The 461373-nt window shown below is 34.6% G+C and carries 408 protein-coding genes, 2 tRNA genes, 1 other RNA gene, 2 pseudogenes, 2 riboswitches and 3 other annotated features (2 of these 418 running past the window's edge); of the genes and pseudogenes, 326 read left to right on the top strand and 87 right to left on the bottom strand.

Annotated features, from left to right (window positions below):
* Window positions 1-452: the 5' portion of an ATP-dependent Clp endopeptidase proteolytic subunit ClpP gene (gene clpP / locus AC4BB2_RS04180; RefSeq protein ID WP_490474183.1), read on the bottom strand. It extends 145 nt beyond the left edge of the window; 452 of the gene's 597 nt are visible here — the first part of the coding sequence; the start codon lies at window positions 450-452; the stop codon falls past the left edge of the window.
* 240 nt (window positions 453-692) lie between these two features.
* On the bottom strand, window positions 693-1160 hold the full coding sequence (locus AC4BB2_RS04185) for a TM2 domain-containing protein (RefSeq protein WP_490474184.1): 468 nt from the start codon (window positions 1158-1160) through the stop codon (window positions 693-695).
* A 217-nt stretch (window positions 1161-1377) separates the two neighbouring features.
* Between AC4BB2_RS04185 and AC4BB2_RS04190 the strand changes: the two genes are divergently transcribed.
* The 7 genes from AC4BB2_RS04190 (at window position 1378) to AC4BB2_RS04220 (ending at window position 11266) form a co-directional block, all read left to right on the top strand.
* On the top strand, window positions 1378-1893 hold the full coding sequence (locus AC4BB2_RS04190) for a hypothetical protein (RefSeq protein WP_490474185.1): 516 nt from the start codon (window positions 1378-1380) through the stop codon (window positions 1891-1893).
* A gap of 505 nt (window positions 1894-2398) precedes the next feature.
* Window positions 2399-4090, top strand: coding sequence for a dihydroxy-acid dehydratase (ilvD, locus tag AC4BB2_RS04195; protein WP_490474186.1), 1692 nt, complete (start codon window positions 2399-2401; stop codon window positions 4088-4090).
* A 13-nt stretch (window positions 4091-4103) separates the two neighbouring features.
* On the top strand, window positions 4104-5795 hold the full coding sequence (ilvB, locus tag AC4BB2_RS04200) for a biosynthetic-type acetolactate synthase large subunit (RefSeq protein ID WP_490474187.1): 1692 nt from the start codon (window positions 4104-4106) through the stop codon (window positions 5793-5795).
* Between the two features lies 1 nt (window position 5796).
* Window positions 5797-6279 carry an acetolactate synthase small subunit gene (ilvN, locus tag AC4BB2_RS04205; RefSeq protein WP_490474188.1) on the top strand — a complete coding sequence of 161 codons (483 nt, stop codon included), beginning with the start codon at window positions 5797-5799 and terminating at the stop codon, window positions 6277-6279.
* 54 nt (window positions 6280-6333) lie between these two features.
* Window positions 6334-7329: a ketol-acid reductoisomerase gene (gene ilvC / locus AC4BB2_RS04210; protein WP_490474189.1), complete on the top strand. Its 996-nt coding sequence runs from the start codon at window positions 6334-6336 to the stop codon at window positions 7327-7329.
* Between the two features lie 116 nt (window positions 7330-7445).
* Entirely contained in the window at window positions 7446-8702 is a 1257-nt protein-coding gene (ilvA, locus tag AC4BB2_RS04215; RefSeq protein ID WP_490474190.1) for a threonine ammonia-lyase IlvA, read from the top strand.
* Window positions 8703-9406: 704 nt separating this feature from the next.
* Window positions 9407-11266, top strand: a complete 1860-nt coding sequence (locus tag AC4BB2_RS04220; protein ID WP_490474191.1) for an acyltransferase family protein — start codon at window positions 9407-9409, stop codon at window positions 11264-11266.
* Window positions 11267-11373: 107 nt separating this feature from the next.
* Here the strand turns inward: AC4BB2_RS04220 and AC4BB2_RS04225 are convergent, their stop codons facing one another.
* Window positions 11374-13707, bottom strand: coding sequence for a toxin Cry1Ac domain D-VI-related protein (locus AC4BB2_RS04225; RefSeq protein ID WP_490474192.1), 2334 nt, complete (start codon window positions 13705-13707; stop codon window positions 11374-11376).
* A 265-nt stretch (window positions 13708-13972) separates the two neighbouring features.
* On the bottom strand, window positions 13973-14800 hold the full coding sequence (locus AC4BB2_RS04230) for an NUDIX domain-containing protein (RefSeq protein ID WP_490474664.1): 828 nt from the start codon (window positions 14798-14800) through the stop codon (window positions 13973-13975).
* 242 nt (window positions 14801-15042) lie between these two features.
* Between AC4BB2_RS04230 and AC4BB2_RS04235 the strand changes: the two genes are divergently transcribed.
* From AC4BB2_RS04235 to AC4BB2_RS04255, 5 genes are all read left to right on the top strand, one after another.
* Complete coding sequence (locus tag AC4BB2_RS04235; protein ID WP_490474193.1) at window positions 15043-15585, top strand: biotin transporter BioY; 543 nt, start codon at window positions 15043-15045, stop codon at window positions 15583-15585.
* Between the two features lie 538 nt (window positions 15586-16123).
* Window positions 16124-18883 (top strand): WxL domain-containing protein, encoded by a 2760-nt coding sequence (locus AC4BB2_RS04240; RefSeq protein WP_490474194.1) that lies wholly within the window; start codon window positions 16124-16126, stop codon window positions 18881-18883.
* 160 nt (window positions 18884-19043) lie between these two features.
* Window positions 19044-19283 (top strand): hypothetical protein, encoded by a 240-nt coding sequence (locus tag AC4BB2_RS04245; RefSeq protein ID WP_490474195.1) that lies wholly within the window; start codon window positions 19044-19046, stop codon window positions 19281-19283.
* A complete protein-coding gene (locus tag AC4BB2_RS04250) occupies window positions 19280-19480 on the top strand; it encodes a mannitol dehydrogenase family protein (protein WP_490474196.1) in 201 nt (66 codons plus the stop codon). The genes AC4BB2_RS04245 and AC4BB2_RS04250 overlap by 4 nt, the downstream gene beginning before the upstream one ends.
* Entirely contained in the window at window positions 19410-19610 is a 201-nt protein-coding gene (locus tag AC4BB2_RS04255; RefSeq protein ID WP_490474708.1) for a hypothetical protein, read from the top strand. Before AC4BB2_RS04250 ends, AC4BB2_RS04255 begins: the two co-directional genes overlap by 71 nt.
* Before the next feature lie 51 nt (window positions 19611-19661).
* On the opposite strand, the gene AC4BB2_RS04260 is transcribed toward AC4BB2_RS04255, so the two are convergent.
* Both AC4BB2_RS04260 and AC4BB2_RS04265 read right to left on the bottom strand, forming a co-directional pair.
* Window positions 19662-20849, bottom strand: a complete 1188-nt coding sequence (locus AC4BB2_RS04260; protein ID WP_490474197.1) for a toxic anion resistance protein — start codon at window positions 20847-20849, stop codon at window positions 19662-19664.
* A gap of 189 nt (window positions 20850-21038) precedes the next feature.
* Window positions 21039-21701, bottom strand: a complete 663-nt coding sequence (locus tag AC4BB2_RS04265) for a 5-bromo-4-chloroindolyl phosphate hydrolysis family protein (protein WP_490474198.1) — start codon at window positions 21699-21701, stop codon at window positions 21039-21041.
* A 274-nt stretch (window positions 21702-21975) separates the two neighbouring features.
* Between AC4BB2_RS04265 and AC4BB2_RS04270 the strand changes: the two genes are divergently transcribed.
* The 6 genes from AC4BB2_RS04270 (at window position 21976) to AC4BB2_RS04295 (ending at window position 26471) form a co-directional block, all read left to right on the top strand.
* Complete coding sequence (locus AC4BB2_RS04270) at window positions 21976-22662, top strand: hypothetical protein (protein WP_490474199.1); 687 nt, start codon at window positions 21976-21978, stop codon at window positions 22660-22662.
* Window positions 22663-22954: 292 nt separating this feature from the next.
* Window positions 22955-23539, top strand: coding sequence for an NUDIX hydrolase (locus AC4BB2_RS04275; RefSeq protein WP_490474200.1), 585 nt, complete (start codon window positions 22955-22957; stop codon window positions 23537-23539).
* Window positions 23536-23832, top strand: a complete 297-nt coding sequence (gene macP / locus AC4BB2_RS04280; RefSeq protein ID WP_490474201.1) for a cell wall synthase accessory phosphoprotein MacP — start codon at window positions 23536-23538, stop codon at window positions 23830-23832. The genes AC4BB2_RS04275 and macP overlap by 4 nt, the downstream gene beginning before the upstream one ends.
* A 16-nt stretch (window positions 23833-23848) precedes the next feature.
* On the top strand, window positions 23849-24541 hold the full coding sequence (locus tag AC4BB2_RS04285; RefSeq protein WP_490474202.1) for a 5'-methylthioadenosine/adenosylhomocysteine nucleosidase: 693 nt from the start codon (window positions 23849-23851) through the stop codon (window positions 24539-24541).
* 114 nt (window positions 24542-24655) lie between these two features.
* Window positions 24656-25204: a cysteine hydrolase family protein gene (locus tag AC4BB2_RS04290; protein WP_490474203.1), complete on the top strand. Its 549-nt coding sequence runs from the start codon at window positions 24656-24658 to the stop codon at window positions 25202-25204.
* A 151-nt stretch (window positions 25205-25355) separates the two neighbouring features.
* On the top strand, window positions 25356-26471 hold the full coding sequence (locus AC4BB2_RS04295) for a low temperature requirement protein A (protein WP_490474204.1): 1116 nt from the start codon (window positions 25356-25358) through the stop codon (window positions 26469-26471).
* A gap of 47 nt (window positions 26472-26518) precedes the next feature.
* Here the strand turns inward: AC4BB2_RS04295 and AC4BB2_RS04300 are convergent, their stop codons facing one another.
* Genes AC4BB2_RS04300 through AC4BB2_RS04310 form a run of 3 tightly spaced genes read right to left on the bottom strand, consistent with a single transcriptional unit; the run spans window position 26519 to window position 27958 of the window.
* Window positions 26519-26788 (bottom strand): GIY-YIG nuclease family protein, encoded by a 270-nt coding sequence (locus AC4BB2_RS04300; protein WP_490474205.1) that lies wholly within the window; start codon window positions 26786-26788, stop codon window positions 26519-26521.
* A complete protein-coding gene (locus AC4BB2_RS04305; protein WP_490474206.1) occupies window positions 26778-27512 on the bottom strand; it encodes a tRNA1(Val) (adenine(37)-N6)-methyltransferase in 735 nt (244 codons plus the stop codon). Before AC4BB2_RS04305 ends, AC4BB2_RS04300 begins: the two co-directional genes overlap by 11 nt.
* 29 nt (window positions 27513-27541) lie before the next feature.
* The gene (locus AC4BB2_RS04310; protein WP_490474207.1) at window positions 27542-27958 is read right to left on the bottom strand and encodes a GNAT family N-acetyltransferase; all 417 of its coding nucleotides are present in this window, start codon (window positions 27956-27958) and stop codon (window positions 27542-27544) included.
* A 206-nt stretch (window positions 27959-28164) separates the two neighbouring features.
* Between AC4BB2_RS04310 and AC4BB2_RS04315 the strand changes: the two genes are divergently transcribed.
* From AC4BB2_RS04315 to AC4BB2_RS04330, 4 genes are all read left to right on the top strand, one after another.
* Window positions 28165-28785, top strand: a complete 621-nt coding sequence (locus AC4BB2_RS04315) for a lysophospholipid acyltransferase family protein (RefSeq protein WP_490474208.1) — start codon at window positions 28165-28167, stop codon at window positions 28783-28785.
* A 163-nt stretch (window positions 28786-28948) separates the two neighbouring features.
* The gene (locus AC4BB2_RS04320; protein WP_490474209.1) at window positions 28949-30088 is read left to right on the top strand and encodes an exonuclease SbcCD subunit D; all 1140 of its coding nucleotides are present in this window, start codon (window positions 28949-28951) and stop codon (window positions 30086-30088) included.
* 1 nt (window position 30089) lies between these two features.
* Entirely contained in the window at window positions 30090-33233 is a 3144-nt protein-coding gene (locus tag AC4BB2_RS04325) for an AAA family ATPase (protein WP_490474210.1), read from the top strand.
* Window positions 33234-33245: 12 nt separating this feature from the next.
* Entirely contained in the window at window positions 33246-36443 is a 3198-nt protein-coding gene (locus AC4BB2_RS04330) for a DEAD/DEAH box helicase (protein WP_490474211.1), read from the top strand.
* 64 nt (window positions 36444-36507) lie between these two features.
* Here AC4BB2_RS04330 and AC4BB2_RS04335 read toward each other — a convergent pair whose 3' ends face one another.
* Window positions 36508-37218, bottom strand: coding sequence for an HAD family hydrolase (locus AC4BB2_RS04335; RefSeq protein WP_490474212.1), 711 nt, complete (start codon window positions 37216-37218; stop codon window positions 36508-36510).
* Between the two features lie 501 nt (window positions 37219-37719).
* Window positions 37720-38088, bottom strand: a complete 369-nt coding sequence (locus AC4BB2_RS04340) for a hypothetical protein (protein ID WP_490474213.1) — start codon at window positions 38086-38088, stop codon at window positions 37720-37722.
* 249 nt (window positions 38089-38337) lie between these two features.
* Between AC4BB2_RS04340 and AC4BB2_RS04345 the strand changes: the two genes are divergently transcribed.
* Window positions 38338-40053, top strand: coding sequence for an ABC transporter ATP-binding protein (locus AC4BB2_RS04345; RefSeq protein WP_490474214.1), 1716 nt, complete (start codon window positions 38338-38340; stop codon window positions 40051-40053).
* Between the two features lie 37 nt (window positions 40054-40090).
* Here the strand turns inward: AC4BB2_RS04345 and trpS are convergent, their stop codons facing one another.
* Entirely contained in the window at window positions 40091-41101 is a 1011-nt protein-coding gene (gene trpS, locus AC4BB2_RS04350) for a tryptophan--tRNA ligase (RefSeq protein ID WP_490474215.1), read from the bottom strand.
* 361 nt (window positions 41102-41462) lie between these two features.
* Between trpS and spxA the strand changes: the two genes are divergently transcribed.
* The 4 genes from spxA (at window position 41463) to pepF (ending at window position 45894) form a co-directional block, all read left to right on the top strand.
* On the top strand, window positions 41463-41861 hold the full coding sequence (gene spxA, locus AC4BB2_RS04355; protein ID WP_010760718.1) for a transcriptional regulator SpxA: 399 nt from the start codon (window positions 41463-41465) through the stop codon (window positions 41859-41861).
* A 246-nt stretch (window positions 41862-42107) separates the two neighbouring features.
* Window positions 42108-42758, top strand: coding sequence for an adaptor protein MecA (locus AC4BB2_RS04360; RefSeq protein ID WP_490474216.1), 651 nt, complete (start codon window positions 42108-42110; stop codon window positions 42756-42758).
* Window positions 42759-42852: 94 nt separating this feature from the next.
* Window positions 42853-44043: a competence protein CoiA gene (locus tag AC4BB2_RS04365; protein ID WP_490474217.1), complete on the top strand. Its 1191-nt coding sequence runs from the start codon at window positions 42853-42855 to the stop codon at window positions 44041-44043.
* 36 nt (window positions 44044-44079) lie between these two features.
* Entirely contained in the window at window positions 44080-45894 is a 1815-nt protein-coding gene (pepF, locus tag AC4BB2_RS04370; protein WP_490474218.1) for an oligoendopeptidase F, read from the top strand.
* A gap of 61 nt (window positions 45895-45955) precedes the next feature.
* On the opposite strand, the gene AC4BB2_RS04375 is transcribed toward pepF, so the two are convergent.
* Both AC4BB2_RS04375 and AC4BB2_RS04380 read right to left on the bottom strand, forming a co-directional pair.
* Window positions 45956-46606, bottom strand: coding sequence for a DsbA family protein (locus AC4BB2_RS04375; RefSeq protein ID WP_490474219.1), 651 nt, complete (start codon window positions 46604-46606; stop codon window positions 45956-45958).
* Window positions 46607-46723: 117 nt separating this feature from the next.
* Window positions 46724-47308, bottom strand: coding sequence for a CYTH domain-containing protein (locus tag AC4BB2_RS04380; RefSeq protein WP_490474220.1), 585 nt, complete (start codon window positions 47306-47308; stop codon window positions 46724-46726).
* 195 nt (window positions 47309-47503) lie between these two features.
* Between AC4BB2_RS04380 and yjbM the strand changes: the two genes are divergently transcribed.
* From yjbM to mgtE, 4 genes are read left to right on the top strand one after another with little or no spacing between them, the layout of a single operon-like run.
* A complete protein-coding gene (gene yjbM / locus AC4BB2_RS04385) occupies window positions 47504-48184 on the top strand; it encodes a GTP diphosphokinase (protein ID WP_490474221.1) in 681 nt (226 codons plus the stop codon).
* 10 nt (window positions 48185-48194) lie between these two features.
* The gene (locus tag AC4BB2_RS04390; protein WP_490474222.1) at window positions 48195-48992 is read left to right on the top strand and encodes an NAD kinase; all 798 of its coding nucleotides are present in this window, start codon (window positions 48195-48197) and stop codon (window positions 48990-48992) included.
* A 7-nt stretch (window positions 48993-48999) separates the two neighbouring features.
* The gene (locus tag AC4BB2_RS04395; protein WP_490474223.1) at window positions 49000-49893 is read left to right on the top strand and encodes an RluA family pseudouridine synthase; all 894 of its coding nucleotides are present in this window, start codon (window positions 49000-49002) and stop codon (window positions 49891-49893) included.
* Between the two features lie 21 nt (window positions 49894-49914).
* A complete protein-coding gene (gene mgtE / locus AC4BB2_RS04400; protein WP_490474224.1) occupies window positions 49915-51276 on the top strand; it encodes a magnesium transporter in 1362 nt (453 codons plus the stop codon).
* A gap of 58 nt (window positions 51277-51334) precedes the next feature.
* Here the strand turns inward: mgtE and AC4BB2_RS04405 are convergent, their stop codons facing one another.
* Together AC4BB2_RS04405 and AC4BB2_RS04410 are read right to left on the bottom strand one after the other, a co-directional pair.
* Window positions 51335-52765 carry an amino acid permease gene (locus tag AC4BB2_RS04405; RefSeq protein ID WP_490474225.1) on the bottom strand — a complete coding sequence of 477 codons (1431 nt, stop codon included), beginning with the start codon at window positions 52763-52765 and terminating at the stop codon, window positions 51335-51337.
* 223 nt (window positions 52766-52988) lie between these two features.
* Complete coding sequence (locus AC4BB2_RS04410) at window positions 52989-53621, bottom strand: copper homeostasis protein CutC (protein WP_490474226.1); 633 nt, start codon at window positions 53619-53621, stop codon at window positions 52989-52991.
* A gap of 139 nt (window positions 53622-53760) precedes the next feature.
* On the opposite strand from AC4BB2_RS04410, the gene AC4BB2_RS04415 reads away from it, so the two are divergent.
* Both AC4BB2_RS04415 and trmL read left to right on the top strand, forming a co-directional pair.
* The gene (locus tag AC4BB2_RS04415) at window positions 53761-54606 is read left to right on the top strand and encodes a methyltransferase domain-containing protein (protein ID WP_490474227.1); all 846 of its coding nucleotides are present in this window, start codon (window positions 53761-53763) and stop codon (window positions 54604-54606) included.
* Between the two features lie 242 nt (window positions 54607-54848).
* Window positions 54849-55355 (top strand): tRNA (uridine(34)/cytosine(34)/5-carboxymethylaminomethyluridine(34)-2'-O)-methyltransferase TrmL, encoded by a 507-nt coding sequence (trmL, locus tag AC4BB2_RS04420; protein ID WP_490474228.1) that lies wholly within the window; start codon window positions 54849-54851, stop codon window positions 55353-55355.
* Between the two features lie 75 nt (window positions 55356-55430).
* Here the strand turns inward: trmL and gloA2 are convergent, their stop codons facing one another.
* Complete coding sequence (gene gloA2, locus AC4BB2_RS04425) at window positions 55431-55811, bottom strand: SMU1112c/YaeR family gloxylase I-like metalloprotein (RefSeq protein WP_490474229.1); 381 nt, start codon at window positions 55809-55811, stop codon at window positions 55431-55433.
* A gap of 198 nt (window positions 55812-56009) precedes the next feature.
* Here gloA2 and AC4BB2_RS04430 point away from each other — a divergent pair, with 198 nt between their 5' ends.
* From AC4BB2_RS04430 to AC4BB2_RS04440, 3 genes are all read left to right on the top strand, one after another.
* Window positions 56010-56639 carry a histidine phosphatase family protein gene (locus AC4BB2_RS04430; protein ID WP_490474230.1) on the top strand — a complete coding sequence of 210 codons (630 nt, stop codon included), beginning with the start codon at window positions 56010-56012 and terminating at the stop codon, window positions 56637-56639.
* A 32-nt stretch (window positions 56640-56671) separates the two neighbouring features.
* Window positions 56672-59254: an SF1B family DNA helicase RecD2 gene (recD2, locus tag AC4BB2_RS04435; RefSeq protein WP_490474231.1), complete on the top strand. Its 2583-nt coding sequence runs from the start codon at window positions 56672-56674 to the stop codon at window positions 59252-59254.
* A gap of 171 nt (window positions 59255-59425) precedes the next feature.
* On the top strand, window positions 59426-60541 hold the full coding sequence (locus AC4BB2_RS04440; protein ID WP_490474232.1) for a PLP-dependent transferase: 1116 nt from the start codon (window positions 59426-59428) through the stop codon (window positions 60539-60541).
* A 52-nt stretch (window positions 60542-60593) separates the two neighbouring features.
* Here AC4BB2_RS04440 and AC4BB2_RS04445 read toward each other — a convergent pair whose 3' ends face one another.
* The gene (locus tag AC4BB2_RS04445; RefSeq protein ID WP_490474233.1) at window positions 60594-61553 is read right to left on the bottom strand and encodes a diacylglycerol/lipid kinase family protein; all 960 of its coding nucleotides are present in this window, start codon (window positions 61551-61553) and stop codon (window positions 60594-60596) included.
* A gap of 236 nt (window positions 61554-61789) precedes the next feature.
* Between AC4BB2_RS04445 and AC4BB2_RS04450 the strand changes: the two genes are divergently transcribed.
* Window positions 61790-62296, top strand: a complete 507-nt coding sequence (locus AC4BB2_RS04450) for a QueT transporter family protein (protein ID WP_490474234.1) — start codon at window positions 61790-61792, stop codon at window positions 62294-62296.
* Window positions 62297-62469: 173 nt separating this feature from the next.
* Window positions 62470-63675, top strand: coding sequence for an aminoacyltransferase (locus tag AC4BB2_RS04455; RefSeq protein ID WP_490474235.1), 1206 nt, complete (start codon window positions 62470-62472; stop codon window positions 63673-63675).
* Window positions 63676-63770: 95 nt separating this feature from the next.
* On the opposite strand, the gene AC4BB2_RS04460 is transcribed toward AC4BB2_RS04455, so the two are convergent.
* Both AC4BB2_RS04460 and AC4BB2_RS04465 read right to left on the bottom strand, forming a co-directional pair.
* Complete coding sequence (locus AC4BB2_RS04460) at window positions 63771-65984, bottom strand: M60 family metallopeptidase (protein WP_490474236.1); 2214 nt, start codon at window positions 65982-65984, stop codon at window positions 63771-63773.
* A gap of 443 nt (window positions 65985-66427) precedes the next feature.
* The gene (locus AC4BB2_RS04465) at window positions 66428-67456 is read right to left on the bottom strand and encodes a lactonase family protein (RefSeq protein WP_490474237.1); all 1029 of its coding nucleotides are present in this window, start codon (window positions 67454-67456) and stop codon (window positions 66428-66430) included.
* A gap of 190 nt (window positions 67457-67646) precedes the next feature.
* Here AC4BB2_RS04465 and clpX point away from each other — a divergent pair, with 190 nt between their 5' ends.
* Both clpX and yihA read left to right on the top strand, forming a co-directional pair.
* A complete protein-coding gene (clpX, locus tag AC4BB2_RS04470) occupies window positions 67647-68897 on the top strand; it encodes an ATP-dependent Clp protease ATP-binding subunit ClpX (protein WP_490474238.1) in 1251 nt (416 codons plus the stop codon).
* A 78-nt stretch (window positions 68898-68975) separates the two neighbouring features.
* Window positions 68976-69560: a ribosome biogenesis GTP-binding protein YihA/YsxC gene (gene yihA, locus AC4BB2_RS04475; protein WP_490474239.1), complete on the top strand. Its 585-nt coding sequence runs from the start codon at window positions 68976-68978 to the stop codon at window positions 69558-69560.
* A gap of 40 nt (window positions 69561-69600) precedes the next feature.
* Here yihA and AC4BB2_RS04480 read toward each other — a convergent pair whose 3' ends face one another.
* Complete coding sequence (locus AC4BB2_RS04480) at window positions 69601-69750, bottom strand: SPJ_0845 family protein (RefSeq protein ID WP_490474240.1); 150 nt, start codon at window positions 69748-69750, stop codon at window positions 69601-69603.
* Window positions 69751-69966: 216 nt separating this feature from the next.
* On the opposite strand from AC4BB2_RS04480, the gene yidD reads away from it, so the two are divergent.
* From yidD to AC4BB2_RS04555, 15 genes are all read left to right on the top strand, one after another.
* Window positions 69967-70257, top strand: coding sequence for a membrane protein insertion efficiency factor YidD (yidD, locus tag AC4BB2_RS04485; protein ID WP_490474241.1), 291 nt, complete (start codon window positions 69967-69969; stop codon window positions 70255-70257).
* Window positions 70258-70276: 19 nt separating this feature from the next.
* The gene (locus AC4BB2_RS04490) at window positions 70277-71146 is read left to right on the top strand and encodes an ROK family protein (protein WP_490474242.1); all 870 of its coding nucleotides are present in this window, start codon (window positions 70277-70279) and stop codon (window positions 71144-71146) included.
* A 255-nt stretch (window positions 71147-71401) separates the two neighbouring features.
* On the top strand, window positions 71402-72568 hold the full coding sequence (locus AC4BB2_RS04495) for an ABC transporter substrate-binding protein (RefSeq protein WP_490474243.1): 1167 nt from the start codon (window positions 71402-71404) through the stop codon (window positions 72566-72568).
* 111 nt (window positions 72569-72679) lie between these two features.
* Complete coding sequence (locus AC4BB2_RS04500; protein WP_490474244.1) at window positions 72680-73558, top strand: branched-chain amino acid ABC transporter permease; 879 nt, start codon at window positions 72680-72682, stop codon at window positions 73556-73558.
* A 9-nt stretch (window positions 73559-73567) separates the two neighbouring features.
* Window positions 73568-74536 carry a branched-chain amino acid ABC transporter permease gene (locus tag AC4BB2_RS04505; RefSeq protein WP_490474245.1) on the top strand — a complete coding sequence of 323 codons (969 nt, stop codon included), beginning with the start codon at window positions 73568-73570 and terminating at the stop codon, window positions 74534-74536.
* Window positions 74517-75293, top strand: a complete 777-nt coding sequence (locus tag AC4BB2_RS04510) for an ABC transporter ATP-binding protein (RefSeq protein ID WP_490474246.1) — start codon at window positions 74517-74519, stop codon at window positions 75291-75293. Before AC4BB2_RS04505 ends, AC4BB2_RS04510 begins: the two co-directional genes overlap by 20 nt.
* Entirely contained in the window at window positions 75293-75994 is a 702-nt protein-coding gene (locus AC4BB2_RS04515; RefSeq protein WP_490474247.1) for an ABC transporter ATP-binding protein, read from the top strand. The genes AC4BB2_RS04510 and AC4BB2_RS04515 overlap by 1 nt, the downstream gene beginning before the upstream one ends.
* Window positions 75995-75998: 4 nt before the next feature.
* Entirely contained in the window at window positions 75999-76649 is a 651-nt protein-coding gene (locus tag AC4BB2_RS04520; RefSeq protein WP_490474248.1) for a CBS domain-containing protein, read from the top strand.
* Window positions 76650-76894: 245 nt separating this feature from the next.
* Window positions 76895-77473: a hypothetical protein gene (locus AC4BB2_RS04525; protein ID WP_490474249.1), complete on the top strand. Its 579-nt coding sequence runs from the start codon at window positions 76895-76897 to the stop codon at window positions 77471-77473.
* Window position 77474: 1 nt separating this feature from the next.
* Window positions 77475-78242, top strand: a complete 768-nt coding sequence (locus AC4BB2_RS04530) for a class D sortase (protein ID WP_490474250.1) — start codon at window positions 77475-77477, stop codon at window positions 78240-78242.
* A 15-nt stretch (window positions 78243-78257) separates the two neighbouring features.
* Complete coding sequence (locus AC4BB2_RS04535; RefSeq protein WP_490474251.1) at window positions 78258-79112, top strand: hypothetical protein; 855 nt, start codon at window positions 78258-78260, stop codon at window positions 79110-79112.
* Between the two features lie 87 nt (window positions 79113-79199).
* Entirely contained in the window at window positions 79200-79433 is a 234-nt protein-coding gene (locus AC4BB2_RS04540) for a DUF2969 domain-containing protein (protein WP_490474252.1), read from the top strand.
* 90 nt (window positions 79434-79523) lie between these two features.
* A tRNA-Tyr gene (locus AC4BB2_RS04545) sits at window positions 79524-79604 on the top strand.
* A 10-nt stretch (window positions 79605-79614) separates the two neighbouring features.
* Window positions 79615-79686: transfer RNA gene (locus AC4BB2_RS04550), tRNA-Gln, on the top strand.
* A gap of 121 nt (window positions 79687-79807) precedes the next feature.
* Window positions 79808-79993 carry a hypothetical protein gene (locus AC4BB2_RS04555; RefSeq protein WP_490474253.1) on the top strand — a complete coding sequence of 62 codons (186 nt, stop codon included), beginning with the start codon at window positions 79808-79810 and terminating at the stop codon, window positions 79991-79993.
* Window positions 79994-80140: 147 nt separating this feature from the next.
* Here the strand turns inward: AC4BB2_RS04555 and AC4BB2_RS04560 are convergent, their stop codons facing one another.
* Window positions 80141-80749 carry a TetR/AcrR family transcriptional regulator gene (locus tag AC4BB2_RS04560; RefSeq protein WP_490474254.1) on the bottom strand — a complete coding sequence of 203 codons (609 nt, stop codon included), beginning with the start codon at window positions 80747-80749 and terminating at the stop codon, window positions 80141-80143.
* A 192-nt stretch (window positions 80750-80941) separates the two neighbouring features.
* Here AC4BB2_RS04560 and AC4BB2_RS04565 point away from each other — a divergent pair, with 192 nt between their 5' ends.
* Together AC4BB2_RS04565 and AC4BB2_RS04570 are read left to right on the top strand one after the other, a co-directional pair.
* A complete protein-coding gene (locus tag AC4BB2_RS04565) occupies window positions 80942-85189 on the top strand; it encodes an acyl-CoA dehydratase activase-related protein (RefSeq protein ID WP_490474255.1) in 4248 nt (1415 codons plus the stop codon).
* Window positions 85190-85447: 258 nt separating this feature from the next.
* The gene (locus tag AC4BB2_RS04570; RefSeq protein WP_490474256.1) at window positions 85448-86155 is read left to right on the top strand and encodes a GntR family transcriptional regulator; all 708 of its coding nucleotides are present in this window, start codon (window positions 85448-85450) and stop codon (window positions 86153-86155) included.
* 61 nt (window positions 86156-86216) lie between these two features.
* On the opposite strand, the gene AC4BB2_RS04575 is transcribed toward AC4BB2_RS04570, so the two are convergent.
* From AC4BB2_RS04575 to AC4BB2_RS04590, 4 genes are all read right to left on the bottom strand, one after another.
* Window positions 86217-86723: a QueT transporter family protein gene (locus tag AC4BB2_RS04575; protein ID WP_490474257.1), complete on the bottom strand. Its 507-nt coding sequence runs from the start codon at window positions 86721-86723 to the stop codon at window positions 86217-86219.
* A gap of 158 nt (window positions 86724-86881) precedes the next feature.
* Window positions 86882-87646: a 3-oxoacyl-ACP reductase gene (locus AC4BB2_RS04580; protein WP_490474258.1), complete on the bottom strand. Its 765-nt coding sequence runs from the start codon at window positions 87644-87646 to the stop codon at window positions 86882-86884.
* Between the two features lie 77 nt (window positions 87647-87723).
* Window positions 87724-87960 (bottom strand): DUF2829 domain-containing protein, encoded by a 237-nt coding sequence (locus AC4BB2_RS04585; RefSeq protein ID WP_490474259.1) that lies wholly within the window; start codon window positions 87958-87960, stop codon window positions 87724-87726.
* A complete protein-coding gene (locus tag AC4BB2_RS04590) occupies window positions 87950-88609 on the bottom strand; it encodes a YigZ family protein (RefSeq protein ID WP_490474260.1) in 660 nt (219 codons plus the stop codon). The genes AC4BB2_RS04585 and AC4BB2_RS04590 overlap by 11 nt, the downstream gene beginning before the upstream one ends.
* 163 nt (window positions 88610-88772) lie before the next feature.
* On the opposite strand from AC4BB2_RS04590, the gene AC4BB2_RS04595 reads away from it, so the two are divergent.
* The 25 genes from AC4BB2_RS04595 (at window position 88773) to AC4BB2_RS04715 (ending at window position 118109) form a co-directional block, all read left to right on the top strand.
* The gene (locus AC4BB2_RS04595) at window positions 88773-89060 is read left to right on the top strand and encodes a DUF7662 domain-containing protein (protein ID WP_490474261.1); all 288 of its coding nucleotides are present in this window, start codon (window positions 88773-88775) and stop codon (window positions 89058-89060) included.
* Window positions 89061-89159: 99 nt separating this feature from the next.
* A complete protein-coding gene (locus AC4BB2_RS04600) occupies window positions 89160-89486 on the top strand; it encodes a PTS sugar transporter subunit IIB (RefSeq protein ID WP_490474262.1) in 327 nt (108 codons plus the stop codon).
* A 115-nt stretch (window positions 89487-89601) separates the two neighbouring features.
* Entirely contained in the window at window positions 89602-90930 is a 1329-nt protein-coding gene (locus AC4BB2_RS04605) for an ATP-dependent helicase ComFA (RefSeq protein ID WP_490474263.1), read from the top strand.
* Window positions 90920-91606, top strand: coding sequence for a ComF family protein (locus AC4BB2_RS04610; RefSeq protein WP_490474264.1), 687 nt, complete (start codon window positions 90920-90922; stop codon window positions 91604-91606). The genes AC4BB2_RS04605 and AC4BB2_RS04610 overlap by 11 nt, the downstream gene beginning before the upstream one ends.
* Before the next feature lie 137 nt (window positions 91607-91743).
* A complete protein-coding gene (gene hpf, locus AC4BB2_RS04615; RefSeq protein ID WP_010760772.1) occupies window positions 91744-92295 on the top strand; it encodes a ribosome hibernation-promoting factor, HPF/YfiA family in 552 nt (183 codons plus the stop codon).
* A gap of 337 nt (window positions 92296-92632) precedes the next feature.
* Window positions 92633-95161: a preprotein translocase subunit SecA gene (secA, locus tag AC4BB2_RS04620; protein WP_490474265.1), complete on the top strand. Its 2529-nt coding sequence runs from the start codon at window positions 92633-92635 to the stop codon at window positions 95159-95161.
* A gap of 80 nt (window positions 95162-95241) precedes the next feature.
* Window positions 95242-96343, top strand: a protein-coding gene (gene prfB / locus AC4BB2_RS04625; protein WP_490474266.1) for a peptide chain release factor 2 whose coding sequence is annotated in 2 segments (ribosomal slippage) — window positions 95242-95313 and window positions 95315-96343 — 1101 coding nt in all. Because the reading frame shifts where the segments join, the coding sequence is not laid out codon by codon here.
* Window positions 96344-96450: 107 nt separating this feature from the next.
* Window positions 96451-97137 (top strand): cell division ATP-binding protein FtsE, encoded by a 687-nt coding sequence (ftsE, locus tag AC4BB2_RS04630; protein ID WP_069633789.1) that lies wholly within the window; start codon window positions 96451-96453, stop codon window positions 97135-97137.
* On the top strand, window positions 97130-98014 hold the full coding sequence (gene ftsX, locus AC4BB2_RS04635; RefSeq protein WP_490474665.1) for a permease-like cell division protein FtsX: 885 nt from the start codon (window positions 97130-97132) through the stop codon (window positions 98012-98014). Before ftsE ends, ftsX begins: the two co-directional genes overlap by 8 nt.
* Before the next feature lie 104 nt (window positions 98015-98118).
* On the top strand, window positions 98119-99567 hold the full coding sequence (cls, locus tag AC4BB2_RS04640) for a cardiolipin synthase (RefSeq protein WP_490474267.1): 1449 nt from the start codon (window positions 98119-98121) through the stop codon (window positions 99565-99567).
* A gap of 186 nt (window positions 99568-99753) precedes the next feature.
* Window positions 99754-100608 (top strand): phosphate ABC transporter substrate-binding protein PstS, encoded by an 855-nt coding sequence (locus AC4BB2_RS04645; RefSeq protein ID WP_490474268.1) that lies wholly within the window; start codon window positions 99754-99756, stop codon window positions 100606-100608.
* Window positions 100609-100899: 291 nt separating this feature from the next.
* On the top strand, window positions 100900-101820 hold the full coding sequence (gene pstC / locus AC4BB2_RS04650) for a phosphate ABC transporter permease subunit PstC (RefSeq protein ID WP_490474269.1): 921 nt from the start codon (window positions 100900-100902) through the stop codon (window positions 101818-101820).
* Entirely contained in the window at window positions 101820-102704 is an 885-nt protein-coding gene (gene pstA / locus AC4BB2_RS04655) for a phosphate ABC transporter permease PstA (protein WP_490474270.1), read from the top strand. The genes pstC and pstA overlap by 1 nt, the downstream gene beginning before the upstream one ends.
* Window positions 102705-102720: 16 nt before the next feature.
* Window positions 102721-103521, top strand: coding sequence for a phosphate ABC transporter ATP-binding protein PstB (gene pstB, locus AC4BB2_RS04660; RefSeq protein WP_490474271.1), 801 nt, complete (start codon window positions 102721-102723; stop codon window positions 103519-103521).
* A gap of 10 nt (window positions 103522-103531) precedes the next feature.
* Window positions 103532-104290, top strand: coding sequence for a phosphate ABC transporter ATP-binding protein PstB (gene pstB, locus AC4BB2_RS04665; RefSeq protein WP_069633782.1), 759 nt, complete (start codon window positions 103532-103534; stop codon window positions 104288-104290).
* An 18-nt stretch (window positions 104291-104308) separates the two neighbouring features.
* Window positions 104309-104980 carry a phosphate signaling complex protein PhoU gene (phoU, locus tag AC4BB2_RS04670; RefSeq protein WP_069633781.1) on the top strand — a complete coding sequence of 224 codons (672 nt, stop codon included), beginning with the start codon at window positions 104309-104311 and terminating at the stop codon, window positions 104978-104980.
* 376 nt (window positions 104981-105356) lie between these two features.
* A complete protein-coding gene (gene deoR / locus AC4BB2_RS04675; RefSeq protein ID WP_490474272.1) occupies window positions 105357-106295 on the top strand; it encodes a DNA-binding transcriptional repressor DeoR in 939 nt (312 codons plus the stop codon).
* Window positions 106296-106603: 308 nt separating this feature from the next.
* Window positions 106604-107272 carry a deoxyribose-phosphate aldolase gene (gene deoC, locus AC4BB2_RS04680; RefSeq protein ID WP_490474273.1) on the top strand — a complete coding sequence of 223 codons (669 nt, stop codon included), beginning with the start codon at window positions 106604-106606 and terminating at the stop codon, window positions 107270-107272.
* A 70-nt stretch (window positions 107273-107342) separates the two neighbouring features.
* Window positions 107343-108524: a NupC/NupG family nucleoside CNT transporter gene (locus tag AC4BB2_RS04685; protein WP_490474274.1), complete on the top strand. Its 1182-nt coding sequence runs from the start codon at window positions 107343-107345 to the stop codon at window positions 108522-108524.
* Between the two features lie 32 nt (window positions 108525-108556).
* On the top strand, window positions 108557-109738 hold the full coding sequence (gene deoB, locus AC4BB2_RS04690) for a phosphopentomutase (protein WP_490474275.1): 1182 nt from the start codon (window positions 108557-108559) through the stop codon (window positions 109736-109738).
* Between the two features lie 21 nt (window positions 109739-109759).
* On the top strand, window positions 109760-111058 hold the full coding sequence (locus AC4BB2_RS04695) for a pyrimidine-nucleoside phosphorylase (protein WP_490474276.1): 1299 nt from the start codon (window positions 109760-109762) through the stop codon (window positions 111056-111058).
* 246 nt (window positions 111059-111304) lie between these two features.
* Complete coding sequence (gene liaX / locus AC4BB2_RS04700) at window positions 111305-112903, top strand: daptomycin-sensing surface protein LiaX (protein ID WP_490474277.1); 1599 nt, start codon at window positions 111305-111307, stop codon at window positions 112901-112903.
* Between the two features lie 194 nt (window positions 112904-113097).
* Window positions 113098-113421, top strand: a complete 324-nt coding sequence (locus tag AC4BB2_RS04705) for a PspC domain-containing protein (protein WP_206843294.1) — start codon at window positions 113098-113100, stop codon at window positions 113419-113421.
* Window positions 113421-113780, top strand: a complete 360-nt coding sequence (locus AC4BB2_RS04710; protein WP_490474278.1) for a phage holin family protein — start codon at window positions 113421-113423, stop codon at window positions 113778-113780. Before AC4BB2_RS04705 ends, AC4BB2_RS04710 begins: the two co-directional genes overlap by 1 nt.
* Before the next feature lie 324 nt (window positions 113781-114104).
* Window positions 114105-118109 (top strand): MucBP domain-containing protein, encoded by a 4005-nt coding sequence (locus AC4BB2_RS04715; RefSeq protein ID WP_490474279.1) that lies wholly within the window; start codon window positions 114105-114107, stop codon window positions 118107-118109.
* A 102-nt stretch (window positions 118110-118211) separates the two neighbouring features.
* On the opposite strand, the gene AC4BB2_RS04720 is transcribed toward AC4BB2_RS04715, so the two are convergent.
* Window positions 118212-119180, bottom strand: coding sequence for a GIY-YIG nuclease family protein (locus AC4BB2_RS04720; protein ID WP_490474280.1), 969 nt, complete (start codon window positions 119178-119180; stop codon window positions 118212-118214).
* A gap of 256 nt (window positions 119181-119436) precedes the next feature.
* Between AC4BB2_RS04720 and hprK the strand changes: the two genes are divergently transcribed.
* The 6 genes from hprK (at window position 119437) to AC4BB2_RS04750 (ending at window position 124842) form a co-directional block, all read left to right on the top strand.
* Window positions 119437-120375 carry an HPr(Ser) kinase/phosphatase gene (gene hprK / locus AC4BB2_RS04725; protein WP_490474666.1) on the top strand — a complete coding sequence of 313 codons (939 nt, stop codon included), beginning with the start codon at window positions 119437-119439 and terminating at the stop codon, window positions 120373-120375.
* Between the two features lie 121 nt (window positions 120376-120496).
* Complete coding sequence (gene lgt, locus AC4BB2_RS04730) at window positions 120497-121327, top strand: prolipoprotein diacylglyceryl transferase (RefSeq protein ID WP_490474281.1); 831 nt, start codon at window positions 120497-120499, stop codon at window positions 121325-121327.
* Window positions 121328-121639: 312 nt separating this feature from the next.
* A complete protein-coding gene (locus AC4BB2_RS04735) occupies window positions 121640-122656 on the top strand; it encodes an NAD(P)H-dependent glycerol-3-phosphate dehydrogenase (RefSeq protein ID WP_490474282.1) in 1017 nt (338 codons plus the stop codon).
* 20 nt (window positions 122657-122676) lie between these two features.
* A complete protein-coding gene (galU, locus tag AC4BB2_RS04740) occupies window positions 122677-123573 on the top strand; it encodes a UTP--glucose-1-phosphate uridylyltransferase GalU (protein ID WP_490474283.1) in 897 nt (298 codons plus the stop codon).
* A gap of 214 nt (window positions 123574-123787) precedes the next feature.
* Window positions 123788-124228, top strand: coding sequence for a DUF948 domain-containing protein (locus tag AC4BB2_RS04745; RefSeq protein WP_490474284.1), 441 nt, complete (start codon window positions 123788-123790; stop codon window positions 124226-124228).
* A gap of 23 nt (window positions 124229-124251) precedes the next feature.
* On the top strand, window positions 124252-124842 hold the full coding sequence (locus tag AC4BB2_RS04750; RefSeq protein WP_490474285.1) for a YtxH domain-containing protein: 591 nt from the start codon (window positions 124252-124254) through the stop codon (window positions 124840-124842).
* A gap of 51 nt (window positions 124843-124893) precedes the next feature.
* Here the strand turns inward: AC4BB2_RS04750 and AC4BB2_RS04755 are convergent, their stop codons facing one another.
* Window positions 124894-125994, bottom strand: coding sequence for a M24 family metallopeptidase (locus tag AC4BB2_RS04755; protein ID WP_490474286.1), 1101 nt, complete (start codon window positions 125992-125994; stop codon window positions 124894-124896).
* Between the two features lie 213 nt (window positions 125995-126207).
* Between AC4BB2_RS04755 and ccpA the strand changes: the two genes are divergently transcribed.
* On the top strand, window positions 126208-127209 hold the full coding sequence (ccpA, locus tag AC4BB2_RS04760) for a catabolite control protein A (protein ID WP_490474287.1): 1002 nt from the start codon (window positions 126208-126210) through the stop codon (window positions 127207-127209).
* Window positions 127210-127252: 43 nt separating this feature from the next.
* Here ccpA and AC4BB2_RS04765 read toward each other — a convergent pair whose 3' ends face one another.
* Window positions 127253-129733, bottom strand: coding sequence for a transglycosylase domain-containing protein (locus tag AC4BB2_RS04765; protein ID WP_490474288.1), 2481 nt, complete (start codon window positions 129731-129733; stop codon window positions 127253-127255).
* 229 nt (window positions 129734-129962) lie between these two features.
* A complete protein-coding gene (locus AC4BB2_RS04770) occupies window positions 129963-130304 on the bottom strand; it encodes an iron chaperone (protein WP_490474289.1) in 342 nt (113 codons plus the stop codon).
* 247 nt (window positions 130305-130551) lie between these two features.
* Here AC4BB2_RS04770 and AC4BB2_RS04775 point away from each other — a divergent pair, with 247 nt between their 5' ends.
* The 24 genes from AC4BB2_RS04775 (at window position 130552) to lpdA (ending at window position 159269) form a co-directional block, all read left to right on the top strand.
* Window positions 130552-131004, top strand: a complete 453-nt coding sequence (locus tag AC4BB2_RS04775) for a DUF1801 domain-containing protein (protein WP_490474290.1) — start codon at window positions 130552-130554, stop codon at window positions 131002-131004.
* A 227-nt stretch (window positions 131005-131231) separates the two neighbouring features.
* Complete coding sequence (locus AC4BB2_RS04780) at window positions 131232-132125, top strand: deoxyribonuclease IV (protein WP_490474291.1); 894 nt, start codon at window positions 131232-131234, stop codon at window positions 132123-132125.
* Between the two features lie 241 nt (window positions 132126-132366).
* Complete coding sequence (locus AC4BB2_RS04785) at window positions 132367-132588, top strand: YneF family protein (protein WP_069633758.1); 222 nt, start codon at window positions 132367-132369, stop codon at window positions 132586-132588.
* 163 nt (window positions 132589-132751) lie between these two features.
* A complete protein-coding gene (locus tag AC4BB2_RS04790; protein ID WP_490474292.1) occupies window positions 132752-134503 on the top strand; it encodes an ABC transporter ATP-binding protein in 1752 nt (583 codons plus the stop codon).
* Window positions 134503-136287 (top strand): ABC transporter ATP-binding protein, encoded by a 1785-nt coding sequence (locus AC4BB2_RS04795; protein WP_490474293.1) that lies wholly within the window; start codon window positions 134503-134505, stop codon window positions 136285-136287. The genes AC4BB2_RS04790 and AC4BB2_RS04795 overlap by 1 nt, the downstream gene beginning before the upstream one ends.
* Window positions 136288-136543: 256 nt before the next feature.
* Window positions 136544-138169 (top strand): fibronectin type III domain-containing protein, encoded by a 1626-nt coding sequence (locus AC4BB2_RS04800; RefSeq protein ID WP_490474294.1) that lies wholly within the window; start codon window positions 136544-136546, stop codon window positions 138167-138169.
* Between the two features lie 116 nt (window positions 138170-138285).
* Window positions 138286-139881 (top strand): fibronectin type III domain-containing protein, encoded by a 1596-nt coding sequence (locus tag AC4BB2_RS04805; protein WP_490474295.1) that lies wholly within the window; start codon window positions 138286-138288, stop codon window positions 139879-139881.
* Window positions 139882-139932: 51 nt separating this feature from the next.
* The gene (locus AC4BB2_RS04810; RefSeq protein WP_490474296.1) at window positions 139933-141834 is read left to right on the top strand and encodes a fibronectin type III domain-containing protein; all 1902 of its coding nucleotides are present in this window, start codon (window positions 139933-139935) and stop codon (window positions 141832-141834) included.
* A 176-nt stretch (window positions 141835-142010) separates the two neighbouring features.
* A complete protein-coding gene (locus tag AC4BB2_RS04815; RefSeq protein WP_490474297.1) occupies window positions 142011-142739 on the top strand; it encodes a trypsin-like serine peptidase in 729 nt (242 codons plus the stop codon).
* 334 nt (window positions 142740-143073) lie between these two features.
* Complete coding sequence (trxB, locus tag AC4BB2_RS04820) at window positions 143074-144006, top strand: thioredoxin-disulfide reductase (protein ID WP_490474298.1); 933 nt, start codon at window positions 143074-143076, stop codon at window positions 144004-144006.
* A gap of 111 nt (window positions 144007-144117) precedes the next feature.
* Window positions 144118-144510 carry a DUF1398 domain-containing protein gene (locus AC4BB2_RS04825; RefSeq protein ID WP_490474299.1) on the top strand — a complete coding sequence of 131 codons (393 nt, stop codon included), beginning with the start codon at window positions 144118-144120 and terminating at the stop codon, window positions 144508-144510.
* A gap of 615 nt (window positions 144511-145125) precedes the next feature.
* Window positions 145126-145398, top strand: a complete 273-nt coding sequence (locus AC4BB2_RS04830; protein ID WP_208927329.1) for a TIGR04197 family type VII secretion effector — start codon at window positions 145126-145128, stop codon at window positions 145396-145398.
* A 49-nt stretch (window positions 145399-145447) separates the two neighbouring features.
* The gene (locus AC4BB2_RS04835) at window positions 145448-145813 is read left to right on the top strand and encodes a DUF3958 family protein (protein ID WP_490474300.1); all 366 of its coding nucleotides are present in this window, start codon (window positions 145448-145450) and stop codon (window positions 145811-145813) included.
* Window positions 145791-147254 carry a T7SS effector LXG polymorphic toxin gene (locus AC4BB2_RS04840; protein WP_490474301.1) on the top strand — a complete coding sequence of 488 codons (1464 nt, stop codon included), beginning with the start codon at window positions 145791-145793 and terminating at the stop codon, window positions 147252-147254. Before AC4BB2_RS04835 ends, AC4BB2_RS04840 begins: the two co-directional genes overlap by 23 nt.
* A gap of 9 nt (window positions 147255-147263) precedes the next feature.
* A complete protein-coding gene (locus AC4BB2_RS04845; RefSeq protein WP_490474302.1) occupies window positions 147264-147749 on the top strand; it encodes a hypothetical protein in 486 nt (161 codons plus the stop codon).
* Between the two features lie 230 nt (window positions 147750-147979).
* Window positions 147980-148531: a hypothetical protein gene (locus AC4BB2_RS04850; protein WP_490474303.1), complete on the top strand. Its 552-nt coding sequence runs from the start codon at window positions 147980-147982 to the stop codon at window positions 148529-148531.
* 19 nt (window positions 148532-148550) lie between these two features.
* Window positions 148551-148940 carry a hypothetical protein gene (locus tag AC4BB2_RS04855; protein WP_490474304.1) on the top strand — a complete coding sequence of 130 codons (390 nt, stop codon included), beginning with the start codon at window positions 148551-148553 and terminating at the stop codon, window positions 148938-148940.
* A 139-nt stretch (window positions 148941-149079) separates the two neighbouring features.
* On the top strand, window positions 149080-149499 hold the full coding sequence (locus AC4BB2_RS04860) for a T7SS effector LXG polymorphic toxin (RefSeq protein WP_490474305.1): 420 nt from the start codon (window positions 149080-149082) through the stop codon (window positions 149497-149499).
* Window positions 149500-149830: 331 nt separating this feature from the next.
* Window positions 149831-150205 (top strand): DUF6483 family protein, encoded by a 375-nt coding sequence (locus tag AC4BB2_RS04865; RefSeq protein ID WP_490474306.1) that lies wholly within the window; start codon window positions 149831-149833, stop codon window positions 150203-150205.
* A 65-nt stretch (window positions 150206-150270) separates the two neighbouring features.
* Window positions 150271-150438, top strand: a riboswitch (M-box (ykoK) riboswitch).
* Window positions 150439-150820: 382 nt separating this feature from the next.
* Window positions 150821-153433: a magnesium-translocating P-type ATPase gene (gene mgtA, locus AC4BB2_RS04870; protein WP_490474307.1), complete on the top strand. Its 2613-nt coding sequence runs from the start codon at window positions 150821-150823 to the stop codon at window positions 153431-153433.
* 569 nt (window positions 153434-154002) lie between these two features.
* Window positions 154003-155118, top strand: coding sequence for a pyruvate dehydrogenase (acetyl-transferring) E1 component subunit alpha (gene pdhA, locus AC4BB2_RS04875; RefSeq protein ID WP_490474308.1), 1116 nt, complete (start codon window positions 154003-154005; stop codon window positions 155116-155118).
* A gap of 2 nt (window positions 155119-155120) precedes the next feature.
* On the top strand, window positions 155121-156098 hold the full coding sequence (locus tag AC4BB2_RS04880) for an alpha-ketoacid dehydrogenase subunit beta (RefSeq protein WP_069633743.1): 978 nt from the start codon (window positions 155121-155123) through the stop codon (window positions 156096-156098).
* 137 nt (window positions 156099-156235) lie between these two features.
* Window positions 156236-157855, top strand: a complete 1620-nt coding sequence (locus AC4BB2_RS04885; protein WP_490474309.1) for a dihydrolipoyllysine-residue acetyltransferase — start codon at window positions 156236-156238, stop codon at window positions 157853-157855.
* 7 nt (window positions 157856-157862) lie between these two features.
* Window positions 157863-159269: a dihydrolipoyl dehydrogenase gene (gene lpdA / locus AC4BB2_RS04890; protein ID WP_490474310.1), complete on the top strand. Its 1407-nt coding sequence runs from the start codon at window positions 157863-157865 to the stop codon at window positions 159267-159269.
* 350 nt (window positions 159270-159619) lie between these two features.
* On the opposite strand, the gene AC4BB2_RS04895 is transcribed toward lpdA, so the two are convergent.
* On the bottom strand, window positions 159620-159781 hold the full coding sequence (locus AC4BB2_RS04895) for a hypothetical protein (RefSeq protein ID WP_490474311.1): 162 nt from the start codon (window positions 159779-159781) through the stop codon (window positions 159620-159622).
* A 218-nt stretch (window positions 159782-159999) separates the two neighbouring features.
* Here AC4BB2_RS04895 and AC4BB2_RS04900 point away from each other — a divergent pair, with 218 nt between their 5' ends.
* Window positions 160000-160122 carry a hypothetical protein gene (locus AC4BB2_RS04900; RefSeq protein WP_490474312.1) on the top strand — a complete coding sequence of 41 codons (123 nt, stop codon included), beginning with the start codon at window positions 160000-160002 and terminating at the stop codon, window positions 160120-160122.
* Window positions 160123-160283: 161 nt separating this feature from the next.
* Here AC4BB2_RS04900 and AC4BB2_RS04905 read toward each other — a convergent pair whose 3' ends face one another.
* Window positions 160284-160598, bottom strand: a complete 315-nt coding sequence (locus tag AC4BB2_RS04905) for a YerC/YecD family TrpR-related protein (protein WP_490474313.1) — start codon at window positions 160596-160598, stop codon at window positions 160284-160286.
* A gap of 559 nt (window positions 160599-161157) precedes the next feature.
* Between AC4BB2_RS04905 and AC4BB2_RS04910 the strand changes: the two genes are divergently transcribed.
* From AC4BB2_RS04910 to AC4BB2_RS04950, 9 genes are all read left to right on the top strand, one after another.
* Window positions 161158-162249, top strand: a complete 1092-nt coding sequence (locus AC4BB2_RS04910; RefSeq protein WP_490474314.1) for a tyrosine-type recombinase/integrase — start codon at window positions 161158-161160, stop codon at window positions 162247-162249.
* 260 nt (window positions 162250-162509) lie between these two features.
* Window positions 162510-163220 carry a winged helix-turn-helix domain-containing protein gene (locus AC4BB2_RS04915; protein WP_490474315.1) on the top strand — a complete coding sequence of 237 codons (711 nt, stop codon included), beginning with the start codon at window positions 162510-162512 and terminating at the stop codon, window positions 163218-163220.
* Window positions 163221-163348: 128 nt separating this feature from the next.
* Window positions 163349-164002: a hypothetical protein gene (locus tag AC4BB2_RS04920; protein WP_490474316.1), complete on the top strand. Its 654-nt coding sequence runs from the start codon at window positions 163349-163351 to the stop codon at window positions 164000-164002.
* Window positions 164003-164037: 35 nt separating this feature from the next.
* Window positions 164038-165171 carry a WxLIP family cell surface protein gene (locus AC4BB2_RS04925; RefSeq protein WP_490474317.1) on the top strand — a complete coding sequence of 378 codons (1134 nt, stop codon included), beginning with the start codon at window positions 164038-164040 and terminating at the stop codon, window positions 165169-165171.
* Between the two features lie 2 nt (window positions 165172-165173).
* On the top strand, window positions 165174-165491 hold the full coding sequence (locus AC4BB2_RS04930; RefSeq protein WP_490474318.1) for a hypothetical protein: 318 nt from the start codon (window positions 165174-165176) through the stop codon (window positions 165489-165491).
* 9 nt (window positions 165492-165500) lie between these two features.
* Window positions 165501-165725: a hypothetical protein gene (locus AC4BB2_RS04935; protein ID WP_490474319.1), complete on the top strand. Its 225-nt coding sequence runs from the start codon at window positions 165501-165503 to the stop codon at window positions 165723-165725.
* Window positions 165726-165814: 89 nt separating this feature from the next.
* Window positions 165815-166570: a hypothetical protein gene (locus AC4BB2_RS04940; RefSeq protein ID WP_490474320.1), complete on the top strand. Its 756-nt coding sequence runs from the start codon at window positions 165815-165817 to the stop codon at window positions 166568-166570.
* Window positions 166571-166735: 165 nt separating this feature from the next.
* The gene (locus tag AC4BB2_RS04945) at window positions 166736-167782 is read left to right on the top strand and encodes a WxLIP family cell surface protein (RefSeq protein ID WP_490474321.1); all 1047 of its coding nucleotides are present in this window, start codon (window positions 166736-166738) and stop codon (window positions 167780-167782) included.
* A gap of 160 nt (window positions 167783-167942) precedes the next feature.
* On the top strand, window positions 167943-171683 hold the full coding sequence (locus tag AC4BB2_RS04950) for a MucBP domain-containing protein (RefSeq protein WP_490474322.1): 3741 nt from the start codon (window positions 167943-167945) through the stop codon (window positions 171681-171683).
* A gap of 97 nt (window positions 171684-171780) precedes the next feature.
* Here the strand turns inward: AC4BB2_RS04950 and tyrS are convergent, their stop codons facing one another.
* The gene (tyrS, locus tag AC4BB2_RS04955) at window positions 171781-173049 is read right to left on the bottom strand and encodes a tyrosine--tRNA ligase (RefSeq protein ID WP_490474323.1); all 1269 of its coding nucleotides are present in this window, start codon (window positions 173047-173049) and stop codon (window positions 171781-171783) included.
* Window positions 173050-173101: 52 nt separating this feature from the next.
* Window positions 173102-173304 (bottom strand) — a binding site (T-box leader).
* A gap of 384 nt (window positions 173305-173688) precedes the next feature.
* Between tyrS and tyrP the strand changes: the two genes are divergently transcribed.
* The 3 genes from tyrP to nhaC all read left to right on the top strand — a co-directional run bounded on the left by tyrP (window position 173689) and on the right by nhaC (window position 178525).
* Window positions 173689-175095, top strand: a complete 1407-nt coding sequence (gene tyrP, locus AC4BB2_RS04960) for a tyrosine-tyramine antiporter (RefSeq protein WP_490474324.1) — start codon at window positions 173689-173691, stop codon at window positions 175093-175095.
* A gap of 64 nt (window positions 175096-175159) precedes the next feature.
* Window positions 175160-177013, top strand: a complete 1854-nt coding sequence (gene tdc, locus AC4BB2_RS04965) for a tyrosine decarboxylase (protein ID WP_490474325.1) — start codon at window positions 175160-175162, stop codon at window positions 177011-177013.
* Window positions 177014-177157: 144 nt separating this feature from the next.
* Complete coding sequence (nhaC, locus tag AC4BB2_RS04970; protein WP_490474326.1) at window positions 177158-178525, top strand: Na+/H+ antiporter NhaC; 1368 nt, start codon at window positions 177158-177160, stop codon at window positions 178523-178525.
* 59 nt (window positions 178526-178584) lie between these two features.
* Here nhaC and AC4BB2_RS04975 read toward each other — a convergent pair whose 3' ends face one another.
* Window positions 178585-179640 (bottom strand): AI-2E family transporter, encoded by a 1056-nt coding sequence (locus AC4BB2_RS04975; protein WP_490474327.1) that lies wholly within the window; start codon window positions 179638-179640, stop codon window positions 178585-178587.
* 275 nt (window positions 179641-179915) lie between these two features.
* Between AC4BB2_RS04975 and AC4BB2_RS04980 the strand changes: the two genes are divergently transcribed.
* Both AC4BB2_RS04980 and AC4BB2_RS04985 read left to right on the top strand, forming a co-directional pair.
* Window positions 179916-181214: a Y-family DNA polymerase gene (locus AC4BB2_RS04980; RefSeq protein WP_490474328.1), complete on the top strand. Its 1299-nt coding sequence runs from the start codon at window positions 179916-179918 to the stop codon at window positions 181212-181214.
* Complete coding sequence (locus AC4BB2_RS04985) at window positions 181211-181552, top strand: hypothetical protein (RefSeq protein WP_490474329.1); 342 nt, start codon at window positions 181211-181213, stop codon at window positions 181550-181552. The genes AC4BB2_RS04980 and AC4BB2_RS04985 overlap by 4 nt, the downstream gene beginning before the upstream one ends.
* 53 nt (window positions 181553-181605) lie before the next feature.
* Here the strand turns inward: AC4BB2_RS04985 and AC4BB2_RS04990 are convergent, their stop codons facing one another.
* Window positions 181606-182820 (bottom strand): YdcF family protein, encoded by a 1215-nt coding sequence (locus AC4BB2_RS04990; protein WP_490474330.1) that lies wholly within the window; start codon window positions 182818-182820, stop codon window positions 181606-181608.
* 657 nt (window positions 182821-183477) lie between these two features.
* On the opposite strand from AC4BB2_RS04990, the gene acnA reads away from it, so the two are divergent.
* From acnA to icd, 3 genes are all read left to right on the top strand, one after another.
* A complete protein-coding gene (acnA, locus tag AC4BB2_RS04995; RefSeq protein WP_490474331.1) occupies window positions 183478-186186 on the top strand; it encodes an aconitate hydratase AcnA in 2709 nt (902 codons plus the stop codon).
* A 315-nt stretch (window positions 186187-186501) separates the two neighbouring features.
* Window positions 186502-187638 carry a citrate synthase gene (locus AC4BB2_RS05000; RefSeq protein ID WP_490474332.1) on the top strand — a complete coding sequence of 379 codons (1137 nt, stop codon included), beginning with the start codon at window positions 186502-186504 and terminating at the stop codon, window positions 187636-187638.
* A complete protein-coding gene (gene icd / locus AC4BB2_RS05005; protein WP_490474333.1) occupies window positions 187635-188909 on the top strand; it encodes an NADP-dependent isocitrate dehydrogenase in 1275 nt (424 codons plus the stop codon). The genes AC4BB2_RS05000 and icd overlap by 4 nt, the downstream gene beginning before the upstream one ends.
* A 102-nt stretch (window positions 188910-189011) precedes the next feature.
* On the opposite strand, the gene AC4BB2_RS05010 is transcribed toward icd, so the two are convergent.
* The 4 genes from AC4BB2_RS05010 to AC4BB2_RS05025 form a co-directional block, all read right to left on the bottom strand.
* On the bottom strand, window positions 189012-189212 hold the full coding sequence (locus tag AC4BB2_RS05010) for a cold-shock protein (RefSeq protein WP_069698145.1): 201 nt from the start codon (window positions 189210-189212) through the stop codon (window positions 189012-189014).
* A 469-nt stretch (window positions 189213-189681) separates the two neighbouring features.
* A complete protein-coding gene (locus tag AC4BB2_RS05015; RefSeq protein WP_490474334.1) occupies window positions 189682-190812 on the bottom strand; it encodes a baeRF6 domain-containing protein in 1131 nt (376 codons plus the stop codon).
* 1194 nt (window positions 190813-192006) lie between these two features.
* Entirely contained in the window at window positions 192007-192336 is a 330-nt protein-coding gene (locus AC4BB2_RS05020) for a hypothetical protein (RefSeq protein WP_490474335.1), read from the bottom strand.
* Window positions 192337-192361: 25 nt separating this feature from the next.
* Window positions 192362-192814 (bottom strand): YqxI family protein, encoded by a 453-nt coding sequence (locus AC4BB2_RS05025; protein ID WP_490474336.1) that lies wholly within the window; start codon window positions 192812-192814, stop codon window positions 192362-192364.
* A gap of 227 nt (window positions 192815-193041) precedes the next feature.
* Here AC4BB2_RS05025 and AC4BB2_RS05030 point away from each other — a divergent pair, with 227 nt between their 5' ends.
* From AC4BB2_RS05030 to AC4BB2_RS05040, 3 genes are all read left to right on the top strand, one after another.
* The gene (locus tag AC4BB2_RS05030; RefSeq protein WP_490474337.1) at window positions 193042-193779 is read left to right on the top strand and encodes a DNA/RNA non-specific endonuclease; all 738 of its coding nucleotides are present in this window, start codon (window positions 193042-193044) and stop codon (window positions 193777-193779) included.
* 111 nt (window positions 193780-193890) lie between these two features.
* On the top strand, window positions 193891-194460 hold the full coding sequence (locus AC4BB2_RS05035) for a hypothetical protein (protein ID WP_490474338.1): 570 nt from the start codon (window positions 193891-193893) through the stop codon (window positions 194458-194460).
* Window positions 194450-194836, top strand: a complete 387-nt coding sequence (locus AC4BB2_RS05040) for a CCDC90 family protein (RefSeq protein ID WP_490474339.1) — start codon at window positions 194450-194452, stop codon at window positions 194834-194836. The genes AC4BB2_RS05035 and AC4BB2_RS05040 overlap by 11 nt, the downstream gene beginning before the upstream one ends.
* A gap of 55 nt (window positions 194837-194891) precedes the next feature.
* Here the strand turns inward: AC4BB2_RS05040 and AC4BB2_RS05045 are convergent, their stop codons facing one another.
* The 3 genes from AC4BB2_RS05045 to AC4BB2_RS05055 all read right to left on the bottom strand — a co-directional run bounded on the left by AC4BB2_RS05045 (window position 194892) and on the right by AC4BB2_RS05055 (window position 196578).
* A complete protein-coding gene (locus tag AC4BB2_RS05045) occupies window positions 194892-195515 on the bottom strand; it encodes a DUF6037 family protein (protein ID WP_490474340.1) in 624 nt (207 codons plus the stop codon).
* Between the two features lie 42 nt (window positions 195516-195557).
* Window positions 195558-195719 carry a hypothetical protein gene (locus tag AC4BB2_RS05050; protein ID WP_490474341.1) on the bottom strand — a complete coding sequence of 54 codons (162 nt, stop codon included), beginning with the start codon at window positions 195717-195719 and terminating at the stop codon, window positions 195558-195560.
* Window positions 195720-196389: 670 nt separating this feature from the next.
* The gene (locus AC4BB2_RS05055) at window positions 196390-196578 is read right to left on the bottom strand and encodes a hypothetical protein (RefSeq protein WP_490474342.1); all 189 of its coding nucleotides are present in this window, start codon (window positions 196576-196578) and stop codon (window positions 196390-196392) included.
* A gap of 25 nt (window positions 196579-196603) precedes the next feature.
* Between AC4BB2_RS05055 and AC4BB2_RS05060 the strand changes: the two genes are divergently transcribed.
* Complete coding sequence (locus tag AC4BB2_RS05060) at window positions 196604-197017, top strand: trypsin-like peptidase domain-containing protein (RefSeq protein ID WP_490474343.1); 414 nt, start codon at window positions 196604-196606, stop codon at window positions 197015-197017.
* A 41-nt stretch (window positions 197018-197058) separates the two neighbouring features.
* Here AC4BB2_RS05060 and AC4BB2_RS05065 read toward each other — a convergent pair whose 3' ends face one another.
* The 3 genes from AC4BB2_RS05065 to AC4BB2_RS05075 all read right to left on the bottom strand — a co-directional run bounded on the left by AC4BB2_RS05065 (window position 197059) and on the right by AC4BB2_RS05075 (window position 198825).
* Window positions 197059-197475 (bottom strand): immunoglobulin-like domain-containing protein, encoded by a 417-nt coding sequence (locus AC4BB2_RS05065; protein WP_490474344.1) that lies wholly within the window; start codon window positions 197473-197475, stop codon window positions 197059-197061.
* Between the two features lie 290 nt (window positions 197476-197765).
* Window positions 197766-198443 (bottom strand): ImmA/IrrE family metallo-endopeptidase, encoded by a 678-nt coding sequence (locus tag AC4BB2_RS05070; RefSeq protein ID WP_490474345.1) that lies wholly within the window; start codon window positions 198441-198443, stop codon window positions 197766-197768.
* A gap of 4 nt (window positions 198444-198447) precedes the next feature.
* Window positions 198448-198825 carry a helix-turn-helix domain-containing protein gene (locus tag AC4BB2_RS05075; protein ID WP_490474346.1) on the bottom strand — a complete coding sequence of 126 codons (378 nt, stop codon included), beginning with the start codon at window positions 198823-198825 and terminating at the stop codon, window positions 198448-198450.
* A gap of 403 nt (window positions 198826-199228) precedes the next feature.
* Here AC4BB2_RS05075 and AC4BB2_RS05080 point away from each other — a divergent pair, with 403 nt between their 5' ends.
* Complete coding sequence (locus AC4BB2_RS05080; protein WP_490474347.1) at window positions 199229-199651, top strand: ArpU family phage packaging/lysis transcriptional regulator; 423 nt, start codon at window positions 199229-199231, stop codon at window positions 199649-199651.
* 180 nt (window positions 199652-199831) lie between these two features.
* Window positions 199832-200215: a phage holin family protein gene (locus AC4BB2_RS05085; RefSeq protein WP_490474667.1), complete on the top strand. Its 384-nt coding sequence runs from the start codon at window positions 199832-199834 to the stop codon at window positions 200213-200215.
* 80 nt (window positions 200216-200295) lie between these two features.
* On the opposite strand, the gene AC4BB2_RS05090 is transcribed toward AC4BB2_RS05085, so the two are convergent.
* Entirely contained in the window at window positions 200296-201738 is a 1443-nt protein-coding gene (locus AC4BB2_RS05090) for an MFS transporter (protein WP_490474348.1), read from the bottom strand.
* Window positions 201739-202167: 429 nt separating this feature from the next.
* Between AC4BB2_RS05090 and AC4BB2_RS05095 the strand changes: the two genes are divergently transcribed.
* The 5 genes from AC4BB2_RS05095 to AC4BB2_RS05115 all read left to right on the top strand — a co-directional run bounded on the left by AC4BB2_RS05095 (window position 202168) and on the right by AC4BB2_RS05115 (window position 207647).
* Window positions 202168-203490: a DRTGG domain-containing protein gene (locus tag AC4BB2_RS05095; RefSeq protein ID WP_490474349.1), complete on the top strand. Its 1323-nt coding sequence runs from the start codon at window positions 202168-202170 to the stop codon at window positions 203488-203490.
* Window positions 203491-203503: 13 nt separating this feature from the next.
* Entirely contained in the window at window positions 203504-204454 is a 951-nt protein-coding gene (locus tag AC4BB2_RS05100) for a DHH family phosphoesterase (RefSeq protein ID WP_490474350.1), read from the top strand.
* Between the two features lie 194 nt (window positions 204455-204648).
* Entirely contained in the window at window positions 204649-205491 is an 843-nt protein-coding gene (locus AC4BB2_RS05105; RefSeq protein WP_490474351.1) for a histidine phosphatase family protein, read from the top strand.
* Window positions 205492-205596: 105 nt separating this feature from the next.
* Window positions 205597-205941, top strand: a complete 345-nt coding sequence (locus AC4BB2_RS05110) for a zinc ribbon domain-containing protein YjdM (RefSeq protein ID WP_490474352.1) — start codon at window positions 205597-205599, stop codon at window positions 205939-205941.
* Between the two features lie 353 nt (window positions 205942-206294).
* Window positions 206295-207647, top strand: coding sequence for a DEAD/DEAH box helicase (locus tag AC4BB2_RS05115; protein WP_490474353.1), 1353 nt, complete (start codon window positions 206295-206297; stop codon window positions 207645-207647).
* Between the two features lie 28 nt (window positions 207648-207675).
* Here AC4BB2_RS05115 and AC4BB2_RS05120 read toward each other — a convergent pair whose 3' ends face one another.
* The gene (locus AC4BB2_RS05120) at window positions 207676-208110 is read right to left on the bottom strand and encodes a GNAT family N-acetyltransferase (RefSeq protein WP_490474354.1); all 435 of its coding nucleotides are present in this window, start codon (window positions 208108-208110) and stop codon (window positions 207676-207678) included.
* A 96-nt stretch (window positions 208111-208206) separates the two neighbouring features.
* On the opposite strand from AC4BB2_RS05120, the gene AC4BB2_RS05125 reads away from it, so the two are divergent.
* Both AC4BB2_RS05125 and alaS read left to right on the top strand, forming a co-directional pair.
* Entirely contained in the window at window positions 208207-209313 is a 1107-nt protein-coding gene (locus AC4BB2_RS05125; RefSeq protein ID WP_490474355.1) for a DUF7278 family profilin-like fold-containing protein, read from the top strand.
* A gap of 326 nt (window positions 209314-209639) precedes the next feature.
* Complete coding sequence (alaS, locus tag AC4BB2_RS05130; protein WP_490474356.1) at window positions 209640-212279, top strand: alanine--tRNA ligase; 2640 nt, start codon at window positions 209640-209642, stop codon at window positions 212277-212279.
* Between the two features lie 106 nt (window positions 212280-212385).
* Here alaS and AC4BB2_RS05135 read toward each other — a convergent pair.
* Window positions 212386-212541, bottom strand: a pseudogene (locus tag AC4BB2_RS05135) (SDR family oxidoreductase); the annotation flags it as partial.
* 392 nt (window positions 212542-212933) lie between these two features.
* On the opposite strand from AC4BB2_RS05135, the gene glgB reads away from it, so the two are divergent.
* The 27 genes and pseudogenes from glgB to AC4BB2_RS05270 all read left to right on the top strand — a co-directional run bounded on the left by glgB (window position 212934) and on the right by AC4BB2_RS05270 (window position 252963).
* The gene (gene glgB, locus AC4BB2_RS05140) at window positions 212934-214832 is read left to right on the top strand and encodes a 1,4-alpha-glucan branching protein GlgB (protein WP_490474357.1); all 1899 of its coding nucleotides are present in this window, start codon (window positions 212934-212936) and stop codon (window positions 214830-214832) included.
* 77 nt (window positions 214833-214909) lie between these two features.
* A complete protein-coding gene (locus AC4BB2_RS05145; RefSeq protein ID WP_490474358.1) occupies window positions 214910-216052 on the top strand; it encodes a glucose-1-phosphate adenylyltransferase in 1143 nt (380 codons plus the stop codon).
* The gene (gene glgD / locus AC4BB2_RS05150) at window positions 216042-217196 is read left to right on the top strand and encodes a glucose-1-phosphate adenylyltransferase subunit GlgD (protein ID WP_490474359.1); all 1155 of its coding nucleotides are present in this window, start codon (window positions 216042-216044) and stop codon (window positions 217194-217196) included. Before AC4BB2_RS05145 ends, glgD begins: the two co-directional genes overlap by 11 nt.
* A complete protein-coding gene (gene glgA / locus AC4BB2_RS05155; RefSeq protein WP_490474360.1) occupies window positions 217193-218632 on the top strand; it encodes a glycogen synthase GlgA in 1440 nt (479 codons plus the stop codon). The genes glgD and glgA overlap by 4 nt, the downstream gene beginning before the upstream one ends.
* Before the next feature lie 16 nt (window positions 218633-218648).
* A complete protein-coding gene (locus AC4BB2_RS05160) occupies window positions 218649-220466 on the top strand; it encodes a glycoside hydrolase family 13 protein (RefSeq protein WP_490474361.1) in 1818 nt (605 codons plus the stop codon).
* A gap of 379 nt (window positions 220467-220845) precedes the next feature.
* Window positions 220846-222762 (top strand): endonuclease MutS2, encoded by a 1917-nt coding sequence (locus AC4BB2_RS05165; RefSeq protein ID WP_490474362.1) that lies wholly within the window; start codon window positions 220846-220848, stop codon window positions 222760-222762.
* A gap of 134 nt (window positions 222763-222896) precedes the next feature.
* The gene (locus tag AC4BB2_RS05170; RefSeq protein ID WP_490474363.1) at window positions 222897-223607 is read left to right on the top strand and encodes a tRNA (adenine(22)-N(1))-methyltransferase; all 711 of its coding nucleotides are present in this window, start codon (window positions 222897-222899) and stop codon (window positions 223605-223607) included.
* Window positions 223597-224715: a Nif3-like dinuclear metal center hexameric protein gene (locus AC4BB2_RS05175; RefSeq protein WP_490474364.1), complete on the top strand. Its 1119-nt coding sequence runs from the start codon at window positions 223597-223599 to the stop codon at window positions 224713-224715. Before AC4BB2_RS05170 ends, AC4BB2_RS05175 begins: the two co-directional genes overlap by 11 nt.
* A 22-nt stretch (window positions 224716-224737) precedes the next feature.
* On the top strand, window positions 224738-225967 hold the full coding sequence (gene pepT, locus AC4BB2_RS05180) for a peptidase T (RefSeq protein WP_490474365.1): 1230 nt from the start codon (window positions 224738-224740) through the stop codon (window positions 225965-225967).
* Between the two features lie 124 nt (window positions 225968-226091).
* On the top strand, window positions 226092-226994 hold the full coding sequence (locus tag AC4BB2_RS05185; RefSeq protein ID WP_490474366.1) for a diacylglycerol/lipid kinase family protein: 903 nt from the start codon (window positions 226092-226094) through the stop codon (window positions 226992-226994).
* Window positions 226995-227084: 90 nt separating this feature from the next.
* Entirely contained in the window at window positions 227085-227363 is a 279-nt protein-coding gene (locus tag AC4BB2_RS05190) for a DUF1294 domain-containing protein (protein ID WP_490474367.1), read from the top strand.
* Between the two features lie 30 nt (window positions 227364-227393).
* Window positions 227394-228443: a lysylphosphatidylglycerol synthase transmembrane domain-containing protein gene (locus AC4BB2_RS05195; RefSeq protein WP_490474368.1), complete on the top strand. Its 1050-nt coding sequence runs from the start codon at window positions 227394-227396 to the stop codon at window positions 228441-228443.
* Window positions 228444-228952: 509 nt separating this feature from the next.
* Entirely contained in the window at window positions 228953-230395 is a 1443-nt protein-coding gene (locus AC4BB2_RS05200; RefSeq protein ID WP_490474369.1) for an amino acid permease, read from the top strand.
* A gap of 282 nt (window positions 230396-230677) precedes the next feature.
* A complete protein-coding gene (locus AC4BB2_RS05205) occupies window positions 230678-232231 on the top strand; it encodes a hypothetical protein (protein ID WP_490474370.1) in 1554 nt (517 codons plus the stop codon).
* 194 nt (window positions 232232-232425) lie between these two features.
* On the top strand, window positions 232426-235194 hold the full coding sequence (locus tag AC4BB2_RS05210) for a helicase C-terminal domain-containing protein (protein WP_490474371.1): 2769 nt from the start codon (window positions 232426-232428) through the stop codon (window positions 235192-235194).
* Between the two features lie 85 nt (window positions 235195-235279).
* On the top strand, window positions 235280-235786 hold the full coding sequence (locus tag AC4BB2_RS05215; protein WP_490474372.1) for a cell wall elongation regulator TseB-like domain-containing protein: 507 nt from the start codon (window positions 235280-235282) through the stop codon (window positions 235784-235786).
* A 78-nt stretch (window positions 235787-235864) separates the two neighbouring features.
* Entirely contained in the window at window positions 235865-237055 is a 1191-nt protein-coding gene (locus AC4BB2_RS05220) for a pyridoxal phosphate-dependent aminotransferase (RefSeq protein WP_490474373.1), read from the top strand.
* A gap of 48 nt (window positions 237056-237103) precedes the next feature.
* Window positions 237104-238402 (top strand): asparagine--tRNA ligase, encoded by a 1299-nt coding sequence (asnS, locus tag AC4BB2_RS05225; protein ID WP_490474374.1) that lies wholly within the window; start codon window positions 237104-237106, stop codon window positions 238400-238402.
* Window positions 238403-238586: 184 nt separating this feature from the next.
* Entirely contained in the window at window positions 238587-239492 is a 906-nt protein-coding gene (locus AC4BB2_RS05230) for a hypothetical protein (RefSeq protein WP_490474375.1), read from the top strand.
* Window positions 239493-239772: 280 nt separating this feature from the next.
* The gene (locus AC4BB2_RS05235) at window positions 239773-242112 is read left to right on the top strand and encodes a toxin Cry1Ac domain D-VI-related protein (RefSeq protein WP_490474376.1); all 2340 of its coding nucleotides are present in this window, start codon (window positions 239773-239775) and stop codon (window positions 242110-242112) included.
* 640 nt (window positions 242113-242752) lie between these two features.
* On the top strand, window positions 242753-245092 hold the full coding sequence (locus AC4BB2_RS05240) for a toxin Cry1Ac domain D-VI-related protein (protein ID WP_490474376.1): 2340 nt from the start codon (window positions 242753-242755) through the stop codon (window positions 245090-245092).
* Window positions 245093-245368: 276 nt separating this feature from the next.
* A complete protein-coding gene (gene murC / locus AC4BB2_RS05245; RefSeq protein WP_490474377.1) occupies window positions 245369-246706 on the top strand; it encodes a UDP-N-acetylmuramate--L-alanine ligase in 1338 nt (445 codons plus the stop codon).
* 133 nt (window positions 246707-246839) lie between these two features.
* A complete protein-coding gene (locus tag AC4BB2_RS05250) occupies window positions 246840-247322 on the top strand; it encodes a MaoC family dehydratase (RefSeq protein ID WP_490474378.1) in 483 nt (160 codons plus the stop codon).
* A complete protein-coding gene (locus tag AC4BB2_RS05255) occupies window positions 247315-247995 on the top strand; it encodes a Bax inhibitor-1/YccA family protein (protein ID WP_490474379.1) in 681 nt (226 codons plus the stop codon). The genes AC4BB2_RS05250 and AC4BB2_RS05255 overlap by 8 nt, the downstream gene beginning before the upstream one ends.
* Window positions 247996-248199: 204 nt before the next feature.
* On the top strand, window positions 248200-249357 hold the full coding sequence (gene argJ / locus AC4BB2_RS05260) for a bifunctional glutamate N-acetyltransferase/amino-acid acetyltransferase ArgJ (RefSeq protein WP_490474380.1): 1158 nt from the start codon (window positions 248200-248202) through the stop codon (window positions 249355-249357).
* Between the two features lie 137 nt (window positions 249358-249494).
* Window positions 249495-251882: pseudogene (locus AC4BB2_RS05265) on the top strand (ATP-dependent DNA helicase).
* 115 nt (window positions 251883-251997) lie between these two features.
* Complete coding sequence (locus AC4BB2_RS05270; protein WP_490474381.1) at window positions 251998-252963, top strand: asparaginase; 966 nt, start codon at window positions 251998-252000, stop codon at window positions 252961-252963.
* A gap of 58 nt (window positions 252964-253021) precedes the next feature.
* Here the strand turns inward: AC4BB2_RS05270 and AC4BB2_RS05275 are convergent, their stop codons facing one another.
* Window positions 253022-253516, bottom strand: a complete 495-nt coding sequence (locus tag AC4BB2_RS05275) for a YajQ family cyclic di-GMP-binding protein (RefSeq protein WP_490474382.1) — start codon at window positions 253514-253516, stop codon at window positions 253022-253024.
* 275 nt (window positions 253517-253791) lie between these two features.
* On the opposite strand from AC4BB2_RS05275, the gene AC4BB2_RS05280 reads away from it, so the two are divergent.
* Together AC4BB2_RS05280 and AC4BB2_RS05285 are read left to right on the top strand one after the other, a co-directional pair.
* Complete coding sequence (locus tag AC4BB2_RS05280) at window positions 253792-254727, top strand: YitT family protein (RefSeq protein WP_490474383.1); 936 nt, start codon at window positions 253792-253794, stop codon at window positions 254725-254727.
* A gap of 318 nt (window positions 254728-255045) precedes the next feature.
* Window positions 255046-255912 carry a class II fructose-bisphosphate aldolase gene (locus tag AC4BB2_RS05285; RefSeq protein WP_490474384.1) on the top strand — a complete coding sequence of 289 codons (867 nt, stop codon included), beginning with the start codon at window positions 255046-255048 and terminating at the stop codon, window positions 255910-255912.
* Window positions 255913-256011: 99 nt separating this feature from the next.
* On the opposite strand, the gene AC4BB2_RS05290 is transcribed toward AC4BB2_RS05285, so the two are convergent.
* On the bottom strand, window positions 256012-256626 hold the full coding sequence (locus AC4BB2_RS05290; RefSeq protein ID WP_490474385.1) for a hypothetical protein: 615 nt from the start codon (window positions 256624-256626) through the stop codon (window positions 256012-256014).
* A gap of 328 nt (window positions 256627-256954) precedes the next feature.
* Between AC4BB2_RS05290 and murA the strand changes: the two genes are divergently transcribed.
* The 4 genes from murA to AC4BB2_RS05310 all read left to right on the top strand — a co-directional run bounded on the left by murA (window position 256955) and on the right by AC4BB2_RS05310 (window position 261191).
* Window positions 256955-258235 carry a UDP-N-acetylglucosamine 1-carboxyvinyltransferase gene (murA, locus tag AC4BB2_RS05295; protein WP_490474386.1) on the top strand — a complete coding sequence of 427 codons (1281 nt, stop codon included), beginning with the start codon at window positions 256955-256957 and terminating at the stop codon, window positions 258233-258235.
* A complete protein-coding gene (rho, locus tag AC4BB2_RS05300; protein WP_490474387.1) occupies window positions 258232-259524 on the top strand; it encodes a transcription termination factor Rho in 1293 nt (430 codons plus the stop codon). Before murA ends, rho begins: the two co-directional genes overlap by 4 nt.
* Before the next feature lie 98 nt (window positions 259525-259622).
* Window positions 259623-259892, top strand: a complete 270-nt coding sequence (locus tag AC4BB2_RS05305) for a type B 50S ribosomal protein L31 (protein ID WP_490474388.1) — start codon at window positions 259623-259625, stop codon at window positions 259890-259892.
* Between the two features lie 243 nt (window positions 259893-260135).
* A complete protein-coding gene (locus AC4BB2_RS05310; RefSeq protein ID WP_490474668.1) occupies window positions 260136-261191 on the top strand; it encodes an aldose epimerase family protein in 1056 nt (351 codons plus the stop codon).
* A gap of 179 nt (window positions 261192-261370) precedes the next feature.
* On the opposite strand, the gene AC4BB2_RS05315 is transcribed toward AC4BB2_RS05310, so the two are convergent.
* Window positions 261371-261814 (bottom strand): VOC family protein, encoded by a 444-nt coding sequence (locus AC4BB2_RS05315; RefSeq protein WP_490474389.1) that lies wholly within the window; start codon window positions 261812-261814, stop codon window positions 261371-261373.
* 86 nt (window positions 261815-261900) lie between these two features.
* On the opposite strand from AC4BB2_RS05315, the gene AC4BB2_RS05320 reads away from it, so the two are divergent.
* The 3 genes from AC4BB2_RS05320 to AC4BB2_RS05330 all read left to right on the top strand — a co-directional run bounded on the left by AC4BB2_RS05320 (window position 261901) and on the right by AC4BB2_RS05330 (window position 263922).
* Window positions 261901-262842, top strand: a complete 942-nt coding sequence (locus AC4BB2_RS05320) for a helix-turn-helix transcriptional regulator (RefSeq protein ID WP_490474390.1) — start codon at window positions 261901-261903, stop codon at window positions 262840-262842.
* A gap of 118 nt (window positions 262843-262960) precedes the next feature.
* Window positions 262961-263560, top strand: a complete 600-nt coding sequence (locus AC4BB2_RS05325; protein WP_490474391.1) for an alpha/beta hydrolase — start codon at window positions 262961-262963, stop codon at window positions 263558-263560.
* 107 nt (window positions 263561-263667) lie between these two features.
* On the top strand, window positions 263668-263922 hold the full coding sequence (locus tag AC4BB2_RS05330) for a CsbD family protein (RefSeq protein WP_490474392.1): 255 nt from the start codon (window positions 263668-263670) through the stop codon (window positions 263920-263922).
* Between the two features lie 131 nt (window positions 263923-264053).
* On the opposite strand, the gene AC4BB2_RS05335 is transcribed toward AC4BB2_RS05330, so the two are convergent.
* Window positions 264054-264452 carry a VOC family protein gene (locus AC4BB2_RS05335; RefSeq protein ID WP_490474393.1) on the bottom strand — a complete coding sequence of 133 codons (399 nt, stop codon included), beginning with the start codon at window positions 264450-264452 and terminating at the stop codon, window positions 264054-264056.
* Between the two features lie 184 nt (window positions 264453-264636).
* Here AC4BB2_RS05335 and AC4BB2_RS05340 point away from each other — a divergent pair, with 184 nt between their 5' ends.
* Window positions 264637-265821 carry a glycoside hydrolase family 3 protein gene (locus AC4BB2_RS05340; protein WP_490474394.1) on the top strand — a complete coding sequence of 395 codons (1185 nt, stop codon included), beginning with the start codon at window positions 264637-264639 and terminating at the stop codon, window positions 265819-265821.
* Between the two features lie 57 nt (window positions 265822-265878).
* Here the strand turns inward: AC4BB2_RS05340 and AC4BB2_RS05345 are convergent, their stop codons facing one another.
* From AC4BB2_RS05345 to AC4BB2_RS05355, 3 genes are all read right to left on the bottom strand, one after another.
* Window positions 265879-266730, bottom strand: a complete 852-nt coding sequence (locus tag AC4BB2_RS05345; protein WP_490474395.1) for a MurR/RpiR family transcriptional regulator — start codon at window positions 266728-266730, stop codon at window positions 265879-265881.
* Window positions 266731-266848: 118 nt separating this feature from the next.
* Window positions 266849-267688 carry a Cof-type HAD-IIB family hydrolase gene (locus tag AC4BB2_RS05350; protein WP_490474396.1) on the bottom strand — a complete coding sequence of 280 codons (840 nt, stop codon included), beginning with the start codon at window positions 267686-267688 and terminating at the stop codon, window positions 266849-266851.
* Between the two features lie 34 nt (window positions 267689-267722).
* On the bottom strand, window positions 267723-268106 hold the full coding sequence (locus tag AC4BB2_RS05355; RefSeq protein WP_490474397.1) for a VOC family protein: 384 nt from the start codon (window positions 268104-268106) through the stop codon (window positions 267723-267725).
* Between the two features lie 494 nt (window positions 268107-268600).
* Here AC4BB2_RS05355 and AC4BB2_RS05360 point away from each other — a divergent pair, with 494 nt between their 5' ends.
* From AC4BB2_RS05360 to AC4BB2_RS05470, 23 genes are all read left to right on the top strand, one after another.
* Window positions 268601-270100 (top strand): Lsa family ABC-F type ribosomal protection protein, encoded by a 1500-nt coding sequence (locus AC4BB2_RS05360; protein ID WP_490474398.1) that lies wholly within the window; start codon window positions 268601-268603, stop codon window positions 270098-270100.
* Window positions 270101-270227: 127 nt separating this feature from the next.
* Window positions 270228-270884: a TetR/AcrR family transcriptional regulator gene (locus tag AC4BB2_RS05365; RefSeq protein WP_490474399.1), complete on the top strand. Its 657-nt coding sequence runs from the start codon at window positions 270228-270230 to the stop codon at window positions 270882-270884.
* Window positions 270871-271827: an alpha/beta fold hydrolase gene (locus AC4BB2_RS05370; protein WP_490474400.1), complete on the top strand. Its 957-nt coding sequence runs from the start codon at window positions 270871-270873 to the stop codon at window positions 271825-271827. Before AC4BB2_RS05365 ends, AC4BB2_RS05370 begins: the two co-directional genes overlap by 14 nt.
* 64 nt (window positions 271828-271891) lie before the next feature.
* The gene (gene pcp, locus AC4BB2_RS05375; RefSeq protein ID WP_490474401.1) at window positions 271892-272536 is read left to right on the top strand and encodes a pyroglutamyl-peptidase I; all 645 of its coding nucleotides are present in this window, start codon (window positions 271892-271894) and stop codon (window positions 272534-272536) included.
* Window positions 272537-273407: 871 nt separating this feature from the next.
* Window positions 273408-274025: an MptD family putative ECF transporter S component gene (locus AC4BB2_RS05380; RefSeq protein ID WP_490474402.1), complete on the top strand. Its 618-nt coding sequence runs from the start codon at window positions 273408-273410 to the stop codon at window positions 274023-274025.
* The gene (locus AC4BB2_RS05385; RefSeq protein ID WP_490474403.1) at window positions 274000-274695 is read left to right on the top strand and encodes an energy-coupling factor transporter transmembrane component T; all 696 of its coding nucleotides are present in this window, start codon (window positions 274000-274002) and stop codon (window positions 274693-274695) included. Before AC4BB2_RS05380 ends, AC4BB2_RS05385 begins: the two co-directional genes overlap by 26 nt.
* A complete protein-coding gene (locus AC4BB2_RS05390) occupies window positions 274695-276122 on the top strand; it encodes an ABC transporter ATP-binding protein (protein WP_490474404.1) in 1428 nt (475 codons plus the stop codon). Before AC4BB2_RS05385 ends, AC4BB2_RS05390 begins: the two co-directional genes overlap by 1 nt.
* Window positions 276123-276135: 13 nt before the next feature.
* A complete protein-coding gene (locus AC4BB2_RS05395) occupies window positions 276136-276471 on the top strand; it encodes an antibiotic biosynthesis monooxygenase (RefSeq protein WP_490474405.1) in 336 nt (111 codons plus the stop codon).
* Window positions 276472-276909: 438 nt separating this feature from the next.
* Window positions 276910-278058, top strand: a complete 1149-nt coding sequence (locus AC4BB2_RS05400) for a tyrosine-type recombinase/integrase (RefSeq protein ID WP_490474406.1) — start codon at window positions 276910-276912, stop codon at window positions 278056-278058.
* A gap of 270 nt (window positions 278059-278328) precedes the next feature.
* Window positions 278329-279063: a winged helix-turn-helix domain-containing protein gene (locus AC4BB2_RS05405; RefSeq protein WP_490474407.1), complete on the top strand. Its 735-nt coding sequence runs from the start codon at window positions 278329-278331 to the stop codon at window positions 279061-279063.
* A gap of 119 nt (window positions 279064-279182) precedes the next feature.
* Window positions 279183-281606, top strand: coding sequence for a WxL domain-containing protein (locus AC4BB2_RS05410; RefSeq protein ID WP_490474408.1), 2424 nt, complete (start codon window positions 279183-279185; stop codon window positions 281604-281606).
* Between the two features lie 13 nt (window positions 281607-281619).
* Window positions 281620-281976: an LPXTG cell wall anchor domain-containing protein gene (locus AC4BB2_RS05415; protein ID WP_490474409.1), complete on the top strand. Its 357-nt coding sequence runs from the start codon at window positions 281620-281622 to the stop codon at window positions 281974-281976.
* Window positions 281973-282764, top strand: coding sequence for a WxL domain-containing protein (locus tag AC4BB2_RS05420; protein WP_490474410.1), 792 nt, complete (start codon window positions 281973-281975; stop codon window positions 282762-282764). Before AC4BB2_RS05415 ends, AC4BB2_RS05420 begins: the two co-directional genes overlap by 4 nt.
* A 31-nt stretch (window positions 282765-282795) precedes the next feature.
* Complete coding sequence (locus AC4BB2_RS05425) at window positions 282796-283614, top strand: WxL domain-containing protein (RefSeq protein ID WP_490474411.1); 819 nt, start codon at window positions 282796-282798, stop codon at window positions 283612-283614.
* Between the two features lie 97 nt (window positions 283615-283711).
* Complete coding sequence (locus tag AC4BB2_RS05430; RefSeq protein WP_490474412.1) at window positions 283712-284782, top strand: WxLIP family cell surface protein; 1071 nt, start codon at window positions 283712-283714, stop codon at window positions 284780-284782.
* 23 nt (window positions 284783-284805) lie between these two features.
* Window positions 284806-285468, top strand: a complete 663-nt coding sequence (locus AC4BB2_RS05435) for a hypothetical protein (protein WP_490474413.1) — start codon at window positions 284806-284808, stop codon at window positions 285466-285468.
* A gap of 26 nt (window positions 285469-285494) precedes the next feature.
* Entirely contained in the window at window positions 285495-286199 is a 705-nt protein-coding gene (gene lepB, locus AC4BB2_RS05440) for a signal peptidase I (RefSeq protein WP_490474414.1), read from the top strand.
* Window positions 286200-286451: 252 nt separating this feature from the next.
* A complete protein-coding gene (locus AC4BB2_RS05445; protein WP_490474415.1) occupies window positions 286452-286805 on the top strand; it encodes a hypothetical protein in 354 nt (117 codons plus the stop codon).
* Window positions 286806-287122: 317 nt separating this feature from the next.
* The gene (locus AC4BB2_RS05450; protein WP_490474416.1) at window positions 287123-288247 is read left to right on the top strand and encodes a tyrosine-type recombinase/integrase; all 1125 of its coding nucleotides are present in this window, start codon (window positions 287123-287125) and stop codon (window positions 288245-288247) included.
* Window positions 288248-288458: 211 nt separating this feature from the next.
* A complete protein-coding gene (locus AC4BB2_RS05455) occupies window positions 288459-291083 on the top strand; it encodes a glycoside hydrolase family 38 N-terminal domain-containing protein (protein WP_490474417.1) in 2625 nt (874 codons plus the stop codon).
* A gap of 22 nt (window positions 291084-291105) precedes the next feature.
* On the top strand, window positions 291106-292428 hold the full coding sequence (locus AC4BB2_RS05460) for a PTS sugar transporter subunit IIC (protein WP_490474418.1): 1323 nt from the start codon (window positions 291106-291108) through the stop codon (window positions 292426-292428).
* 89 nt (window positions 292429-292517) lie between these two features.
* Complete coding sequence (locus tag AC4BB2_RS05465) at window positions 292518-293315, top strand: MurR/RpiR family transcriptional regulator (RefSeq protein ID WP_490474419.1); 798 nt, start codon at window positions 292518-292520, stop codon at window positions 293313-293315.
* 15 nt (window positions 293316-293330) lie between these two features.
* Complete coding sequence (locus tag AC4BB2_RS05470; protein ID WP_490474420.1) at window positions 293331-294605, top strand: glycoside hydrolase family 125 protein; 1275 nt, start codon at window positions 293331-293333, stop codon at window positions 294603-294605.
* 131 nt (window positions 294606-294736) lie between these two features.
* On the opposite strand, the gene AC4BB2_RS05475 is transcribed toward AC4BB2_RS05470, so the two are convergent.
* From AC4BB2_RS05475 to AC4BB2_RS05485, 3 genes are all read right to left on the bottom strand, one after another.
* Entirely contained in the window at window positions 294737-295171 is a 435-nt protein-coding gene (locus tag AC4BB2_RS05475) for a universal stress protein (RefSeq protein ID WP_490474421.1), read from the bottom strand.
* A gap of 139 nt (window positions 295172-295310) precedes the next feature.
* On the bottom strand, window positions 295311-296570 hold the full coding sequence (locus AC4BB2_RS05480) for a murein hydrolase activator EnvC family protein (RefSeq protein ID WP_490474422.1): 1260 nt from the start codon (window positions 296568-296570) through the stop codon (window positions 295311-295313).
* 262 nt (window positions 296571-296832) lie between these two features.
* Window positions 296833-297651: a helix-turn-helix domain-containing protein gene (locus tag AC4BB2_RS05485; RefSeq protein WP_490474423.1), complete on the bottom strand. Its 819-nt coding sequence runs from the start codon at window positions 297649-297651 to the stop codon at window positions 296833-296835.
* 316 nt (window positions 297652-297967) lie between these two features.
* Here AC4BB2_RS05485 and AC4BB2_RS05490 point away from each other — a divergent pair, with 316 nt between their 5' ends.
* The 4 genes from AC4BB2_RS05490 (at window position 297968) to AC4BB2_RS05505 (ending at window position 303384) form a co-directional block, all read left to right on the top strand.
* Window positions 297968-298531 carry a hypothetical protein gene (locus AC4BB2_RS05490; RefSeq protein ID WP_490474424.1) on the top strand — a complete coding sequence of 188 codons (564 nt, stop codon included), beginning with the start codon at window positions 297968-297970 and terminating at the stop codon, window positions 298529-298531.
* 226 nt (window positions 298532-298757) lie between these two features.
* A complete protein-coding gene (locus AC4BB2_RS05495; protein WP_490474669.1) occupies window positions 298758-300782 on the top strand; it encodes a heavy metal translocating P-type ATPase in 2025 nt (674 codons plus the stop codon).
* A 152-nt stretch (window positions 300783-300934) separates the two neighbouring features.
* Window positions 300935-302410 carry a helix-turn-helix domain-containing protein gene (locus AC4BB2_RS05500; protein WP_490474425.1) on the top strand — a complete coding sequence of 492 codons (1476 nt, stop codon included), beginning with the start codon at window positions 300935-300937 and terminating at the stop codon, window positions 302408-302410.
* A gap of 62 nt (window positions 302411-302472) precedes the next feature.
* A complete protein-coding gene (locus AC4BB2_RS05505) occupies window positions 302473-303384 on the top strand; it encodes an aldo/keto reductase (RefSeq protein WP_490474426.1) in 912 nt (303 codons plus the stop codon).
* A gap of 165 nt (window positions 303385-303549) precedes the next feature.
* Here AC4BB2_RS05505 and AC4BB2_RS05510 read toward each other — a convergent pair whose 3' ends face one another.
* The gene (locus AC4BB2_RS05510) at window positions 303550-304449 is read right to left on the bottom strand and encodes a helix-turn-helix domain-containing protein (RefSeq protein WP_490474427.1); all 900 of its coding nucleotides are present in this window, start codon (window positions 304447-304449) and stop codon (window positions 303550-303552) included.
* A 729-nt stretch (window positions 304450-305178) separates the two neighbouring features.
* Between AC4BB2_RS05510 and AC4BB2_RS05515 the strand changes: the two genes are divergently transcribed.
* From AC4BB2_RS05515 to AC4BB2_RS05575, 13 genes are all read left to right on the top strand, one after another.
* Window positions 305179-305550 (top strand): hypothetical protein, encoded by a 372-nt coding sequence (locus tag AC4BB2_RS05515; RefSeq protein ID WP_490474428.1) that lies wholly within the window; start codon window positions 305179-305181, stop codon window positions 305548-305550.
* Between the two features lie 391 nt (window positions 305551-305941).
* Window positions 305942-309583 (top strand): VaFE repeat-containing surface-anchored protein, encoded by a 3642-nt coding sequence (locus tag AC4BB2_RS05520; RefSeq protein WP_490474429.1) that lies wholly within the window; start codon window positions 305942-305944, stop codon window positions 309581-309583.
* Between the two features lie 504 nt (window positions 309584-310087).
* Window positions 310088-312733 carry a DNA polymerase I gene (gene polA / locus AC4BB2_RS05525; RefSeq protein WP_490474430.1) on the top strand — a complete coding sequence of 882 codons (2646 nt, stop codon included), beginning with the start codon at window positions 310088-310090 and terminating at the stop codon, window positions 312731-312733.
* A gap of 87 nt (window positions 312734-312820) precedes the next feature.
* A complete protein-coding gene (gene mutM / locus AC4BB2_RS05530; protein WP_490474431.1) occupies window positions 312821-313657 on the top strand; it encodes a DNA-formamidopyrimidine glycosylase in 837 nt (278 codons plus the stop codon).
* Between the two features lie 3 nt (window positions 313658-313660).
* Window positions 313661-314254 carry a dephospho-CoA kinase gene (gene coaE, locus AC4BB2_RS05535; protein WP_490474432.1) on the top strand — a complete coding sequence of 198 codons (594 nt, stop codon included), beginning with the start codon at window positions 313661-313663 and terminating at the stop codon, window positions 314252-314254.
* Between the two features lie 257 nt (window positions 314255-314511).
* A complete protein-coding gene (nrdR, locus tag AC4BB2_RS05540; RefSeq protein WP_490474433.1) occupies window positions 314512-314997 on the top strand; it encodes a transcriptional regulator NrdR in 486 nt (161 codons plus the stop codon).
* Window positions 314998-315009: 12 nt separating this feature from the next.
* Complete coding sequence (locus AC4BB2_RS05545) at window positions 315010-316413, top strand: replication initiation and membrane attachment family protein (RefSeq protein WP_490474434.1); 1404 nt, start codon at window positions 315010-315012, stop codon at window positions 316411-316413.
* Window positions 316414-316415: 2 nt separating this feature from the next.
* The gene (gene dnaI, locus AC4BB2_RS05550) at window positions 316416-317345 is read left to right on the top strand and encodes a primosomal protein DnaI (RefSeq protein WP_490474435.1); all 930 of its coding nucleotides are present in this window, start codon (window positions 316416-316418) and stop codon (window positions 317343-317345) included.
* Window positions 317346-317457: 112 nt separating this feature from the next.
* Window positions 317458-317928: a hypothetical protein gene (locus AC4BB2_RS05555; RefSeq protein ID WP_490474436.1), complete on the top strand. Its 471-nt coding sequence runs from the start codon at window positions 317458-317460 to the stop codon at window positions 317926-317928.
* A gap of 319 nt (window positions 317929-318247) precedes the next feature.
* Window positions 318248-320851 (top strand): ATP-dependent chaperone ClpB, encoded by a 2604-nt coding sequence (clpB, locus tag AC4BB2_RS05560; RefSeq protein ID WP_490474437.1) that lies wholly within the window; start codon window positions 318248-318250, stop codon window positions 320849-320851.
* A gap of 152 nt (window positions 320852-321003) precedes the next feature.
* The gene (locus tag AC4BB2_RS05565) at window positions 321004-321936 is read left to right on the top strand and encodes a TMEM175 family protein (protein ID WP_490474438.1); all 933 of its coding nucleotides are present in this window, start codon (window positions 321004-321006) and stop codon (window positions 321934-321936) included.
* 88 nt (window positions 321937-322024) lie between these two features.
* Complete coding sequence (locus AC4BB2_RS05570) at window positions 322025-322465, top strand: MarR family winged helix-turn-helix transcriptional regulator (RefSeq protein ID WP_490474439.1); 441 nt, start codon at window positions 322025-322027, stop codon at window positions 322463-322465.
* Between the two features lie 176 nt (window positions 322466-322641).
* Window positions 322642-323046, top strand: coding sequence for an organic hydroperoxide resistance protein (locus tag AC4BB2_RS05575; protein WP_490474440.1), 405 nt, complete (start codon window positions 322642-322644; stop codon window positions 323044-323046).
* A gap of 48 nt (window positions 323047-323094) precedes the next feature.
* On the opposite strand, the gene AC4BB2_RS05580 is transcribed toward AC4BB2_RS05575, so the two are convergent.
* The 3 genes from AC4BB2_RS05580 to AC4BB2_RS05590 are packed head-to-tail and all read right to left on the bottom strand — an operon-like array spanning window position 323095 to window position 325543.
* Window positions 323095-323772: a DUF2238 domain-containing protein gene (locus AC4BB2_RS05580; protein WP_490474441.1), complete on the bottom strand. Its 678-nt coding sequence runs from the start codon at window positions 323770-323772 to the stop codon at window positions 323095-323097.
* An 18-nt stretch (window positions 323773-323790) separates the two neighbouring features.
* Entirely contained in the window at window positions 323791-324273 is a 483-nt protein-coding gene (locus tag AC4BB2_RS05585) for a nucleoside 2-deoxyribosyltransferase (protein WP_490474442.1), read from the bottom strand.
* 49 nt (window positions 324274-324322) lie between these two features.
* Window positions 324323-325543: a GNAT family N-acetyltransferase gene (locus tag AC4BB2_RS05590; RefSeq protein WP_490474443.1), complete on the bottom strand. Its 1221-nt coding sequence runs from the start codon at window positions 325541-325543 to the stop codon at window positions 324323-324325.
* Between the two features lie 322 nt (window positions 325544-325865).
* Between AC4BB2_RS05590 and lepA the strand changes: the two genes are divergently transcribed.
* On the top strand, window positions 325866-327701 hold the full coding sequence (gene lepA / locus AC4BB2_RS05595; RefSeq protein WP_490474444.1) for a translation elongation factor 4: 1836 nt from the start codon (window positions 325866-325868) through the stop codon (window positions 327699-327701).
* An 87-nt stretch (window positions 327702-327788) separates the two neighbouring features.
* On the opposite strand, the gene AC4BB2_RS05600 is transcribed toward lepA, so the two are convergent.
* Window positions 327789-328910, bottom strand: a complete 1122-nt coding sequence (locus AC4BB2_RS05600; RefSeq protein WP_490474445.1) for a M56 family metallopeptidase — start codon at window positions 328908-328910, stop codon at window positions 327789-327791.
* Window positions 328907-329281, bottom strand: coding sequence for a BlaI/MecI/CopY family transcriptional regulator (locus AC4BB2_RS05605; protein ID WP_490474446.1), 375 nt, complete (start codon window positions 329279-329281; stop codon window positions 328907-328909). Before AC4BB2_RS05605 ends, AC4BB2_RS05600 begins: the two co-directional genes overlap by 4 nt.
* A gap of 245 nt (window positions 329282-329526) precedes the next feature.
* Between AC4BB2_RS05605 and AC4BB2_RS05610 the strand changes: the two genes are divergently transcribed.
* From AC4BB2_RS05610 to AC4BB2_RS05625, 4 genes are all read left to right on the top strand, one after another.
* Window positions 329527-330438 (top strand): DUF5067 domain-containing protein, encoded by a 912-nt coding sequence (locus tag AC4BB2_RS05610; RefSeq protein WP_490474447.1) that lies wholly within the window; start codon window positions 329527-329529, stop codon window positions 330436-330438.
* A gap of 93 nt (window positions 330439-330531) precedes the next feature.
* Window positions 330532-331035, top strand: a complete 504-nt coding sequence (locus AC4BB2_RS05615) for an LURP-one-related/scramblase family protein (protein WP_490474448.1) — start codon at window positions 330532-330534, stop codon at window positions 331033-331035.
* 93 nt (window positions 331036-331128) lie between these two features.
* Window positions 331129-332157, top strand: coding sequence for a DUF3829 domain-containing protein (locus tag AC4BB2_RS05620; protein WP_490474449.1), 1029 nt, complete (start codon window positions 331129-331131; stop codon window positions 332155-332157).
* A gap of 453 nt (window positions 332158-332610) precedes the next feature.
* Window positions 332611-332811 carry a cold-shock protein gene (locus AC4BB2_RS05625; RefSeq protein WP_010761095.1) on the top strand — a complete coding sequence of 67 codons (201 nt, stop codon included), beginning with the start codon at window positions 332611-332613 and terminating at the stop codon, window positions 332809-332811.
* A gap of 110 nt (window positions 332812-332921) precedes the next feature.
* On the opposite strand, the gene AC4BB2_RS05630 is transcribed toward AC4BB2_RS05625, so the two are convergent.
* Window positions 332922-333404, bottom strand: coding sequence for a hypothetical protein (locus AC4BB2_RS05630; RefSeq protein ID WP_490474450.1), 483 nt, complete (start codon window positions 333402-333404; stop codon window positions 332922-332924).
* Between the two features lie 657 nt (window positions 333405-334061).
* Window positions 334062-335426: a TrkH family potassium uptake protein gene (locus AC4BB2_RS05635; RefSeq protein ID WP_490474451.1), complete on the bottom strand. Its 1365-nt coding sequence runs from the start codon at window positions 335424-335426 to the stop codon at window positions 334062-334064.
* Window positions 335427-335666: 240 nt separating this feature from the next.
* On the opposite strand from AC4BB2_RS05635, the gene treP reads away from it, so the two are divergent.
* Both treP and AC4BB2_RS05645 read left to right on the top strand, forming a co-directional pair.
* On the top strand, window positions 335667-337133 hold the full coding sequence (gene treP / locus AC4BB2_RS05640) for a PTS system trehalose-specific EIIBC component (RefSeq protein ID WP_490474452.1): 1467 nt from the start codon (window positions 335667-335669) through the stop codon (window positions 337131-337133).
* Between the two features lie 182 nt (window positions 337134-337315).
* Complete coding sequence (locus AC4BB2_RS05645) at window positions 337316-338320, top strand: nucleoid-associated protein (protein WP_490474453.1); 1005 nt, start codon at window positions 337316-337318, stop codon at window positions 338318-338320.
* Window positions 338321-338380: 60 nt separating this feature from the next.
* On the opposite strand, the gene AC4BB2_RS05650 is transcribed toward AC4BB2_RS05645, so the two are convergent.
* Complete coding sequence (locus AC4BB2_RS05650) at window positions 338381-338737, bottom strand: YxeA family protein (protein ID WP_490474454.1); 357 nt, start codon at window positions 338735-338737, stop codon at window positions 338381-338383.
* A 185-nt stretch (window positions 338738-338922) separates the two neighbouring features.
* Here AC4BB2_RS05650 and AC4BB2_RS05655 point away from each other — a divergent pair, with 185 nt between their 5' ends.
* A complete protein-coding gene (locus tag AC4BB2_RS05655) occupies window positions 338923-339627 on the top strand; it encodes a zinc metallopeptidase (protein ID WP_490474455.1) in 705 nt (234 codons plus the stop codon).
* A gap of 82 nt (window positions 339628-339709) precedes the next feature.
* The gene (locus tag AC4BB2_RS05660; protein WP_490474456.1) at window positions 339710-340045 is read left to right on the top strand and encodes a hypothetical protein; all 336 of its coding nucleotides are present in this window, start codon (window positions 339710-339712) and stop codon (window positions 340043-340045) included.
* Window positions 340046-340093: 48 nt separating this feature from the next.
* Here AC4BB2_RS05660 and AC4BB2_RS05665 read toward each other — a convergent pair whose 3' ends face one another.
* Window positions 340094-340948 (bottom strand): helix-turn-helix domain-containing protein, encoded by an 855-nt coding sequence (locus AC4BB2_RS05665; protein WP_490474457.1) that lies wholly within the window; start codon window positions 340946-340948, stop codon window positions 340094-340096.
* 79 nt (window positions 340949-341027) lie between these two features.
* On the opposite strand from AC4BB2_RS05665, the gene tadA reads away from it, so the two are divergent.
* The 3 genes from tadA (at window position 341028) to AC4BB2_RS05680 (ending at window position 342557) form a co-directional block, all read left to right on the top strand.
* A complete protein-coding gene (gene tadA, locus AC4BB2_RS05670) occupies window positions 341028-341540 on the top strand; it encodes a tRNA adenosine(34) deaminase TadA (protein WP_490474458.1) in 513 nt (170 codons plus the stop codon).
* A 39-nt stretch (window positions 341541-341579) separates the two neighbouring features.
* Window positions 341580-341666: signal recognition particle sRNA small type (gene ffs / locus AC4BB2_RS05675), an RNA gene on the top strand.
* Between the two features lie 570 nt (window positions 341667-342236).
* A complete protein-coding gene (locus AC4BB2_RS05680) occupies window positions 342237-342557 on the top strand; it encodes a DUF6506 family protein (RefSeq protein ID WP_490474459.1) in 321 nt (106 codons plus the stop codon).
* Window positions 342558-342617: 60 nt separating this feature from the next.
* Here the strand turns inward: AC4BB2_RS05680 and AC4BB2_RS05685 are convergent, their stop codons facing one another.
* The 3 genes from AC4BB2_RS05685 to AC4BB2_RS05695 all read right to left on the bottom strand — a co-directional run bounded on the left by AC4BB2_RS05685 (window position 342618) and on the right by AC4BB2_RS05695 (window position 345947).
* Window positions 342618-343421, bottom strand: coding sequence for a TPM domain-containing protein (locus AC4BB2_RS05685; protein ID WP_490474460.1), 804 nt, complete (start codon window positions 343419-343421; stop codon window positions 342618-342620).
* Entirely contained in the window at window positions 343418-344593 is a 1176-nt protein-coding gene (locus AC4BB2_RS05690) for a TFIIB-type zinc ribbon-containing protein (RefSeq protein ID WP_490474461.1), read from the bottom strand. Before AC4BB2_RS05690 ends, AC4BB2_RS05685 begins: the two co-directional genes overlap by 4 nt.
* 121 nt (window positions 344594-344714) lie before the next feature.
* The gene (locus AC4BB2_RS05695; protein WP_490474462.1) at window positions 344715-345947 is read right to left on the bottom strand and encodes an SPFH domain-containing protein; all 1233 of its coding nucleotides are present in this window, start codon (window positions 345945-345947) and stop codon (window positions 344715-344717) included.
* 280 nt (window positions 345948-346227) lie between these two features.
* Between AC4BB2_RS05695 and pbp4 the strand changes: the two genes are divergently transcribed.
* The 6 genes from pbp4 (at window position 346228) to argS (ending at window position 353230) form a co-directional block, all read left to right on the top strand.
* Complete coding sequence (pbp4, locus tag AC4BB2_RS05700) at window positions 346228-348261, top strand: penicillin-binding protein PBP4(5) (RefSeq protein ID WP_490474463.1); 2034 nt, start codon at window positions 346228-346230, stop codon at window positions 348259-348261.
* A 131-nt stretch (window positions 348262-348392) separates the two neighbouring features.
* On the top strand, window positions 348393-349112 hold the full coding sequence (gene tsaB, locus AC4BB2_RS05705) for a tRNA (adenosine(37)-N6)-threonylcarbamoyltransferase complex dimerization subunit type 1 TsaB (protein ID WP_490474464.1): 720 nt from the start codon (window positions 348393-348395) through the stop codon (window positions 349110-349112).
* Entirely contained in the window at window positions 349096-349644 is a 549-nt protein-coding gene (gene rimI / locus AC4BB2_RS05710) for a ribosomal protein S18-alanine N-acetyltransferase (protein ID WP_490474465.1), read from the top strand. Before tsaB ends, rimI (AC4BB2_RS05710) begins: the two co-directional genes overlap by 17 nt.
* A 4-nt stretch (window positions 349645-349648) precedes the next feature.
* Window positions 349649-350113 carry a ribosomal protein S18-alanine N-acetyltransferase gene (gene rimI, locus AC4BB2_RS05715; RefSeq protein WP_490474466.1) on the top strand — a complete coding sequence of 155 codons (465 nt, stop codon included), beginning with the start codon at window positions 349649-349651 and terminating at the stop codon, window positions 350111-350113.
* Window positions 350110-351144, top strand: coding sequence for a tRNA (adenosine(37)-N6)-threonylcarbamoyltransferase complex transferase subunit TsaD (gene tsaD, locus AC4BB2_RS05720; RefSeq protein WP_490474467.1), 1035 nt, complete (start codon window positions 350110-350112; stop codon window positions 351142-351144). The genes rimI (AC4BB2_RS05715) and tsaD overlap by 4 nt, the downstream gene beginning before the upstream one ends.
* A 65-nt stretch (window positions 351145-351209) precedes the next feature.
* Window positions 351210-351416, top strand: a binding site (T-box leader).
* A gap of 122 nt (window positions 351417-351538) precedes the next feature.
* Window positions 351539-353230, top strand: a complete 1692-nt coding sequence (gene argS, locus AC4BB2_RS05725; protein WP_490474468.1) for an arginine--tRNA ligase — start codon at window positions 351539-351541, stop codon at window positions 353228-353230.
* 52 nt (window positions 353231-353282) lie between these two features.
* Here the strand turns inward: argS and AC4BB2_RS05730 are convergent, their stop codons facing one another.
* Entirely contained in the window at window positions 353283-354242 is a 960-nt protein-coding gene (locus AC4BB2_RS05730; RefSeq protein ID WP_490474469.1) for a Gfo/Idh/MocA family protein, read from the bottom strand.
* Window positions 354243-354537: 295 nt separating this feature from the next.
* On the opposite strand from AC4BB2_RS05730, the gene AC4BB2_RS05735 reads away from it, so the two are divergent.
* The 9 genes from AC4BB2_RS05735 (at window position 354538) to purB (ending at window position 361999) form a co-directional block, all read left to right on the top strand.
* A complete protein-coding gene (locus tag AC4BB2_RS05735) occupies window positions 354538-355056 on the top strand; it encodes a hypothetical protein (RefSeq protein ID WP_490474470.1) in 519 nt (172 codons plus the stop codon).
* 20 nt (window positions 355057-355076) lie between these two features.
* Complete coding sequence (locus AC4BB2_RS05740) at window positions 355077-355277, top strand: hypothetical protein (RefSeq protein ID WP_490474471.1); 201 nt, start codon at window positions 355077-355079, stop codon at window positions 355275-355277.
* Between the two features lie 94 nt (window positions 355278-355371).
* On the top strand, window positions 355372-355995 hold the full coding sequence (locus AC4BB2_RS05745) for a glycoside hydrolase family 73 protein (RefSeq protein ID WP_490474472.1): 624 nt from the start codon (window positions 355372-355374) through the stop codon (window positions 355993-355995).
* Between the two features lie 28 nt (window positions 355996-356023).
* Complete coding sequence (locus AC4BB2_RS05750) at window positions 356024-356707, top strand: hydrolase (protein ID WP_490474473.1); 684 nt, start codon at window positions 356024-356026, stop codon at window positions 356705-356707.
* A 126-nt stretch (window positions 356708-356833) separates the two neighbouring features.
* Window positions 356834-356931: riboswitch (purine riboswitch) on the top strand.
* An 84-nt stretch (window positions 356932-357015) separates the two neighbouring features.
* Complete coding sequence (locus AC4BB2_RS05755; RefSeq protein ID WP_490474474.1) at window positions 357016-357597, top strand: xanthine phosphoribosyltransferase; 582 nt, start codon at window positions 357016-357018, stop codon at window positions 357595-357597.
* A 32-nt stretch (window positions 357598-357629) separates the two neighbouring features.
* Window positions 357630-358928 carry a nucleobase:cation symporter-2 family protein gene (locus tag AC4BB2_RS05760; protein WP_490474670.1) on the top strand — a complete coding sequence of 433 codons (1299 nt, stop codon included), beginning with the start codon at window positions 357630-357632 and terminating at the stop codon, window positions 358926-358928.
* Window positions 358929-359082: 154 nt separating this feature from the next.
* Entirely contained in the window at window positions 359083-359571 is a 489-nt protein-coding gene (purE, locus tag AC4BB2_RS05765; RefSeq protein WP_490474475.1) for a 5-(carboxyamino)imidazole ribonucleotide mutase, read from the top strand.
* Window positions 359555-360685: a 5-(carboxyamino)imidazole ribonucleotide synthase gene (purK, locus tag AC4BB2_RS05770; RefSeq protein WP_490474476.1), complete on the top strand. Its 1131-nt coding sequence runs from the start codon at window positions 359555-359557 to the stop codon at window positions 360683-360685. Before purE ends, purK begins: the two co-directional genes overlap by 17 nt.
* A gap of 18 nt (window positions 360686-360703) precedes the next feature.
* The gene (gene purB / locus AC4BB2_RS05775) at window positions 360704-361999 is read left to right on the top strand and encodes an adenylosuccinate lyase (RefSeq protein ID WP_490474477.1); all 1296 of its coding nucleotides are present in this window, start codon (window positions 360704-360706) and stop codon (window positions 361997-361999) included.
* 52 nt (window positions 362000-362051) lie between these two features.
* On the opposite strand, the gene AC4BB2_RS05780 is transcribed toward purB, so the two are convergent.
* Window positions 362052-362438, bottom strand: coding sequence for a hypothetical protein (locus tag AC4BB2_RS05780; protein ID WP_490474478.1), 387 nt, complete (start codon window positions 362436-362438; stop codon window positions 362052-362054).
* A 268-nt stretch (window positions 362439-362706) separates the two neighbouring features.
* On the opposite strand from AC4BB2_RS05780, the gene purC reads away from it, so the two are divergent.
* The 10 genes from purC to AC4BB2_RS05830 all read left to right on the top strand — a co-directional run bounded on the left by purC (window position 362707) and on the right by AC4BB2_RS05830 (window position 373168).
* Window positions 362707-363423 carry a phosphoribosylaminoimidazolesuccinocarboxamide synthase gene (purC, locus tag AC4BB2_RS05785; protein ID WP_490474479.1) on the top strand — a complete coding sequence of 239 codons (717 nt, stop codon included), beginning with the start codon at window positions 362707-362709 and terminating at the stop codon, window positions 363421-363423.
* A 22-nt stretch (window positions 363424-363445) separates the two neighbouring features.
* The gene (gene purS, locus AC4BB2_RS05790) at window positions 363446-363694 is read left to right on the top strand and encodes a phosphoribosylformylglycinamidine synthase subunit PurS (protein ID WP_490474480.1); all 249 of its coding nucleotides are present in this window, start codon (window positions 363446-363448) and stop codon (window positions 363692-363694) included.
* A 1-nt stretch (window position 363695) separates the two neighbouring features.
* Window positions 363696-364379 carry a phosphoribosylformylglycinamidine synthase subunit PurQ gene (gene purQ, locus AC4BB2_RS05795; RefSeq protein ID WP_490474481.1) on the top strand — a complete coding sequence of 228 codons (684 nt, stop codon included), beginning with the start codon at window positions 363696-363698 and terminating at the stop codon, window positions 364377-364379.
* Window positions 364376-366598, top strand: coding sequence for a phosphoribosylformylglycinamidine synthase subunit PurL (gene purL, locus AC4BB2_RS05800; RefSeq protein ID WP_490474482.1), 2223 nt, complete (start codon window positions 364376-364378; stop codon window positions 366596-366598). Before purQ ends, purL begins: the two co-directional genes overlap by 4 nt.
* The gene (gene purF, locus AC4BB2_RS05805; protein ID WP_490474483.1) at window positions 366583-368022 is read left to right on the top strand and encodes an amidophosphoribosyltransferase; all 1440 of its coding nucleotides are present in this window, start codon (window positions 366583-366585) and stop codon (window positions 368020-368022) included. The genes purL and purF overlap by 16 nt, the downstream gene beginning before the upstream one ends.
* Before the next feature lie 42 nt (window positions 368023-368064).
* Window positions 368065-369105, top strand: coding sequence for a phosphoribosylformylglycinamidine cyclo-ligase (gene purM, locus AC4BB2_RS05810; protein ID WP_490474484.1), 1041 nt, complete (start codon window positions 368065-368067; stop codon window positions 369103-369105).
* 2 nt (window positions 369106-369107) lie between these two features.
* Entirely contained in the window at window positions 369108-369692 is a 585-nt protein-coding gene (gene purN, locus AC4BB2_RS05815; protein WP_490474485.1) for a phosphoribosylglycinamide formyltransferase, read from the top strand.
* Complete coding sequence (purH, locus tag AC4BB2_RS05820) at window positions 369689-371230, top strand: bifunctional phosphoribosylaminoimidazolecarboxamide formyltransferase/IMP cyclohydrolase (protein ID WP_490474486.1); 1542 nt, start codon at window positions 369689-369691, stop codon at window positions 371228-371230. The genes purN and purH overlap by 4 nt, the downstream gene beginning before the upstream one ends.
* Before the next feature lie 12 nt (window positions 371231-371242).
* On the top strand, window positions 371243-372508 hold the full coding sequence (purD, locus tag AC4BB2_RS05825; protein WP_490474487.1) for a phosphoribosylamine--glycine ligase: 1266 nt from the start codon (window positions 371243-371245) through the stop codon (window positions 372506-372508).
* Window positions 372509-372673: 165 nt separating this feature from the next.
* The gene (locus AC4BB2_RS05830) at window positions 372674-373168 is read left to right on the top strand and encodes a type II toxin-antitoxin system Phd/YefM family antitoxin (protein WP_490474488.1); all 495 of its coding nucleotides are present in this window, start codon (window positions 372674-372676) and stop codon (window positions 373166-373168) included.
* A gap of 72 nt (window positions 373169-373240) precedes the next feature.
* On the opposite strand, the gene AC4BB2_RS05835 is transcribed toward AC4BB2_RS05830, so the two are convergent.
* Window positions 373241-374053 (bottom strand): Cof-type HAD-IIB family hydrolase, encoded by an 813-nt coding sequence (locus AC4BB2_RS05835; protein ID WP_490474489.1) that lies wholly within the window; start codon window positions 374051-374053, stop codon window positions 373241-373243.
* 181 nt (window positions 374054-374234) lie between these two features.
* Here AC4BB2_RS05835 and AC4BB2_RS05840 point away from each other — a divergent pair, with 181 nt between their 5' ends.
* The 4 genes from AC4BB2_RS05840 (at window position 374235) to AC4BB2_RS05855 (ending at window position 380253) form a co-directional block, all read left to right on the top strand.
* The gene (locus tag AC4BB2_RS05840; RefSeq protein WP_490474671.1) at window positions 374235-374840 is read left to right on the top strand and encodes a DUF1361 domain-containing protein; all 606 of its coding nucleotides are present in this window, start codon (window positions 374235-374237) and stop codon (window positions 374838-374840) included.
* Window positions 374841-374910: 70 nt separating this feature from the next.
* On the top strand, window positions 374911-377199 hold the full coding sequence (locus tag AC4BB2_RS05845; RefSeq protein WP_490474672.1) for a 5'-nucleotidase C-terminal domain-containing protein: 2289 nt from the start codon (window positions 374911-374913) through the stop codon (window positions 377197-377199).
* Between the two features lie 326 nt (window positions 377200-377525).
* Window positions 377526-378932 (top strand): NCS2 family permease, encoded by a 1407-nt coding sequence (locus tag AC4BB2_RS05850; RefSeq protein ID WP_490474490.1) that lies wholly within the window; start codon window positions 377526-377528, stop codon window positions 378930-378932.
* Window positions 378933-379056: 124 nt separating this feature from the next.
* On the top strand, window positions 379057-380253 hold the full coding sequence (locus AC4BB2_RS05855; RefSeq protein WP_490474491.1) for a multidrug efflux MFS transporter: 1197 nt from the start codon (window positions 379057-379059) through the stop codon (window positions 380251-380253).
* A 99-nt stretch (window positions 380254-380352) separates the two neighbouring features.
* Here the strand turns inward: AC4BB2_RS05855 and AC4BB2_RS05860 are convergent, their stop codons facing one another.
* Window positions 380353-380541, bottom strand: a complete 189-nt coding sequence (locus AC4BB2_RS05860; RefSeq protein WP_490474492.1) for a YjzD family protein — start codon at window positions 380539-380541, stop codon at window positions 380353-380355.
* Window positions 380542-380706: 165 nt separating this feature from the next.
* Between AC4BB2_RS05860 and dnaE the strand changes: the two genes are divergently transcribed.
* From dnaE to AC4BB2_RS05930, 14 genes are all read left to right on the top strand, one after another.
* On the top strand, window positions 380707-384039 hold the full coding sequence (dnaE, locus tag AC4BB2_RS05865; protein ID WP_490474493.1) for a DNA polymerase III subunit alpha: 3333 nt from the start codon (window positions 380707-380709) through the stop codon (window positions 384037-384039).
* Window positions 384040-384209: 170 nt separating this feature from the next.
* Entirely contained in the window at window positions 384210-385172 is a 963-nt protein-coding gene (pfkA, locus tag AC4BB2_RS05870) for a 6-phosphofructokinase (RefSeq protein WP_490474494.1), read from the top strand.
* Between the two features lie 83 nt (window positions 385173-385255).
* Entirely contained in the window at window positions 385256-387013 is a 1758-nt protein-coding gene (gene pyk / locus AC4BB2_RS05875; protein WP_490474495.1) for a pyruvate kinase, read from the top strand.
* Between the two features lie 185 nt (window positions 387014-387198).
* A complete protein-coding gene (gene adhP / locus AC4BB2_RS05880) occupies window positions 387199-388218 on the top strand; it encodes an alcohol dehydrogenase AdhP (protein WP_490474496.1) in 1020 nt (339 codons plus the stop codon).
* A 329-nt stretch (window positions 388219-388547) separates the two neighbouring features.
* Entirely contained in the window at window positions 388548-388703 is a 156-nt protein-coding gene (locus AC4BB2_RS05885) for a hypothetical protein (protein WP_490474497.1), read from the top strand.
* A 209-nt stretch (window positions 388704-388912) separates the two neighbouring features.
* Window positions 388913-389215 carry an Fpa/YlaN family protein gene (locus AC4BB2_RS05890; RefSeq protein WP_490474498.1) on the top strand — a complete coding sequence of 101 codons (303 nt, stop codon included), beginning with the start codon at window positions 388913-388915 and terminating at the stop codon, window positions 389213-389215.
* 3 nt (window positions 389216-389218) lie between these two features.
* A complete protein-coding gene (locus AC4BB2_RS05895; RefSeq protein ID WP_490474499.1) occupies window positions 389219-390412 on the top strand; it encodes an FtsW/RodA/SpoVE family cell cycle protein in 1194 nt (397 codons plus the stop codon).
* Window positions 390413-390514: 102 nt separating this feature from the next.
* On the top strand, window positions 390515-393943 hold the full coding sequence (locus AC4BB2_RS05900; RefSeq protein WP_490474500.1) for a pyruvate carboxylase: 3429 nt from the start codon (window positions 390515-390517) through the stop codon (window positions 393941-393943).
* A gap of 19 nt (window positions 393944-393962) precedes the next feature.
* Window positions 393963-395084: a CAP-associated domain-containing protein gene (locus AC4BB2_RS05905; protein WP_490474501.1), complete on the top strand. Its 1122-nt coding sequence runs from the start codon at window positions 393963-393965 to the stop codon at window positions 395082-395084.
* A gap of 2 nt (window positions 395085-395086) precedes the next feature.
* Window positions 395087-395518: a YlbF family regulator gene (locus AC4BB2_RS05910; protein ID WP_490474502.1), complete on the top strand. Its 432-nt coding sequence runs from the start codon at window positions 395087-395089 to the stop codon at window positions 395516-395518.
* Complete coding sequence (locus AC4BB2_RS05915) at window positions 395508-395858, top strand: YlbG family protein (RefSeq protein ID WP_490474503.1); 351 nt, start codon at window positions 395508-395510, stop codon at window positions 395856-395858. The genes AC4BB2_RS05910 and AC4BB2_RS05915 overlap by 11 nt, the downstream gene beginning before the upstream one ends.
* Before the next feature lie 109 nt (window positions 395859-395967).
* Complete coding sequence (gene rsmD / locus AC4BB2_RS05920; RefSeq protein WP_490474504.1) at window positions 395968-396513, top strand: 16S rRNA (guanine(966)-N(2))-methyltransferase RsmD; 546 nt, start codon at window positions 395968-395970, stop codon at window positions 396511-396513.
* A gap of 10 nt (window positions 396514-396523) precedes the next feature.
* Entirely contained in the window at window positions 396524-397024 is a 501-nt protein-coding gene (gene coaD, locus AC4BB2_RS05925) for a pantetheine-phosphate adenylyltransferase (protein WP_490474505.1), read from the top strand.
* The gene (locus tag AC4BB2_RS05930) at window positions 397017-398078 is read left to right on the top strand and encodes a SepM family pheromone-processing serine protease (protein WP_490474506.1); all 1062 of its coding nucleotides are present in this window, start codon (window positions 397017-397019) and stop codon (window positions 398076-398078) included. Before coaD ends, AC4BB2_RS05930 begins: the two co-directional genes overlap by 8 nt.
* Window positions 398079-398122: 44 nt before the next feature.
* Here the strand turns inward: AC4BB2_RS05930 and AC4BB2_RS05935 are convergent, their stop codons facing one another.
* Both AC4BB2_RS05935 and AC4BB2_RS05940 read right to left on the bottom strand, forming a co-directional pair.
* Window positions 398123-398944 carry a PH domain-containing protein gene (locus AC4BB2_RS05935; protein ID WP_490474507.1) on the bottom strand — a complete coding sequence of 274 codons (822 nt, stop codon included), beginning with the start codon at window positions 398942-398944 and terminating at the stop codon, window positions 398123-398125.
* A 136-nt stretch (window positions 398945-399080) separates the two neighbouring features.
* Entirely contained in the window at window positions 399081-399605 is a 525-nt protein-coding gene (locus AC4BB2_RS05940; protein ID WP_490474508.1) for an RNA polymerase sigma factor, read from the bottom strand.
* A gap of 100 nt (window positions 399606-399705) precedes the next feature.
* On the opposite strand from AC4BB2_RS05940, the gene AC4BB2_RS05945 reads away from it, so the two are divergent.
* The 4 genes from AC4BB2_RS05945 (at window position 399706) to holA (ending at window position 404390) form a co-directional block, all read left to right on the top strand.
* Window positions 399706-400326 (top strand): helix-hairpin-helix domain-containing protein, encoded by a 621-nt coding sequence (locus AC4BB2_RS05945; protein WP_490474509.1) that lies wholly within the window; start codon window positions 399706-399708, stop codon window positions 400324-400326.
* Between the two features lie 168 nt (window positions 400327-400494).
* The gene (locus tag AC4BB2_RS05950) at window positions 400495-401004 is read left to right on the top strand and encodes a ComE operon protein 2 (RefSeq protein ID WP_490474510.1); all 510 of its coding nucleotides are present in this window, start codon (window positions 400495-400497) and stop codon (window positions 401002-401004) included.
* On the top strand, window positions 400967-403309 hold the full coding sequence (locus AC4BB2_RS05955; RefSeq protein WP_490474511.1) for a DNA internalization-related competence protein ComEC/Rec2: 2343 nt from the start codon (window positions 400967-400969) through the stop codon (window positions 403307-403309). The genes AC4BB2_RS05950 and AC4BB2_RS05955 overlap by 38 nt, the downstream gene beginning before the upstream one ends.
* A gap of 49 nt (window positions 403310-403358) precedes the next feature.
* Window positions 403359-404390 carry a DNA polymerase III subunit delta gene (gene holA, locus AC4BB2_RS05960; protein ID WP_490474512.1) on the top strand — a complete coding sequence of 344 codons (1032 nt, stop codon included), beginning with the start codon at window positions 403359-403361 and terminating at the stop codon, window positions 404388-404390.
* Window positions 404391-404549: 159 nt separating this feature from the next.
* Here the strand turns inward: holA and rpsT are convergent, their stop codons facing one another.
* The 3 genes from rpsT to AC4BB2_RS05975 form a co-directional block, all read right to left on the bottom strand.
* Window positions 404550-404804, bottom strand: a complete 255-nt coding sequence (rpsT, locus tag AC4BB2_RS05965) for a 30S ribosomal protein S20 (protein WP_490474513.1) — start codon at window positions 404802-404804, stop codon at window positions 404550-404552.
* Window positions 404805-404976: 172 nt separating this feature from the next.
* Window positions 404977-406893: a heavy metal translocating P-type ATPase gene (locus AC4BB2_RS05970; RefSeq protein ID WP_490474514.1), complete on the bottom strand. Its 1917-nt coding sequence runs from the start codon at window positions 406891-406893 to the stop codon at window positions 404977-404979.
* A gap of 250 nt (window positions 406894-407143) precedes the next feature.
* The gene (locus tag AC4BB2_RS05975; protein WP_490474515.1) at window positions 407144-407974 is read right to left on the bottom strand and encodes an undecaprenyl-diphosphate phosphatase; all 831 of its coding nucleotides are present in this window, start codon (window positions 407972-407974) and stop codon (window positions 407144-407146) included.
* 179 nt (window positions 407975-408153) lie between these two features.
* Between AC4BB2_RS05975 and AC4BB2_RS05980 the strand changes: the two genes are divergently transcribed.
* From AC4BB2_RS05980 to AC4BB2_RS06000, 5 genes are all read left to right on the top strand, one after another.
* The gene (locus AC4BB2_RS05980; protein ID WP_490474516.1) at window positions 408154-408645 is read left to right on the top strand and encodes a PTS sugar transporter subunit IIA; all 492 of its coding nucleotides are present in this window, start codon (window positions 408154-408156) and stop codon (window positions 408643-408645) included.
* A gap of 166 nt (window positions 408646-408811) precedes the next feature.
* Window positions 408812-409876, top strand: a complete 1065-nt coding sequence (locus AC4BB2_RS05985) for a DUF871 domain-containing protein (protein WP_490474517.1) — start codon at window positions 408812-408814, stop codon at window positions 409874-409876.
* A 1-nt stretch (window position 409877) separates the two neighbouring features.
* Window positions 409878-410765 (top strand): N-acetylmuramic acid 6-phosphate etherase, encoded by an 888-nt coding sequence (gene murQ, locus AC4BB2_RS05990; protein WP_490474518.1) that lies wholly within the window; start codon window positions 409878-409880, stop codon window positions 410763-410765.
* 24 nt (window positions 410766-410789) lie between these two features.
* Window positions 410790-412235, top strand: a complete 1446-nt coding sequence (locus tag AC4BB2_RS05995) for a PTS transporter subunit EIIC (protein ID WP_490474519.1) — start codon at window positions 410790-410792, stop codon at window positions 412233-412235.
* A gap of 160 nt (window positions 412236-412395) precedes the next feature.
* Window positions 412396-413250: a MurR/RpiR family transcriptional regulator gene (locus AC4BB2_RS06000; RefSeq protein WP_490474520.1), complete on the top strand. Its 855-nt coding sequence runs from the start codon at window positions 412396-412398 to the stop codon at window positions 413248-413250.
* 73 nt (window positions 413251-413323) lie between these two features.
* Here the strand turns inward: AC4BB2_RS06000 and AC4BB2_RS06005 are convergent, their stop codons facing one another.
* Together AC4BB2_RS06005 and AC4BB2_RS06010 are read right to left on the bottom strand one after the other, a co-directional pair.
* A complete protein-coding gene (locus AC4BB2_RS06005) occupies window positions 413324-414025 on the bottom strand; it encodes a histidine phosphatase family protein (protein WP_490474521.1) in 702 nt (233 codons plus the stop codon).
* A 44-nt stretch (window positions 414026-414069) separates the two neighbouring features.
* Window positions 414070-414696, bottom strand: a complete 627-nt coding sequence (locus AC4BB2_RS06010; RefSeq protein WP_490474522.1) for an MBL fold metallo-hydrolase — start codon at window positions 414694-414696, stop codon at window positions 414070-414072.
* A gap of 280 nt (window positions 414697-414976) precedes the next feature.
* Here AC4BB2_RS06010 and guaD point away from each other — a divergent pair, with 280 nt between their 5' ends.
* The 5 genes from guaD to AC4BB2_RS06035 all read left to right on the top strand — a co-directional run bounded on the left by guaD (window position 414977) and on the right by AC4BB2_RS06035 (window position 420407).
* Window positions 414977-416359, top strand: coding sequence for a guanine deaminase (guaD, locus tag AC4BB2_RS06015; RefSeq protein ID WP_490474523.1), 1383 nt, complete (start codon window positions 414977-414979; stop codon window positions 416357-416359).
* Window positions 416356-417744 carry a uracil-xanthine permease family protein gene (locus AC4BB2_RS06020; RefSeq protein ID WP_490474524.1) on the top strand — a complete coding sequence of 463 codons (1389 nt, stop codon included), beginning with the start codon at window positions 416356-416358 and terminating at the stop codon, window positions 417742-417744. Before guaD ends, AC4BB2_RS06020 begins: the two co-directional genes overlap by 4 nt.
* Window positions 417745-417939: 195 nt before the next feature.
* Window positions 417940-418917 (top strand): GMP reductase, encoded by a 978-nt coding sequence (gene guaC, locus AC4BB2_RS06025; protein WP_490474525.1) that lies wholly within the window; start codon window positions 417940-417942, stop codon window positions 418915-418917.
* 152 nt (window positions 418918-419069) lie between these two features.
* Window positions 419070-419390, top strand: a complete 321-nt coding sequence (locus tag AC4BB2_RS06030) for a PadR family transcriptional regulator (protein ID WP_490474526.1) — start codon at window positions 419070-419072, stop codon at window positions 419388-419390.
* A 36-nt stretch (window positions 419391-419426) separates the two neighbouring features.
* On the top strand, window positions 419427-420407 hold the full coding sequence (locus AC4BB2_RS06035; RefSeq protein WP_490474527.1) for a permease prefix domain 1-containing protein: 981 nt from the start codon (window positions 419427-419429) through the stop codon (window positions 420405-420407).
* A 66-nt stretch (window positions 420408-420473) separates the two neighbouring features.
* Here the strand turns inward: AC4BB2_RS06035 and AC4BB2_RS06040 are convergent, their stop codons facing one another.
* Window positions 420474-421022: an ECF transporter S component gene (locus tag AC4BB2_RS06040; RefSeq protein WP_490474528.1), complete on the bottom strand. Its 549-nt coding sequence runs from the start codon at window positions 421020-421022 to the stop codon at window positions 420474-420476.
* An 11-nt stretch (window positions 421023-421033) separates the two neighbouring features.
* Window positions 421034-421858 carry a bifunctional hydroxymethylpyrimidine kinase/phosphomethylpyrimidine kinase gene (gene thiD / locus AC4BB2_RS06045; RefSeq protein WP_490474529.1) on the bottom strand — a complete coding sequence of 275 codons (825 nt, stop codon included), beginning with the start codon at window positions 421856-421858 and terminating at the stop codon, window positions 421034-421036.
* Window positions 421859-422286: 428 nt separating this feature from the next.
* On the opposite strand from thiD, the gene AC4BB2_RS06050 reads away from it, so the two are divergent.
* From AC4BB2_RS06050 to thrB, 8 genes are all read left to right on the top strand, one after another.
* Window positions 422287-423729 (top strand): aminotransferase-like domain-containing protein, encoded by a 1443-nt coding sequence (locus AC4BB2_RS06050; protein ID WP_490474530.1) that lies wholly within the window; start codon window positions 422287-422289, stop codon window positions 423727-423729.
* A gap of 29 nt (window positions 423730-423758) precedes the next feature.
* On the top strand, window positions 423759-424487 hold the full coding sequence (locus AC4BB2_RS06055; RefSeq protein WP_490474531.1) for a nitroreductase family protein: 729 nt from the start codon (window positions 423759-423761) through the stop codon (window positions 424485-424487).
* A 112-nt stretch (window positions 424488-424599) separates the two neighbouring features.
* Window positions 424600-426324 carry a phospho-sugar mutase gene (locus tag AC4BB2_RS06060; protein ID WP_490474532.1) on the top strand — a complete coding sequence of 575 codons (1725 nt, stop codon included), beginning with the start codon at window positions 424600-424602 and terminating at the stop codon, window positions 426322-426324.
* Window positions 426325-426403: 79 nt separating this feature from the next.
* Complete coding sequence (gene proC / locus AC4BB2_RS06065; RefSeq protein ID WP_490474533.1) at window positions 426404-427180, top strand: pyrroline-5-carboxylate reductase; 777 nt, start codon at window positions 426404-426406, stop codon at window positions 427178-427180.
* A gap of 134 nt (window positions 427181-427314) precedes the next feature.
* Entirely contained in the window at window positions 427315-427602 is a 288-nt protein-coding gene (locus AC4BB2_RS06070) for an ArsR/SmtB family transcription factor (RefSeq protein ID WP_490474534.1), read from the top strand.
* A 134-nt stretch (window positions 427603-427736) separates the two neighbouring features.
* Entirely contained in the window at window positions 427737-429026 is a 1290-nt protein-coding gene (locus AC4BB2_RS06075) for a homoserine dehydrogenase (protein WP_490474535.1), read from the top strand.
* A 4-nt stretch (window positions 429027-429030) separates the two neighbouring features.
* Complete coding sequence (thrC, locus tag AC4BB2_RS06080; RefSeq protein ID WP_490474536.1) at window positions 429031-430089, top strand: threonine synthase; 1059 nt, start codon at window positions 429031-429033, stop codon at window positions 430087-430089.
* Window positions 430086-430949, top strand: a complete 864-nt coding sequence (gene thrB / locus AC4BB2_RS06085; protein WP_490474537.1) for a homoserine kinase — start codon at window positions 430086-430088, stop codon at window positions 430947-430949. Before thrC ends, thrB begins: the two co-directional genes overlap by 4 nt.
* 60 nt (window positions 430950-431009) lie before the next feature.
* On the opposite strand, the gene AC4BB2_RS06090 is transcribed toward thrB, so the two are convergent.
* Window positions 431010-431867, bottom strand: a complete 858-nt coding sequence (locus tag AC4BB2_RS06090) for a pyruvate, water dikinase regulatory protein (RefSeq protein WP_490474538.1) — start codon at window positions 431865-431867, stop codon at window positions 431010-431012.
* Between the two features lie 98 nt (window positions 431868-431965).
* Between AC4BB2_RS06090 and AC4BB2_RS06095 the strand changes: the two genes are divergently transcribed.
* The 16 genes from AC4BB2_RS06095 to AC4BB2_RS06170 all read left to right on the top strand — a co-directional run bounded on the left by AC4BB2_RS06095 (window position 431966) and on the right by AC4BB2_RS06170 (window position 447380).
* A complete protein-coding gene (locus AC4BB2_RS06095) occupies window positions 431966-432394 on the top strand; it encodes a Fur family transcriptional regulator (protein ID WP_490474539.1) in 429 nt (142 codons plus the stop codon).
* Window positions 432395-432601: 207 nt separating this feature from the next.
* Window positions 432602-432778: a 30S ribosomal protein S21 gene (gene rpsU, locus AC4BB2_RS06100; RefSeq protein ID WP_002356740.1), complete on the top strand. Its 177-nt coding sequence runs from the start codon at window positions 432602-432604 to the stop codon at window positions 432776-432778.
* Window positions 432779-432803: 25 nt separating this feature from the next.
* A complete protein-coding gene (locus AC4BB2_RS06105; protein ID WP_490474540.1) occupies window positions 432804-433253 on the top strand; it encodes a GatB/YqeY domain-containing protein in 450 nt (149 codons plus the stop codon).
* Window positions 433254-433391: 138 nt separating this feature from the next.
* Window positions 433392-434360 (top strand): PhoH family protein, encoded by a 969-nt coding sequence (locus AC4BB2_RS06110; protein ID WP_490474541.1) that lies wholly within the window; start codon window positions 433392-433394, stop codon window positions 434358-434360.
* A gap of 33 nt (window positions 434361-434393) precedes the next feature.
* Window positions 434394-436592, top strand: a complete 2199-nt coding sequence (locus tag AC4BB2_RS06115; RefSeq protein WP_490474542.1) for an HD family phosphohydrolase — start codon at window positions 434394-434396, stop codon at window positions 436590-436592.
* Complete coding sequence (gene ybeY, locus AC4BB2_RS06120; RefSeq protein ID WP_490474543.1) at window positions 436592-437068, top strand: rRNA maturation RNase YbeY; 477 nt, start codon at window positions 436592-436594, stop codon at window positions 437066-437068. Before AC4BB2_RS06115 ends, ybeY begins: the two co-directional genes overlap by 1 nt.
* Complete coding sequence (locus tag AC4BB2_RS06125) at window positions 437052-437453, top strand: diacylglycerol kinase family protein (RefSeq protein ID WP_490474673.1); 402 nt, start codon at window positions 437052-437054, stop codon at window positions 437451-437453. Before ybeY ends, AC4BB2_RS06125 begins: the two co-directional genes overlap by 17 nt.
* Before the next feature lie 12 nt (window positions 437454-437465).
* Complete coding sequence (era, locus tag AC4BB2_RS06130; RefSeq protein ID WP_490474544.1) at window positions 437466-438368, top strand: GTPase Era; 903 nt, start codon at window positions 437466-437468, stop codon at window positions 438366-438368.
* Window positions 438369-438461: 93 nt separating this feature from the next.
* On the top strand, window positions 438462-439271 hold the full coding sequence (recO, locus tag AC4BB2_RS06135) for a DNA repair protein RecO (RefSeq protein ID WP_490474545.1): 810 nt from the start codon (window positions 438462-438464) through the stop codon (window positions 439269-439271).
* A 109-nt stretch (window positions 439272-439380) separates the two neighbouring features.
* Window positions 439381-439548 (top strand) — a binding site (T-box leader).
* A 135-nt stretch (window positions 439549-439683) separates the two neighbouring features.
* Window positions 439684-440592, top strand: a complete 909-nt coding sequence (glyQ, locus tag AC4BB2_RS06140; protein WP_490474546.1) for a glycine--tRNA ligase subunit alpha — start codon at window positions 439684-439686, stop codon at window positions 440590-440592.
* 1 nt (window position 440593) lies between these two features.
* Window positions 440594-442675 (top strand): glycine--tRNA ligase subunit beta, encoded by a 2082-nt coding sequence (glyS, locus tag AC4BB2_RS06145; RefSeq protein ID WP_490474547.1) that lies wholly within the window; start codon window positions 440594-440596, stop codon window positions 442673-442675.
* A gap of 238 nt (window positions 442676-442913) precedes the next feature.
* Window positions 442914-443318: a DUF2177 family protein gene (locus tag AC4BB2_RS06150; protein WP_490474548.1), complete on the top strand. Its 405-nt coding sequence runs from the start codon at window positions 442914-442916 to the stop codon at window positions 443316-443318.
* An 8-nt stretch (window positions 443319-443326) separates the two neighbouring features.
* Window positions 443327-445153, top strand: coding sequence for a DegV family protein (locus AC4BB2_RS06155; protein WP_490474549.1), 1827 nt, complete (start codon window positions 443327-443329; stop codon window positions 445151-445153).
* Window positions 445150-445923: a DUF1295 domain-containing protein gene (locus AC4BB2_RS06160; RefSeq protein WP_490474550.1), complete on the top strand. Its 774-nt coding sequence runs from the start codon at window positions 445150-445152 to the stop codon at window positions 445921-445923. The genes AC4BB2_RS06155 and AC4BB2_RS06160 overlap by 4 nt, the downstream gene beginning before the upstream one ends.
* 15 nt (window positions 445924-445938) lie before the next feature.
* Window positions 445939-446745, top strand: coding sequence for a TspO/MBR family protein (locus AC4BB2_RS06165; protein ID WP_490474551.1), 807 nt, complete (start codon window positions 445939-445941; stop codon window positions 446743-446745).
* 62 nt (window positions 446746-446807) lie between these two features.
* On the top strand, window positions 446808-447380 hold the full coding sequence (locus AC4BB2_RS06170) for a TetR/AcrR family transcriptional regulator (RefSeq protein WP_490474552.1): 573 nt from the start codon (window positions 446808-446810) through the stop codon (window positions 447378-447380).
* Window positions 447381-447430: 50 nt separating this feature from the next.
* On the opposite strand, the gene yidC is transcribed toward AC4BB2_RS06170, so the two are convergent.
* Both yidC and AC4BB2_RS06180 read right to left on the bottom strand, forming a co-directional pair.
* On the bottom strand, window positions 447431-448348 hold the full coding sequence (gene yidC / locus AC4BB2_RS06175; RefSeq protein WP_490474553.1) for a membrane protein insertase YidC: 918 nt from the start codon (window positions 448346-448348) through the stop codon (window positions 447431-447433).
* Window positions 448349-448468: 120 nt separating this feature from the next.
* Window positions 448469-448744 (bottom strand): acylphosphatase, encoded by a 276-nt coding sequence (locus AC4BB2_RS06180; protein WP_490474554.1) that lies wholly within the window; start codon window positions 448742-448744, stop codon window positions 448469-448471.
* Window positions 448745-448863: 119 nt separating this feature from the next.
* On the opposite strand from AC4BB2_RS06180, the gene AC4BB2_RS06185 reads away from it, so the two are divergent.
* The 12 genes from AC4BB2_RS06185 to uppS all read left to right on the top strand — a co-directional run.
* Window positions 448864-449631 carry a TrmH family RNA methyltransferase gene (locus AC4BB2_RS06185; RefSeq protein ID WP_490474555.1) on the top strand — a complete coding sequence of 256 codons (768 nt, stop codon included), beginning with the start codon at window positions 448864-448866 and terminating at the stop codon, window positions 449629-449631.
* A gap of 399 nt (window positions 449632-450030) precedes the next feature.
* Complete coding sequence (locus AC4BB2_RS06190; protein WP_490474556.1) at window positions 450031-450609, top strand: hypothetical protein; 579 nt, start codon at window positions 450031-450033, stop codon at window positions 450607-450609.
* Window positions 450560-451216, top strand: a complete 657-nt coding sequence (locus tag AC4BB2_RS06195; protein ID WP_490474557.1) for a WxL domain-containing protein — start codon at window positions 450560-450562, stop codon at window positions 451214-451216. Before AC4BB2_RS06190 ends, AC4BB2_RS06195 begins: the two co-directional genes overlap by 50 nt.
* An 825-nt stretch (window positions 451217-452041) precedes the next feature.
* Window positions 452042-452509 carry a hypothetical protein gene (locus tag AC4BB2_RS06200; RefSeq protein WP_490474558.1) on the top strand — a complete coding sequence of 156 codons (468 nt, stop codon included), beginning with the start codon at window positions 452042-452044 and terminating at the stop codon, window positions 452507-452509.
* Between the two features lie 635 nt (window positions 452510-453144).
* On the top strand, window positions 453145-453933 hold the full coding sequence (gene rpsB, locus AC4BB2_RS06205) for a 30S ribosomal protein S2 (RefSeq protein WP_490474559.1): 789 nt from the start codon (window positions 453145-453147) through the stop codon (window positions 453931-453933).
* A 348-nt stretch (window positions 453934-454281) separates the two neighbouring features.
* Window positions 454282-455163 carry a translation elongation factor Ts gene (gene tsf / locus AC4BB2_RS06210; protein ID WP_490474560.1) on the top strand — a complete coding sequence of 294 codons (882 nt, stop codon included), beginning with the start codon at window positions 454282-454284 and terminating at the stop codon, window positions 455161-455163.
* A 135-nt stretch (window positions 455164-455298) separates the two neighbouring features.
* Window positions 455299-456021, top strand: coding sequence for a UMP kinase (gene pyrH, locus AC4BB2_RS06215; protein ID WP_069633475.1), 723 nt, complete (start codon window positions 455299-455301; stop codon window positions 456019-456021).
* A 4-nt stretch (window positions 456022-456025) separates the two neighbouring features.
* Entirely contained in the window at window positions 456026-456583 is a 558-nt protein-coding gene (gene frr / locus AC4BB2_RS06220; protein ID WP_490474561.1) for a ribosome recycling factor, read from the top strand.
* A gap of 221 nt (window positions 456584-456804) precedes the next feature.
* Window positions 456805-458271 (top strand): ABC transporter permease, encoded by a 1467-nt coding sequence (locus AC4BB2_RS06225; RefSeq protein WP_490474562.1) that lies wholly within the window; start codon window positions 456805-456807, stop codon window positions 458269-458271.
* A gap of 12 nt (window positions 458272-458283) precedes the next feature.
* The gene (locus AC4BB2_RS06230) at window positions 458284-458958 is read left to right on the top strand and encodes an ABC transporter ATP-binding protein (protein ID WP_490474563.1); all 675 of its coding nucleotides are present in this window, start codon (window positions 458284-458286) and stop codon (window positions 458956-458958) included.
* Complete coding sequence (locus AC4BB2_RS06235) at window positions 458951-460552, top strand: PASTA domain-containing protein (protein ID WP_490474564.1); 1602 nt, start codon at window positions 458951-458953, stop codon at window positions 460550-460552. Before AC4BB2_RS06230 ends, AC4BB2_RS06235 begins: the two co-directional genes overlap by 8 nt.
* Before the next feature lie 238 nt (window positions 460553-460790).
* On the top strand, window positions 460791-461373 hold the 5' portion of the coding sequence (gene uppS, locus AC4BB2_RS06240; protein WP_490474565.1) for an undecaprenyl pyrophosphate synthase. 221 nt of this gene lie beyond the right edge of the window; only the first 583 of its 804 coding nucleotides appear in the window; its start codon is at window positions 460791-460793; the stop codon falls past the right edge of the window.

The following is a 461373-nucleotide window of genomic DNA, read 5'->3' on the forward strand; positions in this document are numbered from 1 at the left end:
TTCAAACGATCGCGAGTGTCTAAAATATGTTTTGCTGCAATCTCGATTTCAGTTGCTTGACCTTGAGCACCACCAAGGGGTTGATGAATCATGATTTCCGCATTTGGTAATGCAAAACGTTTGCCTTTTGTACCAGCAGTTAATAAGAAACTTCCCATAGACGCTGCCATTCCAAGTACGATAGTTTGGACATCCGCTTTAACAAAATTCATGGTGTCAAAAATTGCTAATCCTGCAGAAACACTTCCACCTGGTGAATTGATATAAATATAGATGTCTTTTTCAGAGTCTTGTGCATCCAAAAATAACAATTGGGCAATCACTGAGTTAGCCACATTATCGTCGATTGGACCACTTAACATAATAATTCTATCTTTTAATAATCGTGAATAAATATCATAGGCTCTTTCTCCACGAGATGATTGTTCAATGACTGTTGGTATTAAATTCATAGTATATTCCTCCTATATAAAAAACTCTTCAAATCATTTTATCACAAAGCATATCTTAATGCTTAAAAAAAGTATACTTTATTGGTCAATAAAGGTCAACTTTAATGCCTAAATTGAGGATAAAAATCTTTATAAATGAATTTTTATAGTAGGAGAAATTTATTATATTTAAACTAGCTTGATCTTGTCTTGAGTTGAACAAAAAAAGCCCTAAGAATTCTTAAGGCTTTGACATAATGATTATGAAGTTACCACAATATTACCATTTTGATCTGCAGGTTTAAGTAAAGTAGCAATTGATGTGAAAAATGCAATAATACCTGGAATCGTTGTCCAACAAAATACTAGATACATGATACCTTTTCCAGTAAAACCAGAGTAGAACTTATGAACACCGATTCCGCCCAGGAAAAATGCTAATATAAAATAAATCCATTTGTTTACTACTTGACCATGTTGCACATAGCCCCCAACGGCTTGTGTATTGTTGTTTTCATTTACGATATTGATGTTGATTTTATCTTGTAGATTTTCTGATGTTTTTTCGACTTTATGGATAATTAACTCATCGCCATCTTCAAATACATCTACAATGTCACCAATCTCTGGTTTGAAATTAAACCATTCGTACAATGCTCTTGTTGTACTACCGTCCTCATTGGCAATAACAACATCTTCAAAATCTAATTTAACAACTTTTTTCCCCATTCAAACTTCCTCACTTCTGATGATACAATATAATTACCGTTATGTTATATCATCAAATAGAAGAGTAAGCTTTACCATCTAACATTTTATGAAAGTTATAATAACCAAAAGGCTATATTTTTTATTAGAGTCGAAAAATTTTTATCATATTTTTTTGTCCTTGTAAAAGAGTATGTTATACTAAAAAAACAAGAACGAAAAGAGTGAGGGAATCCAAATGGTTGTTTTTATTGCAGGTATAACAGGCGTTTTGATTGGTGCTGTTATTGTATCAGTTGGTGTAGCTTTACGTGTAAGCTATGAAGAACGCAAAGCTGTACGTTATCGAGAATTAGAGCATTTTGTCAAAGAAATAGAAAGTTTGAATTTATTAAATAAAAAGATCAATGAAATTTTGCAAAAAAGAGAGATTTATGTGGAGAAGTCCGTGAATTTTGTATCTATGGATGACTGTTATATTAGTATTGATGATTTTATCTACTTAGAGTCTTTTTCTGCGCAAAATAATTTTTATTTGCCCACATACTTAATAGAAGAATTCTTCAAAAAAATCACTCATAGAAAAGTTATCTTAACACCAGATGAAGTGATTTCAATGGGAGGAAGTACCTATAAAGGCGGACGAGTAATTTTAGAAAATTTTTCTGATGAGTTACTTGCGATTATAGAGGATAAAAAAAGACAGATGAAACGTCTAACGCACAAACCTTTATACTATTTCCAACAAAACTGAAAAACTACTGATATTCTATTTCATGAGTATCAGTAGTTTTTTATTATGGACTTTTCTAATTACTAGCTATAATTCCACCAATATGAACATTAAGTAATAAAAGATAAACTTATTTATTTAGAATTTTCTGAATCTTTTCGCCAAATTTTATTGACATTCTCATTTATTAGGTATATAGTTAACAAAAGCTTTTATTTATCACATGCTATTTTAATCTTTACAGATTTTTTATACGAGGAGACCATTGCCATGAAAAAGACAAACAACAATCACGTATTAGTCATTATTTTAATGTGTAGGACTTAGAACACTGAGAAATTTCGCAGATGTTTGAGTCCTGTTTGTCTTTGGTAGATGGGGTTCTTACTAAGACATCCCATTCTTTCGATGGGATGTTTTTTTTGTAGAAAGTATTATAAAGAGGTTAGCGGAATAAATAAGAACATGAACCAGAAGTTTAAAAACTAATTTCTTCTGAAGACAACCGAATTGGAGTGGATGAGACATGCGTAGTGATCAAATAAAAAAAGGAATTGAAGCTGCACCCGCCAGAAGTTTACTTTATGCGACTGGACAAGTGAAAAATGCCAAAGATATGGATAAACCCTTTATAGCGATTTGTAATTCATATATTGATATTGTTCCTGGGCATGTACATTTAAGAGAGTTAGCAGATGTGGCCAAAGAAGCGATTCGTGAAGCCGGAGGAATTCCATTTGAATTTAATACGATTGGTGTAGATGATGGGATTGCCATGGGGCATATTGGTATGCGTTACTCATTACCAAGTAGAGAAATCATTGCAGATGCTGCGGAGACTGTTATCAATGCACATTGGTTCGATGGTGTATTTTATATTCCAAACTGTGACAAAATCACTCCTGGGATGTTAATGGCAAGTGTGCGCACTAATGTCCCTGCAATCTTCTGTTCTGGTGGTCCAATGAAAGCTGGTGTCGATCCGAGAGGTCATACAACGACACTTTCTTCAATGTTTGAAGCAGTTGGAACATTTAAAGAAGGCAAGATGACTGAAGAAGAATTTAATTTCATGGAACAAAATGCCTGTCCGACTTGCGGCTCTTGTGCGGGCATGTTTACAGCGAATTCCATGAATTGCTTGATGGAAGTATTAGGGATGGCACTTCCTGGAAATGGTACGATTTTGGCTGTTTCAGATGAACGTAGAGAATTAGTAAGAAAGTCAGCTTTTCATTTGATGGATTTGGTAAAAAATCAAGTGAAGCCACGTGACATCATTACTAAAGAAGCGATTGATGATGCTTTTGCGTTAGACATGGCAATGGGAGGATCCACAAATACAGTGTTGCATACATTAGCAATCGCAAATGAAGCTGAGATCGACTATAACTTAGAAGAAGTAAATGCAATTGCTGAACGTGTTCCTTATCTTTCTAAAATTGCGCCATCATCAGCTTACTCAATGCATGATGTTCATGAGGCTGGTGGTGTTCCAGCAATCATGAAAGAGCTCGTTGATTTAGGAGATGCCATTCACCCAGATCGGATTACTGTTACTGGAAAAACGATTCGAGAAAATGTTCAAGATGCGGTAATCAAAAATGAAGAAGTTATTCATCCAAAAGAAAATCCATACAGTCCAGTTGGCGGATTATCAATCCTTTATGGAAATATTGCACCCAAAGGCAGCGTAATCAAAGTTGGCGGTGTTGATCCATCAATTAAGAAATTTGTAGGAAAAGCAATTTGTTTCAGTTCTCATGATGAAGCTGTTGCGGCGATTGATAATCATACCGTGAAAAAAGGTCATGTTGTAGTTATTCGCTATGAAGGACCAAAGGGTGGACCTGGTATGCCGGAAATGTTAGCACCAACATCTAGTATTGTTGGCCGGGGATTAGGAAAAGATGTTGCTTTAATTACCGATGGCCGTTTTTCAGGTGCTACTCGAGGAATCGCTGTAGGACATATTTCTCCAGAAGCTGCTGCTGGTGGTCCGATTGCGCTGATTGCAGATGGGGATGAAATTGAGATTGATTTAATAAATCGTACATTAGAATTAAATGTTTCAGATGAAGAATTAGCGAAAAGAAATGATCAACTGCCAAAATTTAAAGCGAAAGTAAAAACAGGATATTTAGCTCGTTATACGGCGTTGGTGACTTCAGCTCATACAGGAGGAATCATGCAGATTCCAGAAGATTTGCTAGACTAGAGGAGGGAAGCTCATGGCACAACAGAAAAAAATGAAAACTGGCTCAAAAATTTTGATTGATGCATTGCTAAAGCAAGAGGTAGAAATGATTTTTGGATATCCTGGAGGAGCAGTCCTTCCTTTATATGATGCATTGTATGATAAAGATATTCCTCATATTTTAACAAGACATGAACAAGGTGCTGTTCACGCGGCTGAAGGATATGCTAAAGCTACTGGAAAACCAGGCGTAGTAATTGTGACAAGCGGACCAGGTGCTACCAATGTAATCACTGGTATTGCTGATGCAATGAGCGATTCAATTCCAATGGTTATTTTCACTGGTCAAGTGCTTACAGCTGGCATTGGCAAAGATGCCTTTCAAGAAGCAGATGTGATTGGGCTAACAATGCCTATTACTAAAAATAATTACCAAGTTCGTGAAACGAAAGATTTGCCTAGAATCATTGAAGAAGCCTTTCATATTGCTACAACGGGTAGAAAAGGTCCTGTTGTGATTGACCTACCAAAAGATATAACAATCATGGAATCTGATGCAGATATTGAGGTGAAATTAAATTTACCAAGTTATCAGCCGACCGTGAAACCAAATAAACTGCAAGTAAAAAAACTAATGGAAACATTGACTACTGCAAAAAAACCATTGGTATTGGTCGGGGCTGGTGTTCTTCATGCTGATGCAGGGAAAGAATTAGTAGAGTTCATCAACAAATATCAATTACCAACATTAAGTTCATTATTAGGATTAGGGGCAGTTCCCACAGAAAATGAACTATTTCTAGGAATGGGTGGTATGCATGGCTCATTTGCAGCAAATATGGCATTAACAGATTGCGATTTTTTGATCAATATAGGTTCTCGCTTTGATGACCGTTTAGCTAGTGCGCCAAAAGAATTTGCACCTCACGCAATTATTGCTCATGTTGATATTGATCCAGCAGAAATAGGAAAAACAATCGTGACTCAAATCCCAATTGTTGCTGATGCCAAAGAAACATTAAAAGAGATGCTTAAAATCGATGTTGAATGTGCCGACTGCACTGAGTGGAAACAGTTGAACCTATCAAGAAAGAAACGACATCCATTCAAATATGACAAAGAACAAAAAACAGAAATCAAACCACAAAAGGTTATTGAATTTATTGGGGAACTGACTAATGGTGAAGCAATTGTAGCAACTGATGTGGGGCAACACCAGATGTGGGCGGCTCAATTTTATCCATTTAAAAATGAAAAACAGTTAGTGACGAGTGGCGGTTTAGGTACGATGGGATACGGAGTTCCAGCAGCGATTGGTGCAAAATTAGGTTGTCCAGACAAGGAAGTGGTACTTTTTGTTGGTGATGGTGGTTTCCAAATGACAAACCAAGAATTAGCAATTTTAAATGAATACAATATTCCAATCAAAATCGTGATTTTGAACAACCAATCATTAGGTATGGTGCGTCAATGGCAGGAAAGTTTTTTCAACAATCGTCGTTCTGAATCAGTTTTCACGTCTCAACCGGATTTTGTAAAGATGGCTGAAGCTTATCACATCAAAGGTGTTAGAATAGATGATCCTGAAACTGTTGAAGCTGAGTTGACAGAAGCGTTTAAAGAAACGGGTCCGATACTAATCGAAGTTATGGTTTCGCCAACGGAACATGTATTACCAATGATTCCAGCAGGCAAAGCAAATTATCAGATGCTGGGGGTGGACTAAAATGAGACGTATCATTACAGCAACAGTCAATAATAATTCCGGGGTGCTAAATCGCTTTAGTGGAGTACTTACTCGCAGACAAGTCAATATTGATAGTATTTCGGTAGGACCTACAGAGTTAGAAAATGTATCACGAATCACAATCGTTGTCCAAGTTGTCGATTTAAACGAAAGCGAACAAGTTATAAAACAATTAAATAAACAAATTGATGTAATCAAAGTTTCTGATATCACGGATGAACCTCATTTAGAAAGGGAATTGGCGCTGATAAAAGTTAATGCGCCAGCTGCTTCTCGAGCAGAACTTTTCTCAGTGATTGATCCATTTAGAGCCAATGTTATCGACGTTGGTACTCGATCCGTAGTTATTCAAGTCACAGGAACCAGTGAAAAAATCAGTGCATTCGTTGATGTCGTAACACCTTACGGCATCAAACAATTAGCTCGAACAGGTGTTACAGGATTCACGAGAGGCAACAACTAAAAAAAGGACTTAAAGCATAAGCTTATAAGCATAAAAAATTTGGAGGGTTTAACAATGGCAAAAGTATATTATGATAACTCAGTAGAAAACAACCAATTAGAAGGAAAAACAATCGCAATTATCGGTTACGGATCACAAGGTCATGCTCATGGACAAAACTTAAGAGATAACGGTAATCAAGTAATCATCGGGATTCGTGAAGGGAAATCAGCAGAAGCAGCCCGCAATGATGGGTTTGACGTACTAACAGTTGAAGAAGCATCTAAAAAAGCTGATATTGTTATGATCTTGGCTCCTGATGAAATTCAAGGAGATCTTTATGATAATGAAATTGCGCCAAACTTAGAAGCTGGTAATGCGCTGGCATTCGGTCATGGTTTCAATATTCACTTTGATGTAATTAAACCACCAAAAGATGTGGATGTTTTCCTAGTTGCTCCTAAAGGACCAGGCCACCTTGTTCGCCGTACATTCACAGAAGGGTTTGCGGTACCAGCATTGTTTGCGGTTTACCAAGATGCAACAGGGAAAGCTAGTGATGTTGCCTTATCTTATGCTAAAGGAATCGGTGCAACACGTGTTGGAGTATTAGAGACAACATTTAAAGAAGAAACTGAAACAGATTTATTTGGTGAACAAGCAGTATTGTGTGGAGGATTAACTAGCTTAATCGAAGCAGGATTTGAAACATTAACTGAAGCTGGTTACCAACCAGAATTGGCTTACTTTGAAGTATGTCACGAATTGAAATTAATCGTTGACCTTATTTATGAAGGAGGATTTGAGAAAATGCGTAATTCAATCTCAAATACTGCGGAATATGGAGATTACGTTTCAGGTCCTCGTGTGGTTACAGCCGAAACGAAAGCCAACATGAAAGAAGTTCTGACAGATATCCAAAATGGTAAATTTGCTAAAGGATTCATAGATGATAACAAAAATGGCTTCAAAGAATTCAATCAAATGCGTAAAGATAATGCTGGACACCCAATTGAAAAAGTTGGAGCAGAATTGCGTAAAATGATGCCTTTTGTTTCAAGAGAAGACTAAAATTAATTAATAGAGGCTAAGCGAATAACTAGAATTTTCTTAGTCATATAGATGGTGAGACAGAAGGAAGTTCTTCTGTCTTAGCTTCTTTTACTTGGATAAAAGGTGGGGAGAATTTGTTAAAACTAACGAAACAAAAAGTTGAAGAAGCCTATGATACGTTGAAAGATGTAGTAACTAAAACACCCTTGCAATATGATATGTATCTGTCACAAAAATATCAATGCAATGTTTATTTAAAAAGAGAAGACCTACAGAAAGTTCGCTCATTCAAATTAAGAGGAGCGTATTATGCAATTAAACAAACTCCTCAAGACAAGCTAAAGAATGGTGTTGTTTGTGCCAGTGCAGGAAACCATGCTCAAGGGGTAGCTTTTACTTGCCACGAGATGAAGGTTGCTGCTACTATTTTTATGCCAACAACAACACCTCAGCAAAAAATTTCTCAAGTAAAATTTTTTGGCGGGGATGAAGTAACTGTCAAATTAATTGGTGATACCTTTGATGCATCAGCAAAAGCTGCTAAAGAATATGCAACAACTAATAATCAAGCCTTTATTGATCCCTTTGATGATTTAAATATAATGGCTGGACAAGGAACGACAGCTGTTGAAATATTTCAAGAAGCAAAAGAGTCTGATTTTCAAGTAGATTATCTACTAGCGGCAATCGGTGGCGGTGGATTAGTCAGTGGTGTTTCAACTTATATGAAGAGTGTGAGTCCAACCACAGCGATTATTGGTATAGAACCACTTGGGGCTCAATCTATGCGTGCGGCTTTTAATGAAGGCAAACCAGTAATGTTGGATAGTGTTGAGAAATTTGTGGACGGAGCTGCAGTCAAACAAGTCGGAAATTTAACATACGATCATGCTCTTGAATACGTTGATGATCTTTTAGCTGTTGATGAAGGACAAGTCTGTTCAACAATTTTAGAGTTGTATACGAAGCAAGCAATTGTTGTAGAACCAGCTGGAGCGTTGAGTGTTTCGGCTTTAGAGTTGCTAAGAGAGGACATCAAAGGAAAAAATGTTGTTTGTATCATCAGTGGTGGAAATAATGATATCAATCGTATGGAAGAAATTGAAGAACGTTCATTGATTTTTGAAGGACTAAAACATTACTTTGTGATCAATTTTCCTCAGCGTCCTGGTGCACTCAGAGAATTTGTAACAGATATTTTAGGTCCCAATGATGATATTACTCGCTTTGAATATACAAAAAAAGTGAATCGAGGAACAGGACCAGTTGTTTTAGGTATTCTACTGAAAGATAAAGAAGAGTTACCGAACTTACTAGAAAAAATGGCTGCGTTTGACCCTCATTATATTGATCTCAGTGATAATCCATCATTATACGCATTACTTGTTTAATATATATAAAATAGCTGTTTCTAGATAAGTGGAAAATAAAACCTTATTTAGAACAGCTTATTTTAACTATATCATTAAGGAAAAAGCTATGTTATTCAATGTGTCTGTATATTGAAGAATAACCCATAAACATGTAAGATTATGCTTAAGACAAAACACTTTCTATTATTTTGAAAGTGTCTTTTTGACCTTAAAATATTGTCTATTACAGCAAGAATCGTAATTTTGAAAAGAATGAGTAGAAGACAAAAATAGGATAGTTATTCAGATAAATGAGAAGGATCTAAACTAATGTAATTTCAGAGACAAGAGTTGGGGATTTAGTTAGAAAAGATTTAAGCTACGAATAGCTAAACTTGAACCTTTTAGCCATAAAAAGAGTGTTTCACAGAAACTAAGAAAAAGCTATCAAAAGATGCTTTAAAAATATCTAAAATTTACTTAAAAAATAGAAAACTAGAGTTAGAGTTCTTGCCATTTTTTAAGAAAGAACGTATATTTAAGTTACTACATTAAATCAGTCCAAATAACTACGACTGTCAAAGTGCATGAGCCGGATAGAATTTTTTACACTTCAACCGACCACCTTTTTTTGGTCAAACACGACTTATTTTTTCTATCACCAGTCAATTTTAAAATCATGCTTTCTTTGTTAAAAATTACTCGAAATATAAAAAAAGAATACTAGTAAAGTTGGAATATAAATGAATAATAATAAAAGGTTAGAAAATCGCCGCTATATTACCGGATTTGATGGAATTCGGACAATAGCAGTTGTAGGCGTGATTCTGTATCACTTGTTCCCTAACATAATGCGTGGGGGCTATTTAGGCGTCCCTATTTTTTTTGCAGTTTCTGGATACTTAATTACTGATTTACTGAGGCAAGAATGGCTTCAGACTGAAACAATCGATATTAAAGGCTTTTACATTCGTCGTATGAAAAGGCTGTATCCTGGCTTAATTGCCATGCTGATTACCGCATCAGCATATATTGTATTCTTTCAAAAGGATCTATTGAACAACCTACGAAGCGTGGTGGCTAGTAGCGTATTTTACTATAATAATTGGTGGCAGATTTTTAGAGGATTTTCTTATTTTGATCGATTTACAACTCAATCACCATTTACTCATATTTGGTCATTGGCTGTTGAAGCACAGAATTATTTAATTTGGCCGTTATTATTTATTTTGTTGAAAAGATATATCAAACACAGTGGTAAAATTTTTGGTTTGATAATGGCAGCAGTTGTTGCTTCCGGTATTTTGATGGCTGTTTTGTATACACCGGGAGCTGATCCAACGAGAGTTTATTACGGGACAGATACGCGGCTATTTTCCATATTGATGGGCAGTGGGTTGGCATTTGTTTGGCCAAGTGATCGTTTGAAAGAAGAAATTCCGATAAAAGCAAAAACTTTATTAAATAGTGTTGGAGTTGCTTCTTTATCTGTTTTATTGATTTCCTTCTTATTCTTAGCAGATCATTTTGCTTTTGTATATTACGGAGGTATGTTTATTGTCAGTATTTTTGCGGCACTTTTAGTCGCTGTCACTGCGCATCCAGGTGCTGATATAAATCGTTGGCTGACTAATCCAGTATTTACTTGGATAGGGAAGAGAAGTTATGGCATTTATTTATATCAATTTCCTGTTATGATTTTCTATGAAGCAAAAATCAAAAATTTAAGTGATCATGTTTTTTTACATTCACTAATTGAAATTGCTTTAATTCTGGGAATCAGTGAGCTTTCGTATCGATTTATTGAAAAACCTTTGGGTAAGTTTTACTATCAATATACCTGGTTTGCAATCAAAGACTTTTTCAAAAAACCTTGGGTGACGATCCCTAAAGTGACCGCTTTAGTCAGCGTTGTTTTATCTTGTTTTGCCTTTTTTGCCTTGGCTATTTCACCTTCAAATCAGGTCACAGCGGAACAAGAACAGCTGCAAAAAAATATTCAAGAGAATAAAAAGAAAGCTGATCAGCGGAAGGAAGCTGAAAAAGAAGGAAAGACATCAGACTCTAACAAACAGTCAAACCAAGTATCAGAAACAAACTTTGATTTGACCCCAGAAGAAAATAAGAAGGCACAAGAAATGGAAATCACCGCTTTTGGAGATTCAGTCATTTTGGATGCAGCTTCGGGTCTACAAGAGATTTTTCCGAAAATGATTGTGGATGGTGAAGTCGGTAGACAGCTGTATACTAGCGCACCAGTAATTGAAAAGTTAGACAAAGATAAACTATTAAAAGATAATATTTTAGTTGGTCTTGGAACAAATGGTTCCTTCACTGAAACGCAATTTGATGAATTTATGACAGCTATTGGATCTAAGCGTAAGGTTTTTTGGATCAACGTACGTGTTCCAACACGTAGATGGCAAAATGAAGTTAATGGAATGTTGGAATCGATGAAAAAGAAATATAAAAATTTAGTTGTTATTGATTGGTATAGCTATAGTAATGAACATGACGACTGGTTTTATGATGATCGGGTTCATCCGAATGTGGAAGGTCAAGTGAAGTATTCAAGTTTTATTGCGAAACAGATCATGAAATAATAAAGTAAAAGATTATTAAGTAAAAAAAAACGCTCTGATGAATTTCGATCATCAGAGCTTTTTTTTACTTAATATAAGTGCCAACTAGTTGATAAAATAAGTACAATTTAAGGTGCAAGCTCGATAAGCCACATAACTTCTGCAGTGTACACTTTATTTGCTAAAACACTACCTGGCGACATTTGTAATAAAAATTCTTGATCTTGGTTGTTACTAAAACTAAGTTCAATATCTCGTTGTTCTGAATTTTTTTTGAAGAGTTCTACAGTTTTATTTTCCTCTAAAGCAGTTAGATCTGTCCCATTTTTAAATACAATATCAGTCTGTGTTTTTTCTCCTGTCTCGGTTTGGAGAGGCTGATTTAATTTAGTCATTAAGCGCCAATTTTCTTGTGTAAAGCGACTATCACTTATAAGTAAATTAATTCCCTTATCTGTTGATATATACTGTGTTCTTGATTTAATTGTTGGCTCACCAAAACTAATTTTGGACGGAACTTTTTTAAAAGCCAATTCGCCAGAAGTAAGCTCTACATTGAATTTTTTAGTTAATTTCCCTAGACTAATGTTGATTTCGTAAATTCCAGGTTCTTTTCTCATATTTTCTGAATGTAAGATTATTTCGTCTTTCTTATTCATCCAGGTCGTACTATCCCAAGCGTTCGCTCCACTTTTTTCTAGGATGAAGGCTTTTTGATCGTCACTTTTTTCTGGAAAGTCGATTGCTAAAATAGAAAAATCATTTGCAGAAAGGATAGTTGTCCCATCTTCAACTAAGTTATCATCTATAACAAATACTGGGACAGTTACGATGATTGAATTTTGTGCTTGGTCACTAATGGTTATTATGGCTTCTGTATAGCCAATAGTTAATAGATTTGGTTCTTTCGTCATAATGATTGTCAAGTTTTCTTTTCCAGCGTTATCAGATACGTCTGTAATCAATTGATCAATTTTAGGTAAAGGACTCCCTAGTTTTATTCGTTGTTTTACAGGAGTTGCACTTGGTGGCTGAGTATCCTGTACTTCTTGGATATTTGATCTTTCACTAATATGACCGGACGCATCTGTGGCTGTCACATAGTATTGTTTATAAGGCGACAATGGTTCTGGGATAGCTAGGGTGTATTGATCGCCAAAGTCAGCCTTACCAGAAAGAATGAGAGTGTTGTTTGTTGCATCATATAGTTTGACTACAGCTTCTGTTTCAGCCTCGCCCGAGATTTTTGAACTTGTATCTTTAAGAGGCAATAAAATTGGTTTGAAAGGAGCAGTAACATCTTCAACTGTCTTAGTAAGTTGAGTTGATTTCCCATGAAGCATACTTACGATAGTAATTCGTTGTCCCCCTCTAAAATAACTTTTTTCAGGCAGAGAATAATGAAAATTACCTTGGTTGTCAGCACGAATTTGGTAAGTTAGTTTATCACCGCCTACTTCAGAGTATAGTTTACCTTTTGGTAGAAACTCGTGTCCTGAAAATGATAAAAACGAATTTGGATAAGTTTTTCCTTGTAGGGTATAGCTAGAAGTATTGTCTCGATCATCATTTAAGTTCTCGACTGTTAAGAACATGCTTACTTTATCTAAGAGTTTTTGCGCTTTAGCTATCTCAGCTAAAAGTTCTGACTTTATAGTTGGATCGAATAAGTCATTTACTCTTTGTTTGATTTCATTGATTTTTATTTGAGTAGTACTGAGTTTTATGGCAGTATGACTGTTATCTGTAAATAAAGCCTCTACTAGTTTTTTCGATGTATCAATTCCTTCTTCAAAATCAATCAATGAGACATTTTTCCAAGCAGCCGAATTCCAATTCAGACTACCATTCGAAAAAATAGTTAATTCAACAGTTGTCAAATTTGATTTTGCTTGAAAAATTACTCTATTTTGTCTAGTTTTTTCAGAGCCGTTCGAGACAGTATAGTCAATCCTATTATAAACAGAATCAACGAGAGAGTCTTTAATATAATTTGTTGTCGCACCATCAAAAATGTTAAAGCCATCACCCGTTTTTCTCTCACGATTGGGATCATTTAGAGAAACATAACTAGTAGTATGCACAGAAAATTGATAATAATGATTAGGAATCGTTTTAATTTCTTGGCGGATACCTAAATTTCTTGAAGCATTTTGTCCTTGGTTAATAGTGACTGAACTAGGATTTTGATAATCAAAATATGCTGGAAAGACTAGTCCAACATATCTGTATTCGGTTCTTGCATCTACTAGAAAGGGAATAGTAGGAATTTTTCGTCCACTATCCAAAGGGATCCACGATTTTTCTTTAAACAATGAGTATTTCATTAGTAATATGTCATCTGTCAAAGTTCTTGTTGGTGCTGCTTTATTATTATCTTTCGCTTTTATTGAACTTGAGTCATTAAAAATGATGAAAATTCCAATTAATAATAATAAGCTTATTAAAAATGTTTTTTTCATTAGATCTCCTTACTTTCCAAGTGATAAAAACACATGTTTATGTAAAGAATAACAGGTTATTTGTTTTTAAAAAAATCTAAATCTGACCATTTATTTGTTCACTTATAGATAATTAGAAGCATGGCTGCAAGAAAATAGTTGATTTAGTGTAAATTTTTTGAAAAATTTGGAGTCTAAGAAAGTAGTCAGAAAAATTCTGATTATTCTCTTAGACTCCACTTGATTGGGGAATAGACAAAATGAGGATTGTCATTTGTTGTAATAATTATTTCTTATGAACTTCTTCTGGTTTTAGCTGATAAATTTTAGAAGGACGACCAATGCCCACCGGACGTTCGCCGATTTCTTCAAAATGATGAAGCATTGCTTTCTTAAAGTTGGAGTGATCGATTGTCCTATAATCAATACCAGAAAATTTAGCAAATACTTTACGAGCTTCTGTGATTGTGAAGTCTTTTCCTAAAACCTGTAGAACTTGAGGATCATGTTCCATTTTGTTAGACACACGATTAAAAGCTTTTAAAATGATTTCACTATGATCAAAAGCGAGGGTATCTTTTCCGGTTGAAGTGCCAGTTTTTAAATCTAGAATGATTTCTACATCGTTATTGGTAAGAGAGAGGAGGCTATTTTGCCGTTCCATTGTAAACCAGCGAACTTCTTTTGCATCATCACCAGCGATTAAAGGTTCCTCACCTATGAAAGCTAGATAACTAATAGTGACCACCCATCCTCGGGGGTCTCGATCAGGCCTACTAAAGCTATGGAGTTGTTCGATATTGTCTTTTGAAATGATTACACCGGTTTCTTCCTTTGTTTCACGCAGTACGCTCTCACCTGTAGATTCATTTCTATTCACAAAACCACCAGGTAAAGCCCAGGAGTTTCTATAAGGGTGCCCTTTTCTTTTGATTAGTAGTATTTTTAATTGATCTTCTTCTTTGTTGTAACACATCAAAACAATATCTACAGTCAGAGAAGGTTTTTCATATTCGGGAAGTTCTTGTTGATGGTACCATTTCAAAAATGCAGTTTCATCGGCTTGTTGTTCATAATATTGTTTTTCTTCTTCCTTTGAATCAAAGTGTACCAAGTTGTTCATCTCCTCCAAATTAGATAAAAGTACTTTTTACTTTATTGTATCATTATCATCAGGAAAAACAACTAAAGACGTATTTAAAAAATCAAATAATTAATTAGATTAACTCAATGACCTAGTATTTAATGTTTACATCAACTTAACCAACAAGTTAACCTATTTTGTATTTTGGTTGACAATAAGAGACGGAACTAGTATTTTAAATATACATAAATTATTTATACTGGAGGAAAAGTATGAAAACGAAAGATATCACCAAAATTGCTATTATGATTAGCATCATTATTGTTTTAGGTTTTTTTCCGCCAATTCCAATTACGTTACTGCCTGTTCCTATCGTGATTCAAAATGCTGGATTTATGCTTAGCGGCTTACTTCTAGGGAAAAAAAATGGCACAATTGCAACTATACTTTTTTTATTACTTGTAGCTTTAGGTTTTCCGTTACTTGCCGGTGGTCGAGGTGGATTGATGGTGTTTTTCAGTATTACGGCAGGATATCTTGTAGCCTATCCATTTGCTACATTTCTGATAGGCTGGATGACTGAGAAGTTCAATCCCAATAACAAAAAAATTCTTTATTCATTCGGAATTACGTTTCTTTTTGGTGCCTTATTTATCGATTTTTTGGGTGCAGTAGGCGTGAGTATTCTTTCAGATGTATCATTACGAAAAAGCTTGATTGCAAGTTTAGTGTTTATTCCAGGAGACACGATTAAGGCATTTATTACAGCAACTTTAGCTAGAAGAATATCAAAATATTTGATGCAAAGGGGATGACAATATGAAAAAGATATTTGGTTTAACTATTGATGAGTTTGGTAGATGTATCCATTATGATTTGTTAGAAGATATTATTGCAAATAAATGTTACGACTGTAAAAAATATTACGCATGCTATCGTTGTCATAATCAACTGGAAAATCATGATTTCTTACCATGGTTAACATTTAATAACTCAAGAGATAAAGTTGTTCTTTGTGGAGCTTGCCATCATGAAATGACTTACATAGAATATATAGAGTTAAAGCAATGCCCAAGTTGCAATCATCCATTTAATTCGAACTGTATGAATCATGCGCACTATTACTTCAACTAGGAAAACATACTAATCTACAGCATGTATAAAAATCAGAGAGAAATCCTCTTTATAGTATAACTCTTCCGCATAAAAAATCATTGATACATAACTTTTTCATTTAATCCTTTTTTTTAAGTAAATTCTGAACTGAAACCCGCTAGATAAAAAGTTCAAAAAATATTACCATTAGATAGGGAAAGCATTTTATAAGTTAAATTAGGAGGAGTTATGAGGCGAATGAATAAAATAAAAGACAGGAAACAAAAACGATTGTTTTATGTATGTTTGTTATTGATTGTAGGAGGGAGTTATGCAGGTTTCAGCGGGGCACAAATAAAGGCAGAACAAAATAATATCAGTAAATCTGAAGTCAAGAGCGAAAAAAATGTGAAACCAATTGTTGATGAGGAATGGCAGCCGCTCATTAATTATGATTTTTCAAAAATTCGGCTTGGTGTGACTCAGTCTCTTGCATACACCTTTGGGGGGAAAAGGGATGCTCTCGAAAAGAATCCGATCGTTACTAATCTTGAAGACTATAAAACGGAGAGATTGGATACACTAACAGTTCCAACTTTTTATTACTTAGATGAGAGTAAAGATGAACCTGTTATATCTTCGGTTTATGATAATCTTAATGATCATACTAATTGGCTATATGGACGTCCATGGACCAGTCAAAATATTATTGTTATGAAGGATATTACGAGTGGTGGTTATGGTGCACGAATTGGTTTTAAAGAAACCGAGAAAATTAAGTCTTTGAAACAATATAAAAAAAATGGTAGTAAAGGTAGCACCTCATTAAAAAATGTTATTGAAATAGAAAATTCAGACCCTTTGTTTCCTTATCATTATTTAGTAACTCAAACAATGGAGTATTCTGAAAAGGACAATCTTGTGTGGGTTACCACTGAATATAAAAATTTGTCAGATGAGACGTTTACAGATGTTGCTTTTGCGACTTTTCTTGATACTTTTTTGGATGGTTCAGATGATGTTCCGATTCATTATCTTGGGAAGAAGCGTGGCTTATATATTGAACATGAAAATTATAGACTAGATTTTCGATTTGATGTAGAAAACGGCGCAGCGAATTGGAATGGTGGTGACTATTCTGAATTTCCGGATGCTTTTCCATCAGTCCATTCTACGGGGCTAGAGACAGAGGGAGAAGATACAGCATCAGAAGGAATGGTAGCAGCTGATAAAGTAGATACTTCAATGCAATTAAAATCACGACCAGTTACTTTAAAACCAGGTGAGTCTACTATAATGACTTATGGGGTTGCTGTTTCAGGAATGGATATAGTTCCGCAAATAACACTTGATAATAGCGATGGTGTATACTATGGTGGTAATTATAATGTCAGTGGAACATGGCAAGATATAGATAGTGAATATGGGGACATTTATGCAACAGTAAATGATAAAACACCGATTAAACTTAATGATAAAGGGTTGTTAAATAATCCCAAAAATGGTATACACGATTGGTCTTTGGATATACCGAAAGAACAATTGTCAGGAACAGAAGAAAATCAAATCGTCGTCTACATGGTAGACAGCGATAATAATCGCTCGAAAGAAAAAACATTTAACTTGAAGTATAATCGAAAACCAAATTTAGATTTAGTTGAAACGACAGGCCTTATTAGCGGTACTAGTCCCTTTAACGGAACACTTAAATGGAGTGATGAAGATACAGATGAGTTATCGATCTATTATTCTGTGGATGGTGGCACAAAGCAATTGTTAAGTAAGGTAACCAATACGAACAAAGGAATCGAACAATCGTTGTCATACGAAATTCCTAGTTCAGCTTTAAAAGGAACAAAAACAAATTACAAACTAGAATTTTGGATAGAAGATAATGATAAGGTCTCTGATATTAAAGAATTGAATTTAACTAAAAATAATCAGCCGATCATTCAAACTGATTTATCTGTTGAAAAAACTGAAATATTTGAGAGCGAAAGCAATTCATACACAGCGACCATCAAAAATACTGCCGAGGAACCTTCTGATTGGTCGGATGTTATCTATGAGACAGTTGCTTTTCCTGAAAATGTAGTTGTAGACAAAACAACAGTAAAATTGAATGGCGTACTGATTCCAGAAGAGAAGGTTATTTTTGAGGCTGATCGAAAATTAAAAATAACACTTGATAAAATAGCACCAAAAGAAGAAATGGTTCTAACATATACAGTCAAGTCATTGGAGGCTGAGCCACCGATAACTGGAATAGTTACTGTTGCGCAATCATACAGTGTAAAAGGAACATCAGTGAATGAACTAAGCGAAAAAATATCAAATGTAAAAACATTTAATATTAAACCACAAGAACCGGAAATTAATATTAAATTTTTATTAGAAAAAACAGATGAAGAATTACCACTTGAACCGATTAATAAAAAAGGAAAAATGCGAGAAAAAATAGATATTCCTTTAGAAAAGATTAATGGGTATGATTTTTCTAGAGTTGTTGTAGATGGTGTTGAACGTTCTTTAGTGGAAGACAAGTTAACCTTAGAATTTGGAAAAGATAAGGAAGTCATTTTTTATTACTTTGGTACCTTAAAAATCCAATCGTCGCCTGCTCTTTTTGATTTTGGTATACAAAAAGGAGAGGTCGATGGAATGAAATTGGATAAACCTGAGATAAGTGGTTCTCCTTTAGTGATTACAGATACTCGTTCAACAAAACAGAAATGGTCATTGAAAGCAAAAATTTCTGAACCGCTAAAAAGTCTTGAGAATGAGAACATAATCATGACGGATATCATCAAATATAGAAATTCAACTGAAGAAGTCACATTGACAGACGGAGATAACGTGATCTTTACTCCAGAAAATACAGATTTAGGTGAATATAATATTACAAAAGATTATTGGAGCAAAGGAGAAGGATTTTTGATGGACTTCCCGGCTGGATCTATAAAAGCGCTAGGAAAGTATAGTGCTCAAATTACTATCACATTGGAAGATGCGAAGTAAAATAATAAATTAGAATAGATTCAGATTCTTTATCAATTTATATTGATAAAGAATCTGAATTTTTTTATGTTGTTTTAAGTAGTGTTTCATTCAGAAACATCAACATATTTTTAATTTTTGTCCAAATCAGCAATTTAGTAGTTTTCTTAGTGGAATGAGTATGTCGAATATTGGTGCATTTATTGGATGGGGGATTTGGACAACATTATTTATCCCCGCAGGCTGGTTTCCAAATGAACAATTAAATGAAATAACAGGACTGACGATTACTTATTTGTTGCCGATTCTGATTGGTTTTACAGGTGGACAATTAGTTTATGATATTGGTGATGGGGTCGTTGAAGAGATGGTCGCAATAGGAGTGATTACTGGAGCAGATATTTCAATTTTTGGGCAATGATAGTTGGACCAGCAGATGCTTTATTGGAGAAAAAATTTCAATTTTCCCATCAAGAACATCAAGCGTATATTGATAAAATTATTGATTGCTATAAAAATCCGTACGTTTCAGATTATGTGACACGTGTTGGTCGGTCACCCATTAGCATTAGCAATCGCGATTACCGCTGCGATGAAATTTACAGAACCAACGGATGAAGAAGCTTGTGCATTACATGAGGCTATTAAAGAACAAGGTTTGGATCAAGCAATTGAAAAATATACGGGATTAAAACCTTATACAAAATTATTTGAGAAAATAAGAACTTCCTATTATGAATTAGTATAAGAAACGCCTTAATCAAGCTGATTTCCCTTGATTAAGGCGTTTTTAGCTATTTTATTGAGTCAGTTCTAATAATTTGCTCTTCAAATCTTCTTCCATATGTCCTAACTCTATTTCAGCAGCACGGCGTTTTTCTTTACCTTCTTGCTGAATTCGTAAAGTTTCTTGGATTGTTTCGACTAGATCATTTTGAGTTTTCTGTAAGGTATCAATATCAACGATGCCTCGCTCATTTTCTTTCGCAGTCTCGATTGCGGAGATTTTAAGCATTTCAGAATTTTTCTTTAATAGGTCATTTGTTGTTTCAGAAACTTGTCTCTGTGCTGTAACTGCATCTTTTTGACGTAATAAAGTTAAAGCAATCACAACTTGGTTTTTCCAAAGTGGAATTGCTGTATTGATTGATGCTTGAATCTTTTCAGCTAGAGCTTGATTTGTATTTTGAATCAAGCGAATTTGAGGGGCTTGTTGGATCGTAATTTGTCGTGCTAAACGTAAGTCATGCGTCCGTTTGTCCAAACGATCTAAAAATTGTGTATAATCATTAGCGATTTGAACATCCATCTGATCACCAGATTCCTCTGCTTTTTTCATGGCTTCAGGAATAATTGTTGTTTGCAATTCTTCGATCTTCAACTCACCGGCTGCAATATAAATATTTAATGCATCAAAGTAGTCTTTATTTTTATTATAAAGTTGATCTAGCATTAAATTATCTTTTAAAAGACCATTTTTTTCATGATCTAGCTTGATTGAAATCTTGTCGATTTGCGCACCGATTTTTTGATACTTTGCAGTTATTTCAAAGACAGATTGCTTCACTTTCCCCAACATTTTTGAGAAAAAATTTCCTTCTCCAGCTCTTAATTGATCAGGATTTGCCTCACTTAAGCGATACATCAAATCAGTTAATGAATCGCCAACTGGACCAATATCTTGTGATTGAACATGGTTTAGCATTGATTGAGAAAATTCGCTTAATTTCGTTTGTGCCGCAGAACCATAAGTGATAACGGCTTGTGAATCTTCTACATCAATTTTTGAAGCCAATTCTTTAGCTTGAGCTTGTCTTTCAGCAGGTAGCTTGTCAACTAGACGGGTCGCTACTTGTTGGTCTTGTAAAGCAGAAATTTCACTTTGTTGTGTCGTCGTTAATGAATCAACAGGCGTTGAAAATGGATTATTTAATAAATTATCCAGTGTATCATCCACTGGGGTTACATCTTTTTGATTATTTTCCATTGTATTTCCTCCTAAATTTGAAAACTTTGCAGATTTTTCAGCTCCGACAGAAAAATAGGAAAAACTGAGGGGGGTGATTTTAACCACAATCAGCTTTTATCTTTTTTTCTGGGGCGTTAATCTGTAAATCTAGATAATGCTCAATATCAGCTCTTAATTTTTTGATACATTACAACATAAAAGCAAGTATTACTGGTTCTCGTTACGTTCATTATCTCTTTTTAAACTATTTTTAGCAACGGATATCTCAACATCTAAATCTTCTAAATCATCAGCTACAAATTGTTCATAATCTTTTTTGATTAATTTAGAAACTTGGTCAATGATCTGAGCACTTTCTTCCAACTTCTCATATGTTTGTTTATTTTTGATCTCATGATCGTCGATTTCTAAATATTTTCCTGTCAAATCCACTAAATTGGGTAAATGGGTATAAAGAAAATGATTCGCTAAATGTAGTTTTTTAGGATCTTTGACTAATTCTTTAAAGAGCGCTTTTGACACTTTTAACGTATCGTTGCGTAAGTCGATTGCTCTTAATTTAGTAGAAGCATTCATATTTTCCTGTAACTGAAAGATTTGTTTTTTAGTGATATTCATCGTGTCCCTGAAAAAATCAATCTCCGTATCAGTCATCCCAATTGTTGTATAGTGTTCTTCTTTTGCTTTTGTAAGATTAGGCAATTGATCTTCTTTTTTAACCACTTGTTTTTTTGAACCTGTAAAAAGAAGAATTATCAAAATTAAAAGAATCACTACAACCGCTGCTATGTGCATGCCAGTAATAAAGCGTAGAATGAAACTAGCTAAAATTAAATAAGCAATTATTTGGATAAGTTTTACTTTTCTCATTTAAGTTCCCTCCAACCATCTTTTCCATAGAAAGTTATTATCTTTCGCTATATAAGCTATTTTATCATATTCTACTCTATAAAGAATATCAGTCCAAAGGTTGATTTTAATATTTAGAAAAAATGTAAGAAATGGGGATAGAAAATAGACTTTTTTACTACTTTAGATGTAGATTGAAGCCAATTGTTCACAAAAAAGTCCAAAAGAAATAGGAGAAAAAATGAGAAACGTGAGGTATAATGAAAGATAAAGATTAGGATAAAGGAGAAACAATGTGAAGAATTTTAAAATCATTACTATTTTGTTAGTGGGATTAACAATCACAGGTTGTTCTGGACGCAAAGTTACAGAAGTAGACGACGATATTTATATAGAAGAAACAAGTTCAAGTGTAGAGGAATCAAGCTCATATGGAGACGATGAAGCATTTTATGAGCCTAGGGATAAGTCTATGACCAGTAAAGATATCGATGAAAACAAGGTTGCAACTGAAGAAACAAAAGATAAATCAAGTGATGCTAAAGGAAAGATAGAAGTTATCAAAACCAAAAATGGTAACTTTAAAGTAGAATTAATGGATGGGTGGCAATCCGCTGAATCGAAAGAATTAAGCGATAATGCGGATGTTAGCCTAAAAAATGTTTTAAATAATGAATATTACATGGTTCTAAGCGAGGCTAAAAAAGATTTTGACAATTTTGATGGGTTTAAGAACTCTGTTGATTTATCTGATTTAGGGGAACGGGCGAATGAAAAGAAAGAACCAATAAAATATAATGGATTGAAAGGTGAACGCCGCACATTTACTGCAAGTAAAGATGGTGTGGAAGTTTATTATATCTATGATTTAATGGTGAGTAAAGATCATTACTTACAATGTATCAGTTGGACCTTAAGTAGTAAAAAAGACAATAATGAGGCTGATTTGATCAAAGTTATGAACTCTTTATCTGAGTTATAACTATACGTGAGTAACTAAGAAAAAAATGAATTTATTTAGGATTTAAAGGGAGAAGGAAGTCTAGGAATCTAGTCTTGCTCCTCTCTATTTTCTATTATGCCATGGTATGACTGCTCCAATGTTCATTTACTGGTATAATTAGATGATATGACGAGTATTAAAAGGTTTAATTAATCAAGAGAAAAATCGTAAAAATCCCTATATATAGCAAAGAAAAGATTCACAAAAAGAGGGATAAGTGATAAAATTTCAAAATTAAGGTATTATATCCATAGAAAGATTGGTGAACAGTATGATGAACTTTGAAGAGTTTGAGGAAAAGACAATTTCCAGAAAAGAGATTTTTAAAGGACAGATTATTGATGTTGTTGTGGATGAAGTTCGCTTGCCTAATGGTGAAACGAGCACACGTGAGTTAGTTTTTCATCCAGGAGCTGTTGCGGTTATTCCTATTACAGCAGACAATAAAATGATTATGGTTAAACAATTTAGAAAACCAATGGAAAAAGTCCTTTTGGAAATTCCTGCTGGAAAAATAGATCCTGGCGAACAGAATCATCCAAAAGAAACAGCACAAAGAGAATTAGAAGAAGAGACTGGCTATCGAGCTAATAAGTTTACCTTCGTAACGTCTATGTATGTTTCTCCTGGTTTCGCTAATGAGCTCCTTCATATTTATTATGCAGAAAAACTAGAGAAAGTTCTTAATCCACGTCCTAAAGACGACGATGAAATCATAGAGTTATATACTGTTACACTAGAAGAAGCAAAAGCAGAAATTGCTAGTGGATTAATTTGTGATGCAAAAACGATTTTTGCTGTGCAATATTGGGAATTACAGCAACTTAAAGAGCTGCTGAAGGGGGATAAACGATGAGTAAAGGTCCGCTGGTTACTCGGGCAGAATTGCGGAGACGAAAAGAAGAAGCTGATAAAGAAGCACAAAAGTTATTTGAGCAACAGCAAAAAGAAGCTGATAAAGAGTATCGTAAAAAAGAAAAAGAAATTTCAAATTTTTATCGAAAAGAACACAAAAAGCAAAAAGAAATTACAAAGAGTCGCTCAAATGAACAAACTAAAATTCGCGAACGCAGCAGTACGCTAACAAAAGCTATTATTGTTGTGGCAATTTTATTAGTTATTGTGATATTTATAGTATTGAATTTATAGAGAAGAGGAAATTACTATGAAAATTGGAATTATCGGGGCTATGGATCAAGAAGTAAAAATCTTAAAAGAAGCATTATCTGATACTCGTTCTTGGGAAAGAGCAGGGGCTGTATTTGTATCTGGTTCTTTAGGACGTCATGAAGTAATTGTCGTTCGTTCTGGAATTGGTAAAGTTTTATCAGCAGTTACAACGACTTTATTGATTCATCAATATGGTGTAAATATGGTAATCAATACAGGATCGGCTGGTGGTATCGGTCAGGGGTTAACTGTGGGTGATTTAGTGATTGCTGATAAATTAGCTTATTTTGATGTAGATGTTACTGGATTTGGTTATCAACCGGGACAGTTACCTGGGATGCCTTTATATTATGAATCAAGTGACTATTTGAAGTTAGAGATGAAGAAAGCAGCAGAAAAAACAGGTATGTCAATTCACCATGGTTTAGTCGTGACAGGGGATTCTTTTGTCAACGATAAGGAAAAAGTGAGAGATATCATCACTGACTTTCCAGAAGCCTTGGCGTGTGAAATGGAAGGTGCAGCAATTGCTCAAGCAGCGGCACAATTTAATATTCCATTTTTAGTTGTTCGAGCAATTAGTGATACAGCTGATCATGAAGCAACGCAAACCTTTGATGAATTTATTGAAGAAGCTGGTGAAAAATCTGCACAAATGGTGATTCATTTTGTAGAGAATCTTGTTTAGTTAGTTTTTTTTTCAGAAAAAGTGAATGAGGTCAAGAGTACCGTATTCATTTTTTCTATTTTTAAGTCGAATTTAAAGGAGCTCGTTCAGCTTTTAAAGTTAGGAGGAACCAGAATGAAAGCATTGATTTCGATTGATTACACGAATGATTTTGTAGCTACTAATGGAGCGCTAACAACAGGAATTGCAGGTCAGGCAATTGAACAAGCTTTAATTGATGTGACTGAGAAATTTACAGAAAATCAAGATTTTGTTGTTTATGCAATTGATCGCCATGATCCAAACGATTCTTATCATCCTGAAAAAAAGTTATTTCCACCGCATAATTTAGCTGGAACGGATGGACGTAAGCTTTACGGTAAATTGGCTGAAATCTATGAGAAAAGTCGTGAACAAGAAACGGTTTACTGGATTGATAAACGTCATTATTCAGCTTTTAGTGGAACAGATTTAGATATTCGTTTACGTGAAAGAGGAATTACAGAGGTTCATTTAGTTGGTGTTTGTGCAGATATTTGTGTGCTCCATACAGCTGTAGATGCTTATAATTTAGGTTATAAAATTATCATCCATAAGAATGCTGTAGCTAGTTTTGATCCGATTGGACATGAGTGGGCGTTGAATCATTTCGAGAAAACGTTAGGTGCAGAAATCGTAGAATAAATGAAGAGAGACGAGACTAGAAATAGTTTTGCCTCTCTTTTTTATAGTGAAGATATAAAAAAGATCACTATTTTTGTATAAAATAGAGGAAGCAGATTATAATAAAAATGAAACATACAATAACTTATTAATTCAGGAAGGAAGTGATCGAATGCATGTGTTAAAAAAAGAGGTTTCTGAGTTCGAACTTTTTTATGATTTAATTTTTGCTTATGCGATTAGTCGCATTGCTTCAATTTTATTTGTTGGTGCAGATGAGATGTTATCTTTCAAAAGCATTGGAGCGTTTTTAATGCTGACTCTTGTTTTTTGGACGATTTGGACCTATCAGACAGTGTTTGCTAATCGTTTTTCAATTAAAAACAAAACTAGTGCCTTATTTTTATTCTTTGATATGTTTTGGGTAATTGTTTTAGCTCAATCGATCAATATTGATTTTGAAAAGACTCATTTTACCTTTGCGGGAGCTACATCTATTTTATTTTTCAGTATTGCTTTACAGTATTATTTGAAGATGAGAAGTACTGAAGATACAGTTGTTAAGAAATTATGTTATCAATTGGCAATTATTTTATGTGCAAGTGGCTTAATTGGTTTTATTACAATTTTACCTTGGGGAATATACCCTGTTCGGTTGGCGGTTTATGTTCTTTCTATTTTGATTACGGCATTTTTTCCAATTGTTATGAAAAAGGCTTTGGAAGATTTTCCGACAAATTTTGGTCATTTAACTGAACGATATAGTTTATTTACATTGTTATTATTTGGAGAAGCTGTGATTGCTGTTGCCAGTACGATCATTTTTGATAAAATAAGTATCGGTAGTGTTTTGTTCTTTTTGTTAGTAGTTGTAATGTTTCTTTTTTACAATACTATTTATAAATCGGCTATTGATCGACAAAAATCGACAGCAGGTTTGGTCTTGATTCATTCTCATTATTTTGTTTTTGTTGGTTTGGAGTTATCCATCGTTTTATACGAAAGTTACGTAAATAATGAAATCAAACCACTGTTTTTCACCTTGTGTTTAGCTGCTAGTTTAACTTGCTTCTTAGCTGGAACAATGGTTAATATGATTACTTATAGCAAAAAAGATCATAACTATTTATCTTTTATTAGTAAGAGTGTTTTGTATTTTGTGGGCTGGATTGTAGTAAGTTTACTGTTACAAGATTATATGGTGCCGTTTTTATTGGTGAATGTGATCTTTTTACTATTTTTACTGTATAAGGTTAAACAAGAGCTTGTCATTCGGGAAATTAAATAATCAGTAAAAACTTCAGTCTCTACATAGTCCGACTGAAGTTTTTTTTATTATTTTAAATTTTGCTGTTTAGTTAGGTAAACTATTTTTTGTTTTCTAGTTAATTTTTTAAATGCATATTCTGCTTTTGTGGCCTCGCTGCGGCTGGTAAATTTTTCTACATGGATCATTTCAGCAGGTAATCTGGAAGGCAGACGGGTATATTTTGCTCCAATTCCGCTATTGTGTTCTTTTAAACGACGTTTTGGATCAGTTGTATAGCCGCCATAAAAGGTGTCATCTTTACAGTGGAGTACATAAAAGTAGTGATCAGTTTCCATACAACATCGCCTTCATTTCTGGTAAGTAATTGTTCTCTTCATCATAAGTGAATAGAGGTGGTAAGACACGAAATCCGTCTTTTTTTCCTTGTTTAATGCCTTCAATCAATAAAGTGTTCGCTTCTTTTCCTTCTTTAGGATAAATAAAACGAACGCGTTTTGGTGCGATAGAAGCTGATTCCATCGCATGAAGAATGTCTAAAAATCGGTCAGGACGATGCACCATTGCCAATCGTCCATTTGTTTTTAATAGCTTTGCTGAAACTTCGACAACTTCTGACAAGGTTGTGTGTATTTCATGACGGGCAATTGCAAGATGGGGGTTAGGATTTTTTTGACTTGTCGGCAATTCTTTGAAATAAGGTGGATTACATAAAACTAAGTCAACAGAGTCAGGTTTTACAACAGTAGTTGCTAGTTTTAAATCTAACTGAATCATCTGCATTTGTTCCTCTAGTTTATTTAATTCAATGCTCCTTTTCCCCATATCAGCTAATCGTTCTTGGAGTTCAATTTGTGTAATTTTAGCATTTGTCTTACGACTAGCAAATAAACCAACCGCTCCATTTCCAGCACAAAGATCGACGATTGAGCCGCTTTTTGGAAAGAGAGGGAAATTTGCTAATAAGACAGCATCTATTGAAAAAGAAAAAACTTCTTTGCTTTGAATGATCTGAATATCATCAGCAAATAATTGGTCAATTCGTTCACCTGGTAATAACATGTTTTATTCATTCCTTCAATTTTCTCTATTTATATTCGTTTGACTAGATAATATTTTGTTGTTCCGATAAAAGGTGTATCCTCTAATTTTCCAAAAACCTGATACCCGAATTTTTCATAAAATAATTTGGCTTGATAATCCTGAGTATTGATGGTTATGAGTGTAGAATCTGCTTCAATTGCAAATTCTTCTGCTTTTTTTAGCAGTTGACTGCCATATCCTTGACCTCGGTATGATTTGTTGACTGCTAATAAAGAAATATGAGTCGCATTCATCCATTTATTTGCTGTGATACCACCAATATATAAATTATTATCATACAAAGCCAAAGAGAAGTGATTATTTTTTTCAGCAGGAATCTTTTTTTCTTCTTCTTGATTTTCAGAAAGTAAAGTGATCAAATAGTTTTCATTTTGATCTTTATCCAGTGGTTTGAATTCAATCATCAACCATCACCTCCAGTTCTCTTAGATTATATAGTAATTGTGATTAAATAAAAAGTAGGAATGTGAGAATTGAAAGCTCTAATGTGGAACTGAAAATATCCTTGTATTATACTACGATTAAGATTAGAAGAAACCTGAGAAAAAGGCTTGTCAAAAGAGACAGTTTTCGGCATACTTATAGCTAGTGAAGAGAAAGGAAGAAAAATATGTTTTTTACATTTATGCGTGGTGTTGTACGCGTTGTTTTATTTATTATTAACGGCAATGCCCATTATGAAAAGAAAGACCGAATTCCTCAAAATGAAAATTATATTTTAGTTGCTCCTCATAGAACTTGGTGGGAGCCATTGTATTTAGCGGTTGGCGGATCGCCGAAAAAATTTAGTTTTATGGCAAAAAAAGAATTATTTAAAAATTCTTTTTTGAGTTTTATTTTAAAGCATGCGAATGCCTTTCCCGTAGATCGAGAAAAGCCTGGACCGAGTGCAATAAAAACACCAGTAAAAACACTGAAAAATACCGATTTAAGTTTGATTATGTTTCCAAGTGGAACACGTCACTCTTCCGAATTAAAAGGTGGAGTGGCGCTGATTGCTAAAATGGCTAAAGTTCAAATCGTTCCGGCAGTTTATCAAGGACCATTAAAATTGAAAGATTTATTTAAACGTCGCCGAGTAACTGTTCGTTTTGGTGAACCAATTGATGTCAGTGACATTCCTAAAATGGATAAAGAAGGGATTGCGGAAGTTGAACGTCGAATGCAAGCTTCTTTCAATCAATTAGATAAAGAAATCGATCCTAATTTTAAATATGAAGTGAATGAATAGTCACTTATAATTATTTTTGTATAATTTCTAATAGCCTGGAAGTAACTCTAAGAGTTATATTTCAGGTTTTTTTATTTTCTGGTAAATTTCTATACGTTAGAACCATATATTTCTCTATAAATTTGGTATAATGGTAAGAAGGACTTTTTTAGGTGGTGGAATAATGCGTTTTTTACATACAGCAGATTGGCATATAGGGAAAAAATTACATGGCTATGATTTATTAGAAGAACAAGCAGATGCATTCCAGCAAATATTGACAATCGCTAAAGCAGAACAAGTAGATGCGATAGTCATTGCTGGGGATCTATACGATCGTTCAGTGCCTTCTGTAGAAGCGATTGAACTCTTTAACAAAATGATCGTAGAAATGAATTTACAAGAAAAATTTCCAGTGTTAGCAATTTCTGGAAATCATGATAGCAGTACCCGCTTAGAAACAGGAGGACCGTGGTTTGTTCAGTCAAACTTCCATTTGAATACTCGCTTAGATCAAGCATTTCAGCCTGTGGAGATGCTAAACACCCAATTATTCCTGTTGCCTTATTTTGAACCTATTTCAGCTCGTTTATATTTTGATGATGAAGAAATTCGAACAATCGAACAAGCGATGAAAGAAGTCATTAAAGAAATGGAAAAACAATTTAAACCAGAGATGGCTCAAGTTTTAGTCAGTCATTTTTTTGTGGCAGGTAGCGAAAAAACAGATTCAGAAACAAAGCTAATGGTGGGTGGTTTAGATACGGTTCCCTTATCTTTACTTGAATCATTTGATTATGTGGCTTTAGGACATCTGCACGGGAAAAATGCCTTACAAGCTGAAAATGCCCGCTACAGCGGCTCACCTTTAAAATTTTCTTTGTCGGAAATGAACCAGAAAAAGGGTGTTTGGATTGTTGATACAGATGCACAAAAAACAAGTTTTGACTTCAAAGAAATTACACCTCTAAGAGATGTTGTACAAATCGAAGGTGAATTTAAACAACTGATTGCACCAGATTATTATGAATCAATCAATCGTGAAGATTATTTACATATCCAACTAACAGATCGAGCTGTGATTCCCAATATGATGAACCAGCTAAGGCAAATATATCCAAGAGTCATCGGTGTTGAACGTTTATTCGGAAGAGAAGAGCAGCAGAAGACATCTGAAACAAAAAAGGAAATCAAAGCATTAGCACCAACTGAATTAGTTGATCAGTTTTTTTCGGAAGTTACAGGAGAAGAACTGACGGAAAAGCAACAAGTTTGGATCAAAGACAATTTAGCTGAAATTCATCAAGCAGAAAGAGGGCAATAAGTTGAAACCATTAACACTAACATTAAATAACTTTGGACCTTATATTGATGAAACGATTGATTTTAGTAAATTTGAAGAGTCGTCTTTATTTTTGATTAGTGGAAAAACTGGTTCAGGCAAAACGACGATATTCGATGGAATGAGCTATGCTTTATTTGGTGAAAGCTCGGGTAAACTACGTCAAGGAAAGGAAATGCGTTCGACTTTCGCTGACCCATCAGAAGCAACAGAAGTTCACTTAGCCTTTTCTCATGGTGATTATATTTATGAGATTACTAGAAAACCAGAACAAGAACTCTATAAAAAACGCGGTGATGGTACTCGAACGCAAAACGCCAAAATTTCGTTGATTGTTAAAGATCATTCTGGAAAAGAGCTTAGGGAGTATACGAAACGCCGTGAAGTTGATGCATTTATCCAAGAATTATTGCATTTAGATGCGACTCAATTTGCTCAGATTGTCCTGTTACCTCAAGGCGAGTTTCGAACATTTTTGATTGCTAATAGTAATGATAAAGAGAAAGTTTTAAGAAATCTTTTTGGTACGCAGTTGTATCAGACTTTAAATGAACAGTTAAAGGCCCAATTAAAGACTGTTAATAAAGGAATTGAAGCGACACAACAAATGATCAAGGCAAAACTAGATCAACTTTATTGGCAAGAAGAATTAGTAGATGAGTTATCTATAGAGGAACAACTGGCATTACTAGAACAACAGCAAAAATTGATGCTTAAACAACTGTCTATAGAAAAAACGGAATTGTCAGCAATTCAAGAAGAAAAGCAAAAAAAAGAACTAGAAAAATTTGGCTTAGAAGAATTAATAAATGATTTTACTAAACAAAGTGAGTTAAAAAAACAAAAAGAAGAATTAGATCAAGCAACAGTAATGATTGAAAGACTTCGAATAGAAGAACAGCAGCTTCAATGGATTAAAAATCATCAAGGTCTGATTGAAAACATTGATGAAAAATCTAAGTTGATTGCAACCTATAAGCAAGAATTACAAATAAATCAAACGGAACAAGAAAAACAATTACAATTGATTCAACAATGGGAAAAAGAACAACAAGAAAATTTAAAGGAAGCAGCAACTATAAGTAAGATCAAAGAAAAAGTTACACAGTTGCAATTTCAATTACCATTGTATGAAGAAAAGGAAAAAGTACAAACATCAATTGAGAAAAATCAATCTGAGTTAGAACCACTTACATTACAACTTGTTGAACTAAAAGAAGAGCAAGCCAAGGCTGAACAAATCTATCAAAAAGAACGCACTGTTATAGAGCGTCAAATCCAAATTGAAAAGGAACAGCTAGAATTAGAACGTCAACAAGAACAGTGGTTGAACTTTTTGGAAAGTTGGGAGCAACAACAACAACTTAAAACAAAAAAAATAACTATTAAAGAGCAGTTGGTTGTTAGAGAAGCTGGACTGAAACAGGCGATAGCTAACAAAGAAACAATATACAAACAGCTAGAAATACAAAAAAGTCAATGGGCGAAAATGCAGATTAGCCGTTTAAGCTTATTTCTAATAGACGGCGAAGCGTGTCCGGTATGCGGATCATTAGAGCATCCAAATAAAAAAGAGCATCAAGAATTTTCATTAGAGGAAATCCAATTAATTGAAAATCAACTCAGTGAAGTGGAACAAAAGGCTCAAAAACAAGAAGCTGCAGTTGCAAAAATTCAAGCTCAAGTACTTCAAGATCAGGCTATTGAGGAAGAATTGCAAGAAGAGTTGAAACTACAAGACAAAAAAGTCAGTAGTTTATTTAAACAATTACAAGAAAAACAGTTTATAACGATAGAAGAACCTTTTACATCAGAAGGGATAAAACAAGTAACGGATGATCTTAAAGAAAAAGCTAACGAATTTGAACTTGAATTAGGACGAATCGAAGTGGCTAAACGTAAAATAACCGAACTAGAAAAAATAAATAAAGAGCAACAAACAAAAGTAATTGATCAAGAAAAAATCATTAGTGAAAAACAGCAAGAACTAGCTACAAACCAAACAAAAATAAAGACGATTTCAGAACAGCTCAATGATGATATTCACTCTTTAGATGAAATAAAAACAAATAAAAAACAACTTGAACAGCAAATAGCACAATGGGAAATACGTAAACAAGAAATAGACGAACATCTAGCTAAATTGAAAGAAAGTAGACTATTACTGAAAAATAGCGAAGAACATCTTTCAAAAGAACAAGCGGCAAACCTTACTGAAAAAAACGTATTAGAACAAAAATTTGCTGTTCTTTTAAAGGAATCAGCTTTTCAATTAGATGAAAAAATAGTGCGTGTTTTATTAAGGGAAGTTCCTAGACTAGAAGCAATTAAAGAAGAGTTAACTGAGTTTGATAAGAAAAAAGACCAACTAATTTTTCAACTAACAGAACTAGAGCAAAAGTTAAAAGATAAAGAACGACCGGAAATCACAATGCTTCTAGATGAAATAGACGCGCTGAAGAACTTGATTCAAACAAAAGAAACAAGGTATTATCAACAGCAAGAAAAAATCCAAGCGAATAAAAATATTCAAAAACAAGTCAAGGAACTAATTGCTTCAGTTGAACACCAATGGGAAGAAGTGACTGCACTACATCAACTGGCTACAACTGTGAATGGCGATAATCCAAGAAAAACTAGTTTGGAAAGATATGTGCTACAAACGTATTTGGAAGAAGTTTTAAAAGTTGCTAATCAGCGTTTAAGTTTATTAACGAATAATCGTTACCAATTTGAACTGAACCAAGATTCTGGAAGCTACAAAAATCAAACAGGTCTTGAAATCAATGTTTATGATGACAATGCGGGAAGCAGCCGCAGCGCCCATACGTTATCTGGCGGTGAAAGTTTTATTGCTGCGTTAGCGTTAGCCTTATCGCTTGCTGAAGTGATTCAAGAACAGGCAGGAGGCGTTTTGATCGAAGCACTATTCATTGATGAAGGATTCGGTTCTTTAGACGAAGAGGCCTTGGAAATGGCTATGGAGGCACTGGAAACAATCGAAAACGAAGGAAGAATGATCGGTATTATCAGTCATGTAAGTGAATTAAAAGCAAGAATTCCGCAACAATTACAAATTAAAACAAATGGAAATGGTCAAAGTCAAGTGACCTATCAAACCGCATAGGGAGGTGAAAAAATGAAGTGGAGTATTCCAGAACGAATCGTTGAACGTGGTAGGGAATATATGAAAGAGGGCAGAGTCTTGTCAATCGTTCAAGATCCTGAGAAAAAAATCTGGCATGCAGAAGTTTTAGGACAAGAACTTTATCGTGTGCAACTAGATGGAACTGCTAAAGAAAATGATATTTGTGAATGTCCTTATTGGATGGACCATGGCTATTGCAAACATACAGTGGCAGTAGAGTTAGCTTTACGTCAAAGAGGTAATTCGAGAATTATCAAAGAGGATCAACCAGTAGTTTTTGAAAAACGCTCTTTATCAGTCTCTGAAATGTTTACCAAAGGCTTTGCTAAGTTAAATCAATCAGAGGAGAAGACTAAACTTAGTCCGTTAGTTGTAGAATATATTGTAGATGTGATTGAGACTAATAGCTATTACCCTGAGTTAGCTGTTTTAGGGGTTTCTTTACGAATTGGCTATCAAGGAGTCAAACCTAAAACCTACATCATTAAAAATATTGGTGAGTTCTTTCAAGTCTTTCAAAAAGAAGGCACATTTTTGATCAATAAACAGCATTATTTTGATCTAAAGAAAGAAGTATTTTCAATTGAAACACAAGAATTGTTAGAACAATTGGCCGCTATTTATCAAACAACTCAATTGCTTGGTGCAAATGGCGTTCAAGTTAAAGGGAAGATAGATAAACGCTACCTTGTTTTACCAATTGATCAAGGACAGCAACTACTTGAAAAAATGAGTCAAATCCCTCATTTTCAATTAAATGATGAAGGAAAAAAATATCGTCACTTAACGTTCATAAAAGGTTCTTTACCGCTATTTTTTGCAGTAAATAAACAACCAGACAAGACTTATAAATTAGTGATTGATGACCAAATTACAACATTTTTATCCCATTATCATTGGGGCTTTTGTCAAAACCAAGTTTTTATTTTTTCACAAGATCAAGAAGCGATCTATACAACCTTATTACAATTATTGAAACGGGTTGAAAAACCGGAAATCATATATGAAAAGAATGAGTTGTCTGATTTATTTGGTTCTGTTATTCCATTATTGAAAAAAATTGGATCTGTAACAGTCAGTGAGGATGTCTCCGAAGAAGTAGTTTATCATCCATTGGAAACGATTTTTATTTTTAGGAAGATCAAAGGAATGATTAAAGTTCGGGTGGATTTCACTTATGGAGAAGTGGTTTTTTCAACAGATGATGAGTATTCAGTTGCTTCTGGAGCAGATCAAGAAGTTGTCCGTGATAGCAAAAAAGAACAAGAAATTCTAGAACAATTATCAGTATTCGGTTATCAAAAAGTGGCATCAGGATATGAAAAAAACTTACCTGCAGGCGAAAGATTATATTACTTTTTTAAAGCAGAAGTTCCCACTTTTCGACGTTTAGGTGAGGTTCGCATGGGGAAAAAACTGAGAGAATTATTCTTAGATGCAGCCCATCATCAACCAATGATCGAAGTTTCTGATTCAGATTCTTGGTTAGATGTCCGTTTTGATGTTACAGGTATAGATGAACAAGAGATTGATGCTGTCTTAGCAAGTTTGTTGCGAAATGACCGCTTTTATACGTTACAAACAGGAGAAGTCCTAGCATTAGATTCAGAGGAATTTCAGCAAACCAGTGAAATTTTAACACTGTTGAGAAAGAATATGAAAAATGTTCAAGGCACGATTCAGGTACCGAGAAATCAAGGATTGATGATTGAAAATATGCTTGAAAACAATTCTCGAGCACATTTTTCAGACTCATTTAAAGAAATGGTGTCAAATTTAACTCATCCAGAAAATTTCGACGCTGTTTTACCTGATAAAATCCAGGCAACGCTTAGATCGTATCAGATTGATGGGTTTAAATGGTTGAAAATGCTTAGTTATTACCAATTTGGCGGTATCTTAGCTGATGAAATGGGCCTAGGTAAAACGTTACAGACAATTACCTATCTATTATCTGAAAAAGAAGAGCAGAGCCAAAAAGGAGCTGCCTTGATTGTGGCACCAGCTAGTTTGATCTATAACTGGGCAGCGGAAATAAAGAAATTTGCTCCAGACTTACAAGCGGAAGTTGTCGCTGGAAACAAATCTGAGCGTGAAAAATTAGCAAATCAAGCAGGCTTAGATGTTTTGATTACCTCCTACGCAAGTCTAAGGCAAGATATTGAGATGTATCAGAGCTTACATTTAGGTTACTTGATTTTAGATGAGGCTCAAATGGTGAAAAACAGTGGAACGAAAACAGCTCAGGCTTTAAAAAGTTTGACGATTCCTCAGCGTTTTGCCTTAAGTGGTACGCCGATAGAAAATAATCTAGATGAATTGTGGTCGATTTTCCAAATGATTTTGCCAGGATTATTTCCAACAAAAACGTTATTTAGATCAATGAAACCAGAAGAAATTGCTAAAATGATTCAGCCCTTCATTTTAAGACGAGATAAAAAGACAGTATTAGAGGATCTACCTGATAAAATTGAAAGTAACTTGTACAGTGTACTGACAGAAGAGCAAAAAATGGTTTATTTAGCTTATCTGAAACAAATGCAAGAAGATGTTAGTCAAATGGATCAAGATGCCTTCAAAAAGAATCGTTTAAGTATATTAGCTGGACTGACTCGTTTACGTCAAATTTGCTGTGACCCTAGTCTATTTATTGATGATTATACAGGCGGTTCAGGTAAATTAGAGCAGGTCAAAGACTTATTGACGGCTGCTAAAGAAAACAATCGACGTGTATTGCTTTTTTCTCAATTTACAAGTATGTTATCTATCATTGAAAAAGAGCTTCAGGAATTAGGTTTAACAACTTTTTATTTAAGAGGAAGCACAAAACCTAAAGAACGTATGGAAATGGCAGATGCCTTCAATGCGGGCGAAAAAGATGTTTTTTTGATTTCGTTAAAAGCTGGGGGAACAGGACTAAACTTAACTGGCGCTGATACAGTGATTTTGTATGATTTATGGTGGAATCCAGCAGTGGAAGAGCAAGCGGCTGGTCGAGCACATAGAATCGGTCAAAAGAATGTTGTAGAAGTTTGGCGTATGATTGCCGAGGGAACTGTTGAAGAAAAAATGGACTCCTTACAGCAAGAAAAACGTGAACTATTTCAAAAAGTGATTCAAGGAAATGAAGAACAGTTATCAAAAATGACAGAAGACGATATTCGAATGATTTTGAGTATTGGTGAGTAACAAAACAGTGCAACCTATCATCAAGATATATTGATGATAGGTTGCACTGTTTTTATTCATAAAATTAAGAAAATAGCGATTGAATTGTTGGCAATAAATCATCGAATGAAGTAACTTCTATAAGATGAGTTGGTTGTTCATCGACTGGCATTTCTCTCAAGCGATGGTTGAACCATAAAGATTTCCAGCCACCGTTTTTGGCACCGACAATATCATTTTCAAAACTATCGCCTACGTATAGAGTATGTTCAGCTGCCATTGAAAACTCTTTAGCCGCTAAATCAAATATTTCTCTTTCTGGTTTTTGAAACCCAGTACTTTGCGAAATAATGATGTTATCAGTAGGTACCCAATTTTCTAATTGAAGTTGTTTAACTTTTTTAAATTGGTGATCGGTAGGACCATTTGTAATAATCCCTATAGAGATATTCTTTTCTTTTAAGAAATCAAATACTTTTTTAACTTCTGGATGCATGACAATGTTATCAAGTTCATCTTCATATGTTTTTTGAAAACTTAAACCGTCTGCTTGTGAAACAGTCGGGTAATTTAAGTCTTTTAACGATTCATCGATGCGATAAAAGCGCATGTATTCTAACGTCCATTCGTCAGACATAACTTTTGGAAATGTTTCATCACTATGGAATCGAAAGCGAATGTACAACGCATGCATATCTTCCGGTCTCACGTTAGGAAAAATCAAATTAATTGCGTTTCTAAATGGTTGTTGCTGGTCATAAATTGTATCGTCAACATCAAAAACAATAGTTTTCATTAAAAAAATTGCACCCCTTAATAATTTTCAAAATCCTTTACTATTGTAGCGAACTTCTTCACAAAAGAACAGAAAGAAAAATTTTAATGTAAATTAGAAAGTGAGTGAAATACAATTATTGATACTTAATAGGTTTACAGATGACTAATTCAATACAAAGCCAAGGGGGTACAACTTCTATTTTATAATAGAGTAATTTCATAATTTATAACTATTTAGCAAATATAGATAAAACAGGAGATAATTTTTTAGGTTTTCTTCAAGAAAGTAAGATTGAAAGTGGATTTTTGAAGTGGCAAAAAATCATCCATTTAGTATAATGAAAAAAGAAACACCGATAAGCTTATCTTCCCCAAGACATAAGCTATTCATCGGTGTTTTTATGATGTACATGTATAGTTATAATCTAACAAATTGCTTAAATCTTTTCAAGTGATTGATACATCAGTATTTATAGCATTCAAAATATCTAAAAAAATACACAATCACCTTCAATACAGGTTAGATTTTAGTGGATCTTTTCGTTGTATTTATTTTTTTTGTATCTCCGATAACGAATATCGCTCCAAAGATAATCGATATTGCTGTCCATATATAAGTATCGCTATATTCTCCAGCAAGCAAAAAGGTAACAATACCCCCAGTAATATAAAATCCTGCAGCGATAAAACTGCCATTGCCAGAAGAATTTTTAGTTGCAATTGAAATGATTCCTGCTAAAAATAAACAGATAGCTAAAAGCATACCCGTACTTTCCGTAGAACTAGTACTTTGGATAGTGTTTGATAGTCCAGTGATGCAAGATTGAAACAGTAATAATAATGATAAAATAATACTAATAATGCCAATAAGTAGTTTTACTGTTTTCATTCGTATACTCCTTTAATTTTGATTATAAGTGTTACGTTAAATGATGACCTTACTTATAATATAGTTTAAATAACGTTTTTTCAACTTAAAATCCGTTTATTTTTATCATATTATGACTATTTTTTGACTGATTTTTGATAGTAGCAATGTAAATTTATATTCTAATCCATTTAGAGCTATTCAAGCTTTGCATCCTGTACTTTCTTTGCGTATAATAATAGCAGTGTCAAAAAAAGAAAGAGGGAGTTTATGTTAAAACGATTTTTTAATTATTATAGACCATACAAGTACTTGTTTATTTTAGATTTTGGTTGTGCGGTTCTAGCTGGGTTATTAGAACTTGCATTTCCAGTTGTTGTGAATCAAATCATTGATAAAATCATGCCTAAAGGAAATTTTCGTTTGATTGCTTTAGCCTGCGTTGGTTTGCTTTTATTTTATATACTCAATACGTTCTTACAGTATATCGTAGTGTTTTTTGGACATAAACTTGGTGTGAATATCGAAACGGATATGCGACGTGAACTTTACGGACATTTGCAGACTCAACCGTTTGAATATTATGATAATCAAAAGACCGGGAAATTAATGAGCCGTTTGACAACAGATTTATTTGAGATTTCTGAAGTAGCTCATCATGGGCCAGAAGATGTGTTTATCACTATCATGACCTTAGTTGGGGCATTTTATTTGATGCTTAGAATCCATGTACAGTTAGCATTAGCAACATTTATCGTCCTGCCTTTTATTACGATTGCATTGATTTTTTTCAATAAAAAGATGACGAAAGTAAATACGAAAATTTATGATAACCTTGGCGATTTTAATGCAGGTGTTGAAGCTTCTGTCAGCGGAATTCGGGTAACACAATCCTTTGCTAACGAGTCATTTGAGCGTCGTCGTTTTGAAGGATTGAATCAAGCATACCGTCAATCAAAAATTACTTTTTATAAAGTAATGGGGATCAGTTCAGCATATAATTACTTTTTAATTCGTCTGATTAACCTTTTTACGCTGATTTTTGGAGCATATTATTCCATTAAAGGTGAAATTACAAGTGGAGACTTTGTTGGATTTATTCTGCTGGCAAACGTTTTTGTTCGTCCAATCGAAAAAGTTAATAATATGATTGAAAGTTATCCGAAAGGGATTGCAGGATTTAAACGCTTCACTGAAGAAATAGATAAAAAACCTGCAATTCAAGACAAAGCAAATGCTGTAACTGTTGATCATTTACATGGAGATATTATTTATGAGGACGTTTCATTTTCATATGCGGATTCTACTAAAGTATTAAATCATATTAATTTGCATATTGTACCAGGTGAGACAGTGGCTTTTGTCGGTCAAAGTGGTTCTGGGAAAACAACATTATGTAATTTGCTTCCGAGATTCTACGAAGTATCAGAGGGAAAAATTACGATTGATGGAATCAACATTCAAGAAATGACGTTGGCTTCTTTAAGAAGTCAAATCGGGATTGTTCAACAAGATGTCTTCTTGTTTCCAGGAACGATTCGAGAAAATATTGCTTATGGAAAATTAGACGCAACAGAAGAAGAAATTCAGCGGGCAGTAAAATTAGCCCATTTAGAAAAAGTTGTTGACCAAATGTCAGAAGGTTTAGATACTATGATCGGTGAGCGAGGGGTTAAGCTTTCGGGAGGACAAAAACAACGTGTAGCAATTGCTCGGATGTTTTTGAAAAATCCGCCGATTTTAATTCTTGATGAAGCAACTTCTGCGTTGGATACCGAGACAGAGCAAGTTATTCAAGAATCGTTGAACTCTTTGTCAGAGGGAAGAACAACCTTAATTATTGCCCATCGTTTGGCGACAATCAAACATGCAACACGGATTATTGTTGTCAGTGACAAAGGCATATTAGAAGAAGGAACACATGAAGAATTACTTGAAAAAGGTGGCCATTATCGTAGGTTGCACGATGCACAGTTTAGAGATTAGAAAAACAGGCTGAATAACATCAGCCTGTTTTTATGCTTTATTTTCTTGGTTTTCTGCCTAAACCAATTGCATTTTTCATACGTTGTAATGTTTTATTAGCAACAATTCGCGCCTGTTCAGCACCTCTATCAAGAATATCATCTAATTCATCAGAAGCTAAGAGCTCATGATAACGTTCTTGAATTGGGGACAGCAGTTCAACGACGGCTTCCGCTAAGTCTGATTTAAACTCACCGTAGCCTTTTCCATTATAAGCTTCAGCTAACTCCTCGACTGAACGACCAGTAGATGCTGAGAAAATACTTAATAAATTAGAAATACCAGGTTTATTTTCTGGATCATATTCTATGACACCAGTTGAATCAGTCACAGCAGATTTGATTTTTTTGCGAATAACATTAGGTTCATCCAACATTGAAATAAATCCTTTAGCATTTGAATCAGATTTACTCATTTTGCTGGTTGGATCTTGTAAACTCATCACACGACCGCCTTGCTGAGCAATTTTCACTTCAGGAAGGACTAAGATTTCTTGATTTTTTTGCCCATAACGTTTGTTAAAACGCTCTACAAAATCTCTAGTTAACTCTAGATGTTGTTTTTGATCATCCCCAACAGGAACAAGGTTTGCATTGTATAAAACGATGTCTCCAACCATTAAAGGTGGGTAAGTCAAAAGGCCAGCACTAACTCCAGTACGTCCATTTTTTTGTGATTTATCTTTAAATTGAGTCATGCGCTCTAATTCACCGATAGTTGTGTTACATTGAATAATCCAAGCTGCTTCAGCGTGAGCTGAAACTTCGGATTGAATGAAAATCGTTGCTTTTTCAGGATCAAGACCTACTGCTAAATATAGAGCAGCTAAACCACGTGTTTGTTGACGCAGTTTCAATGGATCTTGAGGAACAGTAATAGCATGTTCATCAACAATACAAAAATAACAGTTATAGTGATTTTGCAATTCGATAAATTGTTTCATTGCACCAATATAATTTCCAATAGTTGGTATTCCACTTGGCTGAATGCCAGAAAAAATAGTTTCCATAAATAACCACCTTAATCAATTAATAAAACTCAATGATATTATTATACAGCTAAATATAAAAAAAAACAGGATTAGGATAAAAAAAATAAAATGTCAGAATTTTCATACTGATACAGTTATAGCAGTTTATGAAATCTGTAGCATTTTTTGGGTTTTGAAAACGTTATAATTTTATGTCGAAAAAAATCAAATTTTATTTGAATATTGAAAAAAAACACGTAAAATAACGAAAAATTATGTTTTTTTTTGAAAAAATAGCTAGTATTTTGACTTGAAGTTGGGTATACTTACATTAAATGGGAAAACAGTAAGCTTTCCTGTTTCAAAAATGTGACACAAGTCACAAAAAGGAGTGATGCACATGTTGACACTTTATACTTCCCCAAGTTGTACGTCTTGCCGTAAGGCTCGTGCGTGGTTACAAGAACACGAGATTCCATTCAAGGAAAGAAATATTTTTTCAGAACCATTGAATATTTCTGAATTGAAAGCAATTTTGCGAATGACAGAAGATGGAACTGAAGAGATTATCTCTACTCGTTCTAAAGTTTTCCAAAAACTAAATATGGATTTGGATGAGCTTCCGTTGCAAGACTTGCTAGAGTTAGTAAAAGAGAATCCTGGATTGTTGCGTCGACCAATAATGATTGATGAAAAAAGATTACAGGTTGGTTTTAATGAAGATGAAATTCGACGTTTCTTGCCAAGAGGCGTTCGGCAACTGGAATTACGTCAAGCGCAATTGATGGCAGGTTTATAAAATGTAAAAGGAGAACCTTTGTCCTTGTGACAAAGGTTTTCTTTTTCTGTTGAGCTTTACATAGTAGAAATTTTATTGTAAGTATTTATAAAAAAGTACATAATAGAAAGAATGAGTTTTAAGGAAAAGACTAAGACAATCGTTAATTTGTAAATATTGTTACTTTTCCCTTTACATTTGGCGTGATTCCGCTACAATGTACGTAAGAATAAGTTTCCTGATAGAGCAAAAGTGAGGTGTAGCGACATGGAAATGGAACATATCAATGAAAATACAATACGTGTGTTGATTGGTAATGAGGATCTGGCTGATAGAGGAATTACATTTTTGGACTTACTCGGCAACCACAAAGAAGTAGAAAATTTTTTCTACAGTATTTTAGAAGAAGTTGATGTGGAAGATGAATTTCAAGGTAGTGAAGCTGTTACCTTTCAAGTTCTACCAAAAAATGATGGGTTGGAACTATTCATTAGTAAAAATGCATCAATCGATGAAGTATCTAATTTTGAAGGCTTTAACGATTTAAATTCAGAAGAAGTTAGTAATATCATTCGTAAACAAATAGAAGAAGATTTTGCAGACGATGCGCAGGAATTTGCTGATAACACAGTGAAAAATTTAGTGTTTGAACTTAATGATTTTGATACAATGGTGCAGTTGGCAAATGAAGTATATTTGCAGTCTGTGATAGCTAATTTATATACATTTAAAGGGACATACTATCTTCAAGTTATTTTCTTATTAGATGAGTTAGGTAAAACTGACGTAGAAAATGAATTAGCCCAGTTATTAGAATTTGCTAATCTATCTACTGTTACACCAGAGACACTTAATGAATATGGTACATGTATTATGGAACGTAATGCGTTGGATCTAACAAGATATTATTTTAAATAATTAAGTAAAAACGATTTGAAGCGATAGATGCTTTGGATCGTTTTTTTAATGAATAATTATAATTCTTGCGTACCTTAATTATGAGGTGAATCATATGTTCAATGCTTATACGAAAGAAAAAGAAGTCGTAACATTGTTGAATCGGTCTAGGCAAGAGATTGAGCAGTTGAAAGCGGGATTGTATTTTTGTCCAGCTTGTAATAATCCAGTTCGGATTAAGAATGGCAAAGTTAAAATACCGCATTTTTCTCACTATAGCCACAGTAGTTGCAGTGTTTTTTCAGAAGGTGAGACTGCAGAACACCTTGCCTTGAAAGAAGTGTTTGCCAAATGGTGTGAGGAAGGATCAATTGATTATGAACTGGAAAAATATCTGCCAGCATTAAATCAACGGCCTGATCTTTTGATAGGTAATATCGCAATAGAGATTCAATGTAGTCAATTAAGCATTCAGAGATTGATAGAACGAACTCAAAGTTATCAAAGACATGGTTACATTCCTATTTGGATCTGCGGAAAAAAGCTGCTTTCAAATCAGCAGGTTTTAGGAGAATTAGCTAAAAATTTGTGCTATTATTCTGAAAATTTAGGTTTTTACTTATGGACAGCTGATTGGGAAACAAAAGAATTGACCTTGTATTTTCATATTGAAGAAGATTGGAAAAAAAATATATATTTTTCAAGAAAAACATGGCCTTTCTGTAGCACTTTTTTATTGAGTATTCTAGATTTTCCGTATAAATCTAAAATTTATAGTCAAAGAAAATTTCAAATAGGGAAATTGATAAAAGGATATTATTGTGAGTTAAATAGAAAATTATGCAGGCGAGATGAGCAGATTAGAGTGGTTCAATCTGAATTATATAACAATAAACTTCATATCCTTCAATTACCAATTTGGTTTTATTATCCTGGTATACAGATTTTTTGTTGCAGAGGATCTGATATATTACTGAAAGTACAAATTTGGAAATTGGTACATTTTTTTGACCAGAATGTTTTTAAGCATTCTGAATTAATTGATATTTTAGTAAAAGAGTTGAAAAACTCAGTAGAATTATTTTATGAGATGCCTAATGTTTCAGTGAAGTCCAAGTTAGAGTATTGTTTAAATCAAGTGATTAATTATTTGATTGATTGTAATCATCTAGTGAGAGTTCAAGCTGGTTGGAAAGTTGTAGCGGACAATTCGAATCAAAGCATTGCAAATGTGGAAGAGCGGTTGAAAAGAATCGAAAATAAATGTTTAAACACTGCTACTCCGTTTAAAAGTATGATACTATAAATTTATATAAGAATAATTTGAAAAGGGGCAGATGTTATGAGTGAAGCAAAACAATTACCAGAACGTTCAAGTTTACCAATTGAGATGACGTGGGATTTGACGAAAATTTTTAAAGATGACCAAGCTTTTGACGAAGCATTTCAAGCTTTATCAGATGAATTAAAGGAAGTTGGGCAATTTAAAGGCACATTAGGAAGCGGTAGTAGCGCATTTTTAAATAGTATTGAAATGTTACTAAATATTTATCGTAAAATCGAAGTGATTTATGTGTATGCTCATTTAAAAAATGACCAAGATACTAATAATACAATATATCAAGCATTATATGCTAGAGCAAGCTCTTTACTAGCTCAGGCTAGTGAAGCAGTGGCTTGGTTCGAGCCAGAAGTATTATCCTTAAGTGATGAGAAAGTTTGGGGATATTTCGATGAAAATACGAAGTTAGAGATGTATCGTCATTTTATTGAAAATATTTTGAATGAACGGCCACATATTTTATCTGCCGATCAAGAGGCATTGTTAGCTGGCGCTGGTGAAATTTTTGAAGCATCAAGCAATACTTTTTCTATCTTAAACAATGCAGATTTAAAATTCCCAGTAATTGAGAATGAAAATGGAGAGAAAATCCAACTGACTCATGGTGTTTACGGACAATTAATGGAAAATATTCATAGAAGTGTTCGAGAAAAGGCTTTTAAAGGATTATATACTGTATATGAGCAATTCAAAAATACCTTTGCTCAAACGTTAAGTTCCCATGTTAAAGCCCACAATTATAAAGCTAAAGTTCGTAACTATTCTTCTGCAAGAGAAGCTGCTCTAAGTAATAACCACATTCCAGAAAGTGTCTACGATACATTGATTGATGTGGTAAATAAACATTTACCATTGCTTCATCGTTATGTATCATTACGCAAACGCCTATTGAAATTGGATGAGCTACATATGTATGATATGTATACACCGATATTAGGGGAAGCATCAATCAAGTATTCTTATGAAGAAGCAAAAGAAAAAGCGATTACTGCATTAAAACCAATGAGTGATGAATACTTAGATGTTGTTAAAACTGCATTCAATGACCGTTGGATTGATGTGATTGAGAATCAAGGAAAACGCAGTGGTGCTTATTCATCTGGAGCCTACGATACAGCACCTTATATTTTAATGAATTGGCATGATAGCTTGGATCAATTGTATACATTAGTTCATGAAATGGGGCATAGCGTTCATAGCTACTTTACAAGAACGAATCAACCGTATGTTTACGGAGATTATTCAATTTTCTTAGCGGAAATTGCATCAACGACAAATGAAAATCTTTTGACGGAATATTTGTTGGAAACAGAGACGGATCCTCGAACTCGTGCGTACGTATTGAATCATTATTTGGACGGATTTAAAGGAACGATTTTCCGTCAAACACAATTTGCTGAATTTGAACATTTTATTCACACTGAAGATGCTAAAGGAACACCTTTAACTAGTGAGTATTTGGGTGAATACTACGGGGAATTGAATCAAAAGTACTACGGTCCAGAAGTGATGAAAGATCCAGAAATTTCTCTAGAATGGTCTCGTATTCCACATTTTTACTATAATTACTATGTGTATCAGTATGCTACTGGTTTTTCAGCTGCATCGGCGTTAGCAAATAAAATTTTAGCAAATGAACCTCATGCTTTGGAAAAATATTTGACGTATTTGAAATCTGGTAGTAGTGATTACCCAATAGAAGTAATGAAAAAAGCTGGAGTAGATATGACTAAACCGCAATATATCGAAGATGCTATGATGATTTTTGAATCAAGATTGAATGAGTTAGAACAGCTTGTAGAGTCTTTAGAATAGTAAACGAAAAAACAAACTCGCCTCTTACCAATAAGAAAGCGAGTTTGTTTTTTATTTAGAATTAAAGTAGATGCAGATGCCCATGTGGAACACGGGGCTCATCATAATGGTTTAATTCGAATTTTTCATGGAAATATTGTAGATTATCCTCGGATGTTGCACATAATTTTTTGATTTCATCCATTGACTCGCAATCTTCTACAAGTACACCAAAATCACGATCACATGTATAATTGTAAACCACTGCCGAAGGATGTTTAACAATCCCCATTTCACGAGCAATTTGTTGATCGGTTTGGAATGACTCTTTAACAAAGTCAGATTGTCGATCAGCTTTAAACATATCCAAATCGCCACCAGCTTCTATGACTAATTTTTCAGCTAGTTCCGATGAATAAGGAAGGTTATCTACTGCTACAGCCTGTTGTAGACCTAGAAGTAAATGGCGTCCTTTTTTCTTACCTTGTAATTGTGCTGCTTTATAATCTAATGCAGCGGAATAAACATCTTCAAATAATTGATTCCGTTGTGTAATATCATGCGACGGAATATCAAATAATTGTATAAGATGGTTGATAGTTCGCATATTAACTAATGGAATAAACCGAAACTGGATTTTTTTATTTTCAGTTTCAACCAATTTTAAAATATCCTTTTCTACGTTGAGACAAATGCCCCCCAAAGGATTAACGAACAGATAGATTTCAATCATTCATACTTCCTCCAATTTGACCCTTTTGCAACTAGACATCATTTCTCAACTAAGTGTCCCTAATTTATCAGAAAATCTGGGAAAAATGAAATGATATGTTTTTACTATAATAACTTCTTAATCTTTCTCTTCTGAGCTTAGCATCATTCGCTGGATTTTGTTTGCTGACGGGGTTTCTTTGATATTCAAAGTATCCAACAAAGATAGAAAATCTTTTTTACCTTTTCTCACGTCTGTAACTTCTAATTCCAATTCAAAATCATGTTGCTCGTTATACCAACTTTCATCTAGCGCGAGTAAACCTTGGGGAAGTTTTTTTTCTGCTCGTTTAGTTGTTAAGCTGCCGATTAAACGCAAATCATCTTTGTTGATTCCTAAAGCAGTCAACTTGTTGAATACATTTCCAGAATCTGGAAGTATGGCCGATTCAACAATACGATTAGCTTCTTCAATAGAAATTTTATCGTTGATTTCCAATAAGCCAACTTTCTCTGGGATCTTTAAAGTGATTTCTGCATTATTTGATAGTGTCCGAACTCTTAAACCAATATGTCTTTTTTTTAATTGAAAATCAGTTGAATCAAAATAATAATTGACTTGTGTAAAAAAATGATTTTCTTTTAATTGAAAGTAGTCAACCGTGTGTGTAAACTCTTCAATAGAGAGTAACGTTTTAAATTCTATTTCTAAATTTTCGCTCACTGATTTTTGACCCACTTTCTTTAATTTAATTCAATTTTTACACACTTTACCTATTTACGTCAAGAAAAGTGAACTAGAAGTTAAAAAGTTAGCTGTTATCGAAAAATTTTATACAATTTCTCAAATTACCCTATTTTTGTCGGCTCTATGGTAAAATAAGCTGTGAATCAAATTCAAAGAAATAGAGGGATAAGGATGGAGAAAGAGTGGGAGCTTTTTCTGGCACCGTATGAACAGGCTGTTGGAGAAATGAAAGTTAAGCTGCGCGGCATTCGTAAGCAGTTTCGAGAGCAAAATAAACATACACCTATTGAGTTTGTAACTGGTCGAGTAATACCAGTGGATAGTATTTTAACAAAAGCGGCATTACGTAATATTCCTGTGGATCAATTAGAAGAAGAGATGCAGGATATTGCAGGACTTAGGATCATGTGTCAATTTGTTGAAGACATTCGTCAAGTAGTAGATATTATTCGTAATAGAAAAGATTTGAAAATTATTCAAGAAAGAGATTATATCACGAATAAAAAAGAGAGTGGGTATCGTTCCTACCATTTAGTTATTCAGTATCCAGTACAGTTAATTACAGGTGAAAAAATGATTTTAGCTGAAATTCAAATTCGAACATTAGCAATGAATTTTTGGGCAACGATCGAACATTCTTTAAACTATAAATATCAAGGTGTCTTTCCAGAAGAAATGAAAGAGCGACTACAGAGAGCTGCTGAAGCGGCTTATCAATTAGATGAAGAAATGTCAACGATTCGTGAAGAAATTCAAGAAGCACAGCATCTATTTTCACATGGACGAGGGAAGTCAAAAGATAATTACTATCAACGTTTAGCAGATAATAAAGAAGAGTCAGATAAAGAATAGGGGGAGTGAGATGAAAGTATCAATTGTTCATAATCATGAACAGAAATCAAATGAAGTTACCCGCCAATTACTCCAACTATTAATTAAAAATAAAATAGAGATTGATGACCATCAACCAGATCTTGTTATTTCGGTTGGGGGAGATGGCACCTTATTATCAGCTTTTCATCGTTTTAGTCATCGGTTGAATGAAGTTAGTTTTTTAGGTGTCCATACGGGGCACTTAGGTTTTTATACAGATTGGCGTGATTATGAATTAGAAGAATTAGTGCAAGGGCTTTTGGTTCATCAAGAAAAAAGTATTAGTTATCCATTATTAGATGTGAAAATCAGTTTTCATGGAAAGAAACCAGATAAGCATTTTTTAGCCTTGAACGAGTCAACCATCAAACGAGGAAATCGTACGATGGTGGCAGACGTATTTATTAAAGATGAACTTTTCGAACGTTTCCGTGGAGATGGGTTATCTGTATCTACGCCAACAGGTTCAACGGCTTATAACAAGAGCATCGGTGGGGCTGTATTACATCCTAGTATTAATGCTTTTCAACTGGCTGAAATTGCTTCGTTGAATAACCGGGTTTTTCGAACGCTGGGTTCTCCAATTGTGATTGCTCATACAGAGTGGGTTGAAATCAAGCTGCAAGAAAGTAATGATTATTTAATTACGGTAGATCAATTGGATATTTATCAAGACGATATTAAGTCGATTTATTATCGAATTGCGGATGAACGTATTCATTTTGCATCTTATCGTCACATGCATTTTTGGCATCGAGTAAAAGATGCCTTTATTAGTGAGGATTAATAAGTTAATGGAATTTAATTGGATAGTTGAAAAGAAAGAATCACAGCAAGTAAAGAGTTTTCTAAAGGATCAGGGAGTTTCTAAAGGGCTTTTAGCAAAAATTAAGTTTCAAGGCGGTAAAATCGAAGTTAATCAGTCTGTTGAAAATGCGCTGTTTAAGCTATCTTTTGGGGATCAGGTAAGAATTACGATTCCTGATGAAGGGGAGCATGAGACACTACTCATTGATGAGGTACCGATTGATATTGTTTTTGAAGATGACCATTATTTAGTCGTTAATAAGCCTGCAGGTGTTGCTTCAATTCCTGCACAATACCATCCTAATGGTACGATGGCTAATCGTGTGAAAGCTTATTATAAAGCACAACAATATAAAAATCAGGTTATTCATGTAGTAACGCGATTGGATAGAGATACTACTGGTTTGATGTTATTTGCTAAACATGGTTTTGCTCATGCAATGTTGGATCAGGAGCTACGTAAAAAAGAAGTAGTCAAGATTTATCAAGCTTTGGTTGGTGGAGATGTATTAGAATTAAAAAAACATGCCAGTATACAGCTTCCGATTGGTCGTGATTTATCTTCTATTTTAAAAAGAACAATCGTAGAATCTGGGCAGCAAGCTGAAACAGAGTATTGGCTGATGAAATCTAAGAATGATGAAGCCTTAGTAAATATTCAACTACATACAGGGAGAACTCATCAAATCAGAGTGCATTTTGAAGCGATTGGGTGTCCTTTGTTGGGTGATGATATGTATGGTGGTAAAATGGATAGTGGGATTGAGCGTCAAGCTTTACATTGCTGTCAATTGAGTTTCATCCATCCGTTTACGAAAGAACGATTAGAGTTAACTTCTCCTTTAGCAGAAGATATGAAAAAAATCGCAGATCGACTATAGTAATGGAAAGGAGAGGTATATGTGAATGAAGGACAAGAAATGGAAGATCATTTCTCTTTGTTGTTAGAGAAACTAACAGAGCAGCAAATGGCTGAATTTCGAGAGTTGTTTTTAACACTTCATATTTATGAGCAGGGACAATTTTATCAATCAATTGATGAAGAAGATAGAAAACAAGTATATAGTTACTTGTCTCCTAAAGAATTAGCAGATATGTTTGATGTTATCGAAGAAGATAATGAAAACATGAAGGACTATATTGCAGAAATGCGTCCAAGTTACGCTGCAGAAATGTTATCGGAGATGTATACGGATAACGCAGTTGATTTACTAAATATGCTGGATAAAAGCCAAAAGGCAAAATATCTGAGTTTGATGAGTTCAGAAGATGCTGGTGAAATCAAAGAACTGCTGCATTATGAAGATGATACAGCAGGATCTATCATGACGACAGAGTTCGTTTCTATTGTTGCAAACCAAACTGTTCGTTCGGCAATGTACGTGTTGAAAAATCAGGCAGATGTAGCAGAAACGATTTACTATGTATATGTGGTGGATCAAGAAAATCATCTAGTTGGAGTTATTTCTTTACGTGATTTGATTGTGAATGATGATGATACAATGATTTCGGATGTTTTAAGTGAACGGGTCATTTCTGTACATGTTGGTGACGATCAGGAAGATGTTGCGCAGACGATTCGGGATTATGACTTTTTGGCGCTGCCAGTCACAGATTATGATGACCATTTATTGGGGATTGTAACAGTTGATGATATCATCGATGTTATTGATGATGAAGCAGCAAGTGATTATTCTGGTTTAGCGGGGGTTAACGTTGAAGAGGTCAGTGAAAATCCATTTAAAGCAGCCTCAAAACGGTTACCTTGGTTAATTACATTATTATTTTTGGGAATGTCTACAGCAACTTTAATCAGCCATTATGAAGAATTAGTTAGTGAAGCAAGTATTTTAGCTGTATTTATTTCATTGATCACAGGAACGGCCGGAAATGCAGGGACTCAATCATTAGCGGTAGCAGTTAGAAGACTGGCTGTATCAGATGAAAAAGATAATAATTTCGGACGCTTGATTATTAGTGAAGTATTAACGGGTTTAGTGACGGGGGTCATAACGGGTGTAGCAATTTTTATCGTTGTAGGCATCTGGCAACATAATTTTCCTTTAGGATTTGTTATAGGAATGGCTATGCTTTGTGCAATTACGGTAGCTAATTTGGCTGGGAGTTTGATTCCTATGTTAATGGATAAATTAGGATTTGATCCAGCAGTTGCTAGTGGTCCGTTTATTACTACCTTGAGTGATTTGACCAGTGTACTGATTTATTTTAATATTGCTAGTCTGTTTATGCAATATTTTATTTGAAACTCAATAAAAAAACGGTGTCTCTTTTTGTACAAAAGAAGCACCATTTTTTGTTATTTTATTTTTGGGGTGGAGTTGCAGCCGATAAGGGTCTATATTGAGCGGTTAATTGATAAATAATAAAAGGCATAGCGACAGATATGGCTAAACTTACTGATAAGATAGTCAGGTATATGCTAGTTTCATTTTTACTAACGGAAGTTGGCGGTACAAAGGATATAATTAAAGAAAAAATTGAGGTAGCAAATCCAGTACAAGCAATCACGAATTTTCCGATTTTTCCCCCAGGTACATAATAGCCTCTAGGTAAATCTTTATGTTTAAAAATCAAAACAAAATAACCTGCATAAAATAATAAATAGGCCATTAGATAAATGATGACTGTTAATGAAATAGCAATCAAGAAAGATAAGTTATTTCCTCCTCCGCCAAATGTTAAAACAGCAGCCCAGATGGTTACGATTATTCCTTGTAGTAAAACAAGGTACGTTGGGACTTGGTGTTTATTGACTTTCTTGAAGATAGGAGGAAGCATGCCTTGTTGTACTGCAGCATACATTCCTTTCGTGGGTCCAACAATCCATCCAGTCACCTCACCGATTACTCCTAAAGCAATCATTAAACCAACAATGTCAACGAACAAAGTAAAATTCGAACCAAATCTCCTAAATAAAGTTTCTAATGCTTGTAAAATTCCTCCACTTAATGAAAGCTGAGCTTCAGGAATTACAGCTGCAATTGAAAGTCCGCCAATCGTATTTAAAAGAATCGCTGTTATTACTATGATAAACATAGCCAGAGGGTATTCTTTTTTAGGATTTTCCAACTCATTGACATACGTTGCGGAAGCTTCGATTCCCATATAAGAGAGTATAAAAGAGATGAACACGACAAGTGTATTTGGTTTTGTAAAATCTGGAATAAAAGATGCTGTAGAAACATTAAACTGTAATGGATTATCGGATAAAAGATAAAAGATAAATAAAGCGCAAAGAATAATGGCTGGTGCAAGAATGCCAACGAAAAAACCGATTTTCCCAAAAAGTTCAGTATTTTTTGTTCCACCTAATTGTGAGAAGGTCAATCCCCAATAAATAACCATGATACCAATAAATTTAAGTAAAGGATTTGAATTCAGCTCAGGTAAGTGCAGAACATAAGCAAAAGCACTTAAAATAAAATAGAGCATGGTTATAAAACCAACCGTGACTTGAAACCATTGGAAGAAAATAGCTGCAAAACCAAATCTTTCCCCTAAAGTATTTTTGACCCAAGCGAAAATACCGCCTTCTTCCCAACCAGCAACTGTCGCCATTTCAGCAGAACAAAGAGCAGTTGGTATGAACCATAACAAACCTCCAACAATTAAAAAAAATACAAGTTGTAAACCAGAGGTAGCGAAAATAGGATATTCGTATACGTCCATAACCATTGTTATTGTTATCGAAACAAAACCAATCATGGAGAGCGTTGCGTTCTTTTTTTTCATGAATGAGTAACCTCTTTTCGTACTAGTTTAGTGAATCGTGGTTAAATTCTTAATTGAATTAAAAGATTAGGTCTATTGTAAAAAATAAAAACTTAAAAAGCAAAGAAATTTATTTTTGGTAATGAAACAAAGAGTGATAATAATCCAGTTAAATTATAAGTAATAAAAGAAACGATCTTATCTGAAATAACTCAGTCTGACCGTTTCTTCTAATTTACTATTATTATCCGACGATTTTGGTTCCATGGACTTCACTGACTTGTAATGCGTTCACTACAGCTTCAACATTTTTATCAGAAATGCCTCCACCAGGTAAAATTATGATTCGATCATTTGCATAATTGATCAATTCTTTTAAGTGGTCAAAATTTTCTTCAATAGGTGTTCCAGTAGGACCTCCGTGAGTTAATATACGATGCACGTCATGTTCTACTAGCCAGTCAATCGCCTTAAATTGATTTTCTTTGCTTAACGAATCAAAAGCCATATGGAAAGTGATTTGTAAGCCTTCTGCAGTTTCAATCATTAACTCTAATGCTTCTTCATCTAACCAGTTATCTTTTGATAAACAGCCTAAAACAACGCCGTCAGTGCCTATTTTTTTGGCTTCGATTAAATCTGTATGCATGATTTTAAGTTCAATATCATTATAAACAAAATCTCCGCCTCGAGGTCTGATGATCGTCATTACTGGAATTGATTTTTCTCCAGCATATGATATAACTTCTTCTATCACACCTGTACTTGGTGTTGTGCCACCTACAGCTAGGTTGTCACACAATTCGATTCGTCCAGCACCATTTCTAATGGCAGCGGGTATATTCGTGAAATTTTCGGCACAAAATTCTTTAATCATTCGTTCCACTCCTTGTCTTTTCTTCAAAGGAATTGTACCATAATTCTGCTTGTTGCCAAAGTCCTCTTATCGTTGTAAGATAAATAGCGACTAGTTTAGCAGTTTGTTTCAGAATTTATATTGAATAGGAAGTAATCGTATGTTGAAAAAAATTGATTCAGCGCGTAATTTTTTAGAAACACATCAAGAACAATTTTTTTGTCCAGTCTGTAAAAAAGGCCTTGAATTGAAAGGATACAGTTTGATTTGCGAAGAGAATCATCAATTTGATTTATCTAAAAAAGGAACGATTTATTTTCTTTCTCATAGCATCCAGACTGACTATAATAAAAAAATGTTAGTCCACAGGGGTAAGATGATCAAAAGTGGTATGTATCAGCCTTTATTAGAAAAGTTGATTAATACGATAGATTTAGCTGGTTGTACACTGGATGTAGGATGTGGTGAGGGAAGTTTTTTATCAGAACTTTCTGGGTTAGGTTTAGAAGGATCAAAATTTGGTTTTGACATTTCAAAAGATGGTATTTATTTAGCCAGTAGTCAGCCGATTGATGCTTTTTGGTGTGTGGCAGATTTGACCAATTTGCCGTTTGCAGATCAATCAATGGATACTATTTTGAATATTTTTTCTCCATCTCATTATCAGGAATTTCAGCGTGTGTTAAAAAAAGACGGCACTGTGATTAAAGTGATTCCAGAAACAGAGTATTTAAAAGAGTTGAGAGCAGCTTTTTATCCAGAAGATGAACGTAAACAAAATTATTCCAATGACAAAGTTTTGGCGAAATTTTCTAACGAAATGGATGTTTTAGTCAATGAACGAGTGACATTTACATTTGCTATTCCCAAAGACAATCGTTTAGATTTATTAGAGATGTCTCCATTGGAATGGGGAGTGGATGAGCAAGTAAAAGAAGAAATACAAAAAAATCCATTAACAGAAATCACAATTGACATTCGCTTGTTAAAAGGAAAGTTTAGATAACGCTTACATTCGGTTAATTTACTAAAAAGTATTGCAAAGCTCCGACAATGGTGTTATATTACATACAAGTTGTTTTTTCATTGGTTTTTATCAGGTTCCTGTTCTGATAAAAGTTAGTGAAAAGAGCTTCACTAACGTAGCGACTCGCAGTGATTGACACCGAGGCGATACGTTTTTTTTATGCTAAATTTAGTGAATAAAAAATAAATTTTGTGTCACTTAAATGAAAGGAAACTGTAATCATGACAAATCATATTGTATTATTTGAACCTCAAATTCCAGCAAATACAGGCAACATTGCCCGGACGTGCGCAGCAACAAATTCGCCCTTACATCTCATCGAGCCGTTAGGATTCCAAACGGATGACAAACACTTGAAACGAGCTGGTTTAGATTATTGGAATGATGTAAATATCATGTATCACAAAGATTTGGCTGCCTTTTTAACTTACTTGGGCGATCAACCTCTGCATTTGATTACGAAATTCGCTAATCAAACGTACAGTGAAGTGAATTATACAGATAATCAAGACCATTATTTTATGTTTGGTAAAGAAACTACTGGTTTACCAGAAGAATTTATGCGGGAAAATGAAGAAAAATGCTTACGTATTCCAATGAATGATGAGCATGTTCGATCGTTGAATTTGTCGAATACAGTCGCATTAGTGGTTTACGAAGCGTTACGTCAACAAGACTTTCCATCATTAGAATTAAAGCATCATTATGAACATGACAAATTAGATTGAAACTGATAAAAAGCTGTTCCTTCATTTTTGAAGGTAACAGCTTTTTTGTCTATTAATAGTAGTTGTAAAAATGAATCACTCATGAAGTTCCAAAGGCAAACCATCGGGATCAAAGAAAAAAGTCATTTTCTCACCTGTGAATGTGTCTGTTCTTACAGGTTCACATTCAATGCCCTTAGAATTTAGAAAAGCAATCACTTCTTCAATGGCATCAACTTTAAAAGCTAAATGTCTTAACCCCAGTGCTTCTGGGTATGAAGGGCGTTTTGGGAGTTCTGGAGAAATAAAAATCTCTAATTCATGAACACCTAACTTTAAATCTAGTTTAACGTCATTTTTATCGTCTCGATGATTTTCTCGGATAATGTCAAAACCAAGTTTTTCTACATAAAATTCTTTGGTTTTTTGATAATCTGAGCAGTTGATAGCAATATGATGGATGTGTTCAAAGAACAAAATTACTTCCTCCCTTAGTGGCGTGTCATTCTTTTTTATTATAACCTATTTTATTTTGAAATACATTCAGACTGTTTTTTCTTTTGAAGGTTCGTAGTTAAATGGAATTTTCATAGTGAAAATGATACACTAGTTAAGATAAATAATAGAAAATAACTACGTATAAAATCAATAGATTAGAATCAAGGGAGCAAAAGCATGAAATTATATTTTACGCGTCATGGGAAAACAGAATGGAATCAAGAAATGCGATTCCAGGGAATGAGCGGCGATTCACCACTGCTTCCAACAAGTTATGAAGAAATAAAATTACTTGGGAAAACTCTCAAAGAGGTTCCATTTGAAAAAATTTTCTCAAGCACTTCTCCTCGTGCAAAAAAAACGGCAGAAGGTATTAATCAAGAGTTAAAGCAACCAACAGAAATTATCTATACAGATCAGCTGAAAGAGTTGGGGCTAGGCAAGTTAGAAGGGCAATCCATTGCTGAAATGAGAAAAATCTACAATACAGAATTAGACCACATGCGTTATCGATTAGATCAGTATAATCCAGAAGTATTTCAAGGGGAACCGATTCAACAAGCAATTTCGCGAATCTCGTCAGTTGTGGAAAAAGCGATTGAGACTGGGGAGGGACCGTATCTTTTTGTTGGACATGGTGCTTCATTAACAGCAGCTATCCAAGCAATGTCAGGCAAAGAGTTAGCTGAACTACGTAGTATGGGTGGACTTAAAAATAACAGTTTATCTATTTTGGAAATGACTGAGCCTAATCAAGAGCGCGAGTATAAATTAAAACTTTGGAATGATGATTCATTTCTACTATAAACACATTTTAAGATAGAAGCGAGGTGAAATTGATGGATACATTGTTTGGAGAAGAGGAAAAAGAATATGTAGTTGGGCAAGTTCAGGCAATCTTTTTTCAAAATCCTAGCAATTTTTATAAAGTATTGTTGGTGAAAATCACAGATACAAATACGGACTACTTAGAAAAAGAAATCGTGACAACGGGTAGTTTCGGTCAAATTCAGGAAGAAGAAAGTTATCGCTTTTTTGGTCATTTTGTTGATCATCCTCGTTACGGCAAACAATTTCAAGTAGATAGTTATCAACAAGAACGTCCAACATCAGCTAATGGCGTCGTAAATTATCTGTCCAGTGAAAAATTTCCCGGTATTGGGAAACGCACGGCTGAAAAGATTGTCGAAATTTTAGGAGAAGATGCTATCGACCGAATCATTGCTAAACCTGATGTTTTAGAAGAAGTTCCTCAATTAAATGAGAAAAAACGTCAAACTATTATTGAAACGATTCGTTTAAATCATGGAATGGAACAAGTGATCGTTGGTTTGAACCGTTATGGATTTGGTAGTCAACTTTCATTTGCTATTTACCAAACGTACAAAGAAGAAACATTAGATATCATTCATGAAAATCCCTATCAATTGGTTGAAGATATTGAAGGGATTGGTTTTAAACGTGCCGATAATATTGCGGAGCAACTAGGGATTGGGGCGGATTCTGACAAGCGGGTAAGAGCGGCGATTACTCATGAGATTTTCCAACACTCCGTTCGTTCAGGAAACACTTATGTAGAAGCAGAGATGTTGTTAAGAGAAACAATAAACACCCTTGAAGCTAGTCGTCCTGTTGAAATCTCTCTAGATCAAGTAGCTGAACAGATCATTCACTTGGTAGAGGAAGGTAAAATTCAGCAAGAAGGCACGAAACTTTTTGAAAATAGTTTGTATTTTTCTGAATGGGGAATTGGTACGTCGATTCAGCGTTTGCTTTCTCGAAAAAAAGAAATTAAGTACGACAAAAAAGACATTGAAAAAAATATACGTGGTATTGAAAAAAGATTAGGTATTCTGTATGGGGATTCCCAACAAGCTGCGATTGAAGAGGCAATCAAAGCGCCGTTGTTTATTTTAACTGGTGGACCGGGCACTGGGAAAACCACTGTAATAAATGGAATCGTTTCATTATTTGCGGAGTTAAATGGACTTTCTTTAGACGTAAAAGACTATACGCAGGAAATGTTTCCTATCTTATTAGCAGCACCTACCGGACGAGCAGCTAAGCGCATGAATGAAACAACTGGGCTTCCTGCAAGTACGATCCATCGTTTATTGGGCTTGACCGGACGGGAGAAAAATCCTAGTATGACAGCTAAAGAGCTTGAAGGTGGTTTGTTAATCGTTGATGAAATGTCGATGGTGGACACGTGGTTGGCAAATACATTATTCAAGGCGATTCCTACTAATATGCAAGTGATTTTTGTAGGGGATAAAGATCAATTGCCTTCAGTTGGACCTGGGCAAGTTTTACATGATTTATTACAAATCAACGAAATTCCGAAAAAAGAACTGACGGAAATCTATCGACAAGGTGACGGTTCTAGCATTATTCCTCTAGCTCATGAAATCAAGCAGGGAAAATTGCCACAAGATTTTACTGTTAATCAAAAGGATCGGTCATTTTTCCCAAGTGATGTTTATCATATCGAAACTTATGTCCGCCAAATCGTGACGAAAGCGAAAGCTAAAGGCTTTTCGCCACAAGATATTCAGCTATTAGCACCTATGTATCGAGGTGCTGCGGGAATCGATGCTTTAAACAAAATGATGCAGGAAATTTTTAATCCAAATGATGGGTCAAAAAAAGAAGTAAAATGGAACGAATCTGTTTATCGTATTGGTGATAAGGTTCTTCACTTGGTCAATACTCCAGAACTTAATGTGTTTAATGGAGATATGGGTGAAATTGTTGGAATTATTTTAGCCAAAGAATCGGAAGATAAAGTCGATGAATTAGTGATTCAGTTTGATAATAATGAAGTTAGCTATAAACGAAATGAATGGAATAAAATCACGCTTTCTTACTGTTGCTCGATTCATAAAGCGCAAGGTAGTGAGTTTAAGATGGTCATTTTACCAATGGTTCATCAATATCATCGTATGCTGCAGCGTAATTTACTTTATACGGCAGTTACCAGAAGTAAGGACATACTCATTTTACTTGGAGAAGTTCAAGCTTTTAATACCTGTGTAGCTCATGAATCTGCCAGTCGTTTAACGATGCTAAAAGAGCGGATTACTAGTGCTGATGATATGTCTTTGACGACAAGGATGCAGTTAGAAGCCTATGAAGACGGCTTAAACAAGGAATCGCCATTCTCTGACACAGAAGATCATAAGCCTGTTGTTTATGAAGCAGTTAAAGAGGAAAAAACTTCTGTGGTAAAAGAAACGGTTGAGTCAGTGACGATAAAACCTAAAACAGAAGAAATTTCTCTATTTAGTGAACCTGATCAAGAAATCAATGAACAAATTGATGTTGAAATCGACAGGTTATTAACCCTTGATTTAGTACAAGGACAAACGATTGATCCCATGATTGGAATGAATCAGACAACACCGTATGATTTTATGAAATAAATGTTTACTAAACTGGAACCAGTGAAAAATACTGGTCCAGTTTTTTTATTCTTACTTTTTAGAACTATTTCTTGCCTTAAAATCCGATCAATGTATATAATGATAAGCAACACATAAGCGTGTTTAAATAAAAATGAAGGTAGATTATTTTGGTAGAAATGAGGGAAGTGAATGGAAAAGAAAACGCAATCGGGAAAGGTTCAAACAGACACATTTTTGGCACAGATAGGTAATCATCAAAACCCAGTAACTGGATCAATTAATACGCCAATATATTTTTCAACGACGTATGAGCATCCAACATTAGGGGAGTCGACGGGCTATGATTACACCAGAACCAAAAATCCAACAAGAGAAGTTGTAGAATCAGCATTAGCTGTTTTAGAAAATGGGGCAGTTGGTTTAGCGACTAGTTCAGGAATGAGTGCAATACAAATAGTATTTAGTCAATTTCCTGTGGGAAGTCAAATTGTTGCTTCCAGAGATTTATATGGCGGTAGTTATCGTTATTTTAAAGAACTAGAAAAACAGGGAATGTATCAGTTTGTTTATGTAGATGACGAAACTGGTTTTGAAAGAGAAATAACAGATAAAACGGCAGCTGTATTTATTGAAACACCTACTAATCCTTTAATGAGTGAAGTTTCAATAGAAAAGGTCGCAGTTTTCGCAAAAAAACATCAAGCACAACTGATTGTTGATAATACTTTTTATACTCCCTTGATTCAACGTCCGTTAGATTTAGGTGCTGATATTGTGTTACACAGTGCTACTAAGTATTTAGGTGGACATAACGATTTACTAGCGGGAGCTGTGATTGCACGTTCAAAAGAGATCGGTGATAACTTAGCATACATCTTAAACACGACAGGAGCTGTTTTATCTCCCTTTGACAGTTGGTTATTAATCAGAGGATTGAAGACGTTATCCTTACGAATGGACAGACATGAAAAAAATGCTCGAGCAGTTGCAGAGTATCTGAAAAAAAGTTCGCAAGTTAAAGAAGTAATGTATCCAGGTCGTGGTGGCATGCTAAGTTTTAAGATTCAGAAGCAAGAATCAATCAAAGAATTTCTAAGAAATTTATCCATTTTTACTTTTGCAGAAAGTCTAGGTGGAGTAGAGAGTTTAATTACGTATCCGACAACACAAACACATGCGGATATTCCAGAAGAATTGAGGGAGTCTTACGGCTTAACGCCAGATTTGTTGAGGATATCAACTGGCATCGAAGCCAGTGAGGATTTGATTGCAGATTTGACACAAGCTTTTGAGAAACTAAATTAAAAAAAAGGTGAGCCAAATGCTTAGAATTGGCTCACCTTTTTTTTTAATATTTTTAAAACCAAAATACCCTCGTCTCAGTCCCAAAAGAAATATCTGTACTTCTTTTTCCTAAAATTTCACCGTCAGCATGAACATATTGCGGAAGGGTAGAAACAATTCGGAATTTGCTAGATTGAAAATGATGAAAGTGTTTTGAATTCATCTGTTTTTTTTGAGTCAACAAGATAATCAGCCAAAAAATTTTAAAAAGGTTGATTCGTTCGACCAAAACAAAATCAAGGACTGGTTTGCGTGGGTCGGCAACAGGAACAATCGGGACGCCGCCACCAAAATAAGGATGATTTGTTACGGTACATAAAAATGCTCGATCAAATTCAAGTTTCTTGCCATTCATTTCTACAAGAATCGGGAAGCCCTTTTGAGTGAATAATACCTTTAAAATAGAAAAAATGTATGATAAAGAGCCCATGTTAAACTTGTTTAGTGCATGTTTTGATGTAGATGCATTTGCTGCGTTAACGATGGATGCGTCCAAACCAATACCGATATTATTAACCGCAAGTCCGAGTTCATCTTGAATGGATTCATCATAAGTAATTACTTGGATTTCTTTAGGCTTTTCAGCTTTAAGTAACTGAAAAAAAGCTTTTTCAGCTTGCCTTGGAATTCCGACACCACGGGCAAAATCGTTGCCTGAACCACAAGGGATATACCCAATTGGAATTTTAGAATCAAATGGTTTTAATGCATTAAGGACACTATGCAAAGTACCATCTCCTCCAAGAACAACTAAAAGTGGGAAAGACTCCATTTCTACCTTGTTGTTCCAAGGAAGTAATGTGTTTTGCGCTAAATTTTCAACAATTTCAATTTCATGTCCCGCATGATCTGTATAAAATGTCGTATAATCAATGTTTGCTGTCTGTAGTTGTCGGATAATTTTTACAGCTACTTTGCGGCCAGTGCCACCGCCTGCATTCTCATTAATAACAAGATAAAAATGTTTTTTCATTTTTTTCCTCCCTGTACAAAGCTTCATTATAACAGACCTAAGAAAAATTAAGAATATTAGATGCTTGAAAAGATAAGAAAAAATTAATTGAAGAATACATTTACCATAGCTTGTGATTGTTAAAGTGCAGATTTTAAGATATAATGCCTACGTATCATTTTTTGAGGAGAGATTTCTTTTCAACAAGGTTCATCAACCATCCCTTGTAAAAAAACTCGGAGAAAGAAGGGGAAACTATGCAAAATACTGTTACAAAAAACAGTAAAGTAAAAGCAATTACTATGAATGGAATTGTGATGGCACTGTATCTAGCCTTAACGATTTTAGTGGCACCCGTATCGTCAGGACCAGTCCAATTTAGGATTTCTGAAAGCTTGAACCATTTGGTTGTTTTCAACCGGAAGTTGATGTGGGGTGTTTTAGGCGGAGTAGTGGTTTATAATTTTTTCTTTGGTTTTGGTGCCATGGATGCAATATATGGCGGACTACAATCATTTATTTCATTAGGATTGACAGCGTTGTTACAAAAAAGAGTACCAAATGTTATTGCTCGTTTAGCGCTGAATACGCTGTTTTTCACGGCAACAATGTGCATTATTGCTTATATGTTAGCACCAGCCGGTGGAGCAGCTTTTTGGGGAAACTACGCTACGTTAGCACTTAGTGAATTTGCAACAATGGCAGTAGCTGCACCAATAATGTTTTGGATCAATAAATCTGTTCATTTTGAAAAACGACTTTGATTAATAAAAAAGTTTAGTAAAGTATATAATTTTAAGAGGCTGTTTCAAGACAAAAAGTTTTGATTTAGCCTCTTAAAATTTTCTAACCAATTTAATGAAAAACTTTACTGTTCCTGTCGAATAAATTATGATATGGTAATACAGAAGCTAAAATGTAGAGGAGTTTTTTTCTAATGTTTGAATTTAAAATTGGCATTGATGCCAAAGAGCACGATAAATTTGTGGAAAACCATCCCTTATGCAATTTACTGCAATCATCTGCGTGGGCTAAAGTTAAAGACAATTGGGGATCAGAGATTGTCGGTGTTTATGATGATGGGGTGTTGATTGCATCGAGCCTAGTCTTGATCCGTCCATTACCAATGAAATTTTCAATGCTTTATACACCAAGAGGACCAATTATGGATTACACCAATAAAGAACTAGTATCGTTCTTCTTTAAAGAGTTGAAACAATTCGGTAAGAAAAAACGTGCATTATTTGTAAAGATGGACCCAACTGTACATTATAAAGATTTTCATATTGGTGAAGAGCAAGTGATTGATAGAAATGCACAGTTGATTATTGATACTATTATTGCAAGCGGAGCTAAACATCAAGGATTGACGATGGAAATGGATGCAACAATCCAACCTCGTTTTCAAGCCAATATCTATAAAGAAGATTTCAGTGAAGAACAGCTATCAAAAAGCACTAAGAAAATGATGAAGCAAGCACAGAAAAAAGGTGTTACCGTAAAAATGGGGCATGCTGAGTTAGTAGAAGATTTTGCTAAAGTCATCGAACTGACAACTGAACGACAAAATATTTCACTTAGAAATAGTGATTATTTCAAAAAACTATTAACCATTTATCCTGAAAATTCTTTTATCATGCTGGCGGAAGTGAATCTAAAAGAACGCTTTGAAGAAACGAAACAGCGTTTTGATAAAAATAAAGAAGATTTAGCAAATCTAAAAGAGAATCAAGTCAAAAAACGTCATACACTTGAAGAACTAGATTTTTCTTTAACACGGGAAATGACTGAACTTGAAGAAAATATTGCCCATTCTGGTGATATTGCTGTAGTTGCAGGTGCTTTAGCTATTACTTTTGGTTCGACTAGTGAGATTCTTTATGCAGGGATGGATGATCGTTATAAACGATATATGCCAGCTTATCTGACTTGGTTTGATGCAATCAACGAATGTTTTGAAAGGGGTTGTAACTCATGTAATATGGGTGGACTGGAAGGCAGTTTAAGTGATGGGTTGATTAAGTTTAAGTCTAACTTTAATCCAACAGTAAACGAATTTATTGGTGAATTTGACCTGCCAGTCAATGGACTGCTTTTCAAAGCAAGTGAATATGCGTATAAATTAAAAAAACAGAAAAAATAAATAGTATTAGAGAGTAGAAGTTTTTTATAAAATGCTCAAATCAAAAGAGCTCTGTAGCGCAGATTAATCTGTGCTGCAGAGCTTTTTTGATTTGATTAAACTAGTTCCCAAACAGGTGAAGAGCCAGGCTGATTGCCTTGTGTCCACCATTTGGCTTTAAATGTTTTTCCTTGGAATAGTACGGTATCTCCACCGCTGTATGCTTTTTTAGAATCCCATTCCATTACTTTGTCTGAAAGAAGTTTCCAAACATCAGATTGATCGGGACGATTACCTTGTGTCCACCATTTCGCTTCATACTCTAAACCGTTATAGAAAACTTTATTTCCAGCAGTATAAACTTTGCCAGTTTCCCATGTAGAAAGTTGATTTTCAGCTTCTTTAGTTTTAAGTGTGATGCTATCGCTTTTAACTGATTCTTTATTATTACTGTCATAAGCTGTGATTTGGTAAGTATAAGCTGAATTTGCTTGTAGACCAGTATCTTTAAATGCATTAGTTCTAGTTGTTGCAACTTTTACACCATTGCGATAAATCGTATATCCAGCAATGCCAATTGAACTGCTTGAAGGAGTCCAGCTAAATGAAATTGAATCTTGTGTAATGCTGTTAGAAACAAGATTTGTTGGTTTGGTTGGAGCGGGTGTTTCAACGATTGGTGCAGTCGGTGTTTTTACTTGTATAGTTGCACTTTTATCAGAAGTTAGACCAGCTGTGTTTACTGCTGCAATTGCATAGGTATAGGTAGTATTAGCTGTTACGGCTTTATCCGTAAATTCTGTTGTTCCAGTTCGGCCAATTTCCTTACCATCTTTGAAAATGATATATTCTTTTATTGATTGATTCCCTTGATTAGCACTCCATCTGATTTTTACTGAATTATGTTTAATGTCAACAGCAGAAAGAGCTGTTGGTGTAGATGGTTTTGTTGGCTGAACCGGATCAATTGGACTTATTGGATTCTTCAGCTCATCACGATATTCCCAAATTTTATGTGTTAGTTTTGGATATTTTTGGACGGCTTGCCTAGTTTCAGCTGTAATCGGCAGTCCCCACATTTCATAATAGGGTAGTAAATTTTTGTTGGCAATTTTTGATGTAGCAGTGATGAAATATTGTTGTTTTGCCAAATCATTTGTTAAACTTTTCGCTTCTTCTCTGTATAGTTTGTGTAATTGAGGATAAAAATTATCGCCAAAAGCTAATTCTAATTGCCAGAACATTCCTAGTTTTACGAAAAGATCATTGTTATTATCATAGTTTTTATTTGGCTGTTTGAAGTAAGCAAATATTTTATTATAAACACCGTCACGTTCTAAACGACTTCTATTGCCCAATTGTTTTTCACTTCTCATACTATAAATATTTACAGTTACCTCTGTTTGGTTTTCCCAAGTCATTCGATCCATCTGATACGTGTGCCCAAGCTCATGCATTGGTCCCCAAAGATTATTTGGAGTGGTGGCTAACATCTCAGCCATTCCCTCTTTTTTAGAATAAGCAGTATGACTGAACCAAGCGTACATATAATAAGCAGGTTCTTGGGTTTCACGCATGTGTTGAAGTAAACCACGGCTTCTTCTATTTAAAGACGAACTGTTGTCTAAACCAGATGATTCATCATGCATTTTTATTACTTTATCATAGGTTTCTACAATTTTTTTAGGATTGTTTACGTGTTTCAATGTTGTTTTAGAACCTGTGATCAAAGTATGAGTACCCATTAATTCATAACCTGGTGCATTCGGATTTTGACGAACTTGATTTTGCCAGTCCGTTTCAGTTGTTTTTCCTAGAATGAAACGAGGTAATTTTACACCACCATCAACTGATACTGTCAATTTTTGTTGTGGTGTTGTATTTGAAATATTTTGTAAATGGATGATACCTTCACGTGTATTGTTGATTATGTTTTTACCTTTTTTTAAAGGGAATTTTTGTGGGTTACCTTCACGGTATTGATTCAACGTAATTGGTGAAATAGTGTAGGTTGGCATTGCTGATTGATCTGTATTTTCATCAACATAGATTGTGATAGTGTCTGTGCTTTTTTTGTAAACGCCTGATGATTGATTGTTGCTGGCGCCAAATGAGTTATCTAGTTGATATTTGCGATAAACCGCCGTGTCTTCTGATTGCATAAGTTCAGATTGAACACCTGCATGTTGCTCCTGAATTTTTTGTGCCATTTTTATATTTGCTTCATTTGAAGTTGGATTGGCATAAACATCCGTTGTTTGCAAAATACCAGCTGCTGCAAGTGCTAGCAGTGACGTCCCCATAGAAATGTAAAACTTATTCTTTTTCATCTTAACTAACCTTCTTTCTTTTGATCTAACTTTAGTATAAATTAGATTCTTTTCATTTTTGACCAGAAATAGTCAGAAGATTGTATTTTTTGAACAGTGGCTGAGATTAGTTTAATAGAAAGAGATGAAGTAAGATAAAGAGTTGGATGAAAAATTTTTTGATGTTTTTTTAGTTTTTGCGTTAAAGCTAACAATATTTATAGTTGTTTAATCAAAAATAGTCTAATAAATGTTTTTTTTGGTTGGTTTAAATTAACCTTATCGAAGCGAAAGAAATAAAGAACAGGTTTATATGAGGTTTCTAATTAAAATGTCTTGAAATGAACCGTTTTTCGTATGTAAAATAGAAGTTTCAATATCAAATAAATAGACTGCTCATACTTTCAACAAATGCTGATAAGTATGAGCAGTCTATTTATTTAATGCTATAAAAATGAGTGTAATTATTTAAAATACACGCACACACATTCAGGTGCATAAATGTCTTTTTGAACCATTTCCAAAAGACCTGTTGTTTCATCACGACGATAAAGGGTCAAATTATCTGTATTTTGATTTGCTACAACAACAAATTTGCCAGAAGGGTCTAAATCAAAATCTCTAGGAATTTCGCCTTCAGTTGCAATCAATTGTACACATTCCACTTTGCTGCCGTTTTCAGCTGTTGCAAAAACAGCAATTGAATCATGACCACGATTTGAGGCATAAACAAATCGTCCATCGGCAGAAATACGAATAGCCGCACCACCATTAAATTCGTTGAAACCATCTGGTAAAGTTGATACTTTTTGGACTTGTTCAAATGAACCATCTAAAGCATTATAAGATAAAACAGTAACAGTACTGTCTAGCTCACCAAAAAGATACGCGTATTGATTATTTGGATGGAAGACTAAATGACGAGGCCCAGTGCCTGGTTCAGCAATATATTGAGCAACTTCTGATAGTTTCCCTTCTTCACTAACATCATACGTATAAACACGATCTGTTCCAAGATCACAAACTGCTAAACGACGATCTGGTGTTAAGTCTGTATAATGAACATGTGCATTGTCTTGATTTTCATGAGGACCAGTCGCTTCATCATGAATGACTTTATCTGTATGTTCTAAACGACCGTCCGTTAAAATACGATAAACATGTACGATTCCTTGGTGATAGTTAGCTCCGAAAACTAGCTGTTTTTCTTCATCAATCGCTACATAACAGGGAGGAGCGCCGGCTTCTGTTACTTTATTGATCAAATCAAAGTGTTCATTATTGTTTTTATACGCTGCCATGCCGCCTTCACCATCAACCGATGTGACATTAAACAGATCACCTTTTTTATTTAATGCTAAGTATGTTGGGCTTGTTTCCTCTACTAATAAACTAGCTTCTAGAAGCATCTCTTGTTCAGTATCTAATGTAATTTGGTAGATTCCTTTACTAACTCTACGAGTATATGTTCCTAATAAAATTTGTTCCAGCATGAAATTCCCTCCATTTTTACTGCTGTGTTCATAAGAATCAGCAAATCATTTTTTCTCTTTTAGTATAACATAAGAATTCTTAGATTTATAAAATCTTTACAAATCCGATGTTCGCATTTTCACTTGTTTTATGCTATTATATTTTAAGACTGTAAGGACAGTCATTTTTAATTTTAGAGGGGTGACATGCATGTACGATAACACAAATAGCAATGATGCAGTTCGCTGTTCATTTTGTGGTAAAACACAAGAAGAAGTAAAGAAAATCGTTGCTGGACCAGGCGTCTATATTTGTAATGAATGTATCGACTTATGTAAAGAGATTATTGATGAAGAATTTTACGACGAAGCCGTACGTGAATTAACGGATGTCCCAAAACCCCAAGAAATTTTGGATGTCTTAAACGAATATGTAATTGGACAAGATCAAGCAAAACGCTCATTGGCGGTTGCTGTCTATAATCACTATAAACGTGTAAATCAATCAGAAAATTCAAGCTCTGATGAAGTGGAATTACAAAAGAGCAATATTTGTTTAATTGGACCAACGGGTTCTGGGAAAACATTTTTAGCGCAAACATTAGCTAGAACGTTGAATGTACCATTTGCAATTGCTGATGCAACAAGCTTAACTGAAGCAGGATATGTTGGAGAAGATGTAGAAAACATTCTACTGAAACTATTACAATCTGCTGATTTTAATGTAGAACGTGCTGAAAAAGGGATCATTTATATTGATGAAATCGATAAAATCGCCCGCAAGAGTGAAAATGTTTCGATTACAAGAGACGTATCTGGTGAAGGCGTGCAGCAAGCTTTACTTAAAATCTTGGAAGGAACAGTTGCCAGCGTACCACCGCAAGGAGGACGCAAACATCCTCATCAAGAATTTATTCAAATTGACACAACGAATGTCTTGTTTATTGTTGGTGGAGCTTTTGACGGTATTGAAACCATTGTTAAAAATCGTTTAGGTGAAAAAACAATCGGTTTTGGTACGAAGAACAGCAAGTTGAACGAAGGCGAAAGCGTTATGCAACAAATCATCCCTGAAGATCTATTGAAATTCGGTTTGATTCCTGAGTTTATCGGACGCTTACCAGTTACTGCTGCTTTAGAAAAACTAACAACAGATGATTTGGTTCGTATCTTGACTGAACCAAAAAATGCGTTAGTCAAACAATATCAAAAATTATTGTCTTTAGATGATACTGAACTGGAATTTGAACCAGATGCACTTCGTGGGATTGCGAATAAAGCAATCGAACGTAATACAGGTGCTCGCGGATTGCGTTCAATCATTGAAGAGATTATGATGGATGTAATGTTTGAAGTGCCATCAGATGATACAATCAAGAAAGTGATTATTACAGAGATGGCTGTCGAAGGCACAGGTAAACCTGCAATTGTCTATAACAAGAAAGACAAAAAAGCTGGCTAACATGAAAAATACTAAAAGTAGAGATGCGTCTCTACTTTTTTACTGATTTTATGGAAATAATGTGAGGAGGTTAGAAACATGAATGTTCATAATGCAGAAATTATTATCAGTGCGGTTTCTCCAAAGCAATATCCAGAAACTGCTCTTCCTGAAATTGCTTTAGCAGGACGCTCGAATGTAGGTAAATCTTCTTTCATCAATACCTTGATTAATCGTAAAAATTTGGCTAGAACTTCTGGAAAACCCGGAAAGACTCAAACCTTGAATTTTTATCTAATCGAAGATGCATTGCATTTTGTCGATGTTCCCGGTTATGGTTATGCCAAAGTTTCTAAGACAGAACGGGCAAAATGGGGCGAGATGATCGAAACCTATATGACGACAAGAGAACAATTAAAAGCAGTTGTTTCATTAGTTGACTTACGTCATGCACCAACACAAGAAGATATTCAAATGTATGAGTTTTTAAAATACTACGAGATTCCTGTGATTGTGGTTGCAACGAAGAAAGATAAGATTCCTCGTGGAAAATGGAACAAACATGAAAGCATCATCAAAAAAGCGCTGAACTTTGATAAATCAGACGATTTTATTCTTTTTTCTTCACAAACAAAAGAAGGAAAAGAAGAAGCTTGGCAAGCAATTGAAAAATATCTACAATAAAAAATGCTCTGACTCTCTTATGAGACGTCAAAGCATTTTTTTATTGTTCTTTTTTCTTATCGTCTTTCTTTTCAGCTTTAGCTGCTTGCTTTTCTAATTCTTCTTTTGGCATTTCTATTTTTTTCGGATCTACGGCAAAGGAATCAAATAATTTATCTAAGTCATTTGTACGTTCAAATTTTAAGCCCATTTTAGATTATCTCCATTTCAATTTAGATTAAGGGAAGTTGCATAAATCTATTACTACACTCTCTTTTATTTAGTTTATCATCCTTTCAGAAATTTGAATAGTTTTCTTTTTCAACTATTAACAATTTATAAAAAAATATTTCTACTTTTATTGGTAAACTTGCATTCGATTCTAAAACAAGGTATAGTTTTTTCGGATAGAGAAAAGAGGGATAAAATGGCAGGAAATGTTTTTATAGGAATGGTACGTTTTTACCAACGATTTATTTCTCCAGGACTTCCAGCTAGTTGTCGTTACCATCCGACATGTTCACAATATATGATCGATGCGATACAGACTCATGGCAGTGTTAAAGGGATAACAATGGGAACTGCAAGATTTTTAAGATGCCATCCACTTACAAAAGGCGGAATCGATTATGTACCATTGAAGTTTAGTTTAAAAAGAAATCCGGATCAGGAATATCATGGTCCTTATAATTATAGAAGAAACAAGCACAATAAATAGATGAAGGTGGGGTTGTGGGATGGTAATTTTAACATTTGATTTTGGTGGTTCAGCAGTAAAATATGGAATTTGGAACGGTCAAAAAATAACCGACAAAGGGAAATTTACGACACCGAAAACATGGGATGAAATGAAAGCGTCATTATTCGCTGTATATGAGGGAATCAATCAAACAATAGAAGGTGTAGCCTTCAGCGCACCAGGTGTAGTGGATGTTCAAAAACAAATGATTAACGGAATTTCAGCGATTCCTTATATCCATAAATTCAATATATTTAAAGAACTAGAAGAGTTATTTAAACTTCCTGTTTCAATTGAAAACGATGCGAATTGTGCAGGAATGGCGGAAATATATAAAGGTGCTGCCAAGGGAAAACAAGAAGTGGCTTTCGTTGTTATAGGAACTGGAATCGGTGGTGCAATTTTCCATAAAGGAGAAATTGTCAAAGGAGCTCATCTTTATGGCGGTGAATTTGGCTTGATGTATCTAAGTGAGGGACAGACCTTTAGTAAATTAGGAACAGCAGTCCAAATGGCTTGGCGTTATTGTGAACGTAAAGGTGTAAAGAAAGAGACGTTTTCTGGGGAAGATGTGTTTGATTTTGCTGAATCTGGGGATGAATTAGCTATAGAAGAAGTCAATAATTTTTACGAGTATTTAACCCAAGGGTTGTTTAGTATTCAATTTTCCTTGGATCCAGAAATGATCGTTTTAGGCGGCGGAGTTTCAGCTAAAAAAGGCTTACTAGATGAAATCAACCAACGGATGAAAGTAAAACTTGCCGAATTTGAATTGAATGATTTTGTACCGGAAATTGTGACATGTGATTTCAAGAATGATGCTAATTTGATTGGTGCTGCGGCTAATTTTTTAGTCAAGAAAAATTGAGAGTAAGTATGAAAACAAAACGTCAAATTGCTTAGTGCAAGGAGACGTTTTTTGTGTGGAAATAAAAGGGAAATATCAATTTCAAAAAAACATTCTTTATTCAATAGTTTGAATTATAGAAATTTTCTGAAAATTCGTTGACATTTCTTTCGTTTTTGATTATATTTGTATACATACTATTTAATAATTATATATGCGAAGATAATTATTTAGAGGTAAAAGCTAATTCAGCTTTAAAACCAAGGGGGAAATAAGATGAAAAAATTCAGTTTTTTATTTGCTAGTCTATTTTTATTAGCAGCGTGTGGTCCAGCAGCTGGCGGAGGCGCAAGTGGCGGTGGGAATAAGGTTGAAGGCGATACAATCAAAATCGGAATGAATATGGAACTTTCTGGAGATGTTTCAGCATACGGGAATGCTGAAAAAGAAGGAATCAAATTAGCGGTTGAAGAGATCAACGATACTGGTGGGGTTCTTGGTAAAAAATTAGAATTGATTGAAAAAGACAATAAATCAGAAAATGGCGAAGCAACATCAGTTGCAGCTAATTTAACAGCAAAAGATAAAGTTGTTGCTGTCGTTGGTCCAGCAACATCTGGGGCAGCTAAAGCAACAATTCCAAATATGACAAAAGCAGGTGTACCAGCTATCACGCCTTCTGGAACTGATGATAGCATTACCGTTGTAAATGATAAGGTACAAGAATATATTTTCAGAGCCTGCTTTCAAGATACCTTCCAAGGAGTTATCTTAGCAAATTTTGCACAAAATAACTTAAAAGCAAAAAATGTTGTAATCATTGGTGATAATTCAAGTGATTATGCTATTGGTTTGACCAAATCATTCAAAGACACATTTAAAGGGAAAATAGCTAAAGAAGAAACATTTACAGCAGGAGATAAAGATTTCCAAGCTATCTTAACAAAAATCAAAGATACTGATTACGATGCAATTTATATTCCTGGGTATTATGCAGAAGCTGGTTTGATCATCAAACAAGCTCGGGAAATGGGAATCAATAAACCAATTCTTGGTGCAGATGGATTTGGTGACGAAAAATTAGTTGAAATTGCTGGCGCTAAAAATGTTTCTGATGTTTATTACACAGGACACTTCTCAGAAAAAGCACCTGCTACAGATAAAGTAAAACCATTTGTAGAAGCATTCAAGAAAAAATATGACAAACAACCCTCTGCATTCAATGCGTTAGGTTATGATTCAGTTTACATGTTGAAACAAGCGATGGAAGACAAAGATTCAGCGGATTCAAAAGATATCACAGAAGGTTTGGCATCATTGAAAGACTTTGTTGGTGTAACAGGAAAAATGACAATGGATAAAGATCATAATCCTGAAAAATCAGCAGTAGTATTAGGACTAACAGATGGCAAAGAAACATCTGCAGATGCTGTAAATCCTTAAAAAATGATTGATATGAAATTGAAAGAGGGTGAGACAATGTTCCGCGTTTTGTCCATCCTCTTTTTTCATTAACAAAACAACAATTAATCTAAAAAATTGGAAGTGAAAAATATGGAAGTAGTTATCCAACAACTGGTAAATGGGCTTTTTCTAGGTAGTATCTATGCTCTATTAGCTTTAGGGTATACAATGGTTTACGGAATCATCAAATTGATCAACTTTGCCCATGGAGAAATCTATATGTTGGGCGGTTTTATGGGGTATTTCTTTATTAATAAGTTAAGTTTAGGGTTTTTCCCAGCCCTGATTTTATCAATGGCAGGAGCGGCAGTAATTGGTGTGATAATTGAATTTTTAGCTTATCGACCGTTAAGAAAGTCAACAAGAATTGCGGCATTGATTACTGCGATTGGGGTGTCGTTTTTATTACAGAACGGTATGATTTATTGGTTAGGACCTGAAAAAAAATCGTTCCCTCAAGCAATTGAATATAAAAGTTATCAACTAGGATTTATTCAAATTTCAAATATTCAAGTACTTATTTTAGTCATTTCCCTAGTATTGATGATTGCATTGCAACTTATTGTTAAAAAGACAAAAATGGGAAAAGCGATGCGGGCAGTTTCTGTTGATGCAGACGCAGCACAATTAATGGGAATCAATGTTAATCGTACAATTTCATTTACTTTCGCATTAGGTTCTGCTTTAGCTGCTGCTGCTGGTATGTTGATTGGACTTTATTACAATTCTATCGATCCAATGATGGGAGTCGTTCCTGGACTTAAATCATTTGTTGCCGCAGTGTTAGGCGGTATTGGAATTATTCCAGGTGCAGCTTTAGGTGGGTTTGTGATCGGTTTACTAGAGACCATTACGATTGCTCTTGGTTTTTCAGATTATAAAGATGCTGTAGTTTATGCATTATTAATTATTATTTTATTGATTCGTCCTGCCGGAATTCTTGGCAAGAACATCAAAGAGAAAGTGTAGGTGACGCGCATGAAAAAGAATTTAAAATATAATCTTGTTTGGCTTTTAATTGCAGCGGCAGCATATGCGTTTATTTATTTATTGTATGTCACAGGTGTGATTACACCGTTTACTGAGTATACACTGATTACGATTGGTATTAACATTATGTTGGCACTTGGTTTAAATTTGATTATTGGTTTTTCTGGACAATTTTCTTTAGGTCATGCCGGATTCATGGCAATTGGCGCGTATAGTGCAGCGATCATGTCTATAAAATACCCTACAATGGGCGGTTTTTTTAGCGGTATTTTATTAGGAATCGTTTTGTCGGGAATTGTAGCATTACTTGTTGGGATTCCAACCTTAAGGCTAAAAGGAGATTACTTAGCAATTGCAACCTTGGGGATATCTGAAATCATTCGAATCATTATTATCAATATGAAAGATATCACTAATGGGCCGGCGGGTATCTTTGGTATTCCACCAATGGTTAATTGGTCAATGGTATTTGGTTTTGTTGTTGTTGTAACCTTGCTTATCGTTAATTTTATTCATAGTGGTCCAGGGCGTGCAACGATGGCGATTAGAGAAGATGAGATTGCCGCTGAATCAATGGGGGTTAATACAACTAAATATAAAGTAGTAGCATTTATTATTGGCGCAGTTACAGCAAGTGTGGCTGGCGCAATTTATTCAAGTTATGTTCAAACAATCGCACCGAAAGACTTTGGTTTTATGAAATCAATCGATATTTTGATTATTGTGGTATTTGGTGGTATCGGTAGTGTAACAGGTACATTCATTTCAGCAATTGTTCTTGGTATTTTAAATATGTTTTTACAAGATGCTGGTGCATTAAGAATGATCATTTATGCATTAGCCTTGATTATTATCATGATTTTCAAACCAGGCGGTCTTTTAGGAACATGGGAATTCTCTGTAAAAAAACTATTGAAGAAAAAGGAGGACAAATCAAATGCCTCTATTGAACGTTAGTAATTTAACCAAAAACTTTGGCGGATTAGCAGCAGTTTCCAATGTTAATCTTACTTTAGAAACAAATGAATTAATCGGATTGATTGGTCCTAATGGTGCTGGGAAAACGACGTTATTTAATCTTTTAACAGGTGTTTATGAACCAAGTGAAGGAACAGTAACATTGGATGTTTTAGGAAAAGAACATACTTTAAATGGAATGAAACCATACAAAATTGCAGATATGGGATTAAGCCGAACCTTTCAAAATATTCGATTATTTAAAGATTTAACGGTCATGGATAATGTCCTAATTGCAATGAATAGCAAAAATAAAGAAGGGATTCTTTCAAGTATTTTAAGGTTACCTGTTTTTTATAAAAAAGAAGAAGAAATGGAAAAGAAAGTTTTTGAATTGCTTGCTATTTTTGGTTTAGAAGATAAAGCTCAGACATTGGCAAAAAATTTACCTTACGGGGAACAAAGACGCTTAGAAATCGTCCGAGCATTGGCAACAGAGCCAAAAGTATTATTTTTAGATGAACCAGCGGCAGGAATGAATCCGCAAGAAACAGCAGATTTAACTGAACTGATTCGAAAAATCCAACAAGAGTTTCAACTTACAATCGTTTTGATCGAGCATGATATGAGCTTAGTCATGGATGTTTGCCAAAGACTCTATGTTTTAGAGTATGGACGGATTATTGCAGAAGGAAAACCAGAAACAATAAAAAACGATCCACGAGTGATTGAAGCGTATCTTGGAGGTGAACTGTAATGCTGACAATTGAAAATCTATCTGTTCATTATGGTGTAATTCAAGCCGTAAGAGATGTAAGTTTTAATGTTGAACAAGGTGAAATTGTTTCTCTAATAGGTGCAAATGGGGCAGGGAAAACAACGATTTTAAGAACCATTTCTGGACTTAATCGGCCCTCTAATGGCACCATCAGTTTTGAAGGACAACAAATTCAAAAAATGATGCCGCAAAAAATCGTTGCATCAGGACTTTGTCAAGTGCCAGAAGGTCGCCATGTTTTTTCAGGCTTGACCGTTCAAGAAAATTTAGAAATGGGCGCATTTTTAAGAAAAGATGGAAACTTAAAACAAGATTATGACATGATTTTTGATCGTTTTCCCATTTTGAAAGAACGGAAAAATCAAGATGCATCCACTTTGTCTGGTGGTGAACAACAAATGCTTGCTATGGGTAGAGCATTAATGTCCAAACCTAAGCTGTTATTATTAGACGAACCCTCAATGGGATTAGCGCCAATCTTTATCCAAGAAATTTTCAATATTATAAAAGAGATCAATAAACAAGGAACAACTGTTTTACTAATTGAACAAAATGCTAAAATGGCTTTATCAATTGCTGATCGAGGATATGTTTTAGAAACTGGAGAGGTTGTTTTAAGTGGTTTGGGTAAAGAATTACTTGATAGTGAAGAAGTGAAAAAAGCATATTTAGGAGGATAAAAATATGAGCGTAAGTGATTTTATGACAAAAAATTTAATTGTTGCTCAACCAGAAATGAAAATTTTTGATGCGGTTGATTTGATGAAAAAAAATAATATTCATCGTTTACCTGTAGTGAAGAACCAACAACTTATTGGGTTAATCACAGAAGGAACCATTCAAGCTGCGATGCCTTCAAAAGCTACAAGCTTAAGTGTTTATGAAGTGAACTACCTATTAAATAAAACAACAGTAAATGATGTGATGGTAAAAACAGTTGAAACAATCAAACCAGAAGCTTCTTTAGAAGATGCCATTTTCCAAATGCGTCAAAAAAATATTGGTGTGTTACCAGTGGTGGCTCATAATGATTTAGTTGGAATTATTACAAACAATGATATTTTTGATGCTTTTTTAAAAATTACTGGCTATCATGATGGAGGCACAAGAATTCAGCTTAGAATTCCTGAGGATCACAAAGGGATTTTGGCTGATATCACGAAATTACTAGCAACGAACGATTTTAGTATCTTGACCGTCGTCGTGAACCATAAAGAATTAGAAACGATTATTGAACTGCAAATCGAAAGTCGTGAGACACAGCGAATCGAAACGATTTTGAAGGAAGCCGGATATGATGTTTTCGAAGCTATCCTGATGTCTAAAAGAGCGTAAAAAAAGTTTTAATTGCTTAACTTTTTTTCTTGAAAACAGTTTGACTATTAAAGAGGCTTGTGATAATTTTAAATAGTAGAGTAAAAAATAATACTCGTTTTCAAAAGATTTGGATATTAAAGTCTCTTACAAACTTTAATATTCTTTATCTATGTTATCTAGTCATTTAGGGGTTGTTGTTGGTTGTATAATTTTTACAGATTTTCTGTAATTAATTATAAATATTTAGGATAGGAGGAAAAAAAATGAAAAAAGTTATTGGATTTATCGTTGCTGTAGTAGCTACGTTGAGCTTTGCGTCGACAGCTTCAGCTGACGGTGCTATCTCAACAGCGGAACAGTCGATTCTTAATGAATTAAATGCTGGCGCAACAATCGGCGGCAAAAAATTCCATTTTGATGCGGTTGAAACAAATGCAGCTGAAAATCACTTGAAACGTGTTGATTTAACACAAGCTCAAGTAGATGAAGCTGTAAAAAATATCCAAGCAGCTCGCACATTAGTTGAAGGTGTATCTGTTAATACTTCAGGTGTTAATTCACTTGCAAGAGCAATTGGATCATTGCCAGCTAACGTAATTTCTCAAGTACAAAGTTACGCAATTGCTGCTGGAAACGCTGTAGGCGTGAAGATTACTTTTGGCGCTCGTGGAAGTTATTCTGCAGTGCTGATTACTGATGCTAACGGCGCACCTGTTTACAAAACTGGAACTCCAGTGAAAAACACAGGTTCAAATTACGCATTAAGCGGAATTACTTTTGGCTCATTGATCGTTGCTGCAGCAGGTGCAGTATTTGTGAGCAGAAAGAACAAATTAGCATAAAATGAAACAATTAAAAAGAGTAGGGGCATTTATTTATGTGCCTCTTCTCTTTATGTGTTTAGGCTATCTCATTATTTACATAATTGGTGCACCTGTCATTAATTTCGCTTCTTCAGCTGTTGAATTAATTTCGCTGAATGATGCGCCTTCTTTTGATCAACGAGGGGCAAACCTCTATGCGCAAAGACAACAAGAGGAAAATCAGTCGTCAGCAGGAAAAAAAGAGAATGGAGCCACTAACCAATCAACTAATACAAAGAGTGATAAAGGCTCAAGTGGAGTAGTTGGATCGGAAGTATCTAAAAAAGAAGAATTAGCATCTTCAAGTATGGTCTATCCAGTAGGAGGAGATCAATTTGGTGAAGTTGTGATTGACAAAGTTGGAATTAATGAACCATTATATTACGGAGATAGTGAAGATATTTTACGTTTAGGCGCAGGACAGTATATTGGCAGTATGATTCCAGGAGATTTAGGAACTACCTTGATAGGTGGACATAATTTGCCTTCATTCGGGAAAATTTATTACTTGGAACAAGGAGATACGATAAATATCCATACTCACTATGGTGATTATACGTATCAAGTGACAGAAGTAAAAGTTGCTAATTACAAAGATTCGTCTATCAACACAAAATTAGGTGACCGCTCAAAAAGATCACTGATTCTATATACCTGCTATCCGTTAGATGCAATTGGGTTAACACCAGAACGTGTTTTTGTTTCTGCAGATTATATATCTGGACCAATCATCAATGAGAAGTTATAAAGGAGGATCAGTCAGATGAATCATCATGGTCATTTAATGAAAACCATTTCTCGCTTTTTTATTGCTTTTTTATCCTCTGTTTTTTTGTTTGCATTTTTAATTCTGTTAACATTGAGATTAACTCTCTTTAGTGAAAGCTATATTGCTAAACAAGCAGTGAAAGCAGACTATTATTCAGAATTAACGAAGGAAATCAATCAACAAGTCGAAAATAGTGCATTAGGAAGCAACATACCAGTAGGAGTTTTAAGCCAGTCAATCAGCCAAAATTTTGTAAAGACAGATGTAAATACCTATTTTGAAGCTATGTATAATTCAGGTTCTAAATATGCCATTTCTAACGAGCAAGAAATTCATGATGCAGTTTCTAAAGATATTATAAATTATATGAAAGAAAAAAATATCCAAGAAACACCAGAATCAAATCAAGCTGTAAATGGACTATCTGAAAATGCTGTAAAGATTTATAAAGGCTATATTGAATTACCATTTTTAGTTTCCTATGGTCGTAAAGTCATGAATTATAAATCAAAATTAGTTCTTTTTATGGGTATTTGTGGTGTTTTATGGGCGTTATTAAGCATTTCATTGTATTCTTCGTTAAGAGGATATTTTCACCGTTTATTAAGATACTGGGCATATATTTGTATAGGTAGCGGTTTTATGATGATCGTAGCACCTTCGATTATTTTGCTGAAAGGTTTCTTAAAAAAACTAGGAATTCAATCTAAAGCGATGTATGATTTCATTCAAACATATTTATCGAGTTTTTTATGGTTGTTTATTATCCTAGGGATTATTTCAATCATTATAGGTATTGTTTGCGGTGTAGTTAGTGAAATTAAGAGAAAACAATTATTTAGTGCTTAAAACTAGAAGACATTTCCTGCATCTATCTTAAATGATAGGTGCTTTTTTTTACGTAACATGATACCATAGAGACTTGGAGGGATGAAGATGTCGAAGAAAAACAAAGATATAGAAGTTAGAATTGAAGAAACACAGAAAAAAATCAATGGTGAAACAATCACGGTGAGTACCTTAATAATTGGTAAAAAAGAAATCGGTCAAGTTGTGCCACAAGACTCAAAAAAATTTGCTGTAATGATCGATGGGCGTAACGAAGCGACTGTAAAAACGTTAGATGAAGCTATTGAATATATCATTCGCCAGTGGAATTTAAACGACTAAAAATAAATAACAATTTTTTTCAAAATATGCTTGCATTTTTCTTGAAAGTTTTGTATTATAACTAAGTCAGGTTTTTTACTAAAACCTTTTGGAGGAATAGCGAAGTGGCTAAACGCGACGGACTGTAAATCCGTTCCTTAGGGTTCAGTGGTTCGAATCCACTTTCCTCCATTTTCACTTTTGGGGTATCGCCAAGCGGTAAGGCAACAGGTTTTGATCCTGTCATGCGTTGGTTCGAATCCAGCTACCCCAGTTTTATTAGAACAACTCATTTGGAGTTGTTTTTTTTTATAGAAAAAAAATCGTTAGTAACATCTGTTCTCTTTTTCTGAAATGTATGATAAAGTTAGTAAAAAGCATTAGGAGTGAATCAAATGAATATCAAAGAGAAAATAACTGAAACAGCTGAAAAAGTCTATGATTTAGCTCGTGAAGGAAAATATGATGTCAAAGTAAATCTTTTTTCTAAAAAGAAAAATGCGGAGAAATCAACTGGAATCAAAGTGATTTCTGCAAGAGATACAGCCCATACAAAAAAATGGCGTTCTAAAAACCGCTAAACGAATTAAAGTATAATAAATAGTGAGTGGAATAGAAGCATACTTCCTAAGTAACGGCGTCTGATTCCACCATTTATCTGAATTCCAAGAGATTGAGATATGACTCGTAGAGTTATGTCCCAGTCTCTATTTTAGTTATAAGAGATTTTATTTATCAATTTCAAGCCCCAAGACAGTTAAATGACCATTTCCTACTAGTTTAATAACAAGTCTAGCTAGATGGTTTGGAGACATATCTGTGTTACTTGTAATCCACCAATGAAGTGTTCCAATGAAAATAGATGTCATATATTCAATAATAAAATCGATAGGTACTTCTATATCATTTTCTGTGATTTTTAACTTAGCAAGAATATCTGCATATTTTTCATAAATAATCTCGGCTAATTTTTTTCGGAGTAACTCGTTGGAAGTGCCATCCATAATCGTTAGAAAAAATTTTTTATTCTTTTGGATATTGATATAAATATGTGTCAGCAGTAATTCAATTTGCTTTACTTTGATTCGATTACTGACGATGATCTGTTCCGTATCAATCACAGAAGTAAAGGCGTTGACTGCAAAATCAAAAATTTGTTCGTAAAGGTCTTGTTTGTCTTTGAAATGAGCATAGAACGTTGCACGGTTGATCATTGCTTCATCAGCAATATCTTGAATTGTTATACAATCGTATCCTTTTTCTTCAACTAAATGAAAGAAAGCTTCAATAATCATTTTGTGTGTCCGCTTTACCCGAAGGTCTATTTTCTTTGACATAAAAATTTCCTTTCGAAATAATCAACAGTTTTTGAAAGTTTGTCGCTTATCTCACAATATTGGGTGTTTTGCCTGTTGCAATTAAATTAGAATCTTTCTAAAATATACATAAGTATTATATCAGACACTCTGTAAGATAATCAACAAAGTGTTGTGAAATAAAAGGATATGAAATTTAAGGAGATTAAATGTATGACAATCAGAGCAGGAATAGATGTTGGTTCCACAACTGTGAAATTAGTAATTATTGACGAAGAAAATCATACAAAATTTGCAAAATACGAGCGACACTACTCAGATGTACAAGCGGCAACTGAAAAAATTTTGACCGAAGCAATGAATGAAATTGGTGATTCAACGCCAATTACAATGACAATTACAGGTTCTGGAGGAATGGGGTTAGCAGATGTCTTGAACATATCTTTTGTTCAAGAAGTGATTGCTTGTACGAAAACAGTAGAAGAGATTATACCAGAAACAGATGTCGCAATTGAACTAGGAGGTGAAGATGCAAAAATCACCTTTTTTGAAGGTGCTTTAGAACAACGAATGAACGGCAGTTGTGCTGGGGGGACAGGTGCTTTTATTGATCAAATGGCAGTCCTTTTAAAAACAGATGCAAATGGAGTTAATGAACTGGCTAAAAACTATCAGACGATTTATCCAATCGCATCAAGGTGCGGGGTGTTTGCTAAAACGGATGTTCAGCCTCTAATCAATGAAGGAGCAGCAAAAGAGGATATCTCAGCGAGTATTTTTCAAGCAGTGGTAAATCAAACAATTGCAGGACTTGCTTCAGGTCGCAAGATCAAAGGGAAAATAGCATTCTTAGGTGGTCCACTCTTTTTTATGTCTGAACTTAGAAAACGATTCATTGAAACGTTAGACGTTCAACCAGATGATGTGATTTTTCCAGAAAATCCGCAATTATTTGTTGCAATGGGAGCAGCTATTTATTCTGAAGGAGCCAAACCAACGACATTAGCGGATTTGATCCATCGCTTGACTAAGGGAGATCAAGAACAATTAAAACCTACGGACACTTTAGAACCACTGTTTCAAAATGAAGAAGAGCTAAAAGAATTTAGAGAACGTCATAATCAAGCAAAAGCACAAGAAAAGCGTTTATCGGGACATCACGGAGTGACATTCTTAGGAATCGATGCAGGTTCTACGACAACAAAAGTTACTTTGATAGATGAAGAAGGAAATCTATTGTTTTCATTCTACGGAAACAATCAAGGGCAACCCTTAGAAACAACAATGAGTGTTCTGAAAGACTTGTATCAGCAACTGCCAAAAGATGTTTTTATCGGAAAATCTGCAGTTACTGGATACGGTGAACACTTAATTAAGAACGCATTGAAAGTCGATATTGGTGAAGTGGAAACAATGGCTCATTATAAAGCAGCAGACCATTTTCAACCAGGAGTGGATTTTATTTTAGATATCGGCGGTCAAGATATGAAAGCTATGACAATCAAAGATGGTGTATTGTCTTCAATTCAACTAAATGAAGCTTGTTCGTCTGGATGTGGTTCTTTTATTGAGACTTTTGCTAAATCGCTGAACTTTGACGTAAAAGACTTCGCTGTTGAAGCACTGAGTTCTAAAGCACCAGTGGATTTGGGTTCTCGCTGTACAGTATTTATGAACTCAAAAGTAAAACAAGTCCAAAAAGAGGGCGCCTCTGTTGGAGATATTTCGGCTGGATTGTCTTATTCAGTTATCAAAAATGCAATCTATAAAGTAATCAAAGTTCGTCGACCAGAAGAGTTAGGAAAGAAAATCGTTTGCCAAGGAGGAACTTTCTATAATGAAGCTGTGTTGCGTGCTTTTGAAATGATTAGCGAGCGAGAAGTTGTTCGTCCGTCTATTGCTGGATTGATGGGGGCTTATGGAGCTGCTTTGATCGCTTTAGAAAATTATGAATTAGGACAAGAAACAACCATCCTCGGCTTAGAAGAGTTAGATACGTTTACAGCAGATAAAGAGTTCACCCATTGCGGTCTTTGCGAAAATAATTGTATGATGACCGTTACGATATTTTCTGATGGCCGTCAGTTTGTTACTGGTAATCGCTGTGAAAGAGGCGCAAGAATCAAAGTTAAAAGAGAAGACCGCAGAGTCAACTTAGTCGATTATAAGTACCGTAAATTATTTAAATATAGACCTTTGAAAGAAAAAGATGCTATAAGAGGAAGAATTGGTATTCCTCGAGTATTGAACATGTACGAAAATTATCCTTTGTGGCATACGTTTTTCACTGATTTAGGCTTCCGTGTGGAATTGTCGCCGCGTTCTAATAAAGAGTTGTATGAACAAGGAATGGAAACGATTCCTAGCGATACGGCTTGTTATCCAGCTAAAATCTCTCATGGACATATTCAAGCATTGATTGATTCTGAAGTTCCGATGATTTTTTACCCAGGTGTGGTTTTTGAACGGCAGGAGTCAGCGGAGGCAGATAATCATTTTAATTGCCCAATTGTACAAAGTTACCCAGATGTCATAAAAAATAATGTAGACGATATTCGTGATGGGAAAGTTGATTATCGTAATCCTTATATTAACTTAGCTAATGAAGCATCTGTAGCGAAAGTTTTATATGAAACTTTTGCAGATCTTGGCCTATCAGCGGAACAAGTGACTCAGGCATTACGTCATGGATACGAAGAACTAGACGCATTCAAAGAAGATATTCGAAACAAAGGGGAAGAAACCTTAGTGATGTTAAATCAAAAAGGGGAGAAAGGCATTGTTTTATCAGGACGCCCTTACCATTTAGACCCTGAAATCAATCATGGCATTGCAGATGTTATCACACAAGAAGGTTTCCATGTATTGACAGAAGACTGTGTTTCACATTTAAGCGATGTAGGTAATTTACGTGTAGTCAATCAATGGGTTTATCATTCGCGTTTGTATGCAGCAGCTCGTGTGGTGGCAAAATCGAAAAATCTAGAATTAGTTCAGCTGAATTCTTTTGGGTGTGGTTTAGATGCTGTGACCACCGATCAAGTGGAAGAGATTATGGATCAGTATGGAAAAATTTATACAGTCTTAAAGATTGATGAAGGATCAAATCTTGGAGCAATCAGAATTCGTTTACGCTCATTAAAAGCAGCGGTTGGTGAACGGGAGAAAATGAAGTTTGAACCGAAACTACAGCATGAAGAACCCGAAAAGATTGTCTTTACCAAAGAAATGAAAAAAACACATACCTTACTTTTGCCAATGCTAAGTCCAATCCACCAATCAGGCTTAGTTGATGTGGCGTTAAAAGCATCTGGATATAATGTTGTTTGTTTACCTGCAGATGATCGAGAAGCAGTTAATGTAGGTCTGAAATATGTTAATAATGATGCGTGTTATCCAGCAATTATTTCGATTGGGCAACTGGTAGAAGCCTTGGAAAGTGGAACATATGATTTGAACCATGTTAGCGTGATGATGACCCAAACAGGTGGAGGTTGTCGTGCGACGAATTATATTCCGTTGCTTAGAAAAGCGTTAAATGATGCGGGCTTCCCTCAAGTTCCAGTAGTGTCAGTATCAATGGGCAATAAAGGAGTTGAATCAAATCCTGGATTCAAGTTTACTTTGCCGATGTTGAAACGGATTGCAGTGGCTTTCTTATATGGTGATTTATTCGAGCGAGTTGTTTACCGAACACGTCCGTATGAAACCAAAGTGGGAATGATTGATGCACTTCATGATAAATGGTTGAAACTAGTTGAGAAAAATGTTCGCAATGGTTCATTGACACTTTTTAATCGAAATATGAAGAAAATTATCAAAGAGTTTGATGAAGTGCCATTAAAAAATATTCAAAAACCAAAAGTCGGAGTTGTTGGCGAAATTTTGGTGAAATATTCACCCACTGCCAATAACGATATTGTCCGATTACTAGAAGCTGAGGGAGCCGAAGCGGTTGTTCCTGATATTGTCGGCTTTATGAATTACTCATTGTATAATCAAATTTGGAAATATGAAAATATGGGCATGTCCAAACAGAGTAAAAACCTAGCACAATTTGCGATTCGCATCATTGAATATGTCGAAAAACCGATGGATAAGGCATTAAGAAACTCGAAAAGATTTGACGGTCTTAGCTCTATCTATGAATTAGCAGAAGATGCAGGGAAAATTCTTTCGATTGGAAATCACACTGGTGAAGGCTGGTTTTTAACTGGGGAAATGATTGAACTATTGAAAGCAGATGTGAATAATATTGTTTGTATGCAACCATTTGGATGTTTGCCAAATCATGTAGTTGGTAAAGGAGTGACGAAAGAGTTGCGCCGTCAATATCCTAAAGCTAACATTGCACCAATTGACTATGATCCTGGCGTTTCTTTAGTGAATCAATTGAATCGAATTCGTTTGATGATGGCAACAGCGCATAAAATGATGGATGAAGAAAAAATTCGTTCATAATAAAAAAATGACCTAAGTTGTATAATTATATGCAACTTGGGTTATTTTAGCTGAGGACGATAATAAGATTTTTTGTTTTTGTATTTCTTTTTGTAGATTATTTATTATATAATAAACGTACTAAGAAGTGAATTGGTTTTTTTATGAAGCATACCAAATATTTTATGGTAACGTTTCATTTGCTAAGGTTTAGAACTCTAGGTTGTATAAAAGGTATATACCAGTTATAATGAAAGAGAGTAAAAAGGAGGAAATAAGATGGTCTCAAGTTTACCAGTTTATATTCAAATCCACGATAAAATTAAAGATGATATTGAACATGGCGTCTGGAAGATTGGAGATAGGCTGCCATCAGAGCGCGAATTAGCTATCCAGTTTAGTGTTAGCCGTATGACACTGAGGCAAGCCATTCAAACACTTGCCGACGAGGGGATTTTAGAACGCAAGATTGGTTCAGGAACATATGTCGCTCGAAAAAAAGTCCAAGAAACAATGACAGGAACAACCAGTTTTACTGATATTATGCTCTCTCAAAATCGAGTACCATCTAGCCGTACAGTTTCTTATTACGTAGCGAAACCAAGTTCTAGCGAAATGGAAAAATTAAAACTAAAAGAAAATGAGCAAATCGTTCGAATGGAGCGCATTCGTTTTGCAGATGATTTGCCTATCTGTTTTGAAGTAGCAAGTGTGCCATATTCTTTAGTGGATCAGTATAGTAAGACTGAAATCACAAGCTCTTTCTACAAAACATTGGAAGAAAAAGGCGGCAATAAAATTGGTCATGCCAATCAAACAATCTCAGCAATGTTAGCTTCTGAACAGATCGCTGATTATTTAAAAATTAAACGTGGAGATGCTATTTTACGTTTACGTCAAGTATCTTATTTTGAAAATGGAATACCGTTTGAATATGTAAGAACACAATATGTGGGGAACCGCTTTGAATTTTATTTAGAGAAATAAAAAAACGACGAGATAGCTGAAAAAGCCTGATCTCGTCGTTTTATTTATAACATGTATATCATTATTTTGTTAAATCTATTTTTTCACTGATCCAATAAATCAAAATACCGCCAATGGACATGGATAAAAGTTCACCAATTACAACCGTCAACCAAGTATAAAAAAACGGCAAGTGGTAAAAATAAGTCAATTGCCCAGCGACAGTAAACATAGAAAATGAACAAATAATAGCTGTGAAAATTATTTTTTTGATTGGGCTTTTTAATCGTTTTGTTCCATAGTAAGAAAAAAGTAAAATCAAGAATGTTGATAAACTACCAATAACTACATCCACTAAACCTAAAGGTGAAGCAAAATTTGAAATAGCCACACCCAAAGTTACAGCAACAATATAACGTTTATTGAAAAGTGGTAAGTAGTTAAACATTTCCGAAAACCTAAGCTGAATAGCACCAAAACTAAAGGGTGCCAAAAAAATAGTAACCACGACATACAATGCAGTAATAAAAGCCATTTTCGCTAAAGCGATGACAGACCATGGTTGGGTCTGTAAGTTAGGGTTATTCATTTGTATTCTCCTTTGTAAAACAGATTATCTGTTTTAGTAATAACTATGACCAAAGGACGTGACTGCTAAAAGTACAGCCAACTGAAGTGTCATAGTGTGAATTTCTTCACTGTTTTTTATGGTACCTAAGATTGTGTAGATTGTAAAGTATAATCACGTTACTTTTCTAGCCAACCGCCATCGATAGTCATTACAGTTCCGTGAATATAATCTGCTTTTTCGCTCGCTAAAAAAAGCGTCAATGAAGCAACTTCTTCAGGTTTTGCCCAGCGTCCGGCAGGGGTTTCATTAGCCACCCATTCGGCCATTTTACCATCACCAGCGAAATCAGCAGCATTCATCGGTGTTTGAATGGCCCCAGGAGCAATAGCATTTGCTCGGATTCCCTTTTTGATATAATCATGATCCAGTTGTTTAGTATAACCAATAATTGCATGTTTAGAAGCGGTATAAGCAGCACCACCACCTCCAGCAACCATTCCTGCAATAGAAGCCATGTTGACAATCACACCATGCTTTTGTTTTAGCATTTGCGGTAAAACGTGATTGGTGACTAAAAAAGTTCCCTTTAAATTTACAGATAAAACATGATCCCACAACTCTTCAGTTGTTTCCAAAGTAGGTGTGTAGTCATCCAAAATACCGGCAGTATTCAATAAAATATGTATCATACCGAATTGTTTATTTGCTTTTTCTATAGCCGCAATAATCTCATTTATTTTAGTGACATCACCTACATAGGAAGTAAATATTCCCGCTGAATTCACTGCTTTTTCTGCTGTTTCAGCTAAACCGACTGCATCAAGATCCATACCTAAAATATTTGCCCCTTGATTAGCAAAGGCGATAGCTTGAGCTTGACCAATCCCGGAAGCTGCTCCTGTAATAAAAACTGTCTTTTCTTTATACTCGTCGAAATGCATATTGTTTCCTCTTTTCTTTATAGTAACAAGAAAAACTAGGACAACTTATGTAAAGCGTCCTAGTTTGTTCTGAAACTTTAATCTGCGTTGACGATTGCCCAGTCTTCTGCCAGTAGATCACAAACTGTTGGCGAAAACATGCTGTACCCTTCGTCAGATGTTTTTATCAAAAAATAAGGAGTAACTTGGAGGAAGGTACCATCCGACGTTCCAATTTCTTCTCTCAGTTCAATGTATAATTCAAAACCACTCCAACCCGTTCTTACGGCTTTCGCCCCTTTTTTAATCTGAGGTAATACTTCTTCAAATGTCATCTACTTGCTCCTTTTCAGTAATGGGTATTTCATGGTAAGAACATTCCCCTTTTTTAAACGTTACTTGGCCATTTAATTGCTCGACGATTTCCGCCATAAACTGCTCGGTTTTTGGTTCATCAACAAGGCAAATGACTTCAACATGTTCTCCATAAATCGTTTCTTGTAAAGTATAAGGATTATTATCCATAAAATTTTGAACATTTCCTAGATTTGGATAACTGATTGTTAAGCGTATTTCCTGCTGTAACTTACCTTCAACCAAACCAATTTCAGTTAAAGCATGTGAAACAGCGTGACTATAGGCTCGGATCAAACCACCAGAACCTAGCTTAGTGCCGCCAAAGTATCGAGTAACAACTGCGGAAACGTTAATCAATTCTTGTTTTTTTAAGACCTCCAGCATGGGTACACCAGCAGTTCCGCTAGGTTCACCATCGTCACTACTTCTCTGGATATCATTTTTTTCACCAATTACAAAAGCACTACAATTATGATTGGCTTTCCAATGTTCTTTTTTCTTTTGAGCAATAAAATCTTTTGCTTCTTCTTCTGAATAAACACGTTTGAGAGTACAGATAAATCGTGATTTTTTTATCTCGATTTCACTTTCTCCATCAGAACGAATGGTAAAATAACTTTCAAGCATGTTCTCATTCCTTTTCTAGATAATGTCTTAAGTATAAAAAAAATATGAGGGAGAAGCAACCGTTCTTGCTAAATGTATTGAAATAAGGGAGCATCGTTTGCTTCTTTAGGTATCTATGAGATAATGATTAAAAGAATTTTGGATAGAAAAAGGAGTGAAGAATTTGGCAAAGGAGCGTCAAAAGAAATATGATAGCGTTACCCATTATTTAACAACCAATGGTGGTTCACAAGTAACTCTGACATTTACTCAATTTGATGAGCTGCTTTTTCCTCATTCTGGACTTCCTAAAACAGCACGAAAAGATGTTGATTGGTGGGCAAATGATCATAAACATCCAGAAAAAGGAGCTTACGGTTGGCTTAATGCTAGTTATCAAGTTGTGCAAGTAAACATTGACAAAGAATATGTCGTCTTTAATAAATTATTAAAATCTAAGTGGCTTATTTAAATGGTCAAACAATAATGAATTATAAATAGGAAGCGTTGACAAAAAACGGTTTTTCACTATAATATGTTTAATATAAAAAGAAAAAGGAGATGGATGGGAATGGCTAAAAAAACGATTATGCTTGTATGTTCAGCTGGGATGAGCACAAGTTTGCTAGTGACGAAAATGCAAAAGTCGGCTGATGCACAAGGAATAGATGCAGATATTTTTGCAGTTTCAGCTTCAGATGCTGACAATAATTTAGAAAGTAAACCTGTAGATGTTTTATTATTAGGCCCACAAGTCCGCTTTATGAAAGGCGATTTTGAAAAACGCTTAGAACCAAAAGGAATTCCGTTAGAAGTAATCAATATGGCAGACTATGGCATGATGAACGGAGAAAAAGTTCTAGAACAAGCCTTGAATTTAATGGGAAATAAAGACTAAATTAAGTGAGATGAGTGAGACAGAACAATGTCTCACTCATTTTTTTCTATATTTTCCATTCCTGTGCAAAAAAAATTACAGGAAAAAATGCGTAACTTAATAGTGGAGGGGGAATATGAAAGAATTATGGGGAAGAAAAGTTTTAAAAAAAGAAATAAATGATATTGAAGGGATTGAAGAACAAAGCCAAAAATTACCAACGATGAAAGTGTACAGTGAAAAAGACATACAATGCTTACGTTGCGGTTCTATTCATCGTAAACAAGAGGCACAGCTAGTTAATGGCTGTTTCTTTTGTTCAGAATGTATTCAATTGGGACGAGTGGATACAGCCCAAGAGTTTTACCATTTACCAGAACCAAAATCTCAAAAAAGAATAGTTCATTTTGCATGGGAAGGAGAGCTTACAAAAGGACAGATGGAGGTATCAGATCAATTAGTAGATTCTGTAAAAAAAGCCGAATCGAGAATGATCTGGGCTGTAACAGGTGCTGGGAAGACGGAAATGTTGTTTGAAATGATTCATTATTGTTTAGAATCTGGTTATAGGATTGGTGTATCTTCACCTAGAGTAGACGTTTGTTTGGAGCTATTTCCTAGAATACAAGCAGTTTTTCCTGATGAAGAGATGATTCTGCTTCATGGAAAGATGGAAGAGCCGTATCGTTATACTAAATTACTAGTATGCACGACCCATCAGTTATTACGTTTTTATCAAGCCTTTGACGTATTGATTATTGATGAAGTTGATGCATTTCCCTTTGTAGGTAATCCATTACTTCAATATGGGGTACAACAAGCCATCAAGAAGAAAAGTTCCCTCATTTATTTAACAGCAACACCAACGAAAGAACTAACCAAAAAAACACAACAGAAAGAACTTCATACAAGTATTTTAGCAGCTCGTTACCACCGGAGAGTTTTACCAGTTCCAAAAATGAAATGGTGCCATCAATGGCATCAAAAAATCAAACGTGGCGATAGCCCTAGACCATTAGTTGCTAAAATTCGTATGTTAATGAGCAAAAATAATGTGCTGATTTTTTGCCCGAGTATTTCAATGATGGAGCAGTTAAAAACTGTTGTTGAAAAGCAATTTCCAGAAGTACCATTAGCCTGTGTCCATTCACAAGATCCAGACCGTTTAGAAAAGGTAATGAAGATGAGAAATAAAGAGTATCGAATTCTGATAACTTCAACCATATTAGAACGAGGTGTGACATTTGATGGTGTGTCGGTGATTGTTTTAGGTGCGAATCACAATATTTTTGCTACGTCTGCACTTGTTCAAATTGCTGGTCGAGTTGATCGCAGAAAGGAATACACAGCGGGGGAAGTTTGGTTTTTACACGATGGTTGTACAAAAGCCATGAAAGAAGCAATCAAACAAATCAAAAAAATGAATTCATTAGGCTTAAAAAGAGAGTTAATTGATGAAATGTAATTATTGCAGTCAAATAATTAATAGAAATTTAACGATCAAGGAAATTTTTATTCTTAAGAAAATAGCGACTGAACAATTATGTTCGTCATGCCGTAATGAATTTAGCAGACTAACACAAAAAGAATGTTGCTATGGTTGTCAGCGTCAGACGAAAGATAAATATTGTAGTGACTGTGTAAAGTGGCAAGAGTATTATCCATATTATGATTTTCATCATGAAGCACTTTTTTCATACAACCAAGCGATGCAAGAATGGTTTGAAGAATATAAATTTAAAGGCAACTACACACTTAGGTTCAGTTTTGCTTCTTCTTTACAGACATACTTTAAAAAGAAAAAGAACTTTCTTGTCATTCCAATGCCAATTTCAAAAGAGCGTATGGAAGTTCGAGGCTTCAATCAAGTTGAAGGATTACTAGAAGCAGCAAACATTCCATATCAACCATATCTTGTAAGGGTTACTGATGGTGTTTCTCAAGTACAAAAAACAAGAAAAGAACGACTGACCTTAAAACAACCTTTTAAACTGACGAAAGAAGGACAAAAAGCTGTTGCAAATTCTGACATTCTTTTGGTAGATGATATCTATACAACGGGACGTACAATTTTTCATGCAGCCCAAATTATTTTAGAGAATCAGCCAGCAAAACTGTATACGTTTTCTATCGCAAGATAAAAGAGTAATTAAAATATAAAATAGACCGCAATTTTGTTGGCAAAATCTAGATATTTCGTTATAATAGAATTAAGAAGAAGGATAACTGAGTGGTCCTGTTATTCCTTCTTTAGTGGCAGATGAAAGGGGTAATCGTTATGTTTAGATATAATGTGCGTGGAGAAAACATCGAAGTTACTGAAGCTATCCGAGATTATGTAGAGAAAAAAGTTGGTAAATTAGAGCGTTATTTTAGTGATTCACCTGAAGCAACAGTGCATGTGAATTTAAAAGTTTACACTGAAAAAACAGCAAAAGTCGAGGTTACAATTCCTCTACCTTATTTAGTTTTACGTGCTGAAGAAACATCACCTGATTTATATGCAAGTGTTGATTTAGTTGTAGATAAATTAGAACGACAAATTCGCAAATTTAAAACAAAAATTAACCGTAAATCTCGTGAAACAGGGATGAACACTGCAAAAGCAGCTATTTTCTTAAATGGTGAAGAAACACCAGATGAAACGCCAGAATTAGACATTGTTCGTACAAAACGCCTTTCTTTAAAACCAATGGATAGTGAAGAAGCCGTATTACAAATGAACATGTTAGGACATAACTTTTTTATCTTTGAAGATTCAGAAACAAATGGAACAAGCATTGTTTATCGTCGTAAAGATGGCAAATATGGATTGATTGAAACTGATTAATAATAATTGATTCAAATAAATTTGCCCTTGATTCAATGTACTAGAACTAAAAAAATCTAATTTTTTTAAATTTGTAGGTTTTTTTATAGAAATTGCTTTCAGGGGTTATTTTTCTTTCCAAAAGCTTGATTTTTAAGAGACTGAAGCAAGACGGCATACGTTTTGTCGCAGTCTCTTTTCCTTATTTTTAGCATATATACATAAAAAATGACATAATATATTATTAATATTAAGAGAAGTTATTTCCTTTCTTAGCAACTAGTGATAAAATAGAAAGGATGATTGTGCATTTAGTGCAAAAAATAAATAGATTTTATTGAAAGGAACACTTAAAAACATGGCGAATTTTTTAAAAAAGATGATTGAAAATGATAAAAAGGAATTGAAACGCTTGGATGGTATTGCTGCCCAAGTAGAAACTCATGCTTCAGCTATTGCTGCATTGAGCGATGAAGAATTAAAAGCAAAGACTGACGAGTTCAAAGCTCGTTACAAAAAAGGGGAAACATTAGATCAATTATTACCAGAAGCTTTTGCGGTTGTTCGTGAAGCTGCAAAACGCGTTTTAGGGTTGTATCCATACCGCGTTCAATTAATGGGTGGTATTGTCTTACACGATGGTAACATTCCTGAAATGAGAACTGGTGAAGGTAAAACATTGACTGCGACAATGCCGGTTTATTTAAATGCTTTAACAGGTGAAGGCGTTCACGTAGTAACTGTCAATGAATATTTAGCTACACGTGACTCAGATGAAATGGGTGAACTGTATAACTTCTTAGGTTTGACAGTTGGTTTAAATATCAACTCAAAAACATCTGAAGAAAAGCGTGATGCTTATAATTGCGATATCACTTACAGCACGAATAATGAACTAGGTTTTGATTACTTACGTGATAATATGGTTGTATACCGTAACCAAATGGTACAACGTCCATTGAATTATGCAATCGTGGATGAGGTCGATTCAATCCTGATTGATGAAGCTCGTACACCATTGATTATTTCAGGTCAAGCTGAAAAATCAACTGCGCTTTATACTCGTACAGATAACTTCGTTAAACGTTTGAAAGAAGAAGAAGATTATAAAATCGATGTTCAATCTAAAACAATTAGTTTAACAGAAGCTGGTATCGAAAAAGCAGAAGAAAACTTCGGCTTAGATAACCTATACGATATTGAAAACACAGCTTTGACTCATCATATGGATCAAGCGTTACGTGCTAACTTTATCATGCTTCGCGATATTGATTACGTTGTTCAAGAAGGTAAAGTCTTGATTGTTGACCAATTTACTGGTCGTATCATGGATGGCCGTCGTTATTCAGATGGCTTACATCAAGCAATCGAAGCTAAAGAAGCTGTAGAAATTGAAGATGAAACAAAAACAATGGCAACAATCACGTTCCAAAACTATTTCCGTATGTATAAAAAATTAGCGGGGATGACTGGTACTGCTAAAACGGAAGAAGAAGAATTCCGTGAAATCTATAATATTCAAGTTTTCCAAATTCCAACAAACCGTCCAATCATCCGTGATGACCGTGCAGATTTACTTTATCCAACACTACAAAGTAAATTTAAAGCAGTTGTCCAAGATATTAAAGAACGTTACCATAATGGTCAACCAGTCTTAGTCGGTACAGTTGCTGTTGAAACTTCAGAGTTATTATCAGAACTATTAAATAAAGAAAAAGTACCTCATGAAGTATTGAATGCGAAAAATCACTTTAAAGAAGCAGAAATCATTATGAACGCAGGTCAAAAAGGTGCAGTTACAATCGCTACCAATATGGCTGGACGTGGTACAGATATCAAGCTTGGTCTAGGTGTTATCGAACTTGGTGGTTTAGCTGTTATCGGTACTGAACGTCATGAATCTCGCCGTATTGATAATCAATTACGTGGACGTGCAGGTCGTCAAGGAGACCCAGGGGTTTCTCAATTCTACCTATCACTTGAAGATGATTTAATGAAACGTTTTGGTTCAGAACGAATTAAAGCATTCTTGGATCGAATGAATATCGAAGAATCAGATGCAGTGATTCAAAGTAAAATGCTAAGTAAACAAGTAGAATCTGCGCAAAAACGTGTTGAAGGAAATAACTATGATACACGTAAAAACGTCTTACAATATGATGATGTAATGCGTGAGCAACGTGAAGTTATTTATGCTCAACGCCAAGAAGTAATCATGGAAGAAACTGAGTTAACTGAAACATTGTTAAACATGGTAAAACGTACCGTTACTCGTGTTGTGGATAGCCATACTCAATTAGAAAAAGAAAACTGGAATCTTGAAGGCATAGTAGATTTTGCGGCCTCAACATTAGTTCATGAAGACTCTATTTCTGAAGCAGATATCGAAGGTAAATCACCAGAAGAAATCAAAGAATACTTGGTGAAACGTGCTCAAGAAGTTTATGATGCTAAAGTAGAACAATTAAATGGACCAGAGCAAATTCTAGAATTCCAAAAAGTTGTTATTCTACGAGTTGTAGATACAAAATGGACGGATCATATCGATGCAATGGATCAATTACGTCAATCTGTAGGTTTACGTGCCTATGGACAAAATAATCCATTAGTTGAATATCAAACAGAAGGCTATAATATGTTTGAAGAAATGATTGGTGCAATTGAATTTGAAGTTACTCGTCTATTCATGAAGTCAGAAATTCGTCAAAACGTTCAGCGTGAACAAGTAGTTCAAGGTGAAGCAAGTCATCCTGATGAAGAGGAATTAGAAAGTAATACAAATGCGAAACAAAAACCAGTCCATGTTGACGAAAAAATAGGACGTAATGATCCTTGTCCATGCGGCAGTGGTAAAAAATACAAAAATTGTCATGGTAAAGATATGTAATAATTGACTAGGGTGGGGCTGTTCGCCCCACCTTCGTTTGTTGTGTACTAAAGTATTGAAACTGGAAGGAAGAGAATGTCATGGAAAATGCTGAAATCCGAACTGCTTTAGATGAAATGAATCAATCAATCACAAGTTTCAGGGGGTCTCTTTGACTTAGATCAGTTAGAAGAGAACATTGCAGAAGCAGAAAATAGAATGGCAGAGCCTGGTTTTTGGGATAATTCAGAAACAGCACAGCAATTAATCAATGAAACCAATGTTCACAAAGAGAAGTATCAACAATTTCATCAATTTGCTGACGAGCTGGAAGAACTTGAAATAATGAGTGAAATGCAGCAAGAAGAATATGATTCAGATACTCAAGTGGAATTGGAAGATCGTTTATTAGCTTTAAAAGAGAAATTAAGTATTTATGAACTATCTTTATTGTTAAACGAGCCTTATGATAAAAATAATGTTATTATGGAACTCCATCCAGGGGCTGGAGGCACAGAGTCTCAAGATTGGGGCAGTATGCTCCTTAGAATGTATACACGCTGGGCTGAAAGTCATGGTTTTCAAGTTGAAACATTAGATTACCAAGCAGGAGACGAAGCGGGCATTAAAAGTGTAACTCTTTTAATAAAAGGTTATAATGCTTATGGGTATTTAAAATCTGAAAAAGGGGTTCATCGCTTAGTTCGTATTTCTCCTTTTGATTCTGCTAAACGCCGTCATACTTCTTTTTGTTCGGTTGATATTATGCCTGAATTGGATGGAAATGTTGAGATTGATATTAATACAGATGATCTGAAAGTTGATACCTATCGTGCCAGTGGAGCTGGTGGACAGCATATCAACAAAACAGAATCAGCTGTTCGAATTACTCATATTCCAACAGGAACTGTTGTTGCTAGCCAAGCGCAACGCTCACAATTAAAAAACCGCGAACAGGCGATGGGGATGCTTAAAGCAAAACTTTATCAACTGGAGATGGACAAAAAAGCTCAAGAAGCTGCTTCCTTGCGTGGTGAACAATTAGAGATTGGCTGGGGTTCACAAATCCGTTCCTATGTCTTCCATCCATACTCAATGGTTAAGGATCATCGAACCAATTATGAGACCGGAAATGTACAGGCAGTGATGGACGGAGATTTGGATGGTTTTATTGATGCTTACTTAAAGCAACAAATGAATTAAGCAATTCACATAAATGAAACAAAATTGTAAACTGTTGAAAGAGCCTTGAAACAAAGTCATGTTATAATGATTGATAGTCTAGAAAACAGAGATGGAGAGAATACGCCATGATTGAAATGAAAGATGTAATGAAAAAATATTCGAATGGTACGACTGCTATCCGAAATATTTCAGTGGAAATAAAACAAGGTGAATTCGTTTATGTTGTTGGACCTTCCGGAGCCGGAAAATCAACATTTATTAAACTTATGTACCGTGAAGAAAAAGCAACAAAAGGCCGTTTAAAAGTCGCTAGTCATGACTTAATGAAAATAAAAAATGCTGAAGTCCCTTATCTTAGAAGAGAAATCGGAATTGTCTTTCAGGATTACAAACTATTGACGAAAAAAACTGTTTATGAGAACGTTGCCTATGCAATGCAAGTTATTGGTCGTAAACCAAGAGATATCAAGAAAAGAGTAATGGAAGTTCTTGACCTAGTTGGTTTAAAACATAAAGTGCGGGTTTTCCCGAGCGAATTATCTGGTGGAGAACAACAACGTGTTTCTATTGCCCGTGCAATCGTAAATACACCTAAAGTTCTAATTGCCGATGAACCAACAGGAAACCTTGATCCAGAAAACTCATGGGAAATCATGAAACTTTTAGATCGGATCAATGCTCAAGGAACAACTGTTGTAATGGCAACACACAACAGTACAATTGTAAACACGATCCGTCATCGCGTAATCGCCATCGAAAATGGCCGAATTATTCGAGACCAAGCGGAAGGAGAATATGGCTACGATGATTAGAACCTTCTTTTCTCATGTCCTAGAAAGTATTAAAAGTTTAAAACGTAATGGGTGGATGACAATTGCGTCAGCCAGTGCTGTTACGATTACTTTGGTCCTTGTTGGGATTTTTATGGCAGTAATTTTTAATGCAACAAAACTAGCAAAAGATATCGAGGAGAACGTTACCGTATCCGTCTTTGTTGATATCGGTACGACACCTGATGAAATGCAAAAATTAGAAAAAGAATTAAACAAAATCGATAACGTTGAAACAATTTCTTATTCTAATAAAGACAAACAGTTAAAGAAAATCCAAAAACAAATGGGTGAAGCTTGGAACTTGTTTGAAGGCGATAGCAATCCATTATATGATGTATACTATGTAAGTGCCAAAGAACCATCAGATACGAAAAAAATCTCAGAAAAAGCAGCTAAACTGCCTAATGTATTTAAAGCAGATTATGGTGGTGTATCATCAGATAAAATTTTTAGTATTGCTGGAAAAGTTAGAACGTGGGGGCTAGGAGCTGCAATTTTACTATTGTTTGTCGCGGTGTTCTTGATCTCTAATACAATTCGTATCACGATTATTTCTCGTCAAAGAGAAATTCAAATCATGCGTTTGGTTGGTGCTAAAAATGGTTATATCCGTTGGCCATTCTTTATAGAAGGAGCTTGGATCGGTTTAATTGGAGCCATTATTCCAATTTTAGTATTAACTTTTGGGTATCAACAATTCTATACGCTATTCAATCCACAATTGTTAAGTTCAAATTATTCATTGTTGAAGCCTGAATCATTTGTTTGGCAAATAGATATATTGATGGTAGTGATTGGGATGACAATCGGATCTTTAGGTTCAATCATTTCAATGCGCCGTTTCTTAAAAATTTAATACAATTAAAGCAGACGTTATTGTCTGCTTTTTCTTTACTTATTTTCATAAGTTCGTTATGCTTTACAAGGGGCATGTATGAAATACGTGATTGGGGTGAATAAATGAAATTTCTATATGATAATTTATTTGTTATTATTTTTATTGCTAATATGCTATTATCGTTGATTATTGTTTTTCGAGAACGAAAACAAACAGCTCAAACTTGGTCATGGTTGTTGGTATTGATGTTTATTCCTGTGTTGGGATTTATTCTTTATATTTTCTTAGGTCGAGGTATTTCCAAAGATAAAATTTTTGATATGAAGATGCAGGCTAAAATTGGTATGAATGCCGAGATCGAAGCGGAGAAACAATCCTTATTGAGAGGTCTATTTCCACACCCACCAACTGGTGAAGTTGATTCAAAACAGTTGATTTATATGCTAACTATATTTGAAAGTTCACTCTATACAACAAGCAATGATATTCGTTTATACACAGATGGACGAGAAAAATTTGATGGGTTAATCGAAGATATTCGTCAAGCAAAAGACCATATCCATATGGAATATTATATTTATCGTGGAGATACTTTAGGTAAAGAAATTCGTCAGGAATTGATAAGTGCGGTCAAAAGAGGGGTTAAGGTTCGATTACTTCTAGACGCATGGGGCTCAACTCAGGTAAATATGAAATTTTTTGAAGAATTAAGACGCATGGGAGGAGAAATTGCCTTTTTCTTTCCATTATTTGTTCCTTATTTAAATCCTCGAATCAATTATCGTAATCACCGGAAAATTGTTGTGATTGATGGTAAAATTGGCTATACAGGTGGGTTTAATGTTGGGAATGAATATTTAGGTGAAGTCAAAAAATTTGGTTACTGGCGTGATAATCATCTGCGGATTCATGGTGAGGCTGTGTATAGTTTGCAAAATAGGTTTTTAATGGATTGGAATTCACAGCATCGTGAAGAGTTAAGTTACGATTCAGCATATTTTCCGCCAATAAATTCTGATGGAAAAAAAGCAGTTCAAGTTGTAACGAGTGGTCCTGATTCAGAACTTGAACAAATCAAGATGACCTATCTAAAAATGATTTCTATAGCTAAAAAAGAAATTTTAATTCAAACGCCCTACTATATACCAGATGCATCTATCCATGAAGCACTGAAGTTGGCGTTATTATCAGGAGTTAAAGTTCGTATGCAAATACCGAATAAACCGGATCATATGCTAGTGTACTGGGCAACCTATTCGTTTTCTGCTGAGTTATTAGAATATGGTGCTATTATCGAGACATATGAACATGGATTTATTCATGCGAAAACAATGATCATTGACGGTGGAATCGTTTCAGTTGGTTCGGCTAATATTGATGTACGTTCTTTCCGTCTTGATTTTGAAGTAAACACGATTATTTATGATCAAGAATTTTCAGAAGAAGTAAGAGATGCTTTTTATGAAGACTCCAAAGTATCAGAACTTTTAACAGAAGAGAAATACCGTAATCGAGGCGTACTTATTAAATTGAAAGAAGGATTAGCTCGCCTGATTTCGCCATTGTTATGATGACTATAAGAAGTGCAATCTGAATGATAGATTGTGCTTTTTATGTTATCTTTTTTTACTATTTTAATATTTCTGTTTGTTATTTTATTATAAAAAAAAGCTTCCTTAAGCAACTTATAATTTTCAACTGAAACAGTTAATGTTAAAATGAATTGATTGAATTGAGTTTGGAGGATTATCAGATAAATGAAAAAGAAAATGCTATTATTTTTTAGTCTAATCGGAATACTAACTTTATCAGGCTGTGCTAAGTGGATTGACCGAGGTGAATCAATTACAGCGGTTGGCTCATCAGCCTTACAGCCTTTAGTTGAGACTGCTGCTGAAGAGTACCAGAGTCAGCATCCAGGACGCTTTATCAATGTCCAAGGTGGCGGTAGCGGTACAGGATTGAGTCAAGTTCAGTCTGGTGCTGTTGATATTGGAAATTCAGATTTATTTGCGGAAGAAAAAAAAGGAATCGATGCATCAAAATTAACAGATCATAGAGTTGCTGTGGTAGGGATTACACCGATTGTAAATAAAAATATTGGTGTATCAGATATCTCATTAGAAAACTTGAAAAAAATATTTTTAGGTGAAATAAGAAATTGGAAAGAAGTTGGAGGGAAAGATATTCCTGTAGTTATGTTGAACCGTGCTGCCGGAAGCGGTACGCGTGCCACTTTTGAACGATGGGTATTAGATGGTAAAACGGCAATACAAGCGCAAGAACAAGATTCAAGTGGAATGGTTCGCTCCATTGTTGCAGATACACCAGGAGCAATAAGTTATACAGCTTTTTCTTATGTTAACGAAGAAGTCAATACGCTGAGTATTGATGGTGTAAAACCAACAGATGAAAATGTTACAATTAATAAATGGACAATTTGGTCATATGAACATATGTATACTTTGGGTAAACCAAAACAATTAACTGAAGAATTCCTAGCCTTCATGTTGTCAGAAGATGTACAAGAAAAAATCATTGGACAATTAGGCTACATTCCTGTTTCTAAAATGAAAGTAGAACGAGACTGGCAAGGCAACCTCATCAAATAACTGCCTTTACACAAAATTTACAAACTTAACATAAGCTTTACATGTTATTAAACGCAAATTTATGTTAAAAAGTTACACTGATTTTATTATGGAAAGTATTTAGTTTATGGAGCACTTATTAGAGAAATAAAAATTTTCTTATGATAAAAAGTACCATAATCATTTTTTCCTATTTTTCATTCGAAGCTGAATTAGCTCGTTCAGCTTCTATGTTATCTAGCTTCACAGGTTAGCCTTTCGTAAAAAAGGCTGGACGATCCTGTTACGCTTTTAATTTAAGGAGGAATTTTCTTGGAGGATGTACAGAAAAAATTGTTGACCAAATCAAAGCGTGCCAGAATGGAACAACGAGGGAAATTTATTAGCTTCCTTTGTATTGCTTTGATTGTTTTAGTTGTCCTATCAATCTTTTATTTTGTAGCAAGTAAAGGATTAGCAACCTTTTTTACAAATAAAATTAAACTTTCTGATTTTTTATTCGGTACAAACTGGAACCCCAGTGAAACAGGAACAGACGGTAAGCCAATGGTCGGTGCATTACCAATGATTGCTGGATCTTTTATTGTAACATTTATGTCTGCAATCATTGCAACTCCATTTGCAATAGGGGCAGCTGTCTTTATGACAGAGATTTCTCCAAAAAAAGGGTCAAAAATTTTACAACCAGTTATTGAGTTGTTAGTTGGGATTCCGTCGGTAGTTTATGGATTTATTGGATTATCTGTCATTGTACCGTTTATTCGTTCGATTTTTGGTGGTACAGGTTTCGGGATTTTAGCAGGAACATTTGTCCTTTTCGTGATGATTTTACCAACAGTGACAACAATGACGGTTGATGCATTAAAATCTGTTCCACGTCATTATCGGGAAGCATCATTGGCATTAGGAGCAACTCGCTGGCAAACAATTTATAAAGTTGTTTTACGAGCGGCTGTTCCAGGAATTTTAACCGCTGTTGTTTTTGGTATGGCTCGTGCTTTTGGTGAAGCGTTAGCGATTCAAATGGTTATTGGGAATGCAGCAATTATGCCTTCTAGTTTAACAACACCTGCTTCAACATTAACAAGTATTTTAACAATGGGTATTGGAAATACGATTATGGGAACCGTAGAAAATAACGTACTTTGGTCACTAGCGTTGATTTTACTGTTGATGTCATTACTCTTTAATATCATTATACGGATCATCGGCAGGAAAGGAGCCTTGAAATAATGAATGCAAAAAAAGCAGATAAATTTGCGACAGGTGTCTTATACACTATTTCAGGCATCATTGTTTTAATCTTAGCAGCATTGCTGCTTTATATTTTGGTTCGCGGTATTCCGCATATTTCTTGGAACTTTTTAACGAAACCTTCTAAAGCTTATCAGGCAGGAGGCGGTATTGGAATTCAATTGTTTAACTCATTATATTTATTGTTGATTACGATGTTAATTAGTTTCCCTATCTCCTTAGGCGCAGGTATTTACTTATCTGAATATGCGAAGAAAAACTGGGTTACAGATCTTATCAGAACTTCGATTGAGATTTTGAGTTCACTACCTTCTGTGGTAGTTGGTTTATTCGGTTTCTTGATTTTTGTTATACAGTTAGGGTATGGTTTTTCAATCATTTCTGGAGCTTTGGCATTAACATTTTTCAATCTACCTTTACTGACAAGAAATGTGGAGGAATCTTTAAAAGCTGTTCATTATACTCAACGAGAAGCTGGATTATCATTAGGATTATCTCGTTGGGAAACGGTCATAAAAGTTGTTGTTCCAGAAGCATTACCGGGGATTTTAACGGGTGTAATTTTAAGTTCTGGAAGAATTTTTGGTGAAGCTGCTGCATTGATCTATACTGCGGGACAAAGTGCGCCAGCATTAGATTTCAGTAACTGGAATCCGTTGAGTGTTTCAAGTCCAATCAGTATTTTCCGTCAAGCTGAAACGTTAGCTGTTCATATATGGAAGATTAATACAGAAGGAACAATGCCAGATGGAGCAGCAGTTTCCGCTGGTGCTTCAGCAGTTCTGATTCTAGTTGTATTATTATTTAATTTCGGCGCTCGTTTTATCGGAAACAGACTGTATAAAAGAATGACATCAGCCTAATGTTAGGGGAATCAGAATGAAAGAATATAATTTAAATGACACAAATATTATTAAATTACCTGAACCAATTGCACTGCATACTGATGATTTACATGTTTGGTATGGAGATAATGAAGCAATTAAAGGGGTTGATTTGGAGTTTGAAAAAAATAAAATCACAGCTTTGATTGGACCTTCTGGTTGTGGTAAATCAACTTATTTACGTTCATTGAATCGAATGAACGATGGGATTGCTAACACTAAAGTTACAGGGACTATCATGTATAAAGATGTAAACGTCAATACTAAAGAAGTGGATGTTTATGAAATGCGTAAACGAATCGGTATGGTATTTCAACGTCCTAATCCTTTTAGTAAATCCATTTATGAAAATATCACATTTGCATTAAAACAACATGGTGAAAAAGATAAGAAAAAACTGGATGAAGCTGTTGAAACAAGCCTAAAACAAGCCGCACTTTGGGATCAAGTTAAAGACAACTTAGATAAAAGTGCCTTGGCCTTGTCTGGTGGTCAACAACAACGGTTATGTATTGCTCGGGCTATTGCCATGAAGCCGGATATTTTACTTTTAGATGAGCCAGCTAGTGCATTGGATCCAATTTCAACGGGTAAAGTGGAAGAAACTTTGGTAAATTTAAAAGATGATTATACGATTATCATCGTAACACATAATATGCAGCAAGCTGCTCGGATCAGTGATTACACGGCCTTTTTCTACTTAGGCAAAGTAATCGAATACGATGAAACAAGAAAAATCTTTACACGACCAAAAATCCAAGCGACAGAAGACTACGTTTCTGGGCATTTTGGTTAGGAGGAGCAAGATGACAAAAGAAATTATTTCATCAAAAGATTTGCATTTATATTATGGTAAAAAAGAAGCTTTAAAAGGAATTGATTTGAGCATCAATCAAGGAGAAATTACTGCGATGATTGGACCGTCTGGTTGTGGTAAATCGACCTATCTTCGTTCATTGAATCGCATGAATGATCTTATTCCGGGTGTGACGATTACTGGTAGTGTTCTTTACAAAGGCAAAGATATTTATGGTCCTAAAACAGATATCGTAGATCTGCGTAAAGAAATTGGAATGGTTTTCCAGCAACCGAATCCATTTCCTTTCTCTGTCTATGAGAATGTAATCTATGGATTACGTTTGAAAGGTGAAAAAGACAAACAAGTTTTGGATGAAGCCGTTGAAACTAGTTTAAAAGCAGCTTCTGTTTGGGAAGATGTAAAAGACAAACTTCATAAAAGTGCGTTATCTTTATCTGGTGGACAACAACAACGTGTGTGTATCGCTCGTGTATTAGCGGTGGATCCTGATATCATTTTACTTGATGAACCGACGAGTGCGTTAGATCCTGTTTCAAGTGGGAAAATTGAAAATATGCTTTTAACACTAAAAGAAAAGTATACGATGATCATGGTAACTCATAATATGTCTCAAGCTTCTCGAATTTCTGATAAAACGGCTTTCTTTTTACAAGGTGAATTGATAGAATTTAATGATACCAAGAAAATATTCTTAAACCCTAAAGAAAAACAAACAGAAGATTATATCTCTGGGAAATTTGGGTAAATCAAAGGAGGAAGACACATGTTGCGCAGTCAATTTGAAGAAGAATTGTTAAATCTCCATAATCAATTTTATGAAATGGGCATGATGGTAAGTAATGTGGTGCATAAATCTGTACGTGCTTACATCAATCATGATAAGAAAATAGCCCAAGAAGTGATTGATTATGATGTAGAAATCAATGACATGGAAGTAAAATTAGAAAAGAAAAGCTTTGAAATGATCGCATTACAACAGCCAGTAACAACAGATTTAAGAATGATTATTACTGTTATGAAAGCTAGTTCTGATTTAGAAAGAATGGCAGATCATGCTGTGTCTATTGCTAAATCAACGATTCGTTTAAAAGGCGAAACACGTATTCCAGAAATCGAAAAAGAAATTTCTGATATGTCTGATTATGTTAAGAAAATGGTTGACAATGTCCTGATTGCCTATGTAAAAACGGATCAAAAAGATGCTCGTATGATCGCTAAGATGGATACACGAGTAAACGAATATTTTGATAGTATTTATAGACATTCAATCAAAGCGATGCAAGCCAATCCAGAAACAGTTGTGAGTGGAACTGACTATCTCCATGTAGCAACATACTTAGAGCGGATTGGTGATTACGTAACAAATATCTGTGAATGGATCGTTTATTTAGCAACAGGAAAAATCACAGAGTTAAATAATCCTCATGATGAATAAAAAATACCCCGATAATTTATCGGGGTATTTTTTTGTAAGTAGAAGAATCCAAAAAAATGTGACAATAAAAAATTGTTTTTGAACGAAATTTCACTAATGTGTTTACATTATTTCATCCAAGATGTATCATACATGTATGTTAGATAGTGTAAACCATTATAATTTTTTGTTTGATGTGAGAAGATTGGAAGAGATATCCTATTCTTTACAGATGATCGAAAACTATTTTGGCACAGCAGAGAATTATGCAGCTGAATTTTTAAACTTTGACAAAGGAAAAATAGAAGAATTTATTTAATTAGCTAAGGGAGTGTGGTTTGTTTTAGCCATTTTTTCTTGCTATAATTGAAGAAAATATAAAGAACGGACTATAAATATGGATAATCAAAAACAACAACTTAGTATTGAAGCTGCTAGATTGTATTATCAATCTGGTCTAGGACAACAGGAGATTGCAAAAAAATTAGATCTTTCCCGCCCAACGATTTCTAGATTGCTGAATTATGCCAAGGAAAAAGGTTATGTACAGATTACGATCTCTGACCCATTTTCCGGTTTATACGAACTTGAAAAACGTCTTAAGGACAAATATGACTTATTGGAAGTACATGTTGTATTTTCTCCAGAGTCTAATTATCAAGTGATAACGGAGTATTTAACATCGTATGCAGCTGAATATTTGACAGAAACAATCAAAAATGGAGATATTCTAGGAGTCAGTTGGGGAACGACTATGTATGAGATTGCAAGGAAACTCGATTCCCAAGAAAGAGTAGGAGTAGAGATTGTTCAATTAAAAGGTGGAATCAGTCATTCCAGTGTGAATACATACGCCAATGAAACCTTGACCTTATTTGAAAAAGCGTATCATACTGTAGCTGTGCAATTACCACTACCTGTTATTTTTGATAATGCGGAAGTAAAAAAAATGGTTGAACAAGATCGTCATATCCAAAAAATCATTTCTAAAGGAAAGCAAGCCAATATTGCACTGTTTACAGTAGGGACTGTTAGAGATGAAGCATTGCTATTTCGTTTAGGGTATTTCAGTGAAGAAGAAGAGAAGCTTCTCAAAGAACAAGCAGTTGGAGATATTTGTTCACGATTTTTTGATAGCAGTGGTGAAATATGTAGTCAGAAGATCAATGAACGGACAATTGGTATTGAATTATCAGATTTAAGAGAAAAAGAAAAAGCCATCTTAGTAGCTGGTGGTTCACGAAAAATTAAAGCGATTGATGGTGCCTTGGCAGGAAAATATGCGAATGTTCTTATCATTGATCAAATTGCAGCAGAAGGATTACTAAATTTATAGATGTTATTGAGAACAAATAGTGTGGGCAACTTGTTTGGAAATGTTTGTTTTTTTGTTGGACATTGAAGTGCCGATTTATTTTTTATATTCTGATTAAAACAGCTCATTTAAAAATGAGCTGTTTTTGATTTATTACTATGAACATTGAATTTATCCTCAAAAATACAATCATGTAATACCGTCCAAACGTTCAATAACTAGCCAGAATTATATGAGTGTTTAGTTGTTTGAACATAATTTCATGACAGTGTTTACAAACGTTCTCATAAAGTGTATAATACAACTATAAAAACTAAAGGAGTGTAATAATGAATATTGCAAAAATGATTGATCACACTGCATTAAAACCTGAAACAACAAAAGATATGATTGTAAAACTTTGTCAAGAAGCTAAAACATATCAGTTTGCGTCAGTTTGCGTGAATCCTTATTGGGTTAAGCTAGCTAGTACTGAATTAAAAGGGTCAGGTGTTGATGTTTGTACCGTAATTGGTTTTCCTTTAGGTGCGAATACATCTGAAACTAAAGCTTTTGAAACAAAAAATGCTATCGTTAATGGTGCTACAGAAGTTGACATGGTCATTAATGTAGGAGCCTTAAAATCTGGCGATTTAGAAACTGTAGAAGCAGATATTCGCGCTGTTGTTGAAGCATCAGGGAATGTTCTTGTAAAAGTTATTCTTGAGACATGCTTGCTGACAAAAGAAGAAATCGTTACTGTTTCTGAATTATCTGTTAAAGCAGGAGCTGATTTTGTTAAAACATCAACTGGTTTTTCAACAGGTGGAGCAACAGCAGAAGATATTGCCTTGATGAGAAAAACTGTAGGACCTAATGTTGGCGTTAAAGCTTCCGGTGGAGTTCGTACAAAAGAAGATGTAGATGCAATGATTGAAGCAGGAGCATCAAGAATCGGTGCAAGCGCAGGAGTTTCTATTATCTCAGGTGACTCATCTGCTCAAGGAAATGGGTATTAAAAAAAGAATAAAGTAAGCAACTCGCTTACTTTTACAAAAGAATGTAAACGAGTTCAAATTGGAGGAGAACATGAAATATTTAATTGGCTGTATAGGTTTGGTGTTTTTTGTAGGAGTAGCTTGGTTAACAAGTAGTGACCGTAAGAAGGTTAAATTTAAACCAATTATTATTATGTTGGTTTTACAATTTCTTTTAGGCTTTGTATTACTGAATACAAGTGCAGGTAATTTTGTTGTTGAAGGAATTGCGAAAGGTTTTGACAATTTACTATTATATGCTAGTGAAGGTGTAAATTTTGTTTTTGGAGGCTTAGTTAATCCAGAAGCAAGCTCGTTTTTCATTGGTGTTTTATTACCAATCGTTTTTATTTCAGCTCTGATTGGAATTTTACAGTATTTTAAAATTCTTCCGTTTATTGTGAAATATATTGGTTTGGCTTTAAGTAAAGTAAATGGCATGGGTAAATTAGAATCTTACAATGCTGTTGCTTCAGCTATTTTAGGTCAATCAGAAGTATTTATTTCTGTAAAAAAACAACTAGGACTTTTACCAAAACACAGACTATATACATTATGTGCTTCAGCGATGTCAACTGTATCAATGGCGATTATAGGTTCATACATGTTCTTACTGAAACCTCAGTATGTAGTAACCGCTATTGTTTTAAACTTATTTGGAGGATTCATCATTACATCAGTAATCAATCCTTATGAAGTGACGGAAGAAGATGATGTTTTAGAAGTAAAAGATGAAAAAGAGCAATCATTCTTTGAAATGTTGGGAGAGTACATCATGGATGGCTTCCATGTAGCAATTACGGTTGCTGCAATGTTGATCGGTTTTGTTGCGGTTATTACGATGATTAATGCAATTTTTAAAGGAATTTTCGGAATTTCATTCCAAGATATTATTGGTTACCTAGTTGCACCATTTGCGTTCTTGATGGGTGTACCAGCAAGCGAGATTGTAGGTGCTGGAAGTATTATGGCAACCAAGCTAGTATCTAATGAATTTGTTGCCATGACTAATTTAACTACAAGTTCAATCGAATTTTCTGGTAGAACAACGGCAATTATTTCTGTTTTCTTAGTTTCTTTTGCTAATTTTTCTTCAATTGGTATCATCTCAGGAGCTGTTAAAAGTTTGAACGAAGAACAAGGGAATGTGGTTGCACGCTTTGGTCTAAAATTATTATTCGGTGCAACACTTGTTAGTTGTCTAACAGCAACGATCGTTGGATTACTTTATTAATTTTTTAAGTTTAACTTGATGAGGTGAAAAGAATGAAAGAATTTAAAAGAATACATGTTGTAGTAATGGATTCTGTTGGAATTGGTGAGGCACCAGACGCTAACGACTTTGATGATTTTGACGTGCATACGCTAGGTCATATCGCTAGAGAAATGAATGGGTTAGATCTACCAAATATGGGGGCTTTAGGATTATCCCATATTGAAGAAATCTCTGGTGTTCAAAAAGTAGACGAACCTCTAGGCTATTATACTAAAATGCAGGAGACATCTGCTGGTAAAGATACAATGACTGGTCACTGGGAAATCATGGGATTATATATTGATAAACCTTTCAGAGTTTTTCCTGATGGATTTCCTGATGAGTTATTAGAAAAGATCAAAGAGTTTTCAGGAAGAGAAATCATTGGCAATAAAGCTGCCAGTGGTACAGAAATTCTTGATGAACTTGGGGAAGAACAACTTAAAACAGGTGCACTTATTGTTTACACTTCGGCAGATTCTGTTTTACAGATTGCAGCGAATGAAGAAATTATTCCGTTAGAAGAATTGTATCGCATTTGTGAATATGCTCGTGAAATTACTAGAGATGAACCTTACATGTTAGGTCGTATCATTGCCAGACCATTTGTAGGGGCATCAAAAGAAACATTCAAGCGTACTGCGAATCGCCATGATTATGCATTGAAACCTTTTGACAAAACAGTTATGGATACGTTAAAAGAAAGCGGATTGGACTCAATTGCTTTAGGTAAGATATCTGATATTTTTGATGGTGAAGGTGTGACTGAAAGCATTCGCACAGTCTCAAATATGGATGGTATGGATAAATTTATCAACTTACTTGATAAAGACTTTCATGGAATGAGCTTTTTAAATTTAGTTGATTTTGATGCAGTCTTTGGTCATCGGAGAGATCCTTTAGGTTACGGAGAAGCATTACAAGAATTTGATCAACGATTACCAGAAGTTTTTGCTAAATTAAAAGAAGATGACTTATTGATTATTACAGCAGATCATGGAAATGATCCTACGTATAAGGGAACAGATCATACTAGGGAGTACGTACCATTATTAGTTTATTCTAAACGTTTCTCAAAAGGTCAGGAATTAAGCATGAGAAAAACATTTTCTGACATTGGTGCAACAGTAGCGGATAACTTTAATGTGAAGATGCCAGATTATGGTACCAGCTTCTTAGCAGATTTAAAATAAAAAAAAGGAATGGTGAAAAAAATGAGAATGGTCGATGTTATTGAAAAAAAGCGTAACGGATTAGAATTAACAAAAGAAGAAATTAAGTTTTTTATTGATGGCTATACTGCAGGAACAATTCCTGATTATCAAGCAAGCGCGTTATTAATGGCTATTTATTTCCAAGATATGACAGATGAAGAACGTGCTAACTTGACACTTGCAATGGTTGATTCAGGTGATGTTATTGACTTATCTGGCATTGAAGGCGTAAAAGTGGATAAACATTCTACTGGAGGTGTTGGTGATACAACAACGTTAGTATTAGCTCCACTTATTGCAGCATTGGATATTCCTTTTGCAAAAATGTCTGGTCGTGGTTTAGGGCATACTGGTGGAACTTTGGATAAATTAGAATCATTTGATGGTTTCCACATCGAAATCAGTGATGAAGAATTTATCAATATCGTTAACCAAGATAAAATTGCTGTTATCGGACAGTCTGGTAACTTAACACCAGCTGACAAGAAAATTTATGCACTACGTGATGTAACAGGAACAGTTAGTTCTATACCATTGATTGCTGGTTCAATCATGAGTAAGAAAATTGCTGCTGGTGCAGATGCGATTGTTTTAGACGTAAAAACAGGTGCAGGTGCCTTTATGAAAACAGAAGAAGATGCTGAAAAATTAGCTGAAGCAATGGTTCGTATCGGAAATCTTGTTGGAAGAAAAACAATGGCCATCATCTCTGATATGTCTCAACCTTTAGGTGCTGCAATCGGAAACTCTTTAGAAATCAAAGAAGCCATTGATACATTAAAAGGAAATGGACCAGAAGACTTAACAGAGCTAGTTTTAACTTTAGGAAGTCAAATGGTTGTTTTAGCAGGAAAAACAGATTCATTAGATGAAGCACGCCAAATGTTGCTTAGCGTGATTGCAGACGGTTCTGCTTTAGAAAAATTTGCAGTGTTCGTTAAAAATCAAGGAGGTAACCCAGAATGGGTGGAAAATCCTGAATTGTTGCCTCAAGCTGAATATACATTTGAAGTAACTGCAGATAAAGATGGTGTAGTATCTGAAATCGTTGCTGATGCTATTGGTGTAGCTGCAATGAAACTAGGTGCTGGTCGAGCAACTAAAGAAGATGAAATTGATTTGGCAGTTGGTCTAGTATTAAACAAGAAAATTGGAGACACTGTTAAAGCTGGAGATTCTCTTGTTACTATCCATGCAAACAAAACAGATATTTCTGAAGCAGAAGCTATGATCAAAGAGAACATCCAAATTGGCAACACAGGACAAGCACCAAAATTAATTTACAAACAAATTTCTTAAAATAATCAATTGTCTATCGAATAAAAGGCGCGTTTGAAATGATTGATTGTTTAAAGTGATATATAATAAGAAGAAGATACTACTCATTACGAGATATCTTCTTCTTTTTTTCATATTTTTGATACTGTACGGAAGTACAAGGTAAAATTCATTCTTAAGTCCTATGACAAAGAACAAAAAAGAAGGCATAATAGGTACATAAGGAAAACACCTTCGGGTGAAAAATTTGCTAAGGAGGCAATTTCCATGAAAGAAAGAGAAAGAGTATTAGACTTAGTAAAAAAAGGTATCCTATCTTCAGAGGAAGCTTTAGTCTTACTAGAAAACATGGCGACAGAAAAAGATGAGAAACAAATCAAAAAAGCTGCCGACAAAGTAAATGTAACAAATCCAACTGCTGACACAATAGAAAATGATAAAGTCGTAGATTTATTAAATAAGTTAGAAAAACAAAAGGAAGAAGACATTGAACCAGAAGTTTCCGATGAAGAAGTTAAAGCAAAAGAAGCTCAAGATCATGAACGTCTAGAACAAATCCTTGATGATCTAGCGACAGAAGCAAATCGAGCATCAGTAGAATTAGATGAAATTAATGCTGAAATTGCTGGTGTCAAAGAAGAAATTAAAGAAGCACAAGAAAAATTAATGGAATTAAATACCAAAGAAGAGTTAAGCGAATTAACTAACGAAGATTTAAATGCAAGAACGTCATTAGAAGAAGAAATTAAAGCTTTAGAAGGTTCTTTAGAAGAACGGGTTCAAGAAAAAATTGTTTTAGAAATGGAATTAAAAAATATTCGTAAAGAACAATGGTCTGAAACAAAGGACCGTGTTACTTCAAAATTTGATATTCCAGATGATTGGAAAGATCAAGCAACCGATACAATCAATCAAGTCGGTGAAAAAATGAGTGAAGCTGGTTCTCAATTAGGTTCTTTCCTTAAGAAAACATTTAGTTCATTCTCAGAAACAATGAATGATAATATGGAATGGAAGGATGTTAGCTTTAAAGTTCCTGGTGTTGCTACAACGAAGTTTGATCATGAATTTAATTATCCGACACCACAAGCAAGCTTGATTGATGTTAAAGTTGCCAATGGAAATATCGTGTTTAAAACATGGGATCAGCTGGATGTTAAAGTTGAAGGGAAAATCAAACTATACGGTAAGATGGATGCAGAAACGCCACTTGAAGCCTTTTTGGAAAGAAGCCAAATTGATGTAGATGATGAAGTTATTTCATTCCAAATACCAAACAAACGTGTCCGTGCAGACTTGGTTTTCTACTTACCAGAAAGAACATTCGATCACGTTTCCATCAAGTTATTGAATGGCAATGTATCTGTTGAATCATTGAAAGCGAAAGACGTATACACTAAGTCAACAAATGGTTCAATTACATTTAATAAAATTGATGCAACAATGCTTGAAATCGAAGGTGTAAATGGAGATATCAAAGTTTTAGACGGTGAAATTTTAGATAATATCATCGAAACCGTTAATGGAACAGTGACTATCGCTGCAACACCTCAAACAATTGGCGTTTCATTAATCAATGGAGATGTCCGCATTACAGCTAAAGAAAAAACATTACGTAAAATAGAAGCAAATTCTGTAAATGGCAATGTCAAAATCGCATTACCGAACGAACTAGGCGTCGAAGGAACAGTAAAAACAAGCTTAGGTACTATTAATAGTCGCTTAAGTGATTATGAAGTTATTCGTGAAAAGAAAGAAAGAACCAACCAATTACTACAATTTAGACGATTAAATGATGATGATATGGCGCAAATCAATGCTTCTACAACAACAGGAAACATTTATTTAAAAGATACGGATAAATAAATGTGTAGAGCAGTGAAGAGATAAAACGTGTCAATTCCTTGAACAAAAGTTAAGAGAAAAACTCTTAACTTTTGATCAGGGGATACTAAAAAAGGATGGGCAAAAAGGAAACAATTCAGTTTTTTTCAAATGAAAAAACTTTTGTCTCGCCATCCATTCTAGTGTATAATTTTAAAGATGAGAGGTGAAAAGAGATGAAAAAACAATTAACAAAATCTCCTAATAATGTGGTATTAACAGGAAGCTTAGCAGGTATTGCTGAGTGGATCGGTGTCGATCCTACCATCGTACGAGTGATTTATGTTATTCTTGCTATTTTCTCTGCAGGTTTTCCAGGATTCTTGCTTTACATTGCGTTAGCGGTATTACTTCCTTCTGGTAGAAGCAGAAATTATGATAATTATGGAAATAAAAATCCGTATAATAGAAATACTCGTAATCCAAATCCATATGCAAATGAACACAAACAAAGAAAACAAGCGGAAAAAGTCAACGATGATGACTGGAGTGACTTCTAATGACATACTTTCAACGTCTGATCGTTAATACGTTGACATTTGTTTCACTCTCAGTAATTTTTCCGAATATGATTTATGTGAGAAGTATCTGGATGGCAGTCATTGCAGCATTTGTGCTTTCTATATTGAATATGTTAGTAAAACCAGTGTTGACGATTTTGTCGCTTCCATTTACTTTACTTACCTTTGGTTTGTTCAGCTTCATTGTGAATGCTGCGATTTTAAAAATGACTTCTTCATTTGTTGGAGAAATGAATTTCGGTTTTTCCAGTTTTGGAGCAGCGATTCTAATGGCAGTGATCATGTCTTTAGTGAATATGATTGTTAGTGAACGTAATATAGATAAATACAGTGAGTAAGGATAAAACCCAAACGATAAGTTGGGTTTTATCCTTTTTTTATAGATAAGATAAACAGGTTTGAAGAAAATGTTGGGAATCATTAATTAGCAAACAAAATTTATATATGAAAAAACTTTTAAGCTAATTAAAAGTTTTTATTTTATATTGAATTCGTTTGTACGAATAATTTTATATGTATATTTCATTTAATGCTTTTTTTTTAGTGGAAATAGAGCTAAAGATGGCTATGTTCCCAAATAATAATAATTTATACTAAATAAGCATATATTATTATTATGTAAATGGGGAGAAGCAATGGGGAGAAGCAATGGGGAGAAGCAAATGAATAATAAGAAAAAGTTGAAAATCAGATTTTTTATCGGGTTAGTCTTCTTAGGAATCGGGCTAACCAGTTGGGTATTTTTGCCAAGTACTGCTATCAAGGCAAAGACAGATAAAGAGGAACAAACAAGTAATACAAACAAAGAACAAACAAAAAAAGAAGAACCGACAACTAGTATAACAGAGAAAAAAACTGAAAAAAAAGAACAAACAAAGAAAGTAGCTTCTGTGGAAGGAAAACCATTAGTCGTGAAGTTATATGAGAAGTTTCCAGATCTTAATTCTGAGTCAGGATACAACGAACTTTTCGCAACGAAACGAGTGCCAAAAACAGAAAACGAGGTATCCTATGAATGGGTAGCCAACGAAGCAGGAGAGCCAACCGAGCCAGCGAATACCTTTGACTCAAGTAAATCTGGCCTTCACATCAGCTACATCAAAATGACAGACAAAACAAATCCGGAAAATACAAAAGTGGTTCCTGTTCCTGTGACAGTAATCACAGAGGATGAAACGGTAGAAATTGGAGGTAAAGCAGGCTTAAGCTATAATACCCCATTACTAAAAGCAAGTGAGATTAAAGGAAAAAACAACGCTGATATTATTGCTATCCTGACAAAACGATTGGCGATGAAAACGTGGGAGCTAAGCTCCGGAGCTGCGTTAACTGCGACTGTCACCAACGCTCCCATTGTGAATACACTTCGTGGAAGTGCTGAGATTACAGTAACGGTTAAAGTAGGAACTGAATCACTCACGCAACCAATCAGAGCAACGGTTGTTCCAGATGATATTTTTGGAGACGATGAGATTGAAGGGTGGAAAAATGTTCCCATGGATCCTCCGAATCCTGAGTGGGTACCAGGAAATCTTAAGCCATCTGTGCTTACTCAAAAAGAGAAAGGGTTGACCAACCCGATTAATGGAAGCAGAATAGGAATGCCCTTTAGAGGGGTCTATGATGATGCGAGTAAATCGAATGATATAGGATTTGTTATGGTGGATAGCAATGATTGGGGATTCGTTTATCTTACACAGCGAACAAAAACTGTTCCAGGTAAGGTTGATAGTAAGGGATATTATGGACCGTTATATGACCACAGATTAAATATAGGAGGTACTTGGTCTAGCGATAAAGGTGTCGGATATGGCCCATTTGCGTATGAAAATGCATCAGCTAAATATTTCCTACGCAAAGGAGACAAAATAAAAGAAGTTGTCGTCGATGATGCGAATAAAGTGATGTATGTTTACGATTTATCGTTGCAGAAAAACTTGAATTTTTTAATTATGTTTAGTATGTATAATCTTTCCACTAAATCTGAAAAATTTGCATTGTTTGAACCTACGGGGCTGCAGATAGTGAGTACTGTATTAGCGATGCCATTTTACGCAGTAGGGGATAATAACATCGGGTTTTCTGCGACATACAAAAATGACAGTCTCCCAAAGTACAATAGGAGACTGACGGTAAAATTGAAAGATAATAAAGGACAGTGGCTTTCAGACTATACAAAATATAAGGTTGGGGAGAATTATGTTAGGGGTACTGTGAAGCCTGGTGTTATTGATTTGGGGCTAATGAGTGGAAAAAATTATTTTGGGAGTGGTTTTACTACCCCAGGAGATGAAAGTAAACAATACAAAAATGGTGCTCTAATGTATAAACCAGATGCTATGTCTGGCTTTGCATTAGGAGCTCCTTGGAAGGTTGTAGAACCTGATAAGGCGATCAAGGGTGGCTATGAGATGTTTTTTGGAACGGAATTGCCGTATATGCATCTAAATGTTACGCCAGAAGAATTTAATGTCTATTCCGATTATGCTGGGGATTTCAATGTAGACTACAAGATAAGTTCTATTCCTAGTAAAACGTATAATGGTAGTGGGAACCTTTATGCGACCTATCCAAATGGTGAGACTGTTGGGTATCCTTTTACAGGGGATGATGCAGGTAATGCAAACGGAAGTATCAATATAAAAGATAAGTTACCAAAACAGCTGAATGACAAAGTTGGCACAATCAAGACGTATGAAACATCGTTAATTGCGGTTAATGAAGTAGGTGCGGAGTCTGGACTATCGTCAGAGGAAGAGCCTAGTATAAAAATCAATGCCTATGCTTTCGGTGGTTTACCAATCGGACAGGTAGTCAAAAAAGGAAGTACTTGGACTAAGACGGCTGAGTCATTAATCAAAGACCCTGCTGTATTACCAGGACACACAGCAGCTTTTGAGTATGTGAACAAAGCAAAACCAGTTGATACCTCAAAATTAGGAGTACAATTTGCAGAAGTTCGAATGACGGATGAAAAGCAAACTGACAAAACAGTTGTTATAAAAGTTCCTGTACTGGTGTCAGAAGAGACTCCCTTACCATCAACGGGCATAAGAATAGGGGCTGACGACTTTTCTATCGAAAAAAGTGAATTAGCCGGCAAAACAAAGGCTGAATTAGAAGCCTTGATTCTAGAAAAATCAGGCGCAGTAGGGTTTGATTTAGCAACAGGGGCAACGACAGGGATTGATTTATCTATTTTAAATACAACCTTAACAAATGCTCCAGATGCAACAAAACCCCATACCGCTGAAATTCAAGCGGAAAAAGGAACTGAAACGAACAAGAAAACCATCAATATTACAGTAACGGATCAATCAACATTAGCTGTTTCATTCGTCGATGAAGATAATTTAGAACTTTCCCCTCAAATTGTGTTAACTGGGAATGTAGGTAGCGCAGTCGATTTAACAGCTAATACTGCTATAACAGATGCCATTAAGGCTCAAACCGATAAAGGATATGTGGTAACGGAACGTCCATTAAATGAAACAGCATACAAAATTGACGACAATATAGCTCAAACAGTCACTTATAAGTTTCGAACACATTCCCGATTGACCATTTACTTTATGAATGATCAATGGGAGGAACTTACTTCGTCTGTTGTATTGAAAAAAAGAATAGGTACGACAATCAATCTAAGGGAGGAAGAAGCTGTAAAATCTACGTTGTATCATCTTATGGAAGAAAAATATTTTGTGTTGAGGGGTGTACCTATTACGGAGGAAAACTATACCTTCTCTTCCGAGGACGAAGAAGAATTTTATGATTTTGATGTCGATAAAAACTTAGACGTTCAAATTGTTGACGAAGAGGGAAACAAGATTGATAGACTAACAATAACGAGAAAGATTGGTTCTCTTGATTTAACTAAAGATAGTGATGTCCTTTCAGCAATAAAAAAATTGGAAGAGGATAATTATGAAGTGATTGGACGCCCAGAAAATGAGACCGATTTTCCTGTAAGATCTACTAGTGGGCCAATCATTTATACGGTTAAAAAAAGAACAAACACCCTAACTGTTAACTTTTTAGATGAAAAAGGAAAAGTATTAAGGCCTGCATACACTGATGTCAAAGTTATAGGTACAACGGTTGATTTGACAATGGTGAAGGAAATTACGGATGTTCTCACTCAGCTGAAAGAAGACAACTATAAGTTAGTGAAAGCACCTGTTGATGAACTCATCACAATTGTTTCTGGGGAAGAAAATAATAATTTTACGTACCAATTTACTGGTACCTTAGAAATTCTTTCAGCTCCCGATATATTAGATTTTGGAACAAAAGAAGGAACCATTTTTTCAGCGAAGTACAAAGATCCTAAAATTATAGGGAAACCTCTTGTGGTATCTGATACACGGGCAGATAAGGTGAAATGGAACCTAAAAGCCAAATTAGATCAGCCACTAACTAGTTTAGAGAATCCGCAAGTTAAGATACCAGATGCAATTAAGTACAGCGATCAGGAGAATGAATTACAGTTGTCAAGTGAAAATATCGTTATCTTCAGTTACTTAAATACAGCTTCAGGAAGTTATGATGTGACGAAGGAGCGTTGGTCTAAAGGCGATGGATTTATGATTGACCTGAAACCAGGTGATTTAAAGGCACTTGGAAAATATCAGGCGAAAATGACGATTACTTTGGAAGATGCGAAGTAAAGGAATTTAAATAAAGAATAGATTCATTAGCTATTCTTAAAAAGAAAACACAACTGATTTTGAGGAACATTCTTAAAAATCAGCTGTGTTTTTCTATATTTTTTATGCAAAGGGGTCAGTAAGTTCGATTAGTTGGCATTCTTTGTGTCGATTAATATAACTGTATAAAATATTGATAAAATCGACTTGTTCTTTGGAAAACTGCTGAATATTTTCGGGCTTATTTTTAGGAAGAATCTTTTTTGCAAGTTCATTAGGTGTATATTTAGTAAAGGTCCGTTTCGTCAGTGTTCGGCTATTTATAACAAGACCTTGATAAATCAGAAAATATTTTATTTTTGATCCAATCGGAATAGATAAAAATTGCCAATCGGTTTGAGATGCTAGAATCAATTTTTTATTTTGATTGAAAAAGCGTGTTAGAAATTGCCAATTTTCGCGTAAGGTTGCTGCTTTTTCGAATGATTGATTTTCTGAAGCTAAAATCATTTTTGTTTCTAAACGATTTTGTGGGAGTTGATTGTTCAGAGTAAACGCACCAAGTAATTCTGTAAAAGCAGTTTCACGATCTAATGGAGGCGTGGCACTTTCAGAGAAAGACTGTTGCCAATAATTTTTTTGGTTTAATCCATATAGGTTTTCTAAAATTCGTTTTAGTTCTGGAAGTCTTCTATTGATAGAAAAAGGACCAAAACAATTTTTTTTCATTGGAACAGTGCGTATATTAATCGAAAGTTCTTCTTTTTCGTTATTGATTTCAATATATTTATACTTTTCAAAAGAGTTCATCTGCCGGTTATAGAGTGGGCGATATTCTTGAATCAATTGACATTCTAGTAAAAAAGCATCAAGCTCAGAATCTACTTGAATAACGTCAAAATCAGTTAGTTGTTGAATCATCCGAATGGTTTTACTTGAATGTTGTTTGTTTTTAACAAAGTAACTGCTGACACGTTCCCGTAGTTTTTTTGCTTTACCTACATAAATGATTGTTCCGTGTTTATCTTTCATTAAATAAACACCTGGAGTTATAGGCAGTTTTCTTACCTGTTCTTTTAAATTATTTTTCATAAGAAACACATCCAATTGATTGTTTTTGACTGGATACAGTGATACAAATTAAGTATACAAATTAATTTAGGATAGTCAATGTTTAACTGGTAATTAGTGGGTGGAAACCTATTTCTGAATAAAAGGAGGATAGTGAGAAATATTAATCACTGAGAATACAAACAAAACAAGAACAATCTTCCTAATAGCTAGAAACTTGCCACCTGAAATGATAAAATGGAACGAGTAGAGATTTGGAAAGGAATGAATGATAAATATGGAAGAAGTTGTAAAAATTCATCAACTGGTAGAAAAGCTTTCTTTAGAAGTCGTTTATGGCGATGAAGAAAGTTTAAATAGAGAAATTACAACAGGAGATATTTCTCGTCCTGGACTGGAATTGACTGGGTATTTTAATTATTATCCTCACAATCGCTTACAGTTATTCGGTAGTAAGGAGATTACATTTTCTGAACGGATGATACCAGAAGAACGCTTGATGGTTATGCGTCGTTTGTGTGAGAAGGATACACCGGCTTTTATTATTTCTAGAGGATTAGAAGCTCCAGTGGAAATGGTGCAAGCAGCGAAAGAAAAAGGCTTGGCAGTTTTGCGCTCCCCAATTTCCACATCAAGATTGTTAGGGGAATTATCAAGCTATCTAGATAGTCGTTTAGCGGCAAGAACTAGCGTACATGGTGTCTTAGTTGATGTTTATGGACTTGGTGTCTTGATTCAAGGCGATAGCGGTATCGGTAAAAGTGAGACAGCGTTAGAGTTGATCAAGCGTGGTCACCGATTGATCGCAGATGACCGAGTAGACGTTTATCAGCAAGATGAATTAACCGTTGTGGGTGAACCACCTAAGATTTTGCAACATCTGATTGAAATTCGCGGTATTGGGATCATTGATGTAATGAATCTATTTGGTGCAAGTGCTGTACGTGGTTTTATGCAGGTACAACTTGTAGTCTATTTAGAAGCTTGGGAAAAAGATAAAAAATATGATCGATTGGGCTCAGATGATGCAATGGTTGAAATTGCAAGTGTGGACGTTCCGCAAATTCGTATTCCTGTTAAAACTGGACGAAACGTAGCAATTATTATTGAAGTTGCTGCAATGAATTTCCGTGCAAAAACAATGGGTTATGATGCGACAAAAGCATTTGAAGATCGTTTGACAAGGTTAATTGAGGAAAATTCTGGTGCTAACTAGTTTTGTGAGTTAGTCATTTTGGAATGAAGATAACGATTGAATAGGGTAAAAAGTACCTCAGTCAATTTTTCAATCAGAGCTGAAATCGTTCAGTCAGTTTTTAGATTTAGGAGGAAGCCAAATGTTAGGACAAGTAAATCCAGTTGCACTTAATCTTTTTGGAGTATCTGTTTACTGGTATGCAGTTATTATAGTTACAGGGATCGTACTAGCTGTTTGGTTAAGTAGTAAAGAAGCAGCTCGTGTCGGTTTAAAAGAAGATGATGTAATTGATTTTATGTTATGGGGCTTGCCAAGTGCAATTATTGGTGCTCGTTTGTATTATGTGATTTTTCAATGGCAAGATTATGTTGACAATCCAATTGAAATCTTCTTGACCAGAAATGGTGGACTGGCAATTTATGGGGGGCTGATTGGTGGAGGACTTGCCTTATTTTTCTTTACAAGACATCGATTCATATCAACATGGACCTTTTTAGATATTGCAGCACCAAGTGTGATTTTGGCGCAAGGAATCGGTCGTTGGGGAAATTTTATGAATCATGAAGCGTATGGACCTGCAACAACACGAACTTTTTTGGAAGGTTTGCATTTACCTAAGTTTATTATTGATAACATGAATATTGATGGAACGTATCATCAACCAACGTTTTTATACGAATCTATATGGAATGTTTTAGGATTTATTGTTTTGGTTGTTTTAAGGAGAAAGAAAAATTTCTTAAAAGAAGGCGAAGTCTTTCTAGGTTACCTTATTTGGTATTCTTTTGGACGTTTCTTTATTGAAGGAATGCGGACAGATAGTTTATATGCTTTTGGAAATATTCGAGTTTCGCAGTTGGTTTCTCTTGTGTTATTTTTCGGTGCAATAGTGACCGTAGTCATTCGTCGTAAAAAAGGTACAGTAAAATTTTATGATCGTCAACAGGGAACTGCAAAAAAGACAGTTTAGTACTGCCTATTCCAGCTAAGCTATGTTAAAATACTAGTTGGGTATAAAAGTTATAAAATTAGTCATTTAATTTGGTTATTTAAAGAAATAAGAAGTTGAAAAATGCTTAGATACTTAGAGAGTTTTCTATTTTTCAGTCAGAGCTAAACGATTTGTTCAGCTTTTCTATGATCTAGCTTCACCAAATCAGCTCTTCGGAAAAAAGATAAAAACTAAATGAGTCAAAAAGCGACTCAGTTAGTTTTTCCTATTTTTCAGTCAGAGCTAAACAATTCGTTCAGCTTTTCTTATTTTGAAAGGAGATTTTCACCAATGAAACAAAAAGTTGCTGTTTTAGGTCCTGGTTCATGGGGAACTGCATTGGCCCAAGTTTTAGCAGAAAATGGTCATGAGGTTCGTATTTGGGGACATAATAAAGCACAAATTGATGAAATCAATATGTACCATACTAATCATCATTATCTTCCTGATTTAGTTATTCCAGAGTCTATTCAAGGAAAGGTATCATTGGAGGAATGTATTCAAGGTGCGGATGCGGTCTTGTTTGTTGTTCCTACCAAAGCGATTAGGACTGTTGCTCAAGAATTTACAGCTAAATGTACGAATCAACCATTGATCATTCATGCGAGTAAAGGGTTGGAACAGGGAAGTCATAAGCGCATATCTGAGGTTTTGATGGAAGAAATTCCAGCAGAGAAAAGACGTGGTGTAGCTGTTTTATCCGGTCCGAGTCATGCAGAAGAAGTAGCTGTGCATGATATTACAACAATCACTGCTGCAAGTGAGAATTTAGCAGATGCAATGTACGTTCAATCATTATTTATGAATGATTATTTTAGAATATATACAAATGATGATGTGATTGGTGTAGAGACAGGTGCGGCTTTAAAAAATATTATTGCTTTAGGCGCTGGTGCGATTCATGGATTAGGTTTTGGCGATGATGCGAAAGCTGCGATTATGACACGTGGTTTAGCTGAAATTAGTCGTCTAGGTGTAGCGATGGGAGCCAATCCTCTAACCTTTATTGGACTAAGTGGGGTGGGAGACTTGATTGTTACCTGCACCAGTATTCATTCTCGTAATTGGCGTGCTGGAAATCTACTGGGTAAAGGGCATAGTTTAGATGAAGTTCTTGAAAATATGGGGATGATCGTTGAAGGGGTATCCACAACGAAAGCCGCTTATGAGCTTTCTCAGCAGTTAAATGTTGATATGCCGATTACAGAAGCGATTTATAAGGTATTATATGAAGGTAAAGATGTAAAACAAGCAGCAAAAGAAATTATGTTACGTGATGGTAAAACAGAGAATGAATTTTCAATATAATTATTAGGAGGCCATTTGGCATGAAAGTAAAAAAAGCAGTTATTCCAGCAGCTGGACTGGGAACAAGATTCTTACCGGCGACAAAAGCAATGGCAAAAGAGATGTTGCCAATCGTTGATAAACCAACGATTCAATTTATTGTTGAAGAAGCATTGGCTTCAGGGATCGAAGATATTTTGATCGTTACAGGAAAAGCAAAACGTCCTATCGAAGATCATTTTGATGCAAATTTCGAATTAGAAAGTAATCTTCGTGAGAAAAACAAAACAGATTTGTTGAAATTAGTAGAAGAGACGACGGATGTTAATCTTCATTTTATTCGTCAATCTCATCCAAAAGGTTTAGGTCATGCCGTCTTACAAGCGAAAGCTTTTGTAGGAAATGAACCATTTGTTGTTATGCTTGGTGATGATATCATGGAAGATAAAATTCCGTTGTCAAAACAATTGATGAATGATTACGAAGAGACACATGCATCAACAATCGCTGTCATGAAAGTTCCTCATGAAGAAACATCAAAATACGGGATTATTAATCCAGAAGCTGAAGTTTCTAAAGGTTTGTATAACGTGAATAATTTTGTTGAAAAACCGAAACCAGAAGAAGCACCAAGCGATTTGGCAATTATTGGAAGATACTTGCTAACACCTGAAATTTTTCATGTGTTGGAATCACAAGAACCAGGTGCCGGCGGTGAGATTCAATTAACAGATGCGATTGATACGTTGAATAAAACGCAGCGTGTATTTGCTAGAGAATTTACTGGTAAACGTTATGATGTAGGCGATAAATTTGGTTTTATGAAAACAAGTATTGAATATGGATTGGTTCACCCAGAAGTGAAGGATAATCTACGTGAATATATCATCGAACTAGGAGCGGAACTTTCTAAAGAAGAAGGATCTAAAAAGAAATAGAGAAAAACGATTCAAATCATTTTTTCTTTTGAAGGCAGAGCAAAGTTGTTCTGCCTTTTTTTGTAAAAAACAACTCGAAATGTTTTAAATCAATGTGGAGAGTGGTACCATAAATTGTTATAATTAAAATAACAAAGTTAACTGAATCATTTGTGAAAAATATCAGTTGGTGTTATTCTAAGAGCATGGAATATTTGACGAGAGGAGCAAGAGAATGACAGGTGGAGAGGTTGCAGCGATTATTGCTGCAGTGGCATTTGCTGTATTAGTAGTGTTTATTATTCTGGTATTGATAAAAATAGGCAAAACAGTAGAGAAAGTTACGACCACAGTTGATGAAGCGAATAAAACAATTGAGGTTGTAACAAAAGATGTAGATATTTTATCTAGACAAGTAGAAGGACTATTAGTAAAGAGTAATGAGTTATTAGACGATGTTAATAAGAAAGTCGCAACAATTGACCCGTTATTTGAAGCCGTAGCTGATTTAAGTGAAAGTGTTTCTGAACTTAATTATTCTAGCAGAAATCTACTTGGCAAAGTCGGATCTGTTGGTAAGACCACTGCTAAAGCAGGAGTTGTAAGTAAAGTTGGCGGAGCAGCGTTTAGAGCATTACGTTCAAAACAATCAAAAGCAAGTCAATCAACTAAATAATAAAAGATAATGGAGGAATAAACATGGCAAAAAAAGGTGGATTTTTCTTAGGTGCGATTATCGGTGGAGCAGCAGCGGCAGTAGCGTCGCTTTTATTAGCACCAAAGTCAGGTAAAGAATTACGTGAGGATTTAGCAAACCAAGCAGATGATTTTAAAGATAAAGCAACTGATTATACAGATTATGCAATGCAAAAAGGTTCAGAATTATCGTCAATTGCTAAAGATAAAGCTAGCGTTTTAGGTGAGCAAGCTGGTGATTTAGCTGGCAATGTTAAAGACAAAACAAAAGACTCTTTAGACAAAGCACAAGGTGTATCTGACACGGTTTTAGAATCATTTAAAAAACAAACGGGTGATTTAACTGACCGTTTTAAAAAGACTGCTCAAGATGTAAATGATCAAGTAGACGAACTAGGTGATATTGCTGAAGATGCTTCTGATGATATTTTTATTGATGTAAAAGAATCAGCTAAAAAAGCAAAAGAAACTGTTTCAGAAGGAATTACTGAAGCAAAAGAAGTAACCAAAGATGTGCCAGAAAAAGTAGAAGAAGCAAAACAAGATACAAAAAAAGCTGTTAAAGAAACAGTAGAAGACGTTAAAGACAAATAGACATAATAAAAAACAAAGCTCCCTGTGATAGGGGCTTTGTTTTTTTAGCTATTAGTCAATAACCAATAATTCTTTTGGTGTTTTTGTAAAAGCTTCACAACCAGTTTTGGTTACATGTAAACAATCTTCGATACGAACACCGACTTTTCCAGGAATATAAATACCTGGTTCAATAGAAAAACACATGCCTTCTTCAATAACCAAATCATTCCCCGTAACTAGAGACGGATATTCATGAACGGTTGTACCAATGCCATGTCCTAAACGGTGATTGAAATACTCACCATAACCGTAACTGTTGATGACACCACGAGCAACTTCATCTAGCTCACCAGCTGTGACTCCTGGTTTTATGGCATCCATGGCTTTTAATTGTGCTTCTAAAACAATTGAATAGATTTCTTTTTGAAAGTCTGTCGGTTCTTTATAAGCAACGGTTCGTGTAACGTCGCTGCAGTAGCCATTGTAAACTACACCTAAATCAAACAATACTAAATCATGTTTGGCTACTGTTGAGCTTCCGGGATTTCCATGAGGACTAGCTGCATTTTTTCCAGTTAATACTAATGTATCAAAGCTCATAGAGCGAATACCTTGGCGTTTTAGTTGATATTCGATTTCAGCTAATATTTCTTGCTCTTTTACGCCTTCTTTAACTGCTTTAAAACCAATTTCTAAAGCAACATCTGCCCAATTTCCAGCTTCCATGAGTTTAGAAACTTCAGTTGGTGTTTTTATTAATTGTAATTTTTCAATGACTGGCGTAACATTTGCTGAAAAATCACTTGTTGGGAAGTAATAGTTTAAGCGATCAAAACGTGCAACAGATAAGGCATCTTTTTCTGTTGCGATTGTAGTTGGTATTTCGTTATTTTTAATGTGTTGGGCAATTTTTTCCCAAGGATTTTCGCTATCAAGATAACCATAAACAGGATAGATCCAAGAACTATTTTCTGCATCTTCAACTTCTAAAGCAGGTGTAAATAGGAAGGGATCATGATTTAATGAGATAAATAAAGCTAAAACTCTTTCGTGAGGATCACTTTCATAGCCAGAAAAGTAGGCAATATGTCCAGGATCACTAATATAAGTAAGATCGACATTTTCATTAGCCATCCATTTTTTCAGATCATTGATTTTTTCTTGATTCATAAATATCCTTCTTTCTTATAATGCTATTTGCTGTAAAACTTACCTTTATCATACCATGAAATGGGGGAAAGTGCTTTTTGAAATATAGAGTATATTTTCATGAAAATAGGATAAAACGGTTGCAAAAACAAAAAAACTCTGCTATCCTTATTTAGAAATGTAAACGGCGTTTTCAGAAAATGCAAATAACTATAAATATTTAGGAGAATAGACATGGAAAAACAAACAATTACAATTTATGATGTTGCGCGTGAAGCAAATGTATCCATGGCGACGGTATCTCGTGTAGTAAATGGTAATCCCAATGTGAAGCCAGCTACACGTAAAAAAGTGTTAGAAGTAATCGATCGCTTAGATTATCGTCCCAATGCTGTAGCCCGTGGTTTAGCAAGTAAAAAAACAACGACTGTAGGTGTAATTATTCCTGATGTCAGCAATATCTTTTTTGCTTCCTTAGCTCGAGGTATCGATGATGTTGCTACGATGTATAAATACAACATTATTTTAGCAAATTCAGATGGTAATGATCAAAAAGAAGTGAACGTATTAAATAATCTTTTGGCAAAACAAGTTGATGGAATCATTTTCATGGGACACCATATTACTGATGAGATTCGTGGCGAATTTTCTCGGTCTAAAACACCTGTTGTTTTAGCTGGTTCGATTGACCCTGATGAGCAAGTAGGCAGTGTAAACATTGACTATAAGGAAGCAACAAAAGATGCGACGAGTTTTTTAGCTAAAAATGGAAATAAAAAAATTGCATTTGTTAGTGGAGCATTGATTGATCCAATTAATGGGCAAAACCGTATCAAAGGTTATAAAGAAGCTTTAGCTGATAATGGCTTATCTTATAATGAAGGTTTGATTTTTGAGTCTGAATATAAGTTTAAAGCTGGGATCTCGTTAGCAGAACGTATCCGTAACAGTGGGGCAACAGCAGCTTATGTGACAGATGATGAATTAGCAATCGGTTTATTGGATGGCATGATTGACGCGGGTGTGAAAGTACCGGAAGAGTTTGAAATCATTACAAGCAATAATTCATTACTGACAGAAGTTTCTCGTCCACGTCTTTCAAGTGTGACGCAACCATTATATGATATTGGTGCAGTTTCAATGCGTTTATTGACAAAATTAATGAATAAAGAAGAAATTGAAGATAAAACAGTTACTTTACCCTATGGTATGGATCAAAAAGGTTCTACGAAATAAAGAGATGAAAAAGCAGTCAACTGAGAATCAGTTGACTGCTTTTTTAGTTTCCACTTGAGCTGGGTGTAACATTCTCTTTTTTGTCCTCATCTTTTTTAGTATCTTCTTTTTTCTCAGAAGAAGAAGGTGTTGTTGATGAGCCTGAATTTGAAGAAGGTGCTGTGAAAGAATTGTTTGGAGTAGCATAACGACTCCAATAAGTACTATAATTTGCATCTGATCCGCCGTATCCAAATTTATATTGTCCTTTAGGTGCTCCGCCTTTTGCATAGAAAGAGACAACATTTGGACCTGGTGCCGTATAAGTACCACCATTATAAGTGAATGTTCCAGGCTTTTCACCTGTAAAACTTGAAACGGTCGATTTAATCACGTCGTTTGAAAGCGCGAATTTTTCACCGGCACCGAATAAGTCAGGTCTAACAGAATAAATTGCATTGGCAAGATTAGCAAGGTAAGCACTATTTTGATCTCCACTATTTGGACTCATAGCAGTTGGAATGTCATAACCAGTCCAAGAACCTAAAGTAATTGTTGGCGTAGAAACGACTAGCCAAGCGTCTTTGTATAAATCTGTCGTTCCTGTTTTACCAATCCAATCAACGTTACTTAATGCAGGATTGAGTCCTGAGACCATATTTTTGAATGGAGTAGTAATTTTTGAATCTAACACAGAGCGCATCATGTCATTCATAATTGAAGCAGTTGCTTGAGAGTACACTTGAACTGGCGTTTCTTTATGTTCGTAAATGACTTTTCCACTGTTGTCTGTGATTTTATCAATCATATAACCTTTTTGATATTGTCCTTTGTTGGCTAGTGTCTGGAAGCCATTTGTTTGGGTAAGAACGGTTGCCTCAACTGCCCCTAAAGGAGCGGACTCATAAGCCCAACCGTCATCAGCAGGGTAATTCATTTTACTTAAGTAGTTATTGTAGGAAAAGTTGTCATCACCCATTTGTTTTTTCATTGCTTCATTTAAATGATAGACGGGAATATTGTAAGACCATTCTAATGAATGTCGTACGGTATCAAATGTATTAGTACCAGAATTTGTTGCATTTGTTAATTCGCCGCCCCCACTATAGGAAGTAGGATAATTTGCTAATCGACTTTCTGAACCAATCATTCCTTGGTCAATAGCAGGCCCATAAACCGAGATTGGTTTGATGGTAGATCCAACTTGACGGATTGTATTCAAGGCGTGATTACTTTGGCTCACATTGTAATCGCGACCAGCAACAAATCCGATTATTTTACCTGTTTTGTTATCCATTAATACATTTCCTGTTTCGACAAGTCCAGCACCATAACCGTCGTCCAGCATATAACCGAAGTTTGCTACAGCATTTTGCATGGTATCATAGACTGTTTGATCGATTGTTGAATGAATCGTATAACCACGATTTTGAATTTCTCTTCGTGCTTGCTCTTCATATTGAGAAAGTCCTAGGTCGTCCAATGTTTCTTTTTTTACGCCTGCTTTTTCTATGTTAGTATCCATTATTACTTTAACCGCTTGATCCATCACAGCATAATATAAATAGCCTTCAGTATTTTGATTAGATTCTTGTTGCGGTTGAAAATCTTGTTTTAGATCATAGCTTTTTGCAGCTTCATATTCCTCTTTGGTGATAGCCTTTTCCCGATACATACTGAATAAGACAAAGTCTTTTCGCTTCATTCCATAGGAAAGATTCTCATCACTTTTCAGCGCACCTGTATTACTGTAGGGCGTGTAGATAATTGGACTTTGAGGAAGTCCGGCAATGAAAGCCGCTTGTGGAAGTGTTAAATCATTGGCGCTTTTGCCAAATAGTCCTTTTGCTGCTTCTTCAACACCAGCAATGTTTTCTCCTTTATTATTACGACCAAAAGGAGAGACATTTAAATAGGTAGTGACAATTTCATCTTTTGAAAAAAACTTTTCAATACGATAAGCAAGTAATATTTCATTAGCTTTTCGTTTGAATGTTGTTTCGTCTGTTAATATCTGCTGTTTGACTAACTGTTGTGTCAGTGTTGATCCACCAGAAGATCCGCCAAAGCCCGTTGCATCGGAAACAAGGGCACGAATAACAGCTTTTGGAACGACACCCTTATGTTCTTCAAAGTATTCGTCCTCGGTAGAAATAATTGCTTTTTTTAATAATGGAGAGATATGTTCTCCGTCCACTCTTGTTCTGACAAGGTCAGATTTGATCATGGCAATATTAGTACCGTCAGCATAAGTCATCTTAGAAACTTCACTGATATCGCTAATTTCAGTCTGGAGTTCTTCTTTTGTTGGCGGCTGAGTCCCTTCAACTAAATAAGCAAAATAGCCCATACCTATACCAAGTCCTAAAGAACCGCCCAATAGAAGCAAGACTACTGCAAAAACAAATAATGATTGCAATACACGAATCACTACATTTATGATCAAAAAAATTTTTTTCTTTTCTGGTAATTTATTAGAATGTTGTTCCGTTTTAGGGGAATTATTCTGATTGTCCAAAAGCTTCACCTCAATATAATGATACATTCCGTGATATTATAGCAAAAAAAATCAATAATGAACAGTTGTTCAGGTAGTTCATAGATATTCTATCAAAAAAATTAATATGTATAGACTAAAATTTTGTGTTTTCTCTTGTTTACTTTAGATACAAGATAGTTATAGAATAATAGTGAAATGACGTAATTATGTTGTTAATCAAAGTAAGATTGAGGCGTAAAATACAGATGAATAATAAAAATCGTCCACATTTTTATTATTCATCTGTATTTTCTTTTATTCTAAACAATACGATTTTTTTGATTAAATCTATAGGTAATTCGTCAGTTGCAGGGAATTGGATAGCACCTTTACTTGTTTTGTAGCTAGTCAATTCATTCTTAAAGCTTATAATAGCAGATGGGCTAGGATAAAAACCGATATGATTTTTCATATTGGCAAAGTGGACTAAATTACCATTTAAATAGAAGGTTGGCATCCCATAAGTCATTTTTTCCGATGCTTGAGGAACGAGTTGTTTGATTAAAGTATAGAGTTGCTGTAATTTTTCCTGACGATCGTCTGGTGATTTTGAGATGTATTCTTCAATGATAGTCATAGCACGTACCTACTTTCTTGTTTATTCTTGTTTTATTATACCATTATATATTGTTAGTTTGAGTTGTTTTGATTTGAAAAAACTAGAAAGTAAAAGAAATGATTGTTCTATGGTAAACTATATATGAAGTTTAACATAGAGTGAATATTTGAAGGAATGAATATTATTTTAAATACTATTCAATTGAAAAGCTGGCATCCCAAAATAGTTCTATCACCCAATTTAAGTAAAATAAAGGAGAGTAATTATGGATGAAGTAAAGCATTATGTAGAAAACATTGACGAAAAATGGGATGAATCTTATCAACGATTGGCTAAGGTCATTGCTGACAATATACCAGAAGGATTTGTTTTGTGTCTGCAATATGGGCTGCCGACATATGTTGTTCCTTTAAGTATTTTTCCTGGTGGTTATCTAGACAGAGAAGACGAACCATTACCGTTTATTAGTCTGGCTGCTCAGAAAAATCATTTGTCATTGTATCATATGGGAATTATGGGGAACAAAAAAATATTGACATGGTTTCAAGAAGAATATCGAAAGGCAGTTCCTACGAAGTTAAACATGGGGAAAAGCTGTATTCGATTTAGCAATCCGAAAAATATTCCTTATGAGTTGATTGGTGAGTTAGTTGGTAAAATTTCGATGGAAGAATGGATCGATAGTTATACGCGTTTTGCAAAGAGGGATAAGAAGTAAAGTTTATTGTTTTAAAGAAGCAAAAACATTGTTTTTTTTCATTCTTTCACGTACTCTTTTAAAGGATGAAAGACTTTAAGGAATATAAGTTTATTTAGCTTTACGTGCTAGCCTTTCGGAAAAAAAAATAAAAATAGAATGAGGTAAAGAGAGCCAAAGTCAATTTTACCTATTTCCCGTTTGAGCTTAAACAAGCTTGCTACGTTTTTAAAATTAGGAGGATCATTATGTTATTAGGTTCACACGTTAGTATGAGTGGTAAAAAAATGTTATTAGGATCAGCAGAAGAAGCTGCGAGTTATGATGCGACAACGTTCATGATATATACTGGTGCGCCGCAAAATACGCGTCGTAAGCCAATTGAAGAAATGAATATAGAGACTGGTCAAAAGTATATGGCTGAGCATAATTTGAGTAATATTGTTGTTCATGCACCATACATTATCAATTTAGGAAATACGATAAAATTAGAGAATTTTGGTTTTGCTACTTCATTTTTACGTCAAGAAATTGAGCGTGCTCATGCTTTAGGTGCAAAACAAATCACTCTTCATCCAGGAGCTCATGTTGGTGCTGGAGTAGATGCTGGGTTAAAACAAATTATCAAGGGACTTGATGAAGTTTTATGGAAAGAACAAGTACCGCAAATTGCGTTAGAAACAATGGCAGGTAAAGGAACGGAATTGGGACGTACTTTTGAAGAATTAGCAACGATTATTGAAGGTGTTAAATTAAATGAGAAATTATCTGTAACAATGGATACTTGTCATATTAATGATGCTGGTTACAATGTTAAAGAGGATTTTGATGGTGTTCTAGAAGAATTTGATAAAATCATTGGATTGGATCGCTTAAAAGTGGTTCATGTTAATGATTCTAAAAATCCAATGGGTTCTCATAAAGACCGTCATGCTAATATTGGTTTTGGTACGATTGGTTTTGATGCGTTGAATAAAGTGGTTCATCATGAAAAATTAAAAGACTTACCAAAGATTTTGGAAACGCCATATGTAGGGGCAGATAAAAAAACAAGTAAAGCACCTTACGGCTATGAAATTGCCATGTTAAAATCACAAAAATTTGATCCAGATTTATTAGAAAAAATCGAAACAAGCTCATAAAATCAGAAGGAAATTGGAAGAAGATGATCTTTTGTAAATTTCTTGTGAGGAATCTGACAAAAGACCTTTTCTTTTTGGCTTCTTTCTAGTAAAATGATTTCTTGAGAGCAATTTATAAAAAATTGGGATAAATTCCCCATTAAACTAAAAAATAGTAAGTTTTACAAGAATAGTGACTGCATGAATGATGAAGTAGCAGAAGTTCTTGTTTGGCTTTTCTAGGTAGAAAGGAGAGATTTATATGTCAACAGGTTTAGTAGTGTTAATCGCGATTATCGCTTTATTAGTAGGTGCAGCAGGTGGATTTTTCCTTGCGCGCAAATATATGCAAGACTATTTCAAAAAGAATCCTCCCGTTAATGAGGATATGTTACGAATGATGATGATGTCTATGGGACAAAAACCTTCTGAGAAGAAGATTCGTCAAATGATGCAGCAAATGAAGAACCAAGGGGATAAATAAGGTTTTTTACGAGCTATTCATAATTCAAAACACAAGCGGGCTGATTTTTTAGTCCGTTTTTTTGTGCTTATTTTTAACTAATGAAAGGAGTTGTATTGAGATGGTAAAACAACAAAAGAATGGTGTGAGTGACAAGTAGGTAAAGTAGAAAAGGAGAATGTACATGTCTATATTTAAAAAATTAGGGTGGTTTTTCAAACAGGAGAAAAAAAGTTATATTATTGGGATATTTTCACTGATCATGGTTGCATTGGTTCAACTAGTTCCACCCAAGGTCATTGGAATTGTAGTTGATAAGATCGCTACGAAAGATTTAATGATTCAACCTATTTTATTTTGGGTGGTTGTTTTGTTGGTAGCAGCTTTAGCGCAATATGTTTTTCGTTATATTTGGCGTACTCATATATGGGGGAGTGCCGCGAGACTCGAAAAAGATTTAAGACGTCAATTGTTTCATCATTTCACAAAAATGGATAATGTCTTTTATCAGAAGTATCGAACTGGAGATTTGATGGCTCATGCAACCAATGATTTGAATGCAATCCAAAATGTTGCTGGAGCGGGAATTTTAACCTTTGCAGATTCAATGATTACAGGTGGCGCAACAATTGTCGCAATGATTTTATTTGTTGATTGGCGCTTAACGTTGATTGCATTGATTCCGTTGCCTTTGTTAGCTGTTACTTCGAGAGTATTGGGATCAAAATTACATGATGCTTTTCGAGATTCACAAGCAGCCTTCTCAACGATTAATGATAAGACACAAGAAAGTATTACTGGGATGAAAGTTATCAAAACTTTTGGACAGGAAAAAGAAGATATTCAAGATTTTACAGAAAAAATCGACGATGCTATTGTCAAAAATAAACGAGTGAACTTTTTAGATGCATTGTTTGATCCGTTTATTACATTGATTATTGGGATTTCTTATGTACTGACGATTATTATCGGTGGACGTTTTATTATGGAAGGGACGATTACAATCGGTCAGTTGATTTCATTTATAAGCTATATTGGAATGCTCGTGTGGCCGATGTTTGCAATTGGTCGTTTGTTTAATGTATTAGAGCGGGGAAATGCTAGTTATGATCGTGTGAATGAGCTTTTACATGAAAGAACCCATATTGTTGAGAAAAAAGATGGAATCCAAACACCAGCTAAAGGTCGAGTATCAATGGAAATTGCCCAATTTGTTTATCCAAAAGATGATCAAGCAATATTGGAGCAAATTAAATTTACGATTGGTGAAGGAGATACGCTGGGAATTGTTGGGAAAACGGGCGCTGGGAAAACAACATTATTAAAATTATTGATGCGGGAATATGATAACTATAAAGGTCTAATTACTTTTGGTGGGTATGATATTAAAGATTATACACTAGACGCATTGATGAATTCATTAGGATATGTTCCTCAAGATCATTTTTTATTTTCAATGACGGTTCGTGATAATATTCGATTTGCTAATCCTGATTTTACGGAAAAAGAAGTAGAAAAAGCCGCTGAAATGGCATTTATCAACAATGAAATCAAAGCTTTTCCAAAAGGCTACGATACATTAGTTGGAGAACGGGGCGTTTCCTTATCTGGTGGGCAAAAACAACGGATTTCAATTGCTCGGGCATTGATTGTAGAGCCTGAATTATTAATATTAGATGATGCCTTATCGGCTGTTGATGCTAAAACAGAAGAAGCAATCCTTTCAAACTTAAAAGAAGCTAGAAAAGAAAAAACAACAATTATTGCAGCACATCGATTAAGTAGTGTCATGCATGCCAAAGAAATCCTTGTGCTAGATGAAGGTAAAATTGTGGAACGTGGTACCCATCAAGAGTTATTAAGATTGGCTGGGTGGTACAAACGGATGTGGGATAAACAACAATTAGAAGCGAAAATTGAAGGGAGTGAAGCATAATGGAAGAAAAATACGAATCAGAATGGACAAAATCAGTTCCATTAAAAGAACAAGTTTCGATCGTTAGACGATTGTTTAAATTTGCACGACCATTTCGGCGTACATTTTTATCAGCAATTTTATTTGCCTTGATTCTTTCTATTGTGAATATTATTTTACCAAGAATCATTCAACTATTTATGGACGATTATTTAACACCTAAAACAGCTACCAATCAAGTGATTTTCTTTTTTGCCGGTTTGTATTTGTTTGGTGTGATTGTTAAAAGTGTTATTTGGTTTTTCCAGTGGTATTTATATTCAACAGCTTCACTGAAAACCTATCAGTATATTCGCGTGAAGCTATTTGAAAAATTGCAAACATTAGGGATGCGTTACTTTGATCAAACCCCTGCTGGTTCGATTGTTTCTCGTGTGACGAATGATACAGAAACGTTATTTGAGTTTTGGTATGTATTTTTGATGGTTTTAACGGGAATTTTTGCTGTAGTCTCTTCTTTTATTGCCATGTTTCAAATTAATGGGAAAATTGCTTTATATAATTTGATTTTCTTGCCTATTTTGTTGGTGGTGATTTGGTACTATCAAAAATTTAGTTCAAGAATTTACAGAAGCATGCGTGAGAAATTAAGTCAGTTGAATACGAAATTAAATGAATATATTTCAGGTATGCAAATTATACAACAATTCCGACAAGAAAACCGTTTAGAAAAAGAGTTTGAAGAAACCAATAATGATTATTTGCGTACACGTTTTTCGATGATTAAGACAAATTCATTACTTTTGGGGCCAATCATTAATTTTCTATACACATTGGCGATTGCCTTGACATTGACATTGTTTGGATATGACGCATTGCACTCGCCAGTAGAAGTTGGTTTGATTTATGCTTTTGTGACTTATGTGCAAGCCTTTTTTAATCCTATGACTCAAATGATGGATTTTCTAAGTGTCTTTACAGATGGTATGGTAGCTGGCAGCCGGATTTTGAAAATTTTCGACAATGATGAATTGACTCCTCAGCAAAATGCCGGAGCTAATGGCGAAATCCTACGTGGGAAAATCGAGTTTCGTAATGTTAGTTTTTCTTATGATGGTAAGAATAAGGTATTGAAGAATATCAGCTTTATTGCAAATCCGGGTGAAACAGTTGCGCTGATTGGGCATACAGGTAGCGGGAAAAGTTCAATTATCAATGTCTTGATGCGCTTTTACGAATTTTATGAAGGAGAGATATTGATTGATGATCGCGATATTCGTGAGTATCCATTACCAGAATTAAGGAAAAAACTTGGGCTGGTTTTACAAGATGCATTTATGTTTTATGGTGATATCGCTGGAAATATTCGTATGTTAAATCAAGAAATCACAGATGATCAAATCAAAAAAGCAGCAGAATTTGTTCAAGCTGATAAATTTATTGAAACTTTGCCAAATAAATATCATGCAAAAGTGATTGAACGTGGTGCTAGTTATTCAAGCGGACAACGCCAGCTAATTTCTTTTGCTAGAACAATGGTGACAGATCCGAAAATTCTTGTATTAGATGAGGCGACAGCTAATATTGATACAGAAACTGAAGGTTTGATTCAAGAAGGATTAGCAAACATGCGTCAAGGTAGAACAACGATTGCTATTGCCCACCGATTGTCGACAATTAGAGATGCTGACCTGATTTTAGTATTGGATAAAGGCACTATTGTTGAACGAGGCAATCATGACAAATTATTAGAGAAAAATGGTTTATATGCAGATATGTACAAGTTACAAAGTAGTGAGGGTTAAGAAAAAAACAACAGGAAAAGCATTTAATGCTTTTCCTGTTGTTTTTTTGTACTTATAACTAGTGTATCTATATGAGGTTTTGATGATTTTAAATGTACTTAAATTAAAATTTAGATTAAATAAAAATTTGTTATTTGAAATTTATTTCATTTTTATATCCATTTTTTTCTTTTTTTGAGATTTTTTTGAACTTTATAAAAAGAATATTTCACCTAGAATAGGAGACCAGAACGAAAATAATGTTTGGGAGGAAAGTATGAAAGTGAAAAAAGTTACAGCGTTATTATTATGTGGGGTAGTTTTATCAACAGCAACATTTGCAACAAATACTTATGCACAAGAGAACAAGCTTGAAGGTAGAGCTATTTTGGGGAAAGATGATCGGGAGAAAGTTACTGATACAACAAAAGCACCGTATTCTAGTATTGCTTATGTTTCAACAGATACTGGATTTGGTTCAGGCACAGTTATCTCGAAAAATAAAGTATTAACAGCAGGACATGTTGTTGAAAAAATTAAAACAGATTGGGATATAAAACAAGCTAGGGTCTTTCCTGGGAGAAATGGCTACAACAGACCGTTTGGTGCGTTTGATGTGGAATCAGTAGATATACACGCTGCTTGGAGTATAGGTAAGAATCGTGATTATGATATTGCAGTTCTTACGTTGAAACCTAACCAAGATGGGAAAAATATTGGAGAGGTTGTACCAATAATTCCTGTTAAAAATACACCAAGTATTCCTATAGGAACAAAAGCATCTTTGCCCGGTTATAGTCAAGATAAATTTGGAGAGTTGTGGGAGGCAAAGGGGCCAGTTGTTTCACAAACTGCATTACGTCTTCATTATGAGATCGATTCAGTCGGAGGAACTTCTGGTGCGCCTATTTACAATGAGCAAAATGAATTAATTGCTGTTCACACAAGTGAGCTTTGGATTAATGGAATTGCAGTTAAAAATACTGGTTCAAAAATTACTGGATCCAACTATGAATTTATTGCAAAATATTTAGACAAAAAAGAAACAGATACTCAAGCACCGAGTCAAGTTACTGGACTGAAAGCAGCAGCTGTTACAACGAATTCAGCTCAACTTTCTTGGAATCCATCTACAGATAATGTTGGCGTAGACAAGTATGAAGTTTACCGTAATGGATCAAAAATTGGAGAGAGTAAAACAACTTCTCTTACTGCAAATGGTTTATTAGCTGATACGTCATATACATTTTCAGTTATTGCAGTAGACAAGGCAGGGAATCGCTCACAAGTATCAGCTGGATTGACTGTTCGTACAGGAAAAGAGACTGTAGTGGATAATCAGGCACCAAGTCAAGTAACAGGAGTGAAAGCTAGCAATGTTACTAGCACTACAGCACAATTATCTTGGAATGCTTCAACAGATAATATTGGTGTAGATAAATATGAAATTTACCGTAACGGATCGAGCGTGGGTGAAAGCAGATCTACTAATTTTACAATGAATGGTCTCGCAGCTAATACTACCTACACAGTTTCAATTGCAGCTCTTGATAAGGCGGGAAATCGTTCTGTTTTATCAACTGGGTTCGTTTTACAGACTGAAAAAGAACCAGAAAAACCATCTGACAATCAAACGACTTGGGTTCAATCAAAGGTTTATGTAGCAGGGAATAAGGTTTTCTATAATGGGATTGAATACAAGGCTAAATGGTGGACTCAAGGAAATCAACCTGGAAGATCAGATGTATGGGAAAAATTAAGTGTTGGAAGTATTGAAGAATGGGTACCAAACTTAGCTTATACCGGTGGTAATACTATTACGTATAAAGGAACAAAATATAAAGCCAAATGGTGGACTCGTGGAGATGAACCAGGTAAGGTACCCGTTTGGGAAAAAATATAGTTTTTTTGTCCATGAGGATGAGCCTTTTTCTCATCCTCTAAATAAAATATTACTCAAAATTGCATATAAATTCGTTTACAAAAAAGGAATTATTTTTTAGGAGGAATAAAATAAAAGTGAAAAAATATACGATGTTATTACTTTGTGGACTAGTATTATCCACAAATACCTTTACAACTATTAGCTATGGGGAAGAGAATCGTCCGACATCAAGAAAAATCATTGGTTCAGATGATCGGACACTAGTAACAGATACAACAAAAGCCCCGTATTCAAGTGTTGTTTACTTTTCTGCTAATGGTTCTAGAGGTACAGGGGTGGTTGTTGGAAAAAATAAAGTGATAACGGCTGGGCATGTTGTCAGTAAATTAACAACGCTGTCAGCTGTTAGAAAAGCATATGTTGTTCCAGGCAGAAATCAAGATTATTACCCTTTTGGAAGATTTGGTGTCGAGTCGGTCGAAATTCATAAAGATTACTCGATGAATAAAGCGGATCATGATATTGCTGTTGTTACTTTGGGAATGAACGGATTTGGCCAGCATATTGGTGAAGCAGTACCACAAATTCCGGTATCTAATATTTCGACTGTCTCAACAAATAATAAAGCGTTTATTCCTGGATATGGTGGGGACAAAGGGACACAGATGTGGTCGCATACTGGCAATATAATTTCTCAAAGTACTTATCGCCTTTTTTATGATACTGATACAATCGGAGGAAACTCAGGAGGTCCTGTTTTCGATACTGATAATCGTTTAGTGGCCTTGCATACGACAGCGTATCCTAATTACAACGGTGGAGTAAAATTAACAGGTTCTAATTATGAGCTTGTTCAAAAACATTTAGGACAAACTGAAATTGATACTCAGGCGCCAAGCCAAGTAACAGGACTAAAAGCAACAAATGTAACCAAAACCTCAGCTCAATTATCATGGACCCCTTCAACAGATAACGTAGGTGTTGATAAATATGAAGTCTATCATAATGGTACCAGAATTGGGGAAAGTAAAATAACAAACTATGCAGTCAGTGGTTTAACGGCAGATACATCATACACATTCACAGTCGTAGCGGTGGATAAATCAGGAAACCGTTCGCAAGTATCATCAGATGTATCAATTCGTACAGAAAAAGAACCAGTCATACAAGCACCAACTCAAGTAATAGGGTTAAAAGCAACAAATGTAACGAAAACCTCAGCCCAACTATCATGGAACCCATCAACAGCCAATGTAGGTATTGATAGGTATGAAATCTATCGTAACGGCGCAAGAATTGGAGAAAGCAAAACAACAAATTATGCAGTAGGCGGACTAATAGCAGATACGTCATACACATTCACCGTTATAGCAGTAGACAAGGCAGCTAACCGTTCTCAAATGTCTACAGGAGTAACAGTTCGCACAGAAAAAGAAGTGGATAAACCAATAGAAGGTCAAACGACATGGGTTCAATCTAAAGTCTATGTAGGTGGGGATAAAGTATTTTACAAAGGGATTGAATACAGAGCCAAATGGTGGACGCAAGGAAACACACCTGGAATAAATGATGTATGGGAGAAGTTAAGTACAGAAATTATTGAAGAATGGAACTCAAACCTAGCATACCAAGGTGGAAGCATAGTTACTTATAAGGGAGTACAATACAAAGCCAAGTGGTGGACGCGTGGTGAAGAACCCGGGAAGTCATCTGTTTGGGAAAAGAAATAACGGGTCAAATATTAAAAGGGTAACTTAATTTTTGGGGAGGAAAATGGAAACATGAAAATCAAAACAATCACAACCTTATTATTATGTGGGGTGGTCCTATCGACATCAATAGTCACAACAACTGCTTACGCAGAGGAAAAGAAGCCAGAAAGTAGAGCCATTATGGGGAAAGATGATCGAGTGAGCATCAAGGATTCAACAAAGGCTCCATATTCAAGCGTTGCCTATATTTCAACGAATGCTGGCTCTGGCTCAAGTACTGTTATCGGGAAAAATAAACTATTAACAGCAGGTCATGTCGTTGAAAAAATAGAAACAAGTTGGGATATCAGTCAAGCAAAAGTTTATCCTGCTAGAAATGGGATTCAGTTTCCATATGGTGGTTTTGATGTTGAATCAGTAGATATACACAAAAATTGGACTACAGAAAAGAATCGTGATTTTGATATTGCAGTTGTCACATTGAAACCTAATAGTAGAGGTGAAAATATTGGGGACATTGTACCAATAATTCCAGTTAGAGATGTTCCTAATGTTTCAGTAGGGACAAAAGCATCTATACCAGGGTACAGTTACGATAAGTATGGAGAGTTATGGGAAGGAAAAGGTTCAGTAATGTCACAAACCTATTATCGTCTTTTCTATGATATTGATACACTCCAAGGGACATCTGGCGCGCCTATTTATAACGAGCAAAATCAACTGATTGGTGTTAACACAAGTCATTATTTTACTGCAGAAGGAGTGGCATTAAAAAATAGTGGATCAAAAATCACTGGATCAAATTATGAATTTATTGCGAAACATTTAGATAAAAAAGAAACAGATACTCAAGCTCCAAGTCAAGTGACAGGGCTAAAAGCAATAAATGTAACCAAAAATTCTGCCCAACTATCCTGGAACCCCTCGACGGATAACGTAGGTGTTGATAAATATGAAATCTATCGTAATGGCGCAAGAATTGGCGAAAGTAAAGCAACCAACTACTCAGTAAGTGGTTTAACAGCGGATACATCATATTCATTCACCATTGTAGCAATTGATAAAGCTGGAAATCGTTCGCAAGTATCGTCAGGTGTATCAATTCGTACAGAAAAAGAAACAGATACCCAAGCTCCAAGTCAAGTGACAGGGCTAAAAGCAACGAATGTAACCAAAAATTCTGCCCAACTATCCTGGAACCCCTCGACGGATAACGTAGGTGTTGATAAATATGAAATCTATCGTAATGGCACAAGAATTGGCGAAAGTAAAACAACCAACTACTCAGTAAGTGGTTTAACAGCGGATACATCATATTCATTCACCATTGTAGCAATTGATAAAGCTGGAAACCGTTCGCAAGTATCATCAGGTGTATCAATTCGTACAGAAAAAGAACCAGTTATACAAGCACCAACTCAAGTAATAGGGTTAAAAGCAACAAATGTAACGAAAACCTCAGCCCAACTATCATGGAACCCATCAACAGCCAATGTAGGTATTGATAGGTATGAAATCTATCGTAATGGCACAAGAATTGGTGAAAGTAAAACAACCAATTATGCAGTAAGTGGATTGTTAGCAGATACGTCATACACATTTACAGTCGTAGCAGTAGACAAGGCAGCTAACCGTTCTCAAATGTCTACAGGGGTAACAGTTCGCACAGAAAAAGAAGTGAATAAGCCAATAGAAGGTCAAACAACATGGGGGCAGTCAAAAGTTTATGTGGCCAATGATAAGGTGTTTTACAAAGGAATTGAATACCGTGCGAAGTGGTGGACACAAGGAAACACCCCAGGAACAAATGATGTGTGGGAAAAATTAAGCACAGGAATTATTGAAGAATGGAATTCAAAACTAGCGTACACAGGAAAAAGCGTAATAACTTATAAAGGAACACAATACAAAGCCAAATGGTGGACCCGTGGAGAAGAACCAGGTAAGGCACCAGTTTGGGAAAAAATATAAGTGCTGTTAAAAGTAATGTAGCACTACTGCTTTTAAAGAACTGCTGTAACTCGTGATGAAGACTTTATGAATGCTGCTGAATACCATGTAAAGCGGTGGACTCAAGCGAAATACATCAATGACTGAAGTAATTATGATTTACAAAAATAATATGAAAAATGAAGGACGGTAAAACAATGAAAATTCAAAATCTAGTAACAGTATTACTTTGCAGTGCAGTATTATCTACTGCAGCAGTTGCGGCAACACCACAAGTAGAAGCTGCTCATCCAGTAAGAGAAAAATTAACTGACAACAAATCAAAAATCAATGACACAACAAAAGGTCGTTTCCAAAGCGTAGCATTTATTGATGCCAATGGCGTAACAGGTACTGGAACAGTTATTGGTAATAATAAAGTCTTAACTTCTTACAATGTTGTTGAAAGTTTAAAGAACAGTGGAAATCTTGAGAAGTCTTTTGTTACACCTGGGAAAAATGGAGAAAACGCTCCTTTTGGTTCATTCCAAGTTGAGTCAGTGAACTTTGAAGAATCTTGGGGAAACTTAGCTATTTTAACAGTAAAACCAAATGAAAATGGTCAAAATATTGGTGAAGTAGTTTCAGTTGTTCCTGTTACAAAAAATCCAGCTGTTTTAGTTTGTTCAGCAGTGACTACACCTGGATATGATGCAGACAAAAAAGGTGAAATGTGGGAAAGTAAAGCGACTATTAGCTTTAACATTGCTTCTCATTTCTGGTTTAACCAAGCAAGCAAAGATGGAAACTACGGCGCACCAATTTTCGACCAACGTGGTAAATTACTTGGCGTTCGTACATTTGAAAAATATTCAAAAGGTGTTCAAACAAGTGCAGCAAAATTAACAGAACGCAATTATGATTTTATTTCAAATAATTTAAAATAAGAACTATCAATGTAACTAAAACAATCATGTGATACCTTACTTTTAATTAGAGTAGTTTAAAGTAAGTCGGGGAAGTAAAACGTTTCAAATAAGTGCATTATCATCAGGAAAGTAAATTAATAAAACTTGAGTCTGCCGCTTTGCATGGTATTCACAGCTGTCACAAGTTAAATTTAATGGAAAAAGTAGTAACTGAAAAATGTTGCTACTTTTTTTATTTTGAATCTTGAAAAAAACAAATTCTTTGGGACTAAACTTGGGCAGAAATATAGACAATCCGTCATTTAAGTTGTAAAGTAAATGTACTTGAAAAATTCGGAGGTTGAAAAGACATATGTATGATGTAATTGTAATTGGTGCAGGACCTGCTGGCATGACCGCAGCGTTATATGCGTCACGTTCTAATCTTTCAGTATTGATGATCGAGCGCGGTGCGCCTGGCGGTCAAATGAACAATACTGCTGAAGTGGAAAACTATCCAGGTTTTGATTCAATTATGGGACCTGAATTGGCTTATAAAATGTATGAAAATGTTGAAAAATTTGGTACAGAAAATGCATATGGCATTGTGATGGACATTAAAGATCAGGGAGCGTACAAAGAAGTTATTTGTGATGATAAAACGTATCAAGCTAAAACGGTAATCATTGCTACAGGTTGTGAACATCGTAAACTAGGTGTTAAAGGAGAAGAAGAATTTGCAGGTCGGGGTGTTTCTTATTGCGCAGTTTGTGATGGCGCCTTCTTCCGCAATAAACGCTTATTGGTTATTGGCGGCGGAGATTCAGCTGTTGAAGAAGCAATTTACCTAACGCAATTTGCTTCAGAAGTTGTGATTGTACACCGTCGTGACGAATTACGTGCGCAAAAGATTATTCAAGATCGTGCGTTTGCTAATGAAAAAATCTCTTTTGAATGGAATACTGTGTTAGAAGAAATCGTTGGCAATAATATGATGGTTACAGGCGGACAATTACGTAATGTGTTGACGAACGAAGTGAAGGAAATTGAAACTGACGGTGTGTTTATCTACGTTGGACTTGACCCTTTGACTGAACCATTCAAAAATGCTGGCTTAACAAATGCAGAAGGATGGATTGAAACAGATCAAGATATGAAAACAAGTATGCCAGGTGTTTTTGCCATTGGTGATGTTCGTGAAAAAACATTACGTCAAATCACAACAGCTGTTGGTGAAGGCGGAATTGCTGGACAACAAGTGTATAAATATATTGAAGATATGACAGAAGTTGAAGAAGTGAAATAATCAACCAGGTTGTTGAAGCATCACTATAATATTGACTGACCAAGATCTAGGTCAAAGCTTGATAAGTTTTGGCTTAGATCTATTTTTATACGATTAATGGGAGTGAAAGCAATGAGTTTAAATTTAAAAGCAATCGAAGAAATCATCAATAATGAAAAAAATGCAGGCGGATTTTCCAAATTGATCCGCGATTTTAAAAAGATCGGCATTGAAAAATATGATTATTTAGTAGATGCGGGTGTGTATCGCTACTATGATGAGTCGTCACACATTGAAATCCAACTGAATGGTAAACCTAAAAATGTTGCTGTGAAAGAGTCTTCTACAGCAATAAAAAAAGCTGTTTTAAAAGCACAAGCGGGTGACATTACATTTGAAGAATTCACAGAGCTTGCTGGTGCCGCAGGAGTAGCCTATTGGCGGACAGATTTACTTGCAATGCAGGTAGATTATTTTGGTCAAAGTGGAGTTATTCTGTTAAGTGAACCTATTCCGGAAGTTTAAACTGTAACTTTCGGATAAGGAAAGTAATTATGTTAATAGTGATGAGAAATGAACTCACAATTTCTCATCACTATTTTTATAATAATAGAATAACTGGTGTTGATTAGACTTTACTTGTCTTTTTTAATAAAATGAGACATTACTTTTCTTTCACAATCTAACGTTTCGATTTTGACTTGTTCTGCTTCCATCAGACCGATAAATTCTGTAAAAAAATCATGGAACAAAATTGGAGTTTTCTGGAACTACCAATACCGCCATCAATTATCTAGAAAAAGTATGCAGAGTTTATAAAGTACATAATTTTAACAAAATGGACTAGAAAATTCTAGTAAAATTAGGTACAACAAAAGAAGATAGTACATGATGCTAACACGCAACCTAATTTTCCTCGTAAACTTTCATTAGATAACACAAAAAACTGCTCCCTTAGTATATAAGGAAAAATAAAAAAAATTATTTTTATTTCGTAAATTGTAAGTCAGCGGCTTGCAATTTTTTTGTTGTACAAAGAAATTTATGTCAGACGTATTTTAAAATATGTGATTTACTTCCGTTTTTTATTAAGATATACTTAATATTAGGGTTGAAAAAAATATTAAGGAGTATGAAAAAATGATTGATATCAATGCTGGGGAAATTCAAAATCAGGCCACCAAGATTGGTCAAGCCAACGATAAATTAACAATTTCCCAAACTGTGACCTTTTCTTCTGGAACAACGGTGCCGGGAAATAGTTTAGCAAACAGTACTTTTGAAAAACTAAAAAGCTCTTCCTCAACCATTCAACAACTGTTAAACCGTGATACTGCCAATATCCAAAGTGCAGTTGCGGCCTTTAAAAGAGCGGATACGCAAGTTCAACAACTGTTTAAATCACCTTTATAACAGGTTTTAGATGAACGAGTGTACCCAGTTTTTATATGAGGAGGAAACAATGAAAGAGGAAGAGATTCGAAAAAGACGAATAGAAAATGAAGAAAAACAAGAAGAAAACACCGAAGTAACGATGTTATTAGAGCGAAAAATAGAAGATTGCGGTCAATTATATGCAAGTGAACGCCACCATAATGAACGAGTGATCGCTTATTTTCACCGACAAGAAGAAGGCACTTTTTTTGAAGAGATCATTGAAGATGCCCGAATCGAAGAACGTCGATTTTTTGAGGAAATGACTGACGGACAAGAAACGTTAGCCATGAAAAAAAGACAATTAGAAGAGCAGTCCGAAACCTTGTATGAAGCAGAATTACAAGCGCTCAGAGAGGAGGAAGATGCCCATGGTCAAAATGGTGATTGGTGAAGTTCAAACCCAAACAGAACAAATCAAAGCATTTGGTAAAACATACAGCCAGGCATTGGAATCTGTCTCAAGTGCAACCCAAGGTATTATCTTAGTTGTTGGCATGAGCGGTCAAGGAATGGACAGTATAAAAAACTATATTTCAAGCACGTATCCCGCTTTGTGTAAAGCCGTTATCCTCCACAGCGAAGCAACAGTCCAAGCCAATGAACAATATCTAGAGGGATACACGTCGCAATGCGGCAGTGAAGAGTTAGATTCAGAGGAATTACAAGATCAAATCAACGAAGCAGATAGATTAATTCAAGGCTTTCAATCTTCAAAAGATAGCTTTGCCCAAGCGAAACGGGGGTTATCAGAAGACAGCTCGAAAGTGATGGGGATGATTTTCCAAGCCGCAATCAATAATATGGATGCAGGAATTACTCGAAATCAAGCGAAGAAAGCGAAAATAGAAGAAAAATTACGTAAGTTTTTGGCATTTTGTGATAAGTCTCCGAGCTACTTCGATGGACTGAAAAGTTCAGAAGAATTAATGACAAAAGGGATGCAGGCGTTAGGCGTTGACGGTTCGGGAAACGTTGGCGCAGGAAGTTGGAACGGCAAAGGATTTTCCTTAAAAGAGACCGCTTGGATCAAGGATGTAAATAAGAATTGGAATGATCGAGTTGAAAGACGGGATAAACAACTATTAGATGGATGTAAGATTATTCATGTTTTTGACGAAAAATATGGCAAAGACGTTTACATGTTTGAAAAAGATGGGTATCATTACGCATTGAATGAGGACGATTTATCAGCAGATTTAAAGAAATTGATCAAAAAATACGGCTTAGATGTGTTAGAATTAAGTCCAACAGAGATGTCAAAACGAGTGAATGATTTCCAGAAAAGTGGACGAGATTACTTTAGTGGTGATAAAGTAGGAATGCCAGGTTTTGGTGCTTTAGCACACGGACAAGATTTTATGGGGAAAGCACAAGAATCAGGTTTGTGGGATGCGATGTGGGCGCTTGGATTGACAGGAGCTGTGGTGAGGAATGCGCAGATTTATGATAAGAAAGTTAGTGGGATTAAAGTTCCAAATACAGATGTTGGAGTGGTTCAATCAAGGATTAATTTAGCTGAAAATCCAACAAGATTTAGTCCTTCAAATAATGCTGGAATGAAACATGTTAGAGATAGACATTTTGATCCATTGAAAAATGCTGGACAATTTTCAGTATCGGAATCAAAATTGAAATCTATACTGCAATCAAAAAAAGTTGTAGATACTCCTGTAGTTAATTTAGGTGAAGGGAGATTTGAAAGAGTAGTAAATATTGGCGAAAACTTAGGAACTGTAAAACCTAGTTTAGGTGGAGAAAAAACAACTTGGTTAAAAGTAATAACAGATAAAGCGGGAAATATTATCACTTCTTTTCCGATACCCAAACCATAGGAGGTTATTATGAATAAAAGTATTATAAAAATTTATGATAGTTTTGATAAAAGTGAGTTAAATATATTTTTTGATAATCTAATTAAATTTGTAAATAAATATGATTCTGAATTTCAAAAACATACGTCATTGGAATATTTAAACTCAATAAAAAAATTTAAATCGCAAGATTTTATTTTGGGTCATTCAGATGACAGCCTTGAGCTTGGTATATCTTTTTATAAAAAGAAAATTGAAGAAAATCAGGATGAAGAAGCTACTTGTAATCAAGTTTCATCGTTAATATGGGCTTTAAGCGCATATATGATTGATGAACTGTGCCCAATCTGTTCTGAAAGTAATTTAAGGTTGACAGTAATGAAGCAAGAGGAAAATCAAATTGTGAAATTTTGTGATGAATGTCTCTCGACCATTATTAATGATAACTATGTTAAAATTGAAGGAGAATTAATTCCAGCATCTAAAAAAATGGTGGAATCATATTTGGAAATTTAATAAATATTTACTATCTGATTGGCGTCGGATAGTAAAGCCTTGACTAGTAAGCTGTAACTCGCTAATCAAGTTGCCAATAGCTAACAAAAGCTAGCTGTATTTATCGTACAAAAATTCATAGATAAACGATTGAACTGTATCAGTGAAGATGGACTGATGCAGTTTCTTTGTTTATCAAAAAATACGGTTTAGATGTGTTAGAATTAAGTCCGACGGAGAGGTCAAAACGAGTGAATGATTTCCAGAAAAGTGGACGAGATTATTTTAATGGTGATAAAGTTGGAATGCCAGGCTTTGGTGCTTTAGCACACGGACAAGATTTTATGGGGAAAATGCAAGAATCTGGTTTGTGGGATGCGATGTGGGCGCTTGGGGTGACAGGAGCTGCGGTGAGGAATGCGCAGATTTATGATAAGAAAGCCAATGGAGTTAATAAGTTGTTAAAACCTGATTTACTAGACGAACTTTCAAAAAGTGGTGTAAAGTATAATCAAGATGATGTGGTCATGGTTGGAAAAGATTCTTCAGGTAAATTACTTTGGCTTGAAAAAGGAAATGATAAAGCAGGATTAAAGCATATTATTAATGGGCATGTAGAAGATTTCAGTGCTAAAGGTATTCAAGATATTCCTAACTTTTTACATGATACTTTAAAAATAAATCCTATAAAACAAGGAACAGGACCTAAAGGACCATATTCAGTTTATATTATTGATGGAAAAAAATATACTTTGGCATATGGAAATAATGGGTTTGTAGTTTCATTTTATCCAAGTAAATAATTAAATAAGGAGGATATGCATGTACAAACTACTTTCCGTAGAAGAAGCAGTTGCAACAAGAAGTTTAGAATTGAAAAATTTAAATACAGGTACAATTGATTTATGTTTCGATGATTCAGCTGTAACTAGTTTTAAAAATTTTGATTTTATGGAAATTAATGAAGTATACGATTGTAAAATTTATCTTTTGGGTGAATTAGATGATGTCGGCGAGAATGTAACATATATTAAAGATGTTATTATTGGAACTAGAGTTTTATCAGAAGTTTCAAATAAAAAAGGAGATGTATACTATATTGACAAAATTTCTATAAGTGAGTTTACTAATAATGAAAAATTATTGAATTACAAGTATACTAGAAAAGATATTATTCAAGTAAATAATACCATTCATCCAGACTTTGAATAGCTAACAAAAGCTAGCTGTATTTTACTGTATAAAATTAAAAAATATGAATTATTTAAACGGTGCTAGTGCAAAATTTCTAGTACCGTTTTTTTATAGTATGAAGCAGAATTACAAGCGCTCAAAGAGGAGGAAGATGCCCATGGTCAAAATGGTGATTGGTGAAGTTCAAACCCAAACAGAACAAATCAAAGCATTTGGTAAAACATACAGCCAGACATTGGAATCTGTCTCAAGTGCAACCCAAGGTATTCTCTTAGTTGTTGGCATGAGCGGTCAAGGAATGGACAGTATAAAAAACTATATTTCAAGCACGTATCCCGCTTTGTGTAAAGCCGTTATCCTCCACAGCGAAGCAACAGTCCAAGCCAATGAACAATATCTAGAGGGATACACGTCGCAATGCGGCAGTGAAGAGTTAGATTCAGAGGAATTACAAGATCAAATCAACGAAGCAGATAGATTAATTCAAGGCTTTCAATCCTCAAAAGACAGCTTTACGAGGATTATCAGAAGACAGCTCGAAAGTGATGGGCATGATTTTCCAAGCGGCAATCAATAATATGACGGTCATCACTATGCACTGAATGAGGACGATTTATCAGCAGATTTAAAAAGTTTGATCAAAAAATACGGCTTAGATGTGTTAGAATTAAGTCTAGCAGAGATGACAAAATGAGCTAATAATTTCCAAAAAGTGGACGAGATTATTTTAGTGGTGATAAAATAGGAATGCTAGGCTTTGGTGCTTTAGCACATGGACAAGATTTTTATATAACAATTACATACAGAGGATCTACAGAACTTACTCTAGAAAAAATATTAGATAAAAATCATGTCGAATACGATGACTTATTATGAAGAGGAATTTTAAAAAGGAGTGAATAGTAAGAATGCAATATGAAAAAGATTGGTATATGAGACAAGTCAAAGCGGCTGTATTTAATCCATTCAAAAAAACAAAAGAAGTTCAAATGATGCCTATGGTCCATGTCACAGACGAAGTAACGGGAGAAAAGTATTCAATTCCGATTCAAAATCACCTTTTAGACCTTATCTTGAAATTCAAAATCAACCAAGCTGAGAATGAATTGTTTTCTGAATCCGAAAACATGTCAGATGAACAATTTTATGGGTTAGGCAAGTGGTTCTATGACATTCTTGAAAACTTATCAGATAAGGATTTAGAAACCGCAAATTTTTCAAGAGCTGAGATTATTCAAGGAAAAGCAGACTTAGATAAACGCAACAAGACAAATCAATTTTAAGAAAGAAATTTTTATTTCTTTTGACAATCGTTAAAATATGGACTATGATGATTGAGGATAAAGAACTGAATAATTGTTAGGTGAGGCTCCTATTTGGACATATGCTGCTGCCGCGAAAGAATCGAGAGACTCTTAGTTGGTTGAACAGGAATGATCGTGAAGGTCATTCATAACGTAGCTGATAAGAAATTATCTACGCCCTATAGTGCTAAAGCTCAACGATAGAGATACTTTTATTTAAGTTGCTATTTTACGCACACTCTATTGTTGAGTGTGCGTTTTACTTTGCTGTGAATCACTGCGACTGGCTTTGCCAGAGCAGATGATGAACAGTACTTGGCGACTGCAAGGAGCGAAGTTCCGCAAAAAAAGTAGCTAAGAGAGTACTAGGCCTACAAAGAGAGAAATAACCTTATCTTGTAAAAAAATTTCACCTAACAATTACAAAAAATCCATCGTTTTAAAATAAAAAAAGAGAGGAAGAGTCACATGGAAGACCCCAGTCATTCGAGAAAATTAAATGTAGCCTTCATCTTAGAAACGGTGGAATCAAAATGATTTTTCATTCCCCATTCTAGACAAGATGAATCGAGCTAGAACATGGAGGAAAAGAAAATGATGAACAAAAAAGCAATAGAAATGAAAAAAATAACTAAAGACCAAGAATTAAGAAAATTAGCGATGCTATCTGAACGAGAATTAATGATGGAACTACGTACATCAGGAAAAGGATTGTCTGAAGAAGATGCAAAACATCGTTTAGAAGAATATGGACCAAACGAAGTATCAGCTCAAAAACCTACACCTGCAATTATTATGTTTTTAGAGGCATTTAAAGATCCTTTTGTTTATGTGCTAGCATTATTAATGGCCGTATCTGCAGCCACAAAAGATTTCGAAGCAGCGATTGTAATGAGCTTGATGATTTTAGCAAGTGTAGTTATTTCCTTTATTCAAGAATATCGTTCGCAAAAAGCAAGTTTAAATTTAAAAGAATTAATTGAAAATACAGCAGCTGTAACTCGCGAAGGAGTAACAAAAGAAATTCCAATGGACGAGGTTGTTCCAGGAGATATGGTGACGTTAGCAACAGGAGATATGATTCCAGCAGATGCCGTTTTGATTTGGACAAAAGACTTGTTTATCAATCAATCTTCTCTAACAGGAGAATCTATGCCGGTTGAAAAATTTGTAGATGCTGGGGTAGACAAGAACCAAGAAAGTATCTCTGCGCTTGATATGCAAGATTTGGTTTTTATGGGAACCGATGTCTTGAGTGGACAAGGAAAAGCAATTATTTTAAAAACAGGACAACATACATTTTTTGGTGATATCGCTAAAAATGCAACCACACAAAGAGGAAAAACGTCATTTGATATTGGCTTGACGAAAGTTAGTAAATTCTTATTGCAAATGGTCATGGTTTTATTTCCAATCGTATTTTTAATTAATGGCATTACTAAAGGCGATTGGGGTGCAGCGTTTTTCTTTGCCATCGCTGTGGCAGTTGGTTTGACACCTGAAATGTTACCAATGATCGTTACAAGTAATTTAGCAAAAGGTGCGTTGAGTTTATCTAAACATAAAGTAATCGTTAAAGAATTACCTTCGATTCAGAATTTAGGCAGTATGGACGTACTTTGTACAGATAAAACAGGAACCATTACAGAAGATCGAGTGGTTCTTGTACAGCACTTAGATCCAATGGGAAATGTGAATGATACTGTGTTGGATATGGCATATTTAAATTCACATTATCAAACAGGTTGGAAAAATTTGATGGATGTAGCTGTCATAAATTTTCATGAAGAAAATGGGATTGTAAGTCCGTTCAAATCAGTTACAAAATTAGATGAGATTCCGTTTGATTTCTCTCGACGTCGTTTAACTGTTGTTGTGAATGCTGATGGTCATCAGTTGATGATTACTAAAGGTGCGGTTGAAGAAATGGAAGCTGTTTGTACACATGCTGAAATTGATGGTGAGCTCGTTCCTTTAACACCAGAATTACAGAAAAAAATGCGTGAAGTCAACATTCATATGAATGAACAAGGTATGCGAGCTTTAGCTGTAGCAGTAAAAAAAGACGTGCATAGTGAAGCTGTTTATTCAGTAGAAGACGAAAAAGGCATGGTATTGATCGGTTTCATGGGCTTCTTAGATCCAGCCAAAAAATCTGCTATTACAGCAATTAAATCTTTACATGAACATGGTGTGAATGTAAAAGTTTTAACTGGTGATAATGATATTGTAGCGAAAAAAGTTTGTGCAGATGTTGGCATTGAAGTGTCTCATGTAGTTTTAGGATCAGAAATTGATACGATGTCAGATGAACAAATGAAAGAAGAAGTAGAGAAAACTAACTTATTTGCCAAATTAAATCCAATGCAAAAATCACGAATCATTGAAACCTTACAAAGTAATGGACACACCGTTGGTTTCATGGGCGATGGTATTAATGATGCGCCTGCATTACGAAAAGCTGACGTTGGGATTTCGGTAGATACAGCGGCGGACATTACCAAAGATGCCAGCTCAATTATTTTGCTAGAAAAAAGTTTAAATGTGTTAGAAAACGGTGTTTTAGAAGGACGTAAAGTGTTCAGTAATATGATGAAATACATCAAAATCACGATCAGTTCAAACTTTGGGAATGTTTTCTCAATTTTAGTTGCTAGTGCATTTTTACCCTTTTTACCAATGCTTTCTATTCAATTGTTGATTCAAAACTTGATTTATGATATCGCACAGTTGACGATCCCTTGGGACAATGTTGATGAAGAAGAACTAGCGAAACCTGTCCGTTGGGAAACAAATGGCTTGATGAAATTCACTGTATGTATTGGTCCGGTAAGTAGTATTTTTGATATAATGACTTACCTTGTTATGTGGTTTGTTTTCAGTGCTAATTCCGTTGCAACGCAGCACTTATTCCAAACAGGTTGGTTTGTAGTTGGCTTAGTTAGTCAAACACTAGTTGTTCACATGGTACGTACGAGAAAGCTTCCATTTATTCAAAGTATTGCTTCACCAGCTGTGATTCTTTCCAGTTTAGGTGCGATTTGTTTAGGATTATTGATTGTCTTGACACCAATTCGGGAGGTTTTCGACTTTGTGAAACTTCCAGCTAATTATTGGGGTTGGTTCATTTTGATCATTGTACTATATTTGATTACAGTAGAAGTTGCTAAACGACTATATATTCACATTACAAAAGAATGGATTTAATTCAGAAAAATGTTGATTATAGATTTTGTAGACCGTTTATTTAACGAAAAGAACGATTCAATTTGTTTTTTCATACTAAATGTTTTGAAACAAATAACGAAAAATTTATTTGTGATTGAGATAGTCATTCGTAAAGAATGAAAAAAAACTATAATTTCACTATTAATATTCGCTTTTCATAGAACAAAGACAAAATATCTAACTTTTTGTCTTTGTTCTTTTTTTGTCAGCTAAAAAAAGTCTGTTCATTTTTTAGCAAATAATTTCCGTAGTATAATTTTTCTGTAGCATAACAATGAACTGATCGACTATAACAGTGTGTTGTCAAAAGATATGATTGGGAAGTCTTTTTATAAAACGGTTTCTTGTTTGTGATTTTAATCACTAACCTTTGGTACGAAAGGTTTCGAGTATTTTAATCAAATTTAAAGAAATACTAACTTTTTACTTGCTCTTTTACTTGTTTAGTGATAATTTGTAAGTGTAGTCGATAAAAAGTAATACAGTTTTTAATGCTGTTTTACTTCTTTCGAAAAAAAGAAACGTAACAGAGAGGATTGTGTGACAAAATGGCAAAGGCAAAGAAACAAAAACCTATTGACTTTAAAGCACTTATGGAAAAAGTCGACGCTGATTTCCCAACATTTCAAATCTTAGATAAAGATGGGAAAATCGTAAACAAAGACGCAGTACCAGATTTATCAGATGACGAATTAGTTGAATTAATGACTCGTATGGTTTGGTCACGTGTATTAGATCAACGTTCAACTGCATTGAACCGTCAAGGTCGTCTAGGATTCTTCGCACCAACAGCTGGACAAGAAGCAAGCCAATTAGCAAGTCAATTTGCTATGGAAAAAGAAGATTACCTATTACCAGGTTACCGTGATGTACCTCAATTAGTTCAACATGGTTTACCATTAACAGAGGCATTTTTATGGTCTCGTGGACATGTAGCGGGTAACCACTATGCGCCAGAATTAAATGCATTACCACCACAAATCATCATTGGTGCGCAATACATCCAAGCAGCTGGTGTTGCTTTAGGTATGAAAAAACGCGGTAAGAAAAACGTAGTCTTCACTTATACTGGTGATGGCGGTTCTTCACAAGGTGATTTCTATGAAGCAATCAACTTTGCAGGAGCATATCATGCAAACGGCGTGTTCATCATCCAAAACAATGGTTTTGCGATTTCAACACCTCGTGAAAAACAAACAGCAGCTAAAACATTAGCACAAAAAGCTGTAGCAGCTGGAATTCCAGGGATCGTCGTTGACGGAATGGATCCATTAGCAGTTTATGCAATTGCTAAAGAAGCTCGTGAATGGTCTGCAGCAGGAAATGGTCCTGTTTTAATTGAAACATTAACTTACCGTTATGGACCACATACATTATCAGGTGATGATCCAACACGTTACCGTTCAAAAGATATGGATGACGAATGGGTACAAAAAGATCCATTGATCCGTTTCCGTAAATATCTAGAAGACAAAGGTTTATGGTCTGAAGAAAAAGAAAATGAAGTTATTGAAAAAACAAAAGAAGAAATCAAAGTTGCAATTGCAGAAGCTGATAAAGTTCCAAAACAAAAAGTTTCTGATTTCTTGAAAAACATGTTTGAAGTTCAACCTCAAAATATTAAAGAACAAATTGCGTTCTACGAAGCGAAGGAGTCGAAATAATCATGGCACAAAAAACAATGATCCAAGCAATTACAGATGCCTTAGCTCTAGAAATAGAGAAAGACGAAAACGTCTTGGTCTTCGGTGAAGACGTTGGTCAAAACGGCGGAGTTTTCCGTGCAACTGAAGGTTTACAAGAAAAATTTGGCGAAGACCGTGTCTTTGATACTCCATTAGCAGAATCTGGAATCGGTGGTTTGGCTTTTGGTTTAGCTCTAGAAGGTTACCGTCCAGTTCCTGAAATCCAATTCTTTGGATTTGTATTTGAAGTATTTGACGAAATCGTTGGTCAAATGGCTCGTACTCGTTACCGTATGGGCGGAACACGTAACATGCCTATTACTGTTCGTGCGCCTTTTGGTGGTGGTGTTCATACACCAGAACTTCACTCAGATAACTTAGAAGGATTGATTGCTCAATCTCCTGGTATCCGTGTTGTTATCCCATCAAACCCATATGATGCAAAAGGACTATTGATTTCTGCAATCAGAAGCAATGACCCTGTTGTTTACCTAGAGCACATGAAACTATACCGTTCATTCCGTGAGGAAGTGCCAGATGAGTCTTACGAAGTGCCTTTAGATAAAGCTGCTGTTACTCGTGAGGGTACAGATGTTTCTATCATCACTTACGGTGCAATGGTTCGTGAAGCAATCAAAGCCGCTGACAACTTGGCGAAAGACAATATTTCTGTTGAAATCATTGACTTACGTACTGTCGCTCCTTTAGATGTTGAAACAATCATCCAATCAGTTGAAAAAACTGGCCGTGTGGTTGTAGTTCAAGAAGCTCAAAAACAAGCTGGTGTTGGTGCTATGGTTGTTTCTGAAATTTCTGAACGTGCAGTATTGTCATTAGAAGCACCAATTGGCCGTGTATCTGCTCCAGATACAATCTTCCCATTTGGTCAAGCTGAAAACATTTGGTTGCCAAATGCTAAAGATATCGAAGCGAAAGCTAGAGAAATCGCAGAATTTTAATTAAAACGTCAAACAGAATAGCTTAACCTTAAATAATAAGGACTAAATTTTCTCAACTGTATATCATGAGAAAATTTAGACTTATTGTTGTGAAGGTGGACATTTGTTGCGAGACATAAAGAAAGGGAAGACTAAAAATGGCTTATCAGTTTAAATTACCAGATATTGGTGAAGGTATTGCAGAAGGCGAAATCGTAAAATGGTTTGTAAAAGCCGGCGATACAATCAATGAAGATGATACACTATTAGAAGTTCAAAACGATAAATCTGTAGAAGAGATTCCATCTCCAGTTACAGGAACAGTTAAATCAATCGTAGTACCAGAAGGAACAGTAGCAAATGTTGGAGATGTATTGATCGAAATCGATGCACCAGGACATCCTGAAAACGATGTTGCACCAGCAGCGGCTCCAGTACAAGAACAAACACCTGCACAACCTGCAGCGGTTCCAGCAGCAGATAATGGCGGTGGTGTTTTCCAATTCAAATTACCAGATATCGGTGAAGGTATTGCAGAAGGCGAAATCGTAAAATGGTTCGTTAAATCAGGCGATACAATCAATGAAGATGATACTTTATTAGAAGTTCAAAACGATAAATCTGTTGAAGAAATTCCTTCACCAGTTACAGGAACAGTTAAAAATATTGTTGTACCAGAAGGAACAGTAGCAAATGTTGGGGATGTATTGATTGAAATTGATGCACCAGGACACAACTCTACACCAGCAACAAGTGCTCCTGCTCAAACAGAACAAGCAGCACCTGCACCAGCAGCATCAACTGGTGTTGTAGCAGCGGCTAACCCAAATAAACGTGTTTTGGCTATGCCATCAGTACGTCAATTTGCTCGTGAAAAAGATGTAGATATCACACAAGTTACTCCAACTGGAAAAGGCGGACGTGTAACAAAAACTGATATTGAAAGCTTTATCTCAGGCGGTGGACAAGCAGCAGCTCCAGCACAAGCTGAACAAACTGCATCAACATCAGCAGCGACTGAAGCCACAGCAGCACCAAAAGCTCCTGCTAAACCATTTGTTTCTGATTTAGGCGAAGCTGAAACACGTGAAAAAATGACACCAACTCGTAAAGCAATTGCTAAAGCGATGGTTAACAGCAAACATACTGCACCTCACGTTACTTTACACGATGAAGTTGAAGTATCTAAATTATGGGATCACCGTAAGAAGTTTAAAGATGTTGCTGCTGCAAACGGCACAAAATTAACGTTCTTACCATATGTTGTTAAAGCATTAACTGCAACAGTTCAAAAATTCCCAATCTTGAATGCTTCAATTGATGATGCAGCACAAGAAATCGTTTATAAAAACTACTACAACATTGGTATCGCAACAGATACTGATCATGGTTTATATGTACCAAACGTTAAAAATGCTAATACTAAGAGCATGTTTGCAATCGCTGATGAAATCAACGAAAAAGCAGCTCTTGCAATTGAAGGTAAATTAACTGGTGCTGATATGCGTGATGGCTCTATCACAATCAGTAATATTGGTTCTGTTGGTGGCGGCTGGTTTACTCCAGTTATCAACTACCCTGAAGTTGCGATTTTAGGTGTTGGTACAATCGCTACACAACCAGTTGTAAATGCAGATGGTGAGATCGTTGTTGGTCGTGTGATGAAACTTTCAATGAGTTTTGATCACCGTATCGTTGATGGAGCAACTGCTCAAAAAGCAATGAACAACATCAAGCGTTTATTAGCTGATCCAGAATTACTATTAATGGAAGGATGATTATCAAATGGTAGTAGGAGATTTCGCTATTGATTTAGATACAGTCGTAATTGGTTCAGGCCCTGGAGGATATGTTGCAGCGATTCGTGCTGCTGAAATGGGTCAAAAAGTTGCGATTATTGAGCGTGAGTTTATCGGCGGTGTATGTTTAAACGTTGGATGTATTCCTTCTAAAGCATTGATCGCAGCTGGACATCATTACCAAGAATCATTAGATTCAACATTGTTTGGTGTAACAACTAAAGGTGTGGAACTAGACTTTACGAAAACACAAGATTGGAAAGACAACCAAGTTGTTAATTCATTAACAAGCGGTGTTGGTTTCCTTATGAAAAAACATAAAATCGAAGTGATTGAAGGAGAAGCTTTCTTTGTTGATGAAAACACATTACGTGTGATTCATCCGGATTCAGCTCAAACATACTCTTTCAATAATGCGATTGTAGCAACAGGTTCTCGCCCAATCGAAATCCCAGGATTTAAATTTGGTGGACGTGTCTTAGATTCAACAGGCGGTTTGAACTTGAAAGAAGTACCTAAGAAATTTGTTATCATCGGTGGCGGAGTTATCGGTGCAGAATTAGGTGGCGCATATGCTAACCTAGGTTCAGAAGTAACAATTTTAGAAGGTAGCCCTTCAATCTTACCAACGTATGAAAAAGATATGGTTAAACTTGTTACAGATGACTTTAAGAAGAAAAATGTAACAGTTGTAACCAAAGCGATGGCTAAAGAAGCAATCGACAACGGCGACAGCGTAACTGTAAAATATGAAGTAGACGGCAAAGAAGAATCAGTAACTGCTGACTATGTAATGGTAACAGTTGGACGTCGTCCAAACACTGATGATCTTGGTTTAGAACAAGCCGGTGTTGAAGTTGGCGAACGTGGCTTAGTTAAAGTTGACAAACAAGGTAGAACAAGTGTATCAAACATTTTTGCTATTGGAGATATCGTACCAGGTGCTGCTCTTGCTCATAAAGCAAGCTACGAAGCTAAAATTGCTGCAGAAGCAATTTCTGGTAAGAAAGTAGAAGTTGACTACAAAGCAATGCCTGCTGTAGCCTTCACTGATCCGGAATTAGCAAGTGTTGGTATGACAATTGCTGAAGCTAAAGAAGCGGGATTAGAAGCAACTGCTTATAAATTCCCATTTGCTGGTAACGGCCGTGCTATTTCTTTAGGTAAAACTGAAGGATTTGTACGCTTGGTTACTACTAACGAAGACAATGTAATTATCGGAGCACAAATCGGTGGAGTTGGCGCAAGTGATATGATTTCTGAATTATCATTAGCTGTTGAATCTGGCATGAATGCAGAAGATATCGCATTGACAATCCATCCACACCCATCTTTAGGGGAAATTACTATGGATGCTTCTGAGTTGGCTTTAGGTTTGCCAATTCATATTTAAATAGCATATTTGTCACACAAAGAAAGACCGAGCTGGCCAAGCTCGGTCTTTTGTTTTCTTTTTTATATAGAGCGTTATTTTAATTGGGTAAAATAGAAGATGATTTTTTTGTGTTATGATCTATATTTTGAAAATCCCTCTGAGAATGCTCATATCATAAGGGGGATTGTTGAGAAGAATAATTTGAAAACATTTCATTAGGAAAATAAAATTGATAACCGATTGTAATGTTAAATCTATTTAAACGACACAAGAATATGTTGAGATTTTGGTGTTATAGTTTTTGATAGATAGAAATTTAGAGGATTAAAAATTTTTTTGAAAGGATATTATAACACTTATGTTTTCTTTTATTCTTTTTTAGAGGGGATACTTACATTTATTTCTCCATGTATATTGCCTTTGCTTCCAGTGTATATTACGTACTTTTTAGGTTCAAATAACGAGAAAAGTAAAATTGATTCGTTAAGGAGAATTTTTTCATTATTTTTATTTGGTATTATTTTTGCCATCGGTTGGTCACCGTGTTTAGGTACTTTTTTTAGGAACAGCTTTACTAATTGCTTCACAACACGAAACAGTTCTTATTGGAGGATGGCTTTTATTTGTTTACCCCATGGGCTTAGCCCTACCGTTTATTCTATGTACTCTTTTCATTTACCCAACCTATAAATGAGCTTATAAATATGAAGACGGAAGATATCAAAAATATTTCTGATGAGGAAAAAAAGTGAGTACCACATTTACAATTAAGACACCTGAAGGATCGAAATTTCCGCAAAAAGTGGAAGTAGAGTATAAAATGAAGAATGATAAATGGATTATGCAAACGATTCAGCCGATAGCTGAATAATAAAATAAAAACATCGTCTGTTTCTAAAGAATTAAGTTATCCACTAACTTCTTTAAGAACAGACGATGTTTTTATTTTGTTTGAAATAGATAAGGTAAAAATGTTGAAAATTAACTTTTAAAGCTTGGTTGCGTTTATAAGTATTTAGTATAGAAAATTTTTTAATGATGCAACTCTTCATCATTTTGTTCGTCGATTCTATGAATCATTTCAAATAGTCCGCCATTTCCCTCGTCAAGTATTCTTTTAACTCTAGAAATAGTAGTTGTACTGCTTCCAGTAGCATCGGAGATATCACTATATGTTTTATTTAATAATAGTAATTTAGCAACTTCAAAACGTTGAATCAATGATTCTAGTTCTTTCAAGGTCATCAAGTCATCAAAATAATTGTAACAATCTTCCAGCGTTTCTAAGGCTAATAAAGTTCTGAAAAACTCATCACCATGACCATCTTGTATTTTTTCGATTTTCATAAAAACCTCCTTATCATGTAGGTAACAACGTCCCTTTTAATCAAATTGTATCAATCAACTCCAACTAGAATGAATTGAATAGTTCTTGCGAAGTGGATCATGAATCTTTTTTTGGGAATAAAAGTAGGGACAAGCATTTTCCATTATAAAACTATTTTATATTTTGTCCAGTAAATGTTCTGAAAAACTCCAATAAAGCTTTTTTTTTTTGAATTGAACAATTATTTAGAGGTATGTTGAAATTGAAGTAGTATATCGTTTGTAGAATATGGGATAAGAGAGAAAATAAAAAAATTGGAATAACATAAGCTATTCCAATAGAAAAATTAAAAATATTAAGTTATTTTATTTTTCTTATTTCATTAACAAATAAGAAAAACGTGATGTTAATTTAATCAAAAAGCTCTACAACACATAATATAATTGTTTCTTGGTTTTGTCAATACTGTTTTTTTATTTTTTTATTTTATTTTTTTATGTTATTGATATTGAGTTTTCGGAGTTAGGATATGTTCGCCGTCAAATTGCCGTCAAAATTAAAAGAATGGAGAAGTGATTTATGGTAAGAAAAGGAGAAAATATTTATAAACGAAAAGATGGTCGCTGGGAAGGAAGATATATTAAAGGAAGGAGAAGTGATGGACGTGCGGTTTATGGTTATGTCTACAATAGAAAGTATATGGCTGTTAAAGAAAAATTAGTAACGATGAAAGCCTTATACGCACATAATTATATGTTTAAAACAATTGTTTATCAAGGAACCCTCGGTGAGTGGGTTTCTTGTTGGCTGAGTGAGATACAAGAGCAATTAAAACCTAGCACCTATGCGAGTTACACAAATAAACTAACGAAACACATTCTTCCAACCTTAGGAGACCTTCCACTGCAATCAATCAAAACCAATGATTTAAATGAGTGGATCAAAAAAATAGAAAAACAATTATCGCCTAATTCTGTTCGGATTGTGTACCAAGTGTTGGTGTCTTGTTTCACTGCAGCTTCAAAACGAAAGTTGATTACAGAAAACCCTTGTAAACAGGTTACTTTGCCGAAAAAAACACCTGATAACATACACGCAATTACGCCAGAACAACAAAAGAAACTAAAGAAAAAAGCCGCTTCTCATCCTAAAGGATTAGCCATTATATTGGCATTAGAAACTGGAATGAGGATTGGAGAAATTTCAGGATTAAAGTGGGAAGACATTGATTTTTCAACAAATATTCTTAACGTCCAACGGACTGTTCAACGAATTCAACGGGTAAATGGAAGAAATAAAAAAACACAACTGATTGAAGGAACACCTAAGAGTAGCGCTTCTAAACGGGCCATTCCACTCTCTGAAAAACTAAGCCGGCTTTTAAAAAAACAAAAACAGAAAAATGGCGGAACCTTTGTTTTAGGTGGCGATAAACCAGCAGAACCTCGCCTGATCTCCCATTGGTTGAAAAAAATATGTCAAAGTATTCAGCTGAAAAAGATTCGTTTCCATCAACTTAGACATAGTTTTGCGACGCGTTGCTTAGAAAAAGGCGTGAATATAGCAACGATTAGTGCTTTATTAGGTCATCATTCTATCAAAATGACCTTAGATATTTATGTTAGTTCGTTTATGTCTGATAAAAGAAAAGCGGTTCAATTAATTAGTTAAGACGCTTCACTTTCCAAAAATGATACTGTTTTGGGAGTGATGGTCTTTTTTTTCGTTTTCATTTAACGTTCCTTAAAAATAACAAACGTTTCATTTTGATGAAGGCTACATGTTTCTATAAGAAAGAGTAGTCTATTTTAAGCCGTCAATTTTTCCGTCATAGGTGTATTTACTTGCTTGAATAGCTGAGGTTGGATGGTTTCTCTTATTTGTTAATGAAACAAGAAAAAATAGTTGAAAATTCAATAGGAGGAAGTTATATGGATCGTAGTATTGGCATTTTACATATCAGTAATCAGTTTGAACATAGCAATAATATAGGTTTATTAATAGAAAAAACGCTCAATGAACAACATTTTTCATTTATTGACATTACAGAAAAAGAACAGGTAGAACGAGTAGATGGTTTGATTATTAATATAGAAAACTCATCCGACTATGTCAAAGCATTTCAATGGTTAATTGATTTGGAAGACAATCACTCCTTATTTATTTGGGTTCTCTGTAAAGATAAAGAATCAGAATTAATCAAACTGTATCCTCACTTGAGTAAAAATTCGGTGATAGACATTGTTGAAAGGGATGAAGAGAAGGAGACACTAGGTATCGCAATCAAAAATGCGATGAACTACAAAGACCACTTATTAAAAGGTGCAGAAAGAACAAACACGTCGAGTAGTCATTTTCTAGATCCCTTAAAATTAAGTCTCACTATTCATAATGAAAGCATAGCATTAACCAGAATAGAATTCAAACTGATTCAATTATTGTATGAAAATATCGAAAACGTGGTTACGTATAAGGAGATAAACAACGTGATATATGGTGATACTGCTGATGAAAAAACGGCGAAGTATAAATTAGCGAATATTATTTTTCATATCAGAAATAAATTAAAGGAACAAACGTATTTTGAAATTGAAATTATTCGGACAAAAGGCTATCTTCTGACCTGTTCGGAAAATGATTGAAGGAATGGTTTTTTATAAGAAAGCAACAAAAAAAGCTAGGTGCTGTGAGTGACTTTTACACAGATAAGGAAGTGTAAAGAGTATATAGGAACCTAAATAATTATGTAAAGAAATGGATGGCTAAATGTGTGAAAGAGAAAAAGAATTATTATCAAAATTATCGAAACTATTATCTCTGTGAAATAGTCCTTTTAATTGGTTGGATCATGAACGGCGTGTTCTTTTCAACCTTTTATGAACAAGCGGTGTTTTATATTGATAAAAAAGCCAAGTTTATTATTCAGTTGTTGTTTCTGGTGAATTACTACTTTGATGATCTTTTGAAGTACTTGCTCGCGGCTTTTGTTTTGATGACGTTAAATGTCTTGTTGCTATTGATGTTTCACCTCCAAAACAAACGAGAAGAACGCCAGGAAAAAGCACGGTACTATTCGATGATTGTTTTCATAGTGATTATTGTGATCAGTGCTAGTGCGTTATTGAGAACGATTGTTTGGCCACTGTTCTTAGTACTATTCATCGCTTCTTTGACCATTGTTTATATCATATACGTCATTACGAACTATATACAAGAAGAAAAGGACGAGTCCTATGAAGAAAATGCAGTCGTCAAAACAAAAGGCCCTTTTCAAACGAAAGAAGAAGCTGAAGCCTATACTACAGAATTTTTAGCACATTGGACAGGCTACTTTGAAAAGAAAGGCTACCGCCTAAGCAATCATCTGACCTGTGATGAAAAAAAGGAATGGCATATTGCCTTTACGGTTCAGTTGATTAAATAAGAATAAATATTTAGTAGTTAGGAGAAACCTTATCCATGAAAAAAATGAGTGTTATCTATGCATCCCTTTTTTGTATCTTTTCCATCTTTTTCTTTGCTGATCACGTAATGGCCGCAGAGGGGGATGATAATTTAGGGTATACGGTCACTTTGGTGCAATCGAATACTCAGATAGATCCCAGTAAAAGCTATTTTTATGTAAAAACCAAACCAGGGGAAGCCCAAACCTTGGAAGTTAGAATAAAAAGCACGAAAAAAGAGCCTGTCCACATAAAGATTTATGGAACAAATGCCATTACAGGAGACGGTGGGACGATTGAATACAGTGAGGATAAAACCGACTATGACTCCACATTGAAATCACCAATAACATCAATGATCAAAGTACAAACACCAGACATCACTGTTGGCAATTATGAAGAAAAAACGGTGAAGATAAACGTCACACCGCCGAAAGAAACGTATGATGGGGTGAAAATGGGTGCCTTAGTTTTTGCCTTAGATCAAGGAAAAGAAGCGAAAAGTGGTGTATCAACAGAATTTTCTTATCGGGTAGGACTAATCACGTCAGAAACAGGAGACGAATTCAATGATGCCCAAACGTTGAATTTAAACTCAGTAAAAGCGTCCATCAAACGTGGGAAAAAAATGGTGTTAGCCAATTTACAAAATCCTGAATCGAAAGTATTAGAAAACTTAAGTATTGTGGCGACTATGACGAAAAAAGGGACAGGTGAAGTGGTCAAAAAAAAATCTGTCGAAAATTATAGTATGGCTCCTAATAGTGTGTTTGATTTTGAAATGGACTGGGGAATCGCTGCTCTCCCATCAGGGACGTATACCTTAAAGTTAGATGCATCCAATGACTACCAGGAATGGCAATTAAGTAAAGAATTCACGATTACCAACCAACAATCTAAAAAAATGAATGAAGAAAGTGCCTTTAAAATAATTACGCCTATCTGGATCAAAGGGGCAACGGTTTTCTTGATTTTAGCGACTATTACGATTCTATCTTGGATTCTTTTAAGAAGAAAAATATGGGAGAAACAATGGAAGAAAATCAGAATAGCCAAACGAAAAAAACAAGGGAACCCAAAAGAGAAAAGTAAAAAACAAGGAAATCCAAAGGAGAAAAGAAAAAAAATCCGTAGAAAAGAAGGGGAATAACCATGAAAAAGCAGTCCATTCTTTGGTCGTTCTTTGTTGTGTTATCTGTAGGTTTCGCGTTGTTCAGTCAAACATCCAATGTGTTTGCCGAGGAAGACAAAACCGAAACAGGGATTTCTTTTGGTCAATTTGTCGAACCAGATAGCCCAAAACCACCGATCTATGAAACCAAACCAGGGGATTATCCCAATACGAATGGTGCATTACCTCATTTGGGACAACTAATGACCTCCTTCATTTTATTATTATTGGGGGTTACCTGCTTGATTGTGTTTTTAGGTGTCATCAGTTTACGTAAAGTCTACAGCATAAATCTATAGGAGGAGAATATGACAGATTATTTATGGGTTTATATATTGGGAGGCGTAGCCTCAAGTGGTCTACTATTTTTTCTAGGGACCCTGTCCAGAGATGTATTTTTAGTGAAAAAGCTAAGAAAAAAACGACTCGATTTAGTGTTTAATTTCAGTCTATTAGCAGTATCAATCACAAGTATAGGGCTAATTATTTATTTATTCGTCTTACTAAAAGATCAAATCAAATTAATCGGCTAGTGTCGAAATAACCGCATTATTTTGTGAACAATTTATAACAGTAACTGTCGCTAATTTTATTTACGCCAAATAAGAAAGGTGATTAAACTATGAAAAAAATACTATTTACAGTACTACTTGCGTCATCAGCAGTGATGATTTTCGCAAAACCTGCGAATGCAGAAGAAGTAGGCAATGAGCAAACAGACTTAGGGATTCGTTTTGATACGGATGGCCCAGTAAAACCAGGACAAGGACCTTTTAAAGATAACTTATCCTTGGTTTTTACACCATCTAAATTTGACTTTGGTCGTCAAACAGCAACAGCAAATATTGCTACATACAGCAATACTGTAGCCGGAGATCAATACATTGTTGTCAATGATGACAGACAAGTAGCAGAAACAGGCAACGGTGGAAACGACGGCGGTGAAAGTGGCAGCGGTGAAACAAGAGCTGAAGCAACGACTTCTGCTTGGAAAGTGACTGCAACAATGTCTGCGTTAGTTTCTAAAGATGAGTCTGCTACAGAATTGCCATCAAAACTAACCTTTACGTTAGAAGATCCTCAATCTTACGATATTGGTGAAGTTGATCCAGATATAAATGACTACCTACCAAATCCAATTGAAGGAAACCTATCACCTCTTTCTGGTCCAAACAATATCGACGTTAGTAACAGTGTAACGTTAGAAGCTGGAAATAATACTGCGACCAATATCATGTCTAAAACGAAAGCAGATTCGGATAAAGGCGGTTTTGCGACTAAGTTAAAAGATACTAAATTAGTTGTAACTACAGGAACAGGCGCTGCAGGTAAAGCATTTAAAGGTAGCGTTAATTGGAGTCTTGACAACACATACTAAAAAATAAAAGAGACTGAGAAGCGATTCTCGAATGATAGCCCAGTCTCCTTGAATCCAGATAAAAGTAAATAGATTGGTTGACAGTTACTGTTATAAATTGTTCACAGAAATAATGTGTTCCACAGAAATTCAACGACTCATTTTTATAGAAAGGTGGATCAGAAAATGAAAAAAAAATCTATAGGACTCTTCTTAATAGTGCTTTTTATGGCGATGTTTTTTGATCCCATTACAAGTGTTGCAAAACAAGAGTCTTCTAATTTAATAGACGGATTGTCTTATGAAATTTTATATCCTGAGAATCAAAAAAATAAAAATCTAGGGTATTTTGATCTGACCATGAAGCCAGGACAAGAACAAATAGTTTCTCTCAAATTATATAATTCACTATCCAAAGAATTGACGGTACAACTACGACTAAACACAGCAAAAACCAACAGTATTGGAAAAGTTGAATATGGGCCTAATGAGTTAAAGAAAGATGCGTCATTAACCAATGATTTCATCGACATAGTTAAAGGACCAGAGAAAGTAGTCATTCCTCCAAAAAGTGATAAGCAAGTTGATCTGACAATCACCGTCCCAAAAACAATCACTAATGGATTGATTGCAGGAGGGCTTCAATTACAGCCAGTAGATAACAAAGAAGCAAAGGGACAAGGGAAAAAAGACGTTGTGGTAAACGAATTTGCTTTTTTGATGGGTGTGTTAGTAAGAGTGGGCGAGACGAATGGGATAAAGCCAGAGCTAAAACTAAATAAAACCTACATAGCCTTTAAAGAAGGGAACAGTCATCTTTTTATTAATCTATCCAATAGCCAACCTGTATATTTAGAGGATATAAGTATCAATGTGCAAGTAAGAAAAGCCAATAAACAAAAAATCTTATTTGAGTACACAAAAAAAGAGATGAGAATGGCGCCAAACTCAATGATTGATTTTCCTATTGATTTAGCGGATAAAGGGTTAACCGCAGGAGAATATACAGCTAAGATTGATGTTTCTTCAAAAAAAGGCGGACATTGGTCTTGGACCGATGATTTTACGATTAATACGTTGGAAGCGAAGAATATTAATCAACAACTTATAGAAAATAAAACAGATAATAAAAGAACAATCTGGTTGTTTTTCTTTATTTTGTTAGTGAGCGTTCTTCTCTTCGTTTTAAGTTATAAAGTAGTGAAGCACAAAAGAGTGAATGAAAGAAAATAATCATGAGTGCCTCTTTTTTATGAACGAAATTGAATCCACACTAAGACTTTTCCTTTCCATTCAGTAATCTACTACAGCTTAATAAGTGACAACGGTATAGAGGAGAAGATGTGATGAATATCGGGTAGGCCTTTGAAGATAAAGAAGAAAGGAAAAGAAAATGACTAACACTAAAACAAAAATACTATGGACCCTTATTGGAATGAGCGTAATTTGTGGACTAGTGATTAATGCAGTTTATAAGCCAACCACTCCCATATCAGCTAAAACTGAAAATAGGGTAAAGAAAACAGATGTAAAAAATTCATTAAAATCAGTAGAGAAAAGCAGCGATTTAACAAAAAATCTAGATCCAGTAGAAAATGAGGAGGGGCTAAAAGCAACACCTAGAGTGCTAACTTTAGAACAAAACGCCTCTTTCCCAGATATTAATAGTGACGCAGGACTTACGGAACTCTTTTCTGAACAGATTATCCCTCATCCGGAATCTGGTGCGACATATAAATATGTAGACGCAGAAGGAGTACCTGTTACTCCCAATAGTGAGCAGGTTGGTTTCCAAACGATTTATGTAGACATTACTGAAAAGCATACCCAAAGTAGTATTCGTGTCCCTATACCGGTAACCGTTACCGATATAGGAACGTCTTTATTAATGGGCAATCAAGTAGCGCTCCAAACAGACAATACGGATGGGAAAATCATTTTGTATCCAGTAGAAACAGCGAATAAAACAGAAGAGCAATTACAGGAATTAGTAAAGGAGAAATCAAATGTAAAAGCTTGGAAAATGGAAGATGGCACATCAGTTCCGGTAAATGTTATCAAAACAACGATCTGGAAAGCTCCAAGTGGTATATATGTTGATACATACGAAGCGGATTTCGAAATTACGCTAGGCTCTGGTGAAGAACAGCAAAAAGATTCTGTCTCAAAAGAGGTGCTCATATTTGGTGCCAATATAAACTATCCTTATTATTTTACAGTAGATCAAAATAAAGAATTGGAAATGGGAACGGTTGGGGAAAATATATTTTCAAACTACCAGTCTGTAAACGATTATTATGCTGATAGTTCTACCTATGAATGGGTCAAAAATCAGGCAGGCGATCCCACGGAGCCTGTAAATAAATATGATACTAGTCAAACTGGATTTCACTGGGGTTATATTAAAATGACTGACAAGGAGCATACAGCTATATCAACAGTTATCCCTGTACCGATTACAGTGACTTTAGATAGTAAAACTTTTATTATACAGTCAGAAATAGGAATGAGTTTTAATAATTTACCAATTATGAATGCAAGTGAGATTAAGGGGAAAACAGATCCCCAGATCATCCAACTAGTAACAAAAAAATTAAAACCAAAAGCTTGGAAATTAACTACAGGACAAGAATTGGAGGCACCAATTACCACCTCAATGATTAGTAACTCCAGTAGAGGTACTAAAGAAGTAACGACTACTATCACCTTAGACCAAGAAGTATGGACCTATTCATTTGATGTCTTAGTTCTTCCAGATCAGATATTTGGAGATGATCCGACAGAAGGCTGGAGAAATATTCCTTTAAATTCTACTGATGGGGTTATTACTAATCCCTTAAATGATTCTAAGATAGGTTTTCCAGAAAGAGGAATTTCTGTGGCTGCTAATAAAAGTGAATTAGGATTTATTGTTAAAGATAGATATAACAAAGGATATGTTTATACCTCACCTCGTGGTTCTGGTGAGGGAAGAGTGTCAGATATTCCTGGAGTAAATAATACCGTTTTATATGGAGATACTTGGGATAGATGGAATGGCATAGGTTGGGAAGGGATTGTTCCTAGAATCACATCTCAATATTTTCTACGAAAAGGTAACCAGCTAAAGCAAATTTTAATAGATGAAGACAATGAGATTCTCTATGTATATAATTTATCTTTAAATCGAAATTTGAACTTTGCTATCCAGTTAGACATGTATAATATTTCTAACACAACAAAGAATTTGTCAATGTTGGAGAGTGTAGATACAGATTACTATGATGATTATGTACCAATTTATGCTTTAGGAAATAACAGTGGGTTCTATATGGAGCCTTCTAAAGGAAAAAGATTCACGATTAGATTAAAAGATTCACGAGGGAATTGGTTATCAGACTATAAAAAATATGTGGCTGGATACATTGGTACGAATGGTGTTGCAAATGCTAGCAACTATTTTCATGATGATTTTTCTGGTTCAGGATCTGAAAGTGTGAATTATGATGCTGGACAAATTATTTCAGAATCAGGCACTGATACAGGCTATCAATTAGGTGCGCCATGGAAAGATATTGCACCAGATGATGCACTAAAAACAGGATACGAGATTTTTGCTGGTGATGAACTTCCCTATATGGAAATAAAAGCTAAGCCAGAAGTGTTCAATGTTTATCCAGACTATGTTGAAAATACTACATCTAGTTATAAGTTGAGTAAAATACCTACAGCCACAGATCATGGAACCATCTATGTGACGTATCCTAATGGTAAAGAGGTCACAACACCTTTTACCTCGAATAGCAAAAAAGAATTTGATAGTTCGTTAACTATCCCAAGAGCTGAATTGCCAGAGAAACTCAATGAAGAGCCTGGGACAATCAAAAGTTATGATACCTCTATATTAGCAATTAATGAGGCAGACGGACCCTATAATGGGCTACCTTCAAAAGACTATGCGGTAAAAGTTCAGGTGTATAATCTTGGTGCTAAGCCAATCCCGCAAATTATTCAAAAAGGGAAAAAATTTAATAAAAAAGCTTCAGGAATCGTTCAAGATAAGGTGATACTCCCAGGTCATAAAGCTTCATACGAGTACGAAGGAGACATGCCAGATACGTCAACGGTAGGTTTGAAGAGTGTCATGGTTCGTATGACGGATACCAACCAGCCAGACAAAACAACGTTGATTAAAGTGCCAGTACAAGTGATTGATGAAACACCGCCATCTAGTGGGCTTTATATCGCAGCTAATGATTTCAACAGTTCACCTGAACCGTTTCAAAATCTGACTGAAAGTGAAGTTAATCAATTGATCCTTGATAAATCTGAAGCTTTTGCGTGGGAGCTTGAGACGGGTTCAAGTAAAGATATCACTCTTTCAGTAGAATCAACGACGTTAACGCCAAATCCTACACAAGGAAGCTACACAGCGACACTTAAAGCAACGAAAGGTTCAGAAACAATCGAAAAAACAATTACTATTGATATTCAAAGTAATCAAAAAGTAAATGTTGAATTTGTAGATGAAACAGGCGAGCCATTACATGATAAAATCACTTTCGACAAAACAATTGGAACAACAATTGATCTAACGGAAGAAAAAGACGTACAAAAAACGATTCAATCCATTCTGGATAAAAACTATCAATTAGTGAACAAGCCAGAAAACGAAAACGAGGTTCCCGTCACAAGTGAAGAAAGTACGGTTCAATACCAATTTAAAGGGAAGCTGTTCGTACAATCGTCACCCAAATTCTTGAATTTTGGTCGGAAAACATTAGGAATCCCTTTTATAAAAGTTGAAAAAGCGAAGTATGACAAACCATTAATTGTTTGGGATAATCGTAAAACTGGCGGTGCGTGGGATTTAACAGCAACCTTGAAGAAACCATTAACCAGCCAAGAAGACCCAAGTAAAATTCTTCCATCTGCGATTCGGTATAAGATCAATGATTCTGAAACGGTGGTTTTATCAGAAAATACCACCCAATCAATCGCAGAAAGAACCCACAAAACCAAAGGACAATACAATGTAAGCGATGAGTGGGATAAAAACGAATCAGGCTTGCTATTGGAAGTGCCATCAGGGGAAGTGTTACAGCCAGGTGGCTATAGAGCAACCATTTTATGGCAAGTAGAACAAACACCTTAAATGAGAATAAATGAAAAAGTTTCGCCCCAATTATTAAATGGTGGGCGAAACTTTTTCTAATATGCTGATGTTTGCTTTAAAAGTATCAAACTGCTTCTTACTTAGAAAGTATTTTCACTAAAGTGTATTGTTTTTTCCCTTTTCTCACAATAATAAATTTTCCATCAAAACTATCCTCTGCAGTAACCACAAAGTCTAACTCTTTCATTCGATCACCATTGATTGAAATTGCACCATTTGAGATGTCTTCTCTAGCTTGTCGTTTAGAAGGTTCAATACCTAGCTCAATCAGCCAATCCACAATATTTTGATCAAGAGATGCTGTTTCAACGGTAGGCATGTTTTTAAACCCTTCTTCAATTTGTTTAGCTGTAAGAGTTTTTACATTTCCAGAAAACAAAGCTTCTGAAATAGCTAAGGCATCATTTAAATCAGCTTCACTATGAACAAATTTCGTCATTTCTGCGGCTAATACTCGTTGAGCTTCACGTAAGTGTGGTTCTGTTTGTACTTTTACTTCTAAGGCATCAATTTCTTCTTTTGTTAGGAACGTAAAGAATTTTAAGTATTTGATTACATCACGGTCATCTTGATTTACCCAGAATTGGTAGAATTCGTAAGGTGTTGTTTTTTCTGGATCAAGCCAAACAGCACCGCCAGCTGTTTTACCAAATTTTGTTCCATCTGCTTTTAGCATCAATGGAATCGTTAAACCAAATGCTTTTGCATCTGCGCCTTCTTTTTTACGAATCAAATCTAAACCAGCTGTGATATTTCCCCATTGATCTGCTCCACCGATTTGCATACGAACGTTATTGTTTTGGAACAAGTGTAAAAAGTCCATAGATTGTAGGATTTGGTAAGTAAACTCTGTAAATGAAATCCCAGTTTCTAACCGGCTTGCTACTATATCTTTAGCAAGCATAGTATTTATATTGAAGAATTTACCGTAATCTCTTAAGAAATCTAAAAGAGTGAGGTTGTGTGTCCAGTCGTAGTTGTTTACGAGCGTTAATGTATTGTCAGTATCTACAGCAAATAGTTTTTCCATTTGTCTTGTTAAAGAATCCACATTGTGTTGAACAGTTTCCATTGTTTGTAATTGACGTTCTGTTGTTCGTCCACTAGGATCTCCAATTGTTCCAGTTGCTCCACCAATCAAAATAAACGGATGGTGTCCAAACGCTTGGAATCTTTTTAACATCATAAAAGGAATCAAGTGCCCGATATGCATGCTATCTCCTGTAGGATCAACACCGCAATATAGTGAAATGCTCTCGGTTTCAACGTATTCACGTAAACCTTCGCTATCTGTTTGTTGGTTGATGGCGCCACGCCACTCTAATTCATCAATAATGTTTGTCATGTTTTTTCTTCCTCTCCTAAATAAAATAAAAAACGCCCCATAGGCTAACAGCCTATGGGACGAACTTCTCCGTGTTACCACCCAAATTGTATATGAAAAATCATATACCTCTCAAATCTGTATCGTAGATAGACGCCTACTTACGGTAGGAAACTAAAAGTGTAATTCACAAATAATGTATATGCCAACTCTCACTAAATGCTGACTCTCTGAAATAGGGACATCTTTGCTACTTCGCTTTATTAACGTTTGATATGTTATTTTGTAGTCATTCTACGACAAACAGGTCAACTTGTCAAATTCTTCTTTTTTCTTTTTATTATGTTTAAATGAAGTATTTCTCATTTTGACAGCATTCATTTTAATCTAGGTTAATTGAAATAGATAAGGGGACAGAAGAATTTCTAACAATTGCAAATAGCTCTTTTACAAAAAAGCTGCTATAGCTCTTTTTTTATACTCGGATACTTTATCGCAGTGACGCGTTGACACGCCATATAGAGTATAAAAATGTTAAATAACAGGTCTTTTTTTTAATTCTGCTCTTTTTGACTTGTGGCTTAAAGCTACCTATACTTTGGGAGTGATTTCACATGTGGGAAACAAAAAATAAATGTAATCAGGAGGTCGAAAAGAAGTATGAATAAGAAATTATCATTATTTGGATTAATTGGAATTACCATGGCCTTTTTTGGAACGGTTCGTAGTGTTCCGACATTAGCATCAACAGGATGGGCACAAATTTTTTATATGGTGATCGCTGCTTGTTGTTTTGCTTTACCAATTGCCTTGATTTCAGCTGAATTATCAACTGGCTGGCCAGAAGAAGGCGGCCCTCAAGTTTGGGTGCGTAATGCTTTTGGAGAAAAATGGGGATTTGTTACTTCGTGGTTATTATGGGTACAAATGTTTTTCGGAATGGTTATGGTTGCTTCGACTGTAGGCGTATTACTAGGTTATGTAATCGATCGTCCCGATTTAGGACACAATAATCTATTTATTTTCATTATGATATTGATTTCCTATTGGGGCATAACTTTACTTAATTTGAAATTTGACATGGTAAAAATTGCTGGTGACTGGGGAGCAGTCATTGGTGTGTACATTCCTTTTGTGGCATTAGTTGTTTTAGGAATGATGTATATGGCTAAACACGGGATCAACCAAGATAGTTATTTAGGTCATTTTGAAGCGAGCAAGTTATTACCTGATTTTAGCGATTTAGGGAGTTTGCCAACATTAACAGGTATTATCTTTATTTTTGCCGGAGTTGAAATTTCTTCTGTTCATGCAAATAACATTGATAATCCAAAACGTAATTATCCAATCGCTGTAATCGCGTCTGTTTTGCTATTAGTTGTTTTCAACTTAGTCGCAGGCTTGAGTGTCGCTGATAGTGTACCAGCTGGAAAAATGGAATTAGCTAATATTACTCAACCTTTTGTCATTATGACACAAGATCTTGGGATTCCAGCGATTTTCAATAATATTGTTTCTTTAATGATTTTAATAGGTGTGTTGGTTCAATTGAGTGCCTGGGTTTTAGGTCCAAGTAAATCAATGATCAAAGTAGCAGAAGAAGGAAATTTACCACCGTTCTTCCAAAAACGTAATGCAAAAGGAATTCCAATTGTTTTTGTCATGATCCAAGCGATTGTGATTTCACTGGTATCATTCCTATACGTTGTTGTGCCAGATATTAGTGCGGCATTTTTGATTATCACAATCACAACGACGATTCTTTATTGTGTGGTATATCTATTGATTTCACTTTCAGCGATTAAGTTACGTTACAGTATGCCAACTGTGAAGCGTCCATTTAGATTAGGAAGTAAAGGCAATGGATTGATGTGGTTTGTCTCAGTTTTAGCAATCGTTAGTGTGGTTGTTACGATTCTAGTCAGCTTGATTCCGCCAACCTCAGTTCCTCAAAGTGGCCATGTGGCATATATCATTTTCCAAGTGGCGGCAACTGTTATTATGATCGGTATTGCATTGATCATTTATAAAAGAAAGAAACCAGAATGGAAGAAAACTGATAAATAAGAAATAACGATTAAAAAAAGAATTTTCAGCATGATCAATTATGAAACTATTGGAGGAAAATATCATGAAAAATTTCAATACTGACGATACAAATTTAAAAGCATTATTTATAGGTGACAAAGGCGAAAACGTTGATTTATTCAAAGAACTTTTAAACAAAATGATCGATGAACATGTTGGCTGGAGACAAAACTACATGCCGCAAGATTTACCAGTGATTTCACCACAAGATAGAAGTTCTAAAAGTTTCCAAGAGACAGCGGACAATATGAGAAGTGTCTTCAATGTTTTATCTTCACGTTTACGTACAGAATCATTACCATGGCACTCAGCAGGTCGTTTCTGGGGTCATATGAACGCCGAAACTTTAATGCCATCAATTATTGCCTATACAACTGCAATGCTTTGGAACGGTAATAACGTGGCTTATGAGTCATCACCAGCAACTTCACAAATGGAAGAAGAAGTTGGAATGGAATTTGCTACATTGATGGGGTATGAAGATGGCTGGGGTCACATCGCAGCAGATGGTTCAATTGCTAACTTAGAAGGCTTATGGTATGCCCGCAATATGAAATCTTTACCATTTGCCATTCAAGCTGTTGTACCAGAAATGGTTGCAGGTAAATCTGACTGGGAACTGTTGAACATGTCTACAACAGAAGTTTTAGATATTTTGGATCAAGTGCAAGATAACTTTGACGAGATCAAAGCACAATCAGCTCGTAGTGGTAAAAACTTAGACAAATTAGGAAAATGGATCGTTCCCCAAACAAAACACTATTCATGGTTGAAAGCTGCAGACATTATCGGTATCGGTTTAGATCAAGTAATTGCTGGTGAAGTAAACAGTGAATATCGTATGGATATTGATAAATTAGAATCACAAATCCGTGAATTAGCAGCACAAGGAATTCCTACACTTGGAGTAGTTGGTGTGGTTGGTTCAACAGAAGAAGGACAAGTCGACCGTATCGACCAAATCATTGCTTTACGTGATAAATTAGCAAAAGAAGGTATTTACTTCTATGTACACGTTGATGCAGCTTACGGTGGTTATGGACGTTCAATTTTCTTAGATGAAAATGACCAATTTATTGAATGGGATAAAATTGAAGAAACATATGCTAAACATAACATCTTCCAAGAAAAAAATGATTGGTTGACAAGAGAGGTCTATGAATCTTTCAAAGCAATTGAACAAGCTGAATCTGTAACAATTGATCCGCATAAAATGGGCTATATTCCATATTCTGCCGGTGGTGTCGTAATCAAAGATATTCGTATGCGTGACGTAATTTCTTACTTTGCTACTTATGTATTTGAAAAAGGCGCAGATATTCCAGCCTTACTTGGTGCTTATATTCTTGAAGGATCAAAAGCCGGGGCAACAGCTGCAGCAGTTTGGACAGCTCACAAAGTCTTGCCGTTAAACGTAACAGGTTACGGTAAATTAATGGGTGCAAGTATTGAAGGTGCCTATCATTTCTATCACTTCATCGATGGATTAGAATTTAAAGTTGGTGATAAAACAATTGAAATTCATGCTTTAACAAAACCTGATTTTAACATGGTAGATTATGTATTTAACGAAAAAGGCAATACTGATCTTGTGAAAATGAATAAATTAAACCATGATTTCTACGATTATGCATCTTATGCAAAAGGTGGATTATATAACAATGAATTCATCACTTCACATACAGATTTTGCCATTGAAGAATACGGTCATAGCCCATTTGAATTTGTAAATAGCTTAGGTTTCTCTCGTGCTGAGTGGGAACGTGCAGACAAAGTAACAATTTTGCGTGCGGCAGGTATGTCTCCATATATGAATGACAAAGAAGTTTTTGATGAATATGCAGAAAAAATTAAACAAGCAATTCAAGAAAAATTAGAAGCAATCTATGCTGAATAAATAACGAAAGTGTCAATTGTTCGTAGTTAAGATAGTAGTGCTAAGAGGTAAAGTTAGTCATTTAACTTTACCTCAGTCGCTACTGTTAAATAATTGAGATGCATCAATGATAGCTATCTCTATAAAAAATGTGAGGAACGACCTATGAAAAAATATCAAGTGAATTTTAACGAAGCAGTTTTTTTATTAATAACATTATTGTTGATGATCGGTATTAGTATTATTGGTTTAGGTATTCCAGCTCATGTTGCCATTTTAATTGCTATTGGTTATTTACTCTTATTTGCTGTCTATAAAAATTTTTCTTGGGATTTTATTCATGATGCACTGATAGAAGGAATTTCTTCTGGCATTATTCCAATATTGATTTTTATTTTGATTGGTGCTTTGATCAGTGTTTGGATTGCTGGCGGAACGATTCCAACAATTATGGTTTTAGGATTTTCTTTCTTATCTGTGAAGTATTTTATTCCGACTGTTTTTTTGATTTCCGGCATTGTTGGCGGAGCTGTAGGTAGTTCGTTTACGACGATTTCAACGATCGGGATTGCTTTTTTAGGAATGGGGAGTTTAATTGGTATTGATTCATCGTTAACAACGGGAGCAATTGTTTCAGGTGCTTTTTTAGGTAATTCGATTTCGCCACTTTCGGATACTGTTAATTTAGCAGCTGCGATTTCAGAAGTTGATTTATTTACGCATTTAAAAAATACATATAAAACAGCTTTTCCGGCAGCAGTTCTATCATTTGGTTATTTCTTAGTGATGGGATTAAATAATGACGGAGCATTAGACAGTACGAGTATTCATGATATTGTGAATACACTGAATGAGCATTTTACGATTTCAGCAGTGGCCATTATTCCTTTAGCAATTCTTTTTGTTTGTGCATGGAAGAAGATTCCTGCGATTCCCACATTATTGCTGAGTATTAGCATATCTATTCTTTTGATGTTCATTACAAATACACATTTTTCATTTGTGGAGACAGCTAATATGCTTCAAAATGGATTTGTGTCTCATACTGGAAATAATCAAGTGGATGAACTGCTTTCAAGAGGTGGTATTCAAAGTATGATGTGGTCGGTATCATTAATTATTCTAGCTCTAGCATTAGGTGGCTTGTTGGTAAAAATGGAGATCATTGACTGTTTACTTGATCGGTTTGAAACAGCGATTAATTCTCGTCAAAAGCTGATTCTTATTACAATGATGAGTTCAATCGGTATTAATGTACTGATTGGTGAGCAGTACTTATCAATTATTTTGCCTGGAAAGTCTTTTATCAATAAATTTAAAGAAAAAAAAGTTCCTTTGACGTTGTTGTCTAGAGGATTGAATGATGCAGGTTCAGTTGTGAACCCTCTGATTCCTTGGGGCGTGAGTGGAGTTTTTATTTCAGGAACCTTAGGAGTTGCAACGGTAAATTACTTACCTTATGCAGTATTTTGTTATGTTTTGCCATTACTATCAATTTTAGTCACATTTTTAGGAAATAAAAAGCAAAAATAAGCATAAATAAAAAATACAACGCTATTCATTTTAGAATAGGTTGTATTTTTTTGAGAAGATTAATCCAATCGTTCTTTCTTCTTTTTAATTGCTGGGAGTTTTTTTAAAGGTCGAATCGCTTTAACTTTTAAAATATCTAAAAAGAAGGTAAAAATCGGAATACCGACAATCAGTCCCCAAACACCAAATAATCGTTCGCTGATTAACAAAATAACGAAAGTATAAAAAATCGGTAGATCCGTTTTACTAGACATAAATTTAGGGTTCAATACATAAGACTCAAATAGATGAACGACAATAATCACAACTAAAATATAAATCACATCATTAATACCGCCTTGGGAGTATGCAATAAAACTTAATGGGATACAAGAAATTATTACTCCAGCTACAGGAATCAAACTTAAAATGAAAATCATAATTGCCAGACTTGGCAACTGAGAAAATCCAATTAGAGCTAAACAAATAGTGGTAATAGCAGTATTCACAACGGCGATAAAAAATTGGGCTTCCATCACAACACCAAATGTATTAACAAACTTATCCGCAAAAAAGTAGATATCTTGGAAAAACCAATCAAAATCACTTTTTAAAAATAACTTAGAAAATTCTGCCATCTGCTTTTTCTCGATCATAAAGAAGAAACTTAAAATGAAGGAGAGAACAAAAGAAAGCCCAATTGATCCAATATCCTGAATATAACGTAAAATCATGCTGGCGCCATTTTGAATTTGTGCCGTTAGATTTGATTTGGCTATATATTCATTGATAACCATTAACAGCTGATTATGATCATCGGTTGGATTTTGATAAAACTGTACAACAGAATTATACATTTGCAAGGACTGGTTTATAAGTACTGGAACGTACTTTGTAATAGCTAGATAAACTAAGAAAACAATCAAAGAATAGGTTGCTACAACAAGTACAAAAGAAGGTATTTTAATAAATCCTTGAATAAATTTTACAAAGTGAAGCGCTAAAAAAGTAAAAATAAACGTTAATAGAATCATTGTAATCATGCTTCTAGCAAGATATAAAACGAAAATAACTGCAGCTAAAACAAAAAAACGTCTGAGGCGTTCGTTTTGAAGAAATTTTTCATAGATGGTCACACACATCACTCCTAATAAATAATGGTCTAAGGTTTTTCATTTGCAAATCAGATCCCAATGCTAGCTCTAAATAAGTACTGTTTCTCAGAGTAGTGATGTTGCTTGAACAGAAAAATCCTATGAGATAACTATAATGCTTTTTCCCTTTTTTTGATAGCAGTTTAAGCAATAATGTTATTTTTTTTACAATTATAATTTTAAAAAGTTGTTCCCCTTTACAAAACAAACATACGTTCGTATAATTAGCTATGGAATAAATCAAGGAGAGGATAGCGATGTTTTTTGATTATGAAAAAGAACCTAGAAGAGCGGTTTTTTGTATCGATGTAAAATCATTTTATGCTTCGGTTGAATGTGTGGCCAGAGGATACGATCCACTTGAAAAAATGTTAGTGGTAATGAGTCATGCAGAAAATACTGGTGGCCTAGTCCTAGCTTCTTCTCCAAAAGCGAAAGAAGTTCTTGGAATTACTAATGTAACAAGGAAATATGATGTGCCGAATCATCCAGAATTAGTAGTAGTTCCACCACGGATGAATGAGTACATCAAGGAAAATATGAAGATCAATGAAATTTATAAAGAATTTGTATCAGAAGAAGACTTACATATTTACTCAATCGATGAATCTTTTTTAGACGTAACAGCCAGTTGGAAATTATTCGGGCGAACGCCAATAGAATTAGCCAAACTAATCCAGCAAAGAATCCGAAAGGAAACAGGTCTATATATTACGATTGGTATTGGAGACAATCCATTGTTAGCAAAATTAGCCATGGATATTGAAGCGAAGCATAATAATGAATGTTTAGCTGTATGGCATTATGAAGATGTTCCTGAAAAAGTTTGGACGATTGAACCAATGACTGACATGTGGGGAATAGGTCATCGATTAGCGAAACGATTAAACAACTTAGGCATTCGTTCCGTGTATGATTTAGCCCATGCAGATATAAATAGCTTGAAAAGAACTCTTGGAATCATTGGTGAACAGCTCTATGCGCATGCTCACGGTATTGACCGCAGTCGTTTAGCTGAAAAATATATACCGGAAGAAAGATCTTATAATAATTCTCAGATTTTGATGCGAGATTATCTAAGGCAGGATGAGATTGAAGTAGTGATTCGAGAAATGGCAGATCAGGTGGCAGCCAGACTTAGAAAAGCTCGCTGTCAGACAGAGTGTGTTCATTTATCAATTGGTTTTTCAAAAGCAGCTAAGAGGGAAGGAACAGGTTTTTCAAGGCAAATGAAAATACCTTTAACAAATAGCAGTAAAGTGTTGGGTGAATACTGTCTAATGATATTCAGACAACATTGGCATGGAGAAGAAGTACGACATATTGGAATTACTTATTCCAAACTGAATTACAATACTTATGTACAACTAGATTTATTTCATGAACCAGATGAACAATTGAAAGAACTAAAATTAGATCAGCTAATTGACGATATTCGTCAGCGTTTTGGCTACGTTTCATTAGTTCACGCAAGTTCAGTATCATCTGGTGGTACAGCAATTTCAAGAGCATCACTGGTTGGTGGTCACGCTGGGGGAATGGAGGGCTTACAATGAGGAACGAACGAGATTATTATTTTGAACAGTACCAAGATCGAAAAATGAAAAAATGGGCAGGCTTTTATTTGTCTGAACATACAGCAATCATTGAACAAGAGAAGAAAAGAAAACCGCCTGAAAAGAAAACACAAATGAGTTGGGCTGAAATCGATGAAGTTTTAGCCCAAGCTTTTCAACGTCATGCTGAAGTAATCATCCAAAAAGAAGAATTGGATAGCGAGGGTAATTACGGAGCAGACATTATAGGGCAGATTCAAGGTCATGATGAATTAGGTATTTATGTGGCTGGTCAAAAGATTGGCTACGATGAGATTCGTCATGTACAGCTTCATTAAAACAAAAAAACATCTGACTTAAAAACAATCGTTTAAAGTTAGATGTTTTTTATTTAATTGTGAGAGACAAGGAAGAACTCAGCCAGTGCTAATAGAATCATTATTAAAGTAATTAGACCGCAAATAATTAAATGGCGACGTTTATGCATCATTACAATGGCAATAAATTCTCTTAAAAAAGCATTTGGCAGAAAATAAAAAGCTGTTTTCGCACCGATTCCATTAGCATCTAGATGAGCCATTTTAGCAAAGAGACCAGCTCGAAATAGATGGAAATTATTGGTAATGAAGATTGCATGAAAATCAGTGCCACCAAAAGCTTGTTCCATGATTTCTTTAGAAAATTTCATATTTTCCAAGGTGTTTTTAGAATTTGTTTCAACTAAAATATCCGTCTCAGGAATCCCTTTTTCTATGGCATATTGCTTCATAGCAATACTTTCAGCAATATGTTCGTCATCACCTTTACCGCCAGACATAAGGAGTTTAGGTGGATTTAACGTTGCTCGAGATTGAGCTTTGTAAAATTGAATCGCTTTTTCAATACGTTTACCTAAAAGTGGAGGTACTGTCTTCCCATCAATCAATCCGGAACCTAAAACGATAATGAAATCTTGATTGTATTTTGGTTGATTAAATTGATAAATGATGGAAATGGTTAGAAAGTTATAAAAAACAATTGAAAAATAAAACATTGATAAGGGTAAAATCCCGAACAAAACAGAAGCCCACGGTGGTAAAACTCTAGTAGAGTAAAAAGTGAAAATTAAAAACACAGTCAAGCCAATTGCTAAAAGCAAGGTCAATAAGTTGGCGAGAGAATGCCCCTCTTTTCGCAGAACCACAATCGCATTCCAGTACAAGAAAACTAGCAAGGCGTAAAGCCCAATCAATAGGAATAGTAACAAGATAACACCTGTGATTGCTGCTAAAATAGTCAATAATGGGTCAACTGTTCTAATTAATAAAACCCCAAGATAAGTCATACCAACGATCAAAAATAGATTGAATAGCAATCCATTCATCAACCTGCGTTTTTCTTTAAAGTAACAAAAAAGAAAAAGCAATAAAAAAGCTGAAGGGATTAGAAAATAATAGGTGTGCAGTTGAATTTCTAAATAAATAACATAGAAGATAAAGCACAATGAAAACCAGAGTAATTCAAAAAATTTACAATCTTGGTATCCTTTTTTTAGTCGCCATTTCGGAATCATAAATACGCCAATTAGATAAATAATGCCAATGATAATACTAAAATAATTCCCCATAAAAGAACTCCTTAAATAAATAATTTCCCTATCAGTATAACTAAAAATAAGAGAAAAAAATACTATAAAGTCTAGGAACTGAAATATAGTTATTATTATGTAAAATAACGGAAAAGATTTATGGAAAGGAATTAATTTCTAGAATGCTTCTTTCCGTTAAATTAACGTTTCTTTAGATAGTTAATTTAATTTTTTTTGTCTTACATGAAAGCGGTAAATACGTCTAGAAAAGGTGTAAATGCTACTTAGTAAATGTCATCTGTTTTTTACGGGAAAAGTAGTTGCTTAACATTTGTTTTTGATTAACTTAAAATGTGAAAAACATGTAATATGGCTAATTTTCCGTAGAGGTATCATTGTTTTTATATTGTAAATCCTTTATTTATAGGTGTTTATTTTTGTGACATGTATATAACATATATGTGTTAATTAATATAACTTTTCTCATCTTCTTAAAGGTTTACAATTACTTATAATGTCGTTATAATGGCTAAAATCAGGTCATGTGTAGGATGAAACTGTATATTACTTATGATTAGCTAGTATTTTTGGAAAAATAAAGTTTGACAGTGACTAAAACGTCAGGCATCTATTTTCTTATTTTCCCATTGATACTGAGCAGTTCTATTCAGTTTTTTTAATTTAGGAGGGATGTTTTTGATTACTAGCAAACAATTGTCAGAAACTTTTTTTGAAATGAATCATCGAAAATACTATTATTATTCATTAGCTTCGTTGGAAACTGAACAGCATCCGTTTGTGGCTAAGTTACCATTTAGTATTCGTGTACTATTAGAATCGTTACTGCGGCAGAAAAATGGAGTCGGAATCACTCAAAAACATATTGATGATTTGTCTCAATGGTCTTCAGAACATGTTAATAATGGTGAGGTCCCTTTTAAACCAGCACGAGTGATTCTTCAAGATTTTACTGGCGTTCCAGCTGTAGTTGACTTAGCCTCTTTAAGAAAAACTATTGCTGATTTAGGTGGGGATCCTACTAAAATCAATCCCGAAGTTCCAGTTGATTTGGTTGTTGACCATTCCGTTCAAGTAGATGTTGCTGGCGTGAAGCAAGCCTTGCAACTAAATATGAAAATGGAATTTCAGAGGAATAAAGAACGCTACCGATTTTTAAGTTGGGCGCAAAAAGTCTTTGATAATTATCGTGTTGTGCCACCTGCAACAGGAATCGTTCATCAAGTGAATATTGAGTATTTAGCATCGGTAGTCACACAAAAGAAAATAGATGATACGAATATTTTGCTCTATCCAGACACTTTAGTAGGTACAGATTCACATACAACAATGGTCAATGCCTTAGGTGTTTTAGGTTGGGGCGTGGGTGGAATTGAGGCAGAAGCTAGTATGCTTGGAGAGCCTTCTTATTTTCCAATTCCAGATGTTGTAGGTGTCCGTTTTGTCAATGAATTGTCTCAAGGTGCTACCGCAACAGATTTAGCTTTAAAAGTGACTCAAGTGTTAAGAGAGCAAAAAGTTGTCGGAAAGTTTGTTGAATTTTTTGGCTCAGGTTTAACCAATTTAAGTTTAGCAGATCGGGCAACTGTAGCAAATATGGCACCTGAATATGGTGCAACCTGTGGATTTTTCCCTGTAGATGACGAAACGATTCGTTATCTGCGACTAACAGGAAGGGAAGAACAAGCAGTTACTGTTGCTGAGAGGTACTTAAAAGAAAATCAATTATTCTATGATCCAATAAATGATCAAGAACCTAATTATACAAACGTGATTGAAATTGATTTAAGTGAAATTGAAGCAAACCTTGCCGGACCAAAAAGACCACAAGATTTGATTCCTTTATCAGAAATGAAAACAGCATTTGAAGAAGCTGTAAAAGCTCCTTCAGGTTTACAAGGGTTTGGACTTTCTGAAAAACAACAGGTAGAAAGTGTTCCTTTAGAATTAGAAGGCGTTCACCATCAGCTCAAACCAGGAGCAGTAGCGATTGCAGCCATTACTTCATGTACGAATACGTCCAATCCATTTGTTATGTTAAGTGCAGGTTTAGTAGCTAAAAAAGCGGCATTGCTTGGCTTAGAGGTACCAAACTATGTAAAAACCTCCTTAGCACCAGGATCAAAAGTTGTTACAGCTTATTTGGAAAAAGCAGGTCTATTACCTTATTTAGAACAACTGGGTTTTCATTTAGTTGGTTATGGCTGTACTACTTGTATCGGTAATTCAGGAGCATTGAAACCAGAAGTTGAAGAAGCAATCAGAGAGAATGATTTATTAACGGCAGGTGTATTAAGTGGGAATCGTAACTTTGAAGGTCGTATTCACCCATTAGTCAAAGCCAATTATCTAGCATCACCTCCGCTAGTGGTACTTTATGCATTAGCTGGGACCGTTGACATTGATGTATTCAACGAACCAATCGGTATTGGTGAAAATGATAGGCCAATTTATTTTAATGATTTATGGCCTACTAGAGATGAAATCCAAGTCTTGATTGATGAGTGTGTTACACCAGAATTATACCAGCAAGAATACGCACAGGTGTTTAGTGACAATGACGAATGGAATGCTATTGAAACCAACGACGAGCCTTTATATAGCTGGGAAGAAACCTCCACTTATATTGCAAATCCGCCCTATTTCAAAGACATGTCAAAAGAAAGAGAGCCGAGAAAGCCGTTAAAACAGCTAGCTGTGTTAGCTAAATTTGGTGATTCGGTTACAACAGACCACATTTCACCAGCTGGAAGTATTCAAAAAAATAGCCCAGCTGGTCAGTATTTAATTGATCGAGGAGTGGCAGTCCGCGAATTTAACTCTTATGGAGCCAGACGTGGTCACCATGAAGTAATGATGAGAGGAACCCTAGCCAATATTCGTATTCGCAATCAGCTAGTTCCAGGAGTTGAAGGTGGTTATACTATTTTTGCACCAACACAAGAAAAGATGGCTATCTATGATGCTGCGATGAAATACCAAAAACAAGGAACAAAATCAGTTATTTTAGCTGGTGATGATTATGGGATGGGCTCATCAAGAGATTGGGCGGCAAAAGGGGTACAGTTACTGGGTGTAGAAGCAGTAATTGCCAAAAGTTATGAACGAATTCATCGTTCCAATTTAGTGATGATGGGCGTTTTACCCTTACAATTCAAACCGGGAGAAGATGCGGACAACTTAGGTTTAACAGGAACTGAGTTATTTGATATCGATATCGATGAAACCAAAGGCATTTTAGATACTGTGAGTGTCACTGCAACAAAATCAACTGGAGAAAAAATACAATTTGAAACAATTCTACGCTTTGATTCAGCTGTTGACATCACATATTATCAACACGGAGGAATATTGCCAATGGTGATTCGTAAAAAACTTCAAAGCTAGTTTTGGGATGAATTGAAAAATAAGATATAAAACAAGTAGAAGGTTGTTAGCCTAAACTATCTAGCTTCACGAGCTAATTCTTCGGAAATGCGATAAAAATGGACTGAGGTATTTTTTCCCTCATTCCATTTTTCCTATTTTCCATTCGAGATAAATCGAGCTCGTTTAGCTTTTATTATTATCTAGCCTCACGAGCTAATCTCTCGGGAAAAAGATAAAAATAGATTGTGGCAGAAAGCGCCACCCTCCATTTTTTCTATTTTCCATTCGAGATAAATCGAGCTCGTTTAGCTTTTAAATTAAGGAGGAACTTGGATGGAGATTCATAAAGGTTTAGAAGGTGTTATTGTTTCTGAAACAAAAATCAGTTCGATCGTAGAAAATCAGTTGTTGTTTGCGGGATTCAATATTGATGATTTAGTGGCTCAGAATGTTCAGTTTGAAGAAGTAATTTATCTATTATGGTATTTAAAAATACCGTCAAATCAGGAGCTAGAAAAATTTAAACAAGATTTGGCTACTCAAATGCCAATATCCGATACAATCGTTACCTGTCTAAAGATTCAAACACGCCAGAATCTTCATCCAATGAGTGTGTTACGGTCAACGATTTCACTTTTAGGTGTTTTTGATCCTAATGCTGAGGCTACAGATGAAAGCTCAGCTTATCAGCAAAGTATTGCACTGCAGGCAAAGATGCCTACAATTATTGCTGCATATGCACGATTACGAAAAGGATTAGATCCTATTCCTCCTCGTAGTGATCTATCGATAGCAGCAAATTTTCTTTATATGCTGACTGGAAAAGAAGCAGAAGACGTACAGGTTGCAGCTATGAATCAAGCATTGGTTCTTCATGCCGATCACGATTTGAATGCAAGTACCTTTACAGCTAGAGTTTGTGCATCCACATTATCAGATGTTTATTCATGTATCACTGGAGCAATTGGTTCTTTAAAAGGTCCTCTTCATGGTGGCGCAAATGAACGTGTTTTTGATATGTTGACGGAGATCAATTCAGGCAACTTGAATGTAGAAGACTATCTAAATCAAAAATTAGATCGAAAAGAAAAAGTCATGGGCTTTGGTCACCGAGTATATAAAACAGAAGATCCAAGAAAGAAACATCTAAAAAAATTAGCAAAAAAGTTAACGACTTTAACAGAAAAAGAACAGTGGTATTTTTTATCTTGCCAAGTCGAGCGTTATCTAAAAGAGACGAAAGGCTTGATTCCTAATGTCGATTTTTATTCAGCGACAGTGTACCATTGTTTGGATATTGATAGTGATTTGTTTACACTGATTTTTGCCATGAGTCGAGTTTCAGGCTGGTTAGGACATATTAATGAGCAGAAAAAAGAAGATTGTTTGATTCGCCCTCGTTCACATTATGTTGGACCTAAACAGTTAAAATATAGTGATATACTACGTTCGGGAGGAATGGAAGCATGAAAAATGAGGCGAAGATTGCTTTTGAAAATGGCAAATTAATGGTTCCAAATTTTCCAATCATTCCTTTTATTGAAGGAGATGGAATTGGTCCAGAGATTTGGCAAGCAGCTAAAAATGTTTTTGATACAGCAGTAGAAAAGGCCTATAAAGGGAAACGAAAAGTAGTTTGGCAAGAAGTGCTGGCAGGAGAAAAAGCATTTAACCAAACGGATAATTGGCTGCCAAATGAAACGTTAGAAACCATAAAAACACATCTTGTAGCCATCAAAGGTCCTTTAACAACTCCGATTGGTGGGGGTATTCGCTCATTGAATGTTGCTTTAAGACAAGAACTGGATTTATATATTTGTTATCGACCAGTCCGTTATTTTAAAGGTGTACCCTCACCATTAAAACACCCGGAAGCCACAGACATGATGATTTTTCGTGAAAATACGGAAGATATATATGCTGGGATTGAATTTCCAGCTAAAAGTTTAGAAGCTGAAAAACTAATCGCCTATTTAAAAACAGAATTTGGTGTAGATAAAATCCGTTTTCCAGAATCATCAGCAATAGGTATAAAACCTGTTTCCCAAGAAGGGACAGAACGTTTAGTTCGCGGAGCTATCGAACATGCTTTAAAAAATAATCGTAAATCCGTAACGCTTGTCCATAAAGGAAATATCATGAAATTTACAGAAGGTGGATTTAAAAACTGGGGCTATACTTTAGCTGAAAGAGAGTTCGCAGATAAAGTCTTTACTTGGGAACAATATTTACAAATCCAAAGTAAATCTGGAAAATCCGAAGCCGAAAAGCAATTACGAGAGGCAGAGAAATCTGGGAAACTCATTATAAAAGATCGAATTGCAGATATTTTCTTGCAGGATATTTTACTTCATCCTGAAAAATATGATGTGATTGCTACGTTGAATTTAAATGGAGATTATATTTCAGATGCCCTTGCTGCTCAAGTTGGCGGAATCGGAATTGCACCGGGAGCAAATTTAAACTTGGAAACAGGACATGCTATTTTTGAAGCAACCCATGGAACGGCGCCAGAGTTTGCTGGATTAAATCAACTGAATCCATCCTCCTTATTATTATCAGGTGCGTTGTTATTTGATTATTTAGGGTGGAAAGAGGTCAGTCAGTTAATCACTAAAAGTATTGAAGAGGCGATAGGAGATAAGACGGTAACAAAGGATTTCGCAGATCAAATGGAAGGGGCAACATTATTAAGCTGTTCTGAATTTGGTGAAGAACTAGCAGGATTGATTAAGGGATAGACTAAAAAGAAAGGTTAGAATGCAACTATTCTAACCTTTCTTTTTTAATGATATAAAAAAAACTGACGAATATTCGTCAGTTTTTGAATTTACTAAGGTTAATTACGCTTTGTTAACGTTAGTAGCTTGAGGACCACGTTGGCCATCTTCAACGTCGAAAGTCACTGCTTGACCTTCTTCTAAAGTTTTGAATCCGTCGCCTTGGATAGCTGAGAAATGTACGAATACATCGTTACCGTTTTCTGCAGTGATAAATCCAAAACCTTTGTCTGAGTTAAACCATTTTACTGTACCTGTTTCCATAATAAAAATCCTCCTTGTGTTATACACATATTTGCAATTACTTGAAAGGTGAAAATGTGGAAGATGTTTATTTGAAACAGCTACACATATATTACCGAACAAAAACTACTCTCTTATAATAGCATATTTCTAGAGTCTTGACTAGTAATATCTCTTTAGAAAATAAAGATTTGTTAAGAAATGAAGATTAATTGTTAAAAAAAACTTATTTCTGTTATAGTATAGAAGTATTAAGAGTTAGATATGAAAGTAATGATAGAGTTATGTCGTAGAAATCTATTCCGAAGGCGCAGCCTTGGAGCTGCATAGATTTGAAAGTAGGAAGGGTTCAGATTGTTTAGATGAGAATAAGGTTATCCTTACTAATAGATAGTTTTTACATGGTTTATAGCTAAAAAAATATTTAATTAACTTAATTAAAGAGCCGTTTGACTGGAATAGTCAAACGGCTCTTGTCCATTTTATCTGATTAGTAGCGAAGGATAGCTACTAATGTTTTTTCATCGGGTGATGCTTTTTGGTCTAAAACAAAGACTTTTCCACCAGTTTTTAGAACTTTATCAGTGACTTTATTCAAGACTTTTCTACGGTCAAATTCTTCGTTAGACATTTCTGTTGTTTCGTTTACAAAGTTAGCTGTAGAAATAAATAAATGAGAAACACGACCTTCATCAGATGCCGGCACGATATCGACAAGTTGATCAGCAAATTTTTTATCTAGTAACTGATTATAAGCTGCAGTCTCAATAGTTTTCAATTCTTCATTGATCTTTTGAACACCTTTTTCAATATCTTTGATAGAGACTTGGGCAGGTGAAAGTGAGAAAGAAGCAGACGTATCTAAATAAGGATTTTTTGCTATTTTTTTAAATAATGTTTGATTTTCTGGTAAAGCATATAGGCGGATAGGAAGTTTATCGGAGTTGACAAACGTATCTTTTAAATAATTATCAACGGCTTGATAGTAATTTGTCCAGTCGATTTTTACTTCTTCATCTTTTGTATTGACACCGTGGTAGGCAATGCCTTCTTTTGAAGAACCATTAGAACCTGTACCGCCTTGGATGGAGTAATTTATATCACCGCCTGTTAATTCGTCACCTAAAGCAGTAACTAAATCAAGTGGGGCATCCTCTGGAAGTGAAACAGATGTTACACGATTATTTTCAACTAAGTATAGTTGCATAGAGTCTCGATTTAATGCCAATAAATAGTAACGGTAATTAAATTGATTATTTTTGATGATACCTAAGAGATATGGACGGTCATCGACATAATATTGATTTTCGACGGGAACGTTTAAACGATGGATAAAGATGTCTTTTTCGCTAATAATAATGGAGACACTTTTTGTTGCATTCCGCCAAAAAGAAGCATCAGCAAGTAGTGCATCGATTTTTTCTTGAAATGGTCCCCAAGATAAATCAGTGTATTTTTTCTCAAAACGGATTTTAGCCTCTTTAGCAAAATTTTTTAAAGCTAAAGAATCTTTTTCAACATCTTGATGAGCAACATGAGTGTTTAGAATAAATGTAACAAACGGACCTTGAACTTTGTCAGAGATTAGAACGGATAAATTATCTTTTTCTTGATCTAACATAATACATTCCTCCCGAGTTTAAAGCTGAATGAATTGCTTAATTCCAATGAAATAGTGACATTTTTTGAAGCTAATTCATAAAGCTGGTTATATTGAAACATTTTCTTGTTACTAATAAAAGTGTAGCACAGGCATAAAAATGTTGGAACTAATAAGGGTTGGCTGAATGTAAAAGAAAGCGAAACTTAATAGGTGATAGTATGAGTAATTCCTCATAGTTTTTTTATAAAATATAAAATAGCTATTCATTTTTTTTTAAAGTGAGGGTGCTAATATGTCTTCATGCCAATTATCCCGAATTGGTTTTTCATACTTACTCCTACCAAGAGTAAATAACAACCTTCATTTCCACCACAGACGACGGTCGTGGTGGTTTTTTTGTTACTTTAAAAGTTATGTATGTCGGCTTTTATTTATGTTTAACAGTTATTTTATACTCATGTGTTTATTTTTCGAAAATTGAATTTCCCATAGTTTTTTCCACAGTAGAGGTTAAAAAAATTAAAGTTTATCAATGATTTGATCAAACATATCATCAGTTTCCGTATCTTTGTTTTTTTAGGTAGGTGAGTATACGTATCTAATTTTTGTTGTGCAAACGCATTTCTAGAGGTGAGTGTTGATATAAAACCAGATAACGCCGAAAAATCTGCACTTGACTACTCAATGTTGGTACAGTAATAATCATCATACGGTAGCTACACTATAGCTAATGGAGATTTTACAGATTAGTTACAAAAGTTGCGTGTGGTGAATGTCGTTTTGTCACAGTTTGTTTCGAGGATGGAAAGATCGAAACTACTTGGACTGAGAATTTTTTATTAAATAGGATAGCCTACTCCAAAATTGAAGTGCACCCCAAAAAGTTAGACTAAAAATCTAATATGGAGTGCATTTTTTATGAGAAAGTATACGATAGAATTAAAGTTGTCATGGATTATTTAAAAAACGAAGGCGGTTATAGGTATCTCGGTCATAAATATGAAATAGATTTTCCAATGGTTAGGTGTTGGGGAAGGGTACATTATCATTACAGATAGAAAGGATTATGAGGTTATAAAATGATAACATTAAGTTGTATAGCTAAAATTTATGAGATAATAACCGCTAATATTTTTATCAAAATCAGTAATACATGATTGGCACAGGGCTAAAAAAAGGCCCCTACAATAAAACGTGGGGGCTTAAATGCGTTTAAAGAGTTTTTGAAAATGGATATAATTCTGGGATTAAATTTATTGAAAAAGCTTTAACCAGTGCAACAAATACTTTTTCATCGAATTCACTAGTTTGTGGGACAATTTCATGGGTTTTCTGTATAAATAAATCTAGAACTAAATCATCATAAGAGGTATTATTTAATACTTGATTAAAACCGATGAAAATTTTTCCTTTTTGATCGTTGGAGATACCATGAGTTAAACATAGTAAACTAACTGAAATAGGATTCTCCAAACTATCTCCAGCATTATCAGCAATTTCACAAAGTGCATCGTAAAATAATTGTTCTTTATCTCTATCCATTTTAAATCTCCTTTTTAATTAAAAATTAGAAGAACCAACTAATTCCCTCTTTGATAGCTAGTGCAATTTGAGACGCCGTACCTTTAGCTACGCCAGAGTTTACTAAAGCTCTGTACACCGCATCATAAACAGCTTGGTAAGGAATATCTGCCCATTTTAACAAAGGATTAAGGCTTGCGCAAATTTTTGCATAGTGTTTTGCAAAATTATTAGCAACGGTTTTACCTGCAACAGATCTTACTACATTTGTTGCTAGAGTTTTATTCTTAACAATAAATTTTATAGCACCTTTGATGATTACGGTTGCAACGCTACGGGATTGGGGACCATTTGAATAATCTGATTCTTTTGGATCGGGTAACAATTCTGTTGTAACTTCTTCAGCTACTGTGCTAGTTGCAAAAGCGAAACTTGGTGCAAAAATAGAACTAAATAAAGCAAACACTGACAAACTAATCAAAATTCTTTTTAATCTCATAACTATCAACCTTCTTTCATTTTTTTACTCATCGCGATTGAGATATTTTATATAATACATTGATTTCTAAAAGTTGTAAATATATTTTTAATTATTTTGTTAAAAAAACTCACCATAAACTCATTTTAAGGCTGGTTGATTTTTATGGTTGTAAATTGTAACATAAAGGTATATACCTGATATTTATTTTTAATTATGGGGGAATATTAATTTGAAAGGGGAGTTAAATGAGTAAGATTAAAATAAGATTAGTTGTTTTGGTTGTATCCATTATTTTTATTTTGCCAACTACAGTTAATGCAAATATAACTGTAAATATAAATACCGCATCTTTTGATGAGTTAACAAAAATCACAGGAGTGGGTATAGTAACGGCACAAGCCATCATTGACAGCAGACCATATAACACTCTGGATGATTTGGTCAAAGTCAAAGGGATTGGTCCTAAAACATTAGCTAAAATTAAGCAACAAGGTATCGCAAGCGTAACCGATGTATTACCGCCTGTAATTAATGAAGATCATTGGGTTATACCTAACAAAGTACTAAAGGCAAATGTAGAGTATTTTACAGGTGAGTATGATTACAAGTACAGGACGGACGATAAAGGTCTGATAGTAGCTGTTGATATAGGTAAGTTGAGCATGACAACTCGCACAGCGAGACTACCACATGATCCAAATACTCCTGATAAGTTGTTCGGAGATCATGCGGGTCATATAGCAGGCGATCGCTTTGGTGGATCGCCTAAACTGGATAATTTAGTATCTCAGGCAAGTTACGTCAATCTAAGTAGTTATAAAAAACTCGAGAATAAGTGGGCTGATACAGTGGTTAAAGGTCAGCAAGTAAAATTAAAAGTTACGCTTAATTACGAAGATAATGCACGTCCTACATCGTTTGATATTGATTATACGATTGATAGTACACAAGCCGTGGAGACAATACAGAATGTAAATCCTTAGTTTTTATCTTGCTCGAGAGGTATTGTACATAATTTTTTACGATTCACATATTACTTCATTTTTGGTATACTTTATTTAACATAATATTTGTTAAATAAGGAGACAAGTTAAATGGAAATGTTTGTTAGAAACAAACCAAGTTTGGTACAATTCGCTATATATGAAGTTGTTACTCCAATTAATGAGGAAACTCATACTTATGATAAGAGTGAGATTGAGGATGTAATTCGTATTAAAAAGAAATGCAGCCGTTTTTTAGAAATTGAATCTACTTTTGTAGGCGTAGACTATATTAAAAATGTTTGTAGCGAAGATGCTAAATGGATTAACTATTGCATCTACGAAACCAATAGATCTGGACAAGGTTACAGAGTAATTGAAAATTTAGATGCCCCTATCAAAACCTTTGCTGAAAATCCTAGTTCGCATAATAAAATAAAGTTAGCTTCAAGATTAATTAAACTGAATGATGAGTTAAAACCAGTTGAAGGTACATGGGAAGGCGAGGGGTATAGTAAAGAATATAATTTTACTGATACATATTTATCAGTAAGAGCTTTTTTTAGCAGAGAAAAAGTAGATGATGTTGAAGACCTTGATCGGAACTTTTTCCATTTATCTAATGTTATTCTCGATACCAAAATACCAATTATAACGGAGTATGAGATAGATGGAAAATGAGCAGATAGATGGAATTTATTATTTGAAGAATAATAAAAATTTTCATAATCGGGAGATTAACGGGAGTCTTGAGGATGGAAATTGTACTAAAGTAGATACATCTAGAGATGGAGGCGGTGGAGGTATGGGAAGCGGAGACTATGTTACTCATAGAGAATTAAATATGACAAAGGAATCTATTGAAAGGAAGATTGATTCTACTGAAGCTAATCTAAAGGTAGAGCTGTCTAATATTGATCATAAAATAGATAAAAGTATTACCGAATTTAAAGATGAAATATCTAAACAAAAAAGTGCTAATATTAAGTGGACAATAGGAACCGCCCTAGCTCTGGCTAGTGTGATGATCGGGGCTTTAAAATTATTTATAGGATAGCGAAAATATCGACCCTAACCGGTCGGTATTTTTTCGCTATAAAACCCTATTTCAACTAAGGAATAGGGTTCGCGATGATACTATTTGTTTTGGTATTAGGATTGATTCCATACACTATAGTGATATCATATGACTTTGTAACTTGATAAATGTTGGGATAAAGTTCTTTTGTTTTTGCCAAATTTTCAGGTGATCTATGGAATTTGTCACTTGGAATACTGGGGTTTTCAGCGTGAATTTTATGCCAATTCTTAATGGCAATAGGATAAATACCTTCGCCTTTACTATCTAATTTATCATATTTTAAGATTGCTTTTCTAGAATTATCTGTAATTACATATTTTAGTGGAACTTGGCTGCATAAATCAGTGATAAAATCGTTTAAACTAAATTCTCCGCGTCGTCCACCAACATTGAAATAATTAATAAACTCCCAATATTTTTCATCACTATTAATAGTGAATCGGAATCCTTTCAAAATTGGTAATTCTAAGGTAGTACCTTCTATCTTTTGGATGAATATTAATTTCCAAGAATCGGTTGGTCTTGTATCAAATATAACGGACGATTCAATGTTATTATATTTGTGCTCAAAGCTCCCGATAGTGATTCCAATTCGTCTCATTTCGATTAGCAAAGTTTTTAATTCGGGAATTTGTTTAGAAAAATTGAAGCTCATAATTTATTCACCTCGAGTTGTTTTTAGTAATCTAATTATAAACTATATTCGACTAATTTCAATCTTAATTTCAATTTCGATACTCAACACCAGCAACCCATACAACTCTAAAGCATCCTCTAAACTCTCGAACTCCCAACGAGCCGCACCACTATCGCTAACTAATCCTACAACATTACCATCCAATATAATTATTTGATCCATATAAAAACCCCCTTACGATAATATACGCAAGGAGGGGAGAGAATTATTTTAAGCAATTGATTTTAATGGTTTTAAGACAAATTCTCGGATGAAACTATCAGGATTGTGAACGAAAAAACTTTTCTATAACCAACTGATTCCTTCTATTGTAGTGACCGTGTATTGATACTTCATACTTATTTTCATCTAAAAATAAAATTAGGGTGGCTAGTTCTTTTTTGCTAATCAAGCAATTCACGTCATGAGAAGGAGTGTGCAGAGTAAATCTAACCATTGTCTCTGGAAACATCTTGATCACTCTTATCTTGTCAATTATACCCACATAACTATTTTTATCCAATCTAATCACCTTCCTTATTCTGAAAAATCTCCGTCGTCAAAGTATTCAGCGCAAAATTCGTTGATATCTTGTGATATTTCTAAATCAATACCACTGTATGGATCATCATGCTTGTTCGACCACTTAGTAAAGTTATGTACTATTATATGGCGTATGTCATTGAAATCAATATATTGATCATATTGCTTGGTGCCATCGGTTGAGTTTACTACAGCAGTGTTTAAATCGGCAAAACCTCGAAATGTGCCAATAACATGATCTTTAACTCGTCCTAGATGATCCTTGCTGTTGAGTTGTATCTATAAGACTTTATTTTGTTTGATTGATCGCTCAAAGGCAACGCTCTATATAACTTAAATCCTGTTGAGGTAAGCGAGGGATATCTTTTAACGCCTCAGCTTTACCTTTATTGATTGCTGCAGTTAACTCGCCCAAGGCGAAAGCGGTCATCCATTTTTTCATGCCATGGTCAGCATATTTTAAAAAGTAAGTATCATTTAAATCTGGTTTGTCTGACATAATCAACACCGTCCGTGTATTTAAGGTGGTTTCTAATAACGATTATATAAGTGCACCAAATTTTATTACAGCATTTAGATCTGATTTTGGATCGATGACTGTAAGCAGATCATCCGGAACTACACCGCCAAATGTAGCCATGAATAATAGTGCGCCAAAAACTATTAATAACGTAAGTGCTTTTGGTTTTTCATCTGGAAATAGATATTTAACTAAGTCAACTCAAAATGTAAAAACTAGTTCATTAAGAAGTGATTGGTTTGATTGGGTATATCAAGCGGAACTAGGAGTTACTTATGGAGGAATGAGTGGAGGCCCTCTTTTTGACAACTCAGGAAGAGTGATAGGTATTTATGTTGGCAGAGTCTATCCAAACAATGTAACGCATTCAGTATTTAAAAAAATGGATCAGGCAGCATATAATAATATTATTAATTAATAAATAAAACAGCCGACCCTAATTAGAATGGTCGGCTATATTTATAATTTAAATTCAAAATAAGCTTCTACTGTATCTGTTTCATCATACTTATCTTTATTGAATAGATAGACAATTCTGTATTGTTTCCCTTTTTCTAATGAGTATCCAGATAAATTAAAATTAGTTTTTTCGGAATTCCCACTAGGTATTTCTATATTCATTCCGATGTCAGTGAATCCTAACGTAAGGTTTTTCCATTCACCTTTTTCATTTATTTCTAGTCTATCTTTGGGGGAATCATAGAATAGACTTCTATCAGTGTTGTTTTTTATAGTCACAATTACTTTATCAGTATGAACCTCACTGTTTATAATTGCCAATTTTTTTTTAACAGACGCTTCCTTCTTTGAGTTTTCGGCAGTTGAACAACCACCAAAGAAGAGAATGGCCAAACCAAGAATTATGATTTTTCTCAATATAATTTCCCTTTCTAGATTTTTATTTTATACTAAACATTATATCATTAAAAATAGAATTAATGAATAAAATACAGGACAAAAAACTGCGAGTCATCATTATAATCCCTGAGTGTTGCAATTTTAAATTTTACACTATCCAAGAACAAGAATAAGTTAAAGCTAACTAGTTCTTGTTTGTGGATTAAGCAATTAATATCTTTAATTGCAGAAAAATAAAAAAATGGAACACATTGCTTAATGTACGCCATTTTTTATTCAAAAATTATTCATTGTTTACACTACTAAAATCACAACGCTTCAATAAAACGATTCGTTCGAAACAGTCGTGCTTCTAAGTTTGTCCCAAGTTCAACCGCAGAGTGTTGTCCTTTTCCAGCAAATTTATACCGAATAGCATCCGCATTAGTCTTCGCCGCAATATAAGAAACACCAAAATTAGCCTGCATCGTATGAATCAAGCGAATATAAAGAGCACTCTCCGATATCTTAAAATGATTAGAAAGTTGAGCTAAGTTCCACCCCTCTTTTAAAAAACGAAACAAAACGACATCAGGAATCAGAATCGCAGATGCACCGATGTTAGCTTGGAATTCATGAAGTTCCTCATTATAAGAATAGTGCAAACTACGATCGGTATCAGTAAAGATACTATTATTTTCAGTCATGTGAAATAAATAGTGAGTAATTTCATGACTGATGGTAAAGTTTTTTCTTTTTTCACTCATATTTTGATTATAGCCAATTGTTGTCTCTAAAGAGTCCTTAACGATCATACCAGAAATACGATCTCTTGCTACGCCATCGAATGGGAAACTGCGCATTGAAACTCCCTTAGATTTTACGAAATCCCAAAGATATGAACAGTCGTAATTTTCATAACCGATATTATTTGCGACCATTATCGCCGAGATATAATCGTTTATTTTGTCTGAAAAACTAAGATATTCATCAATTTGCTCTGTCATCCAATCACGCCTTGTCGTCTTGTTTTAATTCACGTTCACGCTCGATTTCAGATCTTCTGAAACGAAGAAAACGATCCACTTCATCTTTCAATTCATCTACTTCATCTTCTGATAAACCATCAGTATTCATCCGAAACATGATTTGAGAAGAAAGATTTTCTTCTTGAGCAGTTTCTTCAATAAAAGAATTTTTTGATCTTCCTAATAAATAGTCAGTAGAAACATCAAAATAATCAGCTACTTTTTGGATATTTTCTATTTTTGGAGAAGAAGTATCCCAGCGACGGATTTGTCCATTAGAGATGCCTACATTTCGTTCGATCTCAGCAAAAGTAACCTTATTCTTATCAGCCAGCTCTTTGATTCTGTAAGTTAAACTCATGTTTTTCAACCTTTCATAAGCTTAAATGAGAAAAATTTTAGCTTTTAAGCTATTTTTAGTTGACAATTAGCTTTTAAGCTATTAAAATGTTCTTATAAGCTAATTTATCAGTAAATAGTTATCAAAAGCCATTCTATCACTTATTTTCTAAAATTTGAAAGTACGTAAATAGAATAGAGCTTATTTAACTATACTTATATGATAGCGTAAATGCTAATTCTAGTCAACGATTTAATATATATTAGCTAATTCACTAAAAAGAAAGGGGAAGGAAATGATAAGTAAAAGAAGAAGCAAAAGCATGCTACTAACTTATTATTTAAATTTGGCAGAATTAGGAGATCAACAAGCGAGTCGTTAAAAGAATATTTGGAGAAGAAAATAAATAAAAAGGAGAAGATAAATGATGCTATTATTTCCCGAAATTGATCGAAAAAAAACGAAGAAAAAGGTTCATGATTTACTGAAAACATATCGTTCATTGGTACGAATTGCTGGAGAGAAACATTCACCAAAAGTAACTGCTGCTTATACGTTTGAGATGAAAAATACTGACGGGCAATTTTTACAAAAAAGCGAAAAGATCATTGATCGAAAATATCTTGCTGAAGTCGAATTAATAAAGATCATAGATGCCATGAATCAACTAGATGTGTATGATCGAGAGATTTTATATGACAAGTATATGGATCGCAATTTTACGACGAATATTGCTATTTATATGAAACATCATATGAGTGAAAGCAAGTTTTATAGAGAGTTAGATAAGGCCATGGTTCGTTTTGCTGAATCTTATGAAAGTGGAAAACTATTGATAGAAATGTGACATTTTTATGGGAGAAAGACGGCAGTTTCATAGAGTGGTAATCGAGTAAACTGTACTTAACCGCTAGTTAAAAAGTGTTCAATAATATGATGGGAAAAGACATTTAAAATGAACTGTCGGTTACCTTTGTAAGTAAAAATAAATTTAGTTTAATAATGAAAAAAGGTGGTAATTATGAAGATGTTTGAGTATTTAGATCGTTTTTTAGTCGATGCAGATCACAAAGCTATTTACGTTTTGACATTGATTTGCATAGCGATGATCATTGATTTTTTAAGTGGCAGCTTAGCAGCTAAAATCAATCCAGAAATTAATTTTTTAAGTAAGGTAGGTATTAATGGTATTTTGCGTAAAGTAGCAAGTATGGTGCTGCTGATGTTTTTTATCCCATTGGCACCTTTGATTCCAGCTGGGACAGGTGTTGGGTTAATCTATGTTCTATATGTCGGTTATCTACTAATGGAGTTAAAATCAATTCTTGAAAATTATAAAAAAATGGGCATCGGAACGGAATTATTTGAAGAGTTTATTAAAAGTATCAAGAATGGAAAAGAAGACAAGTAACAGTAAATAATTTTATTAACGGGTTAAATGGAAGAAAAAAATGAAACGAAAGCAGGCGAATCTGCTATCCGTTTCATTTTTTAGTGTATCTCTTTTTTCGATTTAAATGAACGAAATAAAGTTAGTCCTAAAGCAGTCAAACATAAAATAAAGGAACCTAGGAAAGTAATTTTCATCCCAAAAATAAAGACATCGGGTTGTTCAGTCATATAAGTAGTCACCCGCTGACCGTAAGCAGCGCTCATTGAGTTATATAGAATCGTTGTTGCTAAAGCAATTCCTAAAACCATCCCAAGATTTCGGGCAAGAGAATTCATACTTCCAGCAACTCCTAAATCTTCTTTTGAAACACTGCTCATAACGGTTGTATTGTTTGGCGATTGAAATAGAGCATTACCTAATCCCATAATACCGGTGGCTAAAATATAATACCAAAGAGGCGTTCCCTGATTTAAAAACATGTACATAAATGACGTAATCGATAATAAAATCAATCCAGTGAAGGTCAAAAGTTTCGTGCCAATCTTATCTGTTAAAAAGCCACTAATTGGCGATCCTACGACCATCAATAAAGGAAAGACCATCATCAGTAAACCAGCATTACTAGCGGGTAACCCACGTGCATTTTGCAAATAAAAAGGTATCACAACATTGACGAAAAAGTTAGATGCAAAAATTAAAACAGCTGTCATTAAACTCATCGTAAATATCTTGTTTTTAAAAATTGAAAATGTAATCAACGGCTGACTGACACGTTTTTCTACTTTTAAAAAAACAACGAATGAGAATAACGATAAAACAAATAATACTATTGGTAACAAAGCATTGAATCCCATTTCTTGTCCAATAAAGATTGCTCCAAAGAACGTCATAATAAATAGAGCAAATAAACTAAATCCAAACGTATCAATTTTTTTCCCACTTTTGATAATATCCTTTGGCAAAAATTTCTCGCAAATTAAAATAGTAATAATTCCAACAGGAACATTGATCCAGAAAATATAAGGCCATGAGAAGTGTGAAAGAATCAATCCGCCGATACCAGGACCTGCAATTGAACCAAGAGAAACAAATGCACCAATTGATCCTAACGCTCGACCACGTTCTTTAAAAGGAAAAACCTCTGTGATAATTCCTGAGTTTGTAGCCATAGTCATACTTGAACCAATGCCTTGAACAATTCGGGCAAATAAAAGGAAAGCCAACGAATGATTGAAGCCACATAATAAAGAGCCTATCGTGAAAATAATGGTTCCAATACGATAAACTTTAATCTTACCAAAACTATCTCCGATTTTCCCAAAAAGTAATAAACAAGAACAGACAATCATTAAGTAAATTGAAACGATCCATTCTGATTGATTCATAGGGACATTCATATCCTTAGAAATCGTCGGTAAAGCTATATTAACGATGCTGGCGTCTAATGTTGACATAAAAGTAAACATTGCCACCGATACTAAAATCCACCAGCGATTTTTTTGTACTTCCTTATTATCTTGAAAACTACTCACTGATTCCATTTATCCATCTCCTTAAAAATTGTAAACAAGTCCTTTATTATCATACTCTTTTTTTTAGAAAAATGTCAGTGAGAAAATAATGAAAATGATTAAATTCCAGAAATTTAAGCTCCTGATAGTAAATCGAAAATGGAACTACGCTTGTTTATTTTTAACTTCTGTTACAATAAAAAAAGAATAACTGTACTAAAATGTAAGATTTTTTGTTATACTTTTTAAGTGAAGTCAATCAATAAGGAAGCTAAAGCTGTTTCATTATTGATTTATGATGAATTAAAACAGAAGATTATGTTTTTGTGAATAGTCACGAATGCTGTTAGGACAAATGTATAGTTGCTTAAGTACGTAGATTTTAAATCTAGTTAAACAAACCAATTTTCCATTCAATACTGGACGATTTCGTTACACTCATAAATTAAGGAGGATATTATGGCTACAAAACATGATCAAATATTAAAATATATTGAAGGATTGCCGATTGGTGATCGTATTTCTGTTCGAAGTATCGCAAAAAATCTTGGTGTCAGCGAAGGAACTGCGTACCGGGCAATTAAGGATGCTGAGAATATCGGATTAGTTTCGACGATTCAACGAGTTGGGACAATCAGAATTGAACGGAAATTAAAAAAACATATCGAAAAATTGACATTTGGTGAAGTCGTTCGAATCATTGAAGGAGATGTCTTAGGCGGTTCGGCTGGTTTAGACAAGGTCTTAAATAAGTTTGTTATAGGTGCTATGACTGAAAAAGCTATGACAAGATATATTACACCAGGCTCATTGATGATCGTCGGAAATCGTCAAGGGGTTCAAAAATTAGCACTAGAAAATGGAGCAGCAGTTTTGATTACTGGTGGATTTGATACAGACAGTGAAACGGCTGAATTAGCAGATAAATTGGGGATGCCTGTATTAAGAACGACTTATGATACTTTTACGGTAGCCACGATGATTAATCGAGCATTGAGTGACCAATTAATTAAAAAAGATATTATGCTAGTTAGCGATATTTATACGAATTTAGAGAAGACAAATTATCTATTTTCTACCAATACGATTGCTGATTATCAAGAACTTTCTGAAAAGACCCAGCATTCACGTTTTCCAGTAGTGAATAAAAGCCTGCGTCTCGTTGGGATCATCACTGCAAAGGATGTTTTAGGAAAATCTGAAACATTAACTATGGATAAAGTCATGACCAAAGATCCCATTGTCGTAAAAAAAATGATGAGTGTGGCTAGTGTTAGCCATCAAATGATTTGGGATGGCCTAGAAGTAATGCCGGTTGTTGAAGATGACTTGTCTTTAGTTGGTTTTGTTTCTAGACAAGACGTGATGAAAGCCATGCAACTAGTACAACGTCAGCCACAAATCGCAGATACAATCTCAGATCAAATTTCAGGTGAAGTGATGCCGGTGGAAGAAGGTTCTAAAGCTGGAGAGCCACATTTTAAATTTTCTGTTGCTCCTCAAATGGTCAATAGTGTAGGAACGATTTCTTTTGGTGTGTTAAGTGAAATTATCGCAAACGTGACACAGCGGACGATGATAACAAATCAAAGGAGAAATGTTTTAATCGAACAAATGAGTTTGCATTATCTACGTCTAATCCAGTTAGAAAGTGAATTGGATATTCGACCAAGAATCTTAGAAATCGGACGTCGTTCGGCTAAATTGGATATTGAAGTATATTTAGAGAACGCTCTTGTTGCTAAAGCAATCGTTGTTTGTCAAGTAATGGAGCGGACATAGGAGGCAGTAAAACATGGATATTGTAAAAGAGATTTTAACGACTATAAAAGCATATCAAACAATTATTATTCATCGCCATCAACGGCCGGATCCTGATGCAATCGGTTCACAGGTTGGTTTGGCAGAAATACTTCGAGAGAGCTTTCCAGAGAAACAAATTTATCAAGTTGGCGGACCCGTTGAAGGCTTAGAATTTTTAGCAGACATGGATGACATCACGGATGATTGTTATAAAAATGCTTTAGTTATCGTAACTGATACAGCTAACTCACCTAGAATCAGTGATGATCGTTATAAATTAGGGGATAAATTGATCAAAATCGATCATCATCCAAATGATGAACCATACGGTGATTTGGTATGGGTCAATACAAAAGCAAGTAGTTGTAGTGAGATTATCGCTGATTTTTATCATCTTAATCAAGAAGAATTAGTTATGAATAATAAAGCAGCTCGCTTATTATATGCAGGAATTATCGGTGATACAGGAAGATTTTTATATCCAGCAACAACACCCCATACATTAGAAGTAGCAGCTGAATTGATGACTTATGACTTTAATACAGCAGAATTGAATCGTGAATTGGAACAAATTCCTATGAATGTGGCAAAACTTGCTGGATATGTCTATCAAAATATTGAGGTTGATGCCTACGGTGCAGCTAAAGTCATATTGCCTCAATCCTTACTCGATGAGTATGGCATTGTAGATTCTGAAACAGCATCAATCGTTTCACTTCCCGGAGTAATCGATGAAGTCTTGTCTTGGGGAATTTTTGTTCAGCAGCCTGAAGGGTATTACCGAGTAAGGTTACGCTCAAAAGGTCCGATAATTAATGAGTTAGCAAAAAAACATCATGGCGGTGGGCATCCTTTAGCTAGTGGTGCCAATGCGAAAAATTTAGAAGAAGTTGCTGAAATTTATAAAGAAATTCAAGAACTATGTAAAGAATATAAAAAATAGGTAATGAAAGCATTTACATTTTTTTGTACTTCTATTATACTAAAATTAGTTAAATAGTGGATAGTGATTGTTTCAATACAAGCTAAACCTGATTATGCCAAGTAGATTTATTTGGCATAGTTGGGTTTTTCTTTTTTGAAATTTGACTCATTTTTCCACTAGTTAACAAAAAAAGAGAAAAAGGAGATAGAAGGATGAAATTGAAAAAAATGTTTGTTGGTATTGCGTTGTTATCAATGGTTTTAGCTGGGTGCAGTAGTAATGGTGCTGCAAAGGAAGAGAAAAAAGCTGATACAAAAGAGAAAGAGAATACTGAAGTAGTGATTTATCTTGCCCGTCATGGCAAGACCATGCTGAATACGGTTGATCGGTCTCAAGGATGGATTGATGCACCTCTGACGCCTGCTGGAATTGAAGTTGCTGAACAATTAGGCAAAGGTTTATCTGATGTTGCTTTTGATAAAGTAGTAACAAGTGATAGTGGACGAGCAATTGAGACTGCGGAGTTAGTATTGAAAAATAATGGACAAGAAAAATTAACAAAAGAAATGACAAAAGATAAGCGTTTGAGAGAATATAATTTTGGCACATATGAAGGTTTAATGAACGAAGAAATGCTCACAGCTGTTGCAAAAGAAAAAGGCCAGACCTATGAAGAATACAACGATTGGATGAAAGAGGTTGGTTTTTATAAAGGAATCATTGAGTTTGCCGATATTTTATCTGGTATGGATAAGAAAAATGTTGAGGCCGGTGTAAATTGGCCAGCTGAAGATAGTAAAACGATTGTTGCTCGTTTAAAGGCAAGTTTAAATGATATCGTAAAAGATGCTGAAAAAGAAGGAGCAAGTAATGTTTTAGTTGTTTCCCATGGGATGAGTATTATTACATTATTAGGTGAATTAGATGCAAATGCAGATTTGCCGGACGGTGGTTTGAAGAATGCTAGTGTTTCAAAAGTAACTTATAAAGATGGTAAATATACAGTTGATAGCGTTAATGATCTTTCTTATGTAGAAAAAGGAAAAATGAAGTAAGTAGTAATTTTAAATTTTTCCAGAGAATTCCCTTATAAAATGGGGCTTTCCTTTCATGTGGAAGTACGATAGAATGAAGTGACAACATTTTAAAGGAGAACTTAAATGGAAAATTTACCAAGTTGCCCACAATGCGGCTCAACGTACACTTATGAGGATCGAGGCATGATGATTTGTCCAGAATGCGGACATGAATGGTCACCTGCAGATGCAGAAAAAGAGACAGCAACAGTTATCAAAGATTCCAATGGGAATGTTTTGGCTGATGGCGATAATGTGACTGTTATAAAGGATCTAAAAGTCAAAGGTGCCAGTGGTGCAATCAAGCAAGGAACAAAAGTTAAAGGAATTCGTTTAGTAGTAGATGCTGCTGATGGACATAACATTGATTGTAAGGTTGATGGATTTGGTCCAATGAAATTGAAATCTGAGTTTGTTAAGAAAAATTAGAAATAGGCTAATTATTGGCTAGTATACTTTCTGGAGTGTTAGATGTAAAAATCTGGCACTCTTTTTTTGGAAAAATGAGTAATCTCAATATTATGTGATTGGTTTTCGTGCTACAATAAAATAGTAAAGAAGATATATACTCTTCTGATAGCTTCGTTTAAGACGGTAGCTCGATTAAAGTATTTTTAAGAATGACCGTGCCTTGACAAAGCTGACGGTTTTTTTTGTCTTTAAGCAAGTAAACAATCAATACAATAAAAAGAGAGAAAAAAACAGAAAATCAATAAGGATTTACGCTTTTTGTGGTATAATGCATGAGGACTTACACAACAAGTTTGAAAGAGGTGAGGTAAATGAGTTCATTTAAACAATTTCAGTTCAACGATTTTATCATGGAAGCACTAGAAGATAAAGGGTTCGAACAACCAACAGAAGTACAAGAAAAATTGATTCCTGTCATTAAAAAAGGCAAAAGTGTTATCGGTCAATCCCAAACAGGAAGTGGCAAGACCCATACATTTTTATTACCATTGATGAATAAAGTAAATCCTCAATTGGATGAAGTACAAATTCTAATCACGGCACCTAGTAGAGAATTGGCGAATCAAATTTACCAAGAAGCAATTCAAATCGCTAAATTTAGCCAACCTGAAATTCGTGTGACGAACTTTGTCGGAGGAACAGACAAGCAGCGTCAAATCGCTAAATTAAAGCACCAACAACCACATGTGGTGATTGGAACGCCAGGGCGAATTTTAGATTTAATGAATGAGCAGGCGTTAAAAGCACATACCGCGTTTGCCTTTGTTGTAGATGAAGCGGATATGACATTAGACATGGGCTTTTTAGAAGAAGTAGATCAGATCGCTGGGCGTTTGCCTAATAAACTACAAATGTTAGTTTTCTCTGCGACAATTCCAGAAAAATTAAAACCTTTCTTGAAGAAGTATATGGAAAATCCTGTTGTTGAGCATATTCAGCCGAAGAATATTATCTCAGAAACGATTGATAATTGGTTGATTTCTACTAAAGGAAAAGATAAAAATCGCTTGATTTATCAATTATTGACGATTGGACATCCTTATCTGGTGATTATATTTGCTAACACAAAACAACGGGTGGATGAGATTACCGATTACTTAAAAGATCAAGGCTTAAAAGTAGCAAAAATTCATGGAGATATTTCTCCAAGAGAACGAAAACGTGTGATGCGTCAAGTTCAGGATCTTGAATTTCAGTATGTTGTAGCCACTGATTTAGCGGCGCGAGGAATTGATATCGAAGGTGTTTCTCATGTTATCAATGCTGAAGTCCCAAGTGATTTAGATTTCTTTATTCACCGTGTAGGTAGAACGGGAAGAAATGGCTTAGATGGAACAGCAATTACTTTATACTCGCCAGCCGATGAAGAAGCCATTTCTGAAGTGGAACAATTAGGTATTGAGTTCCATCCGAAAGAAATCAAAAATGGTGAAATGATCGATACGTATGATCGTAACCGTCGAACAAAACGTGAAAAGTCCAAAGATGCTTTGGAAGACCCGACTTTAATTGGTTTGGTGAAAAAGAAAAAGAAAAAAATCAAACCTGGATACAAAAAGAAAATTGAATGGGCCATTTCAGCTAGTAACAAACAAAAACGTAAAGTTGAACGCCGTCAGCAAACTCGGACAGCTAAGAAATCTAAGAAAAATAGTTATAAATAAAAAGAAGCAGCTAGATGACTCAGTCGTCTTAGCTGCTTAATTTTTTGATCATTTCTACACAGAGGATGCCGTCCTCTTCATATTCATCAGAGTTCACGGAATAATTTAGTGATTCGTAGAAAGACAAAGCTGTTTTTTCAGCAGATAAGACACTGAAGTTGCATCCTTCGTCTATGGCCTTTTCTTCTAATAATAAAAGCAACTGCTTGCCAATACCTTTTCCACGATATCCTTTTCTCACACAAAAGCGATCAGGTTGGATCGTAACAGCATCTTTTTTCTGGTAGCGAATTGTCGCAATGACAAGAGAATCTTCATAAACAACGAAATAATTCCGCTCAAATGTATCAAATGCATCAAATTCCTCTTGTAATGAAATTCCTTGTTCTAAAACAAATACATCGTAACGCAAAGCAAAAGCTGCTGCTTGATGCCAGAGTTCATTGCCAAAATGGGTATACATGATAAGAACCTCCAGTTAATTTTCTTAGTGAAAGAATCATTCAATGGTATACTTAATCATAGCAGATATTTTGGGAACAAACGAGGAGGGTTTGACTTGGACCTATTTGAACAAATTGAATGGTCAAATTGGAAAAATTTAAAAGACGTTGAAAAAGAAGCGATTCTACATCAATTATTGATGTACTTTGTTCCACCAACGATGGAAATCAATACAATTGAATTAGTTGATTTTGAACTTTATGGGATAAAATGTCGTACATTTGAGTTTGAAATAGATGGAGAATTGTTCGTCTTTGTACCAGGAAATAGTGAAGCAATTCTTGGTTGGGATTTGGGTGCAGAAGGTTTACGAGCGCATGAATTACTAGGCTTTGATGTGGATAATCTAGAAAAAAATACATTTAAAACAACATTGACCAATGAAGCAATTGATCCTGTTACTGAGTGGACCGAGGAAGAATTGAACTATGATTTATCCTCATTAGAAGGTATTTCCGATTATATAAATGATCATACGACTGATTTAAGAAAAGTTAGGATTCCTGCGATGATTGTTCAAAAATATGCCCTGCCAGCGGGAACTGAGTTTTTAGGAATAGTTGATACCGTTACAGGAACATTTGAAGGGGAAGTAGAGGATTTTTCCCCGTTTGAAGAACAGATTTGTGAGAAACTATTCCCGGTACTTTCGGCATCCGAGTGTCTTAGCTGGTCGTTTCCTCAAAGTCTTTTAGAAAAAAACGAGTTTTATCTTGAATTTATACCTGAATCTAATTTTTATTTTGTTTATAGTCATCAAGACTGCACGCATGATGAAATCAAATTAGCGCTTAAAAGAGACGGTTTCAGTTTATTGTCAGAGGATCAATGGGAATTTGTTGTTGGAGCAGGTACACGTCGTTTATTCCGTTGGGGAAATGAATTGTTGATTCAAGAGAATGAATCTGGTCGTCAAATAAGAAGTAAAATGGATGGTTCTAATATGTTTGGTTTGGTGATAGATAATCAAAAAAATCGTTACGAGTTAACCAATAATCCAACCACATCAAAATTAATCAAACAAGCGCCAGCCGAAAATAGTTTGATCGAAGAGATGTTGCCATTGTCTACTTATTTTAGTCCAGATCATATGATTTTACCTGAGGAAAAGTTAAGTCCAACCGATTATCTCTACAGAAAAGTGATTAAAATCGAAAAGTAAATGGAAAACATTGACTTTTTTTCGAACTTTCCTTATAATTTGTAGGGAATATAAAGGATATGATTCGTTTCTTTGATGTTTACAGAAAGTTCTTCATTGCTGAAAGAAGAATAACACATAAACGCAATTGCTCCCTTTAAATAAGTTTTGATAGAAATATCAACGCGACTCTGCGTTATAGAGTTTAAGAGGTAATGATAGTCAAGCGACTTCGTTGCAAACAAGGTGGTACCGCGATTTTTCGTCCTTGTATTGCAATGATGCCGCTTTTTTTGTTGGGTGAAATCACAAAACAAATACTCATTTTAGAAAGTAGGAATCGTATAATGAAACAATTATCAAGTAGCCAAGTTCGTCAAATGTATTTAGACTTCTTCAAATCAAAAGGACACTCAGTAGAACCTAGTGCATCATTAGTTCCTGTTAATGATCCAACGTTATTATGGATCAACTCTGGTGTTGCAACCTTGAAAAAATATTTTGATGGGTCAGTTGTTCCTGAAAATCCAAGAATCACTAATGCTCAAAAATCAATTCGTACGAACGATATCGAAAATGTTGGAAAAACAGCTCGTCATCATACGATGTTTGAAATGTTAGGTAACTTTTCAATCGGTGATTACTTTAAAAATGAAGCAATTCACTGGGCATGGGAATTTTTAACTTCTCCTGAGTGGATGGCGTTTGATCCAGAAAAATTATATGTAACAGTTTATCCAAAAGATACAGAAGCAAAGCGTATCTGGCGTGAAGAAGTTGGCTTGTCAGCGGATCATATTATTGATATCGAAGATAACTTCTGGGATATTGGTGCAGGTCCATGTGGTCCAGATTCAGAAATCTTCTATGATCGTGGAGAGTCATTTAATGATGTGGCAGAAGATGATCCAGAAAATTATCCTGGTGGAGAAAATGAGCGTTATTTAGAAATTTGGAATTTGGTTTTCTCTGAGTTTAATCATCAAGCAGATGATACCTACGAACCATTACCACATAAAAATATTGATACAGGTATGGGGTTAGAGCGTGTGGTTTCAATCGTTCAAAATGCACCAACAAACTTTGAAACAGATTTATTTATGCCAATCATTCATGCCGTTGAAAAATTAAGCGGACAGGTGACCTATGGACAATCTCCTCAAACGGATATTTCTTTTAAGGTAATCTCTGACCACATTCGTGCATTATCTTTTGCTATTGGTGATGGTGCTTTACCTTCAAATGAAGGACGAGGATATGTATTGCGTCGCTTATTGCGTCGTGCCGTTATGCATGGGAAAAAACTAGGCATCAATGAAGCATTCTTATACAAATTAGTTCCTGTTGTTGGTGAAGTAATGGTTAGTTACTATCCAGAAGTTTTACAACAAAAAGAATTTATTGAAAAAGTAGTTCGTACAGAAGAAGAACGTTTCCATGAAACAATCAATGAAGGATTAGATATTTTAAATGAATTGATTACTAAAGTGAAAGCTGCTAACGAAGATACATTGAACGGAAAAGATATCTTTAAATTATATGACACATACGGTTTCCCAGTTGAATTAACAGAAGAAGTTGCAGAAGATGCAGACTTAAAAGTCGATCATGCTGGCTTTGAAAAAGAAATGGAAGCTCAAAGAGAACGTGCCCGTTCTGCTCGTAGTAAAGAGACCTCAATGGGGGTACAATCTGCTGTTTTAACTGACATCAAAGTTGAAAGTACATTTGTTGGTTATAGTCAGTTAGAAGCAACAAGCCAATTATTGATTATTTTGAAAGACGAAGAAATCGTCAATGAACTTTCAGAAGGTACGGCGCAATTAATTTTTGCTGAAACGCCTTTCTATGCTGAAATGGGTGGACAAGTTGCCGATCACGGAACAATCAAAGATCAAAATGGCACAATCGTAGCTCATGTCGAAAATGTTTTAAAAGCACCAAATGGTCAATTTTTACACACGGTTCAAGTGACAGGAAAATTAGCTGAAGGTGCAACTTATGCTTTACATGTAGATGAAAAAATGCGTAATCGTATTTTGAAAAATCATACAGCAACTCACTTATTACACCGTGCCTTAAAAGATATTTTGGGCGATCATGCGAACCAAGCAGGTTCACTGGTATCACCAGGACATTTACGTTTTGACTTTACTCACTTTGGTCAAGTAACGCCAGAAGAGTTAGTTCAAATGGAAGCAATCGTTAACGAAAAAATCTGGGAAGCAATCCCAGTTGAAACGGTTGAAACAGATATCGATACAGCGAAAAATATGGGAGCAATGGCATTATTCGGTGAAAAATACGGTAAAGAAGTCCGTGTCGTAAATATTGGCGGCTATTCAATCGAACTTTGTGGGGGAACCCATGTGAAAAATACAGAAGACATCGGTATTTTCAAAATCGTTTCTGAATCAGGTATTGGTGCTGGCGTGCGTCGAATCGAAGCTGTAACAAGTAAAGAAGCCTATGAACTAATGAATGAGGAAGAAAAACAATTAAAAGCAATTGCGGGTATTGTTAAATCACCTCAATTGAAAGAAGTAGTATCAAAAACAGAACAGTTGCAACAACAGTTACGCGATCTACAAAAAGAAAATGAACAACTTGCTGGAAAATTAGCTAATCAACAAGCAGGGGACATTTTTAAAGATATCAAGGAAGTCAACGGAACAACTTACATTGCTGCCAAAGTGAACGTAAAAGATATGAATCAATTACGTCAATTAGCAGATCAATGGAAACAAAAAGAATTATCAGATGTTCTAGTTTTAGCAACCGCTCAAGAGGACAAAGTCAGCTTATTAGCAGCTATGACTAAAACAGCAAATGAAAAAGGCTTAAAAGCTGGTGATTTAATTAAAACAATCGCACCAAAAGTTGGCGGTGGCGGTGGCGGACGTCCCGACATGGCTCAAGCAGGTGGTAAAAATCCAGCTGGAATCAGTGACGCATTAAATGAAGTAGCAAACTGGTTGAATAGCTAGTATAAAAAAATTAAGCATTAAGAAGTGAACGATTTTCGTTTACACTTCTTAATGCTTATTTATATATAGAAGTTGCGGTTATGCGCTTTGTCCGCCATCGATCGAGTCAATTGTACTTAGATGCACAATATGTTGTAATGCCAGGCCCTCCATTTAAGGCACCAACAGAAGAGATATTTATAATGTTGCCTTCTTTTTGTCCTAACATATACTTTAAAGCTAACTTGGATAAGTAAATGTAACTTCTCACATTAATATTGAAAACGTCTTTATAATATCAATATCCTAGAAGGTAAAAGATTTGCATACACCTTTAAATGACCAATTATCCCAAGTAATTGAATAATCTCTCTCTTAATAGATTATTTGAAAAACAGAGGGATATTTCTTTCTTTTTTTTCATTTTGTTGTTAGATTTAGTATATAATTACTACGTTTTATCTAATAAAAGAATAGCTAAATACTCACAAAAGCACTAGATTAATTTTCACTATTTATATATCTATGTATTATTGTGGAGGTTTACAATCAACATAGTTTCAGAAAGTTTATTGTGTTTTCTTTTGAAAAATTCAGAAAGAAAAAATATTTTCTGAAACTTTTTTCATATATCCTTAAAAAAACTTCATTTCAAGTGAGAGTGAGGGGACGTAGATGACAAATAAAAAGGCTTCGATTGAAGGATTTGAAACAGGTGAAAATTTTTATAGTCAACAGTATTTTGGCTGTCACCAAATGGTTCAAGGAGAGGAAATAGGATATGTTTTTCGAGTTTGGGCACCAAATGCACAAGAAGTTTGGTTAGTTGGTGATTTTAATGAATGGGATCGTTCCTTATCCTTAAAAAAAAATGAACAATTGGGTGTATGGGAAATTTTTTCTACAGAGCCTAGAGAAGGCGATTTTTATAAATATTTAGTAAAGCAAGCAGATGGAAGAGAGGTATATAAAATTGATCCCTTCGCTGTTACTTTTGAAAAGCGTCCCCAAAATGCTGCCATCATACATACAATAGCAGAAAAGAAATGGCAGGACGGACTTTGGCAAGGGCGAAAGAAACGTTCTGATTATTCTAAACGACCGTTAAATATTTATGAAGTTCATGCTAGTTCATGGAAATGTGAAGAAGATGGAACACCTTATACATTTAAAAAGTTAAAAGATACACTGATTCCTTATGTAAAAGAAATGGGTTTTTCTCATATTGAATTTATGCCTTTGATGGAACATCCTTTAGGCATGTCTTGGGGATATCAATTGACTGGTTATTTTGCATTTTGCTCTTATTATGGAACAATAGAGGATTTTCAAGACTTTGTGGAAGAATGCCATTTGAGTGATATAGGTGTTCTCATCGATTGGGTACCAGGACATTTTTGCATTAATGATGATGCCTTAGCTTATTTTGATGGAACAGCACAATTTGAATATACCGATGAAATTAGGGCTAAAAATATTCGTTGGGGTTCGTTGAATTTTGATTTGAGTAAGCCTCAGGTACAAAGTTTTCTGATTTCCAGTGCGCTATATTGGATCGAAACCTTTCACATCGATGGTATACGTGTAGATGCTGTTTCTAATATGCTTTATCTCGATTACGATGATGGGCCTGTGAGTCTGAATGAAGATGGAAGCAATCGTAATTGGGCTGGATTTCACTTTTTACAGAAACTGATTGCTGTTATCAAAGTGGCTCATCCAAATATAATTATGATTGCCGAAGAAAGTTCCTCAGAAACTAAAATTACTGGAACAATTGAAAGTGGTGCATTAGGCTTTGATTATAAGTGGAATCTTGGCTGGATGAATGATACGTTGTGTTTTTATGAAATGGATGCGGTGTTTCGAAAATATAATTTTCGCTTAATTACGTTTTCTTTTATGTATATGATGAATGAAAAGTACATTTTACCATTATCTCATGATGAGGTTGTTCATGGAAAAAGAAGTTTGATGCATAAAATGTGGGGCGATCGGTATAAACAATTTGCTCAGTTACGTAATTTGTATGTCTATTTAATGACTCATCCCGGGAAAAAATTATTATTTATGGGAAGTGAGTGGGGACAGTTTCTAGAGTGGAAACAGGAAGAAAGTCTTGAATGGATTGATCTTAATGATGAGATGAATCATAGCATGCAGCATTTTACACAAGTCCTTAATGGATTTTATAAAAATGAACGAGCATTATGGGAATTTGATCATGTCAATGAAACGATTGAAATTATTGATGCGGATAATAATGAAGAAGCTGTGTTGAGTTTTATTCGTAAAGGAAAGACTAAAAAAGATTTCCTAATTATCATATTGAATTTTTTACCTATAGAGAGAAAAGACTTTGTGATTGGAGTCCCTTTTCCAGGAAAATATGAAGAAGTACTTAATACAGAGATGAAAGAGTTTGGAGGAACATGGATGAAATCAAATCCAATAAGTGAAACAATTACAGAACCCTTTAAACAATTTGATTATCAAATTAAAACCATTGTTCCAGCACTTGGCGCAATTATTTTAAAACCTAAAGAAGTGAATACTAGAGCAAAAAAGAAGTAGCAGGAGCATGAGAAAATCAATGAATAAAGGACATGTATTTTTGAAAGGGGGCAGGGTGGCAGTTCACCCGAAGTAAAATGAGAACAGAAATGCTTGCAATGATTTTGGCTGGAGGACAAGGAACTCGTCTAGGAAAGCTTACTAAAAATATCGCTAAACCTGCAGTGCCTTTTGGGGGCAGATATCGCATTATTGATTTTACATTAAGCAACTGCATCAATTCAGGAATTAAAAATGTTGGAGTCGTAACGCAATATCAGCCACTTGCTTTAAACAATCATATCGGCAATGGTTCAAGCTGGGGATTAGATGGTATTGATTCAGGGGTAACGATTCTACAACCTTATTCTAGTTCAGATGGTGAGAAATGGTTTGAAGGAACAGCACATGCTATTTATCAAAATATTTCTTATATCGATCAAATGAATCCTCAGTATGTATTGATTTTATCTGGGGATCATATCTATAAAATGAATTATGAAGCGATGTTGGAAGAACATATTGCTAATAATGCGTCTTTAACTGTCGCAGTAATTGAAGTACCTCTTAAAGAAGCTTCTCGATTTGGAATCATGAATACAGATGAAAATGATCGTATTATTGAGTTTGACGAAAAACCAGAAGAACCTAAGAGCAATTTAGCTTCTATGGGGATATACATTTTTAATTGGGGGCGTTTGCGCAGTGTTTTATTAAATAGTTACTCCAAAGATGGTCAAATGCTTGATTTTGGAAAACACGTGATTCCTGCTTATTTAGAGGCTAACGAAAATGTCTATGCCTATCACTTTGACGGGTATTGGAAAGATGTCGGAACAATCGATTCCTTATGGGAAGCCAATATGGAATTTATCGGTTTGGAAAATAAATTGCATATGCGTGATAAAAGCTGGCGTATGTTTTCAAAAAATACTATTTCACCACCACATTTTATTACAGAAACAGCCTCAGTGAAAAATTCATTGATTGTCGACGGCTGTTATGTAGCTGGGACGGTCGAAAATAGTATTCTTTCAACAGATGTGCAAATAAAGATCGGTTCAACGGTTGAAAATAGTGTGATCATGCCTGGTGCGACAATCGGCAAAAACGTTACAATCAAAAATGCTATTGTAGGTGAGAATGCGATTATTGGGGACAATGCAGTAATTTACAAAGATGATGAGATTGAAGTCATTGGTTATGCTGAAGTGATTGGGGTGCAAAAAGATGAAGACTAAAAAAATGTGTGCTATTTTAGGAAATCCTTCAAGCTTTCAAGGGTTATTACCGCTGACTGAAAATCGGCCATTGGATACGTTACCTTTTGACTGTAAATACCGTTTGATTGATTTTCCTCTTTCAAGTATTGCCAACGCAAACATTCATTCGATTTTTATGGTATTCAATGAAGGAGAAACTCGCTCTGTCTTTGACCATATCGGCGGCGGAAAAGAATGGAATTTAGATTCTTTGCAAAATCGTTATTTTGTTTACTTCCATCAAGATTTTTTAAAACAAAAAGCGGAAGGTCTGCCATATTATGCTACCATCATTGATTATCTTGAGAAATCAGAATCAGAGTATACCGTTTTTATGGGCAGTAATATGCTTTGTTCCATTGATTTACGTGCTGTTTTAAAGACACATCAACGTCAAAAAAATAACATAACTGTTGTATACAAACGGATGGAGACAGCTAAAGTAACAACAAATAGTAGAATCATTCAGGTAGACCAAGAAGGAAATGTTACGAATCTTCAAGATATTGGGGAAATAGTAAACAAAGAAGAACATTCGAATCTTTCGATGAATATATATATTGTTCAAACTCAGTGGTTGATGGATCAATTAGCCATTGGTCAAAACAATGGTAGTTCTGCCAACCTTAATGAATTTTTGGAAGAAAAACTGACTAGTACAAAAACCACAGCTTATGAGTATACAGGCTATTTAAGTAAGATTGACGATGTTGTTTCTTATTATCAGGCAAATATGGATATGCTAGAGACAAAAAAATTTAATGCATTGATGTACACGAAACAAAAAATTTATACCAAGCTCAAAAACGAAGTACCAACTTACTATTCAGAAGATTCTATTGTAAAAAATAGCCAGTGCGCAACGGGTTGTATTATTGAAGGGAAATTAGAGAATAGTTTAGTCTCAAGAAGAACAATCATCAAAACAGGTGCCAAAGTCAACAGATCGATCATCATGTCAAATGCACAAATTGAAGAAGATGCAGTAATCGAATATGCCATACTAGACAAAAATGTCATTGTTAAAGCTGGTATTAAAATTTTAGGTACAGCAAAAAATCCTGTTGTGATTCAAAAAAATCAAGTGGTTGAAGCAGATGTTATTGGAGGAAATGAATCATGAATATACTATTTGCCTCTGCAGAATGTGCTCCTTTTTTCAAAACAGGCGGGTTAGGTGATGTGGCAGGTGCTTTGCCTAAAGAACTAGCTAAAAAAGGAGCCAAACTTTCTGTTGTTTTGCCTTACTTTACCAAAATGCCTGAGACGTTTAAATTACAGTGTGAGGATCTTACTACTTTTTATGTAGACGTTGGTTGGAGACATCAATATTGTGGAATTAAGCGTTTAGTAATGAACAACGTGACGTATTATTTTATTGAAAATTTGTATTATTTTGATCGTGAAAATCTCTATGGTTATGATGATGACGGAGAGCGCTTTGCCTTCTTTTCATTAGCAATTATCGAAATGCTGGAGAAAATTAATTTTATTCCTGATATTATTCATGTCAATGATTTCCATACGGCGATGATTCCTTTTTTACTAAAGGAAAAATATCAATGGGTTGAATCATTTCGTTCAATTAAAACGATTTTAACCATCCACAATATTGAATTTCAAGGAGCGTATAATCAAAATTTACTACCAGATTTATTTGGAATGGGATTAGATAGATATTATGATGGTGCTGCCCGTTTCGGTGACGGGGTTAATTATTTGAAAACAGGGATCATGTATGCAGATCAAGTAAATACCGTTAGCCCTTCCTATGCAGAAGAAATAAAAACACCTGAATTTGGTTTTGGCTTAGATGGTGTTTTGCGTCTGGAACAAGCAAAATTAAGTGGCATTTTAAATGGGATTGACTACGATATGAATAATCCTGAAACTGACAACTTGATTCCTAAAAATTTTTCAGTGAAAGATCTTTCAGGAAAAAAGGAAAATAAGCAAACCTTACAAGAGAAGATGGGTCTACCTGTTGTCGAAGAGATTCCACTGATTGGTATTGTTAGCCGTTTAACGTTTCAAAAAGGATTTAATTTAATTTTGGATGAGCTAGCTAAATTACTTGAAAATGATGTCCAATTAGTATTGCTTGGAACGGGAGATCCTGGAATTGAAAATTCTTTCAGGGCGTTTTCTGAACGTTATCCAAATAAGTTTAAGGCTAAAATCACTTTTGATGTTGAATTGGCACAGCTGATATATGCAGGTTCGGATCTATTTATGATGCCATCTGCAACGGAACCTTGTGGCTTGTCTCAAATGATTGCGATGCGTTATGGCACATTGCCGATCGTACATGAAGTAGGTGGATTGAAAGACACAGTTGTTCCATTTAATCCAGTTACCAAAGAAGGAACTGGATTTGGCTTCTCAGACTTTAGTTCATATTATTTATTGTATAGTACGAATATGGCGATTGATTTGTATTGGAATGACCAAAAAACGTGGAATCATTTAATCAAAACAGCGATGGAAAAAGATTTCAGTTGGGAAAAATCAAGTCAGCTATACTTGGATCTATACCGTAATTTACTTCAATCATCATAAATTGTAGGTGAAAATAATGACAACTGTGTATTATAATTCGTGGTTAAAACAATACAAAAAACCTTTCGGTGCTGTTGAAGAGAAAACACAAGTCAATTTTTCAATAGTTGTTCAAGGAGAATCAATCGAGGAAGTTTATTTCGTCATCCGTAAAGAAAATAGTCAATATAAAAATGAATATTATAAAATGACAAGTGATATCAATGATTCGTATAATTGTTCTTATTTATTTGATCAAGGGAAGGGACTTTATTTTTATTATTTTATGATTCGTCAGGGAGATCAACCTATTTTCTATGGTGCAACAAAGACTTGTAGCGGGGAAGGTCAACTATATGACGACGAATATTCAGTTGTTCCTTATCAAGAAACGTGCTTTTCAAAAGCGGATAAAGCACCAGCGTGGTACCGTGAGGCCGTGTTTTATCAAATTTTTCCTGATCGTTTTCACAATGGCAATCCTCATAATCAAATCAATCATCCGAAGAAAAACTCATTTATCTACGGAAGTCATAGTGATGAGCCGATGTATATTAAAAATGAGAACGGTGAGATTGTTCGCTGGGATTTTCAAGGAGGCAATTTTTTAGGAATCATTGAGAAAATTCCCTATTTAAAAGAGTTAGGTGTGACGGCAATTTATTTAAATCCCATTTTTGAATCCATTAGTAATCATCGATATGATACAGCTAATTATTTGGAAATTGACAGTATTTTAGGGGATGAAGCAGAATTTCGATCGCTTGTAGATTTTTTACACGAAAATGAGATGCATATAATATTAGACGGTGTCTTTAATCATGTTGGTAAGAACAGCATATATTTTAATTATGACGGAAGTTATGGAGAAAAAAAGGGCGCATTCAGAGACTCAGACAGTCCTTATTATCCTTGGTTTACGTTTACAGAGTATCCGAGTATCTATAAATCATGGTGGGGATTTGGTGATTTACCAGAAGTTGATAAAAAAAATCTAGCATTTCAAGAATTTATTTATGGTGAAACAAGTAGCGTGTTGTCAAAGTGGAATAGTTTTGGGGTCGATGGATGGCGTTTAGATGTTGCTGATGAGCTGCCGGATTTCTTTATCCAAGGGATTCGCCAAAATTTAAATCAGTATTCTGAAAAAATTTTACTTGGAGAAGTGTGGGAAGATGCATCAAATAAAATAGCCTATGATAAACGTCGACAATATGTATTAGGTGATAGCTTGCATGGTGTGATGAACTATCCGTTTCGCACGATTATTTTGGCATTGCTGAAAGAAGAAAAGACTCCTCAACAGGCAGCTGAAATGTTCACAACATTAGAAGAAAATTATCCTGTCGATATCTTCTATAACAATCTCAATAACCTAGGTACTCATGATACAAAACGATTAATGACAATAATGGATGGCGATAAAACAAAAGTCGTGAGCGCTGTTTCCTTAATGACTGTTTTGCCAGGTATTCCTTGCGTTTATTATGGTGATGAAGCAGGTTTGACAGGAGGCAAAGACCCAGAAAATAGAAAGTACTTTCCTTGGAACAATGAAGATTCAACAATATTAAAAGGGTTTAAACACTGGATCAATCTTCGTAAGAAAACAGATGTATTAAAATATGGTGATTTTATTCCTTTTTATACAGAAAAATTATTTGGGGTTTTACGCTATGATTCCAACGATTATGCATTATACGTTTTAAATCCAACAAACAGTATAAAAAAAATCGACGTGACTGAATTTAACTTTACTAAGAATTGTCCAATGGCAGATGAAAAAATCGAAAATATTCTAAATAAATTAGCCATTGCTCCTTACGACTGTTGTTTTATTTCTGGTAAATTATAGTTTCATTTGTTGACCAATAAAAAAATCTGCGGTATACTTTATTGGAGAAATGAATAGCCAAAGAAAGCCATAGAGGTGTTTTTGTGAGTGTAAGTATCTAACTTAAGGAAATGAATAGCTGAAGATTAAACGACCATTTTTTGATGGCTTCTTTAGTATACCTATGTTTGATACCTATCTTAACTCATAAAAAATACCTGATAGATTGCTGTATACCAATCTTTATTTATTGATTATTGAGGGATGAAGGGAAATCTTCATCTCTTTTTTCGTTGCTGATTTTACAATCAGATTCAATAAATTCGTACAGATCTAACAAGTAACTTCTTTGGCCTAGTCAGATGAAGATAGGTATCTCTTAAAAGAGAAGGAGATGCAGATGAACCAAGAAACTTATAATAAAACGCAATTCAATAGAATCAAAGAAAAATTAATGAGCTATGCAATTAGTTATTACGGAAAAGAGCGAATCAAAGCATTACAGCCAAGTAGTCATTTAGATGTTGTCAAAAAACGCCTTCAAGAAACTGCTGAAGCTAAAGCCTTACTTATGGCCAATTTACATGTACCATTTATGGGGTTAAACAATATTGAACACTTAACCAAACAAGTTGAAAAAGGCTTTGTTTTAGAACCAAATGAGTTAGTCAGTTACGCTGATTTTCTTAGAAGCAATCGATTGATTCAATCATTTATGCAAAAAAATGAATTTATTGCACCTCTTTTAGCTAGATATAGTGAATCTTTACAACTATTTTCTACTATTGAAGAAGAAATCTATCATGTTATTCGTAATAATCAAGTTGAAAATGATGCCAGCCGTGAGCTTCGTAAAGTTCGTAGAGGAATTCAAGAATGTGAAAAAGAAATTGAAAGTAAACTAAACGCATTTATTCGAAACAGTCAAAATAAACCGAAAATCCAAGAATCAATCATCGTTAAAAAAAATGAACGCTATACAATACCGATCAAAGCCGCGTATAAAAAACAAATTCCCGGAACAGTTGTTGAATCTTCTTCTAAAGGAACTACCGTTTTTGTAGAACCAACAACCGTGACAAAATTGAATGATAAATTGTATCAATTGAAAATGGAAGAAACCACAGAAATCTATCAAATTTTATCAACACTCACAGGCCTGATTGCGGAACAATTACCTGCAATTCAATCTAATTTAGAAGTCGTTGCACAATACGACATGATTTTTGCTAAAGCAAAATACAGCAGAGAAATCAAAGGAATAGAACCAGAAATCAATCAAGATGGGATTATCAAATTTGTAAATGTCAAACATCCGTTATTAGGTGAAAATGCAGTACCTTTGAATCTATCAGTAGGGAAAGAATATCGAGGGTTGACCATTACAGGACCTAATGCTGGCGGTAAAACAGTTGTCTTAAAAACGATCGGTTTGGTTACATTACAAACAATGATTGGTGTGCAAATTGTAGCTGAGGTTGGAACCAATATTGGGATTTTTGATCAAATTTTTGTTGATATTGGTGACCAACAAAGTATCGAAAATGCGTTGAGTACCTTCTCTGGACATATGCATAATATTTCTGAAATTCTTACAAAAGCGAAACAAAATAGCTTGATTTTATTAGATGAAATCGGTAGTGGTACCGAACCTAATGAAGGGGCTGCATTAGCCATTGCGATTATGGAAGCTTTTTATAAAAAAGGCAGTATTATTATTACAACAACCCATTATGGAGAAATTAAGCGATTTTCAGAAGAACATGAAGACTTTCTAACAGCTGCGATGGCTTTTGATCCAGAGAACCTGACACCAAAATATCAATTAATATTAGGTGAAACTGGAGAAAGTAATGCTTTTTGGATCGCTAATAAGATGAACTTAGATAAACAAGTTGTCAAACAAGCGCAAAGCTATCTACATGATCGTAACTATTCAACTAAAAAAGAACGTTCACTTCAAAAAGTAAAAAAAACAAAAGATACAACGATATTTCCCGCCTATCAAAAAGGCGATCGAGTATTTTGGACGGAACAGAAAAAAATTGCTTTAGTCTATAAAGAAGTTGAAATGACAAATGATGTGATTATCTACGTAGATAATGAACAGATAAAAGTCCACAAACGTCAACTGAAATTAGATCAAAGCGCAAAAGAGTTGTATCCAGCAAATTATGATCTAGATTCATTATTTGAAGACTATCACGAACGAAAAAAACACAGAGACTTAGAACGAGGTTCTAAAAAAGCCCATAAGAAGTTGCGAAAAGAAATGAAGGAAAGACAAGATAGGGGCAGATTAGATTCTGACAATTAGGCAGCTAAACGGAGATAGACTATTTAACTATATCTTGAAACAGCATTGGACATTTTATAAAAGACGAAATTACTTGCTTCATCATTTTCAACCCCAATTTTCAATGGTATAATAACCACGGAGGATTAAGACAAATGAATGAAAATCAATTATCAGAACGTTTAAAACGTGTAGGGGAATTAGTTCCTAACCAAAGCCGCTTGGCAGATATTGGTTCAGACCATGCCTATCTACCTGTTGCGTTAGTTTTACAAAAAAAACTTAATTTTGCCATAGCTGGTGAAGTTGTTAGGGGTCCTTACGAAGCGGCTAAAAAACAAGTGCGAAAAAATGGTTTAGATGAACAAATCAGTGTTCGATTAGCAAACGGATTAGATGCTATAAAAAAAACTGATGACATTTCAGCTGTAACAATTTGCGGAATGGGTGGTGCCTTGATTCGTGATATATTAGACGCAGGATGGACTAACCAGCGGTTACAAGGCAATGAGCGATTAATTTTACAACCTAATATAGGCGAAAAGGCAGTGCGTGATTGGCTGACTATACATGGATATACGATTCTTGAAGAAGATATTTTAGAAGAAAATAATAAAATATATGAAATCATTGTAGCATCTAGACAAGAACAAAGAGTTGCTTATTCAGAAAAAGAACGACTTTTTGGACCGGTTTTATTAAAAATGCAATCACCTATTTTTTATAAAAAATGGCAGAGTGAATTGAAGCAACGTGAAAATATTTTAGCTCAATTGGCGAAGGCCACAGGAGATCAACAGGCGAGAATGCAGCAAATAGAACAAGAAATCACTGAAATTCAGGAGGTTTTGTCAAATGAGTCTTGATGGTCATACATTTATTGAACACTTTGAAGAATATTGTCCCCAATGGCTAGCAGAAGAGGGAGATCCTGTTGGTTTACACATTGGTACGTTGAATAAAAAATTGAATCGCGTGTTAGTGACTTTAGATGTTCGTCCCGAAGTTGTTGCTGAAGCAATCGAAAAACAAGTTGATTTGATTATTGCGAAACATCCACCTATTTTTAGACCAGTTAAACGGTTAGACACGAATGACCTGCAAACAAAGATGTATGCTGATCTGTTAAAGCATGATATTGCAGTTTTCGCAGCTCATACCAATATGGATATTATTGATAATGGATTGAATGATTGGTTTTGTGAATTGTTAGGCATTCAAGATACGACTTATTTAACGAAAACACATACAATTTCGTATAAAAAATTAGCTGTATATGTTCCTGTTGATGATGCACCAATGATGAGGAACGTTTTGGGACAGGCTGGAGCAGGTCTTCAAGGCGCGTACGAAAATACAAGTTATTCATTGATTGGAACAGGTAGATTTACCCCTGTTGAAGGAGCTAATCCGACTATTGGAACAATCGGGAAAGAGGAAGTTGTTCAAGAAGCCAAAATTGAGGTGATTTTCCCAGGAACGATTCAAGACAAGGTTATCCAAACAATGTTAGCGGCACATCCTTATGAAGAACCTGCCTATGATTTGTATACAATAGATAACCTTACTAAAGAATACGGATTGGGAAGAATTGGTCATTTAGAAAAAGCTGTACCATTAAGTGGATTTGTCGCAACAGTGAAGAAAACATTTGATTTAGAGGGATTGAGAATTGTTGCCGAAGATGAAAGCAAACTGATTCAACGTGTAGCGATTTGTGGTGGTAGCGGCGAAAAATTTTTCCGTGATGCCCTTAAAAAGAAAGCCGATGTTTATATCACTGGAGATGTTTATTATCATACAGGTCATGACATGTTGACAGAAGGCTTATCTGTAATCGATCCCGGCCATTACATTGAACAATTATGCAAACCTAAATTAGTAGAACTATTCAATCAATGGAAAAAAGATTATAATTGGGACATAACATTTATCGAGTCTGAGGTAAATACAAATCCATTTAAATTTAGATAAAGTAGAAAGAAGGAACCTAAGAATGTATGAAAATTTATTGCCTCGTTTTTTACGCTATGTGAAAACAGAAACACGTTCAAATCCAAACAGTGAAACAACACCTTCAACACAAACACAAGTTGATTTTGCCCAAATCTTGAAAAAAGAATTGGAAGAAATTGGTATGAGTGATGTAACTTATAATGAAACAAATGGTTTTGTGATTGCTACTTTACCAAGCAATATAGATAAAGACGTTCGCTCAATCGGATTTATTGCTCATATGGACACAGCAGATTTCAATGCAGTCAATGTCAATCCTCAAGTGATTGAAAACTATGATGGACAATCAACGATTAATTTAGATAAAGAAGGGAAATTCACTTTAAATACAACTGATTTTCCTAACTTGAAAAACTATAAGAATCAAACGTTGATTACAACAGACGGAACGACTCTTTTAGGTGCTGATGATAAGTCAGGCATTGCTGAAATTATGACAGCAATGGAAATCCTTATCAAAAACCCGTCAATCAAACATGGAACGATTCGTGTTGCTTTTGGTCCAGATGAAGAAATCGGCGTTGGTGCGGATAAATTTGATGTTGCCCAATTCAATGTGGATTTTGCTTATACAATGGACGGTGGACCAGTAGGTGAATTACAATATGAAACCTTCAATGCTGCTCAAGCAGAGATTACGATTCAAGGGAAAAATGTACACCCAGGAACAGCGAAAAATACAATGATCAATGCGTTGCAGTTGGCTATTGATTTCAGTAATCAACTACCTCAAAATGAAGTACCGGAAAAAACAGATGGTTACGAAGGGTTCTTCCATTTAGCGCAAATGAGTGGTACGCCGGAAGAAGCTACGATGACGTATATTATCCGTGACCATAATCGTGAAAAATTTGAAGCTCGAAAAGCATTGATTAAAAAAATTCAAGAAATTAGCAACAAACCATTTGATCAAGAACGTGTTCAAATTGATTTGTTTGATCAATATTATAATATGGGTGAAGTAATCGAAAAAGACATGAGCATTATTGAATTAGCGAAAAATGCGATGATTGAATTAGATATAGAACCTTTAATCGAACCTGTTCGTGGAGGAACTGATGGGTCTAAAATTTCTTATTTAGGGATACCAACACCAAATATTTTTGCTGGTGGAGAAAATATGCACGGACGATTTGAATTTGTTTCTCTACAAGCGATGGAAAAAGCAACAGATGTGATTGTGAAAATTGCAGAAAATAACGCAAAATAAATAGTCGTCTTACTAATAGTAAAAAGTGAAAAGAGGGAGTATAGTTGCAAGTAGTGACGTACTTCCTGTTTTTCATTTGAGGTAGGATGAGCCCAATACGTTTTAATGTTTAGGAGGTAATCAAATGGAGAAGGTAATGATTCTTTTTAATGAGACATCAGGCAAAGACAAAGGAAAAGAATTAGCAGAAAAATTCGTGACTTACGCAAAAGATCATGGTCATGAGAGCATCCATTTTTTTTTAGAACAAGTAGGACCAGATTGTGATAGCAAAAAAATTGTTGAAAAAGCCAAAGCAGAAAATATTGATACGCTAATTTTTATTGGCGGGGATGGAACAATCAATCATAATGTGGAAGATTTTAAAGAGGAATTGTCTCACTTAAATGTTGGTTTATTACCTGGTGGAACAGTTAATAATATGGCTAGAGTTTTAGGGATTCCTATGAATTTTGAAGCAGCAGCTGATGTGATCTTAGCTGGTAATACTAGAAAAATTGATTACGGAATGATTAATCAAAAAGTGATCGTCAGCACTATGACGATTGGGATTTTAGCAGATACAGCGGCACGCATTAGTCAGGAAGATAAACAAAAATATGGCAAACTTATTTTTGTGAAGAACTTTTTTAAATTGTTGGCTAAGAAAAAGCGTTATCGCTTAGAAATCAAAACAGATAAAGAGCAATGGAAAGGCAAAACACAATTGGTTACAGTGACAATGACAAATTCAGTTGGCGGCTACACAAATTTTGATAATTCCGCTTCCCCAGATGATGGCTTATTTCATTTGACTATTCTACCAAAATTAAACTTTTTTAAATTAGCTTTTTATCTACCAAAAATACTTTTAGGTAAGATCTATGAAATTCCTGAAATAAAATATATAACAGCAGCTGAGATAGTTATCAATAGCACGACAGAAAAGAAAGTAGGTACACGTGTTGATGGTGATCCAAGTGAAAATCTACCAGTCCACATGGAAGTAATGAAACATGGATTAAGCGTTTTTGTTCCGAAATCTTAGAAGAAATTTCTAATTTTATGGTTGAATTAACTTTACATTTATTTATTTTTCAAGGTATTCTAGTAGTAGAACGATTGTGGAGGAAAACGTATGAGTGGTTGGTTAAAACATTTACCTTGGGTGTATTTGTTTGTAGTGAATGCAGTTGAATTTTTAGCAATGTATTTTGATAAAAATAGAGCAAAAAGAAAAAAATGGCGCGTGCCAGAATTTGACCTTTTATTTATAGGTGTTATTGGTGGAGGAATTGGCGGGTTACTTGCACAACAACTTTTTCGACATAAAACGAGAAAATTTCGCTTTTATTTTTTCTTTATTTTTGGTACACTGGTAGCTATTGCAATTGTTTATAGTAGTTATAAAAGATAATCGTGAATATAAATTTAGTTGGGAGAAATCATGAAAAGCAATTCTAAAACAAAAGTTATTCTGAATATCGGCTTGTTGGCAATTTTTATCGGTGTAATTATTTATGTGATGGATAATTCTCTTAGTGATATCTTTGCTCAATTGATGGAAACAAGCTGGATTGTTGTCGCTTTAGTTATTTTGTTAGGTGTCATCTATCAAATTGTTGAAGGCCGGTCAATCAAAGAAATTGCTTCTTATTTTCAGAAAAATTTCACTACAAAAGATGGTTTTTTTACTTCGTGTTACGTTGCCTTTTACCGTATAATTTCTTTTGGAACAGGTACGTTACTTTCAGAAATTTATTTCTATAAGAAAAAAGGTTTGGCTGTCTCTCAAGGAGTAGGTGTTACAGCTTTACATATGATTATGTATAAAGTCGCTGTTATTTTTTTGTCAGTCCTCGGGTTGATTTTCCAGTTTTCTTTATTTTATGAGCAGGCACCAAAAATGATTTCTTTTATTTTAGTTGGAGTGGCGTTAACATTCGTGATTATTTTTTCTCTATTGATTCTTTCAAGCAGCATTAATCTTCAAGTTTTTTTGACGAAATGGGCGAACAAACATTTTAAACGTAAAAGTTTACGAGATTGGGTGGATAAGTGTAATTTACAGATTTATTCGTTGAGGGAAACAGTTCAGACGATTACAAAAGATCGTTCAGCATTGATTCGAATTTTTGGCTGGAATGTAGCTAAACTACTTTTCTGGTATGTGATTCCTTATGTTGTATTAGTTGCGAATCACCCAAATATAGATTTTCTTTTGGTTCTTTCATTTACTAGTTTTTCCGTTATTTTGTCTGGCGTATTTCCAACACCAGCAGGTATCGGACCGTTTGAATTTGTTTATTTACTGCTATTCAAACCTTTAGTTGGAACCGTTGACGCTGTATCATCATTACTGTTGTATCGTTTCGGCAGCTTTGTTTTACCATTTCTGATTGGATTTGTATTTGTACTTGTTGAAAAGAGAAGAGAAATCAAAATAGGACTTCATGATGTTAGAAAAGAAAAAAGCAAAATAGCGGAAGAAGAATAACATAGAAAAACAGGCAAGAATAAAAGTGATTAACTCCGAGAAGATGAAGGAGGCACTTTCTTTCTGCCTGTTTTTATCTTATTCTGATGAGGAGCTGTAGAGAAAGACTTTAATAAAGTTTCGATAATGTTTTGAAAAAAACACTAGTATGAATTGATCTGGGTATTGTGTGAGAAACTTTCTGTTTTCTTGAACTATTTAAAGGATTTCATGAAATGTTCAGAGTATCCTATAAAAATAGGATTCGAATGATTATTATTAGAAAGTGAGTTTAATTAATGAGATGAAAGAGAAAGGGAATATAAAGAGTTGAAGACTCAAATAGTAGTGTGTGAACGTTTCTTTTTTGTGAGATGAATAATTTCATTAGAAAAAAAGGGGATTTTATGATTAATCTAATAAATTGCTGATAAAATCGATATTTATGCAAAGGAAAGCTTGTTTAAACACTTAAAAATGATTATGATTAAAAAGATATTTTATACTTTATTATGATTAGGAGTGTTTTGATGGAACAAAAGCAACTACGATGGTTTACCGTGGGACTAATCGCTTTCAATATGGTTTGGGGTCTAGGTAATGTCGTGAATAACTATGCACAACAAGGAATTTCCGTTGTGACTTCATGGATTTTGATTTTGGTCTTATATTTTATTCCTTACGCTTTAATTGTCGGACAACTGGGTTCAACGTTTAAAGACAGCAGTGGCGGAGTTAGTTCATGGGTTCAAAATACGAGTACAAAACGCTTAGCGTATTATGCTGCGTGGACGTACTGGGTGGTACATATCCCTTATCTAGCTCAAAAACCACAATTAGTATTGATTGCCTTTGGTTGGGCAATCCAAGGGAACGGAGATATTGTAAATAATTTCTCTGTTGTAGGAATTAGCTTGATTTCCTTAGCTATTTTCTTAGTGTTCTTACTTTTATCTACTAAAGGATTGATGACCTTAAAAGTTATCGGAGGAATGGCTGGGACGGCAATTTTTGTGATGTCTATGCTGTTTATCTTATTAGCCGTTGGTGCACCAATGATGAATTCAAGCGTTGAATTTGCTACACCACATATGGATAAAATCAGTACGTACATTCCTAAATTCGATTTTAGTTACTTCACTACGGTGTCCATGCTGGTATTTGCTGTCGGTGGAGCTGAAAAAATTTCTCCTTATGTAAACTCAATGAGAAACCCAGCTAAAGAATTTCCAAAAGGAATGATTTTCTTAGCTGCAATGGTTGGTGTTTCTGCTGTTTTAGGTTCATTTGCGATGGGAATGCTATTTGCAAGTAATAATATTCCAGAAGATTTGATGGCCAATGGCGCCTATACAGCCTTCCAATTATTGGGAGAATATTATGGTGTGGGTAACTTATTAATGATCATTTATGCTATCACAAACGGAATCGGACAAATTTCAGCACTTGCCTTTTCTATTGATGCACCTTTACAAATTCTTTTAGCGGATGCTGATCCAGAATACGTTCCAGCAGCTTTACGTAAAAGAAGTAAAAAAGGAACATTGGTTAATGGCTACTTGTTGACTGGTATTTTAGTAAGTATCATTATTGTATTGCCAATGTTTGGTATCGACAATATCAAAGAGTTGGTTAAATGGCTGACTAACTTGAATTCAGTTGTAATGCCAATGCGTTATCTATGGGTATTCTTTGCCTATATGATGTTAAATAAAGCATATAAAAATTATACGTCAGAATACAAATTTATTAAAAATCCAAAGATTGCCTTTGGTTTCGGTTTATGGTGCTTCTTATTTACAGCATTTGCTTGTGTTTTAGGAATGGTGCCGAAAGTTGATTTTGCGGCAGACCCGAAAGCATGGTTCTTCCAATTAGCTTCTAATGTTATCACGCCAGTCGTGTTAATCTTATTAGGAATGATTTTACCAGCGCTTGCCCGCCGTGATAAAAAGAAAGTTGAAATGAATTAATTAAAGAGAGAAAAATCCTCATTATGGGTGATTTTTCTCTTTTTTTAATTGTTTATCATACTTGTTAAATGTTCGTATTGGACTAAAACATAGCTAAAAAATTCATATTTTCAGATTCTTTAATTTCTAAAAAATGAGATTTTTATCATTGTTTTTCTTTAAATTACGCATTTTTTTAAAAAAATGAGAACATTTCTTTCATTTTATCGGTATAATGGAATGGAAAGTGTGTTCTTTTTTCTAAAAAAATGATACGATTTATACAGGAAAAAAATTGAGGAAGTGAGAACGATTAGTAAGCGACAACGTCAATCAGAAAAAGAAGAACGATCAACCTATCTTTGTAAAGAAGTTGATCCAGATTATTTAGGCCGTGAAGTCTATGCGGATAATGTAGATACACCGTATTCATTTTATTTGGTTCGGAAGTTGAATCTAGCAAAAGATTATCAAAACCTAGCTGAAGGTGAAGCCTTTTTTGACGCAATTTGTGATAGCTGGGATGAATCAGAGGAATTCGAAGAGTTAGTTGTTAAGAAGATTTACATGTATGTTGAAACTGAAATGATGTATTACACATTACTTATGGGAAGTTTTGAACCAACTAGAAGAGATCTTCGAATAAACTTAAAACATTGGTTGGAAGAAATTACACTTGAAAAACAGGAGCGTTCTCTTGTTTATCGAGGAGATGCTGCATTAAACCCAGAAGAAGTACAGGGAATGATGAAGCAAATGCTTGAGACATCAAATGAAATTTTTCGCCTGCGTAAAATGATTACTGACTTAACTGAAACAATCAATCATGGAAAAATCGAGATGCATACAGCTAAAAGTAATCCAATTATTTCTAGAAGTATTCAGACGATTCATCTAAAAAGAGCGCAACCTTTGGTTATTGAAGAGGATAAAGCGGCAGAAATAAAAAAAGAAATGCTTCATTCGGAGAAACCAATTGATGTAGACGTCGAACTTGATGAAAACGAAATTGTTGTTGAAGCATCAATAACGCCAGAAAAAGCTGTACAAGAAACAACAGTGCAGGAAGTCGTAGGAGATGAAGTAGAAAAAAAGTTGGAGAACGAATTGGCGGAAAAACCAATTCAAGAAGATTTCCAAGTAGAAGAAGAGCCTACAACTTACCTAAAACAAGAACAAAAAAATAAAGAAAAAGCAAACCAAACTGCTTCTGTTACAAAAGAACGCACATCATTGAAGCTAAAACGCAAACAAATGGAAGCCGAACGTAGAATGCTTGCTGAATCTGATGAAGCCAAAGAAGCTATAAAGGAAATTGTGACGTCAGAACCCTTAAATCTTAATCAGTTAGTCTTTAAGAAAAGAAAAACGAGAAAAGCAACTCCAAGTAATTGGCCGCGTTTTTCTAAGCAATTAAAAGCAATTGAATCAATTGAAGCACCAGCAAAAATCCCTAACTTTTCTAAGAGTGAAATGGAAAACTTGGAAGATGAGATTTACCTGTGCTTCATGAACAAACGGATGCGTTTAGGCTCTAAGAAAAATCACGTGCAGAAAAAAAGTGTTTTGCGCTCAGAATTATTGGCTCAAATCAGTCAAGCAGAATATTTAAATTATTCGTGGGGGCAAGTATTGAGACAACGCAAAGAGGATGTTTTGATTTGCGGTCGTTTAAGTTGCGGCAGTTTAGTTGCTTCTTTGGATGATTTTCTACAAGAAATGCGTGAAATTGCTTATAGTCGATCATTATTCGGCAAAAAAGTTCGTTGTTCCGTTGATATGCTTCGACGTTTAGAAGGATACATTTTAATGGATCAATATATGCAAAATCTGAGCTTGATGCCAGTTGAAGAGTAGTTAGAAGAACAAGGAGAAAATTTATTTTGTTTTAAGAGACTAGGACAAAACTGTAAAGTTTTGCTCTGGTCTCTCTCTTTTTTGATTACAAAAATAGTTTTCATTAAGAATATCAAACTTCTTTTTCGAAACAATAGTGAAAATGAGTAGTTTTGTAGTATAATTTTCAAGGATAGAGGAAAGGCGGGGAGTCAATGAATAAAAATCAAATCTATGCAGTAGTTGATATAGAAACAACGGGAACAGATCCAACAGTTGATCGAATTATTCAATTTGGTTGTGTGTTGATCCAAGAAGGAGCAATCATTTCCCGTTTTGCTACTGACATTAATCCCAATCAAGCCATTTCTAAACAAATTCAAAACCTTACCGGTATTACTAATTCACGAGTGCAAAAAGCTCCTTATTTTGAGGATGTTGCCCTTACGATTTATAATCTGTTGGCTGATACTGTTTTTGTTGCACATAATATTTTTTTTGATTATTCATTTTTAACACAGGAATTACTTCGTTGTGGTACGCCTAAACTAAAGATCCCTGGAATTGACACCGTTGAACTGGCTCAGATTTTTTTACCAACAGAAAAAAGTTTTCGTTTAGGGGATTTATCTGAAAGTTTAGGTTTGATCCATGATAATCCTCATCAAGCAGATAGTGATGCACAAGTAACCGCTGAACTTTTATTATTAATCGAAGCTAAGATGCGTCGTCTACCGCTGATTTCAATGGAGACGATTGACCAACTAAGCCAGCAAACGGGAATGGATACTAGCGCTTATATACATCATATTTATGAAGAGATGAAAAAAGATATTCAGCCATTATCGAAAGAGCACCATGTAGTTTCAGGAATTGCTTTAAGAAAAAAAGAAGTACCGCTTTTTGAAGAAAAACTATACGGTGAACCTGTTTTTCCACAGAAGAAAAAAGCGAAAGAAAAAGTTTTTGGCAATAAAATTAGGTATCGTTCGGAACAGAGTAGAATGATGAATTTAGTCCAAGAACATTTTACACTATCTGAAACTAAAGATTTGTTTATTGAAGCGGCTACAGGAACGGGAAAAACTTTGGGATACCTATTTCCGTTAAGTTATCTGGCGACACCTGACAATCCAGTCATTATTAGTACAGTGTCGATTGTTCTACAAAATCAATTGGCAGAAAAAGATATTCCATTAGCCAATGAAATTTGTCCTAAACCGTTGCAGGCAACAATTATCAAAAGCCATCGTCATTATCTTGATCTCCAACGTTTTAAGGCTACTCTGAAAAATCCTATTCAACAAAAGCAATACGCATTGTATCAAATGGGAATTTTAGTTTGGCTTTTGGAAACAGAAACTGGGGATCTAGATGAATTGCAACTAACGAATTTTAATCACGTTTTTTGGAAAGAAGTGGCCCATCGTGGACTAGATTTCTTGTCAGAACAAGATTCATTATATAAAGAAGATTTTGTCCGCTTTCTATATAAAAAAGTTAGACAAAGTAACGTATTGATTGTTAACCATTCATTTTTAGCTCAAGAAACACTAAGAGACATCCCGGTTCTTCCAAAAAGTTCATATTTAATTATTGATGAAGCACATCATTTGCCAGATATTGCTGGTAAAATCGCAAATCGTCAGTTTAACTATCTCTCATTTAAAAAGCAAGTCAGTTTATATTTAGAGGAAGACCAATTATTTGATCAAGTCAATCAAATTCTTGAAAAAGAAACAGAAGAACAGCGATTATTGCGTATTTATTGTAAAGCATCTAATGATTTAGTTGAAGAGTTTAGTGATTTGTTTTATGAAATAGGACAACTTTTTTCAATTGAAAAGAGCTCAACAGTGCAAGCTACTTTGTTGACCAAGCAGATTTTTGATCATCTATCAATAGATGGCGAGTCCTCAATCCAAAAGATTGAGATTCTATTAACGGAAATGCTAGAAATTCAAAAAAGATTACATCAATCTATTACTGAAGAGCTAGAGAAATATACATCATCTCAAAGAATTATATTTGTTAGTTTACTGCAATTTTTTGAGCGAATCGCCTTTCTTCATGAGTGCTTCGATATTTATGTGAATGAATGGCATCCTCGTTGGATTAAAGAATACAGCATAATGCCACAAGGCTATGGTTTGCTGTCAATTAATGACTTGGAAGCTAGTATTTTACCTGAAACTGCTTGGTATGATCGCTATCAACGAATTTTATATACAGGTGGAACCTTGAAATTCGGCAATGATAAAAACTATTTGCCAAATAAGTTAGGATTGAGGAATGTCTTGTTTAAAACATTACCAGATCCTTACGACTATGAACACAATGCTCGACTATATATTCCAACAGAAGCTATTGCAATTGGTCAGGCGGACGCATCAGAATTTTCAGCTTATATTGCATCTGTAGTTCAAGAATTGTCTCAAAAACAAAATCGCTCGATGTTGATTTTATTTACATCGCATGAAATTTTATCCAGTGTATACTATCGTCTACATCCACAGTTCCTTAACGAAGGCAGAGAGCTTTTAGCACAAGGAATCAGTGGTAGCCGAGAAAAAATACTGAAACGCTTTGCTCACTCAAAAAATAGTGTTTTATTAGGTGCTGACAGTTTTTGGGAAGGCGTTGATTTGCCAGGTGAGGCGTTATCGATCTTGATCGTTACTCGTTTACCATTTGAAAATCCCAAGCGTCCATTTATTAAAGCACGTTACGATTACCTTGAAGAAAAGGGGATTCAGGCATTCACTCACGAGGCATTGCCAAAAGCGACACTTCGTTTACGCCAAGCGCTAGGTCGTTTAATTCGCTCTGATAATGATAAAGGAGCTTTAATTGTGTTGGACAGACGCTTGGTTACAGCAAAGTATGGAAAACGCATGATAAAAGCTTTGCCGAAAAACTTACCAGTAAAAGAGGCATCATTATCAGAGATAACTTCTGATCTAAATGAATTTTTAAATAAATAAACGAAATAAATTTACCTTCTATCTATTAAATCAAGCTATTTTTCTGATATAATAATAGCCAGTAAGTTTGGAAAGGGCGAGACGATTGCAAGAACAAGAAGAAGAGCGTGAAACACGAAAAACGAGGATTCTTATAGGCTTGATTGCGGTTTTGTTAGCGATTATCGTGATGATTATTATTTTTTCTGTTCGCGCAACACATCCAAGAACTCAAGCAAAAAAAGAAGCAACAGAAATTGCAAAAGAATATGCACATTTGGAATCCGTTGATAAATTTTATTGGTTTACCAGAAAAGATACGTATTTTACTGTAACTGGGAAAAATGATAAAGGGGAAGACTTAGTTGTGATCATCCCAAAATCAGGAGAAAAAGTCATTGTGTTAAACCAAAAAGATGGGGTGGAAGAAGGACATATCCGCCAAATCATGGAAACAGATTACAAAGAAAAAGACATCCAAAAAATTAGTTTAGGACTTTATAAAAACGAACCTACTTGGGAGGTCGTTACCAAAAATGAGGATGGTCTATTAAGTTATTACTTGCTGTCATTTAAAAATGCAGAAGAGATTATGGTCATTAAAAATGTCTGACGAGACCTTTTTAAGAGTAGGTTAGATGATAAGTGTGATACATGTTTATTTGATAAAAAATGAATGGAGCGAATACTTATGGAAATATCAATGCGTGCAAAAAAATTAGAACCTTCAGTAACTTTGGCTGCTGCAGCTAAAGCAAATGCATTAAAAGCTGAAGGCAAAGATATTTTAAGTTTAACTGTAGGTGAGCCGGATTTTACCACCCCTAAAAATATTCAACAGGCGGCAATTCAAGCAATAGAAAGTGGTAAAGCGAGTTACTATACGCCTTCAGCTGGAATCAAAGAATTAAGAGATGCGGTTGTAACATACATTGAGACCTATTATCAGTTGAGTTATCAGTCAAAAAATGTCATCATAACAGATGGAGCTAAATTTGCTTTGTATCTTTTATTCCAAGCAGTATTAAATCCAAATGATGAAGTGATCATTCCAGTTCCTTATTGGGTAAGCTATGGGGAACAGGTGAAATTAGCTGAAGGGGTCCCTGTTTTCATTTCTTGTACTCAAGAAAATGAATTTAAAGTAACTGTAGAACAATTAGAAGCGGCAAAAACGGATAAGACCAAATTATTGATTTTAAATTCGCCTTCTAATCCAACCGGAATGATTTATTCTGAAGAAGAATTACGTAAAATTGGTGAATGGGCTGTTTTAAACGATATCTTAATCGTATCCGATGATATTTATGGCAGGTTAGTGTACAATGGTGCAACGTTTACACCGATTGCAACACTATCTGAATCGATTCAAAAACAAACGATTATTATCAATGGTGTTTCTAAAAGCTATGCTATGACAGGTTGGCGTATTGGCTATGCAGTGGGAGATGAGGCTATTATTTCAGCGATGATTGATATCGCCTCTCAATCAACAAGTAATCCTACTGCTGTCAGCCAATACGCTGCTATTGAAGCATTAACAGGCGAGCAAGACACAGTAGAAATAATGAGACAAGCATTTGAAGAACGTTTAAATACAGTTTATCCAATGGTTGCTGCGTTGCCTGGATTCAAATTGGAAAAACCTCACGGTGCATTTTATCTGTTTCCTAATATAAAAGAAACATTAAGCATGTGCGGGTATACAGACGTAACGAAATGGGTAGACGACCTATTAACAGAAGCACATGTTGCCCTTGTAACAGGCGCCGGTTTTGGAGCTTCTGAGCATATTCGTATCAGTTATGCAACAGATCTAGCTACCTTAGAAGCTGCTGTTAAAAGAATTGCAGCATTTATTGAGAAAAAATCAACTAAATAAAATACTAAATTCGGGATAGGTAAAAAGTGAATGAATGGAGAGACGATTGTGAAACAAATTCAAATTATTGACTCAAAAAATCATGTGGGTGAAACAGTAAAAATAGGTGCTTGGATTGCCAATAAACGTTCAAGTGGAAAGATTGCTTTCTTACAACTACGCGATGGTACAGCTTATTTTCAAGGAATTGTTGTAAAAAGTGAAGTACCAGAAGAAGTATTTCAATTAGCAAAAGGACTAACACAAGAAACATCGGTCTGGATTACTGGTGAAATTAGAGAAGATAGCCGCTCAAAATTTGGTTATGAAATAGGTGTAACTGGGATTGAAGTAATTGGAGAGAGTAACGACTATCCCATCACACCTAAAGAACACGGAACTGACTTTTTAATGGATCATCGTCATTTATGGTTGCGTTCTTCTCGTCAACATGCCATTATGCAAATTCGTAATGAAATTATTCGGGCAACGTATGAATTTTTTAACAACAATAACTTTGTTAAAATTGACCCACCGATTTTAACTGCAAGCACAGCTGAAGGAACAACTGATTTATTTGAAACAAACTACTTTGACCAAAAAGCTTACTTATCACAAAGTGGACAATTATATATGGAAGCAGCAGCTTTAGCTTTTGGTAAAGTATTCTCATTTGGTCCGACATTTAGAGCGGAAAAATCAAAAACTCGCCGTCATCTGATTGAATTTTGGATGATTGAACCAGAAATGGCTTTTATGCACCAAGAAGAAAGTTTAGAGGTCCAAGAACAATATGTAGCATTCCTTGTTCAAAGCGTATTGGACAATTGTGATCATGCTTTAGATGTATTAGAGCGTGATAGAGAAGTATTGAAAAAATATACGCAATTGCCGTTTCCACGTATTTCATATGATGAAGCAGTAGAATTGCTGAAGAAAAATGGTTTTGACGATATTGAGTGGGGAGATGACTTTGGTTCACCACATGAGACGTTTATTGCTAATTCATTTGACCGTCCTGTCTTCATTTTAAACTATCCAAAAGCAATCAAAGCCTTTTACATGAAACCACATCCTACTCGTGATGATGTTGTGATTTGTGCGGATATGATTGCCCCAGAAGGGTATGGAGAAATCATTGGAGGTTCTGAAAGAGCTATAGATCATGATTACTTGTTAGAACAAATACGTAACCATAATCTAGATGAGAAAGAATACTCTTGGTATTTAGATTTACGTCGTTATGGATCTGTACCTCATTCAGGCTTTGGTTTAGGATTAGAGCGCACAGTTACTTGGCTAGCTGGAATCGAGCATGTTCGTGAAGCAAGCCCATTCCCACGTTTATTAAACCGTATTTACCCATAGATCTATAATCGTTAAATTAGTCGTTGAAAGAAGCTTTATGCTTTGATTCAGCGACTAATTTTTATAGAAACTGAAACTGTCAGTTAAAATTACAACAAGAAAAAAGAAAAAGTAAAGTAAATTGTTTAGAATTCCGCTTTTTTATGGTAGAATTGACAGAAAGTATAATAAAGGAATGACTTGAATGGAAAACCCAACGCAAATTAAAAGAAAACATTTTCGTTTTCCAGCTTATGACGATGAATTAGGCGTGAAATTAGCATCTGAAAATAAACGAACATTGTTTCAAGAAGAACCAATGCTCACTAATATGGGGACGCAACCACAAAAAGAGCAAAATACTCCAGTAATAGATCCGATAAGTGTTCAACCAGTGTTGCAGAAACAACAAACACAAACCAATAATCAACATGTTTCTCACAGCCAAGAACAAGTAGCAGAATTAGCCCGTCATAAATCTAATCTGCCTAACTATATGATGACACATAATAAAACAACTTCGCCAAAACAAAAAAGTAATCTATTTGGCAATCTGCCTAAAAGAAGTTCATATGGTTTTGGCTCTCAGCAATCTTCTAATAAAAATAAAACGGCGTTTTCAAAGGATTTTACTTATGAGACCCGTTCATATTTTGTGCCGAAATATATTCCAGCTTCTGTCATTCCAGAAGAAAAAGCACCTGCTTTGACAGAACAGGAATTAGCTGAAGCAATGAAAAAGGATCAAAATTCTTATTTACTTTTTGACGATGAACCGGCAGCATTTCAAGTGAAAGGGAATGAAGATCCAACCGTTCAAAAATTCAATATCCCTAAAGATTCACCTGAAATTCCAGTAACAAGACGTCAATACCAACAAATCAAACCTGATATGGAGAGATTTGGTAAAGAAGAAGACATCAGTCATACGTTACCACGCTCTCGGAAAGAACTGAAAACAGCGAAAGAAAATGCCAAAAGCCAAACTGCTTACGGTCAAAAAGTAGCTGAAGCAGAACAAGATAAAAAACGAGGCATCTTAGATAAGTCCTTAAGTGGAATTATTGAAGATTCAAGTTTGGAATTGGAAAATAGTAAGTACTTTGAATAATGATAGAAAGTTATTTTCCTTCTTAACGTATTAAGCTATACAAAAGATATTAGTTTTTTTAAATTTTTGTAATTATATTTTCATTGGGAGAGCAGAACGGTTAAACCTTCTGCTCTCCTTTGATTTTTGTGAGAATTTAGATACATTTTTATTTAGAATAGTTATTTGAACAGAAAAGTGCTTAAAAATGTATTATCTTATCTTGGATAGAAAAATGTTCACAATTGGAGTGTTGGATAACTGAGTTATAGATTAAGCTATAAGATGGAGGAGAAAGAACATGAAAAGAAAAATAGTCTACCTATCTATCGTTGCACTTAGTTTTTGCTCGTTAATTTATATAAGTATCTCAAAGAGTACTGATACAAGAATAAAGGCAGAGTCCTTGTTACCCCCACCAATTACGGATGATGCAGGCTTATTAAAGGCTGATTTGTTGAAATATGAGGGATGGATTCCACTTGAAAATGATCAACCGTTTCCTAAAACACCTACACTGCTTCCTGGATATTGGCGAGTTGATAGTAGTACTATAACTGAGTTTACATTGATGAAAGAGAAGAATCTTACAACTACCATATATATCAAACCTGCTGAAAAAGCGAGTGTAAAGCAAGTCATTGATACAATACCTGGAAACATCTATCAAATTTCGGCAGGGGCTCACACTTTTATTAGGGATAGTAATAATGTAGGAAGCCGCAATAGTAAATACGATTTGTCAGTTTTTCCGGGAACAGTTAGACCCGAGTTAAATTCATTATACTATTACAAAGTAGAAGAGGACCGTGATTTTTATCTAAATACGAATATTAATATTTATGGTAGACAAGTATTTGTAGCAAGTTCTGACAAGACGACTGTGGAGTATAACGTTTATTCTAATAAGTCTTGGAATGGGAATACTGGTGGTATTACGAGTGTAACTTTGGTTGATTTGGCTCATGCGATTGAAGAGTCTAAGATACTAATAGAGGATTTATTTACAGATAGTAGTCATACAGCAATTAAACTTAGTACTACACAACTTAAAATAGATAAGGCGAAAAAACTTATCAGTGAAGTGTTGGATACTAAGCAAAAAGAACACTTTCTTGAGGAAGTAAAGAAAGCCCAAGAGTTATTAGACAAGGTAACTGTCACATTAACTACTGAAAAATTAACTGATGATCGAGCAAGTATAGACAGTACAACAATTAAAGGTAAGACCTATCCAAATGCATTTGTATTTTTCTCAGGACATGAAGACATGCCAAAAGGCAAACTAAACTCCGAAGTTGAAGCAGACACTTATAACTATCAAATAAGAGCGAATAACGATGGGATTATTGAGTATAAATTACCAGAGGGCAGTTATTTTAGGGGGAAGCAGAATATTACAATTAGAAGCGCTCTTCATGGGAAAGTAGCAGAAAAAAAAATAGTGGTTGAAGATATTAGTGCGCCATTCAAACCAACTGTTTTACCTCTTAACGATGTGAGTACTCAAATAAAAGGACATGCAGAAACAGAGGCAACAATTAAAGTGTTTAATGCAGCAACAAATGCACTTTTGTTTTCGGGAAAAGCGCTTCAAGGAGATCGTTTTGCAATTAATATCCCTGAAGCTCAAAAGCCGTTGGTTCCATATACAGAATATTACGTTACAGCAACGGATTCTAGTGCTAATCAAAGTGAGCAATCAGAAATCATGGCAGTACAAGATACGCTTGCACCCGAAGCCGATCCTGTGCGTCAAATCGTAAATGTTGGTGCCTCGCTTCCAGCACTTGAAAGCTTACTAACGAATTTATCTGATAACGCTGGGGTCGATCAAGTTGTGATAGAAATGTTGCAAGAACCAGATTTATCAAAACCAGGATACACTGAAGCTATTGTGTTACTAAGAGACAGGGCGAAGAATCAATTGAGTTTAACGATTCCATTTTTCGTTAAAAATGAAGACACGACTGATAATGGGACCACTTTTCTTTCTGCGCAATCCATTAACGCTTTAGCGATAGATTTCCCAAAAGAGTGGGAAGCGCAAAAACAATTTATATTAGAACACAGTCGTGCAACCGCGATAGATATGAACACCTTAAAAAATAGAACGAGTGAACTACAGCTGACTGTTGATTCATCAATAAATGAACCAGGAAAGCATGATGTGACACTCAACATAGATTCATTGAGTAGAAAGATCACTCTAAATTTATTAGCAGGCGGCGTTGAGTTTGAACGTGTGCCAACTGGAATTTCATTTGGTGTACCTGTCATACAAACGAATATAAAATATGTCCCAATAGAAAATAATATGAAAATGATCATTAAAAATACGCAATATTATCAAACGAGTTGGGTGCTAAAAACAAAATTTTCGAAAATACTTCAAACGAATACTGGAGTAAAAACTGCATCAGATATAGTTTTTCAAGATAAAGAAGAAATGAAGTACATGACGGAAGATAGGGAAATTGAAATTTATCGACAAAAAGGTCAATCTGACCATCGTGTGCAAGAATTTGATTTTGGTAAAGAGAGTAATCAGCAATTTTTATTGAAGATGATGCCTGGAAGCCTGATGAAAGATAAAATGTACAGCGCTCAAATTGTGTGGACAATAGAGACTGGTCCTTAAATAGATCAATCAATGAGATGAGACAAGACAATAGTGCCTAACTGCAAGAAATCAGCTAGAATTCACTAAAACTTTTGTGTTACAGTTACTTCGTTGGATAGAGACATAATTAGCAAAACAACATCATTGAGCGAAAGAAATGGTTTTCCCCTTTCTTAGTAATTATCTAGCTGTTTTGGGTTGATTATTTTGGCGATTTGTACGATAACGGGGAACGTACAATTTTATAATAATGATGAAATTAATTTTTACATATAGCCAGTAAGAGAAGAGGATTATCATGGAAAAAAAGAAAACGTATTGTATCATTTCTTAGCCTATTCTCCAGATTATGCGATTATGACAAATATTGATTTTGACCATTGATATGCACTCAAAAATTACAAATAGACTACCTAACTAGTTGGTTAGTATGGCTTCGGTATTGTACCGGAAATCATACTAACCTTTTTTTATAGACTAATAACGTATTGTATTTAAAAACAACAGATCTAATTTTTCAAGTAGAAAATGATTATCAAAGTAAAATAACCCATGTCCGCCTCAAATGTATTATCTTATCTTGAATAGAAAAATGTTCACAATTGGAGTGTTGGATAACTGAGTTATAGATTAAGCTATAAGATGGAGGAGAAAGAACATGAAAAGAAAAATAGTCTACCTATCTATCGTTGCACTTAGTTTTTGCTCGTTAATTTATATAAGTATCTCAAAGAGTACTGATACAAGAATAAAGGCAGAGTCCTTGTTACCCCCACCAATTACGGATGATGCAGGCTTATTAAAGGCTGATTTGTTGAAATATGAGGGATGGATTCCACTTGAAAATGATCAACCGTTTCCTAAAACACCTACACTGCTTCCTGGATATTGGCGAGTTGATAGTAGTACTATAACTGAGTTTACATTGATGAAAGAGAAGAATCTTACAACTACCATATATATCAAACCTGCTGAAAAAGCGAGTGTAAAGCAAGTCATTGATACAATACCTGGAAACATCTATCAAATTTCGGCAGGGGCTCACACTTTTATTAGGGATAGTAATAATGTAGGAAGCCGCAATAGTAAATACGATTTGTCAGTTTTTCCGGGAACAGTTAGACCCGAGTTAAATTCATTATACTATTACAAAGTAGAAGAGGACCGTGATTTTTATCTAAATACGAATATTAATATTTATGGTAGACAAGTATTTGTAGCAAGTTCTGACAAGACGACTGTGGAGTATAACGTTTATTCTAATAAGTCTTGGAATGGGAATACTGGTGGTATTACGAGTGTAACTTTGGTTGATTTGGCTCATGCGATTGAAGAGTCTAAGATACTAATAGAGGATTTATTTACAGATAGTAGTCATACAGCAATTAAACTTAGTACTACACAACTTAAAATAGATAAGGCGAAAAAACTTATCAGTGAAGTGTTGGATACTAAGCAAAAAGAACACTTTCTTGAGGAAGTAAAGAAAGCCCAAGAGTTATTAGACAAGGTAACTGTCACATTAACTACTGAAAAATTAACTGATGATCGAGCAAGTATAGACAGTACAACAATTAAAGGTAAGACCTATCCAAATGCATTTGTATTTTTCTCAGGACATGAAGACATGCCAAAAGGCAAACTAAACTCCGAAGTTGAAGCAGACACTTATAACTATCAAATAAGAGCGAATAACGATGGGATTATTGAGTATAAATTACCAGAGGGCAGTTATTTTAGGGGGAAGCAGAATATTACAATTAGAAGCGCTCTTCATGGGAAAGTAGCAGAAAAAAAAATAGTGGTTGAAGATATTAGTGCGCCATTCAAACCAACTGTTTTACCTCTTAACGATGTGAGTACTCAAATAAAAGGACATGCAGAAACAGAGGCAACAATTAAAGTGTTTAATGCAGCAACAAATGCACTTTTGTTTTCGGGAAAAGCGCTTCAAGGAGATCGTTTTGCAATTAATATCCCTGAAGCTCAAAAGCCGTTGGTTCCATATACAGAATATTACGTTACAGCAACGGATTCTAGTGCTAATCAAAGTGAGCAATCAGAAATCATGGCAGTACAAGATACGCTTGCACCCGAAGCCGATCCTGTGCGTCAAATCGTAAATGTTGGTGCCTCGCTTCCAGCACTTGAAAGCTTACTAACGAATTTATCTGATAACGCTGGGGTCGATCAAGTTGTGATAGAAATGTTGCAAGAACCAGATTTATCAAAACCAGGATACACTGAAGCTATTGTGTTACTAAGAGACAGGGCGAAGAATCAATTGAGTTTAACGATTCCATTTTTCGTTAAAAATGAAGACACGACTGATAATGGGACCACTTTTCTTTCTGCGCAATCCATTAACGCTTTAGCGATAGATTTCCCAAAAGAGTGGGAAGCGCAAAAACAATTTATATTAGAACACAGTCGTGCAACCGCGATAGATATGAACACCTTAAAAAATAGAACGAGTGAACTACAGCTGACTGTTGATTCATCAATAAATGAACCAGGAAAGCATGATGTGACACTCAACATAGATTCATTGAGTAGAAAGATCACTCTAAATTTATTAGCAGGCGGCGTTGAGTTTGAACGTGTGCCAACTGGAATTTCATTTGGTGTACCTGTCATACAAACGAATATAAAATATGTCCCAATAGAAAATAATATGAAAATGATCATTAAAAATACGCAATATTATCAAACGAGTTGGGTGCTAAAAACAAAATTTTCGAAAATACTTCAAACGAATACTGGAGTAAAAACTGCATCAGATATAGTTTTTCAAGATAAAGAAGAAATGAAGTACATGACGGAAGATAGGGAAATTGAAATTTATCGACAAAAAGGTCAATCTGACCATCGTGTGCAAGAATTTGATTTTGGTAAAGAGAGTAATCAGCAATTTTTATTGAAGATGATGCCTGGAAGCCTGATGAAAGATAAAATGTACAGCGCTCAAATTGTGTGGACAATAGAGACTGGTCCTTAAATAGATCAATCAATGAGACAAGACAATAGTACCTAACTTCAAGAAATCAGCTAGAATTCACTAAAACTTTTGTGTTACAGTTACTTCGTTGGATAGAGACATAATTAGCAAAACAACATCATTGAGCGAAAGAAGTGGTTTTCCCCTTTCTTAGTAATTATCTAGCTGTTTTGGGTTGATTATTTTGGCGATTTGTACGATAATGGGGAACGTACAATTTTATAAAAACGATGACATTAATTTTTTATATATAGCCAGTAAGAGAAGAGGATTATCATGGATAAAAAAGAAAACGTATTGTATCATTTTGTTGGAATCAAAGGATCAGGTATGAGTTCATTAGCACTTGTATTATTTGAAAAAGGGTTAAATGTACAAGGTTCTGATGTAGAAGAGTATTTCTTTACACAACGTGATTTAGAAAAATCTGGTATTACTATCTTACCTTTCGATAAAGAAAATATCACAAAAGACATGACTGTCATAGCAGGGAATGCATTCCCTGATACACATGAAGAATTAGTTCGTGCCAAAGAATTAGGAGCGGAGATTATTCGTTATCATGATTTTATTGGACGTTTCATTCAGCCGTTTACAAGTGTAGCTGTGACGGGTTCACATGGGAAAACAAGCACAACAGGCTTATTGTCTCACGTATTGACAGGAATCGCACCAACAAGCTATCTGATTGGTGATGGGACAGGTCATGGCGACCCAAGTGCTGAATTTTTCGCATTTGAAGCGTGCGAGTATCGCCGTCATTTCTTAGCCTATTCTCCAGATTATGCGATTATGACAAATATTGATTTTGACCATCCTGATTATTTTAAGAGTATTGAAGATGTGTTTTCTGCTTTTCAAACAATGGCGAAACAAGTGAAAAAAGGGATTTTTGCTTATGGTGATGATAAATATTTACGTCAGTTAAAAGCAGATGTTCCAGTGTACTATTATGGACTAGCAGAAGATGATGATATCCAAGCTAAAAATATTGAACGTACTACACAAGGCTCATCTTTTGATGTGTATCATAATGAAAAATTAGTTGGGCACTTTGTGTTACCTGCTTTTGGACAACATAACATCATGAATGCCTTAGGTGTGATTGCCGTAGCTTACTTTGAAGAGTTGGATATGGAAAAAGTTGCTAAAGAGATGTTGACTTTTGAGGGTGTAAAGCGTCGTTTCACTGAAAAGAAAGTTTCTGATATGATTATTGTTGATGATTATGCTCATCATCCAACTGAAATCATTGCAACGATTGATGGTGCACGTCAAAAATACCCAGATAAAGAAATTATTGCTGTCTTCCAACCTCATACATTTACGCGTACAATTGCATTGATGGATGAATTTGCTGACGCTTTGGATTTAGCAGACCATGTTTATCTTTGTGACATTTTTGGTTCTGCCAGAGAAAAACAAGGAGATGTAAAAATCGAAGACCTTGGTAATAAAATCGAAAAAGGCGGCCAAGTGATTAAAGAAGACAACGTATCAGCTCTTTTAGATCATGAAAATGCAGTGATGGTCTTCATGGGTGCAGGGGATGTTCAGAAATTCGAACAAGCCTATGAAACTTTATTGAGTAATACAACTAGAAATGTTCTATAAAAAGACCATGGAATATCAAAATATATAATTTTTCTAAAAAGAAGTCTTAACAGTTTGCTTAAGTCTTCTTTTTAACTTGCCTTTTATTGTCATTTTGGTACAATTATCTTATCATTAGTGGAGGTGTACTAATTTGAATATCGGAAAACCGAGAAAATTAGGCAAAACCATCGAAGATATTGAGGAAGGCGATTCGCTGTCTCTAACTGAGTCAATCGAAGATAAAGAATTACTTCTTTATTTGGGCTTAACCAACGATGCCAATCCCTTATATATCCAACATGATTATGCCCAAAAAACGGAGTATGGCAAACCAATCGTACCATCAATAATGCTGATGGGGATTATTACCAGTGCGATTTCAAAGCATTTACCAGGACCAGGATCTCATGTGGTCAATTTTTCGGTGAACTTTGTTGAACCTGTTTTTCATTACGAAACACTTACGTTTCAGTTTGAAGTTATTAAAGTAGATAAGATGAAAGATGTTGTAACAATTTCGATTGAAGCTGTTAATGAAGCAGAAGATCGAGTACTTGACGCGGTTGTGATGGTTCAGCCACCACAGGTCACACTAGAAGAATTAGAAGAGAAAGAAGGTAAAACAAATGAATAACGGAGCAATAGTAAATGCCGGAATAAACAAATTTTATTCAAAAATCTATGCATTTTTAGCGATGGGGATTGGGGTAAGTGCGCTAGTATCCTATCTAATATTGACTGTTTTTCCAGGTGTCTTAGTCGCATTAATTAAGTCACCAGGATTGTTTTTCGGCTTATGGCTTGTTGAGATTGGTTTGGTACTGTTTTTAGGGTTTAAAGCCCAGAAGAACCCGACTTTAGCAATCAGTGGATTTTTAGCTTATTCCATTTTAAACGGTGTGACAATATCTGCAACATTATTAATGTATGCACAAGTAACCGTAGTAAGTGCTTTTGTAAGTGCTGCAGCAACTTTTGGAGCAATGTCTTTAGTTGGAATGTTTACCAAAAAAGATTTATCAGCAATGGGTCATGCTGCTTATAGTGCGTTGATCGGAATTATTATTGCGATGGTCATCAATTTCTTTTTCTTGAAAAGTAGTGCAGTATCATTTTTCATTTCTATTTTGATGGTTTTGATTTTTGCTGGAATTACAGCATATGACAATCAAAGAATTCGTCAAGTATATAATCAAACAGGTGGACAAGCAGGAACAGGTACTGCAGTATTTTTTGCTTTACAGCTGTATCTTGATTTTATCAATTTATTCTTAGCATTCTTACGAATTTTTGGTAAAAATAATTAATTAATAGAGGTAAAAAACAGTATTCAGAGAAATCTGAATACTGTTTTTTTGTGTTATTATACGAAACGGGTTGAATAAAATGTATTAAAATTCTAAATAAGACTTTTTTGTGATTTTAAATTCATTGACTATCTATTGCCTTTGATTTATACTTTTATGAATTAGAGAAATAAATGTGACTACTAATACGGGATGGTGTAAAAAATGAAAGAGTATGAAAAAGTACCAGAAGGATTTAAATTTTATGGCACGCATGTTGGAATAAAAAAAAGAAAAAAAGATTTTGGTTTGATTGTGGCTGACAACGTATGCCACAGTGCAGCTGTATTTACAAAGAATACATTTTGTGGAGAATGTATCCCAATCGGCAAAGAGCATGTGAAAAACAAGGAATTACAAGCAGTTGTTGTGACTAGCGGTATAGCAAATGTTGCTACAGGACAAACTGGTAGAGAAAATGAATACAAGATTTTAGAGCAATTATCCTATAAGCTAAAGATTCAAAAAGAAAATATCCTTCCTTCATCTACAGGTCTAATTGGTCCGCAGCTACCTATTGAGATTATCGAAAATTTTTTAGAAAATCAATCTCTTGAATTAGATATGAGTTACGAAAATTTTGCGCAAGCTATCCTGACTACCGATCAACGAATAAAAGTACGAAGCCTAAAAGTAGGAGATGCAAGGGTTTTAGGAATAGTCAAAGGTTCTGGTATGATTGAACCTAACATGGCGACAATGTTAGCATATATTTTAACTGACGCTAAGATAAGCAAAGAAGCGATTTACTTAATGTTAAAAAAAGCGGTGGATCAGTCTTTCAATACAATTAGTATTGACTCAGATACGAGTACGAGCGATACCGTGGCACTATTAGCAAGTGGCCATTACGAAGTAGAACAAGTAGAATTACAAAAATCACTGAATAAAATCTGTAAAGATTTGGCATTAGATGTGGTGAAAGATGCTGAAGGTGCAACAAAAACAATGTTTGTAACTGTTAAAAATGCTGAAAGTCAAGAACAAGCAAAAAAAGCTGGGAAATCAATCATTAATTCTCCTTTAGTAAAAACGGCATTATTTGGAAATGATCCTAATTGGGGGCGTATTGTAATGGCTCTTGGTAAAACAAAAGGTCTAGTTTTTGACCCGCATAAAGTAGAAATTTATTATGGAGAGCATCTGATCTTTTCATCAAATCAAGAAGAAAAACAAAATATCAGCAAAATTGAAGCGTACATCCAACAAAATGAAGATATTTATTTAACTGTAGATCTTCATCAGGGGACAAGGGACTTTGAAGTGATTGGTTGTGATCTAAGTTATGAGTATGTCAAAATAAACAGCGATTATTCAACTTAATAATAATTTTTCCAAAGAAATAAATACGTCTATTACATTTCTATAACGAGGAGGGGATAAACAAAAAAGTTTATTCTCTCCTCTTTCCATTTGCGAATGTATGTTCTATAATAAGTGAATGACAGGTGGGATTGAATATGCAGAACACTCAAAGAATCGCCGTTCGTAGTTTAGTAGAATTTATTTTACGCAGAGGCAGTATTGATACTAGACATACAAGTGAGCATACAGCTTTAGAAGGTGCTAAGATTCATCGCAAACTTCAAGAAGCAGCTGGTGAGAAGTATCAAAAAGAAATAAAGCTAGCGATTAACATAGAGTTGAACCAACAATCATACATAATCGAAGGCCGTGCAGACGGCATCTTTAGTGATGAAAATAAACGGACAGTCATTGATGAAATCAAAACGTCAGAACCCGCATTTTCAGAGTTGTTGGATGAACAAATAGACATGTATTGGTATCAGGTAATGTGTTATGGGCATATTTATTGTCAACAAGAAAAATTAAAAGAAATTACTTTACAATTGACCTATTATCAAACAACAACTGACGAAATTACTCGACAAGAAAAAGAATTTACGAAAGAAGAGCTAAAAGATTTTTTTGATGATTTAACAAAAAAATATGAACAATGGCTAATTTTTAAAGCAAATTGGCGCAGCATCCGCAATCAATAATTAAAAAAACTTCCTTTCCCCTACGGAGACTATCGAGCAGGTCAAAGAGAATTAGCAGTAGCAGTCTATAAAACAATTTTAAGCGATCAAAAACTGTTTGTTGAGGCACCGACAGGGACGGGAAAAACTATCTCTACCTTGTTTCCAACATTAAAGGCAATAGGCGAAGAACAGGCTGAGAGAGTTTTTTATCTTACTGCCAAGACAATCACTCGGCAAGTGGCAGAAGATGCAGTGGAAGCGATGAAGAAAAAAAATTTGGAACTAAAGAGTGTCACCATAACCGCTAAAGATAAAATCTGTTTTTTAACAGAACGAAACTGCACACCACAAGCGTGTATCTTTGCAAATGGTTATTATGATCGTTTGAATGAGGGCCTATGGGATTTATTGAATAATGAAAATCAGTTCACTCGCGAAGTGATTGAAACCTACGCACGTAAACATACGTTATGTCCTTTTGAATTATCCTTAGATGTTAGCTTATGGTGTGATTTAGTGATTTGCGATTATAATTATCTGTTTGATCCAGTTGTTTATTTAAGACGTTTTTTTGAAGAACAAACACAGACCAAAGACAACATATTCTTGGTGGATGAGGTACATAATTTAGTTAACCGTTCAAGAGAGATGTACTCGGCGACCTTGTCTAAAAACAAATTATCTGCTTTAAAAGAGGTTCTTGATAAGAAACAGAAAAAACTGATTAAAGGGATTAACAAAGTTGAAAAAGAATTTGATAAGATTAAACTAGTTTGTGATGAGGAAGAAAAAGAATTTTTACACCAAAGTGAACCAATTGATTCACTTATCAAAGCTACGTATTCCCTTGCAGAAAAAATCAAAGAATGGTTGCCAGAAAACCAAGACTTTACTGAACTGAATCAAGTGTTGACTGTTTATTTTGACCTACTGAATTATACTAAAATCAGTGAAGGATATGATGATCATTATTGCACCTATGTAAATTGCCAAAACTATGATATTATCGTCAAGCAGTTTTGTATGGATCCATCGTTTCTGCTACAACAAAAACTTGAAAAAGGCAAAGCAAGTATCCTATTTTCAGCTAGTTTAACACCACTGGATTACTACCAAGAAATTCTAGGCGGTGGAGTTGAGAGCTTACGCTATAGGATTCCCAGTCCATTTCCAAAAGAAAATCAATTATTAGTGATAGAAAGTTATATCCAGACGACATACAAAGAACGTGAAAATAGTTATGGAAAAATTGTTGAGAGTCTGACTAATATGATTCAACAAAAAAAAGGAAATTATTTCGTATTTTTCCCGTCTTATTCCTATATGGATATAATTTATGATTTGTTCCGAGATAAAAACCCTTCAGTTAAAACAAAGATTCAAGCAACATCCATGAATGAGACTGAACGAGAAGCTTTTTTGTCTGAGTTTGTTTCAGATCCTGAAGAAACATTGGTTGGTTTTTGTGTTTTAGGCGGTATTTTCTCGGAAGGGATTGATTTAAAAGGCACTCGTTTAATTGGCACTGCAATTGTCGGTGTAGGTTTGCCGCAAATTAATCATGAGCAAGAACTGATCAAAAAATATTATGATGAAGAAAAAAATCAAGGATTCCAGTTTGCATATCAAATTTCTGGGATGAATAAAGTTTTACAAGCTGCAGGTAGAGTTATTAGAGATGTCGAGGATAAAGGGATTGTTCTTCTTTTAGATCAGAGGTTTTCAACGAATGCTGTTCAACGCTTTTTTCCTCCTCATTGGAATGAGAAACAAACGGCCTATACACCTGAACAGACGAAGCGTTTCATGCAGCAATTTTGGCAGTTAAAGCATACAGACAACGATAGAAAAAAGCAACTCTAACTGGTATACTAAAAAAGTTAAGAAGTAAAAATGAATTAAATTGTTCAAGGTAGTATTTTTTTAGTAGAAAATCTACTGATTTATCTAAATACAATAATCAATAAGGGGACTAAAGATGAAAACTATATTAGTTTTACATACAGGCGGCACGATTTCGATGTCAAAAGAGGCTGATGGGAATGTTACGACCAATCACATGAATCCTTTGCTTAATCAAGAAGAGTTGTTAGCGGGAAAAGTTAATTTAATCGTAGAACCGATTTTTAATATTCCTTCACCGCATATGACCTTGGAAAGAATGTTGGAATTAAAACAACGTATCCAAAAAGCTTATTCTGAAAATATTGATGGTGTAGTGATTACTCATGGAACGGATACGCTAGAAGAAACGGCTTATTTTTTAGATATTACGCTAGAAAATAAAATTCCTGTTGTTCTAACAGGAGCGATGCGTTCAAGTAATGAAATTGGGACTGACGGACTATATAATTTTATTAGTGCAGTTTGGACCGCATGTTCAGATGAGTCTTATGAAAAAGGTGTGCTCGTTGTAATGAATGATGAAATCCATACGGCTCGTTATGTTACGAAAACCCACACTACAAATGTTGCAACCTTTCGGACACCGACATTTGGACCTATTGGTATGATTGCTAAAGAACGGACTTTTTTTGCCAGTGAAGTTCGTCCTCAAGAAGTGTGTGATATACAAACTGTTGCAGGTGAGGTTTATGTAATCAAAGCGTATGCAGGTATGGATGGCAGCTTATTTGACTTAGTGAATAACGATCGAACCAAAGGAATCGTTATTGAAGCTTTAGGAGCTGGAAATCTTCCACCTGAAACCCTACCTGCAATAGAAAAACTTTTATCAAGAAATATTCCTATTGTTTTAGTTTCCCGTTGTTCTAACGGTATCGCTGAAGATATTTATGACTATGAAGGTGGCGGGGTTAACTTAAAGAAAATGGGCATTGTATTCTCTAGAGGCTTAAATGGTCCCAAAGCTAGAATTCGTTTGATTGTAGGATTAAATAGCGGGAAAAAATTACATGAACTAACTGATTTTTTGAGTGAATAAAAAAATGAGATAAGTGACATCAGCTTTTTTAACTGATATTACTTACCTCATTTTTGTTTTAGCGGTAATTTGTGAATTGCAATTCTACTGGTAAATCTAAATTTTTAAGTAAAGTAATCACTTTTTGCAAATCATCGCGACTTTTTCCAGTTACTCTGATTTGATCCTCTTGAATCTGTGATTTTACTTTGATACCAGAATTTTTGATGGCAACGTTGATTTTTTTAGCGTTATCTTTATCGATTCCGCTGATTAGTTCTCCGTATTGACGGGCAGAACCACCAAGCGCTTTTTCACTTGCTGAGAAGTGAATATTTTTGATAGGTACACCACGTTTGACCAATTTACTGAACAATACATCTTTCACTTGTTCTATTTTGTAGTCATCCTCTGCAACAACAACTAGTTTGTCATTTTCTAATTTAATATCAGCGATTGATCCTTTGAAATCAAAGCGATTTTTGATTTCTTTTAGTGCAATCTGAATTGAATTTTTCACTTCTTCCATATTCATTTCAGAAGTGACATCAAAACTTGCTTCTTTTGCTGCCATTCAAATATCTCCTCTCATTATTTCTTACTTTTATAGTACCATTAAATAGGGAAGAAACAAGTATAAAAAACTTTTTTAAACAAAGATAAGTTCTTGAAACGAAAATCAATGGAAATGGGCGTACGGAAGACTAAAATAATCCTCATTTTCCTCTTTTTTTCTTTTCTTTTTTTGAGCAAACTGTTATCCTAATTCGAGGGATTTTATCCAAAGAAGTAAACATAGAAGCTGGAATATGTTATTTAAGGCTTTTAAATATGAGGGGGAGGTTTTGAATGAGTAAATGGGTTATTTCATACAAACAAAGTGAGACATTGAAGAAGTTTGCTGTTATTTTTGTTACTGGGATTTTAGTAGCAATCAGTTTGAACTTTTTTTTGATACCGGCAAAAGTTTTTTCTGCTGGAATGAATGGTGTTGCGCAAGTCATTGCAACGTTATTGTATACTCATCTGGGAATTTCAATCGATACTGGTCTTTTTATTTTACTATTAAATATTCCAATTTTTGTGTTAGGATTTATGAAACTTGGAAAAGAATCAACGCTTTACAGCTTTTTAAATGTAGCGTGGGTTTCATTGACAACCATTTTTATTCCGATCGAAGTGATTACGACAAATCCGTTGATGAATGCGATTGCTGGCGGGGTGTTGATTGGGATTGGTGCAGGATTGTCTCTTAAAATGGGCTTTACAACTGGTGGAATGGATGTTATTTCATTGGTTCTATCGAAGACGACTGGGAAAACAGTCGGTAATTATATGTTTATGTTGAATGGCATCATTGTGGCAATAGCTGGTTTTGTTTTTGATTGGGAAAGTGCGCTTTATACGATTATTTCGATTTATTGTATGACTCAAGTGGTTGATACAATCCATACAAGTCATCAAAAAGTCACCGCGATGATCGTAACAGTTCAGCCTGAAGTCGTAACACAGGCGATTTCAAAACAAATGATTCGTGGGATGACTTTACTACCATCGATGGGTGGTTATTCTGGAGTTGAAGGACGTATGATTATGATGGTAATCACGCGCTACGAGCTGTATGATTTAGAGCAAATCGTTTATGAAGTTGATGAAAATGCCTTTATGAATATTATTCCTACTCATTCTGTATTAGGACGGTTTGCTAATGAAGACGAACAACGAATTTTTAAAAGTACTGGGAGTTTCCCAGAGACGAAAAAACGTAAGATGAAACAAAAATAGAAGCATTACAATTAAATTCGTCAAAAGGTCTGGGGTTGTTCAGTCTTTTGACGAATTTTTTATAGTTTTTTTACTACCTAAAAAAATAAAAAAAAGAATAGATTTTCTTGATAATTCAATGGTAGAATTCATAGACTATTTCACTCTTTTTTAGACAAAAAGAAGAAAGTGTCTTTAGTTTTGTGAAAGTTTGGGCAAAACTTTTCTGAAAAAGGCAATTTTAGTAGAAAAGTACTAAAAAGTCTGCTAAAATATAACTGTTGGTTAAGGATGTCCTTAACAAATAAAGTTTGTTTAAAACTTAGGAGGAATTTTATTATGCCATTAGTATCAGGAACTGAATTTCTTAAAGCAGCTCGCAAAAGCGGCTACGGTGTCGGAGGATTCAACACAAACAACCTTGAATGGACAAAAGCGATTCTTGAAGCTGCAGAAGCTAAAAAAGCGCCTGTTTTGATCCAAACTTCTATGGGTGCGGCTAAATACATGGGCGGATACCAAGTATGTTACGATCTAGTAAAAGATTTAATCGATTCAATGGGAATTACTGTACCAGTAGCTCTTCACTTAGATCACGGTAATTACGAAGATGCATTAGAATGTATCGAAATTGGCTACACTTCAGTAATGTTTGATGGTTCTCACTTACCATTTGAAGAAAACATCGAAAAAGCGAAAGATGTTGTTGCTAAAGCACACGCTAAAGGCGTTTCTGTAGAATGTGAAGTTGGTTCAATCGGCGGAGAAGAAGACGGAATCATCGGTTCTGGCGAATTAGCTGATATTCAAGAATGTGTACAAATGGTTGCGACTGGTATTGATTACCTAGCTTGCGGAATCGGTAACATTCACGGTTCTTATCCAGATAACTGGACTGGGTTAGCATTTGATCACTTACAAGCAATTGCTGACGCTGTTGGTGACATTCCGTTAGTATTACATGGTGGTTCAGGTATTCCTTTAGAGCAAGTTCAAAAAGCAATCTCAATGGGCGTTTCTAAAATTAACGTGAACACTGAGTGTCAAGAAGTATTTGCAGCTGCAACACGTAAATACATCGAAGAAGGCAAAGACCTTGAAGGTAAAGGCTTTGACCCTCGTAAATTATTAGCACCAGGAACAAAAGCTGTTACTGAATTAGTTGAACAACGTATCGAATGGTTCGGTTCTGCTAATAAAGCATAAATAAAATAGCTTCTATATTAATAAAAAAACAAGAGTAAAGCTTAATGGCTGTTACTCTTGTTTTTTTTATGCGCTTTTTTTTGGTGAAAGTCGTTTGGTTTAAAAATTTTTATCAAAAATCTTTTGCTGTATACAATTGAAAAGAAGCTGCCAAGATTCTTTTTGAATAATATTATCTATAAAGAAAAGGTTGCCTTGAGCAACTGAAGGCTCAGAAGTGTTAGAAATGACCAAATCTGCATCTTTAACTTCATCAATAAAAATTAAATTTGAAGCATTAAAAACAGATTTTAATTTTTGCTTGATGAATATCTCTACAATTGGATTTGAAGAAAAATTAACAGCTACACGTAGTTTAACGTCTTTGGAATGATCAATTATAAAATATATCCATATGTATATAATATAAAAACTAGATTTTTTTATATTATACTCTTCTATTTCAGGGTGCGTTTGTTGAAATGTATTCCAAAAACATTTGATGTCGTTATACCAATCATCGGGTACATAAGAAGGGAAGTTATTCATCCCAAATGAACTTGAGAAATCAAAAGCTTTAAAGAATTCAATTCCAATATAATCTATGAATAATAACGTGAGTGTTGCATGATATAAAAACAAATAATAAGCGTCTTCATCAAGAGGTAGATTCCAATTAAATATAACTGAATCAATAATAAACTTTTTTGCAAGAATAGGAACCGGGAAATCCAATGTACTAAATTTTTTAGCAAGTGCAATTTTGTTTTCTTTTGAAGGAAGTTTAGTTTGGGCCTTGGAAGATGTTCCTCATACTTAAAAATGATAAGTGCAAAAATGATTTTATTAAAAAATTCAAGTTTTCACGTATTTCAATGTTTAGTTATTCATCTTAAAAGTTATCTTTCCTCTGTCTTTATGGTTGGAAAGGTAGCTTTTTTTTTGAAAAGTAGAAGTGTGTGCTAAAATTTTACCTTTTTCTTCGTATATTATGTTAAAATAGTTGAGGCATACAAAAAATGAAATTAAAGTTCTTTTAATATAGATAGGTGAGAATAAAAACATGAAAAAAATCGTAATCAACGGCAATCTTCCATTAACAGGAGAAGTATCTATCAGTGGAGCAAAAAATAGTGCAGTGGCATTGATTCCGGCAGCCATTTTAGCCGATTCACCGGTAACCTTAGATGGTGTACCTGATATTCAAGATGTCCATTCATTGATTGAAATCCTAGAAATCATGGGAGCTAAAACGACCTTTAGTGACAATACACTTGTTATCGATCCAACAGAAATCGTTTCTGTTCCAATGCCAAAAGGCAAAATCAATAGTCTTCGTGCATCCTATTACTTTATGGGTTCATTATTAGGTAAATTTGGAGAAGGCGTTGTTGGTTTACCAGGAGGCTGTTATTTGGGGCCTCGTCCAATCGATCTTCACATCAAAGGGTTTGAAGCATTAGGTGCTAAAGTAACTAATGAACATGGTGCGATGTATTTGAGAACGGAAGACGGACTTCATGGAACTAGAATATTTATGGACATGGTATCAATTGGTGCGACGATTAATGTAATGTTGGCTGCTGTCAAAGCAGAAGGTAAGACAATCATTGAAAATGCTGCCCGTGAACCAGAAATCATTGATGTTGCGACTTTATTGAATAATATGGGCGCCAATATTCGTGGTGCGGGAACGGATATTATTCGAATTGAAGGCGTTGAAAAACTACATGGTTGCCGTCATTCGATTATCCCTGACAGAATAGAAGCTGGTACTTATTTAGCTTTAGCCGCAGCAATGGGTGAAGGCGTCAAAGTGCGTAATGTGATTTATGAACATCTAGAAAGCTTTATAGCAAAATTGCAAGAAATGGGCGTTAAAATGACGATCGAAGAAGATATGATCGAAGTACACCCATCTCACGATTTAAAAATGACCACAGTTAAAACATATCCATATCCAGGTTTTGCAACAGATTTACAACAACCAATTACACCATTAATGTTAAAGGCCAAAGGTACAGGTGAGGTTATTGACAGTATCTATGCTCAACGAACAAAACATATTCCTGAATTAGTGCGTATGGGTGCTGATGCTTCGGTTGAAGGGAATATGATTGTTATTAATGGTCCTGCTCAATTACATGGTGCAGAAGTTGTTGCCTCTGATCTTAGAGCTGGTGCTTGTTTAGTTATAGCTGGTTTAATGGCAACAGGTACAACTACGATTTATAACGTAGAATACATTTTACGTGGCTATGATCATATTATTGAAAAATTAACAGCACTTGGTGCTGATATTAAAATGATTGAAACAGATGATGAAATCGAGGTGGCTAAATGAGTGACTATTTAACGATGGCAGAGCTTGAAAATAGTACATTAAAAGATATATATGCTTATGCTAAAGAGTTTAAGATTCCTTATTATAGCCAAATGAATAAAAAAGAATTGTCGTTAGCAGTAATTAGAGCTCAAGCTGAGAAACAAGGCTTCTTCTTAATGGAGGGAGTTCTAGATATTGTTTCTCAGGACGGCTATGGTTTTTTACGACCAATCAATTATGGACCGAGTGCAGAAGATATTTATATTTCATCTTCTCAAATTCGCCGATTTGGCCTTCGTAATGGGGACAAAGTTGCTGGTAAAGCACGTCCACCGAAAGAATCTGAACGTTATTATGGTTTAATGCATGTTGAAAGTGTCAATGGAAAAGATCCAGAAGAAGCAAAACAGCGTCCCCATTTCCCTGCATTAACACCTCTTTACCCCGAAAGACAAATCAAATTAGAAACAACTTCAGGCCGATTATCTACACGAATGATTGATATTTTTTCACCAGTTGGATTTGGTCAACGTGGGTTGATTGTTGCACCGCCAAAAGCAGGTAAGACGAGTGTTTTGAAAGAAATTGCTAATGGCATCACAGAAAATTTTCCAGAGGTAGAATTGATTTTACTTTTGATTGATGAACGTCCAGAAGAAGTGACAGACCTAGAGCGAAGTGTAAAAGGTGATGTAGTTTCTTCAACATTCGATCAGCAACCACAAAATCATACACGTGTCTCTGAATTGGTCTTGGAACGTGCGATGCGTTTAGTAGAAGATAAACGAGATGTAGTTATTTTGATGGATAGTATTACTCGCTTAGCCCGTGCTTATAACTTGGTGATTCCTGCAAGTGGGCGAACATTAAGCGGAGGGATTGATCCAGCAGCCTTTTATAAACCGAAACGTTTCTTTGGTGCTGCTAGGAATATTGAAGAAGGCGGCAGCTTGACAATACTTGCTACAGCTTTAGTTGATACAGGTAGCCGTATGGACGATGTTATTTTTGAAGAATTCAAAGGAACTGGAAATATGGAACTGCACTTGTCCCGTGAGTTGGCAGAGCGACGTATTTTCCCGGCGATTGACATCAAAAAATCAGGTACCCGTAAAGAAGAATTACTGATGTCATCAGAGCAATTGGAAGAAACATGGAAGTTACGTAATCATATGACAGGTGATTCTTTGGAATATACAGAGCAGTTCATCAAGTTTTTACGTAAAACCAAAAATAATAAAAAATTCTTTGAAGATTTCCACGATGTTTCATTTGGCAGACAAGCCAAAAGAAATGTAAAAAGATAATTGCAACAATAAAAGAATCGTGCTATTATAGTACTGTTGTATATCGACAAAATAACTCTGATACAGCAAATGGATCAGGGCAAAGGAGCGAAAAGACTATGAAACAAGATATCCATCCAGAATATCACCCAGTAGTATTTATGGACTCAACAACAGGTTTTAAATTCTTGTCAGGTTCTACTAAGCACACTGACGAAACTGTTGAATGGGAAGACGGAAATACTTACCCAGTAATCCGTGTCGAAGTTACATCTGACTCTCATCCATTTTACACTGGACGTCAAAAATTCACACAAGCAGACGGACGTGTGGACCGTTTCAACAAAAAGTATGGTATCAAAGATGCCAACGCAAATCCAGACGCTTAATTCAAACAGCAATGTTTATAAGACCTTTCTCAATTATGAGAGAGGTCTTATTTTGTTGTAAATATATAATGATTATTATCAGAAGTTCTTTTTTTAAAGTGCATGTTGACAAGAATTTTGTGAAATCAACCAAAAAAAAGTCAAAAGTAGTAATTAAAAGAAAAAGTAGCGAAAAAAATGCTAAAATGGCAGTGAGCATTCCTTTTTAGTAAGGAATCAGAATGGATGGAAAGTGGTGAAACGATGAAGGTTACAGAGAAAAAATTTGGAGAGCGCTCGTTTTTGTATTCGCTTACTAACAATAATGGCGTTACCTTAGAAGTAACAAACTTAGGTGCTCGGATTGTTAACTTATATGTACCAACAACCAATGGAAGAAAAAATATTGTTTTGGGATTTGATTCTGAAAAAGAATATGTCGAGAAAGATTTATACTTTGGTGCAACGATTGGACGAGTCGCTGGTAGAATAAAAAATGGTCAGTTTTCGATTGATGGAAAAAAATATCAAGTCTTGGTTGACAAAGAAAACGGCAATACACTTCATGGAGGACCTCATAGTTTTGAAGAAAAGATATGGGATGCCTCAATTAAAGAAAGCGAAGAAGAACTTTCAGTTGTCTTTTCGTATACTAGTCCAGCTAATGAAAATGGTTTTCCAGGAACAGTGACAGTGAAGGTAGTCTATTCATTAAATAATCAAAATGAATGGAAGATAACCTATCATGCATCTACTGATGAGGGAACACTCTTTAATCCAACGAATCATGTTTATTTTAATCTAACTGGAGATTCGACTCAAACAGTAGCTAATCATCAATTACAGATCAACGCTGACAAATTTGTTGTTGTTGACAGTAACACAAATGCTACAGGAGAGAAAAGATCAGTTGCAAATACACCTTTTGATTTTAGAACAACTAAAAAGGTCAATGAAGTATTTCAAACAACCTATGAGCAAAATGTCTTAGTAAATGGGTTAGACCATCCTTTTATACTTAATCATACGACGAAAGAGAAACCGCTAGTTGTGTTAACTTCACCAGAGTCAGATATTACGATTGATGTTTACACGGATAGAGATACCGTGGTGATTTTTACAGCTCAATTTGGTAATTCAGGTCCAGTAGTTCATGGAAAACAAGTGGTCAATCATGGGGGAATCACATTTGAGACGCAAACAAGTCCAGGTGCTGTAGAGTTTGAAGGATTTGGTGATATTATTTTACGTCCGGAAAAAGATTTTTATAGTCAGACAGTTTATGCTATTTCATTTTCTGTTGACAAAGTTTCAATGTGAATCTGAGAAATTGATTAAGTCTTATGTAAAAAGAATACCTTTAGAAAATTATATCGTAAGTTATAAAAGATAGATTGTTTATCTTTATACTTAGAGTTATTTCAATCATTGATCGTCAAAAAGTTCGTTAAAGTAAAAACGAACTTTTTGACGACTTTTTATATTTGAGAAAAAAGAGATTATGCTAAGCGAGTATCATGCATTAACTGAATTTGTATGCCAAATGGATCTTCAATAATTCCGTATGAGCCACTAAAGACATTTTTGGCTAGTGGAACAAGAATTTTGACGCGATCATCTGTCATCAAATTAGTATAAAAGGTTTGTATTTCGTTTAAATCAGCACTTTGAATACATAAAGAAAAGTTATTTCCAACGGTAAATTTTTCATTAGGATTCATTGTATCTTCTGCAATCATTAGTTTTGTTTTACCTACCTGCAAAACAGAATGAGCAATATGCTGTTTGTTTTCTTCGGTTACAAGAAAATGTTCATCTTTGCTTGCCATGTCCTGATAGGTAACTAGCAAAAGTTCTTTGGCACCTAAGTGTTGTTTATAAAAAGTGATTGCTTCAGCTGCACGTCCATGCATAGAGAGAAAAATTGCAATTTCTAATGTCATTTTCTTATCCTCATTTCTTTTATTTGTTTTATATGTTTAGTATACTGATAAAAGGTGTCATTTTTAGATACCTTTTAGGAGGGTATATGAAAAAATCTGAACGAATAAATGATATGATTCTATTTTTAAACAATAAAAATAGTTTCAATTTAAAAGATTTGATGGAACGATATCAAATTTCAAAAAGTACAGCACTTCGAGATATTCAATCCTTGGAAGCAATTGGTATTCCAATATTTTCAGAGCTTGGTAGAAATGGGAAATATGGCATTTTAGATACAAAAATTTTTGCTTCTATGATGTTTACAGTGGATGAAATTTATGCACTTTATTTTTCACTACTTACCCTTAATGGTTATAAATCAAAGCCTTTTACTATTGAAAGTAGCACATTAGAAATGAAATTTAGAAACGTTTTACCAGAGCAGCTGCAAAAAAATATTCTATTGATGAATCAGATTGTTTCTTTAGAAACAATTAATCACAGCAATTTTAGTCCTTATTTAAAAGAAATAATGACAGGCATAATTCAAGAAAAAGTGTTTAAATTCTTTTATTTAAAAGAAGACGAGGAACTATTAATTATTGCTCAATTTATCCAGGTTTATTCAAAATTTGGTCAGTGGTATGCTCGTGTTTGGAACGTTGAAAGTCAGAAGGTTCGTATCATTCGCTGTGATAAAATCAAAAGTTTATCTGAAGAGACGAATCACGAAGCACTTTCTATAGACTACTTATTATCTAAAACAGAAAATTTCCATAGAGAAGAGTTAGCTACTAGATTCATGATTACAGTAGATGAGAAAGGCAAAGACATTTTTGATAAAGAACATTATCCCTCAATGAGTATAAAACCAAACAAGAAAAATTATGTAATTACTGGTTATTATAATAAGAATGAAGCATCGTTTATATCAAATTATTTATTGAAATTCGGTCAATCCATTATTCAGATTCATCCGTCCAATTTGAAAAAAAGTGTATTAACATCGCTTCGAACTTTATATTCATATATTGATAAATTATAGAATAATACCATGCGTGACAAAAGGATAAAAAAATGTTATTATTAAATTACTTACTAAAAGTAAGTTGGAAGAGTTCAATAAATGATTTTATAAAAATAAATAGAAACAGGTGAGTATAATGCATTACATTTTTGAAGAAGGACAAACTCAAGGGAAAAAATTATTATTGCTTCATGGAACAGGAGGCGATGAAACATCTTTAATGGAGATTGCACGATTGTTAGATCCAAATGCAACGATTCTATCTATTCGTGGAAGAGTTCAAGAAGATGGAATGAATCGTTACTTTAAACGAACTGGACTCAATCAATTTGATTTTGAGAGTTTAGAAGAAGAGACGGATCATCTTCTGACAGAAATTTTTTCTATTAGCAAGGAAAAACAAATTGCTATGGAAGATTGGATAATTGTTGGTTATTCTAACGGAGCTAACATCGCTGCTCATGCTATTTTGGAAAGAGAGAGTAAACTCCAAAAGGCTATTCTTTTTCATCCAATGTCCCTAGGTGTAGATACTAAAAAACATGCTCTTTCTCACCAGAAAATCTGGGTATCCTTTGGAACAAATGATCCTATTGTATCAAAAGAAACAGCGGATCAATTGGTTTCTCAATTTGAAAAAAGAGGAGCTGATGTCTTTGTTGAAGAAACTAATTCTGGACATCAAATAACTTTGGATGAAGTGAAGAGTGCTAAAAATTGGTTAACGAACACATAAAGCTTTCTTAGTTGTTTTCCTCGTAATAAAAAAGCGAAATATTTGTATAAGGCAAAGAAGGGTGCTATTGTAAATATGTAGTAAATATTATTAGGAGGGATTTTCACATGGCAGATTTAAATGAACACTTAAATAACGCAAAAGACAAAGTTGAAGGTACGGCTAAAGAAGTTCAAGGAAAAGTAACGGATGATAAAGGTAAAGAACTTGAAGGAAAAGCGCAATCAGCATTTGGCGATGTAAAAGAAAAAGTTCTTGATGCCGGTGATGATATCAAAGAAGGCGCTGAAAAATTAGGCGACAAAATCAAAGAAGGTTTCGAAGATATCAAAGAAAAATTCCACAAACATGATGATAAATAAAAAATAAGAAGATAAGTTTGATTATCAATTAAAATAAAAAATGAACGAGATAAAACTCTGCTGAGTTTTATCTCGTTCATTTTTTTAACTATTAAACCATTCCTGAAAAATATTAGTTTTAAAGTAAACTTTTACATCTTCATCCAAGTTGGTTCTAACGTATTGCCATCTGGATCTTGTACTTCAAGCCCAAGCATTTGTTCTTCTGGGATACCCATTTCTACTTTGTAAAAATCACCGCCATTAGCTTTAGCTATCTCACCAAATTTTTTCACAGCATCGGCACTTTCCATACTAAAGGCAACCAAAACACCGCTAGTAGTTTTCGTATCCGCAATTTTCTTATCATTAATAAATTTACTATAAAAATCATGATTCAATAGCATAATCCAAAAATTATCATCCCAAACCATTGAACTTGAATCAGGAGAAGAAAACTCTTCATTTTTAGTAAAACCTAACTTTTCATAAAATTCTGTAGAACGTTTAACATCAGTAACTGGAAAATTCACAAAAACCATTGTTGACATATAAATCAAACCTTCCCTCTTTTTTATTTTTTTGCTACGCTTAAAGCATCTCACGAGCCGATTTTTTTGTCAAAAGTAAATGCTTACTTAGATGAAAAAAATTGACGGTTGGACTAGCTTCTAATTATAATGGAAATATACTGGTACACCTTAGTAAGGAGGAAGAACAATCAATAATAAAACGATGATAACGAGCGCAGTGGCTATTTTATTGCTGATTTTTGGTATTAGTTTTGGTGTAATGGCGCTAGTGAACAAAAATAGTAACACTGAGCTAGAGAAAAATAAGAAAGCATCAATAACAGAAGTCACAAAAAAAAGTGAGACTATAGAAAGCAAGCAACAAGAACCTTTAAAGAATCAAGATAAAGAAATTAAGGATTTAATTGCTTCAATGAGTTTGGAAGAAAGAGTGGGGCAGTTATTTCTTGCTCGAGTACCAATTGATGAACAAGAAGGAAATATACAGAACTTCCATTTAGGTGGTTATCTGTTATTCGGACGAGATATTGAAAGAGAAACTTCATCTACTTTAAAGAAAAAAATAGCTTCCTATCAAACCGTAAGTAAGCTCCCGCTTTTTATTGCATCCGATGAAGAAGGTGGCACAGTTTCACGATTAAGCGGTGGAAATGGTTTAGTACCAGAAGTGTTTAAGTCGCCAATGGAGATTTATCAAAAAGCTGGTTTAGCAGGCATTCAATCAGATATTCAACAAAAATCAGAAATCCTTCATTCCTATGGCATTCAAGGTGGCCTATTTCCTGACGCTGATGTTGCCACGGATCCAGAAGCGTTTATTTATGATCGAACATTAGGTTTAGATGCTGAGAAAACAAGTGAATATATCAAAGTAAGTGTGGACGAACTAAAGAAACAAAAAATTGCTTCAACATTGAAACATTTTCCTGGGTATGGTAATAATCGTGATTCTCATGTGGAGATAGTCTACGATACGAGAAGTCTTGACGAGTTAAGGGCAAATGATTTTTTACCTTTTAAAGCAGGAATCTCAGCAGGTGCTGATAGTGTAATGGTCTCTCATAATATTGTGACAAGTATTGATGATACAGTGCCAGCATCAATTTCCCAACCTGTTCATGATGTGTTACGGAAAGAATTAGGCTTTCAAGGCGTTATTATGACAGATGATATGGATATGGCAGGTTTAGCTGATTTCACATCTCAAGAAGAAGCAGGCTTAGCTGCATTGAAAGCGGGGAATGATCTAATCCTATCTTCTTCTTTTCAAGATCAGATTCCATATGTTTTACAAGGGATTCAACAAGGAGTCTATTCTGAGGAGATGCTGAATCAATCTGTTTATCGTGTATTAAAAATGAAAAGTGATTTAGGATTATTAAAATGATAAGAAGAACCTTCAGCGTGATTTAGCAGCTGAAAGTTCTTCTTGTTTTATACCAGATTAAAGTAATTTAGGGTTCATTTTTTGATAGTTTTCCAATTTATAAGCTAAATTTTTTTCATAGTCTTGATTAAAAAAGCTTAGATATAAACTATCAAAAATATACATTAAAGACATCCGTGTAGAGAAAGAAGAAATTTTATTGTAATGATTTTCAAGGGAAGAAAATAGAAAAACACCATCTACGTTCTCACTTAGCAGTGGACTATTCTTAGATGTAATTAATAGAATTTTACTATTGTTATTCTTTAAAGTTTCTAGAATTTTCTTAACACTAGAACTACGTCCTTCATAAGAAACAACGATAGCTAAGTGATTTGGCGTACTATTAGCAGCAGAAAGATTTTGCATATAATCATCGATGGGTACATTGATTTGTTTTCCAATTTCCTGCATTTGAAACTGGAAATTTTGAGCAAAATAAATATTTGCAGAAGCTGCATAAACATCAATAATAGTTGCTTTTTTCAACAGCTGACTATTGAAGGCCATCTTATCAAAATTATTCGTATCAATAGTAGTTTGAACGGTTTGATCATAAACTGTTTTTAATTTTTTAGTCATTGCATAGTGGTTATCCTCAGCAGAAATAGGGTAATCAATATCAATAAGTTGTTCTGCAGTATGTTCATTTAAATAATTCACCAATGCTAATTTAAGCTCATTTAAACCATCAAGATCTAATTTATTAATCAGACGGTAAATCGTTGAAATCGAAACATAAGAATGTTCAGCTAACTCTTTTGGAGAAAAGTGAATGACTTTTTCTGGATAATCAAGAATATATGTTACAAGAACTTCTTCGCTTGTGGTAAGTTTTTCTAAGGTTTTCAATTTTAAGATTAAATTCATCGCATAAAACACCTTTCAATCAGCTTCGTATACATGAATTATAACTGATTATTACTTATTATGTGAGGAATATAAAAAAATAGATTCGGATTTTTTTGATCCCAATCTATTTTTTCTATTAAATTAGTTCAGCTAAAGCTCGAGCAATCCCATCATCATTGTTTGAAGATGTAATTTTATCAGCAACATTTTTTAACTCATCAACGGCATTTCCCATAGCGATCCCGATTCCTGCATAATTGATTAAGGAGATGTCATTATGTCCATCTCCAAAAGAAACAATGTGTTCTTCATGGATACCTAGAGGTTTTAAAGTCTGTTCTAAAGCATTAGCTTTATCAATACCTCGGTCAGTAAATTCAAAGTACATAGGCGCAGAGAACATACCACTGACTTTTTCTTCAAATGGTGCTAGAATTTGTCGCCAATTCTCTTGTAAGTACTCAGGTTGACCAGCAACTAAAATTTTGTGCAAAGGAAAATCTACAAATGCTGCTAAATCATTTTTTTCGCACAATTGAAAATTTCCACCTCGAGATTCATATTCAATGATATTTAAAGAGCCATGAGGAGCATCTAAATGAACCATACAATCGTAAACATTATTGACATACATGTAGTCATCCTTTGCAATCATGGGTTTCACATCAAATTGCTTAAGATGCTCCAAAATATTTTTACTATTTTCAGTTGAAAGAGGCTGACTGAATAGTTCCTTTTGTGAGCTGACATCAAGAACATGGGCGCCATTATAAGAAACAATCAATCCATTATATCGCTCCATTTCTAGCTCATCAACATATTTCAGCATTCCAGTAGTTGGTCTGCCAGAAGCTAAAATCACTTTGATCCCATCTTTTTGAGCATTAATCAATGCGTCTCTCGTTCCTTTGGTTAGTTGTTTATCATCATTTAAAAGTGTTCCATCAATATCTAAAACAATTGCTTTTATAGCCATTTTATTCCCTCCATATGTTAGTATGTGATTCAAACTAAACAGTTAATTCCAATCGATTTCCTTCTGGATCAGCAATCACAGATTCATAATAACCATCACCTGTGGTACGAGTTGGACTTAATAATTCATAGCCTTCCAATACTAGAATATTGGTAAGATTATCAACGCTTTCTTTACTTCCCAAAGCAATCGCTAAATGAGCAAATCCTAAAACCTCGTTACCTGAGCTTAGACCAATAACATCTGCCCGTTGCATAATTTCAAGTCTTGCTCCATCAGAAAACGTTAAAAAGTAAGAATAAAAGCCTGTTTTAAGATTATGGTAAAGTTCAGACGATTGAGCGTTAAAATATGTTTCATAAAATGTACGCATCATTTCTAAATCTTTGACCCATAAACCAACATGTTCAATTTTCATGATATGATCTCCTTTACTATGAAATGATAGAAAATATTTTTATGAGCTGATGTTGATATTATTTTCACATCAGATTGAATCATTTATAAATACAGTATAAGTCAAAGTTTGTTGGCAATGGGGGAAACCCGAAATTTTGATAGAATGTTATCAAAAATAAATCAAAAGACTTTGTAAATGTGAAAAAATATTCCCATATATTAATATCATTGATGTGTTAAAGTGTTTGACTTCTTGACAATTAATAAAGCACCATGATATATTGAAAACAATAAAAAACGAAGTGAGGGATCCGTGCGTTGAAAAATTAAGTCAATTTGTTGAAGCTGCATTCAGACTGTAACTTGAAGTATCCTCAAGGGAGCAGTGTGCAGATTTTCAGGATTGACATGATTTTTCAGCGTATGGGTCTTTTTGTGTACTCGTAGACGCGTTGTCAGTTCTGAAAAGAACCGAAGGAATAGAACCTTCAGCTTTGTTAATGAGGTGAGACGATGTCTAAAATTGAAATTAAAAACTTAACGTTTGGCTATGATAGCCAAGGAAACATATTATTTGATCAAGCAAATCTAAATTTCGATACCCAATGGAAATTAGGCTTGATTGGTAGAAATGGTCGAGGCAAGACCACATTGTTAAAGATTTTGCAGAACCAACTAGCATATAGCGGTAAAGTTATTCATCAATTAGAATTTCTTTATTTTCCACAATCAATTAAAAATAAAAAACAACTAACTTATTATGCACTGCAAGAAATCAGCGACTTTGAACAGTGGGAAATTGAACGAGAGCTGAATCTCCTTCAAGTGGATCCAGAAATTTTATGGCGTGAATTTGAAACACTTTCTGGTGGGGAGCAGACAAAAGTACTATTATCATTGCTATTTATCAATGATAATTATTTCCCCTTGATTGATGAACCAACAAATCATCTAGATATTGTTGGACGGAAGCAAGTAGCTGAATATTTGAAAAAGAAACGCCAAGGATTTATTGTGGTAAGTCATGATCGTTTATTTGTAGATGAGGTGGTTGATCATGTATTATCTATCGAAAAAAGTCAATTAGAGCTATATCAAGGAAATTTTTCTGTTTACGAAGAACAAAAGCGAATTCGAGATGAGTTTGAGTTGGCTCAAAATGAAAAACTAAAAAAAGAAATTAGCCGCTTAAAAAAAACAGCTGCTGAAAAAGCGGAATGGTCTCGTGCCAAGGAACAAGATAAATATGGAAAAACCTCTGAAAAAGGCAGTGGAGCCATTTTTGATACTGGTTTTATCGGTGCTCGGGCAGCTCGAACTATGAAACGTTCTAAAACAATTATTAATCGGATGGACATACAATTATCAGAAAAAGAAAGTCTATTAAAAGATATCGAATATATTGATCCATTAACAATGAATTATCAGCCAGGACATCATAAACGATTGTTGACAGTTGAAAATCTGACATTGAGCTATCAAGAACAACAAGTAGTTCAAAAAATTTCTTTTGAACTTAATCAGGGGCAAAGAATAGCTTTAGCTGGTGCCAATGGCTCAGGAAAATCATCTATCATACATTTTTTGCTTGGGCAATTTACCGGGGAAAGTACAGGGGAATTACTTCGTTCTGATAAACTGAAAATTAGTTATGTTCGTCAAAATTATGAAGATAATAATGGTACTTTGTTAGAATTTTCTGAAGATCATGGGTTAAATCATCAGGAATTTTTAAATAACTTACACAAATTAGGAATGGAAAGAGAAGTCTTTCAAAATCGAATTGAGCAAATGAGCATGGGACAGCGCAAAAAAGTCGAACTAGCAAAATCTTTAGCACAGCCAGCGGAACTGTATATTTGGGATGAACCATTAAATTATCTAGATGTTTTCAATCATGAGCAATTAGAAAAACTAATCTTATCAATTAAACCAACGATGCTCCTCGTAGAACATGATCAAGCCTTTTTGAAAAAAATAGCAACGAAAGTAATTACCTTAACTAAAAAATAACTAAAAACTGCCAAACGATTTATTCCATAGATCGTTTGGCAATTTTTATGATTGACTTAATCAAAAATAAAGTGTATTCTTTAAAAAAACATTCATTCGGTATGTTTTGGAGAGGGAGCAGAAAAAAATGACAAAAAGATATGATACTGATGCAACCGTTCAAGATATCTTAGATGCAGCTACACGTTTATTTATAGAAAAAGGCTATGAGAAAACAACAATTCAAGACATTGTTAATGAATTAGATGGTCTTTCAAGGGGAGCAATTTATCATCATTTTCGCTCAAAAGAAGAAATTATTGACGGGGTGATTCGACGACTGACACCAAATTCAGAATATCTTGATGTAATTAATCAACGAGAAGAGCTGAATGGTTTAGAAAAAATGCAGCATTTGTTATTAGAAACTCTCTTTAATAAAGAAGTGGGTGCCTCCTTTCAATTAGCCTATTCTTTATTTGATAATCCTAAATTTTTTATGATGTATATCATGAATAGCAATGAAATTCTATCACCCCAAATTGAACAGTATATAAATGAAGGAAATGTGGATGGTTCTATAAACATAGAGTATCCAAAACAAGTATCAGAGATCATTGTTTTACTGCTGGGAACATGGTTTATTGTAGCTTTATTTCCAAATACGATCGAAACATTCTGGGATAAACTTTACGCTACAAAATATGTATTAGAAGGTATTCAGCTTGATCTTTTAAGTGATGAGATTATAGAAAAAATACTAAATGGAATGAAAGAGAAAGAGGGAGAAAATGAAAAAAAATAAACGCCAAGGAATAAAACGTGTCTTGCATATTTTAAAAATTACACTTTTGACAATTTTAGGAGTAATGGCTGTTACAATGGCTGGCATTTATATTGTTAATCAGGTCAGCTTACGTAGTGAAGTCAGCAAAATCAAAGATTATGGAGAAAAAATCAACGTGTTTGATGGAACAATGAACGTGGTTGATGAAGGTAAAGGGAAAGAAACTATCGTGTTATTATCTGGATATGGAACAGCTAGTCCAGGTTTGGATTTTAAACCACTGGTTAAAGAATTAAAAAATGATTATCGTGTTGTTGTGATAGAACCTTTTGGCTATGGGTTAAGTAGCCAGACTAAGCGAGAACGAAGTGCGAAGAATATGGTTGAAGAAATCCATGCTGTAGTTGAAAAGCTGAATATTGATTCTTTTATTTTGATGGGGCATTCAATAGCAGGAATATATGGATTGAATTACGTTGATACCTATCCTAAAAATGTTAAAGCATTCGTGGGTATCGATAGTAGCTTACCTAATCAACCTTGGCCTGGTTTTAGTGATACACTACCAAATTTTATTCAAAAATCTGGTTTGATGCGAGTTCTGATTAAGTTGAGTCCTGAAAGTTTTAAAGTTGACGGGATGGATGAAGAGACTTTTGAACAACAACGTATGTTGAATCTAAAAAATCTTAGTAATGAAACCGTGAGAAAAGAAGGAAAAGCTTTGGATGAAACGTTTAAAGAATCAAAAAAACTTTCTTTTCCAAAAGAATTTCCAGTACTTTTGTTTGTAGCAAAAGAAAATAATGCCACCTTAGATAACTGGCTTGAACTTCATGAAAAACAAGCGGCAACCGTTTCAAAAGGAGAAGTAGTTGAGCTTCCAGGAACACACTATCTTCATCATAATCAATCTAAAACAATCGCAGAAGATTTAAAAAAATTTATGAATGAAAAATAATTATCAGTTATTCAAAAAAGAATCAGTGTAGACTGGTTGATGATGGTTTAGGAGGTAGGCTTAAATGAAAGTGTTAATAACAGGCTTTGACCCTTTTGGCGGAGATTTAGTAAATCCAGCATACGAAGCGGTAAAAATGATTCCTGATGAAGTAGCAGGAGCCCAAGTAATCAAATTAGAAATACCAACTGTTTTTAAAGAAAGTAGCGAGATTCTTGAAGTTGCAATGAAGGAAAATAATCCAGATATTGTTATCTGCGTAGGACAAGCAGGCGGAAGAAGTGCCATTTCATTTGAACGTGTTGCCATCAACTTAGCAGAAGCAAGAATTCCAGATAATAAAGGCAATCAGCCGATTGGAGTAAAGCTAGAAGAAGATGGGGAAACGGCTTATTTTACATCATTACCAATCAAAGCAATGATGAAAAATGTTCAAGAACACGGACTGCCTGCGTATATTTCATATACAGCTGGTACGTTTGTGTGTAATGATATCATGTATCGTTTGTTATATATGATTGATAAAGAGTTTTCAGGCACTAAAGGTGGTTTTATTCATGTTCCATTTAAACCAACACAAGTAATTGAACGAGCGGCAGGAACACCATCAATGCCCATTCAAACGATTGCCGATTCATTGATTTATGCAATCGAAGCTGCTGTGACAACAAAAGAGGATATTGAAGAAAATACAGGAACTACTCATTAGAATAGTAACGAGTCAAAAGAGGGCAGGAGAAAAGTTGTTTATGTTTAAACTATTAGATTAAACATAAAACCATCAGGTTCATTTAATATCTATGTAAATTCTTTATAATTTAAGCATGATTAATAGTGGAAAAAGATAACGGGACAAAACGAACATTTCGTTTTGTCCCGTTATCTTTGTTTCTCTAAAATGAGAGAGCGTATGCTACTACAAGGAGGTTCTAGTTATTAAATCATACGTAAAAAAGAAAAAGAAATTTATTGATAATGATTCTCATTATCGATTGTTTGTGATATACTAATCAAATATGAAAGGGGTTTATATTGAAGGAACTATCGGTAGATATAATTTCACCTAAGTTTGATACTGAAGAATTTGAAGACTGTTCAGTGATGATTGATATACAGATATTGAGAGTAAATACTTACTTAGTTATTTTATGAGTGTTATCACAATAACTTTTTTTGAAATTTATCAAGCAGATTACCCTGATCTACAAAAGAAGTAGCCTTTTTTAAAAGAGCATATGGAATGAAAGAATTACTTGAAGCGAATCAAGAAAAAAATGTTCAAATGATTCAAAATAAGTTAGAATATGTGAATGGGATGTATTCCTTTATTTTATAGTTATGCGGAGATGATTCAGTCTGTATCAGAATATGATATTGTGACTTACGATTTGTTTCACAAAGCATTTTGAAAGTAGGTCTACAGTTTTTCTATTACTAAAAGGGGGTAAGCAGTTCTACTTTATATGACCGTATTATTTATATTATAAGCCGGTCAATCATTTGGATTTTACGTTATCAGTTAAAGATATATATTTAACTATTATTTTATTTACTATAAGACAAGAGGAGTCAATACAAGAATGAAGAAGTTAAAAATTCAAGATTATATTTCAATAGGTATTTATACTGCAATTTATTTTTTAGTTGTAACAATCGCAATGGTTATTTTACGGTTTACGATTCCAGCATTTAATTCAGTTCTTATCCCAAGTGCTACAGCACTTTTTGCAGGAATTGTTTATTTATTGGTCATTCATCGTATTCCTCGTTTTGGTGCGATCACGATTATGGGGAGTGTTATGGGACTATTTTTCTTAGTTTCAGGTCATTTTCCGTTATCTTTTTTGCCAAATATTTTGTGTGCAATAGCAGCAGATTGGATTCAATATCATACAAAATTATCGGAAAAAATTCGGACAACGGTTAGTTATACTGTATTTAGTTTTGGATTGATGGGTCCAGTATTACCGTTGTGGTTCATGAAAAATGCTTATATCGATTCATTGATTGCTCGCGGAAAAGATGCGGTTTATATTGATAAAGTATTTGCACCAATCACAACGACAACATTTTATGTCTGTGTAGCTGCGGTCATTATATGTAGTATTCTGGGTATTTTGATTGGACAAAAAATTTACGAGAAGCATTTTGATAAAGCTAAAGGAAAAAATTATGGAAAAAACATACGTAACCTTTGATCCCAGAAGTAAATTATGTACGATTTTATTTGCTAGTTTTTTATTGATGTTTCCTTTGCCATTTAAAGCAGAAATTTTGTTTGTATCATTGCTGTATGTACTTTTTATTTTAAATGGTAGCTTAAAAAAAGGAACATTTTTTTATGGTGTTTTTTGGTTGCTCGTCTTAGGAGATTACTTTCTTTTTCCTTATATAGACAATTCATTTGCAGCATTCTTTGATTTTTTATTTGTAGGGAATCGTAGGATGTTACCAACGATTATGGCCGCAGTATTTGCTATGAATCGGACGAAAATCAGTGAATGGATTGCAGCTTTGAAAAAATGTCATGTTCCTTTTGGACTAATTATTCCATTGACCGTATTGTTTCGATTCTTCCCAACACTTTTTCAAGATTTTAGAAGCATTCGTAATGCAATGAAGTATCGAGGGATTGCAGTTTCAACGATTGATTTGTTTTTACATCCATTTCAAACGATGGAATATCTTATCGTGCCAATTCTAATGTCAGCTGAAAATACATCGTTGGACTTGTCTTCGGCAGCTTTAGTCCGTGGTTTAGCAAATCCCAAAGAGCATACGAGTGTTTATGAAACAAACTTAAAACTTCAAGATTATTTATTGATCGTTATTTTGTTTTTTTGCGCCATCGTTGGGAGGTTTATTTAGTGATTAATTTACATGACGTAGTATTTGCTTACGAAGATCAGGAGAAGGTCATTCAGGAAGTAGATTTGCAAGTCGAAGATGGAGAATTTATTGTTTTATGTGGTAAAAGTGGCTGTGGCAAATCAACATTATTGAGAATCCTAAATGGGTTGATTCCTGAATTGTATACAGGTCAGTTGACTGGAAAAGGCTCTATTTTAGACCAAGAATTATTGACCAAAGAATTCAATGAATATGTTCGTGATATTGGGGTTGTGTTTCAAAATCCTAAAACTCAGTTTTTTACAAGTGATGTTTATTCCGAATTAGCTTTTGCGATGGAAAACTATGGTGTATTAAGAGAAGAAATGATTGAACGAATCAATGAAATAACAACTTTGTTTTCGTTAGAAGAGTTTTTAGAACGAAGCATGTTTCATTTATCTGGTGGACAAAAGCAATTGATCGCCTTTGCCTCAGCGAGTATGCTGAAACATCGATTATTTTTATTAGATGAACCTTCAAGTAATTTAGATGAATCCACTATTGAGCAATTGAAAGAGTATCTAAAAGTACTAAAAGATCAAGGTATGACGATTATTGTATCAGAGCACCGTTTATATTATCTAACAGAACTTGCAGACAGATATTTAGTGATGGAAAATGGAACCATTGTTAAAAGCTATACAAGTCAAGAAATGAAAGAACAAACTCCGGCAGAGATTCAAACAATGGGCTTAAGGTCACTTGAGGAGACAAGTATTAAAAAAACAGAGAAACAAGAAAATCATTCAGCTGAAATCATTCTATCTTTTGAAATGATTGATTTTCATTATCGCAAACAACCTTCAGTACTAAAAATTCCTTCACTGATATTAAATAGTGGTTTTATTACAGGAATAATCGGTCACAATGGTGCTGGCAAATCAACTTTTTCAAAACTTTTATCTGGATTGATTAAACCAAGTCAAGGAACCATTAAGCTAAACCAACAAATAATGAAACCAAAACAGCTGATCAAAGAAAGTTTTGTGGTTATGCAGGATGTTAATTTGCAATTATTTTTTGAAACAGTCGAAAAAGAAATAAGTTTAAATGCAAAAAATACAAAAGAATTTAACAAAATTGTTGAGATGCTGCACTTAGAAGAACTTTTATGGAGGCATCCGCAAACATTATCAGGTGGTGAAAAACAACGGGTGGCAATTGCAAGCGCATTGTTATCTGGCAAAAAAATAATTGTTTTTGATGAACCTACGAGCGGATTAGATTTATTGCATATGGAAGAGGTTAGTAATACTATTCGTTGGTTACATCAAGAAAATATTTTGGTTTTAGTTATTACACATGATAAAGAATTCCTCAGCAGAACTTGTCAGAGAGTGCTTCACTTTGATCAGGGGCAAATCATACAGGATTATTTTATTGAAACTACGTTGAAAGAATAATGGAGGGGAAAATATGTATATTGTAACGAATACGATTCAAACTGAAACGACTCAGTCGCAAAGGATCATTCAGCAGTTTACTGCGGGACATACAAAAGAAAGCATGGAGTCCGTTGATGGTTTTTTAAACTTTCAACTAATGCATCGGTTATTACCGGAAAATCCTGAAATCACAGAATTAGTCGTTTTAAGTCGTTGGGTAACAAAAGAACAACAAAAAAATTGGGTGCAAAGTGCATCCTTTAAGCAGTTGCATCAAAGAAAGAAAACAAAAAAAGACGATTCTAAGGAAAAGAACCAATCTGGAATTATTTCAAGCAAAATCGCTGAATATGAAGTTTTTACATAAGAAGTTAGAAAAGTTCTTGCTAGTTTATGCTAGACAAGAGCTTTTTTATTTATATTATTTTTAGTTTGAGGTGACGAGCATTTTAATCTATTTAAAGAGACATTGAGTAAAAAAAATAAACTGTGCAAGTCACTAATTCAGTGATTTCACAATTTAAATCTTAGTGGATTATTTTTCCTCATTGTTGTACAAAGAAGAAGAATAACGGTATTTCCTATCTGTATTTCAGTTTAATTGGAAATTTATAAGAAGTCAACATGATTTTATTTCGTTTTTTCTCACTCTTTTATGCAAAAACGAAAAAAAATGAGAATTTTATAGAAAACAGATTGTTTTTTTACGATTTTTATCTGTTTTTAAGGCATTTTCTTTTTTTTTCGATACTTTTTATCAGCCGTCAAAATAATGGTCAAAAAAATATGCAAAGGACTGAGTAAAATGGCTAAAAAAGGTGAAAACATCTATAAAAGAAAAGATGGCAGATGGGAGGGACGCTATATTAAGGGACGAAATAAAACAGGATCAATAAAATATGGTTATGTCTATGCAAGAAAGTATAAGGAAGTTAAAATGAAATTGATTGTTCTCAAAGCTGGACTTATTGAAAAAGAAAATCAAGAATCAGAAGAAAAATTGTTGAAAGAATGGTGTGATTTCTGGTTGGAATATGAAGTGAAACCTTCCGTTAAAAGCTCTACATATGCACAGTATCAGTGGTTATGTGTTGCTTACATATATCCTTTTTTTGAAAAATGCTACCTACATAATGTAACAAAGGATGATATTCAGCGGTTTATTAATTCACTAGAAAAACAAAACTTAGCTTCTGGTACAATTAGAAATATTTTTACTTTATTGAAAAAAATCCTAATTTCAGCTAAAAGCAACGAACTTTTAAAAAAAAGTCCGTATAAAAAAATTCGATTACCACACAAAAAAAAGAAAATAATTACTGCGTTATCTAGATCAGATCAACGCAAGTTAGAATTGGTTGCACTGAATGAAAAAGGCTGTTCTCCAATTATCTTATCACTATATTTGGGTTTACGTATCGGAGAAGTTAGTGGATTAAAGTGGTCAGATATCGATTTTATAAATGAGGTCGTCTATATCAAGCGAACCGTTTCTCGTGTGAGAACATCTTTAAAAACGGAAAATAAAACGAATATAATCATCAGTTCTCCAAAAACAGAACAATCATACCGGATTGTGCCACTATCCAAAAAACTACTGTATTACTTACTGGAGAAAAAGAAATACAGTCAAAGCGAGTATGTTGTTGCTTGCAAAAGTAATCTAGCAGAACCCAGAGTTATTCGATATCGGTTCAAAAGTGCTGTAAAAAAAGCAGAAATCCCAGATGTACACTTTCATATTCTTAGACATACCTTTGCGACAAGGTGTATCGAGATGGGGACAGATATTGCAAGCCTCAGCCGACTATTAGGCCATACATCCGTTAAAATGACACTAGATATTTACACAGATTCTATGTTGGAAAGCCGTAAAAAAATTGTTGATCGTCTAGATCAACTAATGATAGATGAATCTGAAATACTATCTTCTCAGCAATCTTCAAAAGACTAATTCAGTTTCATAAGTATAATAAAACAAAAACTTGGACTGTTAGATAAAACTAACACTCCAAGTTTTTTTATTTTTCACGCCGTCACTTAGCCGTCAAACACGATTAGAAAGTCAATTATGACGATGGTTTCAGCTTCTTTTCTTCTTTGTACAACAATGAGGAAACTTTTTATCATATAACACCAATCTTTTGTTGAGTATAACATAATAGAAAATTTTAAAGAAATATTATGATTGTAAGTATAAAACGAAAGAGTTATAGGTATTGAAATGAATAATATAGAAAAGGAAGGATTGTCAATGTATAACATAGGAGTTGCTTCGTTTTTAGGAACACTGTCTAAAGAATATATAAAAAAAGTTAACGAGATTGGGCAAGTACATTTAATACATCAAGAAAATATTCATCTATTGATTAAAGAAGTTGACTGCATTGTTATTCCAGATGATAGCGATGACGATAATGCTATGAGCATTATTTTGAAAGCAATCATTGAAATTAAAGCTCAAACGAATAAACTAGTTTGGGTTTTAACAACGGAAACAAATAGTATCAAAAATTTAGTTTTTTTAAAACTAGGAGTAGATGGAGTTTTACCAATCAATGATTTTCCAGAAGAATTTTCATTGGTTATGGAAAATGCGTTACATCGTCAGAAAAATGAACTGAATCGTAACAAAGAACAACAAATAGAAACGATAAATTCTGATAGTTTTGAAATGTTAGAACTTCTACCTAGCAATTTGAGTGTCATTATTAATAGAGAAAAAGAAATAAATCTCACTCGTCTTGAATATCGAACACTAGAAATTTTGTATAAGAGAAAAAATCAGGCTGTTTCATATAAAGAAATTTACGAGACTGTTTGGAAAAACGATATTGGGAATAAACAATATCGCGTTGCAAACTTAATTTTCCATTTAAGAAAAAAAGTAGAGAGAGATAAAGATAACCCGAGGTTTATTAAAACAGTTCGTTCAATTGGCTATCGGCTTAGTCTTTAAAAGTAACTGTATTTTATATGATTGATCGGCAACAAGGCTATAAAGTAAGAATTGACATAGATTCTTGCTTATGTTGAGCACCATAAGCAAGAACTTAGGTTAAGAAAGGAGTTGAAAAAATGAAAATTGGAAAAAAAGCTTATGTCTTAAGAATAATGGGAATATTGTTGTTGGCTGGAAGTCTCTTTTTTATTAAAGGATCGTCAATTAAAGCCACAGAAAGTAAAGATAATCCGATTTTTTTAGAGCAAACAAAAATGCAAGTGGAAGAATCTTCAGAAGAAAGTATATACTTCTCGTTAAACATAACTTCCACCAAAAAAAATCAAAGAATTTTTCTAGATTATTCTGAGGGCCTTTCCTTTGATAAGGAGAAGTTACTTGAGATGAACAAAGAAACGTTATCTTTTGTTCAAATAAATCATGAAAAATCTCAAATCGAGTTAATCCTTGAAAAAGAGTCTGAAAAAACAACACTCTATTTTAAAGGGACAACAAGTTCTAAAGCAAACCAAACGGTTCAAGCTTCTTCGGAAAAAAGTCGTTCAAACAAATTAGAAGTAAATAACGACATTTCAACGAAACTTGAAACACCAATAACCTCTTCAGAAGAAAAAAAACTGACAACTTCACAAACTAAATCGGCTGTTTCAACTAGTGAAGATTGGACAGAAATTTATACAGCTGAGGAAGCAATAATACCAGCGGGTAAAGGAAAAGAATTACGCTATGGTTTTGGGCCTACAGATGCTTTAGGAATAACAAGTATTTCAGGAAATAGACAAAAACAATTCGCAATTCCTAATGTAACGTTTATGGATGAGGGAAAAAGAGTTCAGCACATGTATCATAGACCAAGTCCCACTAGTAAACCAGAGGAAGCTGGACAATCGCTTTGGTCGAGTTATGGTTTGATTTATGCATATGGTAACAATACAAATCCAAAAGTTTTTAATACTGGAAGCCATATTACAAGTGATGGCTATAAATATTACAAACGGATTTTACCTAACGGCATGACAATCTACAAACTGACTTATGATTCTGAATTCGACTCGAAAAAATTTCACGTTGAAATTATTATGACCGGTAAGACAACAGGAACTATTAACGTGGATTATACGGTAACCAACATTGGTACACTGAAAGCTTCTGATTTTGTTATTGGTTCAATGATTGATACGGAGTTGAATAAGAATGACCAAGTACCCATTCATGCAATTGGTGATAATAAGGGAATATATATCAAAGATAATGAAGAAAATGGCTATAAACTCCAATATCTGTTTAACGGACCAGACCATGCTCTGAACTGGACTGGAAAACACTGGATTCAAGGGACAAACTCGTTTCCAAGAGATTATTATTTAAATTTATTCTTTAACTTTTCTGACTCAGGCTTTTCTGCATTAAATTCGTCAGGTTATGAAGTGGAAAATTATCCTGCAGATGAGTTAGTTTATGTTACAAGTGATATCAATAAGATGGATACAGCGATTTTTATGAAAAATCAACCAACTTCGCTTGAGATAAATGAAGGCACAAGAATGACATATGATGTAACCATTGGATTGGCTGGAAATCCACCAGAAGTTTTCATTGACCAAAAAGATCAGGAGCTGATTCAAGGAAATTCATTTGATGTAACTGGTCAATGGAGTGATTCCGAAAGTTCGTATGTTGATTTATATTACACGATTGATGATGGTCCAGCGGTGAAATTTGGTAGTAATGTTGCAAATGATTTGACTAGTCCTGGGAAAAAAATAGACTGGAAATTTACATTGCCTAGTTCTGTTTTACCCTTAGGAAAAAGAGAGATCAAAGTTTATGCGGTGGATAGTGAAGGACATACTTCAGAAGAAAAAATCCTAAACTTAACAATTAAATCTGGAAAATCTATTCTTACAATTGAGTTTGTAGATGAAGAAAACAAAAAGATTCATCCAGATATTCTTTTAACTAGAGATGTGGGGAGTTTTGTTGATTTAACAAAAGAACCTGCTGTAGTTAAGGCTGTGAAGGATCAATTAGATAAAAAATATGAAATATCCGCCAAGCCAACACCAGAAAATGCAATAGAAGTGTTAGAAAATGACAGGAAGGTGACATATAGATTCAAAGGACGTCTTGTTTTAGTTTCGGCACCCAAAGAAATTGACTTTGGTACACAACTCGTTACGACTCAAGACAGTGTGATTGAAGAACCAGTCCGAATCGATGGAGCTTTAGTCATTCAAGATAGTCGTGCAACTAAGAAGCCATGGAAATTACAGGCACGTATGAAACAAGAATTGACGAACAAAAACAATCAAGTGCTCACCAATGCCATTCGATATATGTATAGTGGTAATGAAGTGAAATTAAATTCAGGTATGCAAGATATTGCTGTAGGAACAAATATTGATGGATCACCGAATAAGGTAAGTGATAAGTGGTCTGCTAAAGGTGATGGCTTTAAACTAAAAACCGAAATCGGAGCTGTCAAAGAATCAGGAAGTTATATAGGAATCATTGAATGGGAATTGCTTGATGGACCATAGAGAGGAAAAGAGCATGAAAAATAAGAAGCTAATACTCAGCATGATAGCTATCTCTGTCTTAAGCCTATCCCTTTTCTTAAAACCAGTGAGTTATTTTGCAGCTGATGGCGGACAGGTAGGTCACGAAGCGATAATCGAATTTTACAGTGAAGATCAGCCAGAAATGTCAGAAAAAGAGCAATTGACTCAAAATGATGACCAAAAAGTTAATGGAAATTCGTCAAGCACTAAACCTGTTGGACGTTATCCTCAAACAGGGGAAATTATAAAAAAATCGTTGACACTCAGTGGAGCTATATTAGTTGTATTAGCTATATTAGTATACATGAAGAAGTGTAAAAAAGAACAAAAGGGAGAGACGAAACTGTGAAAAAAAAAATAACTATTGCTCTTAGTATCTCCTGCCTTCTTTTTATCACCTCTAGTGTTGATGTTTTGGCACAGTCCATTGAACAAGGAGGGACAGTAGGCTTTGAGGCTTCACTTATCCCACCTCAGGTTGTTGATCCAGAAAAACCTGTGAAACCAGCTGAGCCAGGACCTAGCCCATCGACGGAAGGCTTCCTTAGAATTGATTTTGTACCAAAGTTAGATTTTGGTCGCAATCGATTGTCAGATAAGGATCAATTCTATCATGCTAGGGCACAATTATTTCAGGATGAAACTGGTCCAAGAGGTAATTTTGTTCAAGTAACTGATAGTCGTTCAACTGGAGCTGGTTGGACATTACAAGTCCGTCAGGAAACAGAGTTTATGATTCCAAAAAACGAAAAATCACAATTGAAAGGTTCTTATATTTCATTAGATAAATCGTGGGCAAACTCAACAATGGACAAAAAATATGCCCCTTCACTGGTAAATGATGTGATAAAAATCGACAAAATAAAGACAACGTATGATCTAGCTAATGCTGATAAAGGAAAAGGACAAGGTATCTGGAGTGTAGAATTTGGTGCATCTGATGAAAATGAGAACGGGCTGGATTCTACATTGACTCCTTTGGTTGACGAAACTGGTCAGCCGATACTTGATCCAAACTTTAAAAATAAACAAGTTTATGAAAATAATGCAGTAACATTTTTTGTTCCAGGTTCATCTGATAGGATACCTGGAAAATACCAAACGGTGCTAACTTGGATATTATCCGAGTTACCATAAATTAATTTAAATCAACTAGGAGGAAACACAAATGAAAAAAAGAACATTATGTTCTATCGCATTACTAACCGTATTAGGAGCAAACTTTGCATTACCAACAGCAGCAAACGCTGAAGGTGGAGAAGCAAGAAAACAATCTGGACAAGGATCAATCGATTATGTAGAAGATTCTGGAAAAAATCCCGATGTAGATCCGGAAGACCCTAAAAAACCAGTTGACCCACCTTATGAACCAAATCCTGATAATGGACCATTAAAAATAGATGGTGTATCAACAATGAACTTTAAACAGCAAAAAGCGGTTTTAACAGATGAAACATATTTTGCTGAACAAGTTGAAGTATCACAAGCTGACGGAACAAAAGAAAAACGTGGTGTTTATTTACAATTGACAGATAAACGCATTGACAGTCGTAAAAAATGGGTATTGAGAGCAAAAATGACCCAACAATTTAAAGCTGAGTCAGGAAACACATTGGATAATGCGACAATCAGTTTTAAAAATCCAATTGTTGAAACAGATACCGATGCAAGTGTGAGTCCTCATGCCGTATTAGCAGCTACAGGTTCAACATTTACTTTAGATCAATCAGCTAATGTAGTAAATGTATTAGAAACAAAAGCTGCAAAAGATGGTTTTGGTACGTATACAGTCGCTTTTGGTAATACCAAAGCCTATAATACTAAAACTGGTAAAGGAACGGAAGAAGATTCAACAGGACAACCTAATGCAACAGATAAAAACAAGATTGAAAATGGTTCTGTTTCACTTTTTGTACCAGGTAAGACAGTAAAAACAAAAGAAGCACACACAGCAAAAGTTTTATGGGAGCTTGCTGACGTACTTTAAAAACCTAAGATAAAATAAAACGCAAGTGTCTAATAGATAAGTTCTTCAATTTAGTAATTGAAGAACTTATCTTGAATGAAAGGAATTGTTTCTGTTTATGAAGAAAAAAATTCAACCATTACTTATAGGGATAGTGTTAATTATTTTCTTTTTCACTTTTAATACACACGTACGTTTCGCAGAGTCGGAACCTTCTGGAGCAGTCGGTTTTTTATATAAAACCAACCATCCTGAAAATCAAATAGATGAATCCGGCTACTTTAATCTAAAAATGACTCCTGGCCAAAAACAAAAAGTTTCAATTACTTTAACGAACCTTAGTAAACAAGAGGTCACTGTCGCAGTAAGATTAAATGGAAGCAAAACAAATTCAAACGGTGTATTAGAGTATGGCGATACGAAGTTAGAAAAAGATGCTACGATGAAATTTGATTTTGCAGATATTGTAAAAGGCCCGAAAACGATTACCTTGCCACCTGAATCCGATAAAGATTTAGAATTAGAAATTCAGATGCCGGAAACTAGTTATGACGGTATCATTTTAGGTGGAATTCAACTTCAAAAAGTTCAAGATGAAGAATCTAAAAAAGAACAAACTGGTACGACGATCATCAATGAATATGCCTATACAATTGCCATGTTATTAAGAGAAACAGATAAAGAAATTGAACCTAAGATGGGATATATCAAAACATATGCAACACAGCAAAATGGACGAAATTCAATTACGGTTGATTTAGGTAATGAAGTAGCAGATCTGTTGGATGATCTCACAGTAGAAGTTCAAATTATGCCTGAAAAAAAAGATGAAGTTCTTTATGAATCTAAAAAAACAAAAATGAGGATGGCACCAAATACTGTTTTGAATTACCCCATCAGTATGGAAGGACAGCAGATGGTTCCTGGAACATATAGAACACACATCGTTGCTACCTCAAAGGAGAAAAAATGGGAATGGAATGAGACGTTTAAAATAACCAAAGAAGAGGCTGATAAATTTAATAGGGAAGATATTGGCATTGATCAAGATCGAGGAATTGATTTTAAATTAGTTGCTAAGATTGTAGGAGGAGTTTTAGGATTAATTTTGATTGTCTTTTTAGTTATTCGTTTTGCTACAAAGAAGAAAACTAGAAAAAGGAAAAGAACAGCAAGTAAAAAACGGTAGAGTGAAAAGTTGGGAGGCATAAAATGACATTATTAGACTGGATTGCAGTGATAAGTTTAGCGATAGCAATTCTCTTTCTACTTTTTGATCTCCTATTGTTTGTTGGTATTTTTAAAACTGGAAAAGAACAAAAAAAATTGTTCTTAATTCGAACTAAAAATAAGCGCAAGAGAAAAAAGATTGCAAGAAAAAAAAGAGGATTACAAAAGAAGAAAAACAAATGGATCTTGGGAAGTATTCTATGTTTTGTCGTGGTACTTTTGGGTGTGGGTAGTTCAATGTATGCAGTATATTATCAATCAACAAATTTAAGTGAAACAGACAAAAAAGCTATTGTTTCTGGTTATTATAATCTTCGTGACATTGAAGATCAGTTGAACTTAGCCGAATCTGGTGAAGGGGAACAAGCAGAACAAAATTTAAAAAATCTGTCTTTACGTTTAGCTGCATTTGCCTTAAATAAAGCAGATTATCGTATTAGTGGGGATGGTCAGGCATGTATTAATCGTTACTATTCATCAATGAAAGAGTTAGGGATTAATCTATCTTCACAGGAAAAGGAATTTTATAAAGATTCAATTTTAGCAGAATCTTTTAGAAGCGACATTGAGAAAGTTAAAAAAAATGAAAAAGCAGTCATCAATCAATTTAAAATCAATGAAAATTCATTAGCATCAAAAAAATAAAAACAAGTAATTGGAGTTAGGCGGTTATGGCTAATAAAAGGCATTCCTCAGAAAAAAATAAGACCTCAAAAAGAAAAAATAGCAAAAAAAGCCGTAAGAAAAACAAGATTCCTCATACCGTAAAAAGTAATAATCATAGAAATAAAAACAATAGAACTAAAAAAAAGAAAAGCCAGTATAGAAAAAAGCGGATTGGTATTGAGGTAGGTTGTTCAGTTCTGATTGTAGGTGTTCTGATTTGGACACTATCTATTTTCTTATTTACTTTTGCTAAAGTTGAAGGATATGCCATGTTGCCATCTCTTTGGGAAGATGAACTTCTTTACATTAATAAACGAGCAGATATAACACGGTTCAAGTTCGTCTATTTTAAGACACCAGATCAACAGGAGAAAACGATTCGTCGTGTGATTGGTTTGCCAGGTGAACATGTCGAGTACAAGGGAGATAGACTATATATCAATAATGAAGAAGTAGAAGAAAATTTTATAGATAAAGAAGAACTTGTAAAAGCAAAAAATATGGGCGCTTTATTCACAGAAAACTTCAGTGTCATAAAGCTAAAAATTACTCAGCAAGTAATCCCGAAAGATTGTTATTTAGTACTTGGAGATAATAGACCATACTCAACAGATAGTCGGTATTATGGACTTATTCATAAAAAGGATATCATCGGTATTGCTGAAATGAGGTTGCTACCATTACACTTAATGGAAAAATTTAATCGATGATTTATCAGTATTAATAAATAGTTGACTTGATAAAAAGACATAGTAGTTATAATAATGGGAATTTTCTACATATGCGGAATTATTATAGAAAAAATAATTTCACATATTAAAGAAAGAGCTTTAGAGTAATATTCTCAGGAATTGTAGTAAGTAAACCATTACTCTGAACATCTTTTGAATTCATTCGGTAATTTTAGTTTTTCAAACAGTTGCTCAAAAAAAGTAAAGTATATTAAAAGGAGATGTTGTAAAGTGAAAAAGAAAATTTTAGTTGCTCTTTCGTTAGCAATGGGGTTATTCATAATGTTAGGATTCGGGGGTCTAAGTGCAGAGGCTACATCAAAAACTACTTACAATGACACTCAAACTACAGTAACATCTGTTACAAAAGCAAATAAAGTATTGCTTAAAGGTGAAGTTACAGTTGTTACTAAAAGTGAAAATACTTCAAAATACGCAAAAATTTATGTAAAACATAACGGATTGAAATACTATGATTGTTGTTCTAAGTTAATCTCATCTGAGCCAGAATATGATGCAAAAGGAAATGCAACTGGAAATTATCTACATGTATATAAGTTCTGTGGATGCAAAACAAATAAGTAAAAATTAATTAAAAAAGTGAGTGCTGTTTGAAAACTATTATTATATAAAAAAGCATTGACGGAGATGAAATTAAATTCATCTCCGTCAATGCTTTTTACTTTTTTAAGTCATTCAATCGTTATCATATGTATAGATATAATTTTCTTTATTTTAGAAATAAATATCAAAAGTTGGTGTTTTTTATATAAAACATAAGGTATATTTAAGGTGGTCTATTTGTTCTGCTGTTATTTATTGGAGAAGTTAGAATAGCTGATTTAGTAATTTTTAATTATTGAATACTGTTACAAGTCTTGATGAACAGAAAGGAGTATGTAATGCCAAAAAAGGGAGAGAATATTTATAAAAGGAAAGATGGTAGATGGGAAGGCAGATATATCAAACACAGGGATAGTAAAGGTAAAATTATTTACGGATATACTTATGGAAAACGCTATTTAGAGGTAAAATCTAAGTTAATTATTTTAAAAGCACAATATGTCGAATCAAAAACCATAAAACGCTTTGATGGAGACATGAAAGAATGGACGACCTATTGGCTGTATCACTATAAAAAAAATACAGTAAAGCAGTCTACTTTTTTTAACTATGAATGGTTAATCGACAAATATATCTTGCCTTATTTTGGAGAAAAAAATTTACTTGATTTAGCTACTGAAGATATTAGATCCTATATTCAGTATTTAGAAAACAAAAGCTTATCTTATGGGACAACAAATAATATTTTTATTTTATTGAAAAAAATACTAGAAGAGGCAAATAATCAAAATAAGATTGCCTTTAATCCTTGTAGTAATATTAAAATACCTCATCGCAAAAATAAGTCGCGGAAAGTTTCTTTAACAGTTAGTGAACAAAAAAAATTGGAACATTTTGCTTTTCAAGAAGATGGCTGTTCTGCAATTATATTGGCGTTATATTCGGGACTTAGAATTGGAGAAATAAGCGGTTTAAAGTGGTCAGATATTGATTTTGAAAAGGGGATTATTTATGTAAATCGAACAATTTATCGAATGAATACTAAGAAAAATGAAGGAAATAAAACAGAAGTATTTGTTGGCATACCCAAAACAGATAATTCCTACCGAATTGTTCCGTTGGCTGAAAACTTAAAACATTACTTACTTAAAAAAAAAGTCATTTCAATGTCTAGTTATGTCGTCTCCTGTAAAAATAAAATGACTGAGCCAAGAGTTATCAGATATCGCTTTAAAAAAGTTGTAATAGCAGCTGGAATAAAAAACATTCGCTTTCACTCCTTGCGACATACTTTTGCAACTCGATGTTTAGAAAATGGCGCGGATATATCAAGTCTCAGCAAACTGCTGGGTCACAATTCTGCTAAAATGACCTTAGATACGTATGCAGATTCCTTGTTGGAAAGTCGTCAAAAAGCAATATATAAAATAGATCAATTAATGAGTGAAAAAATACCTGACTAATTCTGATAATATATAGATCAAGTATCTAGTATAAAGCTTTTATAGCTTTGTATTAGATACTTGAAAATTTTTTTATACTTAACAATCAAAGAAAATATTTTCATACAAAAACGTAATTTAAGAAAATAATTGAAAATATTACCTAAAACGTTTTCTTTTTCAAAAATCGGAGGTATATTTAGTATGAACAGTACAGAAAGGAGAAGATTATATGAAAAACATACACATAGTTGCCCATACACACTGGGATCGTGAGTGGTATTTTAGTGATAATGAAGCATTTATTCAATTTTCTTATCATATGGATGAGGTGATATATGCATTAAAAAATAACGAATTGGATTATTATTATTTAGATGGACAATTAAGTATTATAGACGACTATCTAAAAGTATATCCAGAAAAAGAAAAAAATATTAAAGAACTAGTTGAAGCAAAAAAATTATTTATCGGGCCTTGGTACACGCAGATGGATGAATTCGTTGTTGCTGGAGAATCAGTCGTGAAAAATTTACAAATAGGAATCGAAATGTCAAAACATTTAGGGGCTCATACATCATTAGGTTATCTGCCAGACTCATTTGGTCAAGGTAAGGATATGCCAAAAATTTATAATGGTTTTGGGATTAAAGATGCTGTATTTTGGCGTGGGATGCCCAATGAAGTTACGAAAAGTCGTGAGTTTTACTGGACAGCTGAAGATGGATCAAAGGTACTAACTATTAATATTCGTAATGGTTATTATGCAGGTGTAGCACTTGTGGAAGGAGAACTCTATCAGAAAAAAGATATCTTGGATATTGTCTCTCAAGATAGCGCAACAGATGTGGTTACTTTGCCAGTTGGTGGCGATCAGCGCGCAGTTGATAGAAACTTGAAAACCATTATTCAAGAAGTAAATAATCAATTCAGTGATGAATATAAAATTGAAGAAAGCAATTATCCACATATTTTCAATTTATTAAGAAGGGAAGGTGCTAACTTTCCAACTGTTCAAGGTGAGTTCATAAGTGGAAGCGTTTCAAAAATCCATCGCTCCATCTACTCATCAAGATATGACTTAAAAAAATTGAATGATACGATTGAAAATCGATTGATTTTCCAATTAGAACCATTGATGTTAATGGCTGATGACCTAGGAATCCCTTTTAAGCGAGAATTAATGGATTATATATGGAAACTATTGTTGAAAAACCATGCTCACGATAGTATCGGTGGTTGCAATACAGATAAAACAAATGAAATGATCTTGGCTAGATACAAAGAAGCAGATCAATTATCATATTCTACGATTGATTATTTAGTCAGAAAAATTTCAGAATCGATTGATGGAATTAATGAAAATGATTTAGTTTTATTTAACACATTACCCTACACAAGAACAGATCCTTACACAGTAGAAGTAAGTACAAAAAAAGAACATATTAAGCTTTTTGATGAGAATCATAATGAATTGAAAATTCAAACCGTATCAAAAGAAAAAGTATACGCTGGGGAAGTAAGAAGGTCAGAAAAGGATTATGACGAATCAAAATACTATTATATTCATAAGATAAGTTTTGTAAAAGAGACAGCACCGCTTTCTTATACGATTGTTAATATAAAAGAATATGATGAGTCAATAAATGAAAAAAATAAAGTTGAAGAAATTCTTACTATTGAAAATGATAGGTATAAAATCAACTTTTCAAATGGAAACTTCTCAATTTCAGTGAAAGCACAAGAAATAACCTATGAAAATTGTTTATATGTGGAAGAATCAGGTGATGAAGGAGATACGTATGATTACTCGCCTGCCTATCACGATAAAATTCATCAATTATTTTTTGATACAACGAATGTTTCCATTCAAAGAGGAACTCTTTTTTCTACTATGACATTAGTTGGCAGTTGGAAATTACCTAAAGATTTACAAGCTAGAAAAGAGCAAGAATCAACTACTGAAATCGATTATATATTTACTTTATCATTAAGTAATGAGTCGAAGCGAATAGATATGAAACTAAAAATCGATAATCAGGCATTAGATCATCGGATGCGCTTAGTTGTAAATACACCAGTTGAAAGTAAAGTTAGTTATGCAGATACGTTGTTTGGTATCGTTGAAAGAAACAACCAAGATCCTCATATTTATGACTGGAAAGAACTTGGTTGGAAAGAAGAACCTACAGAAATTTATCCAATGATCCACTATATGAATATTCATGATAAAACAGCTAGTTGGACGGTCATGAGTAAAGGAATCAAAGAATATCAAGTAATTGACAATAAACTTTACATGACTTTATTTAGAGGTGTAGGTTTCTTAGGAAGACCTGAATTATTAAGGAGACCAGGAGATGCTTCTGGTAATCAATATCGCTATATTCCAACACCAGACAGTCAATTATTAGGCACGTTAGAGATGGAACTATCATTGATGATTACAAATGATTTCAATCCTGCAATGATTCAAAAAGAATATCAAAAGTATTCTGTAAAAAGTCCCTATTATCAAGTTCAAACCTTGAATCGTTTTACAAATCCAATTCAATATTTCCAAAGTAATAAAATAGACCGATTGAACCAGCTAAAAGAATTTATTGATTTAAATACTTCAAACTTAGTATTTAGTGCATTGGAATTAAGTCGTGATTGTCAATGGATTAATCTACGATTGTATAATCCATCATTAGTAGAAACTGTTAAAGCAGAGAAATTAAGTTTACCTACTAAAGCTAATATTCGTTTTGTCGATTTAAATGGCGAGCCAATTGAATCTTTAGGAATAATGGATGACGTGTCATTAGGTGAATTTAAACCAGGGGAAATCAAAACAATTTCAATAGAAAGATAAGCAAAAGAGAGGTCGATTTAATATGAATATAAATATCGAAAAAATCCAGGATCCATTGCTAAAAATTGCTAACAAGGTAGATAATAATAGCGTATTACAAGCCATAAAAAATGCTTTTATCAGTAGTATTCCATTTACTGTCGTAGGGTCATTTTCTAATTTAATCAAAATGCAGATTGACGCATTTTTTGGAGAAACAAGCATCGGTCAAACTGCATCAGCGATATTTGGCAATGTCTATCAAGGAACATTAGGAATTGTAGCACTGCTGATTGTTTTTTCTACGGCTTATAATTATGCTAAAGAGTTAATGAAAAAACATCCTGAATCAAATATCAATCCATTATTAGCCACATTATTAGCCTTTGCAGCTTACTTTGTGATGGTGCCAAACAATGTCAACTTTGCGGATAGTTCCGCTGAGCTTTTACAAGGTTACGCAAATAATTTCTTTAGTTATGAAGGAATGTTTACGGCTTTGATTGTCGGACTATTTGCAGTTTATCTCTATTCAATATTAGCAAAACATAAAATTGCTATCAAGCTACCAGGAAATGTTCCACCAAATGTATTCGATTCATTCTTTGCTTTGATCCCAATCTCAATTGTTTTGTTAATCTGTTCTGTACTGAAAGTCGTAATTGAGGCGTTTGATTTTAATTCCTTTATGGATATGGTTAGCCAATTGTTTGTTCAACCACTGACTTCTGTTGGGACTGGTTTACCTGCGATTATTGTAGTTATACTATTGGAACAAATTCTGTGGTTCTTAGGATTACATGGATTTAACATTGTTTGGGGTGTTGTTTCTGCTTTATGGTTACCAATTTTCTTAGAAAACGTTGCAAAATTTGCTGAAACGAAAAGTTTTGCAGATATTTCTATTGCTCCAAATACAATGACGAATGTTTATGCGATGATCGGAGGTTCCGGTGCCACCTTCGGATTGATTTTAGCAATCTTGATTTTTACCCCTAAAACCTATAGTGGCAGGGAAGTTGCGAAGCTGTCATTTATTCCAGGATTATTTGGGATTAACGAGCCGATTATCTTTGGTTTTCCTATTGTATTAAACCCTTTGATGTTTATTCCGTTTGTATTTGTTCCAGTCTTTAATGCAATTGTTGCTTATATCGTTACTAAAATCGGTTGGGTGGTTCCTTTAGTTGTCCTAAATTCAGGGAATGAACCAATATTTATCAGTACATGGATTTTAGGCGCGTTCCATTTAAGTCCAGTAATTTTAACAGCTGCTTTAGTTGTGTTGGATATTTTCATTTACGCACCATTTGTACGTATGAATATGAAATTTGATGAAAGTCAGTTGCTTAGTGGACAAAATTAGGAAATGATGATGAATAACAAGAGCTATACTGAGATGTAGGCATCTCAGTCTCTTGTTTGATTTTGTATAATCAAAGGAGTGAGTCTAATATGGAGAGCTATATTGAATTGATTATTCAAGCGAATGAAAAGAAGTATACTGACGTAGAAAGAGTGATTGCCCAGTACTTTCTTGATGGGAATAAAGAATTAGGAATACAAGAACTAGCTAAAAAATTGAGCGTTTCAAATTCTTCAATTACACGCTTTTGTAAAAAAATCGGTTTAGCAAATTATAAAGAACTGATCTACTTATACAAATACTCAAGTAAAGGAACTAAACAACAAAATGACTCCAGTATTAGTTATGTAAATCTTAATTACTCATTACTTTTAAATGATATTGTTGAAAAATTAGACAAAAAAGAAGTAAAAAAGGGAGCACTAATGATTGATGCTGGACGAATCATTCATTATTGGGGAACTGGGTATAATTCATTTTGCGGGGAAGATTTTCAGTTTAAGTTTTCTCGCCTTGGAAAAATTATCAATGTAATTAAAGATGAACATTCAATTGCAATGATGGCTCACGGTGTTCAGCAAGGTGATTTGGTCGTTATTTCTTCGATTTCAGGAGACAACGAAACTGTATATGAAGCCGTAAAAATTGTTTCTGAAAAAAATGCCAATATAATTGTGATTACTGCAAACGAAAAAAGTCCTTACAAAGAGTTTGCAGAATCATTTTGTTTAACAAGCTCAATGGGAAAAAAAGATATGGGAGGCATATCTCCTCAAATTCCTGTATTAACTGTCATTGATATATTGTATACAGAAATTTTGTCGATGTACCATAAAGACACAATCAAGTCTTGGATTAAATCCGAAGTGATTTTAAAAGGGAAGTAGAAAGGGCTAAGATTTATGACAGTCAATTATTCAAAATCGGTAATCAATAATATAAAAACAACAGTGGCACAACAATCTAAAAATGAACGATGGAGTGAGGTGTTCTCAAACTGTTTCGATAATACCTTGGAAACAACAGTAAAAATAACAGCGTTGGATGATACATTTGTAATTACAGGAGATATTCCAGCGATGTGGCTACGAGATTCTTCTGCCCAAATTAAACCATATTTGGTTGTGGCACAAGAAGACCTACATATCAGGTCGATGATTCGTGGATTGATTGAACGTCAGGTAAAATGTATTTTGATTGATCCTTATGCAAATGCTTTTAATGAAACTGAAAATGGTCATTGTTACCATCAAGATGATACAGAAATGAATGGTTGGATCTGGGAACGAAAATATGAAGTGGATTCCTTGTGTTATCCAATCGAACTAGCTTTTTTATTGTGGAAAAAAACAGGGGACATACTTCATTTTACTAATGAGTTTAAACAAGCAGCTGAAACAATTATTTCGGTTTTTAAACTAGAACAGAGACATGAAGATTCGCCTTATAGATTTGAACGTTTTGGTGAAAGACCAGAAGATACGCTTAACAATGATGGCATAGGTGAACCATGTGGATATACAGGAATGACTTGGTCTGGTTTTCGTCCAAGTGATGATAGTTGTACATATAATTATCTTATTCCCGCAAACATGTTTGCTGTTGTTATTTTAGGTTACTTAGAAGAAATTTGTAAAGAGATATATAGTGATGATTCATTGGCAGAAAAAGCTTATCAATTGAAACTTGAAATAGATCAGGGGATTTCTAAGTGGGGAATTGTTGAACATCAGGGGGAAAAAGTTTACGCTTACGAAGTAGATGGATTGGGAAACTATTTGTTGATGGATGATGCGAATGTACCCAGTTTATTAGCTGCACCATATCTAGGTTATTGCCAAAATGATGATGAAATTTATCAAAATACCCGAAGACTTCTTTTGTCTGACAGTAATCCATATTATTATGAAGGAATCAAATTAAAAGGAATCGGCAGCGAGCATACCCCAAAAAATTATGTTTGGCCGATCGCATTGTGTATCCAAGGCCTAACGACAAGTAATCAAGTTGAGAAGGCAGAACTTTTAAATACTCTCGTGAGAACCGATGCAGGAACTAATTATATGCATGAAGGAATCAATGTGGATAATCCTGATCAATATACCCGTGAATGGTTCTCTTGGGCAAATATGATGTTTTGTGAACTGCTATTGGATTATTTAAAAATTGGTAAGTAATCGACATATCTTGTTTAAGAAATGTATTTAAAAAAAACAAATTAGTACGTCCGACTATATAGTCAGACGTACTAATTTGTTTAGATACTTTATAAATAAAAGGATAGCTTAATTTTTATCAGACAAGGAGATTATTTTACAACAAGTACATTACAGGGGGCATATTGAACGACATAACTTGTTGTTGTTCCAAGTTGATTAGCTTGAATCATCCCTTTACCTGTGGAACCTACGATAATTAAATCAATTGCTTGATTTGTAGGGACAGTCGTTGAAATCATCTCTTTAGGGTTACCGATTTCAACTATTGGTATTACATCATTTAAACCTTGCTCTGTAGCATAATAAATATTTTTAAGCAGTTCTTTTTCAATTGCTTCTTTTTCTTCTGCAAGTACTTTTGAGTATGCGTATGAACTATGACTGATCGCATTCTCGTCAACAACAGACAATAAATATAAGGTAGCGTTTTTTTCGATTGCGATAGCAACACCGTATTGTAGAGCCAATTCAGAATTTTTTGATCCATCAATAGCAACTAAGATATTTGAGTAGTTATTAATCATTTCAATCAGCACCTTTCTTTATCTACTTTTATTATATCATGTTCTATGATTTAGGTTAAACGAATTGAAGGAGAGAGGCTAATAATAAAAAACGATAAGAATTAGAAAGAGTCTCTGAATTCTTATCGTTTTTTATTATTTATAAACCAAGAAATGGTGCTGGATTAACAAATCCGCTCCACAAGCCTGTTGAGATACTGAAATGCAAGTGAACACCAGTAGAATTCCCTGTGGTTCCCATACCGCCTAATGTTTGTCCAGCGCCAACACTTTGTCCAGCAGCAACACTTAAGCTACTCATATGAAGATAGTAAGAATAGTAGCCATTATCATGTTTGATTACCACATGGTTTCCAGCCATCCCGCTATAGTTTGCGCTAACGACTTCACCAGAACGAGCTGCCATGATTGGTGTACCGCTTGATCCACCAAAATCGATGCCATCGTGGAAGGATCCTGAAATACCAGTAGGATCTTCACGTCCGCCAAATCCACTAGTGACGTTCATACTTGCTACAGGAGCAGACCAGCCGCCAGAAGATACTGGAGGGGTAGGATTGCTGCCAATATCATTATTTGTATCTGGAACAGTTACTGATTGTTGTTTTTCCACTGGTTGAGTAGAAGCTGTTTCTGTTTTTTGTTCTTGGGCTTGTTTTTCCGCTAAAGCTTTAGCCGCTGCTTCTTTTTTCTTTTCTTCAGCAATAGCTTTTAATTGAGCTTCTTTTCTTTTAATAGCTTCTTCTTTTTGTTTAACATACTTATCTTTTTCGGCTGTTTCAGTTGCAAGGTTAGCAGCGATTTCATTGATTTTAACATTTTGTTCAAGCTTTGTTTCTGCTAACGAAGTTTCTTTTTCCTCAAGTTCTTCTGTTTTCTTTTCAAGTGTTTTTAGTGTTCGTGTTAAGGAAACTTTCAATGCATCTAGTTCTTTTTTATCGTTTTTTTGAGCAGTCAAAATATCATTGTTTGCAGTAACTAATGTGTTAACTGCTAAAGCTTTTGAGACAGCATCAGAAATTGATTCAGCACTTAGTATAACTGCTAGCATAGATTCTTGTTCATGATTCGTTTGAGTGACTCTAGCTTGTGCTTGTAATTGTTCGTTTCTCTTTTCGATCTTTGTTTGCAAATTAGAAATGTCAGTATTCAGTTTGTTCATTTCTTTTTCATGCTTTTGTTTTTCAGAAAGAACAGTTTGGTATTCCGCTTCAATGGTTGCGATTTGAGCTTCCAAATTTGCTAAGTATGCTTTTGCATCTTTTTCATTTTTCACGATACCTTCTATTTTTTTTGTTTGATTGTCTATTTTTTGATCAATATCTTCAGCTAATACACTCATGGGTGCTGTATTTACTAATAAAATAAATGAAAGTGTGACTAGTAACTTTTTCTTCAAGTGATATTCCTCGCTTTTTATTAAACAGATTTAAACACCTAACTTTATGAAAAGTCAGCGTTAGTAATTTTCTATTGCATAAGACAAAGTATATCATAAGGAGATAAGAATAATCATGTAAAAAGAACAAGCGTAATGAAAAAAGTTGAATTTTAAAATCTGGAAATAAACTTATCATCTAATTGTAATATATGATACTTACAATTAATTAAAAAAATAGCAGTAATCTTGATCAAAGACAATAAATAAATAAGAAAATGTGTCATCTTTCATTATTTTCAGAATAAAATTCATCTAGCAATGAAGCTAAATCATTTTTTGCTTGTTCATATTTTATTGTCACTGTTTTCTCAGATAACTGTTTTCCTTTGGGTATTTTTTTAGCAAGCTTAGTATAATCTACAACCTTTGAATCAGGTTTACTTCTGTAAGAAATGTCATTAGTCATAACATCAGATAGTATAGAAAAAATTTGAGGAATCAATGGAAAACTTTTGTTTGATTCCGTTCGCTTTAGCAAATTAAATGTTTGAAATAGTACAGCAGCATTTATTTCTTTTTCATCAGAGTCATGCAATAATTCTTCAATTCTTGGTAGAAAGTCACTTCTGTAACGATTATTTTGTTCAATTCTGTAAGTTGTAGAATCTTCTGAAATAAGAGGTTTGTCTTGTTCTAAGAGTGCTGACTTATAACTTGCTTCAAATAAATCTGGAAACATTTCACTTGCGGTAGTGAGGATCTTCAAATCTTGAGAGTAAGTGATTTTTTGTTTTTTTAATGTCAGAAGTAGTTGCTTAAATTGCTCATTATCAATTTTTCTTCTTAAATTTGCCTCTGTCAATAAACGGGCAACATAGTCTTTAAAATCTCCATAACGAATCCAATCAATCGTTGTATTACCAAGAATTGCTAGTTTTTCTAATCTATCTTGGTTAGGTAAATTATTTCCTTTTTCCCAATTATTTACAGTACTAGCACTGGAATTCCCAACTAATTTTGAAAAACGTGCCATTGAATATTTATGTTGTTTTCTAATTTCTCTGATTCTTTTTCCAGCTGCAACTAAATCTATTTCCAAAATAATTCCTCCTAAAAATTCTTTCTTATACTATATCACTCTTTAAGGGAGAGGTGTACCGTTTTTTTTTCATTTTGTTCTTGTAATGTTTTTCATTAAATGATATAGTTTTTGTACCGAAAAGTATTCAATTGGTCGTCTTTTTGTTGTTTATCTTTTCAAGTTAAATATTTTGAGTTTAAAATAATAGTGATAATTTTTCATATTTTATTTTTATGTATTTATAAAAGTACACATAAATAATAGCTTATTTATTTTCACTGTCATTTTAAACAAAAAATGCCGAAAAATATTCATTAATAAGGAGGAAATGAAAATGAAAAAAATAAGTAGAGTTGAAGAGCAAAAGAATCACCTTCTGTATCAATTTTTAGAAAAGCTGAATAAAGAGATTCCTCATCAAGAGAATAAGCTAAAAATAGAGGAAAGCTATATTCAACAATATAAATTGTTGGTAAATATGTCTTTTAGTGCAAACATCTTATATAAAGGCTTAGACTATGCAAGTCATGTATACAACCATGTTGCCAAAATTGAATATACAAGACTTTGCAAAATAATCATAAAACAAAATTTGGATGAACAAGTAACCGAAGAATTACTAAAAAAATTAAAAAAAACACAAAATGAACTGTTTTTGCATTCACCTGTAACTAAGAAGTCAGAAGGAATCGATATTTTTTACGGATTTACTGGTGGTAATCGAAAAAAATACAAAGCAAACCGAAAAGCTATAAAACAAATGTATAGCGAAATAAAACAGGAATCAGAAAAAAGTATCTACAGATACATTAAAGATTCATACATTCGAAAACGTAAAAAAATGAAAGAAAAAAGAGCGTATGCAATTTGGTTATTAAAAAGTTACACATGGCATTAAAATAGTCTCTCTACAAATAAGTTACGCAAAAAAATGATGTTTATATGAATAAGAGACTTTGTTTCTGCAGAAAGATATGTTGTGCTATGCTTGAAATGAGGATACCAATTTCTTCAAAAAATCGTTCAAAGAGAGGTTCAACGTATAAAGAAAGGCAAAAAAGAAAGAAGGAGTTTGAATGAACAACGATGAAGAAAAGCATGTTAATTATCAAGAACACAACACCATGAAAACTATGGATTCAGGCACGAATACTCATGGACATGAAAAAATGTCTAGCATGGATCATTCTATGCACATGGGAAATTTTAAGCAAAAATTTTGGCTGTCACTTGTTTTAGCGGTACCAATCCTTTTTTTATCACCGATGATGGGTGTTAATTTACCTTTTCAATTTACTTTCCCAGGTTCCGATTGGTTGGTACTGATTTTAGCGACAATTTTATTTTTTTATGGTGGGGAACCTTTTTTAAAAGGTGCAAAGATGGAGCTGAAACAAAAAAGTCCTGCAATGATGACTTTGATTGCCATGGGGATTTCAGTTTCTTATTTTTACAGTATATACGCATTTATTATGAATCAATTGGTTCCTCAAAATCACCTGATGGATTTTTTCTGGGAGTTAGCAACATTGATTGTTATCATGCTCTTAGGTCATTGGATTGAGATGAATGCCATTTCAAATGCAGGAGATGCACTACAGAAAATGGCTGAGCTTTTACCAGATAAAGTTAAAAGGTTAAATAAAGACGGAACCCAGGAAGAAATACCATTGATACAAGTACAAGAAAATGATTGCTTAATCATTTCCGCAGGAGATAAAATTCCTGCAGATGGAATCATCATTAAAGGACGTACTACAGTTGATGAGTCGATGGTTACGGGTGAATCCAAAACAGTCACAAAAAATGAAAATAATAAAGTAATTGGCGGTTCCATTAATGGCAGCGGCACGATTGAAATAACTGTAACTGGCACAGGCGAAACAGGCTATCTTTCAAAGGTTATGGATATGGTCAAAAAAGCCCAAACTGAAAAATCAACATTAGAATCGATGTCTGATCGAGTTGCAAAATGGTTATTTTATATAGCGCTTGGGGTAGGAGTGTTATCATTTATAATTTGGTTGATTATTGATAAAAATCTAACTATTGCATTTGAACGAATGGTAACAGTGTTTGTCATTGCGTGTCCTCATGCATTAGGCTTAGCGATACCTTTAGTTGTTGCTCGATCTACGTCAATAGCCGCTAAACACGGTTTATTATTAAAAAATCGAAATGCATTAGAACAATCAAATGATATTCAATATATTCTAGTAGATAAAACAGGCACGCTGACTGAAGGTGAATTTACCGTAACAGGGATTGAAATGATTGATAAAGATAAAACCAAAGAAGAAGCATTAAGTATTATAGGTGCTTTAGAGAAAAACGCAAATCATCCTATAGCTATCGGTATTATGAATTATTTAAAAGAAAAAAATATTTCACCAGATAAAGCTGAAAATCTCCAAAATATTTCTGGGGTAGGATTGGTTGGGAAAATCAATAACATGGAAAGTAAGATCGTCAATGAAAAAGAAGTAGAGCGCCTAAACCTTAATCTTGATTATTCATTAAAAAAAGGCTATCAAGAACAAGGAAATACGTTAAGTTATTTGATTATTGACGGTGAACTAGTTGCTATGATTGCCTTAGGGGATAAAGTGAAACCAAATGCAAAACAATTTATAGCTGCTTTGAAGGAACAAAATATTACACCTATAATGCTGACAGGAGATAATAAGGTAGCTGCAGAGTCAGTTGCCCGTTACTTAGGCATTAATGAGTTTCATGGGGAACTATTACCAGAAGATAAAGAAAGATTCATTCAAACATATGTAAGTGAAGGAAAAAAAGTTATGATGGTGGGAGATGGGATTAATGATGCGCCTAGTTTAGTCAGAGCGACTATTGGTATTGCTATAGGTGCAGGGACAGACGTAGCAATTGATTCAGCAGATGTTGTTTTAACAGATAGTGATCCAGAAGATATCCTACGCTTTCTAGATTTAGCCAGACAAACACGACGTAAAATGATTCAAAATCTTTGGTGGGGAGCGGGATACAATATTATTGCAATTCCACTTGCAGCAGGTGTTTTAGCACAATGGGGATTTTTATTAAATCCAGCTGTAGGAGCTATTTTGATGTCATTGAGTACAGTGATTGTTGCTGCAAATGCTATGACATTGCGCATCCACAATTAAAAAGATGAAAAATAATGAATATCGCGTATATTTTATATGCATATTCATTATTTTTTTTATCTAAAATTACTGAGTAAATAGCAAAAAAAGCACGATTTTATGTAAATTTCACTGATATAATGAGTGTTTATTTTTAAAATGGAGGGTTTAAGATGGAATATAAAGAAATTTTTGATTTTGAATCAGGCAGGTTACTTGAACTATTTAAACTGTTAAAATCAGTTGATACTAACATCACATTGGAGCAACTTTCCAATGAAATCAACGTTAGTCAAAAAACAATTTTAAGGTATATGGAAAAAATGAAGAAATTGTTCAAAAGCTATCAGTTAGATACTCATCTAGAGATTTGTAGTCGATCAAAAAATCGGTTCTACTTGAGAAGAGATAATGATCTATATTTGGAGATTTTTTTAGTCCAGTATTTGAGTAGCCTACCTGAGGTTATTTTTCTAAAAGCGGTTATTGAAGAGGAAACAATTCAGACAAAAGAGTTTGCTGAAAAATTATTAATTAGTGAATCTTGTTTAAGAAAACGAGTAAAAAGAATCAATGATCGACTAAAAAAGTTTGGTGTACATCTAAGACGTGGCACATATGAATTATCAGGAAATGAAGAACAAATTCGAGAACTGATCCTAAATTTCTATTGGTTTGTTTATCAAGGAACAAAAAATAATTTTTTACTAAGGGAAAAAGAGGCGTGTAAGCAATTAACACAACAACTGATTATTTTTTTTCAGATGCAAATCAATGACATCCAAAAGGAAGCTATTTTTAGAATTATTCAGATAGCCACCTGGCGCTCTCAAAAAGGGAAGAATATAACAATAAAAGACGAATGGCAACAATATATTCAAAATAGTTCTATTTTTTCTAAATTCATTGAAATAATGCGACACAATAAAGATTCTAAAAACAAGGATATTGATGAATTAGCATATATTTACTTAATGATTCAGGCACGATTTTTACCATACTTTGGTTCCAGCATGCAGGCCTATATCATCGAGGAACATTACATAAAGAATACCACTTGTTATTCAAGTACTCAGATTATGAAAAATAAATTCAGCTATTTTTTTTGGGAGAAAAAATTTAAACTTTCAAAAGATAGTATCGTAGCATCTTTAGGATTTCATTTATACTATGAATTGATTTCACATTTTTCCTTTGAAAAAAATCAATCAGTTACGGTTTTAAAAGAAACTTTTCCAAGTTTTACCAGTAAGCTGGACGAATGTCTGTCAAGACTGATCAAAGATAATCCATTTTATCAGCGAATACCAAAAGATGCATTGTTTTATCGTTATTTTATGATTTTGAGTTCACTTATTTCTCCTGTTTATAGTGAAAGAAGATTCTTCATTTGTTTAATGACAGATCTATCATTGGAAAAGGAAAAAGAACTTGGAAAAAGGCTCACAAATTTTTTCTATAACAGATTTAATTTAGTGGTTATATATGCTAGAACAACTAAATCAATTTTATATGCTGATGTTATTTTAACTACTGTTGTTTATCAAGGGATGAATCGAAAGTTTACGCAACAAGTACTTCTTATAGAGCCAAATTTTTCTGAAAAAGAGTTTTTTCAAATTGAAAAAATATTGAATAAAGTGGGATAATGAAACCCTTTCAATTAAGTGTGTTAAACTATAATAGTAAATACATTTTAGGAGGTTTTTCAGTGAAAAAGATTCAATTTGGAGCAAGCGAGTTATCAGTAGCATCTGTTATTCTAGGCTGTATGAGAATGAATGGCGCAGAAAATCCAGTAGAAATTATTGAAACAGCCTATGAGCATGGCATTGATTTTTTTGACCATGCAGATATCTATGGTGGTGGCGAATGTGAAACGATTTTTGGTAAAGCGTTGAAAGAAACATCTATTAAAAGAGAAGATATAATCATACAGACAAAATGCGGGATTCGTAAAGGAATGTTTGATTTTTCAAAAGAACATATTATTTCATCTGTTGAAGGAAGTTTGAAGCGATTAGGCATTGATTATATTGATGCGTTATTGCTTCATCGACCAGATACATTAGTTGAACCAGAGGAAGTAGCTGCGGCTTTTGATCAATTACAAGAACAAGGAAAAGTAAAACACTTTGGTGTCAGCAATCAAAAACCTATGCAAATTGAATTATTGAAAAAGACTGTTAAACAACCGTTAATAGCCAATCAGCTTCAATTTGGCATCAAACATACCGGTATGATAGACCAAGGGATTCATGTAAATATGACTGATGAACCTAGCGTGGATCGAGACGGTAGTATTTTAGATTATTCTCGTTTAAATGATATGACGATTCAAGCATGGTCACCGTATCAATATGGCTTTTTTGAAGGTGTTTTTATTGGCAATGAAAAGTTCTCAGAGCTAAATAATACCTTAGATAAAATTGCTGGAAATCATAATTGTACTTCAACTGGTTTAGCTACTGCTTGGATTTTAAGACATCCAGCCAATATGCAAGTAATAGCTGGAACCATGAATAAAGATCGAATCAAAGAAATTGCAAAAGCTTCAGATATTGTATTGAGCAGAGAAGAATGGTACGAAATTTATCGTGCCGCTGGAAATGTTTTACCTTAATTTACAATTTTGAACAACTTCATTCACACATTTTTCACAAATGCATTGTACTATATAAATATAGAAAAGAATTTCATTTGTGTGAATGAACAATCCTAATAAATAAAAATCCATTCTGAGTGTGCAGGATGGATTTTTTGTGTAGAATTCATTTAACTTTAACATTCAGTAATCTAATGGACTCATTGAACTATGTTGGAGTAGTAGTTTTATTTGATTTTCAATTTTGTTGGCAACTTGATAATCTTCAAGTTCGTTCATACAATCTTTGAGTACGAATAATTTGGTTAGATAGTAATCATTAGCTGTGAGCTTATAATTTAGAGTATGTGTATTAAAATGTAGAAACAATAAAAAATAATGATTAGGAAATCGATATAAAAAATTTTTCGTTTTTTTCAAGAGGTACTTCACAAAATCGTAATCTTGATTTGATATAGCAACAGAAGTGATAGAGCAAAGTGAACGATGTATGAAGTGCTGTTGATTTTGAGTGAAATCAACATTAGCTTTGTAGTTATTGATTTGTTTTGTAATCTTTAAAATGGCAGTTTTTGCAATATCATACATCAAATAATCACACAGGTCTGAAAATAGTGCTAAATCAAGCATAGAGAAGAAAGTTAAGTTATTTATGTACGTATTTAACCGATTCAAATCATTTGTATCAATTTTTTCGATTTGATCAAAATTTAACTCTTCCATATGTTTTTTGAAAAGTAGATAGTAATGGAATTGTTGAATGCTGCCATCTTTGTTCTCTTGTAAATAAGAATATAACTCTATAATTTTATCTTCTTGAATATTTTTTTTTGTAAGAAAAGAATATTTTTTAACAAAAAAATTAAGTGAATTTCTTTCTTGTTTGAAAAATAAAAAATCATCGTAACTAGTGTTTAGTCTTTTAAGCAATTCTAAAAGAACATAGAATTGTAAAGTTGTTTGATTTCTTTCAATTCTTGAGTAGGTATGTCTGGAAACGATTCCTTGACAACATTGTTTTTGACTTATACCTCTAAGCTTACGTAACTTCTTTAAAACTTCTCCATCTGTTAATGATTGCATTGCATATTCTCCTTTTTTTGTAGATTTCAAGAAAAGAGTACTTATCAACGATTAAAACAATTTAATGTTAGATGTTCATTATTTGCTCAAAACGAGAACATCTTTTAAGTTTATCCCTTTATTTTCCTAAAAATAGTTCTTTTCTCATACATTAGTGGTAATTTTAAGATACTAAAACTATAATTAAAAAGTAAGAAAACACAGAGAAAAATAGTGAATAAAGTGGCAAAATAGTTTTTTTATAAAAGTAATTTAACTTTAAAACTGAAATTACTAGATAAAAAATGAAAAAATGGTTGTTTTATTTTTAAAAGCATGGTAATTTTAAATGGTATTGAAGGTTAAGAAGAAGAAGCTAATATAAAAAAATAGAGATGCACTAGTATCACTCTCCGGGTTTCTCAGGCCCAGGTCAGCGTAATACTAGTCCACGATAAAACAGCTCTTTACTGGTTTATGTGGAATGCACCCCTGCAGCTTAATGAAGCAAGCCACAGCATAAAGTATAGCAAATTTTTTACGTTTATGACAGAGAAAATATTGTTTGTTCTTTATTTTTTTCTATCATCAGTAAGAATTAAGTTCCGTTTTGTTTATACTAATTTTTTTGTTTGTGTGTTTATTTGGGCTAGGGCGCGTTACACTTAATAAAGTGACGTGCCCTAGCCTTTTTTGTTAGCTTCTTCTTTTTAAGTTTTACTGCATTTTTATAATAAAGGAGATCTAATTATGGGAAGAAAAGATACCGTAAAAATGCTTAAGGAAGACCTTGTGTCATACGCTTGGTTGGTAAAATTGTTTAATAACTCTAGTGATTGGTATATAGCTAGAAATAAAAATCAAGTAGAGCAGCGTATCATGTATTTTGAAGAAGGTAAAATGGGAAAACAGTATAAAGTGACTGGTTCAATTGATTTGGAAGAAATTTATCAAGAAATTCAGTTAGTTTTTGATCATAAAAAAACCATGATTGGAAAACGACAAAAAAGAGGAATGCCTCTGAAATTCACTGGTAAAGGAGATGTATATAAAGAGATTTTTGATCGATTAGAATACAATCAGAAACTAAAAATAAATGCAAAAGAACATCGATTAACCTAATAAAAATAAAATATCCGGCAAGTCCACCGCTTTCGTTATCAGTGCAGATTAGGGCGAAAGATTAGAACCGAAAAAGGTAATGCTGTATCATTGAGAGACTTTTAAAGTATTCTACTCTCATAGAGTTTGAAGTTACGATTGCTATAAACTTCACGATTGGACAAGAGTTTTATAAGAATTGTGTATTTGTGTTGGAAACAAATCAATGAATTAAGTTCATATAAATTCAGATGAATCACAGAAAATAATTAAATAAAACTTGAATGAAACGACAAGAAATTGTCGTTTTTTTTGTACCCAATAAAAGGAGGATGGCAATGAGGATACGTTCACCAACGGTTTAGAAAGACTACGATGTTAATTAAAATGACAAAGTGAAGGGGAAAAATTAATGAAATTAAAACTAAAAAACATCATTTCTTATCTAGTTCTGTTTTGTATATTGGCTTCAAATTTTTCACTGTTCATACAGCCAATAACTGCATATTCTGAAAGTGAAGTATTGACTAATGTAGAATCTAGTGAAGTTAAAGAAATAACGGAACAAACAAATTTTAATAAACCAATAGCTAGTCCAATTGAAGATTCGTCAGAAGTAAACGCAGAATCATCATTTGAAACGGACTCTAGTAACTCAACAGACGAAAAGAAAAGAGAAGCACTAGAAGAACCTAATCTGAAAAAATGTTTGGGAGAAGAATTAGCTGCTAGAAAAGATCCCTACGATGTTAAAGGCTTGACAAATGATGAAATCATTTCACTAGCAAATTATTTGTACGGTGACTATGCAAAGTTTAATAGTTCTTTTGAACTTAAAGTTAGAAATGAGATTGGGGAGTTAATTGATATACCGTTTATTAGAGCATATGCTACTGGAACAGAGAATGACAATAGTTATTTTTCTTACAAAGTTTATCGTGGTAGTACTTGGTTATTTACTGGAAGTTACATGTCAAGATTTAGAATTGATGGGCAACTAGCCTACTGTGTACAACCAGGTGTTTTATTTAAGCCAGGAGAGGGCTTTAATCCGCAAATTAATGTACCTAGTCCTGAAATTCCAAAAGATATAATCAATAAAGTTATTAATTTTGGAGCGAAAAGTGAAGACTCAAAGGAAGATTATTGTGCAACTCAACTGTATATTTGGGAGTTGATGGGTTATACAGTTGATGTTAGTCTGCCAAACTACGATGATTATAAAAATCAAATTAATGAAAGAATGAATAATTTTTATAATGTTAAACCTTCTTTTAATGGAGGAGAATTTACAGTTAAAGTTGGTGAAACACTCACTTTAACTGATAGTAATGATACCTTTGTTCATTATGATTTTGCAGGGGACTATAATTATCAAGGTATAACTAGGCTAGGAAATAACATGATGATAACACCAAGTATTGATTCAAATGATGAAGATATCATATTTCATAGAAAATCATTTTATTCTGGTGAACAATATTTTTGGGTTAAATCAGATTCTCAATCAGTAGCTACAGGAGGAGCACTGGAATCTGTAGAAGCTTCATTACGTTTAAAAATAGTAAAAACAGGTTCAGCAGCAGCTCAAAAACTAGATGAACAAGGGAATCCTTTAGCAGGTGCTATTTTTAAATTTGAACATTCTGGAATCGTCGAAGAACGTACAACAGGTTCTGATGGAATTGCTCGGATAGACGATATCTTAATGGGAACTGAGGTTATCATCACTGAAATCAAAGCACCCGATGGAAGAGTTATCGAGAATTCGCCACAAAAAGTTACGATAGAAGTCGGTGAATTGATTACACGACAATTTACAAATCGTTGGGCAAGACAGCCTATTAAACTAATTAAACGTGAAAAAGATGCAAATAGACCACTTGAAGGAGTACCTTTTGCATTATATAAAATTACAGGTGTAACGAAAACCTTAGTTGATAAGTATAAGACGGATACCAATGGAGAAATCAACATTGATGAGCTAATTTATAATGAGGATGGCTATATCTTCAAAGAATTAGAGCCATTACATGGATTTTTACCAAATGAAAATGAATATAATTTCAAAGTGACACCGGAAAAGGATGGTCAATTATTAATAATCGATGTTGACAATGAACCAATGCCGCCACTTATCAATACTACTGCAACTGGTAAAAACGGTGAAAAATTTATTGACCCAACAAAAGAAATTGAGTTAGAAGATACAATCCAATACAAATGGTTATTTACCGGAAGAAACTACCTTTATGCAACCAAAATTGTTGATAAAGAAACAGCAGAAGTATTAGAGACTTTCACAGGGACATTTACCCCTCTTGCTTTTGAAGGGGCACATGTTGTGAAAGTAAAAGTTGACGGACATAAGTATCGTGGGAAAAACCTTGTATTTTATGAATACATCTACGATACAGTCAGCAAAAAAGAAGTTGCAAAACATGAGAATATCAATGACTCTGGCCAAACAATAAAAGTCAATGATCCCAATATAAAAACAAAAGCACAAGGAGAAGACGGACGCCAAGTATTCAATCCATTAAAAAAAGTGAAAGTGAAAGAAACAGTGACGTTTACTGATTTAGTTGCTGGTCATAAATATACCACTACTGTTCAAGGGTACAAGTTAAGAGATGAAACACCTTATGAGAAAGCTTCCTTAACAAAAACATTTGTGGCAACTAAACCAACAATGGAAATGGATTTTGAGTTTGAATTAAATGGCAAAGAACTTCAAGGAAACGGAATTGTTTTTACAGAAAAACTTTTCTTTGAAAGTGAAGAAATAGCAACTCATGAAGATTTGAAGAATGAAGATCAAACTACAAAATTCACTGACCCAAAGATCACAACAAAAGCTCGTGGTGAGGATGAATTACAATTATTTGATCCTCATGAAAAAGTACCTGTGAAAGAAACTGCTGTGTTGACAGACTTGATTATCGGGGACGAATACAAAGTAACGGTTCAAGGCTATCGTTTGTCTACTGGTAAAATTTATGAAAAAGTAAAAGAAGAATTAGTATTTACCGCAACTGAAACTGAGATGGAACTAGCATTTGATTTTGTTCTTGATGGAAAAGAACTAGCAGGAGATAGTCTTGTTTTTACTGAAACATTAACCTATGACGATGAAATAATAGCTGAGCACAAAGATTTATCCAATGCAGAACAAACTATCACATTTACTGATCCAAAAATCAAAACGAAAGCCTTTGGAGATGAACAAAAACAAACGCTTGATCCGCTTCAAAAAGTAATTGTAAAAGAAACCGCAGAAATTACAGATTTAATTATCGGTAACGAATATACAGTTGATGTTCAAGGCTATCGATTGTCTACAGGTAAAGCTTACGAGAAGGTTCATAAAGAAGTTACATTTATTGCCGATAAAAAAGAAAAAAAGATTGAATTCGATTTTTCTTTGGAAGGAAAAGAACTGAGAGGTGACGGGATTGTTTTCACTGAAACATTAAGTCATGATGGTGAAATTATCTCTATCCATAATAATCTTAACAATAAAGATCAAACAGTTTGTTTTAGTGATCCTAATATCAGTACAATTGCTCAAGGTAAGAATGGTGAAAAAGTATTAGAAGCGACAGAAGGCAGAATCATTAAAGAATCAGCAAAAATTACTGGTTTAGTTATTGGAAATCAATACAAAGTTAAAGTGAAGGCACATCGTCTTTCAGATGGATCGGTAATTAATGGTATCAGTGATCAAAAAACGTTTATTGCTGATAAAACTGAAATGACTATTGACTTTGAATTTAAAGTTGATGGACAACAGTTTACTAATGATGGAATCGTATTTACCGAGATATTAGAAACAAAACATGAGGTTATTGCTAAACATATAGATTTGACGAATGAACAACAAACAGTTCGTTTTAACCCCATTACTACAAGTATTACACCATTATCAGGACCAAAATCTACTTTACCAAGTACTGGTGAGAAGACTCTACAAATCATTAGTTGGTTAGGTCTGTTTATGATTGTATTTTCTGTCGTAGTTTGGTTGAACCGCAAGAAAAATATTGTTAAATAAAATGTAAATGAAAAGAGTTAATCTTCCCCAAAGATAAACATACGTGAAACGTAATCATTGTTGTAAGAAGGATCAAATATATCTGGCGGCGATTATCTAAAAAACAATTGAATACCTTCTATAAGCTAGTACTCTAAACATGAGCGTTCATTGTTTTAACGAGAAAAGTTGTTGCAGAATTATTTATTTGAGAGTATTCAATTCTTACAGTTTTAACTTTTAGAATTGAATGTGATTGATAATTTAGAAAATTTTATTTAAATGAACTTAAAATCCTCCCCTCTTGTACTTGTAGAGGCGGAGGATTTTATCATGTATTATATTGAAAGTAACTTTGAGAAGTTTTGCGGACATAAAAAACTATAGAAAAAAGTTACTAAATAGTTTACTATCACTAGCTACTTAACACCTATCCGAATCTTTAGTTCCTTCCTACTGCAAAGTTGGCATATTTTTGTTAGAATAGATAGGAAACCAGTTTGTTGAAGATGAGGAGAAAAAAGAATGACAAAAAATAAGTTATTATTAGTTGATGGAAATAGTGTAGCATTCCGAGCATTTTTTGCTTTACACAATTCCTTAGAGCGTTTTAAAAATAAAAATGGATTGCATACAAATGCAATCTATGCCTTTAACAATATGTTTGAAAACGTCATGACAAAAGAAAACCCTACCCATGTTTTAGTTGCCTTTGACGCTGGAAAAACGACCTTTAGAACTGAATTTTATCCAGAATATAAAGCAGGACGTTCAAAAACACCAGGTGAGTTTAAAGAACAAATGCCTTACATTCGTGAATTGCTAACTGGTTTGGGTGTAAAATATTATGAATTAGATAATTATGAAGCAGATGATATTATCGGAACATTAGCAACTAGAGCACCAAAAGAAAAGTTTGATGTTGTTGTTTTGTCAGGTGACCGAGATTTAACTCAATTAGCAACAGAATCTGTCAAAGTAGATATTACGATTAAAGGAGTCAGTGATCTTGAGACCTATACACCAGAGCATGTAGCTGAAAAATATGATGGTCTAACTCCGAACCAAATCATTGACATGAAAGGTTTAGCTGGTGATACATCAGATAATATTCCTGGCGTGACAAAAATTGGTGAAAAGACAGCGATTAAACTATTAAAAGAATATGGATCAGTGGAAGGTGTTTATGAAAACATCGACAATATGAAACAAAGCAAAATGAAAGACAATCTTATCAATGATAAAGAACAAGCCTTTATGTCTAAACGTTTAGCAACAATCAATGTAGATTCTCCAGTGGATATCAATATTGAAGACTTGAAGTATGAAGGAAAAGATTTAGAAAAACTGATCCCTTTTTTCAAGGAGATGGATTTTAAACAATTTTTGAGTAAACTAAATGTTGAAGAAGAATCTGCTGAACTAGAAGATGTTCACTTTGATGTGGTTGATACATTTACTGAGGATATGTTTACAGAAGATATGGCGTTGTATGTTGAAATGCTTGAAGATAATTATCATACTTCTCCGATTGTTGGGGTTGCTTGGGGAAATAAGAAGAAGATTTATGCTACTAATAGCTTGGAACTATTTGAAAGCAAACCATTTATTGATTGGTTAAAGTCAGATAAATATAAGAAAACAGTATATGATGCAAAACGGACCTATGTTTCACTTAATCGTTACGTTGGTAAGACTCAAGGAATCGTTTTTGATGTGTTATTAGCGGCGTATTTATTAGATACAAATGACAATAGTGCTGATATTGAAGGCGTTGCGCAACATTATGGCTATACTGATATCCATTCTGATGAAACCGTTTATGGTAAAGGTGCGAAAAAAGGATTGCCAGAAGACGACGAAGCATTTTTCAGTCATCTGGCTCGTAAGGTTAAGGCTATTCATTTTCTTGCTGAAAAACTAGATGCAGAGCTAGTTGAAAAAAATCAAGCAGATTTATTCTATAAAATGGAATTGCCCCTTTCTAAAATTTTAGGAGATATGGAAATTACAGGCATTCGTGTTGATGCAAATCGTCTAAAAGAAATGCGAATCGAATTTTCAAATCGTCTTCGTGAGATCGAACAAAAAATCTATACAGAAGCTGGTGAAGAATTCAATTTGAATTCACCGAAACAATTAGGTGTGATTTTATTTGAAAAAATGGGACTACCAGTAATCAAAAAGACGAAGACTGGCTATTCAACCGCAGTAGATGTATTAGAACAATTGAAAGAGCAAGCACCAATCGTTGAAGACATTTTAGTGTACCGACAGATTGCCAAAATCCAATCAACCTATGTTGAAGGATTACTTAAAGTGATTCAGCCTGATGACAAAATTCATACACGTTATGTTCAAACCTTGACTCAAACAGGTCGTTTAAGTTCAGTTGATCCGAATTTACAAAACATTCCGATTCGTTTAGATGAAGGTAGAAAAATTCGCCAAGCATTTGTGCCAAGAGAGAAAGACTGGATGATTTTTTCATCTGACTATTCTCAAATTGAATTGCGTGTCCTTGCTCACATTTCAGATGACCAGCATTTAAAAGAGGCCTTTGTTGAAGGGCAGGATATCCATTCAAGTACTGCAATGCGTGTGTTTGGTATTGAAAAGCCAGAAGATGTAACACCAAATATGCGTCGTCAAGCAAAAGCAGTAAACTTTGGTATCGTATATGGCATTAGCGACTATGGTTTGTCTCAAAATTTAGGAATCACAAGAAAACAGGCGCAAGAATATATTGATACTTATTTTGAAAAATATCCTGGTGTAAAAAAATATATGGAAGACATCGTTCGGGATGCTAAAGACAAAGGATTTGTGGAAACCTTGTATAATCGTCGTCGATACTTACCTGATATTAATTCACGGAATTTTAATTTACGCTCTTTTGCAGAACGGACGGCAATTAACACACCGATTCAAGGAAGTGCTGCAGATATTTTGAAAATCGCCATGATCAATATGGCTCAACGATTGAAAGAAGAAAATATGCAGGCGACAATGTTACTTCAAGTGCATGATGAACTTGTTTTTGAAGCACCAGAATCAGAACTAGAAAAACTAAATGCATTAGTTAAAGATGTAATGGAAAATGCAGTTGCTTTACACGTACCATTGATCACTGACAGCAGTTGGGGTAAAACGTGGTATGAAGCAAAATAATTAAGTAAATAACGAAGAGAGACTGATTTTAACGGTGATAGATACTAATCACTTTGTCAGTCTCTTTACGCTAAGGAGAGATGGAAATTGCCTGAATTGCCAGAAGTTGAAACAGTCAGAAAAGGCTTAGAAAAATTAGTTGTTGGAAAGACGATTGAAGAAGTCACGATTTTGTGGCCAAGAATTATAGAAGCACCGGAAGCGGATATTTTTGCTGAAAAATTGATTGGTCAAAGGATTGAAAAAATGGAGCGCCGTGGAAAGTTTTTAATCTTTAAATTGACGAATTACGATATGATTTCTCATTTAAGAATGGAAGGGAAATACGAAACCAATACTCCAGAAGACGCACGAATGAAACATACCCATGTTATTTTTACATTTACTGATGGAACAGAATTACGCTATCTAGATGTTCGCAAATTTGGTCGAATGGTTTTAGTTGAAAAGGATCAAGGGAAAAATTATAAAGGCATTTTAACATTAGGACCTGAACCAATTCCTTCCGAATTTAAACTACCAGAATTTCGTAAAGGTCTAAAAAAACATCATAAAGCGATTAAACCGTTACTGTTGGATCAACGTTTAGTAACAGGGTTAGGCAATATATATGTAGATGAAGCATTATGGGAGGCTAAGATTTACCCAGAACAACCGGCAGATACATTAAAACCAATGGAAGTCGAAAGTTTGTACTATGCCATTATTGATGTCCTTGGTCGTGCAGTTGAAGCTGGCGGGACAACGATTCGTAGTTATTTAAATGCGCTGGGAGAAGCCGGAACCTTTCAAATTTCATTGAATGTCTATGGTCAAACAGAGAAACCATGTCCAAGGTGTGCTACACCAATTAAAAAAATTAAAGTCGCTCAACGTGGCACCCATTTTTGTCCTAAGTGTCAAACCTTGAAAGTGAGGAGTTAGTTTATGGGGATGGTATTAGGCTTAACTGGAGGTATAGCGACCGGAAAAAGCACAGTTGTGAATATATTTAAAAGCTTGGGGTTTCCTATTGTAGATGCAGATGTTATCGCAAGAGAAGTTGTCGAGCCTGGAACAATTGGTTTATCTGAAGTCGTTTCAGTTTTTGGAACTAGTATTTTAAATTCCGATAACTCACTTAATAGGAAAAAATTAGGAGAGATTATTTTTTCTAATAAGGAAAAAAGAAAACTACTAAATAAAATATTATCGCCTTTTATAAAAAAAGCAATTTTAACTGAAATTAAAAAAAAGAAAAAAGAGGCAGCTTTAGTGATTGTTGATATCCCATTACTTTACGAAGGTGGGTATGATAAGTTCGTTGATCAAGTGGCCGTTGTTTATGTCCCAGAAAACATACAATTACTTCGTTTGATGAAACGTGATAACTTAAGTGAAAAAGAGGCATTTAATCGAATAAACAGTCAATTAGGAATAGAAGAGAAGAAAAAAATGGCAGATATTGTATTAGACAATCAAGGAGATATTCAAAATATAACAAGACAGGTAGAAAAATGGGTTTCTGAAAATGTTTTATGAAGAATAATTCTTTTGAATGTAACAGATAACAAGTGAACAAACAAACGAAAAAGGCAAGAGAGCTGACGAACGTTCTTGTCCTTTTTCGTTTTTAGTATATTTGAACATTCGATTTTTTCAAGATTAAATCACCATTAATTTATTTAGGAAGTCATCGTAGATGTATGGTTTCTTAGCCATTTCATGTTATACTATTGATAGTAGACTAAAAATGAATGAACTAAAATAAAAATATAAAATAAAACGAGGTGAACACTATGCGTTGTCCAAGATGTCATCATAATAATTCTCGTGTAATTGACAGTCGTCAAGCGGACGATGGCCGCGCGATTCGTCGTCGTCGAGAATGTGAAAATTGCAATTACCGTTTTACAACATTTGAACGGATAGAAGCAGCGCCATTGCTAGTTATCAAGAAAAATGGTGATCGTGAAGAATTTAATAGAGAAAAAATATTACGTGGCTTGATTCGCTCTGCTGAAAAACGTCCAGTTGCTATGGAGCAGATGGAACAAATTGTCGATAATGTTGAAAATCGTGTACGTAGTTTAGGAGAAAATGAGATATCAACCACTTTAGTTGGTGAATATGTGATGGAAGATTTAGTTAATTTGGATGAAATTGCTTATATTCGATTTGCTAGTGTCTACCGTCAATTTAAAGATATGAGTGTATTCTTGAAAGAACTACAAGGCATTGTTGATAAAGCAAAATCATCAAATAATGATACAACCAATAAATAAGGAGGTCTTTCCTTGAAAACCAATTGGAAAGAAGTATATCCTAAAAGTATTTTTCAAGTCTCTATCCCGTATCCTTTATCTGATCAAGAACAGTTGGTGTTAACTCTGTTATATCAACCAATTATTGGTGCACAGGCATTTAGTTTATATTTGACACTTTTATCAGAAGTTGAAGATACAGGAATTAGTGAGTCACTGTTTCACGCTGATTTAATTACTATGATGGATATCAGCATTAAGCAAATTCAAGTTGCCAGAAAAAAGCTTGAAGGTATTGGATTGTTAACGACATTCGTCAAAGATGATTCTGAGCTAGGACCAAAGTTTTTATATCGTTTGAATCATCCTGAATCAGCTGAGCGATTTTTCAAAGATGAAGTGTTAGTATTGACTCTTTTAAATAGTATAGGACAAAGAAAATTAGATAAGTTATTCAATCAATTCAAACCAAATTTTATTAATTTAACTGGTTTTGAAGATATCTCTTCTGGATTCAAAGATGTTTATTTGTTTAAAGAAGAACAAATTGTTTCTCAAAATCAACAATTAATTCAAATCGAACAATCTTTCAATGATCCGAGGCCTGCTGCCAAACTAAGTGCAGTGAATGACAGTTTTGATTGGTCATATTTTGTTCAAGGAATAGAAAAACTTGGAATCAAACTTCCTGATAATGTTGACGGATTTAAAGAAGAAGTATTTATTTTTCATAATTTATTTGGAATCACTGAATTAGACATGATTGATTTTTGTTCGAAAGCCTTTGATTATTATACAAGTAAGATTGACGTAAAAGACTTTGAACGAGGAATTTATAAAGCATATGATCCTGATAAAAAACAAAAGAAAAGTGAATTTCAAAAAAATGATTCAGTTGAACTATCCGATGAGGACCAACAAACTTATCGCTACAACTCATTAAAAATGAACGGATTTTCAACTCAAGATATTCAGATGATTATGGATAGTGAAAAGAATTTTCCATTAAATTATCTAGAAGCACTAAAAAATGGACGTGGTGGTTATACAACGCCACAGGAACGTTCGCTAGTTAAGTATTTGGTTAGTAAATCTGGTTTACCAAATAGTGTAATCAATATTTTAATTAATTATGTTTATAATATTCAAAAACAACCTACTTTAAAAGCAGATTATGTCAATCGAATTGCTAATGAATGGGCGCAAAGTGGTATTTTTTCACCAGAGAAAGCTATCCAGCATGTGCGAGAAATAGCCAAAAAAGGCAAAGAACAAAAAGAAACCAGACAGCGCTACGGACAAAACAATCGGCCGATTCGTCAAGAAACGCTACCAGATTGGGTGGATAATCCAATCGAAGAAAAGAAACTTTCACCAGAAAGACAGGCTGAATTAGAAAGAGAACTCAGAGAATTATTAAACGAAGAAGGTGATTGATAATGGAAGATGTAGGGAAAGAAATGTCAAAAATCATTCAAAAGCGAGATATGAACGAGAGATATAATGAACTAGTTGAAGTTGTTATGAAAGATGCTGATGTAAAACAGTTTATTGAAGAGAATCGTGAACGCTTAACAGATGAAGACATTCGCAAAAGTTATTCAAAATTATACGAATATGTTCAAGAAAAAAGAAAATACCAACTGAATGATCCGACAATGATTGCTCCAGGGTATGAACCAAAATTAGCCTTGAACTTCCATTACATTGACGTCACTTACGTACCTACTGAGGCTCTAATTGCTAAACAACGAGAAGATGAAATCCGTAAACGTGTTAAAGCGATGGATATGCCCAAAGATGTTCGTGAAGCTCGCTTAAATAATTTTGACTTAAGTTCAGATGGAAGAGAAGAAGCATTTGCAAATGCAATGAAATTTATAAAAGAATACTCTCAAGCACCAAAAGAGTTCCACAAGGGGCTTTATTTAAAAGGGACTTTTGGTGTAGGTAAATCTTTCTTATTAGGAGCGATTGCTAATAATTTAGCAGAAAGAGGCTTTGTAACAACTATTGTTCATTTTCCAACATTTACAGTTGAAATGAAACAAGCGATTGCCAAAGATTTAGTCGGTGAAAAGTTAGATGCTGTTAAAAAATCACCAGTATTGATGATTGATGATTTAGGTGCAGAGTCAATGACTTCTTGGATTCGCGATGATGTATTAAGTGTTATTTTACAGTATCGTATGCAGGAACAATTAGTAACCTTTTTTTCATCTAACCTAGATTTAAAAGAGTTAGAAAAGCACTTATCTGTGACTCAACGTGGAGAACAAGAACCTTTAAAAGCCCGTCGAATCATGGAACGTATCCGCTACCTAGCAAAAGAGATTACTATGTCTGGCAACGATCGAAGAAATGGTTAATAAGCTGTCTATCTATTAGGCAGTTTTTTCAATGCTTTGACGAGGAAAATAAAAGGTAGATTTTTTTAGATATGTATTTATGCTTGAACATAAATAGTGAGGGAGGTTATTTATGAAGAAGATTATAATAACGTTACTAACGGTTTGTGCATTAATTTCTTTAGGAGCTTGTGGAGAAAATAAAAGAGAGGCGCCAAAAGGAAGTGAGGAGACAAGTATGAGTAGTAAGAAACATCATAACAGTGAAGAAACATCCAGCAGCTTAGAACACAAAAAAGAAAATGCTGTATTTACAGCACTATTAGTTGAAGATGCCAAGAAAAATGATACAGTAGATAAATCTATTCGCCTTGTTTTGAATCAAGTGGAAGCAATTGAAGATCCCGAAAAAATAGTTAATATGATGAAAAATGGGGGAGTTATTCTAAATGTCGCCGAGGAACAATTAGCTGATGGCATTACTGAAGAAGAACTTAAAACTGGGGATAAAATTCAATTCACTTTAGTTAGTTTACCTGCTATGACTATGTCGATTCCACCACAAGTTGCAGGGAATTCAGTTATTAAAGTTGAAAAAATATAAAAATAGTAAGTATGAAACTTTTTAAATAACTACCGAAAAAAAGACTGAATCTCATTAATTGAGATTCAGTCTTTTTTACATGGATAACTCATATTATTTGCTAAAATAGTAAGTTGCGTTATCATAAAAAGAGAAGAATAATTAATCAAAAATTAATAGCGTTCAATTTGACCTTTGTTGACCAATTGTGTATAATTGTTTTATAAGGTCAGAGTTGATCAGACTTAAGACCCTAAAAAAAATAGTACAAAAGACGTAATGTCTTTTTGATAAATAAACGATATTATGTTAATAGTAGCCAATTTTAGGAGGTAATTCTATGAATATCGAAAAAATGACAACAACCTTGCAAGAAGCAATTGCAGAGTCGCAACAGGTAGCAATAACTCGTCATCATCAGGAAATTGATATCGCTCATTTATGGAAGATTTTTTTACAGCCAAATCATTTTGGACGTAATTTTTACACAGATGCTGGATTGGATGTAGAAGCGTTTGAACATGAAATTGATAAAGCTATTGATGAATATCCAAGTATTCAAGGTAGCAATATCCAATACGGTCAGAGTATGAGCCAAAATCTATTTAATTTATTAGGGGAAGCAGATAAAATCAGAGAATCCTTTGGAGATGAGTTTCTAGCAACTGAAGTTGTGATTTTAGCGCTAATGAAATTAAAAAATTATCGTTTAACAAAATATTTAACAAGCCAAGGAATCACTGAAAAAGAACTACGTAAAAATATCGAAGATATAAGAGGGGGAGATCGTGTGACTTCTCAAAACCAAGAAGAACAATACAAAGCTTTAGAAAAATATGGTGTTGACTTAGTTCAACAGGTTAAAAGCGGTAACCAAGATCCAATTATCGGTCGGGATGAAGAAATTCGTGATGTAATTCGAATTCTTTCTCGTAAAACAAAAAATAATCCCGTCTTAATTGGCGAACCCGGAGTTGGTAAAACAGCGATTATTGAAGGTTTAGCCCAAAGAATTGTTCGTAAAGATGTGCCGGAGAACCTAAAAGACAAAATTATTTTCTCATTAGATATGGGGGCATTGATTGCAGGTGCCAAGTTCCGTGGTGAATTTGAAGAACGACTAAAAGCAGTTTTGAAAGAAGTTAAAAAAAGCGAAGGTCGAATTATATTATTCATCGATGAAATTCATAACATTGTTGGTGCTGGTAAAACAGAAGGCAGCATGGATGCTGGAAACTTGTTGAAACCAATGCTAGCTCGTGGCGAACTGCATTTAATCGGTGCGACAACTTTGGATGAGTATCGTCAATACATGGAAAAAGACAAAGCGCTAGAACGTCGTTTCCAAAAAGTATTAGTGAAAGAACCAACTGTTGAAGATACAATTAGTATTTTACGTGGATTAAAAGAACGTTTTGAAATCCACCACAGCGTTAATATCCACGATAATGCTTTAGTTGCTGCCGCAACATTATCAGATCGTTATATTACGGATCGTTTCTTACCAGACAAAGCAATTGATTTAGTTGATGAAGCTAGTGCCACGATTCGTGTCGAAATGAATTCAATGCCTACGGAACTGGATCAAGTAACGCGTCGTTTGATGCAATTGGAAATCGAAGAAGCGGCATTGAAGAAAGAATCAGATGATGCTAGCAAAAAACGTTTAAGTGCATTACAAGAAGAGTTAGCTGATCTTCGAGAAGAAGCCAATGCAATGAAGATGCAGTGGGAAACTGAAAAAGAAGAAGTTAACGCTGTAAGTAATAAACGTAGTGAAATCGATAAAGCCAAACATGAATTGGAAGATGCTGAGAACAACTACGATTTAGAAAGAGCAGCTGTACTTCGTCATGGTACGATTCCTCAATTAGAAGAAGAACTGAAAGATCTTGAAGCTAAAAATGCCAAAGATAATGTAAGAATGGTACAAGAAGCCGTGACTGAAAATGAAATTGCTCAAGTTGTCGGCCGCTTAACAGGGATTCCTGTAACCAAACTTGTTGAAGGTGAACGTGAAAAGTTAATGAAATTAAACGAAACCCTTCATAAACGTGTTATCGGTCAAGATGAAGCAGTGGATGCTGTAAGTGATGCGGTGATTCGTTCCCGAGCAGGCTTACAAGATCCAAACCGCCCTTTAGGTTCTTTCTTATTCTTAGGCCCAACAGGTGTTGGTAAAACAGAACTAGCCAAAGCGTTAGCAGAAGACTTATTTGATTCAGAAGATCATATGGTTCGAATCGATATGAGTGAGTATATGGAAAAACATAGCGTGTCTCGCTTAGTTGGAGCCCCTCCAGGTTATATCGGTTATGAAGAAGGTGGCCAATTAACAGAAGCTGTCCGTCGTAATCCTTATACAATCGTTTTATTAGATGAAATCGAAAAGGCTCATCCTGATGTATTTAACATTTTACTTCAAGTTTTGGATGACGGTCGTTTGACTGATTCTAAAGGACGTGTGGTTGATTTTAAAAATACCGTTATGATTATGACAAGTAATATTGGTTCTCAATTGTTGCTTGAAGGAGTCACTTCACAAGGAACCATCCCTGAAGAAGTAGAAGAGCAAGTAATGACGATTTTACGCGGTAATTTCAAACCAGAATTCTTAAACAGAATAGATGATACAATTTTATTCGCCCCGCTAAGCCTAGATAATGTCAAGGGAATTATCGGAAAAATGACCGCTCAATTAGCAAACCGTTTAGAGCACCAAGAAATCGAATTAGTGATTTCAGAAGAAGCAAAAACGTGGATTGCAGAAAGTGGATATGATCCAGCATATGGTGCCCGTCCGCTGAAACGTTTTATTACAAAAGAAGTTGAAACACCATTAGCAAAAGAAATCGTTTCAGGAAGAGTATTACCAAAAACGAAAGTAACAATCAGTTTAGTAAACGATCAATTAGTATTTGAAAATGAACCAATAGAAGAATAATCGCTAATTTTGAAGTGATTACTTTCTATTCAGATTTTTAGAGTGGAAAAACTAGAATTATTTAGTTTTTTCACTCTTTTTACTTTGAAATAATTGATAAAATATCAAATTGTTATAAAATGATAGAAGAGCAAATGATTGGGAGGATTCCTATGGAAAAAATGAAAGACCGTGTCGTCATGTTGGGAGATGCAATTATTGCAATAATTATTACAATCATGGTTTTGGATCTGCCTATAAACTTAACTCAGTCAGGCAATATTGAATTCATTACGTTAATACGCTCAATAGGAATTTATTTTATCAGCTTTTGTTTTGTCGGAAATTTATGGTATCAAACAGCACAAGTTTTTAATCATGTCAAAAAAATCAAAAATAAAGATTTTGTTGTTTACATGTTTTTGATGTTTTTTCTTTCTTTAGTTCCAGCATTTACGCGTCTTTTGATTGAAGATACAAATAGAGAAATTATTTTTATGTATGGAATTTTAACATTCATTGTGAGTATTTTTCTTCAAATTTTACTTAATTCTCTTGAAAGACAAATCGAAGAAACTGAAAAAATAAAATCAGAATATCAAAAAAAGATCCGATTTAAGCATCGTGGGAATTTCATTTTTAGAATTTTTCTTTTATTTTTGGCCTATTTTTACCCTAAATTTGGATTAGTAGTTTACTTAGTTTTACCAATCTTTAATTTTCTGCAAAATATTGTAAGCCATGAAGAAAATATCTATGTTGAACAAATGAATGATGAGCAAAAGAAATATTATTTACAAGATTCAAATCAGAACTGGGAAAATGCGATTCAAAAGTATACATCCTTGTTGAAGTCATCTTTGAATAATGCACAAGGCGCGCAAAAAGATCCAGAGTGGTGGCATCAATTCAATCAGGAATGGAAACAAGAAGTGAATCGAAAAATAAAACAAATTGATCAAAAAATTTCTGAAACAATGGATGATTCTGAAAAGAAACATTTATATCAGAAACGAGAGAAATTAGAAACTGAAAAACGCAAAATTGATGAGTATACATCAATGACGATAACTAAAAATCAGAAATTAAATAAAGGTGAAGAGTAGTCAAGTTGACTTCTAAAAAATCTTGCTTGTAACTACTTCATTGTGTAAAATCAAATCTATATCAGTTTTTTTTAAAGAGGGATATCAAGTGGAAAAAAAAATCAGAAGATTAGAAGAACAATTATGTTTTTCTTTACAAACAGCATCAAAACAATTTAATAGAATGTACGCTAAAGTATTGAAGCCATTCCATTTAACTTATCCTCAATATTTGGTTTTGCTTGTATTGTGGGAATACTCGGATCAACGTATTTCTGATATCGGTGAAAAACTTGATTTAGATACAGGTACATTGACACCGATGCTTAAAAGAATGGAAAAAAATGGTTATATCCATAGAAATCGACTTCCAGAAGACGAACGAATCGTAATTGTTTCACTTTCGGAAAAAGCAATTCAATTGGAAAATGAGATTTATAATCAAGTGGAAGGTTGTTTGGCACAGTTGGATTTTAAGGAAGAAGAATATTTTTCTCTAATCAATCAGATAAATGTTTTAAGTATGAAAATTGGTGAGATAAATCATTAAATTAAATGGGAAAAAGACTTTAATAAGGAAGAGCAGGTATGTTTTTCGGACTTATTGAAGTCTTTTTACTTTAAAACAGCGCCTTTAGGAAGCAAGTTAATGTACAATCAATAAAATATTGTGTACAATTTAATTGTGCAATGAATTTATAAGGATAAAAATTGGAGGAATGAATCATGAAAAAAATCTATTCAACAACCATCATCAATACAGGCGGAAGAGAAGGCGAAGTTTTTTCACCAGACAAATCATTTAGCTATGAAGTAACTTCACCTGGACCACATAAGGAAGGTAAAACTAACCCAGAACAATTATTTGCAGCCGCTTACAGTTCTTGTTTCAACAGTGCATTGGAGCTTGTAATGGCCAAACAAAAAATCACGTCAAAAAGCACAGTAAAAGCAACTGTTTCGCTATTCAGTGATGAACAATCTGGATTCCAAGTAGGTGTTGTACTTTCTGTTAAAATCGATGATGTAACTCGTGAAAAAGCAGAAGAATTAGTGAAAGCAGCACATGAAGTATGTCCTTATTCAAAAGCGACAAGAGGAAATATCTCAGTTGAATTAGAAGTTGAATAACATAAAAAGAGGCGGCTTTAGAATGTCTAAAGTTGCCTCTTTTTTATGTTACTTAGTTACTTTTCTAAATGCATAAGATTTAAAATAATCGGGTTTATGTCGTTGAGTAAAACTATAAACAGTTAAAATCAGCGCCCCAATTGTATTCGTAAATAAATCGCCCATTGTATCCATCAATGCAGCACGTCCAATATACGGTTGACCTGCTTCAGTCATGTAGCGTTGTAAATTCATATTACCAACAGAATCACAAGCAAATTCCCAAAATTCCCAGAAGACGCCGCATAATCCAGCGAAAGCAAAGCCCATAATAATAAACAGCCACGGACTGATTTTAGAAAAATCAGTTTCACGCAAACAATATCCAATAATCGCATATCCGACTGCTACTAATAAAATTGGACTAACTGAATGAAGAATCTTATCCCAAAATGGTACAACAATGATTAGTCGTAAACCTGTTCCAAGAAAAACAGCAATCCAAATGAAAAACCAATAATAAAGTCTAACCATTTTCGGAAAAATCAATCCCGTGAATTTTGTGAAAATAAAAGGGACAAAAATAATCCCAATTCCTGCAATCATTTCAAATGTCAATAATACATATTGTTCTGTAGGTTGCACCATAAATATTTTAACGATGTTGACAATCAATGTAACAAAGCCAAACAAAACTAAAAAATAAAAGGCACTTTTTTCTTGTTTATCCTCAAACTCCAACTTCATATTAAAAGCCTCCCGCTACTATATATTTTTTAGTTGTTCCTTAATTAAGGACAAAAAGTCTTGTTCCTGACTGACAATTACTCCATTTAATTTTACTAGACCAACGGTATATAAGTTAAGATAGTGAAATTGATTTTCAGCAGTTTCGCCTAACGCAGCCAATTTTTTCTGATTATCTGCTCCTTGTTGACGAGTGTCTGTATACAAACCGATCATTGGGATACCTTTAGCATAAGCGACTCCTATTTCAGAAGCAACACCGGCATCTATTGTAATTCCATCTAAAATAGCTACCAGTAAGTCACTTTCAAGAACTTTTTCAGTATCAGCAAGTGCGATCATTTTACTATCTGCATAAGCGGTTTTATCATTGATTGCACCATTTTCTTGTGGTAAGTAAACGTCAAGTGAATCATCTAATTCACGAATTTTCTTAACCAAGTATTCGTTGTATAACAAGTCTGCTTTTGCAAACATCGGCGCAGCAAAATATATTTTCATCTTCTTTTCCTCCAGTAATTGTTATCTGATAACGTTGATAAAACAGCGGTTAAAAATAATCACTAAAGTAAGCTTCTTGATCAGGAAAAATCCGCTCTAAAGAATTCAATGTTTCTTTATCTGTATCTAAACGCTCGATTCGATGTAAGTAGGTAGGTCGACGATAATTCATCAATAAACACGTTAATGTTTGAATATCGATATGAACAGCTTGTCCTAATGGTTCATGGTTTATGGAAACTTGGTCGTCTTCATCCCAAAGCAAGCTAAATATGCCATTATTCCATTCAGCGACTGGATCAGTTACGACAAAATGAAATGGTTTTGCTGTACTTGCATAAGGATATGCTAACAACATTTCTTTTACATCAACGATTCTTGCCATAAAGTAAGGCTCAATTGTTTCTTTGATTTGGCTATCATCTAGTAAAAAAGCTAGCGGTTCATTTTTATAAATATCTCCCTTAACCCAGTAAACCATTGAAAAATGTGCTGAAATAAAATTCCATAAGCCATTTCGAGCTTCCTGATTGATATAGAACATTTCTTTTATATGGAAAACTTCTTCAGCTACCCAATAAAAAAGCACACCTAAAGGCTCTTGATTAGCTCCATAATAAACAGCAGCTGTGCGCTCATCCTCATTTTCGAAACGCCAGTATTCTTCCCAGTTGAACTCGCTGCGGATTAGTGCTCCATGACTTTGGCGAGCGAATTTTGCGTATACGGTAAAGACATCCTCATGATCTACGCTAACACGTTCGACCATTCCTGGGACATCAACCTGTTTCGGCAATTGAGTATCACGAATTTTAAAGGATAATTTATCCGACATGATTTCCCAGCCTTTTCGACGATAATAGGGAATGCTATAAGGATAAAGATAAGAAATCCATTGTTTATCTTCCCGCATATTTTTAAGTGCTAAATGAATCAAATCCTGCATCAAACCATGATTGGCATATTCAGGATAAGTCCCAACACCTGTGATCCCGCCCATTTTGAAAAGTGTTCCATGAACATTAACTTCACAAGGATAAATCGCAATCTGAGAAATCAGTTGATCCTCGTGAAACCAACCAAATACTTTTGACTGTTCCAAAATTGGCTGTTTTGATTTAATCAATTCTTTTTTACTTTCGTAGCCACTTTCATCTAAATCTGCTTCTGTAAATTGGAAGACATAGCTCAATAATTCATTGAACTGATCTACATATTTTTCATCTACGGTTTTTAACTTCAAACTATCTTTAAACTCTTTTTGGTCCATTTTTCCATCTCCAATTTTTTTCTACCTCCAGTATATCAAAAAAATAGGAATAATATAGGGTATTTGATTGCTTAGAAATAGTAAAGCTGTATTTTTGACGAGAATATGATTTGATCTTTGTTTAAACTTGATTAAACGGCTGGAATTATCAATCTCATGAGGAAACATAGGAAAGTTCTTTAATTATGAGGTAAATCTTGTTATAATGGGAGGTGCTGATTGAAAGTGATCTGAGCTGTGAGTCTGCTTAAAGTTGATGATTTTAAGATTAAACAAAAGCATACACTCATTCAGTTGTTCATAAAAGAAATGAGGACTATTAATGAATATAAATGAAATGAAGCAACGACAAGAAAAAATTCGTAATTTTTCCATTATTGCTCATATTGACCATGGAAAGTCTACCCTTGCTGACCGGATTTTACAAAAAACAGAAACCGTTTCAGATCGTGAAATGCAGGATCAATTACTTGATGCCATGGATTTGGAGCGCGAGCGCGGTATTACCATTAAATTAAATGCTGTGGAATTAACATATACAGCAAAAGATGGTGAAGAGTACATCTTTCATTTAATCGATACTCCTGGACATGTGGATTTTACCTATGAAGTGTCAAGAAGTTTAGCAGCATGTGAGGGTGCTATTTTAGTTGTTGATGCAGCTCAAGGAATTGAAGCCCAAACATTAGCGAATGTTTATTTAGCATTAGACAATGATTTAGAAATTATTCCAGTTATCAATAAAATCGATTTGCCAGCTGCAGATCCAGAACGAGTTCGTACAGAAATCGAAGATGTGATTGGGATTGATGCCAGTGATGCTGTTTTAGCAAGTGCCAAAGCAGGTATTGGAATCGAAGACATTCTAGAACAAATCGTTGATTTGGTTCCAGCTCCGACAGGTGATCTTGAAGCACCGTTAAAAGCGTTGATTTTTGATTCAGTTTATGACAGTTATCGTGGTGTTATTTTAAATGTTAGAATCATGGATGGTGTTGTGAAACCTGGTGATAAGATCATGATGATGAATAATAATAAGACATTTGAAGTAACTGATGTCGGTATTTTTTCACCTAAACCAATTAGCCGAGATTTCTTGATGGTAGGCGACGTTGGTTATATTACGGCAGCAATTAAAACCGTTCGTGATACCCAAGTAGGGGATACTGTAACATTAGCAAATAATCCAGCAACAGAAGCTTTAGCAGGATATCGCAAAATGAATCCAATGGTTTATTGTGGATTGTATCCAATCGATAATTCCCGTTATGTTGAATTACGTGAAGCTTTGGAAAAATTACAGTTAAATGATGCAGCATTACAATTTGAAGCAGAATCTTCTCAAGCTTTGGGTTTTGGTTATCGTTGTGGATTCTTAGGGTTATTGCATATGGATGTTATCCAAGAACGATTGGAACGTGAGTTTAACCTTGATTTGATTACAACCGCACCATCAGTAATTTACCATGTAACTAAAACAGACGGTACAAAAATCGTTGTTGATAATCCGGCAGAATTTCCAGACCAAAGCACCGTTGATTTTGTAGAAGAACCGTATGTTAAAGCAACAATTATGGTTCCAAATGAATATGTTGGGGCCGTTATGGAAATCTCTCAACGAAAACGTGGCGAATTTGTCACAATGGATTATTTAGATGAATATCGAGTAAATGTTATTTATGATATGCCGTTATCAGAGATTGTTTACGACTTCTTTGATCGCTTGAAATCAGGGACTAAAGGCTATGCGTCATTGGATTATGAAATGATTGGTTACCGTAAGAGTAACTTATCTAAGATGGATATTCTATTGAATTCAGAAAAAGTCGATGCATTAAGCTTTATTGTTCATAAAGATTTTGCTTTTGAGCGTGGAAAAGTGATTGTTGAGAAATTGAAAAAATTAATTCCTCGACAACAATTTGAAGTACCTATCCAAGCTGCAATTGGACAAAAAATCACTGCACGTTCTACCATTAAAGCCTTACGGAAAAACGTTTTGGCTAAATGTTATGGTGGAGATATTTCACGTAAACGTAAGTTGTTAGAGAAACAAAAAGATGGTAAAAAACGAATGAAACAAGTCGGATCTGTTGAAGTTCCTCAAGAAGCCTTCATGGCTGTTTTGAAAATGGACGAGGATGAACCGAAGAAATAACAATACAAAAATAAAACGATCCGCATCAAGTATACTGATAATACTTGATGCGGATCGTTTTATTTTAATATTAAATGATAAGATTACTTAAGAAAAAGGTCTTCCTAAAGGTTTACTTTCAGAAGTATCCTTTGTTTTTGTATCTGTTATTGACTCATTAAGTCTATCTTGGTCAAGTGTTCCTTTAGAAGGAGTTGCATTATATGCTCCTAAAATAATAGCACTTAAGACAAGCCCAGTGATAGATAAAAGAGCAGTTAATCGTTTGGGTTGTTTTCTTTTTTGATTGAATAAGATTGCTTCTAAACGATTTTTTATTTCTTTCGTATTTTCATAAAGAGTGACCGAGGCAACTTTTTCATTATATTTTCCTGGATTATTGGTCATCTCGATTAATGTAGTGCCATAGTTGTAGTATTCTTCTTTAGAAAAGTATTGGGTAGTTCCTTCATCACATGCGTATTCACATTCCAGATTCATCATTTTTTCAATGAAATAAACCACAGGATTGAACCAATGGATACAGACAATCAATTGCATGAACCATTTATAAAAGATGTCTTTATTTTTATAATGGGTAACTTCATGAGACAAAATGCTGAAAAGTTGCTTCTGAGTCAAATCCTCATGGGGTAAAACGATATAATTTTTCGTCACACCTAACAGTAAGGGTGAGGAGACAAGCGGTGTCGTATATATATCAATAGGCGCTACAATTTTTTTATCTTCACAAATCTCGCTTAAAAGATCAAGTACCTCTGGTTTATCTACGGGTTGCCAATCTGCTTTGATATACTTGGCAAAACTTTGGTATTTAGTGATTTTCTGGACAATCAAACAAAAGGCAATAGCTAACCAAATATATAGAATATAAGGTGCAAAAGCTGTATTTTTACTGCCCATAATGATGTTATCATTAAAAATAACATTATCTCCTATAACTACAGAAGGATTTCTTACGCCTTGCGGACCATAAATCATTTCATAAAAGGGTGATGATTCAATGGTAGAAAAAATTATACTTATAATACTTTGGTTTGGAGAAAAAGGGAAAATAAAACGTAGTAATACAATCAGTAGCAGATAGTATTGAAACCGTCTAGAAACCTTTTTTTTCAAGAAATGTCTACCTATTAACCAAATAGCAAATAAAATTGAACCTGAAATACTGAGGGAAATAAGTAAGTTCAATATTTTTTCAATCATCATTCCTTATTTTTCTCCCAGTAATTTTTCAATTCTTCAATTTCTTTGTTAGAAATCAACTTATTTTCAACTAATGTGGCTATTAAGCCTTTGACTTCACCCTCATACATTTTCCCAACAAAATCTTTCGTTTCTTGGCCTAAATAGTCTTTTTCTGTTAAAAGTACTATATATTCATTTCGCCTGCCTTTTTTATGAACTTCTAAAATTTTTTTTTCAGTCAAACGAGCAAGAAAAGTTAAGATAGTATTATTTTTCCATTTGAACTCTTTTGCATGCAGTTCTTCAACGATCTCAGAAAACATCATACGACCATTATTAGACCATATTACTCGTAAAATTTCTAATTCTGAGTCAGAGATTTTTGGTGCCATATAAGTCCTCCTTTTAGTGAATAGTGAGTGTAAGACAATGCTAAAAAAACTCTTGTCTTATTCTCGTTGATTATTATTTCGTTATATAGAGAAGCAATAATTCAATTATAACACGACTGTTGACAAAATAGAAAAGTACATGATATTATAACTACACGATGTAGGTATAAAGTGTGAAAGTACTTTCAATTAATTCTAGAATCTAAATTTATCTATATCAAAAACTAAAAAAAAGGAGAGGCAATTTGAAAAGGAAGCGGTTGTTAGCTCTATTTTTTCTGATTGAGCTGGGTATACTCACTGCTTGTTCAGCAACTAGTGATATAAAAAAATCTCTACCAGAAACGAATTATTCGAAAAAAAATGAGAATTTCAATAATTCTAAGCTTACATCAAAAGAAAAAGAGAAACTTTATGGTGATCTATCTAGTAATGCTGCTTCGCCAAAAATGCTAAAGTATTCTGATCAGTTTAAGCAAAACATTTCGTTTGTTGCTCAGGTGGAAGGTGAACCTCAGCAGGTGAAATCAAAGGATGATACGTTAGATGGTGAATGGTATGTTTCAGTATTATTGATGAGAAATAGAACCACTCCGATTTATTTAAATCTTTCCGATATAAAAAAAGAAAAATGGCCCAAAAGTGATGACATAATCCGAATTGAAGGAAAAGCAATTGGTTATCTTTACACTAGCTATAATAATGAACGACTTGATTTATTAGATATGAAAGCAAACGCCATAGAAGTCTTAAATTTAAAAAATGAAAAGGTTTCTTCTGACAAAGTGATCGAAACCGATCAATATAAAGTAGAAATTACAGATATTGATTTGTTGGAGGATACATTTGAAGAGCCGAGCTTAGTTGTTTATTACAATTTCAAAAATAAAAAAGAGTATAGATCAGTATCTCCACTGAAAAACTATTTTTTCTTTAGTCAAAAGAAAAATCGTTTAGAGAACACGATTTTAAAGGCTAACGATAAGAATCTTGATTCTAAGGCAATTAATAGAGAGACCTTAGAGCCAGGTGAAGAAATGCTATATTATGAAGTATTCAAACTACTAGATTCCAAAGAAGCAGTTTATTTGGAGGTATTTGATGACGAATACATTCTGTTAAATAGACTAGAAATATCAATACCGAAAACGAAATAAATGAGCTGTTGTACCATATGTTGTTGTGGTTATTTTAATTAATGTAAAGTGTTTTAGAGTATTATAAATAGACGAAAAAAAGGGGAATTACAGATGAAATATATTATCAAACAAAAATTGGTTGCTTTAAAACCAACTTATCAAATTTTAGACGCATCAGGAAATCCATTATACAAAGTTAAAGGAAGTTTTTTAGGAAGAGAAAAATTTGAAATTACTGACTTAGAAGATCAAACTCTGGCAAAATGTGAAACGAAAGTAAATATTTTAAGTATTATTGGTTCATTTTTAAGATACAATTTCAAGAAATATCATATCTTGGTTGACGACAAAACAGTTTTTTCTATGGCACGTTCTTTGAATATTTTTACGTATAAGTTTAATGTTGATTCGCCTATAGGAGAGGTTAAATTAGGCTATGGAATGACAGGAAGTCATCAGTTTACGTTGCAGGATAAAATTATTTGTGATATTGATAAAAGAAAATTGACCTTGGGTGGAGATGAATATCATATCGATATTGATGATGCTCATGACCAAAGAGCGTTTCTACTAACAACAATTGCTTTGGACCGTATTTATTATACGAAAAGATAGTTAGTGAGCAGTAGAGTATTTAATATAATTATATAAGTGGAATAACTTTTAAAGAGATTTTTACAAGATAGTAAGATTGGGGAATTGCAGTAGATGAAAAATAAGAATAAAGTGTTTATGGTAATGTTGGTATTCAGTATTGCAGTTGTTATGTCTGGTTGTGATACAGTGGAAAAAGCCAAAGAAAGTATTGATAATTATGATTCTTATTCTCCTAATATGGATGAAGGCGATAAGTATAATGCGTATGTTGACTTATTAAATGTTTTATCAGATGAATTAGCAGAAATTAAAAATTCTTATGCAGAGTATCATATGGATGAAGCGGGTAATTTTGTACCAACAGATAATGAAGATGCAAACTCTTTTACAGGTTCAATTACTTTAGTTCAGCTAGCAATTGAAAAAGCCGATAAAGGACTCTCAACCAAACCAAAGATGGATGTTGATGAGGATGTAGAAGCCTTGCTAGCAGTTCTGAAAAAAGAAATGTCAATTTTAGAAGAAATTGAGAGCTATTATAAGGAAAAAGATTTTTTGAATGATCATGATGCGAAAGGAAAAGAGTTATATCTCAAACTAGTATCCATCTATAAACAAGCAGATGAACCTATTAAAAATTTTAGTGATAAAATGGAGGTGTTGATGAGTGAAACAGAGAAGAAAGAGCGGGAAACCCATGAAAAAGAGGGAAATAAAATTTCATTAGGAATGTTACAGTTTATTGATGCAGCAAAAGAAGCTAGAGATATTGTTGATAAAAGTATTGATAATGATTTAATAACTGAGAACTATGATGATATTGAAGGTATTGATGAAGGTGTCTCGATAAATTTAACAACTGAGAAATATGCTGAACTAAATACTAAAGTTTCTAAAGCATTAGATGAACTTAAAGAAGTACCTAAAGATTCAAAAGCTATAGAAAAAGAAGGTTTTTCTTCTAACACTGCTGAGGGTAATATTGACGATTTTGTAGAAAAAGCATCAAACTTTAAAAGTGTATCAAATAAACTTTCTGCAAGTCTTGGGGATAAAGAATCATTGATTGATGCCATGACCGTGAAAGGAATATCAGATGCATACTCAGAGTTAATCAAGGTTTATAACAAAATAGAATAGCAAAGTAGATTTGGTATGAAAGAAACGATAGTTTCATGCACCGAATGTGTAGGATCATCATTAACAAGCGATTGCCTGGCATTGTATACATGGCTCAAAGAGATAATAGATGTAAATCTTTTATCTGTGATAAAATGTGATTGCATGAAAGAAGTTTATATAGTACACTTAATAAGTCTGAAAAATCAATACCTTAACAAATAACTATCCTTATCCCATCTTCAAAAGAGATGGGATTTTATTTGTGCCATTTTAGCCTATAATGAGTGTTTTCTCATAATTTAAGATATATATATACTTTTGTTTAATAAGGTCGTATAATAACAATTGTAGTATAATTGTAATTTAAAATAATAGGTCATTTCATTCGTAAGGGTGTTTTAATTCCTCTTTTTTTATCACAAAGGTATTGCAAAAATTAATCGTGCTAAAAGCACTAGGAGGAACACATTTATGAATACAGGTACAGTGAAATGGTTTAACGCAGATAAAGGTTTTGGTTTTATTACTCAAGATAACGGAACAGACTTGTTTGCTCATTTTTCAGCAATCCAAGGTGACGGTTTCAAATCTTTAGACGAAGGTCAAAGCGTATCTTTCGATATCGAAGAAGGCCAACGTGGACCACAAGCAGTAAACATTGTAAAAAACTAATTTAAAATTATTTAAAAGATTCGATTGTTATCGGATCTTTTTTTATTGTTTAAAAAATGCCATCTCTTCGGTAGAAGAGATGGCATTTTTGGTTATTCAAAGGCAATTTATTAATTCAGAAATACAGAAAGAGAAGCAGCCATATCGTTATAACCATAATCTCCAACATTTATTGTTTGATGAGATAAACGGTAGTTATTTATGGTTAATGATCGTCCTTGTAGGTTTTTATAATCCCAAAGTGTGCTATAACCTCTACCAAATACATAGACAGAAGAACAATGGTCGTTTAATTTATTATTGCGACCTAAATTTCTCCAACCGCCTAAGTCAACTCTATGATTGTAACCATTACGATCTCTACGCTTATAAAAGATAGCAAAACCGCCAGATTCAGTTGGTTGGCGTCCTTCTGAACTAATAAATGCTTGTCTTTGTAAATGAGAATCAAATCGATGAAGAACTCGAACTCCTTGATTATTGGTAGTTAAATAAGCATATTCACCAGCTGCAGAAGCTTCCAGTGAAAGCAATAGAACAAGACCAAATAACAAACTAAAACTGACAAAAAATCGAATCATCATTTTTTTCATATCAAATCACTCCAATTATAAAATTCGCCTTAAGTAAGATAAAGTGTACATAAATATTAATATAAAATACTTTTAAAGTCAAGGTTTTTTTTGGGAAATAATTACACAAAAATTATTGATCTGATTATTTTTATTAATTACATGTAACTATTTGAAAGTATTAATTATTTCAAGGGTTATTAGTTGATATTTTTTTGATTAGAAGTTAATATACAAACATACCAACAACAACCCTTTTTATTTTTTCATTTTACTCTTTAGAGTAAAACTCCTTTTCCCATCTTCATTAGAAGATGGGATTTTTTATTGACTTATATTTGGAAAATAAGCATAAATTTAAATGAAATGGAATTTTAAATCAAGATATTTTCGATGTTTTATTTTTTTAAACGTATAAAAATAAAACATTTCATCGTTAATTTTGAAATAATAATCTGTTTTCAAGGGATATTAGTTGATATTAATGGGGAAAAATAGTATTATAAATTCATACCAACAACAACCCTTTTTATTTTTTCATTTTACTCTTTAGAGTAAAACTCCTTTTCCCACCTTCATTAGAGGGTGGGATTTTTTTAATTATATATATATATTTGTTGGAAAATGAAAAATAAGCGTATAGATTTTCATTCTTATACGCTTATTTCTTTTGTTCTTTTATCCAATCATTACACTTTCATCTGGATATTTAAATTTTGCTTGTTGTTTTTGACCTTTTGTTAGTAGAGAAAAACCAACAGTATAGATACCCACACGTCCAATATACATTAACAACATAATAATAATTTTTCCAATGTTTGTCAGTTCTGGTGTTAGTCCCATAGTCAAGCCAACGGTGCCGAATGCTGAAAAAACTTCAAAAGCGACATACTCTATACCAGAGGATTCAGGAATATTTTCAGTAATAGTCAAGAGCATGATGGAAAGTACACATAACGTCAATGTAATAAAAAACAATGTCAACGCACGAAACACAGTAATATTTCGAATTGTGCGTCCTTGGAATTCAGCACGAGTTCGCCCTTTAAAAATTGAAACGATTTGAATAACTAATACAGCAAAAGTAGTGGTTTTTAAGCCACCTGCAGTAGAACCAGAAGTTCCACCAATATACATCAAAAACATCGTTGTTATTAAACCAGCACTTGTCATTTGCATATAATTGATGGAATAATATCCTGCTGTTCTTGGCGTTATAGACATGAAGAAGGTATTCGCTAAACGTTCAAAAAAATTCGTTCCAGTAGTCAAATTGCTCGCGTTGTGTTCTGTGATGAAGAAAATGATAAAACCACCGATCAGTAAAGAAAGAGTTGTAATAAGGGCGATTTTAGTGTGTAAAGAGAATTTTCGTCTTTTTTTATAAAGAAGTAAATCTTGCCAAACAATAAAACCAAGTCCGCCAGAAATAATCAACGCTCCAACAACCAATAAAACATAAGGTTTGCTCTGGTAAGGAGTCAAACTATCTCCAAGTAAATCAAAACCGGCATTACAAAAACTAGATATGGAATGAAAGAGTCCGAAAAAAAGTCCTTTCTTCCAGCCAAATTCTGGAACAAATGAGATAGAAAGTAATAGTGCACCAGCTATTTGAATGACCGCTGCTAATTTCACCACATACATCATTAGTCGAAAGGCTCCTGACATATCATCTAAGTTAAGTGCTTCTCGTAACAAAATGCGAGTACTCAGTGTAATTTTTTTACGAAGGATAAAATACAAAAGTACAGGCATTGTCATAAATCCTAAACCACCGATTTCGATTAGAATCATAATGACTAATTGCCCATATGCATTCCAATGTAAAGCTGTGTTTAGTGTAGTTAAACCAGTAACGCAAACCGCTGAAACCGCTGTAAACAATGCATCTATAAAGGGAGTTGCTGTACCGCTGCGTGAGAACATCGGTAAGGTCAATAACGAGCCGCCGATAAAAATCAATATGATAAAACCTAAAGCTAAAATCTGAACCGCTGATAAACGTTTTTTTAGTTTAATAGTTAACTTATTTTTCTTCATATTTTCCTCATTTAACATACTAATATAGAACAGTATGTTTCAGTTTTATTTGATAATTTCAAGTGTACCATTTTATGAAATAATTTCCAGTATTTTGAGAATTCGTATCTATATATAGGGTGGAAGGATTCATAAAAAAAATTATTTTTAAAAAGAAAACGCTTGTAAAATTTTAAATTATAAAGTATTATACAAATACAAACTAATTGTATATACAAGTTGAATGGAGGAGTAAAGAAGATGGGTAAGTTTCAAGAAGATGCTAAAAAACTGTTAGAAGACGTGGGAGGCAAAGAAAACATTGCTGCTGTTTCGCATTGTTCTACTCGGATGCGTTTTGTTCTTAAGGATCCAAGTAAAGCTAATACTTCAGCGATTGAGAAAATTTCTTCTGTGAAGGGAACATTTACAAATGCAGGACAATTTCAAGTAATTATTGGTAATGAGGTAGCTCAATTTTATAATGATTTTTCTTCTATTTCAGGAGTTGAAGGCGTTTCCAAGGAGCAAGGGAAAGCGGCAGCAAAGCAAAATTTAAATCCTGTTCAACGGGCTATTTCAGTTTTAGCAGAGATTTTTACTCCACTGATTCCAGCATTAGTTATAGGTGGATTGATTTTAGGATTTCGTAATGTGCTAGAAGGGATTCCATTTGGTTTTTTGGATGGGCAGAAGATTGTTGAGGTTTCACAATTTTGGAGTGGAGTGAATTCATTTTTATGGCTAATTGGCGAAGCTATTTTCCAATTTTTGCCTGTAGGTATTACGTGGAGTATCACTAAAAAAATGGGAACGACACAAATTCTTGGGATTGTTTTAGGTATTACTTTAGTTTCACCCCAATTATTAAATGCGTATTCGGTTGCAAGTACAGCAGCAGCTGATATTCCATTTTGGGATTTTGGATTTGCTCATGTTGATATGATTGGTTACCAAGCTCAAGTTATTCCAGCAATGTTGGCAGGATTTTTACTTGCATATTTAGAAATCTTTTTCAGAAAAGTTATACCGCAAGCGGTTTCGATGATTTTTGTTCCGTTGTTTGCATTAGTACCAACTGTTCTAGCCGCTCATGTAATCTTAGGTCCAGTTGGTTGGACTATTGGAAGTTGGATTTCAGATATTGTAAATGCAGGATTAACATCTTCGTTTAATTGGTTATTTGGAGCCGTGTTTGGCTTCATGTATGCACCGCTAGTGATTACTGGCTTACATCATATGACAAATGCCATTGATTTACAATTGATTGCGGATTTCCATTCTACAAACTTGTGGCCAATGATTGCCTTGTCTAATATTGCTCAAGGTTCAGCTGTATTAGCCGTTGTATTTATGCACAGAGGTAACAAGGAAGAAGAACAAGTGTCCATTCCTGCTATGATTTCTTGTTATCTGGGAGTGACAGAACCAGCGATGTTCGGAATCAATTTAAAATACATTTATCCATTTGTTGCTGGGATGATCGGTTCTGCTTGTGCAGGATTGTTTGCTACACTATTTGATGTTAAAGCAATCAGTATTGGAGTAGGTGGACTACCTGGGATTTTGTCTATCGTTCCTAAGTATTATCTTGCATTTTTCGGAGCAATGTTGATCGCAGTTATTGTACCGTTTGTTTTAACGTATATTTTCAGAATGAAAGGTATTTTCAATAAAATTGATCCAGTCGACGAAGCAACTGGGAAATTGTTTGTAGAAGAGATGTAATGACTATTTTTATAGTTGAAAAAGCGAGACAATATAATTGTCTTGCTTTTTTTGTTGCTAAATTTCGTCTTTTTATATCATTCAGGATCTACACAAACGTGCACTCTTTTCTAATAAAATAGTTGGCTTTTTTTGTTGTTTCAGGTAGACTAAATAGGGCTTAAGAAAAGGGAGAATGATTGATGGATATTTATTTAAAAAGTGCAATTTTACACATTATTGACCGTGAAACTGGTACGCCAGTATTTTCAGATAAGGAATTGGATTTGACGACAGAATACATACGCGTGTATTTAACCAGTAAAATAACTAAGCTTTCAACTGCTCAAACTAAAACAGGTATTTTAGCAGAAGAGAGTGGGTTTGTTGACAAAATGCGGGGGATTCCTAATGATTTTGTTCAAAAGAGTCAGCAGTTAGCTCAACATTGGTACGATGTTTATTCTGGTAGTGAGGATGCACCAAGTGCAGATGTGCTTTTTGTGTTGTATGAGCTGGATACTGTGATGCATTTAGCAATGATTAAGTTGAACTATAAAGAAAGTTATACCCATTATGTAGATTATGAAGATGAGGCTGTTTATAATAAGTTGATTATCAACCGAGCAATATTGCCGTCCAAGTCTCAAAAACCAGATGAAGGAATGACAGTAAATCTAGACACTTTGGCTTATGAGCTGTTAGAAAAGCGTTATGAGTTTTCTGGTGAAAAAGTTTGGTATTTCTCAGAAAAAGTAATTGAATCAGAGCCTGCGCCTTCAATAGAAGAAAATATGAAAGAAATCAAAAAAGCGGTGAAGCGCATTGGAAAAAAATTTAATGAAGATGAATTTGAATTAATTGCTTCGGTGAAAGAAGCGGTTTATGAAAGCATTGAAGAAACTGGAACGATCGATAATGAACAAGTAGCTGAACTAGTTTTTAAAGAAAATATTTCAGCACGGATGGCTTATCAGGATGAAGTAAACGAATCAAAATTCGTAGATAAAACACCTCCTGTTCGTGAAGCGAGAGAAATTTCAGAGAAAAAATTTGGCAAGCAAAAATTAAAAATGAGTAATGGAATCGAATTGATTGTGCCAATCGATGTTTATCGTAACGGGGATCTAATTGAGTTTGTTAATAATCCAGATGGAACTGTGTCTATTGTTTTAAAAAATATTGAAAAAATTAGTAATCAATTATAATCTTTGGAAGACAAAAAAAGCCTCTCATTCAAGTGAATGGAGGGCTTTTTTGGTAAATAGTTAATCGGTCAGCTGCTCCAAAGCTTTTTTTGGAATCGTTTCTTTAGTAACTTCTTCCCAGCTAAGGACACCCTTTCGAGGATTTACTTTTAATTTTAGGTAAGCATTTATTCTTAATGGCTTATCTCTAATTTCTCTCAAGATTTGAACGCTTTTCTCACCGTTACTATTAAATGTAGTTTGTGTATAATCGTATTCTGTATATTTTACACCGTTGGAAAACTTTCCTGTTTTTACTTCATCAGGTTCATTTATACGGGTATAATAATCTTTTCCACCATAGTAATAGTTATAACCATACCAAATCCCGCCTGTTAAAAGTACAAATGGCAGAATATAAGCTAATATTTTTTTCAATACTCTCACCTCTTAAATGTAGTATGCCTTTTTTTTTAAAAGTATGCCATTGAAATGTCTTAAAATAATGTGACAGTTTTGTTAGTGAGTTGCATGCTTTGAGCCTTCATAAAATAGTCAATGTCTGTTTACACTTTTTTTAGAAAGTCGTGATACAATGAAGAAAAGAAGAGGGGGAATGAAAAATGCTACCTTTATATGGTTTTTTTGATCCAACCTATATTTTGGTTATCATAGGATTGTTGATATCAATGGCAGCATCTGCTTATGTAAATAGCACATTTAGGAAATACGATAAAATTCAAAGTAGAAATAATGTAACAGGCACAAAAGCCGCGGAATATATTTTGCATGAAGAACAAATCAATGATGTTGGTGTTCAACAAATTGCGGGCAATCTTACAGATAATTATAATTCAGGAAATAAAATCTTAAGTTTATCTGAATCAACAGCTCAATCAACTTCAGTAGCAGCAATTGGTGTAGCAGCACATGAATGCGGACATGCAGTTCAAGATCATACTAGATATAGTCCGTTGAAAATACGTGCATCAATTGCCCCAGTAGCTAATATTGGTTCCACACTATCGTTTCCGATTATCTTAGTTGGCGTACTGTTTAGTTGGAATCAAACATTGATTAATATTGGGATTTTTGCGTTTTCATTGGCACTGCTTTTTCAATTAGTCACTTTGCCAGTAGAGTTTAACGCATCACGTAGAGCATTGAAAATTTTGTCAGATGGTAATATTTTGACGGAAGAAGAAGTACCGATGGCTAGACAAGTTTTATTTGCGGCTGCATTGACCTATGTTGCAGCTGCGTTATCCACATTTTTACAATTGCTTCGTCTGATTATTTTATTCAGTGGAAATGATCGAAGAAACTAAAACGATGTATCTTTTGTTTTATTACCTCAATTTTAGAGAGTGTGTTATCATTAGAAGAGATAGTAAAAGGGAGCTGAAAAGAATGAAAACATCAACAAAAATTAGTATAGGCTTAAGTATTGCTGCTGTAGCGGGTGTCTCAGTTGCAGTGATTGCCTCTGAGAAAATCGTCAAAAAAGTTTACCATGTATCGAATCGGTTTAAAGCAAAAAAATTCGTAAATGATAAATTTGGCGGTAATGAAAAATTACTAGGAATTGTCGATGATTTATCTGATGACGAGCTTGATTCTATGATGAATGTTTTAGGAAAAGTTAAAGATGGCAGAAAAAAAATCTCTTCTTATGGTGAATCTTTAAAAGATAATACAGAGAATTTAAAAGATCGTTTTGTCAGCTTTGTTGAAGAAATGATGTAAACAAATAGTAGGTAAGCGGCTTTTCCCAAGCTACTTACCTACTATTTTTTATTTTGTAATCAATAAATAGCAAAATACAAGATCGTCCATTCGTTTTAAAGAAAGTCCTGTTTGCTCATAAAATTTTTCTAATCGGTAATGAAGAGTGTTACGGTGCATGTATAAATCTTTGGCAGCTGAACTAATATTTCCTTGGTTATGCCAAAGAGAAAGAATGATTTGCTGAATTTCCTTTGTTAAAACGAGCTGTTTTCCAAAGTTTTGTATGATTAAACTTTTATTCATAGCGTCTTTAGTAAAATAATGCAAGGCAACATCACTTAGTGAAAAAGCAGATTTGCCGCGAAGCATTTCAGCTTCATTCCTAAAAATTTGTTGTTCTTCTTTAAATAATTTAGGTAACTGTTCATTCGCTTGGAAAAAATTTCCTACAAAAACAATTGTTGAAGTATCAAAATCTGCATCTAATGTTAAAAAAATACTCTGCAGTTCTTCTAAGGTATAGTGGTTTTTAGTATATTTTTCAATTAAAATGCCATCATTTTCGCTAGTGAAAAAGAAGTCCTCAAGATTAGGAAAGATTTCTGTAATGCTATTTTCCCATTCTGATTGTAAAAATGCTTTAGGCTTTTTGATTTGAATTTGCATTACTCGGAAAGAACCTTTTGTTTCCAAAATTGTCTGATTGTACAAGTACTCCAACCAAGGATGTTTTTTTTGATTGATATAATATTCTTTTGAAGGAAACATTTTTTCTAATAAACGAATTTCTGTTTCTTGTAATAATTCTTTGGCAATGATAAAATACTGTCCATCAATCATTAATGAAAGGTCATCACCAGTTGATTTTGTTTGCTGAATTTTACCAGTAGGATATAATTCTATTAATTCTTCAATAGTCATAGACACACCTCACTCATTATTGTACCATGAACAAGGTATAAACGTTTAATGATAATAAAGAACGAAAGGCGGAAATCGCTTGAATCAAAAGACGACGACCTTAACGATAGAAGAAAAAGAAAAATTTATGTTAGAAGCCATTAAAGAAGCAAAAAAAGCAGAAGTTATCAAGGAAGTGCCGATTGGTGCAATCGTAGTAGTAGATGGAAAAATTATTGGTCGTGGATCAAACCTGAGAGAAGAAAGTCAGGATGCAACTGCACATGCTGAGATGTTTGCCATCAAAGAAGCTTGCCAAGCAGTTGATAATTGGCGATTAGAGCGTGCTCAATTATTTGTTACTCTTGAACCTTGTCCGATGTGTAGCGGAGCCATGATTCTTTCAAGAGTAGAAGAAGTGTTTTATGGAGCGAAAGATCCCAAGGGTGGAACAGCCGGCACGTTAATGAATTTATTAGAAGATGAGCGCTTCAATCATGTAGCTTATGTAGAATCAGGGATTTTAGAGGAAGAATGTGGCAGTTTGCTTTCGAATTTCTTTAGAAAACTAAGGGATGAAAAGAAACTTTTAAAAAATCAACAGAAAGACTAGCCAAGTAACTAAAAATGCGGTATACTAAATCTTGCCGAAAGGCTAGGACAATGGTGGGCTTACGAAGCGTGTCAGATCCGGAAGGAAGCAGCACTAAGTAGGTGCCGCCATGTGTCTGATTTGAATATGATTATATCAACGTTTCTAGCATAGCTAGAAACGTTTTTTTATGTTTTGAAAAGAGCGAAAGTTATTTGAAGTATAAAAAAAAAGCCAAGAAGGCTTTTTATAATTCGACATAAGCAAATGACTGAACATTACCACATAATGGACATTTCAAGTCGTTCTCGTCGGTTTTGTTTTTGATTAGAACATAACCGCAAGCTAAACAAGTATATCTTATTAGCTTATCATTGTTCTCTTTACTTTGAAATAATTTCATAAAAACCATTTTAACCTAAAAATGGAGGAAAATCAAAAAAATATGAAATTGGGTAAAAAATAAAGTTAACAGAACAAGAACGAATAAATAAATTGTTATATATACTAGTTGTTACTTTTCAGATTGTCATTCCCAATTTATTGATTTGATAGAGTCCTTAATGAAAGCGAAATTCGATTAATTAAAAGTTGGTGGCATTTTTGATTTTGTTAATCGGATATTTTACCTAATCTATAATTTGAGACTATTTGGTTGTACAGTTTTCTTGTTTTTGTTATATTACCTAGTAGATTTGACTTAGGAGGATTAATAGCATGAAGAATTTAAACAAATGGGCATTCTTTTACTTTTCACCAGATTTTTCACCTGAACAAAATACGGTTATTAATAAAAATGAATTAGGAACCTGTACATTCATTACTGTAGGATTTGATCCTAAAGCGAAAGAGGATGGTAGTATTGTTGAAGTTGCTAAGGAACTTAAGGCAGATGGCGTTCAAATGATTGAGTTATGCGGTGGATTTGGGCCAACTTGGGTAGCTAAAATTTGTGAGGCGTTAAGCTATGAAATTCCGGTTGGAACTGTAACATATGGACCAGAATTTCGTCAACAATTGTTAAATATTATGAGTTAATTAAAAAATCCCTATTTAAAAGAGAGGCCAATACTCATCTTTTAAATAGGGATTTTTTTCTTAGAAACTGCGGCCACCGCCGCCAAATGTGCCGCCCCCAGTTGAATGGGTGCTGCTTCCACCACCTGAACCGCCACCGCTAGAATTGTTTCGAGGGATGCGGCGAGTAGTGATGAAGGAATTAATCAAGGTATCATTTCTTTGAGTTAATTTCAAGTTGGATTTTTCTCTAAATGGGTACTTGTAGGTTCCAAATTTTAGTTGATATTTAGAAATATTGGCAATAAAGAACACGCTACTTAAAATGAGTGCAGCAACAAAGGCAATCATAATTTCTGTTGTTGTCAATGTTTTAAAGCGAGTGATTTTCCCAGTTTCAGTATCAACGCGATAGTGCCCACCAGGAACGCCTTCATCGATGTATTTGCTAGTGTTTTCTAGAAAGCTCTGAGCGGCTTGGAAATAATTACCGCTTTTCATGCTAACTTCAATATCATCCAAAGTCTGATTAATACGTTTATTATCCATGTAGTCAATCATATTTCCAGAGGTTGAAATAATAAATTTTTGTTGATTCATGTCAATATAGAAGGTGATTCCGTTTTGATCTTTTCCAATACGGTCTAACATATAATAGTCTGCAAATCGATTAGAATCAATATCGTTATCGTTATTTGATACAATATAAACACGTGCTTTTGCTTTATTTTCAATCGGAGTAATCGATTCTTTCAATTGGAGAATTTGTTCAGGTGTAAAGAGTGACGCTTGATCATCGATTGAATCTTCGGCTGCTTGAACGTTCAAAGAAAAGGCAAAGAGAAGAGAAATAACTGCAAGTATACTAATTAGAAGTTTTCTCATATAAACCAGCCTCCAATCAGGAAAATGGACAATAATAATGCGAAAATACCAAAGGTTAAAAATCCTAATCGCTTATAACTAATTGGTAAAATCCCGCTGACTTTTCCAGTTTGTCCATTCATGGCATAGTAATAAACTTTTTTTGACTGTTCATTACTTCGATAGGTCACTAACCAAATTGGTAAAAGCATATACTGATTTTTTTCGCTTTCTAAAGAAATATCCGTTCGTAATTTAGTTAAAGTGGTATAGCCAGAAGCTGTATCTCGTAACAATGATTCAGAATAATCATTTAATTCACTTTCAACTGCTTTTTTTATGGCTTCATATTCAATATCACGTTTTTCCGCTTGAAATCCCGCTAAATATTGGCTTTTAAAGGAAACAGCTTTATCGATTTGAAAGGGTTGGACTGCTTCCACCATTTTTTGTTGAACATTTTTAGAAAGAGCATTTTTGATTAATTCTTTAAATGAAATGTTCCCTTGACGTTCTACATCGAATTGTTTTGTTTCAGTATATTCAATGTCTCCAATACGCCAGATACGAATCGTTGTCCCCATAGCATTCATCTGACCGTCCACTTCAGCATCTACAACCCAATAAGGAAAATACACACCGGTTAATTTATCGATTTGTTCTTTATTGAAAAAATCCTTTGGAATAAACCATTTTTTCTTTGTCCAATCTAAAAACTTCTCAACTGCTTCTTCTTTTTCAACAGCGAAAGGCAAGACTTTTTCTGGAAGAAATTGTCCACTTAATCGTCCCGATAAAACAACTGGGTTGTGGCAATAATAGCAATAAGTAGCAGCAGTTGTTGCTTCTGTCACGATTTGGGCTCCGCAACTTGGACAGTTGAATACTTCCATTGCCCCTTCTAATGAATCGTCAGCTCCTTCGTCAGAGCCGGTTGCTTCTTTGAAGGAGGATTTTTCTTCGTCAGTCATTTGATCGACTTGCGATTCAGCTGTGAAGGTTAGTTCTTCTTTTTCATTAGGTTGAGTGGAGGCATCTTCTAAGTGAGCTTCTCTTTGTGCGTTTTCATATGCGGTAACTTCATCTTCAGTAAAGATACTTAAACAGTATTCACAATGGAATTTTTGATCTTTTGGATCAAATAATAGAGGACCACCACAATTTGGGCATTTGTGTGTAAATGTATCCGTCATGATTTTTCCTTTCTTTTGATACCTAATTAAATAAAACAAGTACCTATTTTCTTGTTATTCATTTGTTTTTTTATGCAGAAAAAGGGCGAGACACAGTTGCCAAGCCCTAGTCTTTTAGAATTTACAAAGGGACACCTTGGAATGGCTTGCCACAATGTGGACAGAATTTTGGAATACCATTTGACAAATCAACAGTTTCACCACAGTCATTACATTTCATTTCTAATTTTGGTTTGTCATTCGTTGGTTTCGATGTACCGCAATTAGAGCAAAACTTACCAGTGTTTTCTGTTCCGCACTGTGGACATGTCCAAGTGTCCGTAGAGCCTTGATCATTTTGTTGATTTTGTTTTTCTTGCATCTGCTGTTGATTGGTTTGCGATGCTTGAGCAAAATAGTTACCGCTAGTATTCATACCCATACCGACGCCCATAAAGCCATTCATAGCACCGCCTTCATTATTTCCTGCTGCTTCCATACCACGAGCCATAGAACCTTGAACGTAGCCTTCTCGAACGCCTGGATCGCTAAGCATAGCACCTTGATTTCGCATATTGATTAATTTTGTTGAATCATCTGTATATGAAATGCTGGCTACTGCTACAGAAACGATTTCCATACCTCGCAATTCACGCCATTGATCATCTAAAACTTGTCCCATGTATTTACTTAATTCTAAACTTTTAGAGGGAACATAAGAAATACGTTCACCATCTGCTGACATTTTATTGATTGCAGCTTGTAAAGCTGTTAAAAATTCAGACAAATATTGTTCATTGATATCATCAATATCAACTTGACTCTTATTTCTAGGGATCGCATTTGAGAAGAATAATAATGGATCTGTAATTTTAATTGAGTAATTACCGTGGGCGCGTAAAAATAACTCAGCATTGTAAAAATTATCAAAATAATTGATAGGTGAAGCCGTCCCGAATTTGATTCCTTTTATTTCTTGTAGGTTGATATAAAAAACTTGTTGTTTCTGAGGCGTAACACCACCAAATTTAAAACGATCAAAAGTTTCAGAAATTGCGTCTTTTAATGAGCCATTAAAAGCAGAAGGAGCGGAATCATTTTTGACTGTGTAATAGCCTTCTTCGGCAGTATAATCAATGATTTTTCCGCCATCGACTAGAATCATCATCATGTTAGGATAGACATGGATAACAGAACCATCTGTTAAAACATCTTCTGTTCCTTTACGATTTGAGCCGCGTTTATCATCTTTACGAACAAAAACACCTTTTGTCATGACAGTTGTATCGCCCATATTATCTGGCTCGATAACCTCAATCCATTGATCTGCTAAGCCACCACCGACTGTACTTATTGCTGCTTTGATTATTCCCATCCGAAATTCCTCCTAAAATTGAGAGCGTAGTTGGCTTAATATGAAATGTTGGCCACCCAGCTAAAATAAAAAGTAGTAAGTAAAAATAGTATACCATATGTTCCCGTAATAAAAATACCGCTAAGGACTGATTATGAAATGAAAGTAGTAGATAAAATGAGGTAGGATGAATCAATTATTTATATTTTTGCTAAAAGTTTCATTTTCCTACCTTAGATTATAGCGGATAAGGTATAATATATGAAAATACATTGAATTAAAAAGTTGGGGGATTTTTAAATTGGAACGAAGAGAGAGAAAAAAATCAAAAAAACCACTGATTATAGCCGTTAGTGGAATCACAGTTGTTGCTGCAGTTGGAGGATATGTGGCATATGACATGTGGCAGAAAAAACAAGAAATAAAAGAAGTCGAAAAATCTGCGGATGCATTTTTAGGACATTTTTCAAAACAAGAATTTGATCAATTTCCTGAACTATTAAGTGAGTCATCTGTTAAAAAGAGCGGTTATGATAAGTCTCAGGTTGTTGAAAAATACCAAACGGTTTTTTCAGGGATTCAAGCACAAGGAATCAAAAGTAAGGATGTAAAAATCACAAAGGAAAATGAGAATAATTTTACGTTGTCATACAAGCTTGAAATGACAACTCCTTTGGGGAATTTGAAGGATTTATCTTATAAAACAACCATCAAAAAAGATGGAGATAGCTACAAAGTGGATTGGGCACCGAATTTGATTTTCCCAGCTATGTCTGGTCAGGATAAAATATCTATTGGTGTAGATTCTGCCGTTAGAGGAGAAATTGTTGACCGAAATGGTGAGGGGTTAGCAGTTAATCAAGCTTTCGATCAAGTGGGGATCGTTCCTGGAAAATTGGGTGAGGGTCAAGACAAAACAAATAACATCAAAGCTTTTAGCGATCAATTCAACATTCCAGTTGATGAAATTGAACAAAAACTAAAACAAAGCTGGGTCAAACCAGATTCTTTCGTACCTATGAAAATTTCTTTTGATCCGATAACCACTTTACCGCAAGGAGCAGCTTCTCAAGATAAAACTGTACGTTACTACCCCTTGAAAGAAGCATCTGCACAATTAATTGGTTATGTTGGAACGATTACTGCAGAAGATATCGAAAAAGACCCAACATTAAGTAGCTCTGGTGTGATTGGGAAAGTTGGTTTAGAGCAATCGTATGATAAAGAACTTAGAGGTCAAGATGGTGGCAACATCACAATTACTGATGAAAAAGGCGAGCCGAGAAGTGTCGTGCAAAAAGTAGATAAAAAAGATGGTGAAAGAGTTCAGTTAACTATCGATAAAAATGTTCAATCTCAAGCCTATAATATTTTTGTTAACCGACCTGGTAGTGCAGTTATTATGAATCCACAGCAAGGAGATTTATTAGCTGCAGCAAGTTCTCCATCTTTTGATCCAAATAAGATGGCAAACGGCATCACACAAGAAGAGTATGATGCTTATGCGAATAACGAGAATTTACCGTTTACAGCGAGATTTGCAACAGGATATGCACCAGGTTCTACTTTTAAAACAGTTACAGGTGCTATTGGTTTAGACGCTGGTACATTGAATCCTGATGAAGAAATTGCAATTAATGGGTTGAAATGGCAAAAAGATGCTTCTTGGGGGAATTATTTTGTCACTCGTGTGAAAGAAGCAAGTCCAGTTAATCTAAGAACGGCTTTGGTAAATTCTGATAATATCTATTTTGCACAGCAAACGTTGCGTATGGGTGAAGATACATTCAAAAAAGGGTTGGATAAATTTATTTTTGGTGAAAAACTAGATTTATCAATTCCAATGAATCCAGCACAGATTTCCAATGAAGATAAATTTAAATCAGAAATATTATTAGCAGATACAGGTTATGGGCAGGGACAATTATTAGTGACGCCAATCCAACAATCTACCATGTATACTGTATTCCAGAATGAAGGGAAATTAGTTTATCCCAAAATTGAGTTGAATAAAGAAACGAAGACAAAAGAAAACGTTGTTAGTTCAAATGCAGCTAATACCATTGTAACGGACTTACTTGGTAGTGTAGAAGATGAAACAGGATATGTTCATAATATGTATAACCCAGCTTTCTCATTAGCGGCAAAAACAGGAACAGCTGAAATCAAAGATAAACAAGATACTGTTGGAAAAGAAAATAGTTTCCTTTTAGCAATGGATCGAAGTAATAATAAATTTTCAGCGATGATTATGGTAGAAGATTCTAGAAAAAATGATACGGCAACAAATATCAGTAAACCAGTGATAGATTATTTAGAGGCAAATATTAAGTAGTAAAAGAATGGACAAAAGTACAATGAGTACTTTTGTCCTTTTTTATTTGTTTTTACAACTGGTGTTTTTACGAAGGCATAAAAATATGCTACAATAAATCAACTAACATGAAGAAAGAAAGGATTTTTTTTGTGCGGATATTAGCGATCGATACCTCTAATCAAACATTGACAGTCGCTGTTTGTGAAGAGAAAAAAATAATAGGACAATATACAATTACAGTAAAAAGAAATCATAGCCTAACATTGATGCCTGCGATTACGCAATTGGTCAAAGATGTTGGACTAACACCTAAAGATATAGATCGGATCGCGGTAGCCCAAGGTCCAGGTTCTTATACAGGATTAAGAATTGGCGTAACAACAGCGAAGACATTGGCATATACTTTGAAAAAAGAATTGGTTGGTATCTCTAGTTTAAAAGCCTTAGCAGCCAACTGTGTTATGGTAGATGGGCCAATTATTCCAGTATTTGACGCTAGAAGAAATAATGTTTATACTGGCGCTTATGAATATGTGAATGGTACATTGACAGCGATAAAGTCTGATCGTCACATAGCCATAGAAGAGTGGCTCGAAGAGCTAAAAGAATACCCAACTGTTTACTTTGTGGGTGAAGATGTTGAGAAATTTCGTCAACAGATTGAATCAGTGCTGCCAAATGCTCAAATAAATGAGTATCCTCAATGGCAAATCCCTAATGGAGCGACTCTTGCGCAACTAGCTAGATTAGCTGACCCAGAAACAGATATTCATGGATTTTTACCTAATTATTTAAAAAGAGTGGAAGCAGAAGAAAATTGGTTAAAAGAACATACGCCTGAGGTAGAAAATTATGTTGAAAAAATTTAATCTTTTTCATAGTATTCTAGGTATACTTTTTAAAAATCGACCGTATGACGAAAAAATAGTAGAAATTTCAGATCAAGAATATGTTATACGTGCAATTGTGCTTGACGATATCAAGGATTTACTTTCAATTGAAAGAGAAGTTTATGCGGGAGAACTGCCATGGACGAAAACCGCTTTTTTAGTAGAACTTCAATCGTCAGACCCTCATTTATATTTGCTGATTCAAAAAGAGAATCAGACGATTGGTTTTATTGGCTGTCGAATTTTTGGCAAGGATACTCATATTACAAATGTTGCTGTCTCAACAAAGGAGCAAGGCAAAGGAATTGGTAGCTTTTTAATTAGAGAAATCCAGCAATTCGCTAAAGCAAATAATTGTGAAACAATCTCTTTAGAAGTTAGATTAAGTAATAAAAATGCCCAGCGTGTTTATCGACAACTCGGGTTTTTATCAAATACGATTAAACCTGATTATTATACGGAAGATAAAGAAGATGCGCTAGAGATGATTTTATATCTAAAAGAAGTGTGAAACGATGTACTATTTAAAGGAAAATATACCTACAAATAATCCTTCTGAAACTCTTTGGCGTCTTAGTGAAGAGTCATATAGCCATGGCTCACCATGGTCGTTGAAGCAATTTAGCCTTGATTTAGAACAAGAGAAAAGTGAATATCTTGTGTTAATAGAAGACAATCGTTGGATTGGTTTTATCAGTTATCACTTGGTTTTAGATGAAGTCGATATTACCCATGTTGTGATCCATAAAGAGTATCAACAACAAGGGTATGGTAGTCAATTGATGGATCAAGTTATCAAAGAGTTTAGCGAGAAAAAAATTAGTCAGGTATTTTTAGAAGTTCGTGCGTCTAATTTAAATGCTCAAAAATTATATGAAAAAAAAGGATTCAAAACAATCAACTGTCGGAAGAATTATTACAATCATCCAAAAGAAGACGGAGTTGTTATGTGTTTAAAAGTTAAGGAAGTGAGTCAATGACTTTTTTTAATAAGGAAAGAAAATTAATTTTAGCAATTGAAAGCAGCTGTGATGAAACAAGTGTAGCAGTTGTAGAAGATGGAGATAAGATTTTATCAAATATCGTAGCTTCTCAAGTAAAAAGTCACCAGCGTTTCGGCGGAGTTGTGCCAGAAGTTGCCAGTCGCCACCATGTAGAAGAAATTACTTTGTGTATTGATGATGCTTTAGCAAAATCTGGTGTAGAACCTGATGAGTTAAGTGGTGTGGCAGTGACATATGGACCGGGGTTAGTGGGAGCTTTATTGATTGGAATTTCTGCGGCTAAATCGTTTGCTTGGGCACACAGTTTGCCGTTGATTCCAGTTAATCATATGGCTGGACATATTTATGCAGCACATTTTGAAGAATCTCTACAGTTTCCTTTGATGGCGTTATTAGTAAGCGGCGGACATACGGAGTTAGTTTATATGAAAGAAACAGGTTCCTTTGAAATTATTGGTGAAACACGAGATGATGCAGCAGGTGAGGCCTATGATAAAGTTGGCAGAGTCTTAGGGTTAACTTACCCAAGCGGAAAAGAAATCGATGAATTAGCGCATCAAGGAGAAGATACGTATCATTTTCCTCGAGCGATGATTAAAGAAGATAATTATGATTTTAGTTTTAGTGGATTAAAAAGTTCCTTTATCAATACCGTCCACAATGCTGAACAACGGGATGAAAAATTAGTAATCAAGGACTTAGCTGCGAGTTTTCAAGCAAGTGTGATTGACGTGTTAGTTGATAAAACAATACGAGCGTGTAAAGAATATCCAGTCAAACAATTAGTGATGGCAGGCGGTGTAGCAGCTAATAAAGGATTGCGTGAGCGATTAAGCCAAGAAGTTGTCAAAGAATTACCTGGTGTAACGTTCATTGTTCCGTCCCTTAGATTATGTGGTGATAATGCTGCCATGATTGGCGCTGCGGCGTTTGTCGAAGCAGAAAAAAATCACCTCGCTGATTATCATTTAAATGCTGATCCTAGTTTGACATTTATGACGATTTAAACGTAAAATAAACAGACAAGACTAGGCAGATAGGAAAATATTTGCTATAATAAACCGAGTTTAATAGTGATTCGTGGAAAAAGAGAGTACTTCATTATGAATTAGCCAAGCGATTTCGGGAGGGTGAAAGCCGAAAATAATCGAATGAAGGAAACGTACTTTGGAGAATCTGCGTAAGCAGACGGCTATCTACCGTTACAAGATTAAGTGGGTTCACCTTTTTTAAAGAGTGGACAATTAGAGTGGTACCGCGGGAAAATCTCGTCTCTGGTGTTTTTGACATCAGGGACTTTTTTGTTTTGAATCATTATATTTTGCTTCGTTTCCCTTTAATTTTAAGGGCTATAAAAGAGCAGAATCAAACTAAAATTATTTCTTAGGAGGATATACAAATATGAATAACAAAGAAATCGTAGCAAAGGCTATTTTTGATGTTGTAAAAGACGATTTATCTCTAGATGCAGTTAAACAGTTACTGGAAAACCCTAAATCCGTAGATCATGGTGATGTCGCATTTCCGGCTTTTTCATTAGCTAAAGCTTACCGTAAAGCACCACAACAAATAGCTGCAGATTTAGCAGAAAAAATTTCTGGTAAAGATTTTGAAAAAATCGAAGTCGTTGGACCTTACCTAAACTTTTTCATGAATAAAAAAATGGTCAGCCAAGCTGTGATTGGTCAAATCGCCAAAGAAAAAGGACATTACGGTGACAGCACAATTGGAGAAAAAGGCAATGTGCCAATCGATATGTCTTCACCAAATATCGCTAAACCAATTTCAATGGGCCATCTTCGCTCAACAGTTATTGGTAATTCAATTGCATTTATTTTAGAAAAAATTGGTTATGAACCAGTTCGTATTAATCATTTAGGTGATTGGGGCACGCAGTTTGGAAAATTGATTGTTGCTTATAAAAAATGGGGATCAGAAGAGTCTGTCAGAAATGCTCCTATCAATGAACTGCTTCGTTTATATGTACAATTTCATGAAGAAGCAGAAATGCAACCTGAGTTAGAAGATGAGGCGCGTGCATGGTTTAAAAAACTTGAAGAAGGCGACGAGGAAGCGACAGAATTATGGCAATGGTTCCGTACAGAATCACTAAAAGAGTTTGACAAAATTTATTCAATGCTTGAAGTATCCTTCGATTCATACAATGGTGAAGCGTTCTACAATGATAAGATGGATGAAATCGTAACGATGCTGGAAGAAAAACATCTGTTACAAGAAAACGAAGGCGCAGAAATTGTTGATTTATCAGCCTATGATCTAAATCCAGCCTTGATTAAAAAATCAGATGGAGCGACTCTTTATATCACTCGTGACTTAGCAGCAGCGGTTTACCGCAAGCGGACCTATGACTTTGCAAAATCCCTTTATGTTGTTGGGAATGAGCAAAGCAATCACTTTAAACAATTAAAAGCAGTTTTAAAAGAACTTGGATTTGATTGGTCAGCTGATATGCATCATATCCCATTCGGCTTGATTACCCAAGGTGGTAAAAAATTGTCGACTCGTAAAGGTAAAATCGTTCTTTTAGAAGAGGTATTGAATGAAGCAGTTGAATTAGCGAACAAACAAATTACAGAGAAAAACCCTGATCTACCAAATCGTGAAGAAGTAGCGCGACAAGTTGGGATCGGCTCTGTTATTTTCCATGATTTGAAAAATGACCGTTTGAATAATTTTGACTTTGTTTTAGAAGAAGTTGTTCGTTTCGAAGGTGAGACAGGTCCTTATGTGCAATACACTCACGCTCGTGCAATGAGTATCTTAAGAAAAGCTGACTTTGTCATCGATGAAACAAAAGAATATGCATTAGACGATAAAGATAGCTGGGAAGTAATTAAGTTATTACAAAAATTCCCAGAAGTTGTTATGCAAGCCGCTGAAAAGTATGAACCTTCAGTCATCGCAAAACATGCGATTCAAGTCGCTCAAGCCTTCAATAAATACTATGCTCATGTTAAAATTTTAACGGATGATGAACAAAAAGAATCACGTTTAGCATTAGTTTATGCCATGGCAACAATTATCAAAGAAGATTTACGTTTGCTAGGTCTTCATGCACCAAACGAAATGTAATATGTAAAAAAACTGAGATCAAAAACGGTTGCGTTTTTGATCTCAGTTTTTTCTATTCGTTAGTTTTCCAACTTTGCTGCATTTGGTCTAAAAGGTCAATAACATCTTTAGTTAAAAAGAGTGAGCGATTGGGTAAATTTCCTTCGATTATTTCAACCATATTAGTGATTTCGTAATTCAACGCTTGATTGCTGTCACCAGAAATAACGGTTTCCACTGTTCCGTCATTAAAAAATATTTTTGCTTCATCTGCTCTTGGGTACTCATTTATGACGATGTATGCATCTTCAAAAGCAACGATGCCTTGTTTTGGCATTTTTGCTTGGAAACTTAAAGAAACTGTGGCGATTTCTTGTGCTTCGTTTTGTAGGATTGTTGCAGATTGTTCGTCGACTCCGGTAGAAAAAGGCTGCATAACGGATGCGATAACTCGTGGTTGTGAAGTAAGGAACCAACGTGCAAAAGATACTGCATATGTCCCTATATCTAAAAGAGCACCGCCTGCTAAATCAGGATTAAAAAAACGATTTTCAGGATCAGGTTCTTTGTAACTACCAAAAGGCGCTTGAATCATTTTTAATTTTCCAAAGCGATTAGAATCAATCTGACTTCGCAGTTCTTGATATAAAGGCATGTTGAAAATTGTCATTGCTTCAGCTAAAATCAAGCCTTTTTCTTCAGCTAATCTCATTGCATTAGCTAATTCTTCACTATTCATCGTGATAGCTTTTTCGCAAAGAACATGCTTTCCAGCTTCTAAAGCTTTTAAGATATGTTCAATATGTTGGCGATTAGGAACTGCTACGTAGATAATATCGATTGATTCATCAGATAACAATTCTTCAAATGATCCATAAGCTGTGGGAATATCGTGTTCTTTAGCGAATGTTTCTGCTTTAGTAAATGTTCGAGATGCAACAGCCGCTATTCGGCTATTTTCTTGTTGAAAACTTTCAGCAAAACTCTTGGCAATTTCTCCAAGTCCGATAATGCCCCATTGATATTGTTTCATGATAATTCCTCCTTAATTTAAAAGCTGATTGAGTTCGTTTAACTTCGACAGAAAAATAGTTATTATCTTTTTTCCGAGAAGTTACCTAATGAACCAAAATAACTGAAATGATAATCGTTCACACTCTATTATACATGAGAAGGTCAAAATGATGGCTTATTTTGGACAGAAGTGTTTAATTGTCTTATCATTTATGGGAAAAGACTGAATGTTTCTTAAAAATACAGAAATAAGCGATTGAAAGAGGTGCATTTTTTTGATATTTTCAGTAAAATGAAGTAAGGAGGCGAAAGTCATGCACCAAATGTATATAGATATTCTTATCGATGCAATTATAGAACAGTTTGAAACGGAAGAAAAATTTTATACGGACTATCTCCAAACCTCAAAAGAAAATTGGGACAACTGGAAAAACGGCAGAATCAATTTGACAAGTGAAGAGATGCAAAAAGTGAAGAACTTGTTTTCTGATTATGAATGGATGCTGACACAGAAAATTCTGCGTCAAACGATTCTATTTCCTGAAAAACGAAATATAGCTGTATCTGAATATAAACGATTAAAAACGTTAATAGCAAAAAAATGGTTGCAATCAGGAGCTGGTATTGCTGAGCTGATTCCGTCCAAAACAACGCACGAAAAAGCACGAGCTTTTATTGATTTAAAAGTGACGGTTTCATACGGTGAATGGGGATTTGACGATATTGTGACTTTCCGATTACCAGCCACATTACAAGGGCAATTGGAAGGTTCTAAAGTAGAGTTGCTAGATTGGGTAAATGAAAATTTGATGGGTACTTACGTTGGTGAATAAGTAAGTAAGGGAGTTTTTTTTTGAAACAGATCTTAGGTATTTTATCTGTCATTATAGTAGTAGGTGCTGTGGTGTATGTTCTTTTTGGATATGATACGCCAAAAGATAAAACAACAAATAGTAGTAAAGACACACAAGAAACCAGTATCACTACGTCAACAATAACGTCTGAAGTACAAACGAAAATATCGACAACTACGACTACAACAGCTGTTGATTGATTGTATAAAAGAAAACTGATATAATCAGTCAGCCATTGTCCTAAACTAGTTATTTTTTGGTTAGGGAACGAATACAAGACAAAGTAGGGAATGTATGAATAGTCAAAGGTATAAAAGTAAAAAAAGAAAAAAGACAAAGTTACCGGCACTTTTTGTAGGGTTATTAATTGTTGGAATAGCATTTATCTTTTCAATCAATGTATTATCAGACCGTTCAAAAATAGAAGAAGAACCCCTTCAACAAAGGGAAAATGTATCAAAAGAAGAGTTTATTGATAGAATCAGTCCTCACGCAAAAGAATTACAAGCATCTTATGGCGTTTTGCCTAGTATCATTATTGGACAAGGAATCTTGGAATCAAATTGGGGACAGAGTACATTAGCATCCAAATACAATAATTTGTTTGGAATCAAGGCATATGGTGATCAAGAGAAGATTAATCTTGAAACGAAAGAATACGTGAATGAAGAATGGATTGTTATTCAAGGAGACTTTAGAGTTTATAAGACTTGGGAAGAATCCATGGACGATCACACGCGTTTGTTTGTTAATGGTGTCTCATGGAATCCTAGGTTATATGAACATGTTTTGCTGGCAAGAAATTACAAACAAGCTGCACAAGCATTACAAGATGCTGGATATGCAACTGATCCAACTTATGCGGATAAGGTGATTCATGTAATCGAAAGTTACGATCTTAATCAATATGATCGATAAGGAATAAAAGTGAAAAGGAGTTGGTTGGATGAGTGAAAAATGGGTGCCGGAAATTGTTACGCCTTTAAAGCAAGATATTGTTCAAGTGCCTAAAGTTATTGCACAAGCTAGCGGAATTCGGATTTTTGGTAAAAGGATTAAATCAATTATCTTTACAACGGACATTGCTATTATTCGAAATACGGATGCAAACGCAGTGATTGCAGTTTATCCTTTCACACCGCATCCTGCTATAACTAAAAGTATTATCGAAGCAGCGGATATTCCTGTTTTTTCAGGGGTAGGTGGAGGTTTAACACAAGGTCAGAGATCTGCTTACATGAGCTTATTTGCAGAAGCACAAGGTTCAATAGGCGTTGTATTGAACGGTCCCACACCAGTTGAGACTGTTGAAATGGTTTGTGAAGTTGTAGATATTCCTGTTGTTAGTACAGTAACATCAATTCATACGCAAATTGACGAGAAAATTGCTGCTGGTGTAACGATGATTAATATTAGTGCAGGGAAAGAGACGGCCGAAACTGTTAGATTTTTCCGGGAGAAATATCCTGAGTTGCCGATTATTGCTACAGGTGGGCCGACAGAAGAGTCTATCATGGAAACAATAGAAGCTGGAGCTAATGCAATTACATATACACCACCTAGTAATGGTGAACTTTTTAGTCATAAAATGGACAAATATCGAAATATAGAAAAAGAGAATGACAGTTAAATACCTAGATTTTAATTGATATCTAGATGTTTAAACGTAACAAACAATCTTTAGATTTGATTAGGGACTCTGAAAAATTCAATGAAAAACTTAATTTTCATTGAATTTTTCAGAGTTTTGTACTATTGTATACTAATACAAGAAGCTTATATATGGTCATAATAAGGATGACCGTTTCTACCCAACACCGTAAACGTTGGTCTATAAGTGAAAAAGAGTCTCAGACCCTTTTTTGCTTACGCAGAAAAGGTCTTTTTGTTTTTAGAAGAAATGCCACATAGAAAAAATGGATGAGGGAGTCGAATGGAATGGAAGAATTAGTACAACGAATCAAAGAGGATGGGCGAGTTTTAGGAGAAGGTGTGTTGAAAGTAGACAGTTTTGTGACTCACCAAGTAGACCCTAATTTAATGGAAGCAATCGGTTATCGTTTTGCAGAAGTATTTGCGGAGGCTGGGATTACAAAAGTTGTTACGATTGAAGCTTCGGGAATAGCTCCAGCTCTTTTTGCAGCAAAAAAATTAGAAGTTCCGATGATTTTTGCCCGCAAAGCAAAAAGTTTAACAATGGATGAAGAGTTGCTTACATCTTCTGTTTATTCGTTTACTAAACAAGTAACTAGTCAAATATCTATTTCAAGAAAATTTTTATCAAGTGAAGATAAAGTACTAATTATTGATGATTTCTTAGCGAATGGTCAAGCAGCAAAAGGATTGGTAGAATTATGTCAACAAGCTGGTGCTAAAGTTGATGGTATCGGTATTGTTATTGAAAAATCTTTCCAAGATGGTCGAGATTTACTAGAAGAGATGGGCATGCGTGTTGTTTCGTTAGCTCGTATAGCTTCTTTGAAAAATGGAGAAGTTGAATTTCTTGAGGGGGATGCGTAAACTTGGAAGGCAAAGAAAATCAAAAAGGACTTATGAAACAAGAGGAAACTGAAAATGGTAAAGCAGCAGTTTTAGGACTGCAACACTTATTAGCTATGTATGCTGGAGCTGTAGCGGTACCGTTACTGATTGGTACAGGCTTAAATTTCACTTCAGAACAAATGACCTATTTGATTTCGATTGACATTTTTATGTGCGGTATTGCAACATTGCTCCAGTTGACGGTTAATAAATTTTTTGGAATTGGTTTACCTGTTGTTTTAGGATGTGCGATTCAGGCTGTAGCACCGCTGATTATGATTGGTAGTGATAAAGGTGTAGGGGCAATCTATGGTTCGATTATTGCTTCAGGGATTTTTGTCGTTTTGGTGTCAGGAATTTTCTCGAAAATCAAAAAATTATTTCCGCCATTAGTAACAGGGACAGTTATTACTGTTATTGGCTTGACCCTGATTCCAGTGGCAGTTGAAAAAATGGGTGGTGGTTTAGCTACTGCTCCTGATTTTGGTGATACGACGAACTTGCTTCTAGCGTTTGTGACGATTGGCTTGATTATTGTTGTTCAAGTATGGGGTAGAGGATTTATAAAATCAATTGCTGTACTGGTAGGTTTGGTAGGCGGTACGATTTTAGCTGCTATACTGGGACAAGTAAATTTGGCGCCAGTAGGTGAAGCGACATGGTTCCATTTTCCTCAACCTTTTTATTTTGGAACACCGACATTTGATATTTCTTCAATAGTATTGATGATTATTATCTCTATTGTAAGTATGGTTGAATCGACTGGGGTTTATTTTGCTTTAGGAGATATCACTGGCAAACATGTAGGTGAAGAAGAACTGAAAAAAGGGTATCGTGCAGAGGGGTTAGCAGTAATTCTAGGTGGGATTTTTAATACATTCCCTTATACTGGATTTTCTCAAAACGTTGGATTGGTTCAACTTTCTGGAATCAAGACTCGCCGTCCAATTTATTACTCAGCCTTTTTCTTAATCGCTTTAGGCTTGTTGCCAAAAGTTGGGGCAGTAGCTCAAATTATTCCAGAGCCTGTATTAGGCGGCGGAATGCTTGTAATGTTTGGGATGGTAGCTGTTCAAGGAATGCGTATGTTATCAAAAGTCGATTATAATAATGATAAAAATTTATTAATTATTGCGATTTCAATCGGTTTTGGTTTAGGCTTCAATATGATTCCTACCTTATTCCAACAAATGCCGGAAACAGTGAGAATGTTCACTGGAAATGGCATCGTTATGAGTAGTTTAACAGCTATTATTTTGAATTTATTATTTAATGGACTAAAAGATAACGAACAGGTTAGTGAATTTTAATATAGATAAAACCGGACATTTTTCCGGTTTTTCTTTTTTTTTATCCGTAATACGAACGTTAAGATTAAAAAAAACTATAATATTCGATTTAATTTTGACACGTAGGATTTCCATTGATAAAATAAAAAAGAATAGAGAAGGAGAGGAGAATCTTATGTCTGTTGTGGTTTCGGTGATAATGGGAAGTACATCTGATTGGACAACTATGAAGCATGCATGCGACTGTTTGGATGAGTTTGAGATATCTTATGAAAAAAAAGTGGTATCTGCTCATCGGACGCCGGATTATATGTTTGAATTTGCTGAATCTGCTCGTAATCGCGGCATTAAAGTGATCATTGCAGGAGCTGGCGGAGCTGCTCATTTACCTGGAATGGTGGCAGCGAAAACTACTTTGCCAGTTATTGGCGTTCCAATACAATCTAAAGCACTAAATGGTTTGGATTCGTTATTGTCGATTGTTCAAATGCCAGGAGGTGTTCCTGTGGCGACTACAGCAATTGGAAAAGCAGGAGCTGTCAACGCCGGACTACTTGCAGTTCAAATGCTTTCAATGTATGATGGAGACTTAGCGAGAAAATTAGATGAAAAGCGTAAGATTCTTGAAGAAACTGTGATGGAAAGTAGTGATGAACTTGAATAAACCTCTATTACCAGGACAAATGATTGGTATTATTGGTGGCGGACAACTTGGTAGGATGATGGCGCTTAGTGCACGTGAAATGGGTTTTCGTGTAGGCGTTTTAGATCCAACGGTTGATTGTCCAGCCGCTCAAGTCGCTGATTGGCATTTATTGGCTGATTACGATGATATAGAAGCGTTAGAAGAGTTAGCAAAGCGTTCTCAAGTTTTAACTTATGAATTTGAAAATGTGGATGTTGAAGCGTTGATGCAGGTTCAAGATTTAGTGAATATTCCTCAAGGGACAGATCTTTTAGCAATTACACAAGATCGTTTGTTGGAAAAGTCTTTTTTAGAAGCGAATAACATTGTTATTGCTCCTTTTGCGACGATTGTAAGCCCAACTGATATCCAAGATGCGATTGACGGAATTGGCTATCCTTGTGTGTTGAAAACAACTCGAGGCGGTTACGATGGTAAGGGACAATTTGTATTATATAGCACATCTGATTTGGCTCCTTCAATGAATTTACTTAGAGAAGGAACATGTGTATTAGAAGCATGGATTCCTTACGAGAAAGAAATTTCTGTTTTAGTTAGTGGAAACGGTAAGGGAGACATCACTGTTTTTCCTGTAGTTGAAAATATCCATCGAAATAATATTTTACACGAAACGATTGCACCAGCGAGAGTCAATGAAGAAGTTGTGATTGAAGCGCAGCGAATTGCTCGTGTGATTGCAGAGGCGGTTGATTTAGCAGGTACATTAGCTGTGGAAATGTTTTTAACAGGTGATGGCGGTATCTATGTAAATGAACTAGCTCCAAGACCGCATAATTCTGGACACTATTCCATTGAAGCTTGTTCTATGAGCCAGTTTGAAGCGCATATTCGTGGTATTTGTGGTTGGCCACTGCCAGAAGTGAACTTATTATCAGAAGCTGTAATGGTTAATGTTTTGGGAAATGAAATCTATGAAACAATGGATATTATTTCTGAAAAACCAGATTGGCATTTTCATTATTACGGTAAAGCAGAAGCGAAAAAAGGTAGAAAAATGGGGCATATTACCATTTTAACAGAAGATATTTTTGAAACGTTAGAAGATATTTATCAAACCAATATTTGGGATTAAAAAGGAGCACATAAACGAATGATTGATCGTTATACACGACCAGAAATGGGCGCAATTTGGACAGATGAAAACCGTTATAATGCCTGGTTAGAAGTAGAAATTTTGGCTGATGAAGCCTGGGCAGAATTAGGAGATATTCCTAAAGAAGATGTACAAAAGATTCGCGAAAAAGCATCCTTTGATGTGGAACGTATTTTAGAGATCGAAGCTGAAACCAGACACGATGTTGTCGCATTCACTCGTGCTGTGTCAGAAACCTTAGGCGAAGAACGTAAGTGGGTTCACTATGGCTTAACAAGTACAGATGTAGTTGATACAGCTTATGGTTATTTATTAAAACAAGCAAATGATATTTTAAGAGAAGATTTAAAGAATTTTACTGCAATTATTGGTGAAAAAGCAAAAGAACATAAACATACTGTAATGATGGGACGTACACACGGTGTTCATGCTGAGCCAACAACATTTGGGTTGAAATTAGCTTTGTGGTATTCAGAGATGAAAAGAAATGTAGAGCGCTTTGAACATGCAGCTAATGGTGTGGAAGCAGGGAAAATCAGTGGAGCAGTTGGAACCTTTGCAAATATTTCTCCATTTGTTGAAGAATACGTATGTCAGCATTTGGGGATTCGCCCTCAAGAGATTTCCACGCAAGTTCTACCGCGCGATCTCCATGCGGAATATATATCTGCAATGGCGTTAGTTGCTACTAGTATCGAAAAATTTGCCACAGAAATCCGCAGTCTACAAAAGTCAGAAACGCGAGAAGTTGAAGAGTTCTTTGCTAAAGGTCAAAAAGGATCTTCTGCAATGCCTCATAAACGTAATCCGATTGGTTCTGAAAATATGACGGGACTTGCTCGTGTTATTCGTGGTCACATGGTAACGGCATATGAGAATGTAACCTTGTGGCATGAACGCGATATTTCGCATTCGTCAGCTGAACGAATCATTATTCCTGATACAACGATTCTATTAGATTATATGTTGAATCGCTTTTCAAACATTGTAAAAAATCTAACAGTATTCCCTGATAATATGAAACGAAACATGGATGCAACATATGGATTGATCTATAGCCAACGTGTATTATTAAAATTGATAGATCACGGTATGGCTAGAGAAGAAGCATATGATTTAGTTCAGCCGAAAACTGCATATGCTTGGGATCATCAAACAGCATTTAGACCTTTGTTGGATGCCGACGAAAAAATTACTTCTATTTTGACTAAGGAAGAATTAGACGATGCATTTGATTATAATTATCATTTAAAGAATGTTGATATTATTTTCCAGCGTGTAGGATTAGGATAAAATATAAAAAAACAGTAGAAATCTCAGATTTATATGAGATCTCTACTGTTTTTTATATGGTGATTTCTTGAAAACTACGAATTGTCGATGAGGCAGGTGCCTTTAACATAGTTAGTAACTGTTCTACAAATTGATACGTACATTCATTTGAATTGAAATAAATATGTATACAATACTTGTTTTTAAAGAAGTGTTGCTCGTGTATTTGGTGTATGACCAATTCCTTGTCATAACAATTTATATAACGAAAGGTTCTTTTTCTGCGTTCGGAATGACGATGAGCCACTCGTTTTAAATTTTTAAATGTGTAGTAAGAACTATGCTGATTTAATTTATGAACTTCTTCTAATGCTAATAAATCATTATACAATCTTGTTCTATCTTCAGGTGCTAATCCAGTCAAAAAATCCTGTGCTAAATAGTCATAATCGCTAGCCATCCGTGTGCTCCCTCCTAAAAATCTTCACTACAAAATCATGTGAATTTTCCAAAGATCTGTCTTATTTAGCATATCACTTTTCTTATTAGTTGTAAATGCTTACAGGGGTTTCTTAATAGATTGGGTTAAAAACGAACGATTGATCGTCTTTTGTATGTTAATGTTAATAAATTGTTGACGGCAATTCGTTAGCTTGTTACACTGTAAGTGGATTAAGACGAATGATTATTATTTTTTTGTTTTTATTGTACGGAAATGGAGGCGTGGTATGGAGAACGATAACATGTTATACGAAGGGAAAGCTAAAAGATTGTTTAGAACAGAAGATTCTCAAGTACTAAGAGTGGAATATCTGGATCAAGCAACTGCGTTAAATGGTAACAGGAAAGACCCAATACAAGGGAAAGCAAAGCTAAACAACCAGATAACATCAATCATTTTTATATACTGTAAACAAAAAGGAATACAAAATCATTTTATAAAAAAAACGTCAAAATACGAACAATTGGTAGAATCACTCAATATTATTCCGTTGGAAGTAGTTATTAGAAATATTTCAGCTGGAAGTTTTTCAAAACGTTTGGCTATACCAGAAGGGCAGCAACTTAAATTTCCAATTTTAGAATTTTATTACAAAGATGATCATCTTGATGATCCGCTGATTAATGATGACCATATTAAGTTTCTAGAAATTGTTACAGAACAAGAAATAGCAACAATAAAACATGAAGCGCACAAGATAAATTTAGTACTGATTGATCTATTTAAAGAAATCGGTATTCGTTTGATTGATTTCAAGATTGAGTTTGGTCGACGCGAGGATGGAACTATTTTATTGGCAGACGAAATTACTCCAGATACTTGCCGATTATGGGATGAAAAAACAAGTGAGCATCTAGACAAAGACGTTTATCGCAAAAATCTAGGAGAAATTGTACCTGTATATCAAGAAGTACTTGATCGATTAGAACAAAAATTCAACTAAAGACAAAGGAGATTTGTGAACGATGCATATTGTAAAAGTATATGTTACTTATAAAGACTCTGTTTTAGATCCTCAAGGTGAAGCAGTAAAAGGAGCTGTCCATCGCCTTGGATTTTCCGAAATAGATGAAATCCGAATCGGTAAATATTTTGAGATTAAAATCAGCGAATCAAATCGTCCAGTTGAAACTGCCATTGAGAAAATTTGCGACAAACTGTTAGCTAACGTCAATATGGAAACCTATCGATATGAGATTCAGGAGGAAGTCTAACATGAAGTTTGCAGTGATTGTTTTTCCAGGTTCTAATTGTGATAGGGATTTGCTTTGGGCAGTCAAAGATATTTTAGGTGAAAATGCTGAGTATGTTCGACATGATGCAGATAGTTTAGAAGGATTCGATGGGGTCTTGATTCCAGGAGGATTTTCATATGGAGATTACCTTAGATGTGGTGCAATTGCTCGTTTCTCTACTATCATTAGTGAAGTGATCCGTTTTGCTGATGAAGGGAAACCAGTTTTTGGAACCTGTAACGGATTTCAAATTTTAACTGAAGCTGGACTGTTACCTGGTACGCTGCTTCGTAATGAGTCACTACACTTTGTTTGTAAAACAATCGCCTTAAAAGTAGAAAATAATCAGACAAACTTTACTTCTGACTATCAAGAAAATGAATTGATTCAATTGCCGATTGCTCATGGAGAAGGAAATTATTATTGTGACGATGAAACGCTTGAGCTGTTAAAAGCCAATCAGCAAATTGTCTTTACTTATGCTGATGAAAATCCCAATGGTAGTTTGGCAAATATAGCTGGAATAACAAATGAAAAAGGGAATGTCTTAGGGATGATGCCACATCCAGAACGAGCAGTCGAAACTTTGTTAGGGTCAGAGGATGGCTTGCGTTTATTTCGGTCAATGGTTAAAAATTATGGGAAGGTTAGGGCAAACGCATGATGAAATTGAAAGAACCAATTCCTCAAGAAATCAAAGACCAGCGAATTTATGCTGAATGGGGTTTGACAGATGAGGAATATCGACTGATTGAAGAAGACATATTAGGCCGTATGCCAAACTATACAGAAACCGGACTATTTTCTGTAATGTGGAGTGAACATTGTTCATATAAAAACTCCAAACCTGTCTTAAGAAAGTTTCCTACAACAGGACCTAGAGTTTTACAAGGTCCAGGAGAAGGCGCAGGAATTGTTGATATTGGTGATGGTCAGGCAGTTGTTTTTAAAGCTGAAAGTCATAATCATCCTTCTGCTATTGAACCTTATGAGGGAGCGGCAACAGGTGTTGGTGGTATTATCCGAGATATTTTTAGTATGGGAGCTAGACCTATCGCTATTTTAGATTCATTACGTTTTGGCGAATTAACGAGTGAACGGACAAAATATTTGTTAGAAGAAGTCGTGGCTGGTATTAGCGGCTACGGTAATTGTATCGGCATTCCTACTGTTGGTGGAGAAGTTTCTTTTGATCCATGTTATGAAGGAAATCCGTTAGTAAATGCAATGTGTGTTGGTTTGATAGAGCATAAAGATATTCAAAAAGGGCAGGCAAAAGGTGTCGGTAATGCAATTATGTATGTTGGCGCGAAAACAGGACGTGACGGCATACATGGAGCAACTTTTGCTTCAGAGGAATTTTTTGAAGGTGAGGAGCAGCAACGCTCAGCTGTCCAAGTAGGTGATCCTTTCATGGAAAAATTATTACTTGAGGCTTGTTTGGAGTTGATTTTAGAGCACTCAGATATCTTAGTAGGAATTCAGGATATGGGAGCAGCTGGTTTGGTTTCTTCTAGTGCAGAAATGGCATCAAAAGCAGGTTCGGGTTTAATTTTAGATTTAGATGATGTGCCACAACGTGAAACAGGGATGACACCTTATGAGATGATGTTGTCTGAATCTCAAGAACGAATGTTGATTTGTGTTGAAAAAGGACATGAAATAGAAGTGATTGAACTTTTTAAAAAGTATGAACTGGATGCTGTAACGATTGGAAAAGTCACGGATGATGGATTGTATCGTTTAAACCATAGAGGTGTAGAAGTAGCTAATTTACCGGTTGATGCCTTGGCGGAAGACGCACCTGTTTATCATAAAGAACGACAAGAACCAGCAAGGATTAAAGAATTTGAAGCCTTAGCGGATTTTCAACCAGAAATAACAGATGCAACGGAAACACTATTAGAATTGTTACAACAACCTACAATTGCTTCTAAAAAAATGATTTATGAAACCTATGATTCTCAGGTACAAACTAATACTGTGGTTTTGCCAGGTAGTGATGCAGCAGTTTTACGTGTTCGTGGAACTCAAAAAGCACTAGCTATGACTACCGATTGTAATGCTCGCTATCTTTATTTAAATCCAGAAATCGGCGGTCAAATTGCAGTAGCAGAGGCTGCTAGAAATATTGTAGCCAGTGGTGGACAACCCTTAGCAATTACGGATTGTTTAAATTATGGGTCGCCAGATAAACCAGAAGTATTTTGGGAACTTTGGACCTCAGCAGATGGGATTGCTAAGGCATGTGAAGTGTTGGAAACGCCAGTGATTTCAGGAAATGTTTCTTTATATAATGAAACGAATAACAACGCGATTTATCCTACCCCAGTAATTGGCATGGTAGGGCTAATAGATAAGTTATCTGATATTACAACGCAAGAGTTTAAAAATACTGGTGATTTGATCTATGTATTAGGAGAAACGAAAGCAGATTTCAATGGCAGTGAATTACAAAAAATGACATTAGGTGTCATTGAAGGGAAACTGATGGATTTTGATTTAGCCATTGAAAAAGAGAACCAACAATTGGTTTTAAACGCAATTAAAGCTGGGATGATAGAAAGTGCTCATGATTGTTCCGAAGGTGGATTAGGTATTGCTTTGGTAGAATCTGCCTTTAAGAATACTTTTGGAATGGATGTTTCAGTAAATATGCCTGTTTCATTACTTTTTTCTGAAACTCAATCTAGATTTGTTCTATCAATCAAGTTAGAAAATCAAGCTAAATTCGAAGAATTAATAGGGAATAAAGCACAATTGATTGGTAAAGTAACGGACACTAAAACAATCAACATTCAAACAAATAATCAAACAGTTTCGGTTTTGACACAAACAGCCAAAGAGTTGTGGGAGGAAGCCATTACATGTCTTATGAAGTAAGAAGTTTAAATGAAGAATGTGGTGTTTTTGGTATTTGGGGCCATCCTGATGCGGCTCGTGTAACCTATTTTGGCTTACACAGTTTACAGCATCGAGGGCAAGAAGGAGCTGGGATCGTCTCTAATAATGCTGGATACTTAAATGGTTATAGAGGCTTAGGGTTACTTTCAGAAGTATTTAAAGATGATCGCTCTTTAACTTCTTTAAAGGGAGATTCTGCTATAGGTCATGTGCGCTACGCAACGGCTGGAAATGGCAGTGTAGACAATATCCAGCCATTTTTATTTAAATTTTATGACGGTGCGTTTGGGTTAGCCCACAATGGTAATTTGACAAATGCTAAAAGTTTGCGAAGAGAATTAGAACAAGACGGAGCGATTTTTCATTCAAACTCTGATACAGAAATTTTGATGCATTTAATTCGACGTAGTAAACAACCGACATTTATAGAACAACTTAAGGAAAGCTTGCGAACAGTCAAAGGCGGTTTTGCCTATTTGCTAATGACAGAAACGGCAATGATTGCGGCTCTTGATCCAAATGCTTTTCGACCATTATCAATTGGCCAAATGAAAAATGGTGCGTATGTAATTGCCAGTGAAACATGTGCATTAGAAGTAATTGGAGCAGTATTTATTCGGGATGTAGCACCTGGAGAAGTAATCATAATCGATGATGCTGGCTACAAAATAGAAAAATATACTGAGGATACGCAATATTCAATTTGTTCAATGGAATATATTTATTTTGCAAGACCAGATTCAAATATAGCTGGTGTAAATGTACATACAGCTCGAAAAAACATGGGGAAAAGACTTGCTGAAGAAGCACCGATTGAAGCAGACATGGTGGTTGGAGTACCAAATTCTTCCCTTTCAGCTGCTAGCGGTTATGCAGAAGCCAGCGGAATTCCTTATGAAATGGGTTTAGTGAAGAATCAATATATCGCTCGAACATTCATTCAGCCTACGCAAGAATTAAGAGAACAAGGTGTTAGAATGAAACTTTCAGCTGTACGTGGTGTGGTAGAAGGAAAACGAGTCATTATGGTAGATGATTCAATTGTTCGCGGCACCACCAGTCGTCGAATTGTTCAATTATTAAAAGATGCTGGTGCAAAAGAAGTTCATGTAAGAATCGCCTCTCCTCCATTAAGGTTTCCGTGTTTTTATGGCATTGATATCCAAACAAGGAAAGAATTGATTGCTGCTAATCATTCAGTTTTTGAAATAGAGCAGATGATTAAAGCAGACTCACTAAATTTTTTAAGTGAACAAGGATTGATTGACGCGATTGGTTTGAAGTATGACGCTCCTTATTCAGGACTTTGTATGGCGTATTTTAATGGTGACTATCCTACACCTTTATATGATTATGAACAAAACTATCAGAAATCTTTGCAAGAAAAAATTAATTTTTCATAATCAAAAGAAGTGGACAAAACAAAAATTTTAGGAGGAACCTTAATGGCAAATGCCTATGCAAAAGCTGGTGTAAATGTCGAGGCTGGTTATGAAGTAGTAGAAAGAATCAAAAAACACGTGAAACAAACAGAACGCATAGGTGTGATGGGCGCACTGGGCGGTTTCGGAGGTTGTTTTGATTTAAGCAAGGTGGAAGTGAAGGAGCCTGTCTTAGTTTCGGGAACAGACGGAGTAGGAACAAAGTTAATGGTCGCTATTCAAGAAAATAAGCACGACACGATTGGGATCGACTGTGTTGCCATGTGTGTCAATGATATCGTTGCACAAGGAGCAGAACCGCTGTATTTTCTAGATTACATTGCTACAGGGAAAAATAACCCTGAACGTTTGGAACAAGTTGTAGCGGGTGTTGCAAAAGGTTGCATTCAAGCTGGCGCTGCATTGATTGGCGGCGAAACTGCTGAAATGCCAGGTATGTATACCCATAATGACTATGATCTTGCAGGATTTGCAGTTGGGATTGCTGAAAAAAGTCAACTGATTACAGGGGATAAAATCAAAGAAGGAGACGTTCTTCTGGGGTTGCCATCTAGCGGGATTCATTCAAATGGCTATTCTCTTGTTCGTAAAATTTTTTTTGAAACACATCAATTCACTGGAATGTCTCAGATTCCAGAATTAAATGAAAAACTTTTAGGGGATGAACTTCTAACGCCGACAAAAATATATGTGAAAGGCATACTGCCGCTAGTAAAACAGGAACTAGTGAACGGGATTGCCCACATTACTGGTGGAGGCTTGGTAGAAAATGTTCCTCGAATGCTGCCTGAGGATCTGTCCGCTGAAATCCATCTTAGAAGCTGGCCGGTGTTGCCGATTTTTACAGCTTTAGAAAAATATGGAGAGATTCCTGCAATGGAAATGTATGAGATTTTCAATATGGGAATTGGTATGATTTTATCTATTTCTCCAGATAAAGTAGAAGATGTTCAAACTGTTTTAAGTGAACTTGATGAACCAAGTTACGTCATTGGCAAAGTAACTACTAATGACAAACAAGCGATTGTTTTTAAAGAGGTGTAAAAATGAGATTAGCAATATTTGCCTCAGGAAATGGTAGTAACTTTCAGGCAATCACTGAAGCGGTGGCCGGTGGAATGATTGATGCACAAATTGTTTTGTTATTTTGTGATAAAAAAGAAGCTTACGTGATTAAAAGAGCTAGATCCATGTTGATTCCAGTTATTTCGTTTTCTCCAAAAGATTTTGAATCCAAATCAATGTATGAAGCAGAAATTCTTCATTTACTGGAGGAAGAACAAGTTGATCTAGTTGTTTTAGCGGGTTACATGAGAATAATCGGTCCGACCTTGTTAGAGGTATTTTCAGGTCGAATTATCAATATTCACCCATCGTTATTACCAGATTTTCCAGGTTTAAATGGGATCAAGGATGCTTTTGAAGGAAATGTGTCTGAAACGGGTGTTACAATCCATTATGTTGATGATGGTGTTGATACAGGACCAATCATAGCGCAGGAAAAAGTAAGGATTGAAAATAATGACACACTGGAGTCTTTAGAAGCAAAAATTCATTCTTTAGAGCATCAATTGTATCCAAATGTCTTGGCAAGACTTATAAAAACTCAGCAGGGAGAGAGCCAACGATGACAAAAAAAAGAGCATTGATTAGTGTTTCAGATAAAACAGGAGTTGTTGCTTTTGCTAAAGGATTACTTGAACTGGGAATTGAAATCATTTCTACTGGGGGCACAAAAGCTGCCCTTGAGGAAGCAGGACTTCCAACGATTTCAATCGAAGAGGTGACCGGTTTTCCAGAGATGATGGACGGTCGGGTCAAAACATTACATCCAAAGATTCACGGTGGTTTACTAGGACGTCGTGATTTAGAGAATCATATAAAAGCGATGGAATCAAACGATATTCAGGCAATTGATTTTGTTTGTGTGAACCTTTATCCGTTTAAGGAAACCATTATAAAACCTAATGTAACCTCAGCTCAAGCAATTGAAAATATTGATATTGGCGGACCCAGCATGCTGAGAAGTGCTGCAAAAAACCATCAATTTGTAACGGTTGTTGTCGATTCGAATGATTATGAAGGCGTGTTAGCTGAACTTCGTGAATCAGGTGAAACGACTTTTGCAACGAGACAACAATTAGCAGCAAAAGTTTTCCGTCATACAGCAGCCTATGACGCATTGATTGCTGAATATATGACAGATTTAGTAGGTGAAAAGGAACCTGAATCCTTGACATTGACCTATGATTTAAAACAAACATTGCGTTATGGCGAAAATAGCCATCAACAAGCAGCCTTTTATCAAGAGGCACTGCCGGTGTCTTTTTCAATTGCCAATGCTAAACAGCTTCATGGCAAAGAATTATCTTACAATAATATCAAAGACGCAGATGCCGCGATTCGAATATCAAGAGAATTTGATCAGCCGGCAGTTGTTGCAGTGAAACATATGAATCCTTGTGGAATCGGTATTGGCGAAACAATCAATGCAGCTTACCACGAAGCTTATATAGCAGATCCCGTTTCTATTTTTGGAGGAATCATTGTTTTAAATCGTGAAGTCGATACCCAAACCGCTAAAAAAATGCATGAATTATTTCTTGAAATTATCATTGCTCCTAACTTTTCTGAGGAAGCATTTGACCTTTTAAGTAGTAAAAAAAATCTTCGGCTGATGACGTTGGATTTCTCTAAGAAAAATCAGGCAATGAAAGACGAAAAAGTTTCTGTTTTAGGCGGGCTGTTGATCCAAGAGCAAGACCTTGCTCAAGAAGAAGCTGAAAATTGGCAAGTAGTAACCAAAAGACAGCCGACTGTTGAGGAATTAAAAGCATTGGAATTTGCGTGGAAAGCAGTCAAACATGTAAAAAGTAATGGAATCGTAGTAGCAAATAGTCATCGAACCCTAGGTATTGGTGCGGGGCAAATGAATCGCGTCGGTTCTGTTCAAATAGCAATTGATCAAGCCGGAACTATGGTAAATGAAGCTGTTTTGGCTAGTGATGCTTTTTTCCCAATGGGAGATAGCGTAGAATATGCTGGAAAACACGGAATCAAAGCAATTGTTCAACCTGGCGGCAGCTTAAAAGATCAAGAATCAATAGAAATGGCAGACAAGTACGGAATTGCCATGGTATTTACTGAAATCAGACACTTTAGACATTAAAAGGAGAATTTGATGGGACTAACTATTTTAGTTATTGGAAGCGGCGGCAGAGAACATGCGATCTGCCAAAAATTAGTTCAAAGCCCCAAAGTAGAAACCGTTTTTTGTGCTAAAGGCAACCCTGGGATGAAAAAGGACGGAATTAAGTTAGTAGATATTGCTGAAGACGATCATCTAGGATTAATTCAATTCGCTAAGGAAAATAAAGTTGATTGGACCTTTGTCGGACCAGAAATACCCCTGCTGAATGGGATTGTTGATGATTTTAACGAAGCCGGACTGTTAGCCTTTGGACCTGTAAAAGCAGCAGCATTTATTGAAGGCTCTAAAGATTTTGCCAAACAAATGATGAATAAGTACAAAATACCAACAGCAGACCATCGAACTTTTTATGATTTTGAAAAAGCAAAAGCTTATGTCCTTAAACAAGGAGCGCCAATCGTTATTAAAGCAGACGGACTAGCAGCTGGAAAAGGGGTAGTTGTTGCTGAAACAGTGGAACAAGCAAATGTGGCTTTAAAAGATATGTTGGAAAATAATAAGTTCGGTTTAAGTGGTGCAAAAGTAGTCATTGAAGAGTTTCTGGTTGGAGAAGAATTTTCTTTATTAGCTTTTGTTCGTAATCAAGAGGTCTATCCGATGGTTATCGCTCAAGACCATAAACGAGCATATGATGACGACTTAGGACCTAACACAGGAGGGATGGGTGCGTATACTCCTGTTCCACAAATTCCTGACGATATGATTAAAGAAGCAATTGAAACCATTTTAAAACCAACGGCCGATGGTATGGTAGCACAAGGCAGAGCTTTTACAGGGATTTTATATGCTGGTTTGATAGCAACGGAAAGTGGCCCAAAAGTAATTGAATTCAACGCCCGTTTCGGTGATCCAGAAACACAAGTTGTATTACAGCGTTTAGAGAGTGATTTTGCGCAGATCATTGATGACTTACTTAGTGGGCAAAAACCAGAGATAAAATGGAAACAGGACGGCTATAGTTTAGGTGTTGTTGTTGCAGCAGATGGCTATCCTGAGAATTATCAAAAAGAGTGGATTATTCCTGAGTTTTCAAATTTAGATAAAGAACATATTTATTATGCTGGTGTGAAAGAGCAGGAGAATAAACTAGTTTCTGATGGTGGCCGTGTGTATCTTGTTGAAGCCAGTGGTAAAACATTAGAAGAAGCACAACGAACGGTTTATAAGTTGCTGAATAAGGTTGAAACTAAAGGAACTTTTTATCGTAAAGATATTGGTTCTAAGGGAATGAACTAAAAAATAATAGATAATTTGTTTTGTCGGATTTATGTAAAAAGAAGAATGAAGAGATTATTCAATCTCTTCTTTTTTATTTATAATGAAATAAAAAGACATCACTAAAAAAAGCCCTTCACACCAACATTCTGTGTGATATAATCATTTATGAAGGGAAGTTGACTAATGAAAAATAAAGAAGAAAAACAGGTATCATTCTCAATAACAGATGTAAAGCAGTCTCCTATGACGATTTTCGAAACGGCTAAAAAATCAAATGCAGGGGTTTATATCTATAATAGACAAAAAATCGCTGGTGTGATGCTGACTGTGGAACAATATGAAGACTTAATAAAGAAAAAATCATTGGAGCAAGGTCAAGATGTGAAGGCGGCACAACTAAATCAAGCGATTCGCCAAAACATTTCTTTTGGTTCACTAATGTCTACTAAAAATTTAGATGAGCAATTGGTTTCCCTAGGATTTATTTCTAAAAAAATTGAGGTAGACAATTACGGTGAGATGATGAATGAGCTAAATGAAACGGGAAAAATAGAATACCAACTTCAGAAAAAAGAAGACCGAACGAATATTTTTGCTGAAGTGATTGGGGAACAAAGTAATCAATCTCATTTATCAGATAAACTAATCGTGAAAAAAATCCACCTTAGAATAGACTAAGTCGTGGCTTAAATAAAAATGACTGGTAGAAAGAGCCGCATGCGCGTTGCACTCTTCTACCAGTCATTAACTTTACTGCTCGTTTAAATCCAAATAGCGTTCTAGATAATCAGCTAAACCATCTTCATCATTGGTCTTTGCAGTGATATCATTAGCTACAGATTTTATTTGTTCTGTCGCATTTTTCATAGCCACACCCCAACCAACATAATCCAACATTTCTTCATCATTGTGTTCGTCACCAAAGGCAATGATATCTGAACGTTTTATGTTTAGGTAGTTAGCCACTTGTTCTACGCCTTTTGCTTTTTGAATCCCTTTTGAGACGATTTCCAAAATGGGGGTTGGTCCGCCCCATGTTCTAACGTCTACATAATCTCCGTATTGCTTCATTAAAGAGTCAGAAACTTGTTTTGCTTGATCCTTTGAGGTACGCACCATCATTGATGTAGGATCAGCAACTAAGTTTTTAGTAGTCAACAGATTGTTTGGTGTTGCTTCTGAGGCGAAAAAGGTCGAATCAAAGTACTCTAAACTGTCGATAAAAAAAGTTTCTTTATTTTCTGCAGCGACAAAATCAAGATTCAATGCTTTTTTTTGTGCTAAAATATCAAAAACTAAATCTCTTTGAATGCCAGTTTCTTTCTCGTCTGCCCATTGTTTTTCAGGCATATGAACAAGAGCCCCGTTAAAGTTAACCATAGGTGTTGCTAAACCTAACTGACGATAGAATTGTCCACTCATACGGTAAGGTCGGCCAGTAACGATACTGATATAGTGACCATGTTTCATGGCTTTTTTTAGGGCATTTTCGGTTGTTTTGCTAATTAATGACTGCGCATTCAACGTTGTACCATCTAAATCTATTGCGATTAATTTTTTCAAAGTCATTCCTCCCAGAAGATTTCCTTCCATTAGTCTAGCATAAAATAGTAGAATGACAAGTTTTCAAGAAAATTTTTGAAAAAATTTACTTTATGATACACTGGATAAAAAGGTGGTGTGAAAGTTGAGTCAAATGTATCGTTGGTCAATCCGAATAATAACGTTTGTTTATTGTATTTTTATGATATTTTTTGCTGAGAAGTATCATTTTATGGCTTTGAATGTTTTTTTGGCCTATATTCCTATTGAGATTAGTTTTCATTACAGAAGAGTAAATAAAAAACTATTTTTTTTATTAGGTAGCCTGTGGTTATTATTTTATCCTAATGCGCCATACCTATTTACTGATTTTTTTCATTTAGAAAATTTGTCCATTTATCAGGGGATGAATCAGTTGTTTAATCAGTCGTTGTCTGATTGGCTTTCATTCAGTTTACTGACAGCAGGGATTTGTGTATATGGTTTGTTAGGAATGACGACCTTATTTACGACTCTTAAGGAATGTTATTGGACAGGAATAATTGATAAAAAGTGGCAGGGAATTTTATTTGTTTTAATCGTTAATTTACTTTCAAGTCTAGCTATTTTTGTCGGACGTTTTGATCGTTTACATAGTGTACATTTATTTACAAGACCTATCGAAACGCTAAAAACTATTTTTCTTGATTGGTCGGTGACAAAAGGCATCTTTATTATGTTATTTACAGGACTGCAACTTGCTTTATTACTTACTATATTTTTTATAAAAAAGTCCGATTCAATAAATAATGGAGAGAAGCTGTATTGACAGCCTGTTAGGAAATTGTTACTCTGTTGGTAAGTGTGTTTGGAAATAAAAGAAGGGGAGTTTTATGAAGATGAAAAAATGGGAAAGCGCTTTATTGACTATGCTATTCACTATCGGGGGAATTAGTGGAGCATTTGTTGGGTCTAATAACATTGTTAATGGACAAACAGTTGATGGGACAGAAATTAATAATACATCAGCGCAACAAAAAATCACAAAAGAACAATCACAAGATGGAATGATACCATTTCAGATTTTAGGAATCAATGACTTTCACGGTGCGTTGAATACCAATGGATCTTTCTTTGATGATCAAGGAATAAAAATAGCAAATGCGGGAACAGCTCCTTTGCTGGCAGGATATTTGAATCAAGCGCAAGAAAGATTTACATCAGCTAACCAAGGTGCTCAAACGCTACGTGTACATGCGGGAGATATGGTTGGAGCAAGCCCTGCAAGTTCAGGATTGCTTCAAGATGAGCCGACAATCAAGATCTTAAATCAGATGGATTTTTCTGTCGGAACATTAGGAAACCACGAATTCGATGAAGGCCTTGGAGAATTTAATCGAATCATGACTGGTGGAACGCCTTTAGAAGATCCATATGGTATTTTAAAGAACTATCCAAGAGAAGCGTCAAAAACTGAGATTGTGATTGGAAATGTTGTTAAAAAAGGAACTGAAGAAATTCCTTTTAACTGGAAACCATATACAATTAAAGAGGTAGGAACGGGAACAAATAAAGTTAAAGTTGGTTTTATTGGTGTTGTTACAGCTGAAATACCAAATTTAGTCTTAAAAGAACATTATGAAGCCTACGACTTTTTAGATGAGGCAGAAACGATTGCTTATTACTCTAGTAAGTTGAAAGAACAAAAAGTGAACGCAATAGTTGTTTTAGCCCATGTTCCTGCAACTAGTAAAGAAAATAAAGTTAATGGAGAAGCGGCTGACATTATCAATAAAGTGAACGAACTATATCCTGACAATAGTGTAGATGCTTTTTTTGCAGCTCATAATCATCAATATACAAATGGTGTGGTGAGCAAAACACGAGTTGTTCAGTCAACATCACAAGGAAAAGGTTATATTGATTTACAAGGAACCCTAGATCCAAAAACAAAAGATTTTGTAGATACACCGACAGCCAAAGTATTACCAGTTGATCCAGCTGGTAAAGACGTACCAAAAATTGATGAAAAAGTTGGAGCAACTGTAGCAGATGCGCAACAACGTGTGGAAACTGTCACCAATAAGAAAATTGGAACGGCAAAAGAAAACGGTGCAATTACTCGAGAAGTGAATGAATCAAAAGAATCACCTCTTGGGAACCTAATCACTGACGGTCAAGTTGCTATGGCAAAAGCGAAGGGGATTGAAGCTGATTTTGCTATGACTAACAACGGCGGAATCCGTTCAGACTTAGCGGTTGGCGAAAATCGTGAGATCACTTGGGGGGCAGCTCAAGCTGTTCAGCCATTTGGAAATATTATGCAAGTCGTGGAAATGACTGGTGCACAAGTTCATCAAGTTTTAAATGAGCAATATGACGAAGAAGGGCGCTACTTTTTACAAATTTCTGGTTTGGCCTATTCATATGTAGAAACTGGAGATCCAAATCAACCCTTTACAGTCAGTGAAATGCATAAAGCAGACGGCACACCAATTCAAGCGGATCAAACATACCTTGTCGTGATTAATGACTTTTTATTTGGCGGAGGCGATGGTTTTTCTGGTTTTACTGGATCAAAACTAGTAAACGCGATTCAGCCAGATACAGAAACATTTATAAGTTATATTGAAAGTAAAGAAGCAGCTGGAGAATTAATTTCTGCATCCATCGAAGGTCGTAAGAAATTAGCTGCTCCAATTGATCCAGAGAACCCTGCAACAAATGATGCTGAAGAAAAAATCAAAAAGGCGACGATATTTGATCCTTTATATGAAGATGATGAATTATTGAGAGGCGTAACGTTGCCAAACGCATCAATCATTCTGTACGATGGAGAAATCCCTCAAACCCAAGCAAGAACGGCAGAACTGCCAGATGGAGATCTAGTGGGACAGGCTGATTCTGAAGGGCGTATCAAAATCAATGTTACATCATTAAAACTTCAAGGGAAAAAGAAATTAACCGCTGTAGTTTTGGATGAAGAAAAAAATAAAGTGATTTTTCCAATAGAAATCTTAGCTAAAAAAGAAGTCGTTATTGATCCAATAAATTCACAAGTACTTCCACAAACCACCTCTGCAAAAGAACTACCGAAAACAGGTGAGCGACAAATGACTGTATCAGTAGTGATAGGATTGATGTCTATTAGTACAAGTTTTATCTTGTATTTAAAGAGAAGAGTTTAAAAAAGAAGTATAAAGCCTAACAGTTGATTATTTAATCAACTGTTAGGCTTTTTTGAACATTAAAAGTAAATAAGTACCATAGTTAAAAATTATAAACAAGAATGGCTAAATAAGCAGTTGAATGATTTTCAAAAATAGAAACAGTAAAACACGAACGTTAAAAAGAAATTGAACCATAAAAGTTAATAATTTGTTGAAAAGGAGAATGGTCTAACTTATACTTTAAAAGTATTCATCAGGAAACAGGAACATGCACTTATTATTTGGAGTCAACTTAGTAAATCACCCTGATGAAATTTTTTAGTATAGAGGAGAGAAACAAAGTCATGGAAAAGTTTTTCAGATTAAAGGAAAACAAAACAACGATTTCAACTGAAATGATGGCAGGAGTAACGACGTTTTTTGCGATGAGTTATATTTTATTCGTAAACCCGTCGATCTTATCTCAAACAGGAATGCCATTTCAAGCAGTATTTTTAGCAACGATCATTGCTTCAATTATTGGTACATTGATTATGGGTCTTTTTGCGAATGTACCATACGCACAAGCTCCAGGAATGGGTTTAAATGCGTTTTTCACCTTTACAGTCGTTTTTGGTTTAGGATATACATGGCAACAAGCGTTAGCAATGGTTTTCATTTGTGGGTTGATCAACGTTTTAATTACGGTAACTAAAATTCGCAAATTGATCATTAAGGCAATTCCAGAAAGTATGCAGCATGCGATTGGCGGCGGTATTGGAATTTTTGTGGCATATGTAGGAATTAAAAATGCAAAATTATTGGATTTCACTGTACAAAAAGAACCAACGAAAGGTGTCGTGAATGGAGATAGCATCGTTCCAGCATTAGGGAATTTCAATAATCCTGAAATTATATTAGCAATTATTGGTTTAGTTTTAATGACTATTTTGGTGGTTTTAAATGTTCGCGGAGCGATTTTAATTGGTATCTTAGCAACAACGATTATCGCAATCCCGATGGGGGTAGTTGATTTATCTGCTATTGATTGGCAAGCGAATTCTCTAGGAAATTCTATTAGTGAATTAGGCACAACATTTGGTGCGGCATTTGGTCCTGATGGTATGCAAACATTGTTTAGTGATGTATCAAAAATTCCTCAAGTGTTAATGACAGTCATTGCATTTAGCTTATCAGATACGTTTGATACGATTGGCACATTTATTGGAACAGGACGTCGGACTGGGATTTTCTCTAAGGAAGATGAATTGGCGTTGGAAGACAGCAAAGGATTTTCTACAAAAATGGATAAAGCGTTGTTTGCAGATGCAATTGCAACATCAATTGGCGCTGTTGTTGGGACATCAAATACAACAACGTATGTTGAAAGTGCGGCAGGTATTGGTGCTGGGGGACGTACTGGTTTGACCTCTGTTGTTGTTGCAGGATTGTTTGCATTAAGCAGTTTGTTCTCACCGCTAATTGCAATTGTACCAGCACAAGCCACTGCGCCAGCGTTAATTTTAGTTGGTGTAATGATGTTAGCTTCATTCAAAGATATTGAGTGGACTGATTTAGAGGAAGCAGTTCCAGCGTTTTTTGCATCGATCTTTATGGGATTATGTTACAGTATTTCATACGGAATTGCCGCAGGATTTATTTTTTACGCGATTGTTAAAGTTGCAAAAGGTAAATTCAAAGAAGTTTCCCCAATTCTTTGGATTGTTAATGCGTTGTTTATATTGAATTTTATTATTTTAGCCATTCTATAATTTATGTTTGGTAAAGCTTAGCTGTCTTTTTGATAGTTAAGCTTTTTTATTATGCTCACAGAAAGATTTTTTGAGAAATTTGGAGTATAGTTAATAGTGAAGAACTTGTGAGGTGTGCATTAAGATGAAAATTAATTGGAAAAAGAATTTAATGGTTGCTTGGCTAGGGTGTTTTTTCACTGGGGCTAGTATTAGTTTAGTCATGCCATTTATTCCTGTTTATGTTGAGCAGTTAGGGACACCAAAGAGTCAAGTTGCTCTTTTTTCGGGACTTGCGATATCTGTTACAGCCTTTGCCGCTGCAATTGTTGCACCTGTTTGGGGCAATTTAGCCGATAGAAAAGGGCGTAAATTAATGATGATTCGGGCAGCTGCCGGAATGACTATCACGATGGGGTCATTGGCCTTTGTACCGAATGTCTATTGGTTATTGATTATGCGATTTTTTAATGGGATTCTGTCTGGCTATATACCCAATGCTACGGCAATGATTGCATCACAAGCACCTAAAGAAAAAAGTGGCTGGGCTCTAGGAACTCTCTCAACAGGAGCGATTGCAGGAACATTAATTGGTCCATCCTTTGGTGGTGCTTTAGCGCAGTGGTTTGGTATGGAAAATGTGTTTATCATCACTGGCTTTGTGTTATTAATTACTACGCTATTAACAATTTTTATGGTCAAAGAAGATTTTCAACCAGTTGAAAAGAAAGACCTATTAAGTACAAAAGAAATATTTTCAAAAATGGATCATGTGTCGATTTTGATTGGTTTGTTCATCACAACATTGATTTTGCAAATCGGTGTGACAAGTATTAGTCCAATTTTGACGCTATATATTCGTTCGTTGAGTCACGACACAGGGAATATTTTATTTATTAGTGGATTGATTGTTTCTGTGGCAGGAGTGTCAGCGGTAATTTCTTCACCGATTTTAGGAAAACTAGGGGACAAGATAGGAAATCATAAAGTTTTATTAGCTGGATTGATACTATCAATGATTTGTTATATTCCTATGGCTTTTGTTACGTCACCTTTTCAATTAGGGCTGTTGCGCTTTTTCTTAGGTTTTTCTACGGGGGCTTTGATGCCTTCAATTAATACATTAATTAGTAAAATAACGCCGTCTGAAGGGGTAAGCCGGATTTATAGCTATAATCAAATGTCCAGTAACTTCGGCCAAGTTTTAGGTCCTATGGTTGGTTCTACTGTGGCTCATGGTATGGGATATAGTGCGGTATTTATTGTAACAGCGTGTTTTGTTTTAGGGAATATCTGTCTGTCTTTGTTTAATTTTCGAAAAATTTTAAATAAAAGACTCTAAACAGTTGAAAACATAAAAAAACCAGTTACAATGTTTGTAGTAACTGGTTTTTTTATACTAGTGATTTACACGAGTTAATAATTGAAAGAACGTTGAATCTTATTGAAGACGTGTGTTTTCTTTTTTTGGTAATGCGAATTGACCAATCAATATGATAATTACACCCGTAACCAATGATATAATTGTTGTCAACATAAAATCATAGGTACCACCATTTAAAGCACCGCCGATGTAGCCAACTACTTGACCTAGTAAAAAGGACCACAATAATAGAAGAATGTAACGCATAGATTGCACCTCTTTTCTAGTTTTAGTTTAGCACAATTTTTTTAAATGTAAAGAAATTCACAGATACATTTTTGATTTGAAATTAACACAAAAATTGGTGGATCAGAAGGAACTCCTTTGGAAATAATTACTTCTGTTCCAACTCATATAAAAAGGAGATGTCGTATGCCCTTTCCACAATTATATACAATCACTTCCTATTCATTGCTTTCCAGTACCTTACGTATTCAGGAATTAGTGCAACAAGCCAAAACATTGGGTTATAAAACTTTAGGCATCACAGATATCAATGTTTTACACGGAGCAGTCGAATTTTTTGAAGCCTGTAATAAAGAAGAAATTAAACCAATCATTGGTTTAACATTAGAATATACACCTCAAAAATCCGAACAGTCTGCTCAACTGTTGTTATATGCAAAAGATCTAGAAGGGTATCAAAACTTGATGCGGATCTCCACCGCAAAGATGAATAGTGAAAAAGTTTTTTATTTAGATGAAATCAAAGATTATTTGAAACACCTCTTTGCTGTAATGCCTTCTGATAAAGGCGAAGTTATGTTTGCTTTGAAAAGAAGTGAAGAGGAAGCGATAGAAAGCTTGGCTCAATTAGTGCATCTTTTTGATGAAAATTCTTTCTATGTAGGAGCATCATTTACAAGTAATCAAGAAACGGATCCAGAACTTTTCCAATTTTACGAAGCAAAGCAACAGCAATTACTTGCTTTGCAGGAAACACGTTACTTAAATCGAGAAGATGGTTTTGCACTAAAGGTATTAGCACATATCAATGAAGGGCAGCAGATGACTTTAAATGCAGGTGATACTGAAATTGAAGGACCTTTTTATCTAAGGAATCAAGCAGAAGTCGTAGCACAATTACGTGCAAAAATTGGTGAACAAGCCATTCGCAATGCAGAAATACTTGCTGATTCTTGTTCTTTAGAAATTCCTTTACATCAAAAATTATTGCCGCATTACCCCATTCCAGAGGGAAAACAAGCTGGAACATTCTTGAAAGAGTTATGTTTGCAAAAATTACCTGAACGTATAGAAAATCCTTCACCAGATTATGAAGAACGTTTAGCAAAAGAGCTGAGTATTATTCATACGATGGGATTTGATGATTACTTTTTAATTGTCTGGGACGTGATGGCTTTTGCTCATGAACGGAAAATTGTTACAGGTGCAGGACGAGGTTCTGCTGCAGGTTCTTTGGTTTCATATGTTTTATCCATCACTGATGTTGATCCAATCAAATATGATTTGCTTTTTGAACGTTTCTTAAACCCTGAAAGACATTCGATGCCGGATATAGATTTAGACATTCCAGATAATCGTCGAGAAGAAGTGCTACAATATGTTCGAGAAAAATATGGACACTACCATATGGCTCAAATTGCCACTTTCGGCACAATGGCAGCAAAAATGGTTTTAAGAGACGTAGCGAGAGTTTTTGGACTATCTCAAAGTGAATCGAACCGATGGTCAAATGCGGTTCCCAGTGCCTTGAAAATGACATTGAAAACAGCCTATGCAGATTCTAAAAATTTAGTAGAGTTAGTGAATTCTTCTGATACAAACCGTTTGTTATACGATACAGCAGTTCGCTTAGAAGGCCTGCCTCGACATGTATCAACACATGCTGCTGGAGTGGTGATTAGTGACCAGAATCTTTTAGATTTAGTTCCGTTACAGCCTGGATCCAACGATATTTTCCTTACACAGTTCACAATGAATGATGTTGAAAAAATCGGATTACTAAAGATGGATTTTTTAGGTTTGCGAAATTTATCCATCATTGATGACACTATTAAATCTATTAAACGTGTCTATAAAAAAGAGCTGGTTTTAAACCAAATCCCATTAAATGATGAAAAAACCTTAGCTTTGTTTAGAAAAGGCGAAACAAGTGGTGTTTTCCAATTTGAATCAGCTGGGATTAGAAATGTTTTAAGGAAACTTGGACCAACCAGTATTGAAGATATAGCTGCTGTTAATGCACTTTATCGACCAGGTCCAATGCAGAATATTGATCTATTTATCCGTAGAAAAAAAGGACAAGAAGCAATCGATTATCCAGATGCTATTTTGGAGCCGATATTGAAAAATACCTATGGCATCATTGTTTATCAAGAACAAATCATCCAAGTGGCTTCTAAAATGGCAGGATTTAGCTTGGGACAAGCGGATATCTTGCGGCGTGCCGTTAGTAAAAAGAAAAAAGATGTACTGGATGAAGAAAGAAAACACTTTGTTGACGGAGCAATGAAACAAGGTCATAGTAAAGAAGTCGCAACAACGATCTATGATTATATTGAACGGTTTGCTAATTATGGATTTAACCGATCACATGCTTTTGCTTATTCATTTATCGGGTTTCAAATGGCATATTTAAAAGTACATTTCCCAGGTGCATTCTACGCATCCATTCTACATTCAGTCAGACATAACCCAAATAAAATTAAAGAATATATAGGTGAAGCACGTAAAAATAAAATGGCTATTTTACAACCGTCGATTAATACCAGTCAGTATAGTTTTCACTTAAATAATAACGATCAAATTATGTTTGGTTTTAGCTCTTTGAAAGGAATTCGCAGAGATTTCATCCAAAATATCTTAGATGAACGCAAAGAACGAGGGCCGTTTCAAACATTTGATCAATTTTTGTTACGTATCGATCGTAAGTGGTTAAAAGCTGAAAATATTCAGCCGTTAATTGCAATTGGTGCTTTCGATGAATTGCAGGCGAATCGTCGACAATTAGCGGTTAGTTTAGACAGTGAAATTCAAAATATTATTTATAGCGGCGGCAGTATGAACCTTCTTGAAGATACGCTGAAGCTTAAAGAAGTTGAAGTGGCTGATTATACTTTAGAAGAAAAATTAGAACAAGAAGAACAATATTTAGGTGTCTATTTGTCTGGACATCCGACAGAAGAGTTCAAAAAAACACGATTAGCTAAGCAAGTAATGTTAGTCAGTGATGTGGTGGAAAATCAAACTGCTAGATTATTGATTTATGTGAAAGATATTCGAGTAATTCGTACGAAAAAAGGGGAGCAAATGGCTTTTGTAGAAGGTGATGATTTAACAGGCTCACTTTCATTGACCCTCTTTCCAACTGTTTTTAGGACACTTCGTCAAACCGTTGAAAAAAATCAAGTATACTATGTAGAAGGAAAAATTGAAAAAAGTAATTATAATCAAGAACTTCAACTATTAGTAAACCAAATTGAAAAAGCAAGCGATATCGAAGAGAATATTAGTGCAACAACGTGCTATTTAAAAATCGTTGAAGAAAAAGACCAAAAAGATATCTTGCAAAGTGTTCATGGCGTGATTCAAAAATACAAAGGCAATACACCAGTAATTATGTATTTTGAAAAAAACGGAAAAAAATTAGTTCTTGGAGAAGAAAATTGGTTGGCGGATACAGTCACTGTAAAAGAACAATTGGAGACAATTTTAGGCATGGAAAATGTTGTTTTCAAATGATTTACGGTAAAAAATACTAATTGTTTTCATCTTTTTCAATTTTTTCTTCTTAAATCAAGACATTTTGCACTATTAATGGTAAAATGAGTGACGTAATATTTTTGAGTAATAAATAACTGTGACAAAATTTGTTGCAGCTTAAAAGTATATTATATGAGGTGAAAGAACGAATGAAACGTATCGGTATTTTAACCAGTGGGGGAGACGCCCCAGGAATGAACGCTGCAATTCGTGCAGTCGTACGTAAAGGAATTTTTGACGGAATCGAAGTTTATGGGATCAACTACGGTTTTGCAGGCTTGGTGGCAGGAGATATTCGCCGTTTGGACATTGCTGATGTTGGCGATAAAATCCAACGCGGGGGGACATTCTTATATTCTGCCCGTTATCCTGAATTTGCAACAGAAGAAGGACAATTAAAAGGCATCGAGCAATTGAAAAAATTCGGTATTGAAGGTTTAGTCGTTATCGGTGGTGACGGTTCTTATCATGGCGCAATGGCTTTGACAAAACGTGGATTTCCAGCAGTAGGTATTCCTGGGACAATTGATAATGATATTCCGGGAACGGATTTTACGATTGGTTTTGACACTGCTATCAATACAGTTTTAGAATCAATTGACCGTATTCGTGACACGGCAACTTCACATGTACGTACATTCGTTATTGAAGTAATGGGACGTGGGGCTGGTGACATCGCTCTTTGGTCAGGTGTGGCCGGCGGAGCAGATGAAATCATCATTCCAGAGCATGACTTTGATATGAATAATGTGGCACAACGCATTAGAGAAGGTCGTGACCGTGGGAAGAAACATTGCTTAATCATCTTAGCTGAAGGCGTTATGGGCGGTAATGAATTTGCTGATATGCTTTCTCAACATGGTGATTTCCATACTCGCGTATCTATTTTAGGACACGTTGTTCGTGGTGGCTCACCTAGTGCTCGTGACCGTGTATTAGCAAGTAAATTTGGTTCATATGCTGTCGAATTATTAAAGGCCGGAAAAGGAGGTCAATGTATCGGTATGCTTGATAACAAAGTTGTCTCAGCAGATATTGTAGATACATTGGAAAACCACAAACATAAACCGGACCTATCACTTTACGATTTAAATCAAGAGATTTCTTTTTAAAAAATAAGCAATATAAAGTATCCTTGAGGAAAATAAATAAACTTAATAAATGTATAACAAAAATGGAATAGGAGCGTTTGGTAATGAAAAAAACGAAAATCGTATGTACGATCGGACCAGCCAGTGAAACAGTTGATATGCTAGTAAACTTAATGAATGCAGGAATGAATGTTTGCCGTTTGAACTTCTCACATGGTGACTTTGAAGAGCATGGCAACCGTATCAAAAATATTCGTGAAGCTGCAAAAATTACAGGGAAACGTGTTGCAATCTTACTTGACACAAAAGGACCTGAAATTCGTACGAACGAAATGGAAAATGGTGCAATCACTTTGAAAACTGGTGAAACAGTGCGCCTTTCTATGGAAGAAGTTTTAGGAACAAACGAAAAATTCTCAATTACTTACCCAGAATTAATTAACGATGTAAACGTTGGTTCTCATATTCTTTTAGATGATGGATTGATTGATTTAGAAGTAACTGATATTGATCGTAATGCAAATGAAATCGTTACTGAAATCAAAAACGAAGGCGTATTAAAAAATAAAAAAGGCGTAAACGTTCCTGGTGTTTCTGTAAAACTTCCTGGAATCACTGATAAAGATGCTGCCGATATCCGTTTTGGTATCGAACAAGGCGTTGACTTTATCGCTGCAAGTTTCGTTCGTCGTGCAACTGACGTTTTAGAAATTACTAAAATTTTAGAAGAACAAGACGCAACACACATCCAAATCATTCCCAAAATCGAAAACCAAGAAGGTATCGATAATATCGACGAAATCCTAAAAGTTTCTGATGGTTTAATGGTTGCTCGTGGAGACATGGGTGTTGAAATTCCAACTGAAGATGTTCCTGTTGTTCAAAAAGAATTGATCAAAAAATGTAACGCTTTAGGTAAACCAGTTATCACTGCAACTCAAATGTTAGATTCTATGCAACGTAACCCGCGTCCAACTCGTGCGGAAGCAAACGATGTTGCCAATGCAATCTATGACGGAACAGATGCAGTAATGCTTTCTGGTGAAACTGCTGCTGGGGATTACCCACTAGAAGCTGTTCAAACAATGGCTCGCATCGCTGTTCGTACAGAAGAAGCGTTGATTAATCAAGATTCATTTGCTTTAAAACTTTACAGCAAAACAGATATGACAGAAGCTATTGGTCAATCAGTTGGACATACTGCCCGTAACTTGGGAATCCAAACAATCGTTGCAGCAACTGAATCAGGTCACACAGCTCGTATGATTTCTAAATATCGTCCGAAAGCTCATATCGTTGCTATTACATTCTCAGAACAAAAAGCACGCAGCTTATCATTATCTTGGGGTGTTTCTGCAACAGTTGCTGAAAAACCATCAAGTACTGATGAAATGTTTAACTTAGCGACACATGTTTCTCAAGAAGAAGGTTATGCAAGTGAAGGTGATTTAATCATTATCACTGCTGGCGTACCTGTCGGTGAAAAAGGAACGACAAACCTAATGAAAATCCAAATGATTGGATCAAAATTAGTTCAAGGACAAGGAATTGGCGAAGCTTCAGTTATTGCTAAGGCAGTTGTTGCTAAAACTGCTGAAGAAGCGGTTGCTAATGCAACAGAAGGAGCTATTCTAGTTGTTAAGACAACAGATAAAGATTACATGCCTGCAATCGATAAAGCAATTGCTTTGGTTGTTGAAGAAGGCGGCTTAACTTCTCATGCAGCAGTTGTTGCAATTGCTAAAGATATTCCAGTAATCGTTGGTGCGGCTGATGCGACAAACTTAATCGCAAATGACGAATTGATTACAGTTGACCCTCGTCGTGGTATTGTTTACCGTGGCGCAACAACAGCAATCTAAATCATTAGCTAAAACCTTTTAAGAGAGGGAACGAATCATTTAATATGATTCGTTTCCTCTCTTTTTTGTTGATTTTGAAAAAAATTCTATTGATTGTGAATAATTTTACAAAAGAGCTTTTAAAACGATTTCATACATGGTATAATTTAATTGTTACGATAATAAAAAAATACAGGAGTGATAATATGAAAGCAGCTGTTGTAAGTAAAGAAAATAATGGAAAAGTAGAAATTAAGGAATTAGACATTAGACCGCTTGAAGCTGGTGAAGCTTTGGTGGATGTAGAATATTGTGGAGTTTGTCATACTGATTTACATGTAGCACATGGCGACTTTGGTGAAGTACCGGGACGAGTAATTGGTCATGAAGGTATTGGTATTGTGAAAGAAATTGCACCTGGTGTAGAAAGTCTAAAAGTCGGAGACCGTGTAAGTATCGCTTGGTTTTTTGAGGGTTGCGGGACTTGTGAGTATTGTATTACAGGCCGTGAAACATTCTGTCGCCAAGTAAAAAATGCAGGTTTTTCTGTTGATGGTGCAATGGCGGAACAATGTATCGTTAAAGCTGATTATGCTGTTAAAGTTCCAGAAGGACTAGATCCAGCTCAAGCAAGTAGTATTTCATGCGCAGGTGTTACTTGTTATAAAGCAATCAAAGTTTCTGGTGTAAAACCTGGTGAATGGGTAGCGATTTATGGTATCGGTGGATTAGGGAACCTAGCTATTCAATATGCTAAAAATGTTTTCAATGCGAAAGTAATTGCGATTGATATCAATGACGATAAATTAACATTTGCCAAAGAATTAGGTGCTGATTTAGTATGTAATCCATTAACAGATGGTGATGCAGGTGAATGGATTCAAGAAAAAGTTGGCGGTGCTCATGCAGCAGTCGTTACAGCAGTTTCAAAAGTCGCATTTAATCAAGCAGTGAATTCGGTTAGAGCTGCAGGTAAAGTAGTTGCAGTAGGACTTCCGCCAGAAACAATGGACTTAGAAATCGTCAAAACAGTTTTAGATGGTATTCAAATCGTCGGTTCTTTAGTAGGAACACGTAAAGATCTAGAAGAAGCTTTCCAATTTGGTGCAGAAGGAAAAGTTGTACCAGTTGTAGAAACACGCTGTTTACATGAAGTTAATGATATCTTTGAAGAAATGGAACAAGGCAAAATCAAAGGTAGAATGGTTGTAGATTTAAAAAAATAAATCTAATATGAGTTGAAACATCGAATATAACAACTATGACCCTCAAAAGCTAGATTTATAATTCTAACTCTTGAGGGTATTTTTGTATAAAGAAAATAGTTTTTTTATTTAAGTTATTAATCCTTATTTATATAAAATATATAAAAAATTTTTTGAGAGAAAATAATTTGTTTTTTTTACTTATTTCTTGATACTTTAATAGCTTCTTAAAATGTATTCTGTTACTATTAGTAATATCATTTGTAAGAAAAATTTCTGACCATGACATGCTATTAGGATGTGTAGTTAGATAAGCAAAAAATATTGAAAATAGTCTAGGAGGAATAGCAATGAAAGAAAGTGCAAAAGCGGGTATTTCATTTGGTTGTGCATTGGCACTAGTTATTTCGTATGTAAATTGGCATAGTATACTTTGGGCAATATTTCACGGAGCATTAAGCTGGTTTTATGTTGTTTATTATGTAATTTTTTATGGATGGAATTAAAAATGAAAACAAATGGAAATATAACTGCTGGTTTTTTGTTAAGAGAGAATTGTTTTATTCTCAAGACAAACTGTAATAAAGATGAAATTTTTTTATTCAAGTTTATCCAAAATTAAAAAAATTTTAACAGATTTTTTTCAGAAAAATTCTGTTAATAGTCGGTCAAATTATGCTATAATTACATAATTAAGATGGGAGGTAGAGTGCAAATGGAATCCATTTCAAAAGATTTTGCCATTGAGCTGTTAATCGATGATGCACAAAGAATAATGATGCTGATTCGCAATCAAAAAAATAGCCTATGTATTTCCCAATGTAAAGCTTTTGAGGAAGTCGTAGATACGCAAATGTATGGTTTTTCTCGCCAAGTAACTTATGCTATTCGTCTAGGTATTTTAAGTTCAACACAAGGACATCAATTACTAAGTGATTTAGAAAAAGAACTAAATCAATTATATAGTGACGTTTATGAGGAAACTCAAGAAAAAAAAGAAATGGGCAAGGAGGTTTAAACTTTGCCAGGAAAGATAAAGAAGAGGCATCTATTAGATTATAGTATTTTAATTCCATACCTAGTTCTTAGTGCAGTGGGGTTAATCATGGTATACAGTTCAACATCCTCATTGTTAGTTTCAAAGGGACTACCGCCAACAAGTATGGTTATCTCTCAATTACAATTTTGGGTGTTAAGTTTAGTGGCAATGTTTTTCATTTATAAGATGAAAACAACTGTGTTTCAAAATAAAGGTTTTATTATGATTGCAATCACGATAATATCTGTTTTACTAATGGCTGTTAAATTTACACCATTAGGTAGAACGATCAATGGTGCTTCTGGTTGGTTATATTTGGGAGCCTTTTCGATGCAGCCGGCCGAATATCTGAAAATTATGGTCATTTGGTATTTAGCGTTTATTTTAGGTCGCAGACAGAAATACATTGATAAAGAATTTAAGAAAGCAGTATTTAGACCAATGCTTTTGGTTGGTTTTTTAATTTTTCTAGTTGCAATTCAACCCGATTTAGGAAATGCAGCTATATTAACACTAATTGTGATTATTATGTTGTTAGCAAGCGGCGTAAACTATATGTATACGTATCTGGTTGGTGGTGCTGGGATTTTCGGCAGTATAGTTGTCATTCAGGCTTTGATTTTAAGTAAAGGAAGTTTTATTCCTGAAAGATATCAATATGTATATCAACGTTTTGCCATTTTCTTAAACCCATTTAAAGATGAACGAAATGCTGGTCATCAGTTAGCAAATTCATATTATGCAATTAACAATGGTGGTTGGTTTGGAAAAGGCTTGGGTAATAGTATTCAGAAAAAAGGCTTCTTACCAGAAGCACATTCAGATTTTATTTTTGCCATTACAATTGAAGAGTTAGGTCTGTTAGTCTCATTGATTATTTTAGCACTTTTGATGTTTATGATTGCTCGTATTATTCTAGTTGGAGTACGCTCTAAAAAACCGTTCAATTCATTGATGTGTGTTGGTATTGGTTCAATGTTATTGTTGCAGGTTTTTATTAATCTAGGCGGAATTACTGGTGTTATTCCTTTAACCGGAATAACTTTCCCTTTTCTCAGTCATGGAGGAAACAGCGTGCTGATTATTTCGATTGCAGTAGCATTCGTTTTAAATATTAGTGCAGATGAAAAAAAACAAAAAATAGATCAAGAATATCGATTACTTGGTAATCAATAAATACAAATGAAGGTAAATCAACGGCAAGACAGAAGCCGCTCCTTGTTGTTTCGGAGTTAAATATTTTTTTGTCAGCCTCAATAAACGGGTAGGAGTGAAAGAATGAAAAAAGTTTTAGTAGCAAATCGTGGAGAAATCGCAATTCGAATTTTTAGAGCCTGTACAGAGATGCACATCGGGACAGTGGCAATCTATGCGGCAGAAGATGAATATTCTGTTCATCGTTTTAAAGCTGATGAAGCTTATTTAGTTGGTAAAGGAAAAAAACCAATTGAAGCCTACCTTGATATGGAGGATATTATTCGTATCGCAAAAAAATCTGGTGCAGATGCAATCCATCCAGGTTACGGGTTTCTATCAGAAAATTTAGAGTTTGCTCGTCGTTGTGAGGAAGAAGGTCTTATTTTTGTTGGTCCGTCCTTACATCACTTAGATATTTTTGGAGATAAGATTAAGGCGAAAGAGGCGGCTGTTGCTGCAGGAATTGCATCAATACCTGGTTCTGATGGCCCAGTTGATACTGTAGAAGGTGTCTTGGAGTTTGGCCGTACACATGGTTTCCCTATCATGATTAAAGCAGCACTTGGCGGCGGCGGTCGCGGAATGCGTGTGGCTCATGATGAAAAAGAAGCAAAAGAAGGTTATATGCGGGCAAAAAGTGAAGCAAAAGCAGCTTTTGGTTCTGATGAAGTTTATGTAGAAAAATATATTTCTAATCCTAAGCATATTGAAGTGCAAATACTAGGAGATAAACATGGAAATGTAGTTCATTTATTTGAACGGGATTGTTCAGTTCAACGTCGCCATCAAAAAGTGGTAGAAGTTGCCCCATGTGTGTCAATGAACGAAGCAAAACGTAAAGAAATTTGTGACGCTGCAGTGCAATTGATGAAACATGTTGACTATATTAATGCTGGAACGGTTGAATTCTTAGTTGAAGGGGATCATTTTTACTTTATCGAAGTAAATCCTCGTGTTCAAGTAGAGCATACGATTACTGAAATGATTACTGATATTGATATTGTTGTTTCTCAGTTGCAAATTGCTCAAGGTTTGGATCTACATAAAGATATGAAGATTCCGAATCAAGAAGAAATTACCTTAAATGGTGCAGCTATTCAATGTCGTATCACTACAGAAGATCCGTTGAATCACTTTATGCCAGATACCGGTAAGATTGATACGTATCGTTCACCAGGCGGTTTTGGTGTTCGTCTTGATGTTGGAAATGCCTATTCTAGTGCGGTTGTTACACCTTACTTTGATTCGCTTTTAGTAAAAGTTTGTACACATGGATTTACGTTTGAAAAAGCAATCCAAAAAATGGAGCGTTCTTTAAGAGAATTTAGAATCCGTGGTGTCAAAACAAACATTCCATTTTTACACAAAGTTATCGGTCATCCTGAATTTCAGTCAGGTGAAGCAAAAACTACATTTATTGATAGTACTCCGCAATTATTTGAATTCCCTAAATTAAGAGACCGTGGAAACAAAACAATGAAATATATTGGTGAAGTAACGGTCAATGGTTTTCCAGGAATTGAAAAAGCAACCAAAAAATATTTTGATGCCCCACGCATTCCTACTGATTTAGAGTTACGTAGTGATTATGTGACAGCAAAAAATATTTTAGAAACAGATGGTGCAAAAGGGGTAATCGATTGGATTAAAAAACAAGAGAATGTATTACTGACGGATACAACGTTCCGTGATGCACATCAAAGTTTATTGGCAACTCGTGTAAGAACACAAGATTTTAAAGAAATTGCACGTTTGACAGGAGAAGGTCTTCCTGAGTTGTTCTCAAGTGAAATGTGGGGCGGTGCAACTTTTGATGTTGCTTATCGCTTCTTGAATGAAGATCCGTGGCAAAGACTACGTAAGATCCGTAAATTGATGCCTAATACATTGTTGCAGATGTTATTTAGAGGATCAAATGCTGTCGGCTACCAAAATTATTCTGATAATGTCATTGAAGAATTCATTAAAGAGTCAGCAAAACAAGGGATTGATGTATTCCGTATTTTTGACAGTTTAAATTGGTTGCCGCAAATGGAAAAAAGCATTCAAGCTGTTAGAGATACTGGGAAAATTGCTGAGGCTGCCATTTGTTATACAGGGGATATCAATGATCCTTCTAGAGCAAAATACAATGTTGAGTATTACAAAAATATGGCAAAAGAACTTGAAAAAATGGGTGCACATATTATTGCAATCAAAGATATGGCCGGTTTATTAAAACCTCAAGCAGCCTATCGTTTAATTAGTGAATTGAAAGATACAACTGATTTACCAATTCATTTGCATACTCATGATACTAGCGGCAACGGTATTATCACTTATTCAGCAGCAACAAAAGCTGGCGTGGATATTGTTGATGTGGCAACTAGTGCGATGAGTGGTGCAACTAGCCAACCAAGTATGAGTAGTTTATATTATGCTTTAGTAAATGGAGATCGTACGCCAGATGTGAATATCGATAATACCCAAAAAATTAACCATTATTGGGAAGATGTCCGCATGTATTATAAACCGTTCGAGAATGGTTTGAATGCGCCGCAAACAGAAGTATACATGCATGAAATGCCTGGTGGTCAGTATTCTAATCTACAACAACAAGCCAAAGCTGTTGGGCTAGGTCATAAATGGGATGATATCAAAAAAATGTACCATACAGTCAATTTGATGTTTGGGGATATTGTCAAAGTAACTCCTTCTTCAAAAGTTGTAGGAGATATGGCATTATTTATGGTTCAAAATAATCTAACGGAAGAAGATATCTATGCAAATGGTGAAGAGTTAAGTTTCCCAGAGTCAGTAGTGACATTTTTCCAAGGTGATTTAGGTCAGCCTGTTGGCGGATTCCCTAAAGACCTACAAAGAATTATTTTGAAAGGACGACCTGCGTTTACTGAAAGACCAGGAAGCTTGGCAGCACCTGTAAAATTTGATAAAGTAAAAGCAGAATTAGCCGAAAAAATCGGTTATGAACCAAAAATGGAAGAGGTATTGAGTTACTTGATGTATCCTCAAGTATTCTTGGATTATCGTACATCTTACCAAAATTTTGGAGATGTCACACTATTAGACACACCAACTTTCTTCCAAGGAATTCGTCAAGGTGAATCTGTAGAAGTTCAAATTGAAAAAGGGAAGACATTAATCATTCGTCTAGATGAAATTGGTGATCCTGATATCGAAGGAAACAGAGTACTGTTCTTTAACTTAAACGGTCAACGTCGTGAGATAGTTATAAAAGATACATCTATTAAATCTTCTATTCAAGCTAAACGAAAAGCAGAACCAACAAATAAAGAGCAAATTGGTGCTACAATGTCCGGCTCTGTACTCCAAGTTTTAGTAAACAAGGGAGACAAAGTGAAAAAAGGTGATGCTCTACTTGTAACGGAAGCCATGAAAATGGAAACGACAATAGAAGCACGCTTTGACGGTATCGTAGAACATATTTATGTTCTTGAGGGTGAAGCAATCAGTTCAGGTGATTTATTAATAGAAGTAAAAGAAAATTAAAAGAAAAGTGGGGGAAAAGATGAGACGATTTTTAGTTTTTGTAGGTATTTTCTTTGTAGTCCTAACAATCGGCTATTTACAGCCTGTCTTTTTCCCTGCTGAAAAAATACACCAAAAAGCAGATATTGGGGGGCATGATGCCTCCCATACTGCATTACCTTACGAAGAAATTTCAACTTCAGGATATGCTGATTACATAGGAAAAAAAACAGATGACTTTGTCGCTAATTTTGGAGAACCCATTGAAAAGCAAAAAACAGGTATGGGATATGAACTGTGGATATTCGGTGAAAAAGATGCTGAATATCTGGAAATGAATGTTATAGATGAAAAAATCACAGTGATTAAGGCTTTTAATAATTCAAAAGAAACAGCGCCTTTTTCTATTGGGATGACATTATCAGAGGTGTCAGAGTTGATGACTATTTATTCAAATTTCGCATTTACATATAAAGAAGAAAACTATAACATTGAATTAATAGAAGAGGATATGAATTATCGTCCTTTGGTCGCTTTTGATAATAAAACTTTTGCTATTTTGTTTTTTAATCACGGAAATGGTAAATTGGCGGCTGTGACTTATTTGGATAAAGAATCTTTACTAACGTTAATGCCCTATCAGTTGTTAGAGGGTGAAGCAGTACCAATATTGCCAACAACTCAAGTAACTGGGTTCGATGCTGTAAAGAGTAACCAAGTCATTAGAATAATTAATTTATTGAAGCTTAAAGAAGATTTACCGACGTATCATGTGAATACTGAAAGCCAAAAAAATGGTCAAAAACTTTTTGACACGTTGTCTAAAAACACGAAAAATATTCTTTCGCTAGAACGAGCTGAAAATTGGCAATTTAGTAAAGAGCAAATCACGGCGACTAATACGTTTACTTTGACAAATGATGAGTATCAAAAACTGTTGAAAATCGGACAATTGGATCAAAAGAAGGCAACAGGAATATTTACAGAGCCAGTCTATGACCCGTCGTTTACTGTACTGTCATGGTTTTCTGATTCATTATATCATTCTCGTTTTGCACATCGAGAAAAAGAAAACATTGGCGTTGCTTTCTCTAAAGCAAGTATGTTAGTCTTATTACAAGAAACAGAAAAAGAAATAACTCAAACAGAGGAAAGTGAATAAGTATGATAGTAACAGAAAAACTTTTTGAAATAGAAGATCAGACAGAAAAACTTGTTCAAACAATTTTGACAAGTAAGAGTATTGAATCTTACAAAATAAATCGCCAAAAAATGTATGAGTCAAAAGACGTTCGAGACAAGCAAAAGGCTTTTTTAAACGCCAAGGACTCTTTTGAACGAATTGAGGCATATGGAAATCATGCACCAGATTTTCGTACGAAGCAAAGAGCTCTACGTCAGGCCAAAAGAGCGTTAGATATGAGTGAGGAAGTAGCCGAATTTCGTTTTTCTGAAACGGGTGTTCAAACAATCTTGGATTTGGTTGGTATGGCAGTAGCTAAAACAATTTCAGATGATATTAAAGTAGATGCTGGAAATCCTTTCTTTGAAAAAGGAAAACATTCGGGTTGTGGAGGTAATTGTCATGCAAGTTAGTGAAGAAAAGGAATTTACAATTCAAAAACGTCGTTGTTTAGTTGTTTGGGTCTATAGTCTAAAACAACTCAAAACATTAAAACGTTATGGCTTGATTCACTATGTATCTCGTCGAATGAAATATGTTGTGATTTATATGAATGAAGAAGATATTGAACCTTCAGAAGCTAAGATTAATGGGTTGCATTTTGTTCGTAAAGTAGAACGTTCTTATCGTCCTGATGTAGAAATGAATTTTGCAGAAAAAATTGGAACAAAAAATGCGTACCAATATGAGGAAGAAGAAGGATTTGAAGTTGAAGAATTAAATACCCAAATCCGTTTAGCTGAAAACGTGTAAAAATTGAGATGAAAAATGTGAACGAACTTCAAACATTTTTCATCTTTTTTCTGTATATTTGTTATACTATTATAAGATATCAAAGGACAAAGTAGAGGAGTGATAAGAGATGAGGGTTATTTCTGGAGAATATGGAGGGCGCCGTTTAAAAGCATTAGATGGTGATAATACCCGTCCTACAACTGATAAGGTGAAAGAATCGATTTTCAATATGATTGGTCCGTATTTTGATAGTGGAACAGCTTTAGATTTATATGCGGGCAGTGGTGGTCTTGCTATTGAAGCAGTATCTAGAGGAATGAATAAGGGAATTTGTATTGAGAAAAATTTTGCTGCTATTAAAGTTATCAAAGAAAATATTGAAGTAACAAAAGAACCTGAAAAGTTCATCATAAAAAAAATGGATGCTAATAAAGCATTAGAGCTTCTAAAAGATGATGGAACAAAGATTGATTTAGTTTTGCTAGACCCGCCTTACGCCAAGCAGGAAATCGAAAAACAAATCAATCAAATGCTGACATACGACTTATTAAGTGAAGACGTCACCATTGTTTGTGAGACAGATAAATCTGTAAAATTACCCGAAACGATCGGTAAGTTGGTAAAATTTCGGGAAACAACGTATGGTATTACTCAAATAACGATTTATAAATAGGAGGAAAAAAATGACTAAAATTGCTCTTTTTCCTGGCAGCTTTGATCCATTGACAAATGGTCACTTAGATTTAATCCAGCGCAGTGCAAAACTGTTTGATAAAGTTATTATTGGTGTTTTTGTGAACACAAATAAGACAGCATTGTTTACATTAGAAGAAAAACTTTCACTGATAAAAACGGTAGTAAAGGATCTGGACAACGTTGAAGTAATTGTTCAAGAAACAAAACTGACCGTTGAAGTCGCTGACCAATTAGGTGCAGGTTTTTTGATTCGCGGTATAAGAAATGTGAAGGACTATGAATATGAAAAAGACATTGCTACGATGAATCATCATTTAGCTCCTGAATTAGAAACAGTTTTTCTAATGGCGGATGAATCCTATAGTCATGTTAGTTCAAGTTTATTAAAAGAAGTGCTGAAATTTGGCGGTGATGTTTCCGCTTATTTACCAAAAGCTATTTGTGAAGCATTAAATCAAAAGAATCGTGAGATGAAATCAAATGAATAATAATCATGAAGAAAAAGTATCTATTAAATCGCTCCTGCCGTTTGCTGCAATTATTTTATTAATCATAGTATTGATTTTTCCCATTCCTTATTATATTGAAGGACCAGGTACAACAGAGAATTTGAAAGAATTCGTTACCGTAGATAATAAAAAAGATTCGGAACCAGGTGCTTTTTACCTAACAACTGTTGGTGTGCGTAAAGCGACTTTAGGTTCAGCAGTGAAAGCAAAATTCTCTGAATTTGAAGAATTAGTTAGCAAAAAAGACTTAATGGGTTCAAGTACAAATAGTGAATATGAACGGATACAACAATATTATATGGATTCTTCAAAAAATGCTGCAATAGAACAAGCACTAAAACTGGCTAAAATTCCTTATGAAATGACATTTAAAGGAGTTTACGTTTTAGCTATTGAAGATAATTCTAGCTTTAAAGGGAAAATATCTGTTGGTGATACTGTAACAGGCATTGATGGAAAGACCTTTAAAAGCAGCCAAGAATTTGTTGATTATGTGAAAAAACAAAAAGTAGGTCAAGAGGTTACGGTTAGCTATTTACAAGATAACAAATCAAAAGAAGCGACTGGAAAATTAATTGAACTACCGACAGATAAAAAACCAGGTATCGGCATTGGGCTAACTGATCATACAGAGATTGATTCATCTATCCCAGTTGAAATTGATGCTGGAGACATCGGTGGACCCTCAGCAGGCTTGATGTTTACCTTGGAGACTTATGAGCAGTTGACTCAAAAAGGAATTCGTAAGGGGCATAAAATTGCCGGTACAGGAACAATCAATAGTGATGGCATTGTTGGGCGAATTGGCGGAATTGATAAAAAAGTGGTGACTGCCAGCAAAAATAATACAGAAATATTTTTTGCGCCAGACGATGAAATCACAAAAGAAATGAAAAAAGCTGAACCAGGAATTAAAACAAATTACGAAGAAGCGAAAGCCGCTGCTGAAAAAATCGGTACAAAAATGAAAATCGTTCCGGTAAAAAATGTACAGGATGCGTTGAAATATCTAGAGAGATTGAAAGAAAAATAAGAAAAAAGAAAACCAAACATGTTGTTGTTTGGTTTTCTTGTTATTTACCTTAAAAAATAGCTAGAGATTATTTGGATAATGGAAATAGTTGAAAAGTTAAACCATGCTTTAAAGGGACCTATATGAAAAAATCCGCCTAAAGCAAATAATAATACAACAATAATCGCAAGGATACTAAAGAAGTAATAGTTCAGTTTATAAGCCAGCACAGGATTATTCATAACTCTGTCAAATTTTCTCTCACGATATATTTTTCTAGTAACAAGCATATTTGTCAAAGCGGGGATTTTTAACAATTGTTGTTTCAAAATATCTGCATCTCGCTGACCAAGTAACTCAGAAAAAATATGATCCTCAGATTCAAAGTCAAAAGTATACGTATAAATAGCAACACGTTTTGGTGGGAATGAACGTTCCCAGTCAAGGTAGTTTATTTTATTTTCTCTTAAAGTAATAGCTTTGATTGTGTTATAAGGATAGCTAAAGAATGTTTGTTGATCTAAAAATTCGATAATTGTTGTAAAAATCATTCTTTGATTCGTAAAAATCAAAATTCTATTTCCCCTTAAGTCATTGAAATCTTTCACATAAGCTTTTGCTTCTTCTGATTCAGGATGATACATTCCTAGTAAACCAAGACCAACTACAGAAGCGTTTTGTCCATCATTGGTCATTGGTAAGTATGCACGAATTTCTTCTCCGTCTTCTAAGTAAAGCTTAAATTTCTCTATAAAGTCCTGTAAAAAAATATACATTTTTGTTTGATTGAATAAACTCTTTTTTTGCTGTGTATTCAACTCTTTTTTTGAGTTGTTTGTTATTTCTTTATTGATCTGGTTAATAACAGTTTTAAAAGGATTGACCATTTGAAATTCCTCCTTAAATTTTAAAATGTGTGAGGCTTGTTTAACTCAGATAGGAAAAGATATTTGTGATTGGCAAATTTTATATTTTTAGTGAAGACTTAGTCTCAGAAGCTAGAGAATATAAAATCACTGGTGCTCACTTGTTCAGATTCAACAGCTGTTTTAGCTTTTTTCTTCCACGTGAAAGATGATTATAGACTTGTGAAACTTCCATATTTAATTCTAAGGCTATTTCATTTGGTGTATCTTGATAATAATAATATTTTAAGAAAATCAATTGATCTTCTTGTGTTAGATGTATTAATAAATCTAATAATTCTTCTTTTTCAAAATAATTTTCTTCTAATATACTCTCAGGCAATTGTTCAATGGGAATAATCTTTTGTTCTCGAATAATCAAACGTTTTTTGTCTAAACAAATGTTGCGTGTAATAGTTAAGCTCCAAGTTTTTAAGCTGCTCTTTTCCTCGTCATAAGTAGAAATTTTTTGCCAAATACGATAAAAAACCTCGTTTTCAATTTCTTTGTGATAGTCTCTTTCTTCTGAATGATTTAAGATAGCTCGAATACATTTAACGATATCAGTTCCGAAAAGATCAATAAATTTTTCTAACCCTAAAAAATCTTTTTTTATTAAAAGCGCTATAATTTCCTGCTCCATCTATTTATCACCTTCTTATCTTATTATACGACGGAGTTTCTTTTTTTCTATCATGAAAAAATAAAAATAATGCGTATCTTTATTTTGAAGGAGGAAATACATGGATTATCGTACGTTTTTACACAAGTATAAGCAATATTTGATTATGGGAGTTGTGATTATAGCACTATGTATCATTGTTACGTTAGTTTTAGTTAAATCTAATGCTAATACATTACAAGAAGAAGAATTGACTATGCCATCCGCTAGTTCATCACAACTCCCAGAAACTGAATCGATTTCTCGCCAAATATACGTAGATATAAAGGGAGCTGTGAAAAAACCAGGGATGTATGAGGCAACAGAAAATATGCGTGTCTGGGATGCTGTAATGCTTGCTGGAGGGATAAGTGATGAAGCGGATACCAATCAAGTTAATTTTTCTGAGCGAATTATTGATCAAATGGTGATTTATGTGCCAAAGATAGGAGAAATAATTCAAAATCCTGAAAAAAATAACGATTCTAAAGAAAATCCAACTACCGATTCTGAAAAGATTAATTTAAATAAAGCAAGCGAGACTGAATTACAGACTTTACCTGGTGTGGGGCAAAAGAAAGCACAAGAAATTATTCGTTATCGCGAAGAAAATGGTGGATTCAAAACAATTGAAGACTTAAAGAACATTGCAGGATTTGGAGAGAAAACATTTGAGAAGTTGAAAGATTCTATTACTTCTTAAAAATGCTTCTTTTTTGATAATAAGAGGCAGAAATTAACAATTTTTACAAATATCTTGTGCAGGTTCTTGACGAGACTTTTTCTATAATTTACTATTTGTATATCCTACTATAAAATTGAAAATCAGCAAAAATAGTTTAAAAAAATAAATATTAAAAAGGAGAAAAAAATGACACTAGAACGAATTCCTTGGGATCAATATTTTATGGCGCAAAGTGTACTGTTATCTTTAAGAAGTACGTGTACGAGATTAGAGGTTGGCGCAACAGTTGTCAGAGATAAGCGAATCATTGCAGGCGGGTATAACGGGTCAGTCAGTGGAGATGTCCATTGCATTGATGATGGCTGCTATGTTGTTGATGACCACTGTGTTCGAACGATCCATGCTGAGATGAATGCAATTTTACAATGCGCAAAATTTGGTATTCCTACAGATGGAGCTGAAATTTATGTGACTCATTTCCCTTGTTTACAATGTACCAAAATGATTTTGCAGGCTGGAATTAAGAAAATTCATTATTTAAAAGATTATCGAAATAACGAATATGCGATGGATTTGATCCAGCAAGTTGGCGCAACAGTAGATCAAGTAACCTTATCAAAAAAATATTTTGCTGAATTACAATTAGGGGAAGAAGAGATTGCTTCAATGGACGAAGCACCTCAAACAGATCAATAATTACTGGATTTTTCCAGTTTTATTAACTATAGGAACGGTTTTTTTATTTTTAAAACCAAGCTTACTAACAGGAATAGTTTGGTTTTATCTTATTAGTCGAGTTCTTTCCACAAGAAATAAGCTGCTCGTTAGTATCAGTTTTTTAGGGATGTTTTTGATAATTATTTCATGTTATATCACTATAATTAAAGAAAAACAACCAAAGTTCTCAGAAACAATAGAAACCAAAGGACAATTGTCGGTATTACCGGATAAGTTTAAAATTGATGGTGATCAACTTCAGTTGGAGGGAAATTTTTCTACGTATAAAAAAGAAGAGCGCAGAACAATAGCTTTTTATCGTTTTACTTCTGAGGAAGAAAAACTAAGATGGCAAAATGAAAATCAAGTTACAAAGATTACTCTTTCAGGTATATTTGAGACACCCATTAGCCAAACTAATCTTAATGGTTTCGATTACCAAAAACACTTGAAAGAAAAAGGTATATATCAAACGTTCACAATTAGCGATATACGTATAATTAAAACTGAAAGGCCTAAATTTTATGAAATCTTAGCTTGGTTAAGCATCATCAGAAAAAAAGCAATTGATTATTGTTCAGATACATTTTTGGAAGAAACCGCAATACATCTTAAAACATTGATTTTTGGTTTTAAATCAAGTGAGTTTTCTCAAAAAGAGGGTATGTTAGCCAATCTAGGTATTTTGCATTTGTTTAGTTTATCTGGAATGCATGTAACCTTTTTCATAGGAAGTTTTAGATATTTGTTCCTGAGATGTGGTATTACTGTCGAACGATTATTTTGGATGCAGTTACTTTTTTCCTTTGTTTATGCAGGATTAACCGGATTTTCAGTTAGTGTTGTTCGAGCATTGATGCAGAGTATGTTCTCTCTTGGCAATCGTGAGTTTAAATGGTCTTTATCTGGTTTAGATTGTTGGAGCTTATCGCTATTTGTTGGGCTTGTTTTTCAGCCGTACATGTTATTTTCAGTTGGTGGCCAATTAAGTTATGGATTATCTTTTTTCATTTTATATGTTCATCCTATTGTAGAACGAATTAAAAATAGATACATAAAAATGTATTGTTTCTCTCTTTTACTGAATGTTACGATGATTCCTTTAGTGGGACTTTCTTTTTTTGAATGGCAACTCTCAAGTAGTTTGTTTACGTTTTTGTTATTACCTATTTTTGAGCGAATTATTTTGCCAGTACTAACGATTAGTTTTTTAGGATCATTTTTATTCAAGTTCAACCTTTTAATTGATGGATTGGAAATCTATTTCGTGATGCAACAAACAGTTTTTGAGTGGCTAAGTCGTTACAGCACATTTACAATAGTTACTGGTGCTTTTTCTCCGTTACTTTTTATTTTGATTTGTTTGCTTCTTTTTTTATTGCTTCATACAATGTCTATTCAATCAAAAAAATCTTATTTAATAGGTGTTTGCCTTTTTCTAATGATGTACAATAAGTTTTTTTCCTTCAACGGATCTGTTGCTTTTATTGATGTAGGACAAGGTGATAGCATCTTTATTCAAGCACCTTTTCATCAGGAGAATATCTTGATTGATACAGGTGGGAAAATTGATTTTCAAAGAGATAAATGGACAGTTAAAATAAAAAAAACAACGAACGCAGAATATTCAGTGATTCCTTATTTGAAAAGTAAAGGCGTCAAACACCTAGATAAGGTGTTGATTAGTCATGGTGATATTGATCATTGTGGTGATTTAGTAACGATCAATGATAAAATCCCAATCCGCTCACTTTACTTCCCAATTGGAACAGAAAATAAATTTGCTTTTCGTCAGATGATCGATCGCTTAAAAAAGACAGGAACAAAATGTTATCCAATTTTAGCTGGGGCCTCTATCAGTCAAGTAATTCCCATTAAAATTCTTGCTCCTAATGTTTCAGGAACAGGGGAAAATAAAGATTCGATGGTAGTCTATACAAAAATTGCTGGTAGACGTTTTTTATTTACAGGTGATTTAGAAAAAGAAGGGGAGCAACAATTATTAAAACAGTTTTCATCACTAAAAGCGGATGTATTAAAAGTAGGTCATCATGGTAGTAAAACTTCATCAGATCCTTTGTTTATTGAAAGAATGCATCTGACTGATGGAATTATTTCATGTGGTCGAAACAACAGATTCAAGCATCCCCATGAAGAGCCGGTTGCGGCATTAAATAATAATAATGTAAAGATTTATCGAACTGATAAAAATGGGATGATTTATTATGAATGGACACCATTTTCAAAAATGTCATCAGCCCAAACAATCATGGGAGAAGACTAGCATTTCTTAAAGCGACATGATAGGATGTAAAAGAGAAATGAGGGGAATTATGAATTTACAAGAGGCGTTGAAACAAGTAAGACAACAACAGTTTGCTTCCGTTTATTTAATTCAAGGAACAGAAGGGTATTTAAGCGAGTTATTTAAAACAGAATTAATGGGTCAGTTAATCAAGACAGAAGATGATCAATTTAACTACTCTTCATTTGACATGGAAGAAATCCCTTTATCTGTTGCAATGGAAGAAGCTGAAACAATTCCATTTTTTGGTGATTATCGGTTGGTTTTTATTGAAAATCCTTATTTTTTAACCGCTGAGAAAAAAACGAATGGACTTGATCATGATATTGATAGTTTACTTAAATATATAGAACAGCCATCACCAACAACGATTTTAGTATTTGTTGCAAATGTTGATAAGTTAGATGAACGAAAAAAGGTGACCAAAGCTATAAAAAAACTGGCTGAAATCATTGATGTCAATCCAATGGGAGAACGGGAAGTAAGGCAGTACGTAGAACAAACGATTCAAGGTGAAGGATATGAAATTCGACCAGAAGCCTTTGATTTATTATTGCAGTTGACTGATTTGAACTTATCCAAAGTTATGGGCGAATTACAGAAATTATTTTTATATGCTTCTGATAGCAAAGTAATTTCATTAAATAGTGTCAAAGAACTAGTACCTAAATCCTTAGAACATAACGTGTTTGACCTGACAAATGATGTTTTATCTGGTCATGGGGAAAAAGCAATACAATTATACGAGGATTTATTGCTTCAAGGAGAAGAAACAATCAAATTAAATGCGATTTTATTAAATCAAATTCGTCTCTTTTTACAAACAAAAATTTTAGCAAAACTAGGTTATCAGCAAGCAAATATTGCTGAAACATTAAAGATTCATCCATATCGTGTGAAACTAGCCTTACAACAAGTGAGAAGATTTGAGCTTGATCGATTAGAAGCAATTTACGATGAATTGGTGGAGAATGATTTTCAAATGAAAACAGGTAGGATGGATAAAGAATTGCTTTTCGAACTATTCATTCTGAAATTATCTGGTCAAGTTATGAGTTAAACAAATTGATTGGAAAGGACTTGAACTCCAGAACTAGAAATAAGAAAGAGCTTTTTTACTATAGAGAGAAGAGTAAGGAATGAAAAACCTTTATGTTTTTCATTCCTTATTTTTATAGTATAAAAAGAAGCTAACACGAATGTTAACTTCTAAAAATCATTATTTAGCTAATTTTTTGCTTAGACGTGATTTGTCACGGCTTGCTTTGTTTTTATGGATTAATCCTTTTGTTTCAGCCATATCAACAGCTCTTGCAGCTTCTGTATATAACGCATCAACATTGTCAGCGCCGGCAGCTACAGCATCTTCAAATTTCTTGATAGCTGTACGCATAGCATTTTTTTGAGATGAATTTTGAGCATTCTTATTAGCGTTAGTACGTACACGTTTGATTGCAGATTCAATATTTGGCATTTCTTTCACCTCCGATAAATTAAGGTCTTACACAGGAAAATCCATATGTAATTCAACACTAATCATTATACCTAATCCCAACAGGCATTGCAATAAAAGATGACAAGTTTTTTTCCTTAACAGTAAAATTATTGATTTCATCATGTAAAAATGAATTTTTATTTAAGAATAATCAAACGGGTTCTGCTGTTTTTGAAGGATATTTTTTTTCAGGAGAAAATTTGTCAATAGGAATTGTTTGCAACATTCTCAAGCCATTTAAAATAACTAAAATCGTACTGCCTTCATGTCCAATCACTCCTAATGGTAAATTAATAACTTGGAAAAAATTAGATAGGATCAGCATTATAATGACTCCAGCAGAAAGGACAATGTTCTGAGTAACAATTCGTTTCAATTTTTTTGAAAGTAAGTGGCTCATTTGTAGTTTCGCTAAGTCATTTTGCATCAAAACCATATCGGCGATATCCATAGCAATGTCTGTACCTTCTCCCATAGCTATACCGATAGCAGCGTTTGCTAGGGCAGGAGCATCATTGATACCATCACCAACCATTGCGTTTACGCCATATTTTTCTTTTTGTTTTTTGATTAAGATTGTTTTGTCCTCTGGTAAACAATTTGCATAAACTTCATCAATCTCAAGTTCATCGGCTACAGCAGAGGCTGTTTTTTCATGGTCTCCAGTAATCATAGTTGTATGAATACCAGCTTCTTTAAAGTAGCGGATCGTTTTCTTTGCTTCAAGTTTAGGAACATCTAATAATCCAAAATAAGCAACGATTTCTTGGTTCTTGAATAAACAAATCACTGTTTTTCCATTTTGTTGTAGTTCATCTATTTTTCTTAACAAGGTTTTATCTACTGAGGTTTGGTCGTTGAACGTACTTTTTCCAATACGCCAAGTAGTAGAGGAGACAGTTGCCTCAATACCAAAACCAATAATATTTTTGACCGCTATTTGTTCATAGCCTTGGGTAGTTTCATCATCAAATCGGCTAACAATTGCTTGAGCTAAGGGATGAGTGGATTGTCTTTCCATTGCTACAAGGATATTTAAGGCCTCTTGCTCGTTTGCTAGAAATAAAGCATCAGTAACGATAGGAACGCCACGAGTCAAGGTGCCAGTTTTATCAAAGGAGATTGCTTTTAATGAAGCTAAATTTTCTAAATATACACCGCCTTTAAATAATACGCCGTTTCTTGCTCCATTAGATATTGCTGCTAACGTTGCAGGTGTAGCAGAAGCTACCAAAGCACAGGGAGAAGCTACGACTAATAAAACCATTCCTCTGTAAAAACTTTCACTCCATGACCAACCTAAAAATAAATACGGAATCAAAATCATCAATGGGATAGCAAGCAATACAACTTTTACATAAATATTTTCTAGTTTATCAATAAAACTTGCTGTTTGTGAAGGGGTATTTTGTGCTTCATCTACCAGTCGGATGATCTTAGCAAACAGAGTATCCTCACTATTTTTAGTGACTGTCATTGTAATTGCTTCACCCAAATTGATTGTTCCTCCAAATAAAAGATCATTTTTTATTTTTTCAACTGGAACAGATTCACCTGTAATAGCTGCTTCATCAATAGTTGAAGCGTTGTTTATTAATGTACCATCAATCGGTATACTGGCGCCTTTAGGAACTAGTAGTAAATCGCCAATCTGTAATTCATTGACAGCAGTTTCTGTCGTTTTTCCTTGATCATTCAGCAAAAGTGCTGTTTCAGGCTGCATATTCATTAAACTAGCAATTTCTTTTTTGCTTTTGTTTGTTGTATATTCTTCCAATGCACCACTAAGACAGAAAATAAAGGTCAACATAGCACCTTCAAACCAATTACCTATGATACAAGCACCAATTGCAGCCAAAGCCATCAGTAAATCGACATTTAAATGTCGATTTTCAACAGTTTCAAGCACACCTTCTTTTGTTTGTTTAAATCCACCAAAAAAAATAGCCGAAATAAAACTGATGGGATAAAAAACTGAACCGGATTTTTCTAGTATAAATCCAATTATTATAAATACTAAACATACAATAGTAGATAAAATTGCTTTTTTTTCTTTTGAAAGTCTCATATGTATCACTCCTTATAAAAAGGATAACACATATAAATTCTAATTGATAATAGAAATACCTAAATGAGAATGATAGTGGTTATCAATTAGAATTAATGTTTAATTATAAAGGTTTGTTCGAGTGACTAAAATAGATTAATTCTAATTAATAGTGATAATCATTATCATTGAAATTAAATCTTTTTATAGTGTTTACTAGTAATTATCAGAATAAATAAAAAAAGAACCGATCGAATCGGTTCTAGTGTTCTTATGAAAATAGCCAATAACTGATAAGCAGTACACCTAATATAATTCGATACCATCCAAAAGCGGTGAAATCGTTTCGTTTTAAGTAGTTTAGTAAGAATTTGATAACGATGACTGAAACAACAAAAGCCACGATAGAGCCAGTCAACAAAATAAATATCTCTGTAAACCCAAATGAATTTCCTTTTAACATAAACTTCACAATTTTTAAGAAACTTGCGCCAAACATGACAGGGATTCCAAGGAAGAATGAAAACTCAGTTGCAACAAATCGTGAGGCTCCAATAATAATGGCTCCAAGGATTGTAGCTCCTGAACGAGAGGTACCTGGAATCAACGATAAAACTTGGAAAAAGCCGACAATTGCTGCTGCTTTATAGGTAAATTGATTTAAGTCTGTACACTTTGGTTTGCGTGTTCGATTTCTTTTTTCAATTACCACAAAGGCAACCCCGTAAACTATCAACATTAAAGCAACGGTAAAGAAATTATGGAATTTTGCTTCCAACCAGTCGTCTAGTGGGATTCCAATGATTGCAGCAGGTGCACAAGCGACAATCACTTTTGACCAGAGAACCCAAGTGTCTTTTTTCTCTATTTCACTTTTTTGAGGAGAAAAGGGGTTCAGTTTATGAAAATAAAGAAAGACAACAGCCATGATCGCACCTAGCTGAATCACCACATTGAACATCTCCATGAAATCTTTACTGAGGTTCATTTTAATAAATTCATCGACTAAGATTAGATGCCCAGTACTACTAATAGGAAGCCATTCTGTTACACCTTCGATAATTCCTAAAATAATTGCTTTCCATAAATTTGATAAAAGCATAGGTTCAATCCTTTCTAGAATAAAATAATAAATCATTAATAGTATACCTTTTAGTAGCAGAAAATCCAACTAACTTTTCACTAGCATTAAAAAAATTGGAATCTACTATATTGATTGTTGTAATTATTCTGAGAATTTTCTATACTATTACTATTCATGAAAATTGGAGGATAAAGTAAATGTTTGGATTTTTGAAAAAGAAAGAACCAGTTCAATTAAATGAAACTTTATATGCAGTTGCCACAGGGACTTTGATTCCAGTTAGTGACGTCAACGATCCTGTTTTTTCGCAAAAGATGATGGGGGATGGCTTTGCAATTATTCCTGAAACCGGCGAAATTTATTCACCGATCGAAGGGGAAGTTCTTAGTGTTTTTCAAACAAAGCATGCAGTCGGTATGAAGATGGGGAATGGACTAGAAATTTTACTTCATATGGGGATAGATACTGTAGAATTAGACGGAGAGCCATTTGATATAAAAGTTCGTGAAGGCAGCAAAGTGTCAAGTGGAACATTGGTGGCTAAGGTTGATTTAGAATCAATTATTTCTGCTGGAAAAGCTACTGATATAGTTGTGGTGATTACCAATATGGATGCCGTAAAGAGCTTCGATTTGATTAAAACAGGACAAATCCATGTAGAAGACGAAGTTGGTTACGCTAGAGTATAATCAACTAATCATTAAAAAGAGTTGAAAACGGAGAAAAGTTTTCTGCTCTTTTTATATTAGTTTTGAATGAAATTAAATTCCAAATCAAAAGTCGTTTTTGTTATAAATGTTGAAATTAAATTTTAAATAATATATAATGAAAGCGCATTAGAAGGGAGGCAAAAAAATGTATGGTATTTCGATTTTTCTAGGCGATGAAATAACGGATGAACTTAAGGGATATATTCAAGAAATGAACCGAATTGGATTTAAGGGGATTTTTACCTCCTTACATATTCCAGAAGAGAATGCTGAACTTTACGCACAACGACTGAGTGAACTTGGCAAAATAGCCAAAAAAGCTAAGATGAAATTAATGGTTGATATTTCAGGAGTTGCTTTGAAGCGAGCTGGATTTTCTTTTGAAAGGTTAGACGAAATTATAGATTTAGGAGTAACTGGATTACGCATTGATTACGCCATCTCAACCCAAGTCATTGCAAAATCCTCTCAGTATCTAGATATTGCTCTGAATGCTAGTACGATTACTAAAGATGACATAGAGGAATTAAAATCTTTTAGTGCTAATTTTGCGAGCATTGAAGCATGGCATAATTACTATCCAAGACCAGAAACAGGCTTGTCTAGCCAGTTTTTTAAAGAAAAAAATGAGTGGTTAAAACAATCAGGTTTTAAGGTGGTTGCTTTTGTACAAGGAAACAAGCAACTTCGTGAACCTCTTCATGAAGGATTACCAACACTTGAGAAACATCGCTATAACAATCCTTTTTCAGCGGCAATTGACTTGAAAGAAAGTTATCAAATCGATGGTGTTTATCTTGGAGATTCAATGATTACCAGACGAACACAGCGTCAATTTGAACAATACATTAATTATGATGTTATGCAGTTGGAAGTAGAAGATATTGGCAGTCGCTATTACCCATTAATTTTGGGGGAGCATACCAATCGTCAGGATGAAGCAAGAGATGTGATCCGCAGTGCAAAAGCACGCTTTGGAAAAATTGAAATGATTGAACAAGAAGCGTTATTAGAACGAAAAATAGGAAGTGTGACGATTGATAATAGTCACTATGGAAGATATATGGGGGAAATTCAATTAACAAAAATTGATTTGCCAGAAAATGAAAAAGTCAATGTTGCAGCACGAGTTGTGCCAGAAGATTGCTCTTTATTGCAATTAATAACAGCTGGTAGAGCCTTTAATTTGATGGAGAAGGGAACGTTGTAGAATGAATTTAGAGAAATTAACCACAGAACGTAGAAATCAGGAAACTATGAATTTAGATGAACTAACTATAAAAGAAGCCTTAGATAAAATGAATCAAGAAGATCAAAAAGTTGCTTTAGCCGTAAAAGAAGCACTTCCGCAAATAGAACCCGTTATAAAATCAATCATAAATTCTTTTAATAATGGTGGACGATTGATTTATATAGGAGCTGGAACCAGTGGACGCTTAGGTGTGTTAGATGCTGCAGAGTGTGTCCCTACATTTGGTGTTATGCCCCAAATGGTACAAGGTTTGATTGCGGGTGGGCAAAAAGCCATGACTGTAGCGGTTGAAGGTGCAGAAGATTCTAAAGAGCTAGGGAAACAAGACTTAATAGATTTGACACTAACCAGCAAAGATACTGTGATCGGAATTGCCGCAAGTGGACGTACTCCCTACGTAATCGGTGGTTTGATGTACGCTGATTCAGTAGGTGCCATTACTGCCTCAATTTCTTGTAATAAAGAAGCTGAGATCAGCCAATTTGCACAATGGCCGATTGAAGTAGATGCAGGACCAGAATTTTTAACTGGCTCAACGCGCTTGAAATCTGGAACGGCACAAAAACTAATTTTAAATATGCTATCGACTATTTCAATGATCGGAATTGGCAAGGTATATAAAAACTTGATGGTGGATGTAAAACCAACTAACGAAAAGCTAATTGAACGTTCAAAACGAATTATTATGGAAGCAACGGGTTGTGACTACGAAACGGCAACAACCTATTTTACGAAAGCAGACAAAAATGTGAAATTAGCAATTGTAATGTTACTAACAAATACATCAAAAAAAGAAGCGGCAGAAAAATTATCTCAAGGAAATCAATTTATAAAAAATACACTTTAAACGTATTTGGAAGGAGAAAGAATCATGGCAGAAGATAAAATCAAACGTTTAGCTAGGGAAATTTATAAGGAAGTAGGTGGTCAGGAAAACGTACTAAAACTACGTCATTGTATGACACGAGTTCGTATGGATGTCCTTGATTACAGCAAAGTTGATTTAGAAGGATTAAAAAATATTGATGGTGTAATGGGAGTCGTTGAAGATGATACGCTACAAGTCGTAATTGGCCCTGGAACTGTGAATAAAGTGGCACAAGAAATGGTTGATATCGTTGGCGTAAAGTTAGGGGAGCCATTTCCAAGTCAGAAAGAAAACAAAATAGAACAAACCGGCAAACAATTAGTTGAAGAAAAAGCTGCTCAAGTAAAAGCTGCACAAAAAGAAAAGAATAAAAGTAACTCTGGATTTAAACTTGTTTTGAAAGCGATTTCTAATATTTTCGTTCCATTGATTCCAGCTTTTGTTGGAGCGGGAATCATTGGCGGTATTGCAGCAGTAATGTCCAACTTGTTAGTTGCGGGAACGATTGGTGATTCCTGGCAACAATATATAGATATTTTAAATATCATAAAAAATGGGATTTTTGCATATTTAGCTCTATACACTGGGATAAATAGTGCTAGCGAATTTGGTGCAACACCAGCGCTTGGGGGAGTAATTGGAGCAGTAACGATGTTGACAGGTATGAATCCTGAAGCGCCATTGCCAAATCTTTTGACTGGCGGTACTTTATCAGCTGGTCAAGGCGGGATTATTGGTGTTATATTTGCAGTTTGGCTACTTTCTTTACTAGAAAAACAATTGCATAAAGTGATTCCAGATTCTATCGACATCATATTTACGCCAACGATTTCTTTGTTAACGATTGGTTTGATCACTATTTTTCTTATTATGCCAGTTGCTGGTTTTATATCTAATAGTCTTGTCGGTGTAATCAACGTTGTGTTGGAAAAAGGAGGTATTTTAGCTGGTTTTACTTTAGGTGCTACATTCTTGCCAATGGTTATGTTTGGACTACATCAAATATTAACACCGATTCATATTGAAATGATCAATCAGACAGGAATGACATTATTATTACCTATTCTTGCAATGGCTGGTGCTGGGCAAGTGGGTGCTGCTTTAGCATTGTGGATTCGCTGTAAAAAAGATGCAAAACTTGTTGAAATGATCAAAGGCGCACTACCTGTAGGGATTTTAGGGATTGGTGAACCGTTGATTTATGGTGTGACTTTACCTTTAGGTCGCCCATTCGTTACGGCTTGTATCGGTGGAGGTGTTGGTGGAGCTGTAATTGGAGCATTTGGTAATATTGGTTCGATTGCAATTGGACCAAGTGGTGTGGCGTTAATACCATTAATTGCTAATAACCAATGGTTAGCTTATGTTTTAGGGTTACTAAGCGCTTATGCTGGAGGTTTTATTGCTACATTTTTCTTTGGTATTCCAAAAGATTTACAAGAAAAATAAGAAGATAATTATAGAAAATGGTATAACTTTTTACTCTATATTAGCGGATGCATTTCTTTTCTATTTCATTTTAGCTATAATAAATTTATGAAGGAATTGACTCTCTTTTTATAGTTAAATAGAAGAAGCTTGACCTAAATGGGAAAAAGGATGTGTAGTAATGCCGCAAAATATTATCTTGACGATTCAAGACCATCTTAAGCATTTGCCGGGATCTGAACAAAAAGTGGCAGAATATATTTTAGAAAATACAGGGGAAGTTATTAATCTAAGCGCCCAAGATCTTGCTAAAAAAGCAGGCTCAAGTCCAGCTGCTATTATTCGTCTGTGTCGATCAATCGAAGTAAATGGTTTTACTGAACTAAAATTATTGATTTCAGCAAATCTAGGTACTGTAGATACAAAAATGTATACTGAAGTCGAAAATGGCGAAAAGACATCAGTGATAAAAGAAAAGCTCCAACATCGTTTGGTTCATGTATTGGAAAGAACCCGTGATTATTTGGATGATGAAGCGATTGATCAATCTGTGAAGGCAGTGGAAGCGGCGGAAATTATCTTTGTTTATGGATTGGGTGCTTCTTCACTAGTTGCACAGGATATTTATCAAAAATTTACTCGAATTGGACTAAGTGTTTTTTTTACGATGGATCATCACTTATTTGCTACTGCGATTGGAACAAACCGGTTAAAAGGGATTTTCATTGGTATTTCAAATTCTGGAACAAACCAAGAAACAAATGCGCTAGCTGATCTTGCTATAGAAAAAGGGTTGCCTGTTATTGCACTAACAACAAATCCCAATGCAAAGTTGGCAGAAAAAAGTTCGATTTTGTTGTTAACCGCAGAAGGAGAAGAAGCGCCTTTAAGAAGTGCTGCAACTGTTTCTTTAACGGCACAACTGTATCTGGTGGATGTTTTATTCTTTGCCTATGCAGCAAAAAACTATGATGTGACATTAGAAAAGATCCAACATTCAAAAGGAGCCGTTGAGATCGTTAAAAAAAGCAATTAAATCTTGACAGTTTATTCAAATAAAATAAGGTACAAGAGGAAACGAGAAGATTTTCCTTTGTACCTTATTTTATTTAGTTAGATAATAAGAGATTACGTCCGGTATTGATATATTGAGTATCATTGACTTTATCGATTGTAAACGTGCCATTTTCATAAATGAGTTTAGTCACACTGCCGTTTTCTAACCCCATTTGCATCGGTAAGCGGTTGTCAATCAAAGACAATAAAAATGAAATTGTTAATCCATGAGAGACAATCATCACATTTCCACCACCATTTTTTTCTCGGTGCACTGCTATGTCTTCAAAGCCATTCCAGACACGTTCTTTGATTGTTTCATAGGGTTCTGCCCAATTGGCAGTGTCTGCTTCAATAATGGCATCTGCTAGGTCTTTATAGCTTATTCGATTTGTCATCATATCATCAAAGTTCTTAAAGGCCAAAACTCTAGGAACGACGCCCCAAAGTTCTCCATCATAACCTCCATCTAAAGAGCCGAAACACCATTCACGAATACGGCTATCTGTGCTATAAGGAATAGTTCCCCCCTGTTGATGTTCTTGTAAAATAATACGAGCAGTCTGCATTGCACGTCCGCTGTCACTAGAGTATGCTTCTTTAAAATCCGTATCTTTTAGACCAAGACCCAAATAATGTATAACTTCTTCCCCTTGTTTAGTCAAAGGAGTATCTGACCAGCCTTGTGTTCGACCAATCGTATTAAACATTGTTTTCCCATGACGAATAATATATAACGTTGTTGGTTGATTCATAACATATCCTCCTTAGTTTAAAAGCAGATCCAGCACGTTTCATTTTAGTTAAAGAATGGATTTGTTTTCTTTTCATGTTCAATAGTTGTAGCATCTCCATGCCCAGGATACGCTGGAAACTCATCTGGCAATGTGAAAAGATGAGTATTGATACTGTTAAGGAGCTGTTGCATATCACCTGTATGCAAATCAGTGCGACCGATACTGCCTTTGAATAACGCATCCCCAGTAATAACAAAATCATCGAAAATAAAACTCAAACTACCGATTGAGTGTCCTGGTGTTGGGACAACAGAAAATTTGATTCCGCCTAAATCATAGTCAGCCAATTTAAATTCTTCTTCTGCAGGTTGAACAATGATATCTGCAATGTCATCATGACGACCTAAACCGGATAAGTTTAAGGTTGGGTTTGATAGCCATTCTTGTTCAAGTGGACTGACATATACAGGAATATTATAGAGGTGGCGTAGTTCTTCCACTGCTCCAATGTGATCATAATGTGTATGTGTTAATAAAATAGCGCTAGGTTTCTTGCCGGTTTTTTCAATTAAAGCAGCAATTTTTTCTGCTTCAGCACCTGGATCGATAATCAATAGATTTGTCTCATTGTAGATGACGTAACAATTTTCTTGAATCACGCCGGTTTGTATTCGTTCAATTTTCAGCATAGTTCGTTGCCTCCTAGTAAGTATGAATCTTTTATAAGTATAACTCAATTCTGTACAGAATCAAAAGCCATAGATACTTGTTCTAGAAAAATTTAGGAATCATATAAATATCTTTATGGAGTAAAACAATATATTGTAAATTTTAGTTTACAACGAAGGTTTATTGTTCGTGTTTTGATCGTAATACCCATTTTTTTTACTTGTTTTAAAAGAAAAGTGTGTGATATACACGAATTATTGTGTATACTATTTTTGTATTGTTATGAAAGGGGTGTTTATTTTGTTTAAATTTGTCGTTAAGGGTACCGCATTTACTAGTATTGATTCAAAAAATATAAAGGTTTTTGAAAATGCATTATTTTGTATTTCTGAAACCGGAACGATTACTAGAATTATTTCATCATCAGAAGAAGAATATCCTAAGATAATCGAGGAGTATTCAGTTAAGAATAAGTTGAAAGAATTAAAAGATGGGCAATATATTTTACCAGGATTCGTTGATCTTCATATTCACGCACCACAATGGGCCCAGGCTGGAACGGCACTTGACTTGCCATTATACGATTGGTTAAACACATACACATTTCCGTTGGAATCAAAATTTGCTGAAAAACAATTTGCTGAAAAAGTCTATTCCGATCTAGTCGAACAGTTAATAAAAAATGGAACAACAACAGCTCTGTATTATGCTACCGTTCATAGGGAATCAAGCCGCCGTTTAGCTGAAATTTGTAGTGAAAAAGGTCAAAGAGGACTAGTAGGAAAAGTTGTAATGGACGATGAAGAACAAAATCCAGAGTATTATCGTGACGCTAGTACACAGACCGCTCTTTTAGAAACAGAATTATTTATACAAGAAGTATTGGAACTAAATAAACAAACTCCTCAGGGCGTTTATCCAGTTGTAACGCCTCGTTTCATCCCAAGTTGCACAGATGAATCATTAAAAGGATTAGGGGAATTAGCTGCGAAATATGATATTCATATTCAATCCCATTGCAGTGAAAGTGACTGGGCACATTCCTTTGTTAAAGAAAGATTTGGAAAAAATGATGCTTTTGCCTTGAATGATTTTGGTTTATTGACAGAAAAAGCAGTCATGGCTCATTGTGGTTTTCTTTCTGATGAAGACATGAAGTTGTTTGCAGAAAAAGGAACAGCCGTTGCCCATTGTCCGATATCCAATGCCTATTTTGGCAATGCTGTGACACCTATTGCTAAATTAATAAATGAATATCAAATAGAGGTTGGTTTAGGCAGTGATATTTCTGGAGGCTTTTCACCAAGTATTTTTGATAACATCAAACAAGCAGTTATGTCCTCTCGCATGCTAGAAGATGGGGTAGATAAAGAATGTTGTAGTGAAACACGTGGTGTTCCTGATTCTAGTATTACATTGAATGAAGCATTTTATTTAGCCACCGCTGGAGGTGGCGAATCCTTAAGCTTACCTGTTGGAAAGTTAGCGATTGATTATGCGTGGGATGTCCAAATTATCAATACTCAAGAGTTACCTATTTTTTCTGAGGAAGAACCCTTAATGGATATTTTTCAAAAAATTCTTTACTTATCACGACCTGAAAGCATCGAAGAAGTTTGGATTCAAGGAAGACAAGTTCATGCTAAAAATAAGAAGGATACTAGAGGTGCAAAAATAAAATGACAGAGACTCAAATAAAAAAATCAAAATTAACAGTAGGTCCCAATGATGATTTATCAATTGGGCAATCAGCTCTTTTAGGCATTCAACATGTGTTAGCGATGGATGTATATGTTGTTCCATTTATCATAGCTTCAATTATCGGTTTAACAACAAAAGAATCTTCGGCATTAATTCAATCCACTTTTATTGCTGCTGGATTTGCTACGATTATCCAATCTTATTTTTGTATGAAATTGCCAGTTGCGCAAGGCCCGTCCTTTATTCCGATTGGTGCAGTTACAGGTATTTACTTTGCAAATAACCAAAGTGGTAACGGGTGGGGAACCGTTTTAGGTGCTAGTTTGGTTGGAGCCGTTTTGGTGATTATTTTGGGCTTAACAGGTATTTTTAACCGTTTAATTAAAGCCTTTATACCACCGATTGTTGGTGGGACGATTATTTTTATTGTAGGATTATCATTGATGCCTGTCGCCCTAAATGATAATGTTTTTAAAGCTTCAGGAGATTTAGGACAAAATATTTTATTGGCGATTATTGCTGCATCCACGCTTATTTTGTTTGCGATGATTGGTTCGCGTTTTCCTGGAAAAGGACGTATCTTTAGAATTTCTTCGGTGATTCTAGCGCTGGTAGTTGGCTGCTTTGCTGCACAATTTATGGGGATACTTGATTTATCTCAAGTATCTAAAGCACAGTTAGTCAGCGTTCCACAATTACCCTTTGTGGACTTTCATTTTTCATTTGATTTATCGTCTATTTTAACGATGGTTATTATTTATGTTGTATTGATGGCTGAAACAACAGGAACTTGGTTTGCAGTTAGTAATGTTTGTGAAGAGCCTCTGACAGATGAAAATATTAATCGTGGCGTTATAGGAGAAGGAATCGGTTGTTTTATCTCGTCTATATTGGGAACAACACCCGTTACAGGTTACTCAACAAATGCAGGAATTATTTCGATTACTGGTGTTGCTAGTAAAAAAGTATTTATTGCAGCAGGAGCGTGGTTTATTATTTTCGGTTTATCAGGAAAACTATCAACGCTGATTTCTTCCATCCCGTCACCTGTTATCGGAGGCGTTTTTGTCATTGTATGCGGTATTATTTCAATAAGTGGTCTCAAAGTAATGAAAGAAGTTGAAATCGGTGAAAAAGAAATGTACGTGATTGCGATTCCCATGATTTTAACTATCGCTTTAACTTTGATACCTAAAGAGTTTATTCAATCTTTGCCTCAAATTTTACAGTATTTATTTGGTTCTTCTGTTGCGACGGCTTCTATTGCAGCGATAATTTTAAATCGTCTATTGCCTACAGAAAAGTTGGGGAAACAGAGTATAGAGCAGGCAATGATAATAGAAAAAAACGATATAAAAACTGTTTAATAGCTAATGAATAATGATTTTTTTGTCAAAAACCGAACGATCGGAATTTATTTTATACAATTTTCGTTATTTACCTTTGACTTTCACGAATAAATAGTGTAAATTAGCATAGGTGTTGGAAAATGCGAACGATTTTATGTTTAATGTTCGTGTTTTTGCGTATTTTTAATAGAACTTACTAGGAGGCAATAAAGTATGAAAGTTTTTGATTACGAAGATGTCCAGTTAATTCCAAATAAATGTATCGTGAACAGTCGTTCCGAATGTGATACAGTGGTGAAATTAGGTAAGCATACCTTCAAAATGCCAGTTGTTCCTGCAAATATGCAGACGATTATTGATGAAGAAATTGCAGAATTTTTAGCGAAAAATGATTATTTTTATATTATGCATCGTTTTGATGAAAGTGCTCGAATTCCGTTTATTGAAAAAATGAATGCAAAAGGATTAATCACTTCAATTAGTGTAGGTGTAAAAGAAGGCGAGTACGGATTTGTTGAAGAACTAGCCGAGCGTAATTTGATTCCTGATTATGTAACAATCGATATCGCTCATGGTCATTCTAATGCTGTGATTAATATGATTCAGCATCTAAAAAAACATTTGCCAGATACTTTTGTTATTGCTGGTAATGTTGGGACACCGGAAGCAGTTCGTGAATTAGAAAATGCTGGAGCTGATGCAACAAAAGTTGGAATTGGTCCTGGTAAAGTATGTATTACAAAAATCAAAACAGGATTTGGTACTGGCGGCTGGCAATTAGCAGCACTACGTTGGTGTGCCAAAGCAGCTAGAAAGCCAATTATTGCAGATGGTGGTATTCGTACACCTGGAGATGTCGCAAAGTCAGTTCGCTTTGGTGCGACAATGGTTATGATAGGATCGTTATTTGCAGGACATGAAGAATCTCCTGGTGAGACAAAAGTTGAAGATGGTGTTGTTTATAAAGAATACTTCGGCAGTGCCTCAGAATTCCAAAAAGGTGAAAAGAAAAATGTTGAAGGAAAGAAAATCTGGCTTCCGCATAAAGGCAGTTTAGCTGATACTTTAGTAGAGATGCAGCAAGATTTACAATCTTCCATTTCATATGCAGGTGGACGCGATCTTGAAGCAATCCGCAAAGTAGATTATGTTATTGTGAAAAATTCTATTTTTAATGGTGACACAATTTAATTAAAGAGGTAGATTATTTGAGACTAGGAGATGACTCGCAGAGTTATTTCCTAGTCTTCTTTTGTTTTTTACTTTACCTGTCGTAGTAATCATGGTATGATAATTACAACGACAGACGTAGTACATCTGATAGAGTAATTGGAGGTGGTCCAATGATCGGTAGCGATGCAATAAGAGGATATAACGACACATTCATTTTATCTGTTTTACAGGAAGGGGATTCTTATGGTTATGCCATTTCTAAAAGAATCACAGAAATTTCTGAAAACAACTATTCGATCAAAGAAACAACACTATATTCAGCCTTTAACCGTTTAGAAAAAAATGGATTTATCGAATCGTTCCCGGGTCAAATCACACATGGGAAGAAAAGAACGTACTATAAAATTACGTCGTCTGGAAAACAATACTTGGAAGAAAAAAAAGCCGAATGGTTACTGACAAAAAAAGTTGTCGAACGTTTTATTATTTAACCTGTTGCGCTTTTTAGATTACGAGGAGGAAAAGGAATGAAAACAATCAGGGATTATATTGATAGCCTGTTTATAGGAGTCCAAGAAACAAGACAAACAATACAACTAAAAGAAGATTTATTAGCAAGTGCAGAAGACAGATATGAAGATTTAAAAAAACAAGGAAAATCCGAAAATGAAGCAATTGGTGCAGTGATTTCGGAGTTTGGTTCGATTGATGAATTATTAGAAGAAATGAATATAAAACAGGAATTTGCTGATGAAAAAGGGTATGAAATTGATGAAATTACTATAGAGGAATCGATTGATTTTCTAGATGTTAGACGCAAAGGTGCTACATTAATCGGTTTAGGTGTAATGATGATCATGATCGGTGTAGCTGCATTTTTTACTACAATAAGCCTATTAGGAGAAAACTATGGCTTAGGGGTTGGTTTGATGTTTCTCTTCATTGGTATAGCGATTGGTGTTGCCCTGTTCATTATTGCAGGAACAAGTATAGCTAATTCAAATAAAAAATTAGATGATCGATTTATCTCTCGACAAGTGAAAAATGAAATGAAATTAAGAAAAGAAAATTTCCAACGCTCGTTTGTATTTTGTATTGTTGTAGGAGTCATATTATGTATTTTGTCAGTGATACCTGTAGTCTTACTTACTATATTAAATCAGTCACGAGAAAGTGAATTATTAGGTTTAGCTGGAATGTTGGTAATCGTTTCTTTTGGGGTTTTCTTCTTTATTTTTGGTGGGATGATTACGGGGAGTTTTTCTAAATTTATTGATCATACTTACTTTATTTCAGACGAAGATGAGCCAGGTCCAAGAGCAAAAGCAGAACGTGATAGCAAAAGACCTGTTTGGCTCAATACGATTGAAAAAGTTTACTGGCCAATCGTTGTAGGAATTTTTTTACTACAAGGATTTGTCTTAGGTAATTGGGGAACCAATTGGAGCATTTTTCCTGTAGCTGCGATTGCCTTTTGGATAGTTGAAAGTATTTTTGGTAAAGAATAATTAAAAAGACTCCGCTTATTTTGACGTTATAGTTAAAATAAGTGGAGTCTTTTTTTGTATGAATAACTAAAATGATTGCTTTGTAAAAATTATATCCATAGCTTTTTTCAATGGAAAATAAACGAGAGTTACAATAACAATAGTAATGGCTACATTAATGAATGTTGCGGGTAATTTTGATACAGCACTTGCAAAAGAGACATTAAAATCAGCACCCGCAAGAAGTCCCATCATGGTATTTTTTAATTGAGTCATGATGATTTTTGCAATACCAGTTACGGAAGCTACAACAATGATTTTCCAGATTGAATCTATGTTACGATGAAAAAACAAAATCATTAAAGCTGCTGCACCACCGACGATAAAACTTTCTATAATAAAATAAGGCGCTTCAGCTGCAAATCCATTTAAAACATCAAAAATAGCGAACCCTAAGCCACCAGCCAAAGCACCTTTTTTATAACCAATTAAAAGGACTGCAAGTAGCAAAACAGCATTGCCTAAATGAACGAACGCACCAGTTGGTAAAGGGATTTTTATCATGGTGCCTAGAATGGTCAATGCAGCAAATAATCCTACTAACACAATAGAAGTTGTTGAATTTTTTTTATTCATAAAATCACTCCTTAATTCTCTGTCATTCGATCTTCTGCATGATTATAAGCGCCATGCCAGACATGCCCAAGAAATGGATTGATTTTTTGACCATTTTTGATTGCAGCGGCCACAAATTTTTTAGCAAGAGCAACAGAATCAACGACTGAATAACCTTTAGCAAGACCAGCAGTAACTGCAGCAGCGAATGTACAACCAGCACCATGATTGTAATCTGTTGCAAATAATTCATTTTCTAAAATAGTAAAATCAGAACCATCATAAAAAAGATCAATGGCTTTATCAGCTTGCAAACGGTGTCCGCCTTTGATTACGACATTTTTAGGACCTAACGCAATAATTTTCTTTGCGGCTTCTTTCATTTGATCAATAGAGGTCAAATCGCCCATTCCAGATAAAATCCCTGCTTCTACTAAGTTTGGTGTTGTGATTGTTGCTTTGGGTAAAAGTAAACGAGTCATTGCAGCGACATTTTCCGGCTGTAAAAGTTCACTTGTCCCTTTACAAGCCATAACTGGATCAATCACGATATTTTCCATCGAAAATTTATCAATATAATTTCGAGTAATTTCAATTGCTTCAATGGTTCCAAGCATCCCTGTTTTCATTGCATCAAGAGAGCCGCCTGCAAAAATGGTTTTTAATTGCTTTTCCACTAATTCAGGCTCAATAGGAGTAACCAAATGACTCCAACCTTCATCAGGATCCATCGTCACAATACTAGTTAAAGCCGAAAAACCAAACGTTCCATATTCTTCAAATGTTTTTAAATCCGCTTGAATTCCTGCACCGCCGCTAGAATCAGAACCAGCAACTGTCAATACTTTTTTGATCATACTTTAACCCCTATTCACAAATAATTTAATATATCCATTGTAAAACAAACATCAGTTGACAAAAACAGCCAATTGGGTTATTTTCAGGTCATCCAATTGATGCGAAACACGAAGAATGAAATGATTCGATGTTGAGCAGTACAAGACGACCAAAGGGAGAGTTGATCCTTGATTTTGAAACACGAAGAATGAAATGATTCGATGTTGAGCAGTACAAGACGACCGAAGGGAGAGTTGATCCTTGGTTTTGAAACACGAAGAATGAAATGATTCGATATTGAGCAGTACAAGACGACCAAAGAGAGAGTTGATTCTTCCATCAAATACCATAAATCAGCAAAAAAACGCCCAGTTCCAGAAAAATTATAAGACTAACACACTCTATCAAATACAAAGTCCAAATCAACAATCCAAAAGGAGGCACAGATATGTGGTCATTAAAAAAAGAAAAAGGTGTACCAATTTACGTAAGCATCATTGAACTAATCTTATCTTACATAAAAAAAGGACAACTACTTCCAGGTGAGCGTTTACCCTCTGAAAGAAAACTAGCAGAATCTTTTCAAGTCAACCGTTCAACTGTTGTTCATGCATTAGATGAACTTGTTTCTTTGGGGTGGATTGTCAGAAAACAAGGTAGTGGAACGGTCGTGAATGAGGGGAAATGGGGAATAAGTACGGCACCTAGAACCAATTGGCGACAATATCTTCAGCAAAATGCATTTGCCAAAGTAGATCCTTTTGTCGAGCAGATAGAGAGGTTGATCAAGCAATCCAATGTACCTATATTAGACTTATATACAGGGGAGCTGCCTCTAGATTTGATTCCAACTTTTGCTTTTCCTCCATTAACTTGGAAACATTTTTTAGAAGAAGAGCAACAGGATGACTTAGGTTATCTTCCATTAAGACAATCTATTAGCCGAGAGACTGAAAAAGAGTATGGTTTTTCGTTGCCAGCAGAAAACTTACTAATTACTTCCGGAGCACAGCAAGCGTTATTTTTGATCCTACAAGTACTGCTACAATCTGGGGATAGTGTGGCAATCGAGGATCCTTCTTTTCTTTATGCATTACCGATTTTTCAAGCGGCAGGTATTCGTCTTTATGGAGTGGAAATGGATCAGGAGGGAATCTGTCTTGAGTCACTTGAAAAAATGATTCGTCAACATCGAGTAAAAATGGTCATGGTCAATCCCTCGTTTCAAAATCCGACAGGTAAAACGATGTCGATGACAAGAAGAAAAGCCTTAGTTAAATTATGTCAAAATTACCAAATACCAATATTAGAAGATGACGTTTTTAGTAAACTAAATTTTGTTTCATCCGATCAAATCCAGCCGTTAAAAAAATTAGATTCAGAAAATGTGCTATATATTGGTTCTCTTTCAAAAATTCTTGGTTCAACCACAAAAATTGGCTGGTTAAGTGCCCCATCGTCTGTGAATCAACAACTAGCTGAAGCTAGAAAAATGATGGATTTTTCATTGAGTATTTTCCCACAAGTATTAGCGAATTTAGCATTAACTGATGAAGATTTTTCAGCCAAAACTTCTTACTTGAAGCAAAAAGTAGAAGAGCGAGGACGGGCAGTATGTAATGTTGTCTCTAAAATGGATGAGTGGGAAGTTGAAATGCCTAAAGGCGGCTTTTATTTGTGGGCAAAATGGAAACAAGGAAATTTACGACAAAAGGATTGGTCATTTTTTTTACAAGAAGGCTTATTAATAGCTCCAAGTTTTATCTTTAGTGAAAATCGTGATAGTATTCGGATCAATTTTTCTAGAGTTGATGAAGACAAACTGCCAATATTTGAAAATAAATTGAAGAAAATCACGAAAACAATTGCTTCTGATTCACTCACATTATGATAAAATAGGAGTAAATGGAGGGAATCAGCATGAATGAAACAATTGAACTATTGAAAAATCGTCGCAGCTATCGAGATTTTGACGAAAATTATTTACTGAAACAAGATGAACTGCAGGCAATAATAGATGCTGCCCGTCAAGCACCAAGTTGGATGAATGGTCAGTTTTATAGCATCATTGTGGTTAAAGATAAAACAATTCGAGAGCAATTTGTAAAATGGAATCCAGGTAACCCTCAAATGTTGAAAAGTTCAGTTTTTTTAATTTTTGTTGGTGATCTTTATCGGACAAAAATGGTGAGCACTGCACATGAAAGCAACTATCCAATTGACGAAAGTATCGAGCCAATTATTTTGGCTATTACAGATGCGGCGTTGGCTTTAGAAAACGCTGTGATTGCCACAGAAAGTCTAGGTCTAGGGTCAGTAGTTGTAGGAAGTATTCGTAAACATGGAAAAGAGATTAGCCAATTACTAGGGTTACCAGAATATACTTTTCCATTATTTGGTTTAAGTATAGGCAAACCAATTGTAGAGATGAAAGTCAAACCACGTTTACCTGAAAAGGCAGTAGTTCATTATGATAAGTATCAGCCATACAGCTATTCTTTGATTGAAGAATACAATGAAACGATGAAAATATTTGGTGAAGCAAGGGAAACAAAAGAGTGGAGTCAAAAATTTTCGGACTATTTTGCAGCTGAACCATTAATGATGACAGAACAACTATTGAAAATACAAGGACTATTGAAAAAATAACTTAAACTGGATTAGAAAACAGCTTTTTTCAGGGCATCACTTTCTTCTAAGACGATGGAATGATATACTAACTAGTGGGTAAGAATACAAATGATAAAAAGAGGTGCTAAACATGTCTTGGGAACAAGTATATGAACAATGGATAAATGAAGAAAACATACCAGAAAATCTGAAAAAAGAATTACGCGATTTAAAAGAAGATCCTGAAAAATGCGAGGATGCTTTTTATGCACCATTAGAGTTTGGAACAGCCGGTATGCGTGGGATTTTAGGCGCAGGCATTAATCGGATGAATATTTTTACGATTCGCCAAGCCACAGAAGGCTTAGCTCGTTTTATGGATGCACAAGGTGCAGAAACAAAGCGTCGTGGGGTTGCGATTGCGTATGATTCACGTCATATGTCTCCGGAATTTGCGATGGAAGCAGCAAAAACATTAGCGCAACATGATATTCCAGCGTTTGTTTTTGAAAGCTTACGACCAACGCCAGAGTTGTCTTTTGCTGTCCGTTATTTGAACGCTTTTTCAGGGATCATGATTACAGCTTCTCATAATCCTGCTGCATATAATGGTTATAAAGTTTATGGTGCTGATGGTGGACAAATGCCGCCAGCGGATGCAGATGCATTAACTAAGTATGTTCGTGAAATTGAGAATCCATTAAAAATCGAAGTCATATCTGATGATAAAGCAAAAGAGAATGATTTAATCACAATTATTGGTGAAGAAGTCGATACTGCGTATTTAAAAGAAGTGAAAAACGTTACGATCAATCAAGAATTGGTCAATGATATGGGCAAAGAACTAAAGTTAGTTTATACACCATTACATGGTACAGGGAAAATGCTAGGAGAGAAGGCTTTAAAACAAGCTGGATTTGAAAAATTTGTACTTGTTCCAGAACAAGCGATTGCTGATCCAGATTTTACAACAGTTAAATCACCGAATCCAGAAGAACATTCTGCTTTTGAATATGCGATTCGTTTAGGTGAAAAAGAAGGAGCAGATTTGTTGATAGCAACAGATCCAGATGCTGACCGCTTGGGAGCGGCTGTTCGCTTGCCTAATGGAGCATATCAAGTTCTAACAGGGAATCAATTAGGATCGATTATGATTCAATATATTTTGGAAGCTCATAAACAAGCTGGTACGTTACCAGAAAATGCAGTTGTGTTGAAATCAATTGTGTCTAGTGAATTAGCTACAGCTATTGCTTCAAAATACAAGACAAAAATGGTGGATGTTTTAACTGGATTTAAATTTATTGCAGAAAAAATCCAGCAATATGAGGAAGATCATTCACAAACATTTATGTTTGGCTTTGAAGAAAGTTACGGTTATTTAGTAAAATCTTTTGTCCGTGATAAAGATGCAATTCAAGCACTTGTTTTATTGGCTGAAGTAGCTGCATTTTATAAAAAACAAGGAAAAACACTTTACGATGGATTGCAAGATATCTTTGCAGAATATGGCTATTTCGAAGAAAAAACCATTTCAGTTACGTTGAGCGGTATTGAAGGTAGTGAAAAGATCAAAGCCTTAATGAAAAAATTCCGTGAAGAAGCACCAACTTCATTTGCTGATATAAAAGTGACGCAAACAGAAGACTTCAAAGAATTAACTCGTACATTAGCTAATGGACAAGTCGAAGTATTAACGACTCCGCCATCAGACGTGTTAAAATATTTCTTGGAAGATGGTAGCTGGATAGCTATTCGCCCATCTGGGACTGAACCAAAAATCAAATTTTATTTGGCAACAAAAGCTTCTTCTCAAGAGGAAGCAGACCAAAAAATCAAGAATTTTGAGCAGGCAGTTAATGCATTAACTAAATAAAAATGACTTGGACTGAAAAAACTGGATAGATAGTTTATTTCAGTCCTTTCATTTTAAAAATATATTAGGAGTGATTAAGATGAACATTGGATTTATCGGAGCCGGTCACATGGGTAGTGCTATGATTGAAGGTCTTTTAAAAGCGAAAACTGTAACACCAGAAAATTTATTTGTAAAAGGTGGTTCAAGCGGTACAGCAGAAGCTTTGCAGAAAAAATTTGGTTTTAAATTAATCGAAGATTATAGTGCCTTTAAGGAATGCCAAGTTATTTTTATCGCTACAGGAGCAAAAATTGTTTTAGATATTTTAAAACAAGCTGCACCATACATGTCAAAAGATACTATTCTTATTTCTGTTGCTACAGGGCACACAGTGGAAGAGGCTCAAGGTGTTTTAGGTAAAGACATCCATGTTGTTCATGCTATTCCCAACACGCCAGTTAGTGTCAATGCTGGAATGATTGGTGCAGTTTTTGCTGCTGAAATGCCAGCTGCATCAAAAGACGAAGCCACTCGTATATTAGAATCGTTAGGAAAAGTGGAAGAAGTCCATGAGAATATTCTAGGAACTTTTGGTACAGTTGCTGGGTGCAGTCCTGCTTTTGTTGATATATTTATGGAAGCACTAGCTGATGGTGCAGTAATGGAAGGAATGCCTCGTAATCTTTCTTACGAAATCATTGCTCAGATGATGTTAGGTTCTGCTAAATTAGCAATCGAAACAAAAAAACATCCAGGAGAATTAAAAGATGGCGTAACTTCACCAGGTGGTAGCACAATCAAAGGTGTTGCAGCTTTAGAAAAAAATGGTTTCAGATACGCTGTGATGGATGCTGTAAAAAAAGCAAACAATTAAATAGAAACAAAATCAAAGACAAGTGGTGACGTTTAGCTGCTTGTCTTTTTATTCTTGAGGAAAGAATAAATCTATCCCCTTTTGAAAAAAGTTTGCTATAATAAGCTAGACAAATTATGAAAGGAAGCTCAGCGATGAAAGAAAACGATGAAATCCAAAAAGTAAGTCAGCTTTATAAAGTGTTGAGTGATCCAACAAGATTACGAATTTTACTATTATTAAAAAAAGGAGAATATAATGTAACAGCAATTGGTGAGCAATTGTCGATGGAACAATCAGCCGTTTCCCATCAATTAAAATTATTACGAGATACTCACGTAGTGAAATCTAGACGTGAAGGTAAAACAATTTATTATACATTAGACGATCACCATGTTATAGATATTCTTAATCAAACATTTGAACATATCAAACACCAATAACTCACCTTTTCTATCGTTTCCTTCGGGAAAATCAAAGAAAAGGGTAGTTTTTTTTACGTCAGTTGGGTATACTAGAACCATGTTTTATTAGAATAAGATGAAATGTTTCTAATTATATAGTTGGAGGAAGAAGAATGAAGGAAAAAATGAAGGTTGGTTTACTTGGACTAGGAACAGTTGGATCCGGTGTACCAACAATTTTACAAGAACATCAAGAAAAAATTTCTCAGGTGACTGGGATGGAAATTAGTATTTCAAAAGCATTGGTACGTGATGAAGCGGAAAAAAAACAACTTGCTGAGAAATTTGATATCCAGCTCACAACAAACATAGATGATATTATCAATGATGATGAAATTAAAATTATTGTAGAATTGATAGGAAAAGTTGAACCAGCCAAAACCTTCATTACAAAAGCCTTAGAAAATGGCAAACATATAGTCACCGCAAACAAAGATCTTTTGGCGCAACATGGTAGCGAGCTTGTGGCTTTAGCGCAAAAACATCATTGCGATTTATATTATGAGGCTAGTGTTGCTGGAGGAATTCCTATTTTGCGAACGATTGCCAATAGTTTAGCGGCTGATAATATTCAAAAAGTATTAGGAATCGTTAATGGGACGACAAACTATATGCTGACACAAATGGTCACTGAAAAAAAATCGTATAATCAAGCCTTAAAAGAAGCGCAAGAATTAGGCTTTGCTGAATCTGACCCCACGAATGATGTGGATGGAATCGATGCGGCGTACAAAATGGTTATTTTAAGCCAGTTTGCATTTGGAATGAATATTAGACTCGATCAAGTGGATACTCGCGGCATCCGTGGCTTATCTTTAGATGATGTTGAAATGGCTGCTCAATTAGGCTATGAAGTGAAATTGATTGGCTCTTCTGAGAATCAATCAGGAAGCATAGCTGTTGAGGTTGGGCCAATGTTAGTAGCAAAATCTCACCCTATCGCTTCTGTTCGTAACGAATACAATGCGGTTTTTATCGAAAGTTCAGGTGTTGGTGAGTCAATGTATTATGGACCGGGAGCTGGTGCGAAACCAACTGCAACAAGTGTAGTTAGTGACATTATTACTATTGCTAAAAATATTCGTCTAGGCACTACAGGGCACATGTTTAATTCCTATCAACATGACACAAAATTAGCTGCGGATGAGACCATTTCTGGGAAATATTATTTCTCTATTGAAGTACCAGATAGACATGGCCAAATTTTAAAATTAACACAAATAATGACAGAAGCAAATGTTAGTTTTGATCAATTAGTTCAGCAAAAATCTGATGGCACCAGAGCTAGGATTGTTGCGATTACACATACAATTACTAAAGAGCAAATGAAACAAGTAACGAAAGAAATAAAATCGACAGAGGAATTTGAACTATTAAATACATTTAAAGTATTGGAGGACTAATAAGATGTACGAAGGACTATTAAAACAATATAAAGAATATCTACCGATCACTGACAAAACACCTATGATCTCATTGGCAGAAGGAAACACTCCTTTAATTCCATTGCATAGTTTATCAAAAGAACTAGGAATCAATCTATATGGAAAATACGAAGGGTTGAATCCGACAGGTTCGTTTAAAGACCGCGGAATGGTTATGGCTGTAGCTAAAGCTGTTGAAGAAGGCGCAAAAGCAATTGTTTGTGCCTCAACAGGAAACACCAGTGCAGCAGCTGCCGCTTACGCTACTAGGGCAGGTGTTAAAGCATATGTGGTTATTCCTGATGGGAAAATTGCAATGGGTAAACTAGCGCAAGCGATTATCTATGGTGCGGATATCATTTCAATTCCTGGTAATTTTGATGAAGCATTAAAAGCCGTTCGTGATATTGCAAAAACGGAAGCAGTAGCTTTAGTAAATTCTGTGAATCCATATCGTTTAGAAGGGCAAAAAACAGCTGCTTTTGAAGTTTGTGAGCAATTAGGTCAAGCACCAGACGTTTTAGCGATTCCAGTAGGGAATGCGGGAAATATTTCTGCTTATTGGAAAGGATTTAAAGAATGGCATGACAAAAAAGGCACACTTTTACCTAGAATGCACGGATTTGAAGCAGAAGGTGCTGCTGCTATTGTGAAAGGTGAAGTAATCGAACAACCTGAAACAATTGCTACTGCAATCCGAATTGGAAATCCTGCAAGCTGGAAATTGGCAGAAGCAGCTCGAGATGAATCAAAAGGATACATTGATTCAGTTACAGATGAAGAAATTTTAAATGCTTATCGAAAAGTCGCTGCTCAAGACGGTGTGTTTGTAGAACCAGGTTCAGCTGCTTCTTTAGCAGGTGTGATTCAACATGTTAAGAGTGGAAAAATTAAACCCGGTGAAACAGTAGTAACTGTCTTTACTGGAAATGGTTTGAAAGATCCAGATACAGCGATCAATGCAACAGATGTGAAAATTTCTAAAATGAGTGATTTAGAAGAAATGCGCATGCATTTACGTAACGGAGTGTCAGAACTATGAAAATAAGAATTCCCGCAACCAGTGCAAATTTAGGTCCAGGTTTTGACTCATGTGGGATTGCACTTTCTCAGTATTTGAATATTGAAGTACTGGGAAATGCTGATGAATGGAAGATTGAGCATTCATTGGGGGCAGATATCCCCAACGACAAAACCAATCTACTAATTCAGACAGCACTAAAAATTGCGCCAAATCTTTCTCCTAGAATTTTGAAAATGACCTCAGATATTCCTTTGGCACGTGGATTAGGCAGTAGTTCTAGTGTGATTGTTGGCGGGATTGAGCTTGCTAACCGTTTAGGAAATCTTAACTTGTCTCAAAAAGATAAATTGCAAATGGCTACTGAAATCGAGGGGCATCCAGATAATGTAGCACCCGCGATTTGCGGAGATTTTGTTGTTGCAAGTTATGTTGATGGTGAGGTTCATTCTGTGAAACATCATTTTCCAATGTGTGATGTGATTGCTTATATTCCAGATGTTCATTTATTAACATCTGAAAGCCGCAGTGTACTACCAACTTCTATGTCATATAAAGAAGCTGTACAAGCTAGTTCGATTGCCAATGTAATGATTGCGGCAATATTGAATGGTAATTTACCACTAGCTGGAGTAATGATGGAAAAAGATCGATGGCATGAAGCGTATCGTAGAAAGCTAGTACCGCACTTAGATCAAATTCGAACTTTAGGGCATACAGTTGGGGTATATGGTGCATTTTTGAGTGGAGCTGGTCCAACAGTTTTGATCTTATCTCCAGAGGAAAAAACAGAGAAAATGGTTCAAGAACTAGAAAGACTTCCTCTTTCAGCGACAATCAATGTTTTATCAATTGACACAGAAGGTATACAAGTATTTTAAAAAAAAACTAAAAGCGGTGAGAATTAATAATCTCACTACTTTTAGTTTTTTTAGTTGTTATTATGCTTCTGGAGACTCTGTTGCATAATAGCTATGATCTTCTAAATTCAAAGCATTTAAAATCATTGAAGCTGTTTCTTCAATTGAAAGTGAAGCCACATTGATTACAACACAACCTAATTTTTCATATAAGTCATTTGCAAAAGCTAACTCTTTTCTAATTTTTTCAATATCTGAATAAGAAGTATCCGCTGGCAGTCCGTAAGTTTTCATTCGCTCTTTTCGAATACCATTTAGAATGTTAGGATCATTAGTTAAACCAACGATTTTTTTAGGATTCGTTTCCCAAAGTTGTTTTGGCAAATGTGCTTCTGGAATCAAAGGTAAGTTTGCTACTTTTAAATTTTTATTGGCCAAAAATAAACTAAGCGGAGTTTTTGATGTTCTAGAAACACCTAATAATAGTACATCCGCTTCTAGAAAACCTCTGGGATCTTTACCATCGTCATATTTTACCGCAAATTCCATTGCTTCGATCCGTTTAAAATAATTTTCATTTAAATGATGTAATGCACCAGCTTCTCTAGTTGGAGCAATACCTGTTAATCGTTCGATTTCAGCTACAGGAGGCGTTAATATATCAAAATGGTACAAATTATGTTCTTCAAAAAAATCATTGGCAATTTTCACTAGACGCTCATTAATAATAGTATGTAAAACCATTGCATTTTCGCGCTTTGCATCTTCAAGAGCTTTTCTCAGTTTATCTTCTTCTTTAGCAAATGTTCGTCTAAATAATGAAAAATCGACAGTAGGGTACTGAGCCATAGAAGCCGCTGCTAATTTTGAAGCTGTTTCTCCCGCTGAATCAGAGATAACAAAGATTGTTACACATTTTTTTTGTTCATCAGTTGTCATAATAGGATTCCTCTCTTGCTTTTTTTGTGGTTTTATTATACCATACCTTCATGAATCTTATTCGTAATGATTCTGATTTGACGTTTGGAGGCAATAAAATGGCACAATCTAATTCTAAAGTGGAACAATCATTAGCAGTAATGAAAGAACATGGCTTAAAATATACAAAAAAAAGAGAAGCGATGATTACATATTTAATTAGACGTAATCGCTATGTTTCAGCAAGAGAAGTTTATGAATTTATGAATCAAGAATATAAAGGTGTCAGTTACGATACTATTTATCGCAATTTACATGACTTTGCGGGTTTAGAGCTATTAGAAACAACTGATTTAAATGGAGAAAAGAAATTTCGTTTTCGTTGTTGCCACGAAGTGGGACATCACCATCATTTTATTTGTACAGTTTGCGGAAAAACAAAAGAAATTCACATGTGCCCGATGGATTTTTTTAAAGAACAATTAAGTGGATGCGAAATTGAAGGGCATCGATTTGAGATTTTTGGTCGATGTGAGGAGTGCAGATAACACTTTTTTTCAGAAAAAAGCTTGAATGTTACATATGTGTGCAAAACTTTGCTCATTTTGGCACTTTTTTATGTATTTTTTCAATACAAAGGTTGACGTTAAAATAACCATTCGATATAATGTAATAAGAACGGTATTTTATTTATGTCAAATAATTCATAAATAAAAAAAACGGTTACTTTTTAAGCTCGGAGGGAGGGAATTAACATGTCAAAAACTGTCGTTCGTAAAAACGAATCTCTTGACGATGCTCTTCGTCGCTTCAAACGTTCCGTTTCAAAAGCGGGTACTTTACAAGAATCTCGTAAACGTGAATTCTACGAAAAACCAAGTGTAAAGCGTAAGAAAAAATCTGAAGCAGCTAGAAAACGTAAAAAATTCTAGTTTTCGATGAAGTGGAGCTGGTTGTATGTCATTACTAACAACATTGAATGACGATATCAAAACAGCAATGAAGTCTAAGGATAAAGATACTTTATCGGTACTTCGTATGTTGAAAGCAGCCATTCAAAATGAGCAGATTAAAACTGGCCGTGATTTGGACGGAGAAGAAGAGTTAACAGTTTTATCTCGTGAGATGAAACAACGCAGAGACTCTTTATCAGAGTTTGAAAATGCGGGACGTGACGATCTTGCTGACAAAGTAAAAATCGAAATCGCAATTGTTGAAAAATATATGCCAAAACAACTTTCTGAAGAAGAGATTCGTCAGGTCGTTCAAAAGGCAATTGATCAGACCGGAGCATCTTCACCTAAAGAGTTTGGTAAAGTTATGAGTGCTGTGATGCCTGCAGTTAAAGGTAAAGCAGACGGCAATCAGGTCAATGCAATTGTAAAAGAATTACTACAAGAGAATTAGACAAGATGAAGAGACCAACGGATTTCCGTTGGTTTTTTTGTCCAAAAAAATCAATACAAAAGAGATGACTTCTTTTTTATAAATAAATAATATGGTATGATTATAGGGAATGAAAAAATTAAAGGAGATGGGCGTTTTTTGACAGAAAATCAGTCAATATCTTTAGAATTAAAATTAAATGATTCTGATGATGTGAGTATGCTTTTAGGAACCCATGATAAACATATAAAATATTTAGAAGATAATTCTGCAGTGACAATCAATACACGCGGTGAGACAATTCAATTAATTGGTGAAGAATCTGAAGTTCAACTGATTGCATCTGTTTTACGCACATTGCAAGTATTGATTCAGCGAGGCATCAAAGTGAGTACACCAGATGTTGTGTCAGCCTTGAAAATGGCGAGAAATGGTGATTTGGATACTTTTGTCACGATGTATGAGGAAGAAATTCTTAAAGATCATCATGGTAGAGCGATTCGTATCAAAAATGTTGGTCAAAAAAGATACATTGATGCAGTAAGAAAACATGACATTATTTTTGGAATAGGTCCAGCAGGAACTGGTAAAACTTTTTTAGCAGTTGTTATGGCAATAGCGGCACTAAAAAAAGGAGAGGTTCAAAAAATCATTTTAACTCGTCCTGCTGTTGAAGCGGGAGAGAGTCTAGGTTTTTTACCTGGTGATTTGAAGGAAAAAGTTGATCCTTATCTGCGTCCAGTTTATGATGCTTTATATCAAGTTTTTGGTATGGATCATACAAATCGTTTGATGGAGCGTGGGGTAATCGAAATTGCACCATTAGCCTATATGAGAGGACGCACGTTGGATGATGCTTTTGTTATTCTAGATGAAGCTCAAAATACAACTGTTGCTCAAATGAAGATGTTTTTAACTAGGTTAGGTTTTAATTCAAGAATGATTGTTAATGGTGACACAAGTCAAATTGATTTACCAAAAGGTGTTGCTAGCGGTCTGATTCACGCAGAAAGAACATTGAATTCAATTGATAAAATTTCTTTTGTTCATTTTGATGCCGGAGACGTCGTGAGACATCCAGTTGTAGCTCAAATCATTCGAGCTTACGAAAAAGAGAATCAAAAATAGATTGAAACCATACGGAAAGGAGTGAAAATTCCGTTGAAGTACTCATTACTAAAATTACGCGATAGATTAGGGAAAGCTTATATACCCATTCTTTTACTTGTTTTTTCGTTTTTTCTATTTATCGTTATGTTTGGCAGTGTTCATCAGAAGAAAGTAGAAATAAAAGAAGGTCAACTTGCTGAAAATACGATTCGGGCGAATAAAAACGTTGAGAACACCTATGAAACAGCTCAAAAGAAAAAGCTAGCAGCTGAAGCTGTCACTCCAGATTACATTTATCAGGAGGAAACAGCAGATATTCAACACAAACGTATTGAAAAGCTATTCAAGTTGATTGTTACGGCAAATGAAAAAACAGATAAAGACTATCAAGATAAACAAGCCAAAGCAAAGAAAGACGAAACAGTCCCTAAACCAACGATAGAAGAAAGAGTTGCTAATTTAAAGGCTCAGTTTGAATCGTTGGATCAAGATGAGGTGGCTTTTTATCAAAAGTTTCCAAATGTATTTTATCAAAACATTTTTTCATTAGATGCAGACCAAGTTCAACAAGTAAAAACTGAAGGTTTAAAAATTGTTGATGAAAAAATGAAAGATCATGTTCGTGAGGCTGATTTAGATAACATTCGCCAAAATGCGATTGAAAAAATCCAATTTCTTGATGTTACCAACATTATGCAACAAGAAATTCGTTACATTGTAAACGAAGGTATAGTAGCAAATGATTTTGCTAATGATAAAAAGACCAAAGAAATGCGTCAAAATGCTATGGACGCTGTTCCACCTGCGATGATCTATCAAGGAGAAATCATTGTTCGTGAAGGAACACAAATCGATAGTAAAGCCATGGAAAAACTCGAATTATTGGGTCTAACAAATCAAAGTACCTCATTATTTCCAATGGTGGCTTTGGCGTTATCTATCATAATGCAGGTATTGGTTCTGTTATTCTTTACTAAACAAGTAACTGAAGAAGGTAAACGTCGTCATTTTGTTCTATTTTATGTAGGAGCAATGTCATTAAGTGTTTTATTAATGAAGTTTTTCCAAATTTTCCAAACAGAACAAATGATGTACATTTCATTGTTTTTCCCAGCAGCCTTTACACCACTTGTATTGAATTATTTTGTTAGTAGGAGAGCAGGAGTGCTTGCCGCTGTTTTCCAAGTGATATTTTCACTCTTTATATTTTATAATTCAATAGGTACAAACTCGTTAACAATCATCCTGGTGAGTTATATGGTTTCTGGGCTTCTTGCAACGGTGGTTAAACGAACAAGAATTAGTGAGCAAGGAATGGTAGCCGTATTTTGGGTAATCATCTTCCCAGTTTGTATGGATTTTATATTAATGATTTACCAAGGAATGAGCTTGTTTGATAGTAAATCGTGGACAATGATGATTTGTGCATTGGCTGGAGCAGTTTTATCCTTTTTAGCAACAATGGGGCTTCATCCTTACATTGAATTATTGGTAACAGACGATAGTATGATCATTTTGAATGAACTAAGTAATCCTAACCATCCTCTGTTGAAACAGTTGCTGGAAGAAGCGCCTGGTACTTATCATCATAGTATGATGGTGGCAAGTTTAAGTGCAAATGCAGTAGCTGAAATTGGTGGGCGATCGTTATTAACACGAGTAGCTTGTTATTATCATGATATAGGCAAAATAAAACATGCCAATTTCTTTGTAGAAAACTTACCTGCTGGTGCAGAAAATCCGCATAATTTCTTACTACCAGAAGACAGTAAACAAATTATTTTTGGTCATGTTATTGATGGTGCTAAAATTTTGGAAGATTATCATATGCCTGAAATGGTTATCGATATTTGTCGTCAACATCATGGCACAACGTTAATGAAATTTTTCTATATCAAAGCAAAAGAAAGAAATCCAGATATTGCTGAATCAGATTTCAGATATCCTGGTCCAAAACCTCAAACAAGAGAAGCTGGAATCGTCAGTATTGCGGATACATGTGAAGCCGCTGTTCGTGCGATGGATTCTCCAACAAATGATAAAATCCAAGCTTTTGTTCATAATGTTATTCAAGATCGAATTTCAGATGGACAATTAGATGATTGCGGATTAACGATGAAGGAGATTCGTATAGTTGAGAGATCTCTTGTCAGCGGTTTGTGCAGTACTTTCCATTCAAGAATCAAGTATCCGAAAATGAAATCAGAAGCTGAACAAATGAAAGATGAACAAGAAAAGAGAGATGACTAGTGGATATAACTTTCATTGATGAAACGAATAATTTATCAAAAGATCATTTAAAAGAAGTAGAAAATTTGCTGCAGTTTGCAGCAAATTTTCTGAAAATATCTGAAGAAACAGAGATGTCTGTAACATTTATGGACAATTCGGGTATTCAAGTAATCAATCGGGATTACCGAGGGAAAGATGCACCGACTGATGTTATTAGTTTTGCTTTGGAAGAAGAAGGCGAAGATGAATTACCTATCATCTTTGAAGACGAAGCAGATCTTTTTCCGAGAAATTTGGGGGATATTATGATATCAACGGAAAGAGCCTCGGAGCAAGCGGAAGAATACGGTCATTCGTTTGAACGTGAACTAGGCTTTTTAGCTGTACATGGCTTTTTACATTTAAATGGTTATGATCATATGGAGCCTGATGATGAGAAAGAAATGTTTGGCTTACAGAAAGAGATTTTGGATGCCTATGGACTCGAAAGATAAACGGCCGCAGAAAAACAAGCATTTTATTACATCGCTTGAGTTTGCTATTCAAGGGATTCGTACGGTTTTTAAAGAAGAGCGCAACATGAGGACTCACGTTTTTATGGGAGTAGCAGCTATTATTATTGGATTTATTTTCCAATTGGCTATTACGGAATGGCTGTGGTTGCTATTGGCAATTTTCCTAGTATTAGTCGTAGAAATCATAAATACAGTCTTTGAAAATGTGGTTGATATGGTGACTGATTTTCATTTTCATCCAATTGGCAAGAAAGTAAAAGATATGGCTGCAGGCGCGGTTCTATTAACGACAGGTTTTGCTGTGGTCGTTGGATTGCTGTTGTTTGTCCCAAAAATTTGGCAGATAATAAAAGATTTTTTATAGAGGAGAGAAACAATGACAGAAACACATAAATCCGGATTTGTAGCGATTGTAGGAAGACCGAATGTCGGCAAATCTACTTTACTTAATCGAATTGTCGGACAAAAAATTGCGATTATGAGTGATAAAGCCCAAACGACTAGAAATAAAATTCAAGGAATTTACACAGTTCCTGAAGCGCAAATTGTTTTCATTGATACACCAGGGATTCACAAGCCTAAGCATCGTTTAGGTGATTTTATGGTTGAAACAGCTTATAGTGCTTTACGTGAAGTAGATGCTACGTTGTTTATGATTAGTGCTGACCAAAAAAGAGGTAAAGGCGACGATTTCATCATTGAACGCCTTAAAACCATGAATAGTCCAGTATATTTAGTTATTAACAAAATAGATACGGTTCATCCAGATCAGCTTTTGGGCATCATTGAAGATTATTCAAAGCAGATGGAGTTTGCAGAAATCGTACCAATTTCAGCAACAGAAGGAAACAATGTAGAACGCTTGATGGATATTCTTGTGGATCAATTGCCAGAAGGTCCACAGTATTTCCCAGATGATCAAATAACCGATCATCCCGAATATTTTATTGTTTCTGAGTTAGTTCGTGAAAAAGTGTTGTTGCTTACTAGAGATGAAATCCCCCATTCAGTTGCTGTAGTCGTTGATTCAATGAAACGTGATGAAAACGATAAAGTCCGTATTCAAGCAACAATCATCGTTGAACGTGATAGTCAAAAAGGAATTATCATTGGTAAAGGTGGTAAGATGCTTAAACAGATTGGGACTAAAGCCAGACAAGATATTGAATATCTATTGGATGATAAAGTCTACTTGGAACTTTGGGTAAAAGTTCAAAAAGACTGGCGTGATAAAAAAGTTCATTTACAAGATTTTGGTTACCGTAAAGACGATTATTAATTAGAAATAAAAGGACAATTCTACTTTATTGCGGAATTGTTCTTTTGCTTATAATTCTGCTAAAATAAAGAAGAGCATATTGGAGGCGAAATCATGACTTTAGGAGAAACAAAAGGGATTATTTTATTTACCAAAGATTATAAAGAAAAAGATAAACTAGTTAAAATTTTTACTGAGTCTTTTGGTAAATTGATGTTTTTTGTAAAAGGAGCACATCGTAAAAATAATCCAATTAGTCCTGCTATTTTGCCTTTTACAGAAGCAGTATATATTGGTGATTTTAGAGAAGATGGCTTATCTTTTTTAAATGGTAGTAAAGAGATTTATCCGTTTCGAATGATTCAAGAAGATATTTTCGTAAATGCTTATGCGACTTATATTTTGAATTTAGTCGATGCAGCGATTGAAGATCGAACCTATGATCCTAATCTATATTATTTTGTTCAGCAAGCATTGCGTTTGTTGAATGAAAATAAAGATGCTGAGATCATTACGAATATTTTTGAAATTCAATTACTAAGTCGATTTGGAATTACTCCTGAATGGACACATTGTGCTGCCTGTCAAGAGACACGAGGGAAGTTTGATTACTCTTCAAAATATAGCGGTGTTCTTTGTGAACGCCATTGGCATTTGGATAGTCATCGTTATCATGCTGATCCAAGGGCAATCCATTTTATTCGTCTTTTTTCTGCTGTTTCTTACGATAAAGTACAAGATATCAATGTTAAGGCCGAAACAAAAACGGCGATTAGACAAACAATTGATGAATTATATGATGAGTACGTTGGGATTCACTTGAAAAGTAAGAAGTTTATCGATCAAATGAAGAGTTGGGAAGATACATTGAAATTACCAAGACGTGAAAAAAAAGAGGAAGATAATGACAAAACTATAACTTAAAAATATATTATGAAAAACAGATCAGGAGAATCAATATTTTGATAAGTTATTTGAATTAAAATATCATTTGACAACTCACTCTTCAAAGATTATCATAAAGAGTAGTTAAATACATACGTTGAAAAAGAAGAGTAAAAAGAACTATTGTCATAGCGAGTCTGGGAAAGTGTAAGCCAGGTACAAGGAACTTTTGAAGGGCGCTTTTGAGTATGAGTAAATAAAGCTGCTGACAATTATTGTCAGAAGTAGGGTGGAACCGCGATTATTCGTCCCTATGTCTCTAAGAGGCATAGGGACTTTTTTATTTTCTCGTAGATGCTTATCGGCTGTCATGTTATATAACTTCGTGGGCAATTCTTTTGAAGAAAAGGTTTAATAAGCCTATTCAGCTTTTAAAATAAGGAGGATTACAATGGAAAAGAAACTTACTGTACAAGAAATGATTTTGACATTGCAAAAATTTTGGTCATCAAAAGGCTGTATGCTGATGCAAGCCTATGATACCGAAAAGGGAGCGGGAACAATGAGTCCCTATACATTTTTACGTGCGATTGGACCGGAACCTTGGAATGCAGCATACGTAGAACCTTCTCGTCGTCCAGCTGATGGTCGTTATGGGGAAAATCCAAACCGTCTATATCAACATCACCAATTTCAAGTAGTCATGAAGCCCTCACCAGCTAATATTCAAGAATTATATTTAGAAAGTTTAGAACTACTAGGTGTTGATCCATTAGCTCATGATATTCGTTTTGTTGAAGATAACTGGGAAAACCCATCTATGGGATGCGCTGGTTTAGGTTGGGAAGTTTGGCTTGACGGCATGGAAATTACTCAGTTTACGTATTTCCAACAAGTAGGAGGATTGGCTTGTCACCCTGTAACATCAGAAATCACCTATGGAATCGAACGTTTAGCCTCTTATATTCAAGAAGTCGAGAGTGTTTACGATTTATTATGGACTGAAGGGGTAAAATACGGAGAAATTTTCAATCAGCCGGAATATGAGCATTCTAAGTATTCATTTGAAGTAAGCAATCAAGAAATGTTACTGGAAAATTTTGATAAATTTGAAAAAGAAGCCAAACGTTGTATTGATGAAAATCTAGTACATCCAGCATATGACTATATTTTGAAATGTAGTCATACATTTAATTTACTTGATGCTCGTGGAGCCGTTTCTGTTACTGAACGTGCTGGTTATCTGGCTCGTATCAGAAATATGGCTCGTGCGGTAGCGAAAATATTCGTGGCGGAACGTGAAAAATTAGGGTTCCCATTGCTAAATAAAGAAAATCAAACGACTGAGGAGGCGAAATAACATGGCAAAAGATCTATTACTTGAAATTGGCTTAGAGGAAATGCCAGCTCATATTGTTAGCCCGAGTCGGTTACAATTAGAGCAAAAAATAGTGAAATTTTTAGACGAGAATAATTTAACTTACGAAACAGTCCAAAGTTTTTCAACTCCTCGCCGTCTTGCTGTTCGGGTAACGCAATTACCAGAACAACAGGAAGATACGCAGGAAGAAGTTAAAGGACCTGCAAAAAAAATTGCACAAGATGATCAAGGCAATTGGAGTAAAGCTGCTGAAGGATTTGTCAGAGGACAAGGCGTGACGACGAATGCGATTACATTTAAAGAATTAAACGGTGTCGAATACGTTTATGTTACAAAACATAATCAAGGAAAAAAAACAATTGATGTATTAACTGGTTTAAAAGAAGTTATTACTAGTTTGACATTTCCAGTAACCATGCATTGGGCAGATTATGATTTTGAATATATCCGTCCGATTCATTGGATTGTTGCATTGTTAGATAACCAAGTGATTCCATTCTCAATTTTAGATGTTGAAACAGCTAATCGTTCTCGAGGTCATCGTTTCTTAGGTGATGATGTTACATTTAATCATTCAAATGAATACGAAGAAAAAATGAAAGAGCAGTTTGTTATTGTTGATTCGATGGAGAGACAAACAATGATTATGGATCAAGCAAACCAAATTGCTGAGAAAAATCATTGGAAACTTGATTTAGATGAAAAATTATTAGAAGAAGTAAATAACTTGGTTGAGTATCCTACTGCTTTTGTTGGTGGGTTTGATGAGAAATATCTATCCGTTCCAGATGAAGTATTAGTTACTTCAATGAAAGAGCATCAACGTTATTTTGATGTTCGTAACGATCAAGGATTGTTATTGCCACATTTTATTTCAGTAAGAAATGGTGATAATGTACATCTTGAAAATGTCATCAAAGGAAACGAAAAAGTGTTGATTGCTCGTCTAGAAGATGCGGAATTTTTCTATAGTGAAGATAAGAAGTTATCTATAGAAGAGTGCGTAAATAAATTAAAACAAGTGACTTTCCACGAAAAAATCGGTACAATCTATGAAAAAATGCAACGTGTAGGGATTATGGGTCAAATTATTGGTAAAGAAGTTGGCTTATCAGATGCTGAGCTGGCTGATTTAAAACGTGCCTCTGAAATTTATAAATTTGATTTAGTCACTAACATGGTTGGTGAATTTCCTGAATTACAGGGAATCATGGGAGAAAAATATGCGTTGTTGCAAGGTGAAAAACCAGCAGTGGCAAAAGCAATACGAGAACATTATCTACCAACATCAAGTGAAGGTGAGTTGCCTGTTTCTACTATTGGAGCAGTTTTAGCAATTGCAGACAAGTTAGATAGCGTGTTTTCATTCTTTGCTGTAGGAATGATTCCTAGTGGTTCCAATGATCCGTACGCATTACGTCGTCAAACGTATGGTGTGATTAGAATCATCGAAAATAAAGGTTGGCAATTCCCGTTAGTTCAGTTGCAAAGGGATATTGACGAAGCGGTTAACGCTGACAGTCAAAAATATGGTATTCAATTGACTAGCGGACAAGAAGAAGTAATTGAATTTGTGAAAGCACGTTTGCGTCAGTTACTAACAACAAAAGATGTTCGTCACGATGTGATTGATGCTGTTATTTCAGCAGAACAAAAAGATCTAGCACAACTATTTTCAGCAGCAATGATTATAAAAAAACATCTGGCAGATAAAGAGTTTAGACCTTCAATGGAAGCATTAACTCGAGTAATTAACTTAGCTAAAAAAGGGCGAGAATTGTTAAACAAAGAAAGCCAGGTAGATGAATCATTATTTGAAAATGAGGCTGAGAAAACATTGCATCAAGCAGTGAATAAAATTGAAGAAAACTTTAAAGATACTACAATGTCAGAGAACTATCAAGCGTTGGTTAATTTACGACCTCTGATTGAACAGTATTTTGAAGAAACAATGGTTATGGTAGAAGATGAAAAAGTGAAAGCAAATCGATTGAATGAGTTGAATCGAATTGCGAAAATGTCATTATCACTTGCTAGCCTAGATCTATTAATCGTAAAATAATTAAAAATAAGATGGAGAAAAACACTAGATAAATTGTGCGATTCTCCATTTTTTTTGTTCCTAAGCTGAAGAGATAACCACTAGATTTTGAAGCAAAATTTTTTTGCAAATAACTTATTCATGGTACGATTACCTTATCGAATGATAAGGTAATCGTACTATTTTAAATTTATTTATCTTTGCAAGCTAACCTCTAGGGGAATGAAGCCTGCTTAGCTTTAATTTAGGAGGGAATAAAATGAGTTATTTGTTAAAGTTATACGGAGTTGCGGCAGTTTCGTTTCTTACGCTTGATTTTATTTGGCTATTATTGATTGCTAAAAAGATCTATCAAGAACATTTAGGAGGACTAATGGGGCAAACGAAAATAGTCCCAGCTATTCTATTTTATGTCATTTATCTAATTGGTATTTTATTTTTTGTTGTGAATCCAGCACTGGAAAAAGGTAGCATACTTTATGCTATAGTGGCTGGTGGTTTTCTTGGGTTATTATGTTACGGCACCTATGATTTGACTAACCTCGCTACATTGAAGGACTGGCCCTATTTTGTGACGATTATCGACTTGGTTTGGGGAACCGTTGTAACAGCAACTGTTTCTGGAATCACTGTATTTTTAGGACAACATTTTAATTGGAGGTAAAATAGCTTATGAAAAGCGGTCAAACAAGACAAGATATTGATCACAAAGAACTGTTATTTGCTTTTCAACAAGGTGCTATTCAGTTGATCAATGAGAAACAAGCGTTAAATCAAATTAATGTTTTTCCTGTATCGGATGGGGACACAGGTAGTAATTTAGCCTCACTAATGCAAACGATATTAGAAGAAACGAAAGAAGAATCATCTTCTGTCATTGAAGTGTTTGAAAAGGTTGCAGATGCTTCTTTAATCGGAGCCAGAGGAAACTCAGGAATTATTTTTGCCCAGTACTTTAATGGAATCTATAATAATTTATTAGGTTTAGAAGAAACAAATTCTGCTGAGAGTTTTATAAAAAGTGTAAACTCAGCTATTACTGAAGCATATCAAGCTATAGAGCATCCTGTTGAAGGGACGATAATCACTGTTATTCGTTCATGGGCAGAAGCTTTAAATGCAAATGAGAAAATAGTTAGCTTAGAAAAAGCTTTGCCTGATGCATTGAATCAAGCAAAGCAGGCATTAGAGAATACAACGAACCAATTAAAAATTTTGAAAAAAAACCAAGTAGTTGATGCAGGAGCGAAAGGATTTTACTTATTTATTGAAGGATTTACAAAAGCTTTCGTCAATAAACAGTCAGCTAAAAATATGCCGAAGGATTCAGCTGATACTGTAAAAATTGAAATTTCAGAGTCTTTACATACCATAAATTCGAAACCTATTTATAGGTACTGTACGGAAATTTTATTAGATCAAGTGACACAATCAAAAAAAGAAATTCAAGAAACATTGAGTAATTATGGAGATTCATTGATTGTTGCTGTGAATAGAGGAAAAGCTAGAATCCATATTCATTCAAATGAGCCAAATAAAGTGCTGAGTTACTTAAGCACAATTGGTCAGCCAATTCAGCAAAAAGCCGATGATATGTTATTGCAGTATCAAGTAAACAAACAAAGAAAAGCGCCAATTGCTTTAGTGACTGACTCAATTGCTGATTTACCGAATGACTATCTGTTAAATAATCAAATTCATGTATTACCAATGAATATATTGATTGGTAATACCAATTACATTGACAAAATAACGATTCAAACGAATCAATTTTTTCAAATACAAGAAAATCAAAATGAGCGGGCAACGAGTTCTCAACCGACGTTAAAAACCGTAGAGAATCTTTTTTCCTTTTTAGAAACGAAATATGAAGCAATATTAGTTATTACAGTATCTAGTAAATTAAGCGGCACGTTTTCTACCGTAAAGGAAGCTGTTAAGCGGATGGAATCTACAATGACTAGAATTGAAGTCATTGATTCTAGACAAAATTCAGCGGCACAAGGTTTACTAGTAATGAACGCAAATGAATGGATTCAATCAGGTATAACTTTCGATGAACTCGTCAAACGTACAAAGCATAAACGAGATCAAATAGAAATACTAGTCAGTGTAGATGATCTAGATCCGATGATTGCTTCAGGGAGGATTCCAAAATTTGCTGGAACAATAGCAAAGAAGATTAATTTAAAACCTATTGTTCGTTTAAGTAAAGAGGGCGAAGGGAGTTTAAGTGATTTTGCTTTTAGTCGTGAAGGAAATGAAAAGAAAATTTTTAAACACTTAAAAAAAATGCATAAGAAAAACAGAATAAAACGCTACGCAGTGATTCACACAAACTCAGAAGCTAAAGCATGTTTATGGGGAGCTAAACTAACTGAGTTATTAGGTTTTCAACCAAGTTATACTATGGATATCTCAACTGTAGTTGCAATGAGCGCAGGTCAAGGAAGCGTTGCTGTAGCATTTGAAGTAGAAAAAGGAGATGAAACGTTATGACAATCAGTATCATTATTTGTGTGATTTTTGTGTACTTTACTGCATTATATTTTTTGGCGCAATATCTTCATAATAATTCAATCGTTGATTTAGCTTGGGGAATTGGTTTTGTAATTGTTGCGATAACAGGTTATCTAGTTATGCCAGAAAAAACAATTATTAGTACAATTGTCTTAACTTTAGTTGCGATTTGGGGAATTCGGTTATTTTTACACTTAGCGAAAAGAAATATCGGAAAACCAGAAGATTATCGTTACGTAAATATGAGAAAACGCTGGGGAACACATTGGGCGAAAGTAAAAGCATATTTAAATGTGTTTGTTTTGCAAGGTGTCCTTTTGTTGATTGTTTCAATGCCTATCCTGTTTGTCATGACAAGTTCGGTTAATGATTTTTATTGGTGGAATGGTTTAGGGATCGTTATTTGGTTGATTGGTTTTGGGTTTGAAACGATTGGTGATTATGAACTGACAAGATTTAAAAAAGATAGTAGTAATCACGGGAAACTGTTAACTACTGGATTGTGGTCAGTCACAAGACATCCTAATTATTTTGGAGAAGCCGTTAGTTGGTGGGGGATTTTTCTCATCAGTTTGAATGAGATGCGCAATATATGGGGGATTATCGGACCAATTACGATTACCTTATTACTTTTATTTGTATCAGGTGTTCCGCTACTTGAAAAGAAATATAAAGATCGGCCAGATTTTATTGCCTATGCAAATAAAACAGCCAAATTTTTTCCAATTATCGGTAAAAAAGGGTTGTAAGAAGGAGGAACTAAGATGGCAAGAGGTGAATCTATGATGTTAAAATGGTTTGTAACTGTCATTTATATTATCATGTTAGGTACAAACGCAGCGGCTGTTTTATTGCCATTGAATGGTATGACTACACAAGAGGTTTCAGATAGCTATCCTAATTTATTTGCCCCTGCCGGCATAACTTTTGTAATTTGGTCAGTGATCTATTTACTATTGGCAGGATTTGTTGTTTATCAATGGGGGAAACCTGTTAGCCCGTCTATTTTAGCAGATCAGCAGATGAGTAAAAAATTACGAATTTTGTTTATTGTTACTTCTATACTAAACAGCTTATGGTTATTTTCGTGGCAATATCTACAAATTGATTTGTCTGTAGTTATTATGCTAGTTTTACTAATTACATTGATTTATATAAATCAGCTTTTAGCAAAAGATTCATTAAGTAAAAAGGAGTATATTTTCATAAGACTACCGTTTAGTGTTTATTTTGGGTGGATTACGATTGCTACAATTGCAAATATAACAGCATTTTTAGTTGATAAAAACATTACTTTCCTTCAAGATAATCAAGTATTATGGACAGTTATTATTTTGATTATTGGTCTACTGATTATTTGCGGAACAATTATTTATAATCAAGATGTTGCTTATGGTTTAGTGACATTGTGGGCATATTATGGTATTTTGATAAAACATCAAGCAATAGATGGCTGGAATCAAAAATACCCAACGATTATTACAACAGTCGTTATTTGTTTAGTTATCCTATCATGTGTCTGCTTATATGAATGTTTCTTCCATTTAAAAAATAAAAAGAAAGTCATCTAGTCTATTTTTCTTTGTATCCTTCTGTTAGAATAATAAAGAAATCAATTATAGGTGGCTAAGTAATGGATAAAGAAACGAAAAATACCAGAACTAAAATTATACAAGTCGCAACGAGATTGTTCATGGATAATGGGTATCAAAGCACATCTACAAGACAAATTGCTGAACTAGCAGCAGTGACACAGCCTAATTTATACCATCACTTTAAAAATAAGGAAGAAGTTTATGTTGGTGTTATCGAAAATTTGTTAAGTGATGTAAATGAAGAATTATTAAAGATCGTTAAAAATCAGGAGCTTGATACCATTAGCAAGTTACAACATTTTGCGGAGTGCTTAAAGACAAAACATCCTTTTGATTTTGACTTAATGATGCATGATTTTAAGACGAAATTAAAGGAGGAAACGCAATTCAAGTTATTCATGCTTTGGAATCAGTCATACAAAGCCCCGTTATTACAGCTTTTTGAAGAAAGTGATTTTTCACTACGTTCCGATCTATCGACTGAAATGACAACGACGCATTTCCTTAATACACTTTCACCATATATTAAAACGCAACAAAACAGCTCAATGCTTACCGTTACTCAGGTTGTTGATCTTTTTGTTTATGGAATTGCAGCGAATAAAAAATAAAATAAGAGCCAATCGCAGTTATGATCTGCGTTGGCTCTTGTTTTAATCCATTAATTTCTATTTTGTTTTCCAGCATTGCGTCCTTGGTTAGAAACTTTTTTTGGTGTCGTTATTTTTTCCTCATTTGGTGTTACATCTTTGCGAGGCGTAATCACTTGTTTCGGTGGGTTTTGTTTTAATTCTTCTGCAACTTGTGCTTTGATTCTTGGTTTTAATAAGATATTGGTAATGAATGTTTGGATACAAGTAAAAATACCACCAACGACCCAATATAAGGTTACTCCAGCAGGAGAACTAATTGACATGAAAACAATCATCAAAGGAGATACGATTAACATTGACTTCATTGTTTTCTTTTGCTCTTCAGGAATGCCAATTGTAGAAATGTATCCTTGAATTAAATATGCAACTCCAGCTAAAACAACAAATACAATGCTTGGTTTTCCAAGGTTGACCCCTAAGAAGCTAGCATCAGCAATTCCTTTAGTATAACGAGCAGCAAAGAACAACGCTGAGAAAATTGGCATTTGGATGAGTAAAGGTAAACAACCGATACCGCCCATCATGCTCATATTATTTTCTTTGTAAACTTGTTGCAATTCAGCTTGCGCTTGCATTTGTTCTTCACGAGAAGTTGCTTCTTTTAGTTTAGCTTGTGCAGCATCAATTTGAGGTTTGATGGCTTGCATTTTTTCCGTTTGGACCATGCTTTTTTTCGATTGACTTAATCCTAAAGGCATAATAATGATACGGACGATAACTGTGATAAAAATGATTGCCCAACCATAGTTCCAATCGAAATTATCAACTAGATATGTAATGGCGCTACTCATTGGTTTAACTAAAAAATTGTAAATGATTCCTTCACCAGTTGGCTGACCGTCTGATCCTGTCTTCACACATCCAGATAAAAATAGTACTAAAGTGAATAGCCCAGAACCTAATAGCCACTTATTTAATTTTCTCATTGTATTCTTTCCTTTTCTAAAAAATTTGCACAAGATTAACTATACTTGAAAAAGCGTTTTTTTTCAATGAAAAATCAGAAGAATCCGCCTCAAGACTGAGTAAGATACTTCTTGTCTAAATCAATTTGTAACTTTGAAACTAGTATATTCTTCCATCATGGGATCCTCTTGGATGTCTACATAGGTGACACGTCCGGCAGGGGTAGGAGAATCTTTAATTTTTTGAATAAATTTTTTTATTCCTTCATCATCACCAATAGATTCGATGGAAACCGAACCATCTTCTTCATTACGGACGGTACCATTAACACCTAATTCATCAGCCACCATCTTAGTCATATAGCGAAAACCGACTCCTTGAACTCTTCCCTGTACATTCATACGTACTTTTCTCATAGTTCTACACCTCGCTTTTAGTTAAATTAATGATAGCTATTTTTTGATTATCTGGCAAGTAAAGTAGTGATTGTTTGATTGAAAAAAAACGTGGTATAATATCTCAGTGAGGTGTAAAAATGAAAGAAATTTTATCAACGAAAAATGCAATGATCAAAGAATTTAAAAAATTACATAAAAAGAAAAATAGGGAAGAGCAACAACAATATATAATTGAAGGATTCCATTTGATTGAAGAAGCAGTTAAAGCTAATGAGAAAATTAATTGGATTCTCTTTAATCAACGAGGAAAGTCAGCGTGGTCAACTTGGCTTGATAAACAACCAGAAGAGGTATTAATTGCCGTTTCTGATGAGGTTTTAGCCTCGCTTTCTGAGTTGCCAGCACCACAAGGGATAATTGCAATAGTCGAGATGCCAAATTATAAGGATGATATTGCACTATCTGGCGGTTGGCTGCTTTTAGATAATGTTCAAGACCCAGGAAATGTAGGAACGATGATCCGAACAGCAGATGCTGCAGGTTTATCGGGTGTTGTTTTAGGTGAAGGAAGTTCAGATATTTACAGTACTAAAGTTCTTCGGTCTATGCAGGGGAGTAATTATCATTTACCTGTTTTACGTAAACCGTTAGCTGAAATTATTGATGGATTCAAAAAAGCGAAGATTCCAGTGTACGGAACAGAATTAAATCCAGATGCTGTTTCATACCAGGAAATAAGTAAAGTCAATGATTACGCTTTAATCATGGGGAACGAAGGAAAAGGTGTTTCCAAGGAGCTTTTAGAAAAGACTAATCAAAATATCTACATTCCTATTAAAGGTGCGGCTGAATCCTTAAATGTAGCCATCGCAGCTGGTATTTTAATGTATCATCTAACTAAGTAGAATATTATTGAAATAGAATTTTTTGTTTTATCATATTTGGTCGGAAATAGTAGGATTTTTAATGGTGATGAAGAACTTTTGTAAGGATTAAATTGATTTTTTTCTTTGAAGTTGTACGAAGAAGATTTGGCGCGGAGTTAATAATTAAATTGCTTTCCATTTTCTGTTTATTCATATTTTCGTAAGTTTGAGATTTGACTCGAAGAGTTATAACTCAAGCTTTTTTTGTTAGTTTCGAAAAAGCGACCACCGTTCGTTATGTGGATACTCAATTTTTGAAATAATGAAGGCAGCAGCGATTATACAATGATGAACGTAAAAGGGATCAAAATAGGAGTTTTATTGTATATTTTTTTAGACTACAATTGTAGCTGTTTATATAATAAAGGAAGAAAGTGAATGTATATGGAAAAAAGATACAAGATAGGTATCCTTGCTTTAATACTTATTATGCTAACTTTGCCTATTTTTTACAATTACTTAACTAAAAATCGTGATATTTATTCAATAAAAGCAGAAGGTCCATCTACCAAAGTAGATAAAAAGAAAAATTTATTAGATCCTTCAAAATGGCAGGTGAGATACTCTTATCGCGGAATAGATTCGAATGGTGTATTAACATCAGAAGATCCTCTCAATAATATACTAGACCTGGATACGTATTTAACTAAATTACCTGTGAAAATTAATTCATGGGGGACAGGTCAAGTGACTACTACGAATGGATTATATTTTTATGTTGATGTAATCGATGGCAAAGATCAGAATAATTTCCACATGGATATGAGAATAGGGGCGAGACAAAAAGTATCATTAAATTCTGGAAGATATTATCAGTATAGATTTAGAGTCTTTTTAAGTCATAATGATAGAATTTATACTTATAGTAATCAAGTAGGTTTTTTTGATAAATGGGGAGTTTGTAAAAGTGATACTTGGAGCACAATCAAATCCAGCAATTTATTATCCAGAAAATGAAGCAGAGCAAAGACAATTTTTACTGGATAAAAGTCAGTTATTAGCATGGGATATTATTAGCGGGACAGATGCAAAAGAGCAGGTAACGATCGATAAGCAAACATTGGAAAGAAAACCAGGTGTCTATAAAACAACATTTATGATTGGAAAATTAAAAAAAGAAATCACAATAACGTTGACATCAGGTAGTTTATCTTTCGAAGAAATTCCAAAGGAAATCTCATTTGGAACAGCCAAAATTCAGTCGAAAAAACAAATGATTAGGCCGACAAGTAATGTAAAAATATCAGTATTAGATACACGATTCATTTCAAATAACTGGCGTTTGACGACTCAATTAAAACAACCGTTAAAAACAAGCGATGGGTACACGATTGGACATGGGCTCGTTTTTCAACAAAAAAAAGAAGATAATGAGTTGATTGAACAGCCTATCACAGAACAATCAAGTACAGAAGTTTTTTTGAATACAAAAACTAATTTAGGAATAACGACGGTGTCTTTCGAAGAAGGCAATGATATTATTTTATCTATGTCACCAGAAGAAGTATATACTGCTAAAATGTATTCTACTGAATTTGTTTGGACCTTGGAGAACACTCCATAAATAAATGTATAGGAATGAATAGCGAGAAAAAAGCAACTCTTAAGTTTTCTTTCAAAAGAAAGCTAAAGGAGCTAAACGCTTTTTTCTCGTTTTTTTATTGGTTATTTTAAATTAAATCAAATATATCAACAGAAATATTCATTCTCCAAATAATCTAGTAGTTAGGTGCTGTTATTAAATTGTTAGAATGAGGATATTGCAGAAGAATTTACAATAAAATTAGATTAAGAAGAAACTGTCGCAGAATATCTGATATCTAAAAAATCAGAGAACTATACTTTTAGGATTTTAAAAACTCACGGATTACACCTGAAGCTTCTTCTTAGAGTTCTTTGATAATAGTTTTATCTGATGAAAATCAGACTTTGATGTCAGTCATTCAAACCTTATTGAATGCTCTAGTGGAGTAGCCACCTCAATAACTGCTGATGAATCTGGTAAATGCTCAGAAGGTGTAATTGTTACAATAGTCAATGATGTAATAGCCTACACTGATTAAGAAAAACTACAAATTGCCAATGACTATGGCTTAAATATGCCTGGGAAAGTAAGAGGACTCTTATATGTTACTGATAGAGATAAAACCATTTATTGAAGTTCATTATCAGAATGGTGATGTTATGACGCGTTCAGATATACTATAAGAAAAAAAATGGTACTGGAAAATTAATAGAGAAGAATAGCGTGGGAGTGTTCAGTTGTATATGGAGTACTTCTATTTTTTCTGAATTTACAAAAAGAAGATGTTATTTTAATCTTAAAATATGATGTTTACTCTTGTTTTAATGTAATGTATAATTAACATTCGAATAGGTGGGGGTATAATTGGGAAAAAAGAAAATGATTGTTATTTCTTTAATAGTTACAGTATTTATTTTAGGAGTTGGAGGGAAAATTTATATGGATAAACAAGACAAAATTAGGGAAGAAAGAAATATGGCAATAAAGAATGTACAGAAAGAAGCGTCAAAGTATATTATAGAAAACTACACTGGAATAAAGAAAATTGAGTGGCGTGGTTGGAGCGTGTCAAAAGGGCCAAAGACTATTAATACATCCATGACAATTAATGATTATCCAGTAGATAAAGGTAAGGGGTTATTTTCTTATAGTGCTGGTAATGAAAAATATATTGAAAAGTATACAGATTTAAATTTTAAAGTTTCTCCTGAATTAGAAGCTGATGACACAAAAGATGTAATGCAAAAAAAATTGAGAAATCAAGGGGTGAAAAAGTCAAAAAAAGGGAGTTTAAATGCTGAAGTTGTCTATAATTGGGAGGAACACCAATGACGTTAACTGAAGAAGATTTAGCTTGGTTAAATCAATATGTTTACAATGTAGATGATGACAAGCATGTAAATACTGAGCTTGATACCCCGGTATGGAAAGTACCATTGGAGATTTAGGAAATTCCATAAAAGGAAAATTTGGTAAACAAGTGAAAGAAACGCTGAGACAACAAACGGACAAACTGAAATCATTTTAGAGTGTTCAGTTGCCATTCACTAACTCTTGAAATCCGCTCTATAAATTACAGTAGTAAGTACAAAGTAGTTTAGCAATGTTAGCTGGTTGTCACAGCTAATTACTTATGAAGCAGTCTGGTAAGTTAATCATCTGGAGGGGCTGTTTTTCTGTATGTAAATGGGGAGTGAAGGAATGCAGTTATATTAACTGATGAAAAGTTAAAAACAATTGATCTATAGTATAATTGTAACTAGAACAGGTAATAGGTGGAAAATCTGTTGAAATTATTAAAGTTCTGTTGTATAATAACAAAGGTGTTATTTTCAGAGTATCTGGAAACTACATCAAATCCACATTTTCAGTATATTTCTTGTGAGGTGCTGTAGGAATACAGTCCACAAGGAAGCTTAAAGCTGGGAAGAGGGAACAAATAAAAACCAAATTGGAGGAAACAAAAAATGGCAGTAATTTCTATGAAACAATTACTAGAAGCCGGCGTACACTTTGGACACCAAACTCGTCGCTGGAACCCAAAAATGAAGAAATATATCTTCACAGAAAGAAATGGTATCTACATCATTGACTTGCAAAAAACAGTTAAATTGGTAGATGCAGCTTACGATTACATGAAAAATGTTGCTGAAGATGGCGGCGTTGCATTATTCGTAGGAACTAAAAAACAAGCACAAGAAGCGATCAAAGACGAAGCAATTCGTTCAGGTCAATACTTCGTAAACCACCGTTGGTTAGGTGGAACATTAACTAACTGGGATACAATCCAAAAACGTATCAAACGTTTGAAAGATATCAATAAAATGGAAGAAGACGGAACTTTTGAGTTACTTCCTAAAAAAGAAGTTGTTGGTTTAAACAAACAACGTGAACGTCTTGAAAAATTCTTAGGCGGTATCGCTGATATGCCTAGAATTCCAGATGTAATGTACATTGTTGACCCTCGTAAAGAGCGTATTGCTGTTCAAGAAGCACAAAAATTGAACATCCCAATCGTTGCGATGGTTGATACAAACTGTGATCCAGATGAAATCGATGTAGTAATTCCATCAAATGATGATGCAATTCGTGCGGTTAAATTGATTACAGCTAAAATGGCTGATGCTTTCATCGAAGGAAATCAAGGTGAAGATCAAGCTGTTGAAGAAATTTTCGTTGAAGAAGCGCCTGAAGCTGCTACTTCAATCGAAGAAATCGTTGATGTTGTTGAAGGCAGCAACGAATCAGCAGAATAATTTAAAATGACGGAGCTGTCTCGAAGGCTAGGCGAAAAAAAGCCTGATTCTCCTTTGAGATAGCTTTTTTAAAACGAATTTTAAAATTATCTAGCTACACGGGTTAGTTCTTCAGAAAAAAGATAAAATATAAATGAGGCAAAAAGCACCTCAATTATATTTTCCTATTTTTCTGTCAGAGCTGGAGGAGCCCGCTACGCTTTTAAAACTATCTAGCTTCGTAGGCTAGCCTTTTGGGAAAAAAGATAAAACCTGATTGCGGCAAAAAGTGCCACCTTCACGTTTTCCTATTTTTCTATCAAGGCTAAATGAGCCTACTACGCTTTTAAAACTTAGGAGGAACAAAAAATGGCAGATATTTCAGCAAAATTAGTTAAAGAACTACGCGACATGACTGGTGTCGGTATGATGGATGCAAAAAGAGCGTTAGTAGAAGTAGAAGGAAACATCGAAGCTGCAGTTGATCACCTACGTGAAAAAGGAATGGCCAAAGCTGCTAAGAAAAATGATCGTGTGGCAGCTGAAGGACTAGCAAACGTTGCTTCAAATGGTAACTTTGCAGCAATCGTTGAAGTTAACTCTGAGACTGATTTCGTTTCTAAAAACGAAATGTTCCAAGAATTAGTTAAAAAAATTGCAACTGAAATTGCTACAAACAAACCAGCAACTATGGAAGAAGCTTTAGCTCTTAAAACAGATAAAGGAACTTTAGAAACTGAATTAATCGAAGCGACAACTGTTATCGGTGAAAAAATCAGTTTCCGTCGTTTTGAATTAGTAGAAAAAGCCGACAATGCAGCATTTGGTGCTTACTTACACATGGGTGGACGTATTGCAGTTTTATCTGTATTAGAAGGTACTACAGACGAAGAAGTTGCTAAAGATGTTGCGATGCATGTTGCAGCGATTAACCCTCGCTATGTGAATGAATCACAAATTCCTCAAGAAGAATTAGAACATGAAAAAGCAATTCTTTCAGAACAAGCTTTAAACGAAGGCAAACCAGCTAATATCGTTGATAAAATGGTTGTTGGACGCTTAAACAAATTTAAAGCTGAAATTTCTTTAGTAGATCAACCATTTGTTAAAGATCCAGATATGACAGTTGAAAAATATGTTGCTTCTAAAGGCGCAACAGTTAAATCATTCATCCGTTTTGAAGTTGGCGAAGGAATCCAAAAACGTGAAGACAATTTTGCAGATGAAGTTATGAGTCAAATTAAAAAATAAATCTGTTACTTATGTAGCAGTTGGGAACGCATTGAGATGCGCTCCCTTTTTTTAGGCAAAACAAAAGAAATAAACTGGCAGAATACCTAGAGTATGTTAAAATGTTCTTAGACAAACGGTGGAGGGAAATAAAAAATGGTAAAACCTAAATATCAACGTGTTGTATTAAAGTTAAGTGGAGAAGCTTTGGCCGGAGAAGACGGGTTTGGAATTAAACCTCCAACAATTAAAGAGATTGTAAAAGAAATTAAAGAAGTACATGAATTAGGAATCGAAATGGCAATCGTTGTTGGTGGTGGAAATATCTGGCGTGGACAAATTGGTGCTCAAATGGGCATGGAACGTGCTCAAGCTGATTATATGGGCATGTTGGCTACTGTAATGAATGCTTTGGCATTACAAGATACATTAGAAAACTTAGGAGTTCCAACACGGGTTCAGACTTCTATCGAGATGCGTCAAATCGCAGAACCATATATCCGACGTCGCGCGGAACGTCATTTAGAAAAAGGACGCATTGTCATCTTTGCAGGAGGAACAGGAAATCCATACTTCTCAACTGATACAACAGCTGCATTACGTGCAGCTGAAATCGATGCAGATGTGATTTTAATGGCTAAAAACAACGTTGACGGCGTATATTCTGCAGATCCTAAACTAGATGCAAATGCAGTCAAATTTGAAGAATTAACACACTTAGACGTGATTTCAAAAGGATTACAAGTAATGGATTCAACAGCAAGCTCACTAAGTATGGATAATGATATTCCGTTAGTGGTTTTCAATTTGAATGAAACTGGTAATATTCGCCGTGCTTGTCTGGGTGAAAATATTGGAACAACCGTAAGGGGGAAATAAATAAATGAGTGGAAATGTATTAGCAACCGCAAAAGAAAAAATGAGTAAAGCAGAACAAAGTTTACAACGTGAACTTGGTCAAATTCGTGCAGGTCGTGCTAACGCAAGTCTGTTAGACCGTATTCAAGTTGATTACTATGGTGCAATGACTCCTGTGAATCAACTGGCTGGAATTAATATTCCAGAAGCTCGAGTATTGATGATTACGCCTTTTGACAAGAACTCACTTGAAGATATTGAAAAAGCAATTCAAGCAAGCGATATCGGAATCAGCCCAACAAATGATGGGACTGTAATCCGTTTAGTGATACCGCAATTGACAGAAGAACGTCGTAAAGAATTAGCGAAAGACGTAAAAAAATCAGCTGAAAATGCTAAAATTGCTGTTCGTAACATTCGTCGTGATGCTATGGATGACTTGAAAAAACAGCAAAAAAATAACGAAATCACAGAAGATGAGTTACGTAACTTAGAAAAAGAAGCTCAGAAATTGACTGATGATAGTGTGAAAAATATTGATGCAATCACAGCAGAAAAAGAAAAAGAGCTTTTAGAAGTTTAATCAGAGTAGTTATAAAAAAATCCTGTCCAAGTAATTTGGATGGGATTTTTTTATTATATTGAAAAAAATTGTTATTTAAAATGATTATAATTTTTAATTTAAAAATGATTTTTTATTAAATGTATCTATATTAGATAAGTGTATTAAAAATTAGCTTGTTAAACATCAAGTGTTATGGAATAATAATATTAGCTATAATTTTTTGAGGGGGAGATGAAAAAGTGAATTTTATCAAACGTGCACTATGCAGTGTAACTAGAAAAAAAGGGAAGTCGCTGATTTTATTTGCAGTGATTTTTGTATTGGGAAATGTCATAGCAGGATCAATTGCGATTCAGCAATCTACTCAGAACGTTGAAAAAAGTATCAAAAAACAATTAGGTGGTATGGCAACAATTGAATTAGATTATGAAAATAATCAAGAAGAAATAATGAAAGAAGACAGCAATATTGAGCAGCTTAGTACGGATTTAATAAAAAAAATTGGCGAATCACCTTACGTGAAATATTACGATTATAATGCAAGTAGTTGGGTTGATACGAAGAATTTAAAAAGCGTTAAATCTGAAGCAGAAGAAGGAATTGGAATGGAAGGATTCTCTCTAAAAGGCTCAAATTATCCTAAAATATTAGATGTTGAAGAAAGTAAAATTAAATTAGTAGAGGGTAAAGTCTTCACTCAAGAAGACATGGACAATGGGAAAAATGTTGGGCTGATTTCTTCAAAAGTGGCAGAAGAAAATGGGTTGTCTGTTGGAGACCAAATGGTTATGGACATACGAGGGAATGACTTTAATGAAGATGGTAGCAAGAAAGAACTATTCAAGATAGATGTTCCTATCCAAATTATCGGAATCTTTGAACCAACAACAGTTGAAATGAAAGACAAAGAGAGTAAAAAAACAGCAGAAGAAAATATGAACCAACAATTTATTTCATTACAACAAATAAACACCGTTTATCTACCAAATAAAACAGTTCTAGAAATTACTAAAGATCATTTGGAGCAGAGCAGAAAAGCAGCCTCGAAAGATTCTTTAGAGCAAGAGTCAGAAGATAATGGTGGTGAATATTATACACCTATATATGTTTTAAAAAGTCCAGATGATGTAGAAGCATTTAGACAAGAAACGAAACCTCTTATACCGAATCTATATGTAGTAAAAGCTTCAACAGATCAATATGAAAAAATTGGTGGAAGTATGAAAAAAATGTCTCAAATCTCAGGCTATGTAGTATTAATTGCAGTTATAGCTACACTTCTAATTATTTCTCTGGTCGTTTTATTATTTATGCGTGATCGTAAACATGAATTAGGTATCTATTTATCTCTAGGCGATAAACGTAGCCATATTATGGGACAAATTATTATTGAAATGTTGATTATCAGCGGTATTGCTTTGATCATTTCTTTGATTACGGGGAACTTCTTAGGAAAGATGGTTTCAGAGTCTTTATTGAATAGTGATATGTTAAGTAGTTCAAGTGATTCGATGAATACATTTGGATTTGGTGTATTAGATTCTATGGAGATTACAACAGATGATATTAAGAATGCTTATGAAGTGAAGTTTTCATTAGGCTATATCATGACTTATCTAGTTGTAGGGCTAGGCACAGTATTGTTGTCAGCGATTTTACCATTACTATATATTGTTCGTTTGAATCCCAAAAAAATCATGATGTAGGAGGTTAGAAGAATGGCTATTTTAGAAACAAAAAATCTTAGTTATTTTTATCAAGATGGCGATCAACGTCGTTTTATTTTAAAAGATACAACTGTTTCTTTTGAACAAGGTAAGTTTTATACAATTCTAGGACAATCTGGTTCTGGAAAGACAACATTTCTTTCGTTAATCAGTGCATTGGACACCCCTAAAGAAGGCCAAATTTTGTTGAATGGAAAAGATATTAAGACAATTGGCTATGAAAAGTATCGACGAGACGAAATCAGCATTATTTTTCAGAGCTACAATTTAGTTCCTTATTTAACAGCTTTAGAAAATGTCTTAGTCGCAATGTCAATTACAGATAATGAATTACCTTCTAATCAAAAAGAAGTAGCATACAATCTTTTAGATTATATTGGCATCACAAGCGAAAAAGCCGATCGTCTCGTGAATCAGCTTTCTGGTGGTGAGCAACAGCGTGTAGCTATTGCTCGTGCGCTAGCCACGAATGTAGATGTCATCCTTGCAGATGAGCCGACTGGAAATCTAGATGAAGGAATGGAACAAGAGATTGTCGATATTTTTCAAAATCTTGCCAAAGTTCATAATAAATGTGTGATTGTGGTGACTCATTCGAACGATATCGCAGAACAATCGGATGAAACCTATTACCTGAAAAAAGGTGTGTTAAAAAAGTATGAGTGATTTTCTATCAAATTTTAGCGGAGATAACTACGAGAAAACCCGCCAGCAAAAGAATGAGCAAAAAGAAAAGCAGAGTCAAGCAAAAGAAAAAAAGAAAACCAGATCTGGAACTTTTTCAATAAATAAGGACAATAAAAATATTAAAAATGAGGAAAAAAAGCCAGAAGCATCCTTTGCTTCTCAAAATAGTCAAGTCAACAACCAAGAGCCTTTATTAATGAACAAAGAAAAATCTGAGTTCATTAGTGAACCAGAGAATCAAGAAGAGCTGATTTACACAAAAAAACGATCGAAAAAGAAAAAGTATGTACAAAAAAAAGAACCTGTCAAAACAGCTAAAACAGTAGAAATACCAATGAATCAACAAAAAAATCCAGAAGAGATGTTTGAAACTGACACTACCTATAAAAAGAAGCGAATCAGAAAACTTGTTTTAATTGGTTTAGGAAGCTTAGCAGCAGTGTTTTTACTATGCTTTGGTTACTATCAAATGACACATGTTAAAGTACCGGATTTTGAAGGTAAAGAATTATCAGAGGTTCGCCAATGGTCGTCTGAAAATGGTGTGAAATTGCAAATAGAACAGAAATATGATTTTGATAAAGAGGCAAATATAATCATCCATCAAGAAGTAAAAAACAAAAAAATTAAAAAAAATAATGAATTACTTGTGGATGCTAGTTTAGGTCCAGATCCAGAAGAACTTGTTGCATTACCAGATTTTAAACCAATGAAGCTCAATGAGGCGAAAAGTTGGATCAACGAACAAAAGGCTGATAATATAGCGATTATTGAAGAATATAGCGACAAAGTAGCCGCTGGAGACTATTTAAAATTTGAAATAACAAATAAAGATGTCAAATCTGAAAACTACAAACGTAAAGATAAAGCTAAGGTCTATTTTTCAAAAGGAAAAGAAGTATTTGAAAAAGATATTTCAATGCTTGATTTTGTCGGCAAGTCTAAAGAAGAAGTAACCGAATGGGCTAAGAAAAATGAAATTACATTAAAAGCGGATGAAGCAGATTCTGATAAAGTTGAAAATGGTAAAGTTATATCGCAAAGTGTTGCAAAAGACATGAAAGTTGCCAAAAAAGAATCTATGACAATTACGGTTTCAACTGGGGTAGCTTCAATAGTACCAGATTTTTCACAATTTACAGTAGAAGAAGCAGAATCTAAAGCGAATGGTCTACAAGTGCAAGTTAAGCAAGTATTTAATGACTCTGTTCCCTATGGTCGCTTTATTAGTCAATCTGTAGAGACAGGAAAAAAATATACTGAAAAAGATCAAAAACCTATAATTCAAGTTGTTTATTCATTTGGTAAACCCTATATTAAAGATTTGAAGGATAGTACACTAGAAGGTGATCTCCAAAAGATTTTTTATGATGAATATCAATCAAAAGGGGCAAATATCACTTATCAAGTTTATTATGTTGATTCAACGGTAACCAAAGGAACCGTTGTAAAAATGAGCAAATATAATGAGTTTGTACCAATTGACTATGTTGTTCAAATTGGAATAAGCAAAGGGAATTTGAAGCCCGAAGATAATAAAGCTTCTGAAAAAACAGAATATGTAGATAACTAATATAAATTTTAGATGAGGATGTAGCAAAACTGTTTTTTGTTTTGTCTCATCCTCACTTTTTTGTTTACCTCCAACAATTGAGAGGAGGAGAATAAGCAAAAGTGATTGATTTAGTTTGAAACACGTACAATCAGCCATTTAATTATTAAGTAATATCGAAAAATTTTTCATTTGCATAGGTTTTTCTGAAAGATATTGTTATAATGGTTTAGATAGATTTTGGATTGGAGGGAAAAATATGTTACGTTTTTTTCCACAAAAAAATAAATACGTACAAAAAGAGAGTACTTTCATTTTCAATAGTGAAGGACCGATCCCTAAACATGTAGCAGTAATTATGGATGGGAATGGACGGTGGGCACAAAATCGCCGCTTGCCAAGAATTGCTGGTCATAAAGAAGGCATGAATACAGTAAAAAAAATCACTAAACATGCAAACAAATTAGGAGTAAAAGTCCTGACCCTATATGCCTTTTCTACTGAAAATTGGAAGCGCCCAAATGATGAAGTGAGCTTTTTGATGCAGTTGCCGGTTGATTTTTTCGATACCTTTGTACCGGAATTAATCAAAGAAAATGTAAAAGTACATGTTATGGGCTATAAAGAATTTTTACCAACTCATACACAAGATGCAGTAGAACGTGCAATAGAACAAACAAAAAATAATACTGGTATGGTTTTGAATTTTGCTTTAAACTATGGATCAAGAGCTGAAATCATTACAGCTGTGAAGGAAATTGCTGAAAAAACTGCAGATAAGCAACTTTTACCAGAAGATATCACGGAAGAGACAATTGCGGATCATTTAATGACAAGCTTTT

This window comes from Enterococcus sp. AAFC-DPL-5146 (assembly GCF_058216635.1).

What these genes read in the sequence shown, in the direction of transcription:
- murQ (WP_490474518.1), top strand. Translation starts at nt 409,878, where the DNA reads ATGAATTTAGAGAAATTAACCACAGAACGTAGAAATCAGGAAACTATG.
- AC4BB2_RS05435 (WP_490474413.1), top strand. Translation starts at nt 284,806, where the DNA reads ATGACATTATTAGACTGGATTGCAGTGATAAGTTTAGCGATAGCAATT.
- AC4BB2_RS04240 (WP_490474194.1), top strand. Translation starts at nt 16,124, where the DNA reads ATGAATAAAATAAAAGACAGGAAACAAAAACGATTGTTTTATGTATGT.
- AC4BB2_RS05100 (WP_490474350.1), top strand. Translation starts at nt 203,504, where the DNA reads ATGGATATTGTAAAAGAGATTTTAACGACTATAAAAGCATATCAAACA.
- AC4BB2_RS04445 (WP_490474233.1), bottom strand. Translation starts at nt 61,553, where the DNA reads ATGAAAAAACATTTTTATCTTGTTATTAATGAGAATGCAGGCGGTGGC.
- AC4BB2_RS05885 (WP_490474497.1), top strand. Translation starts at nt 388,548, where the DNA reads ATGAAAGAAAGTGCAAAAGCGGGTATTTCATTTGGTTGTGCATTGGCA.
- AC4BB2_RS04940 (WP_490474320.1), top strand. Translation starts at nt 165,815, where the DNA reads ATGAAAAAAATACTATTTACAGTACTACTTGCGTCATCAGCAGTGATG.
- AC4BB2_RS04530 (WP_490474250.1), top strand. Translation starts at nt 77,475, where the DNA reads ATGAAACAATTAAAAAGAGTAGGGGCATTTATTTATGTGCCTCTTCTC.
- AC4BB2_RS05665 (WP_490474457.1), bottom strand. Translation starts at nt 340,948, where the DNA reads ATGACTATTGAAGAATTAATAGAATTATATCCTACTGGTAAAATTCAG.
- argJ (WP_490474380.1), top strand. Translation starts at nt 248,200, where the DNA reads ATGAAAGAGTATGAAAAAGTACCAGAAGGATTTAAATTTTATGGCACG.
- AC4BB2_RS05090 (WP_490474348.1), bottom strand. Translation starts at nt 201,738, where the DNA reads ATGGAATCAGTGAGTAGTTTTCAAGATAATAAGGAAGTACAAAAAAAT.
- AC4BB2_RS05855 (WP_490474491.1), top strand. Translation starts at nt 379,057, where the DNA reads ATGAAAATTAATTGGAAAAAGAATTTAATGGTTGCTTGGCTAGGGTGT.
- purD (WP_490474487.1), top strand. Translation starts at nt 371,243, where the DNA reads ATGGGACTAACTATTTTAGTTATTGGAAGCGGCGGCAGAGAACATGCG.
- AC4BB2_RS05465 (WP_490474419.1), top strand. Translation starts at nt 292,518, where the DNA reads ATGGAGAGCTATATTGAATTGATTATTCAAGCGAATGAAAAGAAGTAT.
- AC4BB2_RS05095 (WP_490474349.1), top strand. Translation starts at nt 202,168, where the DNA reads ATGGCTACAAAACATGATCAAATATTAAAATATATTGAAGGATTGCCG.
- AC4BB2_RS05455 (WP_490474417.1), top strand. Translation starts at nt 288,459, where the DNA reads ATGAAAAACATACACATAGTTGCCCATACACACTGGGATCGTGAGTGG.
- liaX (WP_490474277.1), top strand. Translation starts at nt 111,305, where the DNA reads ATGAAAGAAAGAGAAAGAGTATTAGACTTAGTAAAAAAAGGTATCCTA.
- AC4BB2_RS05270 (WP_490474381.1), top strand. Translation starts at nt 251,998, where the DNA reads ATGAAAACTATATTAGTTTTACATACAGGCGGCACGATTTCGATGTCA.
- AC4BB2_RS05105 (WP_490474351.1), top strand. Translation starts at nt 204,649, where the DNA reads ATGAAATTGAAAAAAATGTTTGTTGGTATTGCGTTGTTATCAATGGTT.
- AC4BB2_RS04450 (WP_490474234.1), top strand. Translation starts at nt 61,790, where the DNA reads ATGCAAAATACTGTTACAAAAAACAGTAAAGTAAAAGCAATTACTATG.
- AC4BB2_RS05915 (WP_490474503.1), top strand. Translation starts at nt 395,508, where the DNA reads ATGCAAGTTAGTGAAGAAAAGGAATTTACAATTCAAAAACGTCGTTGT.
- AC4BB2_RS04775 (WP_490474290.1), top strand. Translation starts at nt 130,552, where the DNA reads ATGGATGAAGTAAAGCATTATGTAGAAAACATTGACGAAAAATGGGAT.
- AC4BB2_RS06000 (WP_490474520.1), top strand. Translation starts at nt 412,396, where the DNA reads ATGCCGCAAAATATTATCTTGACGATTCAAGACCATCTTAAGCATTTG.
- phoU (WP_069633781.1), top strand. Translation starts at nt 104,309, where the DNA reads ATGTTGCGCAGTCAATTTGAAGAAGAATTGTTAAATCTCCATAATCAA.
- purN (WP_490474485.1), top strand. Translation starts at nt 369,108, where the DNA reads ATGAGATTAGCAATATTTGCCTCAGGAAATGGTAGTAACTTTCAGGCA.
- AC4BB2_RS05645 (WP_490474453.1), top strand. Translation starts at nt 337,316, where the DNA reads ATGGATATTTATTTAAAAAGTGCAATTTTACACATTATTGACCGTGAA.
- rsmD (WP_490474504.1), top strand. Translation starts at nt 395,968, where the DNA reads ATGAGGGTTATTTCTGGAGAATATGGAGGGCGCCGTTTAAAAGCATTA.
- AC4BB2_RS05520 (WP_490474429.1), top strand. Translation starts at nt 305,942, where the DNA reads ATGAAATTAAAACTAAAAAACATCATTTCTTATCTAGTTCTGTTTTGT.
- AC4BB2_RS05350 (WP_490474396.1), bottom strand. Translation starts at nt 267,688, where the DNA reads ATGGCTATAAAAGCAATTGTTTTAGATATTGATGGAACACTTTTAAAT.
- AC4BB2_RS05165 (WP_490474362.1), top strand. Translation starts at nt 220,846, where the DNA reads ATGAACCAAGAAACTTATAATAAAACGCAATTCAATAGAATCAAAGAA.
- AC4BB2_RS06010 (WP_490474522.1), bottom strand. Translation starts at nt 414,696, where the DNA reads ATGCTGAAAATTGAACGAATACAAACCGGCGTGATTCAAGAAAATTGT.
- AC4BB2_RS05930 (WP_490474506.1), top strand. Translation starts at nt 397,017, where the DNA reads ATGAATAATAATCATGAAGAAAAAGTATCTATTAAATCGCTCCTGCCG.
- AC4BB2_RS05905 (WP_490474501.1), top strand. Translation starts at nt 393,963, where the DNA reads ATGAGACGATTTTTAGTTTTTGTAGGTATTTTCTTTGTAGTCCTAACA.
- AC4BB2_RS06055 (WP_490474531.1), top strand. Translation starts at nt 423,759, where the DNA reads ATGAATGAAACAATTGAACTATTGAAAAATCGTCGCAGCTATCGAGAT.
- argS (WP_490474468.1), top strand. Translation starts at nt 351,539, where the DNA reads ATGAATAACAAAGAAATCGTAGCAAAGGCTATTTTTGATGTTGTAAAA.
- AC4BB2_RS05490 (WP_490474424.1), top strand. Translation starts at nt 297,968, where the DNA reads ATGAAAAAAATAAGTAGAGTTGAAGAGCAAAAGAATCACCTTCTGTAT.
- purS (WP_490474480.1), top strand. Translation starts at nt 363,446, where the DNA reads ATGCATATTGTAAAAGTATATGTTACTTATAAAGACTCTGTTTTAGAT.
- AC4BB2_RS04360 (WP_490474216.1), top strand. Translation starts at nt 42,108, where the DNA reads ATGGAAATGGAACATATCAATGAAAATACAATACGTGTGTTGATTGGT.
- AC4BB2_RS05625 (WP_010761095.1), top strand. Translation starts at nt 332,611, where the DNA reads ATGAATACAGGTACAGTGAAATGGTTTAACGCAGATAAAGGTTTTGGT.
- AC4BB2_RS05045 (WP_490474340.1), bottom strand. Translation starts at nt 195,515, where the DNA reads ATGAGCTTCAATTTTTCTAAACAAATTCCCGAATTAAAAACTTTGCTA.
- AC4BB2_RS04855 (WP_490474304.1), top strand. Translation starts at nt 148,551, where the DNA reads ATGTACAAACTACTTTCCGTAGAAGAAGCAGTTGCAACAAGAAGTTTA.
- AC4BB2_RS05585 (WP_490474442.1), bottom strand. Translation starts at nt 324,273, where the DNA reads ATGAAAATATATTTTGCTGCGCCGATGTTTGCAAAAGCAGACTTGTTA.
- AC4BB2_RS05240 (WP_490474376.1), top strand. Translation starts at nt 242,753, where the DNA reads ATGAAAAGAAAAATAGTCTACCTATCTATCGTTGCACTTAGTTTTTGC.
- AC4BB2_RS06060 (WP_490474532.1), top strand. Translation starts at nt 424,600, where the DNA reads ATGTCTTGGGAACAAGTATATGAACAATGGATAAATGAAGAAAACATA.
- cls (WP_490474267.1), top strand. Translation starts at nt 98,119, where the DNA reads ATGAAATTTCTATATGATAATTTATTTGTTATTATTTTTATTGCTAAT.
- ftsX (WP_490474665.1), top strand. Translation starts at nt 97,130, where the DNA reads ATGATTAGAACCTTCTTTTCTCATGTCCTAGAAAGTATTAAAAGTTTA.
- AC4BB2_RS05750 (WP_490474473.1), top strand. Translation starts at nt 356,024, where the DNA reads ATGAGTGAAAAATGGGTGCCGGAAATTGTTACGCCTTTAAAGCAAGAT.
- trpS (WP_490474215.1), bottom strand. Translation starts at nt 41,101, where the DNA reads ATGGAAACTATTTTTTCTGGCATTCAGCCAAGTGGAATACCAACTATT.
- AC4BB2_RS04645 (WP_490474268.1), top strand. Translation starts at nt 99,754, where the DNA reads ATGAAAAAGAAAATGCTATTATTTTTTAGTCTAATCGGAATACTAACT.
- AC4BB2_RS04720 (WP_490474280.1), bottom strand. Translation starts at nt 119,180, where the DNA reads ATGAAAAATAATTTAAAAGAACAGGTAAGAAAACTGCCTATAACTCCA.
- yidD (WP_490474241.1), top strand. Translation starts at nt 69,967, where the DNA reads ATGGCAGGAAATGTTTTTATAGGAATGGTACGTTTTTACCAACGATTT.
- AC4BB2_RS05035 (WP_490474338.1), top strand. Translation starts at nt 193,891, where the DNA reads ATGGAAATGTTTGTTAGAAACAAACCAAGTTTGGTACAATTCGCTATA.
- AC4BB2_RS05010 (WP_069698145.1), bottom strand. Translation starts at nt 189,212, where the DNA reads ATGGAAACAGGTACAGTAAAATGGTTTAACTCAGACAAAGGTTTTGGA.
- adhP (WP_490474496.1), top strand. Translation starts at nt 387,199, where the DNA reads ATGAAAGCAGCTGTTGTAAGTAAAGAAAATAATGGAAAAGTAGAAATT.
- AC4BB2_RS04605 (WP_490474263.1), top strand. Translation starts at nt 89,602, where the DNA reads ATGAAAGAATTATGGGGAAGAAAAGTTTTAAAAAAAGAAATAAATGAT.
- AC4BB2_RS04915 (WP_490474315.1), top strand. Translation starts at nt 162,510, where the DNA reads ATGGATCGTAGTATTGGCATTTTACATATCAGTAATCAGTTTGAACAT.
- polA (WP_490474430.1), top strand. Translation starts at nt 310,088, where the DNA reads ATGACAAAAAATAAGTTATTATTAGTTGATGGAAATAGTGTAGCATTC.
- AC4BB2_RS05470 (WP_490474420.1), top strand. Translation starts at nt 293,331, where the DNA reads ATGACAGTCAATTATTCAAAATCGGTAATCAATAATATAAAAACAACA.
- ftsE (WP_069633789.1), top strand. Translation starts at nt 96,451, where the DNA reads ATGATTGAAATGAAAGATGTAATGAAAAAATATTCGAATGGTACGACT.
- AC4BB2_RS05085 (WP_490474667.1), top strand. Translation starts at nt 199,832, where the DNA reads ATGTTTGAGTATTTAGATCGTTTTTTAGTCGATGCAGATCACAAAGCT.
- AC4BB2_RS05365 (WP_490474399.1), top strand. Translation starts at nt 270,228, where the DNA reads ATGACAAAAAGATATGATACTGATGCAACCGTTCAAGATATCTTAGAT.
- tyrS (WP_490474323.1), bottom strand. Translation starts at nt 173,049, where the DNA reads ATGACAAACATTATTGATGAATTAGAGTGGCGTGGCGCCATCAACCAA.
- frr (WP_490474561.1), top strand. Translation starts at nt 456,026, where the DNA reads ATGAGTGGAAATGTATTAGCAACCGCAAAAGAAAAAATGAGTAAAGCA.
- hprK (WP_490474666.1), top strand. Translation starts at nt 119,437, where the DNA reads ATGGAAGAAGTTGTAAAAATTCATCAACTGGTAGAAAAGCTTTCTTTA.
- AC4BB2_RS04585 (WP_490474259.1), bottom strand. Translation starts at nt 87,960, where the DNA reads ATGACATTTGAAGAAGTATTACCTCAGATTAAAAAAGGGGCGAAAGCC.
- AC4BB2_RS04910 (WP_490474314.1), top strand. Translation starts at nt 161,158, where the DNA reads ATGGTAAGAAAAGGAGAAAATATTTATAAACGAAAAGATGGTCGCTGG.
- AC4BB2_RS05120 (WP_490474354.1), bottom strand. Translation starts at nt 208,110, where the DNA reads ATGTATACCCATTTTGGCAATGAACTCTGGCATCAAGCAGCAGCTTTT.
- coaE (WP_490474432.1), top strand. Translation starts at nt 313,661, where the DNA reads ATGGGGATGGTATTAGGCTTAACTGGAGGTATAGCGACCGGAAAAAGC.
- AC4BB2_RS05255 (WP_490474379.1), top strand. Translation starts at nt 247,315, where the DNA reads ATGAATAACGGAGCAATAGTAAATGCCGGAATAAACAAATTTTATTCA.
- AC4BB2_RS04465 (WP_490474237.1), bottom strand. Translation starts at nt 67,456, where the DNA reads ATGCTGGAACAAATTTTATTAGGAACATATACTCGTAGAGTTAGTAAA.
- pfkA (WP_490474494.1), top strand. Translation starts at nt 384,210, where the DNA reads ATGAAACGTATCGGTATTTTAACCAGTGGGGGAGACGCCCCAGGAATG.
- AC4BB2_RS05030 (WP_490474337.1), top strand. Translation starts at nt 193,042, where the DNA reads ATGAGTAAGATTAAAATAAGATTAGTTGTTTTGGTTGTATCCATTATT.
- AC4BB2_RS04930 (WP_490474318.1), top strand. Translation starts at nt 165,174, where the DNA reads ATGAAAAAGCAGTCCATTCTTTGGTCGTTCTTTGTTGTGTTATCTGTA.
- lpdA (WP_490474310.1), top strand. Translation starts at nt 157,863, where the DNA reads ATGGTAGTAGGAGATTTCGCTATTGATTTAGATACAGTCGTAATTGGT.
- AC4BB2_RS04755 (WP_490474286.1), bottom strand. Translation starts at nt 125,994, where the DNA reads ATGAATCAAGAAAAAATCAATGATCTGAAAAAATGGATGGCTAATGAA.
- AC4BB2_RS04245 (WP_490474195.1), top strand. Translation starts at nt 19,044, where the DNA reads ATGTCGAATATTGGTGCATTTATTGGATGGGGGATTTGGACAACATTA.
- ilvN (WP_490474188.1), top strand. Translation starts at nt 5,797, where the DNA reads ATGAGACGTATCATTACAGCAACAGTCAATAATAATTCCGGGGTGCTA.
- AC4BB2_RS04905 (WP_490474313.1), bottom strand. Translation starts at nt 160,598, where the DNA reads ATGAAAATCGAAAAAATACAAGATGGTCATGGTGATGAGTTTTTCAGA.
- AC4BB2_RS05360 (WP_490474398.1), top strand. Translation starts at nt 268,601, where the DNA reads ATGTCTAAAATTGAAATTAAAAACTTAACGTTTGGCTATGATAGCCAA.
- AC4BB2_RS04790 (WP_490474292.1), top strand. Translation starts at nt 132,752, where the DNA reads ATGTCTATATTTAAAAAATTAGGGTGGTTTTTCAAACAGGAGAAAAAA.
- murA (WP_490474386.1), top strand. Translation starts at nt 256,955, where the DNA reads ATGAAAAAAATCGTAATCAACGGCAATCTTCCATTAACAGGAGAAGTA.
- guaC (WP_490474525.1), top strand. Translation starts at nt 417,940, where the DNA reads ATGAAAGTTTTTGATTACGAAGATGTCCAGTTAATTCCAAATAAATGT.
- AC4BB2_RS05230 (WP_490474375.1), top strand. Translation starts at nt 238,587, where the DNA reads ATGGAAAACCCAACGCAAATTAAAAGAAAACATTTTCGTTTTCCAGCT.
- nrdR (WP_490474433.1), top strand. Translation starts at nt 314,512, where the DNA reads ATGCGTTGTCCAAGATGTCATCATAATAATTCTCGTGTAATTGACAGT.
- AC4BB2_RS05415 (WP_490474409.1), top strand. Translation starts at nt 281,620, where the DNA reads ATGAAAAATAAGAAGCTAATACTCAGCATGATAGCTATCTCTGTCTTA.
- coaD (WP_490474505.1), top strand. Translation starts at nt 396,524, where the DNA reads ATGACTAAAATTGCTCTTTTTCCTGGCAGCTTTGATCCATTGACAAAT.
- nhaC (WP_490474326.1), top strand. Translation starts at nt 177,158, where the DNA reads ATGAAAAAATATCAAGTGAATTTTAACGAAGCAGTTTTTTTATTAATA.
- glgB (WP_490474357.1), top strand. Translation starts at nt 212,934, where the DNA reads ATGACAAATAAAAAGGCTTCGATTGAAGGATTTGAAACAGGTGAAAAT.
- AC4BB2_RS05500 (WP_490474425.1), top strand. Translation starts at nt 300,935, where the DNA reads ATGGAATATAAAGAAATTTTTGATTTTGAATCAGGCAGGTTACTTGAA.
- AC4BB2_RS05175 (WP_490474364.1), top strand. Translation starts at nt 223,597, where the DNA reads ATGAGTCTTGATGGTCATACATTTATTGAACACTTTGAAGAATATTGT.
- pepF (WP_490474218.1), top strand. Translation starts at nt 44,080, where the DNA reads ATGAGTGAAGCAAAACAATTACCAGAACGTTCAAGTTTACCAATTGAG.
- glyQ (WP_490474546.1), top strand. Translation starts at nt 439,684, where the DNA reads ATGGAAAAGAAACTTACTGTACAAGAAATGATTTTGACATTGCAAAAA.
- thrC (WP_490474536.1), top strand. Translation starts at nt 429,031, where the DNA reads ATGTACGAAGGACTATTAAAACAATATAAAGAATATCTACCGATCACT.
- AC4BB2_RS04765 (WP_490474288.1), bottom strand. Translation starts at nt 129,733, where the DNA reads ATGTATCATTATATTGAGGTGAAGCTTTTGGACAATCAGAATAATTCC.
- pyrH (WP_069633475.1), top strand. Translation starts at nt 455,299, where the DNA reads ATGGTAAAACCTAAATATCAACGTGTTGTATTAAAGTTAAGTGGAGAA.
- AC4BB2_RS05970 (WP_490474514.1), bottom strand. Translation starts at nt 406,893, where the DNA reads ATGAGACTTTCAAAAGAAAAAAAAGCAATTTTATCTACTATTGTATGT.
- AC4BB2_RS05200 (WP_490474369.1), top strand. Translation starts at nt 228,953, where the DNA reads ATGGAACAAAAGCAACTACGATGGTTTACCGTGGGACTAATCGCTTTC.
- spxA (WP_010760718.1), top strand. Translation starts at nt 41,463, where the DNA reads ATGTTGACACTTTATACTTCCCCAAGTTGTACGTCTTGCCGTAAGGCT.
- AC4BB2_RS05735 (WP_490474470.1), top strand. Translation starts at nt 354,538, where the DNA reads ATGCACCAAATGTATATAGATATTCTTATCGATGCAATTATAGAACAG.
- AC4BB2_RS05690 (WP_490474461.1), bottom strand. Translation starts at nt 344,593, where the DNA reads ATGACGGATACATTTACACACAAATGCCCAAATTGTGGTGGTCCTCTA.
- AC4BB2_RS05020 (WP_490474335.1), bottom strand. Translation starts at nt 192,336, where the DNA reads ATGGATAGAGATAAAGAACAATTATTTTACGATGCACTTTGTGAAATT.
- AC4BB2_RS06050 (WP_490474530.1), top strand. Translation starts at nt 422,287, where the DNA reads ATGTGGTCATTAAAAAAAGAAAAAGGTGTACCAATTTACGTAAGCATC.
- tyrP (WP_490474324.1), top strand. Translation starts at nt 173,689, where the DNA reads ATGAATAAGAAATTATCATTATTTGGATTAATTGGAATTACCATGGCC.
- AC4BB2_RS04745 (WP_490474284.1), top strand. Translation starts at nt 123,788, where the DNA reads ATGACAGGTGGAGAGGTTGCAGCGATTATTGCTGCAGTGGCATTTGCT.
- AC4BB2_RS04610 (WP_490474264.1), top strand. Translation starts at nt 90,920, where the DNA reads ATGAAATGTAATTATTGCAGTCAAATAATTAATAGAAATTTAACGATC.
- AC4BB2_RS04235 (WP_490474193.1), top strand. Translation starts at nt 15,043, where the DNA reads ATGAAAACGAAAGATATCACCAAAATTGCTATTATGATTAGCATCATT.
- AC4BB2_RS06125 (WP_490474673.1), top strand. Translation starts at nt 437,052, where the DNA reads ATGGACTCGAAAGATAAACGGCCGCAGAAAAACAAGCATTTTATTACA.
- AC4BB2_RS05655 (WP_490474455.1), top strand. Translation starts at nt 338,923, where the DNA reads ATGCTACCTTTATATGGTTTTTTTGATCCAACCTATATTTTGGTTATC.
- pepT (WP_490474365.1), top strand. Translation starts at nt 224,738, where the DNA reads ATGTATGAAAATTTATTGCCTCGTTTTTTACGCTATGTGAAAACAGAA.
- AC4BB2_RS04575 (WP_490474257.1), bottom strand. Translation starts at nt 86,723, where the DNA reads ATGAATAACCCTAACTTACAGACCCAACCATGGTCTGTCATCGCTTTA.
- AC4BB2_RS05680 (WP_490474459.1), top strand. Translation starts at nt 342,237, where the DNA reads ATGAAGAATTTAAACAAATGGGCATTCTTTTACTTTTCACCAGATTTT.
- rpsU (WP_002356740.1), top strand. Translation starts at nt 432,602, where the DNA reads ATGTCAAAAACTGTCGTTCGTAAAAACGAATCTCTTGACGATGCTCTT.
- AC4BB2_RS04945 (WP_490474321.1), top strand. Translation starts at nt 166,736, where the DNA reads ATGAAAAAAAAATCTATAGGACTCTTCTTAATAGTGCTTTTTATGGCG.
- AC4BB2_RS05400 (WP_490474406.1), top strand. Translation starts at nt 276,910, where the DNA reads ATGGCTAAAAAAGGTGAAAACATCTATAAAAGAAAAGATGGCAGATGG.
- purE (WP_490474475.1), top strand. Translation starts at nt 359,083, where the DNA reads ATGTCTGTTGTGGTTTCGGTGATAATGGGAAGTACATCTGATTGGACA.
- ccpA (WP_490474287.1), top strand. Translation starts at nt 126,208, where the DNA reads ATGGAAAAACAAACAATTACAATTTATGATGTTGCGCGTGAAGCAAAT.
- era (WP_490474544.1), top strand. Translation starts at nt 437,466, where the DNA reads ATGACAGAAACACATAAATCCGGATTTGTAGCGATTGTAGGAAGACCG.
- AC4BB2_RS05340 (WP_490474394.1), top strand. Translation starts at nt 264,637, where the DNA reads ATGATAACGAGCGCAGTGGCTATTTTATTGCTGATTTTTGGTATTAGT.
- AC4BB2_RS04365 (WP_490474217.1), top strand. Translation starts at nt 42,853, where the DNA reads ATGTTCAATGCTTATACGAAAGAAAAAGAAGTCGTAACATTGTTGAAT.
- AC4BB2_RS05590 (WP_490474443.1), bottom strand. Translation starts at nt 325,543, where the DNA reads ATGGACCAAAAAGAGTTTAAAGATAGTTTGAAGTTAAAAACCGTAGAT.
- AC4BB2_RS05515 (WP_490474428.1), top strand. Translation starts at nt 305,179, where the DNA reads ATGGGAAGAAAAGATACCGTAAAAATGCTTAAGGAAGACCTTGTGTCA.
- trxB (WP_490474298.1), top strand. Translation starts at nt 143,074, where the DNA reads ATGTATGATGTAATTGTAATTGGTGCAGGACCTGCTGGCATGACCGCA.
- AC4BB2_RS06165 (WP_490474551.1), top strand. Translation starts at nt 445,939, where the DNA reads ATGGCAAGAGGTGAATCTATGATGTTAAAATGGTTTGTAACTGTCATT.
- AC4BB2_RS04780 (WP_490474291.1), top strand. Translation starts at nt 131,232, where the DNA reads ATGTTATTAGGTTCACACGTTAGTATGAGTGGTAAAAAAATGTTATTA.
- AC4BB2_RS05575 (WP_490474440.1), top strand. Translation starts at nt 322,642, where the DNA reads ATGAAAAAAATCTATTCAACAACCATCATCAATACAGGCGGAAGAGAA.
- AC4BB2_RS04925 (WP_490474317.1), top strand. Translation starts at nt 164,038, where the DNA reads ATGAAAAAAATGAGTGTTATCTATGCATCCCTTTTTTGTATCTTTTCC.
- AC4BB2_RS04695 (WP_490474276.1), top strand. Translation starts at nt 109,760, where the DNA reads ATGAGAATGGTCGATGTTATTGAAAAAAAGCGTAACGGATTAGAATTA.
- tsf (WP_490474560.1), top strand. Translation starts at nt 454,282, where the DNA reads ATGGCAGATATTTCAGCAAAATTAGTTAAAGAACTACGCGACATGACT.
- AC4BB2_RS05510 (WP_490474427.1), bottom strand. Translation starts at nt 304,449, where the DNA reads ATGCAATCATTAACAGATGGAGAAGTTTTAAAGAAGTTACGTAAGCTT.
- galU (WP_490474283.1), top strand. Translation starts at nt 122,677, where the DNA reads ATGAAAGTAAAAAAAGCAGTTATTCCAGCAGCTGGACTGGGAACAAGA.
- AC4BB2_RS04310 (WP_490474207.1), bottom strand. Translation starts at nt 27,958, where the DNA reads ATGATTGAATTCAAACCACTGGATAAAGATCAAAATGAAAACTATTTG.
- deoC (WP_490474273.1), top strand. Translation starts at nt 106,604, where the DNA reads ATGAATATTGCAAAAATGATTGATCACACTGCATTAAAACCTGAAACA.
- AC4BB2_RS04705 (WP_206843294.1), top strand. Translation starts at nt 113,098, where the DNA reads ATGAAAAAACAATTAACAAAATCTCCTAATAATGTGGTATTAACAGGA.
- AC4BB2_RS04865 (WP_490474306.1), top strand. Translation starts at nt 149,831, where the DNA reads ATGCAATATGAAAAAGATTGGTATATGAGACAAGTCAAAGCGGCTGTA.
- AC4BB2_RS04825 (WP_490474299.1), top strand. Translation starts at nt 144,118, where the DNA reads ATGAGTTTAAATTTAAAAGCAATCGAAGAAATCATCAATAATGAAAAA.
- AC4BB2_RS04600 (WP_490474262.1), top strand. Translation starts at nt 89,160, where the DNA reads ATGGCTAAAAAAACGATTATGCTTGTATGTTCAGCTGGGATGAGCACA.
- deoB (WP_490474275.1), top strand. Translation starts at nt 108,557, where the DNA reads ATGAAAGAATTTAAAAGAATACATGTTGTAGTAATGGATTCTGTTGGA.
- AC4BB2_RS04290 (WP_490474203.1), top strand. Translation starts at nt 24,656, where the DNA reads ATGAAAGCATTGATTTCGATTGATTACACGAATGATTTTGTAGCTACT.
- AC4BB2_RS05285 (WP_490474384.1), top strand. Translation starts at nt 255,046, where the DNA reads ATGCCATTAGTATCAGGAACTGAATTTCTTAAAGCAGCTCGCAAAAGC.
- AC4BB2_RS04590 (WP_490474260.1), bottom strand. Translation starts at nt 88,609, where the DNA reads ATGCTTGAAAGTTATTTTACCATTCGTTCTGATGGAGAAAGTGAAATC.
- AC4BB2_RS05890 (WP_490474498.1), top strand. Translation starts at nt 388,913, where the DNA reads ATGGAATCCATTTCAAAAGATTTTGCCATTGAGCTGTTAATCGATGAT.
- AC4BB2_RS04685 (WP_490474274.1), top strand. Translation starts at nt 107,343, where the DNA reads ATGAAATATTTAATTGGCTGTATAGGTTTGGTGTTTTTTGTAGGAGTA.
- yidC (WP_490474553.1), bottom strand. Translation starts at nt 448,348, where the DNA reads ATGAGAAAATTAAATAAGTGGCTATTAGGTTCTGGGCTATTCACTTTA.
- AC4BB2_RS05565 (WP_490474438.1), top strand. Translation starts at nt 321,004, where the DNA reads ATGGAAAAAATGAAAGACCGTGTCGTCATGTTGGGAGATGCAATTATT.
- AC4BB2_RS04285 (WP_490474202.1), top strand. Translation starts at nt 23,849, where the DNA reads ATGAAAATTGGAATTATCGGGGCTATGGATCAAGAAGTAAAAATCTTA.
- AC4BB2_RS04525 (WP_490474249.1), top strand. Translation starts at nt 76,895, where the DNA reads ATGAAAAAAGTTATTGGATTTATCGTTGCTGTAGTAGCTACGTTGAGC.
- AC4BB2_RS04405 (WP_490474225.1), bottom strand. Translation starts at nt 52,765, where the DNA reads ATGAAAAAAAAGAACGCAACGCTCTCCATGATTGGTTTTGTTTCGATA.
- tsaD (WP_490474467.1), top strand. Translation starts at nt 350,110, where the DNA reads ATGACTTTTTTTAATAAGGAAAGAAAATTAATTTTAGCAATTGAAAGC.
- AC4BB2_RS04835 (WP_490474300.1), top strand. Translation starts at nt 145,448, where the DNA reads ATGAAAGAGGAAGAGATTCGAAAAAGACGAATAGAAAATGAAGAAAAA.
- AC4BB2_RS06160 (WP_490474550.1), top strand. Translation starts at nt 445,150, where the DNA reads ATGACAATCAGTATCATTATTTGTGTGATTTTTGTGTACTTTACTGCA.
- pstB (WP_069633782.1), top strand. Translation starts at nt 103,532, where the DNA reads ATGACAAAAGAAATTATTTCATCAAAAGATTTGCATTTATATTATGGT.
- AC4BB2_RS05695 (WP_490474462.1), bottom strand. Translation starts at nt 345,947, where the DNA reads ATGGGAATAATCAAAGCAGCAATAAGTACAGTCGGTGGTGGCTTAGCA.
- AC4BB2_RS04275 (WP_490474200.1), top strand. Translation starts at nt 22,955, where the DNA reads ATGATGAACTTTGAAGAGTTTGAGGAAAAGACAATTTCCAGAAAAGAG.
- yjbM (WP_490474221.1), top strand. Translation starts at nt 47,504, where the DNA reads ATGGAGAAAGAGTGGGAGCTTTTTCTGGCACCGTATGAACAGGCTGTT.
- AC4BB2_RS04840 (WP_490474301.1), top strand. Translation starts at nt 145,791, where the DNA reads ATGGTCAAAATGGTGATTGGTGAAGTTCAAACCCAAACAGAACAAATC.
- ilvC (WP_490474189.1), top strand. Translation starts at nt 6,334, where the DNA reads ATGGCAAAAGTATATTATGATAACTCAGTAGAAAACAACCAATTAGAA.
- AC4BB2_RS05315 (WP_490474389.1), bottom strand. Translation starts at nt 261,814, where the DNA reads ATGACATTAGAAATTGCAATTTTTCTCTCTATGCATGGACGTGCAGCT.
- AC4BB2_RS04305 (WP_490474206.1), bottom strand. Translation starts at nt 27,512, where the DNA reads ATGTTATTACCAGGTGAACGAATTGACCAATTATTTGCTGATGATATT.
- AC4BB2_RS04395 (WP_490474223.1), top strand. Translation starts at nt 49,000, where the DNA reads ATGGAATTTAATTGGATAGTTGAAAAGAAAGAATCACAGCAAGTAAAG.
- AC4BB2_RS05070 (WP_490474345.1), bottom strand. Translation starts at nt 198,443, where the DNA reads ATGACAGAGCAAATTGATGAATATCTTAGTTTTTCAGACAAAATAAAC.
- AC4BB2_RS05185 (WP_490474366.1), top strand. Translation starts at nt 226,092, where the DNA reads ATGGAGAAGGTAATGATTCTTTTTAATGAGACATCAGGCAAAGACAAA.
- AC4BB2_RS04710 (WP_490474278.1), top strand. Translation starts at nt 113,421, where the DNA reads ATGACATACTTTCAACGTCTGATCGTTAATACGTTGACATTTGTTTCA.
- AC4BB2_RS04315 (WP_490474208.1), top strand. Translation starts at nt 28,165, where the DNA reads ATGTTTTTTACATTTATGCGTGGTGTTGTACGCGTTGTTTTATTTATT.
- AC4BB2_RS06090 (WP_490474538.1), bottom strand. Translation starts at nt 431,867, where the DNA reads ATGACAACTGATGAACAAAAAAAATGTGTAACAATCTTTGTTATCTCT.
- AC4BB2_RS05115 (WP_490474353.1), top strand. Translation starts at nt 206,295, where the DNA reads ATGAGTTCATTTAAACAATTTCAGTTCAACGATTTTATCATGGAAGCA.
- AC4BB2_RS05660 (WP_490474456.1), top strand. Translation starts at nt 339,710, where the DNA reads ATGAAAACATCAACAAAAATTAGTATAGGCTTAAGTATTGCTGCTGTA.
- secA (WP_490474265.1), top strand. Translation starts at nt 92,633, where the DNA reads ATGGCGAATTTTTTAAAAAAGATGATTGAAAATGATAAAAAGGAATTG.
- purB (WP_490474477.1), top strand. Translation starts at nt 360,704, where the DNA reads ATGATTGATCGTTATACACGACCAGAAATGGGCGCAATTTGGACAGAT.
- AC4BB2_RS05075 (WP_490474346.1), bottom strand. Translation starts at nt 198,825, where the DNA reads ATGAGTTTAACTTACAGAATCAAAGAGCTGGCTGATAAGAATAAGGTT.
- pstB (WP_490474271.1), top strand. Translation starts at nt 102,721, where the DNA reads ATGAAAGAATATAATTTAAATGACACAAATATTATTAAATTACCTGAA.
- AC4BB2_RS04250 (WP_490474196.1), top strand. Translation starts at nt 19,280, where the DNA reads ATGATAGTTGGACCAGCAGATGCTTTATTGGAGAAAAAATTTCAATTT.
- AC4BB2_RS04980 (WP_490474328.1), top strand. Translation starts at nt 179,916, where the DNA reads ATGTTTTTTGATTATGAAAAAGAACCTAGAAGAGCGGTTTTTTGTATC.
- AC4BB2_RS05425 (WP_490474411.1), top strand. Translation starts at nt 282,796, where the DNA reads ATGAAAAAAAGAACATTATGTTCTATCGCATTACTAACCGTATTAGGA.
- AC4BB2_RS05330 (WP_490474392.1), top strand. Translation starts at nt 263,668, where the DNA reads ATGGCAGATTTAAATGAACACTTAAATAACGCAAAAGACAAAGTTGAA.
- AC4BB2_RS04300 (WP_490474205.1), bottom strand. Translation starts at nt 26,788, where the DNA reads ATGGAAACTGATCACTACTTTTATGTACTCCACTGTAAAGATGACACC.
- purL (WP_490474482.1), top strand. Translation starts at nt 364,376, where the DNA reads ATGATGAAATTGAAAGAACCAATTCCTCAAGAAATCAAAGACCAGCGA.
- icd (WP_490474333.1), top strand. Translation starts at nt 187,635, where the DNA reads ATGAAAAATGAGGCGAAGATTGCTTTTGAAAATGGCAAATTAATGGTT.
- trmL (WP_490474228.1), top strand. Translation starts at nt 54,849, where the DNA reads ATGACAAATCATATTGTATTATTTGAACCTCAAATTCCAGCAAATACA.
- AC4BB2_RS05050 (WP_490474341.1), bottom strand. Translation starts at nt 195,719, where the DNA reads ATGGATCAAATAATTATATTGGATGGTAATGTTGTAGGATTAGTTAGC.
- AC4BB2_RS05405 (WP_490474407.1), top strand. Translation starts at nt 278,329, where the DNA reads ATGAATAATATAGAAAAGGAAGGATTGTCAATGTATAACATAGGAGTT.
- AC4BB2_RS05460 (WP_490474418.1), top strand. Translation starts at nt 291,106, where the DNA reads ATGAATATAAATATCGAAAAAATCCAGGATCCATTGCTAAAAATTGCT.
- AC4BB2_RS05345 (WP_490474395.1), bottom strand. Translation starts at nt 266,730, where the DNA reads ATGAATTTAATCTTAAAATTGAAAACCTTAGAAAAACTTACCACAAGC.
- AC4BB2_RS04220 (WP_490474191.1), top strand. Translation starts at nt 9,407, where the DNA reads ATGAATAATAATAAAAGGTTAGAAAATCGCCGCTATATTACCGGATTT.
- AC4BB2_RS04845 (WP_490474302.1), top strand. Translation starts at nt 147,264, where the DNA reads ATGAATAAAAGTATTATAAAAATTTATGATAGTTTTGATAAAAGTGAG.
- AC4BB2_RS05000 (WP_490474332.1), top strand. Translation starts at nt 186,502, where the DNA reads ATGGAGATTCATAAAGGTTTAGAAGGTGTTATTGTTTCTGAAACAAAA.
- thiD (WP_490474529.1), bottom strand. Translation starts at nt 421,858, where the DNA reads ATGATCAAAAAAGTATTGACAGTTGCTGGTTCTGATTCTAGCGGCGGT.
- AC4BB2_RS04565 (WP_490474255.1), top strand. Translation starts at nt 80,942, where the DNA reads ATGACAATCAGAGCAGGAATAGATGTTGGTTCCACAACTGTGAAATTA.
- AC4BB2_RS05605 (WP_490474446.1), bottom strand. Translation starts at nt 329,281, where the DNA reads ATGGCACCAAAAATCTCTGACTCAGAATTAGAAATTTTACGAGTAATA.
- AC4BB2_RS05950 (WP_490474510.1), top strand. Translation starts at nt 400,495, where the DNA reads ATGACACTAGAACGAATTCCTTGGGATCAATATTTTATGGCGCAAAGT.
- AC4BB2_RS04460 (WP_490474236.1), bottom strand. Translation starts at nt 65,984, where the DNA reads ATGAAAAAGAATAAGTTTTACATTTCTATGGGGACGTCACTGCTAGCA.
- tdc (WP_490474325.1), top strand. Translation starts at nt 175,160, where the DNA reads ATGAAAAATTTCAATACTGACGATACAAATTTAAAAGCATTATTTATA.
- AC4BB2_RS04715 (WP_490474279.1), top strand. Translation starts at nt 114,105, where the DNA reads ATGAATAATAAGAAAAAGTTGAAAATCAGATTTTTTATCGGGTTAGTC.
- AC4BB2_RS04335 (WP_490474212.1), bottom strand. Translation starts at nt 37,218, where the DNA reads ATGAAAACTATTGTTTTTGATGTTGACGATACAATTTATGACCAGCAA.
- AC4BB2_RS05040 (WP_490474339.1), top strand. Translation starts at nt 194,450, where the DNA reads ATGGAAAATGAGCAGATAGATGGAATTTATTATTTGAAGAATAATAAA.
- AC4BB2_RS04735 (WP_490474282.1), top strand. Translation starts at nt 121,640, where the DNA reads ATGAAACAAAAAGTTGCTGTTTTAGGTCCTGGTTCATGGGGAACTGCA.
- AC4BB2_RS05600 (WP_490474445.1), bottom strand. Translation starts at nt 328,910, where the DNA reads ATGATGATTGAAAAAATATTGAACTTACTTATTTCCCTCAGTATTTCA.
- AC4BB2_RS05380 (WP_490474402.1), top strand. Translation starts at nt 273,408, where the DNA reads ATGAAGAAGTTAAAAATTCAAGATTATATTTCAATAGGTATTTATACT.
- ilvB (WP_490474187.1), top strand. Translation starts at nt 4,104, where the DNA reads ATGGCACAACAGAAAAAAATGAAAACTGGCTCAAAAATTTTGATTGAT.
- AC4BB2_RS05385 (WP_490474403.1), top strand. Translation starts at nt 274,000, where the DNA reads ATGGAAAAAACATACGTAACCTTTGATCCCAGAAGTAAATTATGTACG.
- AC4BB2_RS05025 (WP_490474336.1), bottom strand. Translation starts at nt 192,814, where the DNA reads ATGAGATTAAAAAGAATTTTGATTAGTTTGTCAGTGTTTGCTTTATTT.
- pdhA (WP_490474308.1), top strand. Translation starts at nt 154,003, where the DNA reads ATGGCAAAGGCAAAGAAACAAAAACCTATTGACTTTAAAGCACTTATG.
- AC4BB2_RS04340 (WP_490474213.1), bottom strand. Translation starts at nt 38,088, where the DNA reads ATGAAAACAGTAAAACTACTTATTGGCATTATTAGTATTATTTTATCA.
- lepA (WP_490474444.1), top strand. Translation starts at nt 325,866, where the DNA reads ATGAATATAAATGAAATGAAGCAACGACAAGAAAAAATTCGTAATTTT.
- AC4BB2_RS04520 (WP_490474248.1), top strand. Translation starts at nt 75,999, where the DNA reads ATGAGCGTAAGTGATTTTATGACAAAAAATTTAATTGTTGCTCAACCA.
- AC4BB2_RS04885 (WP_490474309.1), top strand. Translation starts at nt 156,236, where the DNA reads ATGGCTTATCAGTTTAAATTACCAGATATTGGTGAAGGTATTGCAGAA.
- AC4BB2_RS04800 (WP_490474294.1), top strand. Translation starts at nt 136,544, where the DNA reads ATGAAAGTGAAAAAAGTTACAGCGTTATTATTATGTGGGGTAGTTTTA.
- AC4BB2_RS04515 (WP_490474247.1), top strand. Translation starts at nt 75,293, where the DNA reads ATGCTGACAATTGAAAATCTATCTGTTCATTATGGTGTAATTCAAGCC.
- AC4BB2_RS05275 (WP_490474382.1), bottom strand. Translation starts at nt 253,516, where the DNA reads ATGGCAGCAAAAGAAGCAAGTTTTGATGTCACTTCTGAAATGAATATG.
- AC4BB2_RS04505 (WP_490474245.1), top strand. Translation starts at nt 73,568, where the DNA reads ATGAAAAAGAATTTAAAATATAATCTTGTTTGGCTTTTAATTGCAGCG.
- AC4BB2_RS05830 (WP_490474488.1), top strand. Translation starts at nt 372,674, where the DNA reads ATGAAAAATAAAGAAGAAAAACAGGTATCATTCTCAATAACAGATGTA.
- recD2 (WP_490474231.1), top strand. Translation starts at nt 56,672, where the DNA reads ATGGATACATTGTTTGGAGAAGAGGAAAAAGAATATGTAGTTGGGCAA.
- AC4BB2_RS05080 (WP_490474347.1), top strand. Translation starts at nt 199,229, where the DNA reads ATGATGCTATTATTTCCCGAAATTGATCGAAAAAAAACGAAGAAAAAG.
- deoR (WP_490474272.1), top strand. Translation starts at nt 105,357, where the DNA reads ATGGATAATCAAAAACAACAACTTAGTATTGAAGCTGCTAGATTGTAT.
- AC4BB2_RS05370 (WP_490474400.1), top strand. Translation starts at nt 270,871, where the DNA reads ATGAAAAAAAATAAACGCCAAGGAATAAAACGTGTCTTGCATATTTTA.
- AC4BB2_RS05195 (WP_490474368.1), top strand. Translation starts at nt 227,394, where the DNA reads ATGAAAAGCAATTCTAAAACAAAAGTTATTCTGAATATCGGCTTGTTG.
- AC4BB2_RS06070 (WP_490474534.1), top strand. Translation starts at nt 427,315, where the DNA reads ATGAAAGAAAACGATGAAATCCAAAAAGTAAGTCAGCTTTATAAAGTG.
- AC4BB2_RS04510 (WP_490474246.1), top strand. Translation starts at nt 74,517, where the DNA reads ATGCCTCTATTGAACGTTAGTAATTTAACCAAAAACTTTGGCGGATTA.
- AC4BB2_RS04225 (WP_490474192.1), bottom strand. Translation starts at nt 13,707, where the DNA reads ATGAAAAAAACATTTTTAATAAGCTTATTATTATTAATTGGAATTTTC.
- AC4BB2_RS04375 (WP_490474219.1), bottom strand. Translation starts at nt 46,606, where the DNA reads ATGATTGAAATCTATCTGTTCGTTAATCCTTTGGGGGGCATTTGTCTC.
- AC4BB2_RS06005 (WP_490474521.1), bottom strand. Translation starts at nt 414,025, where the DNA reads ATGAATCAACCAACAACGTTATATATTATTCGTCATGGGAAAACAATG.
- AC4BB2_RS04345 (WP_490474214.1), top strand. Translation starts at nt 38,338, where the DNA reads ATGTTAAAACGATTTTTTAATTATTATAGACCATACAAGTACTTGTTT.
- AC4BB2_RS05190 (WP_490474367.1), top strand. Translation starts at nt 227,085, where the DNA reads ATGAGTGGTTGGTTAAAACATTTACCTTGGGTGTATTTGTTTGTAGTG.
- AC4BB2_RS05845 (WP_490474672.1), top strand. Translation starts at nt 374,911, where the DNA reads ATGAAAAAATGGGAAAGCGCTTTATTGACTATGCTATTCACTATCGGG.
- AC4BB2_RS06030 (WP_490474526.1), top strand. Translation starts at nt 419,070, where the DNA reads ATGATCGGTAGCGATGCAATAAGAGGATATAACGACACATTCATTTTA.
- dnaI (WP_490474435.1), top strand. Translation starts at nt 316,416, where the DNA reads ATGGAAGATGTAGGGAAAGAAATGTCAAAAATCATTCAAAAGCGAGAT.
- rpsT (WP_490474513.1), bottom strand. Translation starts at nt 404,804, where the DNA reads ATGCCAAATATTGAATCTGCAATCAAACGTGTACGTACTAACGCTAAT.
- AC4BB2_RS05620 (WP_490474449.1), top strand. Translation starts at nt 331,129, where the DNA reads ATGAAAAATAAGAATAAAGTGTTTATGGTAATGTTGGTATTCAGTATT.
- thrB (WP_490474537.1), top strand. Translation starts at nt 430,086, where the DNA reads ATGAAAATAAGAATTCCCGCAACCAGTGCAAATTTAGGTCCAGGTTTT.
- AC4BB2_RS05630 (WP_490474450.1), bottom strand. Translation starts at nt 333,404, where the DNA reads ATGAAAAAAATGATGATTCGATTTTTTGTCAGTTTTAGTTTGTTATTT.
- AC4BB2_RS05335 (WP_490474393.1), bottom strand. Translation starts at nt 264,452, where the DNA reads ATGTCAACAATGGTTTTTGTGAATTTTCCAGTTACTGATGTTAAACGT.
- AC4BB2_RS06170 (WP_490474552.1), top strand. Translation starts at nt 446,808, where the DNA reads ATGGATAAAGAAACGAAAAATACCAGAACTAAAATTATACAAGTCGCA.
- AC4BB2_RS04330 (WP_490474211.1), top strand. Translation starts at nt 33,246, where the DNA reads ATGAAGTGGAGTATTCCAGAACGAATCGTTGAACGTGGTAGGGAATAT.
- AC4BB2_RS05745 (WP_490474472.1), top strand. Translation starts at nt 355,372, where the DNA reads ATGAATAGTCAAAGGTATAAAAGTAAAAAAAGAAAAAAGACAAAGTTA.
- AC4BB2_RS04830 (WP_208927329.1), top strand. Translation starts at nt 145,126, where the DNA reads ATGATTGATATCAATGCTGGGGAAATTCAAAATCAGGCCACCAAGATT.
- AC4BB2_RS04535 (WP_490474251.1), top strand. Translation starts at nt 78,258, where the DNA reads ATGAATCATCATGGTCATTTAATGAAAACCATTTCTCGCTTTTTTATT.
- yihA (WP_490474239.1), top strand. Translation starts at nt 68,976, where the DNA reads ATGAATGTTCATAATGCAGAAATTATTATCAGTGCGGTTTCTCCAAAG.
- AC4BB2_RS05325 (WP_490474391.1), top strand. Translation starts at nt 262,961, where the DNA reads ATGCATTACATTTTTGAAGAAGGACAAACTCAAGGGAAAAAATTATTA.
- AC4BB2_RS05495 (WP_490474669.1), top strand. Translation starts at nt 298,758, where the DNA reads ATGAAAACTATGGATTCAGGCACGAATACTCATGGACATGAAAAAATG.
- AC4BB2_RS04580 (WP_490474258.1), bottom strand. Translation starts at nt 87,646, where the DNA reads ATGCATTTCGACGAGTATAAAGAAAAGACAGTTTTTATTACAGGAGCA.
- AC4BB2_RS04985 (WP_490474329.1), top strand. Translation starts at nt 181,211, where the DNA reads ATGAGGAACGAACGAGATTATTATTTTGAACAGTACCAAGATCGAAAA.
- AC4BB2_RS05860 (WP_490474492.1), bottom strand. Translation starts at nt 380,541, where the DNA reads ATGCGTTACATTCTTCTATTATTGTGGTCCTTTTTACTAGGTCAAGTA.
- AC4BB2_RS04265 (WP_490474198.1), bottom strand. Translation starts at nt 21,701, where the DNA reads ATGAGAAAAGTAAAACTTATCCAAATAATTGCTTATTTAATTTTAGCT.
- rimI (WP_490474466.1), top strand. Translation starts at nt 349,649, where the DNA reads ATGTACTATTTAAAGGAAAATATACCTACAAATAATCCTTCTGAAACT.
- AC4BB2_RS04795 (WP_490474293.1), top strand. Translation starts at nt 134,503, where the DNA reads ATGGAAGAAAAATACGAATCAGAATGGACAAAATCAGTTCCATTAAAA.
- AC4BB2_RS05055 (WP_490474342.1), bottom strand. Translation starts at nt 196,578, where the DNA reads ATGTCAGACAAACCAGATTTAAATGATACTTACTTTTTAAAATATGCT.
- AC4BB2_RS04895 (WP_490474311.1), bottom strand. Translation starts at nt 159,781, where the DNA reads ATGGCAAAAATAATACCAAATAAAAATAATGAAAAAATTCTCCTTAAC.
- AC4BB2_RS04490 (WP_490474242.1), top strand. Translation starts at nt 70,277, where the DNA reads ATGGTAATTTTAACATTTGATTTTGGTGGTTCAGCAGTAAAATATGGA.
- AC4BB2_RS06190 (WP_490474556.1), top strand. Translation starts at nt 450,031, where the DNA reads ATGTATATGGAAAAAAGATACAAGATAGGTATCCTTGCTTTAATACTT.
- AC4BB2_RS04860 (WP_490474305.1), top strand. Translation starts at nt 149,080, where the DNA reads ATGGTCAAAATGGTGATTGGTGAAGTTCAAACCCAAACAGAACAAATC.
- AC4BB2_RS05615 (WP_490474448.1), top strand. Translation starts at nt 330,532, where the DNA reads ATGAAATATATTATCAAACAAAAATTGGTTGCTTTAAAACCAACTTAT.
- AC4BB2_RS04540 (WP_490474252.1), top strand. Translation starts at nt 79,200, where the DNA reads ATGTCGAAGAAAAACAAAGATATAGAAGTTAGAATTGAAGAAACACAG.
- AC4BB2_RS06235 (WP_490474564.1), top strand. Translation starts at nt 458,951, where the DNA reads ATGAGTGATTTTCTATCAAATTTTAGCGGAGATAACTACGAGAAAACC.
- AC4BB2_RS04295 (WP_490474204.1), top strand. Translation starts at nt 25,356, where the DNA reads ATGCATGTGTTAAAAAAAGAGGTTTCTGAGTTCGAACTTTTTTATGAT.
- AC4BB2_RS04750 (WP_490474285.1), top strand. Translation starts at nt 124,252, where the DNA reads ATGGCAAAAAAAGGTGGATTTTTCTTAGGTGCGATTATCGGTGGAGCA.
- AC4BB2_RS05475 (WP_490474421.1), bottom strand. Translation starts at nt 295,171, where the DNA reads ATGATTAATAACTACTCAAATATCTTAGTTGCTATTGATGGATCAAAA.
- AC4BB2_RS04190 (WP_490474185.1), top strand. Translation starts at nt 1,378, where the DNA reads ATGGTTGTTTTTATTGCAGGTATAACAGGCGTTTTGATTGGTGCTGTT.
- purH (WP_490474486.1), top strand. Translation starts at nt 369,689, where the DNA reads ATGACAAAAAAAAGAGCATTGATTAGTGTTTCAGATAAAACAGGAGTT.
- AC4BB2_RS04555 (WP_490474253.1), top strand. Translation starts at nt 79,808, where the DNA reads ATGAATATCAAAGAGAAAATAACTGAAACAGCTGAAAAAGTCTATGAT.
- lgt (WP_490474281.1), top strand. Translation starts at nt 120,497, where the DNA reads ATGTTAGGACAAGTAAATCCAGTTGCACTTAATCTTTTTGGAGTATCT.
- pstA (WP_490474270.1), top strand. Translation starts at nt 101,820, where the DNA reads ATGAATGCAAAAAAAGCAGATAAATTTGCGACAGGTGTCTTATACACT.
- rimI (WP_490474465.1), top strand. Translation starts at nt 349,096, where the DNA reads ATGTTGAAAAAATTTAATCTTTTTCATAGTATTCTAGGTATACTTTTT.
- AC4BB2_RS05850 (WP_490474490.1), top strand. Translation starts at nt 377,526, where the DNA reads ATGGAAAAGTTTTTCAGATTAAAGGAAAACAAAACAACGATTTCAACT.
- AC4BB2_RS06155 (WP_490474549.1), top strand. Translation starts at nt 443,327, where the DNA reads ATGAAAAGCGGTCAAACAAGACAAGATATTGATCACAAAGAACTGTTA.
- purF (WP_490474483.1), top strand. Translation starts at nt 366,583, where the DNA reads ATGTCTTATGAAGTAAGAAGTTTAAATGAAGAATGTGGTGTTTTTGGT.
- AC4BB2_RS05210 (WP_490474371.1), top strand. Translation starts at nt 232,426, where the DNA reads ATGAATAAAAATCAAATCTATGCAGTAGTTGATATAGAAACAACGGGA.
- AC4BB2_RS05980 (WP_490474516.1), top strand. Translation starts at nt 408,154, where the DNA reads ATGTTTGGATTTTTGAAAAAGAAAGAACCAGTTCAATTAAATGAAACT.
- AC4BB2_RS04260 (WP_490474197.1), bottom strand. Translation starts at nt 20,849, where the DNA reads ATGGAAAATAATCAAAAAGATGTAACCCCAGTGGATGATACACTGGAT.
- AC4BB2_RS06095 (WP_490474539.1), top strand. Translation starts at nt 431,966, where the DNA reads ATGGCACAATCTAATTCTAAAGTGGAACAATCATTAGCAGTAATGAAA.
- pyk (WP_490474495.1), top strand. Translation starts at nt 385,256, where the DNA reads ATGAAAAAAACGAAAATCGTATGTACGATCGGACCAGCCAGTGAAACA.
- purQ (WP_490474481.1), top strand. Translation starts at nt 363,696, where the DNA reads ATGAAGTTTGCAGTGATTGTTTTTCCAGGTTCTAATTGTGATAGGGAT.
- AC4BB2_RS05555 (WP_490474436.1), top strand. Translation starts at nt 317,458, where the DNA reads ATGAAGAAGATTATAATAACGTTACTAACGGTTTGTGCATTAATTTCT.
- lepB (WP_490474414.1), top strand. Translation starts at nt 285,495, where the DNA reads ATGGCTAATAAAAGGCATTCCTCAGAAAAAAATAAGACCTCAAAAAGA.
- AC4BB2_RS05110 (WP_490474352.1), top strand. Translation starts at nt 205,597, where the DNA reads ATGGAAAATTTACCAAGTTGCCCACAATGCGGCTCAACGTACACTTAT.
- AC4BB2_RS04950 (WP_490474322.1), top strand. Translation starts at nt 167,943, where the DNA reads ATGACTAACACTAAAACAAAAATACTATGGACCCTTATTGGAATGAGC.
- macP (WP_490474201.1), top strand. Translation starts at nt 23,536, where the DNA reads ATGAGTAAAGGTCCGCTGGTTACTCGGGCAGAATTGCGGAGACGAAAA.
- AC4BB2_RS05355 (WP_490474397.1), bottom strand. Translation starts at nt 268,106, where the DNA reads ATGAAAATTGAACATGTTGGTTTATGGGTCAAAGATTTAGAAATGATG.
- AC4BB2_RS04440 (WP_490474232.1), top strand. Translation starts at nt 59,426, where the DNA reads ATGGAAAAGAAAACGCAATCGGGAAAGGTTCAAACAGACACATTTTTG.
- AC4BB2_RS06035 (WP_490474527.1), top strand. Translation starts at nt 419,427, where the DNA reads ATGAAAACAATCAGGGATTATATTGATAGCCTGTTTATAGGAGTCCAA.
- AC4BB2_RS05395 (WP_490474405.1), top strand. Translation starts at nt 276,136, where the DNA reads ATGTATATTGTAACGAATACGATTCAAACTGAAACGACTCAGTCGCAA.
- holA (WP_490474512.1), top strand. Translation starts at nt 403,359, where the DNA reads ATGAATTTACAAGAGGCGTTGAAACAAGTAAGACAACAACAGTTTGCT.
- clpX (WP_490474238.1), top strand. Translation starts at nt 67,647, where the DNA reads ATGTACGATAACACAAATAGCAATGATGCAGTTCGCTGTTCATTTTGT.
- AC4BB2_RS05975 (WP_490474515.1), bottom strand. Translation starts at nt 407,974, where the DNA reads ATGCTTTTATCAAATTTATGGAAAGCAATTATTTTAGGAATTATCGAA.
- AC4BB2_RS04480 (WP_490474240.1), bottom strand. Translation starts at nt 69,750, where the DNA reads ATGGGCTTAAAATTTGAACGTACAAATGACTTAGATAAATTATTTGAT.
- AC4BB2_RS04415 (WP_490474227.1), top strand. Translation starts at nt 53,761, where the DNA reads ATGTTGAAAAAAATTGATTCAGCGCGTAATTTTTTAGAAACACATCAA.
- AC4BB2_RS04570 (WP_490474256.1), top strand. Translation starts at nt 85,448, where the DNA reads ATGGTCTCAAGTTTACCAGTTTATATTCAAATCCACGATAAAATTAAA.
- AC4BB2_RS05160 (WP_490474361.1), top strand. Translation starts at nt 218,649, where the DNA reads ATGACAACTGTGTATTATAATTCGTGGTTAAAACAATACAAAAAACCT.
- AC4BB2_RS05940 (WP_490474508.1), bottom strand. Translation starts at nt 399,605, where the DNA reads ATGGAGCAGGAAATTATAGCGCTTTTAATAAAAAAAGATTTTTTAGGG.
- AC4BB2_RS05985 (WP_490474517.1), top strand. Translation starts at nt 408,812, where the DNA reads ATGTATGGTATTTCGATTTTTCTAGGCGATGAAATAACGGATGAACTT.
- AC4BB2_RS05450 (WP_490474416.1), top strand. Translation starts at nt 287,123, where the DNA reads ATGCCAAAAAAGGGAGAGAATATTTATAAAAGGAAAGATGGTAGATGG.
- AC4BB2_RS05235 (WP_490474376.1), top strand. Translation starts at nt 239,773, where the DNA reads ATGAAAAGAAAAATAGTCTACCTATCTATCGTTGCACTTAGTTTTTGC.
- AC4BB2_RS05305 (WP_490474388.1), top strand. Translation starts at nt 259,623, where the DNA reads ATGAAACAAGATATCCATCCAGAATATCACCCAGTAGTATTTATGGAC.
- AC4BB2_RS05015 (WP_490474334.1), bottom strand. Translation starts at nt 190,812, where the DNA reads ATGTTAGATCAAGAAAAAGATAATTTATCCGTTCTAATCTCTGACAAA.
- AC4BB2_RS05935 (WP_490474507.1), bottom strand. Translation starts at nt 398,944, where the DNA reads ATGGTCAATCCTTTTAAAACTGTTATTAACCAGATCAATAAAGAAATA.
- AC4BB2_RS04430 (WP_490474230.1), top strand. Translation starts at nt 56,010, where the DNA reads ATGAAATTATATTTTACGCGTCATGGGAAAACAGAATGGAATCAAGAA.
- AC4BB2_RS05755 (WP_490474474.1), top strand. Translation starts at nt 357,016, where the DNA reads ATGGAAGAATTAGTACAACGAATCAAAGAGGATGGGCGAGTTTTAGGA.
- AC4BB2_RS06020 (WP_490474524.1), top strand. Translation starts at nt 416,356, where the DNA reads ATGACAGAGACTCAAATAAAAAAATCAAAATTAACAGTAGGTCCCAAT.
- AC4BB2_RS04390 (WP_490474222.1), top strand. Translation starts at nt 48,195, where the DNA reads ATGAAAGTATCAATTGTTCATAATCATGAACAGAAATCAAATGAAGTT.
- AC4BB2_RS05730 (WP_490474469.1), bottom strand. Translation starts at nt 354,242, where the DNA reads ATGAAACAATATCAATGGGGCATTATCGGACTTGGAGAAATTGCCAAG.
- AC4BB2_RS05780 (WP_490474478.1), bottom strand. Translation starts at nt 362,438, where the DNA reads ATGGCTAGCGATTATGACTATTTAGCACAGGATTTTTTGACTGGATTA.
- AC4BB2_RS06105 (WP_490474540.1), top strand. Translation starts at nt 432,804, where the DNA reads ATGTCATTACTAACAACATTGAATGACGATATCAAAACAGCAATGAAG.
- glyS (WP_490474547.1), top strand. Translation starts at nt 440,594, where the DNA reads ATGGCAAAAGATCTATTACTTGAAATTGGCTTAGAGGAAATGCCAGCT.
- AC4BB2_RS05220 (WP_490474373.1), top strand. Translation starts at nt 235,865, where the DNA reads ATGGAAATATCAATGCGTGCAAAAAAATTAGAACCTTCAGTAACTTTG.
- clpB (WP_490474437.1), top strand. Translation starts at nt 318,248, where the DNA reads ATGAATATCGAAAAAATGACAACAACCTTGCAAGAAGCAATTGCAGAG.
- AC4BB2_RS04785 (WP_069633758.1), top strand. Translation starts at nt 132,367, where the DNA reads ATGTCAACAGGTTTAGTAGTGTTAATCGCGATTATCGCTTTATTAGTA.
- hpf (WP_010760772.1), top strand. Translation starts at nt 91,744, where the DNA reads ATGTTTAGATATAATGTGCGTGGAGAAAACATCGAAGTTACTGAAGCT.
- alaS (WP_490474356.1), top strand. Translation starts at nt 209,640, where the DNA reads ATGAAACAATTATCAAGTAGCCAAGTTCGTCAAATGTATTTAGACTTC.
- AC4BB2_RS04880 (WP_069633743.1), top strand. Translation starts at nt 155,121, where the DNA reads ATGGCACAAAAAACAATGATCCAAGCAATTACAGATGCCTTAGCTCTA.
- AC4BB2_RS05685 (WP_490474460.1), bottom strand. Translation starts at nt 343,421, where the DNA reads ATGAGAAAACTTCTAATTAGTATACTTGCAGTTATTTCTCTTCTCTTT.
- rpsB (WP_490474559.1), top strand. Translation starts at nt 453,145, where the DNA reads ATGGCAGTAATTTCTATGAAACAATTACTAGAAGCCGGCGTACACTTT.
- AC4BB2_RS04410 (WP_490474226.1), bottom strand. Translation starts at nt 53,621, where the DNA reads ATGATTAAAGAATTTTGTGCCGAAAATTTCACGAATATACCCGCTGCC.
- AC4BB2_RS05900 (WP_490474500.1), top strand. Translation starts at nt 390,515, where the DNA reads ATGAAAAAAGTTTTAGTAGCAAATCGTGGAGAAATCGCAATTCGAATT.
- AC4BB2_RS04185 (WP_490474184.1), bottom strand. Translation starts at nt 1,160, where the DNA reads ATGGGGAAAAAAGTTGTTAAATTAGATTTTGAAGATGTTGTTATTGCC.
- AC4BB2_RS05320 (WP_490474390.1), top strand. Translation starts at nt 261,901, where the DNA reads ATGAAAAAATCTGAACGAATAAATGATATGATTCTATTTTTAAACAAT.
- AC4BB2_RS04770 (WP_490474289.1), bottom strand. Translation starts at nt 130,304, where the DNA reads ATGACTATCATTGAAGAATACATCTCAAAATCACCAGACGATCGTCAG.
- murC (WP_490474377.1), top strand. Translation starts at nt 245,369, where the DNA reads ATGGATAAAAAAGAAAACGTATTGTATCATTTTGTTGGAATCAAAGGA.
- AC4BB2_RS06185 (WP_490474555.1), top strand. Translation starts at nt 448,864, where the DNA reads ATGAAAGAAATTTTATCAACGAAAAATGCAATGATCAAAGAATTTAAA.
- AC4BB2_RS05995 (WP_490474519.1), top strand. Translation starts at nt 410,790, where the DNA reads ATGGCAGAAGATAAAATCAAACGTTTAGCTAGGGAAATTTATAAGGAA.
- proC (WP_490474533.1), top strand. Translation starts at nt 426,404, where the DNA reads ATGAACATTGGATTTATCGGAGCCGGTCACATGGGTAGTGCTATGATT.
- AC4BB2_RS04815 (WP_490474297.1), top strand. Translation starts at nt 142,011, where the DNA reads ATGAAAATTCAAAATCTAGTAACAGTATTACTTTGCAGTGCAGTATTA.
- AC4BB2_RS04810 (WP_490474296.1), top strand. Translation starts at nt 139,933, where the DNA reads ATGAAAATCAAAACAATCACAACCTTATTATTATGTGGGGTGGTCCTA.
- AC4BB2_RS05910 (WP_490474502.1), top strand. Translation starts at nt 395,087, where the DNA reads ATGATAGTAACAGAAAAACTTTTTGAAATAGAAGATCAGACAGAAAAA.
- dnaE (WP_490474493.1), top strand. Translation starts at nt 380,707, where the DNA reads ATGCCCTTTCCACAATTATATACAATCACTTCCTATTCATTGCTTTCC.
- AC4BB2_RS04500 (WP_490474244.1), top strand. Translation starts at nt 72,680, where the DNA reads ATGGAAGTAGTTATCCAACAACTGGTAAATGGGCTTTTTCTAGGTAGT.
- glgA (WP_490474360.1), top strand. Translation starts at nt 217,193, where the DNA reads ATGAATATACTATTTGCCTCTGCAGAATGTGCTCCTTTTTTCAAAACA.
- AC4BB2_RS05430 (WP_490474412.1), top strand. Translation starts at nt 283,712, where the DNA reads ATGAAGAAAAAAATTCAACCATTACTTATAGGGATAGTGTTAATTATT.
- AC4BB2_RS06180 (WP_490474554.1), bottom strand. Translation starts at nt 448,744, where the DNA reads ATGAGAAAAGTACGTATGAATGTACAGGGAAGAGTTCAAGGAGTCGGT.
- rho (WP_490474387.1), top strand. Translation starts at nt 258,232, where the DNA reads ATGAGTGACTATTTAACGATGGCAGAGCTTGAAAATAGTACATTAAAA.
- mgtA (WP_490474307.1), top strand. Translation starts at nt 150,821, where the DNA reads ATGATGAACAAAAAAGCAATAGAAATGAAAAAAATAACTAAAGACCAA.
- AC4BB2_RS05945 (WP_490474509.1), top strand. Translation starts at nt 399,706, where the DNA reads ATGGATTATCGTACGTTTTTACACAAGTATAAGCAATATTTGATTATG.
- AC4BB2_RS04990 (WP_490474330.1), bottom strand. Translation starts at nt 182,820, where the DNA reads ATGGGGAATTATTTTAGTATTATCATTGGCATTATTTATCTAATTGGC.
- recO (WP_490474545.1), top strand. Translation starts at nt 438,462, where the DNA reads ATGACTTTAGGAGAAACAAAAGGGATTATTTTATTTACCAAAGATTAT.
- AC4BB2_RS05760 (WP_490474670.1), top strand. Translation starts at nt 357,630, where the DNA reads ATGAAACAAGAGGAAACTGAAAATGGTAAAGCAGCAGTTTTAGGACTG.
- AC4BB2_RS04455 (WP_490474235.1), top strand. Translation starts at nt 62,470, where the DNA reads ATGTTTGAATTTAAAATTGGCATTGATGCCAAAGAGCACGATAAATTT.
- AC4BB2_RS05280 (WP_490474383.1), top strand. Translation starts at nt 253,792, where the DNA reads ATGAGTAAATGGGTTATTTCATACAAACAAAGTGAGACATTGAAGAAG.
- AC4BB2_RS04320 (WP_490474209.1), top strand. Translation starts at nt 28,949, where the DNA reads ATGCGTTTTTTACATACAGCAGATTGGCATATAGGGAAAAAATTACAT.
- AC4BB2_RS05310 (WP_490474668.1), top strand. Translation starts at nt 260,136, where the DNA reads ATGAAGGTTACAGAGAAAAAATTTGGAGAGCGCTCGTTTTTGTATTCG.
- treP (WP_490474452.1), top strand. Translation starts at nt 335,667, where the DNA reads ATGGGTAAGTTTCAAGAAGATGCTAAAAAACTGTTAGAAGACGTGGGA.
- AC4BB2_RS05635 (WP_490474451.1), bottom strand. Translation starts at nt 335,426, where the DNA reads ATGAAGAAAAATAAGTTAACTATTAAACTAAAAAAACGTTTATCAGCG.
- AC4BB2_RS04495 (WP_490474243.1), top strand. Translation starts at nt 71,402, where the DNA reads ATGAAAAAATTCAGTTTTTTATTTGCTAGTCTATTTTTATTAGCAGCG.
- AC4BB2_RS04935 (WP_490474319.1), top strand. Translation starts at nt 165,501, where the DNA reads ATGACAGATTATTTATGGGTTTATATATTGGGAGGCGTAGCCTCAAGT.
- AC4BB2_RS05580 (WP_490474441.1), bottom strand. Translation starts at nt 323,772, where the DNA reads ATGAAGTTGGAGTTTGAGGATAAACAAGAAAAAAGTGCCTTTTATTTT.
- AC4BB2_RS06150 (WP_490474548.1), top strand. Translation starts at nt 442,914, where the DNA reads ATGAGTTATTTGTTAAAGTTATACGGAGTTGCGGCAGTTTCGTTTCTT.
- ilvD (WP_490474186.1), top strand. Translation starts at nt 2,399, where the DNA reads ATGCGTAGTGATCAAATAAAAAAAGGAATTGAAGCTGCACCCGCCAGA.
- AC4BB2_RS04560 (WP_490474254.1), bottom strand. Translation starts at nt 80,749, where the DNA reads ATGTCAAAGAAAATAGACCTTCGGGTAAAGCGGACACACAAAATGATT.
- AC4BB2_RS06040 (WP_490474528.1), bottom strand. Translation starts at nt 421,022, where the DNA reads ATGAATAAAAAAAATTCAACAACTTCTATTGTGTTAGTAGGATTATTT.
- glgD (WP_490474359.1), top strand. Translation starts at nt 216,042, where the DNA reads ATGAAGACTAAAAAAATGTGTGCTATTTTAGGAAATCCTTCAAGCTTT.
- AC4BB2_RS05410 (WP_490474408.1), top strand. Translation starts at nt 279,183, where the DNA reads ATGAAAATTGGAAAAAAAGCTTATGTCTTAAGAATAATGGGAATATTG.
- AC4BB2_RS05170 (WP_490474363.1), top strand. Translation starts at nt 222,897, where the DNA reads ATGAATGAAAATCAATTATCAGAACGTTTAAAACGTGTAGGGGAATTA.
- pcp (WP_490474401.1), top strand. Translation starts at nt 271,892, where the DNA reads ATGAAAGTGTTAATAACAGGCTTTGACCCTTTTGGCGGAGATTTAGTA.
- AC4BB2_RS06230 (WP_490474563.1), top strand. Translation starts at nt 458,284, where the DNA reads ATGGCTATTTTAGAAACAAAAAATCTTAGTTATTTTTATCAAGATGGC.
- AC4BB2_RS05145 (WP_490474358.1), top strand. Translation starts at nt 214,910, where the DNA reads ATGAGAACAGAAATGCTTGCAATGATTTTGGCTGGAGGACAAGGAACT.
- purM (WP_490474484.1), top strand. Translation starts at nt 368,065, where the DNA reads ATGGCAAATGCCTATGCAAAAGCTGGTGTAAATGTCGAGGCTGGTTAT.
- AC4BB2_RS06075 (WP_490474535.1), top strand. Translation starts at nt 427,737, where the DNA reads ATGAAGGAAAAAATGAAGGTTGGTTTACTTGGACTAGGAACAGTTGGA.
- purC (WP_490474479.1), top strand. Translation starts at nt 362,707, where the DNA reads ATGGAGAACGATAACATGTTATACGAAGGGAAAGCTAAAAGATTGTTT.
- AC4BB2_RS05840 (WP_490474671.1), top strand. Translation starts at nt 374,235, where the DNA reads ATGATATTTTTTGCTGAGAAGTATCATTTTATGGCTTTGAATGTTTTT.